This window comes from Micromonospora sp. FIMYZ51 (genome assembly GCF_038246755.1).
GTDB lineage: Bacteria > Actinomycetota > Actinomycetes > Mycobacteriales > Micromonosporaceae > Micromonospora.
On record NZ_CP134706.1, the window covers coordinates 1 to 454,616 of the forward strand.

430 protein-coding genes, 8 tRNA genes, 9 pseudogenes and 2 riboswitches (1 of these 449 running past the window's edge) are annotated in these 454,616 nt (G+C 71.1%); of the genes and pseudogenes, 247 read left to right on the top strand and 200 right to left on the bottom strand.

Annotated features, from left to right (window positions below; genetic code table 11):
* From dnaA to QQG74_RS00025, 5 genes are all read left to right on the top strand, one after another.
* Window positions 1-1,848 carry a chromosomal replication initiator protein DnaA gene (gene dnaA, locus QQG74_RS00005; RefSeq protein WP_341718247.1) on the top strand — a complete coding sequence of 616 codons (1,848 nt, stop codon included), beginning with the start codon at window positions 1-3 and terminating at the stop codon, window positions 1,846-1,848.
* Between the two features lie 814 nt (window positions 1,849-2,662).
* A complete protein-coding gene (dnaN, locus tag QQG74_RS00010) occupies window positions 2,663-3,796 on the top strand; it encodes a DNA polymerase III subunit beta (protein WP_341718248.1) in 1,134 nt (377 codons plus the stop codon).
* A gap of 39 nt (window positions 3,797-3,835) precedes the next feature.
* A complete protein-coding gene (gnd, locus tag QQG74_RS00015; protein WP_341718249.1) occupies window positions 3,836-4,708 on the top strand; it encodes a phosphogluconate dehydrogenase (NAD(+)-dependent, decarboxylating) in 873 nt (290 codons plus the stop codon).
* Between the two features lie 14 nt (window positions 4,709-4,722).
* Entirely contained in the window at window positions 4,723-5,856 is a 1,134-nt protein-coding gene (gene recF / locus QQG74_RS00020; RefSeq protein WP_341718250.1) for a DNA replication/repair protein RecF, read from the top strand.
* A gap of 136 nt (window positions 5,857-5,992) precedes the next feature.
* Window positions 5,993-6,493: a DciA family protein gene (locus tag QQG74_RS00025; RefSeq protein ID WP_341721474.1), complete on the top strand. Its 501-nt coding sequence runs from the start codon at window positions 5,993-5,995 to the stop codon at window positions 6,491-6,493.
* A 40-nt stretch (window positions 6,494-6,533) separates the two neighbouring features.
* On the opposite strand, the gene QQG74_RS00030 is transcribed toward QQG74_RS00025, so the two are convergent.
* Entirely contained in the window at window positions 6,534-7,115 is a 582-nt protein-coding gene (locus QQG74_RS00030; RefSeq protein WP_341718251.1) for a hypothetical protein, read from the bottom strand.
* A 537-nt stretch (window positions 7,116-7,652) separates the two neighbouring features.
* Between QQG74_RS00030 and gyrB the strand changes: the two genes are divergently transcribed.
* The 6 genes from gyrB to QQG74_RS00060 all read left to right on the top strand — a co-directional run bounded on the left by gyrB (window position 7,653) and on the right by QQG74_RS00060 (window position 13,739).
* Window positions 7,653-9,599, top strand: a complete 1,947-nt coding sequence (gyrB, locus tag QQG74_RS00035) for a DNA topoisomerase (ATP-hydrolyzing) subunit B (RefSeq protein ID WP_341718252.1) — start codon at window positions 7,653-7,655, stop codon at window positions 9,597-9,599.
* Between the two features lie 129 nt (window positions 9,600-9,728).
* Window positions 9,729-12,248 carry a DNA gyrase subunit A gene (gyrA, locus tag QQG74_RS00040; RefSeq protein ID WP_341718253.1) on the top strand — a complete coding sequence of 840 codons (2,520 nt, stop codon included), beginning with the start codon at window positions 9,729-9,731 and terminating at the stop codon, window positions 12,246-12,248.
* Window positions 12,249-12,252: 4 nt separating this feature from the next.
* Window positions 12,253-13,194, top strand: a complete 942-nt coding sequence (locus QQG74_RS00045; protein WP_341718254.1) for a DUF3566 domain-containing protein — start codon at window positions 12,253-12,255, stop codon at window positions 13,192-13,194.
* Between the two features lie 198 nt (window positions 13,195-13,392).
* A tRNA-Ile gene (locus QQG74_RS00050) sits at window positions 13,393-13,466 on the top strand.
* Between the two features lie 44 nt (window positions 13,467-13,510).
* Window positions 13,511-13,639, top strand: a complete 129-nt coding sequence (locus QQG74_RS00055) for a DLW-39 family protein (RefSeq protein ID WP_341718255.1) — start codon at window positions 13,511-13,513, stop codon at window positions 13,637-13,639.
* A gap of 24 nt (window positions 13,640-13,663) precedes the next feature.
* A tRNA-Ala gene (locus QQG74_RS00060) sits at window positions 13,664-13,739 on the top strand.
* Between the two features lie 55 nt (window positions 13,740-13,794).
* On the opposite strand, the gene QQG74_RS00065 is transcribed toward QQG74_RS00060, so the two are convergent.
* From QQG74_RS00065 to QQG74_RS00125, 13 genes are all read right to left on the bottom strand, one after another.
* Entirely contained in the window at window positions 13,795-14,946 is a 1,152-nt protein-coding gene (locus tag QQG74_RS00065) for a tyrosine-type recombinase/integrase (RefSeq protein ID WP_341718256.1), read from the bottom strand.
* Window positions 14,943-15,149 carry a helix-turn-helix domain-containing protein gene (locus QQG74_RS00070; RefSeq protein ID WP_341718257.1) on the bottom strand — a complete coding sequence of 69 codons (207 nt, stop codon included), beginning with the start codon at window positions 15,147-15,149 and terminating at the stop codon, window positions 14,943-14,945. Before QQG74_RS00070 ends, QQG74_RS00065 begins: the two co-directional genes overlap by 4 nt.
* Complete coding sequence (locus tag QQG74_RS00075) at window positions 15,149-16,894, bottom strand: replication initiator (protein ID WP_341718258.1); 1,746 nt, start codon at window positions 16,892-16,894, stop codon at window positions 15,149-15,151. The genes QQG74_RS00070 and QQG74_RS00075 overlap by 1 nt, the downstream gene beginning before the upstream one ends.
* A 217-nt stretch (window positions 16,895-17,111) precedes the next feature.
* The gene (locus QQG74_RS00080) at window positions 17,112-17,552 is read right to left on the bottom strand and encodes a hypothetical protein (protein WP_341718259.1); all 441 of its coding nucleotides are present in this window, start codon (window positions 17,550-17,552) and stop codon (window positions 17,112-17,114) included.
* On the bottom strand, window positions 17,549-18,133 hold the full coding sequence (locus QQG74_RS00085; RefSeq protein ID WP_341718260.1) for a hypothetical protein: 585 nt from the start codon (window positions 18,131-18,133) through the stop codon (window positions 17,549-17,551). Before QQG74_RS00085 ends, QQG74_RS00080 begins: the two co-directional genes overlap by 4 nt.
* A complete protein-coding gene (locus tag QQG74_RS00090) occupies window positions 18,118-18,396 on the bottom strand; it encodes a hypothetical protein (protein ID WP_341718261.1) in 279 nt (92 codons plus the stop codon). Before QQG74_RS00090 ends, QQG74_RS00085 begins: the two co-directional genes overlap by 16 nt.
* Complete coding sequence (locus QQG74_RS00095) at window positions 18,393-18,644, bottom strand: hypothetical protein (RefSeq protein WP_341718262.1); 252 nt, start codon at window positions 18,642-18,644, stop codon at window positions 18,393-18,395. Before QQG74_RS00095 ends, QQG74_RS00090 begins: the two co-directional genes overlap by 4 nt.
* Window positions 18,641-18,829 (bottom strand): hypothetical protein, encoded by a 189-nt coding sequence (locus QQG74_RS00100; protein ID WP_341718263.1) that lies wholly within the window; start codon window positions 18,827-18,829, stop codon window positions 18,641-18,643. The genes QQG74_RS00095 and QQG74_RS00100 overlap by 4 nt, the downstream gene beginning before the upstream one ends.
* A 19-nt stretch (window positions 18,830-18,848) precedes the next feature.
* A complete protein-coding gene (locus tag QQG74_RS00105) occupies window positions 18,849-19,157 on the bottom strand; it encodes a hypothetical protein (RefSeq protein WP_013730711.1) in 309 nt (102 codons plus the stop codon).
* Window positions 19,154-20,803, bottom strand: coding sequence for an FtsK/SpoIIIE domain-containing protein (locus QQG74_RS00110; protein WP_341718264.1), 1,650 nt, complete (start codon window positions 20,801-20,803; stop codon window positions 19,154-19,156). Before QQG74_RS00110 ends, QQG74_RS00105 begins: the two co-directional genes overlap by 4 nt.
* Window positions 20,803-20,973, bottom strand: a complete 171-nt coding sequence (locus QQG74_RS00115; protein ID WP_341718265.1) for a hypothetical protein — start codon at window positions 20,971-20,973, stop codon at window positions 20,803-20,805. Before QQG74_RS00115 ends, QQG74_RS00110 begins: the two co-directional genes overlap by 1 nt.
* 93 nt (window positions 20,974-21,066) lie before the next feature.
* On the bottom strand, window positions 21,067-21,285 hold the full coding sequence (locus tag QQG74_RS00120) for a hypothetical protein (protein WP_341718266.1): 219 nt from the start codon (window positions 21,283-21,285) through the stop codon (window positions 21,067-21,069).
* The gene (locus QQG74_RS00125) at window positions 21,285-21,683 is read right to left on the bottom strand and encodes a hypothetical protein (RefSeq protein ID WP_013730715.1); all 399 of its coding nucleotides are present in this window, start codon (window positions 21,681-21,683) and stop codon (window positions 21,285-21,287) included. Before QQG74_RS00125 ends, QQG74_RS00120 begins: the two co-directional genes overlap by 1 nt.
* A 243-nt stretch (window positions 21,684-21,926) precedes the next feature.
* Here QQG74_RS00125 and QQG74_RS00130 point away from each other — a divergent pair, with 243 nt between their 5' ends.
* Together QQG74_RS00130 and QQG74_RS00135 are read left to right on the top strand one after the other, a co-directional pair.
* Window positions 21,927-22,781 carry a GntR family transcriptional regulator gene (locus tag QQG74_RS00130; protein ID WP_341718267.1) on the top strand — a complete coding sequence of 285 codons (855 nt, stop codon included), beginning with the start codon at window positions 21,927-21,929 and terminating at the stop codon, window positions 22,779-22,781.
* The gene (locus QQG74_RS00135) at window positions 22,781-23,341 is read left to right on the top strand and encodes a kinase (protein WP_341718268.1); all 561 of its coding nucleotides are present in this window, start codon (window positions 22,781-22,783) and stop codon (window positions 23,339-23,341) included. The genes QQG74_RS00130 and QQG74_RS00135 overlap by 1 nt, the downstream gene beginning before the upstream one ends.
* Window positions 23,342-24,238: 897 nt before the next feature.
* Here QQG74_RS00135 and QQG74_RS00140 read toward each other — a convergent pair.
* From QQG74_RS00140 to QQG74_RS00150, 3 genes are all read right to left on the bottom strand, one after another.
* Window positions 24,239-25,303: an XRE family transcriptional regulator gene (locus QQG74_RS00140; protein ID WP_341718269.1), complete on the bottom strand. Its 1,065-nt coding sequence runs from the start codon at window positions 25,301-25,303 to the stop codon at window positions 24,239-24,241.
* Window positions 25,281-25,898 (bottom strand): hypothetical protein, encoded by a 618-nt coding sequence (locus QQG74_RS00145; RefSeq protein ID WP_341718270.1) that lies wholly within the window; start codon window positions 25,896-25,898, stop codon window positions 25,281-25,283. The genes QQG74_RS00140 and QQG74_RS00145 overlap by 23 nt, the downstream gene beginning before the upstream one ends.
* Before the next feature lie 362 nt (window positions 25,899-26,260).
* On the bottom strand, window positions 26,261-27,067 hold the full coding sequence (locus QQG74_RS00150; RefSeq protein ID WP_341718271.1) for a hypothetical protein: 807 nt from the start codon (window positions 27,065-27,067) through the stop codon (window positions 26,261-26,263).
* 186 nt (window positions 27,068-27,253) lie between these two features.
* On the opposite strand from QQG74_RS00150, the gene QQG74_RS00155 reads away from it, so the two are divergent.
* Window positions 27,254-27,589, top strand: a complete 336-nt coding sequence (locus QQG74_RS00155; protein WP_341718272.1) for a DUF952 domain-containing protein — start codon at window positions 27,254-27,256, stop codon at window positions 27,587-27,589.
* Window positions 27,590-27,606: 17 nt separating this feature from the next.
* On the opposite strand, the gene QQG74_RS00160 is transcribed toward QQG74_RS00155, so the two are convergent.
* Window positions 27,607-28,023, bottom strand: coding sequence for a hypothetical protein (locus tag QQG74_RS00160; RefSeq protein WP_341718273.1), 417 nt, complete (start codon window positions 28,021-28,023; stop codon window positions 27,607-27,609).
* The gene (locus QQG74_RS00165; protein WP_341718274.1) at window positions 27,980-28,591 is read right to left on the bottom strand and encodes a GNAT family N-acetyltransferase; all 612 of its coding nucleotides are present in this window, start codon (window positions 28,589-28,591) and stop codon (window positions 27,980-27,982) included. Before QQG74_RS00165 ends, QQG74_RS00160 begins: the two co-directional genes overlap by 44 nt.
* Window positions 28,592-28,725: 134 nt before the next feature.
* Here QQG74_RS00165 and QQG74_RS00170 point away from each other — a divergent pair, with 134 nt between their 5' ends.
* Entirely contained in the window at window positions 28,726-29,685 is a 960-nt protein-coding gene (locus tag QQG74_RS00170) for an L-threonylcarbamoyladenylate synthase (protein ID WP_341721475.1), read from the top strand.
* A gap of 18 nt (window positions 29,686-29,703) precedes the next feature.
* Here the strand turns inward: QQG74_RS00170 and QQG74_RS00175 are convergent, their stop codons facing one another.
* A complete protein-coding gene (locus tag QQG74_RS00175; RefSeq protein ID WP_341718275.1) occupies window positions 29,704-34,293 on the bottom strand; it encodes a cation-translocating P-type ATPase in 4,590 nt (1,529 codons plus the stop codon).
* Between the two features lie 321 nt (window positions 34,294-34,614).
* On the opposite strand from QQG74_RS00175, the gene QQG74_RS00180 reads away from it, so the two are divergent.
* The 4 genes from QQG74_RS00180 (at window position 34,615) to QQG74_RS00195 (ending at window position 37,729) form a co-directional block, all read left to right on the top strand.
* Entirely contained in the window at window positions 34,615-36,003 is a 1,389-nt protein-coding gene (locus tag QQG74_RS00180; RefSeq protein WP_341718276.1) for an MFS transporter, read from the top strand.
* Between the two features lie 69 nt (window positions 36,004-36,072).
* Window positions 36,073-36,852, top strand: a complete 780-nt coding sequence (locus QQG74_RS00185; RefSeq protein WP_341718277.1) for an NAD(P)H-binding protein — start codon at window positions 36,073-36,075, stop codon at window positions 36,850-36,852.
* A 37-nt stretch (window positions 36,853-36,889) separates the two neighbouring features.
* Window positions 36,890-37,084, top strand: a complete 195-nt coding sequence (locus QQG74_RS00190; RefSeq protein ID WP_341718278.1) for a hypothetical protein — start codon at window positions 36,890-36,892, stop codon at window positions 37,082-37,084.
* 96 nt (window positions 37,085-37,180) lie between these two features.
* Window positions 37,181-37,729, top strand: a complete 549-nt coding sequence (locus tag QQG74_RS00195; protein WP_341721476.1) for a YbaK/EbsC family protein — start codon at window positions 37,181-37,183, stop codon at window positions 37,727-37,729.
* Window positions 37,730-37,799: 70 nt separating this feature from the next.
* On the opposite strand, the gene QQG74_RS00200 is transcribed toward QQG74_RS00195, so the two are convergent.
* From QQG74_RS00200 to QQG74_RS00225, 6 genes are read right to left on the bottom strand one after another with little or no spacing between them, the layout of a single operon-like run.
* Window positions 37,800-38,435: a DsbA family oxidoreductase gene (locus tag QQG74_RS00200; RefSeq protein ID WP_341718279.1), complete on the bottom strand. Its 636-nt coding sequence runs from the start codon at window positions 38,433-38,435 to the stop codon at window positions 37,800-37,802.
* Between the two features lie 7 nt (window positions 38,436-38,442).
* On the bottom strand, window positions 38,443-38,883 hold the full coding sequence (locus QQG74_RS00205) for a SufE family protein (RefSeq protein ID WP_341718280.1): 441 nt from the start codon (window positions 38,881-38,883) through the stop codon (window positions 38,443-38,445).
* Between the two features lie 57 nt (window positions 38,884-38,940).
* Complete coding sequence (locus QQG74_RS00210) at window positions 38,941-39,366, bottom strand: CBS domain-containing protein (RefSeq protein WP_341718281.1); 426 nt, start codon at window positions 39,364-39,366, stop codon at window positions 38,941-38,943.
* A gap of 55 nt (window positions 39,367-39,421) precedes the next feature.
* Window positions 39,422-41,182, bottom strand: coding sequence for a proline--tRNA ligase (locus QQG74_RS00215; RefSeq protein WP_341718282.1), 1,761 nt, complete (start codon window positions 41,180-41,182; stop codon window positions 39,422-39,424).
* A gap of 45 nt (window positions 41,183-41,227) precedes the next feature.
* Window positions 41,228-41,887, bottom strand: a complete 660-nt coding sequence (locus QQG74_RS00220) for a response regulator transcription factor (RefSeq protein ID WP_341718283.1) — start codon at window positions 41,885-41,887, stop codon at window positions 41,228-41,230.
* Complete coding sequence (locus tag QQG74_RS00225; RefSeq protein WP_341718284.1) at window positions 41,884-43,152, bottom strand: histidine kinase; 1,269 nt, start codon at window positions 43,150-43,152, stop codon at window positions 41,884-41,886. The genes QQG74_RS00220 and QQG74_RS00225 overlap by 4 nt, the downstream gene beginning before the upstream one ends.
* 174 nt (window positions 43,153-43,326) lie before the next feature.
* On the opposite strand from QQG74_RS00225, the gene QQG74_RS00230 reads away from it, so the two are divergent.
* Both QQG74_RS00230 and QQG74_RS00235 read left to right on the top strand, forming a co-directional pair.
* Window positions 43,327-43,779, top strand: coding sequence for a hypothetical protein (locus QQG74_RS00230; RefSeq protein WP_341718285.1), 453 nt, complete (start codon window positions 43,327-43,329; stop codon window positions 43,777-43,779).
* A gap of 53 nt (window positions 43,780-43,832) precedes the next feature.
* Window positions 43,833-44,591 carry an HAD family hydrolase gene (locus tag QQG74_RS00235; protein WP_341718286.1) on the top strand — a complete coding sequence of 253 codons (759 nt, stop codon included), beginning with the start codon at window positions 43,833-43,835 and terminating at the stop codon, window positions 44,589-44,591.
* A 102-nt stretch (window positions 44,592-44,693) separates the two neighbouring features.
* Here the strand turns inward: QQG74_RS00235 and QQG74_RS00240 are convergent, their stop codons facing one another.
* Window positions 44,694-45,353 carry an SUMF1/EgtB/PvdO family nonheme iron enzyme gene (locus tag QQG74_RS00240; protein ID WP_341718287.1) on the bottom strand — a complete coding sequence of 220 codons (660 nt, stop codon included), beginning with the start codon at window positions 45,351-45,353 and terminating at the stop codon, window positions 44,694-44,696.
* Window positions 45,354-45,512: 159 nt separating this feature from the next.
* Between QQG74_RS00240 and QQG74_RS00245 the strand changes: the two genes are divergently transcribed.
* Entirely contained in the window at window positions 45,513-46,286 is a 774-nt protein-coding gene (locus QQG74_RS00245) for an SGNH/GDSL hydrolase family protein (RefSeq protein ID WP_341718288.1), read from the top strand.
* A gap of 47 nt (window positions 46,287-46,333) precedes the next feature.
* On the opposite strand, the gene QQG74_RS00250 is transcribed toward QQG74_RS00245, so the two are convergent.
* Together QQG74_RS00250 and QQG74_RS00255 are read right to left on the bottom strand one after the other, a co-directional pair.
* The gene (locus tag QQG74_RS00250) at window positions 46,334-47,593 is read right to left on the bottom strand and encodes a hypothetical protein (RefSeq protein WP_341718289.1); all 1,260 of its coding nucleotides are present in this window, start codon (window positions 47,591-47,593) and stop codon (window positions 46,334-46,336) included.
* The gene (locus QQG74_RS00255; protein ID WP_341718290.1) at window positions 47,586-48,113 is read right to left on the bottom strand and encodes a SigE family RNA polymerase sigma factor; all 528 of its coding nucleotides are present in this window, start codon (window positions 48,111-48,113) and stop codon (window positions 47,586-47,588) included. Before QQG74_RS00255 ends, QQG74_RS00250 begins: the two co-directional genes overlap by 8 nt.
* A gap of 107 nt (window positions 48,114-48,220) precedes the next feature.
* Between QQG74_RS00255 and QQG74_RS00260 the strand changes: the two genes are divergently transcribed.
* Window positions 48,221-49,111 (top strand): sulfurtransferase, encoded by an 891-nt coding sequence (locus QQG74_RS00260; protein WP_341718291.1) that lies wholly within the window; start codon window positions 48,221-48,223, stop codon window positions 49,109-49,111.
* Here the strand turns inward: QQG74_RS00260 and QQG74_RS00265 are convergent, their stop codons facing one another.
* Window positions 49,112-49,726, bottom strand: coding sequence for a TetR family transcriptional regulator (locus QQG74_RS00265; protein ID WP_341718292.1), 615 nt, complete (start codon window positions 49,724-49,726; stop codon window positions 49,112-49,114).
* Between the two features lie 106 nt (window positions 49,727-49,832).
* On the opposite strand from QQG74_RS00265, the gene QQG74_RS00270 reads away from it, so the two are divergent.
* The 4 genes and pseudogenes from QQG74_RS00270 to QQG74_RS00285 all read left to right on the top strand — a co-directional run.
* Window positions 49,833-51,221, top strand: coding sequence for an FAD-dependent oxidoreductase (locus QQG74_RS00270; RefSeq protein ID WP_341718293.1), 1,389 nt, complete (start codon window positions 49,833-49,835; stop codon window positions 51,219-51,221).
* A gap of 43 nt (window positions 51,222-51,264) precedes the next feature.
* Window positions 51,265-51,891 carry a TetR/AcrR family transcriptional regulator gene (locus tag QQG74_RS00275; RefSeq protein WP_341718294.1) on the top strand — a complete coding sequence of 209 codons (627 nt, stop codon included), beginning with the start codon at window positions 51,265-51,267 and terminating at the stop codon, window positions 51,889-51,891.
* A 408-nt stretch (window positions 51,892-52,299) separates the two neighbouring features.
* Window positions 52,300-53,637 carry a biotin carboxylase N-terminal domain-containing protein gene (locus QQG74_RS00280; protein ID WP_341718295.1) on the top strand — a complete coding sequence of 446 codons (1,338 nt, stop codon included), beginning with the start codon at window positions 52,300-52,302 and terminating at the stop codon, window positions 53,635-53,637.
* 147 nt (window positions 53,638-53,784) lie between these two features.
* Window positions 53,785-54,699: pseudogene (locus QQG74_RS00285) on the top strand (hydroxymethylglutaryl-CoA lyase); the annotation flags it as partial.
* A 153-nt stretch (window positions 54,700-54,852) separates the two neighbouring features.
* Here QQG74_RS00285 and QQG74_RS00290 read toward each other — a convergent pair.
* A pseudogene (locus QQG74_RS00290) lies at window positions 54,853-56,051 on the bottom strand (IS110 family transposase).
* Between the two features lie 331 nt (window positions 56,052-56,382).
* On the opposite strand from QQG74_RS00290, the gene QQG74_RS00295 reads away from it, so the two are divergent.
* The 3 genes and pseudogenes from QQG74_RS00295 to QQG74_RS00305 all read left to right on the top strand — a co-directional run.
* Window positions 56,383-57,915, top strand: coding sequence for an acyl-CoA carboxylase subunit beta (locus QQG74_RS00295; RefSeq protein ID WP_341718296.1), 1,533 nt, complete (start codon window positions 56,383-56,385; stop codon window positions 57,913-57,915).
* A gap of 98 nt (window positions 57,916-58,013) precedes the next feature.
* Window positions 58,014-59,162, top strand: a complete 1,149-nt coding sequence (locus QQG74_RS00300; RefSeq protein ID WP_341718297.1) for an acyl-CoA dehydrogenase family protein — start codon at window positions 58,014-58,016, stop codon at window positions 59,160-59,162.
* A 153-nt stretch (window positions 59,163-59,315) separates the two neighbouring features.
* Window positions 59,316-61,772 (top strand): annotated as a pseudogene (locus QQG74_RS00305) (helix-turn-helix domain-containing protein); the annotation flags it as partial.
* Window positions 61,773-62,133: 361 nt separating this feature from the next.
* Here QQG74_RS00305 and QQG74_RS00310 read toward each other — a convergent pair.
* Window positions 62,134-62,634 carry a MarR family transcriptional regulator gene (locus tag QQG74_RS00310; protein ID WP_341718298.1) on the bottom strand — a complete coding sequence of 167 codons (501 nt, stop codon included), beginning with the start codon at window positions 62,632-62,634 and terminating at the stop codon, window positions 62,134-62,136.
* A 101-nt stretch (window positions 62,635-62,735) separates the two neighbouring features.
* Here QQG74_RS00310 and QQG74_RS00315 point away from each other — a divergent pair, with 101 nt between their 5' ends.
* Together QQG74_RS00315 and QQG74_RS00320 are read left to right on the top strand one after the other, a co-directional pair.
* Window positions 62,736-63,317, top strand: coding sequence for a YceI family protein (locus tag QQG74_RS00315; RefSeq protein ID WP_341718299.1), 582 nt, complete (start codon window positions 62,736-62,738; stop codon window positions 63,315-63,317).
* A gap of 485 nt (window positions 63,318-63,802) precedes the next feature.
* Window positions 63,803-65,281 carry a glutamate--cysteine ligase gene (locus QQG74_RS00320; RefSeq protein WP_341718300.1) on the top strand — a complete coding sequence of 493 codons (1,479 nt, stop codon included), beginning with the start codon at window positions 63,803-63,805 and terminating at the stop codon, window positions 65,279-65,281.
* Window positions 65,282-65,303: 22 nt separating this feature from the next.
* On the opposite strand, the gene QQG74_RS00325 is transcribed toward QQG74_RS00320, so the two are convergent.
* Window positions 65,304-66,815 (bottom strand): hypothetical protein, encoded by a 1,512-nt coding sequence (locus QQG74_RS00325; RefSeq protein ID WP_341718301.1) that lies wholly within the window; start codon window positions 66,813-66,815, stop codon window positions 65,304-65,306.
* A gap of 122 nt (window positions 66,816-66,937) precedes the next feature.
* Between QQG74_RS00325 and QQG74_RS00330 the strand changes: the two genes are divergently transcribed.
* Both QQG74_RS00330 and QQG74_RS00335 read left to right on the top strand, forming a co-directional pair.
* Complete coding sequence (locus QQG74_RS00330; protein WP_341718302.1) at window positions 66,938-67,594, top strand: PASTA domain-containing protein; 657 nt, start codon at window positions 66,938-66,940, stop codon at window positions 67,592-67,594.
* A 154-nt stretch (window positions 67,595-67,748) separates the two neighbouring features.
* Window positions 67,749-68,459 (top strand): PASTA domain-containing protein, encoded by a 711-nt coding sequence (locus tag QQG74_RS00335; RefSeq protein ID WP_341718303.1) that lies wholly within the window; start codon window positions 67,749-67,751, stop codon window positions 68,457-68,459.
* Between the two features lie 36 nt (window positions 68,460-68,495).
* Here QQG74_RS00335 and QQG74_RS00340 read toward each other — a convergent pair whose 3' ends face one another.
* Entirely contained in the window at window positions 68,496-68,963 is a 468-nt protein-coding gene (locus tag QQG74_RS00340; protein ID WP_341718304.1) for a hypothetical protein, read from the bottom strand.
* Window positions 68,964-69,053: 90 nt separating this feature from the next.
* Window positions 69,054-69,350, bottom strand: a complete 297-nt coding sequence (locus QQG74_RS00345) for a hypothetical protein (RefSeq protein WP_341718305.1) — start codon at window positions 69,348-69,350, stop codon at window positions 69,054-69,056.
* A gap of 463 nt (window positions 69,351-69,813) precedes the next feature.
* Here QQG74_RS00345 and QQG74_RS00350 point away from each other — a divergent pair, with 463 nt between their 5' ends.
* The 3 genes from QQG74_RS00350 to QQG74_RS00360 all read left to right on the top strand — a co-directional run bounded on the left by QQG74_RS00350 (window position 69,814) and on the right by QQG74_RS00360 (window position 71,461).
* Window positions 69,814-70,695, top strand: a complete 882-nt coding sequence (locus tag QQG74_RS00350; RefSeq protein ID WP_341718306.1) for a helix-turn-helix transcriptional regulator — start codon at window positions 69,814-69,816, stop codon at window positions 70,693-70,695.
* Window positions 70,665-70,886, top strand: coding sequence for a DUF397 domain-containing protein (locus QQG74_RS00355; protein WP_341718307.1), 222 nt, complete (start codon window positions 70,665-70,667; stop codon window positions 70,884-70,886). The genes QQG74_RS00350 and QQG74_RS00355 overlap by 31 nt, the downstream gene beginning before the upstream one ends.
* A 173-nt stretch (window positions 70,887-71,059) precedes the next feature.
* Entirely contained in the window at window positions 71,060-71,461 is a 402-nt protein-coding gene (locus QQG74_RS00360; RefSeq protein WP_341718308.1) for a hypothetical protein, read from the top strand.
* Here the strand turns inward: QQG74_RS00360 and QQG74_RS00365 are convergent.
* Window positions 71,429-72,031, bottom strand: coding sequence for a hypothetical protein (locus QQG74_RS00365; protein WP_341718309.1), 603 nt, complete (start codon window positions 72,029-72,031; stop codon window positions 71,429-71,431). The genes QQG74_RS00360 and QQG74_RS00365 overlap by 33 nt on opposite strands.
* Before the next feature lie 220 nt (window positions 72,032-72,251).
* Between QQG74_RS00365 and QQG74_RS00370 the strand changes: the two genes are divergently transcribed.
* On the top strand, window positions 72,252-74,126 hold the full coding sequence (locus tag QQG74_RS00370) for a S8 family serine peptidase (protein ID WP_341718310.1): 1,875 nt from the start codon (window positions 72,252-72,254) through the stop codon (window positions 74,124-74,126).
* A 95-nt stretch (window positions 74,127-74,221) separates the two neighbouring features.
* Here QQG74_RS00370 and QQG74_RS00375 read toward each other — a convergent pair whose 3' ends face one another.
* The 3 genes from QQG74_RS00375 to QQG74_RS00385 form a co-directional block, all read right to left on the bottom strand.
* The gene (locus QQG74_RS00375; protein WP_341718311.1) at window positions 74,222-75,034 is read right to left on the bottom strand and encodes a WecB/TagA/CpsF family glycosyltransferase; all 813 of its coding nucleotides are present in this window, start codon (window positions 75,032-75,034) and stop codon (window positions 74,222-74,224) included.
* The gene (locus tag QQG74_RS00380) at window positions 75,016-76,131 is read right to left on the bottom strand and encodes an NAD-dependent epimerase/dehydratase family protein (protein ID WP_341718312.1); all 1,116 of its coding nucleotides are present in this window, start codon (window positions 76,129-76,131) and stop codon (window positions 75,016-75,018) included. The genes QQG74_RS00375 and QQG74_RS00380 overlap by 19 nt, the downstream gene beginning before the upstream one ends.
* Before the next feature lie 65 nt (window positions 76,132-76,196).
* Window positions 76,197-76,282 (bottom strand) — tRNA-Leu (locus QQG74_RS00385).
* Between the two features lie 227 nt (window positions 76,283-76,509).
* Between QQG74_RS00385 and QQG74_RS00390 the strand changes: the two genes are divergently transcribed.
* From QQG74_RS00390 to QQG74_RS00425, 8 genes and pseudogenes are all read left to right on the top strand, one after another.
* Window positions 76,510-77,298, top strand: coding sequence for a DUF3662 and FHA domain-containing protein (locus QQG74_RS00390; protein WP_341718313.1), 789 nt, complete (start codon window positions 76,510-76,512; stop codon window positions 77,296-77,298).
* Between the two features lie 6 nt (window positions 77,299-77,304).
* Entirely contained in the window at window positions 77,305-77,793 is a 489-nt protein-coding gene (locus QQG74_RS00395) for an FHA domain-containing protein (RefSeq protein WP_341718314.1), read from the top strand.
* Window positions 77,790-79,229: a PP2C family serine/threonine-protein phosphatase gene (locus QQG74_RS00400; protein ID WP_341718315.1), complete on the top strand. Its 1,440-nt coding sequence runs from the start codon at window positions 77,790-77,792 to the stop codon at window positions 79,227-79,229. Before QQG74_RS00395 ends, QQG74_RS00400 begins: the two co-directional genes overlap by 4 nt.
* A gap of 138 nt (window positions 79,230-79,367) precedes the next feature.
* The gene (locus tag QQG74_RS00405; protein ID WP_341721477.1) at window positions 79,368-80,747 is read left to right on the top strand and encodes an FtsW/RodA/SpoVE family cell cycle protein; all 1,380 of its coding nucleotides are present in this window, start codon (window positions 79,368-79,370) and stop codon (window positions 80,745-80,747) included.
* Window positions 80,744-82,249: a penicillin-binding protein 2 gene (locus QQG74_RS00410; RefSeq protein WP_341718316.1), complete on the top strand. Its 1,506-nt coding sequence runs from the start codon at window positions 80,744-80,746 to the stop codon at window positions 82,247-82,249. Before QQG74_RS00405 ends, QQG74_RS00410 begins: the two co-directional genes overlap by 4 nt.
* Before the next feature lies 1 nt (window position 82,250).
* A pseudogene (locus QQG74_RS00415) lies at window positions 82,251-83,650 on the top strand (serine/threonine-protein kinase).
* On the top strand, window positions 83,647-85,485 hold the full coding sequence (pknB, locus tag QQG74_RS00420; protein ID WP_341718317.1) for a Stk1 family PASTA domain-containing Ser/Thr kinase: 1,839 nt from the start codon (window positions 83,647-83,649) through the stop codon (window positions 85,483-85,485). Before QQG74_RS00415 ends, pknB begins: the two are co-directional and overlap by 4 nt.
* The gene (locus tag QQG74_RS00425) at window positions 85,482-86,198 is read left to right on the top strand and encodes a YdcF family protein (protein WP_341718318.1); all 717 of its coding nucleotides are present in this window, start codon (window positions 85,482-85,484) and stop codon (window positions 86,196-86,198) included. Before pknB ends, QQG74_RS00425 begins: the two co-directional genes overlap by 4 nt.
* A gap of 79 nt (window positions 86,199-86,277) precedes the next feature.
* On the opposite strand, the gene QQG74_RS00430 is transcribed toward QQG74_RS00425, so the two are convergent.
* From QQG74_RS00430 to QQG74_RS00445, 4 genes are all read right to left on the bottom strand, one after another.
* Complete coding sequence (locus tag QQG74_RS00430) at window positions 86,278-86,925, bottom strand: aminodeoxychorismate/anthranilate synthase component II (protein WP_341718319.1); 648 nt, start codon at window positions 86,923-86,925, stop codon at window positions 86,278-86,280.
* Between the two features lie 8 nt (window positions 86,926-86,933).
* Complete coding sequence (locus tag QQG74_RS00435; protein ID WP_341718320.1) at window positions 86,934-87,230, bottom strand: hypothetical protein; 297 nt, start codon at window positions 87,228-87,230, stop codon at window positions 86,934-86,936.
* Between the two features lie 2 nt (window positions 87,231-87,232).
* The gene (locus QQG74_RS00440; protein ID WP_341718321.1) at window positions 87,233-89,605 is read right to left on the bottom strand and encodes a class E sortase; all 2,373 of its coding nucleotides are present in this window, start codon (window positions 89,603-89,605) and stop codon (window positions 87,233-87,235) included.
* A gap of 88 nt (window positions 89,606-89,693) precedes the next feature.
* On the bottom strand, window positions 89,694-90,494 hold the full coding sequence (locus tag QQG74_RS00445; RefSeq protein ID WP_341718322.1) for a DUF881 domain-containing protein: 801 nt from the start codon (window positions 90,492-90,494) through the stop codon (window positions 89,694-89,696).
* A 222-nt stretch (window positions 90,495-90,716) separates the two neighbouring features.
* On the opposite strand from QQG74_RS00445, the gene QQG74_RS00450 reads away from it, so the two are divergent.
* From QQG74_RS00450 to QQG74_RS00465, 4 genes are all read left to right on the top strand, one after another.
* Entirely contained in the window at window positions 90,717-90,980 is a 264-nt protein-coding gene (locus QQG74_RS00450) for a cell division protein CrgA (protein ID WP_204035300.1), read from the top strand.
* 278 nt (window positions 90,981-91,258) lie between these two features.
* Complete coding sequence (locus tag QQG74_RS00455; protein ID WP_341721478.1) at window positions 91,259-93,475, top strand: (Fe-S)-binding protein; 2,217 nt, start codon at window positions 91,259-91,261, stop codon at window positions 93,473-93,475.
* A 254-nt stretch (window positions 93,476-93,729) separates the two neighbouring features.
* On the top strand, window positions 93,730-94,743 hold the full coding sequence (locus tag QQG74_RS00460; protein WP_341718323.1) for an NlpC/P60 family protein: 1,014 nt from the start codon (window positions 93,730-93,732) through the stop codon (window positions 94,741-94,743).
* Window positions 94,744-94,928: 185 nt separating this feature from the next.
* Window positions 94,929-95,066, top strand: a riboswitch (cyclic di-AMP (ydaO/yuaA leader).
* Window positions 95,067-95,078: 12 nt separating this feature from the next.
* On the top strand, window positions 95,079-96,119 hold the full coding sequence (locus QQG74_RS00465; protein ID WP_341718324.1) for an NlpC/P60 family protein: 1,041 nt from the start codon (window positions 95,079-95,081) through the stop codon (window positions 96,117-96,119).
* 136 nt (window positions 96,120-96,255) lie between these two features.
* On the opposite strand, the gene dcd is transcribed toward QQG74_RS00465, so the two are convergent.
* Window positions 96,256-96,834: a dCTP deaminase gene (gene dcd / locus QQG74_RS00470; RefSeq protein WP_341718325.1), complete on the bottom strand. Its 579-nt coding sequence runs from the start codon at window positions 96,832-96,834 to the stop codon at window positions 96,256-96,258.
* A 75-nt stretch (window positions 96,835-96,909) separates the two neighbouring features.
* Here dcd and QQG74_RS00475 point away from each other — a divergent pair, with 75 nt between their 5' ends.
* Window positions 96,910-97,452: a pyridoxamine 5'-phosphate oxidase family protein gene (locus QQG74_RS00475; protein ID WP_341718326.1), complete on the top strand. Its 543-nt coding sequence runs from the start codon at window positions 96,910-96,912 to the stop codon at window positions 97,450-97,452.
* Between the two features lie 70 nt (window positions 97,453-97,522).
* Here QQG74_RS00475 and QQG74_RS00480 read toward each other — a convergent pair whose 3' ends face one another.
* Window positions 97,523-98,533 (bottom strand): zinc metalloprotease, encoded by a 1,011-nt coding sequence (locus QQG74_RS00480; RefSeq protein ID WP_341718327.1) that lies wholly within the window; start codon window positions 98,531-98,533, stop codon window positions 97,523-97,525.
* A 249-nt stretch (window positions 98,534-98,782) separates the two neighbouring features.
* Between QQG74_RS00480 and QQG74_RS00485 the strand changes: the two genes are divergently transcribed.
* Window positions 98,783-98,856: transfer RNA gene (locus QQG74_RS00485), tRNA-Gly, on the top strand.
* A 56-nt stretch (window positions 98,857-98,912) separates the two neighbouring features.
* On the opposite strand, the gene QQG74_RS00490 is transcribed toward QQG74_RS00485, so the two are convergent.
* Window positions 98,913-99,254 (bottom strand): hypothetical protein, encoded by a 342-nt coding sequence (locus QQG74_RS00490; protein ID WP_341718328.1) that lies wholly within the window; start codon window positions 99,252-99,254, stop codon window positions 98,913-98,915.
* Window positions 99,255-99,402: 148 nt separating this feature from the next.
* Window positions 99,403-99,771: a metalloregulator ArsR/SmtB family transcription factor gene (locus QQG74_RS00495; protein ID WP_341718329.1), complete on the bottom strand. Its 369-nt coding sequence runs from the start codon at window positions 99,769-99,771 to the stop codon at window positions 99,403-99,405.
* Window positions 99,772-99,869: 98 nt separating this feature from the next.
* Between QQG74_RS00495 and QQG74_RS00500 the strand changes: the two genes are divergently transcribed.
* Window positions 99,870-100,337 (top strand): ArsI/CadI family heavy metal resistance metalloenzyme, encoded by a 468-nt coding sequence (locus QQG74_RS00500; RefSeq protein ID WP_341718330.1) that lies wholly within the window; start codon window positions 99,870-99,872, stop codon window positions 100,335-100,337.
* 199 nt (window positions 100,338-100,536) lie between these two features.
* Here the strand turns inward: QQG74_RS00500 and QQG74_RS00505 are convergent, their stop codons facing one another.
* Window positions 100,537-101,004 carry a hypothetical protein gene (locus tag QQG74_RS00505; RefSeq protein WP_341718331.1) on the bottom strand — a complete coding sequence of 156 codons (468 nt, stop codon included), beginning with the start codon at window positions 101,002-101,004 and terminating at the stop codon, window positions 100,537-100,539.
* 164 nt (window positions 101,005-101,168) lie between these two features.
* On the opposite strand from QQG74_RS00505, the gene QQG74_RS00510 reads away from it, so the two are divergent.
* The 4 genes from QQG74_RS00510 to QQG74_RS00525 all read left to right on the top strand — a co-directional run bounded on the left by QQG74_RS00510 (window position 101,169) and on the right by QQG74_RS00525 (window position 104,598).
* Window positions 101,169-102,041 carry a sigma-70 family RNA polymerase sigma factor gene (locus tag QQG74_RS00510; RefSeq protein WP_341718332.1) on the top strand — a complete coding sequence of 291 codons (873 nt, stop codon included), beginning with the start codon at window positions 101,169-101,171 and terminating at the stop codon, window positions 102,039-102,041.
* Window positions 102,041-102,847: a hypothetical protein gene (locus QQG74_RS00515; RefSeq protein WP_341718333.1), complete on the top strand. Its 807-nt coding sequence runs from the start codon at window positions 102,041-102,043 to the stop codon at window positions 102,845-102,847. The genes QQG74_RS00510 and QQG74_RS00515 overlap by 1 nt, the downstream gene beginning before the upstream one ends.
* 97 nt (window positions 102,848-102,944) lie before the next feature.
* Window positions 102,945-103,265: a divalent-cation tolerance protein CutA gene (gene cutA / locus QQG74_RS00520; protein ID WP_341718334.1), complete on the top strand. Its 321-nt coding sequence runs from the start codon at window positions 102,945-102,947 to the stop codon at window positions 103,263-103,265.
* Window positions 103,266-103,701: 436 nt separating this feature from the next.
* On the top strand, window positions 103,702-104,598 hold the full coding sequence (locus tag QQG74_RS00525) for an LLM class flavin-dependent oxidoreductase (protein ID WP_341718335.1): 897 nt from the start codon (window positions 103,702-103,704) through the stop codon (window positions 104,596-104,598).
* A gap of 156 nt (window positions 104,599-104,754) precedes the next feature.
* Here QQG74_RS00525 and QQG74_RS00530 read toward each other — a convergent pair whose 3' ends face one another.
* Window positions 104,755-105,144, bottom strand: coding sequence for an ASCH domain-containing protein (locus QQG74_RS00530; protein ID WP_341721087.1), 390 nt, complete (start codon window positions 105,142-105,144; stop codon window positions 104,755-104,757).
* A gap of 96 nt (window positions 105,145-105,240) precedes the next feature.
* On the opposite strand from QQG74_RS00530, the gene QQG74_RS00535 reads away from it, so the two are divergent.
* Window positions 105,241-105,756, top strand: a complete 516-nt coding sequence (locus QQG74_RS00535; RefSeq protein ID WP_341718336.1) for an alpha/beta hydrolase — start codon at window positions 105,241-105,243, stop codon at window positions 105,754-105,756.
* 205 nt (window positions 105,757-105,961) lie between these two features.
* Here the strand turns inward: QQG74_RS00535 and QQG74_RS00540 are convergent, their stop codons facing one another.
* Window positions 105,962-106,510 (bottom strand): phosphoribosyltransferase family protein, encoded by a 549-nt coding sequence (locus tag QQG74_RS00540; RefSeq protein WP_341718337.1) that lies wholly within the window; start codon window positions 106,508-106,510, stop codon window positions 105,962-105,964.
* 213 nt (window positions 106,511-106,723) lie between these two features.
* Here QQG74_RS00540 and QQG74_RS00545 point away from each other — a divergent pair, with 213 nt between their 5' ends.
* The 4 genes from QQG74_RS00545 to QQG74_RS00560 all read left to right on the top strand — a co-directional run bounded on the left by QQG74_RS00545 (window position 106,724) and on the right by QQG74_RS00560 (window position 111,113).
* Window positions 106,724-107,380 carry a septal ring lytic transglycosylase RlpA family protein gene (locus QQG74_RS00545; RefSeq protein WP_341718338.1) on the top strand — a complete coding sequence of 219 codons (657 nt, stop codon included), beginning with the start codon at window positions 106,724-106,726 and terminating at the stop codon, window positions 107,378-107,380.
* Window positions 107,381-107,480: 100 nt separating this feature from the next.
* On the top strand, window positions 107,481-108,608 hold the full coding sequence (locus QQG74_RS00550) for a PP2C family protein-serine/threonine phosphatase (protein WP_341718339.1): 1,128 nt from the start codon (window positions 107,481-107,483) through the stop codon (window positions 108,606-108,608).
* A 114-nt stretch (window positions 108,609-108,722) separates the two neighbouring features.
* Entirely contained in the window at window positions 108,723-110,579 is a 1,857-nt protein-coding gene (locus QQG74_RS00555; protein ID WP_341718340.1) for an acyl-CoA dehydrogenase, read from the top strand.
* Window positions 110,580-110,843: 264 nt separating this feature from the next.
* Window positions 110,844-111,113: a DUF6458 family protein gene (locus tag QQG74_RS00560; RefSeq protein ID WP_111243504.1), complete on the top strand. Its 270-nt coding sequence runs from the start codon at window positions 110,844-110,846 to the stop codon at window positions 111,111-111,113.
* An 82-nt stretch (window positions 111,114-111,195) separates the two neighbouring features.
* Here QQG74_RS00560 and QQG74_RS00565 read toward each other — a convergent pair whose 3' ends face one another.
* Window positions 111,196-111,735 (bottom strand): histidine phosphatase family protein, encoded by a 540-nt coding sequence (locus tag QQG74_RS00565; protein WP_341718341.1) that lies wholly within the window; start codon window positions 111,733-111,735, stop codon window positions 111,196-111,198.
* Window positions 111,736-111,852: 117 nt separating this feature from the next.
* Here QQG74_RS00565 and QQG74_RS00570 point away from each other — a divergent pair, with 117 nt between their 5' ends.
* Window positions 111,853-112,137, top strand: coding sequence for a DUF6458 family protein (locus tag QQG74_RS00570; RefSeq protein WP_341718342.1), 285 nt, complete (start codon window positions 111,853-111,855; stop codon window positions 112,135-112,137).
* A 103-nt stretch (window positions 112,138-112,240) separates the two neighbouring features.
* Here QQG74_RS00570 and QQG74_RS00575 read toward each other — a convergent pair whose 3' ends face one another.
* Window positions 112,241-112,918, bottom strand: coding sequence for a hemolysin III family protein (locus tag QQG74_RS00575; protein ID WP_341718343.1), 678 nt, complete (start codon window positions 112,916-112,918; stop codon window positions 112,241-112,243).
* A gap of 156 nt (window positions 112,919-113,074) precedes the next feature.
* Here QQG74_RS00575 and QQG74_RS00580 point away from each other — a divergent pair, with 156 nt between their 5' ends.
* The 3 genes from QQG74_RS00580 to QQG74_RS00590 are packed head-to-tail and all read left to right on the top strand — an operon-like array spanning window position 113,075 to window position 115,297.
* Entirely contained in the window at window positions 113,075-113,707 is a 633-nt protein-coding gene (locus QQG74_RS00580) for an allophanate hydrolase subunit 1 (RefSeq protein WP_341718344.1), read from the top strand.
* A complete protein-coding gene (locus QQG74_RS00585) occupies window positions 113,704-114,561 on the top strand; it encodes a biotin-dependent carboxyltransferase family protein (protein ID WP_341718345.1) in 858 nt (285 codons plus the stop codon). The genes QQG74_RS00580 and QQG74_RS00585 overlap by 4 nt, the downstream gene beginning before the upstream one ends.
* A complete protein-coding gene (locus QQG74_RS00590; protein ID WP_341718346.1) occupies window positions 114,545-115,297 on the top strand; it encodes a 5-oxoprolinase subunit PxpA in 753 nt (250 codons plus the stop codon). The genes QQG74_RS00585 and QQG74_RS00590 overlap by 17 nt, the downstream gene beginning before the upstream one ends.
* 73 nt (window positions 115,298-115,370) lie before the next feature.
* On the opposite strand, the gene QQG74_RS00595 is transcribed toward QQG74_RS00590, so the two are convergent.
* From QQG74_RS00595 to pdhA, 6 genes are all read right to left on the bottom strand, one after another.
* Entirely contained in the window at window positions 115,371-117,206 is a 1,836-nt protein-coding gene (locus QQG74_RS00595; RefSeq protein WP_341718347.1) for an NHL domain-containing thioredoxin family protein, read from the bottom strand.
* A 184-nt stretch (window positions 117,207-117,390) separates the two neighbouring features.
* Window positions 117,391-120,156 (bottom strand): hypothetical protein, encoded by a 2,766-nt coding sequence (locus tag QQG74_RS00600; RefSeq protein ID WP_341718348.1) that lies wholly within the window; start codon window positions 120,154-120,156, stop codon window positions 117,391-117,393.
* 326 nt (window positions 120,157-120,482) lie between these two features.
* The gene (locus tag QQG74_RS00605; RefSeq protein WP_341718349.1) at window positions 120,483-120,620 is read right to left on the bottom strand and encodes a hypothetical protein; all 138 of its coding nucleotides are present in this window, start codon (window positions 120,618-120,620) and stop codon (window positions 120,483-120,485) included.
* Between the two features lie 217 nt (window positions 120,621-120,837).
* Window positions 120,838-122,295, bottom strand: coding sequence for a dihydrolipoamide acetyltransferase family protein (locus QQG74_RS00610; protein ID WP_341718350.1), 1,458 nt, complete (start codon window positions 122,293-122,295; stop codon window positions 120,838-120,840).
* 5 nt (window positions 122,296-122,300) lie between these two features.
* The gene (locus tag QQG74_RS00615) at window positions 122,301-123,290 is read right to left on the bottom strand and encodes an alpha-ketoacid dehydrogenase subunit beta (protein WP_341718351.1); all 990 of its coding nucleotides are present in this window, start codon (window positions 123,288-123,290) and stop codon (window positions 122,301-122,303) included.
* Window positions 123,290-124,465 carry a pyruvate dehydrogenase (acetyl-transferring) E1 component subunit alpha gene (gene pdhA, locus QQG74_RS00620; RefSeq protein ID WP_341718352.1) on the bottom strand — a complete coding sequence of 392 codons (1,176 nt, stop codon included), beginning with the start codon at window positions 124,463-124,465 and terminating at the stop codon, window positions 123,290-123,292. The genes QQG74_RS00615 and pdhA overlap by 1 nt, the downstream gene beginning before the upstream one ends.
* Window positions 124,466-125,006: 541 nt before the next feature.
* Between pdhA and QQG74_RS00625 the strand changes: the two genes are divergently transcribed.
* Window positions 125,007-125,756 (top strand): hypothetical protein, encoded by a 750-nt coding sequence (locus QQG74_RS00625; RefSeq protein ID WP_341718353.1) that lies wholly within the window; start codon window positions 125,007-125,009, stop codon window positions 125,754-125,756.
* Window positions 125,757-125,767: 11 nt separating this feature from the next.
* On the opposite strand, the gene QQG74_RS00630 is transcribed toward QQG74_RS00625, so the two are convergent.
* The 3 genes from QQG74_RS00630 to QQG74_RS00640 all read right to left on the bottom strand — a co-directional run bounded on the left by QQG74_RS00630 (window position 125,768) and on the right by QQG74_RS00640 (window position 130,611).
* Window positions 125,768-126,985 (bottom strand): hypothetical protein, encoded by a 1,218-nt coding sequence (locus tag QQG74_RS00630; RefSeq protein ID WP_341718354.1) that lies wholly within the window; start codon window positions 126,983-126,985, stop codon window positions 125,768-125,770.
* Window positions 126,986-127,114: 129 nt separating this feature from the next.
* On the bottom strand, window positions 127,115-128,791 hold the full coding sequence (locus QQG74_RS00635) for a GTPase (protein WP_341718355.1): 1,677 nt from the start codon (window positions 128,789-128,791) through the stop codon (window positions 127,115-127,117).
* Window positions 128,788-130,611, bottom strand: coding sequence for an ABC transporter (locus QQG74_RS00640; protein WP_341718356.1), 1,824 nt, complete (start codon window positions 130,609-130,611; stop codon window positions 128,788-128,790). Before QQG74_RS00640 ends, QQG74_RS00635 begins: the two co-directional genes overlap by 4 nt.
* A 221-nt stretch (window positions 130,612-130,832) precedes the next feature.
* Here QQG74_RS00640 and dnaK point away from each other — a divergent pair, with 221 nt between their 5' ends.
* The 4 genes from dnaK (at window position 130,833) to QQG74_RS00660 (ending at window position 135,263) form a co-directional block, all read left to right on the top strand.
* Entirely contained in the window at window positions 130,833-132,707 is a 1,875-nt protein-coding gene (gene dnaK, locus QQG74_RS00645) for a molecular chaperone DnaK (RefSeq protein ID WP_341718357.1), read from the top strand.
* Window positions 132,708-132,753: 46 nt separating this feature from the next.
* The gene (gene grpE, locus QQG74_RS00650) at window positions 132,754-133,530 is read left to right on the top strand and encodes a nucleotide exchange factor GrpE (RefSeq protein ID WP_341718358.1); all 777 of its coding nucleotides are present in this window, start codon (window positions 132,754-132,756) and stop codon (window positions 133,528-133,530) included.
* A gap of 85 nt (window positions 133,531-133,615) precedes the next feature.
* A complete protein-coding gene (gene dnaJ / locus QQG74_RS00655) occupies window positions 133,616-134,794 on the top strand; it encodes a molecular chaperone DnaJ (protein WP_341718359.1) in 1,179 nt (392 codons plus the stop codon).
* A gap of 28 nt (window positions 134,795-134,822) precedes the next feature.
* Window positions 134,823-135,263: a MerR family transcriptional regulator gene (locus tag QQG74_RS00660; RefSeq protein WP_341718360.1), complete on the top strand. Its 441-nt coding sequence runs from the start codon at window positions 134,823-134,825 to the stop codon at window positions 135,261-135,263.
* 230 nt (window positions 135,264-135,493) lie between these two features.
* Here the strand turns inward: QQG74_RS00660 and QQG74_RS00665 are convergent, their stop codons facing one another.
* The 4 genes from QQG74_RS00665 to QQG74_RS00680 form a co-directional block, all read right to left on the bottom strand.
* Entirely contained in the window at window positions 135,494-135,754 is a 261-nt protein-coding gene (locus QQG74_RS00665; protein ID WP_341718361.1) for a hypothetical protein, read from the bottom strand.
* Window positions 135,755-135,952: 198 nt separating this feature from the next.
* A complete protein-coding gene (locus tag QQG74_RS00670; RefSeq protein WP_341718362.1) occupies window positions 135,953-136,381 on the bottom strand; it encodes a hypothetical protein in 429 nt (142 codons plus the stop codon).
* A 164-nt stretch (window positions 136,382-136,545) separates the two neighbouring features.
* Window positions 136,546-137,757: a cation:proton antiporter gene (locus tag QQG74_RS00675; protein WP_341718363.1), complete on the bottom strand. Its 1,212-nt coding sequence runs from the start codon at window positions 137,755-137,757 to the stop codon at window positions 136,546-136,548.
* A 6-nt stretch (window positions 137,758-137,763) separates the two neighbouring features.
* Window positions 137,764-137,976 carry a hypothetical protein gene (locus QQG74_RS00680; protein WP_341718364.1) on the bottom strand — a complete coding sequence of 71 codons (213 nt, stop codon included), beginning with the start codon at window positions 137,974-137,976 and terminating at the stop codon, window positions 137,764-137,766.
* 55 nt (window positions 137,977-138,031) lie between these two features.
* Between QQG74_RS00680 and QQG74_RS00685 the strand changes: the two genes are divergently transcribed.
* The 10 genes from QQG74_RS00685 to QQG74_RS00730 all read left to right on the top strand — a co-directional run bounded on the left by QQG74_RS00685 (window position 138,032) and on the right by QQG74_RS00730 (window position 147,855).
* Entirely contained in the window at window positions 138,032-139,153 is a 1,122-nt protein-coding gene (locus QQG74_RS00685) for a hypothetical protein (RefSeq protein ID WP_341718365.1), read from the top strand.
* 99 nt (window positions 139,154-139,252) lie between these two features.
* Window positions 139,253-141,844, top strand: coding sequence for an ATP-dependent chaperone ClpB (gene clpB, locus QQG74_RS00690; RefSeq protein ID WP_341718366.1), 2,592 nt, complete (start codon window positions 139,253-139,255; stop codon window positions 141,842-141,844).
* A gap of 55 nt (window positions 141,845-141,899) precedes the next feature.
* On the top strand, window positions 141,900-142,280 hold the full coding sequence (locus QQG74_RS00695; protein ID WP_341718367.1) for a hypothetical protein: 381 nt from the start codon (window positions 141,900-141,902) through the stop codon (window positions 142,278-142,280).
* 69 nt (window positions 142,281-142,349) lie between these two features.
* Window positions 142,350-143,387 carry a hypothetical protein gene (locus QQG74_RS00700; protein ID WP_341718368.1) on the top strand — a complete coding sequence of 346 codons (1,038 nt, stop codon included), beginning with the start codon at window positions 142,350-142,352 and terminating at the stop codon, window positions 143,385-143,387.
* 84 nt (window positions 143,388-143,471) lie between these two features.
* Window positions 143,472-144,074 (top strand): DUF4178 domain-containing protein, encoded by a 603-nt coding sequence (locus QQG74_RS00705; protein WP_341718369.1) that lies wholly within the window; start codon window positions 143,472-143,474, stop codon window positions 144,072-144,074.
* Between the two features lie 274 nt (window positions 144,075-144,348).
* Window positions 144,349-145,086 carry a hypothetical protein gene (locus QQG74_RS00710; protein WP_341718370.1) on the top strand — a complete coding sequence of 246 codons (738 nt, stop codon included), beginning with the start codon at window positions 144,349-144,351 and terminating at the stop codon, window positions 145,084-145,086.
* Window positions 145,087-145,163: 77 nt separating this feature from the next.
* Entirely contained in the window at window positions 145,164-145,889 is a 726-nt protein-coding gene (locus QQG74_RS00715; RefSeq protein WP_341718371.1) for a hypothetical protein, read from the top strand.
* A 23-nt stretch (window positions 145,890-145,912) separates the two neighbouring features.
* Window positions 145,913-146,722 carry an SDR family oxidoreductase gene (locus QQG74_RS00720; RefSeq protein WP_341721088.1) on the top strand — a complete coding sequence of 270 codons (810 nt, stop codon included), beginning with the start codon at window positions 145,913-145,915 and terminating at the stop codon, window positions 146,720-146,722.
* 167 nt (window positions 146,723-146,889) lie between these two features.
* Window positions 146,890-147,420 (top strand): orotate phosphoribosyltransferase, encoded by a 531-nt coding sequence (locus tag QQG74_RS00725; protein WP_341718372.1) that lies wholly within the window; start codon window positions 146,890-146,892, stop codon window positions 147,418-147,420.
* A gap of 57 nt (window positions 147,421-147,477) precedes the next feature.
* Entirely contained in the window at window positions 147,478-147,855 is a 378-nt protein-coding gene (locus QQG74_RS00730; protein ID WP_111244082.1) for a metalloregulator ArsR/SmtB family transcription factor, read from the top strand.
* A gap of 52 nt (window positions 147,856-147,907) precedes the next feature.
* On the opposite strand, the gene QQG74_RS00735 is transcribed toward QQG74_RS00730, so the two are convergent.
* Window positions 147,908-148,843, bottom strand: coding sequence for a DUF368 domain-containing protein (locus QQG74_RS00735; RefSeq protein ID WP_341718373.1), 936 nt, complete (start codon window positions 148,841-148,843; stop codon window positions 147,908-147,910).
* Window positions 148,844-148,995: 152 nt separating this feature from the next.
* Window positions 148,996-149,208, bottom strand: a complete 213-nt coding sequence (locus QQG74_RS00740; RefSeq protein ID WP_341718374.1) for a hypothetical protein — start codon at window positions 149,206-149,208, stop codon at window positions 148,996-148,998.
* Between the two features lie 157 nt (window positions 149,209-149,365).
* Here QQG74_RS00740 and QQG74_RS00745 point away from each other — a divergent pair, with 157 nt between their 5' ends.
* Together QQG74_RS00745 and fbaA are read left to right on the top strand one after the other, a co-directional pair.
* Window positions 149,366-149,749, top strand: a complete 384-nt coding sequence (locus tag QQG74_RS00745) for a phage holin family protein (protein WP_341718375.1) — start codon at window positions 149,366-149,368, stop codon at window positions 149,747-149,749.
* A 221-nt stretch (window positions 149,750-149,970) separates the two neighbouring features.
* A complete protein-coding gene (fbaA, locus tag QQG74_RS00750) occupies window positions 149,971-150,996 on the top strand; it encodes a class II fructose-bisphosphate aldolase (protein WP_341718376.1) in 1,026 nt (341 codons plus the stop codon).
* A 183-nt stretch (window positions 150,997-151,179) separates the two neighbouring features.
* Here fbaA and QQG74_RS00755 read toward each other — a convergent pair whose 3' ends face one another.
* Window positions 151,180-152,427 (bottom strand): hypothetical protein, encoded by a 1,248-nt coding sequence (locus tag QQG74_RS00755; RefSeq protein ID WP_341718377.1) that lies wholly within the window; start codon window positions 152,425-152,427, stop codon window positions 151,180-151,182.
* A 251-nt stretch (window positions 152,428-152,678) separates the two neighbouring features.
* On the opposite strand from QQG74_RS00755, the gene QQG74_RS00760 reads away from it, so the two are divergent.
* Complete coding sequence (locus tag QQG74_RS00760) at window positions 152,679-153,107, top strand: DUF3151 domain-containing protein (RefSeq protein WP_341718378.1); 429 nt, start codon at window positions 152,679-152,681, stop codon at window positions 153,105-153,107.
* Between the two features lie 243 nt (window positions 153,108-153,350).
* Here QQG74_RS00760 and QQG74_RS00765 read toward each other — a convergent pair whose 3' ends face one another.
* The gene (locus tag QQG74_RS00765; RefSeq protein ID WP_341718379.1) at window positions 153,351-155,756 is read right to left on the bottom strand and encodes a chromosome partitioning protein; all 2,406 of its coding nucleotides are present in this window, start codon (window positions 155,754-155,756) and stop codon (window positions 153,351-153,353) included.
* Between the two features lie 100 nt (window positions 155,757-155,856).
* A complete protein-coding gene (locus tag QQG74_RS00770; RefSeq protein WP_341718380.1) occupies window positions 155,857-156,855 on the bottom strand; it encodes a hypothetical protein in 999 nt (332 codons plus the stop codon).
* 125 nt (window positions 156,856-156,980) lie between these two features.
* Here QQG74_RS00770 and QQG74_RS00775 point away from each other — a divergent pair, with 125 nt between their 5' ends.
* The 6 genes from QQG74_RS00775 to QQG74_RS00800 all read left to right on the top strand — a co-directional run bounded on the left by QQG74_RS00775 (window position 156,981) and on the right by QQG74_RS00800 (window position 169,153).
* A complete protein-coding gene (locus QQG74_RS00775; protein ID WP_341718381.1) occupies window positions 156,981-158,270 on the top strand; it encodes an adenylosuccinate synthase in 1,290 nt (429 codons plus the stop codon).
* Window positions 158,271-158,383: 113 nt separating this feature from the next.
* Window positions 158,384-159,637, top strand: a complete 1,254-nt coding sequence (gene purD, locus QQG74_RS00780) for a phosphoribosylamine--glycine ligase (protein WP_341718382.1) — start codon at window positions 158,384-158,386, stop codon at window positions 159,635-159,637.
* Window positions 159,638-159,898: 261 nt separating this feature from the next.
* On the top strand, window positions 159,899-160,531 hold the full coding sequence (locus QQG74_RS00785) for a hypothetical protein (protein ID WP_341718383.1): 633 nt from the start codon (window positions 159,899-159,901) through the stop codon (window positions 160,529-160,531).
* A 175-nt stretch (window positions 160,532-160,706) separates the two neighbouring features.
* Entirely contained in the window at window positions 160,707-162,728 is a 2,022-nt protein-coding gene (locus QQG74_RS00790; RefSeq protein ID WP_341718384.1) for a flotillin family protein, read from the top strand.
* The gene (locus QQG74_RS00795) at window positions 162,721-167,778 is read left to right on the top strand and encodes a DNA repair ATPase (protein ID WP_341718385.1); all 5,058 of its coding nucleotides are present in this window, start codon (window positions 162,721-162,723) and stop codon (window positions 167,776-167,778) included. The genes QQG74_RS00790 and QQG74_RS00795 overlap by 8 nt, the downstream gene beginning before the upstream one ends.
* 490 nt (window positions 167,779-168,268) lie before the next feature.
* Window positions 168,269-169,153: an endonuclease/exonuclease/phosphatase family protein gene (locus QQG74_RS00800; RefSeq protein ID WP_341721089.1), complete on the top strand. Its 885-nt coding sequence runs from the start codon at window positions 168,269-168,271 to the stop codon at window positions 169,151-169,153.
* A 30-nt stretch (window positions 169,154-169,183) separates the two neighbouring features.
* Here QQG74_RS00800 and QQG74_RS00805 read toward each other — a convergent pair whose 3' ends face one another.
* From QQG74_RS00805 to QQG74_RS00815, 3 genes are all read right to left on the bottom strand, one after another.
* Complete coding sequence (locus tag QQG74_RS00805) at window positions 169,184-170,746, bottom strand: AMP-binding protein (protein ID WP_341718386.1); 1,563 nt, start codon at window positions 170,744-170,746, stop codon at window positions 169,184-169,186.
* Window positions 170,747-170,851: 105 nt separating this feature from the next.
* A complete protein-coding gene (locus QQG74_RS00810; RefSeq protein ID WP_341718387.1) occupies window positions 170,852-172,066 on the bottom strand; it encodes an acyl-CoA dehydrogenase family protein in 1,215 nt (404 codons plus the stop codon).
* Between the two features lies 1 nt (window position 172,067).
* Window positions 172,068-172,520 carry an SCP2 sterol-binding domain-containing protein gene (locus QQG74_RS00815; protein ID WP_341718388.1) on the bottom strand — a complete coding sequence of 151 codons (453 nt, stop codon included), beginning with the start codon at window positions 172,518-172,520 and terminating at the stop codon, window positions 172,068-172,070.
* Window positions 172,521-172,588: 68 nt separating this feature from the next.
* On the opposite strand from QQG74_RS00815, the gene QQG74_RS00820 reads away from it, so the two are divergent.
* Window positions 172,589-173,227, top strand: a complete 639-nt coding sequence (locus QQG74_RS00820; protein WP_341718389.1) for a TetR/AcrR family transcriptional regulator — start codon at window positions 172,589-172,591, stop codon at window positions 173,225-173,227.
* Window positions 173,228-173,402: 175 nt separating this feature from the next.
* On the opposite strand, the gene QQG74_RS00825 is transcribed toward QQG74_RS00820, so the two are convergent.
* From QQG74_RS00825 to QQG74_RS00855, 7 genes are all read right to left on the bottom strand, one after another.
* The gene (locus QQG74_RS00825; RefSeq protein ID WP_341718390.1) at window positions 173,403-174,026 is read right to left on the bottom strand and encodes a DedA family protein; all 624 of its coding nucleotides are present in this window, start codon (window positions 174,024-174,026) and stop codon (window positions 173,403-173,405) included.
* Between the two features lie 26 nt (window positions 174,027-174,052).
* Window positions 174,053-175,600 carry an adenylosuccinate synthetase gene (locus QQG74_RS00830; protein ID WP_341718391.1) on the bottom strand — a complete coding sequence of 516 codons (1,548 nt, stop codon included), beginning with the start codon at window positions 175,598-175,600 and terminating at the stop codon, window positions 174,053-174,055.
* Between the two features lie 17 nt (window positions 175,601-175,617).
* Window positions 175,618-176,577 (bottom strand): hypothetical protein, encoded by a 960-nt coding sequence (locus tag QQG74_RS00835; protein ID WP_341718392.1) that lies wholly within the window; start codon window positions 176,575-176,577, stop codon window positions 175,618-175,620.
* A gap of 10 nt (window positions 176,578-176,587) precedes the next feature.
* Entirely contained in the window at window positions 176,588-177,562 is a 975-nt protein-coding gene (locus tag QQG74_RS00840) for a serine/threonine protein kinase (RefSeq protein ID WP_341718393.1), read from the bottom strand.
* Window positions 177,559-178,317: an NUDIX domain-containing protein gene (locus QQG74_RS00845; RefSeq protein WP_341721090.1), complete on the bottom strand. Its 759-nt coding sequence runs from the start codon at window positions 178,315-178,317 to the stop codon at window positions 177,559-177,561. Before QQG74_RS00845 ends, QQG74_RS00840 begins: the two co-directional genes overlap by 4 nt.
* Before the next feature lie 107 nt (window positions 178,318-178,424).
* Window positions 178,425-179,432: a MaoC/PaaZ C-terminal domain-containing protein gene (locus QQG74_RS00850; RefSeq protein ID WP_341718394.1), complete on the bottom strand. Its 1,008-nt coding sequence runs from the start codon at window positions 179,430-179,432 to the stop codon at window positions 178,425-178,427.
* Window positions 179,432-180,805 carry a 3-oxoacyl-ACP reductase gene (locus tag QQG74_RS00855; RefSeq protein ID WP_341718395.1) on the bottom strand — a complete coding sequence of 458 codons (1,374 nt, stop codon included), beginning with the start codon at window positions 180,803-180,805 and terminating at the stop codon, window positions 179,432-179,434. Before QQG74_RS00855 ends, QQG74_RS00850 begins: the two co-directional genes overlap by 1 nt.
* 54 nt (window positions 180,806-180,859) lie before the next feature.
* On the opposite strand from QQG74_RS00855, the gene QQG74_RS00860 reads away from it, so the two are divergent.
* Entirely contained in the window at window positions 180,860-182,152 is a 1,293-nt protein-coding gene (locus QQG74_RS00860; RefSeq protein ID WP_341718396.1) for an acetyl-CoA C-acetyltransferase, read from the top strand.
* A 136-nt stretch (window positions 182,153-182,288) separates the two neighbouring features.
* The gene (gene purB / locus QQG74_RS00865; protein WP_341718397.1) at window positions 182,289-183,713 is read left to right on the top strand and encodes an adenylosuccinate lyase; all 1,425 of its coding nucleotides are present in this window, start codon (window positions 182,289-182,291) and stop codon (window positions 183,711-183,713) included.
* Window positions 183,714-183,814: 101 nt separating this feature from the next.
* Here purB and QQG74_RS00870 read toward each other — a convergent pair whose 3' ends face one another.
* Together QQG74_RS00870 and QQG74_RS00875 are read right to left on the bottom strand one after the other, a co-directional pair.
* A complete protein-coding gene (locus QQG74_RS00870; protein WP_341718398.1) occupies window positions 183,815-184,270 on the bottom strand; it encodes a YbjQ family protein in 456 nt (151 codons plus the stop codon).
* Between the two features lie 127 nt (window positions 184,271-184,397).
* Complete coding sequence (locus QQG74_RS00875) at window positions 184,398-185,078, bottom strand: trypsin-like serine protease (protein WP_341718399.1); 681 nt, start codon at window positions 185,076-185,078, stop codon at window positions 184,398-184,400.
* Between the two features lie 449 nt (window positions 185,079-185,527).
* Between QQG74_RS00875 and purS the strand changes: the two genes are divergently transcribed.
* The 4 genes from purS to QQG74_RS00895 all read left to right on the top strand — a co-directional run bounded on the left by purS (window position 185,528) and on the right by QQG74_RS00895 (window position 190,073).
* Window positions 185,528-185,791 (top strand): phosphoribosylformylglycinamidine synthase subunit PurS, encoded by a 264-nt coding sequence (gene purS, locus QQG74_RS00880; protein WP_111244989.1) that lies wholly within the window; start codon window positions 185,528-185,530, stop codon window positions 185,789-185,791.
* Window positions 185,788-186,471, top strand: a complete 684-nt coding sequence (gene purQ / locus QQG74_RS00885; protein ID WP_341718400.1) for a phosphoribosylformylglycinamidine synthase subunit PurQ — start codon at window positions 185,788-185,790, stop codon at window positions 186,469-186,471. The genes purS and purQ overlap by 4 nt, the downstream gene beginning before the upstream one ends.
* A 67-nt stretch (window positions 186,472-186,538) precedes the next feature.
* Window positions 186,539-189,313, top strand: a complete 2,775-nt coding sequence (gene purL, locus QQG74_RS00890) for a phosphoribosylformylglycinamidine synthase subunit PurL (RefSeq protein WP_341718401.1) — start codon at window positions 186,539-186,541, stop codon at window positions 189,311-189,313.
* A 4-nt stretch (window positions 189,314-189,317) separates the two neighbouring features.
* Entirely contained in the window at window positions 189,318-190,073 is a 756-nt protein-coding gene (locus QQG74_RS00895) for a 2-phosphosulfolactate phosphatase (RefSeq protein ID WP_341718402.1), read from the top strand.
* 58 nt (window positions 190,074-190,131) lie between these two features.
* Here QQG74_RS00895 and QQG74_RS00900 read toward each other — a convergent pair whose 3' ends face one another.
* Window positions 190,132-192,405 carry a carboxypeptidase-like regulatory domain-containing protein gene (locus QQG74_RS00900; protein ID WP_341718403.1) on the bottom strand — a complete coding sequence of 758 codons (2,274 nt, stop codon included), beginning with the start codon at window positions 192,403-192,405 and terminating at the stop codon, window positions 190,132-190,134.
* A gap of 102 nt (window positions 192,406-192,507) precedes the next feature.
* On the opposite strand from QQG74_RS00900, the gene QQG74_RS00905 reads away from it, so the two are divergent.
* The 5 genes from QQG74_RS00905 to amcA all read left to right on the top strand — a co-directional run bounded on the left by QQG74_RS00905 (window position 192,508) and on the right by amcA (window position 197,325).
* Entirely contained in the window at window positions 192,508-192,870 is a 363-nt protein-coding gene (locus QQG74_RS00905) for a sterol carrier family protein (RefSeq protein ID WP_341718404.1), read from the top strand.
* 161 nt (window positions 192,871-193,031) lie between these two features.
* Window positions 193,032-194,621, top strand: coding sequence for an amidophosphoribosyltransferase (gene purF / locus QQG74_RS00910; RefSeq protein WP_341718405.1), 1,590 nt, complete (start codon window positions 193,032-193,034; stop codon window positions 194,619-194,621).
* Between the two features lie 61 nt (window positions 194,622-194,682).
* Window positions 194,683-195,837 carry a phosphoribosylformylglycinamidine cyclo-ligase gene (gene purM / locus QQG74_RS00915; protein ID WP_341718406.1) on the top strand — a complete coding sequence of 385 codons (1,155 nt, stop codon included), beginning with the start codon at window positions 194,683-194,685 and terminating at the stop codon, window positions 195,835-195,837.
* A gap of 176 nt (window positions 195,838-196,013) precedes the next feature.
* Window positions 196,014-197,120, top strand: a complete 1,107-nt coding sequence (gene amcB, locus QQG74_RS00920) for a cyclophane-forming radical SAM peptide maturase AmcB (protein ID WP_341721091.1) — start codon at window positions 196,014-196,016, stop codon at window positions 197,118-197,120.
* Entirely contained in the window at window positions 197,089-197,325 is a 237-nt protein-coding gene (gene amcA, locus QQG74_RS00925; protein ID WP_341718407.1) for a multiple cyclophane-containing RiPP AmcA, read from the top strand. The genes amcB and amcA overlap by 32 nt, the downstream gene beginning before the upstream one ends.
* A gap of 147 nt (window positions 197,326-197,472) precedes the next feature.
* Here amcA and QQG74_RS00930 read toward each other — a convergent pair whose 3' ends face one another.
* Both QQG74_RS00930 and QQG74_RS00935 read right to left on the bottom strand, forming a co-directional pair.
* On the bottom strand, window positions 197,473-197,685 hold the full coding sequence (locus QQG74_RS00930) for a DUF3073 domain-containing protein (protein ID WP_111244996.1): 213 nt from the start codon (window positions 197,683-197,685) through the stop codon (window positions 197,473-197,475).
* Between the two features lie 478 nt (window positions 197,686-198,163).
* Window positions 198,164-199,246 (bottom strand): Glu/Leu/Phe/Val dehydrogenase, encoded by a 1,083-nt coding sequence (locus tag QQG74_RS00935; protein WP_341718408.1) that lies wholly within the window; start codon window positions 199,244-199,246, stop codon window positions 198,164-198,166.
* Window positions 199,247-199,587: 341 nt separating this feature from the next.
* Here QQG74_RS00935 and QQG74_RS00940 point away from each other — a divergent pair, with 341 nt between their 5' ends.
* A complete protein-coding gene (locus tag QQG74_RS00940) occupies window positions 199,588-200,427 on the top strand; it encodes a hypothetical protein (RefSeq protein ID WP_341718409.1) in 840 nt (279 codons plus the stop codon).
* Between the two features lie 438 nt (window positions 200,428-200,865).
* On the top strand, window positions 200,866-201,075 hold the full coding sequence (locus QQG74_RS00945) for a BldC family transcriptional regulator (protein ID WP_007073996.1): 210 nt from the start codon (window positions 200,866-200,868) through the stop codon (window positions 201,073-201,075).
* 57 nt (window positions 201,076-201,132) lie between these two features.
* Here the strand turns inward: QQG74_RS00945 and QQG74_RS00950 are convergent, their stop codons facing one another.
* Window positions 201,133-201,549 (bottom strand): PPOX class F420-dependent oxidoreductase, encoded by a 417-nt coding sequence (locus QQG74_RS00950; RefSeq protein WP_341718410.1) that lies wholly within the window; start codon window positions 201,547-201,549, stop codon window positions 201,133-201,135.
* Between the two features lie 53 nt (window positions 201,550-201,602).
* On the opposite strand from QQG74_RS00950, the gene QQG74_RS00955 reads away from it, so the two are divergent.
* Window positions 201,603-202,382 carry a class I SAM-dependent methyltransferase gene (locus QQG74_RS00955; protein ID WP_341718411.1) on the top strand — a complete coding sequence of 260 codons (780 nt, stop codon included), beginning with the start codon at window positions 201,603-201,605 and terminating at the stop codon, window positions 202,380-202,382.
* Window positions 202,383-202,471: 89 nt separating this feature from the next.
* Here QQG74_RS00955 and QQG74_RS00960 read toward each other — a convergent pair whose 3' ends face one another.
* Window positions 202,472-202,768, bottom strand: a complete 297-nt coding sequence (locus QQG74_RS00960; protein WP_341721092.1) for a hypothetical protein — start codon at window positions 202,766-202,768, stop codon at window positions 202,472-202,474.
* Between the two features lie 192 nt (window positions 202,769-202,960).
* Between QQG74_RS00960 and QQG74_RS00965 the strand changes: the two genes are divergently transcribed.
* The gene (locus QQG74_RS00965) at window positions 202,961-203,854 is read left to right on the top strand and encodes a 3-hydroxyacyl-CoA dehydrogenase family protein (RefSeq protein WP_341718412.1); all 894 of its coding nucleotides are present in this window, start codon (window positions 202,961-202,963) and stop codon (window positions 203,852-203,854) included.
* A complete protein-coding gene (locus QQG74_RS00970; RefSeq protein WP_341718413.1) occupies window positions 203,851-204,597 on the top strand; it encodes an enoyl-CoA hydratase/isomerase family protein in 747 nt (248 codons plus the stop codon). Before QQG74_RS00965 ends, QQG74_RS00970 begins: the two co-directional genes overlap by 4 nt.
* A 75-nt stretch (window positions 204,598-204,672) precedes the next feature.
* Here the strand turns inward: QQG74_RS00970 and QQG74_RS00975 are convergent, their stop codons facing one another.
* Window positions 204,673-206,019: an ABC transporter substrate-binding protein gene (locus QQG74_RS00975; RefSeq protein WP_341718414.1), complete on the bottom strand. Its 1,347-nt coding sequence runs from the start codon at window positions 206,017-206,019 to the stop codon at window positions 204,673-204,675.
* 154 nt (window positions 206,020-206,173) lie between these two features.
* On the opposite strand from QQG74_RS00975, the gene QQG74_RS00980 reads away from it, so the two are divergent.
* On the top strand, window positions 206,174-206,563 hold the full coding sequence (locus tag QQG74_RS00980; protein WP_341718415.1) for a hypothetical protein: 390 nt from the start codon (window positions 206,174-206,176) through the stop codon (window positions 206,561-206,563).
* 59 nt (window positions 206,564-206,622) lie between these two features.
* Here QQG74_RS00980 and QQG74_RS00985 read toward each other — a convergent pair whose 3' ends face one another.
* The 9 genes from QQG74_RS00985 to QQG74_RS01025 all read right to left on the bottom strand — a co-directional run bounded on the left by QQG74_RS00985 (window position 206,623) and on the right by QQG74_RS01025 (window position 213,012).
* Window positions 206,623-207,135, bottom strand: coding sequence for an SRPBCC family protein (locus QQG74_RS00985; protein ID WP_341718416.1), 513 nt, complete (start codon window positions 207,133-207,135; stop codon window positions 206,623-206,625).
* Window positions 207,136-207,263: 128 nt separating this feature from the next.
* Window positions 207,264-207,337, bottom strand: a tRNA-Phe gene (locus tag QQG74_RS00990).
* Window positions 207,338-207,439: 102 nt separating this feature from the next.
* Window positions 207,440-207,513: transfer RNA gene (locus QQG74_RS00995), tRNA-Asp, on the bottom strand.
* A 33-nt stretch (window positions 207,514-207,546) separates the two neighbouring features.
* A tRNA-Glu gene (locus tag QQG74_RS01000) sits at window positions 207,547-207,619 on the bottom strand.
* Window positions 207,620-207,774: 155 nt separating this feature from the next.
* Window positions 207,775-208,560 (bottom strand): polysaccharide deacetylase family protein, encoded by a 786-nt coding sequence (locus QQG74_RS01005; RefSeq protein ID WP_341718417.1) that lies wholly within the window; start codon window positions 208,558-208,560, stop codon window positions 207,775-207,777.
* 214 nt (window positions 208,561-208,774) lie between these two features.
* Complete coding sequence (locus QQG74_RS01010; protein WP_341718418.1) at window positions 208,775-209,722, bottom strand: MerR family transcriptional regulator; 948 nt, start codon at window positions 209,720-209,722, stop codon at window positions 208,775-208,777.
* Window positions 209,712-210,290, bottom strand: coding sequence for an isopentenyl-diphosphate Delta-isomerase (gene idi, locus QQG74_RS01015; RefSeq protein WP_341718419.1), 579 nt, complete (start codon window positions 210,288-210,290; stop codon window positions 209,712-209,714). The genes QQG74_RS01010 and idi overlap by 11 nt, the downstream gene beginning before the upstream one ends.
* 56 nt (window positions 210,291-210,346) lie before the next feature.
* Window positions 210,347-211,828, bottom strand: coding sequence for a phytoene desaturase family protein (gene crtI / locus QQG74_RS01020; RefSeq protein WP_341718420.1), 1,482 nt, complete (start codon window positions 211,826-211,828; stop codon window positions 210,347-210,349).
* A gap of 32 nt (window positions 211,829-211,860) precedes the next feature.
* Window positions 211,861-213,012 carry a polyprenyl synthetase family protein gene (locus QQG74_RS01025; protein WP_341718421.1) on the bottom strand — a complete coding sequence of 384 codons (1,152 nt, stop codon included), beginning with the start codon at window positions 213,010-213,012 and terminating at the stop codon, window positions 211,861-211,863.
* A gap of 66 nt (window positions 213,013-213,078) precedes the next feature.
* On the opposite strand from QQG74_RS01025, the gene QQG74_RS01030 reads away from it, so the two are divergent.
* The 3 genes from QQG74_RS01030 (at window position 213,079) to QQG74_RS01040 (ending at window position 216,713) form a co-directional block, all read left to right on the top strand.
* Window positions 213,079-214,011, top strand: coding sequence for a phytoene/squalene synthase family protein (locus QQG74_RS01030; RefSeq protein WP_341718422.1), 933 nt, complete (start codon window positions 213,079-213,081; stop codon window positions 214,009-214,011).
* Between the two features lie 136 nt (window positions 214,012-214,147).
* Entirely contained in the window at window positions 214,148-215,635 is a 1,488-nt protein-coding gene (locus QQG74_RS01035) for an FAD-dependent oxidoreductase (RefSeq protein WP_341718423.1), read from the top strand.
* 226 nt (window positions 215,636-215,861) lie between these two features.
* The gene (locus tag QQG74_RS01040; RefSeq protein ID WP_341718424.1) at window positions 215,862-216,713 is read left to right on the top strand and encodes a Rieske (2Fe-2S) protein; all 852 of its coding nucleotides are present in this window, start codon (window positions 215,862-215,864) and stop codon (window positions 216,711-216,713) included.
* Between the two features lie 23 nt (window positions 216,714-216,736).
* Here QQG74_RS01040 and QQG74_RS01045 read toward each other — a convergent pair whose 3' ends face one another.
* From QQG74_RS01045 to QQG74_RS01100, 12 genes are all read right to left on the bottom strand, one after another.
* Window positions 216,737-217,921, bottom strand: a complete 1,185-nt coding sequence (locus tag QQG74_RS01045) for a LysM domain-containing protein (RefSeq protein WP_341718425.1) — start codon at window positions 217,919-217,921, stop codon at window positions 216,737-216,739.
* A gap of 16 nt (window positions 217,922-217,937) precedes the next feature.
* Window positions 217,938-218,363 (bottom strand): hypothetical protein, encoded by a 426-nt coding sequence (locus tag QQG74_RS01050; protein ID WP_341718426.1) that lies wholly within the window; start codon window positions 218,361-218,363, stop codon window positions 217,938-217,940.
* Entirely contained in the window at window positions 218,360-218,827 is a 468-nt protein-coding gene (locus QQG74_RS01055; protein ID WP_341718427.1) for a TadE/TadG family type IV pilus assembly protein, read from the bottom strand. Before QQG74_RS01055 ends, QQG74_RS01050 begins: the two co-directional genes overlap by 4 nt.
* Window positions 218,812-219,222, bottom strand: a complete 411-nt coding sequence (locus tag QQG74_RS01060) for a TadE family protein (protein ID WP_341721093.1) — start codon at window positions 219,220-219,222, stop codon at window positions 218,812-218,814. Before QQG74_RS01060 ends, QQG74_RS01055 begins: the two co-directional genes overlap by 16 nt.
* A 36-nt stretch (window positions 219,223-219,258) precedes the next feature.
* Entirely contained in the window at window positions 219,259-219,456 is a 198-nt protein-coding gene (locus QQG74_RS01065) for a hypothetical protein (RefSeq protein WP_341718428.1), read from the bottom strand.
* 38 nt (window positions 219,457-219,494) lie between these two features.
* Window positions 219,495-220,355, bottom strand: coding sequence for a type II secretion system F family protein (locus tag QQG74_RS01070; RefSeq protein WP_341718429.1), 861 nt, complete (start codon window positions 220,353-220,355; stop codon window positions 219,495-219,497).
* Complete coding sequence (locus tag QQG74_RS01075; RefSeq protein WP_341721094.1) at window positions 220,352-221,227, bottom strand: type II secretion system F family protein; 876 nt, start codon at window positions 221,225-221,227, stop codon at window positions 220,352-220,354. The genes QQG74_RS01070 and QQG74_RS01075 overlap by 4 nt, the downstream gene beginning before the upstream one ends.
* A gap of 30 nt (window positions 221,228-221,257) precedes the next feature.
* Entirely contained in the window at window positions 221,258-222,787 is a 1,530-nt protein-coding gene (locus QQG74_RS01080; protein WP_341718430.1) for an ATPase, T2SS/T4P/T4SS family, read from the bottom strand.
* A complete protein-coding gene (locus QQG74_RS01085) occupies window positions 222,777-223,577 on the bottom strand; it encodes a ParA family protein (RefSeq protein ID WP_341718431.1) in 801 nt (266 codons plus the stop codon). The genes QQG74_RS01080 and QQG74_RS01085 overlap by 11 nt, the downstream gene beginning before the upstream one ends.
* 2 nt (window positions 223,578-223,579) lie before the next feature.
* A complete protein-coding gene (locus QQG74_RS01090) occupies window positions 223,580-224,245 on the bottom strand; it encodes an SAF domain-containing protein (protein WP_341718432.1) in 666 nt (221 codons plus the stop codon).
* On the bottom strand, window positions 224,242-225,114 hold the full coding sequence (locus tag QQG74_RS01095; RefSeq protein WP_341721095.1) for a hypothetical protein: 873 nt from the start codon (window positions 225,112-225,114) through the stop codon (window positions 224,242-224,244). Before QQG74_RS01095 ends, QQG74_RS01090 begins: the two co-directional genes overlap by 4 nt.
* Before the next feature lie 110 nt (window positions 225,115-225,224).
* Window positions 225,225-225,791 (bottom strand): hypothetical protein, encoded by a 567-nt coding sequence (locus tag QQG74_RS01100; RefSeq protein WP_341718433.1) that lies wholly within the window; start codon window positions 225,789-225,791, stop codon window positions 225,225-225,227.
* Window positions 225,792-226,481: 690 nt separating this feature from the next.
* Here QQG74_RS01100 and QQG74_RS01105 point away from each other — a divergent pair.
* From QQG74_RS01105 to QQG74_RS01115, 3 genes are all read left to right on the top strand, one after another.
* Window positions 226,482-227,180, top strand: coding sequence for a prepilin peptidase (locus QQG74_RS01105; protein ID WP_341721096.1), 699 nt, complete (start codon window positions 226,482-226,484; stop codon window positions 227,178-227,180).
* 102 nt (window positions 227,181-227,282) lie between these two features.
* Window positions 227,283-229,628 (top strand): glycosyl hydrolase family 65 protein, encoded by a 2,346-nt coding sequence (locus QQG74_RS01110; protein WP_341718434.1) that lies wholly within the window; start codon window positions 227,283-227,285, stop codon window positions 229,626-229,628.
* A 107-nt stretch (window positions 229,629-229,735) separates the two neighbouring features.
* Complete coding sequence (locus QQG74_RS01115) at window positions 229,736-230,227, top strand: GNAT family N-acetyltransferase (RefSeq protein ID WP_341718435.1); 492 nt, start codon at window positions 229,736-229,738, stop codon at window positions 230,225-230,227.
* Between the two features lie 10 nt (window positions 230,228-230,237).
* Here the strand turns inward: QQG74_RS01115 and QQG74_RS01120 are convergent, their stop codons facing one another.
* Window positions 230,238-230,942, bottom strand: coding sequence for a DUF4386 domain-containing protein (locus QQG74_RS01120; protein ID WP_341718436.1), 705 nt, complete (start codon window positions 230,940-230,942; stop codon window positions 230,238-230,240).
* A gap of 110 nt (window positions 230,943-231,052) precedes the next feature.
* Between QQG74_RS01120 and QQG74_RS01125 the strand changes: the two genes are divergently transcribed.
* Window positions 231,053-231,742, top strand: coding sequence for a TetR/AcrR family transcriptional regulator C-terminal domain-containing protein (locus QQG74_RS01125; protein ID WP_341718437.1), 690 nt, complete (start codon window positions 231,053-231,055; stop codon window positions 231,740-231,742).
* Between the two features lie 111 nt (window positions 231,743-231,853).
* Window positions 231,854-232,420 (top strand): histidine phosphatase family protein, encoded by a 567-nt coding sequence (locus QQG74_RS01130; RefSeq protein ID WP_341718438.1) that lies wholly within the window; start codon window positions 231,854-231,856, stop codon window positions 232,418-232,420.
* Here QQG74_RS01130 and QQG74_RS01135 read toward each other — a convergent pair.
* Window positions 232,383-233,270: a LysR family transcriptional regulator gene (locus tag QQG74_RS01135; protein ID WP_341718439.1), complete on the bottom strand. Its 888-nt coding sequence runs from the start codon at window positions 233,268-233,270 to the stop codon at window positions 232,383-232,385. The genes QQG74_RS01130 and QQG74_RS01135 overlap by 38 nt on opposite strands.
* Window positions 233,271-233,340: 70 nt before the next feature.
* Here QQG74_RS01135 and QQG74_RS01140 point away from each other — a divergent pair, with 70 nt between their 5' ends.
* Window positions 233,341-234,228 (top strand): dihydrodipicolinate synthase family protein, encoded by an 888-nt coding sequence (locus QQG74_RS01140; protein WP_341718440.1) that lies wholly within the window; start codon window positions 233,341-233,343, stop codon window positions 234,226-234,228.
* Between the two features lie 33 nt (window positions 234,229-234,261).
* On the top strand, window positions 234,262-234,390 hold the full coding sequence (locus QQG74_RS01145; RefSeq protein ID WP_341718441.1) for a hypothetical protein: 129 nt from the start codon (window positions 234,262-234,264) through the stop codon (window positions 234,388-234,390).
* 48 nt (window positions 234,391-234,438) lie between these two features.
* Here the strand turns inward: QQG74_RS01145 and QQG74_RS01150 are convergent, their stop codons facing one another.
* The 4 genes from QQG74_RS01150 to QQG74_RS01165 all read right to left on the bottom strand — a co-directional run bounded on the left by QQG74_RS01150 (window position 234,439) and on the right by QQG74_RS01165 (window position 237,983).
* Window positions 234,439-236,208, bottom strand: a complete 1,770-nt coding sequence (locus QQG74_RS01150; RefSeq protein ID WP_341718442.1) for a carboxypeptidase regulatory-like domain-containing protein — start codon at window positions 236,206-236,208, stop codon at window positions 234,439-234,441.
* Between the two features lie 122 nt (window positions 236,209-236,330).
* Window positions 236,331-236,510: a hypothetical protein gene (locus QQG74_RS01155; protein WP_341718443.1), complete on the bottom strand. Its 180-nt coding sequence runs from the start codon at window positions 236,508-236,510 to the stop codon at window positions 236,331-236,333.
* Window positions 236,437-237,684 carry a helix-turn-helix domain-containing protein gene (locus QQG74_RS01160; RefSeq protein ID WP_341718444.1) on the bottom strand — a complete coding sequence of 416 codons (1,248 nt, stop codon included), beginning with the start codon at window positions 237,682-237,684 and terminating at the stop codon, window positions 236,437-236,439. The genes QQG74_RS01155 and QQG74_RS01160 overlap by 74 nt, the downstream gene beginning before the upstream one ends.
* Window positions 237,685-237,740: 56 nt before the next feature.
* Window positions 237,741-237,983 carry a hypothetical protein gene (locus tag QQG74_RS01165; protein WP_341718445.1) on the bottom strand — a complete coding sequence of 81 codons (243 nt, stop codon included), beginning with the start codon at window positions 237,981-237,983 and terminating at the stop codon, window positions 237,741-237,743.
* Between the two features lie 197 nt (window positions 237,984-238,180).
* On the opposite strand from QQG74_RS01165, the gene QQG74_RS01170 reads away from it, so the two are divergent.
* The 3 genes from QQG74_RS01170 to QQG74_RS01180 all read left to right on the top strand — a co-directional run bounded on the left by QQG74_RS01170 (window position 238,181) and on the right by QQG74_RS01180 (window position 240,513).
* Window positions 238,181-238,555: a winged helix-turn-helix domain-containing protein gene (locus QQG74_RS01170; protein WP_341721097.1), complete on the top strand. Its 375-nt coding sequence runs from the start codon at window positions 238,181-238,183 to the stop codon at window positions 238,553-238,555.
* 61 nt (window positions 238,556-238,616) lie between these two features.
* A complete protein-coding gene (locus QQG74_RS01175; protein WP_341718446.1) occupies window positions 238,617-239,465 on the top strand; it encodes a helix-turn-helix domain-containing protein in 849 nt (282 codons plus the stop codon).
* A gap of 145 nt (window positions 239,466-239,610) precedes the next feature.
* Window positions 239,611-240,513: an alpha/beta hydrolase gene (locus QQG74_RS01180; RefSeq protein WP_341718447.1), complete on the top strand. Its 903-nt coding sequence runs from the start codon at window positions 239,611-239,613 to the stop codon at window positions 240,511-240,513.
* Here the strand turns inward: QQG74_RS01180 and QQG74_RS01185 are convergent.
* Complete coding sequence (locus QQG74_RS01185) at window positions 240,486-241,754, bottom strand: hypothetical protein (RefSeq protein ID WP_341718448.1); 1,269 nt, start codon at window positions 241,752-241,754, stop codon at window positions 240,486-240,488. The genes QQG74_RS01180 and QQG74_RS01185 overlap by 28 nt on opposite strands.
* 299 nt (window positions 241,755-242,053) lie before the next feature.
* Here QQG74_RS01185 and QQG74_RS01190 point away from each other — a divergent pair, with 299 nt between their 5' ends.
* The 5 genes and pseudogenes from QQG74_RS01190 (at window position 242,054) to QQG74_RS01210 (ending at window position 247,937) form a co-directional block, all read left to right on the top strand.
* Window positions 242,054-243,055 (top strand): DUF559 domain-containing protein, encoded by a 1,002-nt coding sequence (locus QQG74_RS01190; RefSeq protein WP_341718449.1) that lies wholly within the window; start codon window positions 242,054-242,056, stop codon window positions 243,053-243,055.
* The gene (locus QQG74_RS01195) at window positions 243,042-243,695 is read left to right on the top strand and encodes a hypothetical protein (RefSeq protein ID WP_341718450.1); all 654 of its coding nucleotides are present in this window, start codon (window positions 243,042-243,044) and stop codon (window positions 243,693-243,695) included. The genes QQG74_RS01190 and QQG74_RS01195 overlap by 14 nt, the downstream gene beginning before the upstream one ends.
* Entirely contained in the window at window positions 243,695-246,904 is a 3,210-nt protein-coding gene (locus QQG74_RS01200) for a DUF87 domain-containing protein (RefSeq protein ID WP_341718451.1), read from the top strand. The genes QQG74_RS01195 and QQG74_RS01200 overlap by 1 nt, the downstream gene beginning before the upstream one ends.
* Before the next feature lie 16 nt (window positions 246,905-246,920).
* A complete protein-coding gene (locus QQG74_RS01205; RefSeq protein ID WP_341718452.1) occupies window positions 246,921-247,703 on the top strand; it encodes a DUF4184 family protein in 783 nt (260 codons plus the stop codon).
* Between the two features lie 26 nt (window positions 247,704-247,729).
* A pseudogene (locus tag QQG74_RS01210) lies at window positions 247,730-247,937 on the top strand (type II toxin-antitoxin system prevent-host-death family antitoxin).
* 238 nt (window positions 247,938-248,175) lie between these two features.
* Here the strand turns inward: QQG74_RS01210 and QQG74_RS01215 are convergent.
* From QQG74_RS01215 to QQG74_RS01235, 5 genes are all read right to left on the bottom strand, one after another.
* Window positions 248,176-249,717, bottom strand: coding sequence for a fibronectin type III domain-containing protein (locus tag QQG74_RS01215; RefSeq protein ID WP_341718453.1), 1,542 nt, complete (start codon window positions 249,715-249,717; stop codon window positions 248,176-248,178).
* 520 nt (window positions 249,718-250,237) lie between these two features.
* Window positions 250,238-251,002 carry an ABC transporter permease gene (locus tag QQG74_RS01220; RefSeq protein WP_341718454.1) on the bottom strand — a complete coding sequence of 255 codons (765 nt, stop codon included), beginning with the start codon at window positions 251,000-251,002 and terminating at the stop codon, window positions 250,238-250,240.
* The gene (locus QQG74_RS01225; protein WP_341718455.1) at window positions 250,999-251,811 is read right to left on the bottom strand and encodes an ATP-binding cassette domain-containing protein; all 813 of its coding nucleotides are present in this window, start codon (window positions 251,809-251,811) and stop codon (window positions 250,999-251,001) included. The genes QQG74_RS01220 and QQG74_RS01225 overlap by 4 nt, the downstream gene beginning before the upstream one ends.
* Window positions 251,808-252,188, bottom strand: coding sequence for a DUF1048 domain-containing protein (locus QQG74_RS01230; protein WP_341718456.1), 381 nt, complete (start codon window positions 252,186-252,188; stop codon window positions 251,808-251,810). Before QQG74_RS01230 ends, QQG74_RS01225 begins: the two co-directional genes overlap by 4 nt.
* A gap of 2 nt (window positions 252,189-252,190) precedes the next feature.
* Window positions 252,191-252,538 (bottom strand): PadR family transcriptional regulator, encoded by a 348-nt coding sequence (locus QQG74_RS01235; protein ID WP_341718457.1) that lies wholly within the window; start codon window positions 252,536-252,538, stop codon window positions 252,191-252,193.
* Between the two features lie 321 nt (window positions 252,539-252,859).
* Between QQG74_RS01235 and QQG74_RS01240 the strand changes: the two genes are divergently transcribed.
* Window positions 252,860-253,690, top strand: coding sequence for a type II toxin-antitoxin system prevent-host-death family antitoxin (locus QQG74_RS01240; protein ID WP_341718458.1), 831 nt, complete (start codon window positions 252,860-252,862; stop codon window positions 253,688-253,690).
* A 70-nt stretch (window positions 253,691-253,760) separates the two neighbouring features.
* Here the strand turns inward: QQG74_RS01240 and QQG74_RS01245 are convergent, their stop codons facing one another.
* The 3 genes from QQG74_RS01245 to QQG74_RS01255 all read right to left on the bottom strand — a co-directional run bounded on the left by QQG74_RS01245 (window position 253,761) and on the right by QQG74_RS01255 (window position 254,834).
* Window positions 253,761-254,072, bottom strand: coding sequence for a type II toxin-antitoxin system RelE/ParE family toxin (locus tag QQG74_RS01245; protein ID WP_341718459.1), 312 nt, complete (start codon window positions 254,070-254,072; stop codon window positions 253,761-253,763).
* Complete coding sequence (locus QQG74_RS01250) at window positions 254,072-254,356, bottom strand: type II toxin-antitoxin system Phd/YefM family antitoxin (protein WP_332904308.1); 285 nt, start codon at window positions 254,354-254,356, stop codon at window positions 254,072-254,074. The genes QQG74_RS01245 and QQG74_RS01250 overlap by 1 nt, the downstream gene beginning before the upstream one ends.
* A 406-nt stretch (window positions 254,357-254,762) precedes the next feature.
* Window positions 254,763-254,834, bottom strand: a tRNA-Lys gene (locus QQG74_RS01255).
* A gap of 156 nt (window positions 254,835-254,990) precedes the next feature.
* Here QQG74_RS01255 and QQG74_RS01260 point away from each other — a divergent pair.
* Window positions 254,991-255,710, top strand: coding sequence for a GntR family transcriptional regulator (locus QQG74_RS01260; RefSeq protein WP_341718460.1), 720 nt, complete (start codon window positions 254,991-254,993; stop codon window positions 255,708-255,710).
* An 18-nt stretch (window positions 255,711-255,728) separates the two neighbouring features.
* Here QQG74_RS01260 and QQG74_RS01265 read toward each other — a convergent pair whose 3' ends face one another.
* From QQG74_RS01265 to QQG74_RS01275, 3 genes are read right to left on the bottom strand one after another with little or no spacing between them, the layout of a single operon-like run.
* Window positions 255,729-257,165 carry an NAD-dependent succinate-semialdehyde dehydrogenase gene (locus QQG74_RS01265; protein WP_341718461.1) on the bottom strand — a complete coding sequence of 479 codons (1,437 nt, stop codon included), beginning with the start codon at window positions 257,163-257,165 and terminating at the stop codon, window positions 255,729-255,731.
* Entirely contained in the window at window positions 257,162-258,607 is a 1,446-nt protein-coding gene (locus QQG74_RS01270) for an FGGY-family carbohydrate kinase (protein WP_341718462.1), read from the bottom strand. Before QQG74_RS01270 ends, QQG74_RS01265 begins: the two co-directional genes overlap by 4 nt.
* Window positions 258,604-260,301, bottom strand: a complete 1,698-nt coding sequence (locus QQG74_RS01275) for a thiamine pyrophosphate-binding protein (RefSeq protein WP_341718463.1) — start codon at window positions 260,299-260,301, stop codon at window positions 258,604-258,606. The genes QQG74_RS01270 and QQG74_RS01275 overlap by 4 nt, the downstream gene beginning before the upstream one ends.
* 295 nt (window positions 260,302-260,596) lie before the next feature.
* Between QQG74_RS01275 and QQG74_RS01280 the strand changes: the two genes are divergently transcribed.
* From QQG74_RS01280 to QQG74_RS01365, 18 genes are all read left to right on the top strand, one after another.
* Window positions 260,597-261,307 (top strand): GntR family transcriptional regulator, encoded by a 711-nt coding sequence (locus QQG74_RS01280; RefSeq protein ID WP_341718464.1) that lies wholly within the window; start codon window positions 260,597-260,599, stop codon window positions 261,305-261,307.
* 66 nt (window positions 261,308-261,373) lie between these two features.
* Window positions 261,374-262,738 (top strand): extracellular solute-binding protein, encoded by a 1,365-nt coding sequence (locus QQG74_RS01285; RefSeq protein WP_341718465.1) that lies wholly within the window; start codon window positions 261,374-261,376, stop codon window positions 262,736-262,738.
* Between the two features lie 96 nt (window positions 262,739-262,834).
* Window positions 262,835-263,818, top strand: coding sequence for a sugar ABC transporter permease (locus QQG74_RS01290; RefSeq protein ID WP_341718466.1), 984 nt, complete (start codon window positions 262,835-262,837; stop codon window positions 263,816-263,818).
* The gene (locus QQG74_RS01295) at window positions 263,815-264,645 is read left to right on the top strand and encodes a carbohydrate ABC transporter permease (protein WP_341718467.1); all 831 of its coding nucleotides are present in this window, start codon (window positions 263,815-263,817) and stop codon (window positions 264,643-264,645) included. Before QQG74_RS01290 ends, QQG74_RS01295 begins: the two co-directional genes overlap by 4 nt.
* Before the next feature lie 13 nt (window positions 264,646-264,658).
* Window positions 264,659-265,081 carry a VOC family protein gene (locus tag QQG74_RS01300; RefSeq protein ID WP_341718468.1) on the top strand — a complete coding sequence of 141 codons (423 nt, stop codon included), beginning with the start codon at window positions 264,659-264,661 and terminating at the stop codon, window positions 265,079-265,081.
* On the top strand, window positions 265,078-266,109 hold the full coding sequence (locus QQG74_RS01305; RefSeq protein WP_341718469.1) for a Gfo/Idh/MocA family oxidoreductase: 1,032 nt from the start codon (window positions 265,078-265,080) through the stop codon (window positions 266,107-266,109). Before QQG74_RS01300 ends, QQG74_RS01305 begins: the two co-directional genes overlap by 4 nt.
* Window positions 266,106-266,873 (top strand): SDR family NAD(P)-dependent oxidoreductase, encoded by a 768-nt coding sequence (locus tag QQG74_RS01310; protein WP_341718470.1) that lies wholly within the window; start codon window positions 266,106-266,108, stop codon window positions 266,871-266,873. The genes QQG74_RS01305 and QQG74_RS01310 overlap by 4 nt, the downstream gene beginning before the upstream one ends.
* 31 nt (window positions 266,874-266,904) lie before the next feature.
* Window positions 266,905-267,822 carry a CoA-transferase gene (locus QQG74_RS01315; RefSeq protein WP_341718471.1) on the top strand — a complete coding sequence of 306 codons (918 nt, stop codon included), beginning with the start codon at window positions 266,905-266,907 and terminating at the stop codon, window positions 267,820-267,822.
* Complete coding sequence (locus QQG74_RS01320) at window positions 267,819-268,574, top strand: CoA-transferase (RefSeq protein ID WP_341718472.1); 756 nt, start codon at window positions 267,819-267,821, stop codon at window positions 268,572-268,574. Before QQG74_RS01315 ends, QQG74_RS01320 begins: the two co-directional genes overlap by 4 nt.
* 23 nt (window positions 268,575-268,597) lie before the next feature.
* Window positions 268,598-269,524: a CoA-transferase gene (locus tag QQG74_RS01325; protein WP_341718473.1), complete on the top strand. Its 927-nt coding sequence runs from the start codon at window positions 268,598-268,600 to the stop codon at window positions 269,522-269,524.
* On the top strand, window positions 269,521-270,318 hold the full coding sequence (locus QQG74_RS01330) for a CoA-transferase (RefSeq protein ID WP_341718474.1): 798 nt from the start codon (window positions 269,521-269,523) through the stop codon (window positions 270,316-270,318). Before QQG74_RS01325 ends, QQG74_RS01330 begins: the two co-directional genes overlap by 4 nt.
* The gene (locus QQG74_RS01335; protein WP_341718475.1) at window positions 270,319-271,068 is read left to right on the top strand and encodes a 3-oxoacyl-ACP reductase family protein; all 750 of its coding nucleotides are present in this window, start codon (window positions 270,319-270,321) and stop codon (window positions 271,066-271,068) included.
* Complete coding sequence (locus tag QQG74_RS01340) at window positions 271,065-271,538, top strand: MaoC family dehydratase (protein ID WP_341718476.1); 474 nt, start codon at window positions 271,065-271,067, stop codon at window positions 271,536-271,538. Before QQG74_RS01335 ends, QQG74_RS01340 begins: the two co-directional genes overlap by 4 nt.
* On the top strand, window positions 271,535-273,151 hold the full coding sequence (locus QQG74_RS01345) for a class I adenylate-forming enzyme family protein (protein ID WP_341718477.1): 1,617 nt from the start codon (window positions 271,535-271,537) through the stop codon (window positions 273,149-273,151). The genes QQG74_RS01340 and QQG74_RS01345 overlap by 4 nt, the downstream gene beginning before the upstream one ends.
* A complete protein-coding gene (locus QQG74_RS01350; protein ID WP_341718478.1) occupies window positions 273,148-273,867 on the top strand; it encodes an SDR family oxidoreductase in 720 nt (239 codons plus the stop codon). Before QQG74_RS01345 ends, QQG74_RS01350 begins: the two co-directional genes overlap by 4 nt.
* Window positions 273,868-273,882: 15 nt before the next feature.
* On the top strand, window positions 273,883-274,869 hold the full coding sequence (locus QQG74_RS01355) for a Gfo/Idh/MocA family oxidoreductase (RefSeq protein WP_341718479.1): 987 nt from the start codon (window positions 273,883-273,885) through the stop codon (window positions 274,867-274,869).
* A gap of 52 nt (window positions 274,870-274,921) precedes the next feature.
* The gene (locus tag QQG74_RS01360) at window positions 274,922-275,404 is read left to right on the top strand and encodes an anthrone oxygenase family protein (RefSeq protein WP_341718480.1); all 483 of its coding nucleotides are present in this window, start codon (window positions 274,922-274,924) and stop codon (window positions 275,402-275,404) included.
* Window positions 275,405-275,498: 94 nt separating this feature from the next.
* A complete protein-coding gene (locus QQG74_RS01365; protein WP_341718481.1) occupies window positions 275,499-276,581 on the top strand; it encodes an NAD-dependent epimerase/dehydratase family protein in 1,083 nt (360 codons plus the stop codon).
* 4 nt (window positions 276,582-276,585) lie between these two features.
* Here the strand turns inward: QQG74_RS01365 and QQG74_RS01370 are convergent, their stop codons facing one another.
* The 5 genes from QQG74_RS01370 to QQG74_RS01390 form a co-directional block, all read right to left on the bottom strand.
* Window positions 276,586-277,656: a hypothetical protein gene (locus QQG74_RS01370; RefSeq protein WP_341721098.1), complete on the bottom strand. Its 1,071-nt coding sequence runs from the start codon at window positions 277,654-277,656 to the stop codon at window positions 276,586-276,588.
* A 222-nt stretch (window positions 277,657-277,878) separates the two neighbouring features.
* A complete protein-coding gene (locus tag QQG74_RS01375; RefSeq protein WP_341718482.1) occupies window positions 277,879-278,571 on the bottom strand; it encodes an ABC transporter permease in 693 nt (230 codons plus the stop codon).
* Window positions 278,568-279,410, bottom strand: coding sequence for an ATP-binding cassette domain-containing protein (locus QQG74_RS01380; protein WP_341718483.1), 843 nt, complete (start codon window positions 279,408-279,410; stop codon window positions 278,568-278,570). Before QQG74_RS01380 ends, QQG74_RS01375 begins: the two co-directional genes overlap by 4 nt.
* Entirely contained in the window at window positions 279,407-279,745 is a 339-nt protein-coding gene (locus tag QQG74_RS01385; RefSeq protein WP_341718484.1) for a PadR family transcriptional regulator, read from the bottom strand. The genes QQG74_RS01380 and QQG74_RS01385 overlap by 4 nt, the downstream gene beginning before the upstream one ends.
* A 165-nt stretch (window positions 279,746-279,910) precedes the next feature.
* A complete protein-coding gene (locus tag QQG74_RS01390; protein WP_341718485.1) occupies window positions 279,911-280,630 on the bottom strand; it encodes a PP2C family serine/threonine-protein phosphatase in 720 nt (239 codons plus the stop codon).
* Between the two features lie 62 nt (window positions 280,631-280,692).
* Here QQG74_RS01390 and QQG74_RS01395 point away from each other — a divergent pair, with 62 nt between their 5' ends.
* The gene (locus QQG74_RS01395) at window positions 280,693-281,805 is read left to right on the top strand and encodes a LuxR C-terminal-related transcriptional regulator (protein WP_341718486.1); all 1,113 of its coding nucleotides are present in this window, start codon (window positions 280,693-280,695) and stop codon (window positions 281,803-281,805) included.
* A gap of 28 nt (window positions 281,806-281,833) precedes the next feature.
* On the opposite strand, the gene QQG74_RS01400 is transcribed toward QQG74_RS01395, so the two are convergent.
* Both QQG74_RS01400 and QQG74_RS01405 read right to left on the bottom strand, forming a co-directional pair.
* Window positions 281,834-282,001 carry a hypothetical protein gene (locus tag QQG74_RS01400; protein WP_341718487.1) on the bottom strand — a complete coding sequence of 56 codons (168 nt, stop codon included), beginning with the start codon at window positions 281,999-282,001 and terminating at the stop codon, window positions 281,834-281,836.
* Window positions 282,002-282,093: 92 nt separating this feature from the next.
* On the bottom strand, window positions 282,094-282,342 hold the full coding sequence (locus QQG74_RS01405; RefSeq protein WP_341718488.1) for a hypothetical protein: 249 nt from the start codon (window positions 282,340-282,342) through the stop codon (window positions 282,094-282,096).
* Between the two features lie 297 nt (window positions 282,343-282,639).
* Between QQG74_RS01405 and QQG74_RS01410 the strand changes: the two genes are divergently transcribed.
* Window positions 282,640-282,831 carry a DNA-binding protein gene (locus QQG74_RS01410; protein ID WP_341721099.1) on the top strand — a complete coding sequence of 64 codons (192 nt, stop codon included), beginning with the start codon at window positions 282,640-282,642 and terminating at the stop codon, window positions 282,829-282,831.
* 71 nt (window positions 282,832-282,902) lie between these two features.
* Window positions 282,903-283,103, top strand: coding sequence for a DNA-binding protein (locus tag QQG74_RS01415; protein ID WP_341718489.1), 201 nt, complete (start codon window positions 282,903-282,905; stop codon window positions 283,101-283,103).
* A gap of 83 nt (window positions 283,104-283,186) precedes the next feature.
* Here QQG74_RS01415 and QQG74_RS01420 read toward each other — a convergent pair whose 3' ends face one another.
* On the bottom strand, window positions 283,187-283,732 hold the full coding sequence (locus tag QQG74_RS01420; protein ID WP_341718490.1) for an XRE family transcriptional regulator: 546 nt from the start codon (window positions 283,730-283,732) through the stop codon (window positions 283,187-283,189).
* Between the two features lie 54 nt (window positions 283,733-283,786).
* Here QQG74_RS01420 and QQG74_RS01425 point away from each other — a divergent pair, with 54 nt between their 5' ends.
* Window positions 283,787-284,995 carry a benzoate/H(+) symporter BenE family transporter gene (locus QQG74_RS01425; RefSeq protein WP_341718491.1) on the top strand — a complete coding sequence of 403 codons (1,209 nt, stop codon included), beginning with the start codon at window positions 283,787-283,789 and terminating at the stop codon, window positions 284,993-284,995.
* Between the two features lie 9 nt (window positions 284,996-285,004).
* Here the strand turns inward: QQG74_RS01425 and QQG74_RS01430 are convergent, their stop codons facing one another.
* From QQG74_RS01430 to QQG74_RS01460, 7 genes are all read right to left on the bottom strand, one after another.
* Window positions 285,005-285,664 carry a response regulator transcription factor gene (locus tag QQG74_RS01430; protein WP_341718492.1) on the bottom strand — a complete coding sequence of 220 codons (660 nt, stop codon included), beginning with the start codon at window positions 285,662-285,664 and terminating at the stop codon, window positions 285,005-285,007.
* Window positions 285,661-286,815 carry a histidine kinase gene (locus QQG74_RS01435; protein WP_341718493.1) on the bottom strand — a complete coding sequence of 385 codons (1,155 nt, stop codon included), beginning with the start codon at window positions 286,813-286,815 and terminating at the stop codon, window positions 285,661-285,663. Before QQG74_RS01435 ends, QQG74_RS01430 begins: the two co-directional genes overlap by 4 nt.
* Complete coding sequence (locus QQG74_RS01440; protein WP_341718494.1) at window positions 286,815-287,648, bottom strand: CPBP family intramembrane glutamic endopeptidase; 834 nt, start codon at window positions 287,646-287,648, stop codon at window positions 286,815-286,817. The genes QQG74_RS01435 and QQG74_RS01440 overlap by 1 nt, the downstream gene beginning before the upstream one ends.
* A 159-nt stretch (window positions 287,649-287,807) precedes the next feature.
* Window positions 287,808-288,167, bottom strand: coding sequence for a hypothetical protein (locus QQG74_RS01445; protein ID WP_341721100.1), 360 nt, complete (start codon window positions 288,165-288,167; stop codon window positions 287,808-287,810).
* A gap of 101 nt (window positions 288,168-288,268) precedes the next feature.
* Window positions 288,269-288,502: a hypothetical protein gene (locus QQG74_RS01450; protein ID WP_341718495.1), complete on the bottom strand. Its 234-nt coding sequence runs from the start codon at window positions 288,500-288,502 to the stop codon at window positions 288,269-288,271.
* An 82-nt stretch (window positions 288,503-288,584) separates the two neighbouring features.
* A complete protein-coding gene (mscL, locus tag QQG74_RS01455; protein WP_341718496.1) occupies window positions 288,585-289,046 on the bottom strand; it encodes a large conductance mechanosensitive channel protein MscL in 462 nt (153 codons plus the stop codon).
* Window positions 289,047-289,085: 39 nt separating this feature from the next.
* A complete protein-coding gene (locus tag QQG74_RS01460) occupies window positions 289,086-289,769 on the bottom strand; it encodes an FCD domain-containing protein (RefSeq protein WP_341718497.1) in 684 nt (227 codons plus the stop codon).
* 50 nt (window positions 289,770-289,819) lie between these two features.
* Here QQG74_RS01460 and QQG74_RS01465 point away from each other — a divergent pair, with 50 nt between their 5' ends.
* Window positions 289,820-291,160 carry an MFS transporter gene (locus QQG74_RS01465; RefSeq protein ID WP_341718498.1) on the top strand — a complete coding sequence of 447 codons (1,341 nt, stop codon included), beginning with the start codon at window positions 289,820-289,822 and terminating at the stop codon, window positions 291,158-291,160.
* Window positions 291,161-291,185: 25 nt separating this feature from the next.
* Here QQG74_RS01465 and QQG74_RS01470 read toward each other — a convergent pair whose 3' ends face one another.
* On the bottom strand, window positions 291,186-291,542 hold the full coding sequence (locus tag QQG74_RS01470; RefSeq protein ID WP_341718499.1) for an STAS domain-containing protein: 357 nt from the start codon (window positions 291,540-291,542) through the stop codon (window positions 291,186-291,188).
* A 163-nt stretch (window positions 291,543-291,705) separates the two neighbouring features.
* Between QQG74_RS01470 and QQG74_RS01475 the strand changes: the two genes are divergently transcribed.
* From QQG74_RS01475 to QQG74_RS01505, 7 genes are all read left to right on the top strand, one after another.
* Entirely contained in the window at window positions 291,706-292,563 is an 858-nt protein-coding gene (locus tag QQG74_RS01475; protein WP_341718500.1) for an STAS domain-containing protein, read from the top strand.
* Window positions 292,563-292,976, top strand: a complete 414-nt coding sequence (locus QQG74_RS01480) for an STAS domain-containing protein (RefSeq protein WP_341718501.1) — start codon at window positions 292,563-292,565, stop codon at window positions 292,974-292,976. The genes QQG74_RS01475 and QQG74_RS01480 overlap by 1 nt, the downstream gene beginning before the upstream one ends.
* On the top strand, window positions 292,973-293,392 hold the full coding sequence (locus QQG74_RS01485) for an anti-sigma regulatory factor (RefSeq protein WP_341718502.1): 420 nt from the start codon (window positions 292,973-292,975) through the stop codon (window positions 293,390-293,392). Before QQG74_RS01480 ends, QQG74_RS01485 begins: the two co-directional genes overlap by 4 nt.
* On the top strand, window positions 293,380-294,402 hold the full coding sequence (locus tag QQG74_RS01490) for a SpoIIE family protein phosphatase (protein WP_341718503.1): 1,023 nt from the start codon (window positions 293,380-293,382) through the stop codon (window positions 294,400-294,402). Before QQG74_RS01485 ends, QQG74_RS01490 begins: the two co-directional genes overlap by 13 nt.
* Window positions 294,399-295,748: a sensor histidine kinase gene (locus QQG74_RS01495; protein WP_341718504.1), complete on the top strand. Its 1,350-nt coding sequence runs from the start codon at window positions 294,399-294,401 to the stop codon at window positions 295,746-295,748. The genes QQG74_RS01490 and QQG74_RS01495 overlap by 4 nt, the downstream gene beginning before the upstream one ends.
* A 1-nt stretch (window position 295,749) precedes the next feature.
* On the top strand, window positions 295,750-297,285 hold the full coding sequence (locus QQG74_RS01500; RefSeq protein WP_341718505.1) for a SpoIIE family protein phosphatase: 1,536 nt from the start codon (window positions 295,750-295,752) through the stop codon (window positions 297,283-297,285).
* 67 nt (window positions 297,286-297,352) lie between these two features.
* Window positions 297,353-298,519 carry an MFS transporter gene (locus tag QQG74_RS01505; RefSeq protein ID WP_341721101.1) on the top strand — a complete coding sequence of 389 codons (1,167 nt, stop codon included), beginning with the start codon at window positions 297,353-297,355 and terminating at the stop codon, window positions 298,517-298,519.
* Window positions 298,520-298,645: 126 nt separating this feature from the next.
* Here QQG74_RS01505 and QQG74_RS01510 read toward each other — a convergent pair whose 3' ends face one another.
* Window positions 298,646-299,458 carry an AraC family transcriptional regulator gene (locus QQG74_RS01510; RefSeq protein WP_341718506.1) on the bottom strand — a complete coding sequence of 271 codons (813 nt, stop codon included), beginning with the start codon at window positions 299,456-299,458 and terminating at the stop codon, window positions 298,646-298,648.
* A 31-nt stretch (window positions 299,459-299,489) separates the two neighbouring features.
* On the opposite strand from QQG74_RS01510, the gene QQG74_RS01515 reads away from it, so the two are divergent.
* From QQG74_RS01515 to QQG74_RS01530, 4 genes are all read left to right on the top strand, one after another.
* Window positions 299,490-300,062 (top strand): TIGR03086 family metal-binding protein, encoded by a 573-nt coding sequence (locus tag QQG74_RS01515; protein WP_341718507.1) that lies wholly within the window; start codon window positions 299,490-299,492, stop codon window positions 300,060-300,062.
* Between the two features lie 65 nt (window positions 300,063-300,127).
* Window positions 300,128-300,664 (top strand): PadR family transcriptional regulator, encoded by a 537-nt coding sequence (locus QQG74_RS01520; protein WP_341718508.1) that lies wholly within the window; start codon window positions 300,128-300,130, stop codon window positions 300,662-300,664.
* A complete protein-coding gene (locus tag QQG74_RS01525; protein WP_341718509.1) occupies window positions 300,661-301,365 on the top strand; it encodes an ABC transporter ATP-binding protein in 705 nt (234 codons plus the stop codon). The genes QQG74_RS01520 and QQG74_RS01525 overlap by 4 nt, the downstream gene beginning before the upstream one ends.
* Entirely contained in the window at window positions 301,362-302,885 is a 1,524-nt protein-coding gene (locus QQG74_RS01530; RefSeq protein WP_341718510.1) for an FtsX-like permease family protein, read from the top strand. Before QQG74_RS01525 ends, QQG74_RS01530 begins: the two co-directional genes overlap by 4 nt.
* Window positions 302,886-302,895: 10 nt before the next feature.
* On the opposite strand, the gene QQG74_RS01535 is transcribed toward QQG74_RS01530, so the two are convergent.
* Complete coding sequence (locus tag QQG74_RS01535) at window positions 302,896-303,558, bottom strand: response regulator transcription factor (protein ID WP_341718511.1); 663 nt, start codon at window positions 303,556-303,558, stop codon at window positions 302,896-302,898.
* The gene (locus QQG74_RS01540; RefSeq protein WP_341718512.1) at window positions 303,546-304,829 is read right to left on the bottom strand and encodes a sensor domain-containing protein; all 1,284 of its coding nucleotides are present in this window, start codon (window positions 304,827-304,829) and stop codon (window positions 303,546-303,548) included. The genes QQG74_RS01535 and QQG74_RS01540 overlap by 13 nt, the downstream gene beginning before the upstream one ends.
* A 131-nt stretch (window positions 304,830-304,960) precedes the next feature.
* On the opposite strand from QQG74_RS01540, the gene QQG74_RS01545 reads away from it, so the two are divergent.
* Window positions 304,961-305,686: a DUF998 domain-containing protein gene (locus tag QQG74_RS01545; RefSeq protein ID WP_341718513.1), complete on the top strand. Its 726-nt coding sequence runs from the start codon at window positions 304,961-304,963 to the stop codon at window positions 305,684-305,686.
* Here QQG74_RS01545 and QQG74_RS01550 read toward each other — a convergent pair.
* Window positions 305,649-307,745 carry a S9 family peptidase gene (locus tag QQG74_RS01550; RefSeq protein ID WP_341718514.1) on the bottom strand — a complete coding sequence of 699 codons (2,097 nt, stop codon included), beginning with the start codon at window positions 307,743-307,745 and terminating at the stop codon, window positions 305,649-305,651. The two genes, QQG74_RS01545 and QQG74_RS01550, sit on opposite strands and share 38 nt — an antisense overlap.
* An 81-nt stretch (window positions 307,746-307,826) precedes the next feature.
* Here QQG74_RS01550 and QQG74_RS01555 point away from each other — a divergent pair, with 81 nt between their 5' ends.
* Window positions 307,827-309,173, top strand: coding sequence for an FAD-binding oxidoreductase (locus QQG74_RS01555; protein WP_341718515.1), 1,347 nt, complete (start codon window positions 307,827-307,829; stop codon window positions 309,171-309,173).
* A 225-nt stretch (window positions 309,174-309,398) separates the two neighbouring features.
* On the opposite strand, the gene QQG74_RS01560 is transcribed toward QQG74_RS01555, so the two are convergent.
* The gene (locus QQG74_RS01560; RefSeq protein ID WP_341718516.1) at window positions 309,399-311,504 is read right to left on the bottom strand and encodes a SpoIIE family protein phosphatase; all 2,106 of its coding nucleotides are present in this window, start codon (window positions 311,502-311,504) and stop codon (window positions 309,399-309,401) included.
* Between the two features lie 154 nt (window positions 311,505-311,658).
* Between QQG74_RS01560 and QQG74_RS01565 the strand changes: the two genes are divergently transcribed.
* On the top strand, window positions 311,659-316,029 hold the full coding sequence (locus tag QQG74_RS01565; protein WP_341721102.1) for a HAMP domain-containing protein: 4,371 nt from the start codon (window positions 311,659-311,661) through the stop codon (window positions 316,027-316,029).
* Window positions 316,026-316,586 (top strand): response regulator, encoded by a 561-nt coding sequence (locus QQG74_RS01570; RefSeq protein ID WP_341718517.1) that lies wholly within the window; start codon window positions 316,026-316,028, stop codon window positions 316,584-316,586. Before QQG74_RS01565 ends, QQG74_RS01570 begins: the two co-directional genes overlap by 4 nt.
* Before the next feature lie 6 nt (window positions 316,587-316,592).
* Here QQG74_RS01570 and QQG74_RS01575 read toward each other — a convergent pair whose 3' ends face one another.
* Window positions 316,593-316,928: an STAS domain-containing protein gene (locus QQG74_RS01575; RefSeq protein ID WP_341718518.1), complete on the bottom strand. Its 336-nt coding sequence runs from the start codon at window positions 316,926-316,928 to the stop codon at window positions 316,593-316,595.
* A 138-nt stretch (window positions 316,929-317,066) separates the two neighbouring features.
* On the opposite strand from QQG74_RS01575, the gene hemL reads away from it, so the two are divergent.
* From hemL to ccsB, 6 genes are all read left to right on the top strand, one after another.
* A complete protein-coding gene (gene hemL / locus QQG74_RS01580; RefSeq protein WP_341718519.1) occupies window positions 317,067-318,404 on the top strand; it encodes a glutamate-1-semialdehyde 2,1-aminomutase in 1,338 nt (445 codons plus the stop codon).
* 126 nt (window positions 318,405-318,530) lie between these two features.
* Window positions 318,531-319,178 (top strand): histidine phosphatase family protein, encoded by a 648-nt coding sequence (locus QQG74_RS01585; RefSeq protein WP_341718520.1) that lies wholly within the window; start codon window positions 318,531-318,533, stop codon window positions 319,176-319,178.
* On the top strand, window positions 319,179-319,754 hold the full coding sequence (locus QQG74_RS01590; RefSeq protein ID WP_341718521.1) for a TlpA disulfide reductase family protein: 576 nt from the start codon (window positions 319,179-319,181) through the stop codon (window positions 319,752-319,754).
* A complete protein-coding gene (locus tag QQG74_RS01595; protein WP_341718522.1) occupies window positions 319,754-320,671 on the top strand; it encodes a cytochrome c biogenesis protein CcdA in 918 nt (305 codons plus the stop codon). Before QQG74_RS01590 ends, QQG74_RS01595 begins: the two co-directional genes overlap by 1 nt.
* Window positions 320,671-322,347 (top strand): cytochrome c biogenesis protein ResB, encoded by a 1,677-nt coding sequence (locus QQG74_RS01600; protein ID WP_341718523.1) that lies wholly within the window; start codon window positions 320,671-320,673, stop codon window positions 322,345-322,347. Before QQG74_RS01595 ends, QQG74_RS01600 begins: the two co-directional genes overlap by 1 nt.
* The gene (gene ccsB, locus QQG74_RS01605) at window positions 322,347-323,351 is read left to right on the top strand and encodes a c-type cytochrome biogenesis protein CcsB (protein ID WP_341718524.1); all 1,005 of its coding nucleotides are present in this window, start codon (window positions 322,347-322,349) and stop codon (window positions 323,349-323,351) included. Before QQG74_RS01600 ends, ccsB begins: the two co-directional genes overlap by 1 nt.
* Before the next feature lie 7 nt (window positions 323,352-323,358).
* Here ccsB and QQG74_RS01610 read toward each other — a convergent pair whose 3' ends face one another.
* Window positions 323,359-323,556, bottom strand: coding sequence for a hypothetical protein (locus QQG74_RS01610; RefSeq protein ID WP_341718525.1), 198 nt, complete (start codon window positions 323,554-323,556; stop codon window positions 323,359-323,361).
* Between the two features lie 174 nt (window positions 323,557-323,730).
* On the opposite strand from QQG74_RS01610, the gene QQG74_RS01615 reads away from it, so the two are divergent.
* Genes QQG74_RS01615 through QQG74_RS01625 form a run of 3 tightly spaced genes read left to right on the top strand, consistent with a single transcriptional unit; the run spans window position 323,731 to window position 326,813 of the window.
* The gene (locus QQG74_RS01615; RefSeq protein WP_341718526.1) at window positions 323,731-325,191 is read left to right on the top strand and encodes a menaquinone biosynthesis decarboxylase; all 1,461 of its coding nucleotides are present in this window, start codon (window positions 323,731-323,733) and stop codon (window positions 325,189-325,191) included.
* On the top strand, window positions 325,191-326,168 hold the full coding sequence (mqnP, locus tag QQG74_RS01620; protein ID WP_341718527.1) for a menaquinone biosynthesis prenyltransferase MqnP: 978 nt from the start codon (window positions 325,191-325,193) through the stop codon (window positions 326,166-326,168). Before QQG74_RS01615 ends, mqnP begins: the two co-directional genes overlap by 1 nt.
* A 15-nt stretch (window positions 326,169-326,183) precedes the next feature.
* On the top strand, window positions 326,184-326,813 hold the full coding sequence (locus QQG74_RS01625; RefSeq protein WP_341718528.1) for a UbiX family flavin prenyltransferase: 630 nt from the start codon (window positions 326,184-326,186) through the stop codon (window positions 326,811-326,813).
* A gap of 28 nt (window positions 326,814-326,841) precedes the next feature.
* On the opposite strand, the gene QQG74_RS01630 is transcribed toward QQG74_RS01625, so the two are convergent.
* Complete coding sequence (locus QQG74_RS01630) at window positions 326,842-327,108, bottom strand: BldC family transcriptional regulator (protein WP_119578754.1); 267 nt, start codon at window positions 327,106-327,108, stop codon at window positions 326,842-326,844.
* A 269-nt stretch (window positions 327,109-327,377) separates the two neighbouring features.
* Here QQG74_RS01630 and QQG74_RS01635 point away from each other — a divergent pair, with 269 nt between their 5' ends.
* The gene (locus QQG74_RS01635; protein ID WP_341718529.1) at window positions 327,378-327,836 is read left to right on the top strand and encodes an Lrp/AsnC family transcriptional regulator; all 459 of its coding nucleotides are present in this window, start codon (window positions 327,378-327,380) and stop codon (window positions 327,834-327,836) included.
* Window positions 327,837-327,857: 21 nt separating this feature from the next.
* Window positions 327,858-328,949 carry a PLP-dependent cysteine synthase family protein gene (locus tag QQG74_RS01640; RefSeq protein WP_341718530.1) on the top strand — a complete coding sequence of 364 codons (1,092 nt, stop codon included), beginning with the start codon at window positions 327,858-327,860 and terminating at the stop codon, window positions 328,947-328,949.
* Window positions 328,950-329,181: 232 nt separating this feature from the next.
* Here the strand turns inward: QQG74_RS01640 and QQG74_RS01645 are convergent, their stop codons facing one another.
* From QQG74_RS01645 to QQG74_RS01655, 3 genes are all read right to left on the bottom strand, one after another.
* Window positions 329,182-329,808 (bottom strand): putative glycolipid-binding domain-containing protein, encoded by a 627-nt coding sequence (locus tag QQG74_RS01645; protein ID WP_341718531.1) that lies wholly within the window; start codon window positions 329,806-329,808, stop codon window positions 329,182-329,184.
* A 69-nt stretch (window positions 329,809-329,877) separates the two neighbouring features.
* Window positions 329,878-331,491, bottom strand: coding sequence for a DEAD/DEAH box helicase (locus tag QQG74_RS01650; protein WP_341718532.1), 1,614 nt, complete (start codon window positions 331,489-331,491; stop codon window positions 329,878-329,880).
* Between the two features lie 199 nt (window positions 331,492-331,690).
* A complete protein-coding gene (locus QQG74_RS01655) occupies window positions 331,691-332,029 on the bottom strand; it encodes a hypothetical protein (protein WP_341718533.1) in 339 nt (112 codons plus the stop codon).
* Window positions 332,030-332,075: 46 nt separating this feature from the next.
* On the opposite strand from QQG74_RS01655, the gene QQG74_RS01660 reads away from it, so the two are divergent.
* Window positions 332,076-332,780 (top strand): hypothetical protein, encoded by a 705-nt coding sequence (locus QQG74_RS01660; protein WP_341718534.1) that lies wholly within the window; start codon window positions 332,076-332,078, stop codon window positions 332,778-332,780.
* A 588-nt stretch (window positions 332,781-333,368) separates the two neighbouring features.
* Here QQG74_RS01660 and QQG74_RS01665 read toward each other — a convergent pair.
* On the bottom strand, window positions 333,369-334,895 hold the full coding sequence (locus QQG74_RS01665) for an NlpC/P60 family protein (protein ID WP_341718535.1): 1,527 nt from the start codon (window positions 334,893-334,895) through the stop codon (window positions 333,369-333,371).
* A gap of 277 nt (window positions 334,896-335,172) precedes the next feature.
* On the opposite strand from QQG74_RS01665, the gene mqnE reads away from it, so the two are divergent.
* The gene (mqnE, locus tag QQG74_RS01670; RefSeq protein ID WP_341718536.1) at window positions 335,173-336,342 is read left to right on the top strand and encodes an aminofutalosine synthase MqnE; all 1,170 of its coding nucleotides are present in this window, start codon (window positions 335,173-335,175) and stop codon (window positions 336,340-336,342) included.
* Between the two features lie 287 nt (window positions 336,343-336,629).
* Here mqnE and QQG74_RS01675 read toward each other — a convergent pair whose 3' ends face one another.
* Window positions 336,630-336,947 carry a hypothetical protein gene (locus QQG74_RS01675; protein ID WP_341718537.1) on the bottom strand — a complete coding sequence of 106 codons (318 nt, stop codon included), beginning with the start codon at window positions 336,945-336,947 and terminating at the stop codon, window positions 336,630-336,632.
* 149 nt (window positions 336,948-337,096) lie between these two features.
* Between QQG74_RS01675 and QQG74_RS01680 the strand changes: the two genes are divergently transcribed.
* From QQG74_RS01680 to QQG74_RS01705, 6 genes are all read left to right on the top strand, one after another.
* On the top strand, window positions 337,097-337,519 hold the full coding sequence (locus QQG74_RS01680) for a hypothetical protein (protein ID WP_341718538.1): 423 nt from the start codon (window positions 337,097-337,099) through the stop codon (window positions 337,517-337,519).
* Between the two features lie 111 nt (window positions 337,520-337,630).
* Complete coding sequence (locus QQG74_RS01685) at window positions 337,631-337,984, top strand: DUF4229 domain-containing protein (protein ID WP_341718539.1); 354 nt, start codon at window positions 337,631-337,633, stop codon at window positions 337,982-337,984.
* Window positions 337,985-338,245: 261 nt separating this feature from the next.
* Complete coding sequence (locus tag QQG74_RS01690) at window positions 338,246-340,123, top strand: M14 family zinc carboxypeptidase (RefSeq protein ID WP_341718540.1); 1,878 nt, start codon at window positions 338,246-338,248, stop codon at window positions 340,121-340,123.
* A 224-nt stretch (window positions 340,124-340,347) separates the two neighbouring features.
* Window positions 340,348-340,407, top strand: a riboswitch (cobalamin riboswitch).
* A 110-nt stretch (window positions 340,408-340,517) separates the two neighbouring features.
* The gene (locus tag QQG74_RS01695; protein ID WP_341718541.1) at window positions 340,518-341,453 is read left to right on the top strand and encodes an ABC transporter substrate-binding protein; all 936 of its coding nucleotides are present in this window, start codon (window positions 340,518-340,520) and stop codon (window positions 341,451-341,453) included.
* Between the two features lie 116 nt (window positions 341,454-341,569).
* Window positions 341,570-342,664: an iron ABC transporter permease gene (locus tag QQG74_RS01700; RefSeq protein WP_341718542.1), complete on the top strand. Its 1,095-nt coding sequence runs from the start codon at window positions 341,570-341,572 to the stop codon at window positions 342,662-342,664.
* The gene (locus QQG74_RS01705; RefSeq protein WP_341718543.1) at window positions 342,661-343,473 is read left to right on the top strand and encodes an ABC transporter ATP-binding protein; all 813 of its coding nucleotides are present in this window, start codon (window positions 342,661-342,663) and stop codon (window positions 343,471-343,473) included. Before QQG74_RS01700 ends, QQG74_RS01705 begins: the two co-directional genes overlap by 4 nt.
* 83 nt (window positions 343,474-343,556) lie before the next feature.
* On the opposite strand, the gene QQG74_RS01710 is transcribed toward QQG74_RS01705, so the two are convergent.
* The 4 genes from QQG74_RS01710 to QQG74_RS01725 form a co-directional block, all read right to left on the bottom strand.
* Window positions 343,557-344,324 (bottom strand): VOC family protein, encoded by a 768-nt coding sequence (locus QQG74_RS01710; RefSeq protein ID WP_341718544.1) that lies wholly within the window; start codon window positions 344,322-344,324, stop codon window positions 343,557-343,559.
* A gap of 97 nt (window positions 344,325-344,421) precedes the next feature.
* Window positions 344,422-345,159, bottom strand: coding sequence for an ABC transporter permease (locus QQG74_RS01715; protein ID WP_341718545.1), 738 nt, complete (start codon window positions 345,157-345,159; stop codon window positions 344,422-344,424).
* A gap of 11 nt (window positions 345,160-345,170) precedes the next feature.
* Window positions 345,171-346,061 (bottom strand): ABC transporter ATP-binding protein, encoded by an 891-nt coding sequence (locus tag QQG74_RS01720; protein ID WP_341718546.1) that lies wholly within the window; start codon window positions 346,059-346,061, stop codon window positions 345,171-345,173.
* Window positions 346,062-346,120: 59 nt separating this feature from the next.
* Window positions 346,121-348,148, bottom strand: a complete 2,028-nt coding sequence (locus QQG74_RS01725; RefSeq protein ID WP_341721103.1) for an AAA family ATPase — start codon at window positions 348,146-348,148, stop codon at window positions 346,121-346,123.
* 177 nt (window positions 348,149-348,325) lie between these two features.
* Between QQG74_RS01725 and QQG74_RS01730 the strand changes: the two genes are divergently transcribed.
* From QQG74_RS01730 to QQG74_RS01740, 3 genes and pseudogenes are all read left to right on the top strand, one after another.
* Window positions 348,326-348,907, top strand: coding sequence for a helix-turn-helix domain-containing protein (locus QQG74_RS01730; protein WP_341718547.1), 582 nt, complete (start codon window positions 348,326-348,328; stop codon window positions 348,905-348,907).
* A gap of 41 nt (window positions 348,908-348,948) precedes the next feature.
* Complete coding sequence (locus QQG74_RS01735) at window positions 348,949-350,328, top strand: MFS transporter (protein ID WP_341718548.1); 1,380 nt, start codon at window positions 348,949-348,951, stop codon at window positions 350,326-350,328.
* Window positions 350,329-350,361: 33 nt separating this feature from the next.
* A pseudogene (locus QQG74_RS01740) lies at window positions 350,362-351,159 on the top strand (menaquinone biosynthesis protein); the annotation flags it as partial.
* A 297-nt stretch (window positions 351,160-351,456) separates the two neighbouring features.
* Here the strand turns inward: QQG74_RS01740 and QQG74_RS01745 are convergent.
* Together QQG74_RS01745 and QQG74_RS01750 are read right to left on the bottom strand one after the other, a co-directional pair.
* Complete coding sequence (locus QQG74_RS01745) at window positions 351,457-352,398, bottom strand: hypothetical protein (RefSeq protein WP_341718549.1); 942 nt, start codon at window positions 352,396-352,398, stop codon at window positions 351,457-351,459.
* The gene (locus QQG74_RS01750) at window positions 352,398-353,375 is read right to left on the bottom strand and encodes a hypothetical protein (protein WP_341718550.1); all 978 of its coding nucleotides are present in this window, start codon (window positions 353,373-353,375) and stop codon (window positions 352,398-352,400) included. The genes QQG74_RS01745 and QQG74_RS01750 overlap by 1 nt, the downstream gene beginning before the upstream one ends.
* 361 nt (window positions 353,376-353,736) lie before the next feature.
* On the opposite strand from QQG74_RS01750, the gene paaA reads away from it, so the two are divergent.
* The 7 genes and pseudogenes from paaA to QQG74_RS01785 all read left to right on the top strand — a co-directional run bounded on the left by paaA (window position 353,737) and on the right by QQG74_RS01785 (window position 359,333).
* Complete coding sequence (paaA, locus tag QQG74_RS01755; RefSeq protein ID WP_341718551.1) at window positions 353,737-354,792, top strand: 1,2-phenylacetyl-CoA epoxidase subunit PaaA; 1,056 nt, start codon at window positions 353,737-353,739, stop codon at window positions 354,790-354,792.
* Window positions 354,789-355,079, top strand: coding sequence for a 1,2-phenylacetyl-CoA epoxidase subunit PaaB (gene paaB / locus QQG74_RS01760; RefSeq protein ID WP_341718552.1), 291 nt, complete (start codon window positions 354,789-354,791; stop codon window positions 355,077-355,079). The genes paaA and paaB overlap by 4 nt, the downstream gene beginning before the upstream one ends.
* 55 nt (window positions 355,080-355,134) lie before the next feature.
* Window positions 355,135-355,860, top strand: a complete 726-nt coding sequence (paaC, locus tag QQG74_RS01765; RefSeq protein ID WP_341718553.1) for a 1,2-phenylacetyl-CoA epoxidase subunit PaaC — start codon at window positions 355,135-355,137, stop codon at window positions 355,858-355,860.
* Between the two features lie 52 nt (window positions 355,861-355,912).
* On the top strand, window positions 355,913-356,383 hold the full coding sequence (gene paaD, locus QQG74_RS01770; protein ID WP_341718554.1) for a 1,2-phenylacetyl-CoA epoxidase subunit PaaD: 471 nt from the start codon (window positions 355,913-355,915) through the stop codon (window positions 356,381-356,383).
* Window positions 356,380-357,495: a 1,2-phenylacetyl-CoA epoxidase subunit PaaE gene (gene paaE / locus QQG74_RS01775; RefSeq protein WP_341718555.1), complete on the top strand. Its 1,116-nt coding sequence runs from the start codon at window positions 356,380-356,382 to the stop codon at window positions 357,493-357,495. The genes paaD and paaE overlap by 4 nt, the downstream gene beginning before the upstream one ends.
* A 158-nt stretch (window positions 357,496-357,653) precedes the next feature.
* A pseudogene (locus QQG74_RS01780) lies at window positions 357,654-357,968 on the top strand (RNA-binding domain-containing protein); the annotation flags it as partial.
* 9 nt (window positions 357,969-357,977) lie between these two features.
* On the top strand, window positions 357,978-359,333 hold the full coding sequence (locus tag QQG74_RS01785; protein ID WP_341721104.1) for an ATP-binding protein: 1,356 nt from the start codon (window positions 357,978-357,980) through the stop codon (window positions 359,331-359,333).
* Between the two features lie 10 nt (window positions 359,334-359,343).
* On the opposite strand, the gene QQG74_RS01790 is transcribed toward QQG74_RS01785, so the two are convergent.
* Window positions 359,344-359,724: a hypothetical protein gene (locus tag QQG74_RS01790; protein ID WP_341718556.1), complete on the bottom strand. Its 381-nt coding sequence runs from the start codon at window positions 359,722-359,724 to the stop codon at window positions 359,344-359,346.
* 126 nt (window positions 359,725-359,850) lie between these two features.
* On the opposite strand from QQG74_RS01790, the gene QQG74_RS01795 reads away from it, so the two are divergent.
* From QQG74_RS01795 to QQG74_RS01900, 22 genes are all read left to right on the top strand, one after another.
* Window positions 359,851-360,699, top strand: a complete 849-nt coding sequence (locus QQG74_RS01795; protein ID WP_341718557.1) for a helix-turn-helix transcriptional regulator — start codon at window positions 359,851-359,853, stop codon at window positions 360,697-360,699.
* A gap of 7 nt (window positions 360,700-360,706) precedes the next feature.
* Complete coding sequence (locus QQG74_RS01800) at window positions 360,707-360,907, top strand: DUF397 domain-containing protein (protein ID WP_341718558.1); 201 nt, start codon at window positions 360,707-360,709, stop codon at window positions 360,905-360,907.
* A gap of 321 nt (window positions 360,908-361,228) precedes the next feature.
* A complete protein-coding gene (gene mqnC, locus QQG74_RS01805) occupies window positions 361,229-362,419 on the top strand; it encodes a cyclic dehypoxanthinyl futalosine synthase (protein WP_341718559.1) in 1,191 nt (396 codons plus the stop codon).
* Between the two features lie 296 nt (window positions 362,420-362,715).
* On the top strand, window positions 362,716-363,903 hold the full coding sequence (locus QQG74_RS01810) for an LPXTG cell wall anchor domain-containing protein (RefSeq protein ID WP_341718560.1): 1,188 nt from the start codon (window positions 362,716-362,718) through the stop codon (window positions 363,901-363,903).
* Between the two features lie 150 nt (window positions 363,904-364,053).
* Window positions 364,054-364,764 (top strand): demethylmenaquinone methyltransferase, encoded by a 711-nt coding sequence (locus QQG74_RS01815; RefSeq protein ID WP_341718561.1) that lies wholly within the window; start codon window positions 364,054-364,056, stop codon window positions 364,762-364,764.
* A gap of 58 nt (window positions 364,765-364,822) precedes the next feature.
* Window positions 364,823-365,032: a hypothetical protein gene (locus tag QQG74_RS01820; RefSeq protein ID WP_341718562.1), complete on the top strand. Its 210-nt coding sequence runs from the start codon at window positions 364,823-364,825 to the stop codon at window positions 365,030-365,032.
* Between the two features lie 215 nt (window positions 365,033-365,247).
* Window positions 365,248-366,522 carry a geranylgeranyl reductase family protein gene (locus tag QQG74_RS01825; RefSeq protein ID WP_341718563.1) on the top strand — a complete coding sequence of 425 codons (1,275 nt, stop codon included), beginning with the start codon at window positions 365,248-365,250 and terminating at the stop codon, window positions 366,520-366,522.
* Between the two features lie 99 nt (window positions 366,523-366,621).
* Window positions 366,622-366,987 (top strand): NADH-quinone oxidoreductase subunit A, encoded by a 366-nt coding sequence (locus tag QQG74_RS01830; protein WP_341718564.1) that lies wholly within the window; start codon window positions 366,622-366,624, stop codon window positions 366,985-366,987.
* A 13-nt stretch (window positions 366,988-367,000) separates the two neighbouring features.
* Window positions 367,001-367,678, top strand: a complete 678-nt coding sequence (locus tag QQG74_RS01835; protein WP_119578786.1) for an NADH-quinone oxidoreductase subunit B — start codon at window positions 367,001-367,003, stop codon at window positions 367,676-367,678.
* On the top strand, window positions 367,675-368,406 hold the full coding sequence (locus QQG74_RS01840; protein ID WP_341718565.1) for an NADH-quinone oxidoreductase subunit C: 732 nt from the start codon (window positions 367,675-367,677) through the stop codon (window positions 368,404-368,406). Before QQG74_RS01835 ends, QQG74_RS01840 begins: the two co-directional genes overlap by 4 nt.
* Window positions 368,403-369,728, top strand: a complete 1,326-nt coding sequence (locus tag QQG74_RS01845; protein ID WP_341718566.1) for an NADH-quinone oxidoreductase subunit D — start codon at window positions 368,403-368,405, stop codon at window positions 369,726-369,728. The genes QQG74_RS01840 and QQG74_RS01845 overlap by 4 nt, the downstream gene beginning before the upstream one ends.
* Complete coding sequence (gene nuoE / locus QQG74_RS01850; protein ID WP_341718567.1) at window positions 369,725-370,759, top strand: NADH-quinone oxidoreductase subunit NuoE; 1,035 nt, start codon at window positions 369,725-369,727, stop codon at window positions 370,757-370,759. The genes QQG74_RS01845 and nuoE overlap by 4 nt, the downstream gene beginning before the upstream one ends.
* Window positions 370,756-372,072, top strand: a complete 1,317-nt coding sequence (gene nuoF / locus QQG74_RS01855; RefSeq protein WP_341718568.1) for an NADH-quinone oxidoreductase subunit NuoF — start codon at window positions 370,756-370,758, stop codon at window positions 372,070-372,072. The genes nuoE and nuoF overlap by 4 nt, the downstream gene beginning before the upstream one ends.
* A 58-nt stretch (window positions 372,073-372,130) precedes the next feature.
* Window positions 372,131-374,626, top strand: coding sequence for an NADH-quinone oxidoreductase subunit G (locus QQG74_RS01860; RefSeq protein ID WP_341718569.1), 2,496 nt, complete (start codon window positions 372,131-372,133; stop codon window positions 374,624-374,626).
* The gene (gene nuoH / locus QQG74_RS01865; protein WP_341718570.1) at window positions 374,623-375,969 is read left to right on the top strand and encodes an NADH-quinone oxidoreductase subunit NuoH; all 1,347 of its coding nucleotides are present in this window, start codon (window positions 374,623-374,625) and stop codon (window positions 375,967-375,969) included. Before QQG74_RS01860 ends, nuoH begins: the two co-directional genes overlap by 4 nt.
* Window position 375,970: 1 nt before the next feature.
* Window positions 375,971-376,612, top strand: coding sequence for an NADH-quinone oxidoreductase subunit NuoI (nuoI, locus tag QQG74_RS01870; protein WP_341718571.1), 642 nt, complete (start codon window positions 375,971-375,973; stop codon window positions 376,610-376,612).
* Window positions 376,609-377,379 (top strand): NADH-quinone oxidoreductase subunit J, encoded by a 771-nt coding sequence (locus QQG74_RS01875; protein WP_341718572.1) that lies wholly within the window; start codon window positions 376,609-376,611, stop codon window positions 377,377-377,379. The genes nuoI and QQG74_RS01875 overlap by 4 nt, the downstream gene beginning before the upstream one ends.
* Complete coding sequence (nuoK, locus tag QQG74_RS01880; RefSeq protein WP_341718573.1) at window positions 377,376-377,693, top strand: NADH-quinone oxidoreductase subunit NuoK; 318 nt, start codon at window positions 377,376-377,378, stop codon at window positions 377,691-377,693. The genes QQG74_RS01875 and nuoK overlap by 4 nt, the downstream gene beginning before the upstream one ends.
* A 12-nt stretch (window positions 377,694-377,705) precedes the next feature.
* Window positions 377,706-379,664 carry an NADH-quinone oxidoreductase subunit L gene (gene nuoL / locus QQG74_RS01885; protein ID WP_341718574.1) on the top strand — a complete coding sequence of 653 codons (1,959 nt, stop codon included), beginning with the start codon at window positions 377,706-377,708 and terminating at the stop codon, window positions 379,662-379,664.
* A gap of 100 nt (window positions 379,665-379,764) precedes the next feature.
* Entirely contained in the window at window positions 379,765-381,297 is a 1,533-nt protein-coding gene (locus QQG74_RS01890; protein ID WP_341718575.1) for an NADH-quinone oxidoreductase subunit M, read from the top strand.
* Between the two features lie 109 nt (window positions 381,298-381,406).
* A complete protein-coding gene (gene nuoN, locus QQG74_RS01895; protein ID WP_341718576.1) occupies window positions 381,407-382,957 on the top strand; it encodes an NADH-quinone oxidoreductase subunit NuoN in 1,551 nt (516 codons plus the stop codon).
* Window positions 382,958-383,062: 105 nt separating this feature from the next.
* Window positions 383,063-384,133: a polyprenyl synthetase family protein gene (locus tag QQG74_RS01900; protein WP_341718577.1), complete on the top strand. Its 1,071-nt coding sequence runs from the start codon at window positions 383,063-383,065 to the stop codon at window positions 384,131-384,133.
* A 74-nt stretch (window positions 384,134-384,207) separates the two neighbouring features.
* On the opposite strand, the gene QQG74_RS01905 is transcribed toward QQG74_RS01900, so the two are convergent.
* The gene (locus QQG74_RS01905; RefSeq protein WP_341718578.1) at window positions 384,208-385,392 is read right to left on the bottom strand and encodes an MFS transporter; all 1,185 of its coding nucleotides are present in this window, start codon (window positions 385,390-385,392) and stop codon (window positions 384,208-384,210) included.
* A gap of 154 nt (window positions 385,393-385,546) precedes the next feature.
* Between QQG74_RS01905 and QQG74_RS01910 the strand changes: the two genes are divergently transcribed.
* On the top strand, window positions 385,547-386,329 hold the full coding sequence (locus QQG74_RS01910; RefSeq protein WP_341718579.1) for an IclR family transcriptional regulator C-terminal domain-containing protein: 783 nt from the start codon (window positions 385,547-385,549) through the stop codon (window positions 386,327-386,329).
* 180 nt (window positions 386,330-386,509) lie between these two features.
* On the opposite strand, the gene QQG74_RS01915 is transcribed toward QQG74_RS01910, so the two are convergent.
* Window positions 386,510-388,633, bottom strand: a complete 2,124-nt coding sequence (locus QQG74_RS01915) for a PhoX family phosphatase (RefSeq protein ID WP_341718580.1) — start codon at window positions 388,631-388,633, stop codon at window positions 386,510-386,512.
* A gap of 221 nt (window positions 388,634-388,854) precedes the next feature.
* Between QQG74_RS01915 and QQG74_RS01920 the strand changes: the two genes are divergently transcribed.
* Together QQG74_RS01920 and QQG74_RS01925 are read left to right on the top strand one after the other, a co-directional pair.
* Window positions 388,855-389,370 carry a sigma-70 family RNA polymerase sigma factor gene (locus QQG74_RS01920; RefSeq protein WP_111243615.1) on the top strand — a complete coding sequence of 172 codons (516 nt, stop codon included), beginning with the start codon at window positions 388,855-388,857 and terminating at the stop codon, window positions 389,368-389,370.
* Window positions 389,367-390,065, top strand: coding sequence for a zf-HC2 domain-containing protein (locus QQG74_RS01925; RefSeq protein WP_341718581.1), 699 nt, complete (start codon window positions 389,367-389,369; stop codon window positions 390,063-390,065). The genes QQG74_RS01920 and QQG74_RS01925 overlap by 4 nt, the downstream gene beginning before the upstream one ends.
* A gap of 72 nt (window positions 390,066-390,137) precedes the next feature.
* Here the strand turns inward: QQG74_RS01925 and rarD are convergent, their stop codons facing one another.
* From rarD to eccE, 4 genes are all read right to left on the bottom strand, one after another.
* Entirely contained in the window at window positions 390,138-391,085 is a 948-nt protein-coding gene (rarD, locus tag QQG74_RS01930; RefSeq protein WP_341718582.1) for an EamA family transporter RarD, read from the bottom strand.
* On the bottom strand, window positions 391,082-391,579 hold the full coding sequence (locus QQG74_RS01935) for a GNAT family N-acetyltransferase (RefSeq protein ID WP_341718583.1): 498 nt from the start codon (window positions 391,577-391,579) through the stop codon (window positions 391,082-391,084). Before QQG74_RS01935 ends, rarD begins: the two co-directional genes overlap by 4 nt.
* Before the next feature lie 186 nt (window positions 391,580-391,765).
* A complete protein-coding gene (locus tag QQG74_RS01940; RefSeq protein ID WP_341718584.1) occupies window positions 391,766-392,152 on the bottom strand; it encodes a phage holin family protein in 387 nt (128 codons plus the stop codon).
* A gap of 54 nt (window positions 392,153-392,206) precedes the next feature.
* On the bottom strand, window positions 392,207-394,036 hold the full coding sequence (eccE, locus tag QQG74_RS01945) for a type VII secretion protein EccE (protein ID WP_341718585.1): 1,830 nt from the start codon (window positions 394,034-394,036) through the stop codon (window positions 392,207-392,209).
* Window positions 394,037-394,279: 243 nt separating this feature from the next.
* Here eccE and QQG74_RS01950 point away from each other — a divergent pair, with 243 nt between their 5' ends.
* Entirely contained in the window at window positions 394,280-394,600 is a 321-nt protein-coding gene (locus QQG74_RS01950) for a WXG100 family type VII secretion target (protein ID WP_341718586.1), read from the top strand.
* Window positions 394,601-394,625: 25 nt separating this feature from the next.
* Window positions 394,626-394,919, top strand: coding sequence for a WXG100 family type VII secretion target (locus QQG74_RS01955; protein ID WP_341718587.1), 294 nt, complete (start codon window positions 394,626-394,628; stop codon window positions 394,917-394,919).
* Between the two features lie 85 nt (window positions 394,920-395,004).
* On the opposite strand, the gene mycP is transcribed toward QQG74_RS01955, so the two are convergent.
* Window positions 395,005-396,234 carry a type VII secretion-associated serine protease mycosin gene (mycP, locus tag QQG74_RS01960; protein ID WP_341718588.1) on the bottom strand — a complete coding sequence of 410 codons (1,230 nt, stop codon included), beginning with the start codon at window positions 396,232-396,234 and terminating at the stop codon, window positions 395,005-395,007.
* A 152-nt stretch (window positions 396,235-396,386) separates the two neighbouring features.
* On the opposite strand from mycP, the gene QQG74_RS01965 reads away from it, so the two are divergent.
* The gene (locus QQG74_RS01965) at window positions 396,387-399,440 is read left to right on the top strand and encodes an SseB family protein (RefSeq protein ID WP_341718589.1); all 3,054 of its coding nucleotides are present in this window, start codon (window positions 396,387-396,389) and stop codon (window positions 399,438-399,440) included.
* Complete coding sequence (locus tag QQG74_RS01970) at window positions 399,437-399,802, top strand: hypothetical protein (protein ID WP_341718590.1); 366 nt, start codon at window positions 399,437-399,439, stop codon at window positions 399,800-399,802. The genes QQG74_RS01965 and QQG74_RS01970 overlap by 4 nt, the downstream gene beginning before the upstream one ends.
* 61 nt (window positions 399,803-399,863) lie before the next feature.
* Here QQG74_RS01970 and QQG74_RS01975 read toward each other — a convergent pair whose 3' ends face one another.
* The 3 genes from QQG74_RS01975 to acs all read right to left on the bottom strand — a co-directional run bounded on the left by QQG74_RS01975 (window position 399,864) and on the right by acs (window position 405,581).
* Window positions 399,864-400,796: an alpha/beta hydrolase gene (locus QQG74_RS01975; protein ID WP_341718591.1), complete on the bottom strand. Its 933-nt coding sequence runs from the start codon at window positions 400,794-400,796 to the stop codon at window positions 399,864-399,866.
* Window positions 400,797-400,888: 92 nt separating this feature from the next.
* On the bottom strand, window positions 400,889-403,294 hold the full coding sequence (locus QQG74_RS01980; RefSeq protein ID WP_341721105.1) for an immune inhibitor A domain-containing protein: 2,406 nt from the start codon (window positions 403,292-403,294) through the stop codon (window positions 400,889-400,891).
* A 292-nt stretch (window positions 403,295-403,586) separates the two neighbouring features.
* Window positions 403,587-405,581, bottom strand: a complete 1,995-nt coding sequence (gene acs / locus QQG74_RS01985) for an acetate--CoA ligase (protein WP_341718592.1) — start codon at window positions 405,579-405,581, stop codon at window positions 403,587-403,589.
* A 259-nt stretch (window positions 405,582-405,840) separates the two neighbouring features.
* On the opposite strand from acs, the gene QQG74_RS01990 reads away from it, so the two are divergent.
* The gene (locus QQG74_RS01990; RefSeq protein ID WP_341718593.1) at window positions 405,841-406,587 is read left to right on the top strand and encodes an oxidoreductase; all 747 of its coding nucleotides are present in this window, start codon (window positions 405,841-405,843) and stop codon (window positions 406,585-406,587) included.
* A gap of 121 nt (window positions 406,588-406,708) precedes the next feature.
* On the opposite strand, the gene QQG74_RS01995 is transcribed toward QQG74_RS01990, so the two are convergent.
* From QQG74_RS01995 to QQG74_RS02055, 13 genes are all read right to left on the bottom strand, one after another.
* Complete coding sequence (locus tag QQG74_RS01995) at window positions 406,709-407,518, bottom strand: HAD-IB family hydrolase (RefSeq protein WP_341718594.1); 810 nt, start codon at window positions 407,516-407,518, stop codon at window positions 406,709-406,711.
* A gap of 355 nt (window positions 407,519-407,873) precedes the next feature.
* Window positions 407,874-409,145 (bottom strand): site-specific integrase, encoded by a 1,272-nt coding sequence (locus QQG74_RS02000; RefSeq protein WP_236145806.1) that lies wholly within the window; start codon window positions 409,143-409,145, stop codon window positions 407,874-407,876.
* Window positions 409,145-409,417 (bottom strand): helix-turn-helix domain-containing protein, encoded by a 273-nt coding sequence (locus QQG74_RS02005; RefSeq protein ID WP_131054013.1) that lies wholly within the window; start codon window positions 409,415-409,417, stop codon window positions 409,145-409,147. The genes QQG74_RS02000 and QQG74_RS02005 overlap by 1 nt, the downstream gene beginning before the upstream one ends.
* Before the next feature lie 27 nt (window positions 409,418-409,444).
* Window positions 409,445-411,220 carry a replication initiator gene (locus tag QQG74_RS02010; RefSeq protein WP_131054014.1) on the bottom strand — a complete coding sequence of 592 codons (1,776 nt, stop codon included), beginning with the start codon at window positions 411,218-411,220 and terminating at the stop codon, window positions 409,445-409,447.
* Window positions 411,220-411,486, bottom strand: coding sequence for a hypothetical protein (locus QQG74_RS02015; protein WP_131054015.1), 267 nt, complete (start codon window positions 411,484-411,486; stop codon window positions 411,220-411,222). Before QQG74_RS02015 ends, QQG74_RS02010 begins: the two co-directional genes overlap by 1 nt.
* Complete coding sequence (locus tag QQG74_RS02020) at window positions 411,483-412,202, bottom strand: hypothetical protein (RefSeq protein WP_341718595.1); 720 nt, start codon at window positions 412,200-412,202, stop codon at window positions 411,483-411,485. The genes QQG74_RS02015 and QQG74_RS02020 overlap by 4 nt, the downstream gene beginning before the upstream one ends.
* 70 nt (window positions 412,203-412,272) lie before the next feature.
* Window positions 412,273-412,620: an RRQRL motif-containing zinc-binding protein gene (locus QQG74_RS02025; RefSeq protein WP_341718596.1), complete on the bottom strand. Its 348-nt coding sequence runs from the start codon at window positions 412,618-412,620 to the stop codon at window positions 412,273-412,275.
* Window positions 412,617-412,916, bottom strand: coding sequence for a hypothetical protein (locus QQG74_RS02030; protein ID WP_341718597.1), 300 nt, complete (start codon window positions 412,914-412,916; stop codon window positions 412,617-412,619). Before QQG74_RS02030 ends, QQG74_RS02025 begins: the two co-directional genes overlap by 4 nt.
* Window positions 412,913-413,353: a hypothetical protein gene (locus tag QQG74_RS02035; RefSeq protein WP_131054018.1), complete on the bottom strand. Its 441-nt coding sequence runs from the start codon at window positions 413,351-413,353 to the stop codon at window positions 412,913-412,915. The genes QQG74_RS02030 and QQG74_RS02035 overlap by 4 nt, the downstream gene beginning before the upstream one ends.
* Window positions 413,354-413,439: 86 nt before the next feature.
* Entirely contained in the window at window positions 413,440-413,649 is a 210-nt protein-coding gene (locus tag QQG74_RS02040) for a hypothetical protein (protein WP_131054019.1), read from the bottom strand.
* A complete protein-coding gene (locus tag QQG74_RS02045) occupies window positions 413,646-414,512 on the bottom strand; it encodes an FtsK/SpoIIIE domain-containing protein (protein ID WP_131054020.1) in 867 nt (288 codons plus the stop codon). The genes QQG74_RS02040 and QQG74_RS02045 overlap by 4 nt, the downstream gene beginning before the upstream one ends.
* A gap of 85 nt (window positions 414,513-414,597) precedes the next feature.
* The gene (locus QQG74_RS02050) at window positions 414,598-415,473 is read right to left on the bottom strand and encodes a hypothetical protein (protein ID WP_131054021.1); all 876 of its coding nucleotides are present in this window, start codon (window positions 415,471-415,473) and stop codon (window positions 414,598-414,600) included.
* A gap of 365 nt (window positions 415,474-415,838) precedes the next feature.
* Complete coding sequence (locus QQG74_RS02055; protein WP_089021118.1) at window positions 415,839-416,159, bottom strand: hypothetical protein; 321 nt, start codon at window positions 416,157-416,159, stop codon at window positions 415,839-415,841.
* 178 nt (window positions 416,160-416,337) lie between these two features.
* Between QQG74_RS02055 and QQG74_RS02060 the strand changes: the two genes are divergently transcribed.
* Both QQG74_RS02060 and QQG74_RS02065 read left to right on the top strand, forming a co-directional pair.
* Window positions 416,338-417,096 carry an XRE family transcriptional regulator gene (locus QQG74_RS02060; RefSeq protein ID WP_131054022.1) on the top strand — a complete coding sequence of 253 codons (759 nt, stop codon included), beginning with the start codon at window positions 416,338-416,340 and terminating at the stop codon, window positions 417,094-417,096.
* Between the two features lie 4 nt (window positions 417,097-417,100).
* Window positions 417,101-417,571, top strand: a complete 471-nt coding sequence (locus QQG74_RS02065) for an NUDIX domain-containing protein (protein WP_131054023.1) — start codon at window positions 417,101-417,103, stop codon at window positions 417,569-417,571.
* Here QQG74_RS02065 and QQG74_RS02070 read toward each other — a convergent pair.
* The 6 genes from QQG74_RS02070 to QQG74_RS02095 all read right to left on the bottom strand — a co-directional run bounded on the left by QQG74_RS02070 (window position 417,559) and on the right by QQG74_RS02095 (window position 425,079).
* Window positions 417,559-418,125 (bottom strand): HD domain-containing protein, encoded by a 567-nt coding sequence (locus tag QQG74_RS02070; RefSeq protein WP_131054024.1) that lies wholly within the window; start codon window positions 418,123-418,125, stop codon window positions 417,559-417,561. The two genes, QQG74_RS02065 and QQG74_RS02070, sit on opposite strands and share 13 nt — an antisense overlap.
* Before the next feature lie 1,772 nt (window positions 418,126-419,897).
* On the bottom strand, window positions 419,898-420,845 hold the full coding sequence (locus QQG74_RS02075; RefSeq protein ID WP_161595000.1) for a PmeII family type II restriction endonuclease: 948 nt from the start codon (window positions 420,843-420,845) through the stop codon (window positions 419,898-419,900).
* Entirely contained in the window at window positions 420,811-422,148 is a 1,338-nt protein-coding gene (locus tag QQG74_RS02080; protein WP_131054375.1) for a DNA cytosine methyltransferase, read from the bottom strand. The genes QQG74_RS02075 and QQG74_RS02080 overlap by 35 nt, the downstream gene beginning before the upstream one ends.
* 511 nt (window positions 422,149-422,659) lie before the next feature.
* Complete coding sequence (locus tag QQG74_RS02085; protein WP_131307950.1) at window positions 422,660-423,064, bottom strand: type II toxin-antitoxin system VapC family toxin; 405 nt, start codon at window positions 423,062-423,064, stop codon at window positions 422,660-422,662.
* Window positions 423,061-423,258, bottom strand: coding sequence for a hypothetical protein (locus tag QQG74_RS02090; protein WP_119579704.1), 198 nt, complete (start codon window positions 423,256-423,258; stop codon window positions 423,061-423,063). Before QQG74_RS02090 ends, QQG74_RS02085 begins: the two co-directional genes overlap by 4 nt.
* 915 nt (window positions 423,259-424,173) lie before the next feature.
* Window positions 424,174-425,079, bottom strand: coding sequence for a hypothetical protein (locus QQG74_RS02095; RefSeq protein ID WP_341718598.1), 906 nt, complete (start codon window positions 425,077-425,079; stop codon window positions 424,174-424,176).
* 263 nt (window positions 425,080-425,342) lie between these two features.
* Here QQG74_RS02095 and ssd point away from each other — a divergent pair, with 263 nt between their 5' ends.
* From ssd to QQG74_RS02130, 7 genes and pseudogenes are all read left to right on the top strand, one after another.
* Complete coding sequence (gene ssd / locus QQG74_RS02100; RefSeq protein WP_341718599.1) at window positions 425,343-426,440, top strand: septum site-determining protein Ssd; 1,098 nt, start codon at window positions 425,343-425,345, stop codon at window positions 426,438-426,440.
* Window positions 426,437-427,636, top strand: coding sequence for a TadA family conjugal transfer-associated ATPase (locus QQG74_RS02105; protein WP_341718600.1), 1,200 nt, complete (start codon window positions 426,437-426,439; stop codon window positions 427,634-427,636). The genes ssd and QQG74_RS02105 overlap by 4 nt, the downstream gene beginning before the upstream one ends.
* A 977-nt stretch (window positions 427,637-428,613) precedes the next feature.
* A pseudogene (locus tag QQG74_RS02110) lies at window positions 428,614-428,934 on the top strand (hypothetical protein); the annotation flags it as partial.
* A gap of 320 nt (window positions 428,935-429,254) precedes the next feature.
* Window positions 429,255-429,845, top strand: coding sequence for a type II secretion system F family protein (locus tag QQG74_RS02115; RefSeq protein WP_341721106.1), 591 nt, complete (start codon window positions 429,255-429,257; stop codon window positions 429,843-429,845).
* A gap of 62 nt (window positions 429,846-429,907) precedes the next feature.
* Window positions 429,908-430,036 carry a DUF4244 domain-containing protein gene (locus QQG74_RS02120; protein ID WP_229705779.1) on the top strand — a complete coding sequence of 43 codons (129 nt, stop codon included), beginning with the start codon at window positions 429,908-429,910 and terminating at the stop codon, window positions 430,034-430,036.
* Window positions 430,037-430,083: 47 nt separating this feature from the next.
* Complete coding sequence (locus QQG74_RS02125) at window positions 430,084-430,458, top strand: TadE family type IV pilus minor pilin (RefSeq protein WP_341721107.1); 375 nt, start codon at window positions 430,084-430,086, stop codon at window positions 430,456-430,458.
* Window positions 430,455-430,979, top strand: coding sequence for an Rv3654c family TadE-like protein (locus tag QQG74_RS02130; protein ID WP_341718601.1), 525 nt, complete (start codon window positions 430,455-430,457; stop codon window positions 430,977-430,979). The genes QQG74_RS02125 and QQG74_RS02130 overlap by 4 nt, the downstream gene beginning before the upstream one ends.
* Window positions 430,980-431,145: 166 nt before the next feature.
* Here the strand turns inward: QQG74_RS02130 and QQG74_RS02135 are convergent, their stop codons facing one another.
* The 3 genes from QQG74_RS02135 to QQG74_RS02145 all read right to left on the bottom strand — a co-directional run bounded on the left by QQG74_RS02135 (window position 431,146) and on the right by QQG74_RS02145 (window position 434,628).
* Window positions 431,146-431,724 (bottom strand): hypothetical protein, encoded by a 579-nt coding sequence (locus QQG74_RS02135; protein WP_341718602.1) that lies wholly within the window; start codon window positions 431,722-431,724, stop codon window positions 431,146-431,148.
* Window positions 431,725-431,812: 88 nt separating this feature from the next.
* Window positions 431,813-432,019 (bottom strand): hypothetical protein, encoded by a 207-nt coding sequence (locus tag QQG74_RS02140; RefSeq protein WP_341718603.1) that lies wholly within the window; start codon window positions 432,017-432,019, stop codon window positions 431,813-431,815.
* 92 nt (window positions 432,020-432,111) lie between these two features.
* A complete protein-coding gene (locus QQG74_RS02145) occupies window positions 432,112-434,628 on the bottom strand; it encodes a DEAD/DEAH box helicase (protein ID WP_341718604.1) in 2,517 nt (838 codons plus the stop codon).
* A 141-nt stretch (window positions 434,629-434,769) separates the two neighbouring features.
* Here QQG74_RS02145 and QQG74_RS02150 point away from each other — a divergent pair, with 141 nt between their 5' ends.
* From QQG74_RS02150 to topA, 6 genes are all read left to right on the top strand, one after another.
* The gene (locus tag QQG74_RS02150) at window positions 434,770-435,111 is read left to right on the top strand and encodes an STAS domain-containing protein (protein WP_341718605.1); all 342 of its coding nucleotides are present in this window, start codon (window positions 434,770-434,772) and stop codon (window positions 435,109-435,111) included.
* The gene (locus QQG74_RS02155; RefSeq protein WP_341721108.1) at window positions 435,111-435,545 is read left to right on the top strand and encodes an ATP-binding protein; all 435 of its coding nucleotides are present in this window, start codon (window positions 435,111-435,113) and stop codon (window positions 435,543-435,545) included. The genes QQG74_RS02150 and QQG74_RS02155 overlap by 1 nt, the downstream gene beginning before the upstream one ends.
* A 312-nt stretch (window positions 435,546-435,857) precedes the next feature.
* The gene (locus QQG74_RS02160; RefSeq protein ID WP_341718606.1) at window positions 435,858-438,242 is read left to right on the top strand and encodes a sodium-translocating pyrophosphatase; all 2,385 of its coding nucleotides are present in this window, start codon (window positions 435,858-435,860) and stop codon (window positions 438,240-438,242) included.
* 120 nt (window positions 438,243-438,362) lie between these two features.
* Window positions 438,363-438,902 (top strand): hypothetical protein, encoded by a 540-nt coding sequence (locus tag QQG74_RS02165; protein ID WP_341718607.1) that lies wholly within the window; start codon window positions 438,363-438,365, stop codon window positions 438,900-438,902.
* Window positions 438,893-439,597 carry a hypothetical protein gene (locus tag QQG74_RS02170; protein ID WP_341718608.1) on the top strand — a complete coding sequence of 235 codons (705 nt, stop codon included), beginning with the start codon at window positions 438,893-438,895 and terminating at the stop codon, window positions 439,595-439,597. The genes QQG74_RS02165 and QQG74_RS02170 overlap by 10 nt, the downstream gene beginning before the upstream one ends.
* A gap of 312 nt (window positions 439,598-439,909) precedes the next feature.
* Complete coding sequence (gene topA, locus QQG74_RS02175; RefSeq protein ID WP_341718609.1) at window positions 439,910-442,741, top strand: type I DNA topoisomerase; 2,832 nt, start codon at window positions 439,910-439,912, stop codon at window positions 442,739-442,741.
* A gap of 63 nt (window positions 442,742-442,804) precedes the next feature.
* Here topA and QQG74_RS02180 read toward each other — a convergent pair whose 3' ends face one another.
* Both QQG74_RS02180 and QQG74_RS02185 read right to left on the bottom strand, forming a co-directional pair.
* The gene (locus QQG74_RS02180; protein ID WP_341718610.1) at window positions 442,805-443,764 is read right to left on the bottom strand and encodes a DUF559 domain-containing protein; all 960 of its coding nucleotides are present in this window, start codon (window positions 443,762-443,764) and stop codon (window positions 442,805-442,807) included.
* Between the two features lie 165 nt (window positions 443,765-443,929).
* Window positions 443,930-445,246 carry a D-arabinono-1,4-lactone oxidase gene (locus tag QQG74_RS02185; RefSeq protein WP_341718611.1) on the bottom strand — a complete coding sequence of 439 codons (1,317 nt, stop codon included), beginning with the start codon at window positions 445,244-445,246 and terminating at the stop codon, window positions 443,930-443,932.
* Between the two features lie 222 nt (window positions 445,247-445,468).
* On the opposite strand from QQG74_RS02185, the gene QQG74_RS02190 reads away from it, so the two are divergent.
* Window positions 445,469-446,113 (top strand): TetR family transcriptional regulator, encoded by a 645-nt coding sequence (locus QQG74_RS02190; protein WP_341718612.1) that lies wholly within the window; start codon window positions 445,469-445,471, stop codon window positions 446,111-446,113.
* 34 nt (window positions 446,114-446,147) lie between these two features.
* Here the strand turns inward: QQG74_RS02190 and QQG74_RS02195 are convergent, their stop codons facing one another.
* Window positions 446,148-447,356, bottom strand: coding sequence for an amino acid deaminase/aldolase (locus tag QQG74_RS02195; RefSeq protein WP_341718613.1), 1,209 nt, complete (start codon window positions 447,354-447,356; stop codon window positions 446,148-446,150).
* A 353-nt stretch (window positions 447,357-447,709) separates the two neighbouring features.
* Between QQG74_RS02195 and tmk the strand changes: the two genes are divergently transcribed.
* The 5 genes from tmk to QQG74_RS02220 all read left to right on the top strand — a co-directional run bounded on the left by tmk (window position 447,710) and on the right by QQG74_RS02220 (window position 452,688).
* Window positions 447,710-449,806 (top strand): dTMP kinase, encoded by a 2,097-nt coding sequence (gene tmk / locus QQG74_RS02200; RefSeq protein WP_341721109.1) that lies wholly within the window; start codon window positions 447,710-447,712, stop codon window positions 449,804-449,806.
* A 52-nt stretch (window positions 449,807-449,858) separates the two neighbouring features.
* Window positions 449,859-451,142 carry a DNA polymerase III subunit delta' gene (locus QQG74_RS02205; protein ID WP_341718614.1) on the top strand — a complete coding sequence of 428 codons (1,284 nt, stop codon included), beginning with the start codon at window positions 449,859-449,861 and terminating at the stop codon, window positions 451,140-451,142.
* Between the two features lie 205 nt (window positions 451,143-451,347).
* Window positions 451,348-451,677, top strand: a complete 330-nt coding sequence (locus QQG74_RS02210) for a YbaB/EbfC family nucleoid-associated protein (protein WP_341718615.1) — start codon at window positions 451,348-451,350, stop codon at window positions 451,675-451,677.
* 1 nt (window position 451,678) lies between these two features.
* The gene (locus tag QQG74_RS02215) at window positions 451,679-451,984 is read left to right on the top strand and encodes a hypothetical protein (protein ID WP_341718616.1); all 306 of its coding nucleotides are present in this window, start codon (window positions 451,679-451,681) and stop codon (window positions 451,982-451,984) included.
* Window positions 451,984-452,688: a hypothetical protein gene (locus QQG74_RS02220; protein WP_341718617.1), complete on the top strand. Its 705-nt coding sequence runs from the start codon at window positions 451,984-451,986 to the stop codon at window positions 452,686-452,688. Before QQG74_RS02215 ends, QQG74_RS02220 begins: the two co-directional genes overlap by 1 nt.
* A 132-nt stretch (window positions 452,689-452,820) precedes the next feature.
* Here QQG74_RS02220 and QQG74_RS02225 read toward each other — a convergent pair whose 3' ends face one another.
* Window positions 452,821-453,003, bottom strand: coding sequence for a hypothetical protein (locus QQG74_RS02225; protein ID WP_341718618.1), 183 nt, complete (start codon window positions 453,001-453,003; stop codon window positions 452,821-452,823).
* Between QQG74_RS02225 and ricT the strand changes: the two genes are divergently transcribed.
* Entirely contained in the window at window positions 453,002-453,847 is an 846-nt protein-coding gene (gene ricT / locus QQG74_RS02230; RefSeq protein ID WP_341718619.1) for a regulatory iron-sulfur-containing complex subunit RicT, read from the top strand. The genes QQG74_RS02225 and ricT overlap by 2 nt on opposite strands.
* 244 nt (window positions 453,848-454,091) lie before the next feature.
* Here ricT and QQG74_RS02235 read toward each other — a convergent pair.
* A pseudogene (locus tag QQG74_RS02235) lies at window positions 454,092-454,616 on the bottom strand (metallophosphoesterase) (its annotated part continues 1,251 nt past the right edge of the window); the annotation flags it as partial.

Genomic DNA, 454,616 nt, shown 5'->3' on the forward strand with positions numbered 1-454,616 from the left:
GTGGCCGGTACGACCGACCTTGCCGCGGTGTGGACGGCGACCACGGAAGAACTCGCCGACGAGATCATCTCCGCGCAGCAGCGAGCGTACCTGCGGCTGACCCGGCTGCGGGCCATCGTCGAGGACACCGTCCTGCTGTCGGTGCCGGACGCCTTCACCCGCGACGTGATCGAATCGCGGTTACGGCCAGCCATCACCGAGGCGCTCACCCGGCGGCTGGGCCGACCGATCCAGGTCGCGGTGACCGTCCGCGTACCGGACGACGGTCGTGCCGTGGGCACCGTCTACCGCAGCGCGCCGGAGGCAGGCCCCGGCGACCACGCGGGTGATCCGGGTGGCTTCGCGCTGGCCCCGGACGACGGCACGGGCGACGGTCGACAGCAGCTTCCGCTCATCCCCGAGCAGCCGAACTCGGGTCGCTACGACCGGCCCGCCCCCGACGGCCGGTTCGACCGGCACGCCCCCGACGCGCCACCGGTCGAGAGCGCCCCCCGCACCGGCCCGCGGGTGGCCGACGGCCAGGAGCCGCTCTTCGGCACCGCGTTCGTCGAGTCGCCCGACCCTTCGGGCGAGGCCCGCCAGCCCGCTGACCGACTCGCCTTCACCGACCGCAACGCTGGCCGCCTCGACCAGCCGGAGACCGCGGCGCGCGGCTTCGCGGCCCGGTTCGGCGAGGAACCACCAGGTGTCTCCCCCCGGGACCGACACGTCATCCGGCCGGTGCCGACCGATGGCGGCACCGACAGTGGGCCCGGTCGCAGTGGCGCGGATCACCGGCCACGGGACGACCGGCGACTGCCCACGGGTGCGGACAGCGGCGGTAACCGGCTCAACCCGAAGTACATGTTCGAGACGTTCGTCATCGGCTCGTCAAACCGGTTCGCGCACGCCGCCTCGGTGGCGGTGGCCGAGTCGCCGGCAAAGGCGTACAACCCACTGTTCATCTACGGCAGCTCCGGGCTGGGCAAGACGCACCTGCTGCACGCCATCGGCCACTACGCCACCACCCTGGGCAACGCCCGCTCGGTCCGATACGTCTCGACCGAGGAGTTCACCAACGACTTCATCAACTCGCTGCGCGACGACAAGACCAGCGCGTTCCAGCGCCGCTACCGCGACGTCGACATCCTGCTGATCGACGACATCCAGTTCCTGGAGAACCGCGAGCGGACCCAGGAGGAGTTCTTCCACACCTTCAACACGCTGCACAACGCCAACAAGCAGATCGTGATCACCTCCGACCGGTCGCCGAAGCAGCTGGCCACCCTGGAGGACCGGTTACGGACCCGGTTCGAGTGGGGCCTGCTCGCCGACATCCAGCCGCCGGACCTGGAGACCCGGATCGCGATCCTGCAAAAGAAGGCCGCCCAGGAACGGCTCTTCGCCCCGCCGGACGTGCTGGAGTTCATCGCCTCCCGGGTGTCGAACTCGATCCGGGAACTTGAGGGGGCGCTGATCCGGGTCACCGCCTTCGCCAGCCTGACCCGGTCGAACGTGGAGCTGTCGCTGGCCGAGGAGGTGCTGCGGGACTTCATCCCGGACGGCGCCGGCCCGGAGATCAACGCCGACCAGATTATGGTCGCCACCGCCGACTATTTCGGGGTGAGCCTGGAGGACCTGCGCGGGCACTCACGCTCCCGGGTGCTGGTCAACGCCCGCCAGGTGGCCATGTATCTGTGTCGTGAGCTGACCGACCTGTCGCTGCCCCGGATCGGCCAGGCGTTCGGCGGCCGGGACCACACCACCGTGATGCACGCCGACCGCAAGATCCGCCAGCAGATGGCCGAGCGCCGGTCGCTCTACAACCAGATCGCCGAGCTGACCAACCGGATCAAGCAGAACACCTGAGCGACGGTTCGAGGTCGCGGCGTCCGACGCGCCGCGCTGAACCAGTCGACCCGTACGCCACCCGAGACAGCCCGACCGGTGATCCGGCCGGGCTTCTTCGTGCCCGGCGGTTGACCCTCGACGAGGTGTAGGCCACACCATCGAAGGCGTGTCCACCGCGGCTGACGATCGTTGTCCACAGCTCGTTATCCACCGTCGGTGGATAACCACTAAGCGTCAACATCGAGTTATCCACAGGTTGTGGATAAACCCTGGGGACAACCTTGTGGATGCCTGGGGACGGCTGGGGACAGTCGCTCGCGTTGTCCACCGATCGCCGTCCACCTGTGGGCAACCTGTTGAAGGTTCTGGGGATTACCGGCCCCTCGGGCCGCCGGCCAATCCACAGGGTTGGGGAGAAAGTAGGTGGATAACCGGTGGATAACCGGTGGACGACGGTGGACAACCTGGGGCCCGAGGGCCGCCTGTGGACCGCGAGCGAAGTTGTACCCCTGGTTCTCCACAGCAAAACCACCTGTGGGTAACCGGTCTGACCTGCACCGATGCGAGTTCTCCACAGTTTGCACAGGTGCGACGAAGACGATGGGTTATCTCTTCTAAAAGAACGAAAAACCAATCATCACCGTTGGACTTGCTGTGGATCGTCTCGGTACTGCCGCAGATACCCGTCAGCACCGACAGGATCCATGGGGTCGGGCACACAGCCGATACCCTCGCGCCCTAAGGTGCGAGGGGTACCCGCACACCAGGCGGGTCGGTGGGCAGCGTCCGGCATGAGAGAGTTGACGACGTCGACGTCGACGCGGAGGCATTGATGAAGTTCCGAGTGGAGCGCGACGCGCTCGCCGAGGCCGTGGCCTGGACCGCAAAGAGTCTGCCCAACCGGCCGTCGGTGCCGGTGCTGGCCGGGGTGATGCTCCGCGTCACCGACGGCAGCCTGCAGGTTTCCGGCTTTGACTACGAGGTCTCCAGCCAGGTGACCGTGGAGGTGCAGGGCGACGCCGACGGCGCCGCGCTGGTCTCCGGGCGGCTGCTCGCCGAGATCACCAAGGCACTGCCGGCCAAGCCGGTCGACATCGCCGCAGTCGGGGCACACCTCGAACTGGTCTGCGGCAGCGCCCGGTTCACCCTGCCCACCATGCCGGTGGAGGACTATCCGACCCTGCCCGAGATGCCGGAGAGCGCCGGCACCGTGGACGCCGCCGCCTTCGCCTCGGCCGTCGCCCAGGTCGCCGTCGCCGCCAGCCGGGACGAGACGCTGCCGATGATGACCGGCGTCCGGATCGAACTCTCCGGTGGCACCCTGGCCATGCTCGCCACCGACCGCTACCGGCTGGCGCTGCGCGAGATGGAGTGGCAGCCGGACGACCCGGAGATCAGCATCAACGCCCTGGTGCCGGCCCGTACGCTCAACGACACCGCGAAGACCCTCGGCCCGCTCGGCGGCCAGGTCACCCTCGCCCTCTCCCAGGGAGCGGCCGGCGAAGGCATGATCGGGTTCTCCGGTGGCACCCGGCGGACCACCAGCCGCCTGCTCGACGGCGCCAACTACCCGCCCGTGCGGTCCCTCTTCCCGGCCAGCCACAACGCCGAGGCCCGGGTGCCGGTCAGCACCCTCATCGAGGTCGTCAAGCGGGTCGCCCTGGTCGCCGAGCGGACCACCCCGGTGCTGCTCAGCTTCAGCGCCGACGGGCTGGTCGTCGAAGCCGGCGGCACCGAGGAGGCACGGGCCAGCGAGGCCATGGAGGCCACCTTCACCGGCGAGCCGCTCACCATCGGCTTCAACCCGCAGTACCTCATCGACGGGCTGGCCAACCTCGGGGCCCAGTTCGCCGTCCTGCACTTCGTCGATGCCTTCAAGCCTGCGGTGATTTCGCCGGCCGGCGAGGATGGCGAGCCGATCAGTGGGTACCGCTACCTCATCATGCCGATCCGCGTATCCCGCTGACCGGCTGCGCACATCCGCACCACGAAAGGTAACCACGAGATGCAGCTCGGCCTGATTGGCCTCGGCCGAATGGGCGGCAACATGCGCGAGCGACTGCGCGCTGCCGGCCACGAGGTGGTGGGCCTGGACCACGACCTGGCACGCAGCGACGTCGCGAGCGTGGCGGAACTGGCCGAGAAGCTGGACGCACCCCGGGCGGTCTGGGTGATGGTGCCCGCCGCCGTCACCGACGCCACCATCGACGAGGTGGCCGAGGTCCTGACCGAGGGCGACATCATCATCGACGGCGGCAACTCGCGGTTCAGCGACGACGCGCCCCGTGCGCAGCGGCTCAACGAGCGGGGCATCGGTTACCTCGACGTGGGGGTGTCCGGCGGGGTGTGGGGCCAGCAGAACGGCTACGGCCTGATGGTCGGCGGCGCCCAGGAGCACGTCGAGCGGCTCATGCCGATCTTCGACTCGCTCAAGCCCGAGGGCGAGTACGGCTTCGTGCACGCCGGTCCGGTCGGTGCCGGCCACTACGCCAAGATGGTGCACAACGGCATCGAGTACGGCCTGATGCACGCGTACGCCGAGGGCTACGAGCTGATGACCGCCTCCGAACTGGTGACAAACGTGCCCGGCGTGATCAAGTCCTGGCGGGAAGGCACCGTGGTCCGCTCCTGGCTGCTGGACCTGCTGGACCGGGCGCTCGAAGAGGACCCGGAGCTGACCCAGCTGAGCGACTACACCGAGGACACCGGCGAGGGCCGCTGGACGGTGGACGAAGCGATCCGCCTCGCCGTGCCGCTGAACGTCATCACCGCCTCGCTGTTCGCCCGGTTCGCGTCCCGACAGGACGAGTCGCCAGCCCTCAAGGCCGTCTCCGCGCTGCGTCAGCAGTTCGGCGGGCACGCCGTCCGCAAGCGCTGACCGGCACCCGACCCGTGTACGTCCGCCGGCTCGAACTTGTCGACTTCCGCTCCTACCAGCGGGTCGGCGTCGACCTCGAACCGGGGCCGAACGTGCTGATCGGTGCCAACGGTGTCGGCAAGACCAACCTCGTCGAGGCGCTGGGCTACGTGGCGACCCTGGACTCGCACCGGGTCGCCACCGACGCGCCGCTGGTCCGGATGGGTGCCGCCGCCGCGGTGATCCGGTGCGCGGTGGTGCACGAGGGCCGGGAACTGCTGGTCGAGCTGGAGATCGTCCCGGGCAAGGCCAACCGGGCCCGAATCGGTCGATCCCCGGCCCGCCGGGCCCGTGACGTGCTCGGCGCGCTGCGGCTGGTGCTGTTCGCCCCGGAAGATCTCGAACTGGTCCGGGGTGATCCGGCCGAACGCCGCCGCTACCTCGACGACCTACTGGTGCTGCGCCAGCCCCGGTACGCGGGCGTGCGAGCCGACTACGACCGGGTGGTCCGGCAACGCAACGCCCTGCTGCGCACCGCGTACCTGGCCCGCAAGACCGGCGGGACCCGCGGCGGTGACCTGTCGACCCTGGCCGTCTGGGACGCCCACCTGGCCCGACACGGCGCCGAACTGCTCGCCGGCCGGCTGGAACTGGTCGCCGCGCTGACCCCGCACGTGGCCAAGGCGTACGACGCGGTCGCCGCCGGGCGCGGCGCGGCAGGCATCGCCTACCGGCCGTCGGTGGCGCTGGTCGAGCCCACCACCGACCGGCCGGCCCTGGCCGAGCTGCTCGCCGCGGCGCTTGCGGAATCCCGCACCGCAGAGATCGAGCGGGGCACCACCCTGGTCGGACCGCACCGCGACGACCTCACCCTCACCCTCGGCCCGCTGCCCGCCAAGGGGTACGCCAGCCACGGCGAGTCGTGGTCGTACGCGCTCGCTCTCCGGCTGGCCGGCTACGACCTGCTGCGCAGCGACGGAATCGAACCGGTGCTGGTCCTCGATGACGTCTTCGCCGAACTGGACACCGGGCGGCGGGACCGGCTGGCCGAGTTGGTCGGCGGCGCGAGTCAACTGGTGGTGACCTGTGCGGTCGCCGATGATGTGCCGGCCGCCCTGCGGGGCGCCCGCTACGAGGTGACCGAGGGAGCGGTGCGTCGTGTCGGATGAGCCGCAGCGCGACGCCGACCCGGCCGGGCAGCCGGGGCGCGCCGCCTCGGGCCGCAGCCGGGGTGCGCGTACCAACGAGGGTGCGGCCGGGGACGGCGGCGCCGCACCGACCGACGGTGCCGGCGAAACCTCGGAGGTGTCCGGGCCGCAGCTGGCCCGAGCGGTGCTGGATGCGGCCAAGGCCCGGCGCGAGGCGGCCGGACGGACCCGGCGGCGCGGCACCACCGGTGCCGGCGGCGGCGAGCGGCGGCTACGCGGCTACTCGGGCCCGGGACCGGACCCACGCGATCCGCAGCTGCTCGGCGCGGTGCTGGACCGACTGGTGAAGGCGCGTGGCTGGCAGCAGCCGGCCGCCGAGGCGACCGTCTTCGGCGCCTGGGAACGGGTCGTCGGCCCCGAGGTGGCCCAGCACAGCCGGCCGGTGAAGCTGGAGAACGGCGAACTGACAGTGGAAGCCCGTTCCACCGCCTGGGCGACCCAACTGCGGCTGCTGGCCGGTTCGCTGTTGCAGCAGATCGGTCGGGAGGTCGGCCACAACGTGGTCCGGAAGCTGCACATCCACGGGCCGGCCGCGCCGTCCTGGTCGCGTGGACCACGACGGGTACGCGGTCGCGGCCCCCGCGACACCTACGGCTGACCCGCCCGCAGGTGCCCAGCCGTCCCGGACCTCGCCTGGGTTAGGACTGAGCTGCCCGGCGAGGTGCCGCCGAATCGGCGTAGACGGCGAACCCACGTTCCGCGCAGCGCCGGTAGAACGCCGCCACCACGCTCAGCTCCGCGCAGGTGAAGGTCCACTGCGGCGCGGCGCCGCTGTCGTCCCGCAGGGCGTCCAGCCGGCTGTCCAGCCAGCGCAGTTGCTGCTCGGCGAGACGGCCGTCGGCGAGCAACGAACGCAGCACCGTACCGACCGACTCGAAGGTGACCGCCTCACCGTGCGGCCGGTGCGCCGCGACGAACCGCTCGATGCCGCCGGCGATCCAGGAGCACCCGTCGGGGTCGATGACCGGATCCTCGTCCTCGGCCGCGGCCTCAGTGGCGTAGAGCACACCGTCCAGGCCGAGGATGAGATCCACCACCTCCGTGTACGCGGTCGCCCGGACGGTGCCTGTCTTCGCGATCAGCTCGGCGAGTGCGGCGGTCGGTGCCGAGATGCCCGGCACGTCGACGATGTCGCCGAAGTCGACGAACTCGGCCGGTGCGACCGGGTCGTAGAAGCGGCCGGTACGCGGCCACTGGACCGCGACGTTGTCCAGCCCCACTGGTGTCACCTCTCAACGAGCCACGGGTCGAGTCAATCGGGTCGATCGTCCGGTTCCGGCCGTGAAAGATCAAGGCTGGCCCGCCAGCCCGACCGTCGGGGAACGCCCGACGTGCACGGTACCGGCCGTGGCGACCGATTTGCCGACCGGCCGGATCGGGATGGCCATCACGCGGCAGATCCGACGAACATGCCGTGGCGTGTAGGGGGAGTCGCGGACAGCGCAGTTCGGGCCGCTACGTCAATCTGAGCCGCCGCGAAGGGGTGCCGACTGGTGGTTCTATCGCCCGCGCACAGTAAGATTGGGGTGAGACGAAGACCCGGTGCGGAGCGATGGGTCACGGGCCGCTAGCGGACCCGCGAACACTGTCCGACTCGGGTCGAGCCGATCGCGATCCGCGGGCATCCGCGGCGACCGGCGCGTTCGACCCGTACCCCGGAATTGTCCCCGGTGCCGGTCCGCGTGCCGACGCTGCGTCCCGCCGAACCCGCGCCCGACGTGCCTGACGGCGCCGACGGCGCGAGAAAGTGGCCGAGCGTGGCAGCGCAGGACAATCAGCAGTACGGCGCCGAGTCGATCACCGTTCTCGAGGGGTTGGAGGCGGTCCGCAAGCGGCCCGGTATGTACATCGGGTCGACCGGCGAGCGCGGCCTGCACCACCTGGTGTGGGAGGTCGTGGACAACGCGGTCGACGAGGCGCTGGCCGGCCACTGCGACACCATCGACGTGGTGCTGCTCGCCGACGGCGGGGTCCGGGTCACCGACAACGGCCGGGGCTTCCCGGTCGACCTGCACCCGAAGCTCAAGAAGCCGGGCGTCGAGGTGGCACTGACCGTGCTGCACGCGGGCGGCAAGTTCGACGGCAAGGCGTACGCCGTCTCCGGCGGTCTGCACGGCGTCGGTGTCTCCGTGGTGAACGCCCTCTCCACGAAGATGGCGGTGGAGATCCACAAGGACGGCTTCGTCTGGCGGCAGCAGTACCACCACTCCAAGCCGACCGAGCTGGAGAAGGGCGAGCCGACCGACCGGACCGGCTCCGCGGTCGCCTTCTGGCCCGACCCGGACGTCTTCGAGACCGTCGACTTCGACTTCCAGACCATCTACCGGCGCCTCCAGGAGATGGCCTTCCTCACCCGCGGCCTCACCATCCACCTGCTCGACGAGCGGGTCGCGGAGGGTGAGGAGGGCAAGATCCGCGAGGTCACCTTCAAGTACGACGGCGGTATCGCCGACTTCGTCCGGCATCTCAACGCCTCGAAGAGCCCGATCCACAAGACGGTGATCGAGTTCGGTGCCGAGGAAGAGGGCATGTCGCTCGAGATCGCCATGCAGTGGAACGAGTCGTACGGCGAGTCGGTCTACACCTTCGCCAACAACATCAACACGCACGAGGGCGGCACCCACGAGGAAGGCTTCCGCGCTGCGCTGACCAGCGTGGTCAACCGCTACGGTGCGGAGAAGAAGCTGCTCAAGAGCGACGAGAAGCTCTCCGGCGAGGACATCCGCGAGGGGCTCGCCGCGATCATCTCGGTCAAGCTGACGAACCCGCAGTTCGAGGGTCAGACCAAGACCAAGCTCGGCAACACCCCGGTGAAGAGCTTCGTCCAGCGGGTCTGCAACGACCGGTTGGTCGACTGGCTGGACCGCAACCCCGCCGAAGCAAAGATCATTATCACCAAGGCGTCCCAGGCCGCCCGGGCCCGGATCGCCGCCCAGCAGGCCCGCAAGCTGGCCCGACGCAAGTCGCTGCTGGAATCCGGCTCGATGCCGGGCAAGCTGGCCGACTGCCAGTCCACCGACCCGCGCGAGTCCGAGGTCTTCATCGTCGAGGGCGACTCGGCCGGCGGCTCGGCCAAGCAGGGGCGCGACCCGCGTACCCAGGCGATCCTGCCGATCCGCGGCAAGATCCTGAACGTGGAGAAGGCCCGAATCGACCGGGTGCTCAAGAACAACGAGGTGCAGGCGCTGATCACCGCGCTCGGCACCGGCATCCACGACGACTTCGACATCGAGAAGCTGCGTTACCACAAGATCGTGCTGATGGCCGACGCCGACGTCGACGGCCAGCACATCCAGACGCTGCTGCTCACCCTGCTGTTCCGCTTCATGCGCCCGCTTGTCGAGCTGGGGCACGTCTACCTGGCAGCCCCGCCGCTCTACAAGATCAAGTGGAACCGGAAGGGCGACGACGCGCAGTACGCGTACTCCGACCGGGAGCGCGACGGGCTGATTGCGCTGCGCCAGCAGAAGAAGCCGAACGCCAAGCCGGACGACATCCAGCGGTTCAAGGGCCTCGGCGAGATGAACTACCCGGAGCTGTGGGAGACCACGATGAACCCGGCCACCCGGACGCTGCGTCAGGTCACCCTGGACGACGCGGCCACCGCCGACGAGCTGTTCAGCGTACTGATGGGCGAGGACGTCGAGGCGCGGCGCTCGTTCATTCAGCGCAACGCCAAGGACGTGCGCTTCCTGGACATCTGACGGCCCGGCGGCCGGGCCGGACATGCACCGGTCCGGCCGCCGATCCACAGAGTTATCCACAGCTTGGTCGCTATCCACAGCGGTTATCCACAAGCGCGAAAACGACTCACACTCTGATAAGGGTTAACAGTGACCGAATCCCCCGAGTCCACACCTAACGAGCCCGAGGTCCCCGAGGCGCAGGCCGCCGTCGTCTCGCACGACCGGATCGAGCCGGTCGGGCTCGAGGTGGAGATGCAGCGCTCCTACCTCGACTACGCGATGAGCGTCATCGTCGGGCGGGCGCTGCCGGACGTCCGGGACGGGCTCAAGCCGGTCCACCGCAAGATCCTGTACGCCATGTTCGACTCCGGCTACCGGCCGGACCGCGGCTACGTGAAGTGCTCCCGGGTCGTCGGCGACGTGATGGGCCAGTTCCACCCGCACGGCGACTCGGCCATCTACGACGCGCTGGTCCGGATGGCCCAGCAGTGGTCGCTGCGCTACCCCCTGGTCGACGGCAACGGCAACTTCGGCTCGCCAGGTAATGATCCAGCTGCCGCCATGCGCTACACCGAGTGCAAGCTCGACCCGCTGGCGATGGAGATGCTGCGGGACATCGACGAGGACACCGTCGACCTTCAGGACAACTACGACGGCCGGGCCAAGGAGCCCACCATCCTGCCGTCGCGGATTCCGAACCTGCTGATCAACGGTTCCGAGGGCATCGCGGTCGGCATGGCCACCAAGATCCCGCCGCACAACCTGCGGGAGATCGGCGCGGCGGTGCAGTGGTGCCTGGAGCACCCGGAGGCCGACGAGGCCACCACGCTCGAGGCGCTGCTGGAGATCGTCAAGGGGCCGGACTTCCCGACCCACGGTCTGATCGTGGGCCACTCGGGCATCCAGGACGCGTACCGCACGGGTCGCGGTTCGATCCGGATGCGCGCGGTGGTGGAGGTCGAGGAGGACAAGCGGGGTCGGCCGGCGCTTGTGGTCAGCGAGCTGCCGTATCAGGTCAACCCGGACAACCTGGCCGAGCGGATCGCCGAGCTGATCAAGGAGGGCAAGCTCGCCGGCATCGCCGACATCCGGGACGAGTCCTCCGGGCGTACGGGCATGCGGATCGTGCTGGTGCTCAAGCGCGACGCGGTCGCGAAGGTGGTGCTGAACAACCTCTACAAGCACACCCAGCTCCAGGAGACCTTCGGCGCGAACATGCTGGCCCTGGTGGACGGGGTGCCGCGCACGCTGAACCTGGCGCAGTTCATCCGGTACTACGTCGAGCACCAGATCGAGGTGATCCGGCGGCGGACGGCGTTCCGGCTGCGCAAGGCGGAGGAGCGGGCGCACATCCTGCGCGGTCTGTCCAAGGCGCTGGACGCGCTGGACGAGGTGATCGCGCTGATCCGGCGCTCGCCCACGGTCGAGGACGCCCGGCAGGGCCTGATCCAACTGCTGGAGATCGACGAGATCCAGGCGACCGCGATCCTGGACATGCAGCTGCGCCGGCTCGCCGCGCTGGAGCGGCAGCGGATCCTCGACGATCTGGCCAAGTTGGAGCTGGAGATCGCCGACCTCAAGGACATTCTTGCCAAGCCGGAGCGGCAGCGGAGGATCGTCTCGGAGGAGCTGGGTGAGATCGTCGCGAAGTGGGGCGACGATCGACGTACTAAGATCGTCCCGTTCGACGGCGAGGTCTCGATGGAGGACCTCATCGCGCGGGAGGACGTGGTGGTCACGATCACCCGCACGGGGTACGCGAAGCGCACGAAGGTCGACCTCTATCGTTCGCAGCGGCGTGGTGGCAAGGGCGTCAGTGGCGCCTCGCTGCGTCAGGACGACATCGTCAGCCACTTCTTCGTCTGCTCAACGCACGACTGGATCCTGTTCTTCACCAACAAGGGGCGGGTGTACCGGGCCAAGGCGTACGAGCTTCCGGAGGCCAGTAGGGTGGCCAAGGGTCAGCACGTGGCCAACCTGCTCGCCTTCCAGCCGGACGAGCAGATCGCACAGATCATCGAAATTCCGAACTACCAGGTGGCGCCATACCTGGTCCTGGCGACGAAGAACGGCCTGGTGAAGAAGACGCGGCTTGAGGAGTTCGACTCCAACCGTTCCGGCGGCATCATCGCGATCAACCTGCGCGATGAGGACGAGCTGGTCGGTGCTGCGCTCGTCGGCCCGACGGACGACCTGCTGCTGGTCTCCAAGAACGCCCAGGCGATCCGGTTCAACGCCACCGACGAGGCGCTGCGGCCGATGGGCCGGGCGACCTCGGGCGTGATCGGGATGCGGTTCAGCGACGAGGACGAGTTGCTGGCCATGGAGGTCGTCCGGGAGGGCCTGGACGTGCTGGTGGCCACGAACGGGGGATACGCGAAACGTACCCCGATCGAGGAATACCCGGTCCAGGGCCGGGGAGGTAAAGGTGTGCTGACTGCGAAGATCACCGAACGACGCGGTGGTCTGGTTGGCGCGGTCGTGATCGACCCGGACGACGAGCTGTTTGCTATCACCAGCAACGGTGGTGTCATCCGGACTCCGGTGAAGCCTGTACGCCGTACGCGTGACCGGAACACAATGGGGGTCAAGCTGATGGACCTTCCGGACGGCGTGACTATCGTGGCGATTGCTCGCAATGCCGACGAGCCTGACGAACAGGACTAGTTGAATGACGGAGACACAGGCGAAGTCGGGGAACGCGGGAACCTCGGCCAACCCGGTCGACGAGGAGGCCGCGAAGAGCGGCTCGCCAGCGACCGGCCGCGCGGCCGTGGGCCGGGCCACGGTCCCCGCCGACGCGCCTGCCCCGAAATTCACCCGGGCCCCGGGCATGGCACCGCCGCCCGACAAGCCCTCCGACGACGAGGAGGCCGCCTCCGGGGAGGAGAGCGCCACCGAGTCCGCCAGTTCGGGGGGTGCCACCGCGACACCGGCGACCGCCACCGCCGGCACGCCATCGACCCCCTCGCCGATCGGTGCCCGCCCGGGTCCGTCCTCGTCGGGTGCCACGGGTGTCCTGCCCAAGATCGGCAGCGGTACGACCGGCACTCAGCCGCGGGTTACCGGGGCGGCAGCCACCGGTGCCGGGGCGAAGCCGGATGCCACCCGCTCGTTCGGGACGGGTCGCCCGGCCAACGGCGGGGGCCTTCCGCCGGGCGTCAGTTCGGCCGCCGTCGGGGCCGCGCGGGTGGGTGACGCGGTACGCGCTGCGCGTACCTCGGTCAGCTCGGCCGCCTCACGCGGACCGCGCCGGGCCCGGCTGAACCTCAAGCGGATCGACCCCTGGTCGGTGATGAAGTTCGCGTTCGCCGTGTCGATCGTGCTGTTCATCGTCATCGTCGTCGCGACCTCGGTGCTGTACCTGGCGCTGGACGCGATGGGTGTGTTCACAAGCGTCAACGACAGCCTGGGTGACCTGGTCAACGCGAGCGGTGGACAGGGCACCAGCGGCTTCCAGATCACCGCGAAGGGCGTGATCTTCAGTTCGGCGCTGATCGGTCTGGTCAACGTCGTACTGTTCACCGCGCTGGCCACCCTCGGTGCGTTCGTCTACAACGTCTGCGCCGATCTGGTGGGCGGCATCGAGCTGACCCTCGCCGAGCGCGACTGAGCCTGCTCGACACCCGGACGCCGGGCCGACCGCATCCCGCGGTTGCCCGGCGTCCGCGTCGTTGCGGGAGCCGATATCGGTGGGCCGGGAACCGGCCTCTCGGGTAGGTTCGATGGCGACGGTGCTGGGCAATTGACCGCCCGGACCCCCGATTTGGGGGCTGCTGGGCGGATGGGTTAACCTTGCTCGTCGCTACGCGGGGCTATAGCTCAGTCGGTTAGAGCGCAGAGCTGATAACTCTGAGGTCGCTGGTTCGATTCCAGCTAGCCCCACCGCACATGATCTGACGGCACGCCGAGCGTGAGGGGTAGCCCCGATGTTCAAGAAGCTGCTGATCCTGGCCAGCGTCGTCGGCGTGGCCGCCGTGGTGGCCAAGAAGATCAAGGAAGCGAACGACGAGCGCGCTCTCTGGCACGAGGCGACCACCTCGCCGGACCTTCGCTGATCACCGGCGGCATCGGCCGCCTGCGGGGCCCTAGCTCAACTGGCAGAGCACTGCCTTTGCAAGGCAGGGGTTAGGGGTTCGAGTCCCCTGGGCTCCACCAGCACTTTCCTTGGTTGATCTCGGTCCGAGTACAGCCATCCGTACAGCCAAGCCGTTCACGCTGTCCCCTTCTCGCCGAGAAGCCGGTCGATGGCGGAGGTAGCTTGGCGGGCACGCGCGGGCAGGACGTGGCCGTAGGTGTCGGCCGTCATCCGGATCGTGGAATGCCCGAGCAGTTCCATCACCGTGCGCAACTCCTCGCCCTGGTCGAGCAGGAACGTGGCGAAGGCGTGCCGAAGGTCGTGCAGGTGCAACCAGTCCAGTCCGGCCGTAGCGCGGAGCTGCTCGAAGCGTCGGTTGACGTTCCGCGGTTCCATCGGCGTGCCGATCGTGCTCGCGAAGACCAGACCGTGATCCGACCACACCTCGCCAGCCGCGAGCCGTTCCTTGGCCTGACGTATCCGCTGTGACTCCAACGCCCGTACCGCCAGGGAGGACAGCGGCAGCGGGCGGGTTGACCGGTGCGTCTTCGGCGGGACGAACTCCAAGCCACGGTCGGTGCGCTGGAGCGTCTGCCGCACAAACAACGCCTTGCCCGGCAGGTCGACATCCGACCAGCGCAGGCCCAGCAGCTCAGCCCGGCGTAGCCCGGTCACCAGCGCCAGCACGAACAGCGATTCCAACCGGTCACCAGTCAGCACCGACAGCAGCGTCTTGGCTTCCTCCGGCGTCAGCGCACGCCGCTCGGTGCGACCGAGGGCCGGCGGCTTGGCCGCTTTGGCGACGTTGCGCGGCACCAGATCCATCCGCTCAGCGTCGGCTAGGGCGACGCGCAGCACCGCGTGAACCTTGATGATGCTGGCCGGAGCCAGCTTGCCCCGAAGCCCGGTCAGGAACCGCTGCACATCCCGAGGCGTCAGCCGATCGAGCTTCACCCGGCCGAGCCCCGGAACGAGGTGCTTCGTCACGGCCAGGCGGTAACGGACCAGGGTTGAGGGACGAGTGCCGTCATGCGCTTTCACATCGCGCAGCCACTCGGTCAACCAGGCTTCCACGGTCCGGGGCGGCGCGGTGAGGTCGACGCCGAGCTGTAGTTGCCGCCGCAGCTCGTCGCGCTTCCGGACCGCCTCAGCCTCGCTCTTGGCGTAGACGTACTTCCGCTTCCGCTTCCCAGCGACCCAGCCGAGGTCGATTACCGCAGCCCAGACGCCCGGCCGCTGCTCGTAGACCGAGCCTTCCCCGTGGGATCGACGCCGCTTCCCGCTCACGCCGCGAACTCCTCACCAGCCGACAGAAACTCATCAATGGCTGCCAGCGGAATCAGCCGAGCGCGACCCGCCTTGACCGACCGGAGCTGACCGGAGCGCATCAGGACGTACACGGTGTCGCGGCAGATGCCGAGCAGGGTGGCGGCTTCGGCCGGGCGGACGCTCCTGGGTGCGACCGAGCGAGGGTGGTTGAGGGTGGTCATCACGCACGTCCTTCCTGATCGACGGAGCCGGGAACGGTCAGCGGCGAAGCGCCCTGGGCAGCCTTGTCGCGTGCCGCGAGTAGGGCGGCCTTCCACTGCGCCCGTTGGGACAGAGCGCGCAGCAGCCGGTGTTGCAGGGGTGGTACGTCGGCGTCATCGGGTCGGGCGAGTTCCCAGGCGTAGGCGGGTGCGGCGTCCTGGTCGACGGGCTCAGCATCGGTGGCGCCGGTGGTGACGCCGAGGAGGTTGCGGACCCAGGCCCGTGCGTCGGCCCGGTGGTCGGCGAGGGTCTTCCCGGACCAGTCGCGGGAGACGAGGATGCGTCGCCCGCCGATGCCGAGGGTCGCTCGTTGGTGCACCTTGCCCTTACACCGGCCTGCTTGGAGTCGGCCGTGGGCTTTCTTCGGTTGGATGCCGTAGAGCAGCCAGTTGGCGCACCGCTCGTTGCAGGGGGTGATCCGTAGTTCCTGCCAGAGCCGGTCGAGGTGATCCCGCTGCCGGTCCGTCTCGGTCTTGTGGCAGTCGGCCGCCGACTTGGTGATGTACTTCGTGATGTAGCCGATGGTCCGCTGGGCGTGGACGGTGCCGGGGGTGACGCCTTCGGCGTGGATCTGGGTGCCGAAGCGGACGACGTGCGCGGGATGGGCGTCGGGGTCGGTGTCGATGAGGTCCAGGGCGTCAGCCCACGACGGCAACGCTTCCCCGGTGTCGGGGTCGACCCACGCTGTCTGGTCGTTGTCCCAGACAGGTGGCCGGTCGAGGGTGTACCGCGGTTGGTCGGCCGGTGGCCACCAGACTTGGTGGTAGGTGGCGGCGGCGACCTGACGCAGCACCGCACGCGGGATGGTTCCCCGGATGGCGAAGTGCGCGTGCGGGGCGAGACGGCGTTGGGGCTCGACGCATCCGGCGTACTGGACGTTCCAGCCCACACACCGGCGGAGGTTCTGCCAGAACCGGTCGAGGAGTCGGGCGAAGTGCACCGCATCCCACGCCGCCCGCCGGTAGTCATAGCTGGCCGGGTCGACCGGTGTGCCGTCAGGGAGGACCCGGCCGTAGGAGCCGAGCGTCAGCGACAGCCACATGGACGGGCGATGCTGGGTGCCGTCCGGGGCGACGTAGACACGGCCGAGGGTGCGGGGTTCGACTTTCTTTCGGGGCAGGTCCGGCGCGTCCTGACGACGCCGAGTCGACCGAGTGCGCCGGGCGCCGGTGTCGTCTTCGTCGTGGCCGGGGGCGATCTGCCCGCGCATACCTTTCGCAGCCGTGGCCGCTTCGACTTCCGCAATGGCCTGGTCAATGGCGGGGATCTGGTCGAACTGGCCGGAGCGTTGGGCTTCCTCGCGGGCGAACTCCAGGTGAGCGCGGAGCATGACGAGTTCGCGTTGCGCCTCGGTGGCGGGGTTGGGGCCGGTGGGGTTGGGTTCGTCGGCGCGGTGCCAGCCTTCTCGGATCTGGGTCTGCCGCAGACGGCGGGCACGTTTGGCGCACGGCTGGCACTTGTCTTCCCTGGTGCTGCCGCAGGGCAGGTCGATGACTTCGGTCAGACCGGTGTGCAAGTCGGTGCGGCGCAGGGTGACCGGGCGCAGGCACACGCCGTACTCGGCGGCCATCTCGGTAAGCACCTGTCGGGACATGGGCAGGGCGAGGCGGGCGGCACGGGAGCCAGCCGCCGGCGCGACGGTGTCGGGTAGGTCGGTTGAGGGTGGGGTGTCGGGGGTGAGGCCGGGCAGGGTCGGGGCGGTCAACGGGTCACCTCCGGAAGGTCGAACAGGGTGGGTTGGTCACCGATCGGTGTGGTGCGAGGCGGGCCGATGTGGGAGGCCCAGCGGGTAGCGGCAGGGTGGTGACGGGTGCAGGTGGTTTCGGCGCGGTAGTGGCCGGTGCCGGGGTGGCCTGCTTCGATCAGGGCGATGGCTGGCCCACCGCAGCGGGCGCAGTAGGTGGGCCAGCCGGTCACGGGGGTCAGTGCTTGCAGCCGGAGCAGTGCAGCCCGAAGCAGGTCGACTTGCGGGAGCGGAGCAGGACGGCGAGGACGACGAGGACCAGGACCACGCCCGCGATCAGCGGTGCCGCCGAGCGGACGGCGGTGGCGAGCTGGGTAGCGGCGTAGCCGACACCGACCACAGCGGCGACAGCGGGAATGGTGGCGGCGGCGATGATGTGCCCACGTCGCAGTCGACGTACCACCGGCGGGGCCGATGTCGGGGTGTCGAGGAACCGGACGGTGACGGTCACCCGGTCCGGGTTGCCGGACATGGATTGTGGGGTGGTCATGGACAGCAGCCGTCCGGAGTCCCGGACCAGAGCGACGGTTGCGGCAACCTCGGCGGGGGTCCCGACGACGCGGCGGGCCAGCACGGCGGGACGGCGGTGGGACTGGCGGGCGAGGTGGGTGCGGGTCATCGGGTCACCTCCGAGGTGAAGACGTGGCCGTTACGGGGGGTCTGGACGACCGACGACACCAGCGCGGACTGAATGGCGTTGGGAACAGCGGCCGGGGTCGGGTCAGTCGGCAGGTCAGCGGGTTCCATCTCGGCCGGTTCGTCGGCAGGCTCCTCGACACGGCGCATCGGGGCGGACGGTGGCTTGGGGGTGCCGGTGAGGACGAGTTTGGACAGGGCGAGGAACGCCAGCGCGGGCACCGACGACAGCAGCCGTGACGAGAAGCTGTCGTTGGCTACCGCGATCTGCGCGGCCAGCGACAGCGCCACCGCGGCGACGAGTAGGACCAGCGGGTAGGCCACGGAGGCGCGCGGGTCGCGGCGGCGACGACGGCGGATGACCAGCAGCGCGGCGGCGGGCATTAGTTCGGAGATGACGGCGTTGGACCAGCCGAACCAGTCACCGGTCCCGGCCGGGGCGTGGGCCATGGTCCAGTCCTTGACGTGGGTGAACGATGCGGCTCCGGCCATGCCGCCGACGGCCAGGAGGATGAGGACCAGGGCGACGCCTTCCAGCCGTTCGGCGTCTACGAACCGACGCACGGCGTCACCTCCCGCTCAGCCGAGACAGCCGGCGTCGGGACGGGCGTGGGACGTAGCCAGGCGCGAAGGTTGCGCAGGTAGATCGCGCCGTAGACGAAGCAGGAGACGAGGAAGCCCCACTGCTCGGTGACCAGGGAGTAGGCCAGCCACAGCCCTTGGGCGGCCAGGCCGACAGCCCAGCCGGTCCAAGAGCGTTTCCCGGCGAGGTAGAGGCCGGTGACGCCAACGGCCATGAGCAGCCAGGACCACAGTTGGTGGCTCATAGGGGTGCCTCCCAGGCGTTGAAGTCGAGGTTTCGGCAGACGGGGCAGGGGATCTTCCAGATCCGTTCGGCGGGTGGGGTCTGTTCGTGGGTGGCGCTGTCGCGGATGGTGGGGTTCCAGACCTGGACCTCTCCCCACTGGTGGCACAGACCGCAGTCCTCGGGGTCGGTCACGAGTCGCAGCGGTCCGCCGGGGCTTTGGATGAGCACCGTGATCTGCTGGGCGTCCCAGGCGCGTCGGGTGCTCATGCGGCCCATCCCCAGGCTTCGGCGTCTTCGGCGGCGATCTCGGAGTGCTGGCGCAGGGCGGCGGCGATGATGTCGGCGGCCTGGGTGTCGGGGGTGCAGTAGGGGCAGTGCTGCTCGGGTTCGTTGTGGGTGAGGTCGAGGCAGGTCCGGCGGATGGGTCGGCGGGTGAGCCGTCGGGTACGCATCGGAGAACTCCCGGGAAGGTCAGCGGTGGGTGGGGTTGATGTGCACGCGGATCCACTCCGGCGGTTCGCCGGTCGACGCCACGGCTTCGGAGAGGCACCGCCACAGCGCCCACGCCTCTGCTGGGGTGAGGTACATGCGGCGACGCCCGGAACCAACGGCCAGGTAGAGGTCGGCGTCGGGGGTGACCCGGACCGTGACTGGCACGGATGCCTTGTCGACGTGCGGGGCACGCAGCCGGTAGAAGCGACGCGGCTCCGGCGTCTGCTCGTCGGGTTCGTCGGCGTAGGGCATCCGCACCGGGGTCGACTCCGGCAGCTGGTCAGTCATCGCGGGTCACTCCCGTTCGTGGTGTTGAGGTCCAGGGCGTTGAGCAGTGACGGCGGCAGCAGCGGCGCGGCCTGCTTCGGTGGGGTCGGCCGGTAGACGTGCCTGCCGTTGCCGTTGCCGCTGCTGCGGACCGGCTTGGCCGGGGTGGGGGTGTCGATGGGTTCCGGTTGGGTTTCCGGTGGTGCGGGGAAGGTCGCGGCCATGTCCCGGATCACGTCATCGGGCAGGTAGGAGAACCGCACCCGCGCCGGTTCCGGCTGCCCATCGAGCAGGACGTAGGCGACACCCTTGCCCGAGGTCGGGATCTGGTCGGCGAGTGCTCCCCGATCGCGGGCACCGTCGCCAAGGAGAAGGTCGACGTGAGCCCGTTCGGTGAGGCCGAGAGCGATGCGGGTGGGGAAGAAGTCCCGGACGGAGACGACTTCCTTGCGCGGGTCCTGGGTCGCGGCGACGACCAGCACCCCCAACCCGGCACCCTGGGTCAGCAGCAGCCCCAACGCCTGAGTGATGCGTTGGCGGATGTCGCTGTCCGGCAGGAACGCCAGCAGGGCGGCGATCTCATCGATCACGACGACGATCAGCGGCTCATCGGTGGTGGGCGTGTGCACCCGCACCTTTCCCCGCAACGCCTGTTGGCGGGCGCGCATGCGGGTTACGGCGTCGTCGAGGAGATCGGCCATGCGGGTCCAGTCGTCATCGACGTACCGGGCGAACAGGGGCCGGCCGATGGACAGCTCCATGCCGCCTTTCGGGTCGATCGCCCACACCCGCACCAACCCCGACCGGATATCCGCGGCGAGGGAGCGGAGCAGGGACCAGATGACCGAGCCTTTGCCCATCCGGGTCGCCCCGCCGATCAGCACATGCGTGGCCAGCAGGCGCAGGCAGTACACGGCCAGGTCTTCCCGCACCCCCAGCGGCAGGGCGGTGAAGTCCGGCCGGGCCGGGACGGGCAGGGGTGCGACGACGCGGGTCAGCGGGTCACGGCGGATGAACACCAACCACACATGCCGGGGCCGGTCGCGGAACCGCACCCGATCCACCAGCCGCAGCAACCACGCCAGCCGGCCAGTGCGGGCCGGGGGTGCCTGACGGCGGCCGGAGAAGACCCGGCAGTGGCGGGTGCCGAACGAGTACGCCAGATCCCGCGCCGCCTTGTGGTACACCTCCGGGTTCTGACCCTTCGGCATCCGCACCACCAGTTCATCGGTGGCATACGAGCACCGCACCGATAGCAGCCGCGGCACTACCTCGCCGCCGTCGTACTTCTTCACCAGCCCGCACAGGGACATGACCTCGTGCCACTGACGCCGGTACACCCACAACCGCCGCCACATCGTCACCGCGCGAAGTGCAACGAGGCGGTGAAACGACTCCCGGCCCTTCCACCACCACACGCCACCACCGGCAGCGGCGACGAGCAGGACCAGGAGGTGGGGCCACCAGCCGTGCGACCGGTAGCCGTCGATGGCGAGCAGGACCAGGGCGACGAGGGGCCAGGCTCGCCAGTGCCGCACCGCGAACACGGCCAGACGCACCACGGCGACGATCGAGCGAAGCAACAGGAACAGGCCGGTGACCGTCCAGACCAGCGGCCACGGGGCGGTGATCTGAAACCGGCGGAAGTTCACCAACGGAGCCCGCATCAGGCCACCGCCTTGCGGGTCTGCTCCTGCTGCTCGATCCACGCCTCAGCGCAGACCTTGTGCACCGGCGTACCTTTCGGGCTCCGGCAGATCGCCGGTTTCCCGCACAACACACACGGGACCGGATCACCGGCACCGCCGGTCCGGGTCCAGTCCAGTTCTCTTGGCATGATGAGACCGCCCTTCCAGGCCGAGCGAGGTTTTGGAGGGCAGCGGGGCGGTCAAGCTTTCCTAGGGCCAGGACCGCCCCGCGCCACGATCAGTCAGGCCGCCGCCTTCACGGCAGGCACCGACAAGGACTCACGAGCCGCGGCCAGCACACCGGCCAACCGATCGATCTCCGCACGAGGCAGGAACAACACCACCTCACCGCCGGTGTCACCCAGCTGCACCACGACCCGGTCCTCTGCCGGGTGGGAGCGGAACGACAACGCGATATCGGCCCTGACGTGCACACTCACGGCCACGTTCGCCGCCGACATCAGGCAGCCTTACCGCGCGTCTCGGCCAGAGTCTTCGGCGCGACCAGCGCGGTCGCCCGGTACGAGAAGGCCAACCGGCCGTTCGATCCCACGTACGGGGTCACGGTCAGGCCCTCGAACTCCACCGGCTGGAACGGACCCACCGGCGGAACCGGCTGCACATCCGCCAGGATCTTGATCGACACCTCACGCGATCGGGCACCCAACTCCGGGTCCATGTCCATCACCCGGCACTGCCACACCCGCTGACCCGTCACCTTGTCCTTGGACGGCGTCCGTTGCCGGGTCGCCTCGTTGAAGTCCTGCGCCTCCGCAATCGAGTCCGGCACGAACACCGCGCCGTGCGGGAACACCGCCGCGAACGGGACCGAGAACCGAGTTCCACCCCTCAGGGCCATGACCTACTCCTTCGCTGCTGCGACTTGACCGGCAACCCGGTCTATGTGACGTAGAGAAGCTAACAACTGATATGCATTCCAGTCAACTGTTAGGTACGAAGTTCTTGCGCAGCGTCACTGAGCAGGCAGAACACCTTTCATCTGTTAGGCCCTGGTAGCCTGCAATCAGTCCGAACGGTTAGGTCAGCCCTCACAGCCGGACCAGCCCGAACAGTGCAAACCCGACCAGCAGGGAGCACCGTGATGACCTCTCCCCACGGCCCCACCGAGCGGCCGGAGGCCCGGCATCAGCAGGTGGCGCGCAACATCCGCAACGAGATCGAGGCAGGTCGGCTCGTCCACGGCACCGCCTTGCCGTCAACCAGGAAGCTCGCTGAGGAGTGGGGCGTCAGCGTCTTCACCATTACCGAGGCGATGAAGGTCTTGGCTGAGGAGGGGCTCGTCATCAACGAGTCCCGGTCCAAGCGCGTAGTGAACGCTCCTGACCAACTGCGCCGTAGCGAGGTCCGTCTGCAGCGTCCCCGCGTGATCCTGATCGGCGGATACGCAGGCAGCGGCAAGACCGAGTTGGGCCGCATCCTGGCGCGCGAGACGGGCTGGCCGATGCTCGACAAGGACACGCTGACCCGGCCTGTGGTCGAGGCGGCCCTAGAGACGCTGGGCCAATCGCCACACGATCGGGAGTCTCAGACGTACCTGGACACGATCCGGCCGAGGGAGTACGAGGCCCTCCAGGACGCGGCCAGCGAGAACGTGCAGTGCGGCAACAGCGTGATCGTCACCGCGCCGTTCATCCGCGAGTTCAACGACCCCGCCTGGATGGCCCGGACCCGCGCCTACTACGAGGCAGCGAAGGCGATCCCGACTGTGGTCTGGGTGTACTGCGACGGCGACACGATGCTGACCTACGTACGCCGCCGAGGAGCCGCCCGCGACGCCTTCAAACTGGCGGATTGGGACCGGTACCTGAGCGGCATCAACCTCGACTTCCGTCCGCCAGGCGAGCACTTCGTAGTGGACAACTGCGCATCGAGCCGGCCCTTGCAGGAACAGGCCAAGGAACTGGTGAAGGGCATCCTCGCGGACGAGGCACCCTGATGCGTGGCGTGATCCTGTACGGCCCGCCCGCGGCCGGTAAGGACACCGTGACCACCGCCCTGCATGAGCTCGATGCCCGCTTCACCCTCTACCAGCGCATGAAGGTCGGACCGGGACGCACCACCGGCTACCGGATCACCGATGCAGCGACACTTGACCAGCTGCACCAGCGTGGCGAAGTCGTCTGGGAGAACCACCGGTACGGCGCCCGTTACGTGGTTGACCGCCCATCGCTGGTAGAGCAGCTTTCGGCCGGGGTGCCGGTCGTGCACCTGGGCCAGCGTGCCGCCGTCGCTGCGGTCACGGCCGCCGTTTCCGATGCCCGGTGGTTGGTCGTCTACCTCTGGTGCCCGCGAGACGTTGCCGAGCAGCGGATCATCTCCCGGCACACTGGCGACACAGCCGCACGTCTCCGCGCATGGGACGACACCGAACCACTAGCCGAGCGTGACCTCTTCCTGAACACCGCCGAGATGTCCCCGCGTACGGCGGCCGAGGTCATTCACCGCCACGTCCTGGACGACACCCGCCCGGCGATAGCCAAGAGCGACGCCGGATGAGGCGAAGGTGTCAGGCAGAGGGTGGCGGAAGAAGCAGTAGGCCGGGCCAGGCAGAGAGCTGGCAGAGCACGAGGACTCAGCAGAAGAGATCCCAGGGAACGGCAGAGCGCGGCTCCGGGTAGACAGCTCGTTTCGGACGGACGCCGTTGCGAGTCGCGGGTTGCTCGATCGTTGCGGGTGCATGGGTGCCGGTCGGTCGGGTAGGTGGGTGTCGTGGTTGGTCTTGGTCGGCTCGGAGCTTTCTGTGATCTGTTGCCGAATTGGCCTGTACTAGATCAAGCGCGCTCCGCGCGGCGCGGGCCGGGGCGCGGTAACCGGCTCCTGACGGAGCCGCCGCCCCGCCCGCCTTCGGCGGCGGGGCGGTAAGTCAGCCGGCCCGAACCCCACGCCCCGCCCCGCGCGTCACCCGTGGTTCCGTGAAGGGAACCGGTGACGAGTCCCGGAGGTCGACCGGGACCAGGGCGACAACGTCCTACCTCACTTCACACATTCAGCCTCACGACGGGAACCGCGGACCGGTCGACGGCCGGGCCAGTCGAGTTGCCGAACGGAATCACGCCGACCGCTCACGGGTCCGAGGTGGGGAAGAGGTGAAGGTGGGGAAGGGGCGGAGGGGTGGAGCAGGGGTTGGGGTTAAAGCTTGTGCCTCCGGCGGGGGCCAGACGACTCCGGGATGGAGTTGCCGAACGGTTGCGGCCGTGGGTGGTAGTGGTTGGGGGATGCCATCCCGTCCACCGCCGACCCAGGCAAGCCGAGCAGACCAGGGCCAGGGCGACAAGGTCGTACGTCCGGTAGGGCGCTCCACCTTGTCACCCTGGCCCTGGCCCGCTCCACCGTGGTGTGGGTCGGCGGCAGACGGGATGGCAGCTATGGCGTGAGCGGCGCGTTCGGTGCAGGCTACGCAGCCATTTTCGGTGCCAGGGATCGCAAAACCATCGCTCCCAACGCGAGCTTTTCGGAAGCCTTGGCATAAGTCCCGGAGTTGCCGTACTTAATTGCCATGAGATGGTTGACAAGCATTGGTTGCTCCGGGTGCACCATGACGGGCTCTTGCTTTCGCCAACCCCTGGCCGAGATCTGGCGAAAGAGCGAGGACTTTCTTTCCTCGCTAATAAGGTCGAGATGTGCGGCGCGCATGACCAGTGCTTGGATTGAAATTCCCCAATGTGCCTTAAGGCGAGCGTATTCCTTCAGTGTTAAATCAGCCTCGAAAACCGTCTTCGCTCTCTCTTGGGGCATCAGCAGCGCCCCGGCGAATCTATTCGCTTCGGCTTCCGGGTCCACCGCCGTCCGACGCCGAGTATGGAGAACGAGATGGCCAAGCTCGTGAGCTAATGTGTAGCGCAGTCGGTCTCCGGAGCCATTGCTGAAGTACCCAACTAGCGCAGGCTCTTCTTTGCTGGGCCAAAACGAGATGCCAAAATGCCCCACGATTTCGTCTGATGCGTCGTGGCTTCCCGGTAGGGTCAGCGGTACGATCGCAATGCCTGCGCGCTCACAGGATCGCGTCAGGTGGCGGATTGGTCCGTCGTCCCCAATCTGCAGCGCTTCGCGAGTTTCGTTTGCTAGCCGTTCGATGTCATCGTTGGTGATGTCCCCCTGGGCGATAGGGAGATCAGGCAACGGATAGTGAGTCTCGGCGAAGAGTGCGGAAACCACCCGATACGCTTCGTCAAAGAGTGCCTTTACGCGCTTAGTGTCCCCAACCCTTGCGCTGGCGGCCTTCCTGAAGCGAAGTGAACCAAGGGGAATCTCTGGTGGGAGAATGTCGAAGAATAACTTCGGGGTGTTCGTTGCAGACGCAACGGCGTAAAGGAGGTCATCGGTTGCCTCCTTTACGCCGTTCTCGACTTGCGAGATAAGGGATTGGCTGACACCGGCCGCCTCGGCAAGTTCGATTTGAGAAATGCCGAGCAGGCGACGAACAGCGCGGATCCGCTCACCCGCCAGTGCCGTAGACACCTCCACCATCCCCTTCCTCGAACGCAATTGGCAGGGTCAACCCCTCATCGGTCGGCACGAACTCCAGGTTGTTCAGCTCGTCCGGGTCCTCGGGCAGGATGAAGTCCAAGTCAAGCCTAGCCTTCTGCCCGTTCTTCCAGGCTCCAATCGGACGAACCACGCGAACCTCAGGCTGTCCGACTTCCTCGTCGAAGGTCCAGATCCCGATCAGCTTGCTCGAAGCAGGTCCGAAGAGGGTCCGGTTCGGGTTCCGGTAGTAGTCGATCCGAGCCTGATTCGGCCCCGGGGCGGGGATGGCGCCCTCGTGGTTCGGGCGGAGAAGCCGGAGGTTCATCGCTCCGTTGTGGAGGAGCGCCTGACCGTTCGGCCGCCGCCGAGCCACCCGCCAGTCACCCAGCTTCTTGTCACACAGGATGTTGATGACGTGACCGCGAGTCAGGTGCGCCACGAAGGGGGCGAAGTCCCTGACGCTCATGTCGTGACGCTTGAAGTGTGCAAGAGCTCGCTCGCTGCCCTTCGTGAGCGCCTCGTGCAGGGGCTCACAGATGGGGGCGAGGGCAGCCAGGATGAACTCGCGCTCGGCGTCGGTGGCCATGCCGGTGATATTATCACCCCAGATTTCACACTCAAGCCCTCCGGTTCGGCGCGGTGTGGGGCTATCCCTGCCGCACGAGATACGCGAGGGTAACTCAGGTCGAACGCCTGTGCGAGAGCGGGAATCCCGGAGAGGGGATTCCTGCGGCAGGGTGCAAGGCTGTACAGCCATCCGTACAGCCAAGCCAACCGACCCGCCCGGTCCTCAGCAGACCCAGGCCGACGGAGCGAGCAGGCCAGCGGCGGTAGCCGACGCCCGCCGACAGCAGTCTTGATCTTTGCAAGGCAGGGGTTAGGGGTTCGAGTCCCCTGGGCTCCACCAGCACCACGGCTGCGCTCACTGCCGAGTGCAGTCAGGCTCTTTCAGCAGCTCCAGTCGCCCCAGCGCCAGACCTTCCACGTTGCTCTGGGGCGACCGTGGTACTCGCAGCCGGCGCTGCTGCCGCCGCCACGAATGCCTCCGGTGCCGCCGGTTTCCGTGCCATTCGACGACTTCTCCCAGGGCTGCTGGACGTAGCAGAGGCCGGTCTTGCCCGAGCCGGGCTTTCCGGTCGACGGGGTGCCGATGGCTTCAGTGAGAGACCGTGAGGCGTAACTGCGGGCTCCGTCGGCGTCATCCGGTCCCAGCAGCGTGCTGTTCCACTCCTCCTCGTAGTAGTCGCGGGCCCGCCCGACCTTGTCGTAGGCGCGCCACATGTCGACGTTCACCGGGTTGGCGTTTGCTCCGTCCGGGGCGGCCAGCGCCGCCTCCTCGTAGCTGGAGTGGGGCAGCGACGCGAGCGCATCGGCGATTGCCTGCCCAGGATCGAACGCTGCGACCTCGGCCCAGATTGCGTCGGCCCGCGCCTTGCGCTTGGTGTTGTCGAGGACGACCCCGTTCTTGTACTTGTTCCTGCGCAGCTCGGTTATCTTGTCGCGCTTGGCGTCGAGTTCGAGGAATGCCGCGGCGTAGGTGTTGCACCACTGGGCGGGGTTCATCTTGTGCCCGACCGGCAGGGTCAGTGCCCGTGGTGCAGGCACGGGCGCGGGCTTCTTCGGCAGGGCCGCAACCGATCGGGTCGGCGTGGGCGTGGGCATCAACTCGGGCGTGGTCGCCCCCTGACTGCAACCGAGCGCCAGGACGCACGCGACGATCCCGCCGCCAAGCTGCGCTGCGGCCTTCCTGTTCAAGACCATCTCCTCTTGCCCGGCTGGCTTCCAAGCTGCGTCACGGTCGCTGGCCGTGGGATGTTAGCGCAGCTCAGCGGGCGCGGAGATCGGCGACAGAGGCACACGCAGCGACCCAAGCAGCGGCGGGGCGGCGCGCGACGGGCAAACCCTGTGGACGATTCGGCTCTCCGACTGCCACCGTAGGTCATGTTGATCTACAAGATCCTTCTGCCTGGCGAGTGGGCTGAGTTCGAGGCCACCGGGCGTTTTGACGGCTCGCCGTTGGACCGCAGTAGCGGTTTCATCCACTGCTCCGCGCGCGAGCAGGTAGGTGCTACGGCCCTGCGAGTGTTCGAGCAGGAGCCGGAGTTGGTGGTCGCCGCCCTCGACACGGAGATGCTCGGTGAGTCCGTCCGCTGGGAGGACGCTCCCAACGGCGAGCCCTTCCCACACGTGTATTCGACGCTGCCGCGCGACGCTGTGGTCGCGGTGTACCGGGTGGCGGGGGCGTCGTCGGTGGACGGTGCGCTACCGCAGCTCTAGGTCGTGCAGCAGGGGCACTAGCTGTGGCTGCTGAACGCGGCGATCAGACTCTCGGCACCCTTGCGCACCGCTTCGTCCCGGTCATCGAGGAGGGTTGCCAACACCGCCTGGAGACCGGTACGCCGGGAATCGGTCGCGTCGAGCCAGCGGCCGTAGCTGGTGGCGCCGTAAAGGTGGTCGAGGATCTGGCTGTCGTCCGCCGCGCCGGCCCGATGCCAGGCTGCGGCAAACGGACGAAGTGCTGCTGCATCGCCCCGCTTGATCAGGGCTTCCGCTGTCATCTGGACGGGGTAGCCGTTCTCGTCGTCCAGCAGGAGTTCCAGCAGCACCTCATCGACGGTTCCGGCGAACCTGCTCAGCTCGATGCCGGCATGCGCCCGATCCGAAAAGTCAGCTGACCTCGCCAGCCGCACCAGGGCCTCGACCTCGTCCATGATCCTTGCCTCCCCGTTGACCGCGATGGTCCAGCACCTTTCGCCGATCTTCCGACATGGACCAAAGGTCTCGGCGCATGCAGACCCGGGGCCAGCGGTCCAGCCCATGTTCGGCCTCGCGTCGGCGGATGGCCCGGAGACCGGGGGTGAGGGCGCTGTCGTCGAGGGTCTGAAATCCGCAGCGGACGTAGTACGGGGCGTTCCACGGCACATTGGCGAACGTGGTGAGGGTCAGTGCGGGTACGCCGGTGGCGGTTGCCTGCTCGGCGAGGTGGGCGAGCAGTTGACGCCCGATCCCGCGCCGGGCCCACCGGGGATGTACCGAGACCTGCTCGACGTGGTGGTTGCCGTCGACCATGTCGGCGATCAGGTAGCCGGTGGGTGTGTCGGTGGCGTCCGTGGCGACCCAGGCCCGGCCCGCCTCGTGGTATCGGGCAAGTACGTCAAGTGGCAGCGGGTCGTCGTCGGCGATCTGCGGCATGCCGACATCTCGAAAGCACTCTCCGGCGGCGCGCTCGATGACCTGTAGGGCAGCCAGCTCGTCCTGCCGAACCTCGCGGATCCGCACCCGGCCATCTTGCCGGTGCTTCCGGTAAACGTCATCACGTTTTGACCGGTCATGCGATGAGCCTGAGTGTGCCGGGGAGCGGGATCGGCCGGGCGGTAGCGTCTGAGGACGTGAGTACCGGATCTCCCCGCGTCCTGCCTGCCGACGGTGATCTTGCCGAGGCCGCCGCTGTGCTGCGTACGGGCGGGTTGGTGGCCTTTCCCACCGAGACCGTCTACGGCCTGGGCGCGAATGCGTTGGACGCGCGGGCGGCGGCCCGGATCTTCGAGGCGAAGCAGCGGCCGAGTTTCGATCCGCTGATCACCCATCTTGCCGATGCGGCCGATCTGGAGCCGCTGGTGGGGCCGGTGCCGCCGAGCGTGACAGCGCTGGTGGACCGGTTCTGGCCGGGGCCGCTGACGCTGATCGTGGACCGGCCGGACGCGATCCCGCCGATCGTCACCTCGGGCCTGGCCACGATGGCGATCCGGGTGCCGGACAACGGGTACGCACGCCGGCTGATCGCCGCTGCGGGTGTGCCGGTGGCCGCGCCGAGTGCGAACCGGTTCGGCCAGCTCAGCCCGACCCGCGCCGAGCACGTGGTGCAGGGGCTGGGGGCCGCCGTGGAGGTGGTGCTCGACGGCGGGCCGACCCGCTGCGGCATCGAGTCCACGATCGTGGACGCGCGCGGCGACCGTCCGGTGGTGCTGCGGCTCGGCGCGCTGCCGGTCGAGGAGGTGGAGAAGGTCACCGGCCCGGTGTCCATCCGCCTGGGCAACTCGGGTCAGCCGGTCGCGCCGGGCGCGCTGGCCGCGCACTACGCCCCGGGTACGCCGCTGCGGTTGCTGGCCGATGGTGCGCCGCCGGTTGAGGGCGGAGACCAGCGGGGTTACCTGGCGTTCCGGGACCGGCCGGCCGGCGACTGGGCGGCGGTGGAGGTGCTCTCGGCGTCGGGTGACCTGACCGAGGCGGCGGCGCGACTCTTCGAGGCGCTGCACCGGTTGGACGCGACCGGAATCAGCGAGATCGTCGCCGAGCCGGTGCCGGAGACGGGCGTCGGGCGGGCGGTCAACGACCGGCTGCGCCGGGCGGCTGCCACCTGGCGGCCACACTAGATCGGGCGGACCGGCCGGTCAGGACGTCTGCTCCACCGGCTCGGCCACCCGCCCGATCTCGCCGTGCTGCTTCGCGCCATCGTGCGGCGTTCCGCCGGCCTGCTGCACGTCGCGGTGCTGCACGTCGCGGTGCTGCACGTCGCGGTGCTGCACGTCGCGGTGCTGCACGTCGTGGTGCTGCTCGGGCGAGGGGCCGGGCGGTGCGTCGTCGGGCTGCGGGAGCCGGGCGACCAGCCGGGTGAGGGCGCCGTTGGCCAGGGTGGCGCCGAGCGCGGAACCGGTCGCGATGGTCCAGCCGACCGGGCCGAGCGGGGTGCAGCCGAAGAAGTGGCTCACCCCGGGGGTCTGCACCACCAGGACCAGCGCACCGACCGAGGCGGCGGTGGAGGCGAGCACGGCGGGGCTGGTGCCGCCGGCCAGCACCGTCTGGCCGAGCTGCGTACCGACCAGGGAGACCAGCGCGACGGTGCCGGCGCGTCGGCGGGTACCGGTGTAGCGGGCCAACGCCCAACCGGCGGTGGCGCCGAGCGTGGTGGCGGCGGCACGCAGCCCGATCTCCCGGGTCATTGTCGCGCCGAGCGAGTTGTCCGGTCCCTCGCGGAGCAGGTCGTCGGCGTGTGCGCTGTCGCCGGGTGGCCGGACGGCGATCGCCAGCGCGGGAGCCATGTCGGTGAGCAGGTTGACCAGGAGCAGTTGGCGGCCGTTGAGCGCGGCCCGACCGGTGGCGGCGGCGGTAAGCACGCTGAAGGCGATCTCACCGAGGTTGCCGCCGACCAGGATGCTCAGCGCGTGCCGTACCGACGACCACATCGCCCGGCCCTCGACAAGCGTGGCGATGATGGTCTCCAGCCGGTCGTCGGTGACCACCAGGTCGGCCGCTGCGCGGGCCGCCGGGGTGCCCCGTTGACCGAGGGCGATGCCGACGTCGGCGAGCCGGATGGCGGGTGCGTCGTTGGCGCCGTCGCCGGTCATCGCGACGGTACGCCCGTACTTCTGAAGGGCCTGGATGATGCGGACCTTGTGTGCCGGGGTGCAGCGGGCCACCACGTCGGTGGCGGCGAGCCGGGCGGCCAGGGCGTCGTCGTCGAGCTGGTCGAGTTCGATCGCGGTGACCACCCGCTGGGCGTCCCCGTCGCTGATGGCGGCGGCGATCGCCTCTGCGGTCGCCGGGTGGTCACCGGTGATCATGATGGTGTGGACGCCGGCCTGCCGGATCCGGCGGACGGCCGGCGCGGCGCTGGTGCGTACCACGTCGGCGAGCGCCAGGAAGCCGGTGAAGACCAGGTCCTGCACGTTGTCGTCGGTGATGGCGGGGTCGTCGATGACGGACTCGGCGACGGCGAGGATCCGGTGACCGGCCTTGGCCCGCTCGGCGAGCAGCCGGTGCAGTTCGGCCCGACCGGCGTCGTCGAGCGGCAGGTCTCGGCCGCCGCTGCGGCGGGTGGTGCAGCGGGGCAGCACCTTCTCCGGCGCGCCCTTGACGCTGAGCAGCGTCCGTCCCTGCGTCTCGCCGACGCTGGCGTGGTAGCCGCGGGACGGTTCGAACGGCAGGCCGCCCCGGGCCGACCAGTCCGGTGCGCCGGTCTGCTCGCAGACGCCTGCGGCGGTAGCGCCGCGCCGCACCGCCTGGTCGGTCTGCATGGACAGTTCCGCCGGGTCGGCGGCGGCGGGGGTGGCCCGCAGCGCCGTCGCGAGGGTGCGCCGCAGCCGCTCGTCGAGCCGGTCCACCGGCGCGTACCCGTCGGTGTCGCCCACCGCGGCGAGCATCAGATGGCCCTCGGTGAGGGTGCCGGTCTTGTCGAAGCAGAGCACGTCGACCCGCCCCAGCGCCTCGATGGTGCGCGGGTTGCGGACCAGCGCGCGGTGTTCGGCCAGCCGCCGGGCGGCGGCCAGTTGGGCGGCGCTGACCAGGAACGGCAGCCCCTCGGGCACCGAGGCGACGGCCAGGTTCGCCGCGGTCGCCGCCGTCTGGGCCAGGGGTACGCCGCGCAGCAGCCCGGCGCCGACCACCGCCACGGCCGACCCGGCGGCCAGCGGAAGGGCGGTACGGGTCAGCCGGCCCAGCCGTGCTTCGACTCCTCCGCCGGGTGGCGCCTGCTGGGCCAGGGCCAGGCTCCGTCCGGCCTCGGTGTCGGCCCCGGTGGCCACCACCACGCCGATGCCGTGCCCGGCGGCGATCGTGGTGCCCTCGTACAGCATCGAGCGGCGTTCGGCCACGGCGGCGGCCACCACCGGCTGTTCGGTCTTGGTGACCGGCAGCGACTCGCCGGTCAGGGAGGACTCGTCGGCCTCCAGCCCGACCGCCTCCAGCACCCGGCAGTCGGCCGGTACGGCGTCGCCGGAGTCGAGCACGATCACGTCGCCGGGCACCAGATCGTCGGCGGGTACCACCCGTTCGGTGCCGGCGCGGCGGACCCGGGCGGTGACCGCCGAGCGGGACAGCAGTTCGGACAGCGCCTTCTCGGTGTTGCGCTGGTGCACCGCGCCGACCAGCGCGGATCCGCCGATCACCCCGCCGACGAGGGCGGCGTCGACAAGCGAGCCGAAGCTGGCGGAGAGCGCCGCACCGGCGGCGAGTACCGGGGTGAGCGGGTTTGACAACTCGTCGACGAAGGCCCGCAGCAGGCCGCCCGGGCCGGGCGTCTCGCCGGGGCCGGCGGCCTGTCGGCGTTCGGCCTCGGCTTCGGTGAGTCCGTCCGGTCCGGTGTCGAGTTGGTCGAGGACGGTGGGCACCGGCATCAGGTGCCAGGCGGTGATCGCGGGTGCGGGTGAGTCGGTGCGGTCGGAGATTCGGCTGGCCCGCCACACGCCGTGGGCGAAGGCCAGGGCCGCGGCGCCGTTGACCGAGGCGAGCGTGCGGCGCGGCAGGTGCAGGGGACTTGTGGTGAGCGCGGTGAGGGCACCGAGGCCGGTGCCGGCCAGGCCGATCCGCATGTTCTGCGCGGTCATCCGGCGGGCCACCCCGGCCGCTTCGACGATGAGCGCGACGCTCCGCAGATCGGTGCCGACCAGCAGGTGTGCGCCCCACGGCGGAAGCGCCTCCGGCTCGGCGAAGCCCAGTCCGCAGTCGGACGCGGCGAGCGCCGACCGGTCTCCGGAGACCAGCATGACCACCGAGCCCGCGCGTTGCAGGGCGCGTACCGATTCGGTGAGCCGGTCGCCGCCGGAGATCAGCGCGTCGGCGCCGTACCGTTGGGCGTCGTCGCCGGCCACGATGAGCCGTAAGCCGGCCTGGCGGGCGATGGTGGGTAGGGCGTCGACGCCCGGTGCCGGTTCCGGCTCGACCCGCAGCAGGGCCGCCAGGGCGTCGCCCTTGGCGAGGCCGAGCAGGTCGCTGCCGCGTTCGCGCAGCCGGCGGCTGTCGTTGGTGTCGCCGGGGTCGCGGGCGCCGAGGCGGTCCAGCGGACCGAGCCGCCAGCCGTCCAGGTGGCGTACGTCGGCCGGGGCCGCCGGTTCGAAGAGTTCGAACGCCCGCGCGGCGACCTGCGACGTGTCGGCGCCGGGCAGCGGGGCGAGGTCGGCCAGTACGCACCGGTCGGAGCCGAGTACCCGGGCGTCCAGGACGAGGGTGTCGATCCGGTCCAGTTCCCGCAGCACACCGCGGTCCATCGCGATGACGCCGCGCCTGGCGAGGATGCGGCCGAGTTGGGCGGCGTACCCCTCGCGACCGCTGCCGGGTGCCTTCGGCAGCGCGGCGAGGCCCAGTGCGGCGGCCCGTTTCGGGCCGACCACCGGCGTCGCTGCGGCGAAGGTCGCGGCTCCGCTGGCGAGCATCCGGCTGCGGTACCGCTCGACCGGGCCGTGCGGTTTCGGGCAGGGGCGTTCGTCCAGCGGCGCGCGGGCGACGGCCCGGTCCGGCTCGCCGGTGAGTTGCGGCTCGGCCTTGGTCCAGGTGCGTTGCTGGGCGAGTCCTTCGCCCCACTGCACGACGCGCTGTGCCCCGTCGAGCACGATGCCGGCCCAGCCGCCGGTGAGGCCCTGCACCACCGCTTCGGCGAGCGGAAAGAGCACCTCGGCGCGGGGGTCGCGACGGATGCCCAGGCCGGCCAGGGCGTGCAGCTTCGGGTGCAGGTCGACCGCCGCGAGCAGACCGGCCACCTCGGCCGGGACCGGGGTGACGGGCAGGATCCGGGTGGCTGCGGAGATGGTGAGCCCGAGCGCGTCGGAGGCGAGCGCGCCGAGCGTACGAGCGGTGCGCGGTCCTTCCTCCGGCGGATGCGGTGGGGGGATCTCCGGGTCCGGTTCGTGCGGGCAGGTGCGTTCGGTGCGGGCGATGGTGCTGATCAGGTCGCGCAGCTTCGGTTCCGGCGTACCGACCGCCACGACCACCCGCCCGGACGGCGCGTTGACCCGGGCCCAGCGGACGCCCGGCATCCGTTCCAACGCCGCCTCGACCTGGCGGGCCAGCGTGTCCCCGCCGTCCTGGCAGACGCCGTGCACCTCGATGTGGTAGCGGCCCGGGCGGGACCAGACCCGCCGGCTGGTCAGGCCGAGCGTGCGGGCCAGCCGACCGGCGGCGGCACCGACGCCGCGGGTGGCGTCGTGCACCAGCGGCGGGACGGCGACCGGCGGCCGGAGGCGACGGGTGAGGTCGCCCAGGGCGGTCATCGACCGGTACGACGGGTCAGGTGGTCCACCGGCCGCCCGCTGCTCCTGCCGTGCCGCATGTCGCCTCCTACCGTTCGTACCCGGCGGCCTGGCTTCCCACCGGCGCGTCCCTTATGCCCGTCGGGACGGTGCAGTTTCCTGCTCGGCACCGACCGGGCGGACCGGGATGGCGGACGCGGGATGGGTGGACTCGGAATGGGTGGACTCGGAATGGGCGGGCGCGGGGGCGGGCCGGACTCGGGCCGGGCGGACCGGGATGGGTGGCGGAGTAAGCGCGGTCACAGTTGACCTCAAGGTGGGTTGAGGTCCGAGGCTTGGGGCATGACCGTCACCGCTGAACCGCCGCCGCCGATCACGGCGGGTTCGCTGCTCGTTCCTCGGCTGCGGGCGATGACGGTGGGCAGCGTGGCGCTTGTTTCGCTGCTGGCGTTCGAGGCGCTTGCGGTGGGCACCGCCATGCCGACCGTCGCACGCGCCCTGGACGGGCTGGCCCTCTACGGGATCGCCTTCGGCGGCCCGTTCGCCGCCGGCGTGGTGGCGATGGTGCTCTCCGGTGCCTGGTGTGACTCGCGGGGGCCGCGCGCCCCGATGTGGGTCGGGCTGGCCGGGTTCGTCGCCGGCTTGTTGCTGGCCGGCGGGGCGACTGCGATGGGCGCGCTTGTGGTCGGCCGGATCGTGCAGGGCTTCGGCTCCGGCCTGCTGTCGGTCGCCCTCTACGTCATCGTGGCGCAGGCGTATCCGGAACACCTGCACCGCCGGATCTTCGCCGCGTTCGCCGCCGCGTGGGTCGTACCGTCGCTGGTCGGGCCGCTGGTGGCCGGGCTGGTGGTGGAACACTTCGGCTGGCGCTGGGTCTTCCTGGCGGTGCCGCTGGTGGCGGTGCCGGCGGTGCTGCTGATCCACCCGGGTCTGCGGTCGATCGGCCCGGCCCGGAGTGCGGATGCGCCCCTCCGGCGGCGGGCGCACACGTGGGGGCGGATCGGCTGGGCCTGCGGGGCGGGGGTGAGCGCCGCACTGTTGCACATCGGGGGCCAGCAGCGTGGCGCTACCGCCGTGGCCCTGGTCGGGCTGGCCCTGGTCGGGCTGCTGGTCTGTGCGCCACGACTGCTGCCCGCCGGTTTCCTGCGCGCCGGGCGGGGCCTGCCCACCGTGGTCGGCCTGCGCGGGCTGGCCTCCGGGGCCTTCGTCGCCGCCGAGGTGGTGATCCCGTTGATGCTGTCCCGGGAGCGCGGTTTCTCGCCCACGGCGGCCGGGCTGGTGCTGACCACCGGCGCGCTCAGCTGGTCGTTGGGCTCCTGGGTGCAGGGCCGGATCCGGGCACCCCGGTCCCGGGCCACCCTGCCGAGAGTGGGACTCGGCTGCATCACCGTCGGCACCGCGGTGGTGGGCGGCACCGTCGCGCCGGCGGTGCCGGTCTGGGTGGGCGTGTTCGGCTGGGCGGTGGCCGGTCTCGGCATGGGTCTGCTCTACCCGTCCCTGTCGGTGCTCACCCTGGAACTGTCCGTCCCCGGCGAGCAGGGCCGCAACAGTTCCTCGCTGCAACTGTGCGACTCCCTCGCGGCGGCGGCCGTGCTGGCGCTGACCGGCACGGTGCTCGCCGCCGGGGCGGCGCCCGGACCGGGCAGTTACGCGGGCACCCTCGTGGTGGCCGCCGGGCTGGCGCTGGTTGGTGTGCTGCTCGCCGGCCGGGTGGTGCCACCGACCCGGTGAGTCGGGTCACAATTGTCACGCCGTCGTCCGCCCGACCCGTCGTCCGGTTATCCGACGAAAGAGGTCGACATGCGGGTACTGGTCACCGGAGCGAGCGGAACGCTGGGCAGGGCGCTGCTGCCCCGGCTGCCTGCGGCGGGATTCGAGGTGCGGGGCGTCAGCCGGCGGGTGCGTACCGCCCCCGGGTTCGAGTGGATGGTCGCGGACCTGGCCACCGGTGCGGGGGTCGCCGAGGCGGTGGCCGGGATGGACGCCGTGCTGCACCTGGCCTCCTCGCCCGGACGGCGCAGCCGGGAGATCGACGTGGCCGGCACCCGCCGGCTGGTCGAGGCCGCCGCGACGGCCGGCGTACGGCACCTGGTGTTCGTCTCGATCGTCGGCGTGGACCGGGTGCCGTACGCGTACTACCGGCACAAGTTGGCCGCCGAGCAGGTCGTGGCGGCTGGTGCGGTGCCGTGGACGGTGTTACGGGCCACCCAGTTCCTGGAGTTCATCGACCAACTGCTGCACGCCGCCAGTCGGTTCGGCCCGGTGATCGGGGACCGAGCGGTGGTGGCGCAGCCGGTCGACACGGGCGAGGTGGCGGAGAAGCTGATCGAGTTGCTGCGTGCCGGGCCCCGCAACGGCATCGTCGAGTACGGCGGTCCCGAGGTGCAGCGTTTCGACGAGGCGGTACGGATGTGGCGGCGGGCACGCAACTCCCGCCGTCCGGTGCTGCCGCTGCGCTATCCCGGGCGGCTCGGTCGGGAGTTGCGTTCGGGTGGCCTGGTCACCGCCGCGCAACCGACGGGCCGGCGGACGTGGGCCGACTACCTGACCGACACGTACGGGCGAACCGGGACAAGATGACAATTATTCTCGTTCGTGCTCGGCCTACCGTCGGCCCATGCTCACCTTCATCGCGACCAGCCTCCTGTACGTCTGCGGGTTCGTCTTCCTCTACGGGGTGATCCGGCTCGCCGTCCGGCATGCGCTTGAGGACATCGAGGTCCGGCGAGTCCAGGCGCAGCGGGCGGAGGAGATGGCCGCGGCCCGGGACCAGGCGATGCTTCGGGATCACGGCTTCCTCACCAACGGCTGACCGCCGACGTCTCGGGTGACTCGCCGGTGCTCGTGGTGGGACGGTGGCGGGTGCTGGTGACCGGGCCGGGTGCCGGATGCGACGATCACCCCCGTGATGGGATCGTTGCAGACCGAGCCGGCGCGTACCCGGCCTGACCTGCTGGCCCCGGCGGTCAGCACGGCGTTGGCCCAGTGGCCCGCCGATGCCCCGGTGGACGTCGACTCGGTGCTGGTGGCGCCGATCGACCCCGAGCTCGCCGACACCGCCGCCTTCTGTGCGGCGTACGAGGTGGGCCTGGACGAGTCGGCGAACTGCGTGGTGGTCGCCGGCAAGCGCGAGGGAGTGCTCCGGTACGCGGCCTGCCTGGTGCTCGCCACGACCAGAGCCGACGTCAACGGGGTGGCCCGGCGGGCGCTGGACGTCCGTAAGGCGAGCTTTGCGCCGATGGCCGACGCGGTCGAGTCGACCGGCATGGAGTACGGCGGCATCACCCCGATCGGCCTGCCCGCGCAGTGGCCGATCCTGGTCGACGCGCGGGTGGCTGCCATGCCGTACGTCATCGTCGGTTCCGGCGTACGGCACAGCAAGATCGCGCTACCCGGTGCGGCGCTGGCCGCGCTCCCCGGCGCCCGGGTGGTGGAGGACCTGGCCCGGCCAGCCTGACCGTCGATCGACGTCGATGTTGTTGCACGTGAAACATCGACGGCCCCGGCGATGCCGGCAGCGCCGTTGCTCAGCCCGCGGACGACTCCCGCTCGTCGACCTCGGCGAGGGCGGCGAGCAGGGTTTCCGGTTCCTGGGCGCCGGTCACCGCGTACTTGCCGGCGAGCACGAAGGTGGGCACGCTGGTCACCCCGAGTTGCCGGGCGGCGGCCAGTTCGGCGGTCAACTCCGCCGACCCCTCGGTGGAGTCGAGGAACCGGCGGGCCTCGGTGCCGTCCAGACCGATGCCGGCGGCGATCTGTGCGAGCGCGTCCCGGGAGCCGATGTCGACGCCGTCGGTGAAGTGTGCCCGGTGCAGTGCCTCGACCGCCGCATCGCCGCGGCCCCGGTCACCGGCCCAGTTGAGCAGTCGATGCGCGTCGAAGGTGTTGGCCGCGATGGCGCGCTCGAAGTTCAGTTCGAGCCCGACGCTCGCGCCGACCTCGGTGACCTGCGCGGCCATCTGCCGGGCCCGCTCCGGACCGCCGAACTTGGCAGCCAGCGCGTCGAGCAGCGGCACCGGCTCGGTCACCGGCGACGGGTCGAGCTGGAAGGGCCGATGCCGCACGGTCACCTTGCCGTCGTACGAGGTCAGAGCCTGCTCCAGGCGACGCCTGCCGATCCAGCACCACGGGCAGACCACGTCGGCGTAGATGTCGATCTCCATGACCAGGTCAACCTGTCGCGCCGCCGGCCTGTTCCCGGATCTGCCGCTTGAGACGGGCGAGGATGGCCGTCCCGCCGCGTACCCGCAGCGGGCTGATCGCCTGCGCCAGGCCCATCCGCTGATACAGATCATCCGGTACGGCGAGCACCTGCTCCGGGCTGGCGCCGGCCAGCCCGTCGGCGAGGATGCCGGCGAACGCCCGGGTGGTCGGCGCCTCCGGCGGGCAGTCGAACAGGGTGCGTACGGTGCCCTCGGGCGTCACCTCGGCGCGCAGGAAGAACGGGGTCTGGCACTCCGGCACCTGCTCCATGCCTTCGTGACCGGCCTGATCCGCCGGCAGCGGCGGTACGGCGTCGGAGTACTCCAGCAGCATCTCCAACACCACGTCGCGCGGCGCGGCGGCGAACTCGTCGACGATCTCGGCCAGCTTGCTCGGCATCTCGGGCATTCCGCCAGGCTACCGACGTGCCCCGCGCCGCCGAAGCTTCCCGGGCTCCCGCCTTCCTCACACCGTGGGGGACTGTTCGCTGATTTCGCTGAGGGCCGAGGTGGGATCGAGCTGCATCGCCAGGTCGCCGAGCGAGACGATGCCGACCAGCTTGCGTTCGTTGTCGCAGACCAGGATGCGCCGGATGCCACGCTCGCGCATCAGCGCCGCGGCCTCGGCGGCCGTGCAGAACTGCTCGATCATCACGACCTCCCGGGTGGTGATCGAACCGATGGTGGTGCTTGCCGCGTTTGAGTTCTCGGCAACGGCGCGGACCACGATGTCGCGGTCGGTGAGGATGCCGGCCAGATTGGCGCCGTCGGTGACCACGACGTCGCCGATGTCGGCCTCCTTCATCACCTTGGCCGCCTCGTCCAGGGTGGTCTCCGCGGGCAGGTAGATCACCTGCCTGGTCATCACGTCAGCGACCCGGTAGTCGGTCATGAGAGCCTCCAGACACAGTCAATCGATCGGGATGCCGTACCCCGTCCTGTGACGGCTACACCACGCTCCTGCGTACCTCGCTCGACACCAGTTCCGCCAGCCTTTCGACGGGTACGTCGGTCCGCTCACCGGTCGCCCGGTCACGCAGCTCGACGTACCCCTCGGCGAGGCGGCGTCCGACCACGACGGTGCGCGGGATGCCGATCAGCTCGGCGTCGGTGAACTTCACCCCGGCGGAGACCCCGGCCCGGTCGTCGACGAGCACCCGCAGGCCGCCCGCGGCCAGCTGCGCGCCGAGGTCGACCGCGGCGGTCAGCTGCGCACCCTTGCCGGCGGCCACCAGGTGTACGTCGCACGGCGCGACCGCCGCCGGCCAGACGAGTCCCCGCTCGTCGTGGTGCTGTTCGGCGATGGCCGCCACCGCGCGGGACACCCCGATCCCGTAGCAGCCCATCGTGGGGCGGACCGGCTTGCCCTGCGGACCGAGCACGTCCACCGCGAAGGCGTCGGTGTAGCGGCGGCCGAGCTGGAAGATGTGCCCGATCTCGATGCCCCGGCGCATGGTCAGCCGGCCGGTGACGCATCCCGGGCACGGGTCGCCGGAGCGCACCTCGGCGGCCTCCACGGTGCCGTCGGGGGTGAAGTCCCGGCCGCAGACCACGTTTGTGGCGTGCCGGCCCGGCTCGTTCGCACCGGTCAGCCAGGCTGTTCCCGGCACGATGCGCGGGTCGACCAGGTACCGGATGTCGAGTTTGTCGAAGACCTGCGGGCCGAGGTAGCCCCGCACCAACTCGGGATGCGCCGCCCAGCCGTCGAAGATGTCCACGGTGGCCGGTGCCAGCGCGGCGGCCAGCCGCTTCAGGTCCACCTCCCGGTCGCCGGGCACCCCGACGACAAGCAACTCGGCCGTCTCGGCACCCGGCCGGCGTACGGTAAGCACGACGTTCTTCAGCGTGTCGGCGGCGGTCCAGTCGGCCCGTCCGGCGAGCCGACGCTCGTTGGCCAGCTCGACCAGGCTGGCGATGGTAGGCGTCTCCGGGGTGTCGTGCACCTCGGTCGCCGGTTGCGCCTGCGGGTCGCCGGCCGGCGGTACGGGTGTGCGGACCGCCTCGGTGTTGGCCGCGTAGTCGCAACCGGTACAGCCGACGTAGCTGTCCTCGCCGACCGGCGTGGCCGCCAGGAACTCCTCCGACGCGGAGCCGCCCATCGCCCCCGAAACCGCGTGCACCACCGTGTAGTCCAGGCCCAACCGGTCGAAGATTCGCCGGTACGCCTCCCGGTGCCGGTCGTACGCCGCCCGCAGGCCCGACTCGTCCAGGTCGAAGGAGTACGCGTCCTTCATCAGGAACTCGCGCCCGCGTAGCAGTCCGGCGCGCGGCCGGGCCTCGTCACGGAACTTGGTCTGAATCTGGAACAGCGTCACCGGGAAGTCGCGGTACGAGGTGAACAGGTCCTTGACCAGCAGCGCGGCCAACTCCTCGTGGGTGGGCGCGAGCAGATGCTCGGCACCACGCCGGTCGGCCAGGGTGAAGATGTCGTCGCCGTACTCGGTCCACCGCCCGCTGGTGCGGTACGGCTCGGCCGGCAGCAGCGCCGGGAAGTGCACCTCCTGGTCACCGATCGCGACCAGTTCGGCCCGGACGATCTCGGTCACCCGGTCCAGCACCAGCTTGCCCAGCGGCAGCCAGGTGTAGCCGCCCGGCGCGGCCCGGCGGATGTAGCCGGCGCGCAGCAGCAGCCGGTGGCTCGGCACCTCGGCGTCGGCCGGATCCTCGCGCAGGGTCCGGAGCAGCGTGGTCGACATCCGCAGCAGCATTGCCGCAGCCTACGACCGGCGTTCGGCGAGGGCGATCCGATTAGCTCAACCCTCGGCCCCGGTGAGGCCGGCCCGGTGGGCGATTACCGCAAGCGCGGTGCGGTCCCGGGCGTCCAGTTTGGCCAGCAGGCGACTGACGTAGGTGCGCGCGGTCGCCGGGCTGATGAACAGGGCCCGACCGATCTCGTCGTTGGTCTCGCCCAGCCCGACCCGGGTCAGCACGGCACGCTCCCGTTCGGTGAGCACGCTCAACCGGGGATCGGGCCGGGGCGGCCTCGGTGCGGCGGCGAGTTGCTCCATGACCCGGCGGGTGACGGCGGGCGAGAGCAGGTTCCCGCCGGCCGCCGCCGTGTGCACCGCCCGGCGCAGGTCGTCGGAGGGGGTGTCCTTCAGCAGGTACCCGGCGGCGCCGAGGTTTACCGCCTCGATGATGTCCGCATCGTCGTCGAAGGTGGTGAGGATCAGCACCCGGGTGCCGGCCAGGTTGCCGTCGGCCCGGATCGCGGCGGTGGCGGCCAGGCCGTCCAGCACCGGCATGCGGATGTCCATGAGTACGACGTCCGGCCGCAACTGGCGGGCCAGCCGAACTCCGGTACGCCCGTCGGCGGCCTCCCCGACGACCGTGATCTGCGGATCGGCCGCCAGCAGGGTACGGATGCCGGCCCGGACGAGATCCTGGTCATCGACCACGAGCACGCTTGTCATCCGGGTTCCGCCAGCGGAAGTACGGCCCGTACCAGGAATCCGTCGGCCCGCTGTTCGGCGACGAGCCTGCCGCCCAGGCTCTCGGCCCGTTCCCGCATCCCGGCGATGCCGTGGCCGCCGGGACCCGTCGTCGGCCAGCCGATCCGATCGGTGGTGCCGGACGCCATCCCCGCCCGCGCGGCGCCGGAGTCGGTGGCCGGCTTCACCACCGACTGGTCGGCGCCGGAGTCGGTGGCCGGTTCTGCGGTCGCCTGGTCGGCGCCGGAGTCGGTGACCGACAGGTTCAGCTGGGGCCCGTCCGGCCACACCCGGATCTCGACCCGGCTGCCGGCGGAGTGCCGGACCACATTTGTGACCGCCTCCTGGACGATCCGGAACGCGGCGGCCTCGACCGGCGCCGGCAGCGGTGCGTCGAGGTCGACCCGGACGTCGACGTCGAAGCCGGCGGCGCTCGCCGCCTGGGTCACGGCGTCGAGATTGCCCAGCGAGACGACCGTGCGGGGCCGGTCCTCCGGCTTCCGCAGCAACGTCACCGTCCGCCGCAGGTCGGCCATGCTCCGGCCGGCCGTGGCGCGGATCAACTCCAACGCCGAGCGGGCGGCGGCGTCGTCGCGGCCCAGCGCCTCCCGGGCCACGTCGGCGTGCAGGGCGATCACCGACGTGGTGTGGCCGAGGGAGTCGTGCAGGTCGCGGGCGATGGCCATCCGCTCGTGCTGGACGCGGGTGTCCGCCTCCTGCTGGTAACGCGCCTCGGTCAGCTCGGCGATCCGTCGCGCGTCCGCCTGCGCCGCCCGGCGTGACCGGAGGCTGTCCCCGAGGGCGATCGCCGCGCCCATCAGCAGCACGTGCCCGGCCAGCTCGTAGCCGACCACGAAGGAGAACTCCTGACCCTCGGCGAGGCGGAAGACCACCGAGACCACGGTGACCAGTGCGGCGGCGGCGACCGCGGCGGCGAGACGCCCGTACTCGGCGGCGGAGAAGAGGGCGGCGGCGACGGGCACGGCCAGACCGACCGCCGGATAGCCGACGGCGTAGTAGGCGAACAGGCCCAGCACGGTCACGGCGAGCACCACCACCGGGTAGCGGCGGCGGGCCAGCATCAGCGCGCCGAGGCCGACCGCCCACAGGTACGCGACGGGTTCCGGCCCGTGCCGGCCGCCCTCGTTGGCGGTGATGACGATCGAGACGGTGGCGGCAACGCCCACGCCGAGCAGCACGTCGACGACCCAGGGGCGGGACGTGTGCTCGTTCGCTCGACCGGCCACGAACTCAGCGTACGGCGCTGCCCGGGTGCGCCGGAGTCGTCAGCAGGCGACTGCGATAGTCGCCCACCGACGTACCAGCGCCGCGCCCAACCGGCTTAGAAAGGAAGGGCCCCCTGTTAACGCCTCCGGTAGAGCAGGGGCCCCTTCTTAACACTCGTCGAGGGAGTCGCCGTCGTGACCGCTGCACAACCACCCGCACCGAACCGCCGGGCGCTCGGCCTGCCGATGCTCGCCCTGTTCGGGCTCGCCCTGCTCGGGCTGCCCCGGGTGGTGCTGCACGATCTGGGTCTGGTGCACGAGGGCACCTTCGTCAACCTGCTGCTCGTGGTCGTACCGCCAATGGTGTGGATCATGGTCGCGGTGGTGCGGCAGGTGCCCAACCCGTTCCTCACCCTGCTCGTCGTCGGCCTGATCTACGGCGTGCTGCTCGCGCTGACCCACCAGCTGCTCTGGGACGCCGCGTTCGACGAGCCGCCGATGCTGGGCGGCAACCTCAGCGACCTCGCCCCCGGCACACAAGAGATCATCATCCGGTTCTTCGCCGCGATCAGCAGCGTCTTCACCGGCGTCATCGTGGGCGCGGTGGCCGGCCTGATCGCCTGGCCCCTCGCCCGCCGCCGCCCCTGAAACGGCCGGGCCGGGCCTGCCTCTCGAAGCCGCATCTGCGCGAGGATGGGGGAATGATGCGGGCACCGGGTGGGTTGTTGCTGGATTTCGGTGGGGTGTTGGCGGATGCGCCGGCCGGTGGGGCGGCGGAGCCGGCGATGGTACGCCGGTTCGGCGAGGTGATCGGCGGAGCGCTGCCGACGGAACGCATCGCGGCCGACCTGCGCGCGGGTGCGCGGGCGTACGGGCTCTGGCGCGACGAGATCAGCGCCTCGGCGGAACCGGTCGAGTTGCCGCACAACCGGGTCTGGGCGGACTTCGTCACCCACGGCTGGCCGGCACCGGCGCGGGCCGCCGTCGAGCGCGAGGCGACGTCACTGGCGTACGCCTGGACCTGGCGCGCCGAATGGGAGGTGCGTCCCGGCATCCCGGAGGCGCTGCGGGCCGCCGCCGAGGCGCAGGTGCCGATGGCGGTGGTCAGCAACACCCTCTGCGGCGCGGCACATCGGGACTTCCTCGCCAAGGCCGGGCTGTCCGGGCTCTTCGTCGCCGAGTTCTACAGCGACGAGACCGGGCTACGGAAGCCCAACCCGGGTTTCGCGCAGCTGGCCGCCGACGCCATCGGCGTACCGATCGGGGATTGCTGGTTCGTCGGCGACAGCCTGCACCGCGACGTGGCCTGCGCCCGGCGGGCCGGCACAGCGGCGGCGGTGCTGATGCGCTCGCCGCGCACCGACCGCGAGCCGGTCGACCCGGAGCTGGCTCCCGACGCCCGGATCGAGGACGGCCACGGACTGCTGGACCTGCTGCGGCAGAGTTGGTCGGCGAGCTGACTCCGGCGTACGCGATGAAGCTGGGCGAGCGGTTCAGCGTGGAAGCTGGGCTGGCGGTTCAGCGTGGGCGGTTCAGCGTGGGGCGGTTCAGCGTGGGGCGGTTCAGCGTGGGGCGGAGCGCGCCACGCGGAAGCCCACGTCGTCGACGGTGAAGGTGGGATGGCTGCGGCGGCGTACCGAGGCGCGGCAGCTCCAGTGCTCGTCGAACCAACCGCCGCCGCGCAGCACCCGGTATGTGCCGTAGACCTCCGCGTCGTAGACGTCCCAGCACCAGTTCCACACGTTGCCCAGCATGTCGTGCAACCCCCAGGCGTTGGGTCGCCGGCTGCCGACGTCGTGCGGGCGCTCGCCGGAGTTGTCGCGGTACCAGGCGATCTCGTCCAGCGGACCGTAACGCGGGCCGGTGGTGCCGGCTCGGCAGGCGTACTCCCATTCCGCCTCGGTCGGCAGCCGGTATCCGTCGGCCGTGCGGTCCCACTCGACATTCTCGTCGTCGAGCCGGTACGCGGGGCGGCGTCCGTCCTGCTCGGAGAGGGTGTTGCAGAAGCGGACCGCAGCCCACCAGGAGACGCTCTCGACCGGCAGGTTCCCGCCGCTGAAGGCGCTCGGTCGCTCGCCGGTGACCTGCGCGTACTCGTCCTGGGTGACGGGGTGTGCCGCGATCTCGTACGGCGCCAACTGGACCGACCACCGGCGCTGCGTACGCCGGTCGGCGAGGGCGACCTGGCCGGCGGCCACCGGGACCATCGTGCGGCTGTCCATCAGGAGGGGATCCTACCCAGCGGATGACCTATGCCACGTTTCGCGCCGACGGGGCAGCCGGGTCAACCTGCCCGGTGCCAGACTTCCCGATGTTAAGAAGGGGCCCTTCCTCTACCGCAGGCGTTAATAAGGTGCCCTTCCTTACTCCGAAGGAGCAGCGTGGGCTGGGGTAGTTACGTCGCGATCGGTGACAGCTTCACCGAAGGGCTGGACGACCCGTACCCGGACGGTAGCTTCCGGGGTTGGGCGGATCTGGTCGCCACCCGGCTGGCCGTCGAGGCGGGCCCCGATTTCCGGTACGCCAACCTGGCCATCCGGGGCCGTACCTTCCCGAACGTGGTGGCCGAGCAGGTGCCGGCCGCGTTGGCGATGCAGCCCGACCTGATCAGCTTCGCGGCGGGCGGCAATGACGTGCTGCGTCGCAGCTTCGACCCGGACTCGCTGGTGGGCCGCTTCGACCAGGTGGTCTCGACGTTGCGTGCCGACGGGGCCGACGTGGTGCTGTTCCGGTTCGCCGACGTGATGGCGCGGCTGCCCGGGCAGCGGCTGATCGCGCCTCGGGTGGCCCTGCTCAACCGGGCGGTGGGCGAGACCGCCGAACGCCACGGCGCGATCCTGGTCGACCTGTACGCCGACGACACGTACCTGAATCCGATGCTGTGGAGCACCGACCGGCTGCACCTCTCACCGGCCGGGCACCGCCGGGTCGCCGGTCAGGTGCTCACCGCCCTCGGTGTCGGCTGTGACGAGGAGTGGCTGCTGGTCCCGCCGAACCCGGAACCGACGCCCTGGCTGGCCGCCCGCACCGCCGACGTGCGGTGGGCCGGCCAACACCTGGCTCCCTGGCTCAAGCGCCGGCTGACCGGCCGCTCCTCCGGCGACACCGTCACCCCCAAGCGCCCCACCCTGACCCCCTTCCCACCCGCCCACTGAGTCGATCGAGAGGTGCCGGTCAGCAGCCTCTCGATCAACCGACCGTTTCAGTGGGTGAGGCGTATCCAGGTGCGGGGTTGGGTGGGGGAACCCAGGGTGGTGGCGGTCCGGGTGGTGATGACGATGGTGTCGTCGGGGAGCACCTCGACGGTCGGGTCGTCCTCGCCGTTGCCGAAGCGCGGTCCACGGGCCTCGGGGACGTCGATGTACCGTTCGCCGGTCCAGTAGCCCACGTTGCCCCAGGGGTTGGTCACGACGAGCAGGCCGTCGTTGACGGCGGCCACCGAGTTGGTGTCGGGTGGTAACTCGGTCTGCTCTCGCCACCGGTCGTCGATCAGCCGCCAGACCCGCTTCGGGGTTGCTCCGTCGTAGGCGGTGGCGCTCATGCCGACCAGCCAGGCGTCGCGGCCGTCCGGGGAGACCAGCAGCCGGACGGCACCGGACACCGCGGGTAGTTGCCGCCAACTGGCCGCGCCGTCGGCGCTGACCACGGTACGCAGCCGGCCGCCCTCCGGGCCGGTCACCCAGAGCCGGCCGTCGCCGCCCTCGACCAGCCCCGGTTCGGCATCGTTTGGCAGGACCACCGGGGGTTGGGTAGGTGGCCCCGGCGCACCGACCCGGGCGAGTTCGAACTCGGCGCAGTCCAACCTGATCAGCGGGCCGCTGCCCGGGCACTGGAGCAGATACCCGCTGCGGGTGGCCACGCCGCGCCGGGTCGCCTCGGGCGGAGCTTCCCGAGGGTGCTCGGAGAAGGAAGCCCCGCCGTCGGTGGAGACCAGGTACCCGCCGCCGATCCCCACGGTGAGGGTCCGCTCGTCGACGGCCAGCAGGTAGAACGCTCCCTCCTGCCGGGGACGGTTCGCTGCGTCCGGCAGCGGGGTGCGCTGCCAGGTCTGGCCCCCGTCGACGGTCCGCGCCAGGTCGCGGCGGCAGTCCGTCCGACTCGGCTGGTCGACCGGCTGGCAGGTGTCGAAGAGCGCCCAACCGTGTTGCGAACTGACGAACCGCAGCCCGGTCAGCCGCCCGGCCACGCCGGTCGGGTGCACCCGCCGTTCGATCAGCCGCTCGTCGGTCGACGGCGACGGGTCCGGGGTGGGCGGATCGGACTCGCCGCCCCGCCCGGCCACCGCGTACGCCCCGGCGGGGCCGGTCAGCAGCAGCGCGACGATGCCGGTCAGCAGCCCACGGCGGCGGCGACGGCGGTCCCGCGCCCGACGCCGGACGGCAGGCAGGCCGGGTGGCCGGAACGTCGGCGCGGCGCTCGCCTCGAACTCGGCGAACATCTGCTCCAGGTCGGTCTCACGCACGGCCGGCCTCCTGCCGCTCGCTGAAGTACGTGGCCAACGCCGCCCGCCCACGGGACAGCCAGGACCGGACCGTCCCCGCCGGTACGCCCAACTGCTCGGCGATCTCTGCGACCCGCAGGTGGGCCAGGTGGTGCAGGACGATTGCCTGACGCTGGGCGGCGGGCAGGGTGGCCAGCGCCCGCAGCAGCGCCACCCGGTCCGGTTCCGGGCCGGGCACGTGCTCCGGGCGTTGCCGGGCGAGATGGCGTACGGCGGTGCGCACCCGGCGCAGTCGACTGGTGGCGAGGTTCCAGCCGACCCGGCGTACCCAGGCGTACGGATCGTCGTACCCGCTGACCCGGTCCCACCGCTCCAGCAGCCGGCAGAAAGCCTCCTGGGTGAGGTCCTGCGCCTCCGCGTGGTCGCCGAGGTACGCGTAGAGCTGCACCGCCAGGCGGTGGAAGTGGCTCTGGTAGAAGTCGGCGAAGTCGAGGGTGGGCGGGCTGGCCCCGGGTGGCTCGGCACGGTGCCCTGCGGTCATGGCGGTCCTCGGTGTTCGGCGGCAGTCACCACTGTCACGTCGGGTGCCGGGCATTTGCTGCACCCGAATATCAATGGCCCGCCGGGAGACGGCGTAGGTTGGGGGTCATGGCTGTGCCGAGTGATCCCAATCCCCGACTCCAGTCGTACGCCGACCCCCAGCGGTTGGTCACCACCGAGTGGCTGGCCGAGCACCTGGGCGACGAGGGCCTGGTCGTCGTCGAGTCCGATGAGGACGTGCTGCTCTACGACACCGGTCACATTCCCGGTGCCATCAAGGTCGACTGGCATCTTGAGCTGAACGACCAGGTGACCCGGGACTATCTCGACGCCGAGCGGTTCGCCGAGCTGTGTGCCGCCAAGGGCATCGGCCGGGACGACACCGTGGTCTTCTACGGCGACAACTTCAACTGGTGGGCCGCGTACGCCCTCTGGGTCTTCACCCTCTTCGGTCACCCGGACGTGCGGCTGCTCGACGGCGGCCGGCAGAAGTGGATTGCCGAGGGGCGGGAACTGACCCGGGACAAGCCGACCCGGCCCCGGGCCGAGTACCCGGTGCCGCAGCGCGACGATGCACCGGTGCGGGCGTTCCGCGAGGAGGTGGCGGCACACGTCGCCGCCGACCGGCCGCTTGTGGATGTGCGTTCGCCGGGTGAGTACACCGGCGAGATGCTGCACATGCCGGACTACCCGCAGGAGGGCGCGCTGCGTGGCGGGCACATCCCGGGCGCGGTGAGCAAGCCGTGGAAGTCCGCCGCAAACGACGACGGCACGTTCAAGTCGGCCGACGAGCTGCGCGCCATCTACGCCGACCAGCTCGGGTTGAGCCCGGACGACGACGTGATCGCGTACTGCCGGATCGGCGAACGCTCCAGCCACACCTGGTTCGTGCTGCGCCACCTGCTCGGCTACCCCCGGGTGCGCAACTACGACGGCTCCTGGACCGAGTGGGGCAACCTGGTCCGCGCTCCCGTCGTCAAGGGCCCCGACCCGAGGTGATCAGTCCGCGCCGGGGGTGGCGCGGAGGTAACGCTGGATGGTGGGGGACAGCCAGGCGATCAGCTCGGCCGGGGCGATGTCGACCATGGGGGGCAGGCGGAGGACGTAGCGGGTGAGGGCCACCCCGAGCAGTTGGCTGGCGACCAGGCCGGCCCGCCGGGGGGCCTCCGCCGGGTCGGCGACCACGCGGGCCACGGCCGCGCCGAGCTGGCTGGCGAAGATCTCGCGTACGCGTTCGGCCCCGCTCGGGTTGGTGCTCGCCGTACGCAGCAGCGCCGGCAGCGTGCTGTCCCCTTCCCAGCGGGTGAAGAAGTAGCTGACAAGCGCTGCGCCGAGCTGATCGGGCGGTACCTCGCTCAGGTCCGGCAGCCGCAGGTCGAACTCGGCCGCCGTGGCGAACAGCTCCTCTTTGCTGCCGTAGTAGCGGATCACCATGGACGGGTCGATCCGCGCTTCGGCGGCGATCGCGCGGATCGTCGCCCGGTCGTAGCCGTCCGCCGCGAACCGGTCCCGGGCGGCCCGCAGGATGGCTGCCCGGGTGGCGTCCGAGCGCCGTGGCCGCCGTCCGCCGGCCGCCGACTTCGCGCCTTCTTCCGGGCGTACGCCTTCCGTCATCTGACCGACGATATGCCAACACTTGTTGACTTCCGCTTCCGGGGGCGCCTAGCGTTGCCAACAAGTGTTGGCCAACGGTTGTTGGCATCTGCCTCGGGAGGTCGTCATGCTGCCCGAACGAACGGACGTGCTGGTCGTCGGGGCCGGCCCGACCGGACTGACCGCCGCACTCGCCCTGGCCCGCCGAGGGATCGAGGTCACCCTGGTCGACAAGCGGGAAGAACCGCCGGTCACCTCGCGGGCGGCGGTCGTGCACGCGTACACCCTGGAGTTGTTGGACCGGCTCGACGCGGGCGCGCCCCTGGTGGCCCAGGGCCTGCGGTCGGCGCGATTCAGCGTCCGCGACCGGGACCGGTTGTTGGCCACCGTGCCCTTCGACCGGCTGCCCACCCGCCACCGGTACGCGCTGCTGGTCTCCCAGTCGGTGACCGAGCAGGTGCTGACCGAGCGGCTGGCCGATGCGGGTGTGCCGGTACTGCGCCCGTACCAGCTCACCGGCCTGGAGCAGGATGGCGATGGCGCGGTGGCCCGGTTCGCCGGAGCGACCGTACGCGCCCGGTGGGTGATCGGCGCCGACGGCATCCACAGCACGGTGCGCGAGTTGGCCGGCATCCGGTTCACCGGCCCGGCGGACTCCATGGAATCGTTCGTGCTGGCGGACGTACGCGTGGACAGCGTCCTGCCCCGCGATGGTGTGTCGATCTTCCTCGCCCGCAGCGGTCCGCTGGTCTGGGCGCCGCTGCCCGACGGCCGGGTACGACTGGTGGCCCAGGTCACCCCTCCGGCCACGATCGCCACGGTCATCCCCGGGGCCACGGTGGACACGGGGGCAGCCGGGGCCACGGTCGGCGCGGGGGCAGCCGGTGCCACGGTCGGCACGGGGGCAGCCGGGGCCACGGTGGACACGGGGGCAGCCGGGGCCACGGTCGGCACGGGGGTCACGGTCGGCGCGGTCGCCGACCCGCCGGCCGAGCCGGATGCCGGCTACCTGCAACGGCTGCTCGACGAGCGCGGTCCGGCAACTCGGCCCGATCGGGTCCGCGAGGTGCTCTGGTCCTCGCGCTTCCGGCTGCACCGGCGGGTCGCCGAGACCTTCCGACGTGGGCCGGTGCTGCTGGCCGGGGACTCGGGTCACGTGCACAGCCCGGCCGGCGGGCAGGGCATGAACCTCGGCATCAGCGACGCGGTCGACCTCGGTGCGACCCTCGCCGACGTACTGGCCGGCGGTCCTGACCGGCTGCTTGACGAGTACGCGACCCGCCGTCGCCCGCTCGCCCACGACGTGGCCGGCTTCGCCGACCGGCTCACCCGGCTGGCCACCGCACCGCCCGCCCTGCGCCCGGCCCGGGACCTGCTGCTGCGCCTGGTCGGGGTGCTGCCGCCGGCCCGCCACCGGATCGCCCTACGCCTTTCCGGCCTGCACCAGCGGCCCGCCACCACCCCGGCTGTCGACGCCGCGCGGGGTGGTGTTCCCGGTAGGCGGACTGGCCGGTAACCGAGGCTGCCCTTGGTCACCACCCTGGGTCTACGCTTGGCCGGTGACGGTGGAGCAGCAGGCCCGGGCAGCGAACGGCGGGGCCACGGGGGCGGGGCGGCGCCGGTCCCGCAAGGACGAGATCCTGGAGATCGCGGTGGGGTTGTTCGCCTCCCGCGGCTACCACGGCGTGTCGATGGACGACATCGGTGCGGCTGCCGGCGTGACCGGTCCGGCGCTCTACCACCACTTCGCCGGCAAAGAGGCAATGCTTGTCGCCGCGCTGACGCCGGTAAGCGAGGGCCTGCTCGAAGGCGGGCGGCAGCGGTCCGTCGCCCACCCGGACGACCCGCGTGGTGCCCTGGAGTCGCTTATCGACTTCCATGTCGACTTTGCGTTGGCCAATCCGGCCGTCATCGCGCTGCACCTGCACGAGTTGGACCGGATGCCCGAGGAGCCCCGGCGTCGGATCCGCCGTCTCCAGCGGCTCTACGTCGAGGAATGGGTCGCCGTGCTGACCGCGCTGCACCCCGGGCTGCCGGACGGGGAGGCACGGGTGCTGGCGCACGCCGCGTTCGGCCTGATGAACTCCACCCCCTTCCTCGGCGGTGAGGTCGATCGCCGCCGCCGTGCCGAGCTGCTGCGCAGCGCCACCCTCGCCGCGCTCCTCGCCCCCACCGAACCCGCCTGACCCGCCTGAATTTCACCGCGCTGCCGCCGCGCTGCGTCCGCGCTGCGTCCGCGCTGCCGCCGCGCTGCGTCCGCGCTGCCGCCGCGCTGCGTCCGCGCTGCGTCCGCGCTGCCGCCGCGCTGCGTCCGCGCTGCCGCCGCGCTGCGTCCGCGCTGCGTCCGCGCTGCCGCCGCGCTGCGTCCGTGCTGCCGCCGCGCTGCGTCCGTGCTGCCGCCGCGCTGCGTCCGTGCTGCCGCCGCGCTGCGTCCGTGCTGCCGCCGCGCTTCACCGTGCTGCCGCCGCGCTGCCTGGCGCGTGTTAATAAGGGGCCCGTGCTATACCGCAGGCGTTAACAAGGGGCCCTTCCTTCACTGGGGTCGGCGTGGTTCCCTAGCGGGCGTCCCACAAAATGGAACGCTCGGAGGAACCATGATCGAGTCACTGCTGGTCGCGAACCGGGGCGAAATAGCCCGCCGGATCATCCGTACCGCGAAGCGGCTCGGGGTGCGCGCCATCGCGGTGCACTCGGAGGTGGACGTCGACCTGCCGTTCGTGACTGAGGCCGACGAGGCGGTCTGCATCGGCCCGGCCAACCCGGCGCAGAGCTATCGCAACAGCGAGGCGATCCTCGCCGCCGCCAAGTCGACAGGTGCGCAGGCGATCCACCCCGGCTACGGCTTCCTGTCGGAGAACGCCGACTTCGCGCGTACCGTCGGGGCCAGCGGCCTGATCTGGGTCGGACCGGACGCGGACGCGATAAGCGCGATGGGCGACAAGATCAACGCCCGAAACCTGATGGCGGCGGCCGGGGTGCCGGTGGCGCCGGGCACCACCGCACCGGCGGCGGATCTGGCCTCGGCGGTCGCCGCAGCGGACGAGATCGGCTACCCGGTGATGGTGAAGGCCGCTGCGGGCGGTGGCGGCATGGGCATGGGCGTGGCCACCGACGCCGACGCGCTGCGTGCCGAGTACGACAAGGTGCGCTCGTTCGCCGAGCGGATGTTCGGTGACGGCTCGGTGCTGATCGAGCGGTACTTCCCCCGGGTACGCCACGTCGAGGTGCAGATCCTCGGGCTGGCCGACGGCCGCGTGGTGGCGCTCGGCGAACGGGAGTGTTCGGTGCAGCGCCGCAACCAGAAGCTGGTCGAGGAGTCGCCATCCCCGGCGGTCTCGCCGCAGTTGCGTGCGCGTCTGCTCGCCGCGGCGGTACGCGCGGGCGAGGCGGTGAACTACCGCAACGCGGGCACGGTGGAGTGCCTGCTGGACCCGGCGTCCGGAGAGTTCTTCTTCCTGGAGATGAACACCCGGCTCCAGGTGGAACACCCGGTCACCGAGTTGGTCTACGGGTTGGATCTGGTCGAGCAGCAACTGCGGGTGGCCGCCGGGCTGGCGCCGACCTTCGACCCGGACGCCCTCAGCCCGCGCGGACACGCCATCGAGCTGCGGGTCAACGCGGAGGACCCGAAGCGCTTCCTGCCCGGCCCGGGAGTGATCAAGACCTGGGTGGAGCCCACCGGCGAGGGGGTACGGGTCGACTCCGGATACGTCGAGGGGAACACCGTCACCCCGTTCTACGACAGCCTGATGGCGAAGCTGATCGTGAGCGCACCCACCCGTACCGAGGCGATGGCGCGGGCCCGGACGGCGGTGGCCGCGTTCCAGCTCGCCGGCCCCAAGAACAACCTCCCGTTCTTCGCCGAACTCCTCGACAACGCGGAGTTCCGCTCCGGCGCCTACGACACCACCCTGATCACCCGGATGCGCTGACCCCGCCGCCCGCTCTGGTTGATCAAGAAGTTTGCGTCCGGGATCGGCGCTCGGCCCGACGCAAACCTCTTGATCAACCGAGCTGGTGGGTGGGGTGGGATGCTGGGAAGGTCAGCGACAGTCGGGTGTCACAGTGGGGTGGCCGAGATGAGTGAACTGCCGGAGTCCGTGTTGATCCGCGAGGTCGGGCCGCGCGACGGGTTGCAGAACGAGGAGCCGATTCCGACCGACGCCAAGGTGCAGCTGCTCGACGCGCTCTCCCGCACCGGCGTACGGCGGATCGAAGCGGTGTCGTTCGTGCACCCCAAGGCGATCCCGCAGATGGCGGACGCCGACGAGGTGTGGCGGCGGGCGGCGAAGGTGCCCGGGGTCCGCTACTCGGCACTGGTGCCGAACACCCGAGGCGCGCAGCGCGCCCTGGCCGCCGGATTCACCGAGGTCGAGGTGGTCGTCTCCGCCAGCGACACGCACAACCGGCGCAATGTCAACCGCTCCACCGAGGAGTCCCTGGACGACATCGCCGAGCTGATCGACCTGCTGCACGGCGCGGGTGCCCGGGCCGAGGTGATCATCGCGACCAGCTTCGGCTGCCCGTACGAGGGGGACATCGACCCGGCCCGGGTGGCCGCCATCGTGGACCGGGTGGTCCGCGACGGCGCCGACCGCGTCGCGTTCGGCGACACCACCGGCATGGGTACGCCCCGACGGGTCCGCGACCTGCTGACGGCGGTACGCGACCGCAACGCGCACATCCCGGTGCTGCTGCACTTCCACAACACCCGGGGCACCGCGTTGGCGAACCTGTTGACCGCGCTGGAGTTCGGGGTGACCGAGTTCGACGCCAGCGTCGGCGGTCTCGGTGGCTGCCCGTACGCGCCCGGCGCCAGTGGGAACCTGGCCACCGAGGAGGCGGTGCACATGCTGCACGACATGGGCATCGACACCGGCATCGACCTGGACGCCCTGATCGAGGTCGCCGAGCTGGCCGAGCGCCTCACCCCGCACCCCCTCCCCTCCGCCATCCTCCGCGCCGGCCCCCGCACCCGCCGAACCCCCCAACCCCTAACAACCCACCCCCTCGCCCCTCGCCCCCGCGATCTTGCAGTTTGGGTCGCCTTTTCGCGGCTTTTGTCCCGATATGCGGGGACGAAAAGTGCAAGATCGGCGCGGCGGGGAGGGCGGCGGTGAGGGTGGGGGGTGTCCCTATGGGTTTCGTCAAGCGGGGACGGGGCTGGTCGGGCGGGGTTGGTAGGGGATCTTGTCGCGGAGCATGGCGTATAGGACGTCGCAGCGGCGTCGGGCGAGGCAGATGAGGGCGGCGTTGTGGCGTTTACCTTCGGCGCGTTTGCGGTCGTAGTAGGCGCGGCTGACGGGGTCTGCGAGGGATGCGAACGCGGCGAGGAAGAACGCGCGTTTGAGGTTCTTGTTGCCGCCTCGGGGTGGGTGCTCGCCGCGGATGCTGGTGCCGGAGCGTCGGGTGACGGGGGCGAGGCCGGCGTAGGCGGCGAGGTGGCCGGGGGTGGCGAAGGCGGTGCCGTCGCCGACTTCGAGCAGGATCGGGCGGCGGTCCTGACGCCGATGCCGGGCATCGATGTCAGGACCGGGGCAAGAGGGTGTGCATCAAGCATCCTCTCGACCTGGTCGGCGACTTGGTCGCGTTGGTGTAGGACGTCGCGGAGGCTGTCGGCGAGACGGGGCAGGATCGTCTCGGCTGCTTGGGTGCCGGGGACGGTGACGGTCTGTTCGTCGAGGGCTGCCATGAGCTGTTCGATGAGCCGTTCACCCATGCGGGGTGCGTGGACGGCGGCGATCGAGAGTAGTTTGCGGCGACCGGCTTTGCGGAGTCCGGCCGGTCCGCCGCAGCGCGACAGCAACTCCAGCACGGCCTTGTGGTGCACCTTCGGGCCGAGAACCCGTTCCAGGGCGGGATGAATCTGGGTGAGTAGTCCCCGGATACGGTTCGACACGCGCGTGGCCTCGCCAGCGAGGTCGTCGTCGAAGCCGACGAGGACCTCCAACTCGGCCAGAGCCTCATCTCCGACGTCGACCCGCCGCAGCGTGTGCGGCAGGGTGCGGGCGGCATCAGCGATGACATAGGCGTCGCGGGCGTCGGTCTTCGCGCTTCCGGGGTGCAGATCGGCGATCCGGCGCATCGCCAGGCCGGGCAGGTAGGCCACCTGATGACCGCATGCCCGAGCCACCGCGACCGGCAGGGCGCCGATCGAGGCGGGCTGGTCGACCACCACCAGCACCCGACCGTGGCCGGCGAGTTTGTCGAACAACTGCCTCAGCCGAGCCTCGGTGTTCGGCAACGGTGCGTCGTGCAGCCGCTTGCCGTCCGGCGCCAACCCGACCGCGTGATGATCACCCTTACCGACATCCAACCCGAGGTAGACGCCGTATCCGCCGTGCACCACACCCGCCTCCACGCATCGTCCGTGGCCTCGGCCACAGGTCCAGGCGTCGGACTGCCGGCACCCACGTTACGAAGAGACCAACCCCAAACAGGGCGGCCGTGTCCCTATCAGCGGTCCGCCGACGCCACCCGACCCGGCGACAACACCCCCCGGATCATGCCTACGACAGGGGCAGGAAGTCATACCGGGCCGGGCGACCGAGGAGTCCCCGGCTGGGGACGATCAAAAAGGTAACGAGGGTGGGGTGAGGGTGGTGAGAGGCTGTCGGGGTGGGGTAACCTAACGATCGTTCAGGCGCTCGGCGCGCAGGGGTGGCGAGGGGGTCGGCGTGACGGACGACGGTGCGGGGCTGGAGCAGCTGCGCAAGCGGGTCAAGGCCGGCGGCGCGGAGAAGTACCACGCGGCGAACGCGGCCAAGGGCAAGCTGTTCGCGCGGGAGCGGGTCGCGCTGCTTGTCGACGAGGGCTCGTTCGTCGAGGACGGGCTGTACGCGAACGCGCTCGCCGACGGGCTGCCCGCCGACGGTGTGGTGACCGGCACCGCCACCATCGACGGCCGCCAGGTCTGCCTGATGGCGAACGATTCCACGGTCAAGGCCGGCAGCTGGGGTGCGCGTACGGTCGAGAAGATCATCCGGATCATCGAGCGGGCCTACGACACCGGTGTGCCAATGGTCTACCTGGTCGACTCGGCCGGGGCCCGGATCACCGACCAGGTCGAGCTCTTCCCCGGCCGGCGCGGCGCCGGGAAGATCTTCTGGAACCAGGTACGCGCCTCCGGTTCGATCCCGCAGGTCTGCGCGCTGTTCGGGCCGAGCGCCGCAGGTGGCGCGTACATTCCGGCGTTCTGTGACGTGGTGGCCATGGTCGACGGCAACGCCAGCATGTATCTGGGCTCCGACCGGATGGTCGAGATGGTCACCGGCGAGAAGACCACCCTGGAGGCGATGGGCGGGGCCAAGGTGCACTGCGCCGAGTCGGGCGTCGGGCACTTCCTCTGCAAGTCCGAGGCCGAGGCGCTCGACGTGGTCAAGCGCTACCTGTCGTACCTGCCGGCGAACTGGACCCAGCGCCCGCCGGCCGCCGAGGCGGTCGACGCGCCGGGCAAGGCGGACCTGGCCGCGCTGGTGCCGGCGAGCGAACGGCAGGCGTTCGACATGCGGCGATACGTCAAGGGCCTACTTGACGAGGGTTCCTTCTTCGAGATCCAGGCGCTCTGGGCCAAGGAGCTGACCGTCGGCTTCGGCCGGCTGGGCGGCGAGGTCGTCGGCGTGGTCGGCAACAACTCGATGTTCAAGGGCGGGGTGCTCTTCGTCGACTCGGCCGACAAGGCGACCCGGTTCGTGCAGCTGTGCGACGCGTTCAACGTGCCACTGCTGTTCCTGAGCGACGTGCCCGGGTTCATGGTCGGCAGCGCGGTGGAGAAGCAGGGCATCATCCGGCACGGCGCCAAGATGATCACCGCGATCTCCGAGGCGACCGTACCCAAGATCTGCGTGGTGGTCCGCAAGGCGTACGGCGCGGGCCTCTACGCGATGGCCGGGCCGGGCTTCGAGCCGGACGCCACAATCGCCCTGCCCACCGCGAAGATCGCGGTGATGGGTGCGGAGGCGGCGGTGAACGCGGTCTACGCGAACAAGATCGCCGCGATCGAGGACGCGGACGAGCGGGCCGCCTTCGTCGCCGCCAAGCGCGCCGAGTACGAGCAGGACATCGACATCGTCCGGCTGGCCAGCGAACTGGTGATCGACGCGATCGTCGAGCCGCATGACCTGCGCGCCGAACTGATCCGCCGGTTCGCTGCGGCCGGTGGCAAGGAACGGCACTTCTCCCGCCGTCGGCACGGGGTCACCCCCGTCTGACCCGTCGTCCGGCCGGCGTCGGCGGTCCGGCCGCCCGATCAGCACCGGCACCGTCCCGGCGTCACGAGCGCCCGGTCATCCGTCCAAGGAGGAACCCGATGGACTTCCGGCTCAGCGAGGAGCACGAGGCGCTGCGCGACAGCGTGCGGGACTTCGCCCGCGAGATGGTCGCGCCGGTCATCGCCGAGCACTACGAACGGCACACCTTCCCGTACGAGATCATCCGGCAGATGGGCAAGATGGGCCTGTTCGGCCTGCCCTTCGCCGAGGAGTACGGCGGCATGGGTGGCGACTACTTCGCGCTCTGCCTGGCCCTGGAGGAGTTGGCCCGGGTCGACTCCAGCGTGGCGATCACGCTGGAGGCGGCGGTCTCGCTCGGCGCGATGCCGATCTACCGGTTCGGCACCGACGAGCAGAAGTCGCGGTGGTTGCCGAAGCTGCTCAGCGGCGAGGCGCTGGCCGGGTTCGGGCTCACCGAGCCGGGCTTCGGTTCGGATGCCGGCGGCACCGAGACGAGGGCGGTGCTGGACGGCGACGAGTGGGTGATCAACGGTTCGAAGGCGTTCATCACGAACTCGGGCACCGACATCACCGCGCTGGTCACCGTCACCGCCGTCACCGGCACCCGGCCGGACGGGGCGAAGGAACTGTCCACGATCATCGTGCCGAGCGGTACGCCCGGCTTCACCGTCGCGCCCGGCTACTCCAAGGTCGGCTGGACCGCCTCGGACACCCATGAACTGACCTTCGACGACTGCCGGGTGCCGGCGGCGAACCTGCTCGGTGCGCGTGGCCGGGGCTTCGCCCAGTTCCTGCGCATCCTGGACGAGGGCCGGATCGCCATCGCCGCGCTGGCCGTCGGCCTCGCGCAGGGCTGCGTCGACGAGTCCGTCAAGTACGCCGGCCAGCGCCACGCCTTCGGCCAGCCGATCGGGAACTACCAGGCGATCCAGTTCAAGGTCGCGGACATGGAGATGAAGGCGCACACCGCCCGGCTGGCGTACTACGACGCGGCGGCCCGGATGCTGGCCGGCGAGCCGTTCAAGCGCCAGGCGGCCATCGCCAAGCTGCACGCCAGCACCATCGCGGTGGACAACGCCCGGGAGGCGACCCAGATCCACGGCGGGTACGGGTTCATGAACGAGTACCCGGTGGCCCGGTTCTGGCGGGACTCCAAGATCCTGGAGATCGGCGAGGGCACCTCCGAGGTGCAGCGCATGATCATCGCTCGCGACCTGGGCCTGTAGTAACCGGTCCGGGCAGGCCGGGCCCGCGTTGGCGGGCGCGCCCCGGCTGGGAACGGGCCGGGCAGCCGCTCGCTGTCGGGTTTCGGCATCATCCGGTCGGGTGGCCGACGATGACGTGTCGGCTGTCGGGGCCGGCCCGTAGTGTCCCAGGCCATGACTTCGGGTCATGATCGTCTGTCCAACCCGGATCCGTCCTCGACCCTGGCCGGGCTGCTGCGGGGGCACCGCCTGGCCGCCGGGCTCACCCAGGCCGAGCTGGCGGCGCGTGCCGGCATCGGCGTACGGACGGTCCGTGACCTGGAACGGGGGCGCTCCTCACGACCGCAGCGCACCACCGTCGAGTTGCTCGCCGGTGCGCTCGGACTGGCCGGGGCGGAGCGTGGCGAGTTCCTGGCCGCCGCCCGGGGAACCGGTGCGCCGCCGGCAGCCGCCGATCCGGGCACGCCGCTGCACATACCGCCGCCGCCCGAGCTGATCGGCCGGGAACGGGATCTGACCGAACTCGCCACCACCCTTACCGAGCCACACGGTCCCCGGCTGGTGAGCCTGGTCGGGCTGGCCGGGGTGGGTAAGACGGCACTCGCGCTGGCCGCGGTCCACGCCGTCGCCGACGCCCATCCTGGCGGCACCGCCGGGGTGCTGGTCGGTGCCGGGTCGGACGCCGCCGACGTGCTCGCTGCCGCGCTCACGGTGTTCGGCGCGGCCCGGGACACCGAGTTGGCCGCCCGCCTCGGTGACCGGCGGGCACTGCTGCTTGTGGACGCCGCCGAACGGGCACCCGATCCGGTGGCCGGGACGTTGCGACGGCTCATCGACACGGTGCCGTCGTTGCGAGTGCTGGTGACCGGCCGGCACCCGGTGGGGCTGCCGGGTGAGCGGGTCCGTCCGGTGTCACCGCTGGACGTGCCGCCGCCCGGTGACACCGATCCCGCGAAGCTCGCCGGCTATCCGGCCGTGGCGTTGTTTCGGGCGCGGCTGGCCCAGGTCCGGCCCGAGCCGCCCGCGGATGCCGAGCTGCCGGCGCTCGCCGCGCTGGTCCGGCGGTTGGGCGGGCTGCCGTTGGCGATCGAGCTGATGGCGGCGCGTGGCCGCCTGCTCGACCTCACCGAACTGCTCGACCGGTACGGCGATCGGGTCCTGGACCTGGACACCTCGGCCGCGCCGCGCAGCGGCTGGCAGACGGGCCGGGCGCGGGGCGACGAGGCGCGGACGGCGGTGGCGGAGACGCTGCGGGACGCGGTGGCCACCAGCTACCGGCTGCTCGCCGACGAGGAACAGGGTGCGCTGCGCCGGCTCGCCGCGTTCCGCAACCGCTGGTCGGTGGAGCTGGCCGAGGAGATGCTCGCCGACGCGGACCACCCCGCCGACCCGGTTTCGTTACTGAACCGCTTCCTCGACCTGGGGCTGTTGAGCGTACGCGGCACCGGGCCGTTCCGCTTCCGGCTGGTCGACGCGGTCCGCGACTACGCCGTCGAGCAGGCCTCCGGTGCCGGCGAGTCGACCGCGATCCGCCGCCGGCACGCCCGAGTGATCACTCGACTGGTGGAGCGCACCGCACCCGGTCTGGCCGGTGCCGGTGCCAACGCTGCCGCGCACCGCCTCGACGAGGTCACCGCCGACATCAGCTCCGCGCTCGCGTACGCGGCGGTGGACGATCCGCTCACCGCGTTGCGTCTGGCGGCCAGCCTGCCCTGGTGGTGGCGACTGCGCGGGCGGGACGTACCGGGCCGGCAGTGGCTGCTGCGGTTGCTGGCCGACCCGCGTACCGCCGACGCCGATCCAGCACTGCGGGCCTGGGCGGCGCTCGGCGTCGCGCTGCTGGCCGGTGAGCACGGTGCGGCCGGCGAGGAGGTACACAGCGCTCGGGTGGCGCTGGAGGCGTTTCGTCGCCTCGGTGATCTGCCCGGTGAGCTGGAGGCGCGCATCGTGCTGGGTGCCCTGCTGGCCGCCACCGGCCAGCCCGAGCCGGCGCGAGCGCAGGCGGAGGCAGCCCTGGCGGCGGCCACCGACGGCGGGCTGGTCCGCCAGATGGCGGTCGCGCAACACCACCTCGCATGGCACGAGATCCGCGTCGGCGAGCTGGCTGCGGCCCGCCGCCGGCTGGCCATTGTGGACCGCCTCGGCGGGCAGTGTGGGGAGCAGCGACTGCGGGTGTTGGCGCGGGGCACGGTCGCGGAGGTGTTCCGGCTGGAGGGCCGGTACGCGGAGGCGGCCGACGAGGCGCGACGGGTGCTGATGGCCCTCGCCGACCTGGGCGTGCCGCGGCATCGGCGTCGGGTGCTCGGCACGCTGGGGTTGGCACTCGCCCAGGACGGTCGGGCCGCGGAGGCTGCCCAGGCGCTCGTGGAACTGCGCCCGCTGGGCGCCACTGGGGCGCTGGTCGAGGGGCACCTCGCCCTGCATCGGGGTGATCGGGAGGTGGCGGCGGAATGGTTCGCCGCCGCAGCGGAGACGGTCGGGGCGGACCGGACCCGCCGCACCGTGGTGGAGGCGCTGGTCGGCCTGGCCGCGAGCACCTCGGATCCGGCGGTGCTCGACCGGCTGGACCTGATCTGCCGGGAGACCGGTATCCGGCTGTTGCGGCAGGAAGCGGAGTTGCTGTACGCGCTCTTCGCGGCCCGGAGCGAGGTGTCTGCGAACGCTACTGCCGAACGCGGACGACCGGGCCAGCAGCGGCCCGGTCGTCCGGTGATGCGGACGGGGGTGGCGCGGGCGAGGAAGCCCCCTGTTGCCACCCCTCGCTCATCGCCCGCGCCGGCACCCCCCGATGCGCCCCCGCTGACGCGAGACTAGCCAGGCGACACCAGGCCAACTGTCGGGTTTGATGATGTATCGACCATTGGTCGGCTGGTTCTGCCGGTCTTTCTGCCGGTGGTGTCACGCTCGGCTGGCTGGCCGGACACCGAGAGTTCCGGGCGTGGTCGCCGGAAATCCTCCGGGGCAATGCTCCGATCCCCTGCGGCGGGCGGCCTCAGCAGGCGTCCGACGTGTTGTCGGTGTCACCGTTGCTGCCCGCCGTGGCGCAGGGATTCACCGCGTCGCGTACCTGGCGTAGGCCGTCGAGCACGGCCTCCAGCGCGGGTGGTTCGAGCTGGCCGGTGAACCAGTCCTCGATGAGTTGGAGGTGGCCGGGCAGGCACTCGTCGAGTCGGGTCAGGCCGGAGGGCGTGACGACCGCGAACGAACTGCGCCGGTCGGAGGGGCAGGCGCGGCGCACGATCAGGCCACCGCGTTCCATCCGGTCCACCACTCGGGTGACACCGCTTGTGGAAAGGGAGGTCTGGGCGGCGAGGTCGGTCATCCGGAGTTGGTTGCCGGGTGATCTGGCGAGGCGGGTCAACACTTCGAACTCGACCGATGACAGGCCGTGCTCGTCGAGCTGGGCGGCGAACCTCGCAGACAGCCCGGCGTGCACCTCGAAGAGCAGGCCGACGGCGGTGATCCGAGGGTCGTCGAACACATTCGGGTTCACCAGGTCATCCTACCAGTACTTGACACGGGGAATATTGTCGCAGCTATAGTTGCTGACGCAGCCGTTGGGCTAACAAACAATCTCCCGGAGGGCAGTCTCTCATGACCAGCAGCACCGAGTCGGTTACCCGCGACTGGAACGGCCTCACCATCCCGGCGGCCGGCACCTATCTGCTGGACGCGGCGCACAAGCGGGTCGGGTTCGTCGCCCGGCACATGATGGTGAGCAAGGTACGCGGTGAGTTCGCCGACGCCAGCGCGACCATCACCATCGCCGAGGAGCCCCTTGAGTCCTCGGTCACGGCCACCATTCAGGCCGCCAGCATCAACACCGCGCAGGCCGACCGGGACGCGCACCTGCGCAGCCCGGAGTTCCTCGACGTGGAGAAGTTCGCCACCCTGGAGTACCGCAGCACCGGGGTGAAGTCCCACGAGGGCAACGAGTTCGTCCTCGCCGGTGAGCTGACGATCAAGGACGTGACCCGTCCGGTCGACCTGAAGGTCGAGTTCGAGGGCGTCGGGCGCAGCCCGTTCGGCCAGGACATCTTCGGGTTTTCCGCGTCCACCGAGATCGATCGCGAGGAGTTCGGCCTGACCTGGAACGTCGCCCTGGAGTCGGGCGGTGTCCTGGTGGGCAAGAAGGTCAAGATCGAGATCGAGGGTGAGGCTATCCGCCAGGCCTGATCTCCGTACGCCCCGACCGGCCCGCGCTCGCACCGCGCGGGCCGGTCGGCTGTGCTTCGGGCCGGCATCGTGCTTCCGGCCGACGCGGCCGGCATTATCGTGCTTCCGGCCGGCGCGGGCCGGCATCGTGCTTCCGGCCGACGCAGCCGGCATTATCGTGCTCCGGCCGGTGCCTGCCGGTCGGCTGTGCTCCGACCGCGCCGGGTACTCCCGGCGGTTGCCGGCCGGCTCGGGGCTGGCGATGCGATGCGAATTGTCACAGGTTGTTCGCCGGTCGATCCGCTGGCCACCCTGCCGGCTGGGTAGAGATTCCGACGGAGGTGCTCCGACCCCTGGTCACGTCGGTGGTTCCGTCCGCACCGGGCGGGTGGACTGCGACAACGGGCCGATCTTGGCCCGACCGGGCCGGGCGCCTGCACCGAGTATGGTTCACGAAGCGCTGCGGAGCGGGTACCGTTCCGTCGCGTCGCGCGCCGGGAGGAAACATGGGCAGGGACGTCGACCGAGCCGCCTTCTCCCGGGAGGACCGGGTCCGATACCGGCAGAAGGTCCGCCGCTGTCTGGACGTTTTCGCGTTGATGCTCGACGACTTCGGGTTCGACGCCGACCGGCCGATGACCGGGTTGGAGATCGAGCTCAACCTGGTGGACCCGAACGCCGAGCCCGCGATGCGCAACGACGAGATTCTCGCGGCCATCGCCGACCCGCTGTTCCAGACCGAGTTGGGACGCTTCAACCTGGAGTTGAACGCGAACCCGCGACTGATCGAGGGCAAGGGATTCGCCGACTACGAGCGTGATCTGAGCGGCAGCCTGAGCCGGGCGAACGACCGGGCGGCCCAATCGGACACCCGGATCGTCCTGGTCGGCATCCTGCCCACGCTTACCGAACGGCATCTGGTGGCGGAGAACCTCTCCACCAACGAGCGGTACCGGGTGCTCAACGACCAGATCGTCGGTGCCCGGGGCGAGGACATCGAACTCGACATCCGGGGCGTCGAGCGGCTGCGTACGCACACCGACTCGATCGCGCCGGAGGCGGCGTGCACCAGCCTCCAGTTCCACCTCCAGGTCGCGCCGGACAGCTTCGCGGACTACTGGAACGCCTCACAGGCGATCGCGGCGGCCCAGGTGGCGGTGGGCGCCAACTCGCCTTTCCTGTACGGGCGGCAGCTCTGGGCGGAAACCCGGATCGCCCTGTTCGAGCAGGCCACCGACACCCGACCGGACGAGTTGAAGGCCCAGGGCGTACGCCCCCGGGTGTGGTTCGGTGAGCGCTGGATCACCTCGATCTTCGACCTCTTCGAGGAGAACGTCCGCTACTTTCCGCCGCTGCTGCCGATCTGCGAGACCGAGGACCCGGTGCAGGTGCTGCACGCCGGTGGCGTACCGGAGTTGGCCGAGCTGCGACTGCACAACGGCACGGTCTACCGGTGGAACCGACCGGTCTACGACATCATGGACGGCCGCCCGCACCTGCGGGTGGAGAACCGGGTGCTACCGGCCGGACCGACCGTTGTCGACATGCTGGCCAACGCCGCCTTCTACTTCGGGCTGGTGCGAGGGCTGGCCGAGGCCGACCGACCGATCTGGAGCCAGCTCACCTTCAGCTCGGCCGAGGAGAACTTCCACGCCGCCGCCCGACGCGGAATGGATGCCATCCTGCACTGGCCACGGCTGGGCGAGGTGCCGGTGACCAAGCTGGTGCTCGACGTGCTGCTGCCGATCGCCTCGGCCGGGCTCGACGGCTTCGGGGTGGCACCGGCCGAGCGCGATCGCCTGCTCGGCATCATCGAGCAGCGTTGCCGTACCGGCCGTAACGGGGCAGCCTGGCAGACCCTCACGGTCTGGGCCGCCGAGCGGCACCGGAATCTGGACCGCCACGCGGCACTGCGCCACATGTTGCAGCGCTACGCGGAGTTGCAGCGCACCAACGAGCCGGTGCACAGCTGGCCGATCGACTGACTGGCCACCGGCGAGGGATGCGTCAGCGCGGCTTACGTGGAGTCCGGCTCCGGCGACCCGTTCCCGCGCCATCGGTCCCGGTACCGCCCCCGGCACCTCCGGACGGACCATCGGCCTCGGGGCCGTGAGATGGAACGTCGGCCTCGGGGCCGTGAGGCGGAACGTCGGCCTCGGGGCCTTCGGGCGTGGTGCCGGTGGGCGGGGATGCTGGGACGCTCCGACCCGCCCTGCCGCCGGTGCTCGTGCCACCGCGCCCGCTCGTGCCGCCGGCTCCGCTCGTGCCACCGGGCCCACCAGCTCCGCTCGTGCCGCTGGCTCCGCTCGTGCCACCGCGCCCGCTCGTGCCACCGCGCCCGCTCGTGCCGCTGGCTCCGCTCGTGCCGCTGGCGGTCGTCGGGGCGGTGGGCGTCGTCGGGTCGCTGCCTGCCGTGCCGCCCGGAGCGCTGCCGGCCAGGTCGTCGGAGCCAGCCCGCTGCCGAGGCACCGTGGCGGTGGGTACCGGGTCAGCCGTGGCGGTGGGTACCGGGTCGGTCGGAGCGGTGGCTCCGCCGCCGGTCGGTTTACTGGCCGCCCGCCGGGCCGCCCGCTGCGCGAGCGCCGCGACCAGGACGGAACCGCCGACGCCGACGATCACCGCGTACGGGGCGATGAGGTGGGCGGACACCTGCTCCGGGCTGATCGCGGTCAACCTTGGCACGGCCAGGAAGTACGCGACCGCGACCAGCAACGGACCGGCCGCGCCCGAGGCGGTGGCACCGACCCGACGATCCGCCTCGCGGACCCCCCGCCGGGCGGCCAGCGTTCCGATCAGCAGGGCCGACCCGAGCGAGAGGACCGCCCCGGGCCAGTAGAAGTAGTCCCGGATCCAGAACTGGTCGCTGCCGGAGCTGAGTTGCCAGATGCCGAGCTGCGCGGTGGTCAGTCCACGACCGGCGAGCACCGAGTCGACCACCGCGACCACCGCGAGCAGCCACAACCAGCAAGCGGTGGCGATGACGTTGGTGGCCGCCGCCCGGCAACGCAACGCCCAGTGTGCGACAAGCGCACCGATCAGTACGCCGAGTGCCGCGTACCCGGCGGCCATGTCCCGGGGCGACGGAGTGTCCGGCACCACCGCAACCCGTGCCGGTACGGCGACCAGCAGCACCGTGATCAGGGCACCCAGCGCGGCGGCCCCGGACAGGGCGCTCCACCACAGGCCGTCCCTGCCCCGCTGGCCGGCCGCACCGGGTGGATCGTCGGCAGGATGCGCCGGCGTACTCGGCACGGTGGCGGTGCGGCGGAGATCCTCGGTGGCGGTCGAGCGGCGATCATGCAACCGCTGGGCGCAGACCGCACCGAAGATGGTCGAGGTGGCGGCGATCCAGGTGGCCCAGATCAGGCTGGCCGCCCAGGCCGCCGTGCTGGCGGTCGTCTCGGCCGGCGCCCAGTTGAGGATGCCCAGGCCGTACCCGAAGCCCAGTTGCGCCGCCCCGGCACCGGCGGCCACGCCGGCCGCCGTGGCGATCGATCCTCCCCAGCCCACTCTGGCCATGCGGGGGAGCGTAACGTCCTGTGGTCGGTGCGGCGAGTCGTACGCGGTACCAGGCGATGGATGGTGACGGAAAGTGTTTGGCGTCGACGGGTACGGTCGCCGGTGACAGGGCGGTGGGCGGGATGACGGACGGGACCATGGACGGGCGGCCGGGGCGCGGTGACGGCGGCCCGGATCGCACGCTTATCGTCGGCGGCAGCCTCGCGGCTCTGCTGCTCGCGGTCATCGGGGCGGCCGGCGGCTGGGTGTTGGCCGGCGACCAGCGACCGCCGACGACTGCCGTACCGGCCGATGCGGCCGGCAGCCGCACCCCCAGCCCTCAGCCGACCAAGTCGCCACCGCGGGCCCGGCCGACCTCGGCTGCCCCGCCGAGCAGTGCCGCGCCGACCCGGTCGGCCGGGCTCACCGTGCCGGACCTGGTTGGGATGGACTTCGAGGAGGCCCGGGAGGAACTGCGTGACCGGGGACTGGGCTGGCAGTTCGTCTTCGGCAGTGGAGACAGTTCCAGCGTGCGGAGCACCAACCCGGCGGCGGGTACGCCGGTGAAGCGCGGTATCACCGTTGTGATCAATGTGGCCGGGCAGGCACCGCCGAACGAGGTGCCGGATCTGCTCGGGGAGAAGTGCCGGGATGCCGGCGACGAGCTGGTCGACGACGGTTTCTCGCCTCGCTACCCGACCGGGCGATCCGGCACGGTGACCGCCCAGGACCCGGTTGGCGGCACCGTCCTGCGGTGGAACGACATCGTCGCCATCTCCTGCGGCACCCCCGGGGCCTGAGGCGAAGGTGCCCTTTCGGGGGCACTTTCGTCCAAACATCTCTGCTCAGCTGACACGCACGGTGGTGCGATGGTGCGCGGCGGTGGGGCGGGTAACCAGTAGGTTGGCGTCAAGGGCCTCGATGCCCGCCCGGGCTGGCGGAAGGGGACGTGCGATGAGCGACGACCGCCAGGAGCCGCCCGACGACCAGACCCGCCCGATGCCATCGGCGGCTGCCGGTGACCCCGACCAGACGGCCCCGTTCGGGCGTACGCCCGAGGAGACCGCGCCGTTGCCGCCAGCGCAGCGGTCGGAGCCGGCGTGGTCCGGGCGTGCGGAGGTGCCGGCGGTCCGGCCGGGCGACGATCGGGAACCGGCGGGCGGTGACTGGTACGGCGACGAGCCGGCCCGCCCCTGGTGGCTGCCGATCCTCTGGGGGGTTCTCCTGTTGCTCCTGCTCGGCGTGATCGGGGTGGGGGTGTGGCTGGCGCGGCAGGCCGTGGAGGACGATGGGCCAGCGCCGCAGCCACCGCAAGCGACCACAGCCGCCCCGCCGACCACCCGGTCGGCCTCGCCCACTCCGTCGTCGTCGCCCTCGCCGACGGCCAGCCCCACTCCGGTTGAGCTGCCGATGCCGCCGCTGGTCGGCAGTTCGGAGGCGGCGGCCCGGGCGGTGCTGGATCGGCTCGGTCTCGACCATCGGGTGGAGTACCGCCGGTCGGATCAGCCGGCGGGCACGGTCATCGCCACCGATCCGGAGGAGGGTGAGCTGGTCGAGGTGGGCGACGAGGTCACGCTTGTGGTCGCCCAAACCAGCCCGAGCCCGTCGCCGACGACCGGTCCGCCGACCACCGAACCGACCGGCACGCCGAGCCCCACCGGTTGACCTCGGCCGCTGCCTCGGGTTGTCGGCCCGGCCCATTCACCACATGCGGCGTCTGGTGCCGACGAGTCCCAGCCCGGCGAGCGAGATCGTCAATCCGAACAGGCCCGACCAGAAGAGCGAACGACTGAGTTCGTCGGCGCTGTGCGTACCGGTCGCGTGGCCGCGTCCGGTCGGTTCGTCACCGGGTGGGGCGGCGTCGCCGTATCCCGAGGCGTCGCCGGGCAGGCCGTCGCCGGGCAGGCCGTCGCCGGGCAGGCCGTCGCCGGGCTGGTGGGCCGGGGCGAAGTCGTCCCACGCGCCGCCTCGCCCGTCCGGTTCGAGTGGATCGCTCTCCACCACGGTGATCTCGGGAGCGGGCACCGGCTCGGCCAGCCGGGTGGACGACAGGGCTGGATCGCGGACCAGTACCACCAGGATGGTGGCACCGAGCAGTGCCAGGAGTCCGAAGGAGTGGACGATACGGGACCGATGGGGCCACCGTGCGGACAGATTGACCATGGCCATCCCAGGTTCGAGGTCCTGGAATGCGCGGGTGAAGACGTGCCGGGGCGGGCACACCGATTCTATGGCGCCGGTATGCCCGCCGGTGGCGGTTCAGGATGCTTGGGGCACCCTGATCGAGCCTCGGCCGGCCGGCCGGCGAGCCGAGCGCACGGCGTGCGGACGTGGCTGCCCGGCGGCTTGCAACTGCCGCAGCCCGGCCCGCTGAACGAAGATCGAGCGTCGGTTGACCGCGTCCCCCGCCGCGTTCAACTCGTAGCCTTCGAGCCAGACCCAGCCGTCGTAGGTCGGCCGGTCGAGCACCCGGATCACCCGGAACAGGATGGGTCTGCGGAACTGGACACTCGCCGCGCGTGTCACGTGCAGTACGTCACCGGAGCGGGGAAGCACATGGGCTCCTGAGGAGGTTGGCCGGCGCAGGGGCCGGCAGGGTTGTCGGGGGGACGCCGGCGACGAGGTGGGTGTCTCGCGGACCGGTTGGTACGGCTGCCCGGCCGGCCCGGATCCGCTGGTGGCGTACCGGTGCTCGACCGCGTCGACCGCCCCGTCTCGGTCGTGGTGATCACGTTGAGAGACAGAGCCGGGACGGTGCGTGACCCGGGTCATAGGACAGATTGCATCAGGGGCGTACTTCATGCAAGTTGCAAGTCGCTGTTTGCCGATACGTGAGCGGCTCGCGCGAAACGGCGCTTGAACGTGCTACCGCCCGGACGGCACACTGAGGGCCGGTTTCGCCCGTCGCGGCCGGGCCGAGGTCCGGAACCACCCCATGCCGCGAACGCCCGCCGCCCGATGGTCGCGCGCCCCAGGCGGGGTGGTGAGAACGGCGCGTCGAGGCGGGAGAGGTGACACCGTGAGCGAGCGGCGCAGCCCGACCATCCGGCGGCGCCGGCTCGGCGCAGAACTGCGCCGCCAGCGCGAAGCTGCCGGCATCACCATCGAGGCAGTCGCGGAGCAGCTGGAGTGCTCGGCGTCGAAGATCTCCCGGATCGAGACCGGCCACACCAGCGTGACCCCGCGCGACGTGCGGGACATGCTCCGGATCTACGGCGTGGTGGGTCCCGAGAGCGACGAGCTGGTGCAGATTGCCCGCGAGGCGCGACAGAAGGGTTGGTGGCACCCCTACAGCACGGTGCTGGTCGGTGCGTACGTGGGCCTGGAGGCGGCGGCCAGCTCGATCCGCGCGTACGAGCAGCAGGTCGTCCCGGGTCTGCTGGAGACCGAGGAGTACGCCAGCGCGATGATCCGGGCCGCCCGCCCGGATTTCACCGCCGACCAGGTGCGGCAACGGGTGCGTGTCCGAATCGGCCGCCAGTCGTTGTTGACCCAGGATGATCCGGCCGATCTATGGGTGGTGCTCGATGAGGCGGTGATGTGCCGTCCGGTTGGCGGGGACGCGGTCATGCGTGACCAACTGCGCCGGCTGGTGGAGGTGGCCCAGTTGCCGAACGTGACGCTCCAGATCCTGCCGTTCGAGGTGGGGGCGCACGCCGGCATGGACGGCACCTTCACGATCCTCAGCTTCCCCGAACCCGGTGATCCGGATGTCGTGTACGCGGAGAACGCCACGGGTGGGCTCTTCCTGGAGAAGAGCGACGAACTACAGAAGTACAGCTTCATCTTCGATCACATTCGAGCAGCGGCCATGCGTCCGGAGGAGTCCGTCGGGTACATCGCGAGACTGGCAGAGGAGCCGTTGTGGAAATGGCCGCGCAAGGATTCCGGGTCGACCTGACGCAGGCGCACTGGTTCAAGAGCTCGAAGAGCGGACCGAACTGTGACAACTGCGTGGAGGTGGCCTACGTGACCGGGGCGATCGGAGTCCGGGACTCGAAAGACAAGACAGGTCCCGCTCTCGTTTTCGCCCCGGGTGACTGGCACGCCTTCGTCGCCAGCACTCGGAACGGCGCCTTCGGCCGGGGCTGACCCACCCCCGGGACAGTGCTGACGGGTCCCCGTCCGGCGTGGCCGGGCGGGGACCTCACGCATCAGCCGCCGGTTACCGTCGCCACAACGTGTCCGTCTCGTTGTACCTGTCGGTACGCGCTGGTCGACATCCCCCCGAGCAGGGCGGGTAACCGAGCGAGGCAGGCGAGACGATGACGAGTATCGGGTCAGAGAACCTCACCAACGGGCCGGGCAAGCCGGAGCGGTTCGGCGGCAAGTACCGCGGTGCCCGCCGGGACACGGTGTTGACCGAGGTGGTGTCGACAGAAACCGAGGCCGGGCGGGACGGCGCGGTGGCAACCGAGCCGGCCGCGGCGCCGCTCACCCTGCCGTCGCTGGATCCCAACCCGCTCACCGAACCGTCGTTCCCGGCGTCCGGCTGGTCGACCGGGGACAGCGAATCCCTGGTGGACCACCCGCTGTTGCGGGGCCTGATGATGGAGTTGCCGCCCAGGGGCAGCGTGCCGCCCCCGGGCTGGCTGGACCGCTGGTTCGAGGCGACCCGGGCGATCCTGGAACTGCTATACGTGCAGAGCGCTGGCCGAATGCGCTGAGGCCGTGGCCCGCTCCGGCATGGCCCGCTCGGCGAGCCGGTTGTGACGCAGCGCGTGCCGTACGCCGATGGCCGCGACGCCAAGCGCCGCGATGGTGGTGGCGGGCCCGGTCGCACCGGGTCCGAGGAGTTGGCTGGCACCGCTCGCCGTGATCAGGGCCGGGACCAGGGCCAACCCGGTCACCTGCAACGGCAGCCCGATCAGTGGGTGCGCGGCGGCGGCCCGCAACCCGTGCGGAGCCGGTGTCCGGGCGGCGACGGCCAGGGCGCCCGCTCCGGCCCGCAGCCGGCGCAACCGGCGTACCGTGCAGACCGCCACCACAAGCGCCGGGATCGCGGCCAGCGCGAGCCCGCCAGCGGCCCGGTCGGCCATGGTCGCACCGGCGGTGGCCAGGCCAGCGATCGGCAGAGCCACCGTCAGACCGAGCCCGGCCAGGGTCAGCGCGAGCAGCCAGCCGGCGTGCCGGCGGAGCCCGCGGGCGTGGGTCAGCCGGGGCAACCCGTCGGCGAGGTAGCCGGCGAACCACCAGACGGCGGCGACCGGGAGCAGGAGGGCGAGATGGCTCTGCATGTCCCTCAGCCTTTCCCGGATTCCCCGTCAGCGAATCCGGGCCCGCCCCCGGTTCGCCCCGTACCCGTCCCCGTAGGGGAATCATCGCGCCAGTGTGATGGGGAATCCGACATGTTTATCTGCCTCCGTACCCCGAACTACCCTCACGTAGATCGGCATTTATCGATCAACTTGCCACGAGCAGGTGGACGATCCGTGCTGGTCGGAGGGAGGTAGGAAGATGGTTCTTCCACACAGGTCCGTTTTCGTCGGGTTGGCCGCGCTGGCCATGGTGGCGGCGGCGACACCGGCGATGGCCGCCGAGCCGGTCGGCACCATCCGCAGTGCCGGCGGCGCCACAGCGGTCGAAGGCAGCTACATCGTCGTGTTCAAGGAGAACGAGGTCGGTCGCAGCGCGGTGGGGTCCTCGGTGGACCGGCTGCTGCGTCGGCACGGCGGCACCACTGCCCGGACGTACAGCGCGGCCGTGCGCGGTGCCGAACTGCGGGTCAGCGCCAAGGCCGCAGCCCGGATCGCCGCCGACCCCGCGGTGGCGTACGTCGAGCAGAACCACACCGTCTCGATCAGCGGAACCCAGACGAACCCCCCGTCCTGGGGCCTGGACCGGATCGATCAGCGCAACCTGCCGTTGAACAGCTCCTACACCTACCCCAACACCGCCTCGAACGTGACGTCGTACGTCATCGACACCGGCATCCGGATCACCCACTCGGACTTCGGCGGCCGGGCGACCTGGGGCACCAACACGGTCGACTCCAACAACACCGACTGCAACGGTCACGGCACCCACGTCGCCGGCACGGTCGGTGGCTCGGCGTACGGCGTGGCCAAGGCCACCCGGTTGGTCGCGGTCAAGGTGCTCAACTGCTCCGGCAGCGGCACCAACGCCGGGGTCATCGCCGGCATCGACTGGGTCACCGCGAACGCGGTCAAGCCCGCCGTGGCCAACATGAGCCTCGGCGGCGGGGCGAGCACGGCCACCGACAACGCGGTGATCAACTCGATCAACTCCGGGGTGACGTACGCGGTGGCCGCCGGCAACGGCAACGCGCTCGGTCAGCGGCAGAACGCCTGCAACTACTCGCCCGCCCGGGCCGAGCCGGCGATCACCGTCGGTGCCACTCAGAACAACGACGCCGCCGCGAGCTTCTCGAACTTCGGCACCTGCGTGGACATCCTCGCGCCGGGGGTGAGCATCACCTCGGCCTGGCACACCAACGACACCGCCACGAACAGCATCAGCGGCACCTCGATGGCCTCGCCGCACGTGGCCGGTGCGGCGGCGCTGGTGCTCTCGGCCAACCCGTCGTGGACCCCGCTACAGGTCCGCAACTACCTGGTCGACAACGCCACCCCGAACGTGATCAGCAACGTGGGCACCGGCACCCCGAACCGGCTGCTCTACGTGGTCAACGGTGACACGCCGCCGCCGACCAACGACTTCTCGGTCTCGGTGTCGCCGACCGCCGGCTCCACCGCGCCGGGCGGGTCGGTGACCGCGACCGTGGCCACCGCCACCACCAACGGCTCCGCCCAGTCGGTGAGCCTCTCGGCCAGCGGCCTGCCGTCCGGGGCGACCGCCTCGTTCAGCCCGGCCACGGTCACCTCGGGCGGTTCGTCGACGCTTACCATCAGCACCTCGGGCAGCACCCCGGCCGGCACGTACCCGGTGACGGTGACCGGCAGCGCGGCCTCCGGCACGAAGACCGCGACCTACTCGCTGACGGTGACCGGCAGCGGCAGCGGTGGTTGCTCCGGCAGCAACGGCACCGACGTGTCGATCCCGGACGCCGGCTCGGCGGTGACCAGCTCGATCACCATCTCCGGCTGCAACCGCAACGCCTCGTCGAGTTCGACGGTGGCGGTGAACATCGTGCACACCTACCGTGGTGACCTGGTCATCGACCTGCTCGCCCCGGACGGGTCGTCGTACCGGCTGAAGAACAGCAGCATCTTCGACGGCACGGACAACGTGAACGCCACCTACACGGTGAACCTCTCCAGCGAGGCGGCGAACGGCACCTGGCGGCTCCAGGTGCGCGACGTCTACAGCGGTGACACCGGCTACCTCAACACCTGGACGCTTACCCTCTGACGTAGGCGACGGCGACGGGCCCCGGGAAATCCCGGGGCCCGTCGTCGATCAGCGCGTTGGCCGTGGCGTCATCCGGATCGTCATGCGCGACCCCGTCAGACCGCGAACTCCGCCGGCCGCTCGGTGGCCGGCACCGGCGGCCGGGCCTTCCACAGCCCGGTCTTCTGCGCGAACAACCGGGCGAGGTACGCCGGGTTGAGGATCACGTAGCGCCGCCACAGCCGCTTGGGTTCCAACCCGAGCCGCCAGAACCACTCCAGCCCGGCCCGCTGCATCCACGGTGGCGGCTGGCGCAGCAGCCCGGCGTGGTAGTCGAAGGCGGCACCGACCGCCATCAGCGGCATGTCCAGCAGCGGTCGCATCGCGTACGCGAAGACCTCCTGGCGGGGGCAGCCCAGCCCGACCAGGACGAGCCGGGCACCGCTGGCCTTGATCCGGTCGGCGATCTCGACATCCTCGCCGGGCCGTACGGCGCGGAACTTCGACGGCTCGATCCCGGCGATCTTGAGGGCCGGGAACATCCGCTCCAGCGCCGGAATCAGCCGGGCCAGGGTCTCCTCGGTCGAGCCGTACAGGTAGACCGGCAGCCCTTCGTCGGCGAAGCGGGAGAGCACGTGCAGGGTAAGCGTGGGCCCGTAGACCCGATCGTTGAGCCCGGCGCCGTGCAGCAGGTTCAACGCCCAGCGCACCGGCTGACCGTCCGGGGTGACCACGTCGAAGGAGTTGAGCCGGGCGTTGTGCGCCCGATCCAGCACCCCGGTCATCACGCCGTGCACGGCGAGCGCGGTCAGCGCCAGCGGCCGGCGCTCCTGCGCGGCGGCCACCACCTGCTCGGTGGCCTCCGCATAGTCGGTGGCGTCGACCAGGACGCCGAGGACATTCCGCTTTCTCACGCTGCCGGCACCCACTTGTCCATGTTGGCCTCGTAGATCTCACGCATGATCATTGGTACGTCGTAGACCTGCTTCCAGTCCGGGTAGTCGGCCTGGAACGCCTCGTTGGAACCGATCCACCACTTGTGGTCACCGATCCGGTTGGCGGCCACGTACTCGGTCACCATCTCCTGCCCGGTGATCTGCTCGGCCAGTGCGAACGCCTCCCGGTTGGAGGTGTTCGAGTGCCGGCCGCCACCGAGGTTGTAGACCGCCGCCGAGCGCGGGTTGCGGAAGAACGCCTCGAACGCGGAGACCACGTCCGAGCTGTGGATCGCGTCCCGGACCTGCTTGCCCTGGTATCCGAAGATCTTGTACGTCCGGCGTTCCATGTTGGCCCGCATCACGTAACCGAGGAAGCCGTGCAGCTCGGTCGCCGAGTGCGCCGGCCCGGTGAGCGTCCCGCCCCGGAAGCAGGCCGTCCGCATGTCGAAGTACCGACCGTACTCCTGCACCATCACGTCGGCGGCGACCTTGGAGGCGCCGAAGATCGAATGCAGGCAGGCGTCGATCGACATGTCCTCGCGGATGCCCTGCTCGTACGGGTGGCCCGGCTCGATCTCCCACCGGGTCTCCAGCTCGACCAGGGGCAGGCTGTTCGGCCGGTCGCCGTAGACCTTGTTTGTGGAGCAGTGGATGACCGCTGCCTCGATGCAGTGCTCGCGGACGTTCTGTAGGACGTTGAGGGTGCCGGCGGCGTTCACGTCGAAATCGGTGAACGGGTCCCGGACCGCCCAGTCGTGCGAGGGCTGCGCGGCGGTGTGGATCACCACGGCGACGTCCCGGCCGTACCGCTTGAACAGCGCGCCGAGCGCGGCCCGGTCGCGGATGTCGATGCTGTGATGCGAGTACGCCCCGCCCAGCTCGTCGGTCAGCCGGCGGACGTTCCACGCGGTGGACGCCTCCTCGCCGAAGAACTCCTGCCGCATGTCGTTGTCGATGCCGACGACGTCCAGGCCGAGGCCGGCGAAGTGCCGGACCGCCTCGGAGCCGATCAGCCCGCCCGAACCGGTCACGAACGCGACACTCACGAGCCACTCCTGGTGCGTCGGAGGCAGAAACCATCGGAGCATAGCGTGACGTCCGGAACGCCCCGATACGGAGCGAGGGCCCCGCGTTGTCGCGGAGCCCTCGGCTGTGGTGGGGAAGGGGGGAGTTGAACCCCCACGCCCTTTCGGGCACACGGACCTGAACCGTGCGCGTCTGCCATTCCGCCACTTCCCCGTGGCTTGACCCTGGACAGCGTAGCCAGTGCCGAATCCGCTGTTGCCAGCGGGCCTCGGCCATATTACGCGGCCCTGGTCATCGCCGCGAATGGCATTCGCTGCGGGCAGCGGTTACCGTTCGTGGCGGACGAAAGAGTAGCACGAGGATCGCCAACCCATCCGAACGGGCAGTGGCCTGCCGGCAGAGCGGCGTGTGAGCTGCGTGCGCTCTGGGCGGATACCATCATGTCCTCGGGACCCGAGGAGGAGCCGGTGAGCGTGCTGCAACGCTTCGAGAAGCGTCTGGAAGGCCTGGTCGAAGGGGCATTCGCCAAGGTCTTCAAGGGGGTGGTGCACCCCGTGGAGATCCTCAACGCCATGCAGCGGGAGGCCGAGGCGCACAAGGCCATCCTGGCCGGTGGGCGCACGTTGGTGCCCAACCGCTACGTGATCGATCTCTCGCCGTACGACCACAGTCGGCTGGCGCCGTACGCCGCCGCGCTGGCCCAGGAACTGGCCCAGTCGCAGGCGGAGTTCATCGGCGAGCAGGCCTGGACGGTCTACGGCGACGTGATCGTCGAGATCGAGCGCGGCGAAGGGCTGGACACCGGCATGTTCCGGGTCACCGCCGAGGTCTACACCGGCGGCGAGGTCGCCCCGGTCTCGGCGCCCGGTTACGACGCCGGCCCGCCCGGCTACCCCGCTTACGAGCAGGGCGGCGGTTACGGCCCCCCGCCGGGGCACGGTGGCGGACGTAACATCCGGCTGGTTTCCGGCGACGGTCGCACCTATCCACTGCAAATGGGCTCGACCGTGATCGGTCGAGGTGACCAGGCCAACCTGCGTCTGCCGGATGTCGGCATCTCCCGCCGGCACGCCCGGCTGGACTTCGACGGCGGCCAGGTGGTGCTCACCGATCTCGGTTCGACAAACGGCACGATGGTCAACGGTCAGCGGGTCTCCGCCGTGGCGCTGAACCCCGGCGACATGATCCAGCTCGGCACCACCACCCTGACCTTCCGCGTGGACGGCTGATCCGCCTTGCCGGAGCTCGTCATCACCGTCGCCCGGTTCGGGTTCCTCATCCTGCTGTGGATCTTCGTGTTCACGGTGGTCGGTGTCATCCGTCGGGACCTCTTCGCGGGGGCCCGGTCGGGTCGGCTGGTGGCCGCGCCCCGGGCGGTGGGCGCGTCGACCGGCCAGGCGACGGCGAAGCCGGCGAAAGTGAAGCGGGGTCGGGCGGCCCACCAGCTGGTGGTGACCGCAGGGCAACTCGCCGGCACCCGGATCACCCTGGGTGAGGCTCAGATAACCATCGGTCGGGCCGAGGACTCCACGCTCGTCATCACCGACGACTATGCCTCGGCGCGACACGCCCGGCTCGTGCCGCGCGACGGACAATGGTTCGTCGAGGACCTCGGTTCGACTAACGGGACGTACCTGGATCGCGCTAAGGTCACCGGACCGACCCCCGTTCCCCTCGGCGTGCCGATCCGGATCGGCCGCACCTCTCTCGAATTACGGCCATGACTCTGACCCTGCGCTATGCGGCCCACAGCGACCGCGGTCTGATCCGAGACGGTAATCAGGATTCCGTCTACGCCGGACCGCGGCTACTCGCCGTTGCCGACGGCATGGGCGGCATGGCCGCCGGTGACGTCGCCAGCAACATTGTCATCGGTGCCATGGCGCCGTTGGACGAGGATGTCCCCGGTGACGCCCTGGTCGACGCGCTCCGCTCCGCGGTAGGCACCGCCAATCAGCAGCTCCGCGAGACCGTGGACGCCAACCCGCAGCTGGAGGGGATGGGCACCACGCTCACCGCGACCCTCTTCTCCGGCAGCAAGCTGGGCATGGTCCACATCGGCGACTCGCGGGCCTACCTGCTGCGCGACGGCGAGTTCGCGCAGATCACCAAGGACGACACATACGTCCAGATGCTTGTGGACGAGGGCCGGATCAGCCCGGAGGAGGCGAGCAGTCACCCGCAGCGCTCGCTGCTCACCCGGGCGCTGGACGGCCGCGACATCGACCCGGAGTACTCGGTCCGCCAGGTGTTGACCGGCGACCGATACCTGATCTGTTCCGACGGCCTCTCCGGCGTGGTCAGCGCGGAAACCATCGCCGAGACCATGCGCGAGTACGCCGACCCGCAGCAGTGCGTCGAGCGGCTGGTCCAGCTCGCCCTGCGCGGCGGTGGCCCGGACAACATCACCGTGATCATCGCGGACGCCACCGACCGTGACATCGTCGAGGCGGCCCCGATCGTCGGAGGTGCGGCGGCGCGCGACCGGGGGATGGCGACCTCGGCCGACGTCTCCACGCCGGCTGCCCGGGCCTCGGCGCTCTCCGCGCCCCGCCCGGCCACCCCGGAGGAGCCGCCGGCGAGCGACGACGAGCCGGAGGCCCGCCGTCGCCCGCTGCGCGCCCTCGCGATGACCACGGCCCTGATGCTCCTCGTCGGTGGTGGCGTCTTCGCCGGCTGGACCTACACCCAACGGCAGTACTACGTCGGTGCGACGGAGGACGGCCAGGTCGCCGTGTTCCGTGGGATCCAGGGCCAGATCGCCGGCATGGACCTCTCCACCGTCCACTCCAAGAGCACCGCCGACCTGGACGACCTCACCCTCGCCGCGCAGGAGCAGGTCAAGCAGGGCATCCCGGCCAAGAGTGAGCCGGACGCGGAACGCCGGCTGGCGGAACTGACGATGGACACCCCGACCAACGTCAACCTCAAGCCGATCTGCCCGCCGACCCCGACCCCGACGCCGAGTCCGAGCCTCAGCCCCACCGGGCAACTGCCCTCCCCGGCACCGACCGCCCCGGCCGGTTCGCCGACGGCGGTGGGCAGCGGCGCACCGTCGCCCGGTGCGACGTTGGCGCCGCCGACGAGTACGCCGGACGCCCCGCCCGCCGACACCTTCACGCCCACGGTCGACCCGGCGGCCTGCCGGTCGCCCGAATAGGCGCCGGCTACCGACCCGAGGACGATCGTGACCGCACCGGCCACCCCGGCAACCTCGCCCGCCACCGCGGGCGAGCGCCCCGGCGTACGCCTGGCCCGCTCCCGGCGTAACGCCGAGCTGTCGCTGTTGTTGCTGGCGATGGCCCTGGTCGCCGCGTACGGGGCGATGGTCGAGGCGAAGGTCCTGGACACGGTCACGCCCACCTTCTGGGTGCCGGCCGCCGCGCTGACCGGGGTGTTCCTCGGCATGCATCTGGTGATCCGCTTCCTGGCACCGTTCGCCGATCCGGCGCTGCTGCCGGCGGTGGCCCTGCTCAACGGGCTCGGTGTCGGCTTCCTGCACCGGCTGGACCTGGCCCGGGCGGCTCCCGAGGATCGGGTCGACCTGGCCACCTTCGCCGGCACCGGTGGCCGGCAACTGGCCTGGACGCTGGTCTCGGTGATCCTGGCCGCCGGGCTGCTCGTCCTGATGCGTGACCACCGGTCGATCTCCCGGTACGCGTACACGCTGGGTCTGGCGGGCATCGTGCTGGTGATGCTGCCGGCGGTGCTGCCGGCCAGCATCTCGGAGATCAACGGCGCCAAGCTCTGGGTACGCATCGGCGGCTTCTCCATCCAGCCCGGTGAGTTCGCCAAGCTCGCCCTGCTGGTCTTCTTCGCCTACTACCTGGTCCGCAAGCGCGAGGTGCTGTCGCTGGCCAGTCACCGGTTCCTCGGCATCGACTTCCCGCGCGGGCGGGACCTCGGCCCGGTGCTGGTGGTCTGGGTGATCAGCCTGCTGGTCCTGATCTTCGAGAAGGACCTGGGCACCTCGCTGCTCTACTTCGGCATGTTCGTGGCCACTGTCTACATCGCCACCGAACGGGTCAGTTGGCTGCTCATCGGTCTGGTCCTCTTCTTCGGCGGCGCTTATCTCGCGTACGTGCTGGGTGAGGCGGTCGGTGGGCCGTTCGCGAACTTCTACCTGCGCGCGGAGATCTGGCTCGACCCGTTCGCCAAGCCGTACGACGAGGGCTACCAGTTGGTGCAGGGGCTGCTCGCGCTCGGCACCGGCGGGCTGTTCGGGGCGGGGCCGGGTGGTGGTCAGCCGCTGCTGCTGCCCGAGGTGCAGAACGACTTCATCTTCGCCGGTCTCGGTGAGGAGATCGGCCTCTTCGGTCTCTCCGCGCTGCTGGTGATCTACCTGCTGATCGTCGAGCGCGGGCTGCGGGCCGCCCTGGCGGTGCGCGACTCGTTCGGCAAGCTGCTCGCCGGTGGCCTGGCGTTCACCCTCGCGCTACAGGTCTTCGTGATCGTCGGCGGGATCAGCAAGCTGATCCCGCTCACCGGCCAGACCACGCCGTTCCTCTCCGCCGGTGGCTCGTCGCTGATGGCCAACTGGCTGCTCATCGCGGTGCTGCTGCGGGTCTCCGACGCCGGCCGGCGCCCGGTCACCGGCGTCGGCGGCAAGGTGAACCGGCCGGCCGGCGGTCCGCCCGAGCAGCTACACGGTGCCCCCACGGAGGTGATCAAGCCGTGAACGCACCCCTGCGCCGGGTCGGTGTCGTGGTCATCGTCCTGTTCGGCCTGCTCTTCGCAAACCTGAACTGGATCCAGGCCTACAAGGCCGACGAATACCGCACCAGCGACTACAACGGTCGAGTGCAGGTCGCCAAGTACGACCGCAAGCGGGGCAACATCGAGGCGGGCGGGACCGCCCTGGCGGTGAGCAAGGAAACCGACGGGGAGCTGAAGTACCTGCGCACCTACCCGGGCGGCGCGAAGTACGCGCACGTGCTCGGGTACGAGCCGGTGAACGGCTCCGCCACCGGCCTGGAACGGGCCGAGAACGACTTCCTCGCCGGCACCAGTGACCAGCTCATCGTCAACCGGCTGCGGGACATGGTCACCGGTGACCGGACCGCCGGTGGCAACGTGCTGCTCACCCTCTCTCGCCGGGCCCAGGACGTTGCGTACGACGAGCTGCGCAACAACAACCGGGGGGCGGCCAAGGGCGCGGCGATCGCCCTCGACCCGCGAACCGGGGCCGTGCAGGCGCTGGTCTCCATACCCAGCTTCGACCCGAACCCGCTGTCCAGCCACAACACCAACGAGGCGAGTACGGCGTACAACAAGCTGGAGCAGGAGCGTAACCGTCCGCTCCAGAACCGGGCGCTGGGCGAGGTGCTTCCGCCGGGCTCCACCTTCAAGATCGTGGTGGCCGCGGCCGCGCTGGAGAACGGGATCGGCAAGGACACCAACATCTCGGCCGGCCCGAGCTACACCCCGCCCACCTCCGGCCAGTCGATCACCAACGCCGCGCCGTCGATCTGTCCGCAGTCCCAGGTGACCCTGATGAAGGCGGTCACCGACTCCTGCAACACCGGCTTCGCCAAGCTCGGCGTGCAGCTCGGCCCGGACGCGATCAAGGAGAAGGCTCAGGCGTTCGGCTTCGAGCAGGAAGATCTGACCGTCGGCCGGCTCGGCGAGAACGGGCACCCCGTGGCGGCCAGCCGCACCGGCAGCATGCAGAACCCGGACGGCGGCGCCGACCCGGCGGCGCTGGCCCAGTCCTCGATCGGGCAGCGGGACGTGCGGATGACCCCGCTGGAGGGGGCCATGATCGCTGCGGCGGTCGCCAACAACGGCAGCCAGATGCGCCCGTACCTGGTACGGCAGCTACTCGCCCCGGACCGCACCACCGTCTACGACACCGCGAACCCCCGCGAGCTGCGTCGGCCGGTCAGCGGTCAGGTCGCCACCGACCTGCGGGACATGATGGTAAGCGTGGTGGAGAACGGCACCGGTCGCAACGCGCGGATCAACGGCTACACCGTCGGCGGCAAGACCGGTACCGCCCAGTCCGCGCCGGACCGGCCGGACCACGGCTGGTTCATCGGCTTCGCGCTCGACTCCGGCGGTAACCCGGTCTCCGCGGTTTGCGTGGTGCTCGAAGAGGCCGGCAGCGGTGGCAGCGCGGAGGCCGCGCGGATCGCGGGGCAGATCATGCGGGCCGCCATCGCCGAGCCCGGAGGGCGCTGACATGCTCAGTCCCGGAGTGCAGCTCGGCAACCGGTACCGCCTCGACGAGCGGATCGCCAGCGGCGGCATGGGCGACGTCTGGCGCGGCACCGACCAGGTGCTCGGTCGTACGGTGGCAGTCAAGAGCCTGCTCCCGGCGCTGCTGGACGAGCCCGGCTTCGCCGAGCGGTTCCGGGGCGAGGCCCGGACCATGGCGACGATCAACCACCCGGGCGTGGTCGACGTCTACGACTTCGGCAACGACCAGCACATCGCCTTCCTGATCATGGAGTATGTCGAGGGCGACCCGCTCTCGGCCACCCTCAGCCGGGTCGGCCGGCTCACTCCAGCCCGGACGATGGCGCTTGTCGCGCAGGCCGCCGACGCGCTGCACGCCGCGCACGTCAAGGGCATCGTGCACCGGGACGTGAAGCCCGGAAACCTGTTGGTCCGCCCCAACGGCACGCTCGTGCTCACCGACTTCGGCATCGCCCGGTCGGAACTCGTCGGCCAGCTCACCGCGGCCGGCTCGGTGCTCGGCACCGCCTCGTACATCTCGCCGGAGCAGGCCACCGGTCAGGTGGCCACCCCCGCTTCCGACGTCTACGCGCTCGGTGTGGTCGCCTACCAGTGCCTCGCCGGCCGTCGGCCGTTCGAGGGCGACAACCCCCTCGACATCGCCATGCGGCACGTCCGGGAGACCCCGAGGGCGCTGCCGTCCGACATCCCGCCGCAGGTCTGCGCGCTTGTCGAGCGGGCGATGGCCAAGGACCCGAAGGACCGCTGGCCGAGCGCCGCGGTCCTCGCCGGTGCGGCCCGGCAGTTGAAGGCGGCGCTGTCCCGGCAGGCGCGTGGCGGCGGTCAGGCGGCACCGATCTCGGCCGCGCCGGCGTCGCCGGCCCCGGCCGGGCCCAGGTGCCGTCGCGGGCCCCGGCCGCGCCGCATGCTCCGCTGGCCGGCCCGCACATGCCGGCGGCACCGCACCGGCCGGTCGCTGCACCTGCGCCGAACCGCCCGCCGATGGCGCCCCCGCCGAACCGCCCACCGGTGGCGCAGCCGCCCCGCCCGACAGCGGTCGCACCGGCGGCGACCGGTTATCCGCGCGGCGCGGCAACCGTACCCTCTGCCTATCCTGCACAACCGGTCCCGTCACGGAACGCACCCAGGCGGTCACGTCCCGGCATGGTGTTCCTGGCCATCGTGCTGGGCGTACTGGTCGTGGTCTGCTCCGGCGTGGTTTCCTACAAACTGCGGAACAGCCTCAATGTCATGCCGGGCGGGACCCCCGTGCCGGCGGCGACCTCCGAGGCGCTGCGGCCGGGCGGGCGAGACGATCCGGCCGGCACGGCGTACCGTCGACTGGATCAGCTCCGACCGGACGGCGACGAGACGACCACGAGCGAAGGACGACAGACGCGATGACAGCCCAGGCCCGCCTGCTCGGTGGCAGGTACCAGGTCGGCGAGCTGCTCGGGTATGGCGGCATGGCCGAGGTGCACCGCGGTCGCGACCTGCGGCTCGGCCGGGATGTCGCGATCAAGATGCTTCGGGCTGATCTCGCCCGGGACGCCACCTTCCAGATGCGCTTCCGCCGGGAGGCGCAGAACGCCGCCTCGCTCAACCACCCCGCCATCGTCGCCGTCTACGACACCGGGGAGGAGCAGGCCCCCACCGGGGAAACCCTCCCGTTCATCGTGATGGAGTTCGTGAACGGGCGCACCTTGAAGGAGGTGCTCGGCGCCGAGGGCCGGCTACAGCCCCGGCGGGCGCTGGAGATCTGCGCCGACATGTGCGCGGCGCTGGAGTTCAGCCACCGGCACGGCATCATCCACCGGGACATCAAGCCCGGCAACGTGATGCTCACCCAGACCGGCCAGGTCAAGGTGATGGACTTCGGCATCGCCCGGGCGCTGGCCAGCGGTGCCACCACGATGACGCAGACCAGCGCGGTCATCGGCACCGCACAATATCTCTCTCCGGAGCAGGCCCGGGGCGAGGCCGTCGATGCCCGCTCCGACGTGTACGCGGCCGGCTGCGTGCTGTTCGAGCTGCTCTGCGGCCACCCGCCGTTCGTCGGCGACAGCCCGGTAAGCGTCGCGTACCAGCATGTCCGGGAGGCCCCGCCGACCCCGAGCGACCTCAACCCGGACGTCAACCCGGCGGTCGACGCGATCGTGCTCAAGGCGCTGTCGAAGAACCCGCTCAACCGCTACCAGAGCGCCGGCGAGATGCGGGCGGATCTGCTCCGCGCGGCGGCCGGCCGGCCGGTGATGGCGACGCCGGTGATGCGCGAGGACGAGACCGTGGCGATGGCCGCGGCGGCCCCGGGCTATCCGGCGGGCGGTGCGACGCAGACCCGGCAGATCCCGGCCCGGGTGGGTGATCCGCGCCAGCGCCGCGCCTCGTCGTGGCTGATCGCCGTCTTCGCCGCGCTCGGTGTGCTCGCGGTGATCGCCCTGGTCGCCGCCCTCTGGTTGAACCAGCGGGATCCGGCGGACGTGCCGGTGCCGACGCTCACCGGGATGACCCAGCAGGAGGCGTTCGCCCGAATCCAGCAGGACGGCTTCCAGCCGGCGCTCGGCGACGAGGTGTTCGACAAGGACTGCGAGAAGGACAAGGTGGCCAGCCAGACCCCGCCCGCCGGGGAACAGGTGGCACCGGACAGCACGGTGACCGTCTCGCTCTGCGGCGGCGCGCCCGAGGTGACCATCCCGTCGCTGGTCGGCAGCACCCAGGCCGCCGCCGAGGAGCGGCTGAAGGAGCTGAACCTCGAGGTCAAGATCGCGGAGAAGGACGACGCCGCCGCCAAGGGGCAGGTGCTGGCGGTCGACCCGGCCGAGGGCGAGAAGGTGGCCGAGGAGACCGTGGTCACCCTGACCGTCTCCAAGGGGAACGTCGTCCGGGTGCCGAACGTGGTGGGCCTCAGCGAGGCCGACGCGAAGAAGGCGCTGAAGGACGCCGGCCTCGATGCCAATGTGGAGATCGGTCCCGAGGTGCCCGCCGCTCAGGCCGGCCGGGTCACCGACCAGAACCCGAACGCCAATACCCAGCGCACCAAGGGCAGCAAGGTGACCATCTTCGTGTCGGTGGAGGAGCCGGAGGACCCGGACCCGCCGACCCAGACGCCGCCCACCGGTACGCCCACCCCCACCACGCCCCCGCCCGACGGCGATGACGACGGCGGCGGTGGTGGTGGTAGTGGCGGCGGCGGTCCGGTCCTGCCCACCGTCCCGCCGTTCCGCCTGCCCGGCGAGTGACCGCCGGGGAGGGCGCCGAACAGACGTCGGTGCCCGACCCGCCGGGCCGGGCGAGGCGGTGGCGGTGGCTGACCCGGCTGGTCGCCGCCGGGTTGGCGGTGCTGCTGCTCGTCAGCCTGCCCTGGCTCTGGACGACGGTCGCCGCCCGGGGACACCTGCACCCGGCCGACCAGGCACCCAACGCCGATGTGGTGATCGTTCTCGGCACCGCGGTGACCGAGGACGGACACCAGCCGGGCATCCGGCTGGCCGGCCGACTGGAGACCGCCGCCGAACTCGTGCACCGCCAGCGGGCCCGGGTGGTGCTGGTCTCCGGCGACGGCGGCGGGTTGTCGGGCGACGAGACGGCGGCGATGACCGCCCACCTCACCGGGCAACTCGGCGTCGATCCGCGCCGGGTCGTCGCCGACCCGCACGGCCTGGACACCTACGACAGCTGCCTGCGGGCCCGCGAGGTGTACGGCATCGAGCGAGCCCTGATCGTCACCCAGTCCTACCACCTGTCCCGGGCGGTGACCCTCTGCCGGCAGCTGGGCATCGACGCCGACGGGGTGCCCGCCCGCTGCTCGGGCTGTGGCCGGGCGCTGCTGCTGGAGAAGGCGGTACGGGACTACTTCGCCAGCGGCAAGGCGGCCTGGGACGTGATCCGGCACCGGCCGGCCGCCGTCGACTCGCCCGCGCACCCCGGCATCGCCGACGCGCTAAGCAACTGACCGCCGCGTCGGGTCAGTTGGTGGCGGGCGGGCTCGGCCTCAGGCGGCGAATGCGGCGCGTCGGCGGGCGGGCTCGGCCTCAGGCGGCGAATGCGGCGCGTCGGCGGGCGTCGACCTCGGCGGCCAGCTCGGGAGCCCGCTCCAGCGCCTCGGGATGACCACAGCTGGCGAGCCAGTTGGCAAGCATCAGGTGGCCACCCTCGGTGAGCACCGATTCCGGATGGAACTGGACGCCCTCGATCGGCAGGGTGCGATGGCGCATCGCCATCACGATCCCGCCAGCGGTCCACCCGGTCACCTCCAGCTCGGGCGGCAACGTTTCGCGCAGCACCGCGAGGGAGTGGTAGCGGGTGGCGGTGAACGGGTCGGGCAGACCGGCGAGGACGCCGGTGTTGTCGTGCCGGACCTGCGAGGTCTTGCCGTGCAGCAGCTCCGGGGCACGGGTGACCGTGGCCCCGAACGCCTCGCCGATCGCCTGATGGCCCAGGCAGACGCCGAAGATCGGCACCTTGCCCGCGTACGCGCGGATCAGGTCCAGGCAGATGCCGGCCCGGTCAGGACTGCCCGGCCCGGGTGAGAGCAGTACGCCGGCCGCACCGACCTGCCCCACCTCGGCCAGCTCGATCTCGTCGTTGCGCCGTACCTCGCACTCGACGCCGAGTTGCCCGAGATACTGCACCAGGTTGAAAACGAACGAGTCGTAGTTGTCGATCACCAGGACGCGCATGGGCCTCACTAGTCCTCGTCCGGTGGCGGGCTGTTGTTCCGCTCGGTGTCGTAGGGCAGGTCGTGCTCGTCGCCGGGTGGCGCGTCGTCGGCCGGACCGTCGCCGGGCACCCCGTCACCGGGCGCACCCGGCACCCCGGAATCCTCGGTGACCTGCACATCGCTGCCGGTGAAGGGAAGCAGCGGCTCCGCCCAGGGGAACACCACGTACCAGAGCAACGCCACAATCGTGGTGGCGAGCAGCAGGCTGCCGGCGAGCTTGCCGGGTAGCCCGAAGGGGAGTTTTCGCCAGATCCAGGCGTACACGCTCAGGCCCCCAGCTCCGCCGGACGTCCCTCGGACTTCGGCTGGGTACGCGTCAACTCGGCGTGCACGATCAACCGCTCGTAGTTGTCGAACTTGGGGTTGCAGGTGGTCAGGGTCAGCATCCGCTTGGTCGGCTTCTGACCCGGCCGGCCCGGGACCGGGGCGACCACCTCGACCTGGGACGGCTTCACGATCCGGCTGTCGGTGACCTGGTAGACGTACCACTCGGTGCGACCCTCGACCAGGATCGGGTCGCCCTTGCGCAGCTCGTCCAGCCGCCAGAAGGTGGCCCGGTTCCGGTGTCCGGCGACGGAGAAGTTCCCGACCTCACCCGGCATGGCGCTGTCCGGGTAGTGGCCCGGGGCGTACCGGATGTCCTTCTGGGTGACGCCCTCGACCACGATCCATTCCTTGTCGATCTTCGGAATGGCGAGCAGCGCGATCGGCTTGCCGTGCACCGGCGGTCGCGGCTTGCTGGACGGGCTGGCCGAGGGAGCCACCGTCGGATCGCCTTCCGGGCCCCACGCCTGTGCCAGTTGCTCGCTCAGGTCGCCCTGGTGCGCGTCGACGATCGCCGACTTGCCCCAGATCTCGTAGCCGGCGAAGAGGAGCACCACCAGGCCGAAGGTGATCAACAGCTCGCCGCCGACGCGCAGGCCGGCCCGGACCCGGGACCAGATCGAAGGGCGGGTCAGCTCCGAGTAGACACTCTTGTAGCCCTCACCGGTCTGCTGGGCGCGCAGCTGAACCACCCGGTCGCCCCGCCGCGGCTTGGGTTGCTCGGCGGGCTCGTCGGCACCGTCCGCCGGGTCCCCCTCCTTCTTCGGCGGCCGGGGCACCGCGCCCATCAGCGCGGTTGAGTCCAGCGCCGGCTGACTACCCGGCCCGGTGGCCCCGGTGACCGCCGGGATGAGCGCGGTGGCCGCCGGATCCACCGGCCGCTGCGGCGTTGCCGGCCCGCTCTGCCGGTTCGGCGCGGTCGGGCTGCTCGGCTCGTTCGACGCAGCTGGGCCGGTCGGGCTGTGCTGCCGGTTCGGCGTACCCGGGCCGGTTGGGCTGTGCTGCCGGTTCGGCGTACCCGGGCTAATCGGTTGGTTGGTGATGGCCAGGGTGGCCGTCGGTGCGTCGGCAAGGCTGGCCGCGTTCGCCGGGGGCGGCCCGCTGCTCGGGCCGGGACGGGTCGCCTCACCCGGTCGAGGAAAACCGGACGGTGTACCGCCCCCGACTGCCGGCGGGGCAGCCGCTTGCGGGCCGGGCCGCTCCGACGCCCCGGTCGGGGTCGCGGCACCGCCGATTTTCGGCATCAGCGTGGTCGGTCCCTCGGCCGACCAGCCGCCCTGGTCGGCGCTGTGGCCGCCGGAGGGCCGGGCGGGCTCGGCACCGTGGGCGCCGGTGGTCTCCGCCGGCCGGGCCGGCGTCGCCCACGGCTGCTGGTTCGGGTGCGGCTGGTTCGGATGCGGCTGGTTCTGGTGCTGCGCAGTGGTGGGCGCCGAGGGCGCAACCGACCCCTGCGGGGTGCCGCCGGGCGTGGGCTGTGCGGCGTACGACTGGGGGGTGGCCGGTCGTTGCTGGCCGCCAACCTGCTCGGCGGGCTGGGTGTCCTGGGACCTCCAGCCGGGCTGATTCTCTTGCCCGGGGTACGGCTGCTGCTCGTGGCCCCGTCCGACCGGCGGCGTGCCGTTCGCCGGTGCGCCGGCCGGGGTGGGCCGAGGCGGCGCGGCGTCCGGCTGGGCCGGCCCGGCAGTCGGCGGCGGCGGCCCGAGGTCCGGTTGCCGCGCGGCGGGGGGACGGCTCGGCTGGAAGGCGTCCCGCCAGGGGGTCGGCTCGCCAGGGATGCCGGACTGACCGGTCGGCGCGGCGGAGCCGTTGCGCTTGTCGGCCGGGCTCCCGCCCGGTTGCCAGCCGTTGTGGTCGGGACGCTGGCCGGGCGTGGCGCTCCACCGGTCCGCTGCCGGCTGCTGCCGGCCCGGCGCGGTGTCCCATTGACTGGTCGCGGCGTCCCAACCGCCGCCGGCCTGGTCCCGCTTCGGCTGAGCGTCCCAATGGCCCGGTGCGATGGCCTGCTCCCGATTGGGCTGAGCGTCCCAGCGACCGGCGGCGGCCTGTTCGCGGTTGAGCTGGTTGTCCCAGCGACCGGAGGCGGCGGCCTGCTCGCGGTGGGGCTGCTGGGCGTCCCAGCGGCCGAGGTCGGTCGGGCGCTGGGCCTGGGGGGCTCGGTCGCCGGGGCGCTCCGCGGGACGCGGTGCCACCGGGTCCGGCCAGGGCAGGGTCGCCCGCGGCTGGGCCGGTGCGGGCTCCGGGCGCTCGACCTTGGGTATGAAGGCGGTGGACTCGTCGGCCTGGTCGCGGTGCCGGCCGTCGGGTTGTTGGCTCATGACGGCACTCCGCTACGTTCAGCGCGGTCACGAGGCACCGACGCACCTACCTGATGATTCGCCTGCTGGCGCTCGCTCATTCCCGGCCTCACCTCGGCACCGTGGCGGAGCGCAGGGTGGTGGAATCCTCGAACGCGGGAACGGTGACCGTCGACTCCCGCTCGGAGTAGCCGAGCTGATAGTTCTCGACTGCGTCCCTGAACCACCGGACTCCCTCGGAAGCGGCGAGGGCCTGCCGGAGGGCGGCGGGATCGCCAATTGCTACGATCTTGAAAGGTGGGGAGTACACCCGGCCGTGCAGCAGCAGGGTGTTACCCACGCAGCGTACCGCGCTGGTGCTCAGGACGCGCACGTCCATGATTGACATGGCTTCGGCGCCGCCGGCCCAGAGCGCGTTGACCACCGCTTGGACGTCGCCCTGGTGGACGACCAGGTCGTCGTTCTCGACCCCCTCGGGCAGGCTGCTGAGCTGCGGCGCGTCGTTGAGCTCGACCGTCAGCCCGGAGCCGGTGAGGGCGGTGAAGCCGGCCGCGCCGAGACTCGCGCCGGCCCGCTGCTGCTGCTCCTTGATCGTGTCGTCCGAGTCGGCGAGGTCGGTCGTGCGGCTCTCGACCTCCCGGCGCAGGCGCGCGGCGCGTTCCTCGTTGGCGGCCACCTGGGCGCGTCGGTCCTCGATCAGCTCGGTCAGCTGCGGGCGTCGATCCTCGCGCAGCGCGGTCCCGCCGGCGGTGCTGGCGGTGGTGGTGAAGAGCAGGCCAGCGGCGGCGGCGATCATCGGTACGCCGATGGACCAGCCTGGTCGGCGCTGCCGGGGCCGGCGTGGCAGCAACGCGGCGACCAGCCGCCGCAGCGCCTTCTGCCACGAGGCTGCGCCGGATGTGTACTCCACGGACCGTTTCCCCCTGTCCCCACCTGCTGCACCCGCGCGATGCGGGTTTTGAGCGAGCCGTCGGGCAGCTCGTTTCCGGTCTGCCCGGTACCGGTCTGGCCCCATTCGTGGATTGGACGAGCCTTCCGGACTACGCTAGCTCTCGAACATTATTGGCCATGGACCGTCGCCCTCGCGCCCGGTTGCAGGCCGGACGAGGTCGTAACCCCTCTGGAGAGCGTCGTGCCCAAGTCTCAGGTCCGCAAGAAGAAGGTGTACACCCCGCCCACGGACGTCCGCCCGACGGCGACAGCGGCGACGCGCAAGCCGAGCCCACTCTGGCTGCCGGTCTCGGCGGTGTCGCTCATCGTGTTCGGCATCGGCTGGCTGGTGGTCTACTACCTCTCCGAGCAGGAATACCCGGTCATGGAGCTGGGTTACTGGAACCTCGCGGTGGGCTTCGGCGCGATGGTCGCCTCGTTGATCCTGCTCTCCCGCTGGCGCTGAGTCACCCGCAGGGCACACACCCGGCGCCGCGCGCCGTGCAGCCAGGGGCCGCCCGGCGCGAATCCCGGTGACCTCCTAAGGTGGGCGCAGGGCGACGTGGCCCTGGGTGCGAGAAGACTCACGTTACTCTCGGGTAACCTTGCGCGTAGGCTGCACTGCATGACCGAGCGGAGCGAGGTCAGCAACCGATCCGGTTGACGGTGCGGTGGTGCCTACCGCTCGTGCCCGACCCGGTCGCCACGCCCGCTCGACAGGCAGCAGACCGGGAGGCCAACTCGATGGGCAGCGTCCAGATCGTCACCACGATCCTCGCGGCCGCCATCACCGCCGTGGCGGTGTGGCTTGCCGTGCGCGCGGTCATGAAGATGGTGGCGGTGATCCGGCTGGGTCAGCCCGACCCGTCCCGCTTCGGCGACCCGGTCAGCCGCACGAAGACAATGCTCGCGGAGACCGCCGGGCACACCCGGATGCTCCGCTGGAGCGTGGTGGGTGCCGCGCACTGGTTCGTGATGGTCGGCTTCATCGTGCTGTCGCTGCTGGTGCTCGAAGCGTACTTCGAGGTGGTCTCGCCGACCGGCGGGCTGCCGCTGATCGGCAGCTGGACGATCTATGGCCTGGTCACCGAGTGGATCGGCATCCTGGGCATCGTCGGCATCGCGGTGTTGATCGCCATCCGGGTGGCCAACCGGCCGAACCGGGCCGGCCGCCGGTCGCGGTTCACCGGGTCCACCATGTGGCAGGGCTACTTCGTCGAAGCGGTCGTCCTGGCCGTCCTGATCATGGGTTTCCTGATCCGTGGCTTCAAGGTCGCCACCGACCACTTCGAGTACCCGACCTGGGCCACCCCGCTCAGCCACGCGGTCGGCTCGGCGCTGCCGGGCTGGGAGGCCGGCGTCAGCATCGCCGCCCTCATCAAGATCGCCATCTCGATGACCTGGCTCATCGTGATCTCGCTGAACGTCACCATGGGGGTGGCCTGGCACCGCTTCCTCGCCTTCCCCAACATCTTCTTCAAGCGCAACCCGGGTAAGACCGGCTCCGGCCTCGGCGCGCTGCGGCCGATGATGAGCGACGGCAAGCCGCTGGACTTCGAAGAGGCCGACCCGGAAAAGGACCAGTTCGGCGTCGCCCAGGTCGAGCAGTTCACCTGGAAGGGCCTGCTGGACTTCAGCACCTGCACCGAGTGTGGCCGGTGCCAGTCGCAGTGCCCGGCCTGGAACACCGGCAAGCCGCTGTCGCCGAAGCTGCTGGTGCTCAGCCTGCGCGACCACGCCTACGCCAAGGCGCCCTACCTGCTGGCGGGCGGCGGCAAGGACCTGACCGGCGAGGAGAAGGCCACCGCCGCCCAGCTCGCCCACGTCGACGTACTGGCACTTGCCGAGGCGGAGAAGCCGCTGATCGGCGACGCCGAGGCGGGCGGTGTGATCGACCCGGACGTGCTCTGGTCGTGCACCACCTGCGGTGCCTGTGTGGAGCAGTGCCCGGTCGACATCGAGCACGTCGACCACATCGTCGACATGCGCCGATACCAGGTGCTCATCGAGTCCAGCTTCCCCTCGGAGGCCGGCGTGATGCTGCGCAACCTGGAGAACAAGGGCAATCCCTGGGGTGCGCCGCAGAACACCCGCGAGGACTGGACCAAGGGCCTCGACTTCGAGGTTCCCCGGGTCGGCGAGGTGGAGGACTTCGAGTACCTGTTCTGGGTGGGTTGCGCCGGTGCCTTCGAGGACCGGGCCAAGAAGACCACCCGCGCGGTGGCCACCCTGCTGAACGAGGCGGGCGTCTCGTTCGCCATCCTCGGCGAGGGCGAGACCTGCTCGGGTGACCCCGCTCGACGGATCGGCAACGAGTTCGTCTTCCAGATGCTCGCCCAGCAGAACGTGGAGACCCTGAACGAGGCGTTCGAGGGGCGCGAGAAGGCCAAGCGCAAGATCGTCGCGACCTGCCCGCACTGCTTCAACACGCTCGGCAACGAGTACGGCCAGCTCGGCGGCGAGTTCGAGGTGGTGCACCACACCCAGCTGCTGGCCCACCTGGTCGCCACCGGAAAGCTCACCCCGGTGCAGCCGGTCGACGGCGGGGTGACCTACCACGACCCGTGCTACCTCGGTCGACACAACCGGGTGTTCACCCCGCCGCGCGAGGTGCTGGGCAGCGCCATTGCCGGTGGATCCGGCGGCGCTGCGGACGGCGGTCTCGTCGAGATGCCGCGTAACAGCGAGCGTTCCTTCTGCTGCGGCGCCGGTGGCGCCCGGATGTGGATGGAGGAGCGGATCGGCAAGCGGATCAACGTCGACCGGGTGGAGGAGGCCATGTCCACCGGGGCGAGGACGGTGGCCGTCGGCTGCCCGTTCTGCTCGACGATGCTCAGCGACGGGGTGAACGGCAAGGGTGCCGGTGAGCAGGTCGAGGTGGTCGACGTGGCAAGCGTCCTGCTCCGGTCGGTCAAGCCCGAACAGCCGACCGCCTCGGCGCAGGAGCCGGTCGGCAACTGACACACGACCCGTACGCGGGGTGCGAGGGTACCTTCACCGGTGCCGTCGTACCCCGTTTACGTATTGGCCCAGATAACTGTTACGAGAATGGTCGACACCCTTTGTATTCGACCGGTCGCGCAAACGTGAATAAGCCGTTGGTCGCCTTGATTCCGCAGCACGCCTTCCCTAGTCTTGGGCACCGGCCGCCGTAGGTCGTCTGTCCCGCCCCTTACCGCTCGCGGGACGCCCGGTGGTCGGTTGCAAAGGAGTCGGTGCCGGTGGCAACCATGCCCCTTCATCGTCGCGCGCCCGGACGCTCTCGCCGTCCCGGTGGCCTGCACCGGGCCGCCCGCCGGCTGGTCGTCCTGGTCGCCGCCGCCGCGGTCGGCGCTGGCCTGCTCGCCGCCCCCGCGTACGCCGAGCCGTCGGTCGAGCAGATCGAGGCGGAGATCGACAAGCAGTGGCAGCGGCTGGAACCCACAATCGAGCAGTACAACAAGGTGCGGTCCCAGCTGAAGGTGAACCGCGAGAAGTCGAAGACGATCCAGAAGAAGATCGAGCCGCTGGCCCTGGAGACCGAGCTGGCGATGAACCGGGTGGGCGACATGGCCTCCCGGTACTACATCACCGGCCCGTCGTCCGAGCTCGGCGCGGTGCTGCTCAACGCCAAGCCGGACACGCTCGGCGAGCAGATGGCCTTCCTGAACCGGCTGGCGGCGCAGGAGCGCCGTGAGCTGGAGGGCGTCATGAAGGTCAAGCGGAAGTACGACGACCAGAAGGCCAAGCTCGACGCCTTGATCGCCGATCAGGAGGCCAAGGAGAAGCAGCTGGCGGCGAAGAAGAAGCAGATCGACGCCGAAATCAAGCGGCTGGAGAAGTCGCTGCCGGTCACCGTGGTCAAGACGACGAACTGCCCGACCATCAAGGACGTGGTCAGCGCGGCAGCACGGACCGCCATCCAGGTCGCCTGCGCCCAGGTCGGCAAGCCGTACGTCTGGGGCGCCACCGGGCCGAACTCGTTCGACTGCTCCGGGCTGACCCAGTACGCCTACAAGGCCGCCGGGATCCACCTCACCCACTTCACCGGGGCCCAGTGGAGCGAGAACAAGGCCGTCTCCCGGGCCGAAGCCCGGCCGGGGGACCTGGTCTTCTTCCGTAGCGACGTGAGTCACGTCGGGCTCTATCTGGGCAACAACCTGATGGTGCACTCGCCCCGCGCCGGCAAGCCGGTGAACGTATCGCCGATCACGACCATGCCGGTCGCCGGCTTCCGCCGTCCCGGCTGATCTGCACCGCTGAGCGGTAGCACAGGAACGAACGAAGGCCCCGGGTCAAGCGACCCGGGGCCTTCGCCGTTGTCGGATTTATGCACCGACAGTGATGGCGTGGGTGTGTTGCGTATCGATGCGGATCGTCCCTACGCTGGGCAATCGTCGGCCGGCTGACAGCTCCGCCCACCGAGGGCGGTAACGGTCCGGCACCGCCGAGTCGTTCTGTCGAGCGAGCCGGGGACCCAGGTACCCGGGGTGAATCCGCGATCCTCGCGGTAGGGCGCCCCCTTCCCGCCCGAACCCGTCAGCTAACCCGGTAGGCGGTATGGGAAGAAGGAGTACGGAGCCCGGTGGCACACCATGCCCCGCGGCCACCGTCGCGACGGCCGGCGTTGCCCGGTCCGACGACGGCTGCGCCGCGTTTCCGCTGGTACCGCTGCACCACCGCACTCGCCGCCCTGACCGCGACCGCCGTCATCCTGACCGGCGGCGCGACGGCGGCGTACGCCGACCCCACGGTCGCCGACATCGAGCGCCAGATCGACGAGGACTGGAACCGGCTCGAACCCGTGATCGAACGGCACAACGCCACGCGGCAGGATCTGGCCGCCAAACGGCGGCAGGCGGACGCCCTGGCCGCCCGGATCGCCCCACTGCAACGTCAGGTGGACGAGGCGATGGAGCGGGTCGGCCGGCTGGCCGCCCGGGCCTACAAGGGTGGCCAGGTCCGCGTGGTCAACACGCTGCTGGGCAGCAGGTCGCCCGGCGAGGTGGTCGAGCAGCTCGGCCTGCTCGACCGCTACGCACAGTTCCAGCAGCAGGACGTACGGCAGGCGCGTGAGCTGCGCGACGAACTGGCCGCCGCCAAGGGCGCACTGGACCGCAGCATCACCCAGCTGGCCGGCACCGAGGTCGAACTCGGGCAGAAGCGGCGGCAGATCGACGCCGAGATCGACCGGTTGCAGCGGCTGCGGCTGCGGGCGTACGGGAAGGGGGGTGGTGGACCGCTGCGCCCGAAGCCCTGTCCGGCCGGTTACCCGGGCGGCCCGGCCGGGAAGGCGGTCAGCTTCGCCTGCGCCCAGATCGGCAAGCCGTACGCGTGGGGCGCCGAGGGGCCGGACGCGTACGACTGCTCCGGGCTGACCCTGGCCGCGTGGGCGCGTGGCGGGGTGGCGCTGCCGCACAACGCGGCGCGGCAGCGGCAGGCCACCGAGCCGGTCAGCCGCGCTGCCCTGCGCCCGGGTGACCTCGTCTTCTACTACCGCGACCTGCACCACGTCGGCATGTACGTCGGCGGTGGCTGGGTGGTGCACTCGTCCCGGGCGGGTCAGCCGGTCAAGATGAAGCGGATGGACGACAGCCCGATCCACAGCTTCGGCCGGCCCGGCTGACGCGGCTGGCGTACGGCGGTCGGGTCCGCGCCCATGACGGCGCGGGCCCGGCCGGTCAGGCCGAGGTCGGCGGCGGCAGCTGCGTGCACGGCGGCTCGCACCCTGCCAGCCTGGCGGGCGATCGTTGCGGTGGGGCTCAGCGGACCGGCCAGGTGCGCCAGTTCTGCCAGGCGCGGCTCGGCGTCGGGCCGCGCTGGCCCTGGTAGCGCGAGCCGTAGACGGCCGAGCCGTAGGGGTGCTCGGCTGGCGACGAGAGCCGGAAGATGCAGAGCTGACCGATCTTCATGCCCGGCCAGAGGGTGATCGGCAGGTTGGCCACGTTGGAGAGCTCCAGCGTGACGTGGCCGGAGAAGCCGGGGTCGATGAAACCCGCGGTGGAGTGGGTGAGCAGACCGAGCCGGCCCAGGCTCGACTTGCCTTCGAGTCGCCCGGCCAACTGGTCGCCGAGGGAGATGACCTCCAGTGTGGAGGCGAGCACGAACTCGCCCGGGTGCAGCACGAAGGGCTCACCGTCGGGCACCTCGACCGGCGAGGTCAGGTCGTCCTGCCGGGTCGCCGGGTCGATGTGGGTGTAGAGATGGTTGTTGAAGACCCGGAACAGCTTGTCCAGGCGTACGTCGATGCTTGACGGCTGCACCAGGGTGGGCTCGAAGGGCTCCAACGCCAGGGCGCCCGCCTTGATCTCGGAGACCAGGTCGCGGTCGGAGAGCAGCATCGACACACCATAGCGGTACGGGTGACCTGCGTGTCGGACTACCTGCTTAGAACGTATGTTCGATAAGATGTGGTCATGGCTTCCTGGTCCGAATTCGCCGCTGACGAGCCCCGACTCGCCGACGGGATCCGCCTTCTCATGCAGCAGTACGGCCCTGGCTTCGGCTATCTGGCCACGGTCCGCGCCGACGGCGGGCCCCGGGTGCACCCGGTCTCCCCGGTGATCACCGACGACGGTCTGTTCTGCTTCGTGATCGACTCGCCGAAGCGGCGCGACCTGGAGCGTGACGGGCGCTACGCGCTGCACTCGTTCCCGCCCGAGGAGAGCGACGACGAGGCGTACGTCGCGGGTCGGGCCAAGCCGGTCACCGACGGCGCCACGGTGACCCGACTGGCCCTCGCGGCGCGGGCCGCCCCGCACGCCGACTGGCGACTCTTCGAGTTCACGGTCGACGTGGCGATGCTCGCCCGTCGCGAGCAGGTCGGCTCCGGCGGGCCGAGCGACCTGGCGGGTCGACCGGCGGTCCAGGTCTGGCTCGACCCGGCCGGTGCCGGCACTGACGACAACCGCCTCGCGCCGCTGCCGGCCCGCTCGGCCCGCCACGCCCACGCGGCCTGAGCCGACACGCAGCCGGTGCCGACCCCGATCTGCTCGGGGCCGGCACCGGCGTACGGATCAGACTGCCGCGCTACGCGCGGTACGTGTTCCAGGCGTTGATCATCCGGGTCGCCTGGCCCGGGGTGAACTGGTACATGCAGGAGTCGTACGAGTAGTCCATGAAGTTGGTGATCGGGTCCAGGCCCGGTGCGGAGCAGGTGTCCCGACCGGTCGGGCAGCCGCTCGCCGGAGACGCCTCGGCCGGGGTGTCCGAGACCTGGTCGCCGCTGCCCGAGCAGCCGCCCTGGAAGGTGTGGTAGAGGTTCAGCCAGTGGCCGACCTCGTGGGTGCCGGTGTCACCCTGGTTGTAGTTGGTGGCGGTGCCACCGGGCAGCGACTCGCTCAGCACCACCACGCCGTCCATCACGTTGAGCGTGGTCTGCGGGAACGTCGCCCAGCCGAGCAGGTTGTTGCTCAGCGCACCAAGGTAGATGTTGAGCGTGCCCTTCGTGCCCTGGCGCAACTGGGTCTTCATCTGCCGCTCGGCCGTCGAGCCCTGCCGGATCGGGTACCACGACGAGTTGGTGACCCGGTTGATGCGCTGAAGCTGGAACGCGAACGCCGTGGCGGCACCACCGGTTGCCCCGCTGAACGCCTGGTTCAGCACATTGATCTGCGAGTTGATCATCGAGTCGGGGATGTTCCCGCCGGCCCGGGTCGAGTCCCGCTGGATCACGTGCACCACGACCGGGATGGTGACCGACGCCGCCGCGGCCTGGGCGCTGAGCGTACGCTGCCCGACCCGCTTGGCCCGCTCCTGCAACAGGTCGGCGAACTCGGCCTCCCGCTGCTGAAGCTGGGCCATGGTCAGCTCGTTCGGGTCGTGCTTGGCTTCACCGCCCCGGACCCTGGCCAGGGCATCCGTGCCGTCTTCACAAACCTCGTCGGCATGCGCGGCAGCGGCATGGCCGGCGATCGTCGGACTGGCCGTCGTGGCGGCGGCCGGCAGCAGGCCGACCGAGGCGACGCCGAGCGCCAGCGCCAACGATGTCGATGCGATGCCGGCCATCCGCCGGCGCAGCAGGACGGGACGTGGTCCCATGAGCCCACCTCTTTCTGGCGACGCGACCGGGGGTTGTGTCGCGTCGTGCGGAAAATGTGGGGCAGACGTTACAACCCATCGACAGATTTGAGAATGCCTATCTGTTGCGTCCCGGCAACTTCTTCCTACCCGCCGCTTTTTCCGGCCACCGGTCGGCTCGTCGGTCACGGCGGCCCGATGTGGCCGCCGGGTGTGCGGTCGGGGCCTGGGTGCGCCGGGGTGGATCGCTCAGGTAGAGTGATCCCGCCTGCGGGTGTAGTTCAATGGCAGAACATCAGCTTCCCAAGCTGACAGTGCGGGTTCGATTCCCGTCACCCGCTCCAGGAGCAAAGCCCAGGTCAGGACATCCTCCCGACCTGGGCTTTTTCATGCGCTCCGGTCAGTTTCTCGCCTCGTCGTGTCCGCAGCTGCCCGAGCCGGCCGCTGCGTCATCGGGCACCGGATCGACGACGGCCGCGAAGGTCTCGGCCAGACATTCGTAGTCGCGCATCAGGGGTCCGACCAGACGGGGATCGGGTTCCAGGGCATCGACGATGCCGCGAGCGAGATCCCGGATGCGGTCCGCCCGAGTAGGGCGACGGATGCGGGAGCGCCGCTCGAAGCTTCGCCAGCGGCGGAACGCCACCGTGGCGATCCGCTCGCGTTGCGCGGGGATGGGAAGCGGGCATCCGGCCGCGTGCAGCCGCTCGAATGCCGCGATCACCCTGGCGTGGTCGTCCACTCCGCTCCTCCGAGGTGCGCTGCCCGGCTCGCGATCACGGTATATCGTGCCCCTCCGGTCTGCGGGGCATCGATCCGTTTCCCCGCGGCAGCAACCAGCAGTGCCGTACCGGCGAACTCGGCAAAGGCGCGCCGGGCGAGGGAGAGCTTCACGTAATGGTGGCGGTCGTGGCGGGCAGGTCGAGCAGCGCGCCGAGTTGACGGAACGCCTCCGGCCTGACCCGGTACCACACCCACGTGCCCCGCCGTTCGGAGTCGACCAGGCCAGCCTCGCGCAGCACCTTGAGGTGGTGGGAGATGGTCGGGCCGGACAGCTCGAACGCCGGGGTCAGGTCACACACGCACATCTCCGGCACCGACGCGATCATCGACATCAACCGCAGTCGGACCGGGTCGCCGAGAGCCTTGAACATCGGGGCGACCACCGCCGCCTGCTCGGCATCCATCGGGCGGACCGCCAGCGGGGCACAGCAGGCCACCGCTTCAAGGTCCACGACCGGCACAGTCTGCTTCGGCATTCGTCTAGCTTGACAGGCATCGAAACAGGGTGCAACAGTGGATCTGCTTCGAAAAATATCTAGACAAGCCCGGGTTTCTACCTTGCAGGAGGCATCTCATGTCCCGTGTCCAGCTCGCCCTGCGTGTGTCCGACCTCGAAGGCTCGGTCGCCTTCTACTCGAAACTGTTCGGCGTCGAGCCAGCCAAGCGCCGGCCCGGCTACGCCAACTTCGCCGTCGAGAACCCGCCCCTGAAGCTCGTACTGCTGAAGGGAGCGGCCGACCAGCCCACCGTCATGGACCATCTGGGCGTAGAGGTGTCCAGCACCGACGACGTCAACGCCGCCACCAAGCGCCTCACCGAATCCGGCCTCATCACGCTTGAGGAGAACGACACCGAGTGCTGCTACGCCCTCCAGGACAAGGTCTGGGTACGCGGCCCCGGCAACGAGCCGTGGGAGGTCTACACCGTCAAGGCCGACGCCAACGTCCTCAACATGGGCGGCGACGGCGACGAGTGCCGCTGCGGCGAGGCGACCGACGCAGCGCAGGAGCCCGCCAGCAGCGGAGCCGCACGCTGCTGCTGACCGCCGCGATCCGCACGCTCAGATCCGGAGTCTGACAGCGCGGGTCGAGACCCGCACCCGCTTCCGGCGTGGGCCCCAGCTCAGGAGTTGTTCCTGGCTGGGGCCTTACCGTTGCCCTCGCGGGGCCACAGTTGGCCAGCGCCGCTCAAGGGTCGGCAGCCGGGTGACGCTCGTGGTCCGTTGCGTCAGCCGTGCGGTCTCATCGTGCTGCGTTGGTGCGGGCGAGGGAGCACAGTAGTCGGTAGGCGAGGTCCACTGCCTGCTGTTCCTGCTTCCGTGAGCCCCAGAGCCGGTTGATTGTGGCAATCTCGGTGCGGACATCGACCAAGCGGTTGTGGCGGGTCTTCGCGCAGTATGCGGTGTTGACCTTTCGTGATTCGTCGTTGATCCGGCGCGCCTCCGCCAGGCCAAGTTGGCAGAGACCGGTAATCGCCATGCCCTCGATCTCGGCGACCGTCAGGGCGGCGGCGTTGGCGGGGAGACCGGCGGCATGGATGGCAACGGCAACCTGGCCGTTCGACAGCCCTCCCAGCAGAAACCTGGTGGGCGATTGCCCAGTGGCAGCCGGCGCAACGAGTCGGGCCGGGGCGTCGAGGCTCGGCGCGCAGGTGGCCCCGGTAGCGACGGGACCGGGTGGCGCAGGGGGAACGGTAGGCTGGACCAGCATCGTGTTTCCTTTCGCAGGGGGCGATGCGTCTGGCCTCGACGGGCCGCAATCCCGTCGGGGCCTTTTCGTTGCGCTCCCAATATCCGTGCGAGGAGGGGCGCATCGATCGGTGACAAGGCTAGGCAAGCCCCATTGCCCCGGTCAATCCCTCATGCGATAGTGCGATGGTGTTCGGCGTAAGCGATGTGGAGGACACGGTGATCAGCCCCGACGCGCTTGCTGAGATCCAGGATCCGGGAGAGCGGGCACGCAAGGCGGGTCGCGCGATTGATGACCATCAGGCGGTGGTGAACGAGCTGTCCCGGTTGCGGCGCGAGGCGCTGGACGAGATGGTGTCCCAGGGCATGACGCAGGCACAAATCGCTCAGGTGGTCGGCATGACCCGTGCCCGGGTTGGTCAGCTGCTGTCCTCCGGTCCGCGACCCGAGCGGGCGATGCTCGGAACCGGCCCGCTCACGGTTGCCGTCGGCGGCAAGTTCGAAGCGGGCAAGAAGGAGCCGTACGCGGTGCTCTCGGCCGAGATGCTGGCCGCGTACGAGAAGCTGGCCCGCCTCGCCCGAGGGCTCGGTCTGAACACTGAGTACGAGGTGGTGCCACCACCCGGGATGGTCGACCTGAACCGGACCAACCTGATCGTGATGGGCAGTCCCCGAATCCTGCCGTTCGTCGGGCAGGTACTCGGCGCTGACCCGAATCTGGGCTTCGGCAAGAGCGACGACGGCTTGTACCTGGTGAACCACCAGACCGGCGAGGAGTTCAGGTCCCCGTCAGACAGCGGTCGGTCCGTCGACTACGGGTACATCGGCCGGCTGCCCCGCCCCGATGGGCGCGGCAGTTTTCTCTACCTTGCGGGCATCCACGCCATGGGCACGCTCGGCACCGCGCACTACCTCGAAGACCACCTCGACGAGTTGTACCGCGAGGTGAAGCACCGGCGGTTCTCCCTGCTGGTGGCCTGCACCTACGATCCGGCGAAGCGCACCGTGCTGAAGGTCGACGCGCTCACCCAGGTCTACCGCAGCGAGGGCGTGGTCTGATGCGGGTGGCAACCGCCTCCGAGGCGGGCAACCCGAAGTCGCCAAACGAGGACTGGGCCCTGGCCAGCGAGAACCTGATCGTGGTCCTCGACGGCGCGACGGCCCGGATGGGCACCGGTTGTGTGCACGGCATCGCCTGGTACGCCGCCAAGCTCGGTTCGGCCCTCGCCGGCCTGGCCACCGACCGTGACTCGGGACTTGTGCATGCCTTGACGTACGGCATCCGGTCCACCGCCGACCTGCACCGTGACACCTGCGACCTGAGCCACCCGGGCACGCCATCGGCAGCCGCAGCGATGCTGCGGCTCAAGGACGCCTCGTTGGAGTATCTGGTACTCGGTGACGTCACCGTGCTCATCGACACCGCCGACGGCATCCAGGTCATCACCGACGACCGGGTGGACAAGACCGCCCGCGCCGAACGCGACGAGGCCGACCGTTACCCGTTCGGCTCAGCCGAGAAGCAGGCCGCCCTCCTGCGGATGAAACACGCCGAACTGGCCGCCCGCAACCAGCCCGGCGGTTACTGGGTGGCCGCCGCCGATTCGTCCGCCGCCCAGCACGCCATCACCGGAAAAGTCCCGCTGGACGCCGTCCGGCGGGTCGCGGTGCTGACGGACGGAGCCGCCCGCCTGGTGGCCCTGTTCGGACTGCTCGACTGGGCCGACGTGCTCAACGTCCTGGAGCAGCACGGCCCGACCGAACTCATCCACCGAGTCCGCGCCATCGAGACCGCCGACCCGTCCGGCATGAGGTGGCCACGCAACAAGACAAGCGACGACGCCACCGCCGTCTACGCCACCTGACCAGACGGGCCGACGGTGAGAATCTCGGTGACCTGGCGTAGCGCGGGCCGGAGGCGGGCTTCATCATCGATAGGCTCACGGCCGAGGAGGGCGAGTAGTGACCGACGTAGTCGAAGTGATCATCACCGGCCCGGATGCGGAGTGGCTTGCCGCGTTCACCCGCCGTCTGGTCGACGACCGCCTGGCCGCCTGCGGGCACAACCTTGCCCCGATCCGGTCCATCTACCGCTGGGAGGGCAGTGTGCACGACGACCCGGAGGCTCGGGTGGCACTACACACCCGGGCGAGCCTGGTCGAGCGCATCACCGCCCGCGCCAACCAGGAGCATCCGTACGAGGTGCCCTGTGTCCTCGCCCTGCCGGTGACGGGCGGTAACCCTGCCTACCTGCAATGGGTCCTGGACGAGACCAGGGCGTAGTTCCTGCGGTGCCCCGTCGACACCGGCACGCCGCAGATTCGCGGCCGACGAAACAGTAGGGGCGTCGCCGGACAGGTAGAGGGTGTGCGGAAACTGGAGCCGGATCTTACCTCTCCGACTCCACGAACGCCCGGCTCGATACCGCCCTGCGGTCCCTCGACGCCGCCGGCACGATGACCACCGAGCAGCGGCAGCAAGCGGCGGCCACGCTGGACCGGATCGTGGCGATCACGCCAGCCGCGGAATCCGACCGGCCAGCAGCACCGGTACGACGTTCCGGGCGTCGACTGCTTCTCGTCTCCGGGGCCAGCTGGACCTGGAGCCGACGTGACGCTGGCCGACGGCACCGTCGTCCACGACGCCCAGCCCAGTCGCCCGTCCTGACGACCGGGCCTGCCGAGGGTGGCACCGGCGAGTTCGTCGTACGCTGGTGATCATGCGGATTGGCATCGTGATCCTGCCGGACCAGCGCTGGTCGGTGGCCCGGCGCCGCTGGCAGCAGGCCGACGAGTGGGGCTTCGACCACGCCTGGACGTACGACCATTTGGGCTGGCGTGACCTGGTGGACGGGCCGTGGTTCGATTCCATGGCCACCCTGACCGCCGCCGCTACGGTGACCCACCGGATCCGGCTCGGCCCGCTTGTCGCGTCGCCGAACTTCCGGCATCCGGCCGCCTTCGCCCGGCAGGTGACCGCGCTCGACGACATCTCCGGCGGACGTACGCTGCTCGGCCTCGGCGCGGGCGGCATCGGGTTCGACGCGGCGGTGCTCGGCGGCGAAACGCTGCCGCCCCGGCAGCGGGTGGACCGGTTCGCCGAGTTCGCCGAGTTGCTGGACACGATTCTGCGGGAAGACGGCACGACGTGGCGGGGCGACTGGTTCGCGACGGTGAACGCGCGGAACAACCCCGGGTGCGTACAGGATCCTCGGGTGCCGTTCGTGATGGCGGCCAACGGCCCGCGCTCGATGCGGCTGGCGGTCCGGTTCGGGCAGGGGTGGGTGACCTACGGTCCCGTGGTGGACGACCTGGACGACCTGGACGACCTGGACGGCTGGTGGGCCGGGGTCGCCGAGTTGGCGCAGCGGATGGACTCGACGCTGGCCGCCGCCGGACGTGACCCGGCGAGCCTGGACCGCTACCTCTCGTTGGACGGTGCGCCCGTCTTCTCGCTCAGCAGCGCCCAGTTCTTCGCTGACCAGGTCGGTCGCGCGGCCGATCTGGGCTTCACCGACGTGATCACGCACTGGCCCCGGGAGAGCAGTTGGTACGCCGGTGACGAGGCGGTACTGGCGGATGTCGCCACCCGCCTGCTGCCCGGCCTGCGTGGCTGAGCCTGCACAACCCCTGGGCTGGGTGGCTGAGGCCGCGCATCTGCCTGGCCTGCGTGGTTGAGGCCGCGCATCTGCCTGGCCTGGGTGGCTGAGGCCGCGCAACCCCTGGCCTGCGTGGTTGAGGCCGCGCAACCCCTGGCCTGCGTGGTTGAGTCCTCAGACCAGGCGGAAGCGGATGCAGACGACCTCCGTGTCGTCGCCGACCGGAGTGCCGATGCGGGCCCAGTAGGCGGCGTGCCCGGCCCGCCACTCCTCGATCGAGCGGTCGCCCTCACCCTCGGCCCGGGCAAACTCCCAGGGCACCTCGGCGAAACGGGTCACCTCTACACCGGTCACCTCGACGACACCGACCTGGGTGTCGTGGTCGTCGACGAGAGCCAGCCGTTCGCCGACGTACTCCAGTTCCTCGGCCTCCTCGGCGTACTCGTCGAGCAGGCCCGCGGTCGCGGTCTTGGCTCCGGACAGCACCAGGGTGTTGAGTCTGGTCCGCAGGTCACCGGGGGTGCCGAGGGCGAGCGTGCGCAGTCCGCCGATTCGTGGCCACATCATCGAGACGTTACCGGCCCGGGAGGTGGCGATCCGGTCATCCCCGTGGTGGTCGGCAGAGGGGTACGGTCGATGCCCGACGAGAAGGAGACGTCCATGGCGGACCGACGTGCGGTGCTCATCCCGGGAGGCGGGTACGACACCCGATACCCCCTCTTCGTCTACCTGGGCGAGGCGCTGCGCCGGGCCGGTTTCCGGCTGCACGGGATCTCCTGGCAGGTGCCGGAGAACCTCAGCCTGGACACCGGCGGTGGGTGGGTGTGCGACCAGGTGGCGGCGACGCTTACCGAGCGGACGCATCTGCTGGTCGGCAAGTCGCTCGGCAGCCTGGCGGCACCGCTCGCCGCCGACCGTGGCCTGGCCGCCGTCTGGCTTACCCCGCCGCTGCACCGCGCCGAGCTGGTGGACGCGCTGCGTCGGGCCACCGCCCCGTTCGTCCTGGTCGGCGGGACCGCCGACCCGTCCTGGGATGGTGCGGTCGCCCGCCGGCTCACCCCGTACGTGCTGGAGATCCCGACGGCCGACCATGCGCTCATGGTTCCCGGGCCGCTGGCCCGCTCCGCCGAGGCACTCGGCCGGGTCTGCACGGCGGTCGAGGACTTCGTCCGCTGAGCCGGCGCCGTTCCTCGCCTGCGCTCGCCGTTCGCCGTTCGCTACCCGCGCTCGCCGTTCGCCGTTCGCTACCCGCGCTCGCCGTTCGCCGTTCGCTACCCGCGCTCGGCGTTCGTCGCCTGCGCTCGGCGTCGTCGGCGCCCGGGGGGAGTTGTTAATAAGGGGCCCTTCCTCTACACGAGGCGTTAATAGGGGGCCCTTCCTTTCACCCAAGTTGGGTGGTGGTGAGTAGGGCGTGGATGCGTAGGTCGGTGGCCAGGGCGGGTGGGCAGTCGACGACGATGGTGGCGGTGCCGAGTGGCTCGGCGCCACGGGCGGTGCAGATCTCGTAGAGGGCGCGTACCTGGGCACCGGTGGTCACCCAGTCGTCCACCACGAGTACCCGGTCGTCGGGGCCGAGGTGCCGGTCCCGGATGGCCAGGTCGACCCGCCGGCCACGGAAGTCGGGCGGGCTCTGTGCCCAGGTCAGCGGGCCGGCGGGGAGGCGTCCATCGGCCGGTTTGTGCGCCGCGACGAAGCCCACGCCGAGCGCCGTGGCCGCCAGCGGTCCGAGCAGGAAGCCGGTGACTGCCGGCGCGACCACGACGGTGGGGCGGGCCGAGCGGAACGGGGCGACCAGCGCGGGGCCCAGCGCGGCGAGCGTCACCGGGTCCCGCCACCAGCCGGAGATGTCGCTGACCAGGTGGGTCGCGCCGGGATCGGGATCGACCCAGCGGAACAGTTCGACGAGGCGTTCCCTCAGCTCGGCCGACATGCCACCTATCGTGCTCCGGCCGCCCGCCGGGTCGCTGCACGGGTGGCTCGCAGGCGCGTCGGGCAGCGGACCGGGTGGCCCACTACGGATCGGATGATCGGCTGCACGTATCACCGCAATTACGGTCATAGCACCATGATCACGTTGACTTCCGAAGTGCTTCTCTCGTTATGGTCCGACCCGATTTGATGCATTGATGAAAGGACCGGGCCGGTGGTTGGTAGGCACTCCCGTACCCGCAGGATCACCTCGCCGACTGGTCTCGCGGCCAGCGCCGCGGTGGCCGTCGCCCTCGCCGTCGGCGGCACCGTCGGTGCCGTACACCTGACCGCTGGTGCCCAGCCCAGCCGGCCGCCCGCCGTCGACCTCGCGCCCAGCGCCGATCCGCTGACGTCGCCGCCCGTGACCGACAGCGCGTCGCCGAGTGCCAGCGCGTCGCCGAGCGCCACCGGCTCGCCGAGTGCCAGTGCGACGGCGAGCCCGACGCCGTCGCGGACCGCGCAGGCACCGTCGCGCAGCAAGCCGCGTACGCCCAGCCCGAAGCCGACGCCGAGCGCGAAGAAGACGACGACGGCTCGTCCGGTGGTGGAGACCGGCTCCTGTGGAGCGTCGTTCTACTGGCAGGGTCAGATGACCGCCAACGGCGAGACGTTCAACCCGGAGGAGTTGACGGCCGCCCACAAGACGCTGCCGTTCAACACCAAGGTGCGGGTGACAAACCCGGCCAACGGCAAGTCGGTCACCGTGCGGATCAACGACCGGGGCCCGTTCATCGAGGGGCGTTGCCTGGATCTGTCCCGGGCCGCGTTCGGCCAGATCGCCTCGCACGACCTTGGACACATCACCGTCCGGTACGAGGTGCTCGGCTGAGTCGATGCCGAGTGGCTTTCGGGTTCTGGCCGTGATCCGCGCGGCCAGATCCCTTTCGTACGACGGGTCAGGGTCATTCTTTCCGTCCCTGAGATCGGGCATGCTGTCGGATGTACGCACGCAACTCCTCCAGCCGGGCCGCGGCCCGCTGAGTCCCGGATCCCGCGCCGGCCTCGGCGCGGCCCTCGTCCTGCTCGCGATCGTCTCGGCGATGGAGTGGGCGGACGGTCGAGGGGCGAACTACATCGCCCTGATGGTGGCCGCCCCGTTCCTGGCCGCCGCGCTGGCGTCCTGGCGGATCGTGCTCGGCATCGGTGCCGCCGCGTCCATCCTCGGGGCGGTGTTCGCGCTGGCCGAGCGGCCGGTCTCGGTCTCCGCCGCGGTCGCCGTGGCCGGCATCGCGCTGGGTACCGGCATCGCGGCGGCGGTGGCTGCGGTACGCGAGCGGCAGGCCGAGCAGATCGCGGAACTGTCGAAGCTCGCGGCGGTCGCCCAGCAGGCGGTGCTGCGTACGCTCGGGCCGCAGGTGGGCACGCTCTCGGTGGCGGGGCGCTACATCTCCTCGACCGCGACCGCGGAGATCGGCGGTGACCTGTACGAGGCGATCGACACCCCGTACGGCGTACGCATGATCATCGGTGACGTACGCGGCAAGGGGCTGGAATCGGTCCGGCTGGCCAGCATCGTGCTGGGCTCGTACCGGCACGTGGCGTACGAGCGGGCCGACCTGCGCGCCGTGGTGGCGGACCTGGACCGGGCGGTGGCTCGCAACGTCGGCGACGAGGACTTCGTCACCGCGGCGCTGGTGGAGGAGCGGGGCGGCACCCTGACCATCGTCAACTGTGGACATCCGGCGCCGTTGCTGTTGCGTCGGGGCGCGGTGATCCCGTTGGAGCCGCCGGCACCGGCCCCGCCGCTGGGCTTCATGCCGGTGGTGCGGCCCCGGGTGGAGCGGCTGGAGCCGGGCGACCGGCTGCTGCTCTTCACCGATGGGCTCGGCGAGGCCCGCCGCGACGGCGAGTTCTTCCCCACCGCCGACCGGGCGTGGCGGCTGCTCGGGCACGGCACGGTCGCGGACGGCCTGGCCTCGCTGGAGACCGCCCTGGTCGAGTGGGTGCACGGCCGGCTCGACGACGACATCGCGCTGGTCCTGATGGAGTACACGGGCTCGCCGAGCGCGGCGACCGCGGCGGTGCCGAGCTGGGAGGTCGGCGCGACCGAGGGCTGATCGGGGGCTGTGTAATCGCCGTCACTTCGGCGGGCGGCTTGTCGCTGTCTACCCGTGAGTAATAGAGTCTGGGTTACTGATCGGTAACACCTGTCCGGAAGCGGGGCCAGCGACATGACCCACTACAAGAGCAATCTTCGGGACCTCGAGTTCAACCTCTTCGAGGTTTTCGGAGCGGACCGGGCGTTCGGCCAGGAGCCGTACTCCGAGCTCGACGTCGACACCGCGCGGAGTTTCCTCGCCGAGGTCGACCGCCTGGCCCGCGAGGATCTGGCCGCCAGCTACACCGACAGCGACCGGAATCCACCGGTCTTCGACCCGGCCACGCACACCGCGCCGCTGCCGGAGTCGTTCAAGAAGTCGTACCGGGCGTTCATGGACTCCGAGTTCTGGCGCCTGGACCTGCCCCCGGCGCTGGGTGGCACCAACGCACCCCGGGCGCTCTGGTGGGCGCTCGCCGAGCTGGTGCTCGGCTCGAACGCCCCGATCTGGATGTACGCCTCCGGCCCGTCCTTCGCCCACGTGCTGCACGTCGAGGGCACCGAGCGGCAGAAGAAGTGGGCCAAGCTCTTCGTCGACAAGCAGTGGGGTTCGACAATGGTGCTCACCGAGCCGGACGCCGGTTCGGACGTGGGCGCCGGGCGGGCCCGGGCCATCCCGCAGCCGGACGGCTCCTGGCACATCGAGGGCGTCAAGCGCTTCATCACCTCGGGCGAGCATGACCTGAGCGACAACATCGTCCACTACGTGCTGGCCCGCCCGGTCGGGGTGGAGGGCGTCGGTGGCCCCGGCACCAAGGGGCTCTCGCTCTTCGTCGTGCCGAAGTACCACTTCGACGAGGAAACCGGAGCGCTGGGCGAGCGCAACGGCGTCTTCGCCACGAACGTCGAGCACAAGATGGGCCTGAAGGTCTCCAACACCTGCGAGCTGACCTTCGGCGAGCACGGCGTGCCGGCCAAGGGTTGGCTGATGGGCGACAAGCACGACGGCATCCGGCAGATGTTCATGATCATCGAGTACGCCCGGATGCTTGTCGGCACCAAGGCGATCGCCACCCTCTCCACCGGTTACCTGAACGCCCTGGAGTACGCCAAGAACCGGGTGCAGGGCGCCGACCTGACCCAGATGGCGGACAAGACCGCCCCCCGGGTCACCATCACCGCCCACCCGGACGTGCGCCGTTCGCTGCTGCTCCAGAAGTCGTACGCCGAGGGTCTGCGGGCGCTTGTGCTCTACACCGCCTCCTGGCAGGACCGGGTCGCCATCGCCGAGGCGGCCGGTGACGAGAAGGTAACCAAGCTGGCGAAGCGGGTCAACGACCTGCTGCTCCCGCTGGTCAAGGGCGTCGGCTCGGAGCGGGCGTACGAACTGCTCGGGCACGAGGCGTTGCAGACCTTCGGTGGCTCCGGCTTCCTCCAGGACTACCCGCTGGAGCAGTACGTCCGGGACGCCAAGATCGACACCCTGTACGAGGGCACCACGGCGATCCAGAGCCTCGACCTGATCTTCCGGAAGATCGTCCGGGACAACGGCAAGGCGCTGATGGCAGTGGCCGCCGACATCCAGGAGTTCATCACCACCGAGGTCGGCAACGGCCAGCTCAAGGAGGAGCGGCAGGCGCTCGGCAAGGCGCTCGCCGAGGTCCAGACCATCCTGGGTGTGCTGACCGGCTGGCTTGGCGAGGCGCAGGGCGGCGACCCGCGTGCGCTCTACAAGGTCGGGCTGAGCAGCCGGCGCTTCCTGCTGGCGATCGGTGACCTGGTCGTCGGCTGGCTGTTGCAGCGGCAGGCCGACGTGGCGCTGAAGGCGCTGGCCGGCGAGGTCTCCGCCACGGACAAGGCGTTCTACACCGGCAAGGTGGCCGCGGCCCGGTTCTTCGCCCGCGAGGTGCTGCCCCGCATCGGCGCCGACCGGCGGATCATCGAGGGCACCGACCTGGACATCATGGACCTCCCGGAAGAGATCTTCTGACCCTGGCAGACCAGCGCTTCGGCGGCCGGCGGGCATCAGCCCGCCGGCCGCTCGGCCGTCCAGCACCCGAAACCAGGGTCCGTGCGTAGGTCGCCCTTTCCTGCCCGATTCCCGGCCCGGACCAGGTGAGCGCCGGATGCCGAGGCGTTCGCCGGCCGGTGGCGCGGGTAACCCCACCGCGGACGGGTAACCGGCACCGACCAGGACGGGCAACCGTCAGTCAGATGTACGCCCAGAGCAACCGCACGGGGGAGTGCCGCGCACATGGGCATCGGTAGTGGAATCTTCCTGATCGCGATCGGCGCGATCCTGACCTTCGCCATCCGGGCCAACGTCTGGTGGGTGGACCTGCGCGCGGTCGGCTGGGTCTTCATCCTGGCCGGACTGGCCGTCCTGCTCACCACCCTCTGGTACTGGCAGGACCGCCGCAAGCGGGCCCGGACCCTGATCGTGGAGGAGAATCGGCTCTCTCATCCGACGGCCATGATGCCGCCACCACCCGACCCACCGCCGCCGACCGCACCACCGAGCTGAGGCCGCCCGCCTCCGCTTCCGCTCTCGCGCGGAGCTGAGGGTGGACGGGCGCGCCGAACACAACCGCACCGGCTGGACCGACTCAGCCGCGTGCGGTGTGTCGTGTGCTGATCGGGGCGGTGCCCCGGCCCAGTTCCACCCAGCGGCCGGCGGGTCGGTGCACCACCAGGTCGGTGGTGCTCAGCCCGTCCGGACTAGCGCCCGGCGGATCGAGCAACTCGGACAGCAGCGAGATGCCCGGGTTGTGCGCGATCAGCAGGACGGTGCCCGCGCTCGGCTCGACCCCACGCAGCAGCGTCAACAGTTCGTCGGGGTGTGCCTCGTACGCCTGCGTCTCATAGCGGACGACCGGCACCGGACCGGCTGGTCCGCCCTCCGCAGGCATCCCGGTCATGCCCAACTGCACCTCGTGCCAGGTCTGCCGGGTGCGCAGCGCCGCCGAGCAGAGCACCAGATCCGGCAGCAACCCGTGCCGGGCCAACCAGGCACCCGCGGCCCTGGCGTCGGCGCGGCCACGGGCCGCCAGCGGGCGCGCCACGTCGATACCGTCCGCCGTGGGTGGTTCGGCCTTGGCGTGCCGCAACAGCACGAGCGTGCGTCCGGCGACCGGGATGTCCGTCATGACTTCAGCTTGCCCGATTGGCGATCTCCGTGCCGGGGTAAGTCCCTTGGCGCCGCAACCGTCATCCATGGCCGCGGCGGAGTGGTTTGCAGCTTCGAATGCCGAGGAGACGACGAGATGGGTATCGGTGGCAGTATCTTCCTGATCGCGGTCGGCGCGATCTTCGCCTTCGCCGTGCAGGCGGACGTCGGTTGGCTCAATTTGAACGTCGTCGGCTGGGTGCTCATGTTCGCCGGGGTGGCCGGCCTGCTGGTGACCCTCTACTTCTGGAACTCGCGACGCCGCGCGGTGGTCGCCCCGGCCCCTGCCGAGCGGGTCGTCACCGAGCGCGCCGTACCGGTCCAGAACGACCGGGTGGTGCAGGAGTACCGCGAGGTGCGCCGGCCGGGCCCGACGGTCTGACCTCCCCCTCCGGCGGCAGTGGGACGGTGCCCCCCGTCCCACTGCCGCCGCCGCTGTCCGCAGATCGCCGCCGAGACCCACGCGAAGATCTCGCGGCCGAGGCTCACGCGAAGATCGCGAAGTAGATCGCGATGTGGTGGCAGACCGCCGCGACCAGCGTGCAGGCGTGGAAGAACTCGTGATGACCGAAGACGGTGGGCCACGGGTTCGGTCGGCGTAGCGCGTAGAAGACCGCGCCCACGGTGTAGATCGCACCACCGACGGCGAGCAGCACCAGCGCGGTGACCCCGCCCTGGCGGTGGATGTCGGGCAGCATGGCCACCGACACCCAGCCGAGGGCCAGGTAGAGCGGTGCGGAGATCCAGCGTGAGGCGTGCGGCCAGACCAGTTTGAGACCCACTCCCGCCAGGGCCCCACCCCAGACCACCGACATCATGATCACCGCGGTGCGGGTGTCCAGCAGCAGTACGCAGAACGGTGTGTAGGTGCCGGCGATGAACAAGAAAATCATCGAGTGGTCCATCCGCCGCATCACTTGGTAGCCACGGGTGGACCAGACCCGACGGTGGTAGAGGGCGCTGGTGCCGAAGAGGCCGCAGACGGTGAGGCTGTAGACGGCGCAACTGACAAGCGGGGTCCAGCCGGGACGGGCGGCGGCGATCGAACAGAGCACGATGCCGCAGATCAGGGCGACGAAGAAGGCGTACGTGTGCAGCCAGCCGCGCATCCGGGGTTTCCCGATGTCGACCGGCTTGAGCCGGGGGCGTGCTGAGGTGGTCACGGCCCTTAGGCTACGACAGCGTAGGTTACTTACGGGTAGTGCGGCTGGTCACGCTTTCGACGGGCCGGTGGGCCCTTGTGCCGGCAAGCGGGCGGGCACCCGGTCCGCGCATCGGTGGAGCGCGGACGCGGGCAGCGGTCCGGGATGATGGCGGTCATGCGGATCAGACCGGTCGGCGCACACGCCCTGCTGCTCGACTTCATCGACCACGGGGCGGAGGTCGCCGCGACGGTGGAGGCGTGGCGGTCCGAGCTCTGGCACCGCCGGGACCGGGGCGACCTGGTCGCCACCGAGATCGTGCCGGCCGCCGCCACCGTGCTGCTGGACGGCGTACCGGATCCGGTGGCCACCGCCGGGCAGATCGCGCGCTGGCCGCCGGTGCTGCCCGCACACCCGGCCGCCACCGGTGCCGACCTGCTTGAGGTGCCGGTCAGCTACGACGGGGAGGACCTGCCCCGCGTCGCCGAACACTGGCGGACGGACGTGCCGGGCGTGCTGCGCCGCCTGCGGCAGACCGAGTTCCGGGTGGCCTTCTGCGGCTTCGCGCCCGGCTTCGGCTACCTGACCGGGCTACCCGCCGAACTGGCCGTGCCCCGACTGGCCACCCCGCGTCCCCGGGTACCGGCCGGCTCGGTCGCGCTGGCCGGCCCGTACGCCGGGATCTACCCGACCGCCTCGCCCGGCGGCTGGTTGCTGGTCGGGCGTACCGGGCTGACGCTCTTCGACGTACGCGCCGACCCGCCGGCCCGGCTGGTACCCGGCACCCGGGTCCGGCTGGTGCCGGCGTGACCGGCCACCTTGAGGTGCTCCGGGCGGGGGCGTTGAGCACCGTGCAGGATCTGGGGCGGCCCGGCTGGGCGCACCTCGGGGTACCCCGCTCCGGCGCGCTCGACCCGGGAGCGCTGCGGCTGGCCAACCGCCTGGTCGGCAACCCGGAGTCGGCAGCCGGCCTGGAGATCACCCTGACCGGCTGTGCGTTGCGGCCGACCCGGGCCACCACAGTGGCCGTGGTGGGGGCCGAGGTCGACGTGTGGATGGGTGACCGCCCCGGCGACCCCGGTCGACCCCTGACCGTGCCGGCCGGGACGATGCTCCGGATCGGTCCCGCCCGACGGGGTCTGCGCTGCTGGCTCGCCGTGGCCGGCGGGATCGCCGTCGACCCGGTGCTGGGCAGCCGCTCCACCGACACCCTCTCCGGGCTCGGACCCGCGCCGCTGCGCGACGGCGACCTGCTGCCGCTGGGCGCCCCGACCGGTCCGCCCGCACCGGTCGACAGCACCGTGCCGGTCGAGCACCCGACGCAACTGCACCTCGCCGTCCGGCTCGGCCCCCGGCAGGACTGGTTCACCCCGGCCGCGCTCGACCTGCTCTTCGGCACGGCGTACGCGGTGAGTCCGGTGAGCAACCGGGTCGGCGCGCGACTGACCGGCGCGCCACTGCCCCGCGCGGTGACCGGGGAACTGCCAAGCGAAGGGCTCGTCCTCGGCGCGGTGCAGGTGCCGGCGGACGGCCAACCGTTGATCTTCCTGGCCGACCATCCGGTCACCGGTGGGTATCCCGTCATCGCCGTGCTTGACGACGTGACCCCGCTCGCGCAGGCCCGCCCAGGCACTACCGTCAGATTTCATGGACCTGAACGCTGATCTCGGTGAGGGATTCGGTGCCTGGCGGCTCGGCGACGACCAGGCGCTGCTGGACCTGATCACCTCGGCCAACGTCGCCTGCGGCTTCCACGCCGGTGACCCGCTCACCATGCGGCGGGTCTGCGCCGCCGCCGCCGAGCGGCAGGTCGCCGTCGGTGCCCAGGTGGGTTACCGGGACCTCGCCGGCTTCGGCCGGCGGCACATCGCGTACGACTTCGCCGAGTTGCGCGACGAGACGCTCTACCAGCTCGGCGCGCTCAACGCGTTCTGCCGGGCGTACCGCACCCGGGTCCGCTACCTCAAGCCGCACGGCGCGCTCTACCACGCCGCCGCCGTCGACGAGGTGCAGGCGGCGGCGCTGGTCGCCGCGATCAGCGACTACGACCAGGAGCTGCCGGTGCTCTGCCCGCCCGGTTCGGTGCTGGCCCAGCTCGCCCAGGGCGCCGGGCTGCGGGTGGTGGCCGAGGGCTTCGCCGACCGAAACTACCTGCCCAGCGGGCAGCTCGTGCCCCGCTCCTCGCCCGCCGCCCTGATCACCGATCCACAGCAGGTGGCCCGCCAGGCGGTACGGATGGCCACCGAACGCAGCGTGATCGCCATCGACGGCAGCATCATCCCCTGCGCCGTGGAGTCCATCTGCCTGCACGGCGACACCCCCGGCGCGGTGGCCGCCGCGGAACTCGTCCGCGCCGCCCTGGTCGACGCCGGCATCACCCCAACCCCCTTCACCGCCTGAGTGAAAGGAAGGGCCCCTTATTAACGCCTGGTGTAGGTAAAGGGTCCCTTCCTAACATCTCGAGCGGCGGTGCTCAGCCGGCGTCCAGGCCGCGCAGGACCAGCGGAAGGCGCACCGCGCCGTCGGCTGCGACGCGTACCGGTACGCCCCAGTCCTGCCGGGTCAGGTGGCAGGCCGCGTGTTCCACGTCGGCGTCGCAGGTCGCCGCCTGCGCGGTCACCTGGAGCACACCGTCGGGCACCGAGGCGTCGATCACCAGACGGCGGGACAGCTCGGTGCCGGTGCCCGCCCCCTCGACCAGCAGCTCGGGCGGTGACGCGGAAACCACCAGGCGGGTGGAGGGACCGTACGTCTCGTCCAGCTTCTGCCCGGGCGCCGGAGTGAAGACGACATCCAGCAGCACCTCGCCGGCGGCCAGCTCGGTCGGCTTGCGCTCGGTACGGTGCCGAGGGCCGTCGACCGTCTCCGCCCCGGCCGCCGAGAGCGCACCCGGGGCCAGCCGGGTGACCCGGTGCGCGGCGGACTCCACCACCAGCACCGCGCCGTCGGCGGTGAGCACCAGATCGCTCGGCTCGCCCAGCCCGGCGGCCACGGTCGAGACCTGGTCGGTCGCCGGGTCGTAGCGGCGCACCGCCCCGTTGTACGTGTCGGCGATCAGCACCGAACCGTCCGGCAGCGCGCAGACCCCGAGCGGATGCTGCAACAACGCCTGCGCCGCCGGCCCGTCCACGTGACCGAAGTCGAACAGGCCCTGGCCGACGACGGTGCCCATGACACCGTTCTCGACGTACCGGATGGCGCTGGTCTCGCTGTCGGCGACCCAGAGCCGGGCACCGTTGGCGGAGACGGCGAGCCCGGACGGCTGAGCCAGCCACGCCTGCGCCAGCGGCCCGTCGCGCAGTGCCTCGACGGTGGTGCCGGCGTACATCCCGGCGGTGCGCTTGATCGGATCGAACCACCAGAGCTGGTGAATGCCGGCCATGGCGACGATGACCTTGTCGTCGTACCAGGCCAGGTCCCAGGGGGACGAGAGGTCGATGGAAAGCGCGTCGTGCGCGTGGTCGTCGACCGTGGACCGCCACTGCCGCCCGGTGCCGGCGACGGTGACCACCTCACCGGTGTCCAGTCGTACGCCCCGCAGCAGGTGGTTGACGGTGTCGGCGACCACCAGGTGGTAACCGGCCACCTCGGCGACGTGCGGCGGCAGCAGGCACAGCCCCTGCGGCTCGGCGAAGGTGGCCGCGTCGGCCGCCCCGTCGGCCCGGCCCCGGCTGCCGGTGCCGATCGCGCGGACCACGGTCTCCCCGTCGTCGGCCAGTTCGACCAGGCGGTGCCGGGCCGAGTCGGACACCAACAGGCCGCCGTCGGGCAGGACCACCGCCTTGCCGGGAAAGCGCAGCGTGGTCTGCGGTTCGGCCGGCGGCACGTACGGGCCGTCGCCCCGGTGCAGCGTGCCCTTGGCCTCGTGGGTGGCGACCAGGTCGTCGATCAGCCGGACCAGCCCCTCGGCGTGCCCCTCACCGGCCATCGTGGCGACCACATAACCCTCCGGGTCGAGCACCGCGAGGGTCGGCCAGGCGCGGGCTGCGTACTGCTGCCACATGTCCAGCTCGGGATCGTCGAGTACGGGGTGCTGCACGCCGTACCGCTCGACGGCGGCGGCCAGCGCGTCCGGGTCCTTCTCGTGCTCGAACTTCGGCGAATGTACGCCGATCACCACGAGGACGTCCGCGTACTTCTCCTCGATCGGCCGCAGCTCGTCCAGCACGTGCAGGCAGTTGATGCAGCAGAAGGTCCAGAAATCCGCGATCACGATCTTGCCGCGGAGGTCGGCGAGCGTCAGCTGCCGCCCACCGGTGTTCAACCAGGCCCGGCCCCGAAGCTCGGGAGCCCGCACGCGTGCACTCATGACCCCCATCGTGCCCTACCGCCGGGCACCGGCCGGCGTGACCGGCAGGTCGCTGCCGTCCAGCCCGGTCCGGTCCCACCCGAACCCCCGGCCGTACGGCCGACGGTTCAAGATCCCAAATCCCCGGCCGTACGCGAAACGGCGGGCGCACGGTTGCCCGTGAGCCCGCCGCACGTCTGGTGGATCAGCCAGCGGCGTCCTTCAGACAGAGCACCGGCTCGGCCACCTTGCCGCGCAGTTCCACCACGGGTAGGGAGGGATCCGGGCACTTGTCCTTCGACTCGACCTTCGACACCACGGTGAACGCCTCCGGCTCACCGCATTCGGCGACCACCGCGCTGTCGCCGGAGCGCTTGACGCAGGAGCCAACGGCCGGGTTGAAGGCATCGGCCTCGTCGGAGCCGCCGATCTTGCCGAGGAGCAGCAACAGACCGAGCGGGATGGCGAGGATGAGCACCGCCGCCACCAGCACCGCAGCGAGCACCCGGCCGTTGCGTACCTTGGGCGCCGGGGTGTCCGGGGCCGGCTCGGCGACCGGCTTGAACGCGTCGAAGCGGCCCTGGTCCGACTCGGGCGCGGACGATTCCGGGCGCCACGGCTGGCCGGACTGCTGCGGCGCGAACGCCGAGGTGTGGTCGGTCGGGCTGTGACCCCCGCCCGGCCGCTCGGTCGGGCCGCCGAAAGAGCCACCACCCGGGCCGCCGAAGGGATCGCCGCCCTGGCCGCCGTAGGGGTCGCCACCCTGGCCACCGAAGCGGTCACCGCCGGGGCCACCGTAGGGGTCGCCTGCCGGAGCGCCGAAGGAGCCGCCGTTCTGACCGCCGAAGGGGTCGCCACCGCCGAAGCGGTCACCGCCGGGGCCGCCGAAGCGGTCGCCGGGCGGAGGGCCGAACGGGTCGGCCGGCCGTTCCGGCTCCGCGTGCGGCTTGGTCCCGTTCACCGGTCGGTTGCTCGGCGGCGCGTCGGCGAAGGTGGGCAGACCGGGTGGGAAGGACTGCGGGGTGGCCGGTGCGGCGGGAGCGTTCGCGAACGCGTCCGGACCCCGGTCGCCGAACCGTGGCTCCGAGCCGTGGTCGCCGAACCGTGGCTCCGAGCCGTGGTCGCCGAACCGTGGCTCCGAGCCGTGGTCGCCGAACCGTGGCTCCGAGCCCTGGTCGAACCGGGACGGCTGCTCGTGCCGATCCTGAGCGGACTCCGCCGGTTGCTCGGGCTGGGCGGGTCGGCCGTACACCCGGGGCTGGGGCGGGGTGGTGCTCGCCGGCAGCGCCGAGTGGTCGGCCGGCGGCGTCACCCGGCTGGTCTGCGGCACCGACGCGCTCGCCGAGACGCCACCGGCGGGCGCCGACGGGGTGGCCCGGCCGGTGGACTCCGGGGAGGTACGTGGTGCCGGGATGGCGGGTGCCTGCGGCTCGTCGTGCCGCGACTCGGGTTGGCCCCAGCCCATGCCGCTGTCCCGCTGTTCGGTGCCCGGCTGCGGGCCCTGCCCGGCCTGGTCCCCGCCGTACGGGGCCGGCGGCACGTAGTCGGCGGGCGGTGTCGCGGCCAGGCTGGCGCCCGGTACCCGCTGCTCCTGTGGCGGCAGCGGCACCATGTTGGCGGGCGAGATGCCGGGTGCCGGCGCAGGCTGGTAGAGCGGGCCGTTCTCGGGCCGTGCCGATTCGGGCTGGGCGCCGGGTCGGGCCGTCGCCGGATCCGCCGAGCCGGAACTGCCCCACGCCTCACCGGGTGCCCACGGCTCAACGTCGAGCGAGGGCCGTTCGGCGGCGGTGCGGGACGGTAGCGGCTCCTGCGACGGGCTCCACGACGGCGGTGGCCCGGCATCGCCGGGCCGGGCCGATCCGGTGGCCGGCTCAGCGGGCGTCCAGGCCGCTGCCGGTGGGTTCTGCGGCGGTGGCGACCACTGTGGCCCCCCGTCGGTGCCGGTGCTGCCGCCGGACCATTGCGAGCCCCCGTCGGTGCCGGTGCCGGCACCCGCCCAGCCGGCCGACTCCGTCGGCTGTGGCCTGGCCCAGTCGGGTTGCGCCGGTCGGTCGCCGCCGGTCTGCCAGCCCTCGGCCGACGGCTGGTCGCCGCCCCAACGGCCGGCAGCGGAATCCGCCTGCTGCCCGGTGGCCCATGCCGGCTGTTCCGGCTGCTCGGCCTGCCACCCGCCGGATCGGGCCGGTTCGTCCGGAGCCTGCCGGGTGGCATTCGGCTGCGGAACCTGCGCCGTGGCCCGGGCCGACGGCTCTGCGCGGACCGGTGCGGGCGGGTCGGCCGACGCCCAGTCGGGCTTGGCGGGCTGGTCGGTCTGGGCCCAGTCGGGCTTGGCCGGCTCAGCGGTGCTGGTGCCGTTGGCCCAGCCCGGGGTCTGGTGCTCGGCGTGCGGCTGGGCGGACCACTCCGGCCGCGGGTCGCCGGCCCAGCCCGGTCCGCTCTGGCCGGATGAGGACTGGTCGCTGGCCCAGGCCGGCGTGGCCTGGCCGGACGGGGACTGGCTGCCGGCCCAGCCCGCTCCGGCCTGGTTCGGCGTCCACTCCGCCGGTTGGGCCGGGTCGGGGGTGCCGGGTTCGGTGTGGGTCGGGCTGCCCTGACCGGCGGACGCCCAGGCGGGCTGGTCCGATGCGGACGGTGTGGCGGGTGGCCAGCCCGGGCCGGCCTGTTCGCCCTGGGGCGCCCAGGATGGTTGGTTGCCACCGGCCGGCTCCCAGGTGCCGGGCGCCGGGGATTCCGCCTGACGGGTCGCCTGGGCGCCGCCCCACTGGGCACCCTGCTGACCGGCCCAGCCGGATGCGGCCACGCCGTCGGATTGTGCGGGCGGTGCGGGAGCCCAGCCGAGGTCGGGGGCGGTTGGTGCGCCATACCCGCTGTCCTGCTGAGCCGGTCGGTCGCCGTACGGCGCCGGTCCGCCGCCGCCCGGCGGCACCTCGTCCGGCTCCTGGCCGGGGCGGTGCGGGCCCTCGGACGTCATGCGTGCGCCTCCTCCATCACATGTCGGCCGCCGTCGCCGATGGTCTCGGTAGGGCAAGCCGGCCAGCGCCGGCTCCCCGCACCGTATCCCGGTGGCCACCGATGGGCTCCCGGAGAGCATCGATCGTCACTGTCCGTTGCCGGGTGGTGTCGAGATGCTTCTATCGTCTCGACCTGTCCCCGAGAGTGGACGACGACCGAGCCCCACCGTACCGGGCGCTGCGGCGGGGCGGTATCCCGGTGTCAGCCGCCCGGCACGACGCCGACGACCCGCCCGGTAACCCGGGCGGGTCGTCGATCTGGAGGAGGTGAACAGAGTCGTGGGCGTCAGTGCATGTGACGCTGGGCGATGGCGAGGATCTCGTCGCGGACCGCGGGCGAACTGGCGGAGCGCAGGGCCCGCTCGATGGCGCGGGCGCGGCGGTTGGCGTCGCGGCGGTGTCGGATTCGCTCGATCATGCTCATGCTGGTCTCTCCTCCTGGCTATTCGGTTGTCGACCTGCCGATGTGTCTATTGAAGCGCGAAACCGCAGTGTTCGCCAGTGATTTGAAGGTGAGCTCGGACACTAGCCTAAGAATCTTAGGCGCGAGGGGTGTCGATATCGAGAATTCGTCACCGACGGCAGCGGCCGGTGTGCCGGGGAGTCAACCCGTGGCACACCGGCCGCTGTCTTGTGGTGCGTCAGGTCCAGGCGAGCAGTGCCGCCTCCGGATCGGTGAGGAAGTCGCCCACGTCACGCAGGAACTTCGAGCCCAGCTCACCGTCGATGATCCGGTGGTCGAAGGAGAGCGCGAGCGTGGTGACCATGCGCGGCTTGACCTTGCCCTTGTGTACCCAGGGCTGCTCACGGACCGCGCCGAGGGCCAGGATCGCCGACTCGCCCGGCGGCAGGATCGGCGTACCGGTGTCCACTCCGAACACCCCGACGTTGGTGATGGTCAGGGTGCCCCCGGACATGGCGGCCGGCGAGGTCTTGCCGGCCTTGGCCGTCTGCACCAGGTCGGTAAGCGCGTCGGCCAGCTCACGCAGGGTCAACCGGCCGGCGTCCTTGATGTTCGGCACGATCAGGCCGCGCTCGGTGGCCGCCGCGATGCCCAGGTTCACGTACTCCTTGACGACGATCTCGTCGCCGGCCCAGGTCGAGTTGATCATCGGATGCCGCTTGACCGCCAGCAGCACCGCCTTGGCCACCAGCAGCAGCGGCGAGACCCGTACGTCTCGCCACTCCCGCTGGGCACGCAGTCGATCCAGAGCCTTCATCGCCCGGGTCACGTCGATGGTCAGGAACTCGGTGACGTGCGGCGCGGTGAACGCCGAGCGGGCCATGTTCTCGGCGGTGAGCTTGCGTACGCCCTTGACCGGGATGCGCTGCTCGCGGTCCGCGCCGAAGCTCGCGGCGGAGGTGGTCGGCGCGGCGACCGTAAGCGGCTCGGCCGTCGCCGGTGCCGAGGCCGCCCGCTGTACGTCCGCGCGGGTGATCGAGCCCAGCGGTCCGGACCCGGTAAGCGTGCGCAGGTCGACGCCGAGGTCCTTGGCGAGCTTGCGGACCGGCGGCTTGGCCAGCACCGGCCCGCCGGCCCGACCGTTGCCGTTGACCACCGGCGCGGGTACGACCGGCGGAGGTGCGACCGGCGGAGGTGCGACCGGCGGAGGTGCGGGTGCGACCGGCGTAACGGTTGCCTGCGCCGGGACGCCGTTCTTACGGGGACGGCGCTTGGCCGGGGTGGTGCGGGGTCCGTAGCCGACCAGGACGGCGGTACGGCCACCCGGGGCGGCGCCACCGATCATCCCCGGCTCGACCATGCCCTCGGCCGGGGCGATCTCGACGGCGGCCAGCGAGGCCGCCGAGGGGGTCGGCAGGTCCGTGGTCGAGGACTCGATCGGCCCGGCACCCGGGTCGGTGTCGATCGCGATGATCGGGGTGCCGACCTCGACCGTGCTGCCCTCGGGGTGGAAGATCGCCTGGACCTGGCCGGCCCACTTGGCCGGGATCTCCACGGCCGCCTTGGCGGTCTCCACCTCGACGATCGGCTGGTTCAGCTCGATCGTGTCACCGACCTTGACCAGCCAGGCGAGGATCTCGCCCTCGGTCAGCCCTTCGCCCAGGTCGGGCAGGTTGAACTCCTTGATCCGGGACATCCCGCTCACCAACCGAAGGCGCGGTCGACAGCGTCGAGCACCCGGTCGAGATCGGGCAGGTACTCCTCCTCCACCCGGGCGGCCGGGTAGGGAGTGTCGAAGCCGGTCACCCGCAGCACGGGTGACTCCAGGGAGTAGAAGCACTCCTCGGTGATCCGCGCCGCGATCTCCGCGCCGAGGCCGACGTTTGACGGTGCCTCGTGCACCACCACCGCGCGGCCCGTGCGCCGCACCGACTCGTACACCACGCCGAGGTCCAGCGGGGAGAGCGTACGCAGGTCGATGACCTCCAGGTCGCGGCCGTCCTCGGCGGCGGCGGTCGCGGCGTCCAGACAGGTGCGGACCATCGGACCGTACGCCAGCAGGGTGGCGGCCGTGCCGGGCCGCACGACCCGGGCGGCGTGCAGCGGGTACGCGTCGGCCAGCGGGGCGTCCAGGTCCACCTGCCCCTTCTCCCAGTAGCGCCGCTTGGGCTCAAGGAACACGATCGGGTCGTCCGAGGCGATCGCCTGCTGGATCATGACGTACGCGTCCTGCGGGTTGGCGCAGGAGACGACCTTCAGCCCGGCGGTGTGGGCGAAGTACGCCTCGGGCGACTCGGAGTGGTGTTCCACCGCGCCGATGCCGCCACCGAACGGAATCCGGATGACCATCGGAATGTTCAGCTTGCCGCCGGAGCGGTAGTGCATCTTCGCCACCTGCGACACGATCTGGTCGTACGCCGGGTAGACGAAGCCGTCGAACTGGATCTCGCAGATCGGCCGGTAGCCCCGGATGGCCAGGCCGACCGCGGTGCCGATGATGCCGGACTCGGCCAGCGGGGTGTCGATCACCCGCTGGTCGCCGAAGTCCTTCTGTAGGCCGTCGGTGATCCGGAAGACGCCGCCGAGCTTGCCGACGTCCTCACCCATGATGACGACCTTCGGGTCGCCCTCCAGGGCCTTGCGCAGGCCGACGTTTAGCGCCTTGCCGAGGGTGAGCGTTTCGGTGGCCATCAGTGCGCACTCCCCTCGAACGACTCCAGGTACCGGCTGAACTGCGCACGCTGCTCGTCGAGCAGCGGTGACCCGTTGGGGTAGACGTGGTCGAACATCGTGCTCGGTTCCGGGTTCGGCAGTGCCAGCACCCGCTCGCGCAGGTCGACCGCCTCCCGGCGGGCCTGCTCGTCGACCTCGGCGAAGAAGCTCGCGTCGGCGATCTGCTCCCGCTCCAGGAACGTCTTCACCCGGGCGATCGGGTCCTTGGCCTGCCACGCCTCGACCTCGCTGGCGATGCGGTAGCGGGTCGGGTCGTCGGAGGTGGTGTGCGCCCCCATCCGGTAGGTGTAAGCCTCGATCAGGGTCGGGCCCTGCCCGTGCCGGGCGTTGTCCAGCGCGTGTCGGGTCACCGCGTAGGTGGCCAGCACGTCGTTGCCGTCCACCCGGATGCCGGGGAAGCCGAAGCCGGCGGCCCGCCGGTACAGCGGCACCCGGGTCTGCCGCTCCAACGGCTCGGAGATGGCGTACTGGTTGTTCTGACAGAAGAAGACCAGCGGGGCGTTGAACACGCTGGCCCAGACGAACGACTCGTTGACGTCACCCTGGCTGGTGGCACCGTCACCGAAGTAGGCGATCACCGCCTCGCCGTCGTCGGTGCCGGTCTTGCCGTCCATGGCGACACCCATGGCGTAACCGGTCGCGTGCAGGGTCTGTGCCCCGATCACGATCGTGTACATGTTGAACTTGAACTCGTCCGGGTTCCAGCCGCCCTGGTCGACGCCGCGGAACAGGCGCAGCGGCATGATCGGGTCGATGCCACGGCAGTAGAGCACGCCGTGTTCGCGGTAGGTCGGGAAGGCCATGTCCTGCGTGCGCAGCGCCCGGCCGGAACCGACCTGCGCGGCCTCCTGGCCCAGCAGGCTGGCCCACAGGCCCAGTTCGCCCTGCCGTTGCAGGGCGGTGGCCTCGGCGTCCAACTTCCGGACGAGTACCAGGTCACGGTAGAGGCCGCGGTACTCCTCGGCGGTGAAGTCAACGCGGTACTCGGTGCCGTCCGGGCCGATCACGCTGTCGATCCGCTCACCCGCGGGGGTGAGCAGCTGTACCAGTTCCGGGTCACCGGTCGTGGCCTTCTTGGATCGGGGTGCGGCTCGCCGGCCGCGGGTGCTGGCCCCGGGGTCGCCCTTTGCCATCCGTCTCTCCCTGTCGTGTCTGCGTCGGCACCGGGGGGTCACCCGGCCGCGCGACTCGTGCGCCCACCCCGGCTGGTGCCGGGATCGGTTCCTGGCGACCGCGCCTAGCCCCGGTGGGGGTTGCCGCGCGGCGTGAGCCGGATTCATGGCCGAACCCGGTTCGGGAGCGCCGGTGCACAGTCGCGCCTACCGCATGGGTGCGCGGAGGCCGCGGCTGCGCTGCCGCCGTTGCTCCATATTCGCATCAGGGGTGAGTCGTCCCACACCCCGCCTGCCCCGCAGCCCGCAGGCTGACTGCGCCGCATCCCGGCACGGGCCCGCTTCGTTACCCGAAATGCCGGAGTGTCTGATCGAACGACGCGCGACCGAACCGTCATGATTCGTCGCCATTCGGCCAGATATGCGTGGCGACACGCGGTACGGGGTTGGCCCACCCAGAGTCACTGATCGAGGCTGTTCGAGTGGATCCCGAACCAGCTGCGGCGGTCCACCGGGCCCGCACCTGACGGTCCCGGCCAGGGGCGACGACGAGGAGTGCGAGGTGTCCGAACCAGGTGAGGGGCCCGGGGCGGTGAGCCTGCGCCGGCACCGGTCGACCGGCGGTTACCGCCGGGTGGTGGGTGCGCACCGGGCCGCCCGTACCGCCGGCGCGACCCGGGGTTACCTGCTCACGGTGGCGCTGCTCGCCGGCACGGCCTCGATGCCGGTCCTGGCCGCGATCAGCACCGGTTCGGCGACGGTCGGCAGCACCGCGCTGCCGGACAGCAGCACCCGCTTCATCCCGACGCCGTCGATCGGTCCGGTGGTCATCCCGCCACCGCCCACCGGCACCCCGGCGGCCACCGGATCGGCCGTGCCGTCGGCCGGCCCAGCCGTCACGCCCGTCGATCCGGCGGTGCGGAACGGCCCCACCCCGCTGCCCATCGTCACCGGGTTCGAGCCGCCGGTACGCCGTCCCGAGCCACCGACGAGCCCGCCCGCGCAGCGCCCGACCGTGCCCACGCCGGCCCCGTCGCCCGCGCCGCACCCGAGTCCGCCACCACCGACCCCGTCACCGTCGCCGTCGCCCACCCCCGAGCCGTCGGCCGAGCCGAGCGCGTCAGTGGTGCCGAGCGCCTCCGTCGAGCCGAGTACCTCGGCGGAGCCGGAGCCGCCCGTGCCGCCGGGTGAGCCGGAGCCGCCCGCCGAGCCCAGCGCCTCGGCGGAGCCGAGCGTGTCCGCCGAGCCAGGTGTGTCGGGCGGACCCGGTGACCCGACCGGCCAGGTACCCGTGCCCACGCTGCTCGGTTGATCTGGCGGTTGTCAGTCGTCGTCGGTGAGGCGGTGCCGGTTGGCCTCGATCCAGGCGTCGAGAGCGGCCGGGTCATCCGGATCGACGCCCTCGGCCATCAACTGGGCGACTGCGGCGGTCGCCGGGCTGCGCCGCTCACCGGTGGCGTAGAGCCGGACGAACTCCGGCACCATCTCCTCGATCGCGGCGTCGGTCCCCGCCGCCGCGGCGGCGGACAACCCGCGCCGACGGGCGGCGTACCCGGCCCAGGCGCGCAGCACCCGGGGCAACATCGCGGCGTCGTCCATGTCCAGCACGGCGCGTCGGTGCACCCAGTCGAGCAGGAACAGCCCGGCCACCGTCGGGCTCCACCGCAGCGGGTCGGCGTCGGGAAAGGTCACCGCGTGGTCCAGCAGCAGGCCCAGGCAGAAGTGCAGGGAGGCCAGTTCCGCGCCGTCGACGGTGTCCAATCCGGCCCGGACCGCCTCCGACGAGGCCAGGAACCGCCGGATTTCCTCGGCCCGCTTGGCGTCCGGCAGCGGATCGTCGGCCGGCGCGGGCGATGCCACCGCCGCAGGCAGGACCGCCAACCGGGCCCCGACCAGCGCGCGATCCGTGGCCAGTGAACTCGCCCCGGGCAGCTGTCCCAGTTGGTCGGTGACCGCCAGATGCCGGCTGACCTCGCCGCGTACCCGGGTCGGGTCCTCCTCCCGGAACCAGGTCAGCTCGTCGGCGGCACACAACCGCCGGACCTGCTCCAGGATCAGGTCGGCCGGCCCGCCGACGAAGATGTCCTTGGTGATGCCGATGTTGTGGTCGACCAGCGCCACCAGCGCGTGCTCGGGCCCACCCGTGTCGTCGTCGTAGGCGAACGTGGCCAGGTAGGAGGTCTGGTCGCCGTAGACGTCGCCGTACGCCCAACTGCCGGTGAGGTGCACCCGGCCGAGCTGACCGGACCAGGCCGGTGCGGTGGCACCGGGGCGTACCCGGTCGGCGCCTGTCGCATCCGGCACCAGGGCCGCGAAGACCGCGCGGACGGTGGTCGCCGCAGCGGCCCGTCGGCGGGTGGTGGCCGCGAGGAAGCCGGCGACGAACTCCCGTACCGCCGCCTCCCGATCCGTCTCGGCGATCTCGTACACGCTGCCCAGCAGTGCCGTGCCCAGCATCTCCGCGTCGAGCGCCGAGTCGAGCTTGGTCACGTCGCGTGCGGCGTGCAGCACCGCCTCGTAGGGGGTCTGTGGCGTGGCCATGACCCGACCCTACGCCGCTCGCCGTCCGCTCATGCACTCCAGCGAGCCGAGCACCGACGTGTTTGCGGGTGCGCGTCCCGGGCGAGGTGCGGACCGCGCGCCGGCCGGCCCCTGGTGGGGCGGCTGGCGTCACCGGTGCCGGGCGACCTCCAGCACGGTCCGCGCGTCGGCGTGCGCGGCGATCACGGCGCGCACCGGGTTGAGGACGTACTCGTCACCCACGGCGGCCACCGACTCGACCAACCGCGCCTGCGCCCGCTGCCCGGCCCGCCGGGCAGCCCACCGGGAGACCGGCCGGGCCACCCCGGCCATCAGCAGCCCGGCCAGCAGCCCGCCGAGCAGCAGCAGGGTCGGTGCCGGCACCTCGCCGACCATCGGATGCCGCAGCTCGGGCAGCCCGAGGGCGCGCAGCGCGTAACCGAGGACCAGCCACCCCAGCCCGGCCAGGGCGGCGAGGGTCACCAGCCACTGTGCCGCGCCGACCAGCCGCCACCAGAACCGGGGCCGGTCCATGCCCAGATCGGCACCGGCGACCGCGCGGTCCAGGGCGTCCGGCAGGTCGCCGATCCGGGAACGGGCCGCCGCGGTCACCGCGTCCGGCCAGGCGCTCGGCAGACCGGACCCGGCCCGCTCGGCCACCGTACGCAGGGCCAGTGCCAGCGCGGACTTGTCGGCGACGCTGGGTTCGGGCACGGAGGTCGCGGCGACCAGGCTCTCCGCCGGGTCGCCCGGCGGACCGGAGAGGTGCAGCCGGCGCAGCGGGTCGGAACGCAACCGTCGCCAGAACCGGATCAGCGGCCAACCGGTGGCCGACGCGGCCCGGTGCCGGTAGGCGTCTTCGACCGCGGTCACCACCGCCGGTACCCCCGCTGCCGCACTCAGCGCCCGGTTCAGTGGGCCGACGGCGGGATCGTCCGGGGCGAGCGCCGAGCGGGGTGCGCCGACCATCTGGTCCAGCGCGTCCACCACGGCGTCCACGTCACCGGAGAGCCGGCGGAGCGCGGCCTGCCGCTCGGCGACGGTACGCTCCAACGCCTCCCGCAGGCCGTTTGGGCCGTTCGGGTCGGCGACGGTGGTGGCCAGCAGCGGTACGCCGGCCAGCCCGTCCGCGTCGAGCAGCCGGCGCAGGTCGGCCAGGACCCGGGGAACCTCGGCCGGCGGTAGCCGGTCGGCCTGGTTGAGCACGACCAGTGTGACGTCCCGGTGCCGGTGGAACTCCCCGAGATAGCTGCGGTGCACCACCCGGTCGGCGTACTTCTGCGGGTCGACCACCCAGACCACGAGGTCCACCAGGCCGAGCAGCCGGTCCACCTCAAGCCGGTGCGAGTGCTGCACCGAGTCGAAGTCCGGCAGGTCGAGCAGGATCAGTCCGTGCAGCGCGGACTCGTCGTCGCCGTCCAGCAGGCTCTCCCGGACGAACCGGTGCCGGGGCAGCACGCCGAGCCAGTCGAGCAGCCGGCTGCCCCCGTCCAGCGGTCCCCATACGCAGGCGTGCGCCACGCCGGTGGTGGGGCGGCGTACCCCGACGGGCGACAACTGCATCCGGGCCATCGCGTTGAACAGGCTCGACTTGCCGCTGCCGGTCGCGCCGGCCAGGGCCACCACGGTGTGGTCGCGGGAGAGTGCCAGCCGGGTCCCGGCCCGCTCGACCAGGGTGCGTGCCGGTACCAGCGGGGTGTCCGGCAGGTGACCGTCGACGATGCCGAGGAAGCGGTGCACCGCCTCCAACCGGGCGACAAGTTGGTCGGCGTCGACCCGCCCGTCGGCCCGTAGCGCCTCGCGTAGGCGCCCGCCCAGGCCGCTCACGATCGCTCCCCGCCGGGTGCCGCTGCGGCGAATCCGCTGTGCAGCCGGGCCGCCTCGACCCGTTCGGCGGCCCGGCGCAGCTCCGCCGCGGTCCGGGCGGCAGGCCGTGCCTGTTCGGTCCGGGTCAGGAAGCGGGCGGCCTCCGCCTCCAACAGGACGCGTACCCGCTTCAGCAGATCGTCCCGGGCCTTGTCGGCCAGCTTGCGGACGGCCTGGTCGCCGAAGATGGCCTGGAGCACCGCCTGCCCGGCGACGGTGGTACCCGCCCCGGTGGCGACCTCCAACCCGGTCGGAATGAAGGCCGTCGAGGCGAAGACCGCGATCATCACCACCAGCCCGGTGGCGTTCACCGCGTACGCCGCCGTGCGGGCCACGAAGCGCCGGTCGCCACCCTCGGCGCGGACCAGTTCCAGTACGCCCCGCTGCCAGTCCCGGATCAGCCGCTCGATCCGTTCGGGTAGGTCGGCGCAGTGGTGGGCCAGTTCCGGTTCGAGCAGTGCGGCCCCGGCAGGATGGGCCTTCCAGCCGGTGTAGGCGTGCTCGGCCGCCTCGGCCGCCACCCCCCGCAGCAGGGTCGACAGCTGGGACTCGATTGCGTCCTGAAGCTGCACCGCCGGTGCCGGTCGACGGCTGAACGTGGCCGCCACCCGGTCGCGCAGCCGGCCGATCCGCGCCTCCAGGGTGCGGAAGAACTCGCTGGTGCCGATGAATTCCTGCCAGCGGGCGAGCACCTCGCCACGGAGCATCCGACCGTCGCGAAGCCCCTGCTCGACCGTCCGGTTCGCGGCCCGGTACGCGGCAAGTACCCGCTCGTCCAGGGCGTCCGCGGCGGCCACCTGCTCGTCGGCGGCCTCGGCCAGGCTCGCCAGCGCCGGTTGCAGTGCGGCCAGGGCGCCGCCCAGGGTCTGCCGTACCACCGCCGCACGGGCGTCCGCGTCGGCGGCGAGCCGGGCGAACCAGTCCGCCAGCGGCGCGGTGACCCGGTCGGGCAGCAGGCCCTGCCCGTCGATCCAGGTCTCCGGCAGGACGAACAGCGGTGCCGAGCCGAGCTCCTGCTCGGCGAGCATCTCGGCGAGATGGGCGGCGACCTCGTCGGTGGCCTCCGCCGGCACCCGGTCGAGCACCAGGGCGATCACCGCGCCCCGGGCCCGCGCGCTGTGCAGCAGCTCCCAGGGGACGGCATCGGCGTAGCGGGCGGCGGTGGTGACGAAGAGCCAGAGGTCGGCGGCGGCGAGCAGTTGACCGGCCAACGCGCGGTTGGCGTCGACCACCGAGTCGATGTCGGGGGCGTCCAGAAACGCCAGCCCCGGAGGTAGCGCCGGGGCGGTGACCAGGTGCAGCGTGCCGGGGTCGGTGCTGGGCTGGTTGGTGCGGGTCAGCCCGGGCAGCAGCTCGCCCCGGCGGAACCAGGCCGAGTCGGCCGGATTGCAGACCAGGACCGGCGAGCGGGTGGTGGGTCGCAGCACGCCGACGGCGCTGACCCGGGCCTGTACCAGGCTGTTGACCAGGGTCGACTTGCCGGCCCCGGTGGAGCCGCCCACCACCACGAGCAGCGGCGCGTCGAGGCGGGAAAGTCGGGGTAGCAGATAGTCGTCGAGTTGGTCGGCGAGCGCGGCGCCGGTCCGCTCGGCCGGTTCGGCCGAGGGCAGCGCCAGCGGAAACCGGGCTGACCCGATCGCGGCGCGCAGGCCGGTCAGGGCGTCGGGCAGGCGATCGTCCCCGGTGGCCGCGGGCCGGTCCTCCCCGGCGTCGGTGAAGCCGGTGCGAGCTGCGACGGCGGGCGCGCCGGAGGGCAAGGCGGAATCGCCGTTCGTCGTCACCGCTAAAGCGTGCCCGACCGACACAAGTAAGACAACCAGTCGGTAGCGAACGATGACTTGCGTCGACCAGGCTCAACTCGACTTGACGATTCCGGTGGGCGTGGCACTATTGAGTCAAGTTCACTCAACTTGAGGTGGGGTCGCTGCGGGCGGCGCCCGCCGGGCGGCGGCGACGGGGTGATCCCGGGCCCTGCTCAACGTTACGAAGCGAGGAAGCGAAGATGGCACGTGCGGTCGGTATCGACCTCGGCACGACGAACTCCTGCGTCAGCGTCCTGGAGGGCGGTGAGCCCACCGTCATCGCCAACGCTGAGGGCTCGCGGACGACCCCGTCGATCGTCGCGTTCGCCCGCAACGGCGAGGTGCTCGTCGGCGAGGTGGCCAAGCGCCAGGCGGTGACGAACCCGGATCGGACGATCCGCTCGGTCAAGCGGGAGATCGGCACCAACTGGTCCGTCGACATCGACGGCAAGAAGTACACCCCGCAGGAGATCTCGGCCCGGACGCTGATGAAGCTCAAGCGGGACGCCGAGGCGTACCTGGGCGAGCAGATCACCGACGCGGTGATCACCGTCCCGGCCTACTTCAACGACGGCCAGCGCCAGGCCACCAAGGAGGCCGGTGAGATCGCCGGCTTCAACGTGCTGCGGATCGTGAACGAGCCGACCGCGGCGGCCCTGGCGTACGGGCTGGACAAGGGCTCCAAGGAGCAGACCGTCCTGGTCTTCGACCTCGGTGGCGGCACCTTCGACGTGTCGCTGCTCGAATTGGCCGAGGGCGTCATCGAGGTCAAGTCGACAAGCGGTGACAACCTGCTCGGCGGCGACGACTGGGACCAGCGGATCATCGACCACCTGGTGAAGACCTTCCGTGGCGAGCACGGCATCGACCTGTCGCAGGACAAGATGGCGATGCAGCGGCTCAAGGAGGCGGCCGAGAAGGCCAAGATCGAGCTGTCCGCCGCCACCACCACCAACATCAACCTGCCGTACATCACGGCTGGCGCGGCCGGTCCGCTGCACCTGGACGTGACGCTCAGCCGGGCCGAGTTCCAGCGGATGACGCAGGACCTGCTGGACCGCTGCAAGGGCCCGTTCGAGCAGGCCGTCAAGGACGCCGGGATCAAGGTCTCCGACGTCGAGCACGTGATCCTGGTCGGTGGCTCGACCCGGATGCCGGCCGTGACCGACCTGGTGAAGCAGCTCACCGGCCGCGAGCCCAACAAGGGCGTCAACCCGGACGAGGTGGTGGCCGTCGGTGCCGCGCTCCAGGCCGGTGTGCTCAAGGGTGAGGTCAAGGACGTCCTGCTGCTCGACGTGACCCCGCTGAGCCTGGGCATCGAGACCAAGGGCGGCATCTTCACCAAGCTGATCGAGCGCAACACCACAATCCCGACCAAGCGGTCCGAGGTGTTCACCACCGCCGACGACAACCAGCCGTCGGTGCTCATCCAGGTCTTCCAGGGCGAGCGCGAGATCGCCGCGTACAACAAGAAGCTCGGCACCTTCGAGCTGACCGGTCTCCCGCCGGCCCCGCGCGGCGTGCCGCAGATCGAGGTCACCTTCGACATCGACGCCAACGGCATCGTCAACGTCCACGCCAAGGACCTGGGCACCGGCAAGGAGCAAAAGATGACCATCACCGGCGGCTCCTCGCTGCCGAAGGATGACATCGAGCGGATGCGCCGGGACGCCGAGGAGCACGCGGAGGAGGACAAGCGCCGCCGCGAGGAGGCCGAGACCCGCAACGTGGCCGAGGCCCTCCAGTGGCAGACCGAGAAGTTCCTCGCCGAGAACGGCGAGAAGCTCCCCGCCGAGAACCGCGACAAGCTCAACGAGGCCCTCGGCGAGCTGCGTGGTGCGCTCGGTGGCAGCGACATCGATAAGATCAAGTCGGCGCACGAGCGGCTGGCACAGGTCTCCCAGGAGGCCGGCTCACTGCTCTACGCCCAGCAGGCCGAGCAGGCCCAGCCGGATGGCGCGGCCGGTGCCGGTGCGGCCGGTGCGGGCGCAGCCGGCGGCGCAGAGGCCGGCGGTGCCCGGCCCGGTGCCGACGACGTGGTCGACGCGGAGATCGTGGACGAGGACAAGAAGTGACGGTCCGGTCGGACTCGAGCTCCAAGGCAAGGGATGAGGTAGTCGTATGACGGAGAAGCCACGAGCCGCTGACCCGGGTGACACCGGGTCGGCGCCGGGTGGCTCGGCGCCCGAGTCGGCTCACGGCGACGCGCCGCAGGTCGTCATCCGCAACAATCGCAAGATCAGCCAGACCCAGGAGCCGGATGGTGCCGCCGCCGACGCCGGCTCGGACGCCCCGGCCGAGGGGCTGGTCGAGGATGCCGAGGTCGTGGTCGACGCGATCGAGGTGGAGACCGCCGCGCTTAGCGAACCGGCCACGGACGGTCCGCCGGTGGTGGACTCCCCCGCGCATCCGGCGGAGGAGCGGCCGGCCGGTGAGTCGGCGCAGGCCGGCGGTGGCGGGCTCGGTGCCGAGCTGGAGGCGCTGCGCGCCGAGTTGGCGGAACGTACCCGCGACGTGCAGCGGGTGTCGGCCGAGTACGCCAACTACCGCAAGCGGGTCGAGCGCGATCGTGGCCTGGTCACCGAGCAGGCGACCGGCTCGGTGCTCGCCGCGCTGCTGCCGATCCTGGACGATCTGGACCGGGCCCGGGAACACGGCGACCTGGTCGGCCCGTTCGGCTCGGTGGCCGAGCAGCTGACCACCACGCTGGGCAAGTTCGGGCTGACCTCGTTCGGTGAGCAGGGTGACCCGTTCGACCCGACCCGGCACGAGGCGGTGGCCCACCAGACCTCGGCCGACGTCACCGAGCCGACCTGCGTGCAGGTGATGCGTCGGGGCTACCAGATTGGTGAGCGACTGCTGCGGCCCGCGATGGTCGCGGTCGCCGATCCGGAATAGTGCACGACGGTGACCGGGCCGTCCCGCCCGCCGAGCTTCGGCGAGCGGGACGGCCCCGGCCCGGAGGCGGGGAGGAGGTGGACGGTTGAGTTCCAAGGACTGGATCGAGAAGGACTACTACGCGGTCCTGGGCGTGGCGAAGACCGCCCCCGCTGACGAGATCAAGAAGGCGTACCGGAAGCTGGCCCGCGAGTCACACCCGGACCACAACCCCGGTGACCCCAAGGCCGAGGAGCGCTTCAAGGCGGTCTCCGAGGCGTACGCGGTGCTCGGCGACGACCCGAAGCGCCGCGAGTACGACGAGATGCGTTCGCTGTTCGGATCGGGCGCGTTCCGGCGCGGCGCCCGCCAGCCGGGCCAGCCCGGCGGCGTACCGTTCGATGTCTCCGACCTGTTCGGCGGCGGGGCACCCGGTGGCGGTGGCCGGTTCGCTGGCGGCAACATTTCCGACCTGTTCAGCTCGATCTTTTCGGGCGGCTCGGGTGGCGGCGGTGCACCCGGTCCGGCGCGTGGCCGCGACATCGAGACCGAGGTGGCGCTCGACTTCGACGACGCCGTCCGGGGAGTGACCGTGCCGCTGACGCTGCGCGCCCCCGGGGTCTGCGACACCTGCCACGGCAACGGCGCCAAGCCGGGCACCCAGCCGCGAACCTGCCCGGTCTGTCACGGTGCCGGGGTGACCACCCGCAACCAGGGAGCGTTCAGCTTCTCCGAGCCGTGCCGTAACTGTCAGGGCGTCGGCACGGTGGTCGACGAGAAGTGCCCGGAATGTCAGGGCACCGGCGGCGTCACCAAGACCCGTACGCTAAACGTCCGCTTTCCGCCCGGGGTGGCCGACGGGCAGCGGATCCGGCTGGCCGGTCGAGGTGAACCGGGCGAGCGCGGCGGCCCGGCGGGCGACCTGTTCGTGCACGTCAAGGTCCGGCCGGACGAGCTGTTCGGGCGCACCGGCGACGACCTCACCCTGACCGTTCCGATCACGTTCACGGAGGCGGTGCTCGGCATCGACCTGCGGGTGCCGACGCTCGACGGCGCGGTCACCCTCCGGGTGCCGCCGGGTACGCCGAGCGGACGGATCCTGCGGGCCCGCGGCAAGGGCGTGACCCGCCGCGACGGTCAGGCGGGTGACCTGCTCGTCACGCTCGACGTGGTGGTACCGGCACGGGTGTCCGACGAGGCTCGAAAGGCCCTGGAGACCTTCGCCGAGCAGAGCCCGCCAGCCGGGCGGGAACATCTCGACGCCCGGGTGCGTCGATTCGATTGATCGGTGAAGCGGTGCGGAGGTGAGTGGCATGGCGGACGGGTTTGTCGGTTCGGATGACCCTGCCTACGAGGCCAAGGTGCTGATGATCTCGGTAGCGGCGCGGATGGCGGGAATGCACCCGCAGACTCTGCGTCAGTACGACCGGCTCGGCCTGGTTCAGGCGGGCCGGGCGGCCGGCGGTGGGCGGCGCTACAGCGTCCGGGACGTGGTGCTGCTGCGCGAGGTACAGCGGCTCAGTCAAGATGACGGGGTCAACCTCGCCGGGATCAAGCGGATCATCGGCCTGGAGCAACTGTTGGAGCAGGCTCAACAGCGGGTCGCCCAGCTGGAGGCCGAGCTGGATGCGGCGTACCGCCGGGTGGCCGAGTTGGAGTCACTGGCCCGCTTCCCCGGTCGCGACCTGGTGCCGACCAACCAGACCTCGACCGCACTGGTCGTCTGGCGTCCCCGCCGCAACCCTGGCCGCTGACCTCCGGGTTCTACGCGGTGTTGCCCCGCCGTGATCGGTGATCGCGGCGGGGCGCAGCCACCCCACCCGCGCCCCGCCCTCCCACCCGCGCCCCGCCCTCCCACCCGCGCCCCGCCCTCCCACCCCGTTGATCATGAGGTTGGCGGCAGTAGTTGATCTTCAAACTGCCGCCAACCTCATGATCAACGGGGTGAGTTGGGAAAACCTGAGCGGGGGGCCGGTTGTCTTGGTTAGCCTCGGTTAACCGGTTCAACCATCTCAATCCGGAATCCGATCTGGCGGGGGGAGCCATGACGGAAGCGGCGAAAAAGGTGGCCGAAGAGGCGGAACATCGGCTCGACAACCTGGCTGAGGACGTCCGGCAGCGATTCGACCGGATCACCAAGGGCCGCTTCTCCGACCAGGTCAGTTCGGGCAAGGTTGGCAGCCGGAACGCCAGCGGGAACCGGAGCGACGGGCATGGTGTCGGTCAGGCGCGTACCGATCAGCATCGCCGAGAGCGGGGCGGATCGCGCTGACGATCCGCCGACGTACGGGCCGGGAGCCACGGGGGGTCCCGGCCCGTTCGCTGTCCACCCCACCTCCAGACGCGCCGATCTTGCAGTTTCAGTCGCCATTACGCGGCTTTTGTGGCTTATGCGGGGACGAAAACTGCAAGATCGCCGGGGATGGGGGTGGAGCGGGGGCGGTTAGAGGCGGCGGTTTTCGCGGACCAGGCCGCCTTCGCACCATTCGCGGTAGACGAAGAGTTCTGGGCGGGAGAGGAGTACCCGGCTGTTGTGCGCCCAGGTGTGCATCAGTTCGTCACCGTGGCGCTCGGCCTGGTCCACCAGTTTGCGGAAGCGTCGCTTCGGGTGGGCCCGGAAATTGGTCCGGATCCCGTCGGCGGCGTAGATGTAGAGACAGTGCAGGGCGAACCGACGGGCCGGACAGCTCGGGTCCATGGCCAGCTCGAACAGCGTCATGACCAGCCGATCGCCGGAGACCAGCAGGTCCCAGTCGGGTGGCATGGACGTCAACGGCACGGAATCAGGGTGGTACGCCCACGCTCGCAACTCCGCCGGGCTCGGGTCGACGGGGTTGGCGAAGCCGTGGAACGTTGACTCCTGCACGCTCACCGGCCAACCTTCCGCTCGCGCACGCGCCGGGGCGTCCGCCCCCCGCGAACCCCGGCTGCTGGGGCGACACGGTAACGCGGTACCGGTGAGTACGGGTAGCCCCTACAGGGAGCAATTCGGCATCTGTTGGCGAGGCCACGCCGTCTGGGTGGCTGGCCCGGCAGTCAGGCGTGGTCGGCGGTCGATGCCGTCCGGGCCTGCTGCGCCGCCGCGCGCATCCGTAGCCATCGCTTGAACCAGGCGAGGTCCGGCAGCCGCGCCAGCATCGGCCCGGTCACCACCGTGATCAACACGTACGTCGCCGCGAGCGCCGCCAGTTTCGGGGTGACGCTGCCGGCGGTCACCGCGAGTCCGGCGATGACGATGGAGAACTCGCCCCGGGGCACCAGGGTCAGACCGGCCCGCCAGCGACCCGGCTCGGCGATGCCCACCCGACGGGCCGCCAGGTAGCCGGTGAACGTCTTGGTCGCCATGGTCACCACCGCCAGCAGCAGCGCCGGTAGCAGCACCGGCGGGATGTGTCCCGGGTCGGTGGCCAGCCCGAAGAAGACGAAGAAGACGGCGGCGAACAGGTCGCGTACCGGGGTCAGCAGTTCGCTTGCGTGGTGGGCGACCGGCCCGGAGAGCGCGATGCCGACCAGGAACGCGCCCACCGCCGCGGACACCTGGAGCTTCGATGCGATCCCAGCCACCAGCAGGGTCAGGCCGAGCACCCCGAGCAGCAGCGCCTCGGCGTTGTCGGCGGGCATCGCCTTGGAGATGAGGTTGCCGAAGCGGATCGCGACCACCAGCACGGTGACCACGGTCAGTACGGCGATGCCGAGGGCGACTCCCCCCTGTACCAACCCGACCCCGGCCAGCAGGGCGGTGGCCAGCGGCAGGTAGAACGCCATGGCCAGGTCCTCGACCACAAGCACCGAGAGGACCACAGGTGTCTCCCGGTTGCCGAGCCGGCCCAGGTCCGCGAGGATCTTGGCGATCACCCCGGAGGACGAGACCCAGGTGATGCCGGCGAGTACCACAGCGGCCACCCAGCCCCAGCCGAGCAGCAGCGCGAACGCGGCGCCCGGGAGCGCGTTGAGCAGTGCGTCGATCAGTCCGGCCGGTGCGGCGGATCGCAGATTGCCGACCAGCTCGTCGGCCGAGTATTCGAGGCCGAGCATCACCAGCAGCAGGATCACGCCGATCTCCGCGCCGATGGCGAAGAACTCCTCGCTGGCGTGCAGTTCCAGGATGCCGCCGTGACCGAGGGCGAGCCCGGCGAGCAGGTACAGGGGGATCGGTGAGAGCCCGATCCGACGGCCGAGCCGACCGAGTAGTCCGAGCAGGAAAAGCAGCGCGCCGACCTGGATGAGCAGGTCGGTGGAGTCGTGCACCGGGGGTCAGATCAGTGACGCGCCGAGGATGCCGGCGGGTGCCGCTGCCTCGTCGTCGGTGGGCGGGATGTCGGCAGCGGTGCCGTCCAGGTCGGACCGGACCAGGTCGCGTGGGCGGTAGCGGTGGGAGACGGAGCCCAGCCGGCGGCCGGATTCCGGCATCATGTCAGGACGTACGCCGAGCCCCGGTGGGGCCGTCTGGTCCGCACGCGCACGCACGGGCTCAGGCTACTCTCGCGACGGAGGCCGAATGTTTTCCCGCCGGGCTCGTTCCATGATCACTTTGTCCCTGGTGATCGGCTTGTCTGGCTGCTCGATCGGGGACATCCGCCGGACCCCGCCCGCACCCGCGCCGACAAGCGTCGAGCCGTCCCAGCCGACCGGTCTGCCCGGCCGGCCACCGGCCACCGAGCCCGCCGCGGAGATCCGCAGCAGCCGCCTCGCCGTCCCGCAACGGTACGACCGGCCGCACGTCGAGTTCGTCGACGCCCGACTGGGATACGCCCTCTTCGCCGCCTGCGACGGACAACCGCCCGGCCCGGACTGCCGCGCACTGCTCTGGTCCACCCGCGACGGTGGCCGCTCCTGGCAGCGGTTGCGCCACCCGAAGCCGGTCGCCGACCACCAGCAGTTGTTCGCCGCGCCGGGGATGCTGGCCCTGTGGACCGAGCCGCACGGCTGGTGGACCTCCACCGATGGCGGCCGGACCTTCCGACACAGCCCGGGTGAGACGCCGCCTGCGCAGTGGCGGGCCACCGAGGGACGGTTCCAGATCATCGAGCGCACCGGCAAGGTCGGCCGGTGGACCGGCAGGACGTTGCGCCCGCTACCCACCCAACCCCCGCTGCCCGCGCTGAACACCGTGCTCCAGGGTGACGGAGTCAGTGTGTCGTCGGACGGTACGGAGTTCGGCGGGCCGTTGGTGGCGGCCGGGGCGGGCGAGGACGGTCGGCCGTACGCGGCGATCTCACGCGACGAGGGGCGGAGCTGGCAGGAGACCCCGGTGCCGGCGCCCGACGGCGCGGTGGGCGTGCTCTGGGTCGTGTCCGCAGGCGGTGAGTTGTGGCTGATCGGCGAGCGACCCGACCGCATCGGCTTCCCGGCGCTGTGGCGACAGGGTGGCCGCTCCTGGGAGCCGGTGTCCGCCGAGGGGCATCCGGAGGCGGGACAGGTTGTCCCGCTCGGTGCCGGAGTTGCGGCGGTGGTCAGCTCCCGGGGCGCGGGCGCGCTGGTCGGCGGCAGGTACGTCGACCTGCCCTGGCCGTTGACCGGCGAACATCATCTGCGGCTGCTGGCCGACGGCACCCTGTTCGCCGGTACGCCGGAACGCATCCTGCTCGGCACCGGTCACATCGGCGACCGCACCTGGGTCGAGATCGTCATCAACCCGGAATAACCGGTGCCGAGTGGTGTAGGTCACAGCGGTAAGGTTGAGTGGAATAGACTCAAGTCTGGTTCTGTCGGTACCAGTGGACACGCCGAAGCAGGGGAGCCCATGAACACCGAACGTCTCACCACCAAGAGTCGCGAGACCATCACCGCTGCCGTCGCCCTGGCCAATCAGCGCGGGCACGCCACCGTGGAGCCGTGGCACCTGCTGCTGTCGCTGCTGGACACCGAGGGCTCGACCGCCGCCGGCCTGCTACGCGCCGCCGGGGCCGACCCCGTCGAGCTGCGCCGGGCCGCCGAGCGCGCCGTCGACGCGCTGCCTGCGGCGCGTGGCTCCAGCATCGCCGAGCCGACCCTGGCCCGGGAGTTCGTCAACGCCATCGGTGCCGCCGAGCAGATCGCCCGCCCGATCGGCGACGAGTACACCTCCACCGAGCACCTGCTGGCCGGGCTGGCCCGGGTCGGTGGGGCCGTCTCGGCCGCACTGAAGGCCGCCGGCGCGACCGAGGAGACCCTGGTCGCCGCCTTCCCGACCGTGCGTGGCGGAGACCGCCGGGTCACCACCGCCGACCCGGAGCAGACCTACCAGGCCCTGGCCAAGTACGGCGTGGACCTGACCGCCAGCGCCCGCGACGGCAAGATCGATCCGGTGATCGGCCGGGACGCCGAGATCCGCCGGGTGATCCAGGTGCTGTCCCGGCGTACCAAGAACAACCCGGTGCTGATCGGCGAACCGGGCGTCGGCAAGACCGCGATCGTCGAGGGCCTGGCCCAGCGGATCGTCGCCGGTGACGTGCCCGAATCGCTGCGCGACAAGAAGCTGGTCTCGCTCGACCTCGGCGCGATGGTGGCCGGCGCCCAGTACCGGGGTCAGTTCGAGGAGCGGCTCAAGTCCGTGCTGGAGGAGATCAAGAACTCCGACGGCCAGGTCATCACCTTCCTCGACGAACTGCACACCGTGGTCGGCGCCGGCAAGGGCGAGGGCTCGATGGACGCCGGCAACATGCTCAAGCCGATGCTGGCCCGGGGTGAGCTGCGGATGGTCGGCGCCACCACGCTCGACGAGTACCGCGAGCACATCGAGAAGGACCCGGCGCTGGAGCGACGCTTCCAGCCGGTGCTGGTGGGCGAGCCCACGATCGAGGACACCATCGGCATCCTGCGCGGGCTCAAGGAGCGCTACGAGGTGCACCACGGCGTACGCATCACCGATGCCGCCCTGGTCGCCGCCGCCGCCCTCTCCGACCGCTACATCACCGACCGGTTCCTGCCGGACAAGGCGATCGACCTGGTCGACGAGTCCGCGTCCCGGCTCCGGATGGAGATCGACTCTCGGCCGGTCGAGGTCGACGAGATCGAGCGGGCGGTGCGCCGGCTCGAAATCGAGGAGATGGCGTTGGCCAAGGAGCCGGACGCCGCCTCCGCCGAGCGCCTGGAACGGCTGCGCAAGGAGTTGGCCGACAAGCGCGAGCAGCTCACCGCGCTCTCCGAGCGCTGGCAGTTGGAGAAGAGCCACATCACCAAGCTCTCCACCGCCAAGGAGGAGCTGGAGCGGCTCGGCGGCGAGGCCGAGCGGGCCGAACGCGACGGCGAGCTGGAGCGCGCTGCCGAACTGCGCTACGGGCGCATCCCCGCGCTCAAGGCCGAGCTGGCCAAGGCCGAGGAGGAACTGGCCCGGCTCCAGTCCGCCGGTGCGATGCTCAAGGAGGAGGTCGGCGCGGACGACATCGCCGCGGTGGTCGCCTCCTGGACCGGCATCCCCGCCGGACGACTGCTGGAAGGCGAGACGGCCAAGCTGCTGCGGATGGAGGAGTCGCTTGGCGAGCGCGTGGTCGGCCAGACCGAGGCGGTCGCCGCGGTCTCCGACGCGGTACGCCGGGCCCGGGCCGGCGTGGCCGACCCGGACCGTCCGACCGGCAGCTTCCTCTTCCTCGGCCCGACCGGCGTCGGCAAGACCGAGCTGGCCAAGGCGCTCGCCGAGTTCCTCTTCGACGACGAGCGGGCGATGGTCCGCATCGACATGAGCGAGTACGGCGAGAAGCACTCCGTGGCCCGCCTGGTCGGTGCCCCGCCCGGCTACGTCGGGTACGAGGAGGGCGGTCAGCTCACCGAGGCGGTGCGCCGCCGGCCGTACTCGGTGATCCTGCTGGACGAGGTGGAGAAGGCCCACCCGGACGTCTTCGACCTCCTGCTCCAGGTGCTCGACGACGGGCGGCTCACCGACGGCCAGGGCCGCACGGTGGACTTCCGCAACGCGATCCTGATCCTCACCTCGAACCTCGGCTCGGCGGTGATCAGCGACCTGACGCTCGCCGAGGAGCAGCGCCGGGAGGGCGTCCTCGCGGTGGTCCGGGGCCACTTCAAGCCGGAGTTCCTCAACCGGCTCGACGACATCGTGGTCTTCGCCGCCCTTCAGGGCGGGGACCTGCGGGCCATCGTGGACATCCAGCTGGAGCGGCTGCGCCGTCGCCTGGCCGATCGTCGGCTGGCCCTGGCCATCACCGACGCGGCGCGCACCTGGCTGGCCGAGCACGGGTACGACCCGATCTACGGCGCCCGGCCGCTGCGCCGGCTGGTCCAGTCCGCGATCGGTGACCAGCTGGCCAAGGCCCTGCTCGCCGGCCAGATCCGCGACGGTGACACGGTGCGGGTCGACCTGGCCGAGAGCAAGGACGGCCTCGCGGTGACCAGCGCCTGACCAGCCGCGATCGCGTCGGGCTGCGCGGCCGGGCGGTCCGGGCCACGATGTAGGCATGTTCGGGAAGGAAAAGAAGAAGGACTCCGGGTTGGCGGCGGCCATCGAGAGACTCGCCGAGGCCGAGACGGTCGCGTTCGGCGGGGTGGGACTCGCGGGGTCGCTGCTCCCGGAGACCGAGGCGTACCAGCAGGTCACGGCGGCCATCCGCGACCAGCCCGACGGGGTGCGCGACCAGCTCGACCAACTGCTCTCGGCCGGCACGGCGGCGGGCCGGCTGTACGCCGCCACCCTGTTGGAGCAGTGCGACCCGGCGGCCGGCCGGGCGGCCTGGGTCGCGCTGCGGAGAGATCCGGCGGAGGTGCAGACCATGACCGGCTGCATCATGGGCACCACCACCGTCGGTGAGTACGCCGCGGAGCGGCTCGCCGGAGCTTGATCCATTCGCCGATCGACTCCGGACGATCGGGGCTGCCGGCGGTGGTGAGCGCGCCGTACCGTCCGTGGCATGACCGCGACCGCCGAACCTCCGGCCGCCGTGCCCCCACCCCGACCGCCGCGCCCGGCGACCGTCACCGTCGCGTTCTGGCTACAGATCGCCGCCGCGCTGGTCCTGTTCGGACTCCTCGCCCTGGTGGTCGTCGAGGCCATCCAGTGGGATGCGGCGATCGACCGGGCCGCGCGGCGGGTGCCCGACGCCGACCCCAACGAGGTACGCGGGGAGCGCTGGAGCAACATCGGCACGTCGGCGGTCCTCGGCGCACTGCTACTGCTGCTCGCCCTCACCATGGCGCTTACGGCACCACGGGTACGCCAGGGCAGCAACGTCGCCCGGATCGTGGTCTTCGTGGCCGGCGGCGCCCACCTGCTGCTCTGCCTCCTGCCCTGCTGCTTCGGCACGCTGCTGTTCCCGTTCGGGCTCGCGGCGGGCATCGCCGAGGAGCCCTATCTCGACGACACCACGCCGGAGGACGACTTCTGGCAGGAGTCGGACTTCCTGCAAGCGCTCTACGAAGAAACGAGCCCGTTCGACGGGGTGTTCTTTCCACTTGCCGGCCTCGGTGCGGTGACGGTGCTGCTGCTCACCACGGCGGTGGTGCTGCTGCTGGCGCTGCCACCGGCACACCGCTGGTTCGTGCCGGCCACCGGGCCGACCGGCCCTCGGCCGCCGGCTCCCGGATCCGGCATCCCCAGCCCGTACCTTGCCAACTATCCGGCCGCGCCGGGCTATCCCGCTGCGTTCGGTCCTCCCGCCGCGCCGGGCTATCCGATCGTGCCCGGCTATCCGGCTGGGCCCGGTCTTCCGGCAGCGCCTGGCTATCCCGTCGGGCCTGGCTATCCCGTCGGGCCTGGCTATCCCGTCGGGCCCGGCTTCCCAGTGGCACCTGGCTATCCAGTTGCGCCTGGCTATCCGGCTGACCCCGGCTACCCAGTGCCGCCCGGGTATCCGACGGTGCCCGATCATCCTGCTGGGCCGTCCGGGCCGGACGCTCCATCCGCCGGCAGCAGCGGTCCGGACGGTGGCGGCCAGTCCGGCGAATCCTGACGACCCGACCGGTTGGCTGGCGAGAGGTGCGGCGGGCACAGATCATGGTTTGACGACCGTCGGCAGAACTCGGGAGGTGACCGGATGGACGAGGCGATGCCTCTGGTGCCCGCGCTCGGGGTCCTGGTCGCCCTGGTCCTGGTCGGGCTGGCCGTCGTCGGAACGCTCCGGCGGCGGCGCAACCGTCCGCGACCCACGGCCGGCACCCGAGGTCTGGTCGGGCCGCCGGGTGACCCACGCCGGATCACGGTCGGTGACATCGTCGAGATCGGCGACGACGCGTACCCGGTGTGCGGTTCGATCCGACTGGTTGAGGGCGAGTGGCGCTGGGCCGAGCACCTGTTCGACGACCCGGGCGGCCGGCGTCGGCTCTCGGTGGCGGAGAGCCCCGAATTCGAACTGGTGCTCTGGCATCCTGAGCCGGGCGTCGTCGGCACGCCGGGCGCCCCGCTGGTGGAGTTCGCCGGCCGCCGGTACAGCTGGCACGAATCCGGCCAGGCCCGGTACACCGCCAGCGGCGCGACCGGGCTCGCGCCGAGCGGCACCATGCGCTACCACGACTACCGGGCGCCGGGCGGGGCCCGGCTCACCTTCGAGGCGTACGGCGAGACGGGCTGGACGGCGGCCCGGGGCGAGCGGCTGGATCTCGCCGACGTGGCGGTGCACCCCCAGCATCGAGGATCCTGAGCCGCCGACGGCCGTCCACCGCCGCGACCACCACCAACGGCACCAGCTCGTAGATCAGCAGTTGGTCGACTCCAGGCCGGCCCGGCGGCCGGTGACGCGCCGTCCGGGCAGCGTCGTGGCGTGCCGAGATGGCCTGGTGCCGATACGGTGAAGCGCGTTCCAGGGAAGGAGAGAGATGGCTGATCCCCAGAGCACGCCGGCCAGAACCCGGCCGAGCGTGGTCACGATATCCACGTACCTTTTGTTGCTGTTCGCAGTCTGTCAACTCATCAGTGTGATCATTGCGCTGGCCACCATCGGCACCGTTCGGGATGTGATGGAGGAGGCGTACCGGGGCTCCACCGCCGAAGGCGTCGAGAACATCGCCGACGTGGTGGTGATCGCTGGTGTCGCCACCGCCATCTTCACGCTGGTGGTGGCGCTCGCGCTGTTCGGCCTCGGCCTGATGAACCTGCGCGGCAAGAACGGCTCGCGGATTGCCACCTGGATCGTCGGCGGCATCATGTTCTGCTGCGTCGGCTTCAGTGTGCTCGGCGGATTGGCCGGTGGGCTCGCCACACCCGGCGAGACCAGCGGCGATGCGCCAAGCCAGGCGGAGGTCCAGCGGCAGTTGGACGAGACGCTGCCGTCCTGGGTCAACCCGGTCAACAACCTGCTCAACGTGATCAGCCTGCTCGCGTTGTTGGCGGCGCTGATCCTGCTGGCGCTGCCGAAGGCCAACGAGTTCTTCCGCAAGCCGACCCAGCAGTGGGAGCCGCCGATGCCTGGTGGCAGCTACCCGAGCCAGCCCGGCTACCCGCAGACTCCGGGCTACCCGCCGGCTCCGGGCTACCCCGGTACCCCGCAGCAGCCGGGCTACCCCGGCGCGGCATCGCAGGAGCCGGGTTACCCGCCCACTGGAGGCCAGTCGTCCTTCGGTGACCAGCCCGGCGGGCCCGGTGGGCAGAACCCGCCGACCGGCGGCCCGGAACAACCCGGCGGGCAACCGCCGCCCACCGACCGGCCTGGCTGACCGCCGGTGAGTTGACCGCGATTACGACGGTCCCTCCGAGTAGGTTGCATCCGAAACGCCTACCGGAGGGACTCGTCGTGTCGTACCCCGAACAGACACCGGCCCGCCGGCCGACCGTGGTCCTGCTGGCCGTGGCGGTGCTGGCGGTGATGGCGCTCGGCGCGCTCGGGTACGCCGTGGCCGGCCTGACCACCGTCGGCGGCACCGTGACCAGGTTCCGCGCGGCGGCCGCCGGCACCTCGGCCGACGCCGGTCAGGTCGACGCGGTGGTCACCCTGCTGCGCGGCTCGGTCGTGGTGTCGGCGGTGCTGAGCCTGTGCGCGGGCCTCCTCCTCGCCGGCCTGGCGCTCGGTCTGGCCGCCCGCCGGCCCGCTGCGCGGGTGGCCACCTGGGCGGTCGCCGGGCTCGGCCTGCTGCTCGGCTGTTGCGGGGTCGTGGCCCAGGCCCTGCAACGCGCCGCTCCCGTCGACTTTGGTGACGATCGGGCCGCCGCCGAGTTGGTCAACCTGATCGCCGATGCCCATCCGGGGTGGTGGATTCCGCTCACCGCGACCCTTTCGGTCGCCCAGGTGCTCGGTTACCTTGTGGTAGCCGTGCTGCTGGCGATGCCGTCGGCAAACGCCTGGTTCCGTCGGAATCCGGCATCGACGTCGGGTGACCAACCGCCGGCACCACCTGGTTACCCGCCGTCGGTCCAGCACCCGCTGGCACCGCCCGGCTATCCGCCGCTGGGCCAGCAACCGCCGTACCAGCCCTATCCACCGCCCGGGGCCGCGCCATCGCCCCCCTATCCGCCGAGGTGAGCAGGCCCGTGACGCCCGACCCCGTGACGCCCGATCCGCCGGCCGGCCAGCGCTGGGCGTTGATCACGGGAGCGACCGCGGGCATCGGGGCGGCGTTCGCCGGGCGACTCGCCGCCGACGGGTGGCACCTGGTGCTCGTCGCGCGGGACGCGGACCGGCTCGCCGCGCAGGCGGCCGAGTTGACCGGCCGGCACGGCGTCGAAACCGAGTTGATCGCGGCCGATCTGTCCACCGACGACGGTTGTGCCCGCATCGAGCGGCGGCTGGCCGACGCCCCGCCCATCGAGTTGCTCGTCAACAACGCGGGCATCAGCCTGAACACCCCGTTCCTGCGCTCGGCGGCCGAGGACGAGATGCGGCTGCTCCGGCTCAACGTGCACGCGGTGCTGCGATTGACCCTCGCGGCCCTGCGTACGATGACCGAGCGGCGCAGTGGGGCAGTGATTAATGTCTCTTCCGTGGCCGGGTTCGGCGCGGTCATGCCGGGATCCACATACTCGGCAAGCAAGGCGTGGGTCACCAACTTCAGCGAGTCGGTCGGCCAGTCGGCCCGGCCGTTCGGCGTACGCGTGATGGCGCTCTGCCCCGGTTACACCCGCACCGAATTTCACGAGCGGGCCGGCATCGACATGTCGAAAACCCCGGAGTGGATGTGGCTCAGCGCGCCGGCCGTGGTTGACGAAGCCTTGCGTGACCTGCGAAAAGGCAAGCTCGTGAGTGTTCCGTCATGGAAGTACAAGCTGGCGGTGGCGGGCCTGCGGCACGCCCCGCGCCGACTGCTCGACCGGGTGGCCCGGGACACTCGGGGGCGGATCGGTCGCGACCGCGGCTGACTCAGCCACGGGTCATCCCGCCCGATTGCGTGGGCCTCGATGTCACTCGGTCCGATGTGATGATCGACGTAGCGTAATCAGGTATTGCCACCCATCGGTCCCCTGAAGAGTTGACCGAGGTGGCCCGCGCACGCGGCACACAGACTTCCGCAGTACCCTCTATCGCCATGGGGGACCACGACGACCTGCGTAAATTCATCTCTGACCTGGCTGTGGTGCGTGGCCGGGTGGTGCTCTCCTCGGGTAAGGAGGCCGACTCGTACGTCGATCTGCGCCGCGTCACGCTCCATCACCAGGCGGCCCCATTGGTGGGTCGCGTAATGCGGGAGTTGACCACTGACTGGTCGTACGACGCGGTGGGTGGCCTGACCCTGGGCGCCGATCCCATTGCCCTGTCGATGTTGCACGCCACCGGGCGTCCGTTGGACGCGTTCGTGGTCCGGAAGGCGGGCAAGGCACACGGGCTTCAGCGACGGATCGAAGGTCCGGATGTGGCCGGTCGTCGGGTGCTGGCGGTGGAGGACACCTCCACCACCGGCGGAAGTGTGTTGACCGCCGTCGAGGCTCTTCGCGAGGCCGGAGCCGAAGTCGTGGGGGTGGCGGTTATCGTTGATCGTGGCGCCGGCGACGCGGTGCGAGCCGCCGGATTGCCCTATCGGGCGGCCTATACGTTGGCTGACCTCGGCCTTGTGGCGTAAAAGTCTGCCGATTCGGACCTGCTGATATGCAGGCGGATCGATGCTGCTGGTGGAAGGATGGAATACGTGGGAACTGCGTTGGCCGAAATGACTATGCCTCAGATCTCGCCGCTTGCCGGCGAGCCGATCGAACGCGCCGACGCCGAGCGGCTGGCCGGGGTCCTCAAGGCCCTTGCCGACCCTGCTCGGTTGCGGCTACTCAGCCTGATCCAGTCGGCGCCCGAGGGCGAAGCGTGCGTGTGTGACCTGACCGCGCCGCTTGGCCTTTCTCAGCCGACCGTCAGCCACCACCTGCGTATCCTCACCGAGGCCGGCTTGCTGGAGCGGGAGAAGCGCGGTGTGTGGGCCTACTACCGACTGGTCCCGAGCGCGATCGCCACGATCGCCGACCTGCTCACCCCGCCGCGCAAGCGAGCCACCAAGCGGGCTCGCTGAGCCTTGACCCGCTGGTGGCTGCCGGACCGGCAGCCACCAGCGGGAACGGGCTTCAGCGGAGGTGGGACGTCTCGTACGTCTCCTCGGTGAGATCCCGGGCGGCCCGACGGAGTCGGCGACGCTCGGCGATGACCATTGCCGAGACCACGGCGACGCCGAGCAGGAACAGCGCCGCGATGGGCAGGAGGTTGTCGCCCGGCGCGTGCAGGTCCCGCTCGTCGGACTGCCACGGCCAGAGCGCCCGCAGGCTGCCCAGCAGGGCGCCGGACATCACCGCGAGAGTCATCCTGCGGTGCATCTCCAGCAGCCACTGGAGCAGCTTGACGAAGAGCGCCAGGCCGATCACCATGCCGGTCGCGAAGATCGCCAGGTAGCCGAAGTCCCGGTCGTTGACCGCGGTGATCGTCGGCTCGTAGAGGCCGACGGTCAGCAGCAGAAACGACCCGGACACCCCCGGCATCACCAGGGCGCAGACCGCCACGGCCGCCGCCACCAGCACGATCAACGGGTGCGGCGTGAGAGTGGCCTGCGGCAGGCCGGTCAGCGAGAACGCGGCCACCGCGGCGATCACCAACGCGACGATCTCGACCCGCCGCCACGGCGCGCCGACCATCGAGATCGGCACCAGCACCGAGGCGAGCACCAGCCCGAGGAAGAGCCCCCGGGTCTGTTCCGGATAGCTGGTCAACAGCGGCTCCAGGGTCTTCGCCGCGATGAGCAGGCCGGGCAGCATCCCGATCAGCAGTGGGATGACCACCTCCCAGTGCACCTGCCGGAGCTGGTGCCCGGCGCGGGTCCAGCCCCGTCGGCGCGGCACGTCGGCTGCCGCGTACCGCACGGCGCTCACCAGGTGACCGGCGGACGCGATGACCCGCTCGTACACGCCGGTGACCAGCGCGATGGTGCCACCGCTGACCCCCGGCACGGCTTCGGCCACGCCGATGGCCACACCGCGCACCACGTGACCTACCCGTTCGCCCAATGCCATGAAGATTCCGCTCCGTAAGTCGCTCGACCGGTCCGTCGTGGCCGCTGCCACGGCGGCCCAGGCTACCGGTGCCCACGGTGCAAGGAAGGGCCCCCTATTAACGCCTCGTGTAGAGGAAGGGCCCCTTATTAACACTCAGGTGCGGGTGTTGGTCAGCGGTAGTCGTCCTCGTCGGCCGCGACCACCCGGGCCTGCTCCATCGCGTCCCAGTCGTCGACCTCCAGGCCACGGTGCGGCTCGTCCTCGACCTCGGTGACGTTGACCACCCGGGCCTGCTCGACCGCGTCGGCCGGCTCGGCCTCCAGATCACGTTCCTCGGGGCTGAGGTGATCGCCGGGAGCGAAGTCCTCCTCGGGCTGGGCCATGCGGTCCCTCCGGGATGTCTGGTGGACGGTACTCACCCACCGTACGGGCTGCGCACGCAGATCGCTGGGAAGCGGCCCGGGGAGCGTACGCCTTCCTTGGGGCCGAGTAGGTCGAATCGTCCCTCCGCAGGCTGCCCCCGGTGCCAGGATGGGGGCCGTGGGTTTCCTCATTCGGCTGGCGACGACCGCCGTCGCCCTGTGGATCACCACGTTGATCGTGCCCGGCGTCGAGGTGACGGGGCGGAGCGGTTACCACAGCGCGCTCACCCTGGTCATCGTCGCGCTGATCTTCGGAGTGGTCAACGCGGTGGTCAAGCCGTTCATCAAGGTGGTGGGCTGTGTCTTCTACCTGCTGACGCTGGGCCTGTTCGCCCTGGTGGTCAACGCCCTGCTGTTCCTGCTGACCGACTGGATCGCCCGGTTGTTCGACCTTCCGTTCCACATCGAAGGGTTCTGGGCGGCCTTCTGGGGGGCCATCGTGATGGCGGTGGTCACCTGGCTGATCAGCGTGGCGGTACCGGATTCCGCGGACCGGCGGTGAACCAGCCCGGTTGTGCTCGGCGGGTCCAGCTACGGGATACTGCCCGCGGAGGACAGCGCGGTCCGGCGCACCCGTGGACATCGGGACGGCCGCACGGCCGACCGCCCAGGGAAATCAGGCGTCCGTACGGCGGCCGTCCGAAAAGAGCCAGGCGGCCGTACGGCCGGCGCAAGGAGAACAGCGGCCGCAGGGCCGACAGCGGCAAGTAAGGAGCGTTCGACATGCCCATCGCTTCCCCCGAGGCTTACGCCGAGATGCTGGACCGCGCCAAGGCCGGCCGGTACGCGTACCCGGCGATCAACGTGACGTCCTCGCAGACGCTCAACGCGGCGCTCAAGGGCTTCGCCGACGCGGAGAGCGACGGCATCATCCAGGTCTCGACCGGTGGCGCGGAGTACCTCTCCGGCCCGTCGGTGAAGGACATGGTGACCGGTGCGGTGGCCTTCGCCGCGTACGCGCACGAGGTGGCCAAGAAGTACCCGGTCAACATTGCCCTGCACACCGACCACTGCCCGAAGGACAAGCTGGACAAGTTCGTCCGGCCGCTGATGGCCATCTCCCAGGAGCGGGTCAAGAACGGCCAGGAGCCGCTGTTCCAGTCGCACATGTGGGACGGCTCGGCCGTGCCGGTGGCGGAGAACCTGGAGATTGCCGAGCAGCTGCTCACCGAAGCGGCCAAGGGCAAGATCGTCCTGGAGATCGAGGTGGGCGTCGTCGGTGGTGAGGAGGACGGCGTCGAAAACGCCATCAACGACAAGCTCTACACCACGGTCGAGGACGGCCTGGCGATGGTCGACGCGCTCGGCCTGGGCGAGAAGGGCCGTTACATGGCGGCGCTGACCTTCGGCAACGTGCACGGCGTCTACAAGCCGGGCAACGTCAAGCTGCGCCCCGAGGTGCTCAAGCACATCCAGGAGGCGGTCGGCGCCAAGTACGGCAAGGAGAAGCCGCTCAGCCTGGTCTTCCACGGCGGTTCCGGCTCGCTGCTGTCCGAGATCCGCGAGGCGCTCGACTACGGCGTGGTGAAGATGAACATCGACACCGACACCCAGTACACCTTCTCCCGCCCGGTCGCGGACCACATGTTCCGCAACTACGACGGCGTGCTCAAGGTCGACGGCGAGGTCGGCAACAAGAAGCTGTACGACCCGCGGGTGTGGGGCAAGGCGGCGGAGGCCGGGATGGCCGCTCGCGTGGTCGAGGCCTGCGAGCACCTGCGCTCGACCGGCACCACGATGACCAAGTGACGTACCGACACTGACCGCCCCGAGGCGGCCGGTCCCCGTGTGCCGGGGCCGGCCGCCTCGGCGTTTTCGCGTTTTCGCGGTGTGGGCGTGGGCGGTGCTGGCGGTGCTGGCCGGTGCTGGCGGTGTTAATAAGGGGCCCTTCCTCTACACGAGGCGTTAATAAGGGGCCCTTCCTTACAAGCCTCAGCGGGTTAGCAGGTGGACGGCCTCGTGGGCGTCGTCGGTCAGGTGCACGGTGCCCGACAGGTCGCCGAAGGGCGAGGTGGCCAGCAGGGGCCGCAGCAGCGACTCCACCGGCAGGTCCCTCGTCCAGTACGTGCGGTCCAGGAAGACGTACGCGCCGCTGGCACCGTCGGTGCCGTAGTAGGTCTTGGTGGCCGCCTGGAACACCTCCTGCACGGTGCCGGCCCGGCCGGGAGCGAAGACGATCCCACCCCGGGCCAGCCGCAGGATGGTGTCCTCCCGGATGGCGTTCGAGAAGTACTTGGCGATCCGGCCGGCGAAGAGGTTGGCCGGCTCGTGGCCGTAGAGCCAGGTGGGGATGGCCAGCCCGCCGCAGCTGGCCCAGTCCAGGTCACCGGTGGTCAACGCGGCCGAGTCCGCCCGGTAGGCGGTCACCGCCTCGGTGTCGTCGCCCGGCGGCGTGATCGACCTGCCGAACTCCTCCCTGACCCGCAGCGCGGCGGCCGTGTAGCGGTCGTGGTCGGTGAAGTCCGGCGCGGTGGCGAGCAGGTCGATGGCGGCGGTGAGTTCCTCGACCGGCCGGGTCGACAGGTACGCACCCAGGTTCGCGGCCTCCATCACGCCCGGCCCGCCGCCGGTGACCACCAGGCGGTGGGCCCTGGCCAGTTCCCGGCCGAGCACGGCGGCCATCCGGTACGCCGCACTGCCCCGGGGCACCGCGTGCCCACCCATCACCCCGACCACCGACTGCGGCCCGTGGGTGGTCAACCAGGCGCGGGTGGCGTCGGCGAGCGCGTTGTCCACGCCGTGGTCGTGCAACCGTTGGCCAAGCGCCTCCCGGACGTCGGGCAGCGCCCCGCCGTGGGCCCGGAAATGCGCGTACACCCGGGTGTCGTACATCGCCTCGAAGCCGCCCTCGGCGAAGCCGGCGGCCAGCTCCTCGGGGGTGTAGAGGTGCGGCGGCTGGGTCGGGTACGGCAGCCCGGAGAACGGCGGGACCACGTTGGCACCCCGCCGGACCAGGTCGGCGCCGACCTGGCGGGAAGCGAACCGGCAGCCGACGAAGAGGGTTCCGGCCACCTCGACGCCGGTGAAGTCGGGGATGGGATCCAGATCCAGGCGGAGCCCCTGAAGGGTCAGGCCGACCAGGCTCCCGGTAGCCAGTCGCCTGTCGAACTCGGCCCGGGTCTGGATCTCGTTGGTCCAGGTGTGCGGCTCGATGACGTCCGCAGGAGGTGGGGTGGGCATCGACTCATCCTGCCCGGCCGCTTCAACCCGGGCGACACAGCCCGGTACGCGAAGATTGCACGCAAGCCCGGCGGCCTGGCCGGGCTCCCGCATATCCGGTTCCTGCGGAGGCTCCGGACTCCCAGTTGTTGTAGTGCAAGCCCTCGGGTGGCGGGATGGGCCGCAGGCGTGAGGCGACCTCTCGGCCGTTCCGCCAGCGAGGTTGCCGGACCCCCTCGCGCGCTCCGTTTCGAAGCGGGTTGAATGGGGCGATGCAGAACCTCTTGCCTGAGCCGCCCGCCACGCTCCTGCCCGCCAACGAAGAGGCCGACGCCACCCTGGCGACCGCCGAGCAGGACGGCAGGGACGCGGCACTCGCCGAGGTGGCGGCCCGGTTCCCCACGCACAGCGCGGCCTGGGCGGCGCTGGCCGCCAAGTCGTTCGCCGGGGGCCAGGTCGTTCCGGCGTACGCGTACGCCCGGACCGGCTACCACCGGGGTCTCGACCAGCTGCGCCGCGCCGGCTGGAAGGGCCACGGCCCGGTGCCGTGGTCGCACGAGCCGAACCGGGGCTTCCTGCGCTGCCTCTACGTGCTCTCCCGCGCCGCCGACGAGATCGGCGAGGCGGACGAGGCGGCCCGCTGCGCCCAGTTCCTGCGCGACTGCGATCCGGCCGCCGCCGACGCACTCGCCAGCAACTGACCCCGCCGATCCGGCACTGAACCTGCCGATCCGGCACTGACCCGCTGGCCCGGCACTGAACCTGCCGACCCGGCACTGACCCGCTGGCCCGGTACTGAACCCCGCTGGCCCGGCACTGACCACGCTGGCGCGCTGACCGCACTGGCGTCGGTGACGCGCTGGCGGGCGCCTGACGTCCGGTGACCGCCGGCCCGAACTGTGTCGGGTCGGCGGTCGGGCCAGGTGACGACGACGGGGGTGTGACTACAAGCCTTCGGCCACCGCTGCGGCGATCTTGAGCCAGGCGTCCCGGGTCGCCGAGGAGAGCTGGGCGTAGCGGATCGGTTCTCCGGTGTCGATGAGCCGCTCGTACGGCGCCAGCAACACCGCCCGGGTCCGCGCGGCGAAGTGTTCCTGGATCGCGGGCAGGTCGATCTCCTTGCGGGACGGCGGCATGGAGACCACGGTGACCGCCTGCCGGACCAGCCGTTGCCGCCCACTCTGCTCCAGGTGGTCGAGCATCCGGGCGGCGGTCTCCGCCGAGTCGTTACGCGCCGACATGGTGACCAGGAGTTGATCGGTGGCGTCCATCGCGGCCTGCCAGTTCTGCGCCCGGACGTTGTTCCCGGTGTCCACGAAGATCAGCTTGTAGAAGCGGCTGACCACCTCGCGGATCTCACCGAAGGCCGCCGCGGTGAGCATCTCGCCGCCGGTGGCCGACTCGTCGGAGGCGAGTACGTCGAACATGCCCTCGCCCTGCGAGCGGACGTACTGCGACAGGTCGCCGACCCGCCCGTGCGCACCGTGGAACTGGCCCAGGTCACGCAGCAGGTCCCGCACCGTACGGGAGTGGAAGTCCTGTTGGGCGCGCATGCCGAGGGTGCCCTGGGTCTCGTTGTTGTCCCAGGCCAGCACGTACCCGCCGCGTTTCTGGCCGAAGGTCATCGCGAGCAGCAGGATGGCGACGGTCTTGCCGGCACCGCCCTTCGGGTTGACCACGGTCACCTGCCGCAGCCCACCGAAGTTGCGGCGCACCATCTCGATGTCCCGCTTGAGTTCCAGTTCGTGCCGTCCCGGCGGGAGTTTCACCAGGCCGGTCTTGTTGACCACCGCGCGGACACCCATCGTCGCGACCGGGTCGACCGGACGTACCTGCCGCCGCCGGGCGAAGTCCTCGGCGGTAGGTGCGCTGCCCTGGTCCGGATTCCAGTCCTGCTCCGGGTACGCCGACGGCACCCGGGACGCGGTCTCGGCCGGCTGGTACGGCCGATGCGGCAGCGGGTGCGCCACCGGCGGCGGTGCGCCCTGCTGCTGCCAGGGCGCCGGATTCCAGGCCGGCTGCGGCGGGAACGGACCGGGCGGCGCTGCCGCATACGGTTCGGACGCCGCTGCCGGATACGGCTCGGACGGCGCTGCCGGATACGGTTCGGACGCCGCTGCCGGATACGGCGGTTCGGGGGATGCTGCCGGATACGGCGGTTCGGACGGCGCTGCCGGGTACGGCGGTTCGGACGGCGCTGCCGGATACGGCGCGGGGGATGCGGCCATTGGGCCGGCGTACGGCGGGGCGGGTGGCCCGATCTCCGTGGGCGGCGGCACCGGGTTTGCGGGCTGCGGAGTGACCGGCACCGACGCCGATCCGGTGAAACCCTCCTGGTACGGCACGGGAGCGGTGCCGTGCAGCGGCGCGGCCGGCGGCGGAGTGACCGCGTAATGCGAGCCGGCCTGCTGAAGTCCGGGCGGGCCGGCCTGCTGGGGCAGCGACGGACCGGGCATGGGCTGGGGTACCGACGGGCCGGGCATGGGCTGGGGCACCGACGGGCCGGGCATGGGCTGCGACAGCGACGGGACGGGCGTGGGCTGCGACACCGGCGGGAGCGGCTGGGCCGGTGCGGCCCAGGTGGGCCGTGCGGAAGCCTGGGCTGCCTCGCCCGCCTGGGCGGCGATCGGGGCGGCGACCTCGGGGGCGGAACGCTGCGGCGGCTGCGCCCACGGCGACTCTGCCTGCGGGCGGGGCGCCGGCGGCATGCTGCCGCCCTGGTCGGAAAGCTCTGCGCCGGAGTCGGTCGGACCGGAGTCGGCCGGGCCGCTCGTCGCGCCACCCGTATCGGGGGTCACTGCCGGCCCATGGTCGCCGTCGGGCCCGGCGGCGAACGGACCGGCGTTGGTCGTGGCCGAGGACGGGCCGACATTCGTCGTGGCGTGCGGCGGCCCGGCGTCGGAAGTGGCGAAGGATGACCCGGCGTCAGCAGTGGCGGGGGACGGAGCGGCTTCGGCCGGCGTGCCGCCTCGGCTCGCGGTGAGCGAGGTCGGCTGGTCGAGGATGAACGGCTGGTCGAGGTCGACCTGGGCGGCTTGCGGCTGGCGCCCAGCCGGCGATGGTTCCCAGCCGGTGCTGGCCGGCCCGCCGCCGGTCAACGAGGGATAGTCGGCGGGCGAGGGCGGCACGCCCGGGTGGCCCGTGGCCGATGCGGCCGGGCCCGCCGCCGGTTGGCCGGTCGCCGGATGGTTGGGCGTCGGCGGAACGGCAGGTGGTGCCGGTGGCGGGGCACCCCAGGTGGGCGCAGCGAAGCTGTCGATCTGATCGGGTGGCCAGAGTGGTTCGATGTCCCGTTCCGGCACCCCGTGCTGGCCGGGCGCGGGCACCCGGTCGCCGTTTTCGTCCACCACGGTTCCTCCCCATTCCCCCTGCCGAGGATAGGCCCACCGGCCGATCCGGGCCGCCGGTGCCGGGTTCCGCTCTGGTCCCCCGAGTGCTTGGGTACCCGATTCAGGTCGTCCAGACCGCCCAGGCACCCGGCTCGGTCCACCAGGACCGCTTGCGGGTCAGTTCCGCTTCCACGCCGTCGTCCAGGTAGGGCAGTGGGACCGCGTCGCGAGGCAGCACCGACACGGCCCGACCCCGGCTCCGCCGCACCTCCAGGCGTACCCGGCGGCGGCCCAGCTTCGACCGGGTGACCACCGGTACGGCCACCGCGACCTCGACCAGCCCGTCGGTCGGGTCGGGCTCGGCGAGCAGGGCGACGTCGTCGAGCCGGGCGTACCCGCCCGCGTTGCCGATGGCGCAGGCCAGCAGCGGCTCGTCGCCGTGGGACAGCACCGTGTCGTCCACCTCCACCCGGCCCCGCCAGTGCAACGGTCGTCCGTCCTCGGCAGCGGCACCGAGCAGCGCGCCGTCGAGCGTCACCGAGCCGCCGTCGTTGCGCAGCAGATCGAGCCGGCGGACCGACCCGTCGAGGACCGCGGCGGCCACCGCCGCCGGGTCACGTGGCAGCCCGAGCTGCGCGGCGAGGTCGCGGTGCGTCGTGCTCCGCGCCGGATCGAGCGGGAGTACGCCGATCGGCGGCAGGTCCGGCACGGTCCGATTGCCGGCCAGGTCGGCCGGGCGGCGGCTCGGCGGTGGCGCGTACCGCCGGACCAGCCGGCGTAGCACGGCGCGCAACTGTGCGTCACCAGCGACCGCGACCACGAGCCTGGTCTTGGTTTCCGGGTCCGGCCAGGTGAGGCCGTCCGGCCGGGGTGGGCCGTCCAGCCGGGCCAGCACCTCGTCGATCTCGGTGTCCGACCGGGCCGTTACCGGGTCGACCCGGGCACCCCGGGCAGTCAGGGCATCCGCACAGGCCAACACGGGTACGCGTGGAGTCTCACAGCGTTCCTCCCCGCCCCGGGAAGCATCGGTCGCACCACCGCAGCAGGCTCCGCCGCTGCCGCACCCGGCCCCCGGAACGTCCCGCTCCGAGCCCAGGGTGAGCAGTACCACGTCGTACACGGGTGGGGCTCCTCCTGCCTCTCGACGCGACCCCTGCTGGTCGTGTCGTCACTACTTGTTAACCTGACACCCCGGGCTCGCTGACCGGTCGCCATCTGGCACCCGAGCCTTCTGGAGGCGAGAAGATGCCAGCGATCGTGCTCATCGGCGCTCAGTGGGGCGACGAGGGCAAGGGCAAGGTTACCGACCAGCTGGGTGAGCGGGTCGACTACGTGGTCCGCTACTCCGGCGGCAACAATGCCGGCCACACGGTGATCACGCCGGACGGCCAGAAGTACGCACTGCACCTGATGCCGTCGGGCGCGCTCTCCCCGAACGCGGTGATCGTCATCGGCAACGGCGTGGTGGTCGACCCGAAGGTGCTGCTCAGCGAGATCGACGGGCTGGCCGAGCGGGGGGTGGACGTCTCCCGGCTGCGGATCTCCGGCGACGCGCACCTGATCATGCCGCACCATCGGGCACTGGACCGGGTGGTCGAGCGGTACCTGGGCAGCGCCCGGATCGGCACCACCGGCCGGGGCATCGGCCCGGCGTACGGCGACAAGGTCGCCCGGATGGGAATCCGGGTGCAGGACCTGCTCGACCCCGGCATCCTGCGCAAGAAGCTGGAACTCGCGCTGCGCGAGAAGAACCAGGTGCTGTTCAAGGTCTACAACCGCAAGGCGATCGACGTCGACGCCACGATCGAGGAGTACCTCGAGTACGCGGAGCGGTTGCGGCCGTACATCGCGGAGACCCGGTCGTTGCTCTGGGACGCGCTGGACCGCGGCGACATCGTGCTGCTGGAGGGCGCCCAGGCCACCATGCTCGACATGGACCACGGCACCTACCCCTTCGTCACCTCGTCGAACCCGACGGCGGGCGGGGCGTGCGTGGGCGCGGGCATCCCGCCGACCGCGATCACGAAGGTGATCGCGGTGAGCAAGGCGTACACCACCCGGGTCGGTTCCGGCCCGTTCCCCACCGAGCTCTTCGACGACGCCGGCCAGCACCTGCGCAAGGTCGGCCGGGAGTACGGCACCACGACCGGCCGGGAGCGCCGGTGCGGTTGGTTCGACGCGGTGGTCGCCCGGTACGCCTGCCGCCTCAACGGGGTCACGGATCTGGTGATCACCAAGTTGGACGTGCTCACCGGCCTGCCCACCGTGCCGATCTGCGTCGGGTACGAGATCAACGGCAAGCGGGTCGACGACATGCCGATGACCCAGACCGACTTCCACCACGCCACCCCGATCTACGAGGAGCACGACGGCTGGTGGGAGGACATCACCAAGGCGAGAACCGAGGATGACCTCCCCGAGAACGCCAGGCGCTACATCGCCCGCATCGAGGAGCTGACCGCCACCCGCGTCAGCGTGGTAGGCGTAGGTCCCGGCCGCGAAGAGAACGTAACCCGCCACCCCCTCCTCCCCTGACCCCGCTGCGCCCTCCAGTTCGCCGCGTTGATCAAGAAGCTCGCGCTCGGCCGGATGGACGCAAGCTTCTTGATCAACGGGGGCGGATCGGGGGGTGGGTAGGATGCCGGGCTGTGCGTGTTTTGTTGTTGGGTAGTGGCGGGCGGGAGCATGCGCTTGCGCTTGGCCTCGCCGAGGACGCGTCCGTTTCGGAGCTGATCGCGGCGCCGGGCAATCCGGGGATCGCCAGGATCGCGCGGCAGCAGCGGCAGGTCGACCTCGCGGATCCGGCCGCCGTGGCCGGACTGGCCGTGGAGGTCGCGGCGGACCTGGTCGTGGTGGGTCCCGAGGCGCCGCTCGTGGCGGGCGTGGCCGACGCGGTCCGGGCCAAGGGCATCGCGGTCTTCGGGCCGAGCGCCGAGGCGGCCCGGTTGGAGGGCTCCAAGGCGTTCGCCAAGGACGTGATGACCGCCGCTGGCGTACCCACCGCTCGCGCGTACACCTGCACGGACGCCGAGAGCGTCGGCAGGGCACTTGACGAGTTCGGTGCGCCGTACGTGGTGAAGAACGACGGACTCGCCGCCGGTAAGGGCGTCGTGGTGACCGACGATCGCGCTCGGGCCGCGGCGCACGCCCGGGAGTGCGGCCGGGTGGTGATCGAGGAGTACCTGGCCGGTCCCGAGGTCTCGCTCTTCGTGGTGACCGACGGCGAGGCGGCGGTGCCGCTGCTGCCGGCACAGGATTTCAAGCGGGTCGGCGATGGCGACACCGGGCCGAACACCGGCGGCATGGGCGCGTACGCCCCGCTGCCCTGGGCGCCTGCCGGCCTGGTCGACGAGGTGATGCGCGATGTGGTGCACCCGACGCTGGCCGAGATGCGCCGCCGGGGCACCCCCTTCGCCGGCCTGCTCTACGTCGGGCTGGCGATCACCGCGGCCGGTCCCCGGGTGATCGAGTTCAACGCCCGCTTCGGCGACCCGGAGACCCAGGTGGTGCTGGCCCTGCTGGAGACGCCGCTGGCCGGGCTGCTGCACGCCGCGGCCACCGGCACGCTTGCCGAACACCCGCCGCTGCGGTGGCGCTCCGGTGCCGCCGTGACCGTGGTGGTGGCCGCCGACGGTTACCCCGCCAAGCCGCGTACCGGTGATGTGATCACGGGCGCGGAGCGTCCGGGGGTCGTCCACGCCGGCACCGCCCGCCGGGCCACCGACGGCGCGTTGCTCTCCGCCGGTGGCCGGGTCCTCTGCGGTACGGCAACCGGCGCGGATCTGGCCGCCGCCCGCGACGCCGCCTACGAGTTGGTACGCGGTATCGAGCTGGCCGGTTCGCACCACCGCTCGGACATCGCCGCTGCCGCCATCGAGGGCCGGATCGTCCTGCCGGCCTGACCGGGATCGGGGGCCGGATCGTCCTGCCGGCCTGATCGACGTCGTGGTGATCGGCGGCCGGATCATCAAGCGGGCCCGACCGGTGCCGCCGGTGCCGGGCCCGACCGACGGTGACGAGCAGGCCCCCGGGTTCGACGCGATCTTGGCTGGTCAGTCCAGCCGGGATCAGCCGATCGGCCACCGACGGGCGTTGACACCCCGTGTCACGATCATCGTGTCCGGCGGCCGGTACGAGCCGCCGGCCACGGGGAGGAGGACGCGGTGACCGATTTTCTCGGCGCGGCGCTGAGCTTTCCCACCGTGCTGTTCAGTTTCCTGCTGGTGGTCGTCATCGGCTACTGGCTGCTGGTGTTGACCGGCGTGCTGGATCTCGGTGACGACCTGGACGTCGACGGCGTACCGGGCACGGTCCTGGCCGGTCTCGGCCTCGGTGGTGTGCCCAGCGCAGTCATCTTCTCCCTGCTCGTCGCGGTCGCCTGGTTCGTCAGTCTCGCCGGCACCGCGCTGCTCGACGGCCTCGGCTTCGGCTCGGGCACCCGGATTCTCGTCTCGATCGGTGTCCTGCTGGCCGCCGCGGCCTGCGCGTGGTTGGTGACCCGACTGGTCGCGGTGCCGCTGAGCCGGCTTTTCCCGGCCGAGTCGGACGCCACCCGCAACGCCTTCGTCGGCCGCCTCTGCGTGGTCCGCACCGGCACGGTCACCGCCGACTTCGGTCAGGCCGAGGTGACCGCTGCCGACGGTTCGTCGGCGGTGGTGCAGGTCCGGCAGCCGGGCGAGGAGAAGATGCCGGCCGGCAGCTCAGCCTTGATCTACGACTACGACACCGAGGGCGAGTTCTTCTGGGTGATGCCTGCCGGGCCCGCCTTCGACCCCCTGAGACACCCTCCCGAATAGCCGCCCCTGGTGAACGCGCCGCCTGCGGATCACCCCGACGTCAACCCGCGGGGCAGCCGGAACAAACCCCCATAGCCGGCCTGTCCCTTGCTGTCCCTTGTGACCCCTCGAAAGGAGGATGCGCGGCGCCTCCGCCTGGCCCCTCCGCCGGCCGTCACCGCCCGCGCGCCCAGTCATGGATGTCATCACCACCGGAATAGGTGTACTCCTCGCCGTCGTCCTGCTCGTCGCGCTCGGCGTGGTGTTCATGGTCAGTCGGTTGTTCCGCAAGGTCGAACAGGGCAAAGCGCTGATCATCTCCAAGATCCGGCGGGTCGATGTGACCTTTACCGGCGCGGTCGTGCTGCCCGTACTGCACAAGGCCGAGATCATGGACATCTCGGTCAAGACGATCGACATCGAACGGACCGGCAACGAGGGCCTGATCTGCCGGGACAACATCCGCGCCGACATCCGGATCACCTTCTTCGTCCGGGTGAACAAGACCATCGAGGACGTCGTCAAGGTGGCGCAGGCGATCGGCACCGCGCGGGCCAGCGACCGGGAGACGTTGCAGGAACTGTTCAACGCGAAGTTCTCCGAGGCGCTGAAGACGGTCGGTAAGCAACTCGACTTCGTCGACCTCTACACCAAGCGGGACGAGTTCCGGGACCAGATCATCCGCGTCATCGGCACCGACCTCAACGGCTACAGCCTGGAGGACGCGGCGATCGACTTCCTGGAGCAGACGCCGATGGCGCAGCTCGACCCGAAGAACATCCTCGACGCCCAGGGCATCCGGAAGATCACCGAGCTGACCGCGATCGAGCACGTCCGGACCAACGAGTTCCGACGCAACGAGGAGAAGGAAATCACCCGCCAGAACGTCGACGCCAAGGAGGCGATCCTCGAACTGGAGCGGCGGCAGGCGGACGCGGAGGCCAAGCAGCAGCGCGAGGTCGAGACCGTGCGGGCCCGCGAGCAGGCCGAAATCACCCGGGTACGCGCCGAGGAGCGGCTGCGGGCGGAGACCGCGAACATCCGTACCGACGAGCAGTTGGGCATCCAGCACGAGAACCGGGCCCGGGAGATCGCGGTGGCGGAGAAGAACCGCGAGCGGGTCATCGCCATCGAGACCGAGCGGATCGAGAAGGACCGCCTGCTGGAGGTCATCGGTCGGGAGCGGGAGACCGAGCTGAGCACGATCTCCAAGAACAAGGAGGTCGAGGCCGAGAAGCGGGCCATCGCCGAAGTGATCCGGGAGCGGATCGCGGTGGAGAAGACCGTGGCCGAGCAGGAGGAGAACATCAAGCGGCTGCGGGTGGTCGAGGAGGCCGAGCGGACCCGCCAGGCGGTGGTGATCCAGGCCGAGGCAGAGGCGCAGGAGAACCTGGTCAAGGACATCAAGGCGGCGGAGGCCGCCGAGGCGGCGGCCAAGCACAAGGCCCGCGAGGAACTGGTGCTGGCCGAGGCGCGGCAGCAGGCCGCCGAGCTGGACACCCGGGCGAAGATCCGACTGGCCGAGGGCATCCAGGCCGAGACCGCCGCGGCCGGTCTGGCCGAGGTGCAGGTGCAGGAGCGCAGCGCCGAGGCGATCGAGAAGGTGGGTCGCGCCGAGGCCGCCGTGGAGCGGGAGAAGGCGGTGGCCGCCGCCGAGGCGGTGCGCGAGAAGCTGAAGGGCGAGGCCGAGGGTCTCACCGAGAAGGCCGCCGCGATGGCCGCGTTGGACGACGCCACCCGGGAGCACGAGGAGTACCGGCTGCGCCTGGAGTTGGAGAAGGAGGTCCGCCTGGCCGGGCTGGACACCCAGCGGCAGGTCGCCGAGGCACAGGCGACGTTGGTGGCCACCGGCCTGGAAAAGGCGAACATCGACATCGTCGGCGGCGACAGCGTCTTCTTCGACCGGCTGCTCAGCTCGATCTCGTTCGGTAAGAGCGTGGACGGTTTCGTGGCCCACTCCGACGTGGCGAAGAGCCTGGCCAAGCCGTGGCTGGACGGCAGCGCCAGCTTCACCGACGACCTGGCCCGGATGGTCGGCTCGTTGAACAGCGCCGACGTGCAGAACCTCACCCTGTCGGCGTTCCTGGCGCAGCAGATCCGCGCTGGCGGTGCCGACCAGGGCAAACTCCAGGAGCTGCTGAAGGCCGCGCAGCGTCTGGGTGTGGCGGAGACCCCGGTAGCCGCCCTGACCGGCTCGCGGCAGCGCGCCGGTGAGTGAGCCGATCGCCGGTCCGGCCGCTGTCGGGCGTACGCCCGGCGACGCCGGACCGGCCCCGGCCGACGCGGAGGTGACGTCGAACGGTGCCCAGCCGGGGCTGGACGACGGCAGCTACGAGGTGCTGCGCCGACGGCTCGCCACGCAGGCGGCCGAGCTGGCCCAGCGGGCCGAGCGACTCAACGCCCGCCGGCTGGAGGTCTTCGGCAGCACCCAGCTGCGGCTGCTGAGCACCGAGCGGATCCGCACCGAGCACAACTGCGTACCCCGGGACATCGTCTCGGTCGGCGGGCTGATGCTCTTCGGCTACAACGTCTTCATCGGCCTGAAGCCGGAGACGACGGTCGACGACGTCTTCTCGCTGCACCGGTTCGTCCGCGAGTCCGGCGGAACCGGCGAGCCGGACGGCACGGCGGCGTTCCGGTTCGACGAGGCCGGCCACGACGAACTGCCCGGCCTGCTGCGCCACCCGCAGTTCGTCCGCGACTTCGCCGAGCTGTACCGCTACTACCGGCAGGCCCGGCTGCTGCAACTGCGCCGGGTCGACGGCCGGCTGCTGGCGGTGTTCCAGACCGGGCCGCGCACCGAGGACATCCGGGTGCTGCGCTGGCAGGTGGGCGTCGACGGGATACCCGAGTACCTGGACAGCCGGGGCGAACGGGATCACGTCTTCCCGCCCAGCCACGACTTCGAGTGGATCGAGACCACCCGCGAGGATCACGTCCTCGGCCGGCATCCGCACATCTCCATCGACGGCGAGGTCTTCGTCGAGACGGTGGGCGGCACGCTTACCGTCAAGGTGGAGAACAACACCGAGGTCGGCGAGGGCATCTACAGCGAGCCGGTGGACGAGCCGTTGCAGAGCCTGGCCGACGCCGACGTGCACTGGGCCCGGGTGGGTCCGCTGATCCTGATGCGGCTGCGGCCGTACAAGGAGAACCAGTGGCGACACCTGGTCTTCAACACCCTCAGCCGGGAGGTGATCCGGCTCGACGGCATCGGCGTCGCCTGCCAGCGGCTACCCGACGACCACGGCATCATCTTCCCGGGCGGCTACCACCTGGCCACCGGCGTGACCCGCACCTTCGAGACCGAGGTCGCCGACCTGGAGTTCGAGCGGGTGGTGCGGTCGCCGAACGGCGAGGACGTGCTCTACGTCTTCCACGCCCGCGCCGACGGCCGCTCGCTGCTGCTGCCGTACAACGCGATCCGCAAGGAGGTGGCCGCTCCGATCCCGGGTCACGGGTTCTCGCTCTTCGACGACGGGACGCTTGTGGTGTTCCGGGCGGTCTCCGAGGAGCCGACCCGGGTCCACCCGATGCAGATCTGGCAGACGCCGTACGTCTCCGACGCGCACGCGGCCACCCAGCCGGCAGGTACCGGGCCGCTGGAACGGGTCGGCAACGCGGACCTGGTACGCGGCATCTCGGACGCGCTCTCGGTGACCCGGATGGTCGACGGCACCGCCACCGCCGAGGTGTACGAGGCGCTGATCGCCGCCTGCGCCCGGATCGCCGACCACTACCACTGGCTCGGCGAGGACGACCTCGGTGACCTGGCCACCCCGCTGACCGGGCTGCGGCGTACCGCCACCGCCGTGCTTGAGGAGCACGAGAAGGTTCGTACGCTCACCGAGCGGGCCAGCGCCGAAGTGGACGCCAGCGCCGAACAGATCGCCTCGCTGGCCCGCCGTGCCCGGGGCGAGGCACCACTGACCGCCGACGACTGGGTCGCCCAGCTCGGTGGCCTGCGCCGGGCACGCGGGCACCTGGAGACGCTGCGTGAGTTGCGCTACGTCGACCAGAACCGGATCGACGAACTGGCCGGCCGGCTGGACGAGGAACTGGCGGTGGCCGGCCGGCGGGCGGTGGAGTTCCTCCGCCGGGACGAGGCGTTCACCGGCTACCAGCAGGAGGTGGAGCGGCTCGCCGGGCGGGCCGCCGAGATCGGCACGGTGGCCGAGGCCGGCACCGTCGGCGACGAGCTGGCCGCGCGTACCGAGGGTTTGCAGACCATCACCGACGTGGTGGGTGGGCTGGACATCGCCGACGCCACGGTACGTACCGGCATCCTGGGCCGGGTCGGCGAGGTGCTGGGCGCGGTCAACCGGGCCCGAGCCGTGCTGGACCGGCGGCGCCGGGAACTGGCCGCCGCCGAAGGGCGGGCCGGCTTCGCCGCCGAGTTCGCCCTGCTCGGCCAGGCGGTGACCGGCGCGCTGGCGGCGGCGGACACCGCCGAACGCTGCGACGAGCAACTCGGCCGGCTGCTGCTGCGGGTGGAGGAGCTGGAGTCCCGCTTCGGTGAGTTCGACGACTTCCTCGCCGAGCTGTCCACCCGGCGTACCGACATCTACGAGGCGTTCTCGTCGCGCAAGCAGGCACTGCTTGACGAGCGGTCCCGGCGGGCCGACCGGCTGGTCGCCTCGGCCGATCGGATCCTGGTCAGCGTGCAGCGGCGCACCGGCACGCTTGGCTCGCTGGACGAGATCAACACCTACTTCGCGGCCGACCCGATGGTGGGCAAGCTGCGTACGGTGGTCGAGGAACTGCGTACCCTCGGCGACTCGGTCCGGGCCGAGGAGCTGGACGGCCGAATCCGCGCCGCCCGCCAGGAGGCCGGGCGTGGCCTGCGCGACCGCCTCGACCTGTACGCCGACGGCGGCGAGACGATCCGGCTGGGCCGGCACCGCTTCGCGGTGAACACCCAACCGATCGACGTGGCGGTGGTGCCGCACGACGGCCGGATGGCGGTCGCGGTGACCGGCACCGACTACCGCGCCCCGGTGCGCGACGAGGAGTTCCAGCAGACCCGCCGGTTCTGGGACCAGTTGCTGGTCTCCGAGTCGGCACAGGTGTACCGGGCGGAGCACCTGGCCACCACCATCCTGGCCGCCGCCGAGGCAGGCCGCGACGGGCTCACCCTGGACGCGCTGCACGCCGCAGCGGTGGACGCCGACGAACTGCGCGAGCTGGTCCGGCGGATCGCCGAAACCCGCTACGACGAGGGGTACGAACGCGGCGTGCACGACCACGACGCCGCCGAGATCCTGCGGGTGCTGCTGCGCCTGCACGCCGGCGCCGGCCTGCTGCGCTACCCGCCGGCCGACCGGGCCGCCGCCCAACTCTGCTGGCGGTACGGCGTCGACGAACCGACCCGCGCGGCCTGGACCGCCCGGGCCGCCTCGTTGGCGCGGGCCCGCAAGCGGTTCGGTCGCCCGGACGGCGAGGACGCCGCCGACCAGCTCTGCGGTCAACTGGCCGAGGCGATCGAAGGCTTCCTGCACGACGCCGGCCTGCCGACACCGGCCGGCGGCACCGGGCTGGCCGGCGAGTACCTCTTCGAGGAACTGTCCGCACCGCCGGTGCGGTTCATCACCGGCGGCGGGGCGCGGACCATGCTGGACCGGTTCCGCCGGGCGCTCGGCGGCCCGCAGTCGCGGTCGTCCCGGGAATTCGACGACGACCTGCACGCCCTCGGCGCCGATCTGGCCGGCCGCCACCAGCTGGTGGCAGCGTGGCTCACCGCCTTCCTGGCCACCGATGACGGCGGCCTGTCCGGGTACGACCTGCCGGAGGCGATCGCCGTCGAGCTGTGCGGCACCGAACTGCCCCGCGAGGACAGCGCCGCCACCATCACGGAGACCGTCGGCGGGCTGCTCGGCGCGCACCCGCGCATCGAGGGCTCCACACTCGACGTACGGCTGGACGAGACGCTGGCCCGGACCCGGGCGTTCCGCACCGAGCTGGTCCCGGCGTACCGGGACTACCAGCGGCGACGCAACGCCCTGGTGGACGCCGAGCGGGACCGGCTGCGGCTGGAGGAGTACCGGCCGAAGGTGATGAACGCCTTCGTCCGCAACCGGCTGCTCGACGAGGTGTACCTGCCGCTCATCGGTGACAACCTGGCCCGGCAGCTCGGCGCGACCGGGGACGGCAAACGGGTCGACCAGTCCGGCCTGCTGCTGCTGATCTCACCGCCCGGCTACGGCAAGACCACCCTGATGGAGTACGTGGCCAGCCGGCTCGGCCTGGTCTTCGTCAAGGTGAACGGGCCGGCTCTGGGTTCGAAGGTCACCTCGCTGGATCCGGCCGAGGCACCCGACGCGACCGCCCGGCAGGAGGTGGAGAAGATCTCCTTCGCCCTGGAGCTCGGCAACAACGTGCTGCTCTACCTGGACGACATCCAGCACACCAACCCCGAGCTGTTGCAGAAGTTCATCTCGCTCTGCGACGGGCAGCGCCGGATGGAGGGCGTCTGGGCGGGTCGCACCCGCACCTACGACCTGCGCGGCAAGCGCTTCGCGGTGTGCATGGCCGGCAACCCGTACACCGAGTCGGGGCGGCGGTTCCGGATCCCGGACATGCTCGCCAACCGGGCCGACGTGTGGAACCTCGGCGACGTGCTCTCCGGCCGCGAGGAGGTCTTCGCGCTCAGCTACGTCGAGAACGCCCTCACCGCCAACCCGGTGCTGGCACCGCTTGCCAGCCGGGACCGCGCCGACCTGGAACTGCTGGTCCGGATGGCCCGGGGCGACGACTCCGTCCGCGCCGACCAGCTGTCCCACCCGTACCCGCCGGTGGAGTTGGAGCAGATCGTCTCGGTGCTGCGCAAACTGCTCCGGGTACAGCAGGTGGTGCTGGCGAACAACCAGGCGTACATCGCCTCGGCGGCGCAGTCCGACGACGCCCGTACCGAGCCACCGTTCCAACTTCAGGGCTCGTACCGGAACATGAACAAGCTGGCCGAGCGGATCGTCCCGGTGCTCACCGACGACGAGCTGGAAGCGGTGATCGACGACCACTATCTCGGCGAGGCGCAGACCCTGGCCTCCGGCGCCGAGGCGAACCTGCTCAAGCTCGCCGAGCTACGTGGCCGGCTCACCCCCGAGCAGGCCCGCCGCTGGGCCGAGGTGAAGGACGCCTTCCAGCGCTCCAAGGCGCTCGGTGGCACCGGTGACGACCCGGTGGACCGGGCCGTCGGCGCCCTCGGCCTGCTCGCCGACCGCGTCAGCACGGTGGCCACCGCCATAGTGAAAGGAAGGGCCCCTTATTAACGCCTCAGGTATAGGAGGGTCCCCCTTTTAACGCGTGCCGCGTGCCGCGTGCCGTGCCGCGTGCCGCGTGCCGCGACCGCCGCGTGCCGTGCCGCGTGCCGCGTGCCGCGACCGCCGCGTGCCGTGCCGCGTGCCGCGTGCCGCGACCGCCGCGTGCCGTGCCGCGTGCCGCGTGCCGCGACCGCCGCGTGCCGTGCCGCGTGCCGCGTGCCGCGACCGCCGCGTGCCGTGCCGCGTGCCGCGTGCCGCGACCGCCGCGTGCCGTGCCGCGTGCCGCGTGCCGCGACCGCCGCGTGCCGTGCCGCGTGCCGCGTGCCGCGACCGCCGCGTGCCGCGCTGGTGGTGGGCGGGTCGAGGGTCGATTCGGTATGTCCTGAGTGGACTACATCGTGCAACAATCCCGGTGTCCGGCGACCCAGACAGCAGCCGGCGACACGGGGGACACGTCGTGCTGATCCGAAGGACGCTCGCGGTGTGCGTCGCCGCGCTGATGCTGCTCGCCGCCGGTGCGGTGCCGGCCCAGGCGGCCACCGTCGATGCCACGTACAACATCTGGACCTGGAATGTGGCGGGTTGGACGATGCATCGGGGCTCGACCACGAACGGCCTGATCCCGGCCTTGTCCAACTCGATCCGCAACCGCAGCGCGCACTTTGCCGCACTCAACGAGCTGTGCTGGAGCCAGTACAAGGCGGTGCAGGCCAACCTGCGCAACTCCGGCTGGCCGCAGGACGTGGAGAACTTCTCCCGGTTCGAGCCGCACAACGACACCGCCTGCGGCGGCGAACCGTTCGGGCTGGCCATCTTCAGCAAGGCGCCACTCGGCTCGGCCAACCGGTACGCCCTGGCCGCCGACGGCAGCCGGGAGACCCGCAAGCTCCTCTGCGCGCCGCTGGAGGCCCGGCCCAGGATGCGCTTCTGCACGACCCACATCACCCCCTCCAACGAGGTGATCAACGGCCAGAAGGTCAACGAGCGGCAGTTGGGCGAGGTGTTGAGCCGGCTGGAGACGTTCCACGGCAACGGTGAGACGGTTGTCATCGCTGGGGATTTCAACGCCCAGCCCAACTACGGCCGGCTGGACGGGTGGTACGCGGCCAGCCTGAACCATCCGAACAACACCAACAACCGGGGTGCCTACCGGGAACTGGACGACACCGAGTCGACCTGCTACGGCTACGGCGAGAAGACTCAGGAGGCCGGCGACCTCGGGCCGTGCGGCCAGGTCAAGAAGGTCGACCTGATCTTCGTCCGGCAGAACAAGATCGTCGGTAGCTACCAGGGCGACTCCCTGGCCATCGCCACCAGCTGCGGCGGCCCCTGCTCGGACCACCGGATCCTGATCGGAACGGTCACCGTGTCGGTCACGGTCTGACCCGCCCGCGTCTGCGCCGCTCAGCCGCGGTCAGCCGTAGTAGCGGCGTAGCTCTCGAGTAAGTACCTTGCCGGTGGCGTTGCGCGGCAGATACTTGACGAAGACGACGTCGCGGGGCACCGAGAAGCGGGCGAGGTAGTGCCGGACGTACTCGCGGACCGCGTCGGCGTCGAGGGTCTCGCCGGGGCGCAGCCCGAGGAAGGCGGCGAGCCGCTGGCCGTACTCCGGGTCAGGTACGCCGATGACGGCGGCCTCGCGTACCTGGGGGAGTTGGGCGAGCAGCTGCTCGACCTCGGAGGGGAAGACGTTCTCCCCGCCGGAGACGATCATGTCGTCGGCCCGACCGTCCACGAAGAGCAGCCCGTCGGCGTTGACCCGGCCCAGGTCGCCGGTGTTCAGCAGGCCGTCGTGGCGTTCCCGATCGGAGCCCGAGGTGTAGCCCTCGAAGAGCATTTCGTTGCCGACGAAGATCCGGCCCACCCGGCCGCTGGCCACCGGCTCGCCGGCATCGTCCAGAATCGCCAGCCGGGTGCCGTGCGGTGGCCGCCCGGCGGTGGTGGGTGCGGTACGCAGATCGGCGGGGGTGGCGATGGAGGCCCAGGATGCCTCGGTCGAGCCGTACAGGTTGTAGAGCACGTCACCGTAGCTGTCCATGAACGCCGACGGGAGGCCGCCGGGCAGCGCGGACCCGCTCACCGCCACCACCTTCAGCGGCGGGCGGGGCTCCGGCGCGGGCACCTCCATCAGCCGTTGCAGCATCACCGGCACCGCGAACAGCGCCTGGCAGCGGTGCCGTACCAGGGCGTCCAGGGTGGCAGCCGGATCGAAGCGCCGGTGCAGCACGATGGTGGCGCGCAGTGCGAAGCAGACCTGAAGGGCGGCGTACCCCCAGGTGTGGAAGACCGGCGCGGCGATCATGACCCGGTCCCGGGCGTGCAGCGGGATCCGGTCGATGATGGACACCAGCGGACCGAAGCCGCTCGGGGTGGGCCGGCGGGCGCCCTTCGGTGCCCCGGTGGTGCCGGAGGTGAGCACGATGATCCGGCCGTCCCGCTCGGGCGGATCCAGCTCACCGGGCAGCGCGGTACGGATCAACTCATGCCGGGCCCGCTCGTTGAGGCGGTGCAGCTCGGCCGGCAGCCCGAGGGCCCGTTCGGCGAACTCGTCGTCGTGCACCAGCACCCGCAGCTGCTGTTCCTCGGCCACGGTCGCCAGCTGCGCCGGGGAGAGACCGGTGTTGACAAGTACGGCATCCGCGCCGAGCAGGGTGGCGGCGACGACGGTCTCGATGAGGCCGGAATGGTTGCGACCCAGTACGCCGATCCGGTCGCCGGTCTGGACGCCCAGGCCGGCACGCAGGGCACGGGCGAGCCGTACGGAGCGGTCCAGCAGTTCGGCGTACGTCAGCTCGGCGTCCTGCTCATCGATGAGGGCGACCCGGTCGGGGTCCCGGGCGGCTGCCTGCCGAAGCTCACCGGCGAGACTCCACCCCCACTTCCGTAGCGCGCTGAGCTGGGACGCGACGCGGATCGGGCGGCCCGGGGTGAGCAGGCCACGGCGGGTCAGCGTGGCGACGATGAACGGCAGGTCCATACCCGCGTACCTCCTTCGCCGGTGTGGGCGGGCGGGCGGTAACACCGGCGACTGCCTGTCACCCGGCGAGCGCATCGGGCGGTCACCGGGGCGACCGCCCGACGATCAGCGAATCTGCATACCCGAGATCGAGCGCGAGATCACCAGGCGCTGGATCTCCGAGGTGCCTTCGAAGATGGTGTAGATCTTGGCGTCCCGGTACCACCGCTCGACCGGGTGGTCACGCAGGAAACCCGCTCCGCCGAGCAGTTGGACCGCCTTCTCGGTGACCGAGACGGCGACCTCGCCGGCCTTGAGTTTGGACATCGAACCCTCGCCCGCGGTGAACGGCCGGTTGTTGCGGCCCATCCAGGAGGCCCGCCAAACCAGCAGCCGGGCGGCGTCGATCTCCATCTTCATGTCGGCAAGCGCGAAGGCGACCGCCTGGTTGGTGATGATCGGCCGACCGAACTGGACGCGCTCCTTGGCGTAGTCCAGGGCGTACTCGTAGGCGGCCCGGGCCACGCCGAGCGCCTGCGCGCCGACGGTGGGCCGGGACAGCTCGAAGGTGCGCATCGCGGCCTGCCCGGTGGCGCGCTGCCCGGACCGGACGCGGGCCAGCCGCTCGTCCAGCGCCTCCTTGCCGCCGAGCAGGCACCGCCCCGGCACCCGTACGTCGTCGAGGAAGACGTCCGCCGTGTGCGAGGCGCGTAGGCCCAGCTTGCGCAGCTTGCGGGTGGCGCTCAGCCCGGCCGTGCCCGGCGGTACGACGAATGCGGCCTGTCCCCGCGATCCCAGTTCCGGCTCGACCGAGGCGGTCACCACGTGCACCCCGGCGATCCCGCCGTTGGTGGCATACGCCTTCTGCCCGCGCAGCACCCACTCGTCGGTCGCCTCGTCGTAGCTGGCCCGGGTGCGCATCGCGGCGACGTCCGAGCCGGCCTCCGGCTCCGAGGAGCAGAACGCGGCCACGGCCGGTGAGTCGGCGTCGCCGAAGCACTGCGGCACCCACTCGGCGAGCTGGTCGGGGGTGCCGGTGCCGAAGATCGCGGCGACCGCGAGGGAGGTGCCGAAGACGCTCAGGCCGATGCCGGCGTCACCCCAGAACAGCTCCTCGCTGGCGATCGGCAGCGACAGCCCGGTCGGGTCGGCCCAGCAGGTGGCGAGGAACTCGAAGCCGTAGAGGCCGACCTTTGCCGCCTCCTGGATGATCGGCCACGGGGTCTCCTCCCGCGCGTCCCATTCGGCGGCGGCCGGGCGCACGACCTCGGCGGCGAAGCCGTGCACCCAGTCGCGTAGATCCCGCTGTTCCTCGTTCAGGTCGAGCGAGAACTCGGCCATCTCAGGCCTTGGGGATGTCGAAGAGGTTGGCGATGTTGGCGGCCAGGCCCAGGTCACCCTTTGCCTTCAGCTTGCCGGTCATGAACATCATGACCGGGTTGGCGCCACCGGAGACGATCTTCAGGAAGTCGACCGGGCCCAGCGTCAGGCTCAGCCGCGGGTCGTGCTGCGGGGTCTCGTTGACCGTGCAGGTGCCGTCGGCGACGACCACCTCGTAGGTGTCGGTGCCGCCATCGGGAGCGCCGGTGATGTTCCAGTGGATGACCGCGTTGGTCGAGCCGGCCCGGTCGGCGCGGAACAGCTGCGGCATCCGGCCGAAGACCTCGCCGAGAATCTTGCCGCGCAGGTCGCCCGACATCACCTCGGCCAGCTTGCTATCCGGGGTGTTCTTGACGAGCTGGGCGAACTCCTTCGGGCCGACGTTCGCAAAGTTGGCCGGGTCGAAGTCAGTCATGTGGGATGCACCTCTCGGACAGTGGCTACTCATGCGTAACCTTACGTACCAGTAGGTATGCTCGCAAGGTGGCCAGCACGCCCGCCTTCAAACGCCTCCCCCGGGCCGTACGCGAACAGCAGATGCTCGACGCCGCCGTCCGAATCTTCTCCCGGCACGGCTACCACGGTGCCAGCATGGACGAGATCGCCGAGCGAGCCGGCATCTCCAAGCCCATGGTCTACGCGTACCTGGGCACCAAGGAAGAACTCTTCGTCGCCTGCCTGCACCGCGAAGGCACCCGGATGATGGAGGCCATCGCCGGGGCAGCCGCCCCCGACCTGCCCGCCGACGAACGACTCTGGCGCGGCCTGCGGGCGTTCTTCGGCTTCGTCGGCGCGCACCGGGACGGCTGGGCGGTGCTGTACCGGCAGGCCCGGGCCGAGCGCGCGTTCGCCGACGAGCTGACGGTGATGCGGGCGAGCATCGTCGAGGTGGTCGCCGGAATGCTCGACCACGCGCTGCGCGCCGAGGGCCGCGAGGTGGCCGAGACCGAACTGGAAGTGATCGCGTACGCCCTGGTCGGTGCGACCGAATCGCTTGCCGACTGGCTGGCCGACCACCCGGAGGCCGACCCGGAAAAGACCGCCACCCGGATGATGAACGTGGCCTGGCTCGGCGCGGCCCAACTCCTGCACGGCACCACCTGGAACCCACCTGCGGTGTAAGGAAGGGCCCCTTTTTAACGCCTGGTGTAGAGGAAGGGCCCCCTTTTAACAAAGTGCGCCGCGCAACGCCGACGAGTGCGCCGAGCAACACGCGCCGAGCAACACCGACGAGTGCGCCGAGCAACGCTGACGAGTGCGCCGCGCAACACTTACGAGTGCGCCGACGACGGCCGCGTCAACGCCTCCCACGAGCCCGGGCCCGGCGATGGGCCCGGTGGCGCAGCCAGCGAACCAGCTCCAGCAGCAGGGTGACCATGATCGACAGGCCGACCCCGGCCAGGATCCCGGCCAGCGGATCACGCTCGAAGGCCAACCCACCGAAGAGGCCGAGCAGGATGCAGTACAACGCCCAGGAGGCCGTACCCATCAGGTCGAAGAGGAGGAAGGAGCGCAGCGGGTAGCGGACCGCGCCCATGGTCAGGGTGACAGCGGTCCGCCCGCCGGGCACGTAACGGGCGGCGGTCAGGATCATGCCGCCGCGCCGGTCGACCGCCCGCCGGGCCCACTCCGACCCGGCCCGCCGCCGGCTGTCCCCCGGAGCGCGGTCCAGCCGACCCGACCCGCCGACGCGGCCGATTGCGTACGAGATGTGGTCGCCGCTGAGCGCGCCGCTGGTGGCTGCCAGCGCCACCAGCACCAGGTTCGGCTCACCTCCGGTGGCGAGAACGGTGACGGTGATGACTGCCGCCTCTGCCGGCACCAGCGGGAAGAAGGCGTCGACGGCGGCGAGTCCGAACAGCAGCAGGTACACCGACGGTGAGGTGAGCGTGTGCCGGAGCAGTTCGAGCGCGGCCTCCATGACTCCCATGCTCCGGGCACAAGCCGTTAATAAGGGGCCCTTCCTCTACACCAGGCGTTAATAAGGGGCCCTTCCTTCTCCTCGGCCGTGGGGCCGTGGGAGGTGAGCAGCACGGGGGTGTCGAGCGCCTCGGCGACGGTCCGTGGCCAGTCGGTGGGTGGGGCGTCGTCGTAGCGCGGGCGGGCGCGCAGCAGGCGGGCGGTGAGCGCGGCCTGCCGGTCAAGGTCGCCGGGCGGGCCCGGATCGAGCCGTTCCAGGTTGTCGTAACGGCGGCAGATGCGCAGGTCAAGACCGCGATCGGCGAGATCCAGGTGGGTCAGCGCCAGGCCGTCCACCCCACCGGCGACGGCCAGGGCGTACGCGTGGGCGACAGCGTCGAAGTGGCCGAACCGGAAGCGGCCCTGCCACGGGTTTGTCGGATTGTGCGGGTCGGCCAGCGGCAGTGCCGGGTCCTCGGTGACCAACGGGCCTGGCCCGTGCCGGGTGGTGACGGTGCGCAGCACGCCGATCCGGGTTGCCGCTCCGGTGAATCCGGCCTCGGTGAGCAGGGACTCCGCGTTGGCGAAGGTGGTGGTGCTCCAGGTCGTGTACGGGTGGAAACCGTGCCATTCGTCCAGTAGCACCCCCTGCGCGCCCTCGAAGACGCACGGACCGGCCCGCAGCGCCCCGGCCAGCCAGGTCCGGTCGACGATCGCCACCCGCTGCGCGAAGGCCCGGTACGCCGGCAGGCAGTCGGCGACCGGCGGGGCGTCCAGCGGGCCGAGTTCTGCGGTGAGCCGGTCCCGCAGGGCGGTCAATCGGCGGCGCAGCAGTTCCGGGCGGTGGCAGTCCGCCACCCGGGGCGCCTCGGCGGGGTGGGCGAGACCGTACGCGACGGTCTCGCCCACCCCCAGCCCGCAGGAGCCGTGCCGGTCGGCGCCGCGGGCCAGCTCACGCGCCCGGTTGGCGGCCCGGTGGTACGGGGTGGCCAGCAACGCCTCCCCGTCCACGGTCAGCCGGTCGAGCGCGTCGGGTACCCCGACGGTGGCGAGGTGATCGGCCTCGGTCGCCAACGCCAGCGGGTCCACCACCACGTGCCGGGACAGGTGTGTCCGTACGCCGGGGCGGAAGGTGCCGGCGCCGAACTGTGCGAACGTGTGGTGCCGGCCATCGCGCAGGACGACGTTGTGCGCCGCCTGCGCGCCTCCGTTGAACCGGACCACCGTGTGCACCGGCCGGTTGGCGCAGAGCCAGTCCACGACGGTGCCCTTGCCGGCGTCGCCGTACCCGAGGTCGACCACGATCGCGTGCTCCCCGCGCCCGCCGCCGGCCGACCCGCCGGCCGACCCGCCGGCCGACCCGCCGGCCGACCCGCCGGCCGACCCGCCGGCCGACCCGCCGGCCGACCTGGCCGGCACGGCCGATCTGGTCGGCATGGTCGATCTGGTCGGCATGGTCGATCTGGTCGGCATGGTCGATCTGGTCGGCACGGTCGACCTGGGCGGCACGGCCGACGGCACGGTCGACCCGCCGCTGGCCGCCGGGGCGACCAGCGGCCGGCTGGCCGTCGGGGTCGCCGCGCGACCTGCCAGCATTCCCGTCAGGGTGTCGGTCACAGCCGGACCACTCCGCTGCCGCTGCCCCGGGTGGTGGGCAGCTCCGCCACCTCGGTCCGCCGGGTCCCGTTCAGCCGGACCAGCGCCTTGGAGACGGTGTCGGTGGCGGTCGACCCGGCCCGGTCGAGGTCCCGCAGACCGGTGTCGAGATCGATCGCCTCCTCGCCGAGCCCGACGGTGAGGGCGATGGTTTCGCAGACCGCGTCCAGGTCGTCCAACTCCAGGGTGTGCTGGCCGAGCAGACCGCGCCAGAAGTCGAGCACCTTGCGGTTGCCCGCGTAGTGGCTGCCGGCGGGGAGCAGATAGTAGGTGTCCCAGCGGCGGGTCACCTCGTCGACGAGTTGCCGTAGCGGCAGGTCCTCGCGCGGGCCGGCGCCGATCAGCCGGGCCACCTCGGCGGCCTTCACCTTCGGGTACGCCAGCTCGTCGCCGATGATGAAGAGGTAGCCACGGCGGCCCCGCTTCTCCCAGCGGTCGGTGACCGTGTGTCGGGCCATGAAGTAGAGCGCCAGCTCGTACGACTCCATCATCTGGCCGCCACCGCCGCCCTCCAGCACGATCCGGCCGAGGTCGTCGTCCATCCGGTTGTCGGACTCGAACTGTCCCACCTGCAACGGCACCCGGTCGCAGGTCGCGTCGCCGATCGCGCCGAACATGATCTGCGGGTCGCGGGCGTACCCTTGGCGGAGCAGCAGCCCGAGCAGCTGCGGCAGCTTGGCCTGGAGGGTACGGGGTACGTGCCCCATCGAGCCGGTGACGTCGAAGAGCACGGCGATGGGGGTCGACTGCGGGTGTTCGGCCGAGTCGCGGCTCTCCCGCACCGCCTCGCGCGGGTCCAGTGCCGGGTGCACCTTTCGGGCACCGCTGTCGCTGTAGGAGAACGCGCTGGTGCCGGTGGCCCGGCGGTACCGGTCGGCGGCGTCGTACACGTCGGTGGACCACATTCCACTGCCCATGGCAGCCTCCTTACGGGTTGAGGGTGAAGGGTCGGAAGGTGCGCGGGCCGTAGAGCCGGTGCAGCACCTCGTCGAGCTCGCCCAGCAGGCGCCAGGCGTCGTCGGGGCGGGCGCGCAGGACACGCGACCGGCAGCCCCGGGCGAAGGCGAGGAGTTCACGGGGCGCGTGCCGGCCCATCAGCCAGGTCATGCAGCGGGCCGCCATCGCCAGGTCGGTGCCCGGCCCGCACGGGCGGCGGTCGGTGACCTCGGCCGGGTACCAGTCCTGGTGGTCGGGGACCAGCGCGGGCACGACACCGCCGGGTTCGGTCGAGAAGCACCAGTCGACAAGCACCACGCCGTGCTCCTGCGGCTCGATAAGCACGTGCGGCGGCAGCACCGCGCCGTGCACCACGCCGGCCCGGTGGGCCAGGCCGAGCGCGACCAGCAGCCGCCGCCACATCCAGGCCACGTCGCGGGCGTCCAGCCCGTCCGGGTACGCGCGCCGCACCTCGACCAGGCTGTGCAGGTTCGGCGCGGTGGCGAGCACGGTGATCCGCCGCTCGGCTCCGCTTGTGGCCTCCCGGTGGGTGAAGCTGTCGACAAGCCGGGGGACGTAGGGCAGCCAGCGTGGGTCGCCTCGCTCGGCGAGCCGGCGTAGCGCGTCCTCCTCGCGGGTCATCAGGTCGTTGTCGCGCGGGTCCCGGGGCAGCTTGAGCAGCCGGTCGGCGCCGACGTCGTACAGGTCGGCGAGGTCACCGGAGTACGCCGGCCGGCCGCATCGGTAGCCGCGCAGCACGGTACCTCGGCGGGCCTGCCAACGGTTGGTGACCTGGACGAATGCCTCGGTGGCCGCGGCGCGGACACCCGGCCCGACCCAGTTGAGCCGGTCGGGATGCAGCACCGCGACCAGCGCCCGGTAGCGGCGTTCCGGCTCGTCGGCGCCGAACAACTCGTCGTCGTTGCGGGCGGTGTGGACCAGGCGGATCGCTTCGTCGGTCCTCATCGCGCCGTCTCCTCCCGGGCGGGACGCAGCAGCGCCGGGTGCAGCAGTCGGGCGTCACCGGCCCGGTAGAGCCGGGCGCGCGGACCGCCCCGGCTGCCGCCGCGCTCGGTGCTGGCTCCGGTGCTCTCCACGAATCCCGGCACGGAGAGCACTTTGCGGTGGAAGTTGCCGGCGTGCAGCGCGTGCCCCCAGACCGTCTCGTAGACCCCGCGCAGGTCGCCGATGGTGAACTCGGCCGGGAGGAAGCGGGTGGCCAGCGGGGTGTACTCCAACTTGGCGCGGGCCCGCTCCAGCCCGTCGTCGACGATCCGGCGGTGATCGAAGGCGAGCTGTCGACTGGTCAACTCGGTGACCGGCACCCACTCCGCCTCTTCGGCGTCGGTGCCGGCCGCCGCGTCCGGTAGGTCGGGCGCGAAGGCGAGATGGGCGACGGAGACGACCCGCATCCGCGGATCGCGGTCCGGCGTGCCGTAGCTCGCCAACTGTTCCATGTGGACGCGGTTGAGGCGTTCACCGCCGAGCCCGGTCTCCTCGGCCAGTTCCCGGCGGGCGGCGGCGGCCAGGTCCTCGTCCGGCCGGACGAAGCCGCCGGGCAGCGCCCAGTGGCCCGCGTACGGCTGGCCGCCGCGTCGGATCAGCAGCAGGTGCAGCGCGGCCTCCCGGATGGTCAGGGCGACCACGTCGGCGGTGACCGCCACGGCTGGGAAGGCGCTCGGGTCGTACGCGGCGAGGAAGTCCTGCTCGTTCACGGCAATCACTCTCACTTTGAGAACATCTCTAGGTGAGAACAACTTAGCGCGAAAAGAAGGGCCGGGCAAGTGCCCGACCCTTCCGGTGTCTCCCGGGGCCTGTTGTCAGGTCCTCAGCGGACGGTGCCCAGCAGGTGCGGCCGACCGCGCCCGTCGTGCAGCGCGAAGTCCCAGTCGGCACCCTCCGGTGTGGCGCTGAAGGCGACCGTGCTGGGCAGCGGCACCGGCAGCTTGAACGCGACGTTCACCGTGTACGCCTCGGGTAGCCGGTTCTCCAGGGCGGCCAGGCAGCGGGCCTTGCTCCACATGCCGTGCGCGATCGGCCGGGGGAAACCGAGCAGTCGCGCACCCAGCCGCGACGTGTGGATCGGGTTGTGGTCACCGGAGACCCGCGCGTAGTCCGTACCGACCCGGGGCTCGACCCGCCAGCGGGCGGTGGCGGCCGGCGGCGCGGGCCGCTCGCCCGGGTCGCGCCGCCCGCCCTCGCCGGAGCTGCGCTGCCGGCCGAGGTACGTCGAGACGCCGCGCCACACCTGCACCCCGTCGACCGCCCCGACGAGTACGACGTCCACCTGCCGGCCCCGGTCGTGCGGGCGCAGGTTCTCCGCCCAGGCGGTGAAGTCCAGCCGGTCCGCGATGCTGATCGGCCGGTGCACGGTGATCCGGTTGGCGACGTGCACCACTCCGGTCAGCGGAATCGGGAACTCCGCTGCGGTGATCAGCCGCAGCGCCAGCGGAAAGCCCATGACGTGCGGGAAGGTCGCGGGCAGCCGATCGGTGAGCCGGAACCCGCACACCCGGTCGTAGTCGGCCAGCCGGTCCGGGTCCACCGCCACCCCGCCCACGGCCAGCTCCAGCGCCGGTACGCCGTCGCCACGCCGGCCGCCGATCCCCGGCACCGCGCCCAGCAGCGCCCGCCGGTACAGCGGACCGGTCGCCGGCAACCCCGGCAGCTCGATCCGCTCCCGCGTCGCCGGCTCACCGGTCGTGCGCTCGGCGTGGTCGTCCTCGCCGCGTACGGACGACAGGATCTCCGGCGTGAGGATCTCCGTCGGGCCGTCGATCAGCTCGCCGACCGACAGCTCCTCGTCCGGTTGGTCGCCGCGCTCGCTGCGGGTCATCACGCCCCCAGCAGGCTCTGGCCGCAGACGCGGACCACGTTGCCGCTGACCGCGCCGGAGGCCGGCCAGGCCAGCCAACCGATGGTCTCGGCCACGTCCACCGGAAGCCCGCCCTGGGAGAGGCTGTTCATCCGGCGACCCGCCTCGCGCAGCATCAGCGGAATCCGGGCGGTCAGCCGGGTCTCGATGAACCCGGGCGCGACGGCGTTGACGCTGATCTCGCGGTCGCGCAACGCGGGCGCGAGCGAGTCGACCAGCCCGATCACACCGGCCTTGCTGGTGGCGTAGTTGGTCTGGCCCCGGTTGCCGGCGATCCCGGCGATCGAGGAGACGCCGACGAGCCGGCCGCCGGCCGGGATCAGCCCACGCTCCAGCAGCAGGTCGTTGATCCGCTCCTGGCTGGAGAGGTTGACGTCGATGACCTGGTCCCAGCGCTCCGCGTCCATCCGGCCGAGGGTCTTGTCCCGGGTGATGCCGGCGTTGTGCACCACCACGTCCACCCGGCCGTGCCGGCTGACCAGGTAATCGGCGAGCCGGTCGGGCGCGTCGGCGGCGGTCAGGTCGAGCTGTACGGCGCTGCCGCCGATCTCGTTTGCCACCGCGGCCAGCTCGTCACCGGCGGCCGGGATGTCCAGCGCCACCACGGTCGCACCGTCCCGGGCCAGCACCCGGGCCAGCGCCGCGCCGATGCCCCGGGCCGCGCCGGTGACCAGCACGATCTGCCCGTCCAGCGGGCGGTCCCAGTCGGCCGGCGCGGTCGCCCGGCCGGCACCGACCCGGATCACCTGACCCGAGACGTACGCGGACCGGCCGGAGAGCAGGAACCGCAGGGTCGACTCCAGGCTGGTCCAGGTGCCCTGGTCGGCGTTGCGGGTGACGTAGACCAGCTGCGCGGTGACGCCCCGGCCGAACTCCTTGCCGATGCTGCGGGTCAGCCCTTCCAGGGCCCGCTGGGCGGTCGCCTCGCGCGGCGTGTCGCACTCGGCCGGCGGGGTGCCGAGCACGATCACCCGCCCGCTGGGCTGCACCGAGCGGGCCTGCGGGTGGAAAAAGTCGTAGAGCTGACGCAGACCGGTCGAATCGGTGATACCGGTAGCGTCGAAGACGAGGGCGGCGCTGGTGGGCGTACGACCGGTTGTCGGGTCGGGCACGGCGGTGGCCGGATCGCGCAGGGCGAGCCCGGCGGCGGCCAGGATCTTGCCGACCGGATCGGTGAGCCGGCCGCCGGTGGCGGCACCGAGCAGCACCGGCCCGGGGAGAATCGGCTCGCCGGGCGCGTGCCGGCGCAGTCGCGGCGGATCGGGCAGCCCGAGGCGCTTGACGAGCGCCCGACCGGCGCCCGACTGGACGAAGCTCGCGTACCTGTCGGTCATAGGCGTAGCCTACTGGTGAGTAAGGTGCGGGCAACACTTTCGAGGAGGCGAATCGTGCAGGACGTTCGACGGGTCGCGGTGATCGGCGGCAACCGGATCCCCTTCGCCCGCTCCAACTCGCGGTACGCAAGCGCCTCCAACTCCGACATGCTCGGCGCCGCCCTGGACGGGTTGATCGCCCGGTTCGGCCTGGCCGGACAGCAGGTGGGTGAGGTGGTCGCCGGTGCGGTGCTCAAGCACTCGAAGGACTTCAACCTCACCCGCGAGGTGGTGCTCGGCTCGAAGCTCGACCCGCGCACCCCGGCGTACGACATCCAGCAGGCCTGCGGCACCGGTCTGGAGGCGGCCATCCTGGTCGCCAACAAGATCGCCCTCGGGCAGATCGAGGTGGGCATCGCCGGTGGCGTCGACACCACCTCCGACGCCCCGCTCGCGGTGAACGAGGATCTGCGCCGCACCCTGCTCAGGCTCAACTCCGCCCGCACCCTCGGCGAGCGGCTCAAGATCGCCGCGAAGCTGCGCCCGGCCCAGCCGTTCAAGCCGGAGATCCCGCGCAACGCCGAGCCACGTACCGGGCTCTCCATGGGCGAGCACGCCGCCCAGACGGCGCTGCGCTGGAACATCGACCGGCAGGCGCAGGACGAGTTCGCGCTCCGCTCGCACCAGCGGCTGGCCGCCGCGTACGACAAGGGGTTCTTCGACGACCTGATGACCCCCTACCTCGGGCTGACCCGCGATGCGAACCTCCGCCCGGACACCACGCTGGAGAAGCTCGGCGCGCTGCGGCCGGTCTTCGGTGCCAAGGGCCCGGACGCCGAGCGGGCCACCATGACCGCCGGCAACTCCTCGCCGCTTACCGACGGCGCCTCCACCGTGCTGCTGGCCAGCGAGCAGTGGGCGCGCGAGCACAACCTGCCGGTGCTTGCCTGGTTCTCCTGGTCGGAGACGGCCGCCGTGGACTTTGTGCACGGTGACGAGGGGCTGCTGATGGCACCCACGTACGCGGTGCCCCGGCTGCTCGCCCGCGCCGGCCTGACCTTGCAGGACTTCGACTACTACGAGATCCACGAGGCGTTCGCCGCGCAGGTGCTGGCGACCCTGGCCGCCTGGGAGTCTGCGGAGTTCTGCAAGGACCGGCTCGGCCTGGACGCCCCGCTGGGCAGCATCGACACCGACAAGCTCAACGTGAACGGCTCCTCGCTTGCCGCCGGGCACCCGTTCGCCGCCACCGGCGGCCGGATCGTGGCCACCCTGGCCAAGCTGCTCGCCACCAAGGGCAGCGGGCGCGGCCTCATCTCCATCTGCGCCGCCGGCGGCCAGGGCGTGACCGCGATCCTCGAACGCTGAGAGCCCCTACTTACACCCCGCTCGCGGCTGGCCGGTGAACTCCTGCCCCGTCACCCGTCCTCACCCCTGAGCGGGAACCGTCACTGCCGGTGAGGGGCGGTCGAGTGCTGGCTGGCGGGTGCCGGAGAATGGGCGGGTGACGACGATCCCGAACGTGCTCGCCCACCGGTACGCCTCGCCCGAACTGGTCGCCCTTTGGTCGCCGGAGGAGAAGATCCGGCTGGAGCGGCAGCTCTGGCTCGCCGTACTCCGGGCCCAGCGGGACCTCGGCGTGGCAGTGCCCGACGGGGTGGTCGAGGCGTACGAGCGGGTGCTGCACGAGGTTGATCTTGACTCGATCGCGGCGCGCGAGCGGGTGACCCGGCACGACGTGAAGGCGCGGATCGAGGAGTTCAGCGCGCTGGCCGGGCACGAGCACGTGCACAAGGGGATGACCTCGCGGGACCTCACCGAGAACGTCGAGCAACTCCAGGTGCGCCGGTCGCTGGAGCTGATCCGGGACCGGGTGGTGGCGACGCTGGTCCGGCTGGCCTGGCACGCCCACGAGTACGCGGACGTGGTGATGGCCGGTCGGTCGCACAACGTCGCGGCGCAGGCGACCACGCTGGGTAAGCGCTTCGCGTCGGCCGCCGAGGAGCTGATCATCGCGTACGAGCGGCTGACCGACCTGATCGAGCGTTACCCGCTGCGGGGAATCAAGGGGCCGGTGGGTACCGCCGCCGACCAGCTGGACCTCTTCGACGGCGACGCCGAGAAGGTGGCCGAGCTGGAGCGGCGGGTGGCCGAGCACCTCGGCTTCCACCGGGTGCTGGACAGCGTCGGGCAGGTCTACCCGCGTTCGCTCGACTTCGACGTGCTCTCCGCGTTGGCGCAGACCGCCGCCGCGCCTTCGTCGCTGGCCACCACGATCCGGCTGATGGTCGGTCAGGAGCTGGTCACCGAGGGTTTCAAGCCGGGGCAGGTCGGCTCCAGCGCGATGCCGCACAAGATGAACACCCGCTCGTCGGAGCGGGTGAACGGCTTCGCCGTGATCATCCGGGGGTACCTGTCGATGGTCGGCGAGCTGGCCGGCGACCAGTGGAACGAGGGGGACGTCTCCTGCTCGGTGGTCCGCCGGGTGGCCCTGCCGGACGCCTTCTTCGCCGCCGACGGGCTGTTCCAGACGTTTCTCACCGTGCTTGACGAGTTCGGTGCGTACCCTGCGGTGATCAACCGGGAGTTGGAACGCTTCCTGCCCTTCCTGGCCACCACGAAGATCCTGGTGGCGGCCGTGCGCCGGGGCGTCGGCCGGGAGACCGCGCACGAGGCGATCAAGGAGCACGCGGTAGCGGTGGCCCTGGCCATGCGCGAGCGGGCCGCTGCCGAGAACGACCTCTTCGACCGCCTGGCCGCCGACTCTCGCCTCAACCTCAGCCGCGCCGAGATCGACGCGCTGGTCGCCGACCGGGCCGCCTTCACCGGTGCCGCCCCCGCCCAGATCCAGGCGGTAACCGCCCGCATCACCAAGATCGCCCAGTCCCACCCCCAGGCCACCACCTACACCCCACCCCCCATCCTCTGACCCACCCCCACCCCTCGCCGGCCGCGTTGATCAAGAAGTTCTGGTCAGGGTTTCGGCGGCGGACCGAGGCGCAGACCCGGGGCCGGCGGGGGACGGCTGGGTCAGGGGTTGGGGGTTTCGGCGGAGGTGCGGAGGGTGGGCGCGCTGGCGGGCTCGGCGATGCCGCCGGGTTCCTCGGCGATGGCCGGTTCCTGGGCGGTCTCCGCCGCGACGATCGGCTGATCCGGGGGCATGACGTCGGGAGTCTTGGGCACCGCGATCACGGCGGTGCCGTAGGCGCAGATCTCCATCCACATCTCGCCGCAGTCGCGGCTGTCGAACCGCATCCCCACCACCGCGTTCGCGCCGAGCCGCCGGGCCTCCTCGCCGAGCCGGGCCACCGAGTCGGTACGCCACCGGGTGAGGTTGTCCGGCGCCATCGGGTCGTACGCGCCGCCGCGCAGGTTCTTCACGCCCTCGCGGTACGGGTTGCGGGTTCTGGCCATCGAGGAGACCACTTCGCCGAGGATCTGGCGGATCTCGTAGCCGGGAAGTTGATCCGTCGTCACGACCAGCACGTTTCGATGCTGGCAGCCCCCGTCGAGGCTCAACGTGAGCCTTGTTCACCTGGTCGGATGCTGAAAAACAACGCGGCGCGGACGGCGGGGCACAGCCCACCATCCGCGCCGCATCCGGCGCTAACCGTCAGACACCGGCCACCGAGGTGATCCAGGCCCGGTTGTACGCGACGCTGCCGTAGTTCTGGATGCTCTGGCCGTCGGCGGTGGAGGCCACCCCGACCTGCGCGCCGTTGTAGAACTGCGGGCCACCCGAGTCGCCCCGCCAGGCGTTGCCGTTGATCCGCGTGCTCCGGATCGCCTGCCCGCCGTACGCGTCGGTGACGCTGTTGCTGGTGACCCGCACCGAGGCGGTCTTGAGCTGGGTCGAGGCCGAGCAGCCGCTGTAGCAGGTCATGCCCCAGCCGTAGATCGAGTTGGTCGAGTTGATCGGCGGGTTGCTGTTGGCCAGGGTGACGTAGCTGGTGCTCACCGAGCTGGACAGCCGCATCAGGGCCAGGTCGTAGCGGCTGTAGGTGGCGCTGACGGTGCGGGTGACGCCGCCGGAGGTGCGGTTGACGCTGCCCACCCGGACGGACATCGTGCCGCCGAGGCAGTGCCGGGCGGTGAGCACCCACTGCGGCGCGATGATCGTGCCGGAGCAGGTGAACGAGCCGTTGCTGAGGACGGCTGCGGCCCACGGCGCGGAGGAGACCGTCCCGCCGCCGATGATGTACGGGCCGACGGGCGCGGCGACGGCGCCGGAGCTGGCGCCGAGCACGCCGGCCATGGCTGTGGCGAGGACCGCGATCAGGGATCGGATGCGCATCGGAGGGGCTCCTTCGGGGTTTCGCTGGACCCGGGTTGGCCGGGCCGACCTGCGGTGGCGGACGGGGGTGATCCGCCACCGCGACGTCGATAAATCGACGTCTGACGATGTACCGTAGGGGCCGGTGAGGTGTTTCACAAGAGGTTCATTGAAACAAGATGATGTAACAGTCGGATTTCCCGGCGGGGCCGGGTCGGCGGTGGGCGGCCTGCCGATGCCGGGACGAACGGCGCGTCGGGCGACGAATGGGCATCGGCGTGTCCGGCAACGAACCCGTATCGGGACAGCAACGAACCCGTATCGGTGCGACCGCATGCCGTGCGGGTAAGGTCGAGGACTGCCCGCACGGCGTGCGGCCGGTGCGGATGGCGCGGTATCTGCCAGGTAGGCTGGCTGCGCTCGCCCGTTGTGGGTCGGCACCCAACTGCGTACACAGTCAGGAGTGCCCAGTGCCTCGCGTCGTCGTCGACGTCATGCTCAAGCCCGAGATCCTCGATCCGCAGGGCCAGGCCGTCGCAAACGCGCTGCCCCGGCTCGGCGTCAACGATGTCGCCTCGGTACGGATCGGCAGGCGGATCGAGATCGACTTCACCGGTGAACCGGACCTGGACCGGGCCCGGGAGATCGCCGACAAGCTGCTCGCCAACCCGGTCATCGAGGACTTCACCGTCCACCTGGTCGAGACCGACGAGCCCGCGGACGCCCGCTCGTGACCGCGCGGGTCGGTGTGGTGACGTTCCCCGGCTCGCTCGACGACGGGGACGCCGCCCGGGCCGTACGGATCGCCGGTGCGGAGCCGGTCCGGCTCTGGCACGGCGACCCGCAGTTGCACGGGGTGGACGCCGTCGTCCTGCCCGGCGGTTTCTCCTACGGTGACTACCTGCGCTGCGGCGCCATCGCCCGATTCGCCCCGGTGATGGAGACGATCGTGGACGCCGCCGCCGGTGGCCTGCCGGTGCTCGGGATCTGCAACGGCTTCCAGATCCTCTGCGAGGCCCACCTGCTGCCCGGCGCGCTCACCCGCAACCAGCACCTGCACTTCCGCAACCGCGATCAGCTCCTGCGGATCGAGGCGACCGGCACCGCCTGGACGAACATGTTCCAGGCCGGGCAGAAAGTGCTGATCCCGGTCAAGAACGGCGAGGGTTGCTACGTCGCCGACACCGCCACGCTTGACGAGTTGGAGGCCGAGGGCCGGGTGGTGGCCCGGTACGTCGGTGGCAACCCCAACGGGTCGCAGCGGGACATCGCCGCGATCACCAACCCCGCCGGCAACGTGGTGGGCATCATGCCGCACCCCGAGCACGCGGTGGAGGCGCTCACCGGCCCCTCCCTCGACGGCCTGGGCTTCTTCACGTCGGTGCTGAAGCACCTGGTGGGGGCCCCGGCGTGACCGTCCGCATCGGGATCATCGGTCGGCTCATCCGCCCGTCGGGCGGCGAGCGCAACGAGGAGAGGTCATGACCACGCATCCGGACCCGGTACGGGAGAGCCCGGAGGCATTCCCGGCCGCGCCGGCACAGCCGGTCCAGCCGAGCCCGGCCGCTGCTGCGCCGCCGGCTGCTGCCGCCTCGCCGGTCACCCCGGCGCGGCACGCCGCCGCTGCGGCGGACCCCGGCTGGACCCACGGGGTGGACACCGTGCCGCGCGCCGGGGACACCCCGCAGGAGCTTCAGCCGTACGCCGAACTGGGCCTGCGCGACGACGAGTACGACCGCATCCGGCAGATCCTGGGCCGCCGGCCGACCCAGTCCGAGCTGGCGATGTACTCGATCATGTGGAGTGAGCACTGCTCCTACAAGTCCAGCAAGGTGCACCTGCGTCAGTTCGGCGAGAAGGCCCCACCGAGCGACCGGCTGCTGGCCGGCATCGGTGAGAACGCGGGTGTGGTGCGGGTCTCCGACGAGTTGGCGGTGACCTTCAAGGTCGAGTCGCACAACCACCCGAGCTTCGTCGAGCCGTACCAGGGTGCGGCGACCGGCGTGGGTGGCATCGTCCGCGACATCCTCGCCATGGGTGCCCGTCCGGTGGCCGTGATGGACCCGCTGCGCTTCGGTGCCGCCGACCACCCCGACACCGCCCGGGTGCTGCCCGGCGTGGTGGCCGGCGTCGGCGGCTACGGCAACTGCCTCGGCCTGCCCAACATCGGCGGCGAGGTGGTCTTCGACCCGTGCTACCAGGGCAACCCGCTGGTAAACGCGCTCTGCCTCGGGGTGCTGCCGGTGAGCCGGCTACAGAACAAGGCCGCCGTCGGCCCCGGCAACGTCGTGGTGCTGATGGGTGCCAAGACCGGGCGGGACGGCATCGGCGGCGTGTCGGTGCTGGCCAGCGCCACCTTCGACGAGGGCAGCGAGCAGCGCCGCCCATCGGTGCAGGTGGGCGACCCGTTCATCGAGAAACTGCTTATCGAAGCCTGCCTGGAGCTGTACGACGCCGAGCTGGTCGCCGGCATCCAGGACCTCGGCGGTGCCGGGCTGACCTGCGCGTTGACCGAGACCGCCGCGGCGGCCGGCACCGGCATGCGGGTCTGGCTGGAGCGGGTCCCGCTGCGCGAGGCGTCGATGGCGCCGCACGAGATCCTGGCCAGCGAGTCGCAGGAGCGGATGCTCCTGGTCGTCGAGCCGGCCAAGCTCGACGCGGTGCTCAAGACCTGCCAGAAGTGGGGCGTGATCGCCACCGCGATCGGTGAGGTCACCGCGCCGGAGCCGGACGGACAGCCGGGTCGACTGCGGATCACCTGGCGGGACCAGCTGGTGGTGGACGTGCCGCCGGGTTCGCTCGTGGACGACGGACCGGTCTACGCCCGCCCGATGCGCGAGCCGGCCGACCTGATCCTGCTCCAGGCGGACCGGGCCGAGACGCTGCCCCGGCCGGCCGACCCGGACGCGCTGCGCGAGACCGTGCTGCGCATGATCGCCTCGCCCAACCTCGCCGACAAGAGCTGGGTCACCGAGCAGTACGACCGCTACGTGCTTGGCAACACCGTGCTCGCCCAGCCGGAGGACTCCGGTGTGATCCGGATCGACGAGCGGACCGGGCTGGGCGTGGCGCTGTCGGTCGACGGCAACGGTCGGTACGCCCGCCTCGACCCGTACCACGGGGCCAAGCTGGCGCTTGCCGAGGCGTACCGGAACGTGGCGGTGACCGGCGCGACGCCGATCGCGGTCACCGACTGCCTCAACTTCGGCTCCCCCGAAGACCCGGGCGTGATGTGGCAGTTCGCCGAGGCGGTACGCGGCCTCGCCGACGGCTGCGCCGAGCTGGGCATCCCGGTGACCGGCGGCAACGTCAGCTTCTACAACCAGACCGGTGCGGCGGCGATCCACCCGACGCCGGTGGTCGGTGTGCTCGGCGTACTGGAGAACGTGGCCGACCGGGTGGCGATGGGCTTCGCCCCGCGACCCGGTGGCGATCACGACCAGCTCTTCCTGCTCGGCGAGACGCACGTCGAGCTCTCCGGCTCGGAGTGGGCCTGGGTGACCCACCAGCATCTCGGTGGCGTACCCCCGCACGTCGACCTGGGACGCGAGAAGCAGCTCGCCGGGCTGCTGGCCGAGGCCGCCCGGGTGGGCCACCTCAGCGCCGCGCACGACCTCTCCGACGGCGGGCTCGCCCAGAGCCTGGTGGAGTCCTGCCTGCGGCACGGCGTCGGCGCGCGGATCGCGGTGCCGGAGCGTTTCCAGGGCGGCTCGATGCCGTTCGTCTTCCTGTTCAGTGAGTCCGCCGGCCGCGTGCTGGTCTCGGTACCGAGGGGCCACGAGAAGGCGTTCACCGCCCTCTGCGGCGAGCACGGTGTGCCGTGGGAGCTGATCGGGGTGACCGACCCGGCCGGTGGTGCGCTGGAGGTGCACGGCCAGTTCCGGATCCGCCTGGACGAGCTGCGGGAGGCACACAGCCGCACCCTGCCGAGCCTGTTTGGCGGTGTGCAGTCGCTCGCCCCGGACGCCGTCGGTACGGCCAGCGGCGACCCGACGGCGGCCCCGACCGACTCCGCCAGCCAGGCTGACGCCCAGGCCGACCCCGCCGACACCGAGGCCGGTACGGCCGTCGCCGAGGTCGAGATCGGCACCCCGGCGGAGGTCGCCAGTGCGGCGGACGCGGCACCGGGACAGCCGGCCGAGCCCGGCTCGGACCCGGACCCGGACCAGCCGACCGCAGCAATGGGCGACCAGGCAGCCGGCGAGGCTCCGCAGGCCGGTGTCGCCGAGCCACCACCCGCACCGGACGAGCGCTGAGGCGGTGACCCCGGCCCTGCACTCCCAGCCCGGATCCGGGGCCCGGTTCGACTGGGGCCTGGCGGGGGCGGCGGAGCTGGGCCGGGTCTGCGCGGTACTGGTGGTGGTGGACGTGCTGTCGTTCACCACCACCGTCGAGATCGCGGTCGGGCGGGGAATGCGGGTACATCCGTTTCCCTGGGACGAGCAGGCCGCCGAGTACGCCCGGCGAATAGGCGCGATCGCCGCGACCGGTCGCCGGCAGGTCACCGCGGCCCATCCGTGGTCGCTGTCGCCGGCCGCACTGAGCCGGGCACCGGTGGTGCGTGATCTCGTGCTGCCGTCGCCGAACGGCTCGGCGATCAGCGCCGCCGCCAGCGCCACCGGGCTGCCGGTGGTCGCGGCCAACCTGCGTAACGCCCGTGCCGTCGGGCACTGGCTGCTGAATCAGGGGTACGGCGAAACCACCACCCCGGTCGGCGTCGTCGCGGCCGGAGAGCGATGGCCGGACGGCTCGCTACGCCCGTGCGTGGCGGATCAACTCGGCGCGGCGAGCGTGCTCGACGCGCTCGCCGCAGTGCCGGGTGGGCTGTCGGTGGAGGCGGCCATGGCGCTCGCCGCGCTGGCCAGCACCCCGGACGTGCCGGCAGCGGTCCGGGGCTGCGTCTCCGGTCGTGAACTAAGCGCGGACGGCTTCCCCGAGGATGTCGAGATCGCCGTACGCCTCGACAGCTCCGACGTGGTGCCGCTGCTCCGCGACGGCGTCTTCGCCTCGGCCTGACCGCTCGCCCGCCGTCAGCCAGCCCGCATCGCACGCTGGCTGACGGCCGGGACGGGAGTCAGTCGTCCAACCAGTCCAGTCGGCGACCGCCGCCGCGTTCTGCCGGCGGCCCGTCTGGCCGGCCATGGCCGGCGGCTTGAGCCGGGTCGCCGTAGTAGTTGTTGTCGTACCCGGCACGCTGCTGCGGCGGCTCCTGACCGTAACCGCCCTGGCCGTAGCCGCCACCCTGCGGGTAGGCGTCGTCATAGCCGGCACGCTGCTGCGGCGGCTCCTGGCCATAGCCGCCGCCCTGGCCGTAGCCGCCCTGGTTGTAGCGGTTCGTCTCGTCGTAGCCGGCGTTGTCGTAGCCGCCACGCTGCTGCGCGGGCTCCTGGCCGTAGCCGCCACCTGATGCGCCGTAGCCGCCGGTGGGCTCGCTCTGGCCGTAGCCACCGCCGGCCGGCTCGCCGGGGCTGTAGCCACCACGGTTGGGGTCGCTCTGGCCATAGCCGCCGGTCGGCTCGCCCTGGCCGTAGCCACCCGGCTCGTAGCCGCGGGTCTGGTCGGTCGGCCCGTAGCCGCCGGCCTCGCCCGCGCCGTAGGCCCGGGTTCCGTCGCCCTGGCCGTAGCCGCCGGTCGGCTCACCCTGGCCGTAGCCGCCACCGGCTCCGCCACGCCCGTAGCCACCGGTGGGCTCACCGCGTCCGTAGCCGCCCGCCGGTTCGGCCTGGCCGTACCCCTGGCCCGCCTCCGGCTCGTACATCCCGGTGGCGTACGGGTCCGCAGGGGCCGGGTAGCGGGTCTGGTCACCGGTGTAGCGGCCCGTCGGCTCGTCGTAGCGCTCGCCGTAGCCGCCTGCACCGCCCGCCGGCGGGTAGTCGGCCCCGCCGCTGCCGGCACCGTAGTCACGGTTTCCGTAACCGTCGCCGGACGAGGGGCCGTTGCCGTAACCGCCACCGGAGGACGGTGCGTTGCCATAGCCACCACCGGAGGACGGTGCGTTGCCGTAGCCGGCTGCGCCGTAGCCGCCCGGCTCCTCGCCGTAGCCGCCGCCGGACCAGCCGCCCTGCCCTGGACCGCTCGGCGCGCCGTACGGCTGCGGAGGCGCACCGTACGGGTCCGGCGGGACGTCGTCGACGACCGGCTGGTGCATCATCGTCGGGGCGTTGCTCAGCCCGGGACCGCCGACCATTGTCGGATCCGGTGCGGCGCCGACCCGGTTCACCACCCGGGTCTGGTCGTCGGCACCCGCGAACGAGCCACGGGCCGCCGGCACCGCGCCGGCCGGCGCGCCCGCCGGGGCGTCACCGTCCGCCTCGGCCTCGTCGTTCTCCTTGCGCTTCATCCAGAGCAGCACGATCGTGCCGACGCCGACGGCCACGAAGAGCCCGCCCAGCAGGATCAGCAACCAGTTGCCGAAGCCACCGGAGTCCTCGTTGCTGGCCGGGGCCTGGGCGACGGCGCTCTCGCTGGCGGTCTCCTCGTCCTCGGGGAACGCGTCCTCGAACGGATCCTCCGTGGGCAGCGCCGACTCGCTCGTCGTCGGGGTGGGGGTCGGGCTGGCCGAGGCACCGATCGCCAGGGTGATCCGCTGTCCGGTGACACTCTGGCCCGCGTTGGCGGTGAAGTTCACGACCCGGCTCTGGTTCTCCGCACGGGCGCCGAGGTCGATCCGGCCCGGGGCGATCGGCCGGTCCCGGCTGCCGGTGAAGCGGAAGTTGCCGTTGGAGTCGCTGTTGGTGTCGTACTGGTTGCCGGCGCTGTCCTTGATCAGGACGATCGCACCCGCCACGCCCTCGCCCGCCTGGTTCACGACCTTGCCGGCGATCGACTTGACCGTCTGCGGCGCCTGCGTGGTGGGCGGCGGTGGCGGCGGCGGCGCCTGCTCTCCCCGGACGGTGAGCTGAAGGTTGGCGGTCGCGGGGTCGGAATTGTCCGGCTGGACCTGGACGGTGACGCCGGTCGAGGCGTTCCGGGCGTTGTTGTTGGCGCGCAGCGTCAACAACTGCGTCCTCGGCACTGGTGCGTTCAGCTGAATGCTGCCGCAGCCCCTGGCGCAGGACACGCCGGCCGGCAGGCCGGTCAGGGTGATCTCGGCGGTGGTGTCCCCCTCGCCGGGGGTGACCTGCACGCTCACCGTGGCGTCGCTGCCCGCGTTGACGGTCACCGAGCCTGGCGTGACGTTGACCGTGGCGGCGTGGGCGGGTGTGGCGGGGGCGGCGAGCAGGGCACCAACAATCAGCGCCACGACCACACCGGCCCGCTTCTGCCAGGCTCGTCGGTGTGTTGACACGTCCACCGCCTTCCGGACTGACCATCCCTCGCGCCGACGGTTGCCGGGCCGGGGAAACATCACGGTACGAATACGCCGTCGGCAACTATGCCTTGTCTGGGCGGATCGGCGCGACCCAGGGGCACGGTGATAAGCGGCGCGGTCACGCCGTATCGTCCCGTCGTGTCCTCTCCGTACATTAAGTCCGCAGCCGTCGCGACCGCGGTGGCGGCGCTCGATGCGGGACGCACCCCCGAACGGCCGGTGCTCCGTGAGGCGGTCAGGGTGCTGTTGACCATTCTTGCGGCCCGCACCCCCGGCCGATCGGTGGAGGTGCGTGTCCCACCTTACGGTGCAGTTCAATGCGTTCCCGGGCCGCGACACACCCGTGGTACGCCACCGAACACGGTGGAGATGGACCCGGAAACCTGGCTCGCGCTCGCCACGGGACGACTCGACTGGACCCAGGCGGTTACGGAGGGTCGTGTGCGGGCGAGCGGGGCGAGAGCGGACCTCTCCGCGTTTCTGCCGCTGGAGCTGAAATGAGAGTCGGCCGAGATGACAGAAAGCGCCGCGATCGTGACTGTGTGTGGTGACGTGGATTCGCGTACACTGTTCGGCGACGACAGTGTGGTCCCGGCCCAGCGGTGTTGAGCAGCCCCCGTGCTACCGCCAGGCCAGTCCAGACCAGCAAGAGGGAGCGGCAGGTGCCCCGAGGCGACGGCCGGCTGAGCCACGACCTTGATCCTCAACGACCCGGCCCCCAGGACGCGTGTGGCGTCTTCGGCGTCTGGGCACCCGGAGAAGAGGTCGCCAACCTGACCTACTTCGGGCTGTACGCGTTGCAGCATCGAGGTCAGGAGGCCGCCGGCATTGCGGTAAGCGACGGCTCCGGAGTGGTGGTTTACAAGGATCTCGGCCTGGTGGCCCAGGTCTTCGACGAGCCGACGCTGGCGAGCCTGCGCGGGCACGTCGCGATCGGGCACACCCGCTACTCCACGACGGGCGGGTCGACCTGGGAGAACGCCCAGCCGACCATCCGCGCCACAAGTTCCGGCACCACTATCGCGCTGGCCCACAACGGCAACCTGGTCAACACCGCCGAACTCCAGCGGGAGGCGACCGAGCAGGGGCTGAGCGCGGATGGCTCGACAAACGACACCTCGCTGGTCACCATGCTGCTGGCCAGCCGGCCGGATCTCTCCGTCGAGGCCGCCGCGCTGGAGGTGCTGCCGCGGCTGCGGGGCGCCTTCAGTTTCGTCTTCATGGACGAGAGCACCCTCTACGCCGCGCGTGACGCGCACGGGGTACGCCCGCTGGTGCTCGGCCGGCTGGAACGCGGCTGGGTGGTGGCCAGCGAGACCGCCGCACTGGACATCGTGGGTGCCAGTGTGGTCCGCGAGGTCGAGCCCGGCGAGTTGATCGCGATCGACACCGACGGGCTGCGGTCGAGCCGGTTCGCGGCTCCCGAGCCCAAGGGCTGCCTTTTCGAGTACGTCTACATCGCCCGCCCGGACGCCACAATCGCCGGCCGCAACGTGCACGCGGCCCGGGTGCAGATCGGCCGCCAGCTGGCCAAGGAGCACCCGGTCGAGGCGGACATGGTCATCCCGGTGCCCGAGTCGGGCACCCCGGCCGCGATCGGGTACGCCGAGGAGTCCGGCATCACCTACGGTGCCGGTCTGATGAAGAACCCGTACGTCGGGCGTACCTTCATCCAGCCGTCGCAGACCCTGCGTCAGCTGGGGATCCGGCTCAAGCTCAACCCGCTGCGCCAGAACGTGCGGGGCAAGCGGCTGGTCGTGGTCGACGACTCCATCGTCCGGGGCAACACCCAGCGCGCGATCGTGCGGATGCTCCGCGAGGCCGGTGCGGTGGAGGTGCACGTACGCATCTCCTCGCCGCCGGTCTCCTGGCCCTGTTTCTACGGCATCGACTTCGCCACCCGCGCCGAGCTGCTCGCCAACGGCCTCGACAACGACGGCATCCGGCGCTCAATCGGCGCGGACACGCTCGGCTACGTCTCGCTGCCCGGCCTGATCGCCGCTACCGAGCAGCCGAAGAGCCGGTTGTGCCGGGCCTGCTTCGACGGGGAGTACCCGATCGAGCTGCCCGTCGGCAACCTGATCGGCAAGCACGTGCTCGAAGGGATCGGGCGTCGGGTAGCGCACAGTGCGGCCGACGGCACCGACGCCGACGAGCAGATGATCCCTCCGGTCGTCGCCGCGTCGGGTGGCGACGACGACTTCAGCCCACGCTCCGACCTGAGAATGTCGGCGAGCACACACCGCCCGTAGCATCGTCCGGCTGTGGTGTCGGTCACCTCGACCTCGCAGCCGAGAACCAAAGGGGAGAACCGTGACGCACGTGTCCGAGCGCAGCGACGCAGGAAGCAGCCCGACGGGCGCTGGTGGCGATCGTCAGCCCTGGACGGCCGGCACCGGCCGCTCACCTCGCAAACGCTCGGTCTCGTACGCGGACGCCGGCGTGTCGATCGAGGCGGGGGACCGCGCGGTCGAGCTGCTGAAGTCCAAGGTGAAGCAGACTCGCCGGCCGGAGGTGATGGGCGACCTCGGCGGCTTCGCCGGCCTGTTCCGGCTGGACACCACGAAGTACAAGAACCCGATCCTGGCCTCCTCCACGGACGGCGTCGGCACCAAGCTGGTGATCGCCCAGCAGATGGACATCCACGACACGGTCGGCATCGACCTGGTCGCGATGGTCGTGGACGACCTCGTCGCCTGCGGTGCCGAGCCGCTGTTCCTGTTGGACTACATCGCCACCGGCGAGGTCGTACCGGACAAGGTCGCCGAGATCGGCGCCGGCATCGCCGACGGCTGCCGGTACGCCGGCTGTGCGCTGCTCGGTGGGGAGACCGCCGAGCACCCGGGCGTACTGCGTCCGGACGAGTACGACATCTCCGCCACCGGTGTCGGTGTGGTGGAGGAGAACGAGATCCTCAGCTCGGAGCGGGTCGAGGTGGGTGACGTGGTGATCGCCATGCGCTCGTCCGGGCTGCACTCCAACGGCTACTCCCTGGTCCGGCACGTGCTGCTCGGTGCCGGCCGGATGCGGCTGGACGTCGTGATCGATGACTTCGGTCGGCAGCGCACCCTCGGCGAGGAACTGCTCACCCCCACCAAGATCTACGCGCAGGACTGCCTCAAGCTGATCGCCGAGGCCGAGGTGCGGGCGCTGGCCCACGTCACCGGCGGCGGCATTCCGGGCAACCTGGTGCGGATCCTGCCCGAGCACGTGGACGCGGTGGTCAACCGCTCGACGTGGAAGCCGCAGCCGGTCTTCGACCTGATCCAGTCCAAGGGCCGGATCGAGGACCCGGCGATGGAGTCGACCTTCAACATGGGCGTCGGCATGTTCGCGATCGTCTCGGCCGAGGACGCCGACCGCGCCCTGGCGACGTTGACCGGCCGTGGCGTGGACGCCTGGCAGGCCGGCGAGATCATCGAGGGCACCGGCGAGGTGCGGATGGTCGGCCAGCACACCCGGGGGTGAGCACGCTCCGGTGATTGTCCGACCACCTGAACAGGGCTTCACCCGAGTGGCCGCCGCGGCCTAGCCTGAAGGGCACCCTCGAAAGCTGTGGGGCGCGCCCGCGCTGGGGTGTGTCCGGCAGTCGTCAACCGTTACAGAGGAGGGCGATGGCTGCGCGGGGACGGTCGTTGCGCGGGATGCGGGGCCTGGCCACCGTCCCGTCGTACGTCGTAATGCAGCCGACCACCCTTTGCAATCTCGACTGCGCGTACTGCTACCTGCCGTTTCGCGCGGTGGACCGGCGGATGCCGGTCGAGGTGGCCGAGGCGGTGGCGGGCTCGGTGAACCGGTGGGCGGCGTCGGGGCGGTTCTCGGTGGTCTGGCACGGTGGCGAGCCGTTGGCCGCCGGACGCGAGCACCTGGCAGCGCTGATGGCACCGTTCGGCCCCGGGTTGGAGCATCACGTCCAGACCAACGCGACGCTGATCGACGACGCGTGGTGCGAGTTCTTCGTGGCCCACCGGATGCGGGTCAGCGTGAGCGTGGACGGTCCTCGGGAGCGCAACGGCGACCGGGTGAGCCGGTCCGGCCGGCCCGCGTACGACCGGATCGTCCGTGGTGTGGCGGCGCTGCGCCGGCACGGGGTGCCGTTCTCGGCGCTCGCGGTGGTGAACGACCCGGCACCCGGCCGGGCGCGGGAACTCTACGAGTACTGCCTCGACCTCGGCTGCGAGGTGCTCGGCGTGAACATCGAGGAGACCGAGGGCGTCAACGTACGTGACAATTCCCACGATGCCGCCGCGGTGACCGGCTTCTGGGCCGAACTGGTCGCGGCCTGGCGGCGTGACCCCCGGATCCACCTGCGGGAGGTCGAGTGGTCACTGCGGTACGCCGCAGCGGTGCTGGACGGCACCGCTGACCAACTGCTGCCCGGTCAGCTCGACCCGATCCCGACCGTGGCGTACGACGGCTCGGTCGTGGTGCTGTCGCCCGAGTTGGCCGGCTTCTCCGATCCCCGCTACGGCGACTTCACCAGCGGGAACGTGCTCACCACCCCGTTGCACACGATCCTCGCCGACGCGGCGGCGGGTACGCCGTGGGTCGGCGAGTTCGTGACCGGGGTGGAGGCGTGCCGATCGTCCTGCCCGTACTTCGGCTTCTGCGGTGGCGGCCACGCGGCCAACCGCTACTTCGAGCTGGGGCGTTTTGACGGTACGGAGACCGAGCATTGCCGTAACAGCAAGATCCGCTTATTGGAGGGAGTGTTGGAGCATGCCCGAGACCACCAGTCACCGGGAGCCTGAGTGCGGAACGGAGGGCGGACCCGACCGGGTCGCCGACCGGGTCCGTGCGGCCGCCACCGGGCTCACCGCCCTACTCCAGGAGGCCGAGGTCGCCCGCCAGTTACGAGCGGAGGTGGCGGGTGGCGACGGCGCCAGCGCGGTCTGCGCCTGGAACCACTTCGAGAACATCCCGACGTTCTACAACTGGAACAACCGGCCCCGTTGACGCCGGCCGGAACCAGGAGCCTGCCACGCGTCCGGAGCATCGCACCGGGCGTGGCAGGCCCTCGGGTCGTCGGGTGGTACGCCGCCGCAGAGCGGGCACATACGTGAGCACGCGGGGAGTTACCGCGTGCTCAGATGTGACCGGGGGTCAACGGGTCGGACGGACCCAGGTGTCTGGGTCGTCCTCGGCATGGTCCTCGTCATCGTCGACGTACTCTTTGTAGTCGTCGTCGAAGTTGCGGTCCGACTTGCCGCTGCCGCCGAGTTCTCGCTGCAAGGCGGCGAGGTCGGTGTTCGGGGAGTGATACTTCAACTCCCGGGCCACCTTTGTCTGCTTGGCCTTAGCACGGCCGCGCCCCATGGCTCGACCCCCTCGCACAGAATGCGGGGCAGCCCGAAGGCGGGCCCCGATGACGTCAGGCATCTCTCGTGGCTCTTACGGTACATGGGGATGCCACCGTTCGGCACCTCGGGTTACCGTCGACCGCTGCCGCGCGTTGCGCTCGGACGGTCGTCACCGATTGTACCCGGTAAGGAGCGATGCCGGGAACGGTCGTGACACCGGGGCGAAGGACCCGAAAGCGGCACATTCTCATCTTAGGTCTGCGGGGTCGCCGAGGGCGGCAGCAATCGTCCGCCCTCGGCGGTTCGTCCGCGATGAGTTGGCTGCCCCACCGGTTCGGCCGTCTGGCGCTCTGGCGGGTCTGCCCGCACGCTGGGCCTGACCCACATGATGGGTCTTGGTCCGCATGTCGAGTCTGGCGATTCCGATGATCTGGCCCGCCGGGCGGGCGGGTCTGGTCGGGGTCCGGGGGTTGGCGCGCTGCCCCGGTGGACCGTCAGCGCAGGTGGATGGTGCGCAGCCGGCCAATGTCCGCCATCCGGCGCTCGGCCAGCCGGTCAGCGGCCACGGCCGGCGGAACGCCGTCGGTGTCGGCGAGCCGGAGGATCTCCCGCGTGGTGTCGTAGATCCCGGTTGCCCGCAGCTTGGCCCGCTCGAAGTCGAAGCCCTCGATCTCGTCCGCGACCTGGATCACGCCACCGGCGTTCACCACGTAGTCCGGCGCGTAGAGGATGCCCCGGTCGGCGAGCAGCTTCTCGACACCCGGGTGGGCGAGCTGGTTGTTTGCCGCCCCGGCGATCACCTTCGCGCGCAGCACCGCCACCGTGTCGTCGTTCAACGCGCCGCCGAGGGCGCACGGGGCGTACACGTCGATGTCGGCAGCCACCAGCGTGGCCGGGTCGTCGACGAGGGTCACCTGCGGGTGGGTGGTCCGGGCCCACTCCAGCGCCCGCGGGTTCACGTCGGTCGCGACCACCTCGGCGCCGTCGTCGAGCAGGTGACCGAGGAGGTACTTGCCGACCTTGCCCAGCCCGGCGAGACCGACCCGCTTGCCGTGCAGGGTCGGTACGCCCCAGACGTGCTCGGCCGCCGCCCGCATCCCCTGGAACACGCCCCAGGCGGTGAGGACCGAGGAGTCTCCCGCCCCACCGTGCTCCACACTGCGGCCGGTGACGTACCGGGTCTCGCGGGCGATCACGTCCATGTCCGACACGTAGGTGCCGACGTCGCAGGCGGTGTAGTACCGGCCGCCCAACGACTGCACGAAGCGGCCGTACGCCCGCAGCAGCGCCTCGCTCTTGATCTGCTCCGGGTCGCCCCAGATCACCGCCTTGCCGCCGCCCAGGTCCAGGCCGGCGAGGGCGTTCTTGTACGCCATGCCACGGGAGAGGTCGAGTACGTCGGCGAGGGCGGCCTCCTCGCTGTCGTACGGGTAGAAGCGGGTGCCGCCGAGCGCGGGGCCCAGCGCGGTGGAGTAGATGCCGATGATCGCTTTCAGGCCGGTCTGCCTGTCCTGGCAGAACACGACCTGCTCGTGGCCCATGGCCTCGGGATCGTCCGTGGTGGCGAATACGCCCATGACTGGCTCCTGGTGTCGGCGGGCGTCCTTGTGGGACGCGGACCTGGTCTGCGCCGGCGGGGATGTTGCCGGTGTTGCGAGCCTAGTATCGGTCGCCGCTGTTCGGCCTCCGCCGACAGCACCGTCCCGTCCTGCGGGCAGCCCGCCGGCCCGGTCAGCGTTGGCCCGCCTCGGTTGCCGGCCGGCGTCGGCTGCGCTGCGGTCGCCGGTCGCCGGTCGGCATCAGCTGCGCTGCGGTCGCCGCGCCGGTCGCCGGTCGGCGCTGCGGTCCTGCCCGGCCTCCGTCGTCCATTGATGACGCCGAGCAACGCTCGGCTTGCGGTTCGTGGGAGGATCGCGCCGTGCCGTCGCTCTTCGCTTCATACCTGCGCGTGTACGAACCGCTGACCGCCTTCGACCGGGATCGTCAGTCGTACTGGCGGCGCTACGTCGAGCAGGGGCGGGCAGTGGCACCGGTGGAAGGCCCCGGCCGACAACTGAGCTCGGTGATCGAGGCGCTCGGCGCCGGCTGGACCCGGTTGCCCGACCTGCCGGAGGAGGCGTACGTCCTGGAGACGGACGAGACCCTGCTGGTCTGTCCGTGGAACCTGCGTATCCGGGTGGCCGAGGCGGCGTTGAGCGCGCGGGACGGGGTTCCTCCGGTGCTGGCCGACGCGTTCGTTCCGCCGGTGCTGGCCGGCCAGGCCAAAGCGGTGGTGGAGGACTGGCGCAGCGGAGCCCGGGTGCTGGAGCACGGGGTGCCGCGGGTGCACGAGCAGATCGCGACCTGGGGCGTACCGCTGCGTTGGTTCGTGCTGTTCGAGGCGGAGGAGCGGCATCACGTCACCGCGCCGGACCGGCGTGCGCTGCGGTTCCGGACGGAGATCTCCAAGGCCCGGCGGCGCTCGTCCCGGGCGTTGTCGGTGTTGCGCAAGTCGGTCGGTGACGCGCCGATCACCGAGGCGGTCGAGGAGGCCGCCCGGTGGCTGGAGGAGTTCCACCCACGTTCCGTGGTCGAGTTGGACTACGGCGGGCTGGTCGAGTTGCTCTCGGACGAGACGCTCGCGGCCGACGACTCGCCGGAACTGGTCGCGGCAGGGCTGGCCGGCCTTTCCCGGGGCGAGGCGGAGGAAGCCTCCGCCGCGTACGACAAGTTGGTCGCCCGCTGGCGGGCGGTGCAACTGCTGGAGCGTTGCAACTAGCGGTCGCGTCCGGCTCGCGGTAAGGGCCGGCGGTCCGCAGTCGCTGCGGCACCGGCGAGCGCAGCCGGACAACTCCCCGGAGGGTGTCCGGCGGGTAGGTGGCCGGGGCGCTGCGTCACCTCCAGGCCATGACCGTTTGCCGGTCGTGGGGCTGGCCGCGACAAACGGTGCCGGACGCGAGACTGGCCCTCGTTTGCCCCTGTTCAGGGCCGTAACGCGAGGAAAGCTCGTAGTTTACGCATCACGAACCGTGATCATGAGTCCGAATAAGGTGGTTTCTGGGGTGTAAAAGTCGCATAAATCGGGCATGGTTCATCCGTCCGTCTAGGGACGTTCGGCCGTTCGGCCCATGTCGGACATCGGGGACTAGCCGGACCATGGGAGACGCGTCGGCCGGCGGGACCCCGGCCGATGTCTATACATGTGGAGGAGTGACCGATGGCATCGCGAACGCACGAACCAGAGCCGCTACTTACACCGGCCGAGGTAGCGTCGATGTTCCGTGTCGACCCGAAGACGGTGACCCGTTGGGCGAAGGCTGGCAAGCTCAGCGCCATCCGGACCCTCGGCGGCCACCGCCGCTACCGGGAGTCGGAGGTCAGGGCGTTGTTGCAGGGGCAGATCCCGCAGCAGCGCCAGGGCGACTGACCGGCTGGCGGCATAGCAGACTTCACGAAGGGCGGCGGATCCATCCGCTGCCCTTCGTCATGCTTCCGGCCGCCGCAGAGCTGGCCGTTCCTCCTGTTCGGTCAGCTCGATCCGGATCCCCACCGTGCCGCCCTCGCCCCGGCGCAGCCGGCTGCCGAGCAGCGTCAGCCGGCCGATCACCCGGTACTTCTGCTTGATCAGGCCACGGATCCGGTTGGTCGCCCCGGGGTCGTAGAGACTCGCGCGGGCCGGCACCGCCGCACCGTGCGGCCGACCGCGTACGTCACACGGCGCCACCGTGACCTCTCCGCTGCGCCGGATCCGCTTCACCTTGCCCGCGTCGGCTGCCGACCAGACCGCCAGGGCATCACCGTCGCGCACCGCCCAGACCGGGGTCGGCACTGCCCGGCCGTCCTTGCGGAAGGTCGTGAGGAGAACGTATTTCTCCGCTGCGAGGCGGTCCAACGTGGTCACCTGCCCAGGATACGGGCGCAGTCGTGAACCGGACAGCCGGATAGCGTGGCATCGTGACGGGAGAACCACGGATCGGTGACGTCTTCGGGGAACTGCTGCGCGACGCGTTGGCCGTGGCCACCGGGGTCGGTCCCCGACCACTGGCCGGCGGACGTCTGCCCCGCCCGGTCATCGAGATCATCGAGCGGGACGACGGGTTGATCAACGGTGCGCCGGCCGCGCACTACCTCGATGAGCCGCCGGACTGGCAACCGCACGACCACCGGGCGGTGGACCGGGTACGCGGCAGCACGCTGGACATCGGCGTCGGCGCCGGGCGGATCGCGCTGCGGCTACAGGAGCGCGGCGTACCGGTGACCGGGCTGGACGTCTCACCCGGGGCGCTTGAGGTATGTCGTCGCCGGGGCGTACGCGACCTGGTGCCGGGCACGGTCGACGAGCACGCCGAGAGCGGGCGGCGCTACGACACCTTCCTGCTGCTCGGCAACAACCTCGGCCTGCTTGAGGGGCGGGAACGCGCGCCCGCTTTCCTGGCCGCCCTGGCGGCGATGGCCCGACCGGGGGCGCAGGTGATCGCGCACGGCACGAATCCGTACGGCACCCGCGACCCGGTGCACACCGGCTACCACGAGTACAACCGCCGGCGGGGGCGGCTCGGCGGGCAGCTGCGGCTGCGGCTGCGCTATCGCGAGCTGAGTACGCCCTGGTTCGACTACCTGGTCTGCTCGCCCGACGAACTGGCCGACCTGGTACGCGGCTCCGCCTGGCGACTGGTGGACGTGGACGACCGGGACGCCCCGTACTACCTGGCCACCCTCCAACTGCCCGGCTGACCTCCGCCGTCGGGTGGGCGCGGGGCGCAGATGTTAAGCGGGGCCCCCTGCTATACCGGAGGCGTTAACAAGGGGCCCTTCCTTACATCTCAGACGGAGATGGTGGGGGGGAGTTGCTCCGGGGGGAGGCCGCCATCGCCGTCGACGACCTCGTCCGGCTGGCCGTCCTCGTCGATGTCGACCATCGTGACGTCCACCTTGCCGTCGCCGTCGGTGTCGAACTGGAACAGGTCGGCCTTGCCGTCGCCGTCGGTGTCCACCACCCACACGTCGGTGCGACCGTCGTTGTTGGTGTCGGCACGTAGCAGTTCGACGCGCTCGTCACCGCGCGTCTCGACGGTCTCCTCGGTACCCGCGCCGCCCGCGGTCTCCGGTGCCTGGCTCATCTGTTCGTCCTTCCCTTGGTTGTCGGCGATCATTACCCGGCCCCGCCCGCCCCCACGCCTGGGCCGTGACCGGTGCTGCATAGGGTCGCACCATGACTGAGCGGAGCGTACGGGCTGGTTCCGGCGTGGCGGCGACCCCGCGTGCCGACGGCGTCAGCGAACGGGAAATCGTCACTGTGCGGTGGTGTTCTGATGACTGAGCGGTTCGTGGTGGTCGGGGCGGGCACGATGGGCCTCGGTATCGGGTACGTGGCGGCGGACGCCGGCCACCTGGTGGAACTGGTGGAGCTGGACCGGGCGCGCGGCGACGCGGCGATGGAACGCCTCGCGCGGTTGTGGGATCGGGCCGTGGAACGCGGCAAGCTGACCGCCGAGCAGGCCGCAGCCAACCGGGAGCGGGTCACCCTGCGGGCGGGGCTCGCCGAGGTGGCGGCGGAACCGGATGTGATCGTGGAGGCCGTGCCGGAGCGGCTCGACCTGAAACGCGCGGTACTTGCCGAGGCGGAGGCGCTGCACCCGGCCCTGCTCGGCAGCAACACCTCAAGCATCCCCATCACCCAACTTGCCGAGGGATTGGCCCGACCGGACCGCTTCTGCGGGCTGCACTTCTTCAACCCGGTCTGGGCCATGGTGCTGCTGGAGATCGTGGTCGGCCCGGCCACCGCCGCCGAGACCACCACTGCGGCCGTCGCGCTCGCCGGCCGGCTGGGCAAGGACCCCGTCGTGGTACGCGACCTGCCCGGCTTCGCCACGTCGCGGCTCGGGGTGACCCTCGGGCTGGAGGCGATCCGGATGGTCGCCGACGGGGTGGCCAGCCCGGCCGACATCGACAAGGCGATGGCGCTCGGCTACCGGCACCCGGTCGGGCCGCTGGAACTGACCGACCTGGTCGGCCTGGACGTCCGCCTCGACATCGCCCGTACCCTCCAGGCCGCGTACGGGGAGCGGTTCGCTCCGCCGCCGCTGCTTGTGGAGATGGTTGCCGCCGGCCGGTTGGGCAAGAAGTCCGGCCAGGGCTTCTATCACTGGGCCGACGGGGTCCGTTCGGGCGGCACCGAGCTGCCCGGGTCGGCGGCGACGCGATGAGCGCCGGGCTGCGGGTCGAGGAGCGCGCGGACCGGCTGGTGGTCACCCTGGACCGGCCGGAGAAGCGCAACGCCATCGACGCCGACCTGATCGCCGCGCTGCACGAGGTCTGCGCCGAGTTGGAAGCCCGCCCCCGGATGCTGCTGCTGACCGGGGGCACCGACGGGATCTTCGCCGGTGGGGCGGACATCGGTCAGCTGCGCGAGCGGGGCCGGCTGGACGCGCTCGCGGCGATCAACCTGGCTGCCTTCGCCCGGATCCGGGCACTGCCGATGCCGACCGTGGCGGCGATCGACGGTCCGGCGTTGGGTGGTGGCGCCGAACTGGCGTACGCCTGTGACTTGCGGGTGTGCACCCAGCGGGCGGTTTTCGGGCAGCCGGAGGTACGACTGGGCATCCTGGCCGGCGCCGGGGCGACCCACCGGCTGCCGGCGCTGGTCGGCGAGGCCCGCGCCAAGGAGTTGCTCTTCACCGGGCGGCGGGTGGACGCCGCCGAGGCGTTGCGGATCGGCCTGGTGAACAGCGTGGTGGCGACACCGGAGGCGCTGCTGCCGGCGGCCCACGAGTTGATCGACGAGATGGCCAAGGGCTCGGCGTTGGCGCTGCGGTTGACCAAGCTCGCGGTCGACGCCCCGCCCGCCGCCCACCCGCAGCTGGATCTGGTCAGCCAGGCGGTGCTCTTCGAGGACGAGGAGAAGCGGCAACGGATGACGGATTTCCTCGAGCGGCGGCGCGGTCGCTGAGGGGACCGCAGAGCGCGACGGCCGCACCGAAATCGGTGCGGCCGTCGCGTATTCGGTGATCAGTTGTCCAGCAGGTCAGCGCCGGGCCAGTGCCGCCAGGGGTACGTTGGCGTCCGCGAGCGCCCGGACCACCGCGGCGGACTCGCCGAAGCCGATGATCAGGACGGCGTCCGCGCCGAACTCCTTGATCTGCTTGGCGCCGTCGCTGAAGTCGATCGGCGGGGCGTCGGCACCCTCGCCCGGCTCGTAGCTGAGCAGCCGTACCTTGTCGCCGCCGAAACCGGCCCGCTCCAGCTCGGAGCGGACGACGTCCTGGAGCCCTTCACCGTAGGAGTCCTTACGCGCCACGATGGCAATCTTCTGCGGCCCGTCCCGAAGGATGACGTCGGCAAGCGCCCGGCCCTGGAGGCTGTCCGGCGGGGCGGTGCGGAAGTAGAGGCCGTTGTCCTCCGCGTCGGTCAGGGTCGCCGCGGTGTTGGAGGGGGAGAAGAGGATCCGCCCCGCCTTGACCACGTCCTCCAGCACGGCGGCGGAGATCCCGGAGCCACCGGCACCGATGATCACGTGCACGCCGCCGTCGAGGTGACGGGCCACGGTCGCCTTGGCGACCTCGGGGTTGGTCCCGTCGTCGCCGTCGATCCAGACCACGTCCTCGCCGAGCACCCCACCGGCCTTGTTGATCTCCTGGATGGCCAGCGCCACCCCGGCGGCCAACGGCGGATAGGCAAGCGCCAGGTCACCTGTCTTCGGTAGCAGCCCGCCGAGGACGAGTGGGGCATCCCCATCGCCGGTCGGGTCGCCAGCCCGCGGCGGGGCCTTGGCGCTCGCCGCCGACTCGTCGCCCGCGCCGACGAACTCCGTCTTGGCGTCGTTGAGCCGCTCGCCGTCGAAGTGCAGCGTCGCGTAGCTCGCGGTGGCCGGCTCGCCGGCGTCGGTGAAGCCCGCCCGGGTGATCGAGACGCTGCGGTACTCGATGTCCTCGCCGTCGCGGGCCAGCCGCAGACACTGGGCCGGAGTGCCGCAGCGGGTGCCCTCGTTGGTGACGCCGATGATCTGCTTGGCGATCGCCGCCGGATCGGTGGTGCCGGCGACCTCCGCCGCGAGGGCGCTGATCACCACCGCGTCGTACGCCTCGGCGGCGTACAGGAAACCGTCCAACTGCGGATCGACGGTCCGTAGCCGCTTCTTGAAATCCTCCGGCAGCGGCGTGAGGGGAGTGGTGCCCTTCATGCCGTCCACCAGGCTGGCGCGATCCCCCAGCTCGTCCGGGTACGAGTTCGACATGTTGCCGTCGGTGCCGTAGAGGCGCACCTGTTGGGTGGTCGCCTCCTCGGGCTGGTCATCCCCGCAGGCGCTGGTGGCGAGCAGGAGCGCTGCGCAGGCGACCAGAGCGGCCGTCCGCGAGCCGCGTGACATGTGCATCGTCGTCCTTCCTCGGGCGAAGGTCCGCTGCGCAGACTAGCGTGCCGCGCCGGTCAACGGGACCATGGAGGCCCGGCTATCCGCAGGTCGCCTCCGATATGCACGGAGAGTAATCATAGGTCGCTTCTTGACGGGCACCCCTACTGTGCGGTGGGTGACCGACTCGCCACAGCAGACGAACGACGACGCCGCCGCCATCCTGCGCTCGGCGCTCGATGGGGACTCCGAGGCCGTGGCGGGGACCTTCGGCGACGTGGTCCATCGGGACGGCCTCTCCGGGGTGTACGACGTGGCGTGGAGCCTGGCCGCGACGATGGTCGGCGATCCGGTGCCGCCGGGCGCCTGCGCCCTCGACTTCCCCGGCATCGACCAGGCCCGGTACGACGCCCGGTGGGTGGCCCGCTTCGTCAGCGCGTACGCCAACTCGGACCTCGACACCGCCCAGGCGCTGTTCGGTGCGGCGGCGGAGGACGGCCTGTTGCCGGAGTGCCTGCTCACCCTCGCCGGTTCGACCGTGGCCACGCTGCGGCACCGGGCCAGCTGAGTGCCGCCCCGGTGTGCCCCACACAGCTTGCCGGTGGCCGGCACCGACGGTGAGTCGGATCACGCCCGGCGGTCGGCCAGCGTGGTGGCGAAGCGGGACAACAGCTCGTGCCAGCCGGCGGTCAACGCCTCGCGGTAGCCTTCCGCCGCCTCGCCATGCCGGTCGAAGTGCCGGTGCGTGACCTCGATGAGGGTGGCATCCCCTTCGGGAGTGAAGAGCACCTCGACCTCGCTGGCCCGCGCGGGGTCGGGCACCGGCGCGCGGTCCGCGCCGATCTGCCAGGTGAAGACGAGCCGGCGGGGCGGGTCCCAGGTGAGTACCCGACCCCAGTCGTTGCGGAATCCGTAGGGGCCGATCTCGTAGAGCATCCCACCGGCCCGGGGCTCCATCCCCAGCTCGGCGAGCACGCCCGGCCCGGACCAGGTGTATTCCGTCACCCACCAGTCGGCGAGGTTGCCGGTGAACACCTCGTACGCCCGGTCGGCGGAGCTGGGAACCAGCAGGGTGCTGCGGAGCGCGAACCGGTCATGGTCCTGCCTGATGTCGGTCGCATCGGCCATCCCGTGTCCCATAGGCCCGGACCATACCGGCTCATGCCCGGATGCGCAGCTGAGCCGATGCCCGTCCAATCGGCAAAAAGAGCTAGCGCCGACCGGCGTTTCCGCTGGTCGGCGCTGCTATAGCCCGGCGAAAGGCTAGGTGGCCAGGGGCGGGGTCGAACCGCCGACCTTCCGATTTTCAGTCGGACGCTCGTACCAACTGAGCTACCTGGCCGTGGTGCTCGGCTCATGCTACCCGGCGGGCGGGATCACCGCCGCACCGGTCACATTCCCCGATACGCGGAACGCCGCGCATGGTGCGCGGCGTCAGCGCTTGCGGTCCTGACGGGACTTGAACCCGCGACCTCCGCCTTGACAGGGCGGCGAGCACTCCAACTGCTCCACAGGACCTAGCTCTTGTTGCATCCGGCCGAAGCCGGACCGTGCCCCCAACGGGATTCGAACCCGTGCTACCGCCTTGAAAGGGCGGCGTCCTGGGCCGCTAGACGATGAGGGCGGCCCCGCCATCATTGCACACTCGCAACGTTGTGCGGACTTGCTCCCATCCGGCCCCGCCGGAGGCTTGGAAAGCATACGTGACGTCTAACCGGACGACCAAACCGGTATGGCCGCAGCCACAACTGCTCGAAAAACCGCAGCTCAGAAGGGGGGTCAGCGGAGGGCCGCCACGCCGTGGTCGCGCTTGAGGGCGGCGATCAGCCGGGGACAGGCGGCGAGCGTGGCGGCCCGGTCGCCGCCGCCGTCGTGCAGCAGCACGACCCCGCCGGGCTTGGCGGAGCGCTTCACCCGCTTCTCGATCGTGGCGGCGGTCGGCTTGGCCCAGTCCTTCGGGTCGACCGTCCAGTGCAGCGACCGCATGCCGAGCTTCCGGGCGACCTTCACCACCTCCGCGGTCCACCGGCCGCCGGGCTGCCGGTAGAACGGCACCTCCGCGTCAGGCACCGCCCGCCGGATCTCCTTGTTCGTGCGAACCAGATCGGCGCGGATCTCGGCGATCGGCCGCCGGGCCAGGTCGAGGTCGTGGTTCCAGCTGTGGTTGCAGAGCTGGTGCCCCTCCCGGACGATCCGGCGGACCAGTTCGGGGTGCTTGCGGACCTGGACACCCACCACGCAGAAGGTGGCGGTGACATCGGCCTTCTTCAGCCGGTCCAGCACCTTGGGGGTCCACGCCGGGTCCGGACCGTCGTCGAAGGTGAGGGCCACCTCCGGTGCCCCGGAGGTACGGACCAGACCGGCCGGCAGCTTGGCCGGCAGCGCCCGCAGTGGCGGCTTTGGTGGTTTGCTGCGGGCCGGGGTCGGCGCGGCTGCGGATGGCAGGGCGGCTGAGGGTGGCGGGCTCGACGGGCTGCCGGCTTCGGGCGAGCTTCCGCCGCCGCAGCCGGTCACCAGCAGGACGACCAGACCGGTGACGCAGGCGAGCAGAGCACGATGACGCATCGTTCGCTCCCGAGGGGGATCGGGGTACGCGGACCCCCGACGCTAGTTCACCCGATTTCGGGGCATCGACGGCGGGTCAACCGGCCAGCGCCCTCCGTACCCCACCGGTTCGAGCGCCCTCCGTACTCCGCCGGTTCGAGCGCCCTCCGTACTCCGCCGGTTCGAGCGCCCTCGGGTACCCCGCCGGTTCGAGCGCCCTCCGTACTCCGCCGGTTCAGGAGACGGCGGCGCGGTCCAGCGAGTCGCGGATGGCGACGGCGAGCGAGAGCGCCTCGGCCAGGTCGACCGGGCGGACCACCCCGGCGGGCAGGGAGTCGGCCTGCCATCCGGGCCCACCGGCGAGCACCAGGAGCGGGCGGCGCGGTGCGGTGAGCAGGGCGGTGAGCTGGCTCGCGTCGGCGGTGAGCCGGAGGTGCGACCAGACCACCACGGCGGCCGGTCCGGTCCGGTCGATCGCGTCCAGCAGGGCGCTCACCGGCACCCGGGCACCGAGCATCCGATGGCTGACGCCGGCCTCGGCGAGGGCGGCGGCCAACGCCTCCAGCGGCAGGCTGTGCTGTTCCTCGTCGGCGCAGGAGAGCAGGATGCGGGGCGGCCCAGGGAGTGCCGGACGGGCCGCCACGACGGCCGCGAACGCCGCCGAGACGCACCGGGAGAAGAGGTGCTCGACCTCGATCAGCGCGTCGGTGGCGGCGTGCCGCTCGCCGATGCCGACGAGGATCGGGCGGAGCAGTCGGTCCCAGGTGTGGACGACCCCGTCGGTCGCGATGGCCCGGCTGACCGTTTCGCTGATCGCCACCGCGTCCATCCGCATCGCGGCGCGGGCCAGACCGCGCGCCGCCGGGCCGGCGCGGCCGACCGGGATGGTCGTGCCACCGCCGACGCGGGTGCTACTCGACCTGGCCAGGACGGTTGCGCTGTCGGGCACCGGGCCGGGTGCCCGCCGCGCCCAGCGCGCCGCCTCGGCCGGGCTGACCCCGTCGGCGGTGAGCCGACGCATGATCTCCAGCCGAACCAGGTCGGTGGGGGTGTAGCGCCGATGGTGTCCCGGGACGTGCTGGCTGGGCCCGAGGCCGTACCGCTGGTGCCAGGTACGCAGCGTGGTCACGGCCACGCCCAGTCGGCGGGCGACCGCCCCGGCGCTCAACGCCTCATCGGCCACCCGACCGCTCCGACGAGTCGCCGGCCGGCTGCGAAGGGTGCAGCAGCCGATCCAGCACACCGCCCAGCCAGGGCGCGTACGTGTCGGGGTCGTCGACCACCTCGGCGGCCAGCGTCGCCGGGTCGACCCAGCGCAGCTCGGCGACCTCTGCCGGGTCGGGGCGCAGCGGGCTGTCCGGCCGGAACTCACCCCGCAGCACATGGTCGTACTCCACCTCGACCCGTCCGGTGGCCGGGTCCTCGGCCCGGTAGACGTAGGCCCCGACCTCGGTGAGCGGTACCGGGCCGGCGCCCAACTCCTCCGCCAGCCGCCGGTTGGCGGCCTCGGCCAGGGCCTCACCCGGCTGGGGGTGGCCGCAGCACGAGTTGGCCCAGCGCAGCGGGAAGCGGGTCTTGACCGCAGCACGGCGCTGGAGCAGCACCCGGCCGTCCGGCGCGACCAACAACACCGAGAAGGCGCGATGCAGCCGACCTGGTGGTCGGTGGGCGGCAGCGACGGTGGTCTCGCCGACCGGCCGACCGCCGTCGTCGACCAGCTCGACCAGGTGACCCTCCCGGGACGGTGGCATCAGTGCCGTCCTCCGTTCGCGACTTAGGTGCTCCGCTGTGCTGGGGCTGTCGGTGCTCACGGGCCGTTTCCGGTCACCCGGCCGGCGGCGAGCTTGCCGGAGATGAGCACCATCGGGACGCCGACACCGGGCTGGGTGCCGGAGCCGACGAAGACCACGTTGGGCAATGATCGATGCAGGTTAGACGGTCGGAACGGACCGGTCTGAAAGAGGGTGTGTGCTGCGGCGAACGGAGTGCCGGCGGCCATGCCCTGCTCCGCCCACTCGGCTGGCGTGACCGCCCGGAGCACCTCGACGCCCGCGCCGAAGCCGACGTAGCCGCGTTGCTCCAGGGTGGCGACGAGCTGGTCGGTGTAGCGGGCGGTGAGGTCGCCGCGCCAGTCGAACGGCGCCCGGTCGAGGTTGGGCACCGGGGCGAGCACGTAGTAGGTGTGCCGGCCGGCGGGGGCCACCGCCGGGTCCGTGCGGCTCGGGTTGGTGACCAGCAGGGACGGGTCGCTCATCAGGTCACCGCGCCGGATCACCTCGTCGAACGTGCCCTTCCAGGCTTTCCCGAAGTGGATGTTGTGGTGGGCGATGCGGCGGTATCCCTGGTTCGAGCCGACGTGCAGGACGACGCAGGACGGCGAGTAGGTCAACCGTCGCGGACGCGACGGCGGAAGCAGGTCGCGGTAGGCCACGGGGAGGTCGGGGTTGAGTACCACCACGTCCGCCGGGACGAGTTCGCCATCGGCGGTCAGCACCCCGGTTGCCCGGCCGTTCGCGGTCACCACCTGGGTCACCGTGGTGCCGTAGCGGATCTGCACGCCGTGCTTCTCGGCGGCGCCGGCCAGGCCCCGGGAGACCGCGTGGATGCCGCCGCGCGGGAAGTAGACCCCGGCCACCGAGTCGAGGTACGCGATCACCGCGTAGATGGCCAGCGCGTCGTGCGGTGCGAGCCCGGCGTACATGGCCTGGAAGGAGAAGATCCGCCGGGTACGCGGGTCCCGGAAGAACTGGTCGATCTTGGTCTGGAGTCGCCGGAAGGCGCCACCGGCGAGCAGCCGGAGCAGGTTGGCGGTGAGCAGGTCGGTGGGCGCGTCGAGGTTGCGCTCGATGAAGTCGGCCCGCTCCAGCTGCCACAGCTTCCGGGCGAAGTCCACGAACCGGAGGTAGCCGTCGGCTTCCCGCGGCCCGCAGACCCGGGAGATCTCCGCAGCCATCCGGGTCGTGTCGGTGAGCACGTCGAGGGTGGACCCGTCCGGGTAGTAGGCCCGGTACGCGGGGTCGAGAGGGACCAGGTCCAGCCAGTCGGTCAACTCCTCACCGACCGCACCGAGCGCCTCGGCGATCAGGTCGGGCATGGTGAGCACGGTCGGGCCGGTGTCGAACTCGTAGCCGTCGACGCTGAGCCGACCGGCCCGTCCGCCCGGCACCGGCTCGCGTTCCAGCACGGTCACCTGCCGTCCGCTGCCGGCCAGGTGCAGCGCACAGGCCAGGCCGCCCAGGCCGGCGCCCACGACCACCACTCGGTCCGTACGTCCGTCAACGGTTCGCACCGACGACCACCTCTCTGCGCGTGGGATCCACATCATGCCGACCGGCGGGTGGCGGTGGTGGCGAGGCCGACGAGCGCGGTCCGCGCGGTCTCGTCGACGGCGACGGTGTCGAGCGCTGTCAGGGCCTCCTCGATCCGTTCGTCGATCATCCGTTCGATCCGGTCGACCGCGCCGGTGTCGACCACCACCTCGGCGAGCCGGGCGATCGCCGGCTCGTCGACGCAGCGGCCGGTGCCGTCAAGCGTCCGGCGTTGCGCCGGGGTGGCCAGCTGCCGGGCCAGCATGAGCAGCGTGGTCGGCTTGCCGGTGCGCAGGTCGTCGCCGGCCGGCTTGCCTGTCGTGTCCGGGTCACCATAGACGCCGAGCAGATCGTCGCAGAGTTGGAACGCCTCGCCGACGGCCCGGCCGTAGCGGGTGTACGCGTCGATCAGCATGGTGTCTTCCGTGCCGGCCAGGCTGGCGCCGAAGAGCAGCGGGCGCAGGACCGTGTAGCTGGCGGTCTTGTAGCGGGCCACCCGCAGTGCCCGGTCCACCGACCAGTTGGCCGGCTCGGTCTCGCCGAGGACGTCGAGGTACTGCCCGGCGACGGTCTCCACCCGCATCCGGTCGTAGCCGCGCCGGACCTCGAGCAGCCGGGGCGCGGGCAGCGTGGCGCGGGCCAGCAGTTGGTCGGCCCAGACCATGCAGAGGTCGCCGATCAACACCGCGACCGCCTCGCCGAACCGGTCGGAGTCGCCGTGCCGACCGTCGGCGGCATGCTGGGCGGCCACCGCCACATGCGCGGTGGGGCGGCCCCGCCGGGTGGCGGAGGCGTCCATCACGTCGTCGTGGACAAGCGCGAAGGTGTGCAGCAGCTCCAGCGTGGCCAGGGCCGGAAGCACCGGTTCGAGGGGCTGTTCACCACCGACGGCCCCGCGCCAACCCCAGTAGGCGAACGTCGAGCGAACCCGCTTGCCGCCACCGAGAACGTAGTCGCGTGCCGTGGCGGCGAATTCACCCATAGCTGCGTCGATTTCGCTCAGCGCGTCGACCTCGGCGGTCAGGAATTCGGCAAGCGTCCGGTCGACCGCCGCGACGAGGTCCCGGGTGTAAGCGGCCAGAACAGCCCGAATCGGATCATCCTCATCGATCGGTTGTTCAGGTGCCACGCGAAGCAGGTTACCCGTTGGTCCGTCGTTGGCCATGCGGCTGAGCGTACCCTAAGGTTGCTAGTTGCGTCGATTGATGCGTCGATTCTGGAGGAGGGTGCCATGGACCTCGATCTCGCTGTCGCCTATCGCAGGTGCCGTGAGCTGCACAGGCGTCATGGCCGCACCTACTATCTCGCCACTCGACTGCTGCCCGCATGGAAACGGCGGCATGTGCACGCTTTGTATGGATTCACTCGGTACGCCGATGAGATCGTCGATCAGACCGAAACCCTGCCGCCGGCCGAGCGCGCCGCCCAGCTCGACGACTGGGGCGGGCGGTTCGTCGCCGGGCTGCACGGCGAGCAAGTCGAGGACCCGCTGTTGCCTGCGGTGCTGCACACCATCGCCGTCTTCGACCTGGACCGGGAGGACTTCGCCTCGTTCCTCAAGAGCATGGCGATGGACCTGACCGTGACGTCGTACCGCAGCTACCACCAACTGCTGGACTACATGGAGGGTTCGGCCGCGGTCATCGGCACCATGATGCTGCCCATCCTGGGCAGCTCCGACCCGGCCGCAGCCCGGGAGCCGGCCCGCCAGCTCGGCTTCGCGTTCCAGCTCACCAACTTCATCCGGGACGTGGCCGAGGACCTGGACCGGGGCCGGACGTACCTGCCGGAGGAGGACCTGGCCACCTTCGGGGTCACCCCGGAGGAGCTGGCGGCCTGCCGGGCCGCCGGCCGGTCCACCGAACCGGTGCGCGAGCTGATCCGGTACGAGGTGGGCCGGGCCCAGGCGCACTACGCCGCCGCGGCACCGGGAGTGATCCTGCTCGACGCCGCCTCGCAGGCCTGCATCCGCACCGCGTACGCGCTCTACGGGGGGATCCTCGACGAGGTGGCAGCCCAGGACTACGACGTGTTCGTCCGGCGGGCCACCGTGCCGCAGCGGCGGCGGATTTCCGTGGCCGGCCGGGCCCTGCTCACCCCGACCGGCACACCGGTCACGCTGCCGGGCCCACAAGTCACGCTGCCCGAGTTGCCGGTGCCCTGACGGGGCCACCGGTGCCCTGACGGTCACCGTCGGGGCAGCGGCGGCCAGCCGGCCGTACGGGCACCGGGCATCCGTACGGCGACATGCGGTTCGCGCTCGGCTGGCCGGCGCGGCGGCGGTGCGGAATGCTTGACGCATGGCGCAGCCGGAACTGGTGGACGTGATCGTGCTCGGGCTCGGCGTCGGCGGCGAGGAGGTGGCCGGTCGGCTCGCCGAGGCCGGGCTGACCGTGGTCGGCATCGAGCGGAACCTGGTCGGCGGGGAGTGCCCCTACTGGGGCTGCGTCCCGAGCAAGATGATGATCCGGGCGGCGAACGCGATCGCCGAGGCCCGCCGGGTCGACGGGCTGGCCGGCACCGCGCAGGTGCGCCCAGACTGGGCGCCGGTGGCGAAGCGGATCCGCGAGGAGGCCACCGACAACTGGAACGACCGGGCTGCGGTAGAGCGGTTCACCGGCAAGGGAGGGCGCTTCGTCCGCGGCAGCGGCCGGCTCGACGGGCCGGGCCGGGTCCGCGTCGGCGACCAGGTCTTCCAGGCCCGGCACGGCATCGTGCTCGGCACCGGCACCAAGGCGTCGGTGCCGCCGATCGACGGGCTGGCGGAGACGCCGTACTGGACGAACCGCGCGGCCATCGAGGTCGAGGAACTACCGGAGTCGCTGCTGGTGCTGGGCGGCGGAGCGATCGGGTTGGAGTTGGCCCAGGTGTTCGCCCGCTTCGGCGTACGGGTCACCGTGGTGGAGGCCTCCGACCGGGTGCTCGCCGTCGAGGAGCCGGAGGCGTCCGAGGTGGCCGCCGCCGCGTTGCGGGCCGACGGTGTGCAGATCCGTACCGAGGTCAAGGCGGCCCGGGTCGAACACGGTGCGGCCGGCTTCACGCTGCACGGCGCGGACGGTACGCGGCTCACCGCCGAGCGGTTGCTGGTGGCGACCGGCCGCCGGGCTCACCTGGACGAGTTGGGGCTGGACACGATCGGCGTGGACGCCGACCGGCGGTACCTCCCGGTCGACGACCGGCTGCACGTCACCGACGGGGTCTGGGCGGTCGGCGACGTGACAGGTGAGGGCGCCTTCACCCACGTCGCCATGTACCAGGCGGCCATCGTCGTCGCCGACGTGCTCGACCACGTCCGGCGGTCCGAGGCCGGCGCGGACCCCAGCGGCACGGCCAGCGTGGTGGGCGGCGCGGTCGGCGCGGCCAGTTCGTTGGCGGCGACCGGGTCGAGCGGCTCGGCCGGGTCGGTGCCGCGCGCCGACTACCGGGCACTGCCCCGGGTCACCTTCACCGATCCGGAGATCGGTGCGGTCGGCCTGACCGAACGCCAGGCCCGGGAACGCGGCATCAACGTGCAGGTCGGCGTGACCAAGCTTGCCTCGTCCACCCGGGGCTGGATCCACAAGACCGACGACGGTGGTTTCATCAAGCTGGTCGCCGACGCCGACCAAGGGGTGCTGATCGGTGCCACCTCGGCCGGTCCGGCCGGCGGCGAGGTGCTCTCCGGGCTGGCGGTCGCGGTGCACGCGGCGGTCCCGTTGGCCCAACTCCGGCACATGATCTACGCGTACCCGACCTTCCACCGCGCCATCTCCGAGGCGTTGCGCGACCTCAACTCCAGCACCACCTGAACAACCCCAGACCCCCACCCCCACCTCCGCCCCCACCCCCGCCTCGCCGATCTTGCACTTTTGGTCGCTGATTCGCCCTGTATGTGGCATTTATCCCGACGAAAAGTGCAAGATCGGCGGCGTGGGGTGGGGTGGGGTGGGGGTGGGGTGGGGGATTGCGGCCAGCTGGCCCGAACGGGACGGGGACGACCGGTTTGCGGTGGCGAAAGGCGGGAAGTCGGTAACCGTGCGAGCGTTGTTGACGAAAATCGAGCAAGCTTCCGGCCTGGACCGGTTCGGTGACCGGTTGCAGGGCGTGGTGCAGGGCGTCCTCCGCCCGCAGCGGGTCCGGGACCTGCTGCACGGGGTGTGGCTCGGGCATCCCCTGCACCCGGCGATGGTGCAGGTCCCGGTCGGGTCCTGGGTCAGCGCGGCAGTGCTGGACCTGATGCCCGGCCAGCGCCGGGCGGCCACCACGCTCACCGCGGTCGGCACGCTCAGCGCGTTGCCGGCGGCCGTCGCCGGGCTCAACGACTGGGCGGCGCTGGCCCGGGACCAACGCCGGGTCGGGCTGGTGCACGCCGCGTCGAACACCGTCGCGCTGGCGCTGTACGGCGGCTCGCTGGCCGCGCGGCTGTCCGGTCGACACAACCTCGGGCGTACGCTCGGCTGGCTCGGGCTGAGCGCGGCCGGCGCGGGTGCTTACATCGGTGGGCACCTCGCGTACAAGCAGGGCGCTCAGGTGAACGTGAGCGTCTCCGACCTGCACCTGATCAGCGACGGCTGGCACTCGATCGCCGAGTTGGCCGAGTTGCCGCAGCGCGAACTGGTCACCCGTGCGGTGGACGACGTGTCGCTTATCGTCTACCGGCACGGCGACGACGTCACCGTGATGCTCGAACGGTGCCCGCACCAGAGCGGCCCGCTCGGCGAGGGCGAGGTACGCGAGATCGACGGGCACGCGTGCGTGGTGTGTCCCTGGCACGGCAGCACGTTCCGGCTCAACGGCGGCGAGGTGGTGCACGGGCCGTCCCCGAACGACCAGCAGGTGCTGCCCACCCGGATCGTCGACGGCGTACTGGAAACCCGCCTGCCCTGAGCCCGCCCGGCCGGTGCAGCCGCTCAGTCCCTGCGGTGGCGACCCGCCGGCAACTCCGACGGCGGGGCGACCGGCACCCGGTGTCCGGTCCCGGCGCGTGCCACCGCGACCCGGCGACGCATGCCCAGCACCGCACCGATCTGCGCGCCGATGATGCTTGCCACGGCGAGCACCGCGGAGACGGCCAGTGGCCGGTTGACCCGGTCGGGCTCGCTGGCGCTGGCCGCGCCCACCGTCACCACCGGTGGGTGGCCGCCCTCGCCGCGCGGCGGTGCGTCCTGCGGCGCCGGTGCCACCGGCGTAAGGGAGCCGGTGCCGCCGGGCTGCTCCACCGTGCCGCCCGGCGACGGTTTCACCGTGCCGCCCGGCGACGGTTTCCGCTCCTCGGCCTGCTCGGGTGCGGCCGGCCCGGACGGGGAGGGCGGCGTGGCCCGGACGACCAGGCGGCCGGTGGCGTGGGCCCGCGAGCCCTGGTCCTGTGCCTCGGTCGGGAGCTTGATGAGCTGGCCGGGTCGGATCCGGTCCGGATTCCGCAACTGGTTGAGCGCGGCCAGCCTCCGGTAGTCGTCGAAGTCGTCGAGGTACCGCTCGGCGACCTTGCCGAGGTAGTCCCCCTTGGCCACCCGGTAGACGGAGGCATCCGACGCCGTCGAGAGCCCGTCCCGGGCCGCCGTCACCGCCGGTCCGGCCGCCGTTGCCGGGGCGGCCATCGCGGGCGAGACAGCGGCCGGTGCGGCGGCGGCCGGTGCGACAGCGGCCGGTGCGGCGGCGTACGTGGCGGGCGAGTACGCGTCGGCCGCGTACGCCGTGCTGGCGGCGGTGGCGGCCGGGCTGGTGACCAGGATCAACGCCACCGAACCGACAAGCGCCGCAGCGGCCCGCTGCTGCCGGCTCATTCCGGGCAGCCGGGGCGCCGGTCGGCGCAGGGCCTGCGCACCCACCTCCACAAGCACGGAGAGGGCGAACGTGGCCCAGCCGAACCACCCGGCCAGCGCCAGCGCCCGCAGGAAGAGCTGCCCGTCGTCGCGGCTGGTAAGCGTGGTCCCGACTTCCGCAAGCGTGGGTACGTGGTCGGGTAACGGGTTGCCGGCGAAGGCCAGCAGCGCGATCGGCCCGCCGGCCAGCAGTCCGACAAGCACGATGAGCGCACCGAAGCCGGTAAGCACGCGACCGGTTCGCCGTACCGCGGTGCCACCCGATGCAGCCATGGCTACCTTTCCTTCCCTAGGGTGCCCCGGTCAGCGCCCGTGCGGTCGCCTCGCCGGAAACGGTGACGGTGTGGGAGAAGCCGAAGAGGCCGAGCACGGCCCGCTGGTAGGTGATGGTGACGCGTACCTGGATCAGGGTCTCGCCGTCGACCACCGGAAAGCTGACGTTGTGGCCACTGGCCCCGGCGGCGGAGAGGTACCGCGCCACGGCCCGGCGGGCCTGGGGTTGGTTGATCCGTTTGGGCCCACCCTCGATCGCGGTGGCCCGGTCGATGGCCTGGCCGCCCGTGCGGGCCGCCTCGGCGGCCAGGTTCTCGGCCCGTTGCAGGGTACGGAGCTGACCCGCGCCGTCGAACGCCATGCCGATGATGGCGAGCACCCCGAAGAGGGCGACGGCGAGGAAGACGCTCACCCGCCCGGCCTCGCCCCGGCCGGTGTTCATCCCCGGCTCCGGTAGCGGTCCAGGGGCGAGGTGAACGACGCGGTGATCCGGTTACCGGTCGGCATCTTCGTCAGGGCGGGAAGCTTGATGTCCTGGTAGGAGACCGTGCAGGCGATCTCGACGGTGACCGAGGCGTCCTGCCCGACCTCGCTGCGGAACGCCGCGTCGAAGCTGGTGGATCGGCCGCCGACCGCGCCGCGGAAGGTCACCCGGGGTGCGCCGGTGCAGGAGACCCCCCGCCAGTCGAGCTGCCGACGGGCCGCGTCCCGTGCCTCCTGGCGGGCGGTGGCGGCGTCCCGGGAGATCGATGCGGCCCGGGCGGCATCGTGCGCGGCGGCCTCCAAGGCCTCGCTGGCCACGGCGGTACGCCCGGCGACGCCGGCCAGCACCATCAGCGCGACGAAGGCGGGTGCCAGGACGGCGACCTCGATCGAGACCGAGCCCCGGCTCACGGTGCCGTCCATCGCTCCACCGTCCCGTGTGCGCTCTGCCGGACCGAGAACTTGACCCCGGGTACGACCGAGAGGGACCGGCCGGTGACGGTACAGGTCACGTCGGTGTCGGTGCGTACGCAACTCGGACCCGGCTCCTCCCAGTCGACCAGCCAGTCGCCGGCCTGGTTCAGGAACCTGGTCGCCCGCGCCGCACCGGCACCCTCCGGGGCCTGGTGGAGCCGCTGCGCGTTGACGCCGCTCTGCGCGGCGTTGAGCGCGGTCGAGCGGGCCACGAAGACCGCAGCGACCTGGATCGAGGCGAAGAGCATCAGCAGGATCGCCGGCAGCGCCACCGCCAACTCCACCGGATTGCCACCCCGTTCGGGGTCGCCGGGAAGCCGGCGGTGCCGGATGGCCGTGACCATCCGGCACCGGCCGGTGGGGAGGGCAGCACGCATGGGTCACTTCGGTTCTTGATGCTTCGGGATGTTGTCCATCCAGTCGTTGGCGGCGGCGAGGGCGGCACCGGTCACCGCCATCGCGACGGCCACCAGGCCAAAGATGATCACTGCGGTGGGTACCGGACTGTCGCCGCGATCGCCGCGCAGCTCGGCCAGCCGCGCGCGCAGCGCGACGTGCAGATAGATGAAGACGGACATCGGGGTGCTCCTTTGCTCGGGAGGGGAGGAGAGGGAAGTCAGAGGCGGGCCAGGAACGGATAGATGGCGAAGCCGAGCAGGACGAAGACCAGCAGCGCGCCGGGAATGTCGAGGCGGCTGGTCACCCCCTCGGCCCGGGCCAGGTTGTCGGTGCGGATCTGGTCGCGCAGCGAGTCGGCCCGGCTGCGCAGGGTCTCGTGCACCTGCGCGCCCTCCCGGCCCGAGGAGCGCATGATCGCGCCGACGTCACCCAGCTCCGGGATGCCGATCCGGTCGGCGAGGTCACGCAGCTCGTCCCAGGGCGAGTGCATCTGCATCTGGGCGATGCGCAACGCCTCGGAGATCCGGTCGAAGACCCAGCCCTCGCAGATCGCCGCCGCCCGCTCCAGCGACTGCACCGGACCGTGCGCGGCGGAGAGTTGCAGCGCGACCAGATCCAGGTAGGTGCAGACCGCCTGCCGGAACTCGTCCCGGGCGACCTCGGCGCGGGTGATCACCGACCGGTGCGCGATCAGCGCGCAGAGCAGCGCCAGACCGATACTGCCCAGCACCGGCACGGCCAACGGCAGTGCGACGCCGACGACGAACAGCGTGCTGCTGACCAGGGCCGGTCCGGCCAGCCCGATCAGGGCGGAGAGCAGCAGGGACAGGGCGTACTGCTCGGGGGTGCGGCCGAGCAGGGCCAGTTGCCGGTGTGGCGGGCGCAGCCAGCGGGCCAGCCCGGTGAGCCACTCCAGCCGGCGGTCGGCGGGGTCGATTCGGGCCCCCGCCGGCTGGTGCAGCCGGCGCAACGCCGGACCGAGGGCGGGCGTCGCCGGCACCAGTTCGCGGACCACCAGGAAGATGCCCAGCCCGATCGCGGCACCGCCGGTGACGGCGACGGTCAGCACCCAGTTCACGCCACCACCTCCGCCGGATCGGGGGCCGGCAGGAAGCGGGCCGGCCGGGGCGGCTGGCTCATCGAGCGCACCCAGGCCAGCAGGCCCACGAAGGCGGCACCGAGCACCGCCATCACGATCTGACCGAACGGCGTGCCGTAGGGCTGGACGTACTCGGTGTTCAGCAGCCCGTACGCGATGGTGGCCAGGGTCATCCCGGTGAGGAAGCGGACCGCGAAGCGCGGTTGGGTGCGCTTGGCCTCGACCTCCCGCCGGGTGGCCACCTCGGCCGCCGCGGCCGCCGCGATCGAGCCGAGCACGTCACCGAGCCGCTCGCCCCGGTCGGTCAGGTGCAGGATGAGCGCCGCGACCACCTGGTCGCAGACCGGGTCGCCGATCTCGTCGGCGAAGGCCAGCAGCGCGGACCGGGCCAGCCAGCCGGCCTGGAGCCGGGCGGCGAGTAGCCGTACCTCCTCCTGGATCTCCTCCGGGGCGGTGGGCACCGTGCCGATGATCGCCTGCTGGAGGCCCTGGCCGGTGGCGGAGACGTCCTTGAGCCGGCGGGTCCACTCGCCGACCGCCTCGATCCGGGCGATGGCCCGCTGCTCGGCCCGGCCCACGGAGAAGAGCCACGGCGTGCCGGGCACCGCCACCGCGACCAGCAGGCCGACCACCGGCAGGCCGGTCAGCAGGAAGGCCAACGCCCCGGCGATCAACGCACCGACCAGCAGGCTCTGGTGTGCCCGCTGCTCGCGCAGCGTGGTGCCGGAGCCCCGCCAGAGCCGCTCGATCCCCGGCCCCGCGCCGGGTGCCCGGCCGGGCGGGCGGCTGGTGCCGACGAGCGCGACGACCACCAGCACCAGCCCGGTCACGCAGGCCGCCCCGGAGACCATCGCGATCAGTTCAATGTCGTTGCGCACGGCTCACCGCCGACCGAGTCGGGTCTGCTTGGGCCGGCGCCAGGCCCCCTGGCCGGCCTCGATCCAGCGGCTCAGCAACCGCGCGTCGTAGCCCACCCGCAGCAGTTGGTCCCGGATCCGCTCAGGCAGGTGTCGCGGCACCGCCCGGCCGTCCGGCCCCGGCCCGAACACCTGCGTGGTGGTGATCCGGCTGCCCTCGCTGACGCCGAGTACCTCCTCGACGTGCGAGACGTACCGGTGCTTACGGCCGCCGATCCCGGTCTCGTCCTCGACCGTGACGTAGACGATGAGGTCGAGCGCGTTACCCGCCATCCGGCGGGCCTGGTCGACCGTCATCTCCCGGCCGTGCGCCAACGCCAGCTCGATGATCCGTTCGCTCACCCCACCGGGGGTACGCGCGTGGATCGTGCACATCGAGCCCCGGCTGGTGGTCATCGCCTGGAGCATCGGCACGATCTCCCGGGACCGCACCTCGCCGACGATGATCCGCAGTACGCCCATCCGCAGCGAGACCGGGATCAGGTCGGCGATGCTCACCTCGCCGGCCGGTCGACCGTCCGGCCCGCGTTCGCCGTGCCCCTCCCGGGCCTCGAAGCTCATCACCGCGCGGTGCCGATCGGTGCGTCGGGCCGGCAGCAGCTCGCGACTCTCCTCCAGCAGCACGTACGGCTCGTCCGGCGGGATCTCGCTCATCAAGGCCCGGATCACCGTGGTCTTACCGGCCCCGGCCAGCCCGGCGACCATGATGTTCAGCCCGGCCCGCAGCGAGGCGCGGAGGAAGTCGCGCAGCAGCGGGTCGATCATCTCGTCCAGGTCGCCACGGGCGCCGGCCAGGTCATCCAGGGTCACGTCGAGGGTGTTGTGTTTCCGGATCACCGCGTACGGGCGGTGGCTGACCAGGAACACCGCCGCGAGCCGGCTGCCGTCCGGCAGTTGCAGGTCGAGCGTGGGCTTCGAGGTGGAGAGCGAGCGCTCGGTCGCACCGGAGCGGCGGGCCGCCGCCTGAAGGATCTCGACCAGTTCCTCGTCGCTGTCGCTGATCGGCTCGGCCCACTCCACGCCGCCGCCGTGCCGGGTGATGCGTACCTGGTCACAGCCGAGGATGTGCACCTCCTCGATGGTGTCGTCGACGAGCAGGGTCTGTAGCCGGCCGAGCCCGGCCAGCTCGGCGGTGACCTGGTCGAGCAGCAGTCGCTCCTCGCCGGCGGGCATCGGGGTGCCGGCGCGACGCACCGAGTTGGCGTACTCGGCGACCAGTTCCACCGCGAGCCGGGCCCGCTCGGTGTCCTCCTCGTCGATGCTGAACTCCCGGCCGCGCTGCCACCGGGTGAGCCGCTCGCTGAGTTCCCGCCGCAGTTCACGGACCACCTGGAAGTCGGCCCGGGGTCGGGGCGGCGCCTCGGGCGGTGCCGTCACCACGGGTACCGGGACCGGGTGCTGCGTCCGGCCGTTGGCCGGGGGCAGCGGTGGGGCGATGGAGGTGGCGCCCGGCGGCTGTCGCCGGGGATCCGAGGAGACCGGCTCAAACCGCATCCGGCACCCCCTGGGTGACCGGCCACGCCAACCGCGCCCGCCGCCGCTCCAGCAGGGCACCGACCGGCACCTCCAACCCCCGGGCCGCGCGCAGCAACGGCCGTCCGGACCGGACGGTGCCGCCGAGGCTCAACACCTCGGCGGTACGCGGGTCGTGCGGCAGCCGGGCGATCACCGGCACCCCGAGGGCCTTGCTGATCTCGCCCTTGCCGTGACCGCCGCCGACCAGCAGCAGCCGCAGCGTGCCCGGCTGCACCCGGTGCTCGGCGAAGTCCCGCACGATGGTGCGGATCGTGGCGCGGGCGGCGGACAGGTCGGGCAACTGGGCCCGGGCCACCAGCAGCACCACCGACGCGGCGCGCAGCAGCGGCCACGGCGGACCGACCACCGGCAACCGGCCACAGTCGACAAGCACGTCGTACGGCGGGTCGCCCTCCTCCAGCCCGACGAAGAAGTCGGCGAAGCGCTGCCAGAGCGGGACGACGCTGCCGGCCTGCGCCGGATCGACGACCCCGGGCAGCAGCAGCCGGTCGCGGTGTGGCGCGTCCAGGTCGACCAGCTGCGACCAGAAGGTCGTCTCCAGGCTGCCGTCGCGCAGCTCGCCGACGGCCAGTTCGCCGATGCCGCGCGGGCCGTCCAGCGCACCACCGAGGTAGCCGGCGAGCACCGAGCCGCCGGACGGGTCGCACTCGGCGAGAACCAACCGCCGGTGCCAGCTCAACGTGCAGGCCAGCGCGGTGGTGGTGACCCCGGGCGAGCCCTTGGCCGAGACCAGCGCGACGATCGCCATGGTCAGGCTGCCTTGGTCAGCACGAGTGCGATCCGGTCCTGCGCGGCAAGCGCCACCACGGCCGGTACGTCCCGTACCGCCAGGGCCAGGTAGACCACCACCTCGTCGCGGCCGTCGGTGCTGACCGAGTCGATGACGGTCGCACTGAACCGGGTGGCGCCGGCGGACGAGCCGCTGCCGCCGCGCTCCTCGCTCGGGGTGCTGACCAGCAGCACCTCGTCGCCGGGGCGCAGTCTTGGTGCGGGCACCTGGGCGGCCCGCAGGCCGAGCGCGAGTTGCTGCTGACCGGGGCCGAGCAGCGGTTCGTCGGTGAGCTGCGCCATGGTCAGCAACGTTCCCGGGGTGAGCGAGACGGCGGCGCGCAGGCCGACCACGTCGCCGAGTTGCCCGGCCGGCACCGGTGCGAGCCCCTGCCCGCCGGCCACCTGGACGGAGACCAGGTCGTCGGCGCTGAGTACGCCGCCGACCTCGACCGCCCGGGCCACCGCCAGGTAGCTGCCGGTGGCCTGGACGGAGGTGACCGCGAACGCCGAGCCGAGCCCGCCGAGGGCGATCAGCAGCACGGCCAGGCCGAGCAGCCCAGGCCGCACCCGACGCTGCCGGACCACCCGGGGTGGCGCGACCGGCGCGTCCACCGGAGGGGGGCCGTTACGGGTCGCCACGCTCATCGGGTCACCACCTGAAGCTCGTTGATCTGAATCTCGACCGGGCCGCTGGTGCGGGTGACGTCCGGAATCTGGCCCTGTACGCCGCTGCTGCTGCTCCACTCGACGGTCCAGTACGTGGTGGCCTGGACCCGGTACGTGCCGGCCTGCGGGTAGCCGTTGTCGTAGCCGCAGTCCGGGGAGGGGCGGCCGGCGTGCTGGCCGGTGGCGTCGTACGGGGTACCCGGGCCGTCGCAGCTGACCTCGTCGCCGTTGCCCATGTCCCAGATCACCTGTTCGACCTTGGCTTCGATGGTGACGGTCAGGCCCCGGTCCGAGGCGGAGGCGCTCAGTGGGCCGAACTGGCTGGCCCCTGGTTCGGCCCACATCCAGACCGGCAGGCCGACCAGACCGGGGCCGATCCGCTTGCGGGGTGCGACCGATGCCCGGGGCGCGAGCAGGGTGATCGAGGCGAACGCCCGCCGGGCCAACTCCTCCGGGTCCGGCGGAGCGCCGAAGCCGGGCGGCGGCTCCTCCAGCAACACGAGTTGCTCGTCGCCGATCCCGTTGCCGTAACAGGTCTTCGTGTAGTACTGCCAACCCTCGGGGGGCTCCTGCGGCGGCGAGTCGGCGATCTTGTAGTAGCAGCCGTCGTTGCTGTTGAACCAGCCCAGCAACTCGTCGTAGCAGGGGACGGTCTGGCCCTGCCGCTGACAACCGCCGCCGCCTCCGCCGCCGTTACCGCCACCACCGTTGTCACCGCCGCCGTTGTTGCCGCCGCCGGGCGTGCCCGGGTCGTCGTCCCAGACGTCGCAGTTTGGTTGCGCGGGCGCACAACCGCCGCCGGGGCCGGCTGCGGTCGCCGGCACCCCCGGCCCGACCGACAGCAGCAGCGCCAGAGCACCGCCGAGCAGGGCCGGCCGCCGCCAGCCACCCGCGCCACGACGGCGACCTGCGACGTCGCGGATGTCGGTGTGCCCGCCGGCCCGCGCCCTGGCCCGGGTCAGCACGGCTGGTCCTGGTGAGCCGCGCCGGCGCTGATCCGCCAGCGGCCGTCGGGGTGGCGGGTGGCGGTCGCGGTGGCCAGGTGCCGGGTGCCGCGGGTGCCGGGGACCGTCTTGCGATTCTGGACGTAGACCATCCGGTAGCCGGTCGCGTCCAGGCAGTCCTGGATCTCCACGGTAGGGGGCCGCGCGTCCAGGTCCACCGAGACCACCGTGGGATCGGAGCGCAGCGTGCCGGCGCTTACCGCGCCGTGCTCGCGGGCCTGACGCAGGCTGAACCGGACCCGGGTCAGCAGCGGGTCGGCGAGGAACTCGCCGAGTTCCGGGTGCATCGGATCGCTCTGCCGGCTCGCCGTGCGGGACGCCGCCAGGTATCCGGCGTAGGCCGTCAACGCCGCCTCTTCCGCCGCGCGCTCGTCGGCGGCCCGCTCGGTGCCGGCGGGCTTGTTTCGGTCGGCACCGGTGCCGGTGGTGACCTGCGGGGGGCCGCCGCAGGCGGTGGTGGTGCCGACCGCGGCCACCGCGACCAGGCCAGCCGTCCAGCGGCTCAGCTGCCGTGCTCGCACCGTCGTGCCTCCTCGGTGCCGGCCCGGCGACCGCCGTCGCCGGCGTCTGTGTGCATGCGGCAGCGTCGCAGGAAGGGCCGCTAGAGGTCCTGTCCAATGGGCAGCCGCATTTACCCTTGCGGATCTCCTAAAAAGTGCTTTGTCCTGGGTGGTCGTGGCCGATGGACGTGGGGTTGCATCACATCCAAGGGGCGAGCATAGGCTGATGCCGGCCGATGCAACAGAGGCAATTCATGTGAACACTGTGAGTTACGAACGGTGGTGGTTCGGGATGGTTACCCCCAGGTTGCCGGGACCGCTGTGCACCGGCCGGGCGTCGGGCCGGTGTGGCCGGCGGCCCGGATCGGCCGCCCGATGGACGGGTCGCCGACGGGTCGGTCGGGATGGGAGGGGAAATGGCATCTCGCCCGATCCGTCCCCCCGAATCGACTGGCTAATGTGGCGTCAATTTCCTTCGATGGGAATTGCATCTTGCCGTCCGACCCGTTTCGGCCCGACCCGGTCCGCTCCCGTCCGACCCGGGTCGGGACGTTCGGGGCGCCGCCCGAACCGAGCGGGCAAACTACGTTGCGTGGTCGCCGTCGTCGGGTCTGCGGCGTGAGCCGGCCGCCGGCCACCGCCGAGCCCGGCCACCAGAGCCCGCCCGCCGGCCCGCCACCGGAACGCACCCGACCTCGGCCGCTCGCCGTCCTGGCGTTCACCCCATTGCTGCGGTACGCCGTCGCCCGGCACGCCGTACCGCCGGGAACCGCGCGCCGGACCGGCTGTGCCGCCTGCGGCACCCCGATCAGCCTGAGCCGCCCGTGGCCGGCGCTCGGCCCCCGGGCGAGGTGCGGTGGGTGCGCTGCCCGAGTCGGTGCCCCGCCGGCCACCGTCGAGCTGGCCATCGCCGCTGCCGTCGTGGTGCTGCTGCTGGCCCGACCGCCCGCCGGGGAACTGGTCGCCGCAGCCTGGTGGCTGGCCTTCGCGGTGCCGCTGATCTTCGTGGACTTCGCGGTGCACCGGCTGCCCGACCGGCTCACCCTGCCGGCCGCCGCCGGCACCTGGCTGCTGCTCGGGCTGGCCGCGCTGGCCGGTGCCGGCGCGACACCGTGGCTGCGCGCCACCGCCGCCGCGCTCGGCCTGGCGCTCTTCTTCGCCACCACCACGCTGCTGCTCGGCGCGCGGGGCTTCGGCATCGGCGACGCAAAGCTCGCCCTCGGCGCGGGCGCGCTGCTCGGCTGGTACGGCTGGACCCTTCCGCTGCTCGGGCTGCTGCTCGCGCTGACGCTCTCCGGCCTGGTGGCCCTGGGGCTGCTGGTCACCCGCCGAGCCGCCTGGTCCAGCCACCTGCCGTTCGGGCCGTACCTGGTGCTCGGCACCCTCGGCGCACTCCTGCTGGTCTGGTGAGCTGCCGAGGTTGCCGGGGTGAGCCGTCACTGCGCCGGGTGTGCCGGGTCGGCCGGCGGGGAAATGAGTCTCCGGTGGGCTGGTGGAATCCCTGGAGGCGCTGTGCACGGTACCCCCGATCGACCGTTACCGGATGAGCGCTGGCGGATCCGGCGTACGGCCGACGACCTGGACCGGCTCGGTGAGACCGAGTCGATCTTCGCGTTGAGCAACGGCTGGCTGGGCTGGCGCGGCACCCTCGACGAGGGGCGGCCGTACGGCATGCCGGGCAGCTACCTCAACGGGTTCCACGAACGGCGGGAACTGAACCACCCCGAGGAGGGGTACGCCTTTCCGCAGTTCAGCGACACCGTGATCAGTCCGCCGAACGCCACGCTCATCCGAGCGTGGATCGGCGACGAGCCGCTGGACCTGCGGACCGGGACGCTGCGCAGCCACGAGCAGGTGCTCGACCTGCGGGCCGGCGTGCTCGAACGGTGCACCGAATGGGTCTCGCCGGCCGGGCACGGGGTGCGGATACGCAGTACCCGCCTGGTGTCGCTGCCCCGTCGCCGGGTGGCCGCCGTCGACTGGACGGTGGAGCCCCTGGACGGGCCGGTCGAGCTGCGAATCTGCGCCGACCTGCTGGCCAACGAACGGATCCCGGAACGCGACGACCCCCGGGCCGCCTCGGTGATCAACGAACCGCTGGCCGCCGAGCGGCACCACGCCGACGGCCTCGACGGGGTGCTGGTGCACCGCACCGAACACAGCGCACAGCGGGTCGCCGTCGCGGTCGCCCACCGGCCCTCGGCCCCGGATCACTTCGCCACCACCGTCGACGCCACGCCGGACCGGATCCGGCTCACCCTCACCGGTGAGCTCGGGGCGGGCGAGCAGGCCCGGCTCACCAAGTTCGCCGCGTACGAGTGGACGCCTGTCGACGCGGTCTGCCCGGCCGACCTGGCCGACGAGGTCCTGGCCGAGGCCCAGGCTGCCCGATCGGACGGCTTCACCGCTCTGCTCGCCGCGCAGCGCGCCGCCCTGGACGTCGCCTGGCACACCGCCGACGTGCTGCTCGACGGCGACGAGGAGTTGCAGCGCGCCACCCGGTTCGCGCTGTTCCACCTGATCCAGGCGGGCCGGTCGGACGGTGACCGGACCATCCCCGCCAAGGGGCTGACCGGCAACGGCTACGACGGGCACGTGCTCTGGGACACCGAGGGGTACGTGTTGCCGGTGCTGACGTACCTCGCTCCCGACGTGGCCCGGTCGGCGTTGGCCTGGCGGCACGCCCACCTGGCACAGGCGATCGAACGGGCGGCGGAGCTGCGGCTGGCCGGGGCGACCTTCCCGTGGCGGACCATCGGTGGCGAGGAGTGCTCCGGCTACTGGCCGGCGAGCACCGCCGGCCTGCACGTCAACGCCGACATCGCCGACGCGGTGCTGCGCTACGTCACGGCCACCGGCGACGACGACTTCCTCGCCGGACCCGGACTCGACCTGCTGGTGCAGACCGCCCGACTGTGGCACCGCTTCGGGCACTTCACCGACGACGGCACCTTCCACATCTTCGGCGTCACCGGCCCCGACGAGTACGCGGCACTTGTCGACGACAACCTCTTCACCAACCTGATGGCCCGGCGGAACCTCTACGGCGCGGCCGACGCCGTGCAGCGGTACCCGGAAGCGGCGGCTCGGCTGGATGTCGACCCCGCCGAGGTGGCGGGCTGGCGGGCCGCGGCGGACGCGATGGCCAAGCCGTACGACCCGAAGCGCGAGGTGCACCAGCAGGCCGCCGGCTTCACCGACCAGCCGGAGTGGGACTTTGCGAACACCGGCGAAGACGAGTACCCGCTGCTGCTGCACTTCCCCTATCTGGAGCTGTACCGCCACCAGGTGGTCAAGCAGGCGGACCTGGTGTTGGCCATGCTGCGCTGCCCGAACGAGTTCACCGAGGCGGAGAAGGCGGCCAACTTCGCCTACTACGAGGCGCGTACCGTCCGGGACTCCTCGCTGTCGGCCGGGCCGCAGGCGGTGCTCGCCGCCGAGCTGGGCCACCTCGACCTGGCGTACGACCTGTTCGTCGAGACGGTGATGCAGGATCTGGCGGATCTCGGCGACAAGACCGGCGACGGGCTGCACCTGGCCGCGCTGGCCGGGGCGTGGCTGGCGCTGGTGCAGGGCTTCGGCGGACTGCGGGACGACCGGGAGCTGCTGTCGTTCGACCCCCGGCTGCCCGACCGGATCGACCGGCTGGCGTTCAGCCTCTGCTGGCACGGCCAGCGCCTACTTGTCACCCTGACCGCCGACGAGGCCCGCTACGAGCTGCCCGACGCCGATCCCGGCACCGCCATCGACCTGTGGCACCACGGTGAGCGGGTGCGGGTGGCGGGCGGGGCACCGGTATCTCGGCCGATGCCTCCGGTGCCCGACTGGGGCCCTGCCCCCTGCGCGCCGAGGACTTAAGGAAGGGCCCCTTGTTAACGCCTGCGGTAGAGGAAGGGCCCCCTATTAACAGTTCGGCTCCGGTCGACAGTGCGGCTCCCGGCGACGGTCCCGGCTAGGGTGCCCGGGTGCCTGCCGAACTGGAACGGCTCGCCGCCGAGCATGCCGACGCCTTGCTCGCGTTCGAGCTGGAGAACCGCGAGTGGTTCGCGCGTGCGGTGCCGGACCGGGGCGACGACTACTTCGCCCGGTTCGCCGACCGGCACGGTGCGCTCCTCGCCGAGCAGGCCACCGGCCGCTGTCACTTCCACCTCCTGGTCGAGGGCGCGGTGGTGCTGGGGCGGTTCAACCTGGTCGACGTCGCCGACGGCGAGGCCGAGTTGGGCTACCGGGTGGCGCGGCGGGTCGCCGGGCGTGGGGTGGCCACCGACGGCGTACGCCGCGTCGCCGCGCTCGCCCGGCAGGAGTACGGGCTGCGCCGACTGACCGCCCGCACCACGCTTGACAATCCAGCCTCGCTTGCGGTGCTCCGGCGTACCGGATTCGTCCCGGTCGGCGCGGCCACGGTCGACGGGCGTCCCGGGCTGCGGCACGTGCTCGCGCTGGTCGCCGAGGATTGACGCACCGCAGTCACGCGGTGGTGGCCGGGTGGACCGGGGGAACGGCCACCGGCGGCAGCGCCTGCTGCCGTACGCCCCGGATGATCAGGTAACCGAGGATCCAGAACTCGCCAACGGTGGCGGGGACCACGAGGAGATCCGCGACGGCTTCCGCGCCGGGGGCGAGGTACGCGACGAAGGTGTGGAGCAGGTAGCCGGTGCCACCGACCACGAGGATCCAGCCGAGGATTCGGGGCAGCCATCCCGACCGGAGTACGCACCAGCCCATCGGCACGAGCCAGAGCCCGAAGAAGAGTCCACCGACGGTCCAGAGATTGCCGCTGACCAGGTACAGCAGCTGGACGGTGTCGGCGGCGTCACCGACCGGCGTGCTCGCCACCTCGGTCGCGGTGGCGAGCAGTGCGGCGCTGCCCAGGATCGCGATGGCGTTGACCATGCCGAAGGCCGCGATGCTGCCGGCGGCGGTGCCGTCGACGGTACGGAACAGCCGGTAGAACCCGACGGCGGTGCCCGCCTGCGTCAGTACGACGAGCAGTTCGAGGGCGATCGCGATGCGGGCCAGGGACTCGTGTTCGACGAGGTTGGCGAGGGTCGCTTCGGCGTTGCCGGCGACGAAGAGCTGTGGCCGGGTGATCAGGAAGCCGAGCGCGCCGCTGATGGCGAGGCTGAGGTAGCACAACCCGGTCACCCGGGCGGTACGGGTCAGGGGGTGCATGGTGGGCTCCTCGGGTTGCGGGTCGGCGCCGGCCGGCTCCGCCGCGACGACGGAGCCTTACGTTGTAAGGCAACCATACGACGTAAGGTAAAGGGAAGAGGGGGAGGTCGATGGGGGCGAGAAAACCTCGGGAGCCGCTGAGTCGCGAGCGCGCCCTGGCGGCGGCGATCGCGCTTGTGGACGCGGAGGGGTTGCCGGCGCTGACGATGCGCCGGCTCGCCGCCGGACTCGGCGTCGAGGCGATGTCGCTCTACTACCACCTGCCTGGCAAGGAGGGCCTGCTCGACGGCCTGATCGAGGCCGTCATCAGCGAGATCGAGGTGGCCGCCGCCCAGGCCGACGCGACGGCGGCCGGCAGCGACTGGCGTACCCGATTGCGGGGCCGCTTCCTCGCCGCACGAGCGGTGATGCTGCGGCATCCGTGGGCGCCTGCCCTGCTCAGTGCCCGTCCGAACATCCCCGCCGGGGTCTACACCTACTACGACCGGATCATCGCCACGCTGCTCGACGGCGGGTTCTCCTACCGCATCGCCCACCGGGCGGTGCACGCCTTCGGCAGCCTCGCGCTCGGCTTCGCCCAGGAGGTCTTCCGCCCGGCGGCGGCGGGTGGCGCGACCGACGTGGCGGTCGCCGAGGCGGAGTTGGCCGCGATGGCCGAGGCGCTGCCGCACCTGACCGCCATGGTCGCCGCCGAAGCCCACGACGCGGCGGACCCCACGCTCGGCTGGTGCGACAGTCAGGTCGAGTTCGAGTTCACTCTCGACCTGCTCTTCGACGGCCTGGAACGGGCTCGTGATTGACGCCGCCGAATTAACTTCGCCGGCCTGTCAAGGGCATCGTCTTGAGATTGGCGAAAACCCGGGACGCGGGCGAGGGGTCCGGCGGCATTGGCATTCGGCTAACCTGTTCCGGTGTCGACCGCGATCGTTTTCGAGACCCATTCCTGGAGCGAGGACAATGAGCGCGGCGTCGCGACCGGCTGGTCGCCCGGCCGATTGGCGGAGCGGGGAAGGGAGTTGGCGGCGCAGCTCGGCGAGCGTCGTCGTGGCGACGGCATCGCTGCCGTCTTCACCTCCGACCTGCGCCGCTCGGTGGAGACGGCGGAACTCGCCTTCGCCGGCACCGGGATTCCCATCTTGCACGATTGGCGGCTGCGGGAGTGCGACTACGGTGCCCTGACCGGTATCCCCGCCATCGAGTTGCACCGGGGTCGGAAAGGCTATCTCGACAAGCCTTATCCCGGTGGCGAGAGCTGGCGGCAGGCCGTACACCGGGCCGCCCGTTTCCTCGCCGACCTGCCGACCCGATGGGACGGTTGCCGGGTCCTGGTCATCGGTCATGTGGCCACCCGCTGGGCGATGGACCATTTCCTCGACGGCGTACCGATCGAGGAACTCATGGCCGCTGACTTCGGTTGGCGCGAGGGGTGGGAATACCACCTCACGGCACTGCCGGAAGCGCGGACCGCAGCGCCATGACGCAGGCGTTCACCGCGGGATGGTCGCCCGCGCCGCGCCGATAGGCGATCCGGGTACGGCGGCGAATGCCCAGCGGTGCGAGGCGGACCCCGACGGGCGGCTGCTCGACGGCGAGCCGGGGCACCAACCCGACGCCCTGACCGGCGGCGACCAGGGCGAGCATCGCGGTGAAGTCGTCCGCGTGGTGGCGCACGGTCGGGCGGAATCCGGCCAGTTCACAGGCGTGCAGGGCGAGCGAGTGGCAGAGCGTGCCCTGACTGCCCACGATCCAGTCCGCGTCGCGTACCGACCGCAGCGGGTCGCCCTGCGGTTCGTCCGTGGCGGGCAGCGCGAGGAAGACCGTCTCGTCCAGCAGCGGCGTCGAGTCCAGCGCCGGGTCCGGCTCCACCGGCACGATGTCGTAATCGTGCACCAGAGCCACATCGAGGCGGCGTTCGCGCAGCGCCGCCGGCACGTGGACCGGGTCCAACTCGGTGACCATCAGGTCCAGCGCGGGGTGGTCACGGGCCAGCGTGACCAGGGCGGGCAGCAGCACGGTACGCACGGCACTTGGGTACGCGCCGATGCGTACCGTGCCGGAGAGCCCGCCCCGCGCGGCGGCCAGCGTGGCGTCGGCCGCTTCCAGGGCGGCGAGCACCACCTCGGTGTGCCGGACCAGCGCCTCCCCGGTGGGGGTGAGGGTGAGCCGCCGTCCGGCGCGTTCCAACAGCGCGACGCCCGCCTCCCGTTGCAGCGCGGCGAGCTGCTGGGACACGGCGGACGGCGTGTAGGTGTGCGCGTCGGCGACGGCGGCGATGGTGCCGAGGCGGGCCAGATCCCGCAGCAACCGCAGGCGGCGGACGTCAAGCATCAGCTCAGCTTACGTATTCGTTGAGCAACCTGAACTGGTTCTTCACGGCCGGTCGCCGCAGGCTGAGGGCATGACACCGACCGGCCTGTACGTGCCCCTGATCACGCCCTTCGACGAGCGCGGTGCCCTCGCCCTCGACGCGCTGACCGGGTTGGCCCACGAACTCCTCGCCGCCGGGGCCGCCGGACTGGTTGCCCTGGGCACCACCGGCGAACCGCACGCGCTCACCGACGCCGAACGGCGCGGTGTGGTCGACGTGGCCGCCGCAGCGTGCCGCGAGCACCAGGCGGGCCTGCTGGTCGGCGCGCACACCGAGGAGGAACTGCGTGCCCTCGCCGGATGGCCCGAGGTCACCGCGGCACTCTGCCTGGTGCCGCCGTTCCTGCGGCCCGGCGCGGAGGCGGTGCTGGCACACTACGCCCGGCTGACCGAGGCGTCCCCGGTGCCGCTGGTCGCCTACCACGTGCCGTACCGCACCGGGCAGCAGCTTCCCGCCGAGATGCTGCGCCGGCTGGCCGGGCTGCCCGGCCTGGTCGGGATCAAGCACGCGGTCGGTGGCATCGACGCGGACACCGTCGCGCTCCTCGCCGACGTACCGCCCGGCTTCGCGGTGCTCGGCGGCGAGGACGCGTACGTCTCGGCGCTGCTGGCGCTCGGCGCGACCGGCGGCATCCTCGCCTCCGCGCACGTCGCCACGGCCGACTACGCCGCGCTGGTGGCGGCCTGGCGGGTCGGGGACGTGGCCCGCGCCCGGCCGCTCGGCCATCGGCTCGCCACCCTGTCCGCCGCGCTCTTCGCCGAGCCCAACCCGGCCATCATCAAGGCGGTGCTGCACGCCCAGGGACGCATCCCGACGCCGTACGTCCGCCCACCGCTGCTGCCCGCCACGCCGGCCGGTACGGCACGGGCCCTGGCCTGCCTGGACGAGCTGGCCACGGCACGGTTGACGACGGCCTGACCGTCGTGCCAGCCGGCCCCACCGGCGCAAGGGGTGGCCCTGGCCGCGAAGCTCAGCCACAACATGCTGCTGCTCGCCGCGGTGCTCGGCCTGACCTGGCTCGTCGCGCGCCCCGCAGCCACGCCGCAGCCGACGGCGTCGCAGCGCCGGCAGGTGGACTGAGGGCCCGCCCTCCCCGGTGCGGAGGGCGGGCCCGTGGCTCCGTCGCGGTCAGGCTGCCGGAACGGTGATGGCGACGCCGGTCACGGCCTCGCCGGCCCGGGTACGCAGCTGGGTCGGGTACGCCACGAGGTCGTCCCCGACGCTGTAGTAGAGCTGGACGTCCTGCGAGTTGAGACCGGTGATGGTGAAGGTCCCGTCGGCCCGCACCCGTGGGGAAACCCCCGCGTAGTCGCCGGTCGCGGCGTCCATCGCCTGGATGGTCACGCAGGTGAGGCAGACACCGGCGGGCACGGTGACCGTGCCGCTGATGGTGCCGGTGGCGGGCAGCGCGACGTCGAGGGTGGTCGTCTGCCCGGCCACGACCTGGACCGGTGTGGCGGCGGCCCGGTTGGCGGCGTCACCCGACCAGGCCCAGGCGTGCTGGCCGTCGTACGCCGGGAAGGCCAGCTTCCACTCGTACGGGCCCAGCATGTTGATGTGGTACCCGCCGTCGTCGCCATAGGTGCAGTACGAGTTCACACCCGTGCTGTACGAGGACGATGGACCGGTCGCCGTCGGGCAGACGTTCCGCAGGCCGGCGCCGGTCGTGGCGTCCTTGACCACACCGGTGACCGTGCCCCCGGCGTCCAGCCGGACGGTCACCTGGACGTGCTCGCCGGCTGCCGGCCGGAACACCCGGGCCGCAGCCGGGTCACCGGTCCCGGCACCGGTCGTGGACACCCACTGCGCCCCGTGCACGCCGTCGTACGGTGCGACGAAGAGCCGGAACTCCTCCTCGGCGAAGAGGTTGTCGTACTCGACGTACGAACCGCACTGGCCGTTCTGGCCGACGTCGGTGCGGACCGGGTGGGCCAGCGTGACACAGGCACCCTCGACCGGGTCGCCGGTCACCGCGTCCACGAAATCGACCCGCAGGTGCACCGACTTGACCAGCAGGACGGTGGTGGTCACCGTCTTGTCCTCGACCACCTCGGTCGGGCCGAACAACCCGTTCGAGTAGACCTCCTTCTGGTCGAAGCCACCACCGGAGTAGGTGCCGACCGGCAGGTCCCGCAACCGGGCCCGTCCGGTGTGGTCGGTGCAGGTGGTGTGGAATCTGAGCGGACCGTCCTGCGGGTACCAGCAGTAGTCGGCGACCGGTCGGCGGGTGACCGAATCGAGCGCCCGGACCGTCAGATTGCCGACCGGCGGTCGGGTGAGGTTCGCCTGCGTCGTCGCGTCGGCGGCCACGGTCAGCGGGGTGACGTCGTACTCCGACTCGACCCCGCCGTGGTAGAGAACCTGGCCGCTGGGGAAGGTGAACTGCACCGTGTAGGTGGTGCCGGTCTCCACCCGGTCGAAGCGGTAGCGTCCCTTGCTGTCCGTGCCGGTGTCGGCCACCCAGTTGCCGGCGCGTCGCAACTGGACGTTGACGCCGGAGATCCCGGCGCCCTTGCTGGTGACGACCCGCCCCGCGACATCGCCGTACTGGATGGGCATGAGCGGGATCTGCAAGGTGGCCGGGACCGTGATGAGGTCCGCCTCCCACCGGTTTTCGTGGCCGTTGAGCCACTGCTCGACGTACCCGTTGGCCATGACCTGCACGAGGTACTGGCCGGCGTCCGCATCCGGGAAGGCGAACCGCCCCTCCGCATCGCTGTTTGTGAAGTTCCAGCCGGAGCCGTCCTCCTGCTGGATGACGATTCCGGCACCCGCGACCGGCGCGCCGGTCAGCTTGTCGACCACCGTGCCGTCCAGGCCGGCGGAGCCAGCCGCCTGGCTGGGCCCGGTCAGACCCGTGATTGCCAGCAACGTGGCAACCGCTGCTGCGCTCAGCATGCGCAGCGCCCTACGTGTCATGTTTTCCCCGTTTCTCGATACGGCCGTCCGAACCCGGACAGCCGCCAGCAGATCCAAAATGGAAACTAAGCTGAAGGTATCAACGACAGTCGACGGATGATCTAGCGCATCCGTTCGATGGCGTCGAGGACGTTGCGGGCGGCAGCGGTCACCGCGCATTCCGCCACTCGGCAGATCGAGCAGGTGCCGTCGGGGCCGGGTTCGTGGTCACGCAGGGTCCGGCGGGCGGTCAGCGCGAGCCGGTTGAGGATCTGGGCCAGGGACAGCCGCGGCGCGGTCATGCTCCCGATACCCCGCAGGCAGCGGCGAGTTGGGTGATCGTGGCCGGGGCGTCCGGACTGCGTGTGACCTGGGCGAGCAGGTCGTGGGCGGCCGCCGGTGCCGTACCTCACCAGGCGCGATACGTTCGGCTCCCAGCAACCTTCGGGCAGCGTTGACGGGGTCGTCGGCCTGAAGGTGAGCGCGGGCGGTGTCGATCAGATGTGCGGCGCGATGCTCGGCGGGCAACCACCCCCAGCCGGGCTCGCCAATGGTCCGTTGATGCCAGGCCAGCGCCACTGCCGCGTCGCCCACCTCCACCGCCGCCAGCGTGCGCGCGTCCGCCACGGCGGCAGGCCCGAACCCGGTCCGGTAGTGGTCGTGCCCGTCGCCCACCCGGCTCGCCAACTCGCCGGCCTCGTTCAGCAGATCGGCGGCGGTGCGCGCATCACCGTGGCTGGCCGCCGCGAGCGCGGCCTGCACCAGCAACGCCCCACACAGCGACTGACGCTCGGCCGGACCGCCGTCGAGGCCCAGACGGGCGATTCGGTACGCCGCAGCCCGCAGCATCGGCAGCGCGCAGCCGCTCCGGCCGGTGGCGCGAAGCACCTGACCCAACTGCACCGCCGCCGCAGCCACCAACACCGCATCACCGGTGGCCACGCTCATCGCCCGATCAGCGGCCAGCCACGCCAACTCACCCGCACCCAGTTTCACCAGCAGTGCCGCGCTCACCCGGTACGCCTCCACCAACGGCACCCGCCCCGCTCCCGACTCGCGGTCGAAACTGCGTTGCGCAGCGAGCACCATCTCCGGCAACCCACCGATCACCTGCGGATACCGCGCATGCTGAAAGGTGGTCCACGCATGCTGGACCACGCGGGCCACCTCAGCCACCAGAGGCACGTCCCGGCCCCGCCGCCCCACCGCGACGTCGTAGGTCGACAACGCCACCCGGATCCGCTCCACACCGGTGACCCGCGCGCACACCTCGACCGGCCGCACATCACGACCGAGTAGCACCGCCTGATCGATCCGCAACACCGCAGCGATGTCGGCAAGGGTGGACACCTTGTCCAACGCCCGGACACCCCGCTCGACCTTGTCGACCCAACTCTTCGACTTGCCCAACCGATCGGCGAACACCTGCTGCGACATCCGCCGCCGCACCCGCCAGTACGCCACCCGCCGGCCCACCGGCAACTCACCACTGGGACGCTGCCCAATCGACCGCCCGCTATTTGCCGGCCGGCTCACTGCAAGCTCCCCGTTTCGCCCGTGCCGCGCTGATCTCCCGTCGCCGTGACATCCCGGAGCGCCGCGCCAGCACGTGGCGACTCCGGCAACCGGACCGCATGATCAAGCAGCCGCTGCACCGCCGCCGCCTGCTCCACCTCCTGATACCGCTGCCCGATCCCCGGCGGCGGCACCGGCTCAGGCCACCGGAACAACCACCGCACCAGCGGAAACAGGCGTGTTCGGATGATCACCGTCAAGAACTCCTCGTGCCAGAGGCGATGCACGGCTCTCCCCGGTATGGGACTAGGTGACGGATATAGGCGCGTTGAGGTCGGTCCCGCCCGATGTCACAGCTGCCGTCACCATAACGACGTAGGACTGTAGATACAATAGGTCGTAGAACTGTAGGACACGTAGCGTCACGTTTGTGATCGACCCCAGTGCGGATCGCGCCGTGTTCCGGCAGCTCGCAGACCTGCTGCGAGACCGGATCGCGGCCGGTGATCTGGCACCCGGGGCGTCGTTGCCCAGCGAGTTGCGGTTGGCTCAGGAGTACGGGCTGAGTCGAACGAGTGTCCGACAGGCGATAGCGCTACTTCGGTCGGAAGGGCTCGTGATCGTGAAACCGCCGCGCGGCACGTTCGTCCGTGCCGTCGAGCCGACCGAAACGGTGCGCCTCCGCAAAGGCGACACCGCCACCGCTCGGATGCCCACCCCCGCTGAGCGGCGCGAGTTGGAGACGGGCGAGGGTATTCCGGTCATTGTGATCTTCCGTGCTGACGGCTCCCGCGAGGTGTACGCCGCTGACCGCATCCGCGTCGGTCCCTGACCACCCGGCCTGCCGTTGGTGTGCGGACGTCGCCCGTGCTGGCGGCTCGTAACATGACGGCGTGCCCACGGTAGGCATGGCCCGGGTCGCCGGGACCATCCTGGACGTCGCGGTCCCGCCAGCGTCGAGGCGCATGGCGGGCGTCAGCATGGCCGGGTTCCGCGGCCGAGCGGAGGATTTCCTCAGTCTCCAGGTGGTCCCGTACCCGGCGTGCACGGTGTTCATCGATCTCGGTGACGCCGAGCTGGTGGACGACGCCAGCGGTGCGCGGAAGCGGGGCAGCATCGTCGTCGGCATGACCCCGGGACGTGTGCGAGGGGGCGGGCGCGATATCGACCTTGTGCAGGTACGGCTCTCGCCGGTGGTCGCGCACGCGGTGCTGGGTGCCCACGCTGAGTCGGCGACGACCGTGGTCGGTCTCGAAGATCTCTGGGGACGCGACGCCGAACGGACCCGGGAGCAACTACACGCCGCCAAGTCGTGGGACGACCGGTTCGCGGTCATGGCGGCAGCCCTGGCGCGACGGCAGGGTACCGGCCGGGCGGTGGATCCAGAGATCGCCTTCGTCTGGGGCGAAATGCTGAGGAGCATGGGTCGGGTACGGGTCGACCGGTTGGCGACCGAGGTGGGCTGGAGCCGCCGTCGGCTGTGGTCCCGGTTCCGATCCCAGGTCGGTCTCACGCCCAAACGCGCCGCGATGCTGATCCGGTTCGATCAGGTGGCGCACCGTCTGGCCGCAGGGCACAGCGCCGCCCGGGTGGCGGCAGAGCACGGCTATGTCGACCAGTCCCACCTGAGCCGGGATGTCCTGGCCTTTGCCGGGATGACCCCGACGGCTGTGGCGGTTGCGCCGTGGCTCGTGGTCGACGACCTCGCGTGGTCGGCCCAGGAGCAGGCGCTGCGGGGGTGACTTGAGCGGAGGCTGCTGTTCTCCACCACGAGAGCGGAACATTTCTCCAAGACGACCGGGCCCTGCGCCCGCGATCCTGGCAGCCATGAGAGGCAAAGCACCCCTGGGCACCCGTATTCTTCGGGACTCCTTGGACTGGGAAGCAATGACCGACGATCAGGTGGTCGTCGCGCGGGACAAGGCCAACCGCGCGGCCTCGTCTCGTGCCGGGCGGATCGTGACGGGTCTGCCGGACCGTCGCGCCCGCATCGAGGACACCACGATCGACCTTCCTGACCGTCGGCTCACCCTGCGAGTGCACCGCCCGAAAGAGGCGGAACACCCGCTGCCGCTGATTGTCTCGTTCCACGGTGGAGGCTTCATCGGGGGCACCGCCGCCCAGAACGACTGGCTCAACAGTCACCTGGCAGCCCGCTGCCCGGCCGTGGTCGTCGCGGTGGAGTACCGCCTCGCCCCGGAGCACAAGCTGCCTCGACCGATCGAGGACGGATACGACACGCTCGTTCGGATAGCCGACGAGCCGCTCAGGTGGGGCATCGATCCCGCGAACATCGCGGTCATTGGCGAAAGCGTGGGCGGCATGATCGCCGCGCTCGTCGCAGCGCGTACCCGCACGGACGGACGGCCGCTCCGCGCCCAGGTTCTGAACTATCCGACCACGGACTGGACCGAGTCGATGTTCGACTATCCCTCAATGGCAGCCAACGCCGACAACCCCACCCTCCCGCTCTCGCGACTGCGCGCAGCCCGCATCCTCAGCACGCCGTCGACGCTCGACCCGTACACCGTGTCTCCGGTGAAGTTCAAGAATCTGGCCGACCTGCCCTCGGCGCTTGTCGTCACCGCCGCGCTGGATCCGGTGGCAGACCACGGGCGCCGGTACGTCGAGCGGCTCCGCGAGGCTGGCAGTGCTGCCCATTTGAGCTGCTATCCGAGGGCGACCCACACCTTTCTCAGCACGCCCTGCCTGGTCCCGGCTGCCCGGCCCGCGCGTCGCGAGATCCTCGCCTTTCTGCGCGCTCACTTGCGACCGCGGTTGGCGCGTTGACTGCGGGACTGGCCGGACAGCCCGGGAGAGAGCTGCTGAGGATGCTGGTGCTGACCCAGGCTCGATGGTGACTGTCGAGAGATGCTGGAGAGTGTCCGCAGCCTGGCGTAGTACGCCCGGTCCGTCGCAGGGTCGTGGCCGGCCAACTCGTCACGCTGGCGTGGGAGCATCGCATTCAGCTCCGCCTCCGTGTAGTGGCTTGCGCTGGGCTGCGGTGTCTGCGATGTCTCCGTGGACACCTGCGTCATGGCGGGCGAGGAAGGCGGCGGCGGGTACCGGGCTGGCTCGGCCTGGAAATCAGAGCCGTGCGAGAACTGTGCGCCGGACCGCTCCCCAATCGGCGTCGGCGGAGCACTGGGCACGGGCTGCTCGAACCCGAAGTCGAAAGTCTGCTGCGGTGGCGGAAGGACTCGCTGGTCGGCGGGATACGGCTCGTATCGCTCGGCGGCATGCGGCTCATATTGCTCGGCGGCATGCTGCTCGTATCGCTCGGCGGCATGCGGCTGGTACCGCTCGGCGGGTTGCGGCTCGTACCGGCTGGCGGCTTGTGGTTCGTACCGGTCGGCGATCCGGTCGGCTGCGGCGATGATCGCCGCCAGGTTCTGCATCTCCCTTGGATCTTTCCGATAGAGCTGATGCAGGTCTGGGTTGTGGTCGACGAAGTACGCGGCGACGATTGCGCTTCTGAGCGAGCGTTGCTCGGGTTCGTCCAGTTGCCGGGTGCGCAGCACCCGCGTCCACCTGTCCACCTGCTCCTGGGTGAGCGGAGGCCGCTGGCGCTCTGCGGCCGTCGGATGATCGCCGCGGCCGTAGGGCGCCGACAGCGCCGGTCCCTGGTGCTCTCCGGCCGCCCGGTAGTCGCCCCGGCCATAGGGCGTGGACATCGAGGGCTGCACGGGCTCTCCGGCCGCGTAGTCGCCCCGGCCTTCGGGCGCCGATGCCGTCCCTTGGCCCTGCCTCCGGCGGAACTGGCGCAGCAACCAGTTGAACGCCACCCGTGCCGACCCGGGCCAACTCTGCCTCAGGCGGTCGTTGACCAGGCTGGCCGTGTCGGCGCGGAGTTGCCTGGTCGTACCCCTGGTGTTCGGTGCCTTCAGACCGCCGGCCAGCCCGCGCCCGGCCTGACGATCCGCGCGATTGTTGTCGATGGCGACGCGGAAATCTCTGTCCAGCGCGCGTTGGACGCGACGCATGGTGCTGTTGGAGATGTCAGGCGGCAGTTCCCACTTCAGCTCCGGCATGCCCTCCTAACGCACCATGCCGCCGAGCGGTTCAAGCCCTCGAAGCACAACCGGGTGCGAGCCGATGCGGTGGCGGGCCGTCCTCCTCGCTGAGCACGGCGGCTGGCGGGGCCAGCAGACGCGGAGAAGAATTCGCGTACGGTCCGAAACGCGACTTTCCACTGGTGCCCGGCGACTTCCTGTTGGTAATCAACCAGTCCGTCAGAACCGTTCAACGCTGGTTGATCATCGTCGGTCAGGGGTCCCGAACGGGCCGGCGGAAACGTCCACGCCCGATGGGGGAGGGGTGTCGCGTCCGTATGAGCCGGAAACTCGCCGATGTTCCGGCCGATCGGGTCGTCGCCCTGCCCGATTTGCAGACCGACGCACTGGCCATGCTGGTCGCCCGCGAACAGGCGGACCTTGCCGCCGTGGTGCACCAATCGGCCGTACGGCATGCGACGCCGGCGGAGTTCGCGCACGCCGCGGTGAACCGACTCGAACAGGTCGCGGTCGAACTCCTGCCGGCGTGGCTGCCGGAAGCGGCAGAAGAAGTTCGTCCCGACACGGCGGGCCTCGCCGCGATCCGGGTCGCCGCCGCCGCACGGGCACGCCGCGACCACTACCCGGGCTCCTTCCTGCCCGACCTGGCCACCTTCGCGGTGACCGCACGACGGGCCGCCACCGCCACCCTTCCGTTGCGCATCCGGGCGGCTGCACTGGCCCGCCTCGTCGCAGCGGCGTTCGGCCGACGGAAGGTGGTGCTGCTCGTCGAACCGACCCACACCGATGGTGCTGTGGTCGCAGCGGGAGCCGCGTGGCTCGTACACCATGGCGGCCCGGCAGTCTGGTTGACCGGACCCGGTGCGGCGCAGCTGGATGGGCTTGCGAGGGGCCGGATCGAGGTGCCACGCGCACCATCCCCGCCCTACGGGGAGCAGGTGGTGATCGGCAAGCCGCATCCGGCCAGCACCGCCGAACAGCGGCTGGAGGCGGCGCTCGCCGCCGTGAGTTGGTCGGCTGGGCGGAGGTGGAACCAGAGCTACCAGTCTCATCCCCTGGTGGCACCGGTGCGGCTCGATCTACTGTGGCCGGACGAACGGTGCGTGGTGGAAATTGACGGGCCCGAACACTGTCGCCCGGACCGCTTCGAGGCCGACCGGCAGCGCGACGTCCAACTGCAACTGGACGGATACGTCGTCCTGCGCTTCACCAACGCCCGGGTAACTCACGACGTCGGTGCCGTGGTTCAGCAGATCGGTGCCTGTCTGCGAAACCGCCGCCGGGACATAGCGGAAGGACGCCTTCATGGCTGGCGATGACCTGACTGCATCGGAGAGTGCGATCCTCGTCGTGCTGATGGCCGAGGCGCGGGAGGTGCTGAACACCGAGCTGCGCGACCGGTACGGCCTGGACGTACGCAAGCCCCAGCGCGACAAGCTCACCCGCCTGCACTATGTGGCGGCCCGCAAGAGCGGATCCACGTACGCCCTCCAACTGGACGACAAGGGCTGGGTACGGGTGCAGCACGACTTTGATTTCACGCTCCGCGGCGCGGCGGCGCTCGGCGCGGCGTTGACCGCCCTACAGAACAGCCTGCGCGAGCGGGTCCTGGCCCGGAGCGGCTGCGCCACCCTCACCGAACTCTTCGCGTTGAGCGACGTACGCGCGCCCGCCGCGCCCGCCGTCCCGGCGCCGCCCGGATCGCTGCCGGCGCGCGTGGTCAGTGCGTACCACGCGCTCGCGGCCGAACCCGGGGCCTGGGTGAGCCTGCGCCGGCTGCGCCCGTTCTTCGCCGACCTGCCCCGCGAGGAGTTGGACGACGCCCTGCGGCAGCTCAGCCGCTCCAACGGCGTGCACCTCACCCCGGAGTCGAATCAGAAGACGCTCACCGAGGCGGACATCAAGGCCGCCCTGCGCCTCGGTGGACAGGAGAACCATCTGCTGGCGATCGGCGTGTGATGAAGGAGGCGGAACGCGCCGCCCTCGCGGCACTGCGGTTCAACTGGGCACCGGTACCCGACGACGTGTGGCGACCACTGCCGTTCCACATCGACGGCCTGCATGCCCCGGTGCTCCGGGAGGTGCTCGCCGGCGTGGACGAGGCCGGGGCGAGCACCGACGGCAGCCCGCTCGGCCTGGTGGTCCAGGGTCAGCGTGGGTCCGGCAAGACCCACCTGCTGGGCTGGGTCCGGCAGCAGGTGCAGCAGCAGGGCGGCTACTTCTTCCTGGTGAGCCTGCTCGACACCGGCAGCTTCTGGGACAGCGTGCTGGCCGCGCTGCTGGACGGCCTGGCTCGGCCGGTGCCCGGTGGTCCGCAGACCCAGCTCAAACTTCTGTTGCAGCGCCTGTCGGCCCTGGTGGGAGCGCCCCGGACGGCACGCCGGGCGGTCATGGGTGACACCGAGCTGACCCGGGCGGCACTCGACGCCTTCCTGACCGGGCTCGGTGACTTCGATCGGCACGCGGCCCGGATGTGCCAGGAGACCGCGCGAGCGCTGGCGCTGAGCGCCTCCGAGGACATCGCGCATCGTGACCTCGCGGAGAACTACTTCCTCTCCGGGGCGGAGGTGGTTCCCGGTGAACGGGCGGCGTGGGGCATGCGGCGCGCACCACGTTCGGCCCAGCAGATCGTGCAGGACCTCTCCTGGCTGCTGGCGCTCACCGGTCCGTCGGTCGTGGCGATCGACCAGATCGACACGCTGATCGCCCAGTTGGCGATCCAGAGCGATCCCGCCCTGGTCGGCGCCGCCGCGATGAGCCCCGAACAGGCGCTGATGCTGGCCCGGATGGCGGACGGGCTGATGTCGCTGCGGCAGAGCACGCGACGGACACTTACCGTCCTGGCCTGCATCCCGAACTCGTGGACCATCATCAAGTCCACCGCCACCGACACGGTGGCCGACCGGTTCCGCGAGACGCCGACGCTGCGTCGGATCGACGACGCCGACCTGGGCCGGGCGATGATCGAGAAGCGGTTCACGCTCCGCTACCAGGAGGTCGGGTTCATCCCGCCGTACCCGTCGTGGCCGGTTTCCCCGCGCGCCTTCGCCGGGGCGGGGGATTTCACGCCGCGTCAGTTGCTTATCGAGATCGACCGGCACATCCGCGCCTGCATCGCCGACAACGAGGTCCGGGAGTTGATGAGTCTCGGCGAGCCGCCGGCCGCAGAGCCGCGGGCGCCCCGACCCACCCCGATCCCTGCGGTCGGCGCGGAACTGGACCGCTACGACGCCCGCTTCGCCGAACTGCGCGACGCCGCCGACACCATCACCCCACGCAGGCGGGTGTCGGAGGACCAGGAGATGCCGGCACTGCTCGCCGCCGGGCTCACCGCCTGGATTCTGGAGCGCGGCGACGCCGGGGAGGCGTTCAGCGTCGATTCGCCCCCGAGCACCGACCCGCCGCTGCACGCCCGGCTACGCCTCACGCTCGACGAACGCACCGAGGACCAGGTGCACTGGTGTTTCCGGGCGATCAGCGACGACCACCACGGCAACGCGGCGCTGGCTCGGCTCCGCAAGGCGTGTGTCGCCGCCGCGCTCCCCGCCGGCCTGACCAGACGCAAGTTGTTTCTGCTGCGCAACCGCGAATGGTCCAGCAGCGCGGCCACCCAGCGGGCCGTCGCCACGTTCACCGAGGCCGGTGGGCAGACCATCGGCCTCGACGACGAGGATCTGCGCATTCTCTCCGCGCTGCGGGTCATGCTCGCCGAGGCCACGATGGACCTCCAGGGCTGGTTGGTTGAGCGCCGGCCGACCCGGGACCTCAAGTTCCTCCAGCATGCACTTGCCGACATCGACGGCTGGCAGGCCGCGCCGACGGCCGGTAGCCCACCCCCGACGGCCGGTAGCCCATCCCCGACGGCCGTGGGGATGGCGCCGCCGTCGGCCGAGCCGGCGTTTGTCATCGGGTACGGGCACGACGACGAGAAGCCGGCAGCGTTGGCGCTCGAGACGCTCCGGAAGCACGCCACGATCTTCGCTGGCTCAGGTTCCGGCAAGACCGTGCTCATCCGCCGGATCGTGGAGGAATGCGCCCTGCAAGGTGTCTCCGCCATCGTCCTCGACCCCAACAACGACCTGGCCCGCCTCGGCGAGAGCTGGCCCACCCCGCCCGCGCAGTGGCGACCGGGTGACCCCGCGAAGGCACAGGACTATCTGGCCCACACCGACGTCATGGTCTGGACGCCTCGGCGTACGGCGGGCCGCCCGCTGAGTTTCCAGCCACTGCCCGATTTCACCGGCGTGCGTGACGACCCGGACGAGTTCGCCGAGGCGGTGGAGGCGGCCGTCGCCTCCCTCGCGCCACGGGCCATGGTCACCGGCCGGGCCAGCCGGGCGCATCTGGGGCTGGCGGTGCTGCGCAAGGCCGTCGAGCACTACGGTCGCCGCGGCGGCTCGCGGTTGCAGGGCCTGATCGACACGCTGGCCGACCTGCCGGACGGAATCATCGACCTCGATGACGCCGACAAGATCGGTCTCGGGCTCGCGCAGACGTTGACCGCCGCCATGGTGAACGACCCGCTCTTCGGTGGCGAGGGCACGCCGATGGATCCCGGAGTGCTGCTCACCCCCGAGCCGGGCAAGCGGGCCCGGGTCTCGGTCATCAGCCTCATCGGCCTGCCCTCCGACGACGTACGCCAGAGCTTCGTCAACCAGCTTCAGTTGGCGCTCTTTGCCTGGATCAAGAAGAACCCCGCCGGTGACCGCCCGCTACTTGGCCTGCTTGTGATGGACGAGGCGCAGACGTTCGCCCCGTCCGGAGCGATGACGGCCTGTACGCAGAGCACGCTGGCGCTGGCCGCCCAGGCCCGCAAGTACGGCCTCGGATTGATCTTCGCCACGCAGGCGCCGAAGGGGCTGCACAACCGGATCCCCGGCAACGCGGCGACGCAGCTCTACGGCCTGATGAACAGCCCGATCCAGATCGAGGCGGCACGCGATATGGCCCGAGCCAAGGGCGGCGACGTACCGGACATCTCCCGGCTGACCACCGGCGAGTTCTACCTCGCCGCCGAAGGCGCTGCACCGCAGAAGATCAGGACACCGCTGTCGCTGACCCACCATCCGCGTAGCCCGCTGACCGCCGAGGAAGTGCTGGCCCGGGCTGCGGGAGGGCGGCTGTACCATGGCGCGTCGACCAGCCACGAGCCGCTGGGTGCTGCCTGAGCTGGAGTGAGTTCCGATGCCGTTCACCCTGAGCCACCTTGCCGTGGTCCTGCCCCTGCGCCGTGGACCGCTCGTCGTCTCGGCCCTGGCCGCCGGGTCCGTGGCACCGGATCTGCCGTACGTCCTTCCGCAGGCCACCTCGGCCGACTGGGGCTGGTACAGCAACTACAACCTGACGTACACACACCAACTCGGCACCGGGATGCTCGCCGGTACGATCACGGCGGTCCTCCTGGTCGCCCTCTTTCACCACCTGCTCAAACGCCCGTTGATCGCCCTGCTGCCACCGGCCGCCGCAGCCCGTCTGACGGGGGCTGCCGAGCGATTCAACTGGGCGGGGCCCCAGCAGTTCGCCTGGGTCGCGGTGTCCGCGGCGACGGGCGTCCTCACCCATCTGGCCTGGGATGGGCTCGTGCACGACAACGGCGCAGCCTGGTGGTCGCCGCTGCCGGACACCAGAAGCGTCACCGAGGGTTTGTGGTGGGCGAGCACGCTTGTCGGAGCCCTGGCACTCGCCGTGTGGCTGCACCGTTGGTGGCGCAACACACCGCGGGGACGGTCCGGAACGCTGCGCCCCGCCGTCCGGTGGACCACCCTCGCGGCACTTGTCGTCGCCGGCATGCTCGGGGCCGTCTACCAGGTCATGAAGCATGGCGACAACCCGCTCGACGCCCTTCGCTCGATAGCCGTCCTGCGCGGCGCGGTGAGTGGCGGGATGTCCGGTCTTGGGGCCGCTGTGCTTTTCTACGCCATCCTCTGGCGGATCCGATGGCGGAGTATGAGCGCCCCGGTCGCATAGCCGCCACCCACCGCGTCGCCTACAACATGCCTGATGCCAAGACCCATCTGTCACGCATCATCGAGCGGGTGGAACGCGGCGAGGAGATCATCATCGACCGGGCGGGCACCCCGGTGGCGACGGTCGTACCGCTGGTCCGGCGGGCTAACCGCACCGCAGTCGGCTCACTCGCCGGCCAACTGGACCTCTCAGACAAACGCCGAAATCGCCGACGACTTCGGCATCGGCGCGTGAAACTGCTGCTGGACACTCACGTCGCGCTCTGGGCCATCACCGGCGACCCGACCCTCGGCACCGAGTTGCTCGACCGCAATCATCGAAGGGCTGACCCTCGCCTCTCGCGACGCGTCGATAGCGCTGTACGACGTGGACATCCTCAAGGTGTGATCTGCCGCCTCGCAGGTGTCGACCCTGCGTCTGGGATCCGAGCTGGACGCCGCCCCCGGACAACCCGGGAGCGGCGTCCCGACAACTACGGCGTGTACGTGACGCCAGGGAAGTCGATCTTCGCCTGGTCGAGCTGTGCCTGCCACGTCGAGTGCCACCCGAATGCGGTTTGCGCCAGCGACAGCTGGTTGGCGCCGGTCGCGCCGCTCCAGAAGTGCACGAACTCACCCATGTTCATGTCCCTCGCGTACAAGCCGTTGAACTGGTGATAGTGCTGCGACAACAGCTGGAAGTAGTTGTTCAGTGTGGTGGCACCGCTGTAGGTGTCGGTGATCGGGTAGAACCACTGGGTGAACCAGTCCGTCGTCGCCGCCGGGAACCCGTCGACCGGGTCGGTCGACTTGTCGTTGTACCAGCGGGTTGCGTCGGCGGTGAGGCCGGCCCCCAGGTAGGCCCAGTACTGGAAGATTTCGCACCACTTGCTGTCACTCCAGATCTGGTACGCCGGGGAGTTGACGATGCCGTAGCCGGCGAACTCGATCAGGTGCCCGATCTCGTGCGCGATCACGTCACGCTTGGTGGCGGTCGAAGTGCTCCAGTCGGAGTCGTACATGTCGATCGTGCTGTGGTAATTCGTGTGCGGGTGCGCAAAGAACTGGGCGCTTCCGCCCGGGCCCGGGTCGTTGTGCAGCGTCACCCAGAGCCGCTGACCCTGCATCGCGGGATAGGATGCGCGCACGTGAGCGTAGATCTCCTGGATGTAGGTGACCACCCAACTCAGGTTGGTGGGCACCTGCGGATCACGGTAGATCACCACGTCGCTGGTGGCAGACACGAGCGTGAGCAACTCGTTGGGGCCGCCGGAACCGTGGTACGCCTCCGTGTACGTTGCCGGCGGAGTCGAGCTCAGTGTGGTGACCGCGCTGCTGGTCGCGTACGACGAGTTGGTCGTGCCGAGCGCGCGGACCCGGTAGGTGTAGCTGGTGCTTCCATTGCGGCCCAGGTCGTAGTACCTGGTCGTGCCGATCGGCAGGTTCTTGACGAGACTCCACGAGCCGGAGCCCACCCTGCGCTCCAGGCCGTACCCCGTTTCGTACCTGGTGTTGTCGCTCCACGTGATCTGGACCTGCTCGTCGGAGACCGCGGTGGCGACGATCCCGCTGGGCGCGGCGGGCGCCGGCACCGTGCCGGTCGTGGTTCCGAATATCTGTAGCTCGGCGATCTGAAAGTCCGGGGAGCCGTTGTTGGCCGTGGTCCGCAATTGGTAGTAGCGGTAGGAACCGGCGTTGGCGAACGAGTACGTCTTCTTCGCGAACCGCTCAACGAAGGTCTGATTCGTCTGGGTGTTCAGTGTGGTCCACGTCGTGCCGTTCGTTGACGCCTCGAAGACCCAGTCCTTCGGGTCGCGGTCCGCGGAGTCGTTGGCGGACGTGACGCTGTAGCCGGTAACCACGGCGGCATTGTTGGCGATGAAGCGCACCCATGGCGTCGGGGTCGCCCGGAAGTACTTCGTGTACGGCGTATTATCGATGATCTTGTCAATGCCCTCGACCCCGGTGGTGTTGTACGGGTCGCTCACCGTGCCCGGCAGGTCGGTGATGTCGACCGGGCCGGCGACCAAACTCACCGGCCCGAGCTCGCGTGCCCCGCCCACCAGCGCCAGCCCGGCGACGAGCGCTAGGAGCGTAAACGTGGAGAGGGCCGAGGCCCACAATCCACCGCGCCGGACCCGGGTCCCATCTGCCTGAAATCTCATACGTGACGCCCCTCTGATCGGTTCTCCCCCGTGCGCTGCGAGCGGCAGTGCGCGGCTACATAGGCACAGTTACATGCGTCACTGTGATTGCACTAGGTAACGACAATCACACAGACAGCAGTGCTCGGCGTCGATCCGCCGCCAGACGCGCTGATCCTCGCTGCGTGCGATGCTCGGGTGGCGCATTCCGTCGCGCCAGACACCGTCCGGGAGCGCTGCTCGGGGACCGCTCACACGAGCACGGCCAAGCCCGAGCCATCAGCTGATTCGGCTGATGACCGGGTCCCCTCAGACCGTTTCAGGGCCAGAGATTGGCTATCCGACAGGATCAGCCTGGCTCAGGAGGCAGCGCCGCAACCATGCGGATGCGGCGCTGCCCCGTTCCGAACGGCTAGCTGATCTTTCTGCGGTAGATGGCTGTCGCGGCTGCGTAGGCGGCTACGAGAATGCCGGCGCACCAAGCGAGGGCGATCCAGATGTCGTTGCCGACGGGTTGCTGCGCGAAGAGCGCGCGGAGGGTGTTGACGATGGACGTGACCGGTTGGTTGTCGGCGAACCATGCGACTGGGGCGGGCATCGAGTCGGTGGGGACGAACGCCGAGCTGATGAAGGGCAGGAAGATCAGCGGGTAGCTGAAGGCGCTCGCGCCGTCGACGGTCTTGGCGGACAGGCCCGCGATCACGGCTACCCAGGTGAGGGCAAGGGTGAACAGAATCAGGATGCCGGCGACGGCGAGCCAGTCGGCCACCGGTGCACCAGTGCGAAATCCCATGATCAAGGCGACGCCGGTGACGATCACGAGCGAGGCCAGGTTGGCGACGAGTGAGGTCAGGACGTGCGCCCAGAGCACGGAGGGTCGCGGGATGGGCATCGACTGGAAGCGCTCGAAGATGCCCTCCTGCATGTCGAGGAACAGGCGGTACGCCGTGTAGGCGATGCCGGAGGCGATCGTGATGAGCAGGATGCCCGGGAGCAGGTAGTTGATGTACGACTCGTCGGTTCCGGTGTTGATGGCGCCGCCGAGCACGTACACGAAGAGCAGCAGCAGTGCGATCGGGGTGACCGCTGTGGTGATGATGGTGTCCGGGCTGCGGAGGATGTGACGCAGGGAGCGGCCGGTAAGGGTTCCGGTGTCGCTGAGGACGTGGGCGGTCATCGGGATTCCTCTCCTGCGGACACGGCCGCCCTGCCGCCGGTGTCACTGGTGTGGCCGACGAGGGCGAGGAAGACGTCTTCGAGGGTCGGCTGCTTCTCGACGTACTCGACCGTGGCGGCCGGGAGGAGCCGCTTCAGCTCGGCGAGAGTGCCGTTCTGGATGATCGTGCCCTCGTGCAGGATCGCGATCCGGTCGGCGAGGTGCTCGGCTTCGTCGAGGTACTGGGTGGTCAGCAGGATGGTGGTGCCGTCTTTGGCGAGCTGCCGCACCGTCTGCCAGACCTCGATGCGGGCCTGCGGGTCGAGGCCGGTGGTCGGCTCGTCGAGGAATATCACGGGCGGGTTGCCGACCAGGCTCATCGCGATGTCCAGCCGTCGGCGCATGCCGCCCGAGTACGTTCCCGCCCGGCGGTTCCCGGCGTCGGTGAGCGAGAAACGGGCGAGCATGTCGTCGGCGATCGCACCCGGGTTCTTCAGGTGGCGCAGCTTCGCGACCAGGATCAGATTCTCCCGGCCGGTGAGCACGCCGTCGACTGCGGCGAACTGGCCGGTCAGGCTGATCGACTCGCGTACCTCGTGCGGTGCCGAGGAGACGTCGAAGCCGTGCACGATCGCGGTGCCGCCGTCCGCCTTCAGTAGCGTCGACAGGATCCGTACCAGCGTGGTCTTGCCGGCACCGTTCGAGCCGAGCAGGGCGAAGATGCTCCCCGCCGACACCTCAAAGTCGACGCCCCGCAGCACGTGCAGGTCCCGGTAGGACTTGGTGATTCCCCGCATCCTGATCGCGGGTTCGCGCGTCGTGGTGGTCATGCTCTCGTCTCCCCGCTGGCGTCGTGGTCGGCGGCGTCGATCGCCGTTCGGAGGCGTTCGCGTTCCTTATCGATCCACTGCTTGCCGGAGTACGCGCGCAGGAACGTCTCGGCGAACTCGACCGGGTCGTCGCCGACGATGGCGCGGACCGGGGTTCCGCCGGCGGCCGCACGCTCCCAGAGGTCGACGAAGTCGCCGAGCATCGTGATGAGCGTGTTTCCGTCCTCGATCCCGCCCTGGTACATGAAGTACCGATAATTGGCCTTGGCCGCGCCGTGATACGGCTCCGGCAGGGCCTTCATGCGGGCCATGTGCTGCTTGTACTGCTTCTTCTGGTCGAGTGACCCGACGAGCGTCTCGATCCACTTCGCGGTCATGCTCATGCTCCTTCGTCGTGCTGGTCGTCGGTGTCGCGAAGGTGCGCGATGCGCTCCGTGAGGACGCTCCACGTCCCCCAGAACTCGGCGAGCTGCTGCCGCCCCTTCGCGTTGAGCGTGTACACCTTCCGCGGGGGTCCCTTCTCGGAGGGAACCTTCTCCACGTCCACGAAGCCGCGTTGCTCGACGCGGACGAGCAGCGCGTAGATCGTGCCTTCCGCGATGTCCGAGAATCCGCGGTCGCGCAGCCACGCGGTGATCTCGTAGCCGTACGCGGACCTGCGGGCCAGGATCGCCAGGACAATGCCTTCGAGCGTGCCCTTGAGCATCTCGGTCATCTGGTTGCCCACGTCGCCATCCCCTCGCTACCAAGTGACGCTGACTACTGGTAGAAAGTACCACTAGGTACCAGTAGATAGCAACGCTGAATACTGAGCGCTGCAAGAAGAGCCGCTCGTCGAACTGAACTCCAGCCCGCCGCGATTCCAGACTTCACGCACGTGCCCATTGGCCATGCCTGGACGAAACCGACGTTCACGACGTGGCTCACCCGGCGGTTCGCATGCTGTTCGCCGACCTCGCGGACCTCGTCGAGCCTTCAGTCAGCGAACGGGCGGCCCGGATGGCGCCAGGAGCTGGGAAGGTAGAACATTTAGTTCTACCTCGTGTCCATGGAACGCATCGGTGTCCGGGAGTTGAACCAGAACACGAGCCAGGTGTTGGCTCGGGTGAGCGGCGGCGAGACCGTCGAGATCACCGACCGCGGACACCCGATCGCCCGACTTGTTCCGGTAGGCGACGACAGTTCGATACTGGCCAAGTTGGTAGCGGCAGGGCGAGCCGTCGCCCCCACCAGCGGCGGCTCTGTGCCACTTCCACCGAAGCTCGGTGACGAAAATGTGGACGTGGCCGCCTCGCTCGCCGCGATGCGTGACGAGGAGCCTGGTGATCTATCTCGATTCAGCTGCCGTCGTCAAGCTGGTTCGGCAGGGGCGTGCAGTGTCGACCTTGTCTCCTGGCTCAACCAGTACGATGACGTGCCGCTGGTCTCCTCCGCCCTCGTCGAGGTGGAAGTGCCCACAGCGTTGCGCCGATCAGCTCCGCAAGCGTTGATCGGAGTGTCGGCCACCGTCGGACGGCTGGTCCGACTGGAGATCGACGGCACGATCCGTGCGACCGGAGCCGCGTTCGCCGAGCCGACCCTCCGCAGCCTCGACGCCATCCACCTAGCCACCGCCCAGGTGTTGACCAACGAGTCCGGCACGGCACTGACCGCCTTCGTCACCTACGACCGGCGGCTGCTCGAATGCGCCAAGGACGCGGGACCACCTGTAGCAAGCCCCGGCCAGAACTGGCCCACGAACCCACCACCCTGGTGGCAAAGTCCCGACCGCCGCCCGCCATTGCAACCAGGGTTGCGGCCTGCGCTTCTGCGACCTTCACCCTCCGGTTGGGTATCCGTTTCGGTGGGCCGGAGGCATCATCTGCGAACCAGTCGGTGACTATCGCCGGTGCCCCGCTACCGCTGCGAATGGGCAGGCCAGCCCAATGAAGCGCGATTCCAACCGTGGCCTAGAAGCGATAGGCGTCGCGCCGGTGGCGGATCGAGTGGATCTCCACGACGCGCTTGGCTTCGTTGATCCGGTAGATGATTCGGTACGTGCCGCGGCGGGCGGAGTGAAAGCCGTCGAAGGGCTCGTCGAGTGGTTTGCCGGCCCGATAGGGATTCACCGCAATCGCGTGCTGGATGGTCTCCGTCGCCGCGACCGCGACTTCCAGCGGCAGGTCCTCGTGCAGGTTGCGGCGGGCCTGCCGAGAGAACAACACCGTGTACGGGCTGGTCGCCTCGTGCGTGTCGTCCCGTCGCCCGCTCTGCGGAGGCATCAGGCCGCCCTACCGCGACGCCGTTCCAGCTCAGCGCGAACCTCGTCCATCGAGAACGTGTCACCGGCCGCGAAATCCTCCCGCGACTGGCGTAGATCCGCGAGGGCCTCGTCGTCGGAGAGCAGGTCGAGCGTCTCCCGCATCGACTCGTACTCGGCGACCGAGATCAGCATTACGTCGGCGCGTCCGTTGCGGGTGATCGTGAAGTGGTCGTGCTCCCGAGCGACCCGGTCGGCAAGCTCGGCGATCCGGGCCTTGGCTTCGGTGATCGGAATGGTCTCCATGGTAGCCATTTTAGCGACCGGTTGGAATTATGGCCAATCTGAACCCGGTCGCGACCCGGCCTCTTCGGGCGATCCACGACTCCACTGGCTGGTACACCACGGACCTCGGCGGCGCGTCAAGCCCGACCCGCCAGCCCCTCAGCGAGCAACAGATTCTCGGCGACAGGACGACGCCACCGTCGCCCGCCACCATCACCCGGATCCGCGAGCACCTCACCACCATCATGGCCAGCGGCACGACCACCGAACGCAAGGCCGCCATCGAGACCCTCATCGCCGAAGTCCGGATCACCGACCAGGGCGTCGTACCCGTCTTCAAGATCGCCACCGACACGACGATGCCCCCGCCCAACCCGGACGGGGGCACTCAGATGAACAACCACCGCTTCGCACAATGGTGCGTCGGTGGGCCGCCTGGGACTCGAACCCAGAACCTAAGGATTAAAAGTCCTCAGCTCTGCCATTGAGCTAACGGCCCGTGGGTCATCACGTTACCCGAACGCCGGAACTCAGCGCGCGTCGCTCCGGCTCGCGGGGCCGAGCGCCGAGGAGTGGGGGTAACGCTGATTCAAACCGGACAGTATGCTGTAGGTGTTCTAGACAACTAGGTCTGCCGAAGGACAGGGTGGGGGCCATGGCTCGCGTGCCGATCTATCGCGTCATCGCGGACGATCTGCTGGCCCAGATCACCAGCGGTGCGCTGCCGGTCTCCAGTCAGTTGCCCAGTGAGGCCGAGATGGCGGCGCGCTACGGCGTGAGCCGGATGACCGTCCGCCAGGCGATGGACCAGCTGGAGAATGCCAAAGTCATTGTCCGACACCAGGGCAGCGGCAGCTACGTCCGGGACGCGCCGGGGCATCTGCGTGGCATGAACGGCCTGCGGTCGTTCGCGGCTGAGATCGGCACCGACGGTGCCGTGGTGGAGAGCCGCATCGTGGCCCAGGAGAGCACCTCCTCCGCGCCCACCGAGGTGACCGAGGAACTGGCCAGCGCCCGGGCCACCCGGTTCGTGCGGCTGGCCCGGGTCCGGCTGGTCGACGGTGTCCCGGCCACGTACCAGGAAGCCTGGATCCCGTTCACGGTGGCGCCGGGGCTGGCCCGCGAGGAGTTGGTGGAGGGCTCGCTCTACCGGACGCTGACCGAGCGGTACGGCGTGGAACTCGGCTGGGCCAACCAGATCATCTCGGCGACGCTGGCCACCAAGAAGCTGGCCGGCCTCCTCGACGAGAAGGCCGGCAGCCCATTGTTGACGATCCGTCGTACGACGTACTCGAAGCGGAACGTGCCGATCGAGTTCGTGAAGAGCTGGACCCGCAAGGGTTTCCCGCTGGCCCAGCGGATCGAGGCGAGCTGAGCCGGGCGAAACCGGCAGCTACCTCCAGTCGACGCTGAGGTACTGCGTCTCCTGGTACGCGCGCAGCCCGTCCCGGCCGCCCTCCCGCCCGATGCCGCTCTGCTTGACCCCGCCGAACGGGTACGCGGCGTCGGAGACCACGCCCCGGTTGACCCCGACCATGCCGGCCTCGGTCGCCTCGGCCAGCTTCAGCGCCCACCGCAGGTCGGCCGAGAAGACGTACGCGGCCAGCCCCAACTCGGTCCCGTTGAGCATGATCAGCAACTCGTCCTCGGTCTGCCAGGCGACGATCGGTGCGACCGGCCCGAAGATCTCCTCGGTGACCACGTCGGCGTCGGGCGGCACGTCCCGCAGCACGGTGGGCGGGTAGTAGCAGTCGCCCTCCGGTGCCGGTGCCCGGTGGCTGATCCGGGCCCCCCGGGCCAGCGCGTCCTGCACCAGCGCGTCCACCCCTTCGACGGCGCGAGCGCTGATCAGCGGCCCGATCTGGGCCCCGGAGGCGGCCGGGCCGACCGTGAGCGCGGCGGTGGCCGCCCCGAACCGCTCGGTGAACTCCCCGATCACCTCGGCGTGCACGTAGAACCGGTTGGCCGCGGTGCACGCCTGCCCGCCGTTGCGGAACTTCGCGATCATCGCGCCGGCCACCGCGGCGTCCAGGTCGGCGTCGGCGGCCACCACGAATGGCGCGTTGCCACCGAGTTCCATCGAGGTGTTCACGACCCGCTCTGCGGCCTGGGCGAGCAGCCGCCGGCCGACCGGCGTGGAGCCGGTGAAGGAGAGCTTGCGGACCCGCGCGTCGCGCAGCCAGGCGCCCACGACCGTGGCGGCCGAGCTGGTCGGCACGACCGTCACGGCCTCCGGCGGCAGCCCGGCCTCGGTGAGGATCCGGGCCAGCGCGTACGCGGTCAGCGGGGTCTCCGAGGCCGGCTTGATGACCACCGTGCAGCCGGCCGCCAGCGCTGGACCGGCCTTGCGGGTGATCATGGCCGCCGGGAAGTTCCAGGGCGTGACCAGGGCCGACACGCCCACCGGTCGGGTCGTCACGATCGCCCGCGCGCCGCCCGTCGGGGTCGGGGTGAAATCGCCGTCGCTGCGTACCGCCTCCTCGGCGGACCAGCGGAAGAAGTCGGCCGCGTACCCGACCTCGGCGAGCGCGTCCGCCCGCGACTTGCCGTTCTCCAGGCAGATCAGCTCCGCCAGGTCGGCACTGCGCTCGGTCATCAGCTGGTACGCCCGGAGCAGCACGTCGGAGCGGTGCCGTGCCGGCGTGGCTGCCCAGGCCGGGAAGGCCCGCGCGGCGGCGTCGACCGCGGCGGTGGCGTCGGCGGTGCCACCGTCGAGCACCGTGGCGACGACCTGGCCGGTGGCCGGGTCGGTGACCCTCAGCCCACCGCCGGGATGGGCCGGCAACAGTCGGGCCAACAGGTCGGCCGGGCTGGCGATGATGCTGGTCATGATTCTCCTTCGGTGGCCGTCCGCCAGCGGCGGTAGAGGTCGGCGTACCGCTCGACCCGGGCCGGGTCGGGTGCGTAGGTGTGCAGCGGGCCGCGCAGCAGCCGGGCCTGCTCGTCCAGGGGCAGGCCGCCGGTGCCGGTGAGCGCGAGCAGCGCGGCGCCCTTGAGGCTGACGTCCGGCTCGGTGCAGACCGCGACCTCGCGGCCGAGCACGTCGGCGCGGAGCCGGGCCAGCCGCTCCGAGCGGGCGGTGCCGCCAGCCAGCACGATGGACAGCCGGGGATCGTCGCCGGTGAGCCGGTCGACTCCCTCCCGGACGCCGTAGGCGACGGCCTCCAGCACGGCCAGGAAGACGTGCGCCGGGCCGTGGTCGGCGTGCAGCCCGGCCAGCGAGCCCCGGGTGGCGGGCTGCCAGCGTGGGAACCGGCTTCCGGAGAGATTCGGGTCGGCGAGCACCCCGCCGGCACCGGGCCCGATCCGGTCCATCTCCGCGCCGAGCCGGTCGATCGCCACGGCCGGTCCGGGATGCCCGAGCAGCCGGGCCCACCAGGCGGCGGCCCCGCCGGTCATCCCGGTCGCGCCGCCGATCGTCCAGCGTCCACCGGCGGTGTACGGGTTGAGGGTCGCCCCCGGTGGCGGATCGGTCGGCTGGTCGAGCACCCGGACCAGCACGTCGGTGGTGCCGGCGATGTCGGCTATCGCGTCGGTGCGGGTGCCGGCGACGAGGGTGGCGCCGACCGTCCCGTCCGGCCCACCACCGACCACCGGCACCTCCCGGGGCAGGCCGAGCAGCCGGCCGACGCTGGCGGTCGTACCGCCGATCACGTCGGTGGCGGCTTGCTGCGGCGGGAACAGCTCCGGGCGTACGCCGACCGCCTCGATGGCCGCGACCGACCAGTCCCGCTTCCGCACGGCGCTGGCCCCGAAGTACGCGGCGCTTGTGTGGTCGGTGGCGACCACCCCGGTCATCCGGGCGATCAGGAAGTCCTTCGGGTGCAGGGCGTACGCCACCCGCGCGTACGCCTGCGGGTCGGTCGTCCGCAGGTGGAGCAGGGCGGCCAGGGCACCGCCGGTGACCGTCGGCCGGCCGCTGTCGCGCAGCAGGTCGGCCGTCCGCTCGCCGAGCCGGTTCCGCAGCTCGGCGAGCCCGGCGCTGTCCGCCCAGCCGTGCGCCGGGCCGACCGGCGCGAGCGACCGGTCGATCAGGACGGTGCCGATGTGCCCGGCGATGCCGATGCCCCGGATGTCGTCGGCGTGCCCGCCGGTGACCGCGCCGATGGTCCGCACGACCTGCTGCCAGAGCAGCTCGGCGTCGAAGGTCAGTCCCGAGCCGGCGTCCTGCCGTTCGGTGCGGTGCTCGGCGCGGACCACGCCGGACCCGTCGACGACGGCCGCTCGGATCGCCGAGGAGCCGACGTCGACGGCGAGTACGGCGCTTGTCACTTCCCGGCCTGGTACGGGGCGAAGGACGGGAAGGTCCAGGCGTTGACGTCCCGGTCGATCGGCACGTCGAGTACGGCCGGGGTGTTGCCCTCGAACACCTTGCGCACCCGCTGGCAGAGCGCGTCCAGGTTGGTGATCACCTCGCCGTCGACGCCCATGCCCCGGGCCACCGTGCCGAAGTCGACGGTGTTGAAGTCGACGCCGATGGTGCGGCCGTTGAAGTGCAGCACCTGCTCTTGGCGGATGTTGCCGTAACTCGAGTCGTTGAGCACCACCACACACACCTTGCCACCGACCCGGGCCAACGTCTCCAGCTCCCCCAGACTCATGCCCAGCGAGCCGTCGCCGATCAGCGCCAGCACCGGACGATCCGGGTCGATCAGGGTGGCGGCGATGGCCGACGGCAGCGCGAAGCCCATGTTGCCGAAGCCGACCGGCTTGATGTACGTGTTCGGCTGGGTGATCTCCCAGAGGAAGGACCACACGCCCGGGTTGCCGGCGTCCGGGATGAGCAGGGTGTTCTCCGGGGCCACCGACCGCAGCGCCCGGACGATGTCGGCGGGGGAGAGCACGCCCTTCGGCGAGGCGTCCTTGACCTCGGCGTCCGCCCACCACTCGGCTTCGGCGGCCTGTAGCCCGGCGACCCATTCGGCCCGGGACGCCCTGGCCCCGGCGGCCCGGTCGCCTACGGCGACGAGCAGGTCCCGGGCGAACGCGCCGAGGTCGCCGACGATGCCGTCGGTGATCTCGCCGTAGTAGCGGCCGATCATCGCCGGGTCCACGTCGACCTGGATCACCTCGGGCAGTTGGCGACGCCAGCGGGTGGTGGAGACGGCGTTGAGGCTGTTGCCGAGCGCCAGCACCAGGTCGGCGTCGGTCAACACCCGGGTGGAGAGGTTTGTGCCCATCCGGCTGACCGCACCGAAGACCAGCGGGTGGTTGGTGCGCACCGCGCCGATGCCGTTGAACGTGGTGACGACCGGGATGTTCAGCGCGTCGGCGAGGGCCAGCACGTCCTCGCTGGCGCGGGAACGGTTGCCGCCGTTGCCGAGCCAGATGACCGGCCGTTCGGCGGCCAGCAGGCGTTCGGCGGCGCGGGCCACGGCCAGCGGGTTGGGGCTGGGCCGCTCGCCGGTCCACTTGCGGGCCGGGTGCGTACCCGGGACGACCGGCGGGTTGTCGATCAGACCTTCGATGGTGTCGCGGGCGAAGTCCAGGTGGACCGGGCCCGGGTTGCCGGTGACGGCGTTGACGTACGCCTCCTCCATCGCCTGCTTGATGCCGTTGGCGTGCGCGACGAGCCGGCTGTACTTGGTCAACGACTTGAACAGCTCGACGTGGTCGGCGTTCTGGGCGTCGTCCTTGTGGATGTTCTCGCCGTTGTTGTTGCAGGTGAGGATGAACGCCGGGCTGGAGTCCCGGAAGGCGCCGCCGACGCCGGTGATGAGGTTTGTCGCGCCCGGCCCGGTGGTGGCGATGCAGGCCGCGGGCTGGCCGGTGAGTCGCCCGTAGGCGTCGGCCATGACGGCGGCGGCGCCCTCGTGGCGGGTGTGCACGAACTCGATCCCGTCGGTGTCGATGATGGCGTCGGTGATCGCCAGGGTCTGCCCGCCCACGACGCCGAAGACGTACTCGACGCCGAGGGATCGCAGCATCTCGACCACTACCTGGCCGCCGGTCTTCTTGCTGGTCACGTCGACTCTCTTCCGGTTGAGGGGAATGCGGGACGAGGCCGGGCCGGTGCGCGGGCCGCAGCTGCTCGCGGATGCTCAGCGGGGACCGGTCAGCGTTGGCGCGGGGGAGTCGCGGCTGCCGGCGAGTGGGGTCAGCTTAACCCCTGTCGCCTAGTTGTCTAGAACAATCGTGAACGCCTTCACAGGATGCTCCACCGCTGGTGAGACGGGCTTGAAACAACCTCTTGACACGCCGTTCACCAGGTCTTAGGTTCCTTGCAAGTTATCTAGATAACTAGAGTATAGGTCGCGATGCATGGCTGACGTTGCGCTCCCGAGCTACCAACGAATCCGCCACGCATTGCGCCAGGAGTTGGAGCGCGGGGCTCTGGCTCCGGGCGACCGGATGCCCACCGAGCGGGAACTCGTCGAACGCTTCGGGGTGGCGCACATGACCGTGCGGCACGCCATCGACGGACTCGTCCGGGACGGGCTGGTGGTGCGCCGGCGTGGGTCGGGAACATTCGTCGTCCGTACGCGGCCGATGGCCCGCTCCGCGACACGGTTGCAGAGCTTCAGCGAGGAGCTGGGCGGTGCGATCGTCCGCGGGCAGGTCATCAGGCAGTGCGAGGTCCAGCCGGACCGGGACGTGGCCGAGGCACTGGCCATGTCGTGGCACGGCCGGGTCGTCGAGCTGCTCCGGGTCCGGACGGTGGACGGAACGCCCGCGTCACTACAGCAGGTCTTCATCCCCATCAAGTTCGCCCCGGCGCTGGCTCGGGACGACCTGACCGACCGATCGCTCTACCAGTACCTCGCCGACGCCGGCGTGACGCTCGACCGAGCGGAACAGCGCCTCTTCGCCGTCGCGGCCGGGAAGTGGCATGCCGAGCTGCTCGGGGTGCCCTTCGCTACACCACTGCTCGCCAGCGAGCGGCTGTCCCGCGACGTCGCCAACCATCCGGTCGAGTTCGCGCGGACCTGGTCCCAGCCCGAGTTGTCGGTCTGGGTCGAGATGCACAGGTAACGGCATATCCCCCTATTTGAACCCGCAACTTCCCCCGCGGCTCTGGGGCAGTCGAAAGGCTCCACCATGACTCAGCGCGTCCTGTTCCGCGGTGCCGCCCTCGCGGCATCGCTGGTCGTGGCACTACCGCTAGCGGCCTGTTCCACCTCCGGTGCCGGCCAGTCCGACGGCGACGGCACCACCATCAAGGTCCTGGTCAGCTCCGGCCACCAGCAGTTCAACCCGGTCTGGGACAAGCTGCCTGAGTTCACGGCCGAGACCGGCATCACGGTCCAGCTGGACCAGGTCGCGACCACCGACATCGAGGGCGCCTTCCAGCGGGATGTCACCGTCGGCGCCTGCACCTACGACAACGTCGAGCTGCTCGACGGCGCCCTGGCCGGTGCGGCTCCGAAGATGGCTGACCTGGCGCCGTACCTGACCAAGAGCGGCTCCAGCGCCGAGGAGCTGTTCGGTGCCCAGGTCGGCTGGACCAAGGGCGCCATGGAGTTCGACGGCAAGGTCGCCTACTACCCGTTCTACTCCGGGGCCAAGGGCGTCGCCTACCGCGAGGACCTGTTCACCGACGACAAGAACAAGGCCGACTTCCGGGCCAAGTACGGCTACGACATCCCCACCCCGCCGACCACGCCGGACCAGATCGTCGACCTGGCGGAGTTCTTCACCAACCGGGGCACCAAGTACGGCATCGTCTTCTCCGGCCAGGGCGACTCGGGCGAGACCACGCTTGCCGACGTGATCTTCCGGCACGGCGTCAACGGCTACCAGGCGGACGACGACAACGCCCTCTGGGGCCCGTCGAACACCGCCAACCAGGCGAAGGTGGTCGAGTCGGCGCGCTGGCTGATCGATCTGATCAACAAGGGGTACGCGCCCCGCGAGGTCACCTCGATGGCCACCGGTGAGGCGACCTCGTTCTACACGGCCGGCAACGCGGCCATGATCTACGACCACATCTACCTGCCGTGGGCGCAGTTCTCCGCGCAGGAGGTGGTCTCCAAGATCGGTAAGACCGGTTCCTTCGAGCCGCCGAGCTTCGTCGAGGGCGCGGGCGGCATCACCTTCTACTGGGGTCGCGGCATCCCCGAGTGCAGCAAGAACAAGGACGCCTCCTGGACCTTCATGCAGTGGGTGATGTCCGAGGAGAACCAGAAGCTCGCACTGACCAAGGGCCAGGGCGTGTACGTGCCGACCGACCAGAACCTGCTGGCCTGGTCGGTGGAGCAGGGCGTGGTCCCGCAGGGCGTCGCCGACGCGGTGTCGAACAACAAGCCGTACAAGGTCACCACGGCCACCGGCCGGATGCGCCAGAAGATCAACATCCCGCTCGTCGACCGGCTCTACCAGGGCAACCTGACGCCCGAGGAGTACGCGAAGCAGAGCGGCGAGGCCATCCAGAAGGAAGCCGTGGACTCGGGTCTGGTCCAGTAACGGACCCGCCGGTGCCGGCGGGCCTGTCCCTGGCCCGTCGGCACCGCCCGCTCTCACCCGTACCGACCACATCTCACCGAGGAGGAGGTGGACGCCATGGCCGGTAACAGCACCACCGTCGATGCAGAGGCGCCCTCGTCCGGCACACCTGCTGCCGTTGCCGACCGGCCCAAGCGCCGGGGCAGCACGCAGGCCCGTCAGCGGGACCGCCGGTACTACTGGTTCCTGCTTCCGTCGGGCATCGCGATCCTGCTGCTCATCGTCCTGCCGCTGGCGTACACGTTCTACCTCAGCCTCCGGCACTACGACCTGGCCCGCGGCATGGACGAGTTCATCGGACTGGCCAACTACGCCAACATCTTCTCCGGTGGCGACCCGGAGTTCATCAAGTCGCTGCTCCGTACGCTGCTCTACGTCTTCGTGGTCATCGCCGTCGACTTCGTGCTCGGCATGACGCAGGCGCTGCTGCTGTTCGAGATGAAGCCGCGTACGGCGAAGGTCTTCCGGATGATCTTCATGCTGCCGATCCTGCTCATCCCGACCGGCGCGGCGGTGTTCTGGCGGACCACCATGTGGGCGCCGCCGAACGAGCAGTTCCTCCGCTCGCTGAACCTGGACGGCCTGATCGACCCGCCGCTCGGCAACCCGAACCTGGCCCTCTGGGCGATCATCATCACCGTCATCTGGGCCTGGTCGCCCTGGGTCTTCCTGCTGCTCTCCGGCGGCCTGGACTACCTGGACCGCAGCGCGCTCGAAGCCTCCCAGGTGGACGGCGCCGGCTACTGGCAGCGGCTGTGGCACATCATCCTGCCGCTGATGCGCCCGATCATCTTCGTGACGCTGAGCTTCAAGGCGGTCGACTCGTTCCTGTCGTTCCCGTTCGTCTGGGTGATGACCCAGGGCGGTCCGCAGAACAGCACCCACCTGATGAGCACCTACATCTACGAGCAGGCGTTCAAGTTCCTCAACTACGGCTTCGGCTCCGCGCTGGCGATCGTGATGCTGATGATCTCCTCGGCGCTCTCCATCGGCGCGGTCCTCTACTGGCAGCGTACGCAGGACAAGGGGGCACTGTCGTGAACCGGGTACGGGCGATCCAGCCGGCCACGATCGTCAAGGGCATCCTGCTGACGATCATCCTGGCCTGGGTACTGCTGCCGCTGTACTTCCTGTTCGCCGTGGCGTTCACCCCGAACGGCAGCACGCTTGACGGCTTCTCCATTCCGGACACGCTTACCAGCACGAACTTCATGTCGGTGCTGAGCGGCGCGAACATGATCTGGCCGTCGCTGATCAACAGCGTGGTGATCACGGTGGCGTCGACCGTCCTGGCACTGATCTTCGCGGTGCCGGCCGCGTACGGGCTGTCCCACCTGCAACACAAGCGGATGGGGCGGGGCCTCTACATGATGTCCTTCGTCCTGCGCGGCGTGCCGCCGGTGGCGCTGGTGATGCCCTACTACGTCATCTTCAGCAAGGCCGAGCTGCTCAACACCATGACCGGTGTGATCATCGCGCTGGTGCCGCTGGCCCTGCCGTACTGCATCTGGACCATGCGGGTCTTCTTCGACGCCGTACCGGTGCAGGTGGAGGAGGCGGCCGGGGTGGACGGCGCCGGGGTGCTGCGTACCTTCTTCTCGGTGGTGCTGCCGATCGCCCGTCCGGGCATCGCGGCCACCGGCATCCTCGCCGCACTGCTGATCTTCGTCGACTACATCGTGGTGGCGACCCTGGCCGGCCCGGCGACGATGACCTTCCCGGTCTACGTCACCACCTTCCAGCAGGACTACCTCTCGCTGGTCGGCCCGATGGCCGCCGCCTCCATCGTCGGCGCCCTGCCGATGCTGCTGATGTTCGGCTTCTCCCAGCGCTACATGCTCCGCCTGGCCAACGCCGGCGTCCACTGAGAAGGGAATCGCCATGCCACCCGAAGGCGCCACCGTGCGCGGCATCGACCACGTCGGCCTGGTGGTCCGCTCGCTGGACGCCGCCGTGCAGTTCTACGTCGAGGAACTGGGCATGACCGTCGAGGGCGACCGGGTCGAACTCGAGGGCCGGGACACCGCCGTGCAGTTCCTGCAAGCCGGCACCGGCAAGGTCGAGCTGCTCGCGCCCACCACCGACACCGGGCCGCTGTCGCGCTTCCTGGACAAGCGCGGCGAGGGCCTGCACCACGTCTGCTACGAGCTGGCCGACATCCACGGCGCCGTACGCCGGCTCACCGACCGGGGAGTCCGGATGGTGGACGCCGAACCGTGGCGCAGCCCGCACGGCTGGGTCGCCTACCTGCATCCCGCCGCAGCCCACGGCTGCGCGATCGAGTTGAGGGAGCACTACCGATGAGCGACGTCCTCCGCTGGGGCATCCTCGGCGCAGCCAAGATCGTCGAAGCCGAGATGGGGCCGGCGATGCTGCGCTCGCCCCGCAACACGGTGCGGGCGGTGGCCAGCCGGCGCCTGGACGCGGCCGAGAAGCTTGCCGCTGCCCTGGACGCCCCGGTCGCCTACGACTCCTACCCGCAGGTGCTGGCCGACCCCGAGGTCGACGCCGTCTACGTGGCGGTGCCGAACGCCCTGCACGTCGACTGGGCGATCGCCGCGCTGGAGGCCGGCAAGCACGTGCTGTGCGAGAAGCCGATGGCGATGAGCGCCGACGACGTACGCCGGATGAACACCGCCGCGAGCCGGGCGGACCGGGTGCTGATGGAGGCGTTCATGTGGCGCTTCCACCCACGGGTGGAGAAGGTGCTCGCCATGCTCGCCGACGGCGCCCTCGGTGAGCTTCGGCTGGTCCGGGCCACGTACACGTTCGACCTGGCCGCCGCCGGTGACGTGCGCAGCGGATCGGTGGACGAGGACCTGCGCCTCAACCCCGACCTCGGCGGCGGGGTGATCAGCGACCTCGGGGCGTACTGCGTGAGCGGGCTGCGCACCTACGCGGGCGGCCGGGCGGTGTCGGTCCGCAGCTGGTGCAGTTCCGCGCCGGGGCGGGCGGTCGAGACCACCGTCTCCGGTCAGGTGACCTTCGACAACGGGGTGACCGGCCAGTTCTACGCCGCGCTTGACGTCCCGGGCGGCGGCCAGGTCGAGATCCTCGGCACCGGCGGACGGATCCGGATGTCGAACGCATTCCGCATCCGCGCCGCACAGGCGCCCTTCGACATCGAGCGGCAGCTCCCGGACGGCACCTGGACCAGTGAGTCCACGCCCTTCGTGGACCAGTACGAGGCGGAGATCGACCACTTCGCCGCAGTGGTGCTCGACGGCGTACCGCAGCGGATCACGCCGACGGACGCCCTGGACAACGCGTTGACGCTGGACGCCATCCGGCGTGCCTGCGACGAGGGAGAGGTCACGGTGAGCCAGCGATGACACTCACGGGAAAAGTGGTGATCGTGGCGGGTGCCGCCGGGGCGCAGGGCCGGGTGGCCGCCCGGCTGTTCGCCGCCTCCGGTGCGGCAGTGGTCCTGGCCGATCTTTCCGCCGACGCCCTGGCCGAGGTGGCCGACGAGATCACCGGAGCTGGTGGCAGCGCCCTCGCGGTGCCGACCGACATCGCCGACGAGGAGTCCTGGCAGCAGCTGGTCGACCGCACCGTCGCCGAGTACGGCCGGCTGACCGGGCTGGCCAACTACGCGGCGGTGCTGAGCCGGGCCGGTGCCGAGACCACCGCACTGGAGGTCTGGGAACGCACCCTGCGGATCAACCTGACCGGTGCCTGGCTGGGCGTGAAGGCGGCCGTGCCGGCGATGCGCGCGGCCGGTGGCGGCTCGATCGTCAACGTCGGCTCGGTCGACGGGCTGGTCGGCCGGGGCGGCGGCACCGCGTACCAGGCGTCCAAGGGCGGCATGCGGCTGCTCAGCAAGTCGGCGGCCACCGAGTTCGCCGCCCAGGGCATCCGGGTCAACAGCGTGCACCCCGGACCGATGCGCAACCGGATGACGCAGGTGGTCGGCCCGAAGGCGGACGCGAGCGGCATCGCGGCGTTGGAGGCCCGGCTGGTCGCGCAGGTGCCCGTCGGGCGGCTCGGTCAGCCCGAGGACATCGCGTACGCGGTCCGCTTCCTCCTCTCCGACGAGGCGAGCTTCATCACCGGTGTCGACCTGCCGGTCGACGGCGGCCTGACGGCGCAGTGAAACCGGCCCCAGCGACAGTGAAAGGCGAGCGATGAGAGCGACAAGCAAGCTGACCACCCTCACCGAGGCGGTCCGGCTCGTCCAGCCCGGTTCGAGTCTGAGCTTCAGCGGCTTCGGTCATGCCGGGCACCCGCTGGCCTTCGTCCGGGAGCTGATCCGCCAGGGCACCGACGACCTCACCCTGCACGCCATCGCGGAGTGCTGGCCGGCGGAGTTTCTGGTGGCCAACGGCCGGGTGTCCCGGATCAACCTGTCCAACCTGATGTTCGAGGGCCTCGGCCGGTGCCGGGCGATCAGCCGCGCGGTCGAGGAGGGCGAGGTGGCGGTCGACGACCACAGCCACCTGGCGCTCTCCCTGCGGCTGCTGGCCGGTGCCTGGAACGTGCCGTTCCTGCCGGTGCGGTCGATGGCCGGCAGCGACCTGGTCGCCGTGCAGACCGGCGTGGCCCCCAAGTACGCGCAGGTCCGCTCACCGTTCACCGACAACGAGGTCGGTGCGGTGGCGGCCCTGCGTCCAGACGTCGCCGTGATCCACGTCAACCAGGCCGACGAGCAGGGCAACGGCATCGTGTCCGGTGCCATCTCGGTGATCGACGCCCAGGTGCGGGCCGCCCGCAAGGTGGTGGTCACCGCCGAGCGGATCGTCTCGGCCGACGAGATCACCGCGGCGAACCAGGTGGTCACCGTGCCCGGCATCTTCGTGGACGCGGTGGTGCACACGCCGTACGGCGCGCATCCGGGCGGCATGTACGACGAGTACGACGAGGATTCGGCCGCGATGTCCACCTACTACGAGGCGTCCCGCTCCCGCCAGGCGCTTGTGGACTACTTCGCCGAGCACCTGTTCGGCCACGCCGACCATGCGTCGTACCTGAACGCGCTCGGCAGCCGACGCCTGTTCAGCCTGCGCGTCGACCCGGCCCTGAAGATCGCCAGGGGGACGAAGTGACCTGCTCCAAGGACGAGATCATGACGGTGGCCACCGGCCGCTACATCGCCGACGGCGACACCGTCTTCATCGGTACCGGGCTGCCGATGGTGGCCGCGTACCTGGCCAAGGCGACGCACGCGCCGAACGTGGCGCTGATGTTCGAGTCCGGCGTGCTGGACCCGCGACCGCGCAGCATCGCCAAGGCGGTCGGCGACCCACGGCTCGTCTCCACCGCCCGCCGGGTCAGCGGCATGCTGGACAGCCTGCTGATGCTGCACGGCGGCCGGGTCGACCTGGGGGTGCTCGGCTGCGCCCAGGTCGACCGGTTCGGCAACATCAACACCACCGCGATCGGGTCGTACCAGAAGCCGTCCACCCGGCTGCCGGGCAGCGGCGGCGCCAACGACATCGCCAGCTGTGCCCGACAGCACCTGATCGTCACCCGGCACAACCGCCGCACCTTCGTGGAGACCGTCGACTACCTCACCACCCCCGGGTACCTGACCGGCCCCGGTGCCCGCGAGCGGGCCGGACTGCCCGGCGGCGGCCCGATCGGCGTCGTCACCGACCTGTGCGTGTTCGGCTTCGACCCGCAGACCTGCGAGATGGTCGTCGAGTCGGTGCATCCCGGTGTCTCGCTTGACGACGTCCGCGCGGCCACCGCCTTCGAGCTGACCGTCTCTCCCGACCTGCACGAAACCGTCGCGCCCACCGCGGACGAACTCGACATCCTACGTACCCGCATCGACCCCGACGGCGTCTACCTGTGACCCGTACCCGAGAAGGAGGATCCGTGCCCGGATCACGCATCCCGGAGCGCCTCATCAGTGTGCAAGAGGCGGTTTCCGGCATTCCCGACGGCGCGACCGTCGCGATCGGCGGCCACACCCTGCGCCGCCACCCGATGGCCCTGGTCCGGGAGCTCATCCGCCAGCGCAAGCGCAACCTGCACCTGCTCGGCTGGAACAACGGCATCGACTTCGACATGCTGATCGGTGCCGGGGTGGCCCGGGTGATCGAGACGTCCTACGTCGGCATGGGCCCGCTCGGCCTGGCGCGCAACCTGCGCCGGGGCGTCGAGTCCGGCGCGGTCGAGACGATCGACCACTCCGAGACCACGGCGATCGACATGTTCCGGGCCACCGCGCTCGGCGTCGACTTCCTGCCCAACCGCACCCCGCTCGGCACCGACCTGATGACCTACAACGACGGGCTGGTCGAGATCACCTCGCCGTTCACCGGTCAGACGTACGCGGCGGTGCGCGGTGTGGAGCCGGACTTCGCGATCCTGCACGCGCACGCCGCCGACGTGCACGGCAACGTCCAGCTGGACGAGGCCAACTGGGGCGACAACACGGTCGACCCCTTCATCGGCCGGGCCGCCAAGCAGGTAATCGTCTCGGTCGAGGAGATCGTCAGCACCGACCACATCCGGTCCAACCCGCGCCGGACGTTCCTGCCGCGCGAGTACGTGACCGCGGTGGTGCACGCCCCGTTCGGCGCGCACCCCTGCTGCTGCGACGCCCGGTACGGGTACGACCAGGACGAGCTGCGCCGCTACTACGAGGCGTCCCGGTCCGCCGAGACCTTCGAGGCGTACCTGGAGGACCGGGTCACCTCGGTCGGCGACCACTGGGAGTACCTCGACAAGGTCGGCGTGGCCGGCCTGCTCACCACCGCCACCCGCACCTCGAACGTCAAGGGAGCTGAGCGCGCATGAACTGCACCATCGAGGAGCTGCTCAGCGCCCGGGTCTCGGCCGAACTGGAGGACGGCGGGCTCGGCTTCATCGGCCTCGGCACCGGCGGGCGGTCCTTCGCCTTCGCGGTCGGCATCCCCTCGGTCGCGGTCGCCCTGGCGCACCGGCGCGGCATCGACTTCATCGCCCAGTACGGCGTGGCCCTGGAGCCGGACATCGAGAACGCGCCGCGCTGCTTCGAGGACCGCAACCTGCTCACCTGGCCGGCGTCGGCGAACCTGCCGGTGGAGACCTGCCTGGACGGGTTCAAGCGCGGCAAGATGAGCGTCGGCTTCATCTCCGGCGCGCAGATCGACAAGTACGGCAACCTGAACAGCGTGGCGATCGGCGACTACCGGAAGCCGAAGGTACGGCTGGTCGGCGGCATCGCGCAGCCGGACCACGCGGCAAACGCCAAGCGTACGATCATCATCCTGCCGCACGCCCGGCGTACCTTCGTGGAGAAGGTCGACTACCGGTCGGCCTTCGGCTACGGCGACGGCCCGGGGCACCGGGAGCGGCTGGGTCTGATCGGCGGCGGCCCGGCCAAGGTCTTCACCGACCTGGCGGTCCTCGACTTCCACCCGGAGTCGAAGCTGATGCGCGTGGTCTCCCTGCACCCCGGCGTGACCAGGGAGCAGCTCGTCGAGGAGACCGGCTTCGAGCTGATCTGGCCGGACGAGGTGCCCACCACGACCGAGCCGACCGAGGCGGAACTGACGGCGATCCGTGAGATCGACCCGGACGGTGCCTTCCTCAACGGCAGGATCTTCTAGATGACCGCGCCGTCCTCGCTCGCCGGCCGGGTGTACGTCGTCACCGGGGGGACCCGGGGCATCGGCGCGGCCATCGCACAGGGACTGCTCGACGTCGGGGCCCGGGTCTGCGTGCTGGCCCGGGACCCTGACCCGGGTGACGGCGAGCAGACGCTCGGCGTACCGGTGGACCTGGCCGAGCCGGCGACCGTCGCCGCCGCCTTCGACCGGGTGGTCGCCGCGTGGGGCCGGATCGACGGCCTGGTCAACAACGCCGGGATCAGCAAGGTGGGCCCGACACTTGAGTACGACCTGGCCGACTTCGCCCGCATCCTCGACGTCAACGTGACAGGTCTGTTCGCCTGCTCGCAGGCGGCTGCCCGGGTGATGGCGAAGCAGGGCGGCGGCAGCATCGTGTCGATCGCCTCGATGACCTCCTTCACCGGCCAGCCGCAACGGGCGGCGTACATCGCCTCCAAGTCGGCGGTGCTCGGCCTGACCCGGGCGCTGGCCAACGACTGGGGTCCGCTCGGCATCCGGGTGAACGCGGTCGCGCCCGGCTACATCCGTACCGACCTCACCGGCGACCTGATCGAGCGCGGCGTGCTCGACGTCGACGCCATCGCGGCTCGGGCGCCGCTGGGCCGGTTCGGGCAACCCGCCGACGTGGTGGGCGCGGTGCTCTTCCTCCTCTCCGACCAGGCCGGTTACACGACCGGCCAGGCGATCGTGGTGGACGGCGGCTGGACCGTGAACGGGTACTTCAAGTGACCACGCGGGTGCCGATGGCCGAGTTGCCGACCCTGGTGGGGCGGCAACTCGGACCCACCGCGCCGGTCCTGGTCGACCAGGACCGGATCGACAGGTTCGCCCACTGCACGCTTGACGACCAGTGGATCCATGTCGACCCGGTACGGGCCGCCGTCGGCCCGTTCGGCACCACCATCGGTCACGGTTTTCTCACTCTGTCGCTGCTCTCCCACTTCTTCGGCGAGCTGCTGGCCGTCGATGACGCCGCGCTGGCGATCAACTACGGCCTGGAACGGGTCCGCTTCCCAGCGGCGGTCACCAGCGGTTCGCTGCTGTCCGCGACGGCCGAGGTCCGGCAGGTACGCCCGGAGACCGGCTTCACCATGGTCACCACCCGGGTCACCATGCGCGCCGAGGGGTCGGAGAAACCGTGCTGCGTCGCGGACTGCGTGACGCGCTTCGTCGCCCATCCGTCGGAGGCCGGCTCATGATCACTATTCCCGGCGTCGTCGCCGCCCTCGCGTCGTCCGCGCGTACCACGCACCGGCCCGCGCTGCTCGGCCGCGATCCGGTCACCTTCGCCGAGCTGCACGACCGGGGCACCGGCCGGATCGACGAGCTTGTCGACCTGGGTGTGACCGGCGGCGGCATCGTGGCGATCGTCTGCTTCAACGAGACGGTGGTCTTCGAGTACCTGGTCGCCGCCGGGTGGTTGGGCGCCGCCCTGATGCCGCTCAGTCCGGCGCTCACCGACGCCGAGGTCGCCGCCCTGGTGGACAAGGCCGACGCCGCCGCCTGCGTGGTGACTCCTGCGGTCGGCGCCGAGCGCGCGGCCCGGCTGACCGAGGCCACCGGGCGCCGCTTCCAACTCGCCCCGCCGCCCACCGACCGGATGCGCAGTGCCGACGCGCGCCTGCCGGCCGACCCGGTGCGCCTGCCGGCCGACCCGGTGCGCCTGCCGGCCGACCCGGTGCCGCCGAGGGCCGACTCGACCTGCTGGGTCTCCACCACCGGTGGCAGCACCGGCACCCCCCGACTCTTCGCCGTCTCGCACGAGCGACTGCTCACCAACTCGCTGCTCAACGCCTACGAGTGGGGTTGGTCGGCGTACCCGGTCCACGTCTCCCTCTCGCCGATCGCGCACGGCATCGGCTTCAGCCACGCCGTCGGCCAACTCGCGTCCGGCGGGACGGTGGCGCTGATCGAGCGGTACGACCCGGCTGCGGCCGTGGCATGGCTCAGCGGCGGCACCCCGACCTGGACGGCGGTGGTGCCGACGATGGTGCACGACCTGTACCGGCAGGAGGCGTCACTTTCCGCACTCGGCCTGCTGGTCTGCGCGGGCGCGCCGCTTGAGGTCGGACTGCGCGAGCGGGTCCTGACCGGCGGCGGCGCACGGCTCATCGAGTACTACGGCTCCACCGAGCTGGGCTGGGTGACCTGGCTGGAGCACCGCCCCGGCGACCCGCGCGAAGGGCTGGTCGGCCTGCCGACGCTTGGTGCTGCGGTGCGGATCGTCGATGCGGACGGCCGACCGGTGCCGGACGGCCAGATCGGCCGGGTGCAGAAGAGTGGCCGGCCGTACGCCATCCCGCTGGGCGGGGGCGTCTCCGCGTACGAGTCGAACGCCTCCGCCTGGGAGTCCTCCGGCGATCTCGGCCGGATCGACGCCGACGGCTGCCTGATCCTGGCCGGGCGGGCCGACGACATGATCGTGGTCGGCGGGCAGAACGTCTACCCGGTCGAGGTGGAACTCGTCCTGCGCGAGCACCCGGCGGTGCGGGAGGTGGTGGTGCGCGGCGCACACAGCGACCGGCTGGGCCAGAGCCTGGTCGCGTACGTCGAGGCCGATGCCGAGCCGCGACTCGCCGACGAACTCGCCGACCTCTGCGCCACCCGGCTCGCCAGGTACAAGCGCCCGGCCCGCTTCGTGGTCACCGACGCGCTGCCGCGCAACTCCGCCGGCAAGCTGCGCCGCTCCTTCACCCTTGCCGGGGACCGCTCCGCCGGCCCGCCTGGAGACCGCTCCGCCGGCCCGCTCGGGGATCGCTCCGGCGGCCCGCCTGGAGACCGCTCCGGCGGCCGGACGGGAGAACAGCGGTGAGCCGGCTGGCGGGCGCGGTCGCCCTGGTCACCGGTGCGATGTCCGGCATCGGTCAGGGCATCGCCGAGCGGCTCGCGGCAGCGGGCGCGCAGGTCGTCGTCAACTCCCGTACGGTGCCGGCCGAGCCGGTCGAGCCCGCCCTGCACCTGGCCGGCGACGTGGCCGACGAGTCCGCCGTGACCGCGATGATCGCGACGATCGCCGAACGCTACGGTCGCCTCGACATCGTGGTCAACAGCGCCGGTGCCACCAAGAACGTCCCGCACCACGACCTCGACGGGATCACCGTGGAGGACTGGAACCGGATCCTCGGCGTCAACGTGATCGGTGCCTGGAACACGGTGAAGGCCGCCGCGCCCTACCTGCGCGCGTCACCGATCGGGGCGGTGGTGAACATCTCCTCGATGGCCGGCATCCGGGTCACCGGCAGCAGCCTGCCGTACTCGGTCTCGAAAGCAGCCCTCAACCAGCTCACCCGCACCCTGGCAAAGGCGCTCGGCCCGGACATCCGGGTGAACGCGGTCGCGCCCGGTCTGATCGACACCCCCTGGACGCGCGGCTGGTCGGACCGGACCCGGGAGGTCCTGGAACTGGCCCCGCTGGCTCGGATCGGCACCCCCGCCGACGTGGCCGCCATGGTGCTCGCACTGATCGAGGCCGACTACGTTACGGGGGAGATCGTCACCGTCGACGGCGGGCTGTCGCTCAACAACTGAACCCCTGGAGGCACGATGACCACCGCACCCGGACTCGGCTGGGGCATCATCGGTGCCGGCTTCATCGCCGGCAAATTCGTAAACGCCGTCACCAAGCACACCAGCTCCGAGGTCGTCGCGGTCGGCTCCCGCAACCTGGAGAAGGCCACCGCCTTCGCGACGCAGCAGGGCATTCCCGCCGCCCACGGCAGCTACCGGGAACTGGTCGAGGACCCCCGGGTGCAGGCGGTGTACGTCGCCACGCCGCACGTGCACCACCTGGCACACGCGCTGCTCGCCATCGAGGCCGGCAAGCCGGTGCTGATCGAGAAGCCGATCGCGGTCAACGCCGAGCAGGCGCGGACCCTGGCGAAGGCCGCCTCGGAGGCGGGCGTCTTCGCGATGGAGGCGATGTGGACGCGCTTCCTGCCGCACATGATCGAACTGCGCTCGCTTGTCGCTGCGGGTGACATCGGCGAGCTGGTCCACGTGCACGCCGAACACTCCCAGCACTTTCCCCTCGACCCGGCCCACCGCCTCTACAACCCGGAACTGGCCGGCGGTGCCCTGCTCGACCTGGGGGTCTACCCGCTGGCGCTGGTCCAGGATCTGCTCGGTCGACCCGCCCAGCTCGCCGCCGTCGGCACGCTCACCACTACCGGCGTCGACGGCCAGGTCACCCTGGCGATGCGCCACGGCGAGCGGGCACAGTCGAGTGTGCACACGTCACTGTGGGGGCTGAGCGCGATCAGCGCGCAGATCCTGGGCACCGACGGCCGGATCACCTTCGACGGCCCGTTCCTGCGTCCGACGATCCTCCGCCTCGAGACGCGGGCCGGAAAGGTGCACACCTTCGACGGCACCGCTCGCAACGGTTTCCAGTTCGAGGTGGACGAGGTGGCCCGCTGCGTCGCCGAGGGCCTGATCGAGAGCCCCCTGCTGCCCCTCGACGACAGCGTCGCCACCCTGGAGGTGATCGACCAGGCCCGCGCCGCCCTCGGCGTCCGCTACCCGTTCGAGTGACGGCGGATGGCAGGATCGGAGCATTCGGCAACGCCACAGGGGGAGGTGCAGCGTGCCGGAACCGATCCGCATCGCCGTTCTGACCGGAGCCACTCTCACCACCGGGCTGGTGGCCGGGCTCTTCTTCGCGTACGCCTGCTCGGTCATGCCGGGGCTGGCCGCGACCGACGACCGGACGCTTGTCGGCACCATGCAGTCGATCAACCGGAAGATCATCAACGGTTGGTTCCTGTCGGTGTTCCTGGGTGGGCCGCTGCTGGTCGCGGTGGCCGTCATCGGGTACGCCGGTGCCGGCGCGGTGTTCTGGTGGCTCCTCGCCGGGCTGCTCTGCCACCTGGTCACGCTTGGCGTGACCGGCCGATGCAACGTACCGCTGAACAACCAGCTGGACGCCGCCGGTCCGGTCGACCAGATCACCGACCTGGCGGCCGTCCGGCGGGGCTTCGAGGACACCTGGGTGCGCTGGAACCTGGTCCGTACGCTCAGCTCGGTCGCCGCCTTCGGCTGCCTGATCGGCGCCCTGCTCACCCACTGACCACCGGTGTGACGGGCCTGAGCGGGCACCGCCGCGTCCCCGGCTGCGGCACGCCGGCATGCTTGGAGCGCGGCTGACCGGGTACGGACCGGTCATGCGGATCGTGGTGGTGGGGGCGAGCGGGAACGTCGGCACCGCGCTGCTTCGCCGGTTGCGGCGGGAGCGCGACGTCCAGGTCGTCGGCGTGGCGCGCCGGCTGCCGCACGCGGGGTCCGGTGCGCCTTACGACGGGCTGCGCTGGCACTCCTGCGACATCGGGTCGCCGGGTGCGGCGGACGAACTCACCGGGGTCTTCGCCGGTGCCGACGCGGTGGTGCACCTGGCCTGGCAGATCCAGCCCAGCCACGACCAGCGCCAGCTGCACCGGACAAACGTGGGCGGCAGCCGGGCGGTGGTCGACGCGGTACTGCGCGCCCGGGTACCGGCCCTGGTGTACGCCTCGTCGGTCGGCACGTACGCGCCCGGCCCGAAGAACCTGCCGATCAGCGAGCGCTGGCCGGCGACCGGGGTGGCCGCCTCGTCGTACAGCCGGGACAAGGCGGCGGTGGAGGAGATGCTCGACGGGATCGAGCGGACCCACCCGGCGCTGCGGGTGGTGCGGCTGCGCCCCGGGCTGATCTTCCAACGGGAGGCCGGCACCGAGATCAGCCGTTACTTCCTCGGGCCGCTGGTGCCGGTGCGCCTGCTGCGCTTCGGTCGGCTGCCGCTGGTGCCCGCGAACCGGCGACTGCGGATGCAGGCGGTGCACGCGGACGACGTCGCTGATGCGTACGCCCGGGCGGTGCTTGGTGACGCCCGCGGCGCCTTCAACGTCGCCGCGGACCCGGTGCTGACCCCGGAGCTGGTGGCCCGGCACTTCCACGGCTGGACGGTGCCGGTGGCCGCCCCGGTGCTGCGCGCGGCCGCTGCGTTGACCTGGCGGGCCCGGTTGCAGCCGGTCGACGGCGGCTGGGTGGAGCTGGCGCTGAACGTGCCGCTGATGTCCAGCGAGCGGGCCGCGACCGAGCTGGGCTGGCAGCCGAGCGTCGACGCGACCACCGCCCTGAAGGAACTCCTGGCCGGCATGGCCGACCGCGCCGGCACCCCCAGCCCGCCGCTCTCGACGACGCCCACCCTCCCCGGCCGCCCCGCCGCCCTGCTCAAGGCCCGCCCGGCCGGCCAGGGCAACCCCTACTGACTCCTCAGCGGAGCGTGCTGCCGGTGACGACCGGCTTACCGGCGCCGAGGAAGAAGATGCCGGGGAAACCGTCGGTCTCGAAGCCGTGGCTGGGGTTGCGGCGCACCGTCGACCCTTCGATGCGCAGGGTGCCGGTGCGGTTGTTGCTGACGAAGAAGATCGCCCCGCCGCCCTCCTTCGCGTCGTTGCCCTCGATGGTCGTGCCGGCGATGCGTACCGAGAACTCGTTGCCGTCGCAGTAGATCGCGCCGCCGCTGCCGCCACCCGGGGTGCCGGGCTTGGCCGGATTGGCGCCGTTGCCGACCGCCGCGTTGCCCCGGAACGCGCTGTTGAGCACCTCCCAGGAGACGCCGATGCTGCTCAGCGCGCCACCGTTGGCGCACGAACCGCCGGTGAAGGTGCTGTTCACCACGTACACCGGCTGGTTGTCGTGCTGGTCGAGCACCCGGATGGCCGCACCGCCGAGGTCCGGGCCGGTGCGGTCGCAGCGGTTGTCGGCGAAGTGCGAGTTGACCACCTTGAGCCGGCCGCCCCGGACGAAGATCGCGCCACCGCCGCCGCCGTCGGTCCGCTGGCCGGTGGCGTCACCGTTGGCGAAGCCGAGATTCTGCACGGTCAGTTGCGGATGGTCCTGGTTGTTGCAGTGCGAGGTGGTCCACCCCTGGAGCGGGTCACAGGTGTTCATGTAGAGGATGCGCCGGCGGCCCTGCCCGCTGAGGGTGACCTTGCCGCCGCCGTCGAGCACCACCCGCGGACCGTTGGCGTTGCGTACCTTGGCGGTCGCCGCCATCTCGATGGTCACCGGGTCGGGGCCGCAGTCGAAGGTGATGATCCCGCCGGCCGCCACCGCCCGGACCACCGCCGCCGAGGTGCAACTGGCCGGCGTGCCGGTGCCGACGGTGCGGGTCGGCTTCGAGGTGTCGACCGCCCGCGCCGCAGCCGGCACGGCGGCTCTACCGGCCGAGTTGCCGCCCGCTGCACCGGCCGACGCCGCTGGTCGCCCCGGGCTGGCGCTGCTCGGCGCGCTGCCGAGACCGCTTCGGCCCGACGGGGTGGCGGCGCCGCTCTGCGGCAGCTCGCCCTGCGGCGCTGCGGTCGGCGGCTGCTCGCCCTCCGCGAGCGGTGCCTCGGTGCCACTGACGTACGGCGCCTGGCCGCTGCGCGGGTCGGCGCGGGGCACCGAGGGGCCGCCGCAGCCGGCCAGCACGGTGACGGCGACACCGAGGGTGATGACGGATCTCAGACGCACCCCGTGATGCTAGAAGCCATTCGCCGCCGGAGCGAGCACCATCGCTGGTCAGACGAGAGGGGCGTGGTGCAGGTGCCGGCGGCGGCGCAGCCGGACGCCGAACACCCCGGCGACCGTCACGATCATCAGCGCGGTGACCACCACCGCGTGCAGGATGCCCCGACTCAGGTAACCGCCGTCGGTGTGGTCCACCGCCCAGGTGGCGATCTCCCGGCTGGACCAGAACGGCGTCAGCCTCGCCCCGGAGCTGGCCGGGTCGAGCAGCATCTGCATGGCGACCACGGTGAGCAGCAGCAGGGTCCCCTCCAACTCGCGGGGAAGCAGGGTGCCGATCAGCATGCCGAACGGCGCGGCCACCGCCACGCAGCAGAGCATCGCCACGGCGATCCCGCCGTACCGCAGGTTGGCCGCGTCGAAGACGGTGAGCAGGAAGAACGGCACCGAGACGGCCAGCCCGAGCGCCCACAGGCCGAGCATCCGCCCGAGGTAGAGGTGGTGCGGGCGGTAACCGGCGAGCCGCAGCCGGGGTTCCAACTCGCGAGCGGCGCTGGTGGCGAAGAGCGCGGCGGTGCTCACCGCCCAGCTGATGCCGAGCAACAGCGCACGAACCGACTGCCCGACGTAGGAGTCCCGCCGAATCAGCCAGAAGACCAACGGCATCAAGAGCAGAAGCAGCAGTACGCCCCGACGGCGCGCCAGCTCCCGCAGCGTCATCTCGGCCACGGTGACCAGCCGGTTCATGAACGGCCTCCATGCTGGGCGGAAGTGCGACCGCCCGACTGGGCGGGGGTCAGGTCGAGCACCACGTCGACCCGGTCGAGCTGGTTGAGCAGGTGGGTCACCACCACGATGGCCCGACCCTCGTCGCGCAACCGGATCAACTGATCCCAGAGGTTGACGTAGCTGCCCTGGTCGAAGCCCTGGTACGGCTCGTCCAGCAGCAGCACGTCCGGCGCGGCGAGGGTGGACATGGTCAGGTTCAGCTTCTGCCGCGTACCGCCGGAGAGGTGCCGGGCGAGTACGTCCCGATCGGGCTCCCAGCCAAGTTGCTGGGCCGCCGCCCGACCCGCGCGTCGGGCCGGTCCCCGCGCCATCCCCTGCCCGGCACCGACCAGCACGAAGTGTTCGTCGGGCAGCAGAAAGTCGACGGTGCCGCCCTGCTGCGGGCAGTAACCGAGCCGACCCGAGACGGTCACCGCACCGGCGTCGGGTGAGATCAACCCGGCACAGATGCGCAGGAAGGTGCTCTTGCCGCAGCCGTTGGCGCCGACCACGGCGGCGATCTGCCCGGCACGTACGGTAAGCGTCGCGTCCCGGAGCACCGTGCGTCGGCCGTACCGCTTGGTGATGCCCTTGGCGTGCAGCCGGACCGGGCCGGGGCGCGGGCCGGGCGCGGTGCCGATGCTCTCCACGATCGCGGCGGCGTACGCCTGCGGCGGGCCGAAGACCAGCCACGGGTCGCCCCCGCCCTCACGCAGGTGCGTGGCGGCCTCGGCGACCACATGTCGGGCGGCGTCGGCCGCCACCCGGCGCTGGTACAGCTCGGCCCCGAAGGCCCGTAGCCACTCGTCGGCGTTCACCCGTCGACCCCCTTCGTGACGATGCCGGTCACCGGCGCCACGAACGCCAACCAGGCGTTGCCGCCGTGTCGCAGTGCCGCCCGCCCGTCGTCGGTGAGCTGGTAGTACTTGCGGGCCGGACCCGACCCGCCGGCCCGCCACTGCGCGGTGACCAGGCCGGTGCGTTGCAGTCGCAACAGCACCGGGTAGAGCGTGCCGCCCTGGATCGGCCCGACGCCTGCGGCTTCGAGCGACTGGGCCAGCTGGTAGCCGTAGGACTCACCCTCGTGCAGCAGCCCGAGTACGCAGAGGTCGAGCACTCCACGCAGCCACTGCCCGCGACGGTCGGAATCCACCCGCCGAACCCTAGCGGCGCTATCTAGATGGCACAACTACCTAGTTGGGTCGGCAGCTCCTCAAAATCCGGCTCGAATCGCTCTCAGCCCCGGCCGAGCGGCTCCCGCCCCGGCCGAGCGGCTCCCGCCCCGGCCGAGCGGCTCAGCTGGCCCCGCCGAGCCGGCTCAGCCGGCCACGACGTCGGAGATCACGACGGTGACGTTGTCCGGTGCGCCGGCCTGATGAGCCAGCTTCACCAACTGCTCGCCACACTGCTGACGGTCGCCGTGCAGGCTCAGCGTGGCGGCGATGGCGTCATCCGGCACGTAGTCGGAAAGCCCGTCGCTGCACAGCAGCAGCCGGTCCCCGACCGCCACGGTGACCACTCCCATCGTCGGCGGCGCGTCGTTGCCCTGCACCGCTCGGGTCACCAACGAGCGCTGCGGATGGTGCCGGGCCTGTTCCGGGGTGAGCGCCCCCTGGTCGACAAGCGCCTGCACGAAGGTGTCGTCCCGGGTCAACTGGCGCAGCCGGCCCTCGCGGAGCAGGTAGCAGCGGGAGTCGCCAACCTGGGTGAGGATCAGCTTGTCCCCGGCGAGCAGCGCCGCGGTCAGCGTCGTACCCATGCCGTCGCGGGCCGGGTCGGCCGCTATCGCGGCGTGGATGCGCTGGTTGGCCGTGCTCACCACGGCACGCAGCGCGTCGGCGGCGGCGTCCGGGTCCGTCGGCGGGATCAACTCGTCGAGGATCCGGATGACGATCTCGCTGGCCACCTCTCCGGCGGGCAGCCCACCCATGCCGTCGGCCACCGCGACGAGACGGTCGCCGGCAAGCGCCGAGTCCTCGTTGTTGGTGCGAACCAGGCCGATGTCGTTGAGGATGGCCGAGCGGAGGATCAGCGTCATGGGACAAGCTTGCCAAGAAGACCCTCGCCGCGTCTCTACGCACTACTACGTAGGGTGGGGGAATGTTGCCGGTGTCCATGGTCGGGCGCGCCGGTGAGCTGGCCGAGCTGGACCGGGCCTGGTCCACCGTGGTCGGTAATCGCCGCCGGTCGCCGGCTGTCGCCGTGGTCACCGGAGGCGTCGGCGTGGGCAAGAGCCTGCTGGTCGCCGCCGCGCTGGACGGCTTCACCCCGCGCCCCGAGGTGATACTCAGCGGGGCCGCCCGACTACACAGCCCCGCGCCGTACGACTGGTTGGCCGCCGTGTTGAGCGGACGCGACACCGGCCGGCTCGATCTGCCGGCGGACGCATTGGCCTGGCTGGCCCAGCACCCCACCGCGCCGCGCGAGCGCTACGCACCCGGCACGCTGCTCCGGCTGGCCGTGCGTACCGTCCGGATGCTTGTGGGTGCGGGCCCGGCGGTGCTTGTGGTGGAGGATCTGCACGCGCTCGACCCGGCCAGCCTCAACCTGGTCGGCGAGCTGGCCACCGCCGCCGGGCTCTCGGCCCTGCTGATGGTGGCGACCCGGCCGGCGGCGCACGCGGTCGCGCCGGAACTCACCGGCCGCACCCTGGCCCGCCTCTGCGGGGTACGCGGCGCCGTGCGCCAGCATCTCGGCCCGCTGCGCCAGGCCGAGGTCGCCGAGGTGCTGACCCAGGTGTACGCCGACCCAGCGCCCTGCGCCCGCCTGGTGCACCGGGTCTGGCAGCACACCGGCGGCAACCCGTACGCGCTCACCGAACTGCTCGCCGCGCACGCCGGCCAGCCCCCGGAGGCGCTGCTCGCCCCGCCGCCGCTGCCCTCCTCTTCGTCGTCGCCCTTGCCGTCGTCCTCGTCCGCGCCCTTGTCTTCGTCCCCGTCCTTGCCGCCGGCCGTCCGCTCGTCTTCGCCCGATCCCTCGCTTTCGGCGGGCGGCGGGTGGGCCGAGTTGACCGGCCGGGAGGTCGAGGTGCTCGACTGCCTGGTCGCCGGGATGTCCAACAAGCAGGTGGCCCGGGCCCTCGGCATCTCGGTGCGTACCGTCACCGTGCACGTGTCCAACCTGCTACGCAAGACCGGCTCGGCCTCGCGTACCGAGGTGGCGCTCTGGGCGGTCCGGCAGCGCCGCGCGGCACCCACCCCCGCCGACCACTGACCAGCGCCGGCCAGCCGGCGTCAGGTGGCTACGTCGAGCGGCGGACCGGCACCCAGTCCGTGAACCGTTTGTGCAGACTAGCCAGCGGCGTGCCCGAGCCCAGCTCGGCGAGTTGCTCGGCGGCCTCCTCGCGCAACGTCACCAGATAGACCAGCAGCCCCGGCATGTTGCCGTGGTACTGCGCCAGTAGCAGCAACTTCGCGGGAGAGCACGGCCACGACGCGCCACACGCCGAACAGCGCCACGTCGGGCGGACCGCGACATGGTCCCGAACGTGCGGTCGGCGGGTCACCGCGCAGCCCGCGCGGCGTTGCGGGGGACCTTCGTGCGGCGGCTGGCCCGGTCTACGACGGGTTGCAGCCCGGCCGGCATCACGAACAGCTCGCGGCGGGCGATGGCGTCGCCCCGCGCGTCGAGCACGTAACAGTCGACCCACGTCCATCCGTGGTACGTGCGCCGCTCCGTACGCTCGCGGATCACGCGGACAGTGATCGATTGGCGGAACTGGACCGACGCCCTCCGGGTCAGCAGATACACGCCAGACTCGACCCGAGGCGTGCCGTCGGCACGCGGGCCGCAGGTCTGTCCCGGCGTTCGGGGGTGCCATCGGGTACGGGGTGCTGCGTTCACGGGTCTCTGCTCAGGCATGGGCCGACCTCCGTCTACGCGGGACTTGGCGGCGTCCTCGGGGACTCGAGCCTTCCCGATCGCCCTCCTTAGCCTCGCCTTGTTCCGGTCGCGCGTCAAGTACTCATGACGGGTTGTCTCGCGTCAGGCTTGACGCGCGACTGGTACCCGCGTGCCTAACGTCAGAACGTGGCAAAGCTCCGACTGATGGGTACGCATGAGATTCGGGTGCGGCTCGGTGGCATCAGCCGGCAGCGTGTCTACGAGTTGACCATGCGTCGCTCGTTCCCCGAGCCGGCCGCCGAACTCGAACAGGGCCGCGTGTGGCTGGCCGAAGACGTCGAGCGGTGGATTGCCGAGCATCGGAGCGACCTCACGGACAGCGAAGGCGGCGACTAGCCGAAGCCCGCTGATGCATAAGCACTGCCCGCCCAATCGCCGGCCGGGCCTGGTGTGGCTACCCTGCGCGCATGCCAACGCACCTGTACGGGCGCGGTGAGATCGCCCGACGCCTAGGCGTCAGCAGGCAGCGTGCGGGCGAGATCATCGACCGTGCGGACTTCCCGGAGCCATACGACGTGCTGGGCATGGGTGCCGTCTGGCGGATCGCGGACGTCGAGGAATGGATCAGGCGGAACCGTCCGCACCTCGCCGAGGAGCCGGAGGCGTAACCGGCACGGCCGGCTCTTCCTGCCTCGCGCTGTTAACAAGGGGCCCTTCCTATACACCAGGCGTTAATAGGGGGCCCTTCCTTTCATCCCTGCCTTGGGTAGCGGAGGAGGAGGCTGGCGGCTACCTCTTCGTCGCCGACGGCGGCGTACACGTGGGGCACGTCGGAGGTCCAGCGGAGGTGTCCACCGGCGGCGGCGGTCAGCGGTGCGTCGGCCGGTCCGGCCCGCAGCACCCCGGCGAAGACCGTCACGTGCTCGGTGACGCCGGCCTGGTGGGCGGGGGAGAGCTGGCCGGGGCCGGGTGCGACCCGCATCCGGTACAGCTCGTAGGTGGCGTCCGCGTCGTCGAAGACCTCAAGCAGGGTGGCGCTGACCGCCGCGCCGCGGACGGTCGGTTCGGCCGTCGGCCCGGAGAGCACGGCGGTCAGCGGTACGCCGAGCTGCGCGGTGACCGCGTACAGGGTCTCCAGGGTGGGGTTGCGGCTGCCGTTCTCCAACCCGGAGAGGGTCGCCTTGCCCACCTGGGCCTGTCGGGCCAACGCGGAGAGCGAGATGCCTCGCGCCTCGCGCAGGGCACGGACCCGTCGACCGACCGCCGTGGGGTCGGGGTCTGCTGGTGGTTGGGACACCCCGCTATGGTGCTACATGCTGCTGTTCCGTAAACGGAACGATCGGGGTGGGAGATGGCGGGACGGGTACAACCGGTGCTGGCCGGGGTGGTGACCGCGCTTGTCGGGTTCGCCAGCTCGTTCACCGTGGTGCTGGCCGGACTGCGGGCGGTCGGGGCCACCGAGCGTCAGGCCGCCTCCGGGCTGCTCGTGCTCTGCGTCGCCTCCGGGCTCTGTGCCGCCTGGCTGGGGCTGCGGCACCGGCTGCCGTTGAGCGTGGCCTGGTCCACGCCGGGCGCGGCGCTGCTGGTCGCCACCGGGCCGGTTCCCGGTGGTTGGCCGGTCGCGGTCGGGGCGTTCCTCGTCTCGGGAGCGCTCATCGTGGCCGCCGGGCTCTTTCCGGCGCTGGGGCGGGCGGTCGCGGCGATCCCCAAACCGGTCGCCGGCGCGATGCTCGCCGGAGTGCTGCTGCCGCTCTGTACCGCGCCGGTCCGCGCGCTCGTCGAGGTGCCTGCGCTGGCCGCGCCGGTGGTGCTCTCCTGGCTGCTGCTGCACCGCTTCGCCCGGCGGTGGGCGGTGCCCGGTGCGCTGGTGGTGGCGGTGGTGGCGATCGCGCTGACCGCCCCGGCGGGCGGCACCGGCGGACTCCGCCCGGTGGTCGAGGTGACCGCGCCGCAGTGGAGTCTCTCGGCCCTGGTCGGCCTGGCGCTACCGCTGTTCCTGGTGACCATGGCCGCGCAGAACGTGCCCGGTACCGCCCTGCTGGTCGGCTACGGCTACCGGCCGCCGCTCGGCTCGGTGCTGCGGACCACCGGGCTGGCCACCCTGGCCACCGCTCCGGCCGGCGGACACGCGGTCAACCTGGCCGCGATCAGTGCCGCGCTGGCCGCCGGGCCGGACGCGCACCCCGATCCGGACCGCCGCTGGATCGCCTCGGTCACCGCCGGGGCGGGGCTGGCGCTGCTCGGGCTGGGCGCCGGTGCGGTGACCACCCTGGTCGGCTGGGCGCCGCCGGTGCTGATCGAGGCGGTCGCCGGCCTCGCCCTGCTCGGCGCGCTGGCCACCGCGCTGACCTCGGCGCTGGCCGAACCCGAGGCCCGGGAGGCCGCGGTGGTCACCCTGGTGGTCACCGCCTCCGGCGTCTCGCTTGTCGGCATCGGCGGTGCCTTCTGGGGCCTGATCGCCGGCTGCCTGATGCTCCTGCTCTTCCGCTCCCGCAGCAGGCGTCCAGCCGACACCCCGGCCACCGTGCCCACCCCGCGCGAAGAAGAGGCCCGAAGGTAGCACCGGCACTCACGTCACCAGGCCGGAGCGGTACGCGTACACCACCGCCTGCACGCGGTCGCGCAGGTCGAGCTTGGTGAGGATGCGCGACACGTACGTCTTGACGGTCTCCTGACTGATCACCAGCCGGGCCGCGATCTCGGCGTTGGAGAGGCCGTCGGCGATCAGGCGCAGCACCTCCAACTCGCGCGGGGTCAGTCCCACCTCGTCGGGCGTGCCCTCGGCGGGCCGGATGCGGGCCGCGTACCTGCCGACGAGTTGCCGGGTCACCTCGGGCGCCAGCAGCGCGGCACCGCTGGCGACGGTGCGGATGCCGTGCAGCAGTTGCGCCGGTGGGGCGTCCTTGAGCAGGAACCCGCTCGCCCCGGCGCGCAGCGCCTCGTAGACGTACTCGTCGAGGTTGAACGTCGTCACCACGAGCACCTTGACCGGCTGCTCCACCCCGACCCCGGCGAGCAGGCGGGTCGCCTTGATGCCGTCGAGCACCGGCATCCGTACGTCCATCACCACCACGTCCGGGCGCAGCCGGCCGGCGAGGTCGACCGCCGCGCGCCCGTCCCCGCACTCGCCCACCACCTCCAGGTCGGGCTGCGCGCCGATGATCGTCGCGAAGCCGGTACGGATCAGCGGCTGGTCGTCGCAGACCAGCACCCGGATCGGCGCGGTCACGACACGCTGCCGGTGGGGATGCGGGCCCGCACGACGAATCCGGCACCCTCCCGGCGTTCCGCGCTGAACTCGCCGCCGAGCACGGTGACGCGTTCGCGCAGCCCGGCCAGGCCGCGTCCGCTCCCGCCCGGGCTCGAAGCGGATGCGTCCGAGCCGTCGGTGCTGATCTCCACCGTGATCTCACTTTCCCCGTGCCGCACGTGCACGGCGGTGCGGCTGCCGTGGGCATACTTCAGGGCGTTCGTCAGCGCCTCCTGCACGACCCGGTAGGCGGCGACCTCAGCGCCGCCGGTCATCTCCGCCGGGCTGCCCTCCTGGCTGAACTCCACCGGCTGCCCGGCCTGCCGGGTCTGCTCGACCAGGGCGGGCAACTCGCCGACGGCGGGCGTACGCGGCTCGGCGCTGTGGTCGGGGTTGAGCAGGTCCAGCAGGATCCGCAGGTCGGCGATGGCCCGCCGGCCGGTGTCGGTGATGGCGGTGAGGGTGGTGTCGAGGCGGTCCGGGGCGGCGGTCAGGTAGCGCGCCGCCTCGGCCTGCACGACCATCGCCGTCACGTGGTGGGTCACGACGTCGTGCAGCTCACCGGCGATGCGGGAGCGTTCGGCGGCGCGGGCGGTCGCGGCGACCCGGTGGCGACGCTCGGCCTCGGCGATCCGGCTCTGCCGCAGCCAGGCCCCGGCACCCCAGGCGAGGGCCAACGCCAGGTAGAACGTGAGGAAACCGCTCACGCCCTCGGTCGAGCCCTGCCGGTCGAGGGCGACGGCCAGCGCCACGTACGCGGCGGAGCCCACGACCATGGTGGTGCGCCGGCCACGTTCCAGGTAGGCGCCGGCGCTCAGCAGCGCGACGGCAAGCGCGGCGCCCGCGACCGTGTGGTAGGCGCGCAACTGGTCGATGGTGAAGCCGAGCGACACCAGGGCGAGGGAGATCGCCGGCCAGCGCCGGCGGATGGCGAGCGGGAGGCACTCCAGGGTGATCGCCACCACGGCCAGCGCGTCGAACGGACGGCCGGGCAGGTCGCCGAGCTGCGTACCGCGGTCCTGCAACGCCGGCACCGCGGAGGCGAGGGCGATCAGCAGCGCCAACGGGAGATCCCGGACCGTGACGGGCCAGCGCCGCCACAAGTCCGGGAACGTCCGCAGGTTGACCATCAGGAGACGGTAACGCTCGCCGCCGGGGCGTCGACCACGCGGCGACGCGGCACGATGCGACCGCGACGGTGGGCCTGCCACAGGAACACCACGGTCAGCACCAGGCCCGCCGCCACCGCGTACAGGCTGCCCTCCGGCCCGAAGTCACCGCCGCTGAGCAGCGTCGGGCCCGACGTCGTGGCGTCCAGCAGCCCCTTCGACTCGCCGTTGCCGGAGACCACGACGCCGAAGATGCCGGCGGCGGCGAAGTTCCAGCCGAAGTGCAGCCCGATCGGCACCCACAGGTTGCGGGTGGCGGCGTAGCAGGCGGCGAGCATGAAGCCCGCCTGGATCGCGATGGCGGTCGCGCCCCACAGGCTGGCGTCCGGGTTGAGCAGGTGCATCAGGCCGAACAGCGTGCCGGACAGCAGCAGCGCGAGCCAGGTCCCGAGGCGTTCCTCGACGAGGCGGAACAGCAGGCCCCGGTAGAGCAACTCCTCGGTCACGGCTGCGGCGGCCATGAACCCGAACAGCCCCGCCATGCCGGACATCGAGCCCGAACCGTGTACGTGGTAGCCGCCCATGAAGGCGATGTTGACGATGACGGCGGCGAACATGGCGAATCCGATCACCGTCCCCCGGACGATCCGGGCACCGGCCCCGTCCCGGGCCAACTCGGTGACCGCACGCCCTTCGGTGCGGCGCACCACCCACTCGTACGCGAGGACCGCGGCCACGGCGGTCGCCATCCCGATGGCCAGGGTGAGCCAGGGGTCGCCCTGCACCGCCACGACGGCCCGGTTGCCGACGAGGCTGACCACCGCGACGGCCAGGATCTGCTTCAACACACGCATGAGGATTCCTTCGAGAGGTGACCGGCAGGAGCGCCGTGATCACCTGGAACGCTATGGATTCGCGGGCCGGGAATCGTCACCGTGCGGTGGACACTTGCGGGTAGCTCGTACGGGGGACAAGCGTGCTTGCGATGAGCAGTTTGCGATGACCAGTGGGGGTCAGATCTCGGCGGGTAGATCGGTGGTCAGGGCGTCGAGGAGGACCTCGCCGTCGGTGACGGTGGCGATCTGGTCGGCCGGCACGTAGACGGCGCCGGTGGGGACCAACTCGGTGGAGACCTTGAGATAGCCGGTACGCAGCAGTCGGGCGGCCAGGTCCGCCGGCACGTCCGGCTCCTCGGTGGCCGCGGACTCGATCAGCTCGTCCAGGCTGCTGCCGGGGTCGGCGGTCGGTGCCTGCACGGTCACCGCGTTGGGGTCGCCGCGCTGGACGAGGTCCACCGTGCCCACGTCGATGCCGGCGGAGTCCACCACCCGCATCCCGGTGGTGACCTTCGATACGACCGCTCGCTGATCGATGCCCTGCTGTTCCATTCCCGCGCGGTTCCCCCTCCCACCTCCCCCCAAACCTCACCCACCCGCACCCGCCCTCACCCCGGAGGGGGCAGGGCGGGGATGGGTCAGGGGGATGGCGGGCGGGGGGAGAGTTCGCGCCAGGGATCGGCGGGGTGGAGCAGGGCGCGGATGGTCTCCTCGGCCTCGTCGAGGGTGTCGTACTCGTAGAACCGGGAGGCGCCCTCGGCACCGCCGGCGCGTTGCTCGACGTACCACCGGTCGGCGTCCACGCGGAGGAAGACGTCGCGTCGGGCCAGGCGCCCCCATTTCCCGTTCCACCAGTGCTTTCGCTGCTCCATGGCGGGACTCTATCGAACAGGTGTTCGACTTTGTGCGGCCCCTGCGGGATTCCCGCAGGGGCCGGTGTGCAGGTGTCCCGGTTCAGCGCTGGGTGGGCGGTTCCTCCCGGCGGCCGAGCACCTCGTCCAGCGCGCCGCGCTGCTGCCCGGGGGTGGTCCGGCCGGCGGCGACGAGCGCGTCCCGGATCTCGGTGAGCAGTTTGATCTCCTCGCTCGGCGCGGCCGGCGGCGGCTCCTCACCCCGCCGACGCCGCTCGGCGAGCTTGTTCATCGGGTACACCACCAGGAAGTAGAGCGCGGCGGCGGTGAGCAGGAACGTGATCAGCGCGTTGAGGAACGCTCCCCAGGTGACCGGGTTGTTGGTCCCCAGCGAGAACTGGGCTCCGTCACCGGCGGGGCCCTGACCGATCAGGTTGATGATCGGCTGAAGGAACGAGCTGGTGAAGGAGGTGACCAGGCCGGTGAAGGCGGCACCGATGACGATGCCGACCGCCAGGTCGACGACGTTGCCGCGCATGATGAAGTCTTTGAAGCCCTTGAGCATCCGTACTCCTGAGGTCTCCGGGTTTCCGTCGCGGACAACCTATGCCTCGGGCGCGGACTCCAGAAAAGCGCCGGCCTCCCGGGCGGCCCGCTCGGCATCGCCGGCCCGGATCGCCGCCACCAGCCGAGCGTGGTCGACGTGCCGCTCCGGGGTCAGCGCGTCGCCCATCGCCTCGGCGACGGTGCTGCGGACCGCGGCGCCGATCGAGGCGTACAGCTCGGCGAGCATGCTGTTGTGTGCCGCCGCGACCACCGCGCTGTGCAGTGCCGCGTCGGCGGCCACGAACTCGGCGACCCGGCCGCCGCGCCAGGCCGCCTCGCGGGCGGCGAGCGCCTCGTCGAGCGCCGCCAGATCCTCATCCGTACGCCGCCGCGCGGCCAGCCGTGCCGCCGCCACCTCGAAGGCGTGGCGCACCTCGACCACCTCGGCCGTCCGGTCCTCGCTGAGCCGGCGGGCCACCACCGGGGCCAACTCGTCGGTGGAGACGACGTAGGTGCCGGAGCCCTGCCGGCACTCCAGCACACCAGCGTGCGCGAGGGCCCGTACCGCCTCGCGCACCGTGTTGCGTCCGACGCCGAGCGCCTCGACCAGTTGCGGCTCGGTCGGGATCCGGCTGCCCACGGGCCATTCACCAGCCATGATCCGCTGCCGCAGCTGCGCGATCGTCTCTCGTATCCGTTGACCCCGGGGCGGGACGGCAGCGGAATCAATCGGCGGTGGCACTGGTTACAACCTCTCGCACGAATTCATCCCATGATTGTAGGTTCGAGGTCATGCCCCCGTCACCCGCCGGCACCTCCGCGTCCCCGACAACCACCGTCGGCGGGCCGTCACCCGCGGTGACCCCGGCCGCCACCGACGAACCCGGACCGGTCGCGCCCGACCCGGCCGCCGCCCTCGGCACGACGGTCCGGAGCGGCACCTCCGGTGCCACCGGCGGGCTGTTGGTGCTGGCCGGGATGCTGCTGGTGGCGCTGAACCTGCGCGCCGCCGTGACCAGCCTCGGCGCGCTGCTCGACGAGGTGCGCGTCGGGCTCGCGCTCTCCGGCACGATGGCCGGCTTCATCACCACCCTGCCCACAATCGCCTTCGCCGGGCTCGGGGCGGCCACCCCGTGGCTGGTCCGCCGGTTCTCCCCGGCCCGGCTGCTGGTGTTCGGGATGCTCGCCCTCGCCACCGGTCAGTTGCTGCGGGCGGTCACCGGCTCAGCCGTGGTGTTCCTGCTCACCAGCGCGCTCGCGCTGGCCGGCATCGCGGTGGCGAACATCCTGCTGCCGATGCTGGTCAAGCAGCACTTCCCGCACCGCACCGGGCTGGTCACCGGGGCGTACACGATGGCGTTGACGGTGGGTACGACGGTGGCTGCCGCCGCCGCGGTGCCGGTGGCGCACGCCTTCGGTTCGTGGCGGGCGGGGTTGGGCGTCTGGGCGGGGCTGGCGGCGGTGGCCGTACTCCCGTGGCTGCCGGCGGCGCTGCGCAGCCGGGCTGCGGCCCGGCGGGCTACCCGGGGTGCGGCGACCGGGGCCCGCCTGGTGATCCGACCGGGGCGCACCCGGCTCGGCTGGGCGATGGCGGTGTACTTCGGGGCGCAGTCGCTCAGCGGGTACGCGATCATGGGCTGGCTGGCCCAGTTGTTCCGGGACGCGGGTTTCCGCCCGCAGGACGCCGGGCTGCTGCTCGCCGGAGTCACCGCGCTCGGGGTGCCGATCGCGCTGCTGATGCCGGCGCTGGCCGGCCGGTTGGGCACCCTGCGTCCGCTGATCTTCGCGTTGACCGCGGCCTCCAGCCTGGCGTACCTGGGGCTGGCGTTCGCGCCGCGCGACGGCGCGGTGCTCTGGGTGGTGCTGCTGGCGTTCGGTCAGGGTGCGTTCCCGCTCATCCTGACCACCATCGGGCTGCGCGCCCGCACCGCCGACGGAACGGTGGCGCTGTCGGCCTTCGCGCAGAGCACCGGGTACGTCATCGCGGCGTTGGGGCCGCTGCTGGTCGGGGTCCTCTACGAGACCACCGGCGGATGGCTGGCACCGGTCGGCTTCCTGCTGGTCGCCCTCGCGGTGCAGACCGGTGCGGGCATGCTGATCGCCCGCCCCCGGTACATCGAGGACGAGCGCTGAGTTGGCAGGACGGGGCGGGCGGGCGTCAGGGCGAGGCGGGCGTCGTGTCGCCAGCGACCGCCTGCTCGACGGTCGGATACGTGTGCAACACCTCGACCAGACCGCTCACCTCCAGAATGCGCAGCACTCCACGCTGCGGGGCGGCCAAGCGCACCACGCCGCCGGCCTCGTCGCAGCTGTTCTTGGCACGGACGAACACCGACAGCCCGGTGGAGTCGCAGAACGAGACGTCCGACAGGTCGAAGACAAGGCGACTGCGCCCCTTGTCGAGCAGGTCGGTGATCTGGTCCTGCAACTGCGGTGCGGTGGCCATGTCCAGTTCGCCCGCGACCGACACGACGACGACGTCACCGTGCTGTTCCGTGTGCACCGTCAAGGACATTCGCCAGACCTCCTGTTTATCTCTGGAACGGTATCCCACCCGAGTCCTCGCGCGCAGAACGGGAGCGCAATGGGTGTCCACCATCATTCGGTTGCTCTGCGGCAAGTAGTTTGCGGCTCTGCGGTGATAGAGTCCGGCCGGTCCAGGTCGAGGGGGTTTTGCGATGGCGCTGAGCGCTGACGAGAGCGGCCGACTGGCCGATCTGCTGTCCGGGCATGTCGACCAGATCACGAAGCGGTGGGCCGAGGTGGTTGCCGCTCAGCTACGCGGCCGGCTCAGCCAGGCCGAACTGATCCGGCAGGTGCAGGAACTGCATCGCGCCCTGCTCGACGCGCTCGGCAAGGGCGCAGCCGATCTGACCGTTGAGGAGGCCAGCGAGCTGCGGGCGGTGCTCGCCGAGCTGTCCCGGGGGCAGGCGCGGCAGGGTTTCTCCGCCACCGAGACCGCCAGCGGCGTGTTCGCGCTCAAGGACGCCCTGCTTGCCGTGATGGAGACCGCCGAGAACGGCTCCCTGCGGGACTATGTCGCCTTCTCCGCGCTGGTCGACCAGATGGGCCTGTTCACCTTCGAGACCTACGTGCGGACCCGGGAGAGCCTGATCGCCGACCAGGCCGAGCAGCTGCTGGAGCTCTCCACCCCGGTGGTCAAGCTCTGGGAGGGTGTGGTGGCGGTGCCGCTGGTCGGCACCCTCGACTCGGCTCGCGCCCAGGTGGTGATGGAGCGGCTGCTGCAGACCCTGGTCGACACCGGCTCGCCGTACGCGATCATCGACATCACCGGCGTACCGGCGGTGGACACCCAGGTCGCCCAGCACATCCTGAAGACGGTGGTGGCCGCCCGGCTGATGGGTGCCGACTGCATCATCTCCGGCATCCGGCCGCAGATCGCCCAGACCATCGTCGCGCTCGGCATCGAGTTCGGTGACATCGCGACAAAGGCCAGCCTCGCGGATGCGTTGCGCCACGTGCTCCGGCTCAACGGGGTCGAGACCAGCCGCCGCTCGTCACGCCGGGAGGCGTGATGGAGCGGGTGCCGATCCTCAAGATCGGCGACATCCTGCTGGTCTCCATCCAGGTCGACATGTCGGACCAGACGGCCGTCGCGCTCCAGGAGGACCTGGCCGAGCGGATCGTGGCCACCGGCTGCCACGGCGTGATCATCGACATCACCGCGCTGGACATCGTCGACTCCTTCGTCGGGCGGATGCTCTCCACCATCGCCTCGATCTCCCGGGTGCTGGACGCGGAGACGGTGGTCGTCGGGATGCGGCCGGCGGTCGCCATCACGCTTGTCGAGTTGGGCCTCTCGCTCAACGGCATCCGTACCGCGCTGAACGTCGAGCGGGGCATGGAACTGATCGCGGCCGAGCGCGCCGACGATGACGAGGACGAGTTCGACGACGGACCGGATCCCGAGCCGAGGGCGTCGCCGTGACCAGCGGGGTGGACCTGGGCCGCCCGCAGACGCAGACGGTGGGCAGCGACGAGGACGTGGTACGCGTCCGGCAACTGGTCCGTACGGTGGCGGTGGCGGCCAAGCTCTCCCTGGTCGACCAGACCAAAGTGGTCACCGCAGCCAGCGAACTGGCCCGGAACACCCTGGTCTACGGCGGTGGTGGCACCGTCGAGGTGAGCGCCGTCGACAACGGCCGCCGGCACGGCATCCAGATCCTCTTCGCCGACTCCGGTCCCGGCATCGCCGACCTGGACCTCGCCCTGACCGACGGTTACACCACCGGCGGTGGCCTCGGTCTCGGCCTCAGCGGCGCGCGGCGGCTGGTGGACGAGTTCGACATCCAGACCGTGCCGGGCCAGGGCACCCGGATCACGATCGTCAAGTGGTCCCGGTGACCGCCGAGCCGGTCTCCGACCGGGGCGCGTGGTTCCGGTTGGAGACCGGCAACACCGGCAGCGGGGTACGCCGGGCAGCCGAGCGCCTGGGTGACCGGCTGGGGCTGCCGGCCGGCCGGATCGCCGATCTGGCCATCGTCGCCGCCGAGCTGACCAGCAATCTGATCAAGCATGCCGACGAGGGCATGCTGCTGCTCCGCCCGGTGCGTCGCGAACTGGATGCCGGTGTCGAGCTGGTCGCGATCGACGCCGGACCGGGCATGGCCGATCTCACCGATTCGGCCCGCGACGGCCACTCCACCACCGGCACCCTCGGTATCGGGCTGGGGGCGATCCTCCGCCAGGCGAGCTGGTTCGACGCGTACTCCCGGCCGGGCCGGGGCACGGTCATCGCCGTGCGGGTCTTCGCCGCCGAGGACACCGAGCGTCCCTGGGTCGGTGGGCTCACCCGGCCGCTGACCGGGGAGTCGGTGAGCGGAGACGGTCAGGCCTGGCGGATCGTCGACGACCGCCGGCAGGTGCTGGTAAGCGACGGCCTCGGGCACGGGCCGCTGGCCGCCGCCGCCAGCGATGCCGCGCTCGCCGCCTTCCGGGGTGCACCGGCCGCCGGCCCGGCCGAGGTGGTCCGACACCTGCACAAGTCGTTGTCCCACACCCGGGGCGCCGCGCTCGCCGTGGCCGAGCCGGATCCGGCGGCCGGGGTGCTGCGCTACGCGGGGCTGGGCAACATCGGCGGCAACGTGGTCAGCGGGGACGGCCGGCGGCGGGGCCTGGTGTCGCTGCCCGGCATCGCGGGCCATCAGCGTCCCGCGATCCGGGAGTACGACTACCCGTTCGAACCCGGCAGCCTGCTGGTCATGCACACCGACGGCGTGGTCGACCGCTGGCAGCTCACCGACTACCCCGGTCTGGCCGGCCGGTCGCCGCTGGTGGTGGCGGCCACGCTGCTTCGCGACGCCGGTGTCCGGCGCGACGACGCCGGGGTGTTGGTGGCGAGGTCCTGGTCATGAGGACGGCACCGCTGCTACAGATGCCGCTGCGGGTGGAGCGCGACATCTTCGTGCTCCGACAGCGCGGCCGGGAAGTCGCCGCCGTGGTCGGGTTGGAGCACCAGGACCAGGTCCGGCTCGCCACCGCACTGAGCGAGGTCGCCCGGGACCTGCTGCTCAGCGTCGGCGGCGCGGATGTCGTGTTCGCCGTCACCAGCACTCCGGACGGTCAGCGTCACCTGTGGATCGACCTCGCCCCGGTCAGCCCACTGCCCGGCGGACGGTACGAGCCGCAATCCGGTGCGGTGGCGCGCCTGGTGGACATGTTGGACGTGGTGACGGTCGAGAGGGATACGGTCGTGAGGATGTCGCGACGTGTTCCGGTCACCGCCCAGGCGTTCACCTCCGAACGCCTGGCGGAGCTGCGCGCCCAGCTCGGCAGCAGCTCACCGGGCACCGTCGAGGAGGAACTCGCCACCCAGAACTCCCAACTCATCGCCGCCCTGGACGAGGTACGCACCCAGCGTGACGAACTGGCCCGGCTCAACGAGGAGCTGGAGCAGACCAATCGTGGCGTGCTGGCGCTCTACCACCAGCTCACCGACGAGCTGGAGGAAACCAACCGGGGCGTGGTGGCCCTCTACGCCGAGCTGGACGAGAAGTCGGCACAGCTACGCTCGGCGAGCGAGTCGAAGACGCGGTTCCTGGCGAACGTCAGCCACGAGCTGCGGGCACCGGTCACCGCGATCATCGGACTGGCCCGGCTGCTTGGCGACTCCGCGTCCGACCCGCTCACCGAAGAGCAGGAGCGTCAGGTCGACCTGATCCGCTCCTCGGCCTCGGACCTGCTCGCCCTGGTCAACGAGCTGCTCGACCTGGCCAAGGCGGAATCGGGCCGGATCGAACCGGAGTGGGCCGAGGTGGACCTGCGGATCGTCTTCGGCCAGCTGCGCGGCACGCTCCGGGCACTGCGTACCGGCCCGGAGGTCGAGCTGGTGGTGGAGGATCCCGACCCGCCGGCCACGTTACGCACCGACGAGGTGCTCCTCGCCCAGGTACTGCGAAATCTGCTGCACAACGGCCTGAAGTTCACCACCAAGGGAGAGGTCCGGCTGCGCGCCGAACGCAGCGCGGACCATTGGCGGCTCTCGGTGTCGGACACCGGCCCGGGCCTCCCGAAGGACCTGCACGAGCGGGTGTTCGAGGAGTTCTACCAGGTGCCGGGCCCGACCCGGGTCGGCGGCACCGGCCTCGGCCTGCCGTACGCCCGGCGACTGGTGACCCTGCTCGGCGGCACCCTCGACCTGGCCAGCGAGCCCGGCCGGGGCAGCACCTTCACCGTCTCGCTGCCCGCAGACGGGACGTGACGTGGAGGGCGCGGCAACCGTGCTGGTGGTCGACGACAGTCGGACCAAGCGCTACCTCCTGGTGAACTGGCTGGCCCGGGCCGGATTCACCGTGCTGGAGGCGGAGACCGGAGGCGAGGCGCTGAGTCGGGTCGGCAGCGATCCGATCGACCTGGTGGTGCTCGACGTCCGGTTGCCGGACCTGAGCGGCTTCGAGGTGTGTGAACGGATCAAGTCGACGCATCCCGCGTTGCCGGTGATCCACGTGTCCGCGCACGCGGTCGACGTAGGAGATCGGACGCAGGGGCTCACCCGGGGCGCGGACGCGTACCTCACCGAGCCGATCGAGCCGGAGGAACTGGTCGCCACCGCACACGCGGTGCTGCGCTACTACCAGGCCCGCCAGCGCGCCGAGTTGCTCGCCGAGCGGCTCACCGGGCTGGCGGACACCACAGTGGCGGTGCACGCCGCGCCGAACTTCGCCCGGCTGCTCGAACGGGCGGCCAGCGGCGCCGCGGAGATCTTCAAGAGTCCCGCGGCGGTGGTCGCGGAGACGTTCGACGGGCACTGCCTGGCCGGGGTCTGCGCCGGTCCGGGCGCGGCGGCCAGCGTCGTGTCGTGGTCCGTCGACGACGGCGCAGTGCCGACCGGGGCCACGGTGCGGGTGCAGGCGCCGACCGAGTGGGCACTTGTCGACTGGCCGGCCGACGACACGGTCACGGTGGCCGCCGCCCGGCTACGGGACGATCGGGCCCCGCTCTACGTGGTGGTGCCCACTGCCACCCAGACCGCCGGCAGGCCGGTGCTGCGACAGTTGGCGCAGGCGGTGGCCTCGGCGGTGGAGGCACAGCGCTCCTTCGACGAGGAACACCGGATCGCCGTGACGCTACAGCGCAGCCTGTTGCCGCGCCGCATCCCGGAGATCGCCGGGCTCGACCTCGCGGTGCGTTACGAGCCGGCCAGCATGCAGACCGAGGTGGGCGGCGACTTCTACGAACTGGTGATGCTCGACGGCCACCTGCTGCTGGCGATCGGTGACGTGGCGGGCCACTCCCTGCACGCCGCCACGGTCATGGCCGAACTGCGGCACGCGCTGCGGGCGTACGCGGTCGAAGGCCACCAGCCGGGCGAGATCCTGCACCGGGTCAACGAGCTGATGCGTACGCTGCTCCCCAACGAGTTGGCGACCACCTGCGTACTGCTGCTGGAACCGGCGACCGGAAAGGTCCGGCTGGCCAGCGCCGGCCACCTGCCCCCGTTGATCAGCCTGGACGGCAAGACCGAGTTCGTCCAGCACCCCGCCCCGCTGCTCGGGGTGCGTGCGCCGCGCCCGGCCGACCTGGAGTTCGTGCTGCCCGCCGGGGCGACGATCGTCTTCTACACCGACGGCTTGATCGAACGGCGGGACAGCAGCATCGACGAGGGCCTGAAGGCGCTTGCGGCGTCCGCCGCGCAGGTCGACGCGAACCTCGACCGGTTCTGCGAGCGGCTCCTCGTCGAGCTGGCTCCCGCCGAGATCCAGGACGACGTCGCCGTGGTCGCCCTCCGCCGCCACTGATGCAAGGAAGGGCCCCCTTTTAACGCCTCGTGTATAGGAAGGGCCCCCTATTAACAACCGCTCGGCACTGACCGCCGTCGCGCTCGCGTACGCGATCTCGTCGATGGGCGATCAGGTCGCGCTGGTGGCGTTGACCCTGCGCTTCTACGAGCAGGGTGCCTCCGGTGTCCTGTTGAGCGCGCTGGTCGTGGCGGGAGTGCTGCCGATCGTGGTGATCGGCCCGCTCGCCGCGCCGCTTGTCGACCGGATGGAGAGCCGGCGCCTGATCATGCTCGTCTCGCTGGGCCAGGCCACCGTCGCGGTGCTCATCGCGGTCACCGATCACGTCGGCATCACCCTGCTGCTGGTAGTGCTGCTGGGCGCAGGTCTCGCCATCGTCTCGCCGGCCTTGTTGCTGCTGGTCCCCGCGCTCGTCGGCCAGGAACGCGTCACGCATGGCTACGGCCGCCTGGAAGCTTTCCGGTCCGTCGGCAACGCCGTCGGGCCGGCTCTGGCCGGGATACTCGTGGCGGCGTCCGGCAGCCGGACGGCGTTGCTCGTGGACGCGGCCACATTCCTGCTGCTGGCCGGGGCGCTGACCGCCGTCGCGGCCCGCCGGGAACCGGTAAGCGCCGCCCGCCCCCGCTGGTCGCGGCAGGTCCGCGAGGGTGTCGCCGTACTCGCTGGCAACCGGCTGCTGGCCACGGCGATCTCCGCGTTGACCGCCGCTGTCGTCTTCACCGCCACCATGAGCGTCGCCCGGGTCTTCTTCGTCCGCGAGGATCTGGGTACCACGAACATCGGGTACGGCCTGGTGGTGACCGCCCACGCCGTCGGCATGGTGGCGGCGTCGATCCTTCTCGCGCCGCGCGTGCCGGTGGCCGCCCAGCCGCGTGCACTCGCGGGCGCCGGGCTGCTCATGGGGCTGGCGTTGACGGTGATCGCCACGATCCCGGTCCTCGCGGTGGCGCTGGTCGGCTTCACGCTCACCGGCGTCGCCAACGCCATGCAGGTTCTTGCGATCCGCAACCTCATCCATGCCGAGGTGCCCGCCGAGGTCCGTGGCCGGGCCTTCGCCTCCTCGTCGGCGGTGCTCAACGGCGCGAACCTCTCCGGTACGGCGCTCGGCGGACCAGCGGTCGTCCTGCTCGGCGGCGCGACCAGCGTCCTGGTCGCCGGCCTCGGCACGATCGCCGCCACCCTCGCCGCGCTCCCGGTCCTACTCCGGCAGCGTCCCACCACGACGGCGGACTGATCGAGCTGACGATCCCGAACCGCCCTTGATCACGCTCGTTCCCGGAACGAGTGGCCTCAGGACGCTTCGGAAGCCACTCGTTCCGGGAACGAGCACGATCTTCCACGCGCCGCAGCGCGGGAGCCGTCAGCGCCGGCGGGCGGCGGCGTACCCGCCGGGGGTGAGGCCGGTGCCGGTGGTGAAGTCGCGGACCAGGTGGGCCTGGTCGCTGTAGCCGAGTTCGGCGGCGAGCGTGGCCCAGTCGGGCGGGCCGTCGGTGGCCCGTTCGAGCGCCTCGTGCAGGCGGTAGCGGCGGATCACCCACTTCGGGCCGACGCCGATCCGGGTGAGGAAGAGGCGTTGCAGCCGGCGTACCGAGAGTCCGTGGTCGCGGGCGAACTCGTCGACCCGCCGTACGCTCCGGTCGGTCCGGATGGTCTCGACCAGCCGCATCGCCTCGTCGGTGGCCGGGTCGGGGCGGGGTGCCCAGCCGGTGAGCAGGTCGTCCAGGGCACGGCAGCGCGCGGCGTCCGTACCGGTGCAGATCGCCGGTGCTGGCGCGGCGGCCGGCGGCCAGCGGTTGGCCAGTTCGGCGAAGTTCCGGTGCCGGCCGGTCAGCTCGGCCACCGATGCGCGCCAGAAGGGGTGGAAGCCGCCGGGCCGGAACTGTACGCCGCAGACCCGGCCGGTGCCGGTGAGCACGGTCGAGAAGACCGCCAGGCCCACCCCGGCCACCTCGGCCCGCTCCGGCTCGTCGCCGTCGCGTTGAAAGACCACGTTCACTGCGGGATGCGGTACGACGCGCTGCTCGAACGGCTCGGTCAGCGCCCAGTCGATCAGCCAGTAGTGCTCGACCCAGCGTTGCAGTGGGGCGGCGGGCAGGTGCCGCCGGAATCGGACCCGACGCATCAGCCGGGCCGGATCGAGGATGCCCCGGCTGTCCCCGCGCGGCTGTCGCATTTCTTCAAGACCACCTTCATACGCTGGCCCTATGGCTACCCAGACTAGTGATCTGCTGGCGGCGGCCACGCCGCGAACCGTGTCGGTGGTCCAGGCGATCACCGACGACCAGCTCGACCTGCCCACCCCCTGCCGGGAGTACGCCGTCCGCGACCTGCTCAACCACCTGTACGCGGTGGTGGTCAACTTCCAGGCGCTGGCCGCTCGCAAGCCGGTGAACTGGGCCGACAAGCCCGATTATCTGGCCGAGGGCTGGCGGGACCGGTTCGGGGTCCAGGCCCGCCAACTGGTCGAGGCGTGGTCGGATCCGGCCAGTGAGGAGGGTGTCTCGCCCGGAATGGGCCTGCCCCAGTCGGTGGTGGGCGGGATGGCGCTGCTCGATCTCACCGTGCACGGCTGGGACCTGGCGGTGGCCACCGGTCAGCAGTACGAGCCGGCGCCGGAGGTGCTGCCGGCACTGCACGAACTGACCGGTCAGCTCGGTCCGCAGGCCCGGCAGATGGGCGTCTTCGCCGAGCCGGTGGCGGTCGATGCCGCCCTGCCGGACCTGCCCCGGCTGCTCGCCCTCACCGGCCGTGACCCGGGCTGGCCGGAAACGTCCTGATCGGAGGTCGGGGTGGCGGGGGCGAGGGGTTGACGGCTGCTATTCACTGAGTGAATAGTGGTCGGGTGTCCACACCGCACGTCCTGCTGGGGTTGCTCGCCAGCGGCACCAAGCACGGGTACGAGCTGAAGCGTGCCCATGACGAACGGCTGCCGCAGGCCCGCCCGCTGGCGTACGGGCAGGTCTACGCGACGCTGGGGCGGCTACAGCGGGACGGCCTGGTGGCGCCGGCCGGGCAGGAACGTCAGGCCGGTCCCGACCGGACGGCCTACGCGCTGACCGAGGAGGGTCGGGCCGCGCTGGACCGGTGGCTCGGCACGGTGGAACCGCCAATGCCCCACGTCAACAGCACGCTCTTCGCCAAGGTGATGGTGGCGCTGCTGGTCGCCGACGTGGATCAGGCCCGGTCCTATCTGGTCGCCCAGCGCCGGGCGCACACCGACCGGCTGCGCGAGCTGACCGCAGTCAAGACGGCCCCGTCGGCCACCGTCGACGACGTGGTCGCGGCCGACTACGCCATCGCCCACCTCGACGCCGACCTGCGCTGGTTGCACACCACCCTGGACCGGGTCGCCGACTGGCACCGGGAGGTGCACTCATGACGCAACTACAGGCTCGTGGCCTGGTGAAGTCGTACGGGCCGACGCCCGCCCTGCGCGGCGTGACAATGGACGTCGCGGAGGGCGAGATCGTCGCGGTGACCGGGCCCAGCGGCTGCGGCAAGTCCACCCTGCTGCACTGTCTGGCGGGCATCCTGTGCCCGGACGCCGGTGAGGTGACCTGGCGTGGCCACCGGCTCGACACCTGGTCGGAGGCGGCCCGGTCCCGGTTGCGGCGCACCGAGTTCGGGGTGTTGTTCCAGTTCGGTCAGCTCGTCGCCGAGCTGACCGCGGCGGAGAACGTCGCCCTTCCGTTGTTGCTGGCCGGCACGGGGCGGCGGGCGGCACGGACGGCGGCGCTCACCTGGCTGGACCGCTTCGGCGTGGCGGAACTCGCCGACGTCCGGCCGGGCGAGATGTCCGGCGGTCAGCAGCAGCGCTGCGCCACCGCTCGGGCTCTGGTCACCGAGCCACGGGTGCTCTTCGCCGACGAGCCGACCGGTTCGCTGGACACGCTCACCGGCGAGCAGGTGCTCACCCAACTGGTCCGGCTCGCCCGGGAGCAGCGTACGGCGGTGATCCTGATCACCCACGAGCCCAGGATCGCCGCGTACGCCGATCGGGAGATCGTGTTGCGCGACGGCACCATCGACCACACCGGCCTGGGACTGGACGCCGCTCCGCTCGCCGGCGGCTCCCGGTGAGACCCGGCACCCTGGTCCGGCTCGCGCTGGCCGGCAACCGCACCGACGCGGCCCGAGTGGCCCTGACCGCGCTGAGTGCCCTGATGGCCGCGCTCGTCGTGCTGGCCGCACTGAGCGTCCTGGCCATTCAGCAGCCGCCCGGCGCCTCGGGACAGGAGTCGGAGCAGTACACAAACAACCTGCTGCGGGAGCCGGGGCTGCGTGGCGGCACCGCGTTCGCGATGCTGTTGCTGACCATTCCGGTGCTGGCCCTGGCCGGTCAGTGCGCCCGGCTCGGTGCCCCGGCCCGGGATCGCCGGCTCGCCGCGTTCCGGCTGGCCGGTGCCACCCCCGGTCAGGTGACCTGGGTGGCGATGCTGGAGACCGGCCTGGCCAGCCTGCTCGGCACGCTCGCCGGGCTGGTCACGTACCTCGTCGGGCGGGCGCTTCTGCACCGCCCGGACGCCAACGGCCAGCTCGCCCTGCCCACCGACGTGCTGCCGAGCGGGCCGGCGCTGGCGCTTGTGGTGCTGGCCCTGCCGGTGGTCGCCGCGGCGGCCACCGCCCTGCTGCTGCGTCGGGTGGCCGCCACGCCACTCGGCGTGGTCCGGCGGGTGCATCGGGTCGGGCCACCCCGGCCCTGGCCGGCGCTGCTGATCGCGCTCGGCGTGCTGGGTGCGGCCCTGTTCGAGCCGATCCGGAAGGCGTCCGGCGACCGGCTGCACGTATCGGTGTTCCTGCTGCTGCTCGCCGGTGTGTTCGCGGCGGTGCTCGGCGTGGTCCTGGGGGCCGGCTGGATCTCGCACCTGGCCGGGCGGCTGCTGCACCGCTCCGCCCGCAGCCCGGCCCAGCTGCTGGCGGCCCGCCGGCTGACCGAGGACCCGTGGGCCGGCAGCCGGATCTTCGCCGCCCTGCTGGCGGCGCTGGTCTTCGGTGCCGGTGCGGCGGCGTTCCGGGCCCGGTTCCAGCTCGACGACGACCTCGACCGTGCGCAGAACCGGCAGTCCGGCTTCGGCGATTTCGGCGACGCGCGCAACGAGTTCTACCTGCGCACCGTCGACCTGATCGACCTGGCGGTCGCGGTGTCGGTGGCGATCGCCGCCGTCGGGCTGCTGGTCATGCTGATCGAGGGGATCACCGCGCGCCGCCGGACGTACGCGGCACTCGTGGCGGGCGGGGTGCCCCGGGCCACCATCGGGGTCTCGATCCTCTGGCAGGTGCTGACCCCGATGGTGCCGGCCGTGCTGCTCGCGATCGGTGCCGGCTACGCCGTCGGCCGGGTGCTCAACCCCGGCATCGTGGTGGGTGGTCAGTGGAGATCGGTGTGTCGGGCGACGACCGAGCGGTGTGCCGATCCGGCCACTCGCGACCGCCACACCGAACTGGTGCTTACCGGTGGCGTGACCCACTCGCCGGGCGTACCGCTGGACCAGCTGGCGATGCTGGGAGCCGGCGCGGTGGCCGCGACCCTGCTCACGGTCGGGCTCGGGGTGCTCTTTCTGCGGGCGAACACGACAGTCGAGGAGCTACGGACCAGCTGAGCCGCCGCGATCAGGCGGGATTGGCCCGCAGGTAGGTCAGCGCGGCCAGCACCCGGCGGTTGGTGTCGTCGTCCGGCGGCAGGCCGAGCTTGGCCAGGATGTTGCCGACGTGCTTGCCCACCGCAGCCTCGGTGACATGCAGCCGGGCGGCGATCGCCGCGTTGGACCGTCCCTCGGCGACCAGGACCAGCACCTCCCGCTCGCGGGCGGAGAGCGCGGCGAGCGGATCGCGCGGGCGGTGCAGCAGCCGGCGGACCACGTCCGGGTCGACCACCGTGCCGCCGGCCAGCACGGTACGCAGGTTGTCGACGAACGCGGTGACCTCGGCGACCCGGTCCTTGAGCAGGTAGCCGACCCGGCGGCCGTCGGCGCTGTCCAGCAGCGCGGAGGCGTACTCGGGCTGCACGTGCTGACTCAACACGACCACGGCCAGGCCGGGCTGCTCGGCGCGCAACTCCACCACCGCGCGCAACCCGTCGTCACGATGCCCGGGCGGCATCCGGATGTCGGTCACCACCAGGTCGGGCCGGTGTTGCCGGACGGCGGCACGCAGCGCCGGGGCGGTGCCGACGGCGTCGAGCACCTCGAAACCGAACCGGGCGAGCAGAGCGGTCAGCCCCTCCCGCAGCAGCACCTCGTCCTCGGCGAGCACGACCCGGATCACGCCGACCACGGTAGTTCCACCCGCAGCACCGTCGGGCCACCCGGTGGGCTTGACAACAACAGGCGACCGTCGGCGGCGGCGACCCGGTCGGCGAGCCCGGTCAGCCCGCTGCCGCGCGCCGGGTCCGCGCCACCCCGGCCGTCGTCGATGACCTCGACGGTCAACCCGGTGCCGGTGTCGGTGAGCCGGACCTGGGCGCGGCCCGCCGCCGCATGCCGGGCAACGTTGCCGAGCGCCTCCGACACCACGAAGTACGCCGTCGTCTCGGCCGCCTCCGGCAGCGCTCGCGGCAGGTCGGCGTGCACCTCGACCGGGACGGGCGACTCGTCGGCGAGTTCCCGGACCGCCCCGGCCAGCCCCAGATCGACAAGGCTCTGCGGGCGGATGCCCCGGACGATCTGCCGGAGCAGCACCATCAGGCCCTTGGCCTGCTCGTGCGCCAGATCCAGCGGGCGGGCGGCCGGGGAGTCGTCGGGCACGTCCAGCCGGGCCAGGCCGATCTGGAGGCCGAGGTTCGTCAGCCGGGGTTGGGCGGCGTCGTGCAGGTCCCGCTCGATGCGTCGGCGCTCGGCCTCGTACGCGTCGACCAACCGGGCACGGGACCGGGCCACCTCACGCAGCGCGCCCTCCTCCGGACTGAGCAGCCACCGGGTGACGGCGGCCTGGGCGGCGGCGAGCACACCGACCGCGTACCACAGCACCGGCAGCAGCAGTGCGCTGACGATCGCGTACGGCACGGCCTGCCCGGGTGTCTCCGCAGTGGCCCAGAGCAGCACCACCTGCTCGCCGGAGCCGACCAGGAACGGACTGGCGATCAGCAGGAGATCCAGCAGCACGAGCATGGTGAACAGCCAGTAGACGGCGGGTACCACGCCAGCGAGGAAGAACAGGTACGCGGCCTCCCGCCACGCCGCGCCCGTGGTGTACCGGGCGGCGAACCCACGCCAGGGCGCCGGGGGCAGCGGCCGGTCGTCGACCAGCCCGAGCCGGTACCGCTCGAAGGCCGATACCGGCACGCTGAGCAGCGGTGCCAGCGCCAGCACGGTAAGCGCGCCGAGGGCCAGGAACACCTGGAGCACCCCGTGCACGGGTTGGCCCTGGCGGACCGTGTTCACTGCGGCGCCCAGCGGCGCCAGCACGACGAGCAGCCCGAACGAGAGCACGCCGGCCAGCGGCACGCTTGTCAGCAGGTATGCCAGTGCCCGCCACGACCAGCCGGTCAGCGGGTACCGGGGCCGGCGCAGGGCCTGGGCGAGATGGGTCGGTGCGGCCGAGGTCATGTCGCCGACGCTAGTGACGCGACGGGGCCGACCCCAGCCGGCTGGACACCCTTTCCGGGTATGCCCAGCCCTACTTTTTCGGGTTGCCAGCGGTAGTGCGCCGGCCGGGTGGCATCGGCTGGAGTGGAGGCATGCCTGCGTACCGTCTCGGTTCCTATGCCCTGCTGTCCGCCGCACCGCTGTTCGTCGCCGGGAACGCGGTGACCGCCCTCGGCTGGCGGCAGCCGCCGTTCGACTGGCGTACGCACAACATCAGTGACCTGGGGAACGTCACCTGCGGCGGCTGGGACACCAGCCGGCCACGGCTGGTCTGTTCGCCCTGGCATCCGCTGATGAACGGCGCGATGATCGCCACCGGTGTGCTGATCGTCGTCGGCCTGCTGCTCACCTGGTCGGTGCTCGGCCAAGGAATGGCCGTACGGGCCACCCAGTTGGCGGCGCTTACCGGTGGTGCCGGATATGTCCTGGCCGGTGCGTACCCGGCGGACGTCGACGAGAACCGGCACTTGCTCGCCGCGTTGCTGGTGTTCGGGGCGGGCAACGTGGCGTTGCTGCTGGCGGCGTTGGCGCGACGCTCCGCGCTGCTCGCGCCGGTGCGCGGGTTGAGCCTCGGGCTGGGCCTGATCGGGCTGCTCGCCACGCTGCTCTTCTTCGCGCAGGTGGACCTCGGTTTCGGCGTCGGTGGGATGGAGCGGGTGGTGGTCGGCCCGTTCCTGCTCTGGACGGTCCTCCTCGGCGTCCACCTCTCCCCGGGCGCACCCGCCGTGCCGGAGCCGGGCGGGCCGGCGCGGACGGATCCGCGCCGGTCCCGGCGGATGGTCAGGCGCGGTCGAGGCGGTCCAGGATCCAGGCGTTGACGAACGCCTCCTCCCGCCAGGCGTCGTAACGCCCGCTCGGCCCGCCGTGCCCGGCCTCCATCTCGGTCTTGAGCAGGTACTCGCCCTGCGGCGCGACCGCGCGCAGCCGCGCGATCCACTTCGCCGGCTCGTGATAGAGCACCCGGGTGTCGTTGAGGCTGGTCATGGCGAGGATCGCCGGATATTCCAGGGCGGCGACGTTCTCGTACGGGGTGTACGACTTCATGTACGCGTACACCTCCGGATCGGCAAGCGGGTTGCCCCACTCCTCCCACTCGGTGACGGTCAGCGGCAGCGACGGGTCGAGGATCGTGCTGAGCGCATCCACGAACGGGACCTGCGCGACGATGCCGGTGAAGGCGTCCGGCGCGAGGTTTGCCACCGCGCCCATCAACAGCCCGCCGGCCGACCCGCCCCGGGCGACCAGCCGGTCCGGCGCGGTCCAGCCGGCGCTCGCCAGGTGCCGGGCGCAGGCGACGAAGTCGGTGAAGGTGTTCTTCTTGGCCAGCAGCTTGCCCTGTTCGTACCAGCGGCGGCCCAACTCACCGCCGCCGCGCACATGGGCCACCGCGAAGACCACCCCACGGTCCAGTAGGGACAGTCGACCCACCGAGAACCACGGATCCATGCTCGCCTCGTACGAGCCGTAGCCGTAGATGACGCAGGGCGCGGAGCCGTCGCGGGGCGTGTCGCGGCGGCAGACCAGCGAGATGGGCACCCGGGTGCCGTCGTCGGCCAGGGCCCATTCCCGGTGCTGCTCGTACTCCTCCGGCCGGTAGGCCCGCCCGTCCGGCCCGGGCAGCACCGGCCGGCGACGTAGCAGGGTCAGCTCGCGGGTCACCAGGTCGTAGTCGTACACCGAATCCGGGGTGACAAGCGAGGTGTAGCGCAACCGCAACCGTCCGGTCCGGTACTCGGGGTTGGCGTCCAGGCCGACGGTGTGCAGCGCCTCGGGAAAATCGATGTCGTGGGCGCCGCCACCACCGACCGGCAGCACCCGCAGCCCGGTCAGGCCGTTGCTGCGTACGCTGAGGATCAGGTGGTCGGCGAAGGCGTCCACCGCCTCCAGCCGGGTGCCGGGGGAGTGCTCGATCAGCGGCACCCAGTCGCCGGGCGCGTCCGCCGAGGTGTACGCCAGCGCGAAGTCCTCCGCGCCGTCGTTGTGCAGGATCAGGAACCGGTGCCCGTGGTGCTCCACCGAGTACTCGATGCCCTGTCGTCGTGGTGCGATCACCGCCGGCTCGCCGGTCGGGTTGCCGGCGGGAATGACCCGTGCCTCGCTCGTCACCTTGCTGGCGATGTCGATCAGGATGAACCGCTCCGACCGGGTCAGCTCGACCCCGACCCAGAACCGCTCGTCGTCCTCGGAGTGCACCACCACGTCGTCCGCGGCGGCCGTGCCGAGCACGTGCCGCCAGACCCGGTGCGGGCGCCACGCCTCGTCGACGGTGACGTAGAACAGCACCGAGGCGTCGGCGGACCAGGCGGTGCCGTAGAAGGTTCCGGGGATCTCGTCGGGCAGCAGCTCGCCGGTGTCGAGGTCCCTGATCCGCAGGGTGAACCGCTCGTCGCCGGAGAAGTCCGTGGAGTAGGCCAGGTAGCGCCCGTCCGGGCTGACGTCGAAGGCGCCAAGCGAGAAGAAGTCGTGGCCCTCGGCGAGCCGGTTGCCGTCGAGCAGGATCTGCTCGCCGTCGAGGGGGCCGCCGTCGGCGCTGATCGGCGGGGTGGTCTCGCCGTCGCGTACGGCCCGGCGGCAGTGCACCCCGTACTGCTGGCCCGCCACGGTGCGGGTGTAGTACCAGTGCCCGCCCTTGCGGGTCGGCACCGAGAGGTCGGTCTCCTGGGTCCGCCGCCGGATCTCCTCGAACAACTCCGTCCGCAGCCCGGACAGGTGTGCCGTCCGCGCCTCGGTCCACGCGTTCTCGGCGTTGAGGTAGTTGACGGTTTCCGGGTCGTCCTTGGTGGCCAGCCAGGCGTATTCGTCGATGACGGTGTCGCCGTGGTGGACGCGTTCGGTCGGTAGCCGCCTGGCTACGGGTGCGGTGGTCTCGGTGGTCACGGCGCCACGTTACCGGCCGCCTCCACCTTGCGGGCGGAGCAAATCCCTCCCGGATGGTTCGAACACATGTACGATCCAGGCATGGTGCCAGCGCGTTCCACCGGCTCGGCCGGTGCCCTCGACATCGCCCGCCGGTTGACCGAGATCTGCGGTCCGCGCTTCGCCCGGTTCGCCGGGGCGGCCGATGAGGTGGCCGGCCGTCCGGCGCGCTGGGTGGCGGTGCCGGGCGGTGCGCACGCGGCGGCGCGGGTGCTGCGGCTGGCCGCCGAACACGACCTGACGGTGGTGCCGCGCGGTGCCGGCACCAAGATCGACTGGGGCGCGCCGCCCGCGCGGGTCGACATCATGCTTGACACCGGCCGGCTCGCCGGCATCGGTCACCGCCCACCCGACCAGGGCATTGCCGAGGTCGGCGCCGGCACGCCGCTGCGCGCGGTGCAGGCCACCCTGGAGCGCACCGGCCAGCGGCTCGCGGTGGACGCGCCGTCGCCCGGTGCCACCATCGGCGGCGTGCTCGCCGCCGACGAGGCCGGCCCGTTGCGGCACCGGCACGGCACCGCCTGTGACCAGCTCGTCGGCCTGCGCTACCTGGCCGCCGACGGCGAGCTGACCGAGGCCGGCGGCGGGGCGGCCGGGCTGGCCCAGGCCCGACTGCTGTGTGGTTCCGAAGGGGCGCTCGGCGTGCTGATCAGCGCGATGCTGCGGGTGCAGGCGCTGCCGGCCAGCCGGATCTGGGTGACCCGGCCGGTGTGGACTCCGCTGGAGGTGCACGACCTGGTCCGGGCGGTGCTCGCCGCCCGTCTCGAACCCGCCGCGATCGAACTCGACCTGCCGGCCGGCACGGGACCCCGGCCACGGCGGGACCGCCGGGCCGAGGCGATGGCGCGTCATCCGTCGATGACGGGACGCCCGTCGCCCGGCCCGGCGGGTGCCGGTTCGCTTGTGGTGCTCCTCGAAGGCGGGCCGGCCGAGGTGGCCGAGCGCGCCGACCTGCTGGTGTCGTTGTTCGGCAGTCAGGCGACGGTGGCCGGGTCGGCCCCGCAGTGGTGGCGCAGCTACCCGTTCGCCCCCGGCGACACGGCGTTGCGGCTGGAGGTGCCGATCACCGACCTGCACGCGGCCGTCTACGCGCTGCGCGACGCGGCCGGCGCGCCGGTGCCGGTGCGTGGCTCGGCCGGTCTCGGCGTGGCACACGCCGCGCTGCCCGGCACGCTTCCGCCCGATCGGGTGGCGTCGATTCTGGCCGCAGTGCGCGGCGTCCTGCTCGCCCGACGGGGTCGGTGCCGGGTGCTCGCCGCCCCACCGCCGGTCCGCCGGGCCGTCGACCTCTGGGGCGACCTGGCGGTCCGACCCCAGCTGCGCGCCGCCAAACAGCACCTCGACCCCACCCACCGCCTGGCCCCCGGCCGCCTCCCCGGCGGCCTCTAGCCCACCCACCCCCACCCCCACCCCCACCCCCACCCCCACCCCCACCCCCACCCCCGCCCCCACCCCCACCCCCACCCCGCACGTCTCGCCGATCTTGCACTTTCGGTCGCCGAAGTGCCCCTTATCTGGCATATGCGGGGGCAGAAAGTGCAAGATCGACGCGGAAAGCGGGTGGGCGCGGGGACGGGGAGGAGAGGGTGGGGCGGGTAACGGGGTGGGGAGGGGCTAGACGGTGTCGTTGCGCAGGACGAGGATGGCGATGTCGTCGCGGGGCTCCTCCACCGAGAAGTTGATCGCGGTGGCCCGGAGCCGGGCCGCTACCACGTCGGCCGGGTAACCGGCCAACGGCGCGGTGGCGTCGCGCAGCCGGCCGGTGCCGAACAGCTCCCGGCCCCGTCGGCGCTCGGTCACCCCGTCGGTGTAGAAGACCAGGCAGTCGCCCGGGTCGAGCACGATGCCCGCAGTGGGTGCGGCGATGGCGTCGAGCAGGCCGAGCGCGGTCCCGCCGGTGCCGACGAAGTCGGCCCGTCCGCCGCAGGAGCGCAGCAGCACCGGCCGGTCGTGCCCGGCCAGGTGCAGCTCGACGTCGAGCTGGTCGCCCTCGCCGGGCCGGACGGCGGCCAGCGCCAGCGTGCAGTAGCGGCCGGACCCCCGCTCGACAAGCGTCTCGTTGAGCCGGGCCAGCACCTCGGGCAGCGGCTTGCCGTCCCCGGCCAGCACCCGGATCACGTCCCGCACCAGCCCGGTGACCGCAGCCGCCTGTACCCCCTTGCCCGAGACGTCGCCGATCACCACCAGCCAGCGGCCGTCCGGCAGCGGCATCACGTCGTAGAAGTCGCCGCCGACGTCGGCGTCCCCGCCGGTCGGCACGTACTCGGCGGCGAAACCGATGCCCTCCACGACCGGCAGCACCGGTGGGAGCAGCGACTGTTGCAGGGTCTGCGCCACCCGCCGTCGCTCGGCGTGGATCCGGGCGTTCTCGATCGCCAGCGCGGCCCGCCGGGCCACATCCTCCAGCACCGCGATCTCGTCGGGGTCGTGCCGGTGCCGCAGGTGCCGCCCGACCGCGAGCGTGCCGAGGCGTTGCCCCCGGGCGATCAGCGGCACGGCGAAGCCCTCCATCGGCCCGCCCAGCGGCGTCTGGGTGCCGTTGCGGCTTGCTTCGCGCAGCCGGGACTGGATCGAGTCGGGGCCGGTCTGCCGCAGGGTGGCGTGCAGCTGGGGCAGCATCGACTCGTCCGCGTGACTGGCCGCGGCGAGGCGGAGCCGGCCCCACTCGTCGGTGGTGTGCACCGCGCACCACTGGCCGAGGCGGGGCACCACCAGTTGCGGGATGAGCGCCATGGTCAGCTCCACGTCGAGCGACTGGGCGAGCAGCTCACTGGCCTCGGCGAGGAAGGTCAGCCAGGCCTGCCGACGGACGTCGGCGCGGCGCAGCCGATCGTTCTCCAGGTGCAGCGAGAGCCGCTCGGCCGCCAGCACCGCCAGTGGCCGGGCGTACGCGGTGGGTGCGGCGTCCAACTCCAGTTCCCCGGCGTACGGGCGGTGTACGGCCAGCGGAACCCGGATCAGGTCGTTGCCGGCCCGGGGCTGCCGACCGTACCGGGCGAGCAGTTGGGTGCCCTGCCCGTCCCCACGGTCCAGCCGGATCACGCCCCCGGCGGCGCCGACCATCTCCGCCACCTGCGTGAGCAGACTGGTGGCGAAGTCGGGCAGCGGATCGTCGACATACGGATCGGGAGTGGTCTGCAACAGCGCACTCATCGCACCTGCGCTGGGACCAGCGGTGTGTCCGCTGTTGTCCGGATCACCGATTGGTGGCCTGAAATCGTCGCCGGGCGGGTCGGAGTCGTCCCCGTGCGGCCCGACGTCGTCGCGCTGCCCGTCGCGGTGCCGGCGGTCCAGCCGGAACCACACCCCCTTGCCGTTGGGCAGGTAGGTCGTGCCCCAGCGACTGGCGAAGTGGTCGACCAGCAGCAGGCCGCGCCCGCGTTCGGCCACCTCGACGATGTCGGTCGCCACGTTGCGTACGCCGACGGTCAGCTCGTCGACCGGGCCGGCGGCGAAGTCCGAGACGGTCACGGTCAACCCGGCCGGGTCGGCGGTGACCTCGATGTCCAGTTCGGTGCCGGCGTGCTCGACGGCGTTGGTGGAGAGTTCCGTGGTCAGCAGCAACGCCTCGTTGACCAGCTCATCCAGGTGCGCCTCGGTGAGCACGGAGCGGACGACCGCCCGCGCAGCGGCAGGCGTACGGCGGTCGGCGGGCAGCCGGACGCGCCGTACGTGCTCGTCTGGGCCCTTGGTCACGGCGGGCCCCGTCTCCGCCGACACCCTCGTATCCTCCACCGACACCCGCCCGGTGCCAAGCCGATCACCTGTCGGGTCGGCATCGCGAACGGCGGTGCGGCGTGGCGGTTTCCAGCTCACGGGGACAATGATGGGGTGACCGGCGCGAGCCGGTGGACCCTGAGGTGAGCGAGGAATGATGACCACGGCGAAACAGTCGGGGCTGGCGGAGACCTCCGCCGCCGACCACGAGGCGGTCCTCACCGAGCTGGCGGAGGCGCTGCGGCAGGTCCGGCGCGGCGACCTCAAGGTCAGGCTGCCGCGACGGTCGGGTGCGGCCGGTGAGGTGGCGGACGCCTTCAACGACGTGGTGTCGCTCCAGGAGCGGCAGCATCTGGACCTGCGCCGGATCAGCCGGATCGTCGGTCGCGACGGCCGGTTGACCGAGCGGCTGGACGAGGAGGGGCTGGACGGCTCCTGGGCGGAGGGCCAACGGGCGGTCAACTCGCTGATCGACGACCTGGGCCGGCCCACCACGGAGATCGCCCGGGTCATCGTCGCGGTCGCGGACGGCGACCTTTCCCAGCACATGGCGCTGGAGATGGACGGCCGTCCGCTGCGCGGCGAGTACCTGCGCATCGGGCGCACGGTCAACACCATGGTCGACCAGCTCTCGTCCTTCTCCAACGAGGTGACCCGGGTCGCGCGGGAGGTGGGCACCGAGGGCAAGCTCGGCGGCCAGGCCGACGTACGCGGCGTCGCCGGCACCTGGAAGGACCTCACCGACTCGGTGAACACCATGGCGTCGAACCTCACCGGCCAGGTGCGGTCCATCTCACAGGTGGCCACGGCGGTGGCCAAGGGCGACCTGAGTCAGAAGATCACGGTGAGCGCCCGGGGTGAGGTGGCCGAGCTGGCCGACACCATGAACTCGCTCACCGACACGCTGCGGCTCTTCGCCGAGCAGGTGACCCGGGTGGCCCGGGAGGTGGGCACCGAGGGCAAGCTCGGCGGTCAGGCCGAGGTGCCCAACGTGGCCGGCACCTGGAAGGACCTGACCGACAGCGTCAACTCGATGGCGTCGAACCTGACCGCCCAGGTGCGCAACATCGCCCAGGTGTCCACGGCGGTGGCCCGGGGCGACCTGTCGCAGAAGATAACCGTGGCCGCGCAGGGCGAGATCCTCGAACTCAAGGACACCGTCAACACGATGGTGGACCAGTTGTCGTCGTTTGCCGACGAGGTGACCCGGGTGGCCCGGGAGGTGGGCACCGAAGGCAAGCTCGGCGGCCAGGCCCAGGTCCGCGGGGTCTCCGGGACCTGGCGGGACCTGACCGAGAACGTGAACCAGCTCGCCGGAAACCTGACCAGCCAGGTCCGCAACATTTCCCAGGTCTCCACGGCGGTCGCGAAGGGCGACCTGAGCCAGAAGATCACCGTGGACGCCCGGGGCGAGATGCTGGAGCTGAAGAGCACCGTCAACACGATGGTGGACCAGTTGTCGTCGTTTGCCGACGAGGTGACCCGGGTGGCCCGGGAGGTGGGCACCGAGGGCAAGCTGGGCGGTCAGGCCCAGGTGACCGGGGTCTCCGGGACCTGGCGGGATCTGACTGACAACGTGAACTCGATGGCGTCGAACCTGACCAGCCAGGTGCGGAACATCGCCTCGGTCACCACCGCCGTGGCGAAGGGTGATCTGTCGCAGAAGATCACGGTGGATGCTCGGGGTGAGATCCTGGAGCTGAAGTCGACGGTGAACACGATGGTGGATCAGCTGTCGTCGTTTGCCGACGAGGTGACCCGGGTGGCCCGGGAGGTGGGTACCGAGGGCAAGCTGGGCGGTCAGGCCCAGGTCCGCGGGGTGGCGGGGACCTGGCGGGACCTCACCGACAACGTCAACTCGATGGCCTCCAACCTCACCGCCCAGGTCCGCAACATCGCCCAGGTCTCCACGGCGGTGGCGAAGGGTGATCTGTCGCAGAAGATCACGGTGGATGCTCGGGGTGAGATCCTGGAGCTGAAGTCGACGGTGAACACGATGGTGGATCAGCTGTCGTCGTTTGCCGACGAGGTGACCCGGGTGGCCCGGGAGGTGGGTACCGAGGGCAAGCTCGGCGGTCAGGCGCAGGTCAAGGGGGTCTCCGGCACCTGGCGGGACCTGACCGACAACGTGAACTCGATGGCGTCGAACCTGACCAGCCAGGTGCGGAACATCGCCTCGGTCACCACCGCGGTCGCGAACGGCGACCTGTCGCAGAAGATCACGGTGGACGCGCAGGGCGAGATCCTGGAGCTGAAGAACACCGTAAACACGATGGTGGACCAGTTGTCGTCGTTTGCCGACGAGGTGACCCGGGTGGCCCGGGAGGTGGGCACCGAGGGCAAGCTCGGCGGTCAGGCGCAGGTCAAGGGGGTCTCCGGCACCTGGCGGGACCTGACCGAGAACGTCAACCAGCTCGCGTACACCCTGACCACCCAGCTGCGCGCGATCGCCCGGGTCTCGACGTCGGTGACCCGGGGCGACCTCACCCAGCGGATCGCGGTGAAGGCGCAGGGCGAGGTCGCCGAGCTGAAGGACAACATCAACCAGATGATCGTCACGCTGCGGGAGACCACCCACAAGAACGCGGAGCAGGGCTGGCTCGACTCCAACCTGGCCCGCATCGGCGGTCTGCTCCAGGGCCAGCGCGATCTCGGCGAGGTCTGCCGCATGATCATGATGGAGGTGACGCCGCTTGTCGACGCGCAGCTCGGCGCGTTCTTCCTGGCGGACAACTCCGAGGGGGTGATGCGGCTGCGGTTGACCGCCTCGTACGGCTACGTGTCCCGGGGGCACGACGTCACCTTCGGACCGGGCGAGGGGCTGGTCGGGCAGACCGCACTCTCCCGGCGCACCATCCGGCTCGCCGCCGTGCCGGACAGTCGGATCACGCTGCGCTCCGGACTGGCCGACACCCCGCCACAGGACCTGGTCGTGCTGCCCGTCCTCTTCGAGGGCGAGCTGCTCGGGGTGATCGAGTTCGCAAGCGTCACCCCCTTCTCCGAGCTGCACCTCTCCTTCCTGGAGCGGCTGGTGGCCACCATCGGCATCGCGGTCAACACCATCCAGGCCAACCGGCGTACCGAGGAACTGCTCTCCCAGTCCCAGCGGCTGGCGCACGAGTTGCAGGAGCAGTCGGCGGAGTTGCAGCGCACAAACGCCGAGTTGGAGGAGAAGGCCAAGCTGCTCTCCGAGCAGAAGGCGAACATCGAGACCCAGAACCGGGAGATCGAACTGGCCCGGCTCGGCCTGGAGGACAAGGCCCAGCAGCTCACCCGAGCCTCGGCGTACAAGTCCGAGTTCCTGGCGAACATGAGCCACGAGCTGCGTACGCCGCTGAACTCGCTGCTGCTGCTGGCCCGGCTGCTCGCCGAGAACTCGGAGCGCAACCTGAGCCCGAAGCAGATCGAGTTCGCCCGGACGATCCACAGCGCCGGCTCCGACCTGCTCTCGCTGATCGACGACATCCTGGACCTGTCCAAGATCGAGGCGGGCCGGATGGACGTGGAGCCGACCGAGGTCCGGTTCGCGGAGATCCGCAGCTACGTGGAACAGGCGTTCGCCCCGCAGGCCGACGAGAAGGGCCTGGACTTCCAGGTACGCATCAGCAAGGACCTGCCGCTGGCGGTGGTCACCGATGCCCAGCGCCTCCAGCAGATCCTGCGCAACCTGCTGTCGAACGCGGTCAAGTTCACCGACAACGGCGCGGTCACGCTGCGTATCGCCCCGGCGCCGGAGCACGCGGTCTTCGACGTACCGGCGCTGACCAACGCCCGGCAGGTGATCGCGTTCACCGTGATCGACACCGGGATCGGCATCTCCGACGACAAGTTGTCACTGATCTTCGAGGCGTTCCAGCAGGCCGACGGCACCACCAGCCGCCGCTACGGCGGCACCGGGCTGGGCCTGTCGATCAGCCGGGATCTGGCCCGGCTGATCGGCGGCACGATCACCGTCAGTTCGGCGCCCGGCCAGGGTTCGACCTTCACGCTCTACCTGCCCAACGTACTGGCGCCGGACGCGGTGGTCGCGCCGGCACCGCCGTCGCCGCAGCGGGCGGGCCTGCCGTCGTCGCTGCTGATGCCGCCGATGGAACTGCTGCCGGAACGGCCGGCGGCACCGAAGACCCAGCAGCTGGACGGGACCACCGTTTTGATCGTGGACGACGACGTGCGTAACGTCTTCGCCCTGACCAGCGCGCTGGAACTGCATGGGATGACCGTGCTCTACGCGGACAACGGCAGCGACGGGGTGCGTCTGCTGGCCGAGCACCCGGAGGTGGACATCGTCCTGATGGACGCCATGATGCCCGACCAGGACGGGTACGAGACGACCCGGCAGATCCGGCGCAACCACCGGTTCGCGGAGTTGCCGATCGTCTTCCTGACCGCCAAGGCGATGCCCGGTGACCGGGAATCTGCGATAGCGGCCGGGGCCAGCGACTACATCACCAAACCGGTCGACCTGGACGAGCTGATCGAGTTGATGGGCTCCTGGATCAGCGGCGGCCGCACCGAGGAGGGCTCGTGACGCAGGTGGCGAAGGCGCTGCTGGTGGATGACCGCCGGGAGAACCTGATGGCGCTGGAGGCGATCCTGCAAGGGTTGCCGGTGCAGTCGGTCGCGGTGGAGAGCGGCGAAGCCGCGCTGAAGCAGTTGCTTGTCGACGACTTCGCGGTGATCCTGCTGGACGCCCAGATGCCGGACATGGACGGCTTCGAGACGGCCAGTCACATCAAGCGGCGGGAGCGTACCCGGCACGTACCGATCATCTTCCTGACCGCTGCGGACCGGGACGCCCAGCTCGCCCTGCGGGGCTACGCGGTCGGCGCGGTGGACTATCTGACCAAGCCGTTCGACCCCTGGGTGCTGCGGGCCAAGGTGTCCGTCTTCGTCGAGCTGTGGACCAAGACCCGTCAGTTGGCGGCCCAGTCGGAGATGGTGCGGGAACGCGACGCCCAGTGGCGGTTGCTCACCGACGCCGTCGACGAGGCCACCACCGTGCTGCGTACCGCCGAGGAAACCCCGGACGCCGTCACCCGCGCGCTGAATCTCCTCGAACAGGCCCGCTGGGGCACGACCTCCTGACCGTGGTCAGGAGGCGGGGGCGTCGTTGCGGATCATCAGGGCGCTGCGCAGACCGGTGATGTCCAGGACCCGCAGCAGGAAATCGCCGACGTTGGTCAGCAGAAGCAGGCTCTGCGCGTGGCTGGCCTTGCGGCTGAGGACCACAAGCGTGCCGAGCCCCTGCGAGTCGCAGAAGGTGACCCCGCCGAGATCGAGCACGATCCGGGGCGGCGCCTCGGCGAGTACTTCATTGACAACTGTCGACAGCTGGGCGGCCGTGAGCATGTCGATCTCACCGGCGAGGCGCAGTACTGCTTCGTCGCCCGTCCGGTGTACGGTGATGGACAGTTCGGCACGATCCACCCGGCCAGCCTATCGCGATCTCGCACGCCTGGCCTGTTGAGGCAGGCCGTCGTCCGCCGGTGCGCCGAGGTGAGCCCGGTAACCCTGATCCGGGGTGCCTGCTGATCCGCCGGCAGGCGCTGACACAATGGCGACATCGTGACCGAGGTGTTTTCCGCCGGATCCGACCGTTACCCGGTCGACGCGCCGGCCTCAGCGGCCCTGTTCGACCGCGCTCGCGCCATCGTGCCGGGCGGGGTGAATTCCCCTGTCCGCGCCTTCCAGGCGGTCGGCGGCACACCACGCTTCATGGTCCGGGGCGAGGGTGCCTGGCTCCACGACGCCGACGGGCGGCGCTACGTCGACCTGGTCTGCTCCTGGGGTCCGCTGATTCTCGGCCACGCGCACCCCGAGGTGGTCGCGGCCGTGCAGGACGCCGCCGCGCGGGGCACCAGCTTCGGTACGCCCACGCCCGGCGAGGTCGAGTTGGCCGCCGAGATCGTCGAACGCACGCCGGTGGAGCAGGTTCGGCTGGTCAACTCCGGCACCGAGGCGACCATGTCGGCGATCCGGCTGGCCCGGGGGTACACCGGCCGTTCGAAGATCATCAAGTTCGCCGGCTGCTACCACGGCCACGTGGACGCGCTGCTCGCCTCCGCCGGCTCCGGCGTGGCCACCCTCGGCCTGCCGGACTCGCCGGGTGTGACCGGGGCGGCGGCCAGCGAGACCATCGTGCTGCCGTACAACGACCTCGTGGCCGTCGAGGAGGCGTTCGCCGCCGAGGGCCGGCACATCGCCGCGGTGATCACCGAGGCGGCGCCGGGCAACATGGGCGTGGTGGCTCCCCGCAACGGATTCAACGGCGAGCTGGCCCGGATCGCCCACGCGCACGGTGCGCTGCTCATCGTCGACGAGGTGATGACCGGCTTCCGGGTGTCCCGCTCGGGCTGGCAGGGCCTCGATCCGGTCGACGCGGACCTGTGGACGTACGGCAAGGTGATGGGTGGCGGGCTGCCCGCCGCGGCCTTCGGCGGGCGAGCGGAGATCATGTCGCGGCTGGCCCCCGCCGGCCCGGTCTACCAGGCCGGCACGCTCTCCGGAAACCCGCTGGCCTGCGCGGCCGGCCTGACCACGCTGCGACTGGCCGACGACGCGCTCTACCGCCGGCTGGACGAGACGGCCACCGTCGTGGGCAAGCTCGCCACCGACGCGCTGACCGCCGCCGGTGTCCCGCACCGGCTGTCGTACGCGGGCAGCATGTTCTCGATCTTCTTCACCGACGCCGACGTGGTCGACTACGACAGCGCCCGCACCCAGCAGGTGCCCGCGTTCAAGGCGTTCTTCCACGCGATGCTCGCCGCCGGGGTGTACCTCCCGCCGAGCGCGTTCGAGTCCTGGTTCGTGTCGGCAGCGATCGACGACGCTGCCCTGGAACAGATCGCCGCCGCCCTGCCGGCGGCGGCCGAGGCGGCGGCAGCAGCAAGTACAGGGGGGTAGCGGTGAGCGCGAGGAGTGAGCCGGGTCTGCGAGCCCCGCAGTCGCGAACGAAGGGGACACTGCGGTGAGCGCGAGGAGTGAGCCGGGTCTGCGAGCCCCGCAGTCGCGAACAAAGGGGACACTGCGGTGAGCAAGACGGTGGTCCACGTGCTTCGGCACGGCGAGGTGCACAACCCGGACGGCATTCTCTACGGCCGGTTGCCCGGGTTCCGCCTCAGCGAGTTGGGTGTCCAGATGGCCAAGGCCGCCGCGCAGGGGCTCGCCGACCGCGAGGTCGTGCACGTGGTGGCCAGTCCCCTGGAGCGCGCCCAGCAGACCGCCGAACCCATCGCCGCCCAGTTCGGGCTGCCCGTCGGGGTGGACGAGCGACTGATCGAGAGCGCCAACTGGTTCGAAGGCAAGAAGGTCTCGCCCGGCGACGGCTCCTTCCGCGACCCGCGCAACTGGTGGGTGCTCCGCGACCCGGTCACCCCCTCCTGGGGTGAGGCGTACCGGGTGATCGCCGAGCGGATGTTCGCCGCCCTGCACGCCGCCCGGGTCGCCGCCGAGGGCCGCGAGGCGGTGCTCGTCTCGCACCAGTTGCCGATCTGGACGCTGCGTCGGCACGTCGAGCGCAAGCGGCTCTGGCACGACCCGCGTCGCCGGCAGTGCGGGCTGGCCTCGCTCACCACCTTCCACTTCGACGGCGCCAAGGTCGTCGGCATCGGCTACTCCGAACCGGCCGCGCATCTGGTGGCGATGTCACCCACCGCCCGGACGGCCAAGGGGGCTTGAATGGTGCCCCGGAAACTGGCCGCCGGTCTGGCCGCCGCTGCGACCGTGACCGCCCTGCTGACCGGCTGCCTGCCCGGCGGCGGTAAGCCGGAGTGCGACAGCGAGGGCGGCATCGTGCAGTGCGCCCCGGACCAACGCTCCGCCGCTCCCAAGATCAGCGGTGAGCTGCTCAAGGGCGGCGCGTACGACGTGGCCGACCAGCGTGGCCAGGTGGTCGTGGTCAACTTCTGGGGTTCGTGGTGCGCGCCCTGCCGGGCCGAGGCCGACGACCTGGAGAACACCTACCAGGCCACCAAGGACTCCGGGGTGACCTTCCTCGGCATCAACGTGCAGGACAGCCGGGACAAGGCGATCGCCTTCGAGGAGGGCCGGGTCAGCTACCCGAGCATCTTCGACCCCGGCAGCCGGCTCGCCCTCGACATGGACATCCCGCCGAACACCGTCCCGGCCACCGTCGTCCTCGACCGGGAGGGCCGGATCGCCACCGTGATCCGGGCCGCGGTCCGGCAGGAGGGCCTGCAACCAATCGTCGAGCGGATCGCTGCGGAGTCGCCCGCGCCGTCCGGCCCACGCTGATGGGTGAGACCTTCAACCAGCTCGCCACCTCGGGCCCACTGCTCCTGGCAGTGGGCGCGGCGGCCCTGGCCGGCCTGGTGAGCTTCCTCTCCCCGTGCGTCCTGCCGCTGATGCCCGGCTACCTCTCCTACGTAACCGGCCTGGCCGGCGCCGACCTGGAAGGCCGAAGTGCAAGGAAGGGCCCCCTGTTAACGCCTGCGGTAGAGGAAGGGCCCCCTCTTAACACCGCTAACACGGCCGACCCCGTCGCCGACGCAGCCAGCACAGCAGACGGAGGCGCCGTGGTCGGTGCCGGCGTCGGCACGGCGGTACGCGAGCGGACCCGCGCCCGTCGGGCGGTGAAAGGCCGGGTGCTCGCCGGGACGCTGCTCTTCATCGCCGGCTTCACCGTCGTCTTCACCGCCACCGCGATCCTGTTCAGCAGCATCGGCCGGGTTTTCTTCGACTACGAGCGGGCGCTGGAGATTGTCATCGGCGGTCTCGTCGTGGTGCTCGGGCTGGGCTACCTCGGCGTACTGCCCGGGTTTCAGCGCGAACTCCGGATCAACCGGTTGCCCGCGGCCGGGCTGGCCGGCGCTCCCGTGCTGGGCGCGGTCTTCGCACTGAGTTGGATCCCGTGCACCGGGCCCACCCTGGCCGCCGTGCTCGGCATGGCCACCACCAGCGGCCAGTTGGACCGGGCGGTGGTGCTGGCCGTGGCGTACTGCCTCGGGCTGGGAATCCCGTTCATCGTCTTCGGGCTGGGCTTCGAGCGCCTGCTCGGCGTCTTCAAGACGGTACGCCGGCACAGCCGCTGGGTCACCCGGATCGGTGGCCTCCTGCTGATCACGATCGGCCTCGCCCTGATGACGGGCGGCTGGACGAACGTGGTGATCTGGTTGCAGACCACCTTCGGCACCGGCGAGGTGAGCATCTGATGACCGCGGTCGACGACCGGCCCACCGCGCCGGCCAAAGCGCCCCGCCGCCGCCCGAACCCGCTGCTGGCCCTGCTGCGTAACTCGTGGCGGCAGCTGACCAGCATGCGTACCGCCCTGGTGTTGCTCTTCCTGCTCGCGGTCGCCGCCATTCCCGGCTCGGTGCTGCCGCAGCGCGGGGTCAACCCGGAGGACGTCCGGGACTTCTTCACCGCGTACCCGGATCTGGCGCCGGTGCTTGACCGGGTCGGCGCGTTCGAGGCGTTCAGTTCGGTCTGGTTCTCCGCGATCTATCTGCTGCTCTTCACCTCCCTGATCGGGTGCATCACGCCCCGGCTGCGCGACCACGTCCGGGCGCTGCGCGCCAAGCCGCCGGCCGTACCGAGGCGACTGGAGCGGCTGCCGCAACACGCGGTGGTGCCCGCGCCGGACGGCGGCGTCTCGGCGGTCGCCGAGACGTTGCGGCGTCGACGCTGGCGGGTGGTGGTCCGGGGCGACGAGGTCTCCGCCGAGAAGGGCTACCTCAAGGAGACCGGGAACCTGATCTTCCACAGCTCGATGGTGCTGGTGCTGGTCGGGGTCGCCCTCGGCTCCTGGTACGGCTGGCACGGCAACCGGCTGCTCGTCGCCGGCGCCGACCACGTCTTCTGCAACACCGGTCAGCAGTACGCCGAGGCGTCCTTCGGCCCGCGCGTCGGCGACGACCTGCCCCGGTTCTGCATCCGGCTGGACGAGTTCGACGCCCGGTTCCTGCCGACCGGCCAACCGTCCTCCTACAACGCCAAGGTGACGGTGGACGAGGACGGCGAGGCACCGCGGCCGGCGGAGTTCTCGGTCAACTCGCCGCTGCGGCTCGACGGCGCGAACGTCTACCTGCTCGGGCACGGGTACGCCCCGGTGATCCGCTACACCGACCGCTTCGGCATCAGCCAGAGCAGCGCGGTGCCCTTCCTGAACAACGGCGACATCGGGCTGACCAGTGAGGGGCTGGCCGCCTTCCCCGACGCCAACGTCGATCCGGAGAGCGGCGAACGGGACCTGAACCTTCAGGTGGCGTTCTCCGGCCTCTACCTGCCGACCGCACCGCAGCAGGCCCCGTTCACCAGGTCGGAGCATCCGGCCGAGCAGAATCCGTTGCTCGACCTGGTGGCCTATCGGGGCTACCTGGGTCTGGACGGCGGGCGTCCCAGCTCGATCTACCAGCTTGACCAGCAGCAGGTACGCAACGGCCGGCTCACCGAGATCGGCGCTAAGCAACTGCGGGTGGGGGAGAGCTGGACGCTTGACGACGGCACCACGGTCGAGTTCCTGGGCACCGAGCCGTACATCGTGCTGTCCGTACGGCACGATCCGGGCACGATGCTGCTTCTGGTCAGCTCGCTCGGACTGGTGCTCGGGCTGATGGGCTCGCTCTTCGTCCGGCGTCGCCGGGTCTTCGTCCGGATGCTGCCGGCCGATTCGGGTGACCGTACCGTCGACCCCGCCAATGGATCTCCGACGGACGGTAGTACTTTGGTCGAGGTGGCTGGCCTGCCGCGTACCGAACATCCTGGGTTCGCCGACGAGTTCGCTCAGCTGGTGGCTGCGGTCCGCGGCGATCGGCGGGCCGCTGCCGGGACCGGGGCCGACGAGGCATCGGCCAGCCCCGGCACCGGGGCGCGAGGAGGAGCCAACTGATGTCCGCACTATCCGACCAGATGGTGTCGATCGCCACCCTGGTGTACCTGCTGGCCATGATCAGCCACGCGGTCGAGTACGCCCTGGGCAACGCGCAGGCCAGGACGGTGGCGGCACCCGCCCGCGAACTGGTGGGCGCGGCGGTCGGCGGCAGCGCTTCGGTGACTCCGACCGGCGACGGGGTTGCGGCTGGGGAGAGGCTCTCGGCCGTTGGCGGGGCGGCTGGCCAGAACGGGCGTACGACGAGCCGGGCCGAACTGGCCGGCCGGGTCGCGGTCGGGCTGACCGCCCTCGGTGCCGTGCTGCACCTGATCGGGCTGGTCACCCGTGGTATCGCTGCGGACCGGATGCCGTGGGGCAACATGTACGAGTTCGTGCTCACGGTCTCGTTCATCGGGGTCGCCGCCTGGTTGGTGGTGCTGGTGAAGGTGCCCTCGCTGCGCCGCCTGGGGCTCTTCCTGACCCTGGTCATGGTGCTGCTGGTGGCCACCGCCGAGCTGGTGCTCTACACGCCGATCGTGCCGCTGGTGCCGGCGCTCAACTCGTACTGGTTCGTCGTGCACGTGTCGACAGTCGTCTTCGCCTCCGGGCTGTTCCTGCTCGGCGCGGTGCCGGCGGTGGCGTACCTGATGCGGGCCGGGTACGAGCAGGGCAAGCGCAGCTTCCCGTACACGCTGGCGAAGCGGTTGCCGGCGGCGGCCAGCCTGGAGCGGCTCACCTTCGTGCTGCACGCCTTCTCGTTCCCGATCTTCACCTTCGCGGTGATCGCCGGGGCGATCTGGGCCGAGGCGGCCTGGGGTCGGCCCTGGGGCTGGGACCCGAAGGAGACCTGGTCGTTCATCTCCTGGGTGATCTACGCGGGCTACCTGCACGCCCGAGCCACGCCGAGCGTGAAGCGGAACGTGGCCACCTGGTTGGCCATCCTCGGCTTCGCGACGGTGCTGATGAACCTCTTCGGCGTGAACATCTTCTTCGAGGGCCTGCACTCCTACGCCGGCCTCTGACGCAGCGTCACCGGGCTCGGTCTCGCCGTAGCGTCTCGCTCACCCGCAGGGTGACCTGGTAGGCGACCTCCGGCACATCGGCCAGCTCGATCCGCTCCGACCGCAACGCCAGTTGGGCATGCAGTTCCCGGGCGATGGCATCCCGCAACTCGACCTGTAGCGGCGACAGGCCGTCCGGGTCGCCGACCATGTACGCGTCCGACATGCCATCAGCCTGGCACCTGGCCGGGGAGCCGGCCCGTACGCGTGGCGGCCGGCGGCGTGACGATTGTTAAAAAGGGGCCCTTGCTATACACCAGGCGTTAACAGGGGGCCCTTCCTTCCACGTCACAGCACCCGGCGTGGGCGGGGTGGTGGGGCGTGGGGGAGACTTGCTGGTATGGCGGCTCGTGGGTTCCCGTACACCGACCTGAAGGACTTCCTGGCAGCGCTTGAGCGCGAGGGCGAACTACGCCGCGTCGGCGTGCCGGTCGACCCGACGCTGGAGATCAGCGAGATCGTCACCCGGACGGTCCGGGCTGATGGTCCGGCGCTGCTTTTCGAGCGGCCCACCCGGGGCGAGATGCCGGTGGCGATCAACCTCTTCGGCACCGAGAAGCGCACCGCGATGGCGCTCGGCGTCGAGTCGCTTGACGAGATCGGCAACCGGATCGGCGAGATGCTCAAGCCGGAGTTGCCGGTGGGGTTCGCCGGCATGATGGGTGGTCTCGGCAAGGTGATGCAGCTCAAGTCGATGCCGCCCAAGAAGGTCAAGACCGCGCCCTGCCAGCAGGTGGTCTACCGGGGTGACGACGTCGACCTGAACCGGCTGCCCGGGCTCCAGGTGTGGCCGGGCGACGGTGGGATCTTCCACAACTTCGGGCTGACCCACACCAAGCACCCGGAGACCGGTAAGCGGAACCTGGGGCTGTACCGGCTCCAGCAGCACAGCCACAACACCCTCGGCATGCACTGGCAGATCCACAAGAACTCCACCGCGCACCACGCCGTTGCCGAGCGGCTCGGCCAGCGGCTGCCGGTGGCCATCGCCATCGGCTGCGACCCGGTGGTCAGCTACTCGTCCAGCGCGCCGCTTCCCGCCGACATCGACGAATACCTGTTCGCCGGGTTCCTGCGCGGCGAGCGGGTGGAGATGGTCGACTGCCTGACCGTGCCGTTGCAGGTGCCGGCGCACGCCCAGGTGGTGCTTGAGGGCTACCTGGAGCCGGGCGAGCGGCTGCCGGAGGGGCCGTTCGGCGATCACACCGGCTTCTACACTCCGGTCGAGCCGTTCCCGGTGCTGCACGTCGAGGCGATGACCATGCAGCGCGACCCGGTGTACCACTCGATCGTCACCTCGAAGCCGCCGCAGGAGGACCATGGCCTCGGCAAGGCCACCGAGCGGATCTTCGCGCCGCTGCTGCGGTTCCTCATTCCGGACATCGTCGACTACGACCTGCCGGCCGCCGGGGTCTTCCACAACTGCGCGATCGTCTCGATCCGCAAGCGCTACCCGAAGCACGCGCAGAAGGTGATGAACGCGATCTGGGGCGCGCACATGATGTCGCTGACCAAGCTGATCGTGATCGTCGACGAGGACTGCGACGTGCACGATTACCGCGAGGTCGCCTTCCGCGCCTTCGGTAACGTCGACTACGCCCGCGACCTGCTGCTCACCGAGGGCCCGGTGGACCACCTCGACCACTCGTCGTACCAGCAGTTCTGGGGCGGCAAGGCCGGCATCGACGCCACCCGCAAACTGCCCAGCGAGGGCTACACCCGTGGCTGGCCGGAGGAGATGACCATGGCCCCCGAGGTCGTCTCGCTTGTCGACAAGCGCTGGAAGGAGTACGGCCTCTAATGGCGACCACCGCCAACAACCCCCGCGATCACGCGCTTTCGGTCGCCGATTCGTCGCCTTCGTCCGGCTCTGTCCCGACGGAAGGTGCACGATCGCGGGGGCGGGTGGGTGCCTTCCTCAAGCTCGTCGCGATCGAGCATTCGGTGTTTGCGTTGCCGTTCGCCTACCTGTCGGCGTTGACGGCCATGCAGGTGAACGGCGGGCGGGTGCGGTGGTGGGACCTGCTGCTGATCACCGTGGCGATGGTGGGGGCGCGGACCTTCGCGATGGCCGCCAACCGGATTCTGGACCGGCGGATCGATGCCGCGAACCCGCGTACGGCCAACCGCGAGTTGGTGACCGGGGCGGTGAGCCTGCGCACGGCCTGGACCGGCGCGGGCGTCGCCCTGGCCGTCTTCCTGGCCGCCGCCGCCCTGCTCAACCCGCTCTGCCTGGCGCTCGCGCCGCTGGCCGTGGTGCCGCTGATCGTTTACCCGTACGGCAAGCGGTTCACCAACTGGCCGCACGCCATCCTGGGGATCGCCCAGATGGTGGGTCCGATCGGCGCCTGGCTCGCGGTCACCGGCACGTTCGCCGGCTCCGGGCCGGCCTGGCTGCTCGGTGCCGCCGTCGGGCTGTGGATCGGCGGCTTCGACCTGATCTACGCCTGCCAGGACGCCGAGGTGGATCGGAAGATCGGTGTGCACAGCGTGCCGGCCCGGTACGGGCTGCGGTTCGCGCTGCACGCCTCCACCGCCGCGCACGTGGTGACCTTCGCGCTGTTCCTCTGGTTCGGTGCCCTGGTCGGTTTCGGCTGGCTCTGGTGGATCGGCCTGGCGCTGACCGCGGTCGCCTTCGGCTACCAGCACCTGGTGGTCACGCCGACCGACCTGAGCCGGGTCAACCGGGCGTTCTTCACCGCGAACGGCTTCGTCGGCATCGCGCTGTTCCTCTTCGCCCTGCTCGACCTGACCGTCCGGCTCGGCCTGCGAGCGTAGTGGCGGACTGAGGACATGCGTGAACCATGGGTGGTCGGGGTGTCCGGGGCCTCCGGCACGCCGTACGCGGCGGCGGTCGTCCGAGGGCTGCTCGACGCCGGTGAGGCCGTCGACCTCGTTGTCTCCCGGGCCGCCCGGTTGACCGTGCTCGACGAGACCGGACGACCGTTCCGCGACGCGCACTGGGCCGAGGACCTGGCCGCCTGGCTCGACCGCGACCTCGCCGGTGCGGACGTACGCCACTGGCCCGCCGGTGACCTGGCCGCCGGCCCGAGCAGCGGCTCCTATCCGGTACGCGGCATGGCGGTGGTACCGGCCAGCACGGCGGCCTGCGCCGGCATCGCGATCGGCCTGTCCAAGGACCTGCTCCAGCGGGCCGCCGAGGTGAACCTCAAGGAACGCCGACGGGTGGTCGTGGTGCCCCGCGAGACGCCCGTGACCCGCAGCCACCTGGAGCACCTGATCGCGTTGCACGACGCCGGTGCGGTGGTGCTACCGGCCAGCCCCGGCTTCTACGGCGCGGGAGCCGCCGCCAGCGCGCCGCAACTCGTGGACTTCGTGGCCGGCAAGGTGCTCGACGCGCTCGGCGTGCCACACACCCTGTTCCACCGCTGGACCGGGACGTTGAACGCGGACCGGACCTGACGACCGGTCCGCGTTCCCTCCGCACCACTCAGTACATGCCGGCGTTTGCCGGACCCGGGCCGGTCGAAGCGGTCGGACCCGCGTTTCGCGGCCGGCCCATCTCGTCCGCCTCTTCCAGCATGCCCTCCCCCTCGAGCAGGGCCCGCACCTCGGATTCCCGAAACCGGCGATGCCCTCCTGGAGTCCGGATGCTGCCGATCCGGCCCGCCGCCGCCCAGCGCGTCACAGTTTTCGGGTCTACCCGAAACAGCGCGGCGACCTCACCCGGTGTCAGCAGGCGATCTCCAGTGTCCACAGCCCCCTCCTCGCGTCGACGAAGCCCCCGGCTGAACACACTGCCCCCGGCCGGTGCGAGCCCAGAGCCGTCATGAGGGACGTATGGCAATTACAGCACCAGCGCACTGGCCTGTCCGCCAAACGCGAAAAACGCACTGAGTGGGAAGTTAGTAAATGCTACCGGCGCTCCGACCTCTCGACCCCGGGTATGCGAACTGTCACCCGCTGCCATGTTCAACGGATGCCGGAGTCCGGGTGTTACGCGGCGCCGACTAGGGTCTACAGTCCGTGGACGCCATCGACCTCAGCCTCGTGGACCTGCTCCGTGGCAACGCCCGCCTGTCGTACGCCGAACTGGCCCGCCAGGTCGGCCTCTCCGCGCCGGCGGTGCACGAGCGGGTCGGCAAGCTGGAAGCCAGCGGCGTGATCCGCGCCTACCGGGCGGAGGTCGAGCCGGAGACGATCGGGCTGAACGTGACCGCCCTGATCAGCGTCGTGGAGGACTCCGGCGCGGACACCGACGACGTGCTGGAGGCGTTCCGCACGATCCCGGAGATCGAGTCGTGCTACTTCATGGCCGGCGTCGAGTCGTTCCTGATCAAGGTCCGGGTACGCACAATCGCCGAGTTGGAGCGGCTGATCGTACGGGTCAACCGCACGCCCGGCGTCGCCTCCACCCGGACCAGCATCGCCCTGTCCACCAAGTGGGAGAACCGCCCACAGCCGGTGGCGCCGCCATCCTCCTGAGCTGCTGCTACCTTCCTGAGCGTGACTCAGCTTGACCGGTGTGACGAGAACAGCCGACGGTGGGTGACCGAGGCCATCGCGGCCGTCGAGGCGGACGCGAACCGGTCGGCCGACACCCACCTGCTGCCCTTCCCGCTGCCCCGACGGTGGGGGATCGACCTCTATCTCAAGGACGAGTCGGTCCACCCCACCGGCTCGCTGAAACACCGGTTGGCCCGGTCGCTGTTCCTGTACGGGCTCTGCAACGGCTGGATCGGGCCGGACACCACGATCATCGAGGCGTCCTCGGGCTCCACCGCGGTCTCCGAGGCGTACTTCGCCCGGATGCTGGGGCTGCCCTTCATCGCGGTGATGCCCGCCTCCACCTCACCCGAGAAGATCACCCAGATCGAGTTCCAGGGCGGCCGGTGCCACCTGGTGCAGGATCCGGCGAAGGTGGTGGTCGAGGCCCGCTGGCTGGCCGAGGACACCGGTGGGCACTTCATGGACCAGTTCACCTACGCGGAGCGAGCCACCGACTGGCGGGGCAACAACAACATCGCCGAGTCGATCTACGCGCAGCTCGCGCTGGAGCGCCATCCCGTACCGGCCTGGGTGGTGGTCGGCGCCGGCACCGGTGGCACCAGCGCCACCCTCGGCCGGTACGTCCGCTACCGGCGGCTACCCACCAAACTCTGCGTGGTCGATCCGGAGAACTCGGCGTTCTACCCCGCCTGGCAGGCGGCGGACTGGTCGGTGCGCACCGGACAGGGCTCCCGGATCGAGGGGATCGGCCGGCCGGGGGTCGAGGCGTCCTTCCTGCCCTCCGTGGTGGACCGGATGGTGCAGGTGCCGGACGCCGCCTCGCTGGCCGCGATGCGGGCCGGCTCGGTGGTGCTGGGCCGGCGGGTGGGCGGATCGACCGGCACCAACCTGTGGGGCGCATTCGGGATGATCGCCGAGTTGCTGGCCGCCGGCCGTACCGGCTCGGTGGTCACGTTGATCTGCGATGCCGGCGACCGGTACAGCGACACGTACTACGCCGACGAGTGGGTGGCCGCGCAGGGGCTCGACCTCGACCCGTACCTGGCCACCATCGAACGGTTCCTGGCCGACGGCAGTTGGCCGCTCTGACCCGGGCCGCCTGTCACCCGCCGGCCCGCTGGCCCCGCCGGCTGGCCGTCGGCATCGGCCGCTCCCGCTGCCGTCGCTGGCTGGCCCGCTGCCGTCGCTGGCTGGCCCGCTGTTGCCGGCTGGCTGGCCCGCTGGTTGCCGGCTGGCTGCCGCTGGCTGGCCCGCTGGTTGCCGGCTGGCTGCCGCTGGCTGGCCCGCTGGTTGGCCCGCTGGTTGGCTGTCGCTGGCCGGGCTAGCGCCCTCGTGCTGCCGGTCGCTCCGCCAGGCCGGGATAGTGGAGCACGTAACCATCCTGGTCCACGTCGATGTCGGCGGTGAAGCCGCCGCTGGCGTACCGGAACCGGTGCGGACCCAGCCCGGTGTAGGTCTGCTCGACGGGGAGCACGGTCAGGCTCGGCACCAGCACCCAGGCCACGTCGAGCCGGTGGCTGGTGTCGGCCGGCGCAGTGGTCAGGCCGAGCCGGCGCAGCGGCAGCGTGTTGAACAGCGGTGAGCCGCCGAGGTCCAGGTCGAGAGCGTCGGCCAGCCGGTCCGGGTCCTCGACGCCGGGCAACCCGGCCGGGGCGTGCCCGGCCGCGACCAGGGCGGCGTCCAGGTCGCCCTGCTCGGCGGCGGTCACCCGCCACCGTTGCGTCGCCCGTTCCAGGCGTACGCTGCGCCGCCACCCGGCTCCCTCGACCTCGACCTCCAACCGGGCGCTCACCCACTGGGGGTCGGTCGCCAGTTGGTAGCGGCAGGTGTAGGGAACCGGATCGGCGGCCACCTGGGTGCCCTGCGCGATCAGCCCCTGGCCATCGTCGACCAGGGCGTGTTCGGCGCCAGCGGTGTCGATCCGGGTCCACAGCAACGACTTCGGCATGAGCCGGACGTTACGCCACCCGGGCGGGGCGGACAGGGCATGCGAGCAAGGCCGCCCCGCAAACGGGTGTCAGTGGGTGCGGGTACGCGGCCGTGCGCCGGAACTGCGCCAGTCCTCGCGCGACCGGTCCTGCGGCCGAGCGTCCGAGCGCTCGACCCGCTCTCCGTACCGCCGGTCACCGCGGGCGTCCGCGTACCGGTCGCTGCGGGTGTGCTCCCCGAAGCGTCGATCGCCGCGCGGCTGGTCACCGTACCGGCGTTCGCTGCGCGGCTGGTCACCGTAGCGTCGTTCGCCGCGCGGTTGGTCGCCGTAGCGTCGTTCGCCGCTGGGCCGGTCACCGCTGGGCCGGTCACCGAAGCGGCGTGGGCCAGCCGGTCGGCCGGAGCGGCGAGGCGCCTCGGGCTCCTCGCGGACAGGGACGCCGCTCGGCTCCCGCGCCCCGATCAGCTCGGCCAGCGCCGGGTCGCCGGCCCGTACCCGAGCCTCCGCCGGCTGCACGCCGGCCTTCTCCAGCATGGCCAGGGTGGTGCGGCGCTGCTTCGGCAACACCAGCGTCGCCACCGCACCTGTCTCACCGGCGCGTGCGGTCCGGCCCGCCCGGTGCAGGTAGTCCTTCGGGTCCTTCGGCGGGTCGACGTGCAGCACAAGCGAGACCCCGTCGACGTGGATGCCCCGGGCCGCCACGTCGGTGGCGATCAGGACATTTGTCCGTCCCTCGCGGAACTCGGCCAGGGTGCGGGTACGCATCCGCTGGGTCTTGCCGCCGTGCAGCCCACCGGCGCGTACGCCGACCGCCGCGAGCTGCGCGACGAGCCGGTCGACACCGAGCTGGGTACGAGCGAAGACGATGGTCCGGCCGGCGCGTGCGGCGATCGACGCGGTCACCGGGAACTTGTCGTGCGGCGGGATGAGCAGCAGGTGGTGATCCATCGTGGACACCGCAGCGGTCGGCGGGGCGGTCGAGTGGGTGACCGGGTCGGTCATGAACCGCTGGACCAGCGCGTCCACATCGGTGTCGAGAGTGGCCGAGAAGAGCAGCCGCTGGGTGTCCGCCGGGGTCTTGGCCAGCAGTTCGGTGACCTCGGGGAGGAAGCCCATGTCGGCCATCTGGTCCGCCTCGTCGAGCACGGTGATCTCGACGTCGTCGAGGCGGCACACGCCACGATTGATCAGGTCGGCGAGCCGGCCCGGCGTCGCCACCACGATCTCCACGCCGCGGCGCAGCGCATCGATCTGACGGTCGTACGGCACCCCGCCGACCGCGGTCTTCAGGAACACGCCGACGGCCTTGCCCAGCGGCAGCAGCGCGTCGTTGACCTGCATGGCGAGTTCCCGGGTGGGCACCAGGACGAGAGCCCGCGGATGCAGCGGCCGGGCGCGCTCACCGTTGGCGACCCGGGCCAGCATCGGCAGCCCGAAGGCCAGCGTCTTGCCGGAGCCGGTCTGCCCACGACCCAGCACGTCCCGCCCCGCGAGGGCGTCCGGCACGGTGGCCCGCTGGATCTCGAACGGGGTGGTGATGCCCTGCCGGGCGAGGGCGCGGACCAGCGGCCCGGGAAGCCCGAGCGCCTCGAAGCTGATCGGGTCGGCGGGGGTGGAGTCGGTGCTGCTGCCGGCCGGCTGCGGGTCGGCGGGAACGTCGAGGAGGAACGAGGGCATGCTGGAGTCAGCGAAGGTGGTCAACAAATGCCTTTCAAGCGGGGCGCATCTTCGCGATGTCCCGCCACGGCACGACGCCGTCGGATCTTCCGCAAGATCGCCCATGGGCGCACGGGTCGCGCGCCGGGTCAGTGATCACCGACTAGTGTACGGCGATCTCCGCGCGCCCACTCGGGTCGCCCGGGGGTAGTGGGCGGATTCACCCCGCCGGGGGCATCCGCAGTCATCCGGGCAGACCGATGGCGACGCTGCTCAGCGCGTCCTTCGCGAGCAGTACGACAAGCACGCTGATGGTCACCAACAGGCCGAGTGCGATGGCCATCACGATCAGCACGCGGAGCGTGCTGGTGGAGCGGTCGCTCGCGGTCTCCGCCCAGCCCTGCGCCAGAATGTGACCGGTAAGTGACCCTGAGTTCTCCTCGCCGGCCGGGAAGGCCACGGTGGCGGAGCCCGCCACGTCGTCGTAGTACGCGCTCAGGTCGGACCCGCCGGGACGGGATGTCTCCGGTGCGGGTCGGTCCCCCGGCGGCTGCCGCCGGGCACCCGGTTCCGGGGTCGGCACGGGTGCGGTCGGCGGCACGTCGCCGCCGGGCGAGCCGGGCCCGGCGGTGACCGGCGCACCCGTCGGCGGCAGCAGTCCCGGGCGGGACGACTGTCGCGGCGCCGCTCCCGATGAGCTGGCTGCCGTCTGGTCGCGCCGCTCGGCGGAACTGGTCGGTGGCGGCCAGACCGGCAGGGCGGGAGCCGGTACGACCGGCGGCGCGCTGGGCGGCGGGGAGATCGGTGCGACCGGCGGCGCGCTGGGCGGCGGGGAGATCGGTGCGACCGGCGGCGCGCTGGCGGGCGGGGAGATCGGTGCGACCGGCGGCGCGCTGCCCGGAGCGGGAACCGGTGTGACGGTAGCGCTGGCGCGGGGCGGCGCCGATCCGCCGGGTACCGCGCCAGCGGGTGGCGGAGTCGGCGCGCTTGCGGGTGGCGGTGGGAAGGGCGGCGCCGGCATCGGTCCGGGCGGTGGCGGCGGCGACGGCAGGGGTGGCCCCGGCGGCGGCGTCGGCGGACCCGGTACGGGTGGCGTGGGACGCGGACCGGGCGGCGGCGCGGGTACCGGACCTGGCGGGTACGGCTCGGGTGCCGGTGGCGTCGGTGCGGGTACCGGTGGCGTCGGGATCGGTGGGGGTGGCGTCGGTCCGGGGCCGGGTGGGGGCGGCGTGGGGGTGGGCTCCGGTTCGGGGGTGACTGGCGTAGGTGGCTCGGTGGGCTCCGGTGGCGGGGTGGGCTCCGGCGGTTCCGGACCGACCGGGGCCGACCGGTAGACGCCTGCCGGCTTACCGCCGGCCCCGGCGGCCTGCGCCTCGTCGGCACTCACCCGACTCATCCCGGGCACCCGGACGCTGGCTCGAACCGCCTGCGCCGGGACATGGTCCCGCTGTCCGGGCAGCCCGGCCGCGCCATCGGTGCCCGGCACCGTGGCCGACCCGATGCCCGGCGGGCGGACCTGGGCGCGTGCGGTCGCCGGAAAGCTGCGCTCCGGCCCGTGCGCGGGCGGAACAACCGGGGCGTGGACTGGCGGAACAACCGGGCTGTGCGTGGGCGGAACCGCCGGGGCGGGTGCGGGCGGAACAACCGGGGCGGCGGCCCGGTAGCGCGTCCCGGCCACGCCGGAAGTCGGGGCGGGAGCCGATCCAGGGTCGCCCGCCGGAGTCTCGTGCTCGGTCATCCTCGCCTCCGCGCCACATTCGCACCCGGACCCGTACCGCCGGACCGGGAGTGCCTGTGTGACACCGTGCCACATTCCGATGGTGTCGCACACCCGGAGTGCCCACAGTGTCCCCGGGTGTATCCCGTCGGCGTCGGTCGGTAACCGATCGGCCGGGGACGCGGACCGTAAGCGTCGTGGCCGGTCAGGAATCGCCGACAGTGGACGGGGCGGCCGGCCCGCTCTCCTCGGGAGTGCGGCTGCTCGCCGCCGTGGTGGGGGCGGCGCTACTCACCTCGACGCTCGGCGGCGGGCTGTCCGACGGGCTGGGCGGCGGGCTGTCCGACGGGCTCGGCGGCGGGGTGGTGCGGGTCGGGCTCGGGGTGGGCGTGGTGGTGCGGGTCGGGCTCGGGGTGGGCGTCGTCGGCCGGGGCTTCGGAGTCGAAGTCGGCTTCGGTTTGGTGGTGGGCTTCGGAGTCGGCTTGGCCGTCGGGGACTGCGACGGGGTGGGCGAGACCGACGGGGCGGGCACCGCACCGACCACTCGGGTCGCAGCGTAGAGCCGGGACCAGCTGGGAGTGGAGATCTTGACCACGTCGCCGCTGGTCGGAGCGTGGATCATCTTGCCGCCGCCGATGTACATGCCGACGTGGTGGATGCTCGTCCAACTGCTACCCGAGGCGAAGAAGAGCAGGTCACCGGGGAGCAGGGCGGTCCGGGGCACCGCCCGCGAGCGGGTCGCCCGGTACTGGTCGCGGGAGACGCGCGGCAGCTGGTAATAGCCCGCCGAGCGGTACGCCGCCAACATCAGCCCCGAGCAGTCGAACGAGTTGGGCCCCTCGGCTCCCCAGACGTACGGGTCGCCGAGCTGTTTCCGGGCGTATGCGACCGCAGCCAGCGCGGTCGGATGCGCGGCCAGCCCGTCCGTCGTCGACTGGTCAAGATATCCGGCGCCGATCTGCTGCTCGGCGCGCTCCTGTTGGCGGGCCAACTCGACCAGCTGCGTGGAGTTCTCCTCGCGCAGCTTGAGCAGCTTCGCCTCTTCGTCGCGCAGCGCCTTCTGGGTGGCGGCGTACTGCTCCTGGACGCCCCGCAGCCGGGACTCGGCCGCCGTGTGCGCCTCGGTCGCCACCTGCTCGTCGGTGCGGGCCCGGACCAGCTCTCCGGCCGCCGGGCCGGTGGCGCCCTCGACCCGCTCACCCAGGTTGGCCCGCCGCAGCAGATCCAGATGGCGCAGGTCAGCGGCGAAGCCGCCGGGCGGCAGCGCGGCGTCGACCTTGATCGCCTCGGCGGCGGCCTGGTCGGCGCGCTGCTGGGCCTGGGTGAGCGCGGCCCGGGCGAATTCCAGGTCACGTTCGGCGGTGCGGAGTTGGCCCTCCGCCTCGATGCGTTGCTGCTCCAGCTCAAGCAGGCGGGTGCCCAACTCGCCGACCCGGGCCTCGGCGGCGAGGATCTGGGTTTCGAGGGCGCTGGCGCCGGAGGTGGTCGGCAGGGTCACCGTGCCTGGGGTGGCGTCGGCGGGTGCGCCTCCGGGCAACTGGAGGGGGCCGGTCAGGACCGGGCGGGAGCCGGTGTCGGGGACCGTGACGGGCACGCCCGGCTCGGCGTACGCCGGGGCGGCGAGGATGGCGCTGGCGACGGCGCTGACCAGGGCGGACCACAGCATCGGGCGGAGCACCGGTGAGATCACCGGAGTCCTTCGCCGTCGTCGCCCGTGTCCGCTGTCGACCATTCCGCTCCCCGTCCGGCGAGTTGCACCGCGTCATGGTGAACGCGGCTGTTCGGGCCCCGAGAGTGTCGTGCCCCACTCTGTTTACCGCACCCGCCCCCACGGTGTCGATGTCCGGAGGGGCAACAGCAGCTGAGAGTTGACTGAGCCACGCGTACCGATGATCTGACTCGGCCCATCGGCTACGGACCGCGCTGTGAGCTGCCGCTGGGGCCGACGTAGGCTCGGGTGGCGACCGCGCTCCGGTCGCGACCGCAGTGGGAAGGGACGGGGCTTTCGGATGGACGCCGGACTCAAGCGCGAGCTCGAAGCGAAGGTGTACGCGGGGGAGCGGCTGACCCGTGAGGACGGGATCGCCCTCTACGACAGCGATGACCTGACCTGGCTGGGCCGGCTGGCCCACCACAGGCGTACCGAGCTCAACGGTGACCGGGTCATGTTCAACGTCAACCGGCACCTCAACCTGACCAACGTGTGCAGCGCGAGCTGCGCGTACTGCTCGTTCCAACGCAAGCCGGGCGAGAAGGACGCGTACACGATGCGCATCGACGAGGCGGTCCGCAAGGCCAAGGAGATGGAGGACGAGCAGCTCACCGAGCTGCACATCGTCAACGGCCTGCACCCCACGCTGCCCTGGCGGTACTACCCCAAGGTGCTGCGCGAGCTGAAGGCGGCGCTGCCGAAGGTCAAGCTCAAGGCGTTCACCGCGACCGAGGTGCAGTGGTTCGAGAAGATCAGCGGACTCGGCGCCGACGAGATTCTCGACGAGTTGATGGACGCCGGCCTGGAGTCGCTTACCGGTGGCGGGGCGGAGATCTTCGACTGGGAGATCCGGCAGCACATCGTCGACCACGCCTGCCACTGGGAGGACTGGTCGCGCATTCACCGGCTGGCGCACAACAAGGGCATGAAGACCCCGTCGACAATGCTCTACGGCCACATCGAGGAACCCCGGCACCGGGTCGACCACGTACTGCGGCTGCGTGAGTTGCAGGACGAGACCGGCGGCTTCGTGGTCTTCATCCCGCTGCGTTACCAGCACGACTTCGTCGACTCGGCGGACGGCAAGATCCGCAACCGGATCCAGGCCCGCACGACGATGGCCTCGCCGGCCGAGTCGTTGAAGACCTTCGCCGTCTCCCGGCTGCTGTTCGACAACGTGCCGCACGTCAAGTGCTTCTGGGTGATGCACGGGCTCTCGGTGGCCCAGTTGTCGCTCAACTTCGGCGTGGACGATCTGGACGGCTCGGTGGTGGAATACAAGATCACCCACGACGCCGACTCGTACGGCACGCCGAACACCATGCACCGGGACGACCTGCTGCACCTGATCTGGGACGCCGGCTTCCGTCCGGTCGAGCGGAACACCCGCTACGAGGTGGTTCGCGAGTACGACGCCGCGCCGAGCCTGGCGGAGCGCCGCGCCGAGCCGCAGCAGGTCTGGGCCTGAGCGTCGCCGACCACCCGGCTGGATCTTGCCCGGCCTGACGGCCAGGTCAGCGGACCGCCAGGCGAGGGATTCGGTCCGCTCCGCCCACTGTGCGGTCTGAAGATCGACGGTACGGTGAGGACCCGTTGATCTTCCCGGGTCCTGGTCGCGGCTGCTTCTGATCTCCCGCCGTGGTCCGTGACCCCGCAGGAGAGAAGGTTCGTGGTGAGCAGGACGCGAAACCGCCTTCGCGTGGCGGTGGCCGTCCCGGTGGCCGCGGCGCTGGCCCTGCTCTGGGCGGCCGGCGCTCAGGCGGCGACCGAGCAGCCGTCGAGCGCGGTCGGTACCCCGCTGGCCGCGATGGCGTCCTCGGCACCGTCGGACGCGGCACCGCCGAACCCGGGCGGATCGCTACGGATATCCGTCTCGATCGCACCCACCCCGGCCCCCTCCGGCTCGGCCGGGCCGACCACCTCACCGACGGCCACCGCCGCGCCGTCGCCGACCACCTCACCGACGGCCACCGCCGCGCCGTCGCCGACCGCCGCGCCGTCGGTCACCGCCACCGGTTCACCACCACCGGTGCCGGCGCCCGGCGGCGGGCTGCCGCGTACCGGGGTCGCCATCGGGGCCATGGTGGCTGCCGGCGCGGCGTTTGTCGGCGCCGGTGCGGCGCTGCGGGCGGTGGCGCGGCGGCGGGAACTGCCGTCGGGGTGACCGAGGTGACCTGGCCAGCGAAGTGGTGCTGGCGGCGGTTCGCGTACCCTCGTCAGGGATGAGCGAGCAGCAGAGCACCTTTCCCCGCCGGGACGACGACGGCCGCATCAGGGCCCTTGGCGACCTGCTCGGCGTCGGGCTGGCCGGGGTGGTCATCGGGCTGCTGGTGCTGGTGCTCTTCGACGGGGCCTTCGCGTCGTTCGGCGCCGGTGACTTCGGTCAGGCCAACGGCTGGCTTGCGGTGATCCTGCCCGCCTGGCTGTTCCTGGAAGAGTTCCGTGCCTGGGAGTTCGGCGCCGCCCGCCTGGTGGCCGGGCTGGTCGCCCTCGCGGTGGCGGTGGTCTCCGGGCTGTTGCTGGCCGGCGTGACCAACGGGCTGCCGCCGCTGTTGTCCGGCGGGGTGGCGGCGACGACGTTCACGGTGGTATACGCGATGATCTGGTTTCCCGGGGTCCGCTGGCTGGTCAGCCGGACGGGCTGAGGCGGGCCGGGTCCACCGGACGGGCCGAGCCCGGTGGGCTGGCACGGCAGGATGGAAAGGCCGTCGTCGGGACGGCGCAGAACGGAGTGACGACGTGAGCGAGGCGACAGCATGAGCGCGGCGGTCAAGTACACGCTGGGCCGGATCGGGCTGTTCGTGATCGTGGTGGCCGCTCTCTGGCCGGTCGAGATGAACATCTTCCTGAAGCTGATGGTGGCCTTGCTGTTCTCCGCCGCGCTCTCGTTCTTCCTGCTCAGGCGCTGGCGTGACGAGATGGCCGAGGACATGGCGGCCGGTGCCGAGCGGCGCCGCTCGGAGAAGGAGCGGCTACGGGCCGCCCTGGCCGGTGACGACCAGGCCGCCGGCACGCCCGGCGCAGAGGCCGACCAGCCCGCCGGCACGCCCGGCGCGGAGGCCGACCAGCCCGGCAGCTCCGCCGAGCGGGAGCGCGGCTCCTCGGCGTGAGCCGCCGGGCACCCGCTGCCTGGGCGGCGACGTGGCTGCCCGGCGCGCAGCCCGCCTCGTCGGCGACGTGGCCGCCCCCGGTGTCCTCGTCGTCGGGTGACCGCAGCTGGCCTGGTCGGAGCGCGTAGCGGGAAACATGTCGCCGACGGGACGATCCGACTGGGATGGTCCCGGCAACGATCGATATTGATATGACCATGTGACCGGTGGTGGGCTGTCCACCATCGAGCGGGGGATCCCCGCGCCTCCAGGAGGTTGTCCATGGCCTTCCGCACCATCCCCGTCCGCCGATCGCTGGCGCTCATCGTCGCCGCCGGGCTCGGCCTGCTCGCCGTTTCCGCACCACCGGTCTCCGCCCGCCCCGCACCCGATCGGGACGAGCAGCCGGCCGCCGCGCCCTACCGGGTGCTCGGTCCGAGGACACTCGCCGACCGGAACGCGGTCGCCCGTACGGGCGCTGCGATCGACTATTCCGAGCACGGGGTGCTGCACGTCTCGGCCACCCGTGCCGAGGCCGCCGCCATCACCCGGCTCGGGTTCCGGCTGGAAGAGGTCGCCCCGCTGCCGACCGATCGCGGCCATGCGCACGGGGACATCGGCACGTTGGCGTTCCCGCCGGCCGACGCGAACTACCACGACTACGCCGAGATGGTCGCCGTGGTCAACCAGGTGGTCGCGGACCATCCGTCGATCGCCCGCAAGATCAGCATCGGCAGCTCGTACGAGGGCCGGGACCTGGTGGCGGTGAAGATCTCCGACAACGTCGCCACCGACGAGAACGAACCGGAGATCCTCTTCAACTCGCAGCAGCACGCCCGCGAGCACCTGACCGTCGAGATGGCGATCTACCTGCTCAACCTCTTCACCGACAACTACGGCTCCGACTCCCGGATCACCAGCCTGGTCAACAACCGGGAGATCTGGATCGTGCCGTCGGTCAACCCGGACGGCAGCGAGTACGACATCGCCACCGGCTCGTACCGGTCCTGGCGCAAGAACCGCCAACCCAACAGCGGATCGTCGTACGTCGGCACGGACCTGAACCGCAACTGGAGCTACAACTTCGGGTGCTGCGGCGGCTCGTCCGGCTCCACCTCCTCGGAAACCTACCGGGGACCGTCGGCGTTCTCCGCACCGGAGACGCAGGCGCTGCGCAACTTCGTCAACAGCCGGGTGGTCGGCGGCGTGCAGCAGATCAAGGCCAACATCGACTTCCACACCTACTCCGAGCTGGTGCTCTGGCCGTACGGCTACACGACCAGCAACACCGCCACCGGGATGAACGCCGACCAGTACAACACCTTCGCCACCATCGGCCAGCAGATGGCGGCCACCAACGGCTTCACCCCGCAGCAGTCCAGTGACCTCTACATCACCGACGGCAGCAGCATCGACTGGATGTGGGCCACGCACGGCATCTGGGCGTACACCTTCGAGTTGTATCCGCGGTCGGCCTCCGGCGGCGGCTTCTACCCGCCCGACGAGGTGATTCCACAGCAGACCTCGCGCAACCGCGAGGCGGTGCTCATCCTCGCCGAGTACGCCGACTGCCCGTACCGGGCGATCGGCAAGCAGGCACAGTACTGCGGCACCGGCGGTGGGACCACGGTCTGGTCGGACACCTTCGAGACCGCGACCGGCTGGACGATCAACCCCAACGGCACCGACACCGCGACCTCGGGCCAGTGGGAGCGGGGTGCCGCCCAGGCCACCAACTCCAGCGGCGCCAAGCAACTGACCCCGTACGCCGGCAGCAACGACCTGGTGACCGGCCGGCTCGCCGGCAGCGCGGCGGGTGACTACGACGTGGACGGTGGCGTGACCAGCGCCCGGTCCCCGGCGATCACGCTGCCGTCGAGTGGGACGTTGACGTTGTCGCTGGCCTGGTACCTGGCGCACGGCTCGAACTCGTCCTCGGCCGACTACCTTCGGGTCAGCGTGGTGCACAACGGCGGCACCACCATCCTGCTCACCCAGGCCGGTGCGGCCAGCAACCGCAACGGCGCGTGGACGATCTCGAACCTCAACCTCACCCCGTACGCCGGACAGTCCGTTCGGATCCTGGTGGAAGCCGCCGACGCCTCGACCGCCAGCCTGGTCGAAGCGGCTGTGGACAACGTCACGATCACCGCCTCCTGAGCCGACGGGGCCCCGTCACACCCCCTCGCGCGGGGCCCCGTCCAGGAGACAGAGCGCACCTCCTCGGCAGTCCCCCGGTGGCGGTCCGTCCGCTTCCGGGGCGATCCGTCCGCTAACGGGCGACTCCCGTCCGTTCTCCCGTGGCGTACCGACCTCGACCGTGGCCTGCTCGCCGAGCCACGGTTTCGGCGTGCGCTACGGTCTTACCGACCCGCCGCAGCGAAGCCGGTGCGAAACCGGCGCTGTCCCGCAACTGTGATGCCCCGCAACGGGGACGAGCCAGGTCGCCTGAGGCGTGGTCGCGAACCGCGCTCTCGAGGAAGGGCGCCTCGCGGACGGGCGCCCAGGCTCCCTGTCGGCGAAGCACCGCACTCCTCGACCGACAGGAGGACCGATGTCCAGACGTACCCCCCGGATCTTCGCCGCCACCCTCGCGGTGGCCGCGCTCGCCCTCGGTGCCTGCGCCGAGCGGACCACCGAAACGCCTGCCGCCAGCGGCAGCCCGACCAGCGCCGCCTTCCCGGTCACCGTCGGGTCGCTGACCATGGAGCAGCGCCCCGAGAAGATCGTCTCGTTGGCGCCGACGGCCACCGAGATGCTCTTCGCGATCGGCGCCGGCCCGCAGGTCACCGCCGTCGACGATCAGTCCAACTTCCCGGCCGACGCGCCGCGCAGCGATCTCTCCGGATACCAGCCGAACGCCGAGGCGGTCGCCGCGAAGGATCCCGACCTGGTGGTGCTCAGCGACGACCGCAACAAGATCGTCGACCAGCTCGCCGCGCTGAAGATCCCGGTCTACGTGACCGCGGCGGCGCAGAACCTGGACGACACGTACCGGCAGCTCACCGAGCTGGGCATCCTCACCGGCAACGCCACCGAGGCGGCGGACGTCGTGCAGCGGATGAAGGACGACATCGCCAAGCTCGTGGCCGAGGTGCCGCAGCGGGTCCAGGCGCCCACCTACTTCCACGAGCTGGGCCCGGAGCTGTACACCGCGACAAGCAAGACCTTCGTCGGTTCGATCTACGCCCTGGCCGGGCTGGAGAACATCGCCGATGCGGCCGACCCCGGCGGCAAGAGCGGCGGTTACCCGCAGCTCTCCCAGGAAGTGATCGTGAAGGCCAACCCGGACTTCGTGTTCCTCTCCGATGTCAAGTGCTGCCAGCAGAGCGCCGCGACGGTCAAGGCGCGCAGCGGTTGGTCCGGCATCAACGCGGTCCGCAACGATCAGGTCGTCGAGCTCGACGACGACATCGCCTCCCGCTGGGGGCCGCGCGTGGTGGACCTGCTGCGGGCCATCGTGGACGCCACCAGCAAGGCAGCCGAGTGACAAACCGCGATCACCGTGCGCCGGATGCCAGCGGTCGTGTGCCGGATGCCAGCGGTCGTGTGCCGGATGCCAGCGGTCGTGTGCCGGATGCCAGCTGTTAACAAGGGGCCCTTTCTATGCACCAGGCGTTAAGAAGGGGCCCTTCCTTCCCGCCGGCCGGGACGGTGCGGCCGGCGGGGCTGCGGGTGAGGTGGCTCGCCGCGGGCGTGTTCGCCGTGCTCGTCGCGCTTGTCGCCGGCGTCTCGCTCGGCCCGGTCAGCCTGCCGCCGGGCAGCGTCGCGATCGAGCTGCTCAACCTGCTGCCCGGGGTACGTCTGGACAGCGGTTTGACCGAGCGGGAGATCGCCATCGTCAGCGAGTTGCGGCTGCCCCGGGTGGTGCTGGGTCTGCTGGTCGGTGGGCTGCTCGCCCTGGCCGGTGCCGCGTACCAGGGGGTGTTCCGCAACCCGCTGGCCGACCCGTACCTGCTCGGGGTGGCCGCCGGTGCCGGGCTGGCGGTCACCGTCGTACTGACCCTCGGGGTGGGGGCGGGCGGGGCGATGAGTGGCCTGCCGGTGACCGTTCCGCTTGCCGCCTTCGTCGGCTCCCTCGGCGCGGTGGTGATGACCTACCTGCTGGGGGCGGCCGGCGGGCGCAGCCGTTCCCCGGCCACGTTGATCCTGGCCGGGGTGGCCGTCTCCGCGTTCCTCTCCGCCGGGCAGACGTACCTGCTGCAACGGCACGCGGAGAGCATCCAGGCGGTGTACTCCTGGCTGCTCGGGCGGCTGGCCACCGCCGGTTGGCAGGACGTCCGGCTGGTCCTGCCGTACTTCCTGCTCACCGCCCTGGTCGTGCTGGCGTTCCGGCGCGAGCTGGACGTGCTCTCGGTCGGCGACGACGAGGCGGTCAGCCTGGGCCTGCATCCGCAGCGGTCGCGGTACCTGCTGATCGCCGCCGCCTCGCTGGGTACCGCCGCCGCAGTCTCGGCCTCCGGTCTGATCGGCTTCGTCGGCATCATCGTGCCGCACACCGTCCGACTGCTCGCCGGTTCGAGCTACCGGGTGATCCTCCCGCTGTCGCTGCTGTTCGGGGGGGCCTTTCTCGCCCTGACCGACGTGGTGGCCAGGACCGCCGCCGCCCCGCAGGAGATTCCCATCGGGGTGGTCACGGCACTGCTCGGCGGCCCGTTCTTCGTCCTGGTGCTGCGTACCGCCCGGCGGGTGCTGACATGACCCCGACCTCTCGCGCCGCCGCCGGCCCGCCGCCTGCGGTGCAGGTGCGTGACCTGCACGTGCGGCTGGACGGCGTACCGATTCTCACCGGTGTGGACCTGACCGTGGCGGCCGGCGAGTGGGTCACCGTGATCGGGCCCAACGGCGCCGGCAAGTCGACCCTGTTGCGCGCCGTCGGCGGGTTGCTGCCGGCGCCGGACGCCGTCCGACTCTTCGGTACGCCCCTGGGTGACCTGCGTCGCCGGGAGCGGGCCCGGGTGGTGGCGACGGTTGCCCAGTCCCCGGTGGTGCCGCCCGGCATGGCGGTGCTGGACTACGTGCTGCTCGGCCGGAACCCGTACATTCCGCCGCTCGGCCGGGAATCCGCCGCCGACCTGGCGGTGGTGGACGAGGTGCTGGACCGGCTGGACCTGAGCGCTTTCCGCACCCGCGAGTTGGCCACCCTCTCCGGCGGGGAACGGCAGCGGGTCTTCCTGGCGCGGGCGCTCGCGCAGGGCGCCACCCTGCTGCTGCTCGACGAGCCGACCAGCGCGTTGGACATCGGCCATCAACAGGAGGTCCTCGAACTGGTCGACCAGTTGCGCGGTGCGGATGGCCTGACCGTGCTGGCCACCATGCACGACCTCTCGATCGCCGGTGAGTACGCCGACCGCATGGTGCTGCTCGCCGAGGGTCGGGTGGCCGCCACCGGTACGCCGAGCGAGGTGCTCACCGAGGACCTTCTGTCCCACCACTACCGCGCCCACGTCAAGGTCATCTCCACCCCGCACGGCCCAGTCATCCTCCCCACCCGCCCACCCCGCCGCTAACCCCCGCGATCTTGCACTTTGTGTCGCGACAAAAGCCGTGATTCGTGGCATAAATCCGACTAAAAGTGCAAGATCGACGGGGCTCAGGAGGGGGCCAGGGCGATGGCGGAGAAGAGGGCGCCGTCCGGGTCGCGCAGCGCGGTGGTGCGGCCGGCGGGGATGTCGCGCGGCGGAACCAGGATGGTGCCGCCCAGCTCGGCGGCGCGGGCGGCGGTGGCGTCGACGTCGGCGACGGAGAAGTAGACGGTCCAGTAGGCAGGTGAGTCGGCCGGGAACTCCTCGCCCAGCGGCGGCATCATCCCGGCCACCATCCGGTCGCCGAGCCGCCATCCGGTGTAGGCGACCTGCCCCATCGGCTCCTCCTCGGGCTGCCACCCGAAGACCAGCTCGTAGAAGGCCCGCGCCCCCTGCGGATCGGGGGTGACCAGCTCGGTCCAGCTCATCGCTCCCGGTACGTCGAAGACCTCGGCACCGGTGAAGGTCATCGGCTGCCAGACGCTGAACGCGGCCCCGGCCGGGTCGGAGAAGACGGCCATCCGGCCCCGGTCGAAGACCTCGAACGGCGGCACCACCACCTGTCCGCCCGCCCGCGCCACCCGACCGGCGACCAGGTCGGCGTCGTCGGTGGCGATGTAGGTGGACCAGATCGGCACCTGCTCCGGAACGGCCGGCGGGCCGACTCCGGCGACGGCCCGGCCGGCCAACCGGAAAATGGTGTAGCCGCCCGCCTCCGGTTCGGGCTCCACCCGGGCGGTCCAGCCGAACAGCTCGGGGTAGAACCGCCGGGCCGCCTCCAGACCGGGCGTGGCCAGGTCGGCCCAGCAGGGTGTGCCCGACGGGACGCTCGCCACAGCCACCCCTTCCGACCCGCGGGCGGCCACCGGCCGGCCACCCCTTCCGGCATCGTGGCATCGTGGGCCGGCCGACCGTGGGGCAACCGGGCGATCGTCAGCTGAACCGGCGACCCTCGTCCCGGCGGTACGCCCAACCGGCGAGCATGGCCAGCAGCACCAGCCAGACACCGAGCATGACCAGCGACAACAGGTTCACCGAGTAATCACCGACCGCCGCCCACATCAGCTCCACCGCGCCCCGGGTGGGCAGGTACGGCGCGATCGCCTGGATGAAGCCGGGTGCCTGATCCGGCGCGGAGAGCAGCCCGCCGCCGAAGGCGAGTGGAAAGAAGATCAGCTGGGCCACCACGACGGCCGCCTTGCTCGGCAGCGCGTACCCGATGCTCAGTCCCATCAGCGTGAACGGCACCGAGATGATCCCCACGGTGGGCAGCGCCAGCAGGAACGCCGTCGGGGTGATCCGGGCCTCGGTAAGCGTCGCCGCGATGAGCACCACCGGGATCAGCGACAGATAGGTGATGACCAGGCCGGCCGCGATCCGGCCCAGGAAGCGCGGTGCCGACCCGACGGGCAGCGTACGGGTGAACGGATCCCAGGGCTGTGCCCGATCCTCGGCGACGCCGACGCCGTACTGGAAGATGTTGGAGCTCATCACCGAGAAGGTGACCATCGACGCGGTGGCGAAGGTCGCGCCCACCGGATCCTTGCCGGCGAACGGCACCACGAAGAAGAGCATCGCGGCGGCCGGGAAGAACGCGCTGCCGAAGATCGCAATGGGGATGCGGATCGTCTCCAGCAGTTGGTAGCGCGCGTGAGTCAGGGCGAGTGGCACGGTGCGTCTCCTCAGGCGGCTGTCGGCTCGGCGGCGACGTCGGCGGTGGTGATGGCGAGGAACGCCTCCTCCAGCGAGGTGGGTCGGACCTCCAGGTCGCGGAACTCGACCCCGCTGGCGACCAGGTCCCGGACCAGCTGGTCGGCGTCGGGGGTGAAGAGGTGGGTACGACCGTCGACCCGCTCGGTGCGGGCCACGCCCGGCAGCGGCGGCAGGTCGTCGATGGTCAGGCTGACCCGGCGTACGCCGACGACCGCCCGGATCGCGTCCACGCTGTCGTCGGCAAGCACCCGACCGTGGCCGATCACCACCACCCGCTGGGCCAGCGCCTCCACCTCCTCCAGGTAGTGGCTGCTCAGCAGCACCGTGCCGCCGTCGGCGTGGAACGTCCGGATCGCCTCCCACAGGGTGTGCCGGGCCGCCACGTCCAGGCCGGTGGTCGGCTCGTCGAGCACGACCAGCCGGGGCCGGCCGACGAAGGCGAGCGCCACCGCGAGCCGGCGCTTCTGCCCGCCGGAGAGCCCACCCGTCTGCCGCCGGACCAGCTCGGCGAGGCCGAACCGGTCGAGCAGTTCGCCGCGCGGGATCGGCTCGGGGTAGTGGGCGGAGACGAAGTCGACCACCTCGCCGACCCGCAGCGTGGCCGGTAGCCCGGTCTCCTGCGGGGTGACGCCGAGCTGGCGTCGGCTCGCCGGGTCACGCGGGTCGCCGCCGAAGAGTTCCACCCGACCGGACGTCGGGCGGCGCAGCCCGACCAGCAGGTTGATCAGGGTGCTCTTGCCGGCGCCGTTCGGCCCCAGCAGGCCGACCAGCTCGCCCGCGCGGACGTCGAGGTCGACCTGGTCCAGCGCGAGGGTACTGGCGTAGCGGCGGCTGACCCGGTCAGCTCGGGCGAGGGTCACGGACGGCTCCTTCCAGGTGCTCGGTTACCGGTCTACCTGGTGAGCGCAAGCGGGAGCGGTCACGACAGCGGCTCGGGCAGCGGCTCGGCGTGCAGCACCGACAGCCGGGACACGGCCCGGGTGAGGACCACGTACAGCCGGTGCAGCCCGCGCGGCTCGGCCGCCACGATAGCCGCCGGCTCGACGACGATGACCTGGTCGTACTCCAGACCCTTGACCAGAGTGGCCGGCAGCACGGCGACCCGCGTCGCGGGCTGTGGGTCGTCGGGGGTCGCGGTTTCGACGCCCGCCGCCGCCAGGGCCGCCCGCAGCCCGGCCACCGCGCCGTCCTCGGCGATCACCCCGATCGAACCCTCGTGCGCCAGCGCCGCCCGGACCTCGGCCACCGTCGCCGCCGCGAGATCGATGACGGTACGCAGATCGAGCGCGCCGTCGCGGCGCAGCGACTCGGCCGGCGGTACGTCCACGGCGAGCGCCGGCAGCAGCCGGTTGGCGAAGGCGAGCACGGCTGCGGGCACCCGGAAGCCGACCGTCAACGGCACCACGGCAGCGTCCGGCTTGCCCAGGTGGCGCAGGGTCTCCCGCCAGTCGGTGGCGGCCCACGCCGCGGTGCCCTGGGCCAGGTCACCGAGGAGCGTGAGCGAACCGTGTTCGCTGCGTCGGGCGATCACCCGGCACTGCATCGGCGAGAGATCCTGGGCCTCGTCCACCACCACGTGCCCGTAACCGGTGGGGCGTTCGAGCAGCCCGGACGCCTCGTCGATCAGGACGGCGTCGGCGGCGGTCCAGCGGGTCGCCTTCGGCGTGCGCCCCAGCCTGGCGCCGGTGAGCAGGTCCTGTTCCGCCGGGGAGAGCAGGCCGTCGGCGGCTGCGGCGAGCCGGGCGGGGTCGGTGAGCAGCGCGTGCACCAGGCCGTCCGGGCTCAGTGCCGGCCAGACGGCGTCCAGGAAGGTGGTGACCTGCTTCGACCGGCCCATCCGGCGCAGCCAGGCGTCGCTCGGTGACTCCGCCCGCCGCGCCTCGGCCTGCCGTTGCAGCAGACCTACCACCCGGGCCCGGACCCGTTCCCGGCCGACCGCGTACGGCAGCTGCTCGGCGCGGGTCTGCTGCACCAGCCGGTGCAGCGGCTCCAACCCGATCCGCCAGCGGAACGAGCCGTCGGAGACGGTGATCGCCTCGGTCGGCTCGCCGACGTACCCGTCGACCGCCCGCCGCAGCACCTCGGCCATCCGGGCGTCGTGCTTGAGCGCGGCCACCGGCGGTGGGTCCACCCCGCGTACCGGCACCCGGTCGACCAGGTCCTCGACGGTGGCCTGCGCGACCTCCACCTCGCCGAGGGCGGGCAGCACCGCCGCGATGTACGCCAGGAAGGCCCGGTTCGGGCCGACGACCAGCACCTTCGACCGGCGTAGCCGTTCCCGGTGCAGATAGAGCAGGTACGCGGCACGGTGCAGCCCCACCGCGGTCTTCCCGGTGCCGGGCGCGCCCTGTACGCAGATCGAGGCGGCCAGGTCGGCGCGGACCAACTCGTCCTGCTCGGGCTGGATGGTCGCGACGATGTCCCGCATCGGCCCGACCCGGGGCCGCTCGATCTCGGCGGTGAGGATCCGGCTGGCCGTGCCGAGTTCCTCGCCCCGGTCCAGTCGCTCGTCCTCGAAGCTGGTGAGCATCCCGTCGCTGAAGCCGAACCGGCGGCGTACCGCGAGGCCCTGCGGGTCGCGGGCGCTGGCCCGGTAGAACGACCGGGAGACCGGCGCCCGCCAGTCCAGCACCAGCGGTTCGCCCTGCTCGTCGGTGACGTGCCGGCGACCGACGTGGTACCGCCGGCCGGCGTGGTCGGCGTCCGCCTCGCCGAAGTCGAGCCGGCCGAAGAAGAGCGGGGTACGCGGATCGTCGGCCAGTTCGGCCACCCGCCGGGCGAGGTGTCGGCCGAGCTGCTCCGCGGTGTACGCGTCTCCGGCGACCTTGTCACCGGTGACGAAGAGCGCTTCGGCGCGTTCCCGCATCCGGCGTAACGCGGTGCGGGAGATGTCCAGGTGTGCGCGTTCGGCCTTGAGGTCGGCGTCGAGGTCTGGTGCGGGCACGATCGATTCCTCACGGAGCTTCCGGTTGCTCGCTCGCGTGTCCGGGGCGGATGGCCGGCACCCGGCGCGGGGACGTCCGCTGCGGTGCGTGCTCACCGCGGCCGTCAAGCGAACGGAAATCCTACTCGGCGTGGTAGCGCCGGCAACCGCATTCTCGTCGCGGTCGGGGATCATGACGGAATGACGGAGGCCCATTCCGAGCTGCCCCGGGTGACGATAAGCGACCCGCAGACGCTGCGGGCGCTCGCCCACCCGGCCCGGCTCGCGATCATGGAACATCTCGCGACGACCGAGGGCGCGGTGACCGCCACCGAGTGTGCCGAGGTGGCGGGGCTGTCCCCGAGCGCGACCAGCTACCACCTGCGGGCACTGGCCCGGTTCGGGCTGGTGGAGGCGGCACCGAGCCGGGGAGACGCCCGGGAACGGTTGTGGCGTAGCACTGTGCAGTCCTGGACGATCGACGCCGGCCGGGCTGCCGACCCGTCGACGCGCGAGGCCGAGCAGAGCCTCGTCGAGGTCTTTCTGGCCCGGGAGTTGGAGCGCGGTCGCGACTGGTTGCGACGGGCACCCGACGAGCCGGAGGAGTGGTATCGCAACGCGATGCTCAGCGAGTCGTTGCTGCTGCTCACGGCCGAGGAGTTGGCCGAGGTGAACCGCGCGGTGCATGAGGTGCTGCGGCCGTACCGCAAGCGGGGCCGGACCGATCCGCCGTCCGGGGCCCGCCGAGTGGCGATCCAGTACAAGGCGCTGCCGCTGGATTGAGGGGCTTGCCTGAGCCAGATGTGAAGCATTACTTTCGAAGTATGTCTTTCACGTCTGGTGGGTCCCGCTGGCCGGACGTCGGCCTCGCCACCGCCGCCCGGGGCATCGCCACCGGCGGCGACTTCCTCGCCGCCACCACGCTGACGCTTACCCTCCAGTCGTCCGGTGCCGGTGGCACGGCCGTGGCCGGGGTGCTGCTGGCCGCCACCCTCCCGCTGGTGCTGCTCGCCCCGTTGACCGGGCGGCTGGCCGACCGGGTGGACAGCCGGACCCTGCTGATCGGCGCCGGGCTGGCCCAGTCGGTGATCTGCCTCAATCTGGCGTACGCCCGGCACCCGCTGTTGATCGTCTCCCTGGTCGCGCTGCTCGCCACCGGTCTGGCGGTCACCCAGCCGGTGCTCTCCGCGCTGATCCCCGCGATGGTTCGCCAAGCCGACCTGCCTCGGGCGACCGCGCTCAACCAGACCGCCGGCATGCTTGGCGTACTCGCCGGTCCGGCCCTGGCCGGCTTCCTGGTGGGGTGGTTCGGCAGCCGGGTGCCGCTGTTGGTGGGCGCGGCGAGCTACCTCGCGCTCGTGGTCGCCGGGCTGCTCATCCGCACCCGTCGCGGCGGCACCCGGTCTGCGCCGTCTTCGGTGCTTGCGGGCACCGCATCGCCGGCCAGCGCTGGGGCGAGCGCGGCGAACTGGCGCCTACGCCGCGATCCGCTGCTGGTGGCGATGGTGGCCACCCTGGCCGGAGTGATCGCGGCGGTCGGGGCGATCAACGTGATCGAGGTCTTCTACATCCGGGAGACCCTCGGCGCCTCCGCCGTGGTCTACGGCCTGGTGAGCGGGTCCTGGACGCTGGGCATGCTCTGCGGTGCCTGGATCTTCGCTCGGCTGGCCCGGCGGTTCACCGACGACGCCGCGCTGATCCAGGGCGGTCTGCTCCTGCTGGGCGGTTGCTGCCTGATGGTGCTGGCCTCGGTGACGGTGCCGGTGGCGTTGCTGTTGGTGCCGATCTGGCTGCTCGGCGGCGTGTGCAACGGCGGCGACAACGTCCTGCACAACATGGTGGTGGCCCGGCGGGTGCCGGAGGCCGTACGCGGGCGGGCCTTCGCCGCGATCGGTGCGGCCGTGCAGGGCGCGGCGATGGTCGGCTATCTCATCGGCGGGCTGTTGCTGGAGGTGAGCGAGCCCCGGCCGCTGATCGTCGGCTGCGGGGTGGCCGGCTTGCTGGTGCTGCTCGGCTTCGTCCGACCGGTCCGGCGAGCGATCCGGGCCGAGCGGTCCCGCGTCGCCGCGATGTCCCTGCCCGAGCGGCCGGCAGGTGCCGGACCGACGGGTGCGGGACCGACGGGTGTGGGGCCGACGGGTGCGGGACCGACGGGTGTGGGGCCGGCGGGTGCGGGGTTTGCCACTTCCGCGCCGTCCCACTGAGCAGGTAAGCGATGGCGGGGATACGGTCGGGGCATGGTCGAGCGCGTCGCCCGCCCCCGGGTCGGGCACATCCAGTTCCTCAACTGCCTGCCGATCTACTGGGGGCTGATGCGCTCCGGCGCGCTTATCGACGTCGACCTGCACAAGGACTCGCCGGACCGGCTGAACGCCGCGCTTGTCGCCGGTGACCTGGACATCGGTCCGATCTCCCTGGTCGAGTATCTGCGCCACGCCGACGAGCTGCTGCTCCTGCCCGACCTGGCGGTGGGCAGCGACGGCCCGGTGCTCTCGGTCAACCTGGTAAGCACCCGACCGCCAGCCGAGCTCGACGGTGCCCGGGTGGCCCTCGGCTCCACCTCACGGACCGGAGTGCTCCTCGCCCAGCTGTTGCTCCGCGAGCGGTACGGCGTACGCCCGGACTACTTCCGCTGCCCGCCGGATCTGACCCAGATGTTGCTGGAGGCGGACGCCGGGGTGCTCATCGGCGACGTGGCCCTGCGCGCCCTCTACGAGGCGCCCCGCCGAGGGCTCGCCGTGACCGACCTGGGGCAGGCCTGGCGGGAGTGGACCGGACTGCCGATGGTCTTCGCCGTCTGGGCGGTCCGCCGCGACTTCGCCGCCGCCCATCCCGGCCTGGTCAAGGAGGTGCACGAGGCGTTCCTGCGCTCGCGTGACCTGTGCCTGGCCGAACTCGACCAGGTCGCCGAGTCGGCGGCCCGCTGGGAATCCTTCGACGCGGCCACCCTGGCCTCGTACTTCCGGGCGCTGGACTTCTCCCTCGGCGACCGGCAGATCGCCGGCCTCCGCGAGTTCGCCAGCCGAACCGCCGCCCTGGGCGAAACCCCCACCCTCCCCACCCCCGGCCCCACCCTCTTCCCCACTGACCCCACCCCCGTCCCCGCCCCCGCCCCGCCCCTGCCCGCCCCTGCCCCGCCCCGCCCCGCCGCGTCGATCTTGCACTTTTGGTCGTTAAAAGCGGCTTATGCCGGAAATGCGGCGACGAAAAGTGCAAGATCGACGCGGCGGGGGCGACGCGGCGGTGGGCGACGCGGCGGGGGCGGCGCGGCGGGGGCGGCGCGGCGGGGGCGGCGCGGCGGGGGTGGGGTGTAGCGGGGGTGGGGGTGTGGGTTAGGGGGTGGTCAGGAGGGCCTCGGTGATGGTTTGGCAGTTCTTCATGCCGTACTCGTAGCCCTTGTTGATGGGGTAGCGGAGCATCACGCCCATCGTCCAGGTGTCGCCGATGGCGAGGCAGTTGACGTGGATCTCCTGCTCGCGGGTGCGGTCGACCCAACCGTTCTTGATCGCGATCTTCTTGGCCTCGGCGGCCGGGAACGCCTTGCGGATGCCGAAGTCACCGGCTCCGCGTACCAGGCGCATCTCGTTGAGCAGCCACTTGGTCCACTTGGGCCCGGCGGCGGTGCCGTCGGCGATGCACTTGCCGAGCCGGGCGGTGTCCCGAGGCGACAGCTCGGTACGGCTCCAGCCGAGATCACTGGAAACCTTGCTGTCGGTCAGGTCGCAGGTGGACAGCAGCCGCTTGATCGAGGCGGACCGGCCGATCTCGGTGTAGAGCCGCTCGGTGCGCTCGTTGTCGCTGTCCCGAATGATCCGGGTGAGGTCGTCGAGCTTGGCATCGCTCGGGGTCTGGCCGGCGTCGGCGGTACGGCGCAGGTAGTCCGCCACGATCCAGGACTTGATCAGCGATGCGGTGGTGCTCGTCTCGTCCATGTTGTCCGAGCCGATGATCTCACCCGAGCGCCGGTCCAGCACGCTCCAGCCGTACCAGCCGTCGATGTCCAGGTCGAGCTGTGTCGCCTCGAACGGCAGCGGCTCGGGCTCGGGCGACGGGCTCGGTGACGGCGTGGGGCGGGTGCTGCGGTCGGTGAGGGTGCCGTTCCGGTCGCTCGGCGACTCGCCCCGCCCCCACTGAGCGGCGGCGGTGGACTCGAACGGCGAACCGGGCAGCAGGCGCAACGAGACCAGAACCAGTCCGATCAGTACGGCGGCGATGGCGATGAGACGTAACGGGGAGGTCTCGCCCTTGCGGCCACCCCGGCGGCGGGCGGCCATCAGAGCTTCCCGATCGGCTGCTGGGGCACCTTGAGGGCGGCGCCCGGCTGCGGCGTCACGAGCTGGGCCGCGACACTGGCGCAGACGTCGGATCCGTAATCGAGCCCGCTGCTCTGCGGGTAACGCAGCATCACCGCGAGACTCCACTTCTCGGTCACGGCAAGACAGTTGACGTGCCAGTTGCCGTCGTAGTTGAGGGGCGTCCAACCGTTCTTGATGCTGACCGGCCCCTGGCTGATGATCGATTCGGGCAGGCCGTCGATGATGCCCCACTTGCCACCGCCGGAGCGGGGCTTCTGGTCCTTGGCCGCGGTGCTGCCGCGTACCTTGCTCATCTCGGTGAGCAGCCACTCGGTCCATTTCGGGCCGGCGGCCCGGCCGTCGGCGATGCAGTCGCCGAGCCGTACGGCGTCGCGCGGGGACATCCGGGTGAAGCTCCACCAGCCCTCGTAGCCGGGGACGTTGCCCCGCTTGGTGTCGGTGAGCTTGCAGATGCTGATTGCCCGCTTGATCACCGGTCCGGGCTGGCCGCCGGCCGGTACCGCGTACGAGCCGCCGGCGTGGCGGTAGACAAGGTTCGCCGCGTCGTCGTCGCTGTCCCGGATGGCCAGGCTGGCGGCCTTCTTGACGGCCGCCGGTGGCTGCTCGTCGCCGAGTTGCCGTAGGTAGTCGGCGACGATCCAGGCCTTGAGCATCGATTCGGTGGAACTGGTGGCGGCCAGGTTCTTGGAGCCGGAGATCTCGCCCGACTCGCGGTCCATCAACGCCCACGAGAAGTACTCGCCCTTGAAGTTCACCGACACCTTGCCGGCCGCGAGGGTCGGTGGCGGCGGAGGTTCCGGGGTGGGCGCCGCGACGCTCTCCTGTCCGGGTTTCGCCTCGCCGCTGGAGAGCCGGGCGTACGCCGCCGGCACCAGCATGGCGCCGCCGAGCAGCACCGTCGTGACGGCGAACACCATGATCACGCGAGATCGCATGAGCGGGTGAGCTCCAGATGTCAGGCCGGGGGGACCGGCTGTTGCCAGGAGTGACCGGTGCGGATTGCTTCGGGGCCGGGGGAAGCGGCCTGTTTCACCAGCAATCGTTCCTAGCCGATCGGTGTGACGTGGGAAGTCTACGTGCGGATTGGTGATTCGCCATGATTCGACACCGGGCAACTCGCCGTGAAGACGGGATAACCAGCCGCTATGCGACCGTTGCGAGGATTTGCCCGCTGCTGGTGACCTAAGTCATAGCCCGGTGAGGTTACTGCCGGCACTGAGCTGGTGACGATCGGCTGTTTCGCATTTCTATGACACTCCTCTGGCCAATTTCAATCCCAGCTGTAACACTGAGGGCATGTATGGCAATGATTTCCCGGGCGAGGGCGGGCCCGGTGGTCTGCTCGGTGAGGTCGAGGCCGCCGAGGCGGCGCTGCGCAGCGCCGCGGAGCGGGAGCGCGGTGTGGCCGGTCCGGGTGCGGACCTGGCCGCCTACTTCACGGAGATCATCGCCGCCGACCAGAAGATCGAGCCGCGTGACTGGATGCCGGAGCCGTATCGCCGCACGCTGATCCGGCAGATCGCCCAGCATGCCCACTCGGAGATCATCGGCATGCAGCCGGAGGGGAACTGGATCAGCCGCGCCCCATCGCTCAAGCGCAAGGCGATCCTGCTGGCGAAGGTGCAGGACGAGGCGGGCCACGGGCTCTACCTCTACGCCGCTGCCGAGACCCTGGGCATCAGCCGCGACGAACTGGTCGAGCTGCTGCTGGACGGTCGGCAGAAGTACAGCTCGATCTTCAACTACCCCACTCTCACCTGGGCCGACGTCGGCGCCATCGGGTGGCTGGTGGACGGCGCGGCGATCGTCAACCAGGTGCCGCTCTGCCGCTGCTCCTACGGCCCGTACGCCCGCGCCATGATCCGGGTCTGCAAGGAGGAGTCGTTCCACCAACGGCAGGGCTACGAGATCCTGCACACCCTGGCCCACGGCACCCCCGCGCAGCGGGCGATGGCGCAGGACGCGGTGGACCGCTGGTGGTATCCCTCGCTTGCCATGTTCGGCCCGCCGGACGGCGACTCCACCCACTCCGCCCGGTCGATGGCCTGGAAGATCAAGCGCTTCTCCAACGACGAACTGCGCCAGCGTTTCGTGGACATGTGCGTCGGGCAGGCCGAGGTGCTCGGGCTGACCCTCCCCGACCCGGAGCTGCGCTGGAACGCCGAGCGGGGCGCGTACGACTTCACCCAGCCCGACTACGACGAGCTGATGCGGGTCATCTCCGGTGACGGGCCGTGCAACCGCCAACGGATGGCGCACCGCCGTCGCGCCCACACCGAGGGCGCCTGGGTACGCGAGGCCGCCGCGGCGTACGCGGCGAAGCAGGCAAGCAGGGAGAAGGTCGCGGCATGAGCAGTAGGGAATCCGCTCCGCTCTGGGAGGTCTTCGTCCGGGCCCGGCGCGGGCTGGCGCACAGCCACGTCGGCAGCCTGCACGCCCCCGACGCCGAGCTGGCCCTGCGTAACGCCCGGGACCTCTACACCCGCCGTCAGGAAGGGGTGTCGATCTGGGTGGTGCCGGCGAGCGCGATCACCGCCTCCAGCCCGGACGAGAAGGACGCCTTCTTCGACCCGGCAGCTGACAAGGTCTACCGCCACCCCACCTTCTACGAGGTGCCAGAAGGGGCGGCCCACCTGTGAGCGCGAGGAGTGAGCCGGGTTTGCGAGCCCCGCAGTCGCGAACGGAGATGGTCCGGTGAACGGCCCCTTCGCCTTCACCCTCGGTCTCGGCGACGACGCGCTGATCGCGGCGCAGCGGCTGGCCGAGTGGACCACCCGTGCGCCGGAGATGGAGGAGGACATCGCGCTTGCCAACATCGCCCTGGACCAGCTCGGCGCGGCGCGGCTGCTGCTGTCGTACGCGGGCGAGCTGGAGGGTGCCGGCCGGGACGAGGACGCGCTGGCCTTCCTCCGGGACGATCGCGAGTTCCGCAACTGCCTCCTGGTCGAGCTGCCCAACGGCGACTTCGCGGTGACCATGGCGAAGCTGCTCGTCTTGGCGGCGTACCAGCTTCCGCTCTACACCGCGCTGGCCGGCTGCGCGGACGAACGGTTGGCCGCGATCGGTGGCAAGGCGCGCAAGGAGTCCGCGTACCACCTCGACCACGCCGCACTCTGGGTGAAGCGGCTGGGTGACGGGACCGAGGAGTCGCACCGGCGGATGCAGGCCGGCATCGACCAGATCTGGCCGTACGCCCACGAGCTGTTCGCCGCCCAGCCGGAGGCACCGGTCGACCCGGCCACCCTCCGGGCCGAATTCGACGCGACCGTCTCGGCGGTGCTCGCCGAGGCGACGCTTACCCTGCCGGAGTCGGGCTGGGCGCCGGCCGGCGGACGCGACGGGCTGCACACCGAACACCTGTCGTACCTGCTCGCGGAGATGCAGGTGCTGCACCGCGCCCACCCCGGGGCCCGCTGGTGAGCACGCGGAACGCGCTCGCGAGCCCTGCAGTCGCGCACCGAAGGCGACTCCGGTGACCAGCGCCCGCGACGCCGTGGCGGCGGTGGTGGATCCGGAGATCCGGGTGGTCACCATCGCCGACCTCGGCATCCTGCGCAGCGTCGAGGAGGATCCGGGCACCGGCCGGGTGGTGGTGACCATCACGCCCACCTACACCGGTTGCCCGGCGATGGACGTCATCCGCGCCGACATCCGGCGCGCGGTCACCACGGCCGGGCATCCGGACGTCGAGGTACGCACGGTGCACAGCCCGGCCTGGAGCACCGACTGGATCACCGACGCCGGGCGGGCCAAGCTGGCCGCCGCCGGCATCGCCCCGCCGGTCCGGCGCGCCGGAGTCGTACCGTTGACCCTGGCCGTCCGTTGCCCGCGATGCGGCTCGCCGGAGACTGAGCAGCTGAGCCGATTCGGCTCCACCGCCTGCAAGGCTCTCTGGCGCTGCCGCGCCTGCTCCGAACCCTTCGACCATGTGAAGGCGCTGTGACTGTCACCATCACCCGCCCGGTCCGTCGCCGGCCGGTGTTCCATCCGTTGCCGGTCACCGCCGTGGACCGGCTCACCGCCGACGCCGTCGCGATCACCTTCGCGGTGCCCGAGGAGCTGCGCGAGACCTTCGCGTTCCGCGCCGGCCAGCACCTGACGGTGCGCCTGCCCAGCGCGGAGGGTACGGACGGCGGGGACGTGCGCCGGTCGTACTCGATCTGCTCCACCCCGCAGGAGTTGGCGCGGCACGGCCGGTTGCGGATCGGGGTGCGGGAGATCCCCGGCGGGGCCTTCTCCAGCTACGCGTGCGGGGCACTGCGCAGCGGCGACAGCGTCGAGGTGCTGCCGCCGTTGGGGCACTTCACCACGGCGTACGCGCCGGACCGGGTCCGCCGCTACGGCGCGGTAGTCGCCGGCTCCGGCATCACCCCGGTGCTGTCGCTTGTCGCCACCGCCCTGGCCGTCGAGCCGGCCAGCACCTTCACCCTGGTGTACGGCAACCGCACGGCGGGCAGCGTGATGTTCGCCGAGGAACTTGCCGACCTGAAGGACCGCTACCCGACCCGACTGCACCTGGTGCACGTGCTCTCCCGGGAACAGGGCGAGTCGCCCCTGCTCTCCGGACGGATCGACGCCGAGCGGCTGGCCCGGCTGCTGGACACCATCGTGCCCGGCGAGGCGATCGAGGAGTGGTTCCTCTGCGGCCCGTACGGGCTGGTGCTGGCGGCGCGCGAGGTGCTTTCCGCGCGGGGCGTGGCGGAGTCGGCGGTGCACACCGAGTTGTTCCACGTCGACGCGCCACCGGAGCCGGTCCACCGTCCGGACTCCTCGGCCGGCGGCACGGACGTGACGATCATGCTCGACGGCCGTTCGTCGAGCTTCACCATGCGCCGCGACGAGCGGGTGCTGGACGCGGCGCTGAAGGTCCGCAGCGAGTTGCCGTACGCCTGCAAGGGCGGGGTCTGCTCGACCTGCCGGGCCAAGGTGGTCGCCGGTGAGGTGACGATGGCCCGCAACTACGCCCTGGAGCCGGACGAGGTGGCCGCCGGCTACGTGCTGACCTGCCAGTCCAGCCCACTCACCGACACCCTCACCGTCGACTACGACGCCTGACGCCCACGTACAGTTTTTCCAGAGTTTTGCGTTACCCTTCACGGGAGGGGTGAGAAAAACTGATCGGAAACTGAGATGACCAGGCACGAGCACGAGGATGCGTTGACTCGCATCCTCGCCGGGGCGACGGCCGCAGCCTTGGAACCAGAACCCTCGATTTCAAGCGTCAGGGGCGGTCTCGCGATGACACGCTCCGCGATCTGGCCGCAGCGGCAGCGTGTTTCGCAAACGGGGTTGGCGGAACCCTGGTGGTCGGGGTGTCCGACAACGTCTCTGGTGCCGAAGCCCTCGCCGGCACCGACCTGGACCCGATTCGTGTCGTGCAGCGGATCTATGAACTGACCCAACCGGCGTTGACGGTGTCCAGCGACGCGATCGAATTCGCTGGTGCGCGACTGCTTCTTATCACCGTGCCCCGGAGTCCCGACATTCATCAGGTCGATCAACGAGCCACGCATCGGGTAGGCACCTCATGCCTTCCAATGAGCGCAGCACAGATCGCATCCGCACTGGCCGACCGCCGGAACGATGACTGGTCTGCCGAGGACACCGACCTGGTCCGCGCGGAGGTGTCCCCGATCGCTCTGGACATCGCCCGGACGCTACTGCGGCGCAGCCCCGACCCGACTCGGCGGCGGTACGCAACGGAGAGCGACAGCGATCTACTCAGGATCTTGGGCGTGGTGAACGACGCCGGCCGGCTCAAGCGAGCCGGGTCATTGCTCTTCGCCGAGCGGCATGGTGGGCCCGGAACCGGCCCAGATCATGTGGTCTATCAGTTCCGCAAAACCCCGGCGGGTGAGCCGACCGTGGTGCAGCGCATCGACGGGCCGCTCCTGCCGGCGCTGGTGCGGGTCCTCGAGCTCATTGACGCGAGGGTGGACAAGACCCCGGTCAACCTTCCAGGCGGACAGCAGGTGCAACTGGCCGACCTGCCTGAGGCTGCCGTACGGGAAGCGGTAGTTAACGCACTGGTGCATCGTGACTATCGGCTGGGCGGCCCGGTGCGGATCGAGCACGCGCCGACCCGTCTGGTGGTGGCATCTCCCGGGCCGTTGGTCTTCGGGGTGACCGTGGAGAACATCCTGACCACGACATCAAGACCGCGAAATCCGCTCCTTGCTAGCGCGGTACGGATGTTGGGGCTTGCCGAAGAAGCGGGTGTAGGCGTGGACCGGATGTATCGGGAGATGGTCCGGGTGGGCCATCAGCCACCTCGTTATCTGGAAGAGGCGGACCGGGTGACCGTCACGCTGTTGGGTGGAGCGCCGAACCGCCACCTCGCGCGCTACGTCGCGGCCTTGCCGGAGGCCGAGCAGGACGATGCGGACACTCTGCTGATCCTCTATCACCTGCTGACCCATCGAGTTCTCTCCGCCGTAGACGCGGCTCCCCTGCTGCAGAAGGACATTGTCGAGACGCAGGAGGTTTTGCTTCGGCTGGGTACCGAACCCGTGGCGATGCTTGAGCCCACTCGGGAGACCGTGCGCCGTAGACACCCCAACTACCGGCTTCGCAGTGCTGCATTAAGCGCACTAGGTCCGGCGGTTCGCTACCACCGTGGGCATCGGGACGACGCCGAGCGCAAGGTTATCGAGCTGCTCCAGGCCGCCGGGCAGGTAAATGCCCGGATGGTACGCGTTGCTCTCGACCTGGACGCCCAAGCCACATCGCGCCTGCTCGGTGGCCTGGTTGACGAAGGCGTGTTGGTGCGGATCTCTGAGTCCCGCCGTGGTCCCTCGGTCACTTACGGGCCCGGGCCGAAGCTGTCGACCAGAGGCGGCCGCCGTCGGCGGTCAAAGACAGGCACGACGAGCGAGGAGGAACCGCTGTTCTGACGGACGGCGGTCAGCTGCCGTACCTGACGCGGGCGGTCCAGTAGGTCAGGTCGGAACGATGCTCGACAAGCGTCACCCGCTCGCCGCAGGCTTCCTCGATCACCTTGACCGCGTCGTCCAGGTGGGCCGGGTAGTGATCCCAGTCGCGGTCGCGGAACAGGTGCAGCCCAGCCTCGCCCCGATCGTCGCCGAACGCCTCCGCTGCCTCCGGTGACACCAGCACCACCGTGTATCGGGCTGCCTCGACCTCCGCCTCCGAAGGTTGCGGCTCCTCCACCTCATACCGCCGCCGGAAGTGTTCGATGACCGACGGGATCGGCCCCGGCGAGTCTGCCGAATCGTACGGCTGAAGCCAGGTTGGCTGGAACGGCTTTCGGATCTGCGGCTCCACGGAACCTCCCGTCAACGGCTGTTAGCAACATTGCTGCCGATGGTTGCGCCTCAGTGAGATCAAGTCAATACTGAGCGCGACGAATCGGTGTGTCTGAGTGACGGCCGGTGGATATTGGAGGTGACGATGTCCAGGGCGAACCAGCCGACCGTGGTGGGCCGTGGTCTCGGCGGCGAGCTGCGGGAGTTGCGGCAGGCCCGCAAGCTGCCCCAACGCCAGGTGGCGATCCGGCTCGGTTGGCAGCCGTCGAAGCTGTCCCGGATGGAGGCCGGCATTCAGGGCATCCCGGCCGCCGACGTCGCCTCCCTGCTGGTGATCTACGGCGTCACGGGCGACGAGCGCAAGCGGCTGCTCGGCATGGCCGAGCGCTCCGCCGAGTCGGGCTGGTGGGAGATGATCGGTGGGCTCTCCGACGAGTCCCGGACGCTGATCCGGCTGGAGGCCGACGCCACCGCCATCGTGAACTGGGAACCGCTGCTGGTGCCGGGCCTGTTGCAGATCCCCGACTACACCCACGCACTGATGAGTGGTGGCGGGGTGCCGGAGGCCGAGGCGCAGTCCCGGGTGGCCGCTCGGCTCGGCCGGCAGGCGATCCTGAGCCGGCCCAGCCCGCCGGCCCTGCACGCGCTGATCGACGAGACGGTGTTGCGCCGGGCGCTCGGCGGCCCGGCGGTGATGGCCCGCCAACTGCGGCACCTGGTCGACGCCGCCGAGCGGCCGAACGTCACGCTGCAAGTGGTGCCATTGACTGTCGGCGCGCACACCGGGCTGGACGGCTCGTTCGCGCTGCTCGACTTTCCCCGCAACCGATCCGTGGTCTACCTCGACCACAAATTGACCGGGCTCTTCCTCGAAGAGGCGCCGCAGGTGGCCCACTTCCGGGGCGAGGCGGATAGGCTTGCCGGCGTGGCGCTGAGCCCCGCCGAATCGGTGCGGCTCGTTGCACAGATCGCAACGGAGCACGAACGGGAGTGAGCCGTCAATGATCATCCCTGACCTGACCCGCGCGACCTGGCGCAAGTCCAGCCGCAGCGGCACCAACGCCAACTGCGTCGAGGTGGCCAAGCTTCCCCGGGCTGTCGCCGTACGCGATTCCAAGGACGCCGCCGGCCCGGTGCTGGCTTTCGAACGCCAAGCCTGGTCGTCTTTCGTGATCGCCCTCGGGCGGCCACCCCGGGTGTGACCGTGTCTCCCGGGATCGGTTCCTCACCCCCCAGGCCCTCCACCCATCCCTCTCCACTGCCCCTTTGCTCTGCTTCAATCCACGCAATGGTTTGCCGTCGAACCCATTGCGTGGATTGAAGCAGAGCATTAGGGGGCCACAACCCGGTAGCGGACCTGCTTTGGTCTGGGTCGGTGTGGTGCCAGGCGGCGCGGAGAAAGACAGGTTGTCGCCAAGCTGTCTTTCTCCGGCTCTCTCAGGTGGCAGCCAAGTTAGGGGAGTGGATCACAGCTCAGCGTGCTCCTGGCGGCCCAAGGGGTGGCCCGGCGTACGCTCGGGGGCGTGATGGTGAGCCGGGAGATCGAGGACATCCTGCAGCGCGGCGCGGACGGCGGGCGGATCACGCCCGAGGAGGCGCTGCTGCTCTACACCGAGGCGCCCTTCCACGCCCTCGGCGAGGCGGCTGACGCGGTACGGCGTCGCCGTTACCCGGACAACATCGTCACGTACCTGATCGACCGCAACATCAACTACACGAACGTCTGCGTGACGGCGTGCAAGTTCTGCGCCTTCTACCGCGCACCGAAGCACAAGGAGGGGTGGACCCACCCCACCGAGGAGATTCTGCGCCGCTGCGGCGAGGCGGTCGAGCTGGGCGCCACCCAGGTGATGCTCCAGGGCGGCCACCACCCGGACTACGGTGTGGAGTACTACGAGGAGCTGTTCTCCTCGGTCAAGCAGGCGTACCCGCAGTTGGCCATCCACTCGATCGGGCCGAGCGAGATCCTGCACATGGCCAAGGTGTCCGGGGTGAGCCTGGACGAGGCCATTGCCCGGATCAAGGCCGCCGGGCTGGACTCGATCGCCGGTGCCGGCGCGGAGATGCTGCCGGAGCGCCCGCGCAAGGCGATCGCGCCGCTGAAGGAGTCGGGCGAGCGCTGGCTGGAGGTCATGGAGCTGGCGCACCGGCAGGGCATCGAGTCGACCGCGACGATGATGATGGGCACCGGTGAGACCGCCGCCGAGCGGATCGAGCACCTGCGGATGATCCGTGACGTGCAGGACCGCACCCGCGGCTTCCGGGCCTTCATCCCGTGGACGTACCAGCCGGAGAACAACCACCTCAAGGGTCGGACCCAGGCGACCACGCTGGAATACCTGCGCCTGGTGGCGGTGGCCCGGCTCTTCTTCGAGACGGTGCCGCACCTGCAAGCGTCCTGGCTGACCACTGGCAAGGATGTCGGCCAACTCGCGCTGCACCTGGGGGTCGACGACCTCGGCTCGATCATGCTGGAGGAGAACGTGATCTCCTCGGCCGGCGCGCGGCACCGGTCGAACCTGCACGAGCTGATCGGGATGATCCGCTCCGCCGACCGGATCCCCGCCCAGCGGGACACCCTCTACCACCGGTTGGCCGTGCATCACACGCCCGAGGACGACCCGACCGACGACCGGGTGGTCTCGCACTTCTCCTCGATCGCGCTACCCGGCGGTGGGGCGGCCCGGTCGCTGCCACTGGTCGAGGCGAACTGACCCGCCGCGGCTGATCACTTACCGTCATCACTGATCCGACACCGCGTCAGCGGTGCGGCTCCGGCTGCGATCAGCCGAACGGCCAGCCGAATCATCCATCCGGTTCGAAGCGTTGGGCCGCCTCGCCGCCCGCTGCGGGCGGGACAGGGCAACAAGACCCATCAATCCGGACAATCTTAAGTAGCCCTTAGCTGAGCAGCTTGTAACGGTTGTGAACCGGGGTAGCGAGAGTGATCGTGGAGCGCTAACGTCCCCGCCCGTACGTTTCCATCCACTCCACGGGGGAGACCATCTCCATGACCTTCCGTACCCGCCGCGCCGTGAGTATGGCTGCTGCCGCGCTGCTCGCCTCGGGCGCCTTCACCGCCCTCGGCGCGCCGGCCCACGCCGCCGGCACCGAGACCGACCTTGCGGTCACCGCTGCCGGCACCCGGGTCGCCGCCGGTGTCGAGGGCAAGGTCGGCTGGGCCAAGATCGCCAATCAGGGCGAGGGCACGCCGGGCAAGGTGCTTTTCAAGGTCGACACGTCAAAGGTGGACGCCACCAAGCTCGTGCTGGAGGCGTACACCGGCGAGGGTGACCTGTGCCGCCCGACGGGCGACCCCAAGCCCGGGCTGTTCACCTGCGAGCTCACCGCGATCCCCGGGCCGGGCGAGACCACCGAGGTGCCGCTTGTCCTGTTCAAGGCCACCGAGCAGGTCACCGGGCCGTACAGCGCCCCGGTGACGATCAGCATCGAGTCTGCGGACGACACCGACGACAGCAACAACAGCGTCGACGTCGACGTCGAGCTGACCGCGGAGAGCGGCGTCGACCTGGGCGTGATCGTGCCGGACGTGAAGACCCGCATCGACCTCGACACCTTCGAGGAAGAGGGCCCGCTGCGCCCCGGTGACTTCGGCATCCTCTGGAGCGAGGTCATCAACCAGGGCGACCGGATCGCCAAGGGCGTCAAGCTCACCTACCAGCTGCCGAAGGGGGCCACCTTCCTCCCGATCGACGGCTGCGACCTGAGCGCCAACCAGCGCACCCTGGTCTGTGAGGACAAGAGCTTCCCGTTCGAGCCGAACACCATCCTGTTCCTCCCGCTGGCGATCGAGGTGAGCGAGAAGGTCGAGGCGCCGGTCACGCTCAAGGACGGCTCGCTGGCGGCCACCGCCTTCGGTGAGCTGCCGGCCGAGGCTCGGGTCAGCAAGCAGAAGAAGGCCAAGCCGGCCTTTGCAAAGGCCGAGGTGCGCAGCGCCGAGGAGTCGGAGTTCGCCGACCTCGACCCGTCGGACAACTCCGACGACTTCGCCGTGGTCGTCGCCGCCTCCGAGGGCGGCGGCGGTGGCGGCGGTGGCCTGCCGGTCACCGGTGTGCAGGCGGGTCTGATCGGTGCGGTCGGCGCGGGCGTGGTGCTCGCCGGCGCGGCGATGTTCCTGGTCGCCCGCCGCCGTCGGGTGGTCATGGTGACCCCGGGCGACGAGAAGACGACCGACTGAGGTTCGTCCTCTATCGGCTCGCGAGAGCCGTTCACATAACGCAGGGCAGTGCGGGCGGGATGGGTGACCATCCCGCCCGCACTGTGTCGTGGGTCGGCACCGCCGACCCTGGGCGCGCAGGGCGCACGGGCGGGCTGGCAGAGTGGTGGAGTGAGTCGTAACCCTCAGGGCCAGCGCGCCAGCCTGGACAAGCAGCCGCACGAGGTCGCCGCGATGTTCGACGGCGTGGCGGCCCGCTACGACCTGACCAACACCGTGCTCTCCTTCGGGCAGGACCGGTTCTGGCGGCGGGCCACCCGGGCCGCGCTCGAACTACGCCCCGGTGACCGGGTGCTCGACGTGGGCGCGGGCACCGGCGTCTCCACCGAGGAGTTGGCCCACTCCGGGGCGTACGCGGTCGGCGCCGACCTCTCCCTCGGCATGCTGCACGCCGGCAAGCGGACCCGGCCCCAGGTGCCGTTGCTGGCCGGGGACGCCCTGCGGCTGCCCTTCGCCGACGCCAGCTTCGACGCGGTGACCATCTCCTTCGCGTTGCGCAACGTCAACGACACCGACGCGGCGCTGCGCGAGTTGGCCCGGGTCACCCGGCCCGGCGGACGCCTGGTGATCTGCGAGTTCAGCACCCCGGTCAACCCGGCCTTCCGCACCGTCTACCTGTCGTACCTGATGCGTTCGCTGCCGGCGGTGGCGCGGGCCGTGGCCAGCAACCCCGACGCGTACGTCTATCTCGCCGAGTCGATCCGGGCCTGGCCGGACCAGCCGGCGCTGGCGGCCCGGGTGGGTGCGGCCGGTTGGCGGCGGGTGGCGTGGCGCAACCTGACCGGCGGGGTGGTGGCACTCCACCGGGCAATCAGGAAGTAGTCACGATATTTATAGCAATGTCCTGATTTGGCGGATAGTGGCGCGTAGGCTGGCCGGCATGACGGATCCGAAGGACGCGGCCACCGGCGATGCCGCGGAGCTGGTCGACCAGCTCCGCGAGTTGGCCGGCGCGGATCCCGCCGACGTGCGCCAGGTGGTCTCCGAGGTGCTCGCGGCGCTGGACCGCGCCGCCGGGGGCACGCTGCGCGAGCACCTCCCGGAAACCATCCGCGCCGGCCTGGACACCGTCACCCCCACCCTCACCTGAACCCACCCACCGACCCCACCCATCCATCATTGTTGATCAAGGTTTTGCGTCAGGAACGTCACGGATTCAGACGCAAAGCGCTTGGTCGACGCGACCGGAGAGCGGTGGGGTGGGGGTTAGGGTGCCCTAACAAGGCGAGCGTAGGGCGTCGGTCATAGACTCGTCCCGGCTGGCTTGTGAAGCATTTCACGAGCACGGCGGGGAGGAGGCGCTAAATGACCGCGGTGGAGAACGACGCCGACGTGATCGTTGTCGGCGCCGGTCCCGGTGGCTCGGCGACGGCGTACCACCTGGCGCGGCACGGCGTACGCGTGCTGCTGCTGGAGAAGACCGAGTTTCCCCGGGAGAAGGTCTGCGGCGACGGGCTGACCCCGCGTGCCGTGCGGCAGCTGATCCGGATGGGTGTGGACACCTCGCCCGAGGCCGGCTGGCTGCACAACCGTGGGCTGCGGGTGATCGGCGGCGGGGTCCGGCTGGAGCTGGACTGGCCCGACCTGGCCAGCTTCCCGAACTACGGCCTGGTGCGTACCCGACTGGACTTCGACGACCTGCTCGCCCGGCAGGCGGTGGGTGCCGGCGCCACGCTGCGGACAAGTGTCAACGTCATCGGGCCGGTGCTCGACGACGGCGGCCGGGTGATCGGGGTGCAGGCCGAGGAGGGTCCGGACAAGACGCCGGCCACCTTCCACGCGCCGCTTGTGGTCGCCGCCGACGGCGTCTCCGGTCGGTTCCCGCTCGCCCTCGGGCTGGCCAAGCGCGAGGACCGGCCGATCGGTGTGGCGGTGCGCCGCTACTACCGCTCCGAGGTCCGGCACAACGACGACTACCTGGAGTCGTGGCTGGAACTGCGGGCCAAGGGCACAAACGAACTGCTGCCCGGGTACGGCTGGATCTTCGGTCTCGGTGACGGCCGGGTCAACGTCGGGCTCGGCATCCTCAACTCGTCGTCGGCCTTCGGCAAGACCAACTACCGGCGGCTGCTCACCGACTGGCTGGCCAACACCCCGCCGGAGTGGGGGATGGCCGACGAGACGAACGCCGAGGGCTCGATTCTCGGCGCGGCGCTGCCGATGGGCTTCAACCGGGTGCCGCACTACACCCGGGGAGTGCTGCTGGTCGGCGACTCCGGCGGGATGGTCAACCCGTTCAACGGCGAAGGCATCGCGTACGCGATGGAGTCCGGCGAACTGGCTGCGGAGGTCGCGGTGCAGGCCCTCGCGCGGCCGGCCGGAGCCGAGCGGGAGCGGGCGCTGATGGCGTACCCGCAGGAGTTGAAGACCCGGTTCGGCGGCTACTACCGGCTGGGCGGGATCTTCGTGAAGCTGATCGGCCGGCCGGAGATCATGCGCGTCGCGACGAAGCACGGCATGCCCCACCCGACGCTTATGCGCTTCGTGCTCAAGCTCCTGGCCAACCTCACCGACCCCCGGGGCGGTGACGCGATGGACCGGGTGATCAATGCGATGACCCGGGTCGCGCCAGCGGTCTGAGACGCAAGTTCGACCCCCGCCGAAGGTCGCCGGGTGGGATGTGAATAGTGTGAATTTCGCCAACGAACGAGGGCAGGGAAGGACGAGCAGGAGAAGAAGATGTCGCTCTCGCCTTACGTACCCATCATCGGGCTGTTCGCCCTCGCCGCGGCCTTCGCGCTGTTCTCGATAGCCGCCGCCCGGTTCACCGGCCCGCGTCGCTACAACCGGGCCAAGCTCGAAGCCTACGAGTGTGGGATCGAGCCTAGTCCGGAACCGATCGGTGGAAACCGGTTCCCGGTCAAGTTCTATCTGACGGCGATGCTCTTCATCGTCTTCGACGTGGAAATGATCTTCCTTTACCCGTGGGCGGTCTCCTTCGACATCCTGCCGGTGTTCGGATTCGTGGCCATGTTGGTGTTCATCGGTGCGGTCTTCGTCGCGTACGCCTACGAGTGGCGTCGCGGCGGCCTGGACTGGGACTGAGGGAGGAACCGCAATGGGTATCGAGGAGAAACTTCCGGCCGGTGTCCTGCTCACCTCGGTGGAGAAGCTGGTCAACTGGTCACGCAAGTCGTCGGTCTGGGGTGCCACCTTCGGCCTGGCCTGCTGCGCGATCGAGATGATGGCCGCCGGTGGCCCGCACTACGACATGGGCCGGTGGGGCATGGAGGTCTTCCGTGCCTCGCCCCGGCAGGCCGACCTGATGATCGTCGCCGGCCGGGTGAGCCAGAAGATGGCCCCGGTGCTGCGCCAGATCTACGACCAGATGGCCGAGCCCCGCTGGGTGCTCTCCATGGGCGTCTGCGCCAGCAGCGGTGGCATGTTCAACAACTACGCAATCGTGCAGGGCGTCGATCACGTCGTACCTGTCGACATGTACCTCCCCGGCTGCCCGCCCCGGCCGGAGATGCTCATCGACGCGATCCTCAAGCTGCGCGAGAAGATCGGCCACGAGCCGCTCGGGCCGAACGGTCGCAAGATGCTCGCCGCCCGCGAGGCGCGTGGTGACGTGCCGGTGGTGCCGTACGGCTCGATGCCGTCGTCGTACCGCAGCGACAAGGCCCGTCGCGCCGAGTGGACCAAGGCCGTCCGCGAGGGCCGCGAGGAGCAGCTGCGGATCGAGAACTGGATGAAGGCCCAGAACCACCTCCAGCCGTACCGGGGGATCAAGTGACTGACTCCAAGCCCAGCACCGGTGGCGTACCGGTACCGGTGACGCCGGCCGGGGCCACCAGCGGCGCTCCCGCCGAGCTGCCGCCGTCCAGCCCGGCGGGCCGGGGCATGTTCGGCAACCAGGGCACCGGTGACGTCTCCGGCTTCGGCGGTCTGGTCCGCCAGCGCGAGCCGATCACGGACTCGCCCCGGCCGTACGGCGGCTACTTCGACGAGGTCCGCGACGCGCTGGAGGAGGCGTACCCGGCCTTCGGCGAGGCCATCGAGCACGTGGTGGTCGACCGCGGCGAGCTGACCCTGCACATCCGCCCGGAGCGGATCGCCGAGGTCTGCCAGGTGATGCGGGACGACCCGGCGCTGCGTTTCGAGCTCTGCTCCTCGGTGTCCGGCGTGGACTACCTGGGCGCGGACGAGCGCCGGCTGCACGTGGTCTACCAGCTCACCTCGATGACCTACCGGCGGCGGGTACGGCTGGAGGCCGCGGTCACCGCCGAGGAGCCGCACCTGCCCAGCGTCACCTCCGTCTACCCGACCGCCGACTGGCAGGAGCGGGAGACGTACGACATGTTCGGCGTCATCTTCGACGGCCACCCGGCGCTGACCCGGATCCTCATGCCCGACGACTGGGAGGGTCACCCGCAGCGCAAGGACTACCCCCTCGGCGGCGTGCCCGTGGAGTACAAGGGCGCCGAGATCCCGCCGCCCGACAAGCGGAGGTCTTACCAGTGACTTCGTCGAACTATGCCACCGAACGCGAAACCACCGAGGGACGGGTCTTCACCGTCACCGGCGGTGACTGGGACGACGTGGTGTCGGGCGTCGACCCGATCAACGAGGGTCGGATCGTCGTCAACATGGGTCCGCAGCACCCGTCCACGCACGGGGTGCTGCGGCTGGTGCTCGAGCTGGAGGGCGAGACGGTCCGGGAGGCCCGCTCGGTCGTCGGCTACCTGCACACCGGCATCGAGAAGAACCTGGAGTACCGCAACTGGGTCCAGGGTTCGACATTCGTGACCCGGATGGACTACCTCTCGCCGCTGTTCAACGAGACGGCGTACTCGCTTGCGGTGGAGAAGCTGCTCGGCATCACCGACGAGGTGACCGAGCGGGCCAACACCATCCGGGTGCTCATGATGGAGCTGAACCGGATCTCCTCGCACCTGGTCTGGGTGGCCACCACGGCGATGGAGCTGGGCGCGATCAACATGATGCTCTACGGCTTCCGGGAGCGCGAGTACATCCTGGAGATCTTCGAGCTGATCACCGGCCTGCGGATGAACCACGCGTACGTCCGGCCGGGCGGGGTCGCCCAGGACGTACCGGACGAGGCGATCGTCAAGATCCGCGAGTTCCTCAAGCTCCTGCCGAAGCGGCTCAAGGAGTACGAGGACCTGCTCTCCGGCCAGCCGATCTGGCTGGAGCGGACGCGCAACGTCGCGGTGCTCGACGTGACCGGCTGTGTGGCGCTCGGCGTCACCGGGCCGGTGCTGCGCTCGGCGGGCCTGGCCTGGGACCTGCGCAAGACGATGCCGTACTGCGGCTACGAGACGTACGAGTTCGACGTGCCGACGCACACCGACGGCGACGTCTGGGGCCGCTACCTGGTCCGGATGGCCGAGATGCGGGAGTCGCTCAAGATCGTTGAGCAGGCGGTCGACCGGCTCAAGCCCGGCCCGGTGATGGTGGCCGACAAGAAGATCGCCTGGCCGGCGCAGCTGGCCATCGGCGTGGACGGCATGGGCAACTCGCTCGAGCATGTCGCCAAGATCATGGGGCAGTCGATGGAGTCCCTGATCCACCACTTCAAGCTGGTGACGGAGGGCTTCCGGGTACCGCCGGGCCAGGTCTACGTGGCCGTCGAGTCGCCCCGGGGCGAGCTGGGTGTGCACGCGGTCTCCGACGGTGGCACCCGACCGTACCGGGTGCACTACCGGGAGCCGAGCTTCGTCAACCTCCAGGCCCTGCCGGCAATGGCCGAGGGTGGCCTGATCGCCGACGTGATCGCCGGCGGCGCCTCGCTGGACCCGGTAATGGGAGGTTGTGACCGGTGACTGTCTTTACCGACGAGACGCGGGCCCGGGCACGGGAGATCATCGCCCGCTACCCGGCCGACCGGTCCCGGTCGGCGCTGCTGCCCCTGCTGCATCTCGTGCAGTCCGAGGAGGGTTACGTCTCCCCGGCCGGCGTGGCGTTCTGCGCCGAGGTGCTCGGCCTGAACAAGGCCCAGGTCGGCGCGGTGGCCAGCTTCTACACCATGTACAAGCGTCGGCCCACCGGCGACTGGCTGGTGAGCGTCTGCACCAACACCATGTGCAACGTGCTCGGCGGGCAGGAGGTCTACGACGCCCTCACCGAGCACCTCGGCGTCGGGCACGACGAGACCACCGCCGACGGGAAGATCACCCTGGAGCACGCCGAGTGCCTGGCGGCCTGCGACTACGGGCCGGTCATGACCGTCAACTACGACTTCTTCGACGGCGTCGACCCGCAGACCGCGGTCGGCCTGGTCGACGAGTTGCGGGCCGGTAACCGGCCGACCCCGAGCCGGGGCGCCCGCCTCTGCACGCTCAAGGAGATGGCCGTCCAGCTCGCCGGCTTCGCCGACGAGCGCGAGGGCGCGGTCGCCGACGGCGTACCGGGCGAGCCCAGCCTGCGCGGGCTGCGGCTGGCCCAGCAGCACAACATCTCGGCGCCGGGCTTCGACCCGAACACCCCGATCCGCAGCGGTCAGGCCGGCGACAAGCCGGCCCCGGCCACCCCGGCGAAGGCGGCACCGACCGGCAGCACCGCGCCGGACGTGCCGGCCCCGGACCGCAAGTCGCCGCAGGTGCGTACGGCCGAGACCCGGCAGCCGGACGCGAAGACCGCCGTGCCGGACGCGCCCGGCACCAAGGCACCGGTCGACGGTGCGCCACCGGTGCCGCGCGACGCGCAGGCCGCCGAGGCCGCCGGGACGGCGGCGAACGTGCCCGCCGGTGACGCCAAACCTGCCGGCGACGACGCCGAGGCGCAGGAGCGCAACCTCAGGGAAGCGGAGTCGAGCACCACCGGCTCCGCCAACGACAAGGGGGGTCAGCAGTGACCATGCCTCGGCCGGAAACCCTGGCCAAGCTGACGCCGGTGCTCACCAAGCGCTGGCTGTCGCCCGACGCCTGGCGGATCGGCACCTACGAGAAGCTGGACGGCTACGCGGCGCTGCGCAAGGCGCTCAAGGCGCACCCGGACGACCTGATCCAGTTGGTCAAGGACTCCGGGCTGCGCGGTCGCGGAGGCGCCGGCTTCCCGACCGGTCTCAAGTGGGGGTTCATCCCACAGGGCGACGGCAAGCCGCACTACCTGGTGGTCAACGCCGACGAGGGCGAGCCGGGTACCTGCAAGGACCTGCCGCTGATGACCCACGACCCGCACTCGCTGGTCGAGGGCGTGATCATCGCGTCGTACGCGATCCGGGCCAACCGGGCCTACATCTACATCCGGGGCGAGGCGGTGCACGCCGCCCGGCGGCTGCGCAACGCGGTGAACGAGGCGTACGCCAAGGGCTACCTCGGGCGCAACATCCTCGGTTCCGGGTTCGACCTGGACCTGGTGGTGCACTCGGGCGCCGGGGCGTACATCTGCGGCGAGGAGACGGCGCTGCTCGACTCGCTGGAGGGCTTCCGGGGGCAGCCCCGACTGCGTCCGCCGTTCCCGGCCACGCACGGCCTGTACGCCAGCCCGACCGTGGTCAACAACGTCGGCACCATCGCCAGCGTGCCGTACATCGTGCTCGGCGGCGCGGACTGGTGGAAGTCCATGGGCACGGAGAAGTCCGCCGGGCCGATGATCTACTCGCTCTCCGGTCGGATCGCCAACCCCGGCCAGTACGAGTGCGGCCTGGGCATCACGCTGCGGGAACTGATCGAGCTGGCCGGCGGCATGCAGCCGGGCCACAACCTGAAGTTCTGGACCCCGGGCGGATCGTCGACCCCGCTGCTCACCGCCGAGCACCTGGACGTGCCGCTGGACTTCGAGGGGGTGGCCGCCGCCGGCTCGATCCTCGGCACCACCGCCACCCAGATCTTCTCCGATCAGGACTGCCCGGTCTACGCGACCTACCGGTGGCTGGAGTTCTACCACCACGAGTCGTGCGGCAAGTGCACCCCGTGCCGGGAGGGCAACTACTGGATGGTTCGGGTCTACCGGCGCATCCTCGCCGGCCAGGGCACCCAGGCTGACCTGGACACCCTCCTCGACACCTGCGACAACATCCTCGGCCGTTCGTTCTGCGGCCTTGGTGACGGCGCCACCAGCCCGGTGACCTCGTCGCTGAAGTACTTCAAGCAGGACTACCTCGACTACATCGAGGGACGGACCGCGCCGAAGTTGTCCGACAAGCAGCTCGTGGGAGCCCACTGATGCGAGTGCGTGGAGTGAGCGGAGCGAGCCCCGCAGCCGCGAGCGAAAGGCAAGCACTGTGACGGACGTTGCCAAGTCGACCGAGACGGTCACGCTCACCATCGACGGCGTCGAGGTCACCGCGCCCAAGGGGGCGCTGCTGATCCGCGTCGCCGAGCAGATCGGCACCGAGATCCCCCGGTTCTGCGACCACCCGTTGCTGGCCCCGGCCGGTGCCTGCCGGCAGTGCCTGGTGGAGGTGGAGGGGCAGCGCAAGCCCGTCGCCTCCTGCACCCAGACGGTGGCCGAGGGCATGGTGGTCCGTACCCAGCTCACCTCTCCGGTCGCCAAGAAGGCGCAGGAGGGGATCATGGAGCTGCTGCTGGTGAACCATCCCCTCGACTGCCCGATGTGTGACAAGGGCGGGGAGTGCCCGCTCCAGAACCAGGCCATGTCGACCGGGCGCACCGACTCCCGGTTCCACGAGCACAAGCGGGAGTACCCGAAGCCACTGCCGATCAGCACCCAGGTGCTGCTCGACCGCGAGCGCTGCGTGCTCTGCCAGCGCTGCACCCGGTTCTCCGAGGAGATCGCCGGGGACAAGTTCATCGACCTGATGAACCGCTCCTCGGCCGAGGAAATCAACATCTACCGGGACGAGGAGTACGGCGCGGAGGGCGAGGCGGGAGATGTCCCGTTCAACTCGTACTTCTCCGGCAACACCGTGCAGATCTGCCCGGTGGGCGCGCTGACCGGCACCCAGTACCGGTTCCGGGCCCGCCCGTTCGACCTGGTCTCCAGCCCGAGCGTCTGCGAGCACTGCTCGGCCGGCTGCGCCCAGCGCACCGACTGGCGGCGGGGCAAGGTGCTGCGTCGGCTGGCCGGCGACGATCCGGCGGTCAACGAGGAGTGGAACTGCGACAAGGGCCGCTGGGCCTTCCAGTACACCCGCGCCGCCGACCGGCTCACCACCCCGCTGGTCCGCGACCAGCGCACCGGTGAGCTGCGCGCGGCGTCCTGGAGCGAGGCGCTCAGCGTCGCCGCCGAGGGGCTGCGCGCCGCCCGGGACGGCGGCCAGGGCGTCGGGGTGCTCACCGGCGGTCGGTTGACCGTCGAGGACGCCTACGCGTACGCCAAGTTCGCCCGGGTCGCACTGCACACGAACGACATCGACTTCCGGGCCCGTCCGGTCTCCCGCGAGGAGGCCGACTTCCTGGCCAGCACGGTCGCCGGCCGCACCGACGTCACCTACGCCGACGTGGAGAACGCGCCGGCGGTGGTGCTGGTGGGCCTGGAGCCGGAGGAGGAGTGCCCGATCCTCTTCCTGCGGCTGCGCAAGGCGTACCTGAAGAACAAGCTCAAGGTGTACGCGATCGCCCCGTTCGCCACCCGCGGCCTGGAGAAGCTCGGTGCCAAGCTGGCCCGGGTGGTACCGGGCGAGGAGGCCGGGGTGCTCGCCGAGCACGCGACGGTCGCCGAGGCGCTCAGCACCGAGGGCGCGATCCTCTTCGTCGGTGAGCGGCTGGCCACCGTGCCGGGTGGGCTCTCCGCCGCGGCCGAGGTGGCCGAGCGGACCGGGGCCAAGCTGGCCTGGGTGCCACGGCGCGCGGGGGACCGGGGCGCGGTCGACACCGGCTGCCTGCCCAACCTGCTGCCCGGCGGGCGTCTGGTCACCGAGCCGGCCGCCCGCGCCGAGCTGGGCGAGGCCTGGGACCTCCCGGCCGGCGTCATCCCGAGCCAGGCCGGCCGGGACACCGACGCGATTCTCACGGCCGCCGCCGCCGGTCAGCTCGGTGCGCTGCTGGTGGCCGGGGTGGACCCGGCCGACCTGGCCGACCCGCGCCTGGCCGAGCAGGCCCTGGACGCGGTGCCGTTCCTGGTCAGCCTGGAGCTGCGGGCCAGCGCGGTGACCCGCCGGGCGGACGTGGTCCTGCCGGTCGCGCCGGTGGTGGAGAAGGCCGGCAGCTTCCTGGACTGGGAAGGCCGGCTGCGTCCCTTCGACGCGGTGCTGGACACGGCTGCGATGACCGACGGTCGGGTGCTCGACGCGCTCGCCGCCCAACTTGACGTGATCCTGGGCACCGGGGACGTGCTGAGCGTCCGCCGTGAGCTGGGCGGCCTGCCGGCAACCCGGACCCAGCGCCCGGCCACCCCGGCCGTCGCACCGGCTCCGGTGCCGCAGCCGGCGGCCGGCGAGGCGGTCCTGTCGACCTGGCACCAGCTGATCGACCTGGGCAGCCTCACCGACGGTGACGAGCACCTGGGCGGCACCGCCCGCCCGCCGGTGGTCCGGCTGGGCAAGGGCACCGCGGAGGCGCTCGGCGTCGCCGACGGTGACCCGGTGACGGTGGGTACCGACCGGGGGGCGCTCACCCTGCCGGCGGCGATCACCGAGATGCCGGACGGCGTGGTCTGGCTGCCCACCAACTCGCCCGGCGCGACCGTGCGGCGCAGCCTGGGCGCGACCTCCGGCGCGGTGGTGCGAATCTCCGCGCCCGGCACGACCGAGTCGGTCGCCGCCGACGCGGCAGGCCGTCCGGGCCCGCTCCTCAACTCCGCCGGGGGTGTCGCATGAACCCGCTCGCTCAGGCCCCGTCGTTGACCGACTTCGGCCACGATCCGTGGTGGCTGGTCCTCGGCAAGATCGTCTTTGCCTTCGTGGTCGCGCTGCTCGGCACGCTGCTCGGCGTCTGGTTCGAGCGGCGGGTCGTCGGCTTCATGGCGGTGCGGCCGGGCCCGAACCAGCTCGGTCCGTTCGGTCTGCTCCAGACACTCGCCGACGGTCTGAAGATGGCCTTCAAGGAGGACATCCTCCCGAAGTCGGCGGACAAGGTCATCTACTTCTTCGCCCCGGCCATCTCGGTGATCTGCGCGGTCACCGCGCTGTCGGTGATCCCCTTCGGCCCGATGGTGAGCATCTTCGGTCACCAGACGCCGTTGCAGGTCACCGACGTGCCGGTGGCGGTGCTGGTGGTGCTGGCGCTCTCGTCGATGGCGGTGTACGGCATCGTGCTCGCCGGCTGGGCCTCCGGCTCGACCTACCCGCTGCTCGGTGGGCTGCGCTCCACCGCCCAGCTGATCTCGTACGAGGTGGCGCTGGGGCTGTCCATCGTGGCGGTGTTCATGCTCGCCGGCACGATGTCGACTAGCGAGATCGTGGCCGCTCAGGGCAACGGCGTCACGCTGAACCTGTTCGGCTTCGACGTCCCGGGTCCGGGCTGGTACGCGCTGCTGCTCTTCCCGAGCTTCGTCGTCTTCTTCATCTCCATCGTCGGCGAGACCAACCGGCCGCCGTTCGACCTGCCGGAGGCGGAGTCGGAGCTGGTGGCCGGCTTCATGACCGAGTACAGCTCGCTGAAGTTCGCGCTGATCATGCTCAGCGAGTACGTCGCGATGGTGACCATGTCGGCGTTCACGGTCACGCTCTTCCTGGGTGGCTGGCACGCACCGTGGCCGCTCACCCTCTGGTCGGGGGCCAACTCCGGCTGGTGGCCGATGCTCTGGTTCTTCGGCAAGGTCATCCTGCTGGTCTTCGTCTTCGTCTGGCTGCGGGCCACGCTGCCCCGGCTGCGGTACGACCAGCTCATGCGCCTCGGCTGGAAGGTGCTGATCCCGATCAGCCTGGTCTGGGTCGTGGCCCTGGCCTGGCTGCGCACCATCGACGACTGGGAGACCCGCAGCCGGCTGCTGGCCATCGGCATTCCGGCCGGCCTGCTGCTGCTCGCCGCGCTGCTCTGGCCGACCCGCAAGCCGCAGCCGCAGCCGACCCTCGCCGAGCAGGTCGAGAACCGGCCGCCGGGCAGCTTCCCGCTGCCCCCGATGGATCTCCAGGTACCACCGAGCCCGCGCACCCGGCGCATGGTCGCCGAGCGGGAGCCGGCAAACGTTCCCGCCGGCCAGGACTCTGAGGAGGTGTGACGTGGGCGCGATCACCGGAACGTTCAAGGGCTTCGGGGTCACCTTCTCGCACATGTTCAGGAAGGTCGTCACGACCGACTACCCGTTCAAGCCGCCGACGCCGGCCCCCCGTTACCACGGGCGGCACATCCTCAACCGGCACCCGGACGGCCTGGAGAAGTGCATCGGCTGTGAGCTGTGCGCCTGGGCCTGCCCGGCGGACGCGATCTACGTCGAGGGTGGCGACAACACCGACGAGCAGCGGTTCTCGCCGGGTGAGCGGTACGCCAGCGTCTACCAGATCAACTACGCCCGCTGCATCTTCTGCGGGCTCTGCATCGAGGCCTGCCCGACCCGCTCGTTGACGATGAGCAACGAGTACGAGCTGGCCCGGGACAACCGGCAGGACCTGATCTTCACCAAGGAGCAGCTGCTCGCGCCGCTGCTGCCCGGGATGGAGCAGCCGCCGCACCCGATGCGTCTGGGCGACAGCGAGAAGGACTACTACGTCGGCAGCCTGACCAACCCGGGCACCTCGGCGGGGGCCGAGCGCTCGCCGATGGGGCCGGGCCGCTACCAGGTGGACGAGCACCCGGGCGTCACCTTCCCCGGTGCCGAGCAGGCCGCTGCGCGAGCCGCAGCGGAAAAGGGGGAGACGGCATGACCACGTCGACGGTGCTCGCCGCCGCGGGGGCGGTCTCCGGCGGCGAGGCGGTGACCTTCTGGATCCTCGCCCCACTGGCGCTGGCCGGCGGGATCGGCATGGTCGCCGCCCGCAACGCCGTGCACTCGGCGCTCTGGCTGGTGCTGACCATGCTCAGCCTGGGCGTGTTCTACGTGCTCCAGGCGGGACCGTTCATCGGCATGGTGCAGATCATCGTCTACACCGGCGCGATCATGATGCTCTTCCTGTTCGTGCTGATGCTTGTCGGCCGGGACGCCTCGGACTCGTTGATCGAGGTGTTGCGCGGGCAGCGGATCGCCGCGATCGGCCTGGGGATCGGCTTCGCCGCCCTACTCGGCAGCGGGATCTACCGGGCCACCGAGGGCAGCACGCCGGTCGGGCTGGAGCAGGCCAACGCGGCCGGCAACGTGCAGGGCATCGCCCGGCTGCTCTTCACCGACTACATCTTCGCGTTCGAGCTCACCGCGGCGCTCCTGATCACCGCGACCATCGGCGGCATGATCCTGGCGCACGTCGAGCGGCGCAAGGAGGACAAGCGCGACCAGGTCGCCACCATGAAGGCCCGCTTCGCGCCCGGCAACTACCCCGGTCCGAAGCCCGGTCCGGGCGTCTTCGCCACCTCCTCGTCGGTCGCCACCCCGGCCCGCCTGCCGGACGGCCGACTCAGCGACCGGAGTACGCCGGACATCCTGCCGGTCCGCGAGCTGACCGCCGAGGAGACCACGTTGAAGGGCACTGAAAAGTGAGCGACTTCTTCTCGGTCGAGCCGAACTACTACCTGGTTCTCGCGGCGGCGCTGTTCACCATCGGGGCCGCCGGGGTGCTGGTTCGGCGTAACGCGATCGTGCTGTTCATGTGCGTGGAGCTGATGCTCAACGCGGCCAACCTGGCGCTTGTCACGTTCAGCCGGATGAACGGTGACCTGAACGGCCAGATCATGGCGTTCTTCGTGATGGTGGTGGCGGCGGCCGAGGTCGTGGTCGGGCTGGCCATCATCATGGCGATCTTCCGCTCCCGGCGCTCCGCAAGCGTCGACGACGCCAACCTGTTGAAGTACTAGAGGGGCCCACCGGTGGACGAAATCTTGACGTACGCCCAGGCTGCTCCGGCCGAGACGGTCTCGTACGCGACGGCCGACGGCCTGCTGAGCAGCGTCTGGCTGCTGGTGGCGATCCCGCTGGTCAGCGCGGCGGTGCTGCTGCTGCTCGGGCGGCGGGCCGACCGTTGGGGGCACTGGCTCGGGGTGGCCGCCGTCGGTGCCGCGTTCGTGCTCGGGCTGAGCTACTTCCTCGGGCTGCGCGGCCTGGAGAACAAGTCGGTCGAGCTGAGTCTCTGGGACTTCATCGTGGTCGGCGGCCTGCACGTCGACTTCGGTCTGCTCTTCGACCCGCTGGCCGGGGTCTTTGTCCTGCTGATCACCGGCGTGGGCTTCCTGATCCACCTGTACGCGGTCGAGTACATGGCGCACGACCCGGGCCGGCGGCGGTTCTTCGCCTACTTCAACCTCTTCATCGCGGCGATGCTGTTGCTGGTGCTCGGCAACAACTACGTGATGCTCTACTTCGGCTGGGAGGGCGTCGGCCTGGCGTCGTACCTGCTGATCTCCTTCTGGTACACCAAGCCGGCCGCGGCCACCGCCGGTAAGAAGGCGTTCCTGATGAACCGGGTCGGCGACGCCGGCCTGGCGATCGCCATCTTCATCATGTTCGCCACCCTGGGCACCACCCAGTACGCCGAGGTGTTCAACAACGTCGGCGCGCTTACCGGCGGCACCGTGCTGGTGCTCGGCCTGCTGCTGCTGCTCGGCGCGGCCGGCAAGTCCGGTCAGTTCCCGCTCCAGGCGTGGTTGCCGGACGCGATGGAGGGCCCGACCCCGGTGTCGGCGCTCATCCACGCCGCGACGATGGTGACCGCGGGCGTCTACCTGATCGCCCGCTCCAACCCGGTCTTCTCGGCCAACAGCACGCTGCAACTGGTGGTGGTAAGCGTCGGTGCGCTGACCCTGCTGCTCGGCGCGATCATCGGCTGCGCCAAGGACGACATCAAGCGGGTGCTGGCCTGGTCGACGGTGAGCCAGATCGGTTACATGTTCCTCGGTGTCGGGCTCGGCGGCGCGGCGTACGCGCTGGCCATCGTGCACCTGCTGGCGCACGGCTTCTTCAAGGCCAACATGTTCCTCGGCGCCGGCTCGGTCATGCACGGGATGAAGGACCAGGTGGACATCCGCCGGTTCGGCGGCCTGTCGAAGTACATGAAGATCACCTGGTTGACCTTCGGTGCCGGCTGGCTGGCCATCATCGGCATGTTCCCGTTCTCCGGCTACTTCTCCAAGGAGCCGATCATCGCCGCCGCCTTCGAGCGGGACGACTGGACGGCCTGGCTGTTCGGCGGGGCGGCGGTGCTCGGTGCCGGGCTCACCGCCTTCTACATGACCCGGCTCTTCGTGCTCACCTTCCACGGGCCGAAGCGCTGGACCACGGACATCGAGCACCCGCACGAGTCCCCGCCGCTGATGACGATCCCGCTGATCCTGCTCGGCATCGGCTCGCTCGGTGCCGGTTGGCTGCTGGCCACCTCGGTTCCCGACTGGCTGACCGCCACCGGCGGCCTCAGCGCGGCGGAGGCGCACCACGAGGCGGTGCTGCCGCACTGGGCGATCGTGGTGTTGTCGCTGGGCGTCACGGTGCTCGGCGCGGTGCTCGGCTGGTTCCTGTTCCGCAACGGCACGGCGATCACGCCGCAGCCGGCCGGGGTGCTGGTCACCGCGGCCCGCAAGAACCTCTACACCGACACGGTGAACGAGGCGGTCTTCGAGAAGCCGGGCATCTTCCTCACCCGGGCGCTTGTCTACCTGGACAACCGGGGCATCGACGGGCTGGTCAACGGCCTGGCCGCCGGGGTCGGCGGTGGCTCGGGTCGGCTGCGGCGACTCCAGACCGGCTTCGTCCGGTCGTACGCCACCTCGATCCTGACCGGCGCGCTGCTGGTGGTGGCCGCGTTCCTGGCGGTACAGGCGGGGTGGTTGGCGTGATCGCCCTTCCGGGGTCGGGAAACCGCGCGGCTTTCCCGACACTCTCCCAGGCGGCCGTCGCCGGCGGACCGCGCATCGACGACGGAGGTAAGGCCGCATAATGTCCGACTTCCCGTTCCTCTCGGTGCTCACCGCGGCGCCGCTGGTCGGCGCAGTGGTGGTCGCCCTCCTGCCGCGCAGTCGGCCGACGCTGGCCAAGCAGGTCGCGCTCGGCTGGTCGCTGCTGGTGCTGGCGCTGTCGGTGGCCATGTGGGTCACCTGGCAGGTGGACGGCCAGCGCTTCCAGTTCCGCGAGTCGTACCCGTGGATCCCCAACTGGGGCGTCAACTTCACCTTCGCCGCCGACGGCATCGCGCTGGTCATGCTGATGCTGATCGCGGTGCTGGTGCCGCTGGTGATCCTGGCGTCCTGGCACGACGCCGAGTCCTCGAAGCGGTCGGTGCCGGCCTACTTCGCGCTGCTGCTCGTCCTCGAATGCACGATGCTCGGCGTCTTCGCCGCCGCCGACGTCTTCCTGTTCTACGTGTTCTTCGAGGTCATGCTGGTGCCGATGTACTTCCTCATCGGCAGCTACGGCGGCCACCAGCGGCAGTACGCGGCGGTGAAGTTCTTCCTCTACTCCCTGGTCGGCGGCCTGTTCATGCTGGCTGCGGTGATCGGCCTCTGGGTGGTCGGCGGAAAGACCTTCGACTGGGTGGCGCTGTCCCAGGTGGACATCTCCACCGGTGCGGAGCGCTGGCTGTTCCTCGGCTTCTTCGTCGCCTTCGCCATCAAGGCGCCGTTCTTCCCGTTCCACACCTGGCTGCCGGACGCCGGTGGCGCGGCCCCGGCCGGTGCCGCCGCGCTGCTGGTCGGCGTGCTGGACAAGGTCGGTACGTTCGGCATCCTGCGCTACTGCCTGCCGCTCTTCCCGGACGCGGCCCAGTGGTTCGCGCCGTGGGCGCTGGCCCTCGCGGTGATCGGCATCATCTACGCCGCACTGTTGGCCGTCGGGCAGAACGACCTCAAGCGGCTCGTGTCGTACACGTCGATCGCCCACTTCGGCTTCATCGGCGTGGGCATCTTCGCCTTCACCACCCAGGCCGGCACCGGCGCGGTGCTCTACATGGTCAACCACGGCCTGGCCACCGGGCTGCTCTTCCTGGTGGTGGGCATGCTGATCGCCCGTCGGGGCTCGGCGCTGGTGAGCGACTTCGGCGGCGCCGGCAAGCTGGTTCCGGTGCTGGCCGGGGTGCTCTTCTTCGCCGGTCTCGCCTCGCTGGCGCTGCCCGGTACCGCGCCGTTCGTCTCCGAGTTCCTGGTGCTGATCGGCACCTTCACGGTGAACAAGCCGGTCGCGGTGATCGCCACGCTCGGCATCATCCTGGCCGCGGCGTACGTGCTGTGGATGGTGCAGCGCACCACGCAGGGCACCCTGAACCCGGCGCTTACCGAGATCGAGGGCATGAAGCGTGACCTCAATCTGCGGGAGAAGGTCGTGGTCGCCCCGCTGATCGCGCTGATCGTGCTGCTCGGCTTCTACCCGAAGCCGGTGACGGACGTGATCAACCCCGCCATCCAGGCGACCATGGAGGACGTCGGCCGCACCGACCCGGCCCCGTCGGTAGACAGCGTCCAGGAGGCAAGCCGGTGAGTGCGAGGAGTGAGCTTGCGAGCCCCGCAGTCGCGAGACGGAAGGTTGGCTCGGTGAGCGCGAGGAGTGAGCTTGCGAGCCCCGCAGTCGCGAACGAAAGGTTGGCACAGTGACCGAGTTCGAACTGCCACCGATCGACTACGTGGCACTCGCACCAATTCTGATCATGATGGGCGCGGCGGTGCTCGGGGTGCTGGTCGAGGCGTTCGTGCCCCGGCGGCTGCGGCACCCGATCCAGCTGCCGCTGGCGCTGTTGGCGGTGCTCGCCGCGCTCACCATGGTGGTGTTCAACGCCGACAAGCGCGTGATCACCATCGGGGTGATCGCCATCGACGGTCCCACGCTGTTCCTCCAGGGCGCGATCCTGGTCCTCTCGGCGCTGGCCCTGCTGCTGGTCGGTGAGCGGGCGATCGAGCGGGGTGGCGCGTTCGTCGCCCAGGCGGCGATCACCGCCGACTCGCCGGACGACCGGCGGCAGGCCGCGCAGGCCAGCGGGGCGGGCGAGGTCTACCCGCTGCTCACCTTCGCCGTCGGCGGCATGCTGATCTTCGTATCGGCGAACGACCTGCTGACCATGTTCATCGCACTTGAGGTCTTCTCGCTGCCGCTCTACCTGCTCTGCGCGCTGGCCCGTCGCCGGCGGCTGCTGAGCCAGGAAGCGGCGATGAAGTACTTCCTGCTCGGCGCGTACGCCTCGGCCTTCTTCCTGTTCGGGCTGGCGCTGCTCTACGGCTTCACCGCTGGCCTGGGCGACCGCCAGGCGGGTGTCGACTTCGCCACCATCCACGCGGCGGTGGCCAACTCGACGCAGAGCCCGGTGCTGCTCTTCGCCGGCATGGCGCTTGTCGCGATCGGTCTGCTGTTCAAGGCGGCTGCCGCGCCGTTCCACGTCTGGACGCCGGACGTCTACCAGGGTGCGCCGACGCCGATCACCGGTTTCATGGCGGCCTGCACCAAGGTCGCCGCGTTCGGTGCCCTGCTGCGGGTGTTCCACGTCGCCTTCGAGGGCGCACGCTGGGACTTCACCCCGGTGATCGGTGCGGTGGCGGTGCTCACCATGCTTGTCGGCTCGGTGCTCGCGGTCACCCAGACCGACATCAAGCGGCTGCTGGCGTACTCCTCCATCGCGAACGCCGGGTACCTGCTGGTCGGGGTGCTCGCGCCGGGCCGGGAGGGGCTCTCCGGCACGATGTTCTACCTGGTCGCGTACGGCTTCACCGTGCTGGCCGCGTTCGCCGTGGTGACCCTGGTACGCGACGCCGACGGGGAGGCCACCCACCTGTCCCGTTGGGCTGGGCTCGGCCGGCGCTCGCCGCTCTACGCCTCGGTCTTCACCTTCATCCTGCTCGCCTTCGCTGGCATCCCGCTCACCAGCGGCTTCATCAGCAAGTTCGCGGTGTTCGCGCCGGCCCTGGACGGTGGGCACGCCTGGCTGGTGATCGTCGGTGTGCTGACCAGCATGGTGCTTGCCTTCCCGTACCTGCGGGTCGTGGTGATGATGTGGCTCTCCGAGCCGGGTGAGACGACTCCGACCGTCACCGTTCCCGGCGGGCTGACCTCGGCGGCGTTGGTGATCGGGGTGATCGCTACCCTGGTGCTCGGCGTGGTGCCGGGGCCGCTGCTTGAGCTGGCCAGCGGCGCTGCTGACTTCGTCCGGTAGCCGTTCAGGACTGATTTCAGCGAGGGCCGGTCCACGCCTGTGGGCTGGCCCTCGCCGCGTATCCCCGGTCCGGTGCAGGTAGAGCCCGTGTGGCATGGTGGAGACGTGGTGATTCGGGGTGACGAGCGTTCAGGTGCCACCGGTTCCGGCGGTCGCCGGGACAGGCTCGGCGCGGGTCAGTTCGGCGCGCTCGGCCTGCATCTCGCCGACGCCCGCAGCGAGGAGTCCGTGCTGGGGCTGCTGGAGGCCGTGGAGGCGGAGCTGCGGGAGACCGTGGCCAGTGCCGACCCGTTCGTGACCGAGGCGGCCCGTCACCTGGTGGAGGCCGGCGGCAAGCGGTTCCGGCCGCTGCTGGTGGCGCTGGGCGCCCAGTTCGGCGATCCGGTCCGCGCGCAGGTCGTCTCGGCCGCCGTGGTGGTGGAGCTGACCCACCTCGCCACGCTCTACCACGACGACGTGATGGACGAGGCGTCGGTGCGCCGGGGCGCGCCGAGCGCAAACTCCCGCTGGACCAACTCGGTCGCCATCCTGGTCGGTGACTACCTCTTCGCCCGCGCCGCAGACGTCGCCGCCGAGCTGGGCCCCGAGGCGGTACGCCTCCAGGCGCGTACCTTCGCCCGGCTGGTGCACGGTCAGATCGCCGAGACCGTCGGTCCGCGCGACGACGACCCGGTGGCGCACTACCTGCGGGTGATCGCGGAGAAGACCGGTTCGCTTATCGCCACCAGCGCACACTTCGGCGGTCTGTTCAGCGGGGCCGCGCCGGAGCACGTGGCGGCGCTTGCCGGCTACGGCGAGACCATCGGGGTGGCGTTCCAGCTCTCCGACGACCTGCTCGACATCGCCAGTGAGTCGGCGGAGTCCGGCAAGACCCCCGGCACCGATCTGCGCGAGGGGGTGCCGACTCTTCCGGTGCTCTACGCCCTCGGATCGGACGACGCGGACGCCGCGTCCGTGCGGCTGCGGGAGATCCTGGCCACCGGCCCGCTTACCGACGACGCCCTGCACGCCGAGGCGCTCGGCCTGCTCCGGGAGAGCCCGGCGCTCAAGCGGGCCCGCGAAACCGTGCGCAGCTACGCCGAGGACGCCCGCGCCCAACTCGCCCCCCTGCCGGACACTCCGGCCCGGCGTGCGCTCGAATCCCTCTGCAACCACATCGCCGACCGCACCAACTGATCCCCACCGCAGACCGGCGTTGATCGAGAGCGTCCGGTCGCCGGGCGCCGCGCTGCTCGACGCGAACTTCTTGATCAGCCCCGGGTGGGGGCGGGCAGAAGGCGGGTGGCGGTGAGCATCAGGGCAGCGGCCAGGAGCATGGCCCCGGCCGCCGTGAGCCACATGGCGGAATAGCCGGTGGTGGCGGCCAGCGGGCCCAGGGTGAGTGGGCCGAGGCAGCCGCCCGCGTACACCCCGGTCTGGGTGATCGAGGTGGCAGCGGCCGGGGCCTGCGGATGCAGCCGGACCACGGCGAAGTTCATCAGCCCCGGCCAGGACCAGCCCAGACCGAAGCCGAGCAGTACGCCCACCACAAGTGCCCCGGGGCCGGCAAGCGCGAGCAGGCCCAGGCCCACGGCACCGACGACAAGCATGCCGGCGATCACCGACACCTGCCCACCGGAGCGACGGTCGGCCAGCCAGCCGACGCCGACCCGGGCGGCGACGCAGACCGCGCTGCCGAGGGTCAGGGTGAGCCCGGCCAGCGCCGGTCCGAGACCCCGGTCGACCGAGGCGTCCACCACGAAGGTGCCGAGTGCGTTCGCCGCTCCTGCGGCGAGCGTCGCGGCCACCCCGAGGACGACCAGGCCCGGCGTGGCCCGGCCGGCCCGGCGGTCCGGCCGCCGGTGCGGCGTACGTCCCTGCGCGGGCACTGCGGGCAGGGTGGCCAGCGCGGCGACGGCGGCGGCCACGAACGCCCACCGCCAGCCCACGGTGAGCGCGAGGCCGGGCACGGCCGCACCGGCCAGCAGGGTGGCGGCCGGGACGGCGGCCTGCTTGACGCCGAACGACAGACCCTGCCGCCGCGCCGGGACCTGGCGAGCCAGCAGCGCATTGCTTGCGAGTTGACCGAGCGCGTTGGCGGTGCCGGCCACTGCCAGTAGGCCGACAAGCACCGGGTAGGACCGGGCGAGGGCGGCCACGGCGAGCAGGGAGCCGGCCGCCACCAGGATGCCGGCGCGGGCCACCACGTCGCCACCCCAGCGCTCGACAAGCGCGCCGGAGGGTACCGAGGCGAGCGCGCCGACGCCGAAGTAGACCGCCACGACGACGCCGAGCCCGGCGGGGGAGAAGCCCAGTTCCTCGCGCATCTGGACGGCGAGCCCACCGACCAGGAAGACCGGCAGTACGCAGACGATGGTGACGGCGACGGCGACGCCGCTGGCGCGTACGGGGTGGGTGACGGGCGGTTCGGTGCGGATCGGGGCGGTGCGGGTCATGGTGAGGCCAACCTATGCCAGTCGCCGCTGGGCAACGGAAAGTGCGGCCGAAATCACCTCGCGTATGTGATGATCTTGGATGCTCCACCCGATCAGGCATTTCGCGATGGAGCACTTTTTCATATGGTGTAAGTCCCCGGTGGCGGAGGTGGTTGTGCGTGACCCCCTGGCGGAACCTTCGGACCTGATCCGGAGCGTCTCCCGCGCACTGCGAGTGCTCGAGTCGGTCGGTCGTGCCCCGCGCGGGCTGACCGTGAAGCAGATCGCCCGACGATGCGAGCTGACCGTGGCGACCACCTACCACCTCGTCCGCACCCTCGCGTACGAGGGCTACGTGATCCGCCGGGAGGACGGCACGTACATCGTGGGGCTGGAGGTCGCCGACCGCTACCGCGAGTTGGTCGCCGCGTTCCGCGGTTCGCCTGCGGTCGGGGAGAACCTGCGCCGGACCGCCCTGGAGACCGGTTGGAGTCACTACCTCGGCCGGTTCGTGGGCGGCCAGGTGGCGATCACCGCAGTGGCGGAGGGAAATCGCTCGCCGCACCTGGAGGAGCTCATCCCGGGCTTCGACGAGGGGGCGCACGCGACCGCGCTGGGCAAGGCGCTGCTCGCCACGCTCACCGCCGAGCAACGTCACCGCTACCTGCGTGAGTACGGCATGCGCCCGTTCACCAGCGCCACGCTCACCACTCCCGAGGCGTTCGAAGCCGATCTGGCCGCCGGGGAACGGCGCGGCATGCAGTTGGAGATGGGCCAGTACCGGCAGGGGGTGGCCTGTGCGGCGGTGCTGATCAGCCCGGACAAGGACATGGAGCGGCGCACGGTGCTGGCCTGCGCGCTGCCGGCCAGCGAGATGATGACCTCCGCCCGCGTGGTCCGGACGAAGCTGCTCGCTGCCGCCCGCACGCTCGCCGACTGCCTCGCCGCCGAAATCTGAACCCGAGGCTGGCTGCCGGGCCCCGATCCCCGAGGCTGGCTGCCGGGCCCCGATTCTCGACGCTGGGCTGCCCCGCCGGCCGGGTTGACCGCAACGGCCCTCTCCCTGGTGGGGAGAGGGCCGTCGGCCAGCGGCGGACGCCGGGCGGGGTCGTACCCGGTCCGCCGCCGAGCCGCCGGGTCAGCTGCCGATGGGGCCGCCGTCCAGCCGCCAGGTGACCACCACGCCCGGCTTGGCGTAATCGCCGTCGGGCCAGGTGGAGGCCGGGTTCTCGACCGTCGCACCGGTGATCTCGCCGGGGTGCTGCACGGCCACGAAGACCGAACGGTTGTCGCCGGTGATGAACGGCCCGCAGGTCTCCGCGCCGTACGGCACGGTCAGGAACTGCTTCAGGTGGCCCCGCTCGGGCCCCTCCAGTGCGGTGGCGAAGAGACCGTCGTTACTGCCCAGCGCGTTGCCGTCGGTGGAGATCCAGAGGTTGCCGGTGGCGTCGAAGGCCACGTTGTCCGGGCAGGAGATCGGCGAGACCTTGCTCTTGTCGTACCCGGCGAAGTAGGTCGACTCGTCGGCCGGGTCACCGCAGACGATCGGCAGCGACCAGGCGAAGGTCTCGGCGGTGTGGTCGCCCCGTTCCTCGACCAGTTCGAGGAGCTGCCCGTGCCGGTTGCCGGTACGCGGGTTGGCCTCGTCCGGCTTCGGGTTGCTGCCGACCCCCCGGTTGGTGTTGTTCGTCAACGCCACGTACACCTTGCCGGTGAGCAGGTTCGGCTCGACGTCCTCCGGCCGGTCCATCTTGGTCGCGCCGACCTTGTCCCCGGCGAACCGGGTGAAGGTGAGCACCTCGGCCGCGCTCATCCCGGGCACGAACGACCGGTTGCCGCTGACCAGCTTGATCCAGCGACCCCGGCCATTGAACGCACCGTCGCGTGGCAGCCGACCGGAACCGTCGATCTCGTCGGCGCTTGTCTGCTCCAGCTTGGCGACGTAGAGCGTGCCGGATTCGAGCAGGGTCAGGTTGTGCCGGCGGGCGACCGGGGAGTTGCCAGGCATGAACTTCTTGTCGGAGACGAACTTGTAGAGGTAGTCGAAGCGCTCGTCGTCGCCCAGGTACGCGACCACGTGCCCGCTGCGGGCCACGATGACGTTCGCGCCCTCGTGCTTGAACCGGCCCAGCGCGGTGTGCTTGCGCGGGCGGCTCTGCGGGGCGTGCGGATCGATTTCCACGATCCAGCCGTGCCGGTTCGCCTCGTTCGGGTGCTTCGCCAGGTCGAAGCGGTCGGCGGCGCGGTCCCACCGGCGGCTGCCGCTGGGGTAGCGGACGGTGGTGTTGATGCCGTAGCGGGCCAGCCGGGCCTTCTCCGCCTCGGGCACGGCGTCGCCGCCGACGAAGTACTGGTTGAAGTTCTCCTCGCCGGAGAGCACGGTGCCCCACGGCGTGACCCCACCGGCGCAGTTGTTGAGCGTGCCGATGACGGTACGGCCCTTCGGGTCGGCGGCCGTCTTCACGAAGGCCGAGCCGGCCGCCGGACCGGTCAGCTCGAACGGGCTGCTCAGCGCGTCGACCCGGCGGTTGTACGGGCGGCGGCCCGAGGTGACCGGCCGCCACTGACCGGTGTCGGCCACCCGCTCGATCTCCACCACGGACATGCCGTGCGCGGCCATCGCCACCCGCACCTGCTCGACGGTGAGCGCCTCCTGGCTGGTGAAGCCGGGGAACATCAGGTCCTCGTTCGTGTACTCGTGGTTGACCACGAGCAACGCCCGCTTGCCGCCCTTGTCCAGTGGCAGCACGCCGACGAAGTCGTTGTTGTAGCCGAACTGCTTGGCCTGCGCCGCCGCGGTCTGCCGGCGCAGGTCGAACCGTGGCGCGCCGGGCACCACCGGGTCGCCCCAGCGGATCACCACGGCGTGGTCGTACCCGTTCGGCACCACGAGGCTGTCCAGAGTGTTCGGCGGGATGGGCTTGAAGGTCAGCGCGCCGCTGCCGATGCCCTTTCCGCCGCTGCCGTTGCCGGCACCGGCCGGCGGGGTCGGCGAGTTCGGTGCCGCGACGGCGGCACCCGCACCGGCCGCCGCGCCGGCCGCACCGCCGAGACCGAGCACCAGGGCGCCGACCGCACCGGCGCGGACCACACCCCGGCGGGAGACCTCGGCGTTCACCAGGTCACCGAGGTACGCGTTGTCGGAGGTGTTGGGGACCGGATGGTCACAGGCGTTGCCGCAGCGGTATAGGCAGGTCATGGCGTCGCGGCTGCCGTGGCGCGGGGTGGCCAGCAACGGCAGCAGTCGGGGACGGTCGCTCATCGGCGGAGCCTCCTGGGGTTGGGCGCGCCGGCGCAGCTCACCGGCGGGTACCCGCCGGACGCTAGGAGGGCGTGGTGAGCGCGGGTCAGCCTCGACCTGAACCGGCGATGAACTCCGCGCTGGGAATCCCATCTTGAGCTGGGGCTGAACCGATCGGCGTGACCGCACGTATCTCCGGTCGTAACGCCGCGCCCGCTCGTGACGAGAGCGAGGAGAGGACCATCAGCGACCACGACGCCCACCTGCTGCGCGCCCTGCACGACGAGCATGGCGAGGCGCTGTACACGCACGCCCTGCGGCTGGTCAACGGCGACCGGCAGCGGGCCGAGGACCTCGTCCAGGAGACGCTGCTGCGGGCCTGGCGACATCCGGAGTCGCTCGACCCGCGTCGTGGCTCGGTGCGCGCCTGGCTCTTCACCACCGCCCGTAACCTGGCCATCGACGCCTGGCGCCGGCGCTCGACCCGGGTCGGCGAGGTCTACACCGACGAACTGCCCGAGCCGCCGGAGGTGGTCGACGAGACCGAACGCGCCGTCGAGGCGTGGACCGTGGCGGAGGCGCTGAACCGACTCAGCCCGTCCCATCGGGATGTCCTGGTCGAGTGCTTCTACCAGGGGCGATCGGTGGCCGAGGCGGCTTCCCGGCTCGGCGTGCCACCGGGCACGGTGAAGTCCCGGACGCACTACGCCCTGCGCTCACTACGGTTGGTGCTGGCCGAGATGGGGGTGACCGGATGAGCCGCTGCGACTTCGCGTACGACGATGGGGCGTACGTGCTGGGCGCCCTGTCGCCGGCCGACCGGGCGGCCTACGAACGGCATCTGGTCGACTGCCCGGCCTGCCAGCAGTCGGTTTCCGAGATCGCGGTGCTGCCCGGCCTGCTCGGCCGGCTGGATCCGGCGAGCCTGGAGCAGTTCCTTCCGCCGCCGGAGAACCCCCGGGTGCCCGAACTGCTCAGCGCCGCCCGGGAGCGCCGACGCCGCGAGCGGCAGGCCAACCGCCTGCGGTACGCGGTCACCGGCCTGGCGGCGGCCGCGTTCGCCCTGATCGTCGGCTTCGGCGTGGCGACGGTGCTGCCCGGCGAACAGCCAGCTCCCCCGCCGTCGGTGGCCCAACCACGGATGGTGGAGATGGCGCCGGTGGCCGGTACGGTGCCGGTGCACGCCGAGGTCGGCTTCCGGGGCACCGACTGGGGCACCGAGGTCACCATGCACTGCGGGTACGACGAGCGGGCCGGCTACGGCAAGGCGCACGCCTTCCGACTGGTGGCGCACGCCGCGGACGGCAGGACGGAGCAGATCGGCTCGTGGCGGGCCGCTCCCGGTGACGACCTGCGGATCACCGGGGCGACCCAGTTCACCAACGCCGAGCTGGTGCGCCTGGAACTGATCCGCGCCGACGGCACCCCCGTCCTCGCCTACGACGTGCCCTGAGCTGCGGTTCCGGTCCGGCCGCAGCGCGCACCTCGGCCGTCGCTTTCGTCGAGCCCGACTGGGGCCGCCCGATCAGCGCGGGCTGGGCAGCGCGTCCGGAGAGGTGACCACGGTGGCGGCCAGGTGGGCGCGCTGGCTGCGCCGGGTACGCCGGGCCTGCCGCATGGCGTCGGTGGTGAAGACGATCAGAGCCATCCAGACCAGGGCGAAACCGGCCAGGCGGGTCGGTGGCATCGGCTCGTGGAAGATCAACACTCCGCAGCCGAGCTGGAGGATCGGTGCGACGTACTGGAGCATGCCCAGGGCACTCAGCGGCAGCCGGTTGGCGGCACCGGCAAAGAGCAGCAGCGGGATGGCGGTCAACGCGCCGGCCAGCACCAGCAGCGCGGTGTGCCCGGCGGACACGCTTCCGAAGGCCGCCGCGCCGGTGGTCGAGAGCCAGCCCAGGTACGCCAGCGCGGGCAGGGCCAGTACGGCCGACTCGACGAACAGGCCCTCTGCGGCGGGCAACCCGAGCTGCTTCTTCACCAGGCTGTAGCCACCGAAGCTGAACGCCAGGGTCAGCGCGAGGTACGGCAGCCGGCCGTAGTCGATGGTCAGCACGGCCACCGCAAGTGCGCCGATGCCCAGCGCGACCCACTGCGCCGCACGCAGTCGCTCGCGTAGCACCAGCACCCCGAGCAGGACCACCACCAGTGGATTGATGAAGTACCCGAGGGCGGTCTCCACCACCCGGTCGGAGTTGACGCCGTGGATGTAGGTGAACCAGTTGATTCCGATCAGGGCGGCGGCGGTGCCGATCCCGGCCAGCGCCCGCGGCCGGCGCCCCAGCGCCCGCAGGAAACCGATGTTGCGCATCGCCCCGAGCAGCAGCGCCACGAACACCACGGACCAGACCACCCGGTGCGCCAGGATCTCCAGCGGACCGGCCGGGCGCAGCAGCTTGAAGTAGAGCGGGAAGAACCCCCACAGCAGGTACGCAGCGAGGCCGTAGAGGTATCCGAGGCGGAGCGGTGTCACGGCTCCACGGTAAGGGGCCTGTCCGCCGGCCGATCCTTGCCGGTGAGCTGACTCACGGCCGGAATGCGCCGGTCAAGCTCCATCCAGTGCTCGGGTCGTACCGGCCCGAAGCCGATCTTCTCGTACACCCCGTGCGCGTCGACGGTGGCCAGCAGCAGCCGGCGTACGCCCAACTCGGCCAGATGGTCGCGGACCGCGCCGGCCAGCCAGGTGCCCAGCCCGCGACCGCGCTCGGCCCGGTCGACGTAGACGTCGCAGAGGTAGCCGAAGGTGACGCCGTCGGTGATCATCCGGGCGACGGCGACCTGCCGTCCGTCGCCGGGGCGGTAGACGCCGAAGCCGATCGAGCCGGCGAACGAGCGCACCACCGTCTCGCGGTCCCGCCCTGCGGCCCAGTACGAGTCGGTGGCCAGCCAGGTGTGCACCAGGTCCAGGTCGAGCAGCTCCGGGTCGGTGCTGATCGTGTACCCGTCGTCGCGCCGCGCAGTGAACACGCCGCTGACCCTAACCCCTCCCACCCACCCCCACCCTCACCCCCGCGCCCGCCCCCGCGCCCCACCCACCCCACCCACCCCCACCCCCGCGATCATGCACTTTTGGTCGTCGATATATACCTTTTGACAGCTTTTGCCGCGACGAAAAGTGCAAGATCGACGGGGTGAGGGGGTGGGGGTGGGGGGTCAGTCGCGGTCGAGGATGGCGCCGAGGATCCAGGTGACGATGCCGACGAAGAGCGCGCCCAGCACGGCGGCCGGCCAGAAGCCGTCCACGTCGAACGGCAGCCCCACCTGGTCGGCGATCCAGCCGGTGAGCAGGAAGAGCAGGCCGTTGACCACAAGCGCGATCAGGCCCAGGGTGAGCAGGTAGAAACCGCAGCCGACGGTCTTGATGATCGGCTGGAGCACTCCGTTGACCACGCCGAAGATGATCGCGACGAGGACCAGCGTCAGCACCGTCTCGCTTACCGACTCGGTATCCAGCGAGATGCCGGGAATGACAAGTGTGGCCAGCCAGAAGGCGACCGCCGTGGCACCGATCCGGATCAATAGACCTTTCATGAAACCCATGGCGGGCATGGTGCCATGGCCGACCGGCGGGCGGAACCCGCGAGATAAACGAGGTCAGGCCCGGGACGGGCGGCCGACCAACTGGGCCTCGATGGGCGTGCCGGCGAGCACCGCCCAGCGCAGGGCGCGCCGATTCACCACGGCCACCATGTCGTGCCGGATTCGGGTCAGCCACTGCGCGGACTCGCCGAGGCCCAGCGCGGCACCGGCGACGGCCGCCTCCGCCTGACTCAACGGCTGGAGTACCGCCAGGTCGGCCCGGCCCAGCGCGTCCGCGTCGGTCGGGGTGAGCTCGTCGCGTACCAGCAACGTGGTCTGCCACGCCACGCCCGGTCGCGGGCCGCTGGGTGGCGGCGCGTCCAGCACCACGAGCACCGGAGCCAGCGGCGTCGCCGGCTCACCCGGCACCGGCCGACCCGGCGGGACCAGCGGGATCGCCGTGCCCGGCAGACTCACCGCACGCACGAACGGTTCCCAGGCGCGCGGCCGGATGGTCTGCACGACCACCCGGGCGCCGAGTGCCAACGCGCGCATGGCGAGCAGCTGAGCGGCGGGTAGCCCGCCGACGAGCATCACCCGCGTGCCGGTCGGCCGGAACAGCCGGAGGGTCACCGCGTCGCCGTGTCGGTTGGCACCCACCATGAGCCCGGCCGAGCCGTACGGCAGCATCAGCTCGGCCGGGCCGGCGATCGGACTCGCCCCGGGCGCGGCCAGCGGCAGGGTGGCCGCGAGACCGGCCAACTGGGCGCCGTCGAGTCGCTCCACCGCACCGCCGCCGGCCGCGACCACGCGGCGCAACGCCTGAGCGGCAGCGGACAGCTCCGCGGCGGTGACCGCGCTGAGGCGTACGGCCAGCCCGGTCGCCGCCGACCGACCGGCCTCGGCGTGCAGCGACACAGTGGTCACGGTTGCCGGCAAGGTCAGCAACTGGGGCACCAGCCGGGGTGCGGCTTCCGCCGCCGGCCACCTGAGCAGCCGGAAGGTGCTCTGCAACAGCCCGCCGGATCGGACGGCCTGCCAGGATTCGCGCACTTCCCGCCCGTCGTGGTGGGCCAGCTCGGCGAGGATCCGCAGCGCCGGCTCCCCGCCCAGGGGCCGGACGGCCACCGGCGCCAGCCGCCGGACGAGCCGGCGCACCGTGCCGGTGAGGACCTGTCGCAGCGCCTCGTCCGGCCAGCCCTCCGCCCGGGACACGCGTACGGCCAGCACCGCCTGTTCCCAGCCGGCCAGGCGCCCGTCGGTGAGCTGCCGGTACGAGGTGGCCGCCGGGCCACCGCCGAGACCGACCGCCGGGGCCGCCGCACCGGCCAGCACCAACTGGATTCGTACCACCGGCACCGGCTCGGTGCTCGCCGGCAACAGGGATGCCGGGGCCGGTAGCTGTTTCGCGCCGTCGCCGAGCAGGTCGGCCGGGTCGCCGATCTCCAGCAGGGCGACCAGGCCATCCGGGTCGTCCAACAGCACCGCCGGGGTCCCGGCCAACTCGACCGGACGCAGCGTGCTGCCCGGGTGCACCAGATCGAGCAGCGCCGTCCCGCCGGCAGCCGCAGCGATCGCGCGACGACGGGCCAGGTAACCCAGGCCGATGCCGAGCCACTCGTAGAGCCAGCGCTGCCGAACCCGGTACCAGGCCAGGACGAGCAGCGCCGCCGCCAACAGCACCGCCGCCACCATCGGCAGCGCACCCCGGCCGAGTGCGGCGACGAGCACGGCCACCGCCACCTGGGCGGTCGCGACCTGCCCGGCCCTCGGCCGACGGGTCGGCCACCGATCGTCCGGCCGCCACTGGGTTGCCCGGATGCGACGCTGCGGCACCGGGGGCGAGTCGTGCGGTGGCGTGGCCGGGGCGGGTGCCGGGCGGGTCGCAGTGTCGGTCGTCGTCACCGCTCCTCCTCGCCCCGATCACCCGCCGCGACTGTGCTGCCGCACATGGTAGCGGTCGGATCCGGGGGTGCGTTGTCCACAGGGGAACACGGAGGGGTAGCAGAAACGCGATTGCGCCGCTACCGTCAGCGACGAGTTTCTCGTTGGCCCGTCCCCACGTCGCGCGCTTGTCCTCCGGCGTCGTGGGTGGTGCATCCCCCACCGCAGGGCCAGCCACGACCGAGGAGACGAGGTGACGTCGGGGTGTCCCAGACCCAGGCAGAAGCTGCGGTGATGCAGCAGACCGCGGTGAAGTTCGAGCAGACGGACCAGTCGTTGCAGTCGATGCTCAGCGGATTGTTGGCCCAGCTGGAGGTCCTCCAGCAGGCCTGGCGCGGAGCGGGCGGCCGATCGTTCGAGCAGGTCAAACAGCAGTGGGCACAGGACCAGACCAGCCTTCAGCAGGCGCTGCGGGAGACCGCTGGCGCGATCCGGACCGCTGGCGCCCACTACGACGCGTCCGACAGCGAGGCGGCCACCCGGGTGTCCGCCACCAACCGCGGCGGCATCCAGCTGCCGCTCTAGACCACGATTGAGGGGGAGACCTCCGATGGAGCACGGTGTGCTGGTCGTCAACTTCGCCGCGTTGCAGCAGGCCAGCGCGGACATTCAGCGGGCGTTGAACACGCTCGACTCGCAGCTTGGCCAGTTGGAACGGGATGCCGCTCCGCTGGTGGCCTCCTGGTCCGGCGAGGCGCAGCAGGCGTACGAGCAGCGGCAGGCCCGTTGGCGTAACGCCTCGCAGGATCTCCAGGTGATGTTGCGCGACATCAAGCTGGCGGTGGACGAGTCCGCAGCCGACTACCTCGACACCGAGAAGAAGAACGTCGGCCTGTTCCAGTGAGCTGACGCCGGCCGCCCCCGGCCGGCGTCAGTCCACCGCCCCATCGAGCCGGTCACCCTGGTCGGTCTGCGCGGTGCCGGTCTGCTCAGCGTGGGTCGGCGGGGCGCCAGCGGCGGCGGGCACCGGCGGGCACCACCACGGCCGCCAGCGCGATACCGGCCGCCACCAGCACACCGGCGACGGCCAGCCAGACCGCGCGCTGCCGGGCGTCGACCCGCCGGGCCTGCTGCGCGAGCAGCGCCGGATCGGCCCGGTCGTCGGCGAGTACGGTCACCGGTCCGGCCGGCTTCGGCACGCCGCTGGCCTCGGTGACCGCCCGGTACGGATTCAGTACGCCCGCGCCGTACCCGCCGTCCGGTGCCGGGTCGGTGGTCGCGACGATCCGGGCGGCCACCTCCGTGGCGGTCAGCTCCGGACGGTACTGACGCAGCAGTGCCGCGGTCGCGGCGACGAAGGGCGCGGCGTAGCTGGTTCCCTCGGCCTGGTGGTGGCCCCGCCCCGGAGCCGCGATCAGCACGTCGGTGCCGGGGGCGACCAGGTCGAGATAGGAGCCGGCCTGGGAGAAGGCCGCCCGCATCCCGTCCGCGCCCACCGCACCGACCCCGAGCACCCCGTCGTACGCGGCCGGATAGGGGCGCGGATCCCCGTTGCCGTGCAGGTTGCCGGCGGCGGCGACCACCACCACGTCCCGCGCGACCGCGTCGGCGACCGCCGCCCGTACCGCGGGATGATCGGCGTACAGCACGACGGAAAGGTTGAGCACGTCGGCGCCGTTCTCCACCGCCCAGCGGATCGCCTGGGCGAGGTCGTCCGGGCCGACCGTACGCCCCGAACCCCGGCCGTCCACGACCTGTTGCTCACTGACGCGCACCGGCAGGATCCGGGCATCCGGGGCCAGTCCACGGAAGGCGATGCCGTCGCGCGGTACGGCGGCGATGATGCTCGCCACCCCGGTGCCGTGGCCGACACAGTCCAGGGTCCCGTCGCCGCCCGGGTCGAGCAGGTCGGTGCCGGTCAACACGCGCCCGGCGAGCTGTGGGTGCCGCCGGTCCACGCCAGAGTCGACCACCGCCACGGTCACTCCCGCTCCGGTCGCCAGGGGGGCCAGCCGCTCCGGGGCGTACCGCTGCTGGGGCCATGGGACGGCGGCGACCGGCCGGACCGGGGCGGGTGGTGACGACGCGCAGTGCGGGCTGCTCTGCATACCGGCCAGCTGGATCGACCCGCTGAGCTGAATCGGCCCGCTGGTTGTCGGGCCGGCGAGTAGGGCGGCGGCCAGACCCACGAGAAGCAGGCGAGCGCTGCACCGGGACATCGACCACCTCCGTATCGTGGCGACACCGGAACGGAATGTTATCTCCTCCCGGTTCACCTGGCGTGCCGCAGCCGGGGTGACATCGTGATCTTGAAGTCACCTTGTAGGTTGTAACCGATACCTATGGCCTGTGCCCGGGAGGAGGGGTGGCCGTGACCGACTGGGAGCCGGCCACCGAGGCCGAGGCGGCAATGCGGGACGCGCTGCGCAGCAACGACCAGCAGCTTTACTTCCGCATCCTGTCCCGCGTCGAGTTGCTGTTGCCGATCTCGACCCAGGCGACGGCCGGTCACGCACCGGCGGGTTGGGGCACCTGGACCACCGGTGGTCGCACCCACGTACTGGCCTTCACCTCCATCGAGGCGATCCGGGCCTGCCTCGGTGAGCACGCCGTGCCCAACCGTCGCATCGGCTACCCGGAGTTGGCGACGAACTGGCCGAATCACGAATGGTGGTTGGCGGTAAATCCCGGCCTGCCGATCGAGGGCTACCTACCTGCCTGGTACGTCTCCCAACTGTCCCGTGGCGACGTCCGGCTGCCCGGCCGGACGGTGGGTGCCCGAGCCCGGCTGGAACGCGTCGAGGCGCTGAACCGCTCGCGTGAGGCCGGTCCGGCGGCCAGCGTCGCCCCGGCCACCCCCACCCCGGCCGCCCCGACCCCGCCGCCGGCCCGACGACCGGCCGACGTCGGCCCGAGTCCCGCCCCGCCGCCGGTGGTCCCTGCGGCCTTTCACCTGCCCGAGGTGCCGGTAACGCCGAGCACGCTCGGCGTTCCCCACCGGGGGCGCCCCGCCGGCTCGGCACCGGAGCACCCGGACGGCAACCGGATCGCGCCGGATGGTCCGCGACCGACTGGCGGCAGCCGACCGGCTGCGTTCGGTGGCGAACGGCCGGAGGCCGCGGCACCGGCTCGACCTGCCGGCCTGGGCCCATCGCTCGGCGGTGTCCGGCCGGACGGCCCCGGCAAGGTACCGCCGCGTCGACCGATGCCGTTCCGTACCGAGGAGGTCGGCGCTCCGGAGCGGGGCTGGCCGGCGGCTCCCGAAAGGCCCGGACCGGCGACCAACGGCCGTCCCACCGAACCCGGCGTCGATCAGCCGAGCCGGCGGTCGTTCTTCGAACCGGCGGCCGAGCGGCCGGCCTCCCGTAGCGACCGGCTGGCTGATCGAGCCACCCCGCCGTCCCGATTCGGCCGGGGCGGGCAGCCGTTTCCCCGGCGTGGCCCGGCTGCCAAACCGGCCGGCGCGGGTGACCCGCGAGCCTTCGTCTTCACCGACGACGACCGGCCGGTCGATGACCGTTCGGCGGGCGCGGCGCGGCCGGGCTCGGGCGGGGAGGCGACTCAGCCGCTGCCATCGCAGGATGCCTCGTCGTCGGATCCGACCCGCCCGCTGGGACTGGCCGGCCGGATGGCCCCGCCTGGTATGGACCGTGCCGACACGGAGGCCACCCAGGCGCTGCCCCGCCGCCGACCAACGGAGGACGCGGCGCAAGCGCCGCCGTCGATCGCGGAGCCGGTCTCCGGCCCGCCCGCAACGCGGCGCGGTTTCACGCCGATCGTCATCGAGGGCACCATCATCGAGGCCCGGGACCTGAGCACGGCACCGAGCACTGAGGAGCGCAGCCACCCGTCCGCCGGAGAAAGCCCGACGGCCCGACCCGAGGCCGAGCGGACCATGCCGGGCCCGAGGGTCGAGCCGGAGCCGACGGTGCCGCTTACGCCGGAGCCGACGGCCGATGCGCAGGCGGAGCCGACCGCACCGATCTTCCCGGTGGCAGCCGAGCCGACCGCACCGATCTTCCCGGTGGCAGCCGAGCCGACCGCACCGATCTTCCCGGTGGCAGCCGAGCCGACCGCACCGATCTTCCCGGTGGCAGCCGAGCCGACCGCACCGATCTTCCCGGTGGCAGCCGAGCCGACCGCGCGGATTTCCCCGGTGGCAGCCGAGCCGACCGCGCCGATCTCCCAGGTGCCAACTCAGCCGGTGGCGGCGGAGCCGACCGAGCCGATCTCCCAGGTGCCAACTCAGCCGGTGGCGGCGGAGCCGACCGAGCCGATCTTCCCGGTGGCAGCCGAGCCGCTGGCCGGTGCGCGAGCGGAGCCGACGGTGCCGGTCGCGCCGGAGCCGGTCGCCGCCGGGCAGGCTGAGTCGACGGTGCCGACTCAGCCGGTGGCGGCGGAGCCGACGGTGTCGACTCAGCCGGTGGCGGCGGAGCCCACGGTTGTCGTTGCCGAGTTCCAGCCGGCCAACGGGGTGGAAGAGGAACTGCTCAGCGCGGCGGACGCCGGCAACACCGACACGTTCCTGTCCACCCTGCTGCTGGCCCGGGTCCTGATGCCGGTGGCCGCTGACTCCGCGCCGGGCAGCCGGCCCGGCGAGCCGGGCTTCGTCTGGCCGGCCGTGCAACTGGACGGCCAGACCTTCGTCCTCGGCTACACCTCGCCGCAGCGTTTCGCCGACCACACCGACCCGGCGGCCGACACGATCCAGGTTCGCTTCGTCCAGTTGATCCGTCAATGGCCCGACCCGTCGTGGTCGTTCGCGGTCAATCCTGGTACGCCGGTCGGCGCGAAGCTGCCCGGTGAGCAGATCGTCGGGCTGGCCAACTGGGCGACCGAGTTGGGCCTGGGCGACGACCCCGAGAACGAGCCCGAGCCGAGCGCCGAGCCGCCCGCGCCGTCCATCGGGCAACGAAAAGCCACCACCGCCGCCGACCCCGCGCGGCCGATCGTGATGCAGAAGGCGATCGCGCCGAGCCAACTCGGCTACTACCTGGAACGCGGCTACGACCGGGTCTCCGGTTTCGTGCACCGGGCGACCGAGTTGGCTCACCTCACCACTCCGGCCCAGCTGTACCGTGCGCTCGGCCTGCACCACCCGGAGTCACCGTTCGACCCGGGCGCCGACGAGATCTACGTGCTGCGCTGGCCGGCATACCGACCGAGCCTCTACCGGATCCCGTACGGCGGGCAGAACGAGGCCGCCATGCGGGCCATGGAGGGCTGGGTCATCGAACGCCCGCCGTTCCGGGGCAACGGCTTCGCCCCGGGCGAGAGCAGCGATGTCCTGGCCGAGTTCAAGGTGGACAGCGTCCGGCTGCCGCACGGGGCACAGCTGCTGCGCCTCGGCGCGGACGGCACCGAACGCCTGGTGGCCGTCCTCGACGCGGACACCCTCTCCTGGCAACGGGTCGGTGAGCAGTGATGCGCGACGGCTACGTGGCCCGCTGGCAGGGCCGGGAGTACCCGGCGAGCCCGGCCGGCGGTGAAACCCGGCTCTACCGGTCGGAGCCGGGTGACGGGTTCGTCGAGGTGCGGCCCGGCCGGTACGTACGGGTCGTCCCGACCAGCGAGATCGAGGAACTGGCGTACGTGCGGACGACCTGCACCTGGCAGGGCCAGCCGTTCATTGTGCTCGGCGAGCACGAGGGCTGGCTCCGGGTCGAGTACACCGGTGGCCGCTGGCCGGTCGCCCAGGCGATGCGCCTGGAGTCCTTCGACTTCGGCGTATACCAGGGATGGGCGCCCGTCACCGAGGTCACCGACCTGCGTGAACAGCGGGTCTGAGAGCCGTCTGCGCGAAACGGCGGGGACGAGTTCCGGCGGCACCGCGGGTGGCCGGCCGGGTTCACGACTTCGCCCAGCGCAGCACCTCGCCCAGCACCAGCTCCGGTGCCTCCAGATGCGGGAAGTGTGCGATCTCGTTGAGCAGCCGCCACTCGTACGCGGCGCTGACGTAGCGACCCGAGCCCTGGGCGGTACGCGGCAAGGACGCCTCGTCCAGCGCGCCGTGCAGTTGCAGGGTGGGCGTGACAAGCGGTCGCTGCATCAACTTGACGAACCGGTAGCCGTGTAGCCGCAGCACCGACCGGAACGCCCACCGGTAGCCCTCCAGCGCGCAGAAGGCCGCCTGCGGGATCCGGATGGCCTCCCGGTAGCGCTGCGCGTACCCGGCGAAATCCGGGCCGGTGACCCAGCGGGGGCCACCCCAGCGGCGCAGGATCTCCTCCACCGCCCGGCCCTCGTCCCGGGTGAGCACGTGCTCGTAGCGGGGCAGCTGGAACTTCAACGTGGGCGTGGAGGCGGTGAACTGACCGCGCGGATCGGCGAAGATCGCCGCGCGCAGCCGCAGCGGATGCGGCGCGCCGAGCACCACCAGCCGGCGTACCAGCGTGGGATGGAACGACGCCACGGTCCAGGCGATCATGCCGCCCGCGCCGGTGCCGACCACGGTCGCCGAACGCTCACCGAGGGCCCGGATCATCCCGGCCACGTCGGCGGCGAGGGTGTAACCGTCGTACCCCCGGGGTGGTTTGTCGCTGGCCCCGTAGCCGCGCAGGTCGACGGCGACGGCGCGGAAGCCGGCGTCGGCGACCGCCGGAAGCATCTGGTGCCAGGCCCACCAGTGCTCGGGAAAGCCGTGCAGGAAGAGCACCATCGGCCCGGTTCCGGCCTCGACGACGTGGAACCGGCTGCCGTTGGCGCCGACGAACCGGTGCGTCCACGGCCCCTCGGTGAGGACACAGGACTCGTCGACGGCACCGCCGCGCTGCTCGGTCATGCCCGACAGCCTATGACCCCGGTGCCGCTCGCCCGGCGCGCGATGCCCCGGGCAGGTGACCCTGCCCGGGGCATCGTTTGTCGCTCAGCGGCTCAGGAGAACCGGACCTTGGTGTAGATGCCGTTCTGTTCGAGCACCTTGATCTTGGTGCCGGTGGCCGGCAGCTTGACGCCGTGGTTCGGCAGCTCCGGGAACCAGTACTGCTTGGTGTCGTCGAAGAGCGGCTGCGCGGCCTGCCCACGGATGTACTGCGGCTGGCTGTTCAGGTGCAGCGTGAACGAATCCGCCTTCTTCAGGCTGAACGGCGCGTCGTAGACCTGGATCCGGGCCCGCCAGGGCTGGCCGGTCAGGTTGTAGATCGGCCGGGGACGGGAGTCGATGATCAGGTTCCGGCCCTCGCCCGGGTGCGCGAACGTGTCGTTGTCCGCCCACCGGGTGTTCCAGTACGAGATCAGCAGACCCTCCTGGTACGGGTAGTGGTCCACGTAGTCCGGCTTGGTGTTGGCGTACCCGAAGAAGTACGGGCCGGTCTTGAGGTACTTGTCGTACGAGATGTACTGCCGGGTGCCCGCGATGTAGTAGTTCGCGAAGCTGCGGGTGTAGCTCTCCTCGACCACCTCGAAGCCGCCGGCCAGCGTCCAACCCGTCCCGCCGTCCTCGGCACCGTCGGTGAAGACGGTCTCGCCGTCGGCGGTCAGGGTGATGGCGTCACCGAAGAAGCCGCCCTCGGAGACCGCGCCGTCGGTCTGGTAGCGCAGCCGGAAGCCGACCTGGTTGCCGACCACCGCGTCCAGCGGAATCTCGATGTCCACCCACTCGTCGTCGGAGCTGCCGTCCAGCGCGAACCGGCCGGGCGAGATCTCCTTCAACGGCTCACCGTCGACCGTGCCGGGTTGCGGCGTCCAGGTCTGCCCACCGTCGATCGAGGTCTCGAAGAAGAGATAGTCGTACTCCTCCTCGATGCTGTAGCGACCCTTGAGCGACAGCGTCGCCGACGACTTCCCGGCCAGGTCGAACGTCCGGGTCAGGGTGCTGTTCAGGTCGTCGGCGTTGCCGGAGAAGAACTGCTTGCTGCCCTCGAACGGCGCGCCGTTGTCGAAGGTGTACTCCCGCTCGGGCAGCACCACCACGGCGGCCTGGGCCTCCTTGGTGTTGTATTCCTGCGGGCCGAGGACCAGGGTGCGCTTCTGCCCGGCCACGATCACCTCGTAGTCGAGCCAGCCGAGCTGGAGCTTGTTCCATGCGCCCAGGTCGCCACCGCGCTCGCCGATGCCGCCGTCGTTCTTGGCGCCGAGCCGGCTCTGGGCCATCAGGGTCCAGTGCTCGTTGTTGTTGTCGCCGCCACTGATCACGTTGTAGTCGTCCGGCAGACCGAGGTCGTGGGCGTACTCGTGGTAGAAGACGCTACGGCCGCCGTTCTCCGGCTGGATGGTGTAGTCGCCGATCCAGATGCCGGTGTCACCGATCTGGGTGCCGCCGGCCGGGAAGTTCGGCGGGCCGGTACGCCCCTGGTCGGAGGCGTACGCATACCAGCGGTGGCTCCAGATGGCGTCCTCGCCGTAGATCGGGTCACCGTCGGCCATGTCACCACCGGCGTGCACGATCTGGAAGTGGTCGATGTAGCCGTCCGGCTCGTTGAAGTCACCGTCGCCGTCGTGGTCGTACCGGTCCCACTGGTCCATCGCCCGCACGTCGGCGGCGATCTCCGCGTCGCTGCGGCCGGCGGCCTTCTGGTCGGCGACCCACTGGTTTGCCGCGTCCCGCACCAGCGCCCAGACGTTGGAGCAGACGATGTCCCCGCACGGGTAGCCGTTGGAACGGCCGTACCGGGCCTGGTTGTAGTCGACCTTCACCCAGTTGGTGACCACGCCGTCGACGCTGTAGCGGCCCGAGGACTGGGCCTCGTAGTACTGCTTCACCGACTCGTCGCCCGGCCCGGTGCCGAAGTAGAGCTTGCGGTAGTGGTCGGCGTCGTAGTCCGGCTGCCAGACGGTGGAGTTGTCCACCCGCCGGTCCGGCTCCGGGATCTCGTTGTGCCGTGGCCCGTCGAACCGGGCCGGGCCGGGAACGTCCGGGTCGGTGTCCTGGTCGGGGTAGTTCGGGTGCCGTTCGTCGCCGAACTCGGCGAGGATGACGAAGATCTGGTCGGTCCGTTCCCGGGACAGCTCGACGTACTGCCTCTCGGTGGGACCCTTGCCGCCCTTGGTGGTCTTGGCGTTGCGACCGGCCTTGCCGCCACGGACGGCCCGGTCACCGACCTTGACCACCGTGCTGCCGTTGATCCGTTCTGGCTTGGCGCGGCCCGAGAGCACCTCGCTCAGGCCCTCCTGACGCAGCGCGCGACGCTTCTCCTCAAGCGGGTTCGGCAGGTCGTGTTCGGCGTGGGCGGGCTCGGCGACCGACGGGGCGGCAGCTGGTGGCTGCGCCACCGGTGCGGCGGCGGCGGATGCGCCGACCGTCAGACCTGTCGCCGTCAACGAGAGCCCGAGCAGACCCACTGCGACTTTCCGCACGTGGTACCTCCGGATCGAGGGAACCGGCCCATCGGGGGTTGTGGGCCGGTGAAATGGCCTCCGCAAACTGGGGCCACTGGTGAACTTAGGCACTACTGGGACTGGTGGGAAGGGGTCTGCATCGATTTGGTGCTTGTTTGTTTCCCAGCGACCGTCGTCGACCCGCCGACTTCGCGGCGCCCACCGCCCCGGCCACCCTGCCGCCCGACGCACCTACCGACACGCCGACGGGTGGCGGTCCGTGCGGACCGCCACCCGTCGGGTCGTACGCCTGCCGTCAGTCCTCGTCGGACTTGCCGCCACCCATGCCGGAGGCGATCAGCTCCATCACGGACGAATCCTGCAACGTGGTCACGTCACCAAGGGAACGGTTCTCCGCCACGTCCCGCAGCAGCCGGCGCATGATCTTGCCGGACCGGGTCTTCGGCAGCTCCGGCACCAGCATGATCTGCCGGGGCTTGGCGATCGGTCCGAGCGTCTTCGCCACGTGGTTGCGCAGGTCGGCGATGAGTTGCTCACCTGCCGCGCCGGAGATGTCCGTGGTGCCGCGCGGAATGGCGAACGCGACGATCGCCTGGCCGGTGGTCGGGTCGGTGGCGCCGACCACCGCCGCCTCGGCCACCGACGGGTGCGAGACAAGCGCCGACTCGACCTCGGTGGTGGAAATGTTGTGCCCCGACACCAGCATCACGTCGTCCACCCGGCCGAGCAGCCAGACGTGCCCGTCGTCGTCCTTCTTCGCCCCGTCACCGGCGAAGTAGATCCACGGGTCGTCGGCGTTTCCGCTCGCACCCGCACCGAACCGGGACCAGTACGTCTCGATGAACCGGTTGTCGTCACCCCAGATGGTGCGCAGCATCGACGGCCACGGCTCGCGCAGGACCAGGTAGCCGCCGCCACCGTTCGGCACCGACTGGCCCTGGTCGTCGACCACGTCGGCGACGATGCCGGGCAGCGGGGTCATCGCCGAACCGGGCTTGGCGGCGGTCACCCCCGGCAACGGCGAGATCATCATGCTGCCGGTCTCGGTCTGCCACCAGGTGTCCACGATCGGCAGTTCGCCCCGCCCGACGTGCTGCCGGTACCACATCCACGCCTCGGGGTTGATCGGCTCACCGACGCTGCCGAGCAGCCGCAACGAGGAGAGATCGAAGCCGGCGGGAATGTCCTCGCCCCACTTCATCATGGTCCGGATCAGGGTCGGGGCGGTGTAGAGGATGGTGACCCGGTACTTGTCGACGATCTCCCAGAAGCGTCCCTTGTGCGGGGTGTCCGGGGTGCCCTCGTACATCACCTGGGTCGCGCCGTTGGCGAGCGGACCGTAGACGATGTAGGAGTGGCCGGTCACCCAGCCGATGTCCGCGGTGCACCAGTAGACGTCCGTCTCCGGCTTCAGGTCGAAGACCGCGTAGGACGTGTACGCCGCCTGGGTCAGGTAGCCGCCGGTGGTGTGCAGGATGCCCTTCGGGCGGGCCGTGGTGCCGCTGGTGTAGAGGATGAAGAGCGGGTGCTCGGCGTCGAACGCCTCGGCGGTGTGCTCGGTCGACGCCGGCTCCACCGTCTCGTGCCACCAGTGGTCCTTCGCCGACCAGGCGACCTCCTCGCCGGTGCGGCGGACCACCAGGACGTGCTCGATCGACGGGCAGTTTGCCACCGCCTCGTCCACCGTCGGCTTCAGCGCGGACGGCTTGCCGCGCCGGTAACCACCGTCGGCGGTGATCACCACCTTGGCCGAGGCGTCCTGGATCCGGTTGGTAAGCGACTCGGCCGAGAAACCGCCGAAGACCACGCTGTGGGTGGCGCCGATCCGGGCGCAGGCCAGCATCGCGACCGCCGCCTCCGGAATCATCGGCAGGTAGATCGCCACCCGGTCACCGGCGACCACCCCGAGGTCGGTGAGCGCGTTCGCCGCCTGGCAGGTGAGCTGGTGCAGTTCGGCGTACGTGATGGTGCGGGTGTCGCCCGGCTCGCCCTCCCAGTGGATCGCCACCTTGTCGCCCCGGCCGGCCTCGACATGCCGGTCGAGACAGTTGTACGCCACGTTCAGCTGCCCACCGACGAACCACTTCGCGAACGGCGGATTCGACCAGTCCAGCACCTGGTCCCACTGCTTCGCCCAGCTCAGTCGCCCGGCCTGCTGCTCCCAGAAGGCCAGCCGGTCGGTCTCGGCCTCGGCGTACGCCTCGGCGGTGACGTTGGCGGCAGCGGCGAGTTCGGCCGGCGGCGGGAACTGGCGCGTCTCGTTCAGCAGATTGGCCAATGCCTCACTCATGCCGTGATCTCCTCGTCGCTCGGGGGGTGACCTGCGTCTCCTCCGGGCAGGTTAGCCGGGGCGAACGACCGAGGCGACCGAACCCTCCCGCCCCCGTCGCCCAACGGCCCCTCCCAAGCGCCGAGATGTAAGGAAGGGCACCTTATTAACGCCTGGTGTAGAGGAAGGGCCCCCTATTAACACCTCGCTGCCGGTGGCGCGCGTCGCGTCGCCGGTGACTGCGGCGCGGGCCGGACGCTGCGGTCGATAACGTGACGGGGTGACGACCGACCCGCTCGCGCCGCTGCTCGCGCTCGCCGACGTCGCCGACGCCGTCGAGCAGGCCCGCGCCCGCTTCGACCAGGCCCTCGGCCACCGGGCGCTGCGCCGGCACGGCGGCCAGGTCGCCGCCGAGGTGAGCCTGCGGTCCGCGGTGGCCAGCGCCGCCCTCGAAGGCCGGGTGCACGAGCGGGAGGCGGTACGCGCCGGCACCGTCACCGAACCCGTGCTCCAGGGCGCGCTGCGGGTCGCCGGGGCGCTGCCCGGCCTGAGCGACCTCTGGCCCAAGGCCCCCCGGCAGGCGCTTGCGAAACTGCACGTACTCGCCGCCCGGGACCTGGTCGCCGAGGCCGAGCTGGGCCGGCCGATCGACGATCCGGTGGTCGCCGCCCGGCTGGACGGCCTGGCCCAGCTGGCGGCCGGCGGCACGAAGGTCGCCCCGCTGGTGCTGGCCGCCGTCGTACACGGGGAGTTGCTGAACCTGCGCCCGTTCGCCGGCCCCTCCGGCGTGGTGGCCCGGGGCGCGGCCCGCCTGGTCCTGCTCTCCAGCGGGTTCGACCCGCGTGGGTTGCTCGCCGTCGACGTCGGCCACCGCGAGCGGGAACCGGAGTACGTCGGTGCGGCCGGCGCCTTCGCCACCGGCACCCCCGACGGGCTGCGCTCCTGGCTACGCCACTACATGGCCGCCATCGAGGTGGGCGCCGACCAGCTCCGGGAAATCGGCGACGAGGTGCTGGCCGCCACCTGACGGACTGCGGCGACGGCCGACGGGCCAGCCCGGTTGCGCGGCTCAGGCCGCTCGGGTGGCACAGGCTCGGGCCGTCGGGGGTGGCGCAGGCTCGGGCCACCGGGTGGCTGGCGGGGAGGGCTCAGGCCGGGGTGGCGCTGGCGCGGACCTGGCGGCGGTGCCGGCCGTACCAGGCGATGCCGATCGCCACGCCGACGCCCACACCGAGCGCCGCTGCGGCGACCGGGACGGCAGGTCGTTCCCGCAGCCGCCGGCCCAGCGGGATCGGGTGCCGGAACTCCAGCACCGGCCAGGCGTTTTCCACGGCCAACCTGCGCAGCTGCCGGTCCGGGTTGACCACCGTCGGATGCCCCACGCACTCCAGCAACGGCCGATCACTGTACGAGTCGGAGTACGCGTACGAGTCGGCCAGGTCGTACCCGCGCTCGGCGGCGAGTTCGCTTACCGCCTCGACCTTGCTCGGCCCGGCCGCGTAGAACTCGACCTCGCCGTTGTACCGGCCGTCCAGCACACCCATCCGGGTGGCGATCACGTCGGTGATGCCGAGCAGGGCGCCGATCGGCCGCACCATCTCCTCGCCCGAGGCGGAGACCAGCACGACGTCCCGGCCGGCCGCCTGGTGCTCCTCGATCAGGGCGGCGGCCTCGGCGTACACGTAAGGGTTGATCAGCTCGTGCAGCGTCTCCGCGACGATCTGACGAACCTGCTCCACCTGCCACCCCTTACAGAGCGTGGCAAGGTAGTCCCGCGTCCGGGCCATGGTCTGCTCGTCGGTGCCGCCCAGCCGGAACATCAGCTGCGCGTACGCCGACTTGACCACGTCACGCCGGGTGATCAGGCCGTCCCGGTAGAACGGCCTACCGAACGCCAAGGCGCTCGACTTGGCGATGACGGTCTTGTCCAGATCGAAGAAAGCGGCACTTCGGCCCACGGCGCGAAAGTCTAGCCCGATGGTCTATCGTCGGCGGGTGCCCGGGGGCCGAAGACCGCTTGGACCTGCGGGCCGGCCCGTATTGCGCCTGCGAAGAGTGACTGCGGTCACACTCTCCGAACCGGAATTCGCAGGGAGTGGAGGCTACACCACTCGACGTACACAGGTTCGCTCAGGCAGACTTGTCACTAAGACGAGCACTCATTACTCGGACAACACCGCAGGCCCTCGGCGGTTGCACCCCCCGTGACCGCTGAGCGGGTTCGGCTCGACCCCCCCGGAGCCGAACCCCCGACGACCCCCGTCTCCCCCCGACGGGGGTCGTCCCTTTGCGCCGTGAGTGTCCCGGTGCTGGTCACAGGTCGTCTCCGATCTCGTCGGCGGCCTCATTCTGCGGCGTTTCCGAGGTCGGAGGCAGCAGAGAGGCAGCAGAGGCGTTGAACGCGGCCAGGACGCGGGCGGCGTAGTCGTCCGGCGTGTGGGTGTAGCGGTTGAGCGTGGTGGAAGCCTGCTCGTGGCCCATGACCCGCTGCACCAGGTTGATCGGAACGCCGTCGGTGACCAGCCAGGTGGCGTAGGCGTGCCGCAGGTCATGAAAGCGCATCCCACCGACAGCCTTGCTCGCGACGCAGGCGACCGCTTCCCGCTCGGTGGTGAACTCCGCCGACCACTCGACGCCTTCCCGGTCGGGCCAGAGCGCACGGTACCGATGTGGGCCGGCGTCGACGACCTGGCCGAGCAGGCCGGCGCGGACCAGCGAGGGCAGCCAGACCCGGCGGCGGAAGTTCGACCGGCGCAGTGGGCGCCCGACCCGGTCGCGGAAGACCAGCGTGCGCGGGTCCGGGTTGTCGGCGGCGGCGTGCAGCTGGCGCAGCGCGTCGACGAGGAAGCCGGGCAGCGGCACGGTCCGCACTCCGGCGCGACTCTTCGGGTACGGGCGCAGCACGATCCCGCCGTGCGTCTCCTCGGCGACCTGGACGACGCGCAGCGATGCCCGGTCGAGGTCGACAGACGACCAGGTGAGGCCCGCACACTCGCCCCAGCGGAGCCCAGCCCCGGCAGCGGCGCAGACGATCGCACGATGGCGAGGCGGTACCGCCGGGAGCAGCTTGCCGAAGAAGTCCTCTCGACTGATCGTGACCGGCTTGACGTCGCGGGACCGGTCACGGGGCAGCTTGACGCCCTCGGCGGGGTCGACCGCGATCAGCCGCGCCTGAACAGCCGTACGGAGGATCATCGAGAGCAGTTGGTAGCACTTGGCCACAGTGGCGGGAGCAAGTTCGCGGGCAAGCCCGGTCACCCACTCCTGCACCGACATGAAGTCGACCTTCCCGAGTGGCCAGTCACCCCACTTGGGCAGGACATGAGCCCGGAGCAGGGACACGGTTCGCTCGGTGGTGCGCGCTTCGACCGAGCGGGTAGCGAGCCACTGTTGGGCGAAATCACCGAAGCGGGTGCGGCCGGCGTGCGGGTTGACGTAGGTGCCCCGGTTCAGGCTGCCTTCAACCTCCACCAGATAGGCATTGGCCTCCCGCTTCGTGCGGAAGCTCTTCGACTTCTGCTGACCGGCAGGGTCACGCCAGCAGGCGCGGAAGGTCCCGGCCGGAGTCTTGCGTACGAAGCCCATCAGCGCCCCCGACCATGCTCGGTGCCGGTGGCGGTGGGTTCCTCTGCGATGCCGTCAAGCCAGGCATGGAACCGGACACGGGGGATCAGCCAGCGACCACCGAGACGGGTCGCCGGAATCGTGCCGTCACGGACGAGGGCGTACGTGCTGCCGAGCGAGATCCCCAGCAGCTTGGCGACCTCACGCACGGTGTAGGTGACCGGCTCGACGACGGTTGTCCCGGTACGAGGGACGAGCCGAACGACGGGAGCCGGGCGGGCGGTGGTGCTCATGACGGTGACCTCCTCAGGTCTCTCGGGTCAGGCAGCAGCCGGCGCGGTGCCGGCCGGGGTGGTGCCGAGTTCGTGGGCGAGTTCCTCGCGGCCGGCGGCTTGTCGCTCTCTGGCCATGGCGGCGACGGTGTTGGCGAGGAGGGCGTCACCGGTGGTGTGCCAGCCGACACCGGCGAAGGTGAGGGTGCCGACGATGAGGGTGGTGTTCTCGTCGCCGAGCTGGCGGCCGTCTGTCGGGTGCCCGTGTTCCTCGTGCTGCCGGTGGGCGCGGCGAGTGTCGCGCAGGAGTTGGAAGGTGACGGAGTACCGCCGGGCTTTGGTGAGGAAGTGGCCGCCGAAGCCGAGCATGTGCGCCCAGCGGCGTAGCCGGGCGTACGGGTTGGTGTTGGCCGGTTTCGTCGATTCGGTGTCAAGGGCGGCTTGACGTTGGGCGACGCAGACCGGGCAGGCGGCGTATCGGGTGTGGGTACCGCAGTCGGGGCACTCCCAGCGCGGGACGAAGCCGGGGCGGGGTCGGTGGTCGCGGGGCCGCTGGGACAGTGGCACGGGGGTGCCGGTGGGCCGGCCGAGTCGCCAGCAGGCATCGATGAGGCGGGCGGTGTGGTCGCCGTCGGGGTCGGCGTGGTCCCCGATGGTGTCGGCGGTGAGGCGGGTGGAGCGGTGCCCGGTTACCTCGGTGCTCTTGGTGGCGTACTTGGCAAGGTAGCCGGCGACCATGCTGTCGGTGACCTCACCTTGGCCGGTGAGGGTGATGGGTCGGATGTCGAGCTGCTCGCCCCAGGCGATTGGCCAGCCGGCGGGCTGGTCGGGGTGGTCGGGGGTGGTGAAGGCGACCTGTGCGGCGGCGTGCCGGAGCGCGTCAACGAGGTCGTCGACGGTGAACGCGGCCGGTGGTGGGACGACGGCGGCGGGATCGTCGGGGTCGACGCCGTCCAGGCGGACGAGGGCGTGGAAGTGGACCGCGCCGCGTGCTTGGAACTCTGCCGCTTTGCCGTGCGACAGCCGGACCGGTGGGACCGTCCGGATGTTGCCTGAGGCGGTGGTGACCTGGACGCGCGGGATGCCGCGGCGACGGGCGAGCTTGGCCAGGTGCCGTTCCGCGGCTTGTTTGGTGCGGTGCCACAGCTCGCCGGAGTACAGGTTCCAGACGACCTGGTGGTCATGGTCGTAGCAGTCCAGGCACAGCGGCTGACCGAGGACGCTGTCACCGGGCTCGTGTCGTGCCCAGCAGACGGCGGGGCGGCCGTGTGGGCAGTGGCCGGCGGTGGGGTCGTCGGCGCGGCGGGCGTGGCAGGGGTCGGGGCGGCAGTCGCAGCGCTTGCGGTCCCGGCAGGTGTGCTTGCGGACCGCGCGGACGTGGACCGGCCCGAAGGATGGGGCGGTGAAGGTGGGGAACACGGCCGGGTGTTGGGTGACGGTGTCGGGGACGCCCTTGCCGCCGACGAGGCCGGCGCGTAGGAGCTGGTACGCGTCGCGTTGGTAGGTGTGGGCGCAGGATGGGCAGACGGTGGCGCGCCGGTTGCCGCAGGCGGTGTAGATGACCGCGTCGGGCATGGCGTCGGTGTGTCGCTGCTCGACGACGCGTCCGGTGGCCGGTTCGACGGTGAGGAGCTGGCCGGCGAGCCGGATCGGGCGGGTACAACCAGCGGCGGCGCGGACATGCTCGATCCAGCCGAAGTAGTCCGGTCGGGTGGCACGGGTGAAGGCGGCCCCGGCGGCGGTGTAGTCGTAGACGATGGTGTCGGCGTTCGAGCCCACACCCCGGGCCGAAGCGCGGGGTGTGAGGTCCAGCGTCGAGGCCATCAAGCCGCAGTCCCGTTCGGGGTGCGGGTGGTGATGGTGCGTTCGGTGACGATGACCCGGCAGGCGCCGCACTGGCGTTTGGCCGGCTCGTGCCGGTGGCACGGGATCTGGACGGTCTGTCCGCCGCAGCGGACGGTGACCGGTGCCCGGCAGGGTCCGCCGGGGATGACGTCGACGACGGTCCGTCGGATGTCGTAGGGGTGCCCGTCGGGGTGGACGGGGCAGGTGTGGACGACCTGTTCGATGTCGACGAGGTAGATGGTCATCGGGCATCACCGGTCAGGGTGACGAGGAGTTGCCCGGCGACGGCCGGGGCGATGTCGAGCCGATCGGCCAGCTCGACGGCAGTGATCGGTGACCCGGTGTTCTGCTCGTGCTGTACGGCGGCGAACCGGGCCATGGGCAGGAGGTGAGTCGGCACCTCGACCGGCTCCGGCTCGGTGGCCGGCATGGTGGGCTGGATAGCCGGACGGGGTTGCGGGTCGATGGTGAGAGCAGCCGGCGGTGCCGGTTCAGTGGTGACCTGCTCGGCCACCTCAGCCCGGATCGGCTCGGTTGGCTCGACAGCCGGCGCGGTGGGATTGTCGCCCTTGACGGGTGCGAGGACGAGTTTGACCAGGGCCATGAAGGCCAGGGCGGGTACGGCCGAGAGCAGCCAGCCGGAGATGCCCGGCTTGGCGACCGCGAGTTGCGCGGCGAGGGAGAGACCGGCGGCGGCGATGAGCAGGAACAGGGGGTAGCCGATGGGAGCACCGATCCGGCGACGACGCCGGATGGTCAGCAGGCAGGCGATGGGGACGAGTTCGGAGATGACGGCGTTGGCCCAGCCGAACCATTCCCCGGTTCCGGCCGGGGAGTTGTCGAGAGTCCAGTCCTTGACGTGGGTGAAAGAGGCGGCACCGGCGAAGCCGGCGACGACGAACAGGATGAGGACCAGGACGACACCCTCGATTCGGGTGCCGGTGGTGGGTTGACGGTTCATCGGACACCGCCCATGTAGGCCATGGCGATGCCGATGAGCAGGATGACGCCGAAGGTGATCAGGACGCCCATCAGGAGTCTCCTTCGTGGCAGTCGAGGCAGCAGCCGTAGCGGTGCGGGATGTAGTAGGGCTGGACCAGGCCACAGACGGCGCAGGTACGGCGGGCACGCAGTGCCTTGCCGATCGCCTCTCGTTGCGCGGGGGTAGCGGTGCGCTTGGGCTTGGCCAGGTCGAGGCGGTAGAGGTAGGCGACGCGCTTACCGCGCCGCCAGAGGATCTGGGCGACGGGGTCATTCCCGCCGGGACGCAGACCGGCAGCGCGAAGCTGCCGCAGGGTGGCGAGCCCGTTGGGTGCCATCCGGTAGGGGTAGGTGGGGAACCCGAAGCGGGTGCCGGTCGGGTCGTAGTAAGTGGTCACGGCCGGTCTCCCCAGCGTTGCTGGGCGGCTTGGCGGGAGATGCCGAGGCGCTGCCCGATCTCGGCCCAGGAGTAGCCGAAGGAGCGGAGCCCGACGACGGCGTCGGTGATTGCCTCGTCGATGACGGCGGAGAGGGCGACCAGGTCGCGAAGGGCTTCGACGTCCCCGGTGGCGACGCGGCGACCGTGGGCGCGAATGATGCGCCGGGCGAACGCGGCGAACTCGGTGTTCTCGACGACCTCCCGCCGCTTCTGTACGGGGATGCGAGGCGTCAAGGACTTCTTGACAGTGCTCACCGGTTCTCACCCCCGGTGGTGTGGAGGTCATCCCACTCGTCGGCGGCCGTCTCCAGGGCGGTGATGACCTGCTCGGCGGTACGCGCCGGGTCGTCGTTCCACGAGTACGGGGAGGTGCGTTCGTCGATGACGAAGCCGTCCTCGTCGACGAGGAAGACCGGCGCGGTGGTGTCGAGGTAGTCGACAAATGCGTCGAGCGCGGCGAGGTAGTCACCCAGGGCATCGGGGGCGAGTTGGGAGAAGTGCTGCACGCGGTGGCCGGCGGCGGCGATGCCGATGGCCCCGGCGACGCAGGCCGGCGGGGTCGGGGTGTCGGTGGTGGGGCGGTAGTAGGTGCCCTGGTGCCAGCCGTGCCGGCGCAGGTAGAGGGCAGCCATCCGGAGCAGGGCAGCAGTGGTGACCGTTCCGGTGGTAGGTGGGTTCTGGGTAGCCTTCATGGCAGCCACGTCCTTTCAGAAGGGCTTGGTGGGAGGTCGGCGGAACCGGTCTGCTTTCCAGGGCTTGAGCCGGTTCCGTCGGCCGATCAGTTGGCGCGTAGCCGCAGGTAGCGGCGGAATCGGGTGGGATCGCCGGGCACCTGTACGGGTGCTGAGGCGAAGACGAGGAGCCCGCGTTCGGTGGCCAGCTCCATGAGCGTGGCGATCTCCTCGGCCGTACCGATGACGTGTCGGTCGGTGTACCCGGTGGCCGGTGGCGGGGTGCGACGGGCGCGGATCAGCTCTCGCAGTTTCATGCGGCGGTTCCCCAATCGAGTCGAGATCCGGTCGGGTCGGATGAGCGGGTGGGACGACGAGTCCAGGCGGCGTAGTCGGCGATGCCGGCAATCTGGGCGTCGGTCAGGTAGGCGACCTTGATGCGGCGGGGAGTGCCGCCTTCGGCGATGAGGTACGCGGCGCCCTGGTTGGTGGGGGCGATGTCGGTGGCGGTGTAGCCCTGCTCGGCCCATCCGTGGCCGAGGACGATGTTGGAGCTGTTGGGGGTGGTGCAGCGGAACGCGGCGCGGTAGCCGAACAGGTCCCGCAGGCTGGTGGGGATGATGTCGAACGACGGTCGCTGGGTGGCGGCGACGACGGGGATGCCGGCGGCACGGCCTCGGGCGACCAGGTCCCGTAGGAGAGCGACGAACTCTTCCTGTTCCTGCTTGCCGCCGATGGTGGCGGAGTAGAAGGCGATCTCGTCGACCAGGACGGTGATGACGGAGAGGCCGTCGAGAGCGGTGACCTTGCGACGCCCGTGGGCGCGCAGCCACGCGTACCGGTTGTTCATCACCTGCTGTAGGCGTCGGAGGACGTCGAGCGCGGCGGTGATGTCGGGGCCGATGAAGGCGTCGGCGCAGTCTTCCCACTGGCCGAGTTCGACGAGCTTGCCGTCGAGCAGGACGAGGCGGGAGTCAGCCGAGAGAGCGGCGTGGGCCGCGATGGTGTTGAGTAGGCCGGACTTACCGCCGCCGGGTTCACCGCCGGCGAGCAGGTTGCGATAGGCCAGGGTGATGTAGACAGGCTGGCCGAACTCGTCGATGCCGACGAAGATCGGGTCGAACATCGACAGGCCAGGCCCCACCGGAATGCCGGCGGTCGGGGCGGGTGCCGTAGTCATGGGTGCCCTCCTTGGGCGTTGATGGGCGCGGAGAGCCACACGAAGGAGCCCGTAGGGCTCCCCGCGTCCGGGATGGGTTGCGGGATCAGATCCAGTCGGAGACGTCGTCGACGTCCGACGACGCTGCGGATGGCTTGCTGCCGTTGGCCGACGGGGCGGCCTGCTTCTTGGTCTGGATGGGCAGGGTGACCGTGGGTGCCTGAACGTCGGGCAGGTCCAGGGCGGTGGGGATGACCGGCGTCGGTCGGTCGGTGGCCGGAGCGTCGGGAGTGATGACGTCGGCCAGCGGGGACGTGACGGTTGCGGTGAGCACCTCGCGGCGCTTGACGTCGAACCGCAGGTACGCGGCGTTCCCGTCGGAGGCGCGCTCGACCAGGACGGACGAGGCGTGGCAGGTGACGGCGATCTTGTCGAGTCGGCCTTCCAGGTCCGCCAGGGACAGGCCGGGTCGCAGGTAGACCCAGACCCGTTCGCCGACCGGGGTCGGCTTGGCCCACAGAATCAGCGGGAGGGAGCCAGACTGGTTGGCGATGATGAACTGCGCGAAGCAGACGCGCAGCCGGTGGCGCACGATCAGGCACCACACCCAGGCGACGACCTGGCGTCGAACGGTGGGGATGGTGGCCGGAACGCCGAGGACGACCGCGACGACGGCCAGGGTGACGATGGTCGGGGTGTGGGTGGCGAGCTGCACCCACGCCGTCAGCAGAGCGACGGCAAGGATGATTTCGGGGGTCCACCACCACAGCAGCCGCAGGACCGGCCAGATGCGGACCAGGAGCCAGGCCAGCGCGCCGCACGGGACGCCGATGGCCGCGCCGATGAACAGCGCGATGATGGGGTGTACGTAGGAGGCGGCCACCACGGCACCGAGTACGCCGAGGATGACCGCAGTGAGGATGAACGCCATTCGGGCGTTGCGGGCCGAGGACCGGTGAACCTTGGCCTCGATTACTGTCACCGTTCCGGTTGACTTCCGGCCGAACGAGCGGCGAGGGCTAGACTTGGACACGACACGTCCTCCCAAGCAATTGGGCTGGATGGGTTGGAGAGCACGGGGTCGGCAGGTGTAGGAGCCAGTACCGGCCCCGGGCTCGAAATCACTCAGGCCGCGTAGCGACCCGTACTGAACTGGGCAGGCGGGGTCGGCAGGTGTAGAAACCAGTACCGACCCCGCGCCAATTGGATAGGGCAACCACGGGTTGCCAGGGCCGGGAGAATAGGAGCCAGAAACGCTCCCGGACCGAAGATGGATCAGATCAGCGGACCATCAGGCCGCTTCGTGCATCAGACACCAGAGGCTCACACAGCGCGGTGAGCGAAGGACTACTTAGCCGCCGAGTTACCAGCCTTCGGCTTCAGCGAGATGGCGCGGAACGCGACGCCGTTACGCCCGTTGGTCGCCCACGGAATGGCCTCCAACTGCTCGACAGCGACGAGCTGTCCCACCGTCACGCCCGGCTTCTCTCCCGCCGTGGTGATGGTGATGATCTCGCCGCCGGTCTCGTCGAGTACGAAGACCTGGGTGGACCACATGAGCCGGCCGGTGTTCTTCTCCGACCGCTGATTGCCGTTCTGGTCGTTCTTCGGCTCGGGGTCCTTCGTCACCTGAACCTGCTTGCTCTGGGTGTCCACGTACAGCTTCACAACAGACCTCCTGTGTCTCGGGCCAGATATTGAGCTTGTCCCCGGTGGACTCTTGCTCTTGGCCTCCTGCGGATAAGGCTCCCGGAAAGCGGGGGACAGCCCATCCGATGGGCTGGACGACTATGGGACGTCTTGGCTATCGTCTAGTTGTCCCTAGTCGTCCCTTGAGGAGGGTCGGATGCCGAACGACCGGCTACGCGATGCCATCCTGCGCAACGGCCTGACTCCCGTCGTCGTGGCCGAGCGGATCGGAGTCGACCCGAAGACCGTGGAACGGTGGATCACGCAGGACCGGACGCCGTACCCCCGCCACCGGCACGCGATCGCGGCGATGGTGCGTGAGGATGTGCCGTACCTGTGGCCCGACGCGGTGAGTCCGGAGAAGGCGTCGAAGATCGGTCAGAGTGAGATGGTCCAGCTCTACTCCCGGCGATCCTCCGTGCCGTACGACCTATGGCGGCGACTGATCGAACGGGCCGAAACCCGGATTGATGTGCTGGCCTACGCCGGCCTTTTCCTGTTGGAGCAAGACCCGAGGCTCGTTGACGTCCTGCGTCAAAAAGGCGCCGGTGGTGTCGCAGTGACGATCCTGCTCGGGAACCCGGACAGCGCCGCAATCGAGCGGAGAAGCATCGAGGAGGGTGCGCCCGGCGTGATGGCCGCGAAGATTCGTCAGGTGCAGCAGTCGTACAAGCACCTTGACGGCGCACCCGGAGTGACGGTGCTCTACCACGAGACGACGCTGTACAACTCGATCTACCGGTTCGACGATGAGATGCTGGTCAACACGCACGTCTACGGCTTCCCGGCCCCACACGCGCCAGTGATGCACCTCCGCCGGCTCAACGGTGGCGACCTGTTCGGCACATACGCCGACAGCTTCGACCGCGTCCTGTCCGCCTCGAAGCCGCTGCCAGTCGGTGAGGTGGCAGCCTAGAGCCATGGCGAGAACCGAGCACTACCACGACCCGAACGCGCCGAAGGCCAACAGCATCGTCGTGGCCGTCTCCGTCTTCGTCCGCGACGAGCAAGGCCGGGTGCTGCTCATCCAACGCACCGACAACGGCCTGTGGTCACTGCCTGGCGGCGGCCAGGAGATCGGCGAATCGGTCGCCGAGACAGCGGCCCGAGAGACCCGCGAAGAGACCGGCATCAGCGTCGAGGTGACCGGCCTAGTGGGCGTCTACTCCGACCCAGGCCACGTCGTTGCCTACTCAGACGGCGAGGTACGACAGCAGTTCTCGCTCTGCTTCCGAGCCGTCCCCGTCGGCGGCACCCCGACCCCGAGTGACGAGTCAAGCGACGTTCGATGGGTGGCCCGCGACGAGCTGGATGCGCTCGACATCCACCCGTCGACCCTGCTCCGCATCAGCCACGGCTACGAGGACCGCGCCGAGCCCTACATAGGCTGAGAGACGCTGCCAACAAGCCGTTGTTGAGTCCGCTGCACAGCGGCGACCATCTCCGGTTCCGCCCGGCCGATGAACCGGGTAACCAGGTGCTCCGGCCCGTACCGCGACCGAATCTCGGCCAGCCGCTCCAACACCTCGAAGTCCTGCCCGTCCGGCCCGGTCGTCATGTCTGAGAAGCAGAGCGCGTCTGTTACCGCGGTTTCCTCCCGAGGGAACTCGGCGGCCAGGATCTCACCGAGTCCACGCTCCTCCGCTTCCAGCCAGGCGCAGGAGTGGTGAGCCACCAGGGCAGCAATCCGCTCGTTGAACCGCTCCCGCCGCAGCCAGCGGCCCCCGTCGAGCGAGTGAAAGCCGGTGTCGACCAGATCCGGGCTGTAACCCACGTCATGCAGCCACGCCGAGGCCACGAGCACCGCACGATCCTCGACCGGTACGGCAGTGCTGACCCGGTCCGCCTTGGCGGCCACCGCTTGGACGTGACTCCACCGACGAGGTAGCGGAATCTCCAGCAGATGCCGCGCAACTTCCCGAGCGGTGTCGACGAGGTCGGCCATGCCGCCAGGGTACGGAGCGCGCGAGGTCCGCACCATCCTGTGTCCGCTGGGCGACGGCACGAGGCCAGCCGGCTACCGGCTACCGGCGATGTGGTTCAAACTTTCTGTACGTCTTCAAGGCGGCCCTGAACGGGCCGCACGCGCCGCCGCCTGGGCGCGCGCCGGCCGCTGCCGCTGTCGCTCTGCGGCCGTCACGCCTGATGCCCGGCGGCTGGCGCGGAGAGCGGGAATCCCGGAGGGCCGCCGCAGAAACGACAGACCGTTGACCGGTGAGGTGGTGGGCCGGCAGCCGGCCGGGCCGCGCGGCCACGAGCCCGCGCGGCGCAGGCGAGCGACGCCGGCTGCGTTGGCGAACCTGGCGGCGGATACGGGTCGCGGCTACTGCGCCTCCGGCGGGGGCGCTCCGGCTCCAGGATGGCCGGGGCTTTGTCCGCGTCTTGCGGTCCGTGGGTGGTTGCGCGGCCATCCCGCCCGCCATCGACCCGGGCAAGCCGAGCAGACCACCGCCCGGCCCGCCAGCGTCCGAACGTGCGTCAAGGCCCGCTTGACGTGGCGGGCCGGGCGGAGGCCCGCTCCCACGGTGGGCGGGTCGACGGCGAACGGGATGGCTAAACCCGGTCAGCTGTCGCTCTGCCTTATCGAACGGCTTGCCCTATTGCGTTGAGTCTCTCGTCTACGGCTTCGGTCGCCCACCTGCCTGCCCTTTTCACGGACCGAGACCACTCTGCCGCCGCATCTGTCAACGCCTTTATTCCGGCGTACTGGGCGATTTGTGTTTCATAAAGCAGTAGCCCACTCTTGGTGACATAGAGGAGGCCTTCGTGGAAGCGATGAACTTCGGCATCCGTAGCGTCGGATCCGTATTCGTCCACAGATTCGTAGTTAGTGCGGCGTCGCATCTCGTATAGGAAGTCGATTAAGGTCGTCCGGCGCAAGCCGCTGAGTATCTCCGCTCGGCCCGCTGGAGATAGATTTTGATAGCGGCTACCGTCTTTTTTGCGACTTCGCTTGAGCCATTCATCCCGCGCAGCTTCGAGCTTCCATTTACGTGTCATTCTTAACCCTGCAGCGACGTACTCTGCCGCCTCGTGACCGGACTCCAGCAGGTTGAACCCTGTGACCGTGCACACGGCAGGTTCAAGTGAGCACGTGCTAGCAGCCTTCGGGTCGCCGCTCAGAGTCAAACGCCAAGGCCCAGCGGCTCGGCGAGCCCGCTGAGATTCGAAGTCTCTTTGCACGGCGGCGTGCGTGTCGACAGGAGCGCCTGCGACGAGAGTCATGGCCCTCGCGGCATTGAAGACGGCATAGTAAGCCTGTACGGGAAGGGTCTGCGCTGCGACACGCCGCAACACAGGGTCATCTAAGGCGTCGCCTGCTCGTGCCGCCAATTCTGTCTGCCACGCGATACGAAGTCGAGTCATTACCCTCGATGTAAGTTCTCGGCCTCCACGAACAGGTGTGGCCGCAACCCGACGGGCCTCGCTCTCCAGTAGCGTGAATCCTGGTTCGCGGCAACTGTTCGCGTACTGTTCGACGCCTGCAAGGACATTTGCCACAGCGATGAACCTCGCCGTGCTTTCGGTTAGTGGCTCGGATACGGGAAAGAATATCGGCATGATGCCCCTTGAGCATCGCAGCAGCAGCGAAAGCGGGAGAATCGCGGACCTAGAGCTACGGCAGCAGTGAGATGTCGCCAGGTTGGGGCATGCCGATTTTGCAGCGCCTCGATGCTCTACGCGGCTTGGTGCTCCCGAGCGCCGGCCCACCACACATCAGTCATTATCCGACGATCCTGTCCTCGTCCGGGGGATCTTAGGTGTAAGAACATAGCCGGTAGCTGCCAGTCGTTTAAGAGCACGGACGTGTCTCGCCTTGTCCTCCGCCCTCCAGTTGTCCGGCGTCTGCATGTTGCGGCGGGCAAGGAACTCCCAATCCACAATGAGGTTCTCGCTTCGGTCGGCGATGTAGTCTCCGACGAGCAACTGGAGAGCTTGCAGGTGTTGGCTCGCGTCGTTCTTGATCATTTGACCAGCTACCGCAGCCATCGCCAACGCCAGGTCTACCGCCTGGACCTCGTCCAAGCCGAAGACTTCACCCCAGAATTCCGCAGACGACGGCCGATTCACGCCGTCTTCGTAGGTGCTAGACGTCTTGCCCGCCACTACGGCCCAGTTAGCGTGCACCGCCCCGGTGCTTCGTCCCTGGCGCAGCAGCTTCTCAGCTTGCCGTGAGTTCCGCTTGAGGGCCTTTACGATGTCGCTGTTTCGTGTGACTAGCCCGCTCTTGAGGACGTACAGGTGGTGGTCCCCGGTAAGAGGGTCGAACCTCTGGAGGTCGATGCCCTCCGCAGCCGACTTCTGGGCATCGGGACTTCCGTCGCTGGCCAACGCCTCCAGTGCCCAACCTCCAGCAGTGACGAAGTTGCGGCTGTCGTAGTCCTCCACCAGCCGTCGCGCGGCATCGGGCGCGGCCAGCCCGTCCAGTTGGATCCTCCGGATGAACGGGTTAATCCGTTTGATGATGAGGTTCCTGTAGTCGGGCACCGACTCACGGATGACGCGGGTGTACCAGTAGTGGAACGCCTCTGCGAACCCTCTTACTCCAGCGACAAGGTGAGCGTCATCGGGACCGGTGCCCGTAGGAACGCCGGCAAGCTCTCGTACAGCAGCGACAATTTCAGCCGACTCAGGCGGTATCGTCGACCTTTGCTCTTGCGTCAACAGGCGTCTCCACGTCGTACGCGGCCCACACGTGGTCCGGGCGAATCGGAACGTGAAGATGGTAGCCGTTGGCCAGCGTCCAGCCATGCGTGCCAGGTCTGCGGTTGGCCGAACTTTGGCGCCAAGCCGGAACCGGTGGTTCATCCTCCCGCTCCCCGGAAGCGAACCGAAGGAGCTGCGCCCCAAGTGCTTTGCCGAGCAGCGGTGGTACGGCGTTGCCAACCTGCTGGTACTGACTGCGGAAGCCACCGACGAACTCGGTACCTGCCGGGAAGCTTTGAGCGGCGGCGCATTCGTTGACTGACAGGCACCGAAGCTCGTCGGGATGGATCAGGGCGGTGCTTGAGTGGTCTGGCATCCCGAGGATTGTTGGCGCAGGTGAATCCCACGACAGCCGCCGCCACCACCCGCTCTTGCCGCCGGTGGCGTGGTACGCGCGTCCCATCGTCTCGCGCTGGAGAGCATCAGGGAGACTTCGCCAGTTGCCTCCTGGGGGGATGTGACGGTAGACGGCCTTCTTCCGCTCGCTGATTGGCATGACGGGCCCGAGATCATCGATCCCTTGGAGCGCCTCCCGGAGAGACTTGAACGGCTGTTCCGGGGTGCCGAAGGTCGGCCGGGGCAGCCAGCACGGGACGGTGCCCTTGGCTGCGATTAGGACGCACCGTTGGCGCATCTGCGGAACGCCGTAGTCAGCTGCCTCGGCGACTCCCCAGCTCAGGGCATAGCCGCGAAGTCGAAGTTGGTCGAGCAGCCACTTGAGGAAGGAGCCCTTCCGCTCCTCCAGTGGCGCGTCCATCGGCCACCGCGGCCCCCGCTCAACCAAAGGGCGGTGCTGGAGTGCCGCTGACAGCATGCCGTCAACGTTCTCGATCAAGAGGAACTGCGGATCGAAGGCATCAACCCAAGTGAGGTAGGCGGGGAAAAGAGTGGTTGCTCGCGCGTCGGACAGTCCCTGCCGACGGCCGGACGTGGTGAAGGGCTGGCATGGGGGACCGCCTGCTAGGAGAGGAAGCTCTCCCAGCTTGAAGCCGAGATCGTTACGGAGCTGGACGGGGTCGATGTCTTCGAGTCGGCGATCAAGAACCAATGTCGGCAGCTCACGGTTCTTTGCCTGCCTCTGGAGGGTGCCCACGCAGTCAGCGTCCATCTCGACCTGGGCGACGATGTTCCAGCCTGCCCACTCAAGCCCAAGATCGAGCCCGCCCGCTCCTGAGAACAGAGAGACCACGTCGCGACCTGGTTGCGGTCCCCGGCTCATGAACTCGGTCCCTTCGTCTGGCTGGCGCAGGGTGGTGGACACAAGGTCTGCGCAAGTCCCATCCTTGCGAGGGATGTGACCTTGATACAAGGTATCTGGTGAGCCAGGTCGCTATGAAGGAGGCGCGCATGCCTCGATCGACCAACGGATCCAGCAAGGTGTGGATCCTCATCAGGCAGCGAGGCAGCAAAGAGGCAGCAGGAACATCGACGCGGGCCGACCCCGAACGAGAACCGACGATGCCCGGCACCTGCTCGTCGACGCGGGCCGCTACCAGATGGCAGCGGCCGACAGCTTGAGACCGCATCCCCCCGACGGGGGTCGTCCCTTTCCCATGGAAACGCTCCGACGCAAGTCACCGGTTGTCTCCTCCGGATTGGCCAGGCCGGGCGAAGCGCTGAAAGTCAGCGAACGTCAGCCGGACCCGATCTTTCGTTGCTCAGGTTCCGTCCAACGTCCCGCGTTGGCCCTGCGGTCCGGTTTGCGCACGATGCTGGCTGACGGCCAGGACCAGTCAGCGCAGTTCGGCCGCGTCGGGCCGGGGTCGGTGGAGCTACGAGACGTCGAACAGGCGTAGGCCGTCGTACTCGGCGAAGTCGGCGTAGTCCTTGCCGTTGAAGGTCGCCAGCGGCAGCCGGTCGACCAGGCAGCAGGCCGCGATCCAGGAGTCGTTCGTCGGGCGGGGACGCCCCCGATGCTGCGCCCGCGCCTGGAGTTGGCCCCAGGTGGTCGCCACCGCCTCGTCGAAGGGCAGCAGCACCACACCAGACCGCCACTGCGCGAGGTCAGCCAGCTTGCGTGGCCCCCAGCTCCGCAGCACGGTCCACTTGGTCAGCTCGCCGAGCGTGACGAATGTGATGCACAGTGTCTTACCCGCCAGCCGGGCACGAAGCCGGTCATGCAGGCGACCCCGCAGGATCGCCGACGCCACGTCGGTGTCCAGGACGACCAGGCTCACGCGGCGCTGGCCCGCCGAGAGGCGTACAGGTCGGCGAGGAAGTCGTCCAACTCTTCGTCCGACTCGAACAGGTCCGGCCGGGCCAGGTCGTCGACGGAGGCGACCGGCCGCACACCCTGACGACGGGCCAACTCCTCCACCGGCACATGCTCAGCGGTCGGCCACTCGGGCATCCGCTCCGCATTGCTCGACATCACGACTCACCTCCTCCACCACACACCGCTACTCATTGTCGCACGGTCAGCACCGACACCACCCGCACTCAGACGCGCGGAGAGCCGACGGCACGGCAAGCCGCCCCCGGCCCGAGAGGCCGGAGGCGGTAAGCCATACGCCACCGGACAGCCGCGCCGCCGTGCCAGCCACGTGCCAGTAGCCGGTGTCCAGGCGGTCAACAGGATCACACCGCCGCTGACCAGGCGATCCGGCGCCGACGTTACTCGGTCGCCCAGCTCCCGACCCTTGACACGCCCTGGCAGGACACCTCGTCAGGCAGGTACTTCGGCTGGCGGTGCCGGCAGGCGAACCTCGACGGGGAGTTCGCATTTGCCGTCGAGTACATCGTGTGCCCGCACTGCCGAACAGCCTGGGTCGATAAGCCATACACCGTCGAGGAGTACCAGCGTCAGGGCCTTGCTTCGGTGGCCCTGTGGGCGCTCCGTGAGGAGATTCCAGGACTGCACTGGTACACCGGTAGCGGGCACCTGGGCGATGCCAAGGCGTTTTGGGACGCCGTTGGACGCAGCGTTCCTGGTGGCTACCGACAACGCGAGCCGTGCGAGCACATAGGCAGGCATGGGGGATTGAAGCCGGACTGGCTACTTCGGCGAGAGCGGCGCCGGGCGGCCATCAGGTCGCGTCACGCTTGATCGCTGGCGGGTCGACGAGTCGGCGAAGGGCAGGAGTCAGCGGATCGTCAGCGAACGCCGCACCGCGTACCCCGACTCGACCATGCTCGACGGCATGACCGATGCGGCTGACCACGCGGCACGGCATTCGATCACACTCGCTGCTACGGCAGGCCACTTACCCCCGACGGGGTCGTCCCTTTCCCAGGGAAACGCTCCGACGCAAGTCACCGGCCGCCGCCACCCTCGTCGGGCGCGCGGTCAGCGGATCTCGGCGCGGGCGGGGGTGCGGGTCGGTTCGAAGCAGGCCAGTGCCCAGCCTCGACCATCGGTCACCACCCAGGGGTGCCCGACGTACGTGTGCTGCCGGTGGGTCTGCGACGGCTGGATGACCGCGTACTGCCGGCGCCGGCCCTGGTAGTCGAGCCAGTAGAGGATCACCGGGCGGGACCTGAGGTTCACGAACTCGATGCTGGTCTCCGCGCCACCGCCGACCGAGCGTAGGTGGTGCTCGCGCCGGGGTGGCAGCGGTGCCAACTGCGGCGGCTGGGCGGGGCGGGTGGTCGGGGGTGACTTGACCGGCTTCGACGGTGGCGGCGTCGGGTGGGCGCTGGGCGTACTCGGTTTGGGTGCGGGGGTGGTCCGGGAGGGGGCGGCGGACGGGGAACGCGCCGGCGCGGAGATGTGCCCTGGTCGCTCCGGGCGGGAGGAGGAGACGCCGCCGACCGACGACGTGGCGGACGGCGACGTGGAGGTCGCGGACCCTGGGGTCAGCCCGACGGGCGAGGGGCCCAACCAGCCGGCCGGGCCGTCCGCGCCGACGACCGGCGGCGGTTCCGTCGCCGGCCAGAGCGTGGTGAGCAGGAGACCGAGTACGGCGGCGGCGACGCCGGCCAGCATCAACCGGTGTGAGGTACGGCCGTCGCCGCGCCGGACCGGCTCGACGGCGGCGACCGAAGATGGGCGTACGGCGGAGGAGGATGCCTGCGGCTGGCTCGCGCCCACGACCGGAGCCGCCGGTAGCGCTTGTGGTGTCGGCGGCATCGGCAGCGCTGGTCGTGGTGGCGGCGTGGTGGCGTGCGGGCTGGACAGCCACGGACCGATCCGGAGCCGGGGCTCGGTGCGGGCGTCGGGGTGCTCGGGCTCGTGCTCGGGTGAGTGCTTCATGACCTCGATCCGGCGAGGGTTGCCGTTCCGCCGACGGCACAGGACGTCGATTATGCGTGTTGCGTGTCACATTGCGCCATGGCTGGTGAGGGCCGAAATCTACCCCGTTGGGCGAAGACCGTCCATATCAGATCAACAGGTACTGCGGGCGTTATCCACAGCAGCCTCGGTTATCCACAGATCAGCGGTGCGGGGCGGCGTCAGGGGTGACGGCGGAGGCAGGGTTCGGCTCAGCGAACCCCCGCCGACCGTTGGAGGCCGCGATGCCATCCCGTACCTCCGTCCCGCCGCACCGGCGACCACCACTGGTCGTCACGGCCGATGGTGACCTGCTCGACGACCTGCTCCGGCTCGCCGCCGCCGGCGGTGTCGAGGTGGAGGTTGCCGCCGATCCGGCAGCCGCCCGTACCCGTTGGCAGCCGGCCCCGCTGGTGCTCGTCGGCAGCGACCAGGCGCAGCCCTGCCTACGGGCGCGGCTGCCCCGACGGTCCCGACTGGTGCTGGTCGGGCGGGCCAGCGACATGGAGCCCGGATGGCAGGTCGCGGACCTGCTCGGCGCCGAACACGTCGCCATTCTGCCGGCCGCCGAGCCGTGGCTGGTCGACCAGTTCGCCGAATGCGTGGTCGACGGCGCGGCAACGGCTCGGGTCGTCGCCGTGCTGGGCGGCCGAGGCGGTGCCGGGGCGAGCATCCTGGCCGGCGGACTCGCCGTCACCGCCGCTCGGGCCCGGCTGCGTACCCTCCTGCTCGACGCCGACCCGCTCGGTGGCGGTCTCGACCTGGTGCTCGGCTGGGAGCAGTTGGAGGGGCTGCGGTGGCCGGCCCTGACCGGTGCCGACGGGCGGGTGGACGCCCCGGCCCTGGTCCGGGCGCTGCCCAGCCGAGGCGACCTGGTGGTCCTCTCCTGGGACCGGGGCGACCTGCTCGCGGTACCGGCCGAGGCGATGGCGGCCACCCTGGACGCGGCCCGACGTGGCCGGGAGTTCGTGGTGGTCGACCTGCCCCGGCAGCTCGACGACGCGGCCGTCACCGCGCTCCAGGCGGCCGACCGGGTCTTCGTGATGGTGCCGGCCGAGCTGCGGGCGACCGCTGCGGCGGCCCGGGTGGTCGCGGTCGCCGCACCCCACTGTCAGGACCTCTCGGTCATCGTCCGAGGCCCGGCACCTGGGCGGCTGCGCGCGGCCGAGGTGGGCCGGGCACTCGGCCTGCCGGTGGCCGGCACCCTGCGCCCGGAGCCGGCGCTCTGTCGTGGGCTGGAGCGGGGCGAGGCGCCGGCTGCCAGCGGGCGGGGCCCGCTCGCCGAGCTCTGCCAGCGGATCGTCGCCGACCTGACCGGCCAGGCTTCGGTCGGTGCGGCATGACCGGGGAGACGCTCGCCGCCCGGGTGCGGCAGCGCATCGCCGCCGCCGCGACGCCGGTCACCCCGGCCGCGATCGTTTCCGCGGTACGCGCGGAGTCCGAAGCCGCCGTCCTCGGCGACACCGCCCTGCTGCGCATGGCCGACCAGGTACGCGACGACCTGGTGGGTGCCGGCCCGCTCGCCCCCCTGCTCGCGGATCCAGAGGTGACCGACGTGCTGGTAAACGGCAACCGGGTGTGGGTCGATCGTGGGCAGGGGCTGCACCAGGTCCCGGTACCGGTGGGCACCGTGGACGACGTCCGCCGGCTCGCGCAACGACTCACCGCCGGTGCCGGTCGCCGTCTGGACGACGGATCACCGTACGCGGACGCGCGACTCGCCGACGGTACGCGCCTGCACGCCGTACTGCCGCCGGTGGCGACCGACGGGCCGTACCTGTCGTTGCGTACCTTCCGGCAACGTCCCTTCACCCTGGACGAGTTGGTCGCGCAGGGTGCGGTGGCCCGGCCGGTCGCACCGGTGCTCGCTGCGGTGGTGGCGGCCCGGCTCGCGTACCTGGTGATCGGCGGCACCGGTTCCGGCAAGACGACGCTGCTGAACACGCTGCTCGGGTTGGTGCCGGCCACCGAACGGATCGTGCTGGTCGAGGACGCCGCCGAACTGGGTCCGGTGCATCCGCACGTGGTCGGATTGCAGGCCCGCACGGTGAACGTCGAGGGTTCCGGCGCGGTCGGCCTGAGCGAGCTGGTTCGGCAGGCGTTGCGGATGCGTCCGGACCGGCTGGTGGTGGGCGAGTGCCGAGGCGGGGAGGTGGTGGATCTTCTCGCGGCGCTCAACACGGGGCATGACGGTGGTGCCGGGACGCTGCACGCCAATGCGCCGTCGGACGTACCGGCCCGACTGGAGGCGCTCGGCATGCTCGGTGGGTTGCCGCGTCCGGCGTTGCACGCCCAACTGGCCTCGGCCCTCCAGGTGGTGTTCCACATTCGTCGTACGCCGCAGGGGCGGATGCTGGAGTCGATCTGCCTGCTGCTGCCGGAAGGTCCGGAACGACTGGTCACGACGGTCCCCGCCTGGATCCGAGGTGGTGGGATCGGCCTGGCGGCACGGGCGCTGGGCACTCTGATCCGAAGCCGTGACGTGCCGGTGCCACCGATCCTCTGCGAACCGTGGCCCGAATCGGAGCGCCGGTCATGAGCGGCGGGTACGGGTGGACACTGGCGTTGCTGGGGCTGGTGGCCATCGCGGCGTGGCCGATCCGCCGTTGGCTGGTGGCGAGATCCGGTCGGCTCGGCGCCGAGGACCCGCTCGTCGACTGGGTCGTGGCGTTGCGCGCAGCCGAGGATCCGGCGGAGACACCCGAACCCCACCTATCGGTTGCCTGCGTCGCCCAAGGCCGATCCGGCCTGCGTACGCCGGTGATCGATTCCGGCCCGCCGGCCGCCTCCCGTCCGCCGGGTTGGCGAGGTAGCCGCCGCCCACCGGTCCCCGCCTTCGGCGCGGCACCCTCCGGTCCGCGCACACCAGCCCGCACGCTGGGCATTGCAACCGTCAGCTCGGGCAGCTCAGCCCTCGGGTCGGGCAGCTCAGCCCTCGTTGTTGGCACGTCCTCCGCCGCATCCGCCGCACTACTCGGCAGGCCGGTGGCCGATCGGCACACGTCGGCGCAGCGTGGAAATCCGTCGGTGCCAACGTCACCGCCAGCTTGGGCGGTTCGGCCCCGACGCACCCTGTTGCTTACCGTGTTGCTCGGCGCGGGGCTCGGTGGGGTGCTCGCCGGCACGGTGGCGGCGGTCGCGCTCGGTGGATACGGCGCGCTGGGAGCACGGGCGCTGCTGCGGCACGGCGCGGCGGCTCGGGCGACGCAGGACCGCCGCGACCGGTTGGATCAGCTGTGCGCCCTCGCCGCAGACCTCCGGGCTGGGCTGCCGGTCCCGGTGGCCGCCGAACGACTCGGACTCAGCGGTCCGATGGCGTCGATTCCCGCCGAGCCCGCCGAGGCTCGGCCGCACGAGCCCGCACCGGGACCGGACGGGCCGGACGACTCTCACCGGCGCACCGGCACCGATTCGGTCGCCGAGCCCAGCCGAGCTGCCTCGGGGCGGGGTGCGGGCACCGAGACCGGAATACCTTCCGATACTGAGGCGCTGCCGGACCGTCCCGGGCGGTTGGCCCAGGCTGCGGTGCGCCTCGCCGACCGGACCGGCGCACCGCTGGCAGAGTTGGTCGAGCGGATCGAGGCGGACGCCAGGTCGACGGACCGGGGACTGGCTGCGGCGGCGGCTCAGGCGGCCGGGGCACGGGCCACCGCCTGGCTGCTGGCCGCCCTGCCCCTGGGTGGTATCGGCCTCGGCTACGGCATCGGCGTGGACCCGCTCGATGTCCTGCTGCACACGCCGATCGGGGGCGGATGCGCAATCGTCGCCGTCGCCCTTCAGGTGGTCGGGCTGCTCTGGGCGGATCGCCTCGGTGCCGTACCCGCCGGAGTGGGCTGATGTCCGGCCTGACCCTGGCCATCGGCTGCGTCGCCGGTGCCGTGCTGCTCATCGTGCTGGCGGTCAGCCGGCATCGTCCGCAGCGCCGGCTACGCCGGCTGGCGCGCGGCGACCCCGCCACCGCTCTCCGGCCCGGCCGCCGCAGCGGCGCAACCCGTCGACCTGGCCGGTTCGGTGCCGGCGGCGATCAATCGGCCGGCGTGAAGGCTGCGGCCAGCGCGGTGACTGCGGGCGGTTCGGTAGCTGCGGACGGTTCGGTAGCTGCGGACGGTTCGGTAGCTGCCGGTAACGAGCCGTCGGGCAGTTCGGTACGCCGTCGAGTGGACACCATCCGGCTGGCCGCCGGACTGGTTGGGGTGGCCGTGGCCGTACTGATCGAGGGCTGGGCCGGCCTGGTGGCGGCGCTGCCCACCGTGGTGCTGCTGGACCGGTTGCTCCGTCGGATCGAACACCCGGCTGTGCGTACCCGGCGACTGCGGGCCACCGCAGACCTTCCGCTCGCCGCCGACCTGCTGGCGGCGGCGCTGCGAGCAGGTGCGCCGGTGGAGCGTTCGGTGCTCGCGGTGGCCGACGCGCTCGGCGGTCCACTGGCCGAGCAGCTCAACCGGGTCGGCCGGACGCTGCAACTCGGCGGCGTACCGCAGGAGGCATGGGAGCACCTGGCCACGGTGCCGGGCGGGCAGCGCATCGGCACCGCCGCCGTGCGGTCGGCCAGCAGCGGCGCGGCCCTGGCGGGTGCCCTGACCCGGCTCGCCGACGACCTTCGTGCGGACCGGGCCATCGCGGTCGAGGCGGCGGCCCGCCGGGCCGGGGTGTTGATCGTGCTGCCGCTGGGCCTGTGTTTTCTGCCGGCCTTCATTCTCGCCGGTCTGGTGCCGGTGATCGTCGCCGTCCTCGGCGACGTGCTGTGAACCCATCGAGAAAGGACGAACACGTGCGCAGAATTCTCGCCCGCCTTCGCGGGGACGCCGGAATGAACACCGCTGAATACGCTGTCGGGACGCTTGCGGCCGTCGCCTTCGGCGGCATCCTGCTCAAGGTGCTGACCTCCGACAGCGTGCAGTCGGCCCTGGCCGCCGTCATCGACCGGGCGCTGAGTTGACCAGGCGCCGGCTGGCCGGTCGCCGGGTGAGCCGGGCGGGCAGCTGGGTGAGCCGGTCGGGGAAGTCGGCCACCTCGTTCGACCGGGGCTCGTTCACCGCCGAGATGGCGGCCGGCCTGCCGGCGCTGCTGTTGCTCCTGCTCGCCGGTCTGACCGCCGTCAACGCGGTCAGCACCAAGGCGGCCTGCCTGGACGCGGCACGGGAGGCGGCGCTCGCCGCCTCCCGGGGTGGAGACGGCACGCTTGCCGGCAGCCAGCACGCACCGTCGAACGCGGAGGTGGTCGTCGTGCTGGCGGGCGAACGGGTCCGGGCCACGGTGCGGGCACCGGTACGCGTGCTCGGCGGTGACCTGCCGGCGGTCACCGTGACTGGCGTGGCCGTGGCGGTGGCCGAGCCGGGCGCACCGGAGCCGCAGCCATGAGCGCCATCCAAGACGGGGCCGCCGGCCCCACCTCCTTGTGGACGCGGCGACCCGCCAGCCGGCCTCGGCCGGCCAGCCGGCCTCGGCCGGCCAGCCGGCAGCGACCGGCCAGCCGGCAGCGGCCCGCCAGCCGGCAGCGGGAAGGACGGCAGCGGGAAGGACGGCAGCGGGGCCCGGACCGGGAGCGTGGCGGAGCCACCATCTGCCTGCTGGCAGTAGGGCTGGTGTTCGTGCTGAGTGGACTCTTCGGCGCGGGTGTTGGCGCGGCTCGGATGGCCCGCCAGCAGGCCCGGGTAGCCGCCGACTTCGGTGCCCTGGCCGGTGCCGCCCGCGCCCTTCAGGACGAGTCGGCGGTGTGCAACCAGGCCGCCGAGATCGTCGCCGCGAACGGTGCCCGGCTGATCCGGTGTCAGCTCGACGGACTCGACGTCCTGGTCACGGCAGAGCTGACCGTCGAGCCGTTGCCGGGGCTGCGGCGGGTCGCCACGGCAACCTCCCGTGCCGGTCCGCTGCGCGGCTGAGCTCGCCAGTTGCGGCATGTTGCGCCTTTCCGCCACCGGGATAGCTCGAAGGCAGCGCGTGCGGCCACGTGACGAGCGAGCCGCGATGAGCGGGGGCGGCTCGCCCGCCGTGACGGGCGAGCCGCGATGCGCGAGCCGTGACGGGCGGGCCGCCCCGGACCCCGGGTCAGCGGCCCTGGAGGGCATCCAAGGCGATTGCCATGGCGATCACCAGGCGGCGGTCGATCTGCGGGTGCTGGATCTCGACGACGTACCGGTCCCGCAGACCCCACTTCTTGATCACCGAGAAGACCGGCTGGCCGCCCGCGACGAAGTCGAAGTGGTACGGCAGCCAGGACAGCGAGTCGACGAAGCGACGCAGCAGGGCCACCGGCATGCTGCGCTCCTGGCCGGTGACGGCGGGCAGCCCGGCCTGCTCGACGTGCCACGTCGAGCGGAGCAGCGACTGCGCGAAGTCCTTGCGGAACAGGCCGATCGGGTTGCCGGCGTGGTCGGTGACGTCGTACGTGGCGGCGAGGTCGAGCCGCTGCCGAGCCTTGAAGCCGAGCAACGGCTGCTGCTTCGAGTCGTCCGTGTAGATCGTCACCTGTTCCTTGAAGGCGAGCCGCTTCTGCTGGGCGAACGCCAGCAGCCCGCCCTCGGAACCGTCCGATGCGACGCTGTGTACCTCGTACTGGTTGACCATGAACCGGATCCGCTGGCGGATGTGGAACTGGTGCTGGGCCTGCAAGTTATCGAGCTGCATGAAGTCTCCTCAACCGTGGGTGCGCCGGAGTGTCGCACAGCCCGGCAAGCACCAGCGCCCGGGACGGTCGACCAGCCAACCAACCCCGTCAGCGGATGCCGTCGACCGTTGACCGGTGTGTCCAGTTGGTGAGCAGTTGCTGGATGGTGCGGAGCCGTTCGTTGATCTGATCCAGCCGCTCGGCCTGGGCCAGGGTGGCGAGCGCCGCGCCCAGCGCGATCTGCTGGTCGGTGCTGAGTTTCTCCTGGTCGATGTTGTAGAGCAGGTCGACGGTCTCGGCAATGGTGTCGGCCACGGCCCCTCCTCACAGGTATGTGGGCAGAACGAACAGGCATCGATGGAAGCGCTCCCATCAATTCTGCCCGACCGGCTCGCGTTTCATGCCGGTCAGCGGGGCAGGTTCGTCAGCACCACGTCGAGCACCCGGACCGCGTCCGGCTTGGAGAGCGGATTGTTGCCGTTGCCGCACTTCGGCGACTGCACGCAGGACGGGCAACCCGCCTCGCAGCCGCACTCGCTTATCGCGTCGCGGGTGGCCCGCAGCCAGGCGGCGGCCATGCCGTACGCCCGCTCGGCGAAGCCCGCCCCGCCGGAGTGGCCGTCGTAGACGAAGACGGTAGGTGCCTCGGTGTCCGGGTGCAGCGCCGTGGAGAGCCCACCGATGTCCCACCGGTCGCAGGTGGCCACCAGCGGCAGCAGCCCGATCGCAGCGTGCTCGGCGGCGTGCAACGCCCCCGGCACCAGGGCCGGTTCCACACCGGCCGAAGCCAGCGACTCGGGGGAGAGGGTGAACCAGACCGCGACGGTACGCAACTCCCGCGCCGGCAGGTCCAGCGGACGGGTGTCGATCACCTCGCCGGTGGCGATCCGGCGGCGCTGGTACGACACCACCTGATTTGTCACGTCCACCTCGCCCAGGAAGAGCCCGACCGGCCCGGCGTCGACGTACGAGCGCACCGACACCACCGACAGCGAGGTGACGTCCCGGGCGTGGGTGGACCAGTCCGGCTCCTCGGGGTGCACCAGCGCGCAGCCGTCGTCCAGGTCGAGCGCGTCCACCACGTACGACACGCCCTGGTGCAGGTAGACCGCGCCGGGATGGAGTTGGACGTGCGAGGAACCGCCGTCGACGGTGCCGAGCAGCCGACCGGTGGCCGCCTCCACCACGCAGACCGGGGCACCGCCCTCGCCCCGTAGGTCCACCCCGGGGCGCTCCCGGTGTCGCCAGTACCAGCCGGTCGGCCGCTGCCGCAGCGCGCCCGCCTCGACCAGCGCCTCGACCGCCTCCTTCGTGCCGTCGCCGAAGAGTTCCAGGTCGGCCGAGGTCAGCGGGGCCTCGGCCGCCGCGCAGGCCAACTGGGGGCCGAGCACGTACGGGTTGGCCGGGTCGAGCACGGTGGCTTCCACCGGTGCGCCGAACACCGCCTCCGGATGGTGCACCAGATAGGTGTCGAGTGGATCGTCCCGGGCCACCAGCACCGCGAGGGCCTCCTGGCCGGAGCGTCCGGCCCGGCCGGCCTGCTGCCACAGCGAGGCCCGGGTGCCCGGGTACCCACAGATCAGCACCGCGTCCAGCCCGATCAGGTCGACGCCCAGTTCCAGTGCGTTGGTCGAGGCCAGCCCGAGCAGGTCGCCGTGCAGCAGCGCCCGCTCCAGCTCGCGCCGCTCCTCGCGCAGGTACCCGGCCCGGTACGCGGCGACCCGTTCGCCGAGCCCGGGAACCGCCTCGTCCAGGCTGCGCCGGGCACTTGTCGCCACCACCTCGGCACCTCGCCGGGAGCGGACGAAGGCCAGCGTGCGTACCCCGGCGGCGACGGTGTCCGCGAGCAGGTCGGCGGTCTCCCGCAACGCCGACCGGCGGACCTGGGTGAGATCCGCGACCTCTACCGAACCGCCGGCCCCGGACCCCGACACCCTGCCCGGACCGCCGGCCCCGGACCCCTTGCCCGGACCGCCGGCCCCGGACCCCTTGCCCGGACCGCCGGCCCCGGACCCCGACACCCTGCTCGGACGACCGCCGGCCCCGGAGGGCTCGCTGGGCAGCAGTGGCGGCTCCCAGAGCGCGAAGGTGACCCCGGCCCGGGGCGAGGTGTCCTCGGTGACCGCCGCCACCGGCAACCCGATCAGTCGCCCGGCCGCCGCAGCCGGGTCCCCCGAGGTGGCGGAGGCCAGCACGAACGTCGGACCGGCGGCCCGCCCGTAGCGGGCGCACTGGCGGCGCAGCCGGCGCAGCACGTGGGCGACGTGTGATCCGAACACACCCCGGTAGATGTGGCACTCGTCGATCACCACGTGGGTCAGCCGACGCAGGAAGCCGGACCACTGCGCGTGCCCGGGGAGGATGCCGTGGTGCAGCATGTCGGGGTTGGTCAGCACGAACCGGGAGTGCCGCCGGATCCACTCCCGCTCGGCGCGCGGAGTGTCGCCGTCGTAGCAGGCCGGACGTACGCCGTCGAGGTCCAGTGCGGCGACGGCGCGCAGTTGGTCGGCGGCGAGTGCCTTGGTCGGTGCCAGGTAGAGCACGGTGGCGCGGGGGTCGGCGAGCAGGGTGGCGAGCGCGGGCAACTGGTACGCCAGGGACTTGCCGGACGCGGTGCCGGTGGCGACGACCACGTGCTGGCCGTCGTACGCGAGGCTGGCCGCCTCGGCCTGGTGCCGCCACGGCATGGTGACCCCCCGCCGGGCGTACGCGTCACGCAGCTCCGCCGGAGCCCACCGTGGCCAGGGTGCCGGCACCCCGGCCCGGGGTGGCACCCGCTCGACGTGGGTGACCGGGTCGGTGGCGTGCCGTTGCCGCAGCCGGCGCAGCAGCACTTCCGGCGGGACGGCCGGAGCCGCGACCGGTGCCGAGCCCGGTGGCCGTTCGGCGCCACGGCCGGCGGATACGCTGGCTGCCGAGGTCACGTCCTGCACTCTCGCACTGGTGTTCGGAAATCGGAAATCGGCGGGCCGGATGAGATCGGGCCCGCCCCGGTGAGTCGTCGGCCGGAGTCACGGGTAGTGGTTAGATGCCCAAGAAGCTTACCGCTGCGCAAGGAGGGACCGATGGAGCTGTCACTGGCGACCCGCACCGTGGGAGAGCACACGGTGCTCGAGGTCGGCGGTGAGGTGGACGTCTACACCGCCCCTCGGCTGCGCGAGCGGCTGCTGGAGCTGATCGACGGCGGGGCCCGGCATGTGGTGGTGGATCTCGGCCGGGTCGACTTCCTCGACTCCACCGGCCTGGGTGTGCTGGTCGGCGCGCTCAAGCGGCTGCGTACCGCCGGCGGCACCTTCGCCCTGGTCTGCGACAAGGAGCCGCTGCTCAAGATCTTCCGAATCACCGCGTTGGACCAGGTGTTCCCACTACATCCCACGGTCGAAGCGGCGACCGGTGCTGGCGCGTGATGGCCACGGTCCGGCTCTCCTTCTCGCCGGCTCCGGTGCACGTGCGTACCGCCCGCCTGGTCGGGGTGGCGGTCGCCCGGCGGGCCGGGGTTCGCGAGGAACTGCTCGACGAGGTACGCCTGGCCATCGGTGAGGCGTGCACCCGTGCGGTCGCCCTGCATCGCCAGTACGGCCTGACCGAACCGGTGCTGGTCGAGATGTCCGACTCGGGCGCGTACGCGGTGCGGGTGGTGGACCGGGCGCCGATCGAGGCGGGCATCGGTCTCGCCGCGCTCGACGCCGACCAGCTGGCCAACGAGTCGCTGAACGAGGACGATCTCACCACCGGCGTCGGATTCGCGCTGCTCGCCGGCTTCGTCGACGACCTTCAGGTACGGCCGGTCGACGAGGGCGTCGGCACCGAGGTCCGAATGGTGTGGCCGCTGAACCGCTGAATATCGCTCATCATGCCGCCGTTCCCCGTCGGGGTGCGGCGGCATCGTCATGCATGCGCTCCTATATCAGATTTCGGTTCATAACACAGCGATGAAGATCATCGAGACACGGTGCCACCTCCGTGTGACCTCGAACACGCGGGACGGCTAGAGTACGCGGGTTGTCAGCAAGTGATCCATCGGGCTGCCAGCGCAGATGGGCGGCCATCGCTGGCCCGCCGGGTGGTCCGGCGCGCACTTGCGAACTCGCATCCAGGCGCCGGTCGGTGCGTCTCCACCGGCCGGCGCGTTGTTCGGCACAGGAGGACACAGATGTCCGACAGCTTGGCCGCCGAGGGCGGCGGCGCGATCTCCCTGACCGGAGCAAACGTCACGTACGTCGTCATCGCCGCGGTGATCGCGTTGGTCGCGCTCGCCTTCGCCGCTGCGTTGACGAAGGCCGTGCTGGCGGCCGGTAAGGGCACCACAAACATGCAGGAGATCTCCGGGGCCGTCCAGGAGGGCGCCTCGGCCTACCTGCTCCGGCAGTTCCGGACCCTGGCGATCTTCGTGGTGATCGCCGTGGTCCTGCTGTTCCTGCTACCGGTGCACGAAACCGCCGGCAGCGAGACCGCGGTGAAGCTCGGTCGTTCGCTCTTCTTCGTGGTCGGTGCCCTGTTCAGCGCCTTCATCGGCGGCGCCGGCATGTGGCTGGCGACCCGGGCCAACCTGCGGGTGGCCGCCGCCGCCCGGGAGCGTGAAGGCGGCCGGGAGGCGGCCATGAAGATCGCCTTCCGGACCGGTGGTGTGGTCGGCTTCCTCACCGTCGGGCTCGGTCTCTTCGGCGCCGCGCTGGTCGTGCTGATCTTCCGGGGCGACGCGCCGACCGTGCTGGAGGGCTTCGGTTTCGGCGCCGCGCTGCTGGCCATGTTCATGCGGGTCGGCGGCGGCATCTTCACCAAGGCCGCCGACGTCGGCGCCGACCTGGTCGGCAAGGTCGAGCAGGGCATCCCCGAGGACGACCCGCGCAACGCCGCCACCATCGCCGACAACGTGGGCGACAACGTCGGTGACTGCGCCGGCATGGCCGCCGACCTGTTCGAGTCGTACGCGGTCACCCTGGTCGCCGCGCTGATCCTGGGCCGGGCCGCGTTCGGCACCGACGGCCTGGTGCTCCCGCTGATCATCTCCACGATCGGTGTGGTGGTCGCCATCATCGGTGTCTTCATCACCAGGCTGCGCGCCTCGGACCGCAACGGCCTGACCGCGATCAACCGGGCCTTCTACCTCTCCGCGTTGATCTCGGCGGTGCTGGTCGCGGTGGCCTCGTTCGCCTACCTCCAGCCCTCCTGGGCCGCGCAGCTCGGCGACGGCTGGCGGGAGAGCCTGGGTGTGGACGGCGGCGACCCGCCGTTCGGCCCGCGCGGAGTGGTCATCGGCGCAGTCGTCATCGGCATCGTGCTGGCCGCCGCGATCCAGGCGCTGACCGGCTACTTCACCGAGACCAACCGGCGCCCGGTGCAGGACATCGGCAAGAGCTCGCAGACCGGCCCGGCCACCGTCATCCTCGCCGGCATCAGCGTCGGCCTGGAGTCGGCGGTCTACTCGGCGCTGCTGATCGCCGCAGGTGTCTTCGGTGCCTTCCTGCTCGGCGGCGGCTCGATCACCCTCTCGCTGTTCGCGGTGGCGCTGGCCGGTACCGGTCTGCTCACCACCGTCGGTGTGATCGTCGCGATGGACACCTTCGGGCCGATCTCCGACAACGCCCAGGGCGTGGCCGAGATGTCCGGTGACATCGACGAGCACGGCGCGCGGACGCTTACCGAGCTGGACGCGGTCGGCAACACCACCAAGGCGATCACCAAGGGCATCGCGATCGCGACCGCGGTGCTGGCGGCGACCGCGCTCTTCGGCTCGTACACCGACACGCTGCGCATCGCGTACGCCGACGCCGGGGTCACCGACGTCAGCGCCGAGATCCTCAACGCGCTGAACGTGGCCAACCCGCAGAACCTGGTCGGTCTGATCATCGGTGCGGCGGTGGTGTTCCTCTTCTCCGGTCTGGCCATCAACGCGGTCTCCCGCTCGGCCGGTGCCGTGGTGATGGAGGTTCGCCGGCAGTTCCGTGAGCTGCCCGGGATCATGGACGGCACCCAGCGCCCGGAGTACGGCAAGGTCGTCGACATCTGCACCCGGGACGCGCAGCGTGAACTGCTGACCCCCGGCCTGCTGGCGATCCTGGCGCCGATCGCGGTCGGCTTCGGCCTCGGGCCCGGTGCGCTGGCGTCGTATCTGGCCGGTGCGATCGGTGCCGGCACGCTGATGGCGGTCTTCCTGGCCAACTCCGGTGGCGCCTGGGACAACAGCAAGAAGATGGTCGAGGACGGCGCGTACGGCGGCAAGGGCTCCGAGGCGCACGCCGCGACCGTCATCGGCGACACCGTCGGTGACCCGTTCAAGGACACCGCCGGCCCGGCGATCAACCCGCTGCTCAAGGTGATGAACCTGGTGTCGTTGCTGATCGCCCCGGCCGTGGTGGCCTGGAGCATCGGCGACGACCGCAATGTCGGCCTGCGGGTCACCATCGCGGTGGTGGCCACGCTGATCGTCGTCGCGGCGGTGGTGTTCAGCAAGCGCAAGAGCGTCGTGATGGGCGAGGACGACTCCGGCAACGGTTCCGGCACTGCGGACCCGCGCCCGGAGGCGATCAAGGCCTGATCCTCCGGTCACGTCCCACGGTCCCCGGTCGGCGGCAGCGTCGGCCGGGGACCGTCGTGCCGGTCGAGGTGGTCCGCCTGACCGGTGCCGGCGCGTGACGGAGCACGTACGCTGCAACGCATGCGTACGTGCCGGGCGGCGGCCGGAAAGCTCACTGTGGTCCTGGTCACGCTGACCGTGCTGGCCGGCTGCGGGTCCAGCGGCCCCAGCCCGCAGGCCTGGGCGGCGTCGGTGTGCTCGGCGCTGACCCCGTGGCGGTCCGAGATCAGCAAGCTGACCAGCAGCACGAACGAGCAGATGACCGCGCAGACCACTCCCGCGCAGGCCAAGGAGAACTTGGTCCGCCTCTTCGGCGGGGCCGAGCAGGCCAGCGAGGATGCCCGGCGCAAGGTCGAGCAGGCGGGGGTGCCGAAGGTCGAGCGGGGCGAGGAGATCTCGGCCAGCTTCCGGGCCTCGCTGGCCTCGATGCGCGACGCCTACGGCCGGGCCCGGACCACCATCGACGGCCTGAGCACCGGCGAGGCGACGGTGTTCTACGACGGGGTGCAGGCCGCGGTGGAGACCCTCAAGCAGGAGTACGACGCCAGCACGCTGGACACCAGCGAGCTGAACTCCGAGGAACTGAAGCGCGCCTTCGACGAGGTACCCGAATGCCGTTGAGCGGTTCCGGTGAGCCACCGGCGGCGCAACCGCTGCCGGTGTCGTTCCCGGTGCCCGACCCGGCCCTGCCGATGCCCCGCCGACGCGGTCCCGACGTCGAGCGGGTGGCGGTGGACGACCGGCAACTCGTCTTCTTCGGGGCGGAGACCGGTGAGCCCGCCGTCACCGACCTCGCCGGGCTGCTCGCCGGGCCGGGCGAGGTGCATCGGATGGGAGGCACGGCCCGGCTGTCGGTGGTGGTGGATGCCGGGTGGCGGGTGCACGTGCTGGTCGCCGAGTTGGCCCAGCGGGGCGTACGGGTGACCTGGGCGCCCACCGAGGACAACCGGTACGCCGTGCGGACCGCGTACGCCCGGACGCTCGTGCCGCTCGCGGCGGCCTGGTTGCGTGGTGCGACGCAGCATCCGCCCGCCGGCCTGCACCTGGACGGCCGACGGCTGCGGCTCTGGCTGGCCGCGGCCGGGGTGGCCGACCCGCCGGACTTCCTGCTGTATCTCGGCGGCACCGACCCGGTGCGCTGGACGGTGGTCGGTGGCGCCCTGATCGCGGCCGGATTGATCGGGGAACTGGTCGAGCCCGACGCGGGTGGTCCGGCGTACCGGATCACCGGTCGGCGCGGCACCCAGCGGCTGGCCGAGCTGGTCGGCGACCGGCCGTCCGCCGCGCCACCGGCGGCCTGGCCGACCCGCGACTGATCGGGGCGGGAAGAGCGTCAGCTGTCCGATGCGAGACAGCCGCGTGTCGGGGAACACAGCGAGAATCGGCCAGGTTCTACCTCCACCGACGGGCTGCCAGGGTCACAGTCGTCCGCTGGATGCCCTACCCACGGTGTACGGTGACGCCGTCCGGCGCGAGCACAGATCGTTCCGCACGGATCGCCGTTCGCGAAACCCGAAACACGGACGGCGCGTTACGTTGGACATCCGGACCGCTGGGTACCGGTGGGTCGAGTGCGCCCCGAACCCGGGTCGGATGTGACCGCGAGCAGGAAAGAGGTCGAAACAGACGTGCCAAGCAACGCTGGAACCACCCGCCTGGTCATCGTCGAGTCCCCGGCGAAGGCCAAGACGATCTCGGGCTACCTCGGCCCGGGGTACGTCGTGGAGGCCAGCTTCGGGCACGTCCGCGACCTGCCGCGCAACGCCGCCGACGTCCCGGCCCGCTACAAGGGCGAGCCCTGGGCCCGGCTCGGCGTCGACGTCGACAACGGCTTCCACGCCCTCTACGTCGTCTCCGCCGACCGCAAGCAGCAGATCAGCAAGCTGACCAAGCTGGCCAAGGAGGTCGACGAGATCCTCCTCGCCACGGACGAGGACCGCGAGGGCGAGGCGATCGCCTGGCACCTGGTGGAGACGCTCAAGCCGAAGGTGCCGGTCCGGCGGATGGTCTTCCACGAGATCACCAAGCCGGCCATCCAGGCGGCGGTGGCCAACCCGCGCGACATCGACCGGGACCTGGTCGATGCCCAGGAGGCCCGGCGCATCCTGGACCGGCTGTACGGCTACGAGGTCTCCCCGGTGCTGTGGAAGAAGGTCATGCCGAAGCTCTCGGCGGGCCGGGTGCAGTCCGTGGCGACCCGGATCGTGGTCGAGCGCGAGCGGCAGCGGATGGCGTTCCGCACCGCCGAGTACTGGGACATCCTGGCCACCCTGGCGGTGGCGAAGCCGGGCGAGGGGCCGCGCACCTTCAACGCCACCCTGGTCGCCCTGAACGGCGACCGGATCGCCACCGGCAAGGACTTCGAACCGACCACCGGCAAGGTGCGCGCCGGAGCGGGCGTGGTGCACCTCGACTCCGGCGGGGCCCGAGGGCTCGCCGCCCGGCTCGAAGGGCGGCCGTTCGCCGTCACCCGGGTCGAGGAGAAGCCCTACCGCCGCCGCCCGTACGCGCCGTTCATCACCTCCACCCTTCAGCAGGAGGCGGCCCGCAAGCTGCGGTTCTCGTCGCAGCAGACGATGCGCACCGCGCAGCGCCTCTACGAGAACGGCTACATCACCTACATGCGTACCGACTCGGTGAACCTGTCGGAAACCGCCATCGCGGCGGCCCGCCGGCAGATCGTCGAGCTGTACGGCGAGCGCAGCGTCCCGCCGGAGCCGCGCCGCTACACCGGCAAGGTGAAGAACGCGCAGGAGGCGCACGAGGCGATCCGCCCGGCGGGGGACAACTTCCGCACCCCGGGCGACGTGGCCAAGGAACTGTCCGGCGAGGAGTTCAAGCTCTACGAGCTGATCTGGCGGCGTACCATCGCCTCGCAGATGACCGACGCGGTCGGCTCCAGCGTCTCGGTGCGGATCCGAGCCACCACCTCTGGTGGCGAGGAGGCGGACTTCGGCGCCACCGGCAAGACCATCACCGACCCGGGCTTCCTGCGCGCGTACGTCGAGTCCAGCGACGACGAGAACGCCGAGGCCGAGGATGCCGAGCGGCGGCTGCCCAACCTGGTCAAGGACCAGCCGCTCACCGCCGACGAGCTGACCGCGCAGGGCCACCACACCCAGCCGCCCGCCCGCTACACCGAGGCGTCGCTGGTCAAGGCGCTTGAGGAGCTGGGCATCGGCCGCCCCTCCACGTACGCCTCGATCATGCAGACCATCCAGGACCGGGGGTACGTGGTCAAGCGTGGCCAGGCGATGATCCCGTCGTTCCTGGCGTTCGCGGTGATCGGGCTGCTGGAGCGGCACTACCCGCGCCTGATCGACTACGACTTCACCGCCAGCATGGAGAACGAGCTGGACGAGATCGCCGGGGGCGACCACGCGGCGGTGGACTTCCTGACCGCGTTCTACTTCGGCACCACGAACGGCGCCGGCGACCAGGACATCGCCCGCTCCGGCGGGCTGAAGAAGCTGGTCACCGAGAACCTCAGCGACATCGACGCGCGCAGCGTCAACTCGATCCCGCTGTTCACCGACGACGAGGGGCGCGAGGTGGTGGTGCGGGTCGGCCGGTACGGGCCGTACCTCCAGCGCCGGGTGCCCGGCGAGGAGCCGGCGCCCGCCGGTGAGGGCGAGGAGGGCGGCACCCCGGGTGACCGGGCACCGATCCCCGAGGGCCTGGCGCCGGACGAGCTGACCCCGGAGAAGGTGCACGAGCTGTTCCTCGGCGGCGGGGGCGAGCGCAAGCTCGGCGACGACCCGGCGACCGGGGAACCGATCCTGCTCAAGTCCGGCCGGTTCGGCCCGTACGTGGCAAGCGGCGAGCGCAAGTCCTCGCTGCTGCGCTCGCAGTCGCCGGACTCGCTCACCTTCGACGAGGCGCTCAAGCTGCTCAGCCTGCCCCGCCTGGTCGGGGTGGGTCCGGACGGCGCCGAGGTGGTCGCCAACAACGGCCGCTACGGCCCGTACGTCAAGCGTGGTGACGAGTTCCGCTCGCTGGACTCGGAAGAGAAGCTGTTCACCGTCACGCTTGACGAGGCGCTGGCCCTGCTGGCCGCCCCGAAGACCCGCCAGCGCCGGGCCGCCGCCCCGCCGCTGCGGGAGATGGGTGCCGACCCGCTTACCGAGAAGCCGCTGGTCATCAAGGACGGCCGGTTTGGCCCGTACGTCACCGACGGGGAGACCAACGCATCGCTGCGGCGCGGCCAGACCCCGGAGGCGCTGACCCTGGAGGAGGCCTCCGAGATGCTCGCCGAGAAGCGGGCGAAGGGGCCGGCTCCCAAGAAGAAGGCCACCAAGAAGGCCGCCACCAAGAAGACCCCCGCCAAGGCCACCAAGGCCACCAAGTCCACCGCCACCAAGGCCACCAAGTCCACCGCCACCAAGGCCGCTAAGGCCACCAAGGCCGCAAAGGCCACCGCCACCAAGGCGACCCCGGCAAAGGCCGCAAAGTCCACCTGACCTAACCAGATCTTGGTCCGAAACCGCCCCTCTGGGGGCAGGTACTGACCAAGATCTGCGGCGTCAGGGCCGCCAGCCAGCCGCCGACAGGGCCGAGCGGAGTTGGCTGATCACCTCAGTGGGAGCGTGGCGGATGGCCCAGGCGGGGAAGCGGAGTACCCGGTCACCGCTCTGCCACAGGTCGTTCTGCCGGCGCATGTCCGCCCACGCCGTGGCGGGGTCGAGATGCTGGCCGCCGTCGATCTCCACGTGCACCCGCCACTGCTCGAACAGCGCATCCAGGTAGCGCCGCCTCCCGGCGGCGTCCCGGCGGACCGCCTGCCGGGTCGGCTCGGGCAGCCCGGCGCGCCGGAGGAGCGCGAGGAAATCCAGCTCCGGCAGGGAGTGCGCGCCACCCGCCGCGTCGGTTGCGGTCCGTCGGATCAGGCTGCGCCGACGTGCGCGTGGCAGGCGATCGAGTACGCGCTGCACGCCGTCACCGCCCACCAGGCGCTGCTGGAAGCCGGCCGCGATGATGGCACACGCCTCATGGTCACTGGCCGCCCACTGCGCCGCGTCCACGATCGACCGGGCGGGCATCGTCCGACGCGGCTGCCCCACGTCGAGGATGTCCTCGTCGGCCAGGATGGTGGTGCGGTGTATCCGGACCTCGGGCGGTATCGAACGGGGCCGGTGACTCGCCGGCACGAGCAGGTGCACGAGCCCGTCGTCGTGCCTGCGTAGGCCCCAGGCTCGGGCCGCACTCAACCCGCCCAGCACCGCGGTCGGCCCGACGGACAGGACGGCGATCCACGGCAGCTGCGCGGTCGTCACCGGCCCGTTGTGCGTCACGTAGACCGTCCGGTGCACCTGACGCCAGCGGCCCGACTCGACGCGGTGCCGGATCGCCTTCGGCGACAGGTGTCGGCGGGCCTGGTCGAGGCTGAGCACCTGCTCCTGGTGGAACAACACCCAGGTCAACTCGTCCGCGTCAGCCGCCGGCAGGGCAGTCTCCCACCCCGGCCGGGATACCAACTCCCGCACCCGCCCCGACGAGCCCCCGCCCCCGACGCCGCCACCCCGCCCCCGACTCCGCACACCCCCACCCTGCCGCCCGCAGCTCTCCGCCCGCTGCCCCTGTGGACAGCCAAGAGATCTTGGTCCGAAACCGCCCCTCTGGGGGCAGGTTCTGACCAAGATCTGGGCGGGTCAGCCGAGGAGGTGGGTGAGGTGGGGGGTGGCGAGGACGTGGTAAGGGTCCAGGCGGGTGCGGAGAAGTTGGAAGTCGGGCCAGTGGGGGTAGGCGGGCGCCAGAGAGGCGGCGTCCCGCCAGTGCAGCTTGCCCCAGTGCGGGCGACCGCCCAGCCCGGTCGCCACCTCCTCGAAGGCCCGGAAGTACGGCTCGTAGGGCATGCCGACGTACTGGTGCAGGGCGACGTACGCCGAGTCGCGCCCGTACGAGTGGGACAGCCAGATCTCATCGGCCGCAGTGAATCGCACCTCGGCCGGGAATAGCACCTTGAACGGCAGCCGGTCGACGATCCGGCGCAGCGCGTCGAGCGCTTCGGGCAGGGTCTCGCGCGGTAGCGCGTACTCCATCTCCAGGAAGCGGACCCGGCGCGGGCTGCAAAATACCGCGTCGGAGCGGCCCGTGTAGACACGTTCGCTGAGCGCCCGCGCGGAGAGGGCGCTGATTCCCGGCGCGAGGGCCGGTGCCGCGCGGCCGAGTCGGCAGGCTCCGGCGAAGACGGTGTTGGCCAGGAAGTCGTCGTCCAGCCAGCCGCGCCAGCGGGACAGTGGGCGGTCGTCGACGGGGACCCGGTCGTTGACCTTGAGCTGCACCCGTTCGGTGTAGGGGAACCAGAAGAATTCCACGTGGTCGTGCTCGTCGACCAGGCCGGGCAAGTCGGCCAGCGCGGCGTCCAGCGCCGCCGGGCGCTCGTGGGCCCGCAGCACGAAGGCGTCCACGCAGCGCAGCGTCACCTCGACCAGTACGCCGAGTGCGCCGAGGGAGACCCGGGCCGCGTCGAAGACGTCGGGGCGTTCCTCGGCGGAGCAGCGCAGTACCTCGCCGGCCCCGGTGACCAGGGTCAGCGCCTCGACGAAGGTGGCCAGGTTGCCGTAGGCCGCGCCGGTGCCGTGGGTGCCGGTGGAGATCGCACCGGCCACCGTCTGCGCGTCGATGTCGCCGAGGTTAGGCAGCGCCAGGCGGTGACTGGCGAGTAGGACATTGAGCTGCCGCAGGGTCATTCCGGACGGTACGGTGACGAGGCGCCGATCGATGTCTACGCGTACGTCGGTGGCGAGCCGAGTCAACTCCATCCGCCGCCCGTCGCTGACCGCGACGGGGGTGAAGGAGTGGCCAGTGCCGACCGGGCGGATCCGCTCACCGGTCTCGGCGGCCGAGCGGACCTGTTCGGCGACCTCGGCGATCGAGGCGGGCCGCAGCACTGCGGTCGCCCGGCTGTGTTGATTGCCGGCCCAGTTGGACCAGGCGGCGGCATCGGCGGGTGCGGTTGCGGCCATCGGCACTCCTCGAAGTGAATATGAACCGAATTCATATCAGGAACGTTGTCCCTGGTAAACACCGCAATAGAGGTCCGCTCGTTGTACCGGTAGTCACGAAGTCGTGACTTGGAGATATGTTCATCCGTCGAGAGGGGGTGGCGAGTGTCCACTTCAGCCGCCACGACCGGACCGCTGCGTCGGGTACCAGTGCAAGGTCGTAGTGTCGCGCGCGTCCAGCGGATGCTGGACGCCTGCGCCGAACTCGTCGACGAGGTGGGGTACGAGGGACTGACCACCACCCTGCTCGCCGAGCGGGCCGAGGTGGCGATCGGGTCGGTCTATCAGTTCTTCCCGGACAAGCGAGCGATCGTGCAGGCGCTGACTCTGCGCACGATGGAGTCCTACCTCCAGCGGCTCGACGAACGCTTCGCCTCGGACGACCTGACCCACTGGTGGGACGGGGTCGACGCGGGCATCGACGAATACATCACGATGCACCGCACCGTCCCCGGTTTCCGTACCCTGCACTTCGGCGACGTGGTCGACCTGCATCTGCTCGATGAGCAGCGAGACAACAACGGGGTGATCGCGGACCAGTTGGCCCGGGTGCTCACCGAGCGGTTCGGCCTGTCCGACGTTCCCGACCTGCGTTTTCATCTGGAGATCGCGGTGGAGGTGGCCGACGCGCTGATCAAGCTCGCGTTCCGCCGCCGTACGCCGGACGGCGACGACCGGGTGCTGATCGAGGCCAAGGCGTTGATCCGCGAGTACCTGTACCGCCAGGTGGATGCCCGGGGCGAGACCGGCCAGCGACCGGTCGTGCAGCCCGCGAAGCCGGCCGACGACCAGATCGTCGATTCCGCACCGGCGACCCAGTCCGCCTGACCCTCCGCCCGGCTCTGCCCCCAGCCGGGCGGGTTCAGAGGAAGGCCCGGCCCTCGCCCCGGTAGGTCGGCACCGTGGCCACCACCTCATCGCCTGCCACCAGGTGCAACTCGTTTACCCGTTCGCACAGTTCCCCCGACTTGGCGTGGCGGAACCAGACGCGGTCGCCGAGGCACAGGGTGGCGGCCGGTGCCCCGCTCAGCGGGGTCTGCACCTCACCGGCCCCTTCCGCGCCGATCAGTTGGAGCCCGGCCGGCAACCACGGTCGCGGCTGCCGACTGTCGGCCGCCGGGCCGGAGGCGATCCAGCCGCCGCCGAGCACGGTGGCCAGATTCGGTGCCGGCCGGCGTACCACCGCGCAGGCGAAGAAGGCCGCCGGGGTGGGACGCCAGCTGCGATACCCGTCGAAGAGCGTCGGCCCGTACAGGCCCGATCCCGCGGTGACCTCGGTGATCGCGGGATCGGCGCTGGTCGCGGCCACGCTGCCGGTGCCACCGCCGTTCACGAACTCCAGGTCGGCGTGCTCGCGTACCGCAGCCGCCGCCGCGCCACGGCGGGCCAGCAACTCGCGGTACGAGCCGCGTTGGGCCAGCCGGATCGCGGCGCCGAGCACCGCCTGCCCGGGCGGCGCGTCGCCCAGGCCGGCGATCTGCGCCTCGTACGACATCAGCCCGACCAGCCGGAAGCCCGGCCGGGCGGCCACGGTGGCGGCCAGCCGACCGGCCGCCCGCGCGGTGTGCACCGGTGACCGGCGTACCCCGATGTGCACCCGTCCGCCCAGGGGCCGCCAGGATGCGTCCAGATCCAGGCAGACCCGCAACTCGGTGCGGCGGCCCGGCGGGCACACCGCGTCACAGAAGTCGAGCTGTTTCGGATCGTCGACCATCAGGGTGATGGCCGCCGCGAGGTCCGGATCGGCCGCCAGTTCGGCAAGCGCCTGCCGGTCGACCGTGGGGTACGCCATCAGCACGTCGGTGGCGACTCCGGTGCGGGCCAGCCAGATCGCCTCGGGCAGCGTGAACGCCATCACGCCGCGCCAGCCCGGCCGGGCCAGTGCACGGGTGATCAGATCACGGCTGCGTAACGACTTGCTGGCGATCCGCAACGGCTTGCCGCCGGACCGGGCGGCGAGCGCGGCGGCGTTGGCGTCGAAGGCGGTGAGGTCGACCACCGCGTACGGCGGGTCGAGATGCGCGGTCGCCCGGTCCAGCCGGTGGCGCAGGTTCTCGCTGTCGGTGGCCACGTGTGCACGCTAACTGTGAAACGGTGAATGCGAAATACCCTCGCATCTGTCTGCGCCGAGCAGGCTGGCCACGGCGGCCTAGGCTGCGACGAGCAGGTGATGCGGGACGGGGAGAGATGCCCCGTCGGGACTAGAGTGTTCCACCGGGGGTGCCCAGCGATGGGCCGGCACGTGGAGGTACGGCCATCGAAAGCCAATTCAACGGCGAGTCGTCCGGCGTGTCGCCGTCTGCGGACCAGCCCGCCGGCACAGCCGACCGTCCCGGCAACGCCGCCGCCAGCCCGTCCGCCGGCAATCCGTCCGGCGCGCCGGCTGCTCAGGCCGATCTCAACGGCTATTCGGCGATCCGCTCGGTGCTGCGCATCCGGCCGTTCCGCCGGCTCTGGATCGTGCTCGGCGCGGCCTCCTTCGGCGACTGGCTCGGCCTGCTGGCGACAAGCGTGTTCGCCGCCTCGCAGGTGGAGGGGAGCACCGCCAAGGGAGCGGCCTTCGGTGGCGTGATCGCCATCCGGCTGCTGCCGGCGCTGCTGCTCGGCCCGGTCGCCGGAGTGCTCGCCGACCGCTTCGACCGGCGCTGGACGATGGTCATCTGTGACCTGCTGCGGTTCGTGCTGTTCGCCTCCATCCCGCTCTACGCGCTGACCGGCGCCAGCGGCGCGCGGGTGGTCAGCTGGGCGGCGATCGCCACCTTCCTGATCGAGACGGTCACCCTGCTCTGGATCCCGGCCAAGGAAGCGGCGGTACCGAATCTCATCCCGCGCGCCCGCCTGGAGACGGCGAACCAGCTCACCCTGATCACCACGTACGGCCTGACTCCGGTTTTCGCCGCGATCGTGCTCTCCTCGCTGGACGGCATCATCCGGGGTGCCACCGGCGGCGAGATGCCGGACTGGGCCCAGCCCGCGCAACTCGCGCTCTGGTTCAACGCGCTGTCCCGGCTCGCCACCGCCGTGGTGGTGGCGTTCGGCATCAAGGAGATCAGTCAGGGGCAGACCGCCGAGGGAGAGCGCACCGAGCAGAGCATGCTGCGCCAGTTCACCGAGGGCTGGCGGTTCATCGGGCAGACTCCGCTGGTCCGGGGCCTGGTGCTGGGCATCTTCGGTGCCTTCGCCGGTGGCGGCATCGTGATCGGCACGGCCCGGTTCTTCGCCGCCTCGCTCGGCGCCGGTGACGCCGCCTTCTTCCTGCTCTTCGGCGCGATCTTCGTGGGTCTGGCGATCGGCATCGGGCTCGGCCCGACAATCGTGCGGGACATGTCCCGGCGGCGCTGGTTCGGCATGAGCATCGTGCTGGCCAGCGCCTCGGTGATGGCCCTCTCCTTCGCCTTCCACCTCTCCATGGCGCTTGTCGGCGCGATCCTGGTCGGTGCCGGCGCCGGCATGGCGTTCCTCTCCGGCACCACCCTGCTCGGCGGCGAGGTCGCCGACGAGGTACGCGGCCGGGTCTTCGCCGTGGTGCAGATCGGCACCCGGCTGGTGCTGATCCTGGCGATCGCGCTGGGCAGCCTGCTCGCCGGGGTCGGCGGATCGCGGACCCTGGAGATCGCCGACCTGGGCATCTCGATCTCCGCCACCCGCCTGCTGCTGCTCGCCGCCGGTGCGGCCGGGATCTTCGCCGGAGTCAGCGCGTTCGGTCAGATGGACGACAAGAAGGGCGTCCCGGTCCTGGCCGACCTCTGGGGCTCGATCCGTGGCCGTCCGCTGATGCCGGCCGAACCGTTCGTCTCGGCCGGGCTCTTCGTGGTCTTCGAGGGCGGCGAGGGCGCGGGCAAGTCGACCCAGCTCGCCGTGCTGGCCGAGCGGCTGCGGGACGAGGGGCGGGACGTGGTGGTCACCCGGGAGCCGGGCGCGACCGGGATAGGCGAGCGGATCCGCGCACTGGTGCTCAACACCGACGCCGCCGAGGCGCCCTCGCCGCGCGCGGAGGCACTGCTCTACGCCGCCGACCGGGCGCACCACGTGGCCACGGTGGTCCGGCCCGCCCTGGTCGAGGGTGCCGTCGTGATCAGCGACAGGTACGTCGACTCGTCCCTGGCGTACCAGGGCGCCGGCCGTACGCTCCCGGTCGACGAGGTCTCCTGGCTCTCCTCCTGGGCCACCGGTGGGCTCAAGCCCGACCTGGTGGTGCTCCTGGACGTGGACCCGCGTACCGGCTTGTCCCGGGTCGCCGCGCGCAGCGAGGCCGCCGACCGGTTGGAGGCCGAGTCGGTAGCGTTCCATGAGCGGGTTCGGTACGCCTTCCTCGACCTCGCCGCCGCCGACCCCAAGCGGTACCTGGTGCTCGACGCCGCCCGCCCGGTGGAGGAGATCGCCGAGCGGGTCGCCCGCCGGGTGGCCGAACTGCTCGGTGCGCCAGGTGGCATCAACCACCCGGGGCCGGCGAACGGCCCGGACACCTCGGTGCAGCCCCAGTTATCCCCTTCGGAGCTGGTGACGACCGAGCGGACTTGACGACGGAGCGGACTTGACGACCGAGCGGAACTGACGGGGCGGGGTGAAGTTGATGGCGGACGCCTTCGCCGACCTGGTCGGGCAGGACGAGGCGGTACTGATGCTGCGGCAGGCTGCCGCCTCCGCCGCCGCCGTGCTGCGCACCGCCAACGGGCCGACGGAGCCGGAGCCGGCGACCGGGCTGGACCCGGACGTGCTGCCCGGGGCGGACCCGGACCTGGAGGCCGGGTCGGAGGCGGGTCCCGAGCCGGGTGCCGGGATGACCCACGCCTGGATCTTCACCGGCCCGCCCGGTTCGGGACGGTCGGTCGCGGCACGAGCCTTCGCCGCCGCGTTGCAGTGTGGGCACGGCACCGGGTGCGGGCAGTGTCCCGGGTGCCACACCACCCTGGCCGGCACCCACGCCGACGTACGGCTTGTGGTGCCCGATGGGCTCTCCATCGGCGTCAACGAGATGCGGGCCCTGGTGCTCCGGGCGGCAAGCACCCCGTCCGGCGGGCGCTGGCAGATCGTGATCATCGAGGATGCCGACCGGCTGACCGAGGCAGCCGGAAACGCGCTGCTCAAGGCGGTGGAAGAGCCGCCGCCACGGACCGTTTTCCTGCTCTGTGCGCCCTCCACCCACCCGGACGACATTTCGGTGACCATCCGGTCGCGCTGCCGGGTCGTACCGCTGCGGCAGCCGCCGGTCGACGCGGTGGCCGAGGTGCTGGTGCGGCGCGACGGGATCGCGCCCGACGTGGCGCGGTGGGCGGCGGCGGCCACCCAGGGTCACGTGGGGCGGGCCCGGCGCCTGGCCGGTGACCCGCAGGCCCGCTCCCGGCGCGAGGCGGTGCTCGCGGTGCCACGTCGGCTGACCAGCGTCGGTGCCGCCTTCGACGCGGCATCCGCGCTGATCGAGGCGGCCGAGGCGGAGGCCGAGGCGTCGGTGACGGAGATCGACGCGGCGGAGCGTGCGGCACTGGAAACCGCCCTCGGAGCGGGTGGTACGGGCCGGGGTGCGGCCAGCGCCGCGCGGGGTGCCGCCGGACAGTTGAAGGACCTGGAACGGCGGCAGAAGTCGCGGGCCACCCGGGCGCAACGGGACGCCCTGGACCGGGCCCTGGTCGACCTGGCCGCGTTCTACCGGGACGCGTTGACGGTGGCACTTGGCGCACCGGTGGCACCGGTGCACACCGACACCGCCGAGCTGGCCGGCGCGGGAGCCCGCAGCTGGCAGGCGGAGGGGGCGCTGCGGCGGCTGGAGGCAGTGCTGGCCTGCCGTACCGCGATCGAAACCAACGTCAAGCCCCGGATCGCGGTGGAGGCGATGATGCTCGCCCTCTGGAAGGGCTGACTCCGGCGGCACCCGCCCGGGCTGACTCCGGCATCGCCCGGCTGGGCTGACTTCGGCGGTGCACGGGGTGTCGGAGCGTGGTCCATCGCTGGCCGGACCGTTATCCACAGCCATCGACAGGCGCAATTCGCGTGCGGTACGGTCCAATGTGCCCTGGTGACGGTGGTGGCACGCACAGTGAGCACGCTGGGGGAGGAGTCCGCCGATGTCGCGGGGTGAGATCGATGAGGCGTGGATCGAGGAGGCGGTCCGGCGTTACCGCCGGATCGAATCCCTCCAGGCCGAGTTCGACCGGGCCGTGGCAACGGTCGAGGTGACCGTACGGTCACCGGACGGCCTGGTGGAGGTGGTGGTGACCGCCAGCGGCCGGATCACCGACGTGCGGTTCCTCGGTCCGCTGCACAACCGGGCACCGCGCGATGTGGCCGGGTCGGTGCGGGCCGCGGTGGCGGCTGCCGCCGACGCCGCGCAGTGGGCCCGGGAGAAGTTGCACAACGAGACCTTCACCGCCTACCGGCCGCTGACGGGGGCGTGAGATGGAGAGCCTTCGTGCCCTGGCCGCCCGGCTCGACGAGGCGAGCGCGACCCTGACCGCCCTCTCCCGATCGATCATCGCTGCCGACCCGGCACAGGCGGCGTTCGGCGTCGATGCTCCCGGGCGGCCCGGCGAGATCGGGCGGGCGCTGCACCGGCAGTGGATGGCGGCCACGGGCGATCGAGCCCGGGAGGCGCACGTCGCCGCCGCACAGCTGTCCGCCACCGCAGACGCGCTGCGCCAGGCCGCTGCCCGCTACGCCGACACCGATTCGGTCGCCGCCCGCCGAATGGTCGGGGAGGCGTGATGGACGCCCTGGACCGGCTCGCCGAGCCCGGCCTCGACCTGCTGCGTCGGGTCGACACCCTGCTCGCGGCCGGCGCGCCCGAGGGGCACCGGGTCTGGCCACTGCTGCGGCGGATGCAGGTGCTGCCCGGCGACGCGCTGCGCGGCTTCCTCGACCTGCGTCCCGCGCCGCTGGCCGGTGCCGGGCACGCGGTGCGCCGGCACGTCCACGGGTACGACCACGCCTGCGCCGTGTTGACCGACCCGCTGCTCTGGTCCGGATCGGCCGCCGCGGCCTACGGCCAGTCCCGGGCGATGCTGCTGCGCCACTTCGACGAGGGCCCGGAGAGCCTGGTCGGGCGGCTGGAGGCGACCGCCGGTTACGCCGACGCGCTGGCTGACTGGGTGGAGGGCAGCCGGCTCGCGGTGGCGCGAGCCCTGGCCGACGTGATCGGCTCGGCCGAGGCGGTGGCGGTCGTCGCGGCCACCTCGCCGACCCGGGAGCCGTCCCACTCCGGGCCGTCCTCACCCGGCACCGCCGGTGCCGCCGAGGTCGCCGTCCGGGTGCTGGCTGTGCTCTGCGTGGCGTACGACGGGGCGGAGACCCTGCTGCGCCAGTGGGGGCCGAGTCTGGCCGAATCTGCCTGGCGGCCCGCCGGCAACCGGCTGCGACCGGACGGCGGTGGCACCGCACCCGGCACCCGGACGACCCGCGTCGGCTGGTAGCCGGCCGCCGCTACGGCAGGCGGTGCGACGTGCCGTGGGCAGGGTACGACGCCGCCCGCGGGCACCCGGTCGGGGCGGTCCCGCCGGCGACGTCGTGACCTTTCCTGCACCCCCCGCAGGTCTGTTCTTCACTCAACGCCGTCGACCCCGCTTTGTCCCGCCCGGCGAGCAGGAATCAGCCGTCCGGGCGGCCATCTCGTACCGGTAGCCGGGAGCGGGGTCGGTCGAGTCGACAGTCATGAATGGCTGCACGGTGTAGTCGCGCGTCACGCCGACCCGGCGGAAGTGCGGCATGGCGTCGTAGGGTGAAGGCATGGGCATGCTCTGTGCGGTCAGCTTCCAGCGGTACGGGCGCCTCTACTACCTCGATCCGGGCGAGCTTCGCCCGCAGGTGGGTGACAAGGTGCTGGTCCCCACCGACGACGGCCCCGAGGTGGCGGAGTGCGTCTGGGCCGCGCAGTGGGTCACCGAGGAGACCGACGGCTTTCCCCGGCTGGCCGGGCTGGCCCAGGAGGAGGATCTGCGCCGCGACGAGAACCTGCGCCGGCGCAAGGCCGAGGCGAAGGTCGCGGCCAAGCAGCTGATCCGGGAGCACGGCCTGCCGATGCGGGTGGTGGCGGTCGACCACGTGCTCGGCGGCGGTGAGGGCGGCGGCGAGCGGAGCACCATCTACTTCACCGCCCCGCACCGGGTGGACTTCCGCTCCCTGGTACGCGACCTGGGGGCCACCCTGCACTGCCGGGTGGAGCTGCGTCAGCTCTCGGCGCGGGACTCGGCGCGGGTGCAGGGCGGCATCGGCTCCTGCGGGCGTGACCTGTGCTGCGCCACCTTCCTCAACGACTTCGAGCCGGTCACCATCCGGATGGCCAAGGACCAGGATCTGCCGCTCAACCCGCTGCGCATCTCCGGTGCCTGCGGTCGGCTGATGTGCTGCCTCAAATACGAGCACCCGCTGTACCAGAAGTTCCAGGAGTCCGCCCCGGCGATCGGTTCCCGGGTGAGTACGCCGAAAGGCGACGGCCGGGTGGTCGGCCACAGCGTCCCGAGGGACGCGGTGACCGTCCGGATGGACGCCGACGGTTCGCGTTCCATGTGTTCTCGAGCCGACGTCTGCGGCTCCCGTCGCGCCTACGAAGACCCCGAAAAAACACCGCACTAACCCACCCCCACCCCCACCCCCTCCTCCTCCCCGCCGCCCCTCCCTCTCCGCCGATCTTGCACTTTCTGTCGCCGCAAAAGCCGCAAAACAGGACGGAGTGGCGACCAAAAGTGCAAGATCGGCGGGCTGGGCTGGGGCGGGGGCGGGGGCGAGGGCGGGGTGGGGCGGGGCGGGGTTGGGGGTTGGGGTTGGGGGTGGGGTGGGTGGGGTGGGGGTGGGGGTGGGGGTTGTTAGGTGAGGGTGGTGGGGGTTCGGCTAGGCGGGGGCGGAGTGGGGTGGTGGGGGTGAGCCAGGAGGCTTCGGCGGACTGGTCGGGGTTGACCTGCCAGTTGCGGCCGACCCGGTCGATCGCGATGGGATAGAGCGTCAGGGTGCCGTCGGGGTCGATGCGCAGGCGTACGAAGCCCTTCGCGTCCTCGATGCCCTGGCCGGCGAAGAGTTCGTTCACGTTCACCCCGAACCAGCTGGCGACAAGCAGGTACGCGGCCACCAACTGACTGGCCACCAGACCGATCACCGGCAGGTAGATGGTCACCGCGGCGACCGCCGGCAACGGCCAGGTCCAGTCGTGCAGGGGCACCGCCAGCCAGGCCCAGGTGCCGATGGCGGCCAACCCGACGTGGGCGATACCGTGCGCGATGCCGAGCAGCCAGTGCCGTACGTGTCGTTTCCCGCTCGAACTGGGCGGCTTGGCGAACAGGGCCGCCGCGAGGATCGTGACCAGCACCATCACCACCAGCGGCACGCTGAACAGGCGCAGTTCGGAGGC

Bases quoted from the DNA above. Each gene is read 5' to 3' on its own strand.
- QQG74_RS01475 (WP_341718500.1), top strand. From the start codon at position 291,706: ATGGCGCTGAGCGCTGACGAGAGCGGCCGACTGGCCGATCTGCTGTCC.
- QQG74_RS00090 (WP_341718261.1), bottom strand. From the start codon at position 18,396: ATGAGCCACCAACTGTGGTCCTGGCTGCTCATGGCCGTTGGCGTCACC.
- QQG74_RS00930 (WP_111244996.1), bottom strand. From the start codon at position 197,685: ATGGGGCGCGGCCGTGCTAAGGCCAAGCAGACAAAGGTGGCCCGGGAG.
- QQG74_RS01300 (WP_341718468.1), top strand. From the start codon at position 264,659: ATGCCACCCGAAGGCGCCACCGTGCGCGGCATCGACCACGTCGGCCTG.
- QQG74_RS01155 (WP_341718443.1), bottom strand. From the start codon at position 236,510: ATGACCGCGCCGCGGCTGTCCCTGGCCCAGATCCTCAACCGGCTCGCG.
- QQG74_RS00270 (WP_341718293.1), top strand. From the start codon at position 49,833: ATGCTGCCCGAACGAACGGACGTGCTGGTCGTCGGGGCCGGCCCGACC.
- QQG74_RS00120 (WP_341718266.1), bottom strand. From the start codon at position 21,285: ATGTCGGCGGCGAACGTGGCCGTGAGTGTGCACGTCAGGGCCGATATC.
- QQG74_RS01465 (WP_341718498.1), top strand. From the start codon at position 289,820: ATGCCCCCGTCACCCGCCGGCACCTCCGCGTCCCCGACAACCACCGTC.
- QQG74_RS02040 (WP_131054019.1), bottom strand. From the start codon at position 413,649: ATGAAACTGCGAGAGCTGATCCGCGCCCGTCGCACCCCGCCACCGGCC.
- QQG74_RS01540 (WP_341718512.1), bottom strand. From the start codon at position 304,829: ATGACCTCGGCCGCACCGACCCATCTCGCCCAGGCCCTGCGCCGGCCC.
- QQG74_RS00705 (WP_341718369.1), top strand. From the start codon at position 143,472: ATGGACGAGGCGATGCCTCTGGTGCCCGCGCTCGGGGTCCTGGTCGCC.
- QQG74_RS00125 (WP_013730715.1), bottom strand. From the start codon at position 21,683: ATGGCCCTGAGGGGTGGAACTCGGTTCTCGGTCCCGTTCGCGGCGGTG.
- QQG74_RS01065 (WP_341718428.1), bottom strand. From the start codon at position 219,456: ATGTCCGTCTTCATCTATCTGCACGTCGCGCTGCGCGCGCGGCTGGCC.
- QQG74_RS01050 (WP_341718426.1), bottom strand. From the start codon at position 218,363: ATGAACACCGGCCGGGGCGAGGCCGGGCGGGTGAGCGTCTTCCTCGCC.
- QQG74_RS01695 (WP_341718541.1), top strand. From the start codon at position 340,518: ATGTCCAGACGTACCCCCCGGATCTTCGCCGCCACCCTCGCGGTGGCC.
- QQG74_RS00755 (WP_341718377.1), bottom strand. From the start codon at position 152,427: ATGCCCACCCCACCTCCTGCGGACGTCATCGAGCCGCACACCTGGACC.
- QQG74_RS02035 (WP_131054018.1), bottom strand. From the start codon at position 413,353: ATGAAGGCTACCCAGAACCCACCTACCACCGGAACGGTCACCACTGCT.
- QQG74_RS00175 (WP_341718275.1), bottom strand. From the start codon at position 34,293: ATGACCGCCCTGGGCGACCTCACCCGTCGCCTCCGGCCGCCGGTCGCC.
- QQG74_RS00110 (WP_341718264.1), bottom strand. From the start codon at position 20,803: ATGCGGGCTCCGTTGGTGAACTTCCGCCGGTTTCAGATCACCGCCCCG.
- QQG74_RS00510 (WP_341718332.1), top strand. From the start codon at position 101,169: ATGGTGTTCGGCGTAAGCGATGTGGAGGACACGGTGATCAGCCCCGAC.
- acs (WP_341718592.1), bottom strand. From the start codon at position 405,581: ATGAGTGAGGCATTGGCCAATCTGCTGAACGAGACGCGCCAGTTCCCG.
- QQG74_RS01240 (WP_341718458.1), top strand. From the start codon at position 252,860: ATGGAACGCATCGGTGTCCGGGAGTTGAACCAGAACACGAGCCAGGTG.
- QQG74_RS00815 (WP_341718388.1), bottom strand. From the start codon at position 172,520: ATGACTGACTTCGACCCGGCCAACTTTGCGAACGTCGGCCCGAAGGAG.
- QQG74_RS01735 (WP_341718548.1), top strand. From the start codon at position 348,949: ATGTCTTTCACGTCTGGTGGGTCCCGCTGGCCGGACGTCGGCCTCGCC.
- QQG74_RS00855 (WP_341718395.1), bottom strand. From the start codon at position 180,805: ATGACCGACAGGTACGCGAGCTTCGTCCAGTCGGGCGCCGGTCGGGCG.
- ssd (WP_341718599.1), top strand. From the start codon at position 425,343: ATGCCATCCCGTACCTCCGTCCCGCCGCACCGGCGACCACCACTGGTC.
- QQG74_RS00570 (WP_341718342.1), top strand. From the start codon at position 111,853: ATGGGTATCGGTGGCAGTATCTTCCTGATCGCGGTCGGCGCGATCTTC.
- QQG74_RS02120 (WP_229705779.1), top strand. From the start codon at position 429,908: ATGAACACCGCTGAATACGCTGTCGGGACGCTTGCGGCCGTCGCCTTC.
- QQG74_RS00540 (WP_341718337.1), bottom strand. From the start codon at position 106,510: ATGTCGGCCGAGCTGAGGGAACGCCTCGTCGAACTGTTCCGCTGGGTC.
- QQG74_RS01035 (WP_341718423.1), top strand. From the start codon at position 214,148: ATGGCGCAGCCGGAACTGGTGGACGTGATCGTGCTCGGGCTCGGCGTC.
- QQG74_RS00235 (WP_341718286.1), top strand. From the start codon at position 43,833: ATGATGCGGGCACCGGGTGGGTTGTTGCTGGATTTCGGTGGGGTGTTG.
- QQG74_RS00800 (WP_341721089.1), top strand. From the start codon at position 168,269: ATGCTGCTCGCCGCCGGTGCGGTGCCGGCCCAGGCGGCCACCGTCGAT.
- QQG74_RS01075 (WP_341721094.1), bottom strand. From the start codon at position 221,227: ATGGTCTCCGGGGCGGCCTGCGTGACCGGGCTGGTGCTGGTGGTCGTC.
- QQG74_RS01150 (WP_341718442.1), bottom strand. From the start codon at position 236,208: ATGCTGAGCGCAGCAGCGGTTGCCACGTTGCTGGCAATCACGGGTCTG.
- QQG74_RS01245 (WP_341718459.1), bottom strand. From the start codon at position 254,072: ATGCCTCCGCAGAGCGGGCGACGGGACGACACGCACGAGGCGACCAGC.
- QQG74_RS01615 (WP_341718526.1), top strand. From the start codon at position 323,731: ATGGCGGCTCGTGGGTTCCCGTACACCGACCTGAAGGACTTCCTGGCA.
- QQG74_RS01645 (WP_341718531.1), bottom strand. From the start codon at position 329,808: ATGCCGAAGTCGTTGCTGTGGACCCGGATCGACACCGCTGGCGCCGAA.
- QQG74_RS01330 (WP_341718474.1), top strand. From the start codon at position 269,521: ATGAACTGCACCATCGAGGAGCTGCTCAGCGCCCGGGTCTCGGCCGAA.
- QQG74_RS00280 (WP_341718295.1), top strand. From the start codon at position 52,300: ATGATCGAGTCACTGCTGGTCGCGAACCGGGGCGAAATAGCCCGCCGG.
- QQG74_RS01905 (WP_341718578.1), bottom strand. From the start codon at position 385,392: ATGACCCGCACCGCCCCGATCCGCACCGAACCGCCCGTCACCCACCCC.
- QQG74_RS00515 (WP_341718333.1), top strand. From the start codon at position 102,041: ATGCGGGTGGCAACCGCCTCCGAGGCGGGCAACCCGAAGTCGCCAAAC.
- paaB (WP_341718552.1), top strand. From the start codon at position 354,789: ATGAGCAGTAGGGAATCCGCTCCGCTCTGGGAGGTCTTCGTCCGGGCC.
- QQG74_RS00455 (WP_341721478.1), top strand. From the start codon at position 91,259: ATGGGCAGCGTCCAGATCGTCACCACGATCCTCGCGGCCGCCATCACC.
- QQG74_RS00740 (WP_341718374.1), bottom strand. From the start codon at position 149,208: ATGGCCCAGCCCGAGGAGGACTTCGCTCCCGGCGATCACCTCAGCCCC.
- QQG74_RS00045 (WP_341718254.1), top strand. From the start codon at position 12,253: ATGACGGAGACACAGGCGAAGTCGGGGAACGCGGGAACCTCGGCCAAC.
- QQG74_RS00495 (WP_341718329.1), bottom strand. From the start codon at position 99,771: ATGCCGAAGCAGACTGTGCCGGTCGTGGACCTTGAAGCGGTGGCCTGC.
- QQG74_RS02045 (WP_131054020.1), bottom strand. From the start codon at position 414,512: ATGACTACGGCACCCGCCCCGACCGCCGGCATTCCGGTGGGGCCTGGC.
- QQG74_RS01750 (WP_341718550.1), bottom strand. From the start codon at position 353,375: ATGCGATCTCGCGTGATCATGGTGTTCGCCGTCACGACGGTGCTGCTC.
- pdhA (WP_341718352.1), bottom strand. From the start codon at position 124,465: ATGGCAAAGGGCGACCCCGGGGCCAGCACCCGCGGCCGGCGAGCCGCA.
- QQG74_RS02010 (WP_131054014.1), bottom strand. From the start codon at position 411,220: ATGGCCTCGACGCTGGACCTCACACCCCGCGCTTCGGCCCGGGGTGTG.
- QQG74_RS00430 (WP_341718319.1), bottom strand. From the start codon at position 86,925: ATGCGCGTCCTGGTGATCGACAACTACGACTCGTTCGTTTTCAACCTG.
- QQG74_RS01510 (WP_341718506.1), bottom strand. From the start codon at position 299,458: ATGCGACAGCCGCGCGGGGACAGCCGGGGCATCCTCGATCCGGCCCGG.
- QQG74_RS00850 (WP_341718394.1), bottom strand. From the start codon at position 179,432: ATGACCCGCAGCGAGCGCGGCGACCAACCGGACGAGGAGCTGTCGGTC.
- QQG74_RS01395 (WP_341718486.1), top strand. From the start codon at position 280,693: ATGTTGCCGGTGTCCATGGTCGGGCGCGCCGGTGAGCTGGCCGAGCTG.
- ricT (WP_341718619.1), top strand. From the start codon at position 453,002: ATGGGCATGCTCTGTGCGGTCAGCTTCCAGCGGTACGGGCGCCTCTAC.
- QQG74_RS01890 (WP_341718575.1), top strand. From the start codon at position 379,765: ATGTCCGACTTCCCGTTCCTCTCGGTGCTCACCGCGGCGCCGCTGGTC.
- QQG74_RS00190 (WP_341718278.1), top strand. From the start codon at position 36,890: ATGCTCACCTTCATCGCGACCAGCCTCCTGTACGTCTGCGGGTTCGTC.
- QQG74_RS01810 (WP_341718560.1), top strand. From the start codon at position 362,716: ATGACCTTCCGTACCCGCCGCGCCGTGAGTATGGCTGCTGCCGCGCTG.
- QQG74_RS01375 (WP_341718482.1), bottom strand. From the start codon at position 278,571: ATGAACCGGCTGGTCACCGTGGCCGAGATGACGCTGCGGGAGCTGGCG.
- QQG74_RS00100 (WP_341718263.1), bottom strand. From the start codon at position 18,829: ATGCGTACCCGACGGCTCACCCGCCGACCCATCCGCCGGACCTGCCTC.
- QQG74_RS00590 (WP_341718346.1), top strand. From the start codon at position 114,545: ATGGACCTGAACGCTGATCTCGGTGAGGGATTCGGTGCCTGGCGGCTC.
- QQG74_RS02090 (WP_119579704.1), bottom strand. From the start codon at position 423,258: ATGTCGAGCAATGCGGAGCGGATGCCCGAGTGGCCGACCGCTGAGCAT.
- QQG74_RS01515 (WP_341718507.1), top strand. From the start codon at position 299,490: ATGGCTACCCAGACTAGTGATCTGCTGGCGGCGGCCACGCCGCGAACC.
- QQG74_RS00095 (WP_341718262.1), bottom strand. From the start codon at position 18,644: ATGAGCACCCGACGCGCCTGGGACGCCCAGCAGATCACGGTGCTCATC.
- QQG74_RS01820 (WP_341718562.1), top strand. From the start codon at position 364,823: ATGACGGATCCGAAGGACGCGGCCACCGGCGATGCCGCGGAGCTGGTC.
- QQG74_RS01315 (WP_341718471.1), top strand. From the start codon at position 266,905: ATGAGAGCGACAAGCAAGCTGACCACCCTCACCGAGGCGGTCCGGCTC.
- QQG74_RS01310 (WP_341718470.1), top strand. From the start codon at position 266,106: ATGACACTCACGGGAAAAGTGGTGATCGTGGCGGGTGCCGCCGGGGCG.
- QQG74_RS02095 (WP_341718598.1), bottom strand. From the start codon at position 425,079: ATGAAGCACTCACCCGAGCACGAGCCCGAGCACCCCGACGCCCGCACC.
- QQG74_RS02060 (WP_131054022.1), top strand. From the start codon at position 416,338: ATGCCGAACGACCGGCTACGCGATGCCATCCTGCGCAACGGCCTGACT.
- QQG74_RS00315 (WP_341718299.1), top strand. From the start codon at position 62,736: ATGACCAGCAGCACCGAGTCGGTTACCCGCGACTGGAACGGCCTCACC.
- QQG74_RS01305 (WP_341718469.1), top strand. From the start codon at position 265,078: ATGAGCGACGTCCTCCGCTGGGGCATCCTCGGCGCAGCCAAGATCGTC.
- QQG74_RS00160 (WP_341718273.1), bottom strand. From the start codon at position 28,023: ATGGACGAGGTCGAGGCCCTGGTGCGGCTGGCGAGGTCAGCTGACTTT.
- QQG74_RS00070 (WP_341718257.1), bottom strand. From the start codon at position 15,149: ATGACCACCCTCAACCACCCTCGCTCGGTCGCACCCAGGAGCGTCCGC.
- QQG74_RS00960 (WP_341721092.1), bottom strand. From the start codon at position 202,768: ATGAGCCAGGCACCGGAGACCGCGGGCGGCGCGGGTACCGAGGAGACC.
- paaA (WP_341718551.1), top strand. From the start codon at position 353,737: ATGTATGGCAATGATTTCCCGGGCGAGGGCGGGCCCGGTGGTCTGCTC.
- QQG74_RS00055 (WP_341718255.1), top strand. From the start codon at position 13,511: ATGTTCAAGAAGCTGCTGATCCTGGCCAGCGTCGTCGGCGTGGCCGCC.
- QQG74_RS01125 (WP_341718437.1), top strand. From the start codon at position 231,053: ATGGGGGCGAGAAAACCTCGGGAGCCGCTGAGTCGCGAGCGCGCCCTG.
- mqnE (WP_341718536.1), top strand. From the start codon at position 335,173: ATGGACGCCGGACTCAAGCGCGAGCTCGAAGCGAAGGTGTACGCGGGG.
- QQG74_RS01915 (WP_341718580.1), bottom strand. From the start codon at position 388,633: ATGAGCGACCGTCCCCGACTGCTGCCGTTGCTGGCCACCCCGCGCCAC.
- QQG74_RS01090 (WP_341718432.1), bottom strand. From the start codon at position 224,245: ATGAGCGTGGCGACCCGTAACGGCCCCCCTCCGGTGGACGCGCCGGTC.
- QQG74_RS01250 (WP_332904308.1), bottom strand. From the start codon at position 254,356: ATGGAGACCATTCCGATCACCGAAGCCAAGGCCCGGATCGCCGAGCTT.
- QQG74_RS00970 (WP_341718413.1), top strand. From the start codon at position 203,851: ATGAGCGCCGGGCTGCGGGTCGAGGAGCGCGCGGACCGGCTGGTGGTC.
- QQG74_RS01565 (WP_341721102.1), top strand. From the start codon at position 311,659: ATGACCACGGCGAAACAGTCGGGGCTGGCGGAGACCTCCGCCGCCGAC.
- QQG74_RS01955 (WP_341718587.1), top strand. From the start codon at position 394,626: ATGGAGCACGGTGTGCTGGTCGTCAACTTCGCCGCGTTGCAGCAGGCC.
- QQG74_RS00580 (WP_341718344.1), top strand. From the start codon at position 113,075: ATGCGGATCAGACCGGTCGGCGCACACGCCCTGCTGCTCGACTTCATC.
- QQG74_RS01265 (WP_341718461.1), bottom strand. From the start codon at position 257,165: ATGACCAGCATCATCGCCAGCCCGGCCGACCTGTTGGCCCGACTGTTG.
- QQG74_RS00355 (WP_341718307.1), top strand. From the start codon at position 70,665: ATGGCCGCGCAAGGATTCCGGGTCGACCTGACGCAGGCGCACTGGTTC.
- QQG74_RS02155 (WP_341721108.1), top strand. From the start codon at position 435,111: ATGGCCACGGTCCGGCTCTCCTTCTCGCCGGCTCCGGTGCACGTGCGT.
- QQG74_RS01730 (WP_341718547.1), top strand. From the start codon at position 348,326: ATGACGGAGGCCCATTCCGAGCTGCCCCGGGTGACGATAAGCGACCCG.
- QQG74_RS01610 (WP_341718525.1), bottom strand. From the start codon at position 323,556: ATGTCGGACGCGTACATGGTCGGCGACCCGGACGGCCTGTCGCCGCTA.
- gnd (WP_341718249.1), top strand. From the start codon at position 3,836: ATGCAGCTCGGCCTGATTGGCCTCGGCCGAATGGGCGGCAACATGCGC.
- QQG74_RS01205 (WP_341718452.1), top strand. From the start codon at position 246,921: ATGCCGTTCACCCTGAGCCACCTTGCCGTGGTCCTGCCCCTGCGCCGT.
- QQG74_RS01365 (WP_341718481.1), top strand. From the start codon at position 275,499: ATGCGGATCGTGGTGGTGGGGGCGAGCGGGAACGTCGGCACCGCGCTG.
- QQG74_RS00340 (WP_341718304.1), bottom strand. From the start codon at position 68,963: ATGGCCATGGTCAATCTGTCCGCACGGTGGCCCCATCGGTCCCGTATC.
- QQG74_RS01080 (WP_341718430.1), bottom strand. From the start codon at position 222,787: ATGCGGTTTGAGCCGGTCTCCTCGGATCCCCGGCGACAGCCGCCGGGC.
- QQG74_RS00790 (WP_341718384.1), top strand. From the start codon at position 160,707: ATGGATGTCATCACCACCGGAATAGGTGTACTCCTCGCCGTCGTCCTG.
- QQG74_RS00210 (WP_341718281.1), bottom strand. From the start codon at position 39,366: ATGACCGACTACCGGGTCGCTGACGTGATGACCAGGCAGGTGATCTAC.
- mycP (WP_341718588.1), bottom strand. From the start codon at position 396,234: ATGTCCCGGTGCAGCGCTCGCCTGCTTCTCGTGGGTCTGGCCGCCGCC.
- pknB (WP_341718317.1), top strand. From the start codon at position 83,647: ATGACAGCCCAGGCCCGCCTGCTCGGTGGCAGGTACCAGGTCGGCGAG.
- QQG74_RS01425 (WP_341718491.1), top strand. From the start codon at position 283,787: ATGGCGGGACGGGTACAACCGGTGCTGGCCGGGGTGGTGACCGCGCTT.
- QQG74_RS01345 (WP_341718477.1), top strand. From the start codon at position 271,535: ATGATCACTATTCCCGGCGTCGTCGCCGCCCTCGCGTCGTCCGCGCGT.
- QQG74_RS00330 (WP_341718302.1), top strand. From the start codon at position 66,938: ATGACGGACGGGACCATGGACGGGCGGCCGGGGCGCGGTGACGGCGGC.
- QQG74_RS00215 (WP_341718282.1), bottom strand. From the start codon at position 41,182: ATGCTGCTGCGGATGTCGACCACGCTGCTCCGGACCCTGCGCGAGGAT.
- QQG74_RS00810 (WP_341718387.1), bottom strand. From the start codon at position 172,066: ATGGCCGAGTTCTCGCTCGACCTGAACGAGGAACAGCGGGATCTACGC.
- QQG74_RS00265 (WP_341718292.1), bottom strand. From the start codon at position 49,726: ATGACGGAAGGCGTACGCCCGGAAGAAGGCGCGAAGTCGGCGGCCGGC.
- QQG74_RS01450 (WP_341718495.1), bottom strand. From the start codon at position 288,502: ATGGAGCAGCGAAAGCACTGGTGGAACGGGAAATGGGGGCGCCTGGCC.
- QQG74_RS02215 (WP_341718616.1), top strand. From the start codon at position 451,679: ATGGAGAGCCTTCGTGCCCTGGCCGCCCGGCTCGACGAGGCGAGCGCG.
- QQG74_RS00525 (WP_341718335.1), top strand. From the start codon at position 103,702: ATGCGGATTGGCATCGTGATCCTGCCGGACCAGCGCTGGTCGGTGGCC.
- QQG74_RS00610 (WP_341718350.1), bottom strand. From the start codon at position 122,295: ATGTCCCGGATCAAGGAGTTCAACCTGCCCGACCTGGGCGAAGGGCTG.
- QQG74_RS00360 (WP_341718308.1), top strand. From the start codon at position 71,060: ATGACGAGTATCGGGTCAGAGAACCTCACCAACGGGCCGGGCAAGCCG.
- mqnP (WP_341718527.1), top strand. From the start codon at position 325,191: ATGGCGACCACCGCCAACAACCCCCGCGATCACGCGCTTTCGGTCGCC.
- grpE (WP_341718358.1), top strand. From the start codon at position 132,754: ATGACGGAGAAGCCACGAGCCGCTGACCCGGGTGACACCGGGTCGGCG.
- QQG74_RS01975 (WP_341718591.1), bottom strand. From the start codon at position 400,796: ATGACCGAGCAGCGCGGCGGTGCCGTCGACGAGTCCTGTGTCCTCACC.
- QQG74_RS01690 (WP_341718540.1), top strand. From the start codon at position 338,246: ATGGCCTTCCGCACCATCCCCGTCCGCCGATCGCTGGCGCTCATCGTC.
- amcB (WP_341721091.1), top strand. From the start codon at position 196,014: ATGCGGGGCCTGGCCACCGTCCCGTCGTACGTCGTAATGCAGCCGACC.
- QQG74_RS00390 (WP_341718313.1), top strand. From the start codon at position 76,510: ATGTCCTCGGGACCCGAGGAGGAGCCGGTGAGCGTGCTGCAACGCTTC.
- ccsB (WP_341718524.1), top strand. From the start codon at position 322,347: ATGTCCGCACTATCCGACCAGATGGTGTCGATCGCCACCCTGGTGTAC.
- QQG74_RS00805 (WP_341718386.1), bottom strand. From the start codon at position 170,746: ATGGACCTGCCGTTCATCGTCGCCACGCTGACCCGCCGTGGCCTGCTC.
- QQG74_RS01795 (WP_341718557.1), top strand. From the start codon at position 359,851: ATGTCCAGGGCGAACCAGCCGACCGTGGTGGGCCGTGGTCTCGGCGGC.
- QQG74_RS01290 (WP_341718466.1), top strand. From the start codon at position 262,835: ATGGCCGGTAACAGCACCACCGTCGATGCAGAGGCGCCCTCGTCCGGC.
- QQG74_RS01470 (WP_341718499.1), bottom strand. From the start codon at position 291,542: ATGTCCTTGACGGTGCACACGGAACAGCACGGTGACGTCGTCGTCGTG.
- QQG74_RS01260 (WP_341718460.1), top strand. From the start codon at position 254,991: ATGGCTCGCGTGCCGATCTATCGCGTCATCGCGGACGATCTGCTGGCC.
- QQG74_RS01190 (WP_341718449.1), top strand. From the start codon at position 242,054: ATGAGCCGGAAACTCGCCGATGTTCCGGCCGATCGGGTCGTCGCCCTG.
- QQG74_RS02135 (WP_341718602.1), bottom strand. From the start codon at position 431,724: ATGCAGCTCGATAACTTGCAGGCCCAGCACCAGTTCCACATCCGCCAG.
- QQG74_RS00775 (WP_341718381.1), top strand. From the start codon at position 156,981: ATGCCAGCGATCGTGCTCATCGGCGCTCAGTGGGGCGACGAGGGCAAG.
- QQG74_RS01800 (WP_341718558.1), top strand. From the start codon at position 360,707: ATGATCATCCCTGACCTGACCCGCGCGACCTGGCGCAAGTCCAGCCGC.
- QQG74_RS01705 (WP_341718543.1), top strand. From the start codon at position 342,661: ATGACCCCGACCTCTCGCGCCGCCGCCGGCCCGCCGCCTGCGGTGCAG.
- dnaK (WP_341718357.1), top strand. From the start codon at position 130,833: ATGGCACGTGCGGTCGGTATCGACCTCGGCACGACGAACTCCTGCGTC.
- QQG74_RS00500 (WP_341718330.1), top strand. From the start codon at position 99,870: ATGTCCCGTGTCCAGCTCGCCCTGCGTGTGTCCGACCTCGAAGGCTCG.
- QQG74_RS00380 (WP_341718312.1), bottom strand. From the start codon at position 76,131: ATGCTCCGATGGTTTCTGCCTCCGACGCACCAGGAGTGGCTCGTGAGT.
- QQG74_RS01045 (WP_341718425.1), bottom strand. From the start codon at position 217,921: ATGGCTGCATCGGGTGGCACCGCGGTACGGCGAACCGGTCGCGTGCTT.
- QQG74_RS01875 (WP_341718572.1), top strand. From the start codon at position 376,609: ATGACCACGTCGACGGTGCTCGCCGCCGCGGGGGCGGTCTCCGGCGGC.
- QQG74_RS00370 (WP_341718310.1), top strand. From the start codon at position 72,252: ATGGTTCTTCCACACAGGTCCGTTTTCGTCGGGTTGGCCGCGCTGGCC.
- QQG74_RS00725 (WP_341718372.1), top strand. From the start codon at position 146,890: ATGGGGGACCACGACGACCTGCGTAAATTCATCTCTGACCTGGCTGTG.
- QQG74_RS00985 (WP_341718416.1), bottom strand. From the start codon at position 207,135: ATGGGACACGGGATGGCCGATGCGACCGACATCAGGCAGGACCATGAC.
- QQG74_RS00975 (WP_341718414.1), bottom strand. From the start codon at position 206,019: ATGCACATGTCACGCGGCTCGCGGACGGCCGCTCTGGTCGCCTGCGCA.
- QQG74_RS01685 (WP_341718539.1), top strand. From the start codon at position 337,631: ATGAGCGCGGCGGTCAAGTACACGCTGGGCCGGATCGGGCTGTTCGTG.
- QQG74_RS00840 (WP_341718393.1), bottom strand. From the start codon at position 177,562: ATGAGGACCGACGAAGCGATCCGCCTGGTCCACACCGCCCGCAACGAC.
- QQG74_RS01220 (WP_341718454.1), bottom strand. From the start codon at position 251,002: ATGACCGCCCACGTCCTCAGCGACACCGGAACCCTTACCGGCCGCTCC.
- dnaN (WP_341718248.1), top strand. From the start codon at position 2,663: ATGAAGTTCCGAGTGGAGCGCGACGCGCTCGCCGAGGCCGTGGCCTGG.
- QQG74_RS00365 (WP_341718309.1), bottom strand. From the start codon at position 72,031: ATGCAGAGCCATCTCGCCCTCCTGCTCCCGGTCGCCGCCGTCTGGTGG.
- QQG74_RS00180 (WP_341718276.1), top strand. From the start codon at position 34,615: ATGACCGTCACCGCTGAACCGCCGCCGCCGATCACGGCGGGTTCGCTG.
- QQG74_RS00205 (WP_341718280.1), bottom strand. From the start codon at position 38,883: ATGCCCGAGATGCCGAGCAAGCTGGCCGAGATCGTCGACGAGTTCGCC.
- QQG74_RS02150 (WP_341718605.1), top strand. From the start codon at position 434,770: ATGGAGCTGTCACTGGCGACCCGCACCGTGGGAGAGCACACGGTGCTC.
- QQG74_RS01230 (WP_341718456.1), bottom strand. From the start codon at position 252,188: ATGACCGCGAAGTGGATCGAGACGCTCGTCGGGTCACTCGACCAGAAG.
- QQG74_RS02020 (WP_341718595.1), bottom strand. From the start codon at position 412,202: ATGAACCGTCAACCCACCACCGGCACCCGAATCGAGGGTGTCGTCCTG.
- QQG74_RS00945 (WP_007073996.1), top strand. From the start codon at position 200,866: ATGGCATCGCGAACGCACGAACCAGAGCCGCTACTTACACCGGCCGAG.
- QQG74_RS00760 (WP_341718378.1), top strand. From the start codon at position 152,679: ATGCAGAACCTCTTGCCTGAGCCGCCCGCCACGCTCCTGCCCGCCAAC.
- QQG74_RS00700 (WP_341718368.1), top strand. From the start codon at position 142,350: ATGACCGCGACCGCCGAACCTCCGGCCGCCGTGCCCCCACCCCGACCG.
- QQG74_RS00335 (WP_341718303.1), top strand. From the start codon at position 67,749: ATGAGCGACGACCGCCAGGAGCCGCCCGACGACCAGACCCGCCCGATG.
- QQG74_RS01060 (WP_341721093.1), bottom strand. From the start codon at position 219,222: ATGGTCACGGCCATCCGGCACCGCCGGCTTCCCGGCGACCCCGAACGG.
- QQG74_RS02170 (WP_341718608.1), top strand. From the start codon at position 438,893: ATGCCGTTGAGCGGTTCCGGTGAGCCACCGGCGGCGCAACCGCTGCCG.
- QQG74_RS00825 (WP_341718390.1), bottom strand. From the start codon at position 174,026: ATGGAGGCCGCGCTCGAACTGCTCCGGCACACGCTCACCTCACCGTCG.
- QQG74_RS00660 (WP_341718360.1), top strand. From the start codon at position 134,823: ATGGCGGACGGGTTTGTCGGTTCGGATGACCCTGCCTACGAGGCCAAG.
- QQG74_RS00405 (WP_341721477.1), top strand. From the start codon at position 79,368: ATGGCCCTGGTCGCCGCGTACGGGGCGATGGTCGAGGCGAAGGTCCTG.
- QQG74_RS01835 (WP_119578786.1), top strand. From the start codon at position 367,001: ATGGGTATCGAGGAGAAACTTCCGGCCGGTGTCCTGCTCACCTCGGTG.
- QQG74_RS01200 (WP_341718451.1), top strand. From the start codon at position 243,695: ATGAAGGAGGCGGAACGCGCCGCCCTCGCGGCACTGCGGTTCAACTGG.
- QQG74_RS01390 (WP_341718485.1), bottom strand. From the start codon at position 280,630: ATGACGCTGATCCTCCGCTCGGCCATCCTCAACGACATCGGCCTGGTT.
- QQG74_RS00440 (WP_341718321.1), bottom strand. From the start codon at position 89,605: ATGAGCCAACAACCCGACGGCCGGCACCGCGACCAGGCCGACGAGTCC.
- QQG74_RS00195 (WP_341721476.1), top strand. From the start codon at position 37,181: ATGGGATCGTTGCAGACCGAGCCGGCGCGTACCCGGCCTGACCTGCTG.
- QQG74_RS00600 (WP_341718348.1), bottom strand. From the start codon at position 120,156: ATGACGTCCGAGGGCCCGCACCGCCCCGGCCAGGAGCCGGACGAGGTG.
- mscL (WP_341718496.1), bottom strand. From the start codon at position 289,046: ATGCTCAAGGGCTTCAAAGACTTCATCATGCGCGGCAACGTCGTCGAC.
- QQG74_RS00560 (WP_111243504.1), top strand. From the start codon at position 110,844: ATGGGCATCGGTAGTGGAATCTTCCTGATCGCGATCGGCGCGATCCTG.
- QQG74_RS01195 (WP_341718450.1), top strand. From the start codon at position 243,042: ATGGCTGGCGATGACCTGACTGCATCGGAGAGTGCGATCCTCGTCGTG.
- QQG74_RS01005 (WP_341718417.1), bottom strand. From the start codon at position 208,560: ATGCGTCATCGTGCTCTGCTCGCCTGCGTCACCGGTCTGGTCGTCCTG.
- QQG74_RS01665 (WP_341718535.1), bottom strand. From the start codon at position 334,895: ATGGTCGACAGCGGACACGGGCGACGACGGCGAAGGACTCCGGTGATC.
- QQG74_RS01085 (WP_341718431.1), bottom strand. From the start codon at position 223,577: ATGGCGATCGTCGCGCTGGTCTCGGCCAAGGGCTCGCCCGGGGTCACC.
- QQG74_RS00300 (WP_341718297.1), top strand. From the start codon at position 58,014: ATGGACTTCCGGCTCAGCGAGGAGCACGAGGCGCTGCGCGACAGCGTG.
- QQG74_RS01555 (WP_341718515.1), top strand. From the start codon at position 307,827: ATGGTGCCAGCGCGTTCCACCGGCTCGGCCGGTGCCCTCGACATCGCC.
- QQG74_RS02105 (WP_341718600.1), top strand. From the start codon at position 426,437: ATGACCGGGGAGACGCTCGCCGCCCGGGTGCGGCAGCGCATCGCCGCC.
- QQG74_RS02210 (WP_341718615.1), top strand. From the start codon at position 451,348: ATGTCGCGGGGTGAGATCGATGAGGCGTGGATCGAGGAGGCGGTCCGG.
- QQG74_RS02130 (WP_341718601.1), top strand. From the start codon at position 430,455: ATGAGCGCCATCCAAGACGGGGCCGCCGGCCCCACCTCCTTGTGGACG.
- QQG74_RS00325 (WP_341718301.1), bottom strand. From the start codon at position 66,815: ATGGCCAGAGTGGGCTGGGGAGGATCGATCGCCACGGCGGCCGGCGTG.
- QQG74_RS00730 (WP_111244082.1), top strand. From the start codon at position 147,478: ATGGAATACGTGGGAACTGCGTTGGCCGAAATGACTATGCCTCAGATC.
- QQG74_RS01675 (WP_341718537.1), bottom strand. From the start codon at position 336,947: ATGGCGACCCCGGTACGCGGCAGCCCGCCGCCGGGCGCCGGCACCGGT.
- QQG74_RS00965 (WP_341718412.1), top strand. From the start codon at position 202,961: ATGACTGAGCGGTTCGTGGTGGTCGGGGCGGGCACGATGGGCCTCGGT.
- QQG74_RS00630 (WP_341718354.1), bottom strand. From the start codon at position 126,985: ATGGCCACGCCACAGACCCCCTACGAGGCGGTGCTGCACGCCGCACGC.
- QQG74_RS00115 (WP_341718265.1), bottom strand. From the start codon at position 20,973: ATGCCAAGAGAACTGGACTGGACCCGGACCGGCGGTGCCGGTGATCCG.
- QQG74_RS00665 (WP_341718361.1), bottom strand. From the start codon at position 135,754: ATGCTGATCGGTACGCGCCTGACCGACACCATGCCCGTCGCTCCGGTT.
- QQG74_RS02205 (WP_341718614.1), top strand. From the start codon at position 449,859: ATGGCGGACGCCTTCGCCGACCTGGTCGGGCAGGACGAGGCGGTACTG.
- QQG74_RS02190 (WP_341718612.1), top strand. From the start codon at position 445,469: ATGCTGGACGCCTGCGCCGAACTCGTCGACGAGGTGGGGTACGAGGGA.
- idi (WP_341718419.1), bottom strand. From the start codon at position 210,290: ATGCCACCGTCCCGGGAGGGTCACCTGGTCGAGCTGGTCGACGACGGC.
- QQG74_RS01355 (WP_341718479.1), top strand. From the start codon at position 273,883: ATGACCACCGCACCCGGACTCGGCTGGGGCATCATCGGTGCCGGCTTC.
- QQG74_RS02070 (WP_131054024.1), bottom strand. From the start codon at position 418,125: ATGGCCGACCTCGTCGACACCGCTCGGGAAGTTGCGCGGCATCTGCTG.
- QQG74_RS01335 (WP_341718475.1), top strand. From the start codon at position 270,319: ATGACCGCGCCGTCCTCGCTCGCCGGCCGGGTGTACGTCGTCACCGGG.
- QQG74_RS00200 (WP_341718279.1), bottom strand. From the start codon at position 38,435: ATGGAGATCGACATCTACGCCGACGTGGTCTGCCCGTGGTGCTGGATC.
- QQG74_RS00935 (WP_341718408.1), bottom strand. From the start codon at position 199,246: ATGGGCGTATTCGCCACCACGGACGATCCCGAGGCCATGGGCCACGAG.
- QQG74_RS01625 (WP_341718528.1), top strand. From the start codon at position 326,184: ATGCGTGAACCATGGGTGGTCGGGGTGTCCGGGGCCTCCGGCACGCCG.
- QQG74_RS00080 (WP_341718259.1), bottom strand. From the start codon at position 17,552: ATGACCCGCACCCACCTCGCCCGCCAGTCCCACCGCCGTCCCGCCGTG.
- QQG74_RS00400 (WP_341718315.1), top strand. From the start codon at position 77,790: ATGACTCTGACCCTGCGCTATGCGGCCCACAGCGACCGCGGTCTGATC.
- QQG74_RS00735 (WP_341718373.1), bottom strand. From the start codon at position 148,843: ATGGCATTGGGCGAACGGGTAGGTCACGTGGTGCGCGGTGTGGCCATC.
- QQG74_RS00130 (WP_341718267.1), top strand. From the start codon at position 21,927: ATGACCTCTCCCCACGGCCCCACCGAGCGGCCGGAGGCCCGGCATCAG.
- QQG74_RS01180 (WP_341718447.1), top strand. From the start codon at position 239,611: ATGACCGACGATCAGGTGGTCGTCGCGCGGGACAAGGCCAACCGCGCG.
- QQG74_RS01440 (WP_341718494.1), bottom strand. From the start codon at position 287,648: ATGCGTGTGTTGAAGCAGATCCTGGCCGTCGCGGTGGTCAGCCTCGTC.
- QQG74_RS01055 (WP_341718427.1), bottom strand. From the start codon at position 218,827: ATGGACGGCACCGTGAGCCGGGGCTCGGTCTCGATCGAGGTCGCCGTC.
- dcd (WP_341718325.1), bottom strand. From the start codon at position 96,834: ATGCTGCTCTCCGACCGCGACCTGGTCTCCGAGATCAAGGCGGGCGCC.
- QQG74_RS01830 (WP_341718564.1), top strand. From the start codon at position 366,622: ATGTCGCTCTCGCCTTACGTACCCATCATCGGGCTGTTCGCCCTCGCC.
- QQG74_RS02165 (WP_341718607.1), top strand. From the start codon at position 438,363: ATGCGTACGTGCCGGGCGGCGGCCGGAAAGCTCACTGTGGTCCTGGTC.
- QQG74_RS01225 (WP_341718455.1), bottom strand. From the start codon at position 251,811: ATGACCACCACGACGCGCGAACCCGCGATCAGGATGCGGGGAATCACC.
- QQG74_RS00530 (WP_341721087.1), bottom strand. From the start codon at position 105,144: ATGTGGCCACGAATCGGCGGACTGCGCACGCTCGCCCTCGGCACCCCC.
- QQG74_RS02185 (WP_341718611.1), bottom strand. From the start codon at position 445,246: ATGGCCGCAACCGCACCCGCCGATGCCGCCGCCTGGTCCAACTGGGCC.
- QQG74_RS01410 (WP_341721099.1), top strand. From the start codon at position 282,640: ATGGGTACGCATGAGATTCGGGTGCGGCTCGGTGGCATCAGCCGGCAG.
- QQG74_RS00185 (WP_341718277.1), top strand. From the start codon at position 36,073: ATGCGGGTACTGGTCACCGGAGCGAGCGGAACGCTGGGCAGGGCGCTG.
- QQG74_RS00260 (WP_341718291.1), top strand. From the start codon at position 48,221: ATGGCTGTGCCGAGTGATCCCAATCCCCGACTCCAGTCGTACGCCGAC.
- QQG74_RS00565 (WP_341718341.1), bottom strand. From the start codon at position 111,735: ATGACGGACATCCCGGTCGCCGGACGCACGCTCGTGCTGTTGCGGCAC.
- QQG74_RS02220 (WP_341718617.1), top strand. From the start codon at position 451,984: ATGGACGCCCTGGACCGGCTCGCCGAGCCCGGCCTCGACCTGCTGCGT.
- QQG74_RS01135 (WP_341718439.1), bottom strand. From the start codon at position 233,270: ATGCTTGACGTCCGCCGCCTGCGGTTGCTGCGGGATCTGGCCCGCCTC.
- QQG74_RS02065 (WP_131054023.1), top strand. From the start codon at position 417,101: ATGGCGAGAACCGAGCACTACCACGACCCGAACGCGCCGAAGGCCAAC.
- QQG74_RS01435 (WP_341718493.1), bottom strand. From the start codon at position 286,815: ATGGTCAACCTGCGGACGTTCCCGGACTTGTGGCGGCGCTGGCCCGTC.
- QQG74_RS00505 (WP_341718331.1), bottom strand. From the start codon at position 101,004: ATGCTGGTCCAGCCTACCGTTCCCCCTGCGCCACCCGGTCCCGTCGCT.
- QQG74_RS00685 (WP_341718365.1), top strand. From the start codon at position 138,032: ATGATCACTTTGTCCCTGGTGATCGGCTTGTCTGGCTGCTCGATCGGG.
- QQG74_RS01525 (WP_341718509.1), top strand. From the start codon at position 300,661: ATGACGCAACTACAGGCTCGTGGCCTGGTGAAGTCGTACGGGCCGACG.
- QQG74_RS01785 (WP_341721104.1), top strand. From the start codon at position 357,978: ATGAGCGCAGCACAGATCGCATCCGCACTGGCCGACCGCCGGAACGAT.
- clpB (WP_341718366.1), top strand. From the start codon at position 139,253: ATGAACACCGAACGTCTCACCACCAAGAGTCGCGAGACCATCACCGCT.
- QQG74_RS00475 (WP_341718326.1), top strand. From the start codon at position 96,910: ATGGCTTCCTGGTCCGAATTCGCCGCTGACGAGCCCCGACTCGCCGAC.
- QQG74_RS01185 (WP_341718448.1), bottom strand. From the start codon at position 241,754: ATGCCGGAGCTGAAGTGGGAACTGCCGCCTGACATCTCCAACAGCACC.
- QQG74_RS01285 (WP_341718465.1), top strand. From the start codon at position 261,374: ATGACTCAGCGCGTCCTGTTCCGCGGTGCCGCCCTCGCGGCATCGCTG.
- QQG74_RS01415 (WP_341718489.1), top strand. From the start codon at position 282,903: ATGCCAACGCACCTGTACGGGCGCGGTGAGATCGCCCGACGCCTAGGC.
- QQG74_RS01545 (WP_341718513.1), top strand. From the start codon at position 304,961: ATGCCTGCGTACCGTCTCGGTTCCTATGCCCTGCTGTCCGCCGCACCG.
- QQG74_RS00555 (WP_341718340.1), top strand. From the start codon at position 108,723: ATGACCCACTACAAGAGCAATCTTCGGGACCTCGAGTTCAACCTCTTC.
- QQG74_RS01700 (WP_341718542.1), top strand. From the start codon at position 341,570: ATGCACCAGGCGTTAAGAAGGGGCCCTTCCTTCCCGCCGGCCGGGACG.
- QQG74_RS00835 (WP_341718392.1), bottom strand. From the start codon at position 176,577: ATGGGCAGTGGAATGTGGTCCACCGACGTGTACGACGCCGCCGACCGG.
- QQG74_RS01495 (WP_341718504.1), top strand. From the start codon at position 294,399: ATGAGGACGGCACCGCTGCTACAGATGCCGCTGCGGGTGGAGCGCGAC.
- QQG74_RS02015 (WP_131054015.1), bottom strand. From the start codon at position 411,486: ATGACCATCTACCTCGTCGACATCGAACAGGTCGTCCACACCTGCCCC.
- QQG74_RS00875 (WP_341718399.1), bottom strand. From the start codon at position 185,078: ATGCGCATCCGATCCCTGATCGCGGTCCTCGCCACAGCCATGGCCGGC.
- QQG74_RS00105 (WP_013730711.1), bottom strand. From the start codon at position 19,157: ATGACTGACCAGCTGCCGGAGTCGACCCCGGTGCGGATGCCCTACGCC.
- QQG74_RS01120 (WP_341718436.1), bottom strand. From the start codon at position 230,942: ATGCACCCCCTGACCCGTACCGCCCGGGTGACCGGGTTGTGCTACCTC.
- QQG74_RS00615 (WP_341718351.1), bottom strand. From the start codon at position 123,290: ATGGCCACCGAAACGCTCACCCTCGGCAAGGCGCTAAACGTCGGCCTG.
- QQG74_RS01480 (WP_341718501.1), top strand. From the start codon at position 292,563: ATGGAGCGGGTGCCGATCCTCAAGATCGGCGACATCCTGCTGGTCTCC.
- QQG74_RS01140 (WP_341718440.1), top strand. From the start codon at position 233,341: ATGACACCGACCGGCCTGTACGTGCCCCTGATCACGCCCTTCGACGAG.
- QQG74_RS01825 (WP_341718563.1), top strand. From the start codon at position 365,248: ATGACCGCGGTGGAGAACGACGCCGACGTGATCGTTGTCGGCGCCGGT.
- amcA (WP_341718407.1), top strand. From the start codon at position 197,089: ATGCCCGAGACCACCAGTCACCGGGAGCCTGAGTGCGGAACGGAGGGC.
- QQG74_RS01925 (WP_341718581.1), top strand. From the start codon at position 389,367: ATGAGCCGCTGCGACTTCGCGTACGACGATGGGGCGTACGTGCTGGGC.
- QQG74_RS02225 (WP_341718618.1), bottom strand. From the start codon at position 453,003: ATGCCTTCACCCTACGACGCCATGCCGCACTTCCGCCGGGTCGGCGTG.
- QQG74_RS00145 (WP_341718270.1), bottom strand. From the start codon at position 25,898: ATGGCCACCGACGCCGAGCGCGAGTTCATCCTGGCTGCCCTCGCCCCC.
- QQG74_RS00155 (WP_341718272.1), top strand. From the start codon at position 27,254: ATGTTGATCTACAAGATCCTTCTGCCTGGCGAGTGGGCTGAGTTCGAG.
- QQG74_RS00255 (WP_341718290.1), bottom strand. From the start codon at position 48,113: ATGACCGCAGGGCACCGTGCCGAGCCACCCGGGGCCAGCCCGCCCACC.
- QQG74_RS00135 (WP_341718268.1), top strand. From the start codon at position 22,781: ATGCGTGGCGTGATCCTGTACGGCCCGCCCGCGGCCGGTAAGGACACC.
- QQG74_RS01940 (WP_341718584.1), bottom strand. From the start codon at position 392,152: ATGGGTTTCATGAAAGGTCTATTGATCCGGATCGGTGCCACGGCGGTC.
- nuoH (WP_341718570.1), top strand. From the start codon at position 374,623: ATGAACCCGCTCGCTCAGGCCCCGTCGTTGACCGACTTCGGCCACGAT.
- QQG74_RS00605 (WP_341718349.1), bottom strand. From the start codon at position 120,620: ATGAGCATGATCGAGCGAATCCGACACCGCCGCGACGCCAACCGCCGC.
- QQG74_RS01030 (WP_341718422.1), top strand. From the start codon at position 213,079: ATGGACCTCGATCTCGCTGTCGCCTATCGCAGGTGCCGTGAGCTGCAC.
- QQG74_RS01600 (WP_341718523.1), top strand. From the start codon at position 320,671: ATGACCGCGGTCGACGACCGGCCCACCGCGCCGGCCAAAGCGCCCCGC.
- QQG74_RS00830 (WP_341718391.1), bottom strand. From the start codon at position 175,600: ATGCTGGCAGGTCGCGCGGCGACCCCGACGGCCAGCCGGCCGCTGGTC.
- QQG74_RS01280 (WP_341718464.1), top strand. From the start codon at position 260,597: ATGGCTGACGTTGCGCTCCCGAGCTACCAACGAATCCGCCACGCATTG.
- QQG74_RS00550 (WP_341718339.1), top strand. From the start codon at position 107,481: ATGCTGTCGGATGTACGCACGCAACTCCTCCAGCCGGGCCGCGGCCCG.
- QQG74_RS01745 (WP_341718549.1), bottom strand. From the start codon at position 352,398: ATGGCCGCCCGCCGCCGGGGTGGCCGCAAGGGCGAGACCTCCCCGTTA.
- QQG74_RS02005 (WP_131054013.1), bottom strand. From the start codon at position 409,417: ATGAGCACCACCGCCCGCCCGGCTCCCGTCGTTCGGCTCGTCCCTCGT.
- QQG74_RS00480 (WP_341718327.1), bottom strand. From the start codon at position 98,533: ATGGGACCACGTCCCGTCCTGCTGCGCCGGCGGATGGCCGGCATCGCA.
- fbaA (WP_341718376.1), top strand. From the start codon at position 149,971: ATGCCCATCGCTTCCCCCGAGGCTTACGCCGAGATGCTGGACCGCGCC.
- QQG74_RS02160 (WP_341718606.1), top strand. From the start codon at position 435,858: ATGTCCGACAGCTTGGCCGCCGAGGGCGGCGGCGCGATCTCCCTGACC.
- QQG74_RS01590 (WP_341718521.1), top strand. From the start codon at position 319,179: ATGGTGCCCCGGAAACTGGCCGCCGGTCTGGCCGCCGCTGCGACCGTG.
- QQG74_RS00320 (WP_341718300.1), top strand. From the start codon at position 63,803: ATGGGCAGGGACGTCGACCGAGCCGCCTTCTCCCGGGAGGACCGGGTC.
- QQG74_RS02000 (WP_236145806.1), bottom strand. From the start codon at position 409,145: ATGGGCTTCGTACGCAAGACTCCGGCCGGGACCTTCCGCGCCTGCTGG.
- purL (WP_341718401.1), top strand. From the start codon at position 186,539: ATGACCACGCATCCGGACCCGGTACGGGAGAGCCCGGAGGCATTCCCG.
- QQG74_RS00695 (WP_341718367.1), top strand. From the start codon at position 141,900: ATGTTCGGGAAGGAAAAGAAGAAGGACTCCGGGTTGGCGGCGGCCATC.
- QQG74_RS01595 (WP_341718522.1), top strand. From the start codon at position 319,754: ATGGGTGAGACCTTCAACCAGCTCGCCACCTCGGGCCCACTGCTCCTG.
- QQG74_RS00595 (WP_341718347.1), bottom strand. From the start codon at position 117,206: ATGAGTGCACGCGTGCGGGCTCCCGAGCTTCGGGGCCGGGCCTGGTTG.
- QQG74_RS01025 (WP_341718421.1), bottom strand. From the start codon at position 213,012: ATGGCCAACGACGGACCAACGGGTAACCTGCTTCGCGTGGCACCTGAA.
- QQG74_RS01680 (WP_341718538.1), top strand. From the start codon at position 337,097: ATGAGCGAGCAGCAGAGCACCTTTCCCCGCCGGGACGACGACGGCCGC.
- QQG74_RS00900 (WP_341718403.1), bottom strand. From the start codon at position 192,405: ATGTTTCCCCGGCCCGGCAACCGTCGGCGCGAGGGATGGTCAGTCCGG.
- QQG74_RS00240 (WP_341718287.1), bottom strand. From the start codon at position 45,353: ATGGACAGCCGCACGATGGTCCCGGTGGCCGCCGGCCAGGTCGCCCTC.
- QQG74_RS00535 (WP_341718336.1), top strand. From the start codon at position 105,241: ATGGCGGACCGACGTGCGGTGCTCATCCCGGGAGGCGGGTACGACACC.
- QQG74_RS00220 (WP_341718283.1), bottom strand. From the start codon at position 41,887: ATGACAAGCGTGCTCGTGGTCGATGACCAGGATCTCGTCCGGGCCGGC.